At 68.6% G+C, this 339,689-nt stretch carries 280 protein-coding genes, 4 tRNA genes and 2 pseudogenes (1 of these 286 cut by a window edge); 129 read left to right on the plus strand and 157 right to left on the minus strand.

From position 1 onward, the window contains the following. Positions 1-14, plus strand: partial view of an alpha-amylase family glycosyl hydrolase gene (locus Q9R08_RS00260; protein WP_308865791.1) — the 3' portion only. 1,426 nt of this gene lie to the left of the window's left edge; the window shows 14 of its 1,440 coding nt (coding positions 1,427-1,440); its start codon lies beyond the left edge, outside the window; its stop codon occupies positions 12-14. A gap of 67 nt (positions 15-81) precedes the next feature. After that, the gene (locus Q9R08_RS00265; RefSeq protein ID WP_308865792.1) at positions 82-729 is read left to right on the plus strand and encodes a class I SAM-dependent DNA methyltransferase; all 648 of its coding nucleotides are present in this window, start codon (positions 82-84) and stop codon (positions 727-729) included. Between the two features lie 252 nt (positions 730-981). Here the strand turns inward: Q9R08_RS00265 and Q9R08_RS00270 are convergent, their stop codons facing one another. Further along, on the minus strand, positions 982-1,998 hold the full coding sequence (locus tag Q9R08_RS00270; RefSeq protein WP_308865793.1) for a helix-turn-helix transcriptional regulator: 1,017 nt from the start codon (positions 1,996-1,998) through the stop codon (positions 982-984). Positions 1,999-2,100: 102 nt separating this feature from the next. Here Q9R08_RS00270 and Q9R08_RS00275 point away from each other — a divergent pair, with 102 nt between their 5' ends. After that, on the plus strand, positions 2,101-2,523 hold the full coding sequence (locus Q9R08_RS00275; protein ID WP_308865794.1) for a VOC family protein: 423 nt from the start codon (positions 2,101-2,103) through the stop codon (positions 2,521-2,523). A gap of 103 nt (positions 2,524-2,626) precedes the next feature. On the opposite strand, the gene Q9R08_RS00280 is transcribed toward Q9R08_RS00275, so the two are convergent. Continuing rightward, a complete protein-coding gene (locus tag Q9R08_RS00280) occupies positions 2,627-3,946 on the minus strand; it encodes a hypothetical protein (RefSeq protein WP_308865795.1) in 1,320 nt (439 codons plus the stop codon). A gap of 201 nt (positions 3,947-4,147) precedes the next feature. Continuing rightward, on the minus strand, positions 4,148-5,704 hold the full coding sequence (locus Q9R08_RS00285; protein ID WP_308865796.1) for a beta-N-acetylglucosaminidase domain-containing protein: 1,557 nt from the start codon (positions 5,702-5,704) through the stop codon (positions 4,148-4,150). Positions 5,705-5,734: 30 nt separating this feature from the next. Here Q9R08_RS00285 and Q9R08_RS00290 point away from each other — a divergent pair, with 30 nt between their 5' ends. The 9 genes from Q9R08_RS00290 to Q9R08_RS00330 all read left to right on the plus strand — a co-directional run bounded on the left by Q9R08_RS00290 (position 5,735) and on the right by Q9R08_RS00330 (position 18,393). Beyond that, positions 5,735-7,519 (plus strand): alpha-galactosidase, encoded by a 1,785-nt coding sequence (locus Q9R08_RS00290; protein WP_308865797.1) that lies wholly within the window; start codon positions 5,735-5,737, stop codon positions 7,517-7,519. Next, positions 7,516-9,360 carry an MBL fold metallo-hydrolase gene (locus tag Q9R08_RS00295; RefSeq protein WP_308865798.1) on the plus strand — a complete coding sequence of 615 codons (1,845 nt, stop codon included), beginning with the start codon at positions 7,516-7,518 and terminating at the stop codon, positions 9,358-9,360. Before Q9R08_RS00290 ends, Q9R08_RS00295 begins: the two co-directional genes overlap by 4 nt. A 39-nt stretch (positions 9,361-9,399) precedes the next feature. Further along, positions 9,400-10,425 (plus strand): LacI family DNA-binding transcriptional regulator, encoded by a 1,026-nt coding sequence (locus Q9R08_RS00300; RefSeq protein ID WP_308865799.1) that lies wholly within the window; start codon positions 9,400-9,402, stop codon positions 10,423-10,425. 10 nt (positions 10,426-10,435) lie between these two features. Continuing rightward, the gene (locus tag Q9R08_RS00305; protein WP_308865800.1) at positions 10,436-11,314 is read left to right on the plus strand and encodes an aminoglycoside phosphotransferase family protein; all 879 of its coding nucleotides are present in this window, start codon (positions 10,436-10,438) and stop codon (positions 11,312-11,314) included. Positions 11,315-11,428: 114 nt separating this feature from the next. Continuing rightward, positions 11,429-12,406 (plus strand): ROK family protein, encoded by a 978-nt coding sequence (locus tag Q9R08_RS00310; RefSeq protein ID WP_308865801.1) that lies wholly within the window; start codon positions 11,429-11,431, stop codon positions 12,404-12,406. Next, positions 12,399-12,977: a D-sedoheptulose-7-phosphate isomerase gene (locus tag Q9R08_RS00315; RefSeq protein ID WP_308865802.1), complete on the plus strand. Its 579-nt coding sequence runs from the start codon at positions 12,399-12,401 to the stop codon at positions 12,975-12,977. Before Q9R08_RS00310 ends, Q9R08_RS00315 begins: the two co-directional genes overlap by 8 nt. Further along, positions 12,974-15,670: an alpha-mannosidase gene (locus Q9R08_RS00320; protein WP_308865803.1), complete on the plus strand. Its 2,697-nt coding sequence runs from the start codon at positions 12,974-12,976 to the stop codon at positions 15,668-15,670. The genes Q9R08_RS00315 and Q9R08_RS00320 overlap by 4 nt, the downstream gene beginning before the upstream one ends. After that, positions 15,667-17,550: a beta-L-arabinofuranosidase domain-containing protein gene (locus Q9R08_RS00325; RefSeq protein WP_308865804.1), complete on the plus strand. Its 1,884-nt coding sequence runs from the start codon at positions 15,667-15,669 to the stop codon at positions 17,548-17,550. The genes Q9R08_RS00320 and Q9R08_RS00325 overlap by 4 nt, the downstream gene beginning before the upstream one ends. Positions 17,551-17,676: 126 nt before the next feature. After that, positions 17,677-18,393: an alpha/beta fold hydrolase gene (locus Q9R08_RS00330; RefSeq protein ID WP_308865805.1), complete on the plus strand. Its 717-nt coding sequence runs from the start codon at positions 17,677-17,679 to the stop codon at positions 18,391-18,393. Positions 18,394-18,402: 9 nt separating this feature from the next. On the opposite strand, the gene Q9R08_RS00335 is transcribed toward Q9R08_RS00330, so the two are convergent. The 5 genes from Q9R08_RS00335 to Q9R08_RS00355 form a co-directional block, all read right to left on the minus strand. Beyond that, positions 18,403-19,437, minus strand: coding sequence for a Gfo/Idh/MocA family protein (locus Q9R08_RS00335; RefSeq protein WP_308865806.1), 1,035 nt, complete (start codon positions 19,435-19,437; stop codon positions 18,403-18,405). Then, positions 19,434-20,441, minus strand: coding sequence for a Gfo/Idh/MocA family protein (locus tag Q9R08_RS00340; protein WP_308865807.1), 1,008 nt, complete (start codon positions 20,439-20,441; stop codon positions 19,434-19,436). Before Q9R08_RS00340 ends, Q9R08_RS00335 begins: the two co-directional genes overlap by 4 nt. 183 nt (positions 20,442-20,624) lie before the next feature. Next, complete coding sequence (locus Q9R08_RS00345; protein ID WP_308865808.1) at positions 20,625-21,644, minus strand: zinc-dependent alcohol dehydrogenase family protein; 1,020 nt, start codon at positions 21,642-21,644, stop codon at positions 20,625-20,627. A 132-nt stretch (positions 21,645-21,776) separates the two neighbouring features. After that, positions 21,777-22,382, minus strand: a complete 606-nt coding sequence (locus tag Q9R08_RS00350; protein ID WP_308865809.1) for an FMN-binding negative transcriptional regulator — start codon at positions 22,380-22,382, stop codon at positions 21,777-21,779. Then, positions 22,382-23,323 (minus strand): DMT family transporter, encoded by a 942-nt coding sequence (locus Q9R08_RS00355; RefSeq protein WP_308865810.1) that lies wholly within the window; start codon positions 23,321-23,323, stop codon positions 22,382-22,384. The genes Q9R08_RS00350 and Q9R08_RS00355 overlap by 1 nt, the downstream gene beginning before the upstream one ends. Between Q9R08_RS00355 and Q9R08_RS00360 the strand changes: the two genes are divergently transcribed. Further along, positions 23,322-24,734, plus strand: coding sequence for an aminotransferase-like domain-containing protein (locus Q9R08_RS00360; RefSeq protein WP_308865811.1), 1,413 nt, complete (start codon positions 23,322-23,324; stop codon positions 24,732-24,734). The genes Q9R08_RS00355 and Q9R08_RS00360 overlap by 2 nt on opposite strands. Before the next feature lie 77 nt (positions 24,735-24,811). Here Q9R08_RS00360 and Q9R08_RS00365 read toward each other — a convergent pair whose 3' ends face one another. Next, positions 24,812-30,211 (minus strand): 3-keto-alpha-glucoside-1,2-lyase-like domain-containing protein, encoded by a 5,400-nt coding sequence (locus Q9R08_RS00365; RefSeq protein WP_308865812.1) that lies wholly within the window; start codon positions 30,209-30,211, stop codon positions 24,812-24,814. A 239-nt stretch (positions 30,212-30,450) separates the two neighbouring features. Between Q9R08_RS00365 and Q9R08_RS00370 the strand changes: the two genes are divergently transcribed. From Q9R08_RS00370 to Q9R08_RS00410, 9 genes are all read left to right on the plus strand, one after another. Then, the gene (locus Q9R08_RS00370) at positions 30,451-31,557 is read left to right on the plus strand and encodes a substrate-binding domain-containing protein (RefSeq protein WP_308865813.1); all 1,107 of its coding nucleotides are present in this window, start codon (positions 30,451-30,453) and stop codon (positions 31,555-31,557) included. A gap of 187 nt (positions 31,558-31,744) precedes the next feature. Beyond that, on the plus strand, positions 31,745-32,308 hold the full coding sequence (locus tag Q9R08_RS00375; RefSeq protein WP_308865814.1) for a TasA family protein: 564 nt from the start codon (positions 31,745-31,747) through the stop codon (positions 32,306-32,308). Positions 32,309-32,334: 26 nt separating this feature from the next. Then, positions 32,335-32,904 (plus strand): signal peptidase I, encoded by a 570-nt coding sequence (locus Q9R08_RS00380; RefSeq protein ID WP_308865815.1) that lies wholly within the window; start codon positions 32,335-32,337, stop codon positions 32,902-32,904. A gap of 83 nt (positions 32,905-32,987) precedes the next feature. Beyond that, a complete protein-coding gene (locus Q9R08_RS00385) occupies positions 32,988-33,380 on the plus strand; it encodes a hypothetical protein (RefSeq protein ID WP_308865816.1) in 393 nt (130 codons plus the stop codon). 86 nt (positions 33,381-33,466) lie between these two features. Then, on the plus strand, positions 33,467-35,302 hold the full coding sequence (locus tag Q9R08_RS00390) for an Ig-like domain-containing protein (RefSeq protein WP_308865817.1): 1,836 nt from the start codon (positions 33,467-33,469) through the stop codon (positions 35,300-35,302). Positions 35,303-35,377: 75 nt separating this feature from the next. Continuing rightward, a complete protein-coding gene (locus Q9R08_RS00395) occupies positions 35,378-36,091 on the plus strand; it encodes a response regulator transcription factor (protein ID WP_308865818.1) in 714 nt (237 codons plus the stop codon). Next, positions 36,084-37,322: a sensor histidine kinase gene (locus Q9R08_RS00400; RefSeq protein WP_308865819.1), complete on the plus strand. Its 1,239-nt coding sequence runs from the start codon at positions 36,084-36,086 to the stop codon at positions 37,320-37,322. Before Q9R08_RS00395 ends, Q9R08_RS00400 begins: the two co-directional genes overlap by 8 nt. A gap of 108 nt (positions 37,323-37,430) precedes the next feature. Next, positions 37,431-38,081 (plus strand): TetR/AcrR family transcriptional regulator, encoded by a 651-nt coding sequence (locus tag Q9R08_RS00405; RefSeq protein WP_308865820.1) that lies wholly within the window; start codon positions 37,431-37,433, stop codon positions 38,079-38,081. Beyond that, positions 38,078-39,784, plus strand: coding sequence for an MDR family MFS transporter (locus Q9R08_RS00410; protein ID WP_308865821.1), 1,707 nt, complete (start codon positions 38,078-38,080; stop codon positions 39,782-39,784). Before Q9R08_RS00405 ends, Q9R08_RS00410 begins: the two co-directional genes overlap by 4 nt. A 103-nt stretch (positions 39,785-39,887) precedes the next feature. Here Q9R08_RS00410 and Q9R08_RS00415 read toward each other — a convergent pair whose 3' ends face one another. From Q9R08_RS00415 to Q9R08_RS00430, 4 genes are all read right to left on the minus strand, one after another. Next, positions 39,888-40,709: an isocitrate lyase/PEP mutase family protein gene (locus Q9R08_RS00415; protein ID WP_308865822.1), complete on the minus strand. Its 822-nt coding sequence runs from the start codon at positions 40,707-40,709 to the stop codon at positions 39,888-39,890. A gap of 103 nt (positions 40,710-40,812) precedes the next feature. Continuing rightward, positions 40,813-42,576 carry a thiamine pyrophosphate-binding protein gene (locus Q9R08_RS00420; protein WP_308865823.1) on the minus strand — a complete coding sequence of 588 codons (1,764 nt, stop codon included), beginning with the start codon at positions 42,574-42,576 and terminating at the stop codon, positions 40,813-40,815. Then, positions 42,573-43,433 (minus strand): citryl-CoA lyase, encoded by an 861-nt coding sequence (locus Q9R08_RS00425; protein ID WP_308865824.1) that lies wholly within the window; start codon positions 43,431-43,433, stop codon positions 42,573-42,575. The genes Q9R08_RS00420 and Q9R08_RS00425 overlap by 4 nt, the downstream gene beginning before the upstream one ends. Before the next feature lie 31 nt (positions 43,434-43,464). Beyond that, positions 43,465-44,913: an aldehyde dehydrogenase family protein gene (locus Q9R08_RS00430; RefSeq protein ID WP_308865825.1), complete on the minus strand. Its 1,449-nt coding sequence runs from the start codon at positions 44,911-44,913 to the stop codon at positions 43,465-43,467. 304 nt (positions 44,914-45,217) lie between these two features. On the opposite strand from Q9R08_RS00430, the gene Q9R08_RS00435 reads away from it, so the two are divergent. The 4 genes from Q9R08_RS00435 to Q9R08_RS00450 all read left to right on the plus strand — a co-directional run bounded on the left by Q9R08_RS00435 (position 45,218) and on the right by Q9R08_RS00450 (position 50,568). After that, complete coding sequence (locus Q9R08_RS00435) at positions 45,218-47,911, plus strand: outer membrane protein assembly factor BamB family protein (protein ID WP_308865826.1); 2,694 nt, start codon at positions 45,218-45,220, stop codon at positions 47,909-47,911. Positions 47,912-48,116: 205 nt separating this feature from the next. Then, positions 48,117-48,773 (plus strand): TRAP transporter small permease, encoded by a 657-nt coding sequence (locus tag Q9R08_RS00440; RefSeq protein WP_308865827.1) that lies wholly within the window; start codon positions 48,117-48,119, stop codon positions 48,771-48,773. Positions 48,774-48,775: 2 nt separating this feature from the next. Then, positions 48,776-50,053 carry a TRAP transporter large permease gene (locus Q9R08_RS00445; protein ID WP_308865828.1) on the plus strand — a complete coding sequence of 426 codons (1,278 nt, stop codon included), beginning with the start codon at positions 48,776-48,778 and terminating at the stop codon, positions 50,051-50,053. A gap of 77 nt (positions 50,054-50,130) precedes the next feature. After that, complete coding sequence (locus Q9R08_RS00450; protein WP_308865829.1) at positions 50,131-50,568, plus strand: type II 3-dehydroquinate dehydratase; 438 nt, start codon at positions 50,131-50,133, stop codon at positions 50,566-50,568. 73 nt (positions 50,569-50,641) lie between these two features. Here Q9R08_RS00450 and Q9R08_RS00455 read toward each other — a convergent pair whose 3' ends face one another. Continuing rightward, entirely contained in the window at positions 50,642-52,003 is a 1,362-nt protein-coding gene (locus tag Q9R08_RS00455; protein WP_308865830.1) for an FAD-dependent oxidoreductase, read from the minus strand. Beyond that, positions 51,990-53,117, minus strand: coding sequence for a Gfo/Idh/MocA family protein (locus Q9R08_RS00460; RefSeq protein ID WP_308865832.1), 1,128 nt, complete (start codon positions 53,115-53,117; stop codon positions 51,990-51,992). Before Q9R08_RS00460 ends, Q9R08_RS00455 begins: the two co-directional genes overlap by 14 nt. A 315-nt stretch (positions 53,118-53,432) precedes the next feature. Between Q9R08_RS00460 and dctP the strand changes: the two genes are divergently transcribed. Then, positions 53,433-54,488: a TRAP transporter substrate-binding protein DctP gene (gene dctP / locus Q9R08_RS00465; RefSeq protein ID WP_308865833.1), complete on the plus strand. Its 1,056-nt coding sequence runs from the start codon at positions 53,433-53,435 to the stop codon at positions 54,486-54,488. Positions 54,489-54,560: 72 nt separating this feature from the next. Here the strand turns inward: dctP and Q9R08_RS00470 are convergent, their stop codons facing one another. Continuing rightward, on the minus strand, positions 54,561-55,325 hold the full coding sequence (locus Q9R08_RS00470; RefSeq protein WP_308865834.1) for an IclR family transcriptional regulator: 765 nt from the start codon (positions 55,323-55,325) through the stop codon (positions 54,561-54,563). A gap of 7 nt (positions 55,326-55,332) precedes the next feature. After that, a complete protein-coding gene (locus Q9R08_RS00475; RefSeq protein WP_308865835.1) occupies positions 55,333-56,091 on the minus strand; it encodes an IclR family transcriptional regulator in 759 nt (252 codons plus the stop codon). 139 nt (positions 56,092-56,230) lie between these two features. Here Q9R08_RS00475 and Q9R08_RS00480 point away from each other — a divergent pair, with 139 nt between their 5' ends. From Q9R08_RS00480 to Q9R08_RS00490, 3 genes are read left to right on the plus strand one after another with little or no spacing between them, the layout of a single operon-like run. Then, positions 56,231-58,075, plus strand: coding sequence for a bifunctional sugar phosphate isomerase/epimerase/4-hydroxyphenylpyruvate dioxygenase family protein (locus Q9R08_RS00480; RefSeq protein ID WP_308865836.1), 1,845 nt, complete (start codon positions 56,231-56,233; stop codon positions 58,073-58,075). Then, positions 58,072-59,001: a shikimate dehydrogenase gene (locus Q9R08_RS00485; RefSeq protein WP_308865837.1), complete on the plus strand. Its 930-nt coding sequence runs from the start codon at positions 58,072-58,074 to the stop codon at positions 58,999-59,001. The genes Q9R08_RS00480 and Q9R08_RS00485 overlap by 4 nt, the downstream gene beginning before the upstream one ends. Further along, entirely contained in the window at positions 58,998-59,660 is a 663-nt protein-coding gene (locus tag Q9R08_RS00490) for a TetR/AcrR family transcriptional regulator (protein WP_308865838.1), read from the plus strand. Before Q9R08_RS00485 ends, Q9R08_RS00490 begins: the two co-directional genes overlap by 4 nt. Before the next feature lie 18 nt (positions 59,661-59,678). Here the strand turns inward: Q9R08_RS00490 and Q9R08_RS00495 are convergent, their stop codons facing one another. From Q9R08_RS00495 to Q9R08_RS00505, 3 genes are all read right to left on the minus strand, one after another. Further along, a complete protein-coding gene (locus tag Q9R08_RS00495) occupies positions 59,679-60,446 on the minus strand; it encodes an IclR family transcriptional regulator (RefSeq protein ID WP_308865839.1) in 768 nt (255 codons plus the stop codon). Positions 60,447-60,449: 3 nt separating this feature from the next. Beyond that, the gene (locus Q9R08_RS00500) at positions 60,450-61,190 is read right to left on the minus strand and encodes an IclR family transcriptional regulator (RefSeq protein ID WP_308865840.1); all 741 of its coding nucleotides are present in this window, start codon (positions 61,188-61,190) and stop codon (positions 60,450-60,452) included. Between the two features lie 187 nt (positions 61,191-61,377). After that, positions 61,378-62,343, minus strand: a complete 966-nt coding sequence (locus Q9R08_RS00505; RefSeq protein WP_308865841.1) for a ThuA domain-containing protein — start codon at positions 62,341-62,343, stop codon at positions 61,378-61,380. Positions 62,344-62,717: 374 nt separating this feature from the next. On the opposite strand from Q9R08_RS00505, the gene Q9R08_RS00510 reads away from it, so the two are divergent. Next, positions 62,718-63,770, plus strand: a complete 1,053-nt coding sequence (locus tag Q9R08_RS00510) for a CorA family divalent cation transporter (protein ID WP_308865842.1) — start codon at positions 62,718-62,720, stop codon at positions 63,768-63,770. A 37-nt stretch (positions 63,771-63,807) separates the two neighbouring features. Here Q9R08_RS00510 and Q9R08_RS00515 read toward each other — a convergent pair whose 3' ends face one another. The 8 genes from Q9R08_RS00515 to Q9R08_RS00550 form a co-directional block, all read right to left on the minus strand. After that, positions 63,808-65,115 carry an ROK family transcriptional regulator gene (locus Q9R08_RS00515; RefSeq protein ID WP_308865843.1) on the minus strand — a complete coding sequence of 436 codons (1,308 nt, stop codon included), beginning with the start codon at positions 65,113-65,115 and terminating at the stop codon, positions 63,808-63,810. Then, positions 65,112-67,502 (minus strand): glycoside hydrolase family 2 TIM barrel-domain containing protein, encoded by a 2,391-nt coding sequence (locus Q9R08_RS00520; protein ID WP_308865844.1) that lies wholly within the window; start codon positions 67,500-67,502, stop codon positions 65,112-65,114. The genes Q9R08_RS00515 and Q9R08_RS00520 overlap by 4 nt, the downstream gene beginning before the upstream one ends. 6 nt (positions 67,503-67,508) lie before the next feature. Beyond that, positions 67,509-68,168, minus strand: a complete 660-nt coding sequence (locus Q9R08_RS00525; RefSeq protein ID WP_308865845.1) for a YesL family protein — start codon at positions 68,166-68,168, stop codon at positions 67,509-67,511. 78 nt (positions 68,169-68,246) lie between these two features. Further along, positions 68,247-69,788, minus strand: coding sequence for a DUF3502 domain-containing protein (locus Q9R08_RS00530; RefSeq protein WP_308865846.1), 1,542 nt, complete (start codon positions 69,786-69,788; stop codon positions 68,247-68,249). A 118-nt stretch (positions 69,789-69,906) separates the two neighbouring features. Continuing rightward, positions 69,907-70,887 (minus strand): carbohydrate ABC transporter permease, encoded by a 981-nt coding sequence (locus Q9R08_RS00535; RefSeq protein ID WP_308865847.1) that lies wholly within the window; start codon positions 70,885-70,887, stop codon positions 69,907-69,909. After that, on the minus strand, positions 70,874-71,815 hold the full coding sequence (locus Q9R08_RS00540) for an ABC transporter permease (RefSeq protein ID WP_308865848.1): 942 nt from the start codon (positions 71,813-71,815) through the stop codon (positions 70,874-70,876). The genes Q9R08_RS00535 and Q9R08_RS00540 overlap by 14 nt, the downstream gene beginning before the upstream one ends. 221 nt (positions 71,816-72,036) lie before the next feature. After that, positions 72,037-72,426 (minus strand): PPOX class F420-dependent oxidoreductase, encoded by a 390-nt coding sequence (locus Q9R08_RS00545; RefSeq protein WP_308865849.1) that lies wholly within the window; start codon positions 72,424-72,426, stop codon positions 72,037-72,039. Positions 72,427-72,460: 34 nt separating this feature from the next. Further along, positions 72,461-73,273, minus strand: a complete 813-nt coding sequence (locus Q9R08_RS00550; protein ID WP_308865850.1) for a phytanoyl-CoA dioxygenase family protein — start codon at positions 73,271-73,273, stop codon at positions 72,461-72,463. A gap of 71 nt (positions 73,274-73,344) precedes the next feature. Between Q9R08_RS00550 and Q9R08_RS00555 the strand changes: the two genes are divergently transcribed. Together Q9R08_RS00555 and Q9R08_RS00560 are read left to right on the plus strand one after the other, a co-directional pair. Further along, a complete protein-coding gene (locus tag Q9R08_RS00555) occupies positions 73,345-74,196 on the plus strand; it encodes a helix-turn-helix domain-containing protein (RefSeq protein WP_308865851.1) in 852 nt (283 codons plus the stop codon). A gap of 167 nt (positions 74,197-74,363) precedes the next feature. Continuing rightward, positions 74,364-74,777, plus strand: a complete 414-nt coding sequence (locus Q9R08_RS00560; RefSeq protein ID WP_308865852.1) for a CBS domain-containing protein — start codon at positions 74,364-74,366, stop codon at positions 74,775-74,777. A gap of 11 nt (positions 74,778-74,788) precedes the next feature. On the opposite strand, the gene Q9R08_RS00565 is transcribed toward Q9R08_RS00560, so the two are convergent. After that, on the minus strand, positions 74,789-74,947 hold the full coding sequence (locus Q9R08_RS00565) for a hypothetical protein (RefSeq protein WP_308865853.1): 159 nt from the start codon (positions 74,945-74,947) through the stop codon (positions 74,789-74,791). 117 nt (positions 74,948-75,064) lie between these two features. On the opposite strand from Q9R08_RS00565, the gene Q9R08_RS00570 reads away from it, so the two are divergent. The 3 genes from Q9R08_RS00570 (at position 75,065) to Q9R08_RS00580 (ending at position 77,017) form a co-directional block, all read left to right on the plus strand. Further along, positions 75,065-76,030 carry a TIGR03885 family FMN-dependent LLM class oxidoreductase gene (locus Q9R08_RS00570; protein ID WP_308865854.1) on the plus strand — a complete coding sequence of 322 codons (966 nt, stop codon included), beginning with the start codon at positions 75,065-75,067 and terminating at the stop codon, positions 76,028-76,030. Between the two features lie 183 nt (positions 76,031-76,213). After that, positions 76,214-76,339: a hypothetical protein gene (locus Q9R08_RS00575; protein ID WP_308865855.1), complete on the plus strand. Its 126-nt coding sequence runs from the start codon at positions 76,214-76,216 to the stop codon at positions 76,337-76,339. A 3-nt stretch (positions 76,340-76,342) separates the two neighbouring features. Then, on the plus strand, positions 76,343-77,017 hold the full coding sequence (locus Q9R08_RS00580) for a DUF6766 family protein (RefSeq protein WP_308865856.1): 675 nt from the start codon (positions 76,343-76,345) through the stop codon (positions 77,015-77,017). Between the two features lie 68 nt (positions 77,018-77,085). Here the strand turns inward: Q9R08_RS00580 and mmsB are convergent, their stop codons facing one another. The 5 genes from mmsB to Q9R08_RS00605 all read right to left on the minus strand — a co-directional run bounded on the left by mmsB (position 77,086) and on the right by Q9R08_RS00605 (position 83,060). Continuing rightward, on the minus strand, positions 77,086-78,321 hold the full coding sequence (gene mmsB, locus Q9R08_RS00585) for a multiple monosaccharide ABC transporter permease (protein WP_308865857.1): 1,236 nt from the start codon (positions 78,319-78,321) through the stop codon (positions 77,086-77,088). A gap of 23 nt (positions 78,322-78,344) precedes the next feature. Beyond that, a complete protein-coding gene (gene mmsA, locus Q9R08_RS00590) occupies positions 78,345-79,871 on the minus strand; it encodes a multiple monosaccharide ABC transporter ATP-binding protein (protein WP_308865858.1) in 1,527 nt (508 codons plus the stop codon). 108 nt (positions 79,872-79,979) lie between these two features. Further along, positions 79,980-81,119, minus strand: coding sequence for a multiple monosaccharide ABC transporter substrate-binding protein (chvE, locus tag Q9R08_RS00595; protein ID WP_418001296.1), 1,140 nt, complete (start codon positions 81,117-81,119; stop codon positions 79,980-79,982). Next, positions 81,116-81,916, minus strand: coding sequence for a class II aldolase/adducin family protein (locus tag Q9R08_RS00600; protein WP_308865860.1), 801 nt, complete (start codon positions 81,914-81,916; stop codon positions 81,116-81,118). The genes chvE and Q9R08_RS00600 overlap by 4 nt, the downstream gene beginning before the upstream one ends. A gap of 130 nt (positions 81,917-82,046) precedes the next feature. Beyond that, on the minus strand, positions 82,047-83,060 hold the full coding sequence (locus tag Q9R08_RS00605) for a LacI family DNA-binding transcriptional regulator (RefSeq protein ID WP_308865861.1): 1,014 nt from the start codon (positions 83,058-83,060) through the stop codon (positions 82,047-82,049). Between the two features lie 144 nt (positions 83,061-83,204). Between Q9R08_RS00605 and Q9R08_RS00610 the strand changes: the two genes are divergently transcribed. The 4 genes from Q9R08_RS00610 to Q9R08_RS00625 all read left to right on the plus strand — a co-directional run bounded on the left by Q9R08_RS00610 (position 83,205) and on the right by Q9R08_RS00625 (position 85,590). Continuing rightward, positions 83,205-83,801 carry a hypothetical protein gene (locus Q9R08_RS00610; RefSeq protein WP_308865862.1) on the plus strand — a complete coding sequence of 199 codons (597 nt, stop codon included), beginning with the start codon at positions 83,205-83,207 and terminating at the stop codon, positions 83,799-83,801. A 4-nt stretch (positions 83,802-83,805) separates the two neighbouring features. Further along, positions 83,806-83,934, plus strand: coding sequence for a hypothetical protein (locus tag Q9R08_RS00615; RefSeq protein ID WP_308865863.1), 129 nt, complete (start codon positions 83,806-83,808; stop codon positions 83,932-83,934). Between the two features lie 98 nt (positions 83,935-84,032). Next, positions 84,033-84,758 carry a histidine phosphatase family protein gene (locus Q9R08_RS00620; protein ID WP_308865865.1) on the plus strand — a complete coding sequence of 242 codons (726 nt, stop codon included), beginning with the start codon at positions 84,033-84,035 and terminating at the stop codon, positions 84,756-84,758. After that, positions 84,742-85,590, plus strand: a complete 849-nt coding sequence (locus Q9R08_RS00625; protein ID WP_308865866.1) for an ADP-dependent NAD(P)H-hydrate dehydratase — start codon at positions 84,742-84,744, stop codon at positions 85,588-85,590. The genes Q9R08_RS00620 and Q9R08_RS00625 overlap by 17 nt, the downstream gene beginning before the upstream one ends. Before the next feature lie 9 nt (positions 85,591-85,599). Here Q9R08_RS00625 and Q9R08_RS00630 read toward each other — a convergent pair whose 3' ends face one another. Further along, positions 85,600-86,505, minus strand: a complete 906-nt coding sequence (locus Q9R08_RS00630; RefSeq protein WP_308865867.1) for an SDR family NAD(P)-dependent oxidoreductase — start codon at positions 86,503-86,505, stop codon at positions 85,600-85,602. Between the two features lie 87 nt (positions 86,506-86,592). On the opposite strand from Q9R08_RS00630, the gene Q9R08_RS00635 reads away from it, so the two are divergent. Then, on the plus strand, positions 86,593-87,066 hold the full coding sequence (locus Q9R08_RS00635) for a MarR family winged helix-turn-helix transcriptional regulator (protein ID WP_308865869.1): 474 nt from the start codon (positions 86,593-86,595) through the stop codon (positions 87,064-87,066). A 40-nt stretch (positions 87,067-87,106) separates the two neighbouring features. Here the strand turns inward: Q9R08_RS00635 and Q9R08_RS00640 are convergent, their stop codons facing one another. Next, positions 87,107-87,673, minus strand: coding sequence for a DUF1990 family protein (locus Q9R08_RS00640; RefSeq protein WP_308865870.1), 567 nt, complete (start codon positions 87,671-87,673; stop codon positions 87,107-87,109). A 172-nt stretch (positions 87,674-87,845) separates the two neighbouring features. Here Q9R08_RS00640 and Q9R08_RS00645 point away from each other — a divergent pair, with 172 nt between their 5' ends. Together Q9R08_RS00645 and Q9R08_RS00650 are read left to right on the plus strand one after the other, a co-directional pair. Further along, positions 87,846-90,899, plus strand: coding sequence for an alpha-mannosidase (locus tag Q9R08_RS00645; protein ID WP_308865871.1), 3,054 nt, complete (start codon positions 87,846-87,848; stop codon positions 90,897-90,899). A 98-nt stretch (positions 90,900-90,997) separates the two neighbouring features. Then, the gene (locus Q9R08_RS00650) at positions 90,998-91,564 is read left to right on the plus strand and encodes a GNAT family N-acetyltransferase (RefSeq protein WP_308865872.1); all 567 of its coding nucleotides are present in this window, start codon (positions 90,998-91,000) and stop codon (positions 91,562-91,564) included. A gap of 14 nt (positions 91,565-91,578) precedes the next feature. On the opposite strand, the gene Q9R08_RS00655 is transcribed toward Q9R08_RS00650, so the two are convergent. Beyond that, complete coding sequence (locus Q9R08_RS00655; protein ID WP_308865873.1) at positions 91,579-92,829, minus strand: multidrug effflux MFS transporter; 1,251 nt, start codon at positions 92,827-92,829, stop codon at positions 91,579-91,581. A gap of 100 nt (positions 92,830-92,929) precedes the next feature. Here Q9R08_RS00655 and Q9R08_RS00660 point away from each other — a divergent pair, with 100 nt between their 5' ends. Beyond that, a complete protein-coding gene (locus Q9R08_RS00660) occupies positions 92,930-93,802 on the plus strand; it encodes a helix-turn-helix transcriptional regulator (RefSeq protein WP_308865874.1) in 873 nt (290 codons plus the stop codon). A 134-nt stretch (positions 93,803-93,936) separates the two neighbouring features. Here Q9R08_RS00660 and Q9R08_RS00665 read toward each other — a convergent pair whose 3' ends face one another. Together Q9R08_RS00665 and Q9R08_RS00670 are read right to left on the minus strand one after the other, a co-directional pair. Continuing rightward, positions 93,937-94,758, minus strand: coding sequence for an alpha/beta fold hydrolase (locus tag Q9R08_RS00665; protein WP_308865875.1), 822 nt, complete (start codon positions 94,756-94,758; stop codon positions 93,937-93,939). 54 nt (positions 94,759-94,812) lie between these two features. Next, positions 94,813-95,529: an alpha/beta fold hydrolase gene (locus Q9R08_RS00670; protein WP_308865877.1), complete on the minus strand. Its 717-nt coding sequence runs from the start codon at positions 95,527-95,529 to the stop codon at positions 94,813-94,815. 341 nt (positions 95,530-95,870) lie between these two features. Between Q9R08_RS00670 and Q9R08_RS00675 the strand changes: the two genes are divergently transcribed. Next, complete coding sequence (locus Q9R08_RS00675; RefSeq protein WP_308865878.1) at positions 95,871-98,138, plus strand: helix-turn-helix domain-containing protein; 2,268 nt, start codon at positions 95,871-95,873, stop codon at positions 98,136-98,138. Positions 98,139-98,193: 55 nt separating this feature from the next. Here Q9R08_RS00675 and Q9R08_RS00680 read toward each other — a convergent pair whose 3' ends face one another. The 4 genes from Q9R08_RS00680 to Q9R08_RS00695 all read right to left on the minus strand — a co-directional run bounded on the left by Q9R08_RS00680 (position 98,194) and on the right by Q9R08_RS00695 (position 101,369). Then, positions 98,194-99,414 carry an RNA polymerase sigma factor gene (locus tag Q9R08_RS00680; protein WP_308865879.1) on the minus strand — a complete coding sequence of 407 codons (1,221 nt, stop codon included), beginning with the start codon at positions 99,412-99,414 and terminating at the stop codon, positions 98,194-98,196. After that, positions 99,411-99,740, minus strand: coding sequence for a YciI family protein (locus Q9R08_RS00685; protein WP_308865880.1), 330 nt, complete (start codon positions 99,738-99,740; stop codon positions 99,411-99,413). Before Q9R08_RS00685 ends, Q9R08_RS00680 begins: the two co-directional genes overlap by 4 nt. A gap of 59 nt (positions 99,741-99,799) precedes the next feature. Next, a complete protein-coding gene (locus Q9R08_RS00690) occupies positions 99,800-100,399 on the minus strand; it encodes a dihydrofolate reductase family protein (protein WP_308865881.1) in 600 nt (199 codons plus the stop codon). 397 nt (positions 100,400-100,796) lie between these two features. Continuing rightward, a complete protein-coding gene (locus Q9R08_RS00695; protein WP_308865882.1) occupies positions 100,797-101,369 on the minus strand; it encodes a helix-turn-helix domain-containing protein in 573 nt (190 codons plus the stop codon). 17 nt (positions 101,370-101,386) lie between these two features. On the opposite strand from Q9R08_RS00695, the gene Q9R08_RS00700 reads away from it, so the two are divergent. Next, entirely contained in the window at positions 101,387-101,899 is a 513-nt protein-coding gene (locus Q9R08_RS00700; RefSeq protein ID WP_308865883.1) for a GNAT family N-acetyltransferase, read from the plus strand. A gap of 141 nt (positions 101,900-102,040) precedes the next feature. Here the strand turns inward: Q9R08_RS00700 and Q9R08_RS00705 are convergent, their stop codons facing one another. Beyond that, entirely contained in the window at positions 102,041-103,486 is a 1,446-nt protein-coding gene (locus Q9R08_RS00705) for an MFS transporter (RefSeq protein WP_308865884.1), read from the minus strand. A gap of 93 nt (positions 103,487-103,579) precedes the next feature. Between Q9R08_RS00705 and Q9R08_RS00710 the strand changes: the two genes are divergently transcribed. Next, positions 103,580-103,948 (plus strand): MarR family winged helix-turn-helix transcriptional regulator, encoded by a 369-nt coding sequence (locus tag Q9R08_RS00710; protein ID WP_308865885.1) that lies wholly within the window; start codon positions 103,580-103,582, stop codon positions 103,946-103,948. 24 nt (positions 103,949-103,972) lie between these two features. Here Q9R08_RS00710 and Q9R08_RS00715 read toward each other — a convergent pair whose 3' ends face one another. The 4 genes from Q9R08_RS00715 to Q9R08_RS00730 all read right to left on the minus strand — a co-directional run bounded on the left by Q9R08_RS00715 (position 103,973) and on the right by Q9R08_RS00730 (position 106,674). After that, the gene (locus Q9R08_RS00715) at positions 103,973-104,167 is read right to left on the minus strand and encodes a hypothetical protein (RefSeq protein ID WP_308865886.1); all 195 of its coding nucleotides are present in this window, start codon (positions 104,165-104,167) and stop codon (positions 103,973-103,975) included. Positions 104,168-104,240: 73 nt separating this feature from the next. Then, positions 104,241-104,996 (minus strand): SDR family oxidoreductase, encoded by a 756-nt coding sequence (locus tag Q9R08_RS00720; protein WP_308865887.1) that lies wholly within the window; start codon positions 104,994-104,996, stop codon positions 104,241-104,243. Between the two features lie 89 nt (positions 104,997-105,085). After that, positions 105,086-105,682: a hypothetical protein gene (locus Q9R08_RS00725; RefSeq protein WP_308865888.1), complete on the minus strand. Its 597-nt coding sequence runs from the start codon at positions 105,680-105,682 to the stop codon at positions 105,086-105,088. Positions 105,683-105,723: 41 nt separating this feature from the next. Beyond that, complete coding sequence (locus tag Q9R08_RS00730) at positions 105,724-106,674, minus strand: alpha/beta hydrolase (protein ID WP_308865889.1); 951 nt, start codon at positions 106,672-106,674, stop codon at positions 105,724-105,726. Positions 106,675-106,900: 226 nt separating this feature from the next. Between Q9R08_RS00730 and Q9R08_RS00735 the strand changes: the two genes are divergently transcribed. From Q9R08_RS00735 to Q9R08_RS00755, 5 genes are all read left to right on the plus strand, one after another. Then, on the plus strand, positions 106,901-107,542 hold the full coding sequence (locus Q9R08_RS00735; protein ID WP_308865890.1) for a hypothetical protein: 642 nt from the start codon (positions 106,901-106,903) through the stop codon (positions 107,540-107,542). Between the two features lie 81 nt (positions 107,543-107,623). Next, positions 107,624-109,093: a DUF3375 domain-containing protein gene (locus tag Q9R08_RS00740; RefSeq protein WP_308865891.1), complete on the plus strand. Its 1,470-nt coding sequence runs from the start codon at positions 107,624-107,626 to the stop codon at positions 109,091-109,093. Next, a complete protein-coding gene (locus tag Q9R08_RS00745) occupies positions 109,086-109,847 on the plus strand; it encodes a DUF4194 domain-containing protein (RefSeq protein ID WP_308865892.1) in 762 nt (253 codons plus the stop codon). Before Q9R08_RS00740 ends, Q9R08_RS00745 begins: the two co-directional genes overlap by 8 nt. Further along, complete coding sequence (locus Q9R08_RS00750) at positions 109,844-113,203, plus strand: ATP-binding protein (protein ID WP_308865893.1); 3,360 nt, start codon at positions 109,844-109,846, stop codon at positions 113,201-113,203. The genes Q9R08_RS00745 and Q9R08_RS00750 overlap by 4 nt, the downstream gene beginning before the upstream one ends. Before the next feature lie 90 nt (positions 113,204-113,293). Further along, entirely contained in the window at positions 113,294-113,896 is a 603-nt protein-coding gene (locus Q9R08_RS00755; RefSeq protein ID WP_308865894.1) for a class I SAM-dependent methyltransferase, read from the plus strand. Positions 113,897-113,990: 94 nt separating this feature from the next. Here Q9R08_RS00755 and Q9R08_RS00760 read toward each other — a convergent pair whose 3' ends face one another. Genes Q9R08_RS00760 through Q9R08_RS00775 form a run of 4 tightly spaced genes read right to left on the minus strand, consistent with a single transcriptional unit; the run spans position 113,991 to position 118,929 of the window. After that, positions 113,991-115,781, minus strand: a complete 1,791-nt coding sequence (locus tag Q9R08_RS00760; protein WP_308865896.1) for a DUF5605 domain-containing protein — start codon at positions 115,779-115,781, stop codon at positions 113,991-113,993. Positions 115,782-115,786: 5 nt separating this feature from the next. Further along, positions 115,787-116,704 (minus strand): carbohydrate ABC transporter permease, encoded by a 918-nt coding sequence (locus tag Q9R08_RS00765; protein WP_308865897.1) that lies wholly within the window; start codon positions 116,702-116,704, stop codon positions 115,787-115,789. After that, entirely contained in the window at positions 116,677-117,600 is a 924-nt protein-coding gene (locus tag Q9R08_RS00770; protein WP_308865898.1) for a carbohydrate ABC transporter permease, read from the minus strand. The genes Q9R08_RS00765 and Q9R08_RS00770 overlap by 28 nt, the downstream gene beginning before the upstream one ends. A 60-nt stretch (positions 117,601-117,660) precedes the next feature. Next, positions 117,661-118,929 carry an ABC transporter substrate-binding protein gene (locus Q9R08_RS00775; RefSeq protein ID WP_308865899.1) on the minus strand — a complete coding sequence of 423 codons (1,269 nt, stop codon included), beginning with the start codon at positions 118,927-118,929 and terminating at the stop codon, positions 117,661-117,663. A 235-nt stretch (positions 118,930-119,164) separates the two neighbouring features. Here Q9R08_RS00775 and Q9R08_RS00780 point away from each other — a divergent pair, with 235 nt between their 5' ends. After that, complete coding sequence (locus Q9R08_RS00780) at positions 119,165-120,217, plus strand: LacI family DNA-binding transcriptional regulator (RefSeq protein WP_308865900.1); 1,053 nt, start codon at positions 119,165-119,167, stop codon at positions 120,215-120,217. 158 nt (positions 120,218-120,375) lie between these two features. Here the strand turns inward: Q9R08_RS00780 and Q9R08_RS00785 are convergent, their stop codons facing one another. The 15 genes and pseudogenes from Q9R08_RS00785 to Q9R08_RS00850 all read right to left on the minus strand — a co-directional run bounded on the left by Q9R08_RS00785 (position 120,376) and on the right by Q9R08_RS00850 (position 136,235). Further along, on the minus strand, positions 120,376-121,065 hold the full coding sequence (locus tag Q9R08_RS00785) for an MOSC domain-containing protein (RefSeq protein WP_308865901.1): 690 nt from the start codon (positions 121,063-121,065) through the stop codon (positions 120,376-120,378). Positions 121,066-123,066: 2,001 nt separating this feature from the next. Next, the gene (locus Q9R08_RS00790; RefSeq protein ID WP_308865902.1) at positions 123,067-123,870 is read right to left on the minus strand and encodes an acetoacetate decarboxylase family protein; all 804 of its coding nucleotides are present in this window, start codon (positions 123,868-123,870) and stop codon (positions 123,067-123,069) included. After that, positions 123,867-124,064, minus strand: a complete 198-nt coding sequence (locus Q9R08_RS00795) for a hypothetical protein (protein WP_308865903.1) — start codon at positions 124,062-124,064, stop codon at positions 123,867-123,869. The genes Q9R08_RS00790 and Q9R08_RS00795 overlap by 4 nt, the downstream gene beginning before the upstream one ends. 53 nt (positions 124,065-124,117) lie before the next feature. After that, positions 124,118-125,413 (minus strand): annotated as a pseudogene (locus Q9R08_RS20815) (amidase family protein); the annotation flags it as partial. Beyond that, entirely contained in the window at positions 125,352-125,825 is a 474-nt protein-coding gene (locus Q9R08_RS00800; RefSeq protein ID WP_308865904.1) for a nuclear transport factor 2 family protein, read from the minus strand. The gene Q9R08_RS00800 and the pseudogene Q9R08_RS20815, both read right to left, overlap by 62 nt. 7 nt (positions 125,826-125,832) lie before the next feature. Continuing rightward, complete coding sequence (locus tag Q9R08_RS00805; RefSeq protein WP_308865905.1) at positions 125,833-126,861, minus strand: ABC transporter permease; 1,029 nt, start codon at positions 126,859-126,861, stop codon at positions 125,833-125,835. 22 nt (positions 126,862-126,883) lie between these two features. Beyond that, positions 126,884-128,410 (minus strand): sugar ABC transporter ATP-binding protein, encoded by a 1,527-nt coding sequence (locus Q9R08_RS00810; RefSeq protein WP_308865906.1) that lies wholly within the window; start codon positions 128,408-128,410, stop codon positions 126,884-126,886. Next, positions 128,407-129,552 carry a substrate-binding domain-containing protein gene (locus Q9R08_RS00815; RefSeq protein ID WP_308865907.1) on the minus strand — a complete coding sequence of 382 codons (1,146 nt, stop codon included), beginning with the start codon at positions 129,550-129,552 and terminating at the stop codon, positions 128,407-128,409. Before Q9R08_RS00815 ends, Q9R08_RS00810 begins: the two co-directional genes overlap by 4 nt. Next, a complete protein-coding gene (locus Q9R08_RS00820) occupies positions 129,549-130,682 on the minus strand; it encodes a substrate-binding domain-containing protein (protein ID WP_308865908.1) in 1,134 nt (377 codons plus the stop codon). The genes Q9R08_RS00815 and Q9R08_RS00820 overlap by 4 nt, the downstream gene beginning before the upstream one ends. A gap of 31 nt (positions 130,683-130,713) precedes the next feature. After that, entirely contained in the window at positions 130,714-131,199 is a 486-nt protein-coding gene (locus tag Q9R08_RS00825) for a nuclear transport factor 2 family protein (RefSeq protein WP_308865909.1), read from the minus strand. Beyond that, a complete protein-coding gene (locus Q9R08_RS00830; RefSeq protein WP_308865910.1) occupies positions 131,192-132,220 on the minus strand; it encodes an alpha-ketoacid dehydrogenase subunit beta in 1,029 nt (342 codons plus the stop codon). The genes Q9R08_RS00825 and Q9R08_RS00830 overlap by 8 nt, the downstream gene beginning before the upstream one ends. Beyond that, on the minus strand, positions 132,213-133,169 hold the full coding sequence (locus Q9R08_RS00835; protein WP_308865911.1) for a thiamine pyrophosphate-dependent dehydrogenase E1 component subunit alpha: 957 nt from the start codon (positions 133,167-133,169) through the stop codon (positions 132,213-132,215). The genes Q9R08_RS00830 and Q9R08_RS00835 overlap by 8 nt, the downstream gene beginning before the upstream one ends. After that, complete coding sequence (locus tag Q9R08_RS00840) at positions 133,166-134,194, minus strand: quinone oxidoreductase family protein (protein WP_308866642.1); 1,029 nt, start codon at positions 134,192-134,194, stop codon at positions 133,166-133,168. The genes Q9R08_RS00835 and Q9R08_RS00840 overlap by 4 nt, the downstream gene beginning before the upstream one ends. Before the next feature lie 5 nt (positions 134,195-134,199). Beyond that, complete coding sequence (locus Q9R08_RS00845; protein WP_308865912.1) at positions 134,200-135,006, minus strand: IclR family transcriptional regulator; 807 nt, start codon at positions 135,004-135,006, stop codon at positions 134,200-134,202. After that, positions 135,003-136,235 carry a M20 family metallopeptidase gene (locus tag Q9R08_RS00850; protein WP_308865913.1) on the minus strand — a complete coding sequence of 411 codons (1,233 nt, stop codon included), beginning with the start codon at positions 136,233-136,235 and terminating at the stop codon, positions 135,003-135,005. The genes Q9R08_RS00845 and Q9R08_RS00850 overlap by 4 nt, the downstream gene beginning before the upstream one ends. Positions 136,236-136,458: 223 nt before the next feature. Here Q9R08_RS00850 and Q9R08_RS00855 point away from each other — a divergent pair, with 223 nt between their 5' ends. From Q9R08_RS00855 to Q9R08_RS00865, 3 genes are all read left to right on the plus strand, one after another. After that, entirely contained in the window at positions 136,459-137,697 is a 1,239-nt protein-coding gene (locus tag Q9R08_RS00855) for an aspartate aminotransferase family protein (RefSeq protein ID WP_308865914.1), read from the plus strand. A gap of 65 nt (positions 137,698-137,762) precedes the next feature. Further along, positions 137,763-138,848, plus strand: a complete 1,086-nt coding sequence (gene ald, locus Q9R08_RS00860) for an alanine dehydrogenase (protein ID WP_308865915.1) — start codon at positions 137,763-137,765, stop codon at positions 138,846-138,848. Positions 138,849-139,116: 268 nt separating this feature from the next. Next, positions 139,117-139,302, plus strand: coding sequence for a hypothetical protein (locus Q9R08_RS00865; protein ID WP_308865916.1), 186 nt, complete (start codon positions 139,117-139,119; stop codon positions 139,300-139,302). A 227-nt stretch (positions 139,303-139,529) separates the two neighbouring features. Here Q9R08_RS00865 and Q9R08_RS00870 read toward each other — a convergent pair whose 3' ends face one another. From Q9R08_RS00870 to Q9R08_RS00890, 5 genes are read right to left on the minus strand one after another with little or no spacing between them, the layout of a single operon-like run. Then, positions 139,530-140,204 (minus strand): SDR family NAD(P)-dependent oxidoreductase, encoded by a 675-nt coding sequence (locus Q9R08_RS00870; RefSeq protein WP_308865917.1) that lies wholly within the window; start codon positions 140,202-140,204, stop codon positions 139,530-139,532. Positions 140,205-140,256: 52 nt separating this feature from the next. Continuing rightward, the gene (locus tag Q9R08_RS00875; RefSeq protein WP_308865918.1) at positions 140,257-141,114 is read right to left on the minus strand and encodes a fumarylacetoacetate hydrolase family protein; all 858 of its coding nucleotides are present in this window, start codon (positions 141,112-141,114) and stop codon (positions 140,257-140,259) included. Positions 141,115-141,144: 30 nt separating this feature from the next. Further along, positions 141,145-142,038: an SMP-30/gluconolactonase/LRE family protein gene (locus tag Q9R08_RS00880; RefSeq protein WP_308865919.1), complete on the minus strand. Its 894-nt coding sequence runs from the start codon at positions 142,036-142,038 to the stop codon at positions 141,145-141,147. Between the two features lie 4 nt (positions 142,039-142,042). Next, on the minus strand, positions 142,043-142,372 hold the full coding sequence (locus Q9R08_RS00885) for an ArsR/SmtB family transcription factor (protein ID WP_308865920.1): 330 nt from the start codon (positions 142,370-142,372) through the stop codon (positions 142,043-142,045). Continuing rightward, the gene (locus tag Q9R08_RS00890; protein ID WP_418001297.1) at positions 142,369-145,173 is read right to left on the minus strand and encodes an FAD-binding and (Fe-S)-binding domain-containing protein; all 2,805 of its coding nucleotides are present in this window, start codon (positions 145,171-145,173) and stop codon (positions 142,369-142,371) included. Before Q9R08_RS00890 ends, Q9R08_RS00885 begins: the two co-directional genes overlap by 4 nt. Before the next feature lie 95 nt (positions 145,174-145,268). Here Q9R08_RS00890 and Q9R08_RS00895 point away from each other — a divergent pair, with 95 nt between their 5' ends. After that, a complete protein-coding gene (locus Q9R08_RS00895; protein ID WP_308865922.1) occupies positions 145,269-146,036 on the plus strand; it encodes an IclR family transcriptional regulator in 768 nt (255 codons plus the stop codon). Between the two features lie 60 nt (positions 146,037-146,096). Here Q9R08_RS00895 and Q9R08_RS00900 read toward each other — a convergent pair whose 3' ends face one another. Next, positions 146,097-147,398, minus strand: a complete 1,302-nt coding sequence (locus tag Q9R08_RS00900) for an MFS transporter (protein WP_308865923.1) — start codon at positions 147,396-147,398, stop codon at positions 146,097-146,099. A 50-nt stretch (positions 147,399-147,448) separates the two neighbouring features. Then, positions 147,449-148,675 carry a serine hydrolase domain-containing protein gene (locus Q9R08_RS00905; RefSeq protein WP_308865924.1) on the minus strand — a complete coding sequence of 409 codons (1,227 nt, stop codon included), beginning with the start codon at positions 148,673-148,675 and terminating at the stop codon, positions 147,449-147,451. A gap of 129 nt (positions 148,676-148,804) precedes the next feature. On the opposite strand from Q9R08_RS00905, the gene Q9R08_RS20820 reads away from it, so the two are divergent. Beyond that, a complete protein-coding gene (locus Q9R08_RS20820; RefSeq protein ID WP_418001298.1) occupies positions 148,805-149,806 on the plus strand; it encodes a LacI family DNA-binding transcriptional regulator in 1,002 nt (333 codons plus the stop codon). Positions 149,807-150,208: 402 nt separating this feature from the next. On the opposite strand, the pseudogene Q9R08_RS00915 reads toward Q9R08_RS20820, so the two are convergent. Further along, positions 150,209-152,191: pseudogene (locus tag Q9R08_RS00915) on the minus strand (glycoside hydrolase family 31 protein); the annotation flags it as partial. A gap of 34 nt (positions 152,192-152,225) precedes the next feature. After that, complete coding sequence (locus Q9R08_RS00920; protein WP_308865928.1) at positions 152,226-152,963, minus strand: SDR family NAD(P)-dependent oxidoreductase; 738 nt, start codon at positions 152,961-152,963, stop codon at positions 152,226-152,228. A gap of 62 nt (positions 152,964-153,025) precedes the next feature. On the opposite strand from Q9R08_RS00920, the gene Q9R08_RS00925 reads away from it, so the two are divergent. Genes Q9R08_RS00925 through Q9R08_RS00940 form a run of 4 tightly spaced genes read left to right on the plus strand, consistent with a single transcriptional unit; the run spans position 153,026 to position 158,135 of the window. Beyond that, on the plus strand, positions 153,026-154,042 hold the full coding sequence (locus tag Q9R08_RS00925) for a hypothetical protein (RefSeq protein WP_308865929.1): 1,017 nt from the start codon (positions 153,026-153,028) through the stop codon (positions 154,040-154,042). Between the two features lie 33 nt (positions 154,043-154,075). Then, positions 154,076-155,293, plus strand: a complete 1,218-nt coding sequence (locus Q9R08_RS00930; protein ID WP_308865930.1) for a mandelate racemase/muconate lactonizing enzyme family protein — start codon at positions 154,076-154,078, stop codon at positions 155,291-155,293. Beyond that, positions 155,290-156,048 carry a FadR/GntR family transcriptional regulator gene (locus Q9R08_RS00935; RefSeq protein ID WP_308865931.1) on the plus strand — a complete coding sequence of 253 codons (759 nt, stop codon included), beginning with the start codon at positions 155,290-155,292 and terminating at the stop codon, positions 156,046-156,048. The genes Q9R08_RS00930 and Q9R08_RS00935 overlap by 4 nt, the downstream gene beginning before the upstream one ends. Beyond that, entirely contained in the window at positions 156,045-158,135 is a 2,091-nt protein-coding gene (locus Q9R08_RS00940) for an alpha-galactosidase (RefSeq protein ID WP_308865932.1), read from the plus strand. Before Q9R08_RS00935 ends, Q9R08_RS00940 begins: the two co-directional genes overlap by 4 nt. A gap of 12 nt (positions 158,136-158,147) precedes the next feature. Here the strand turns inward: Q9R08_RS00940 and Q9R08_RS00945 are convergent, their stop codons facing one another. Beyond that, positions 158,148-159,107, minus strand: a complete 960-nt coding sequence (locus tag Q9R08_RS00945) for an acetylxylan esterase (protein ID WP_308865933.1) — start codon at positions 159,105-159,107, stop codon at positions 158,148-158,150. A gap of 73 nt (positions 159,108-159,180) precedes the next feature. Between Q9R08_RS00945 and Q9R08_RS00950 the strand changes: the two genes are divergently transcribed. From Q9R08_RS00950 to Q9R08_RS00960, 3 genes are all read left to right on the plus strand, one after another. Next, a complete protein-coding gene (locus Q9R08_RS00950; protein WP_308865934.1) occupies positions 159,181-160,497 on the plus strand; it encodes an ABC transporter substrate-binding protein in 1,317 nt (438 codons plus the stop codon). A gap of 77 nt (positions 160,498-160,574) precedes the next feature. Continuing rightward, positions 160,575-161,459, plus strand: coding sequence for a carbohydrate ABC transporter permease (locus tag Q9R08_RS00955; RefSeq protein ID WP_308865935.1), 885 nt, complete (start codon positions 160,575-160,577; stop codon positions 161,457-161,459). A 10-nt stretch (positions 161,460-161,469) separates the two neighbouring features. Beyond that, on the plus strand, positions 161,470-162,303 hold the full coding sequence (locus tag Q9R08_RS00960; protein WP_308865936.1) for a carbohydrate ABC transporter permease: 834 nt from the start codon (positions 161,470-161,472) through the stop codon (positions 162,301-162,303). Positions 162,304-162,343: 40 nt separating this feature from the next. Here the strand turns inward: Q9R08_RS00960 and Q9R08_RS00965 are convergent, their stop codons facing one another. The 5 genes from Q9R08_RS00965 to Q9R08_RS00985 form a co-directional block, all read right to left on the minus strand. Beyond that, complete coding sequence (locus Q9R08_RS00965) at positions 162,344-164,083, minus strand: ABC transporter ATP-binding protein (protein ID WP_308865937.1); 1,740 nt, start codon at positions 164,081-164,083, stop codon at positions 162,344-162,346. A 10-nt stretch (positions 164,084-164,093) separates the two neighbouring features. Further along, entirely contained in the window at positions 164,094-165,107 is a 1,014-nt protein-coding gene (locus Q9R08_RS00970; protein ID WP_308865938.1) for a LacI family DNA-binding transcriptional regulator, read from the minus strand. A gap of 124 nt (positions 165,108-165,231) precedes the next feature. Continuing rightward, a complete protein-coding gene (locus Q9R08_RS00975; RefSeq protein ID WP_308865939.1) occupies positions 165,232-166,674 on the minus strand; it encodes an ABC transporter substrate-binding protein in 1,443 nt (480 codons plus the stop codon). 65 nt (positions 166,675-166,739) lie between these two features. Next, the gene (locus tag Q9R08_RS00980; protein WP_308865940.1) at positions 166,740-167,600 is read right to left on the minus strand and encodes a carbohydrate ABC transporter permease; all 861 of its coding nucleotides are present in this window, start codon (positions 167,598-167,600) and stop codon (positions 166,740-166,742) included. Further along, positions 167,597-168,580 (minus strand): carbohydrate ABC transporter permease, encoded by a 984-nt coding sequence (locus tag Q9R08_RS00985; protein WP_308865941.1) that lies wholly within the window; start codon positions 168,578-168,580, stop codon positions 167,597-167,599. The genes Q9R08_RS00980 and Q9R08_RS00985 overlap by 4 nt, the downstream gene beginning before the upstream one ends. A 198-nt stretch (positions 168,581-168,778) precedes the next feature. Between Q9R08_RS00985 and Q9R08_RS00990 the strand changes: the two genes are divergently transcribed. The 10 genes from Q9R08_RS00990 to Q9R08_RS01035 all read left to right on the plus strand — a co-directional run bounded on the left by Q9R08_RS00990 (position 168,779) and on the right by Q9R08_RS01035 (position 189,092). Then, complete coding sequence (locus Q9R08_RS00990) at positions 168,779-171,931, plus strand: family 78 glycoside hydrolase catalytic domain (RefSeq protein ID WP_308865943.1); 3,153 nt, start codon at positions 168,779-168,781, stop codon at positions 171,929-171,931. A 42-nt stretch (positions 171,932-171,973) separates the two neighbouring features. Next, positions 171,974-174,259 (plus strand): beta-galactosidase, encoded by a 2,286-nt coding sequence (locus Q9R08_RS00995; RefSeq protein WP_308865944.1) that lies wholly within the window; start codon positions 171,974-171,976, stop codon positions 174,257-174,259. Further along, on the plus strand, positions 174,259-176,148 hold the full coding sequence (locus Q9R08_RS01000; RefSeq protein ID WP_308865945.1) for a penicillin acylase family protein: 1,890 nt from the start codon (positions 174,259-174,261) through the stop codon (positions 176,146-176,148). The genes Q9R08_RS00995 and Q9R08_RS01000 overlap by 1 nt, the downstream gene beginning before the upstream one ends. Continuing rightward, entirely contained in the window at positions 176,145-177,107 is a 963-nt protein-coding gene (locus Q9R08_RS01005; RefSeq protein ID WP_308865946.1) for an alpha/beta hydrolase fold domain-containing protein, read from the plus strand. Before Q9R08_RS01000 ends, Q9R08_RS01005 begins: the two co-directional genes overlap by 4 nt. 17 nt (positions 177,108-177,124) lie before the next feature. Beyond that, on the plus strand, positions 177,125-179,758 hold the full coding sequence (locus Q9R08_RS01010; protein ID WP_308865947.1) for a family 78 glycoside hydrolase catalytic domain: 2,634 nt from the start codon (positions 177,125-177,127) through the stop codon (positions 179,756-179,758). Between the two features lie 5 nt (positions 179,759-179,763). After that, on the plus strand, positions 179,764-180,825 hold the full coding sequence (locus Q9R08_RS01015; protein WP_308865948.1) for a LacI family DNA-binding transcriptional regulator: 1,062 nt from the start codon (positions 179,764-179,766) through the stop codon (positions 180,823-180,825). 36 nt (positions 180,826-180,861) lie between these two features. Next, positions 180,862-182,022: a serine hydrolase domain-containing protein gene (locus Q9R08_RS01020; protein ID WP_308865949.1), complete on the plus strand. Its 1,161-nt coding sequence runs from the start codon at positions 180,862-180,864 to the stop codon at positions 182,020-182,022. Next, on the plus strand, positions 182,019-182,729 hold the full coding sequence (locus Q9R08_RS01025; protein ID WP_308865950.1) for a PIG-L deacetylase family protein: 711 nt from the start codon (positions 182,019-182,021) through the stop codon (positions 182,727-182,729). Before Q9R08_RS01020 ends, Q9R08_RS01025 begins: the two co-directional genes overlap by 4 nt. Positions 182,730-182,764: 35 nt before the next feature. Next, entirely contained in the window at positions 182,765-185,365 is a 2,601-nt protein-coding gene (locus Q9R08_RS01030) for a glucosidase family protein (RefSeq protein ID WP_308865951.1), read from the plus strand. Positions 185,366-185,573: 208 nt separating this feature from the next. Continuing rightward, complete coding sequence (locus Q9R08_RS01035; RefSeq protein WP_308865952.1) at positions 185,574-189,092, plus strand: hypothetical protein; 3,519 nt, start codon at positions 185,574-185,576, stop codon at positions 189,090-189,092. Between the two features lie 418 nt (positions 189,093-189,510). Here the strand turns inward: Q9R08_RS01035 and Q9R08_RS01040 are convergent, their stop codons facing one another. Together Q9R08_RS01040 and Q9R08_RS01045 are read right to left on the minus strand one after the other, a co-directional pair. Next, positions 189,511-191,229 carry a hypothetical protein gene (locus tag Q9R08_RS01040; RefSeq protein WP_308865953.1) on the minus strand — a complete coding sequence of 573 codons (1,719 nt, stop codon included), beginning with the start codon at positions 191,227-191,229 and terminating at the stop codon, positions 189,511-189,513. A 123-nt stretch (positions 191,230-191,352) separates the two neighbouring features. Next, entirely contained in the window at positions 191,353-194,484 is a 3,132-nt protein-coding gene (locus Q9R08_RS01045; protein WP_308865954.1) for a right-handed parallel beta-helix repeat-containing protein, read from the minus strand. Between the two features lie 502 nt (positions 194,485-194,986). Between Q9R08_RS01045 and Q9R08_RS01050 the strand changes: the two genes are divergently transcribed. Then, positions 194,987-195,451 (plus strand): FAD-dependent phenol hydoxylase family protein, encoded by a 465-nt coding sequence (locus tag Q9R08_RS01050; RefSeq protein ID WP_308865955.1) that lies wholly within the window; start codon positions 194,987-194,989, stop codon positions 195,449-195,451. Positions 195,452-195,537: 86 nt separating this feature from the next. Here the strand turns inward: Q9R08_RS01050 and Q9R08_RS01055 are convergent, their stop codons facing one another. Continuing rightward, complete coding sequence (locus Q9R08_RS01055; protein WP_308865956.1) at positions 195,538-195,861, minus strand: winged helix-turn-helix transcriptional regulator; 324 nt, start codon at positions 195,859-195,861, stop codon at positions 195,538-195,540. A 575-nt stretch (positions 195,862-196,436) separates the two neighbouring features. Between Q9R08_RS01055 and Q9R08_RS01060 the strand changes: the two genes are divergently transcribed. From Q9R08_RS01060 to Q9R08_RS01115, 12 genes are all read left to right on the plus strand, one after another. Then, on the plus strand, positions 196,437-196,979 hold the full coding sequence (locus Q9R08_RS01060; protein ID WP_308865957.1) for a hypothetical protein: 543 nt from the start codon (positions 196,437-196,439) through the stop codon (positions 196,977-196,979). Between the two features lie 88 nt (positions 196,980-197,067). Then, on the plus strand, positions 197,068-197,592 hold the full coding sequence (locus tag Q9R08_RS01065; RefSeq protein ID WP_308865958.1) for a M23 family metallopeptidase: 525 nt from the start codon (positions 197,068-197,070) through the stop codon (positions 197,590-197,592). A 20-nt stretch (positions 197,593-197,612) separates the two neighbouring features. Next, positions 197,613-197,909 (plus strand): hypothetical protein, encoded by a 297-nt coding sequence (locus Q9R08_RS01070; protein ID WP_308865959.1) that lies wholly within the window; start codon positions 197,613-197,615, stop codon positions 197,907-197,909. After that, entirely contained in the window at positions 197,909-199,369 is a 1,461-nt protein-coding gene (locus Q9R08_RS01075) for an LTA synthase family protein (protein ID WP_308865960.1), read from the plus strand. Before Q9R08_RS01070 ends, Q9R08_RS01075 begins: the two co-directional genes overlap by 1 nt. Positions 199,370-199,386: 17 nt before the next feature. Beyond that, positions 199,387-200,859, plus strand: coding sequence for an SCO6880 family protein (locus Q9R08_RS01080; protein WP_308865961.1), 1,473 nt, complete (start codon positions 199,387-199,389; stop codon positions 200,857-200,859). After that, complete coding sequence (locus tag Q9R08_RS01085; protein ID WP_308865962.1) at positions 200,859-202,472, plus strand: hypothetical protein; 1,614 nt, start codon at positions 200,859-200,861, stop codon at positions 202,470-202,472. Before Q9R08_RS01080 ends, Q9R08_RS01085 begins: the two co-directional genes overlap by 1 nt. A gap of 2 nt (positions 202,473-202,474) precedes the next feature. Further along, the gene (locus tag Q9R08_RS01090; protein ID WP_308865963.1) at positions 202,475-203,818 is read left to right on the plus strand and encodes a MinD/ParA family ATP-binding protein; all 1,344 of its coding nucleotides are present in this window, start codon (positions 202,475-202,477) and stop codon (positions 203,816-203,818) included. 244 nt (positions 203,819-204,062) lie between these two features. Beyond that, entirely contained in the window at positions 204,063-205,673 is a 1,611-nt protein-coding gene (locus tag Q9R08_RS01095; protein WP_308865964.1) for a type IV secretory system conjugative DNA transfer family protein, read from the plus strand. Then, positions 205,670-206,065, plus strand: a complete 396-nt coding sequence (locus Q9R08_RS01100) for a hypothetical protein (RefSeq protein WP_308865965.1) — start codon at positions 205,670-205,672, stop codon at positions 206,063-206,065. Before Q9R08_RS01095 ends, Q9R08_RS01100 begins: the two co-directional genes overlap by 4 nt. After that, positions 206,062-206,586: a hypothetical protein gene (locus tag Q9R08_RS01105; protein WP_308865966.1), complete on the plus strand. Its 525-nt coding sequence runs from the start codon at positions 206,062-206,064 to the stop codon at positions 206,584-206,586. Before Q9R08_RS01100 ends, Q9R08_RS01105 begins: the two co-directional genes overlap by 4 nt. Then, entirely contained in the window at positions 206,583-207,029 is a 447-nt protein-coding gene (locus Q9R08_RS01110; protein WP_308865967.1) for a single-stranded DNA-binding protein, read from the plus strand. The genes Q9R08_RS01105 and Q9R08_RS01110 overlap by 4 nt, the downstream gene beginning before the upstream one ends. Positions 207,030-207,179: 150 nt before the next feature. Continuing rightward, positions 207,180-207,311: a hypothetical protein gene (locus Q9R08_RS01115; protein WP_308865968.1), complete on the plus strand. Its 132-nt coding sequence runs from the start codon at positions 207,180-207,182 to the stop codon at positions 207,309-207,311. Positions 207,312-207,329: 18 nt separating this feature from the next. Here the strand turns inward: Q9R08_RS01115 and Q9R08_RS01120 are convergent, their stop codons facing one another. Next, positions 207,330-207,590 carry a hypothetical protein gene (locus Q9R08_RS01120; protein ID WP_308865969.1) on the minus strand — a complete coding sequence of 87 codons (261 nt, stop codon included), beginning with the start codon at positions 207,588-207,590 and terminating at the stop codon, positions 207,330-207,332. Positions 207,591-207,666: 76 nt separating this feature from the next. Between Q9R08_RS01120 and Q9R08_RS01125 the strand changes: the two genes are divergently transcribed. Then, entirely contained in the window at positions 207,667-207,975 is a 309-nt protein-coding gene (locus Q9R08_RS01125; protein WP_308865970.1) for a hypothetical protein, read from the plus strand. 28 nt (positions 207,976-208,003) lie between these two features. Here the strand turns inward: Q9R08_RS01125 and Q9R08_RS01130 are convergent, their stop codons facing one another. The 5 genes from Q9R08_RS01130 to Q9R08_RS01150 all read right to left on the minus strand — a co-directional run bounded on the left by Q9R08_RS01130 (position 208,004) and on the right by Q9R08_RS01150 (position 216,090). Next, positions 208,004-211,150: an AAA family ATPase gene (locus tag Q9R08_RS01130; protein ID WP_308865971.1), complete on the minus strand. Its 3,147-nt coding sequence runs from the start codon at positions 211,148-211,150 to the stop codon at positions 208,004-208,006. 447 nt (positions 211,151-211,597) lie between these two features. After that, entirely contained in the window at positions 211,598-212,269 is a 672-nt protein-coding gene (locus Q9R08_RS01135; protein ID WP_308865972.1) for a hypothetical protein, read from the minus strand. A 166-nt stretch (positions 212,270-212,435) separates the two neighbouring features. Further along, positions 212,436-212,963 (minus strand): hypothetical protein, encoded by a 528-nt coding sequence (locus Q9R08_RS01140; protein WP_308865973.1) that lies wholly within the window; start codon positions 212,961-212,963, stop codon positions 212,436-212,438. A 620-nt stretch (positions 212,964-213,583) separates the two neighbouring features. Continuing rightward, positions 213,584-214,375 carry a hypothetical protein gene (locus Q9R08_RS01145; protein ID WP_308865974.1) on the minus strand — a complete coding sequence of 264 codons (792 nt, stop codon included), beginning with the start codon at positions 214,373-214,375 and terminating at the stop codon, positions 213,584-213,586. After that, positions 214,372-216,090 (minus strand): AAA family ATPase, encoded by a 1,719-nt coding sequence (locus Q9R08_RS01150; protein ID WP_308865975.1) that lies wholly within the window; start codon positions 216,088-216,090, stop codon positions 214,372-214,374. Before Q9R08_RS01150 ends, Q9R08_RS01145 begins: the two co-directional genes overlap by 4 nt. Positions 216,091-216,372: 282 nt before the next feature. On the opposite strand from Q9R08_RS01150, the gene Q9R08_RS01155 reads away from it, so the two are divergent. Further along, complete coding sequence (locus Q9R08_RS01155) at positions 216,373-218,415, plus strand: GNAT family N-acetyltransferase (protein WP_308865977.1); 2,043 nt, start codon at positions 216,373-216,375, stop codon at positions 218,413-218,415. Beyond that, on the plus strand, positions 218,412-218,870 hold the full coding sequence (locus tag Q9R08_RS01160; RefSeq protein ID WP_308865978.1) for an ASCH domain-containing protein: 459 nt from the start codon (positions 218,412-218,414) through the stop codon (positions 218,868-218,870). Before Q9R08_RS01155 ends, Q9R08_RS01160 begins: the two co-directional genes overlap by 4 nt. A 651-nt stretch (positions 218,871-219,521) precedes the next feature. Here Q9R08_RS01160 and Q9R08_RS01165 read toward each other — a convergent pair. Both Q9R08_RS01165 and Q9R08_RS01170 read right to left on the minus strand, forming a co-directional pair. Beyond that, the gene (locus Q9R08_RS01165) at positions 219,522-219,761 is read right to left on the minus strand and encodes a glutaredoxin family protein (protein ID WP_308865979.1); all 240 of its coding nucleotides are present in this window, start codon (positions 219,759-219,761) and stop codon (positions 219,522-219,524) included. 78 nt (positions 219,762-219,839) lie between these two features. Continuing rightward, positions 219,840-221,222, minus strand: a complete 1,383-nt coding sequence (locus tag Q9R08_RS01170) for a ParB/RepB/Spo0J family partition protein (RefSeq protein ID WP_308865980.1) — start codon at positions 221,220-221,222, stop codon at positions 219,840-219,842. A gap of 345 nt (positions 221,223-221,567) precedes the next feature. Here Q9R08_RS01170 and Q9R08_RS01175 point away from each other — a divergent pair, with 345 nt between their 5' ends. The 3 genes from Q9R08_RS01175 to Q9R08_RS01185 are packed head-to-tail and all read left to right on the plus strand — an operon-like array spanning position 221,568 to position 223,392. Continuing rightward, positions 221,568-221,822 carry a hypothetical protein gene (locus Q9R08_RS01175; protein ID WP_308865981.1) on the plus strand — a complete coding sequence of 85 codons (255 nt, stop codon included), beginning with the start codon at positions 221,568-221,570 and terminating at the stop codon, positions 221,820-221,822. Beyond that, complete coding sequence (locus Q9R08_RS01180; RefSeq protein ID WP_308865982.1) at positions 221,819-222,814, plus strand: zeta toxin family protein; 996 nt, start codon at positions 221,819-221,821, stop codon at positions 222,812-222,814. The genes Q9R08_RS01175 and Q9R08_RS01180 overlap by 4 nt, the downstream gene beginning before the upstream one ends. After that, positions 222,811-223,392, plus strand: coding sequence for a recombinase family protein (locus Q9R08_RS01185; protein ID WP_308865983.1), 582 nt, complete (start codon positions 222,811-222,813; stop codon positions 223,390-223,392). The genes Q9R08_RS01180 and Q9R08_RS01185 overlap by 4 nt, the downstream gene beginning before the upstream one ends. On the opposite strand, the gene Q9R08_RS01190 is transcribed toward Q9R08_RS01185, so the two are convergent. From Q9R08_RS01190 to Q9R08_RS01220, 7 genes are all read right to left on the minus strand, one after another. Next, entirely contained in the window at positions 223,389-223,733 is a 345-nt protein-coding gene (locus tag Q9R08_RS01190) for a hypothetical protein (protein WP_308865984.1), read from the minus strand. The two genes, Q9R08_RS01185 and Q9R08_RS01190, sit on opposite strands and share 4 nt — an antisense overlap. A gap of 242 nt (positions 223,734-223,975) precedes the next feature. After that, positions 223,976-224,206, minus strand: coding sequence for a hypothetical protein (locus Q9R08_RS01195; RefSeq protein WP_308865985.1), 231 nt, complete (start codon positions 224,204-224,206; stop codon positions 223,976-223,978). A gap of 10 nt (positions 224,207-224,216) precedes the next feature. Further along, positions 224,217-224,519, minus strand: coding sequence for a hypothetical protein (locus Q9R08_RS01200; protein ID WP_308865986.1), 303 nt, complete (start codon positions 224,517-224,519; stop codon positions 224,217-224,219). Further along, complete coding sequence (locus Q9R08_RS01205) at positions 224,516-225,598, minus strand: hypothetical protein (protein WP_308865987.1); 1,083 nt, start codon at positions 225,596-225,598, stop codon at positions 224,516-224,518. The genes Q9R08_RS01200 and Q9R08_RS01205 overlap by 4 nt, the downstream gene beginning before the upstream one ends. Continuing rightward, complete coding sequence (locus tag Q9R08_RS01210) at positions 225,595-226,074, minus strand: hypothetical protein (protein ID WP_308865988.1); 480 nt, start codon at positions 226,072-226,074, stop codon at positions 225,595-225,597. Before Q9R08_RS01210 ends, Q9R08_RS01205 begins: the two co-directional genes overlap by 4 nt. Before the next feature lie 2 nt (positions 226,075-226,076). After that, entirely contained in the window at positions 226,077-226,781 is a 705-nt protein-coding gene (locus tag Q9R08_RS01215; RefSeq protein ID WP_308865989.1) for a ParA family protein, read from the minus strand. After that, complete coding sequence (locus Q9R08_RS01220; RefSeq protein ID WP_308865990.1) at positions 226,774-227,001, minus strand: helix-turn-helix domain-containing protein; 228 nt, start codon at positions 226,999-227,001, stop codon at positions 226,774-226,776. Before Q9R08_RS01220 ends, Q9R08_RS01215 begins: the two co-directional genes overlap by 8 nt. Before the next feature lie 112 nt (positions 227,002-227,113). Here Q9R08_RS01220 and Q9R08_RS01225 point away from each other — a divergent pair, with 112 nt between their 5' ends. Further along, positions 227,114-227,704 (plus strand): helix-turn-helix domain-containing protein, encoded by a 591-nt coding sequence (locus Q9R08_RS01225; RefSeq protein WP_308865991.1) that lies wholly within the window; start codon positions 227,114-227,116, stop codon positions 227,702-227,704. Beyond that, entirely contained in the window at positions 227,697-228,806 is a 1,110-nt protein-coding gene (locus Q9R08_RS01230; RefSeq protein ID WP_308865992.1) for a tyrosine-type recombinase/integrase, read from the plus strand. The genes Q9R08_RS01225 and Q9R08_RS01230 overlap by 8 nt, the downstream gene beginning before the upstream one ends. Before the next feature lie 167 nt (positions 228,807-228,973). Here Q9R08_RS01230 and Q9R08_RS01235 read toward each other — a convergent pair. Both Q9R08_RS01235 and Q9R08_RS01240 read right to left on the minus strand, forming a co-directional pair. Continuing rightward, positions 228,974-229,064, minus strand: a tRNA-Ser gene (locus Q9R08_RS01235). 76 nt (positions 229,065-229,140) lie between these two features. Next, a complete protein-coding gene (locus tag Q9R08_RS01240; RefSeq protein WP_308865993.1) occupies positions 229,141-229,986 on the minus strand; it encodes a class II glutamine amidotransferase in 846 nt (281 codons plus the stop codon). Positions 229,987-230,165: 179 nt separating this feature from the next. Here Q9R08_RS01240 and Q9R08_RS01245 point away from each other — a divergent pair, with 179 nt between their 5' ends. From Q9R08_RS01245 to radA, 3 genes are all read left to right on the plus strand, one after another. After that, positions 230,166-231,524, plus strand: coding sequence for an MFS transporter (locus Q9R08_RS01245; RefSeq protein ID WP_308866643.1), 1,359 nt, complete (start codon positions 230,166-230,168; stop codon positions 231,522-231,524). Between the two features lie 80 nt (positions 231,525-231,604). Further along, the gene (locus tag Q9R08_RS01250) at positions 231,605-232,555 is read left to right on the plus strand and encodes an L-lactate dehydrogenase (protein ID WP_308865994.1); all 951 of its coding nucleotides are present in this window, start codon (positions 231,605-231,607) and stop codon (positions 232,553-232,555) included. 131 nt (positions 232,556-232,686) lie between these two features. Continuing rightward, positions 232,687-234,057, plus strand: coding sequence for a DNA repair protein RadA (radA, locus tag Q9R08_RS01255; RefSeq protein WP_308865995.1), 1,371 nt, complete (start codon positions 232,687-232,689; stop codon positions 234,055-234,057). A 389-nt stretch (positions 234,058-234,446) separates the two neighbouring features. Here radA and Q9R08_RS01260 read toward each other — a convergent pair whose 3' ends face one another. From Q9R08_RS01260 to Q9R08_RS01285, 6 genes are all read right to left on the minus strand, one after another. Continuing rightward, entirely contained in the window at positions 234,447-234,857 is a 411-nt protein-coding gene (locus Q9R08_RS01260; protein WP_308865996.1) for a dehydrogenase, read from the minus strand. 43 nt (positions 234,858-234,900) lie between these two features. Then, on the minus strand, positions 234,901-235,617 hold the full coding sequence (locus Q9R08_RS01265; RefSeq protein WP_308865997.1) for a FadR/GntR family transcriptional regulator: 717 nt from the start codon (positions 235,615-235,617) through the stop codon (positions 234,901-234,903). Between the two features lie 139 nt (positions 235,618-235,756). Then, a complete protein-coding gene (locus Q9R08_RS01270; RefSeq protein WP_308865998.1) occupies positions 235,757-236,530 on the minus strand; it encodes a 3-oxoacyl-ACP reductase in 774 nt (257 codons plus the stop codon). A 123-nt stretch (positions 236,531-236,653) separates the two neighbouring features. Beyond that, positions 236,654-238,015, minus strand: a complete 1,362-nt coding sequence (locus tag Q9R08_RS01275; RefSeq protein ID WP_308865999.1) for an aldehyde dehydrogenase family protein — start codon at positions 238,013-238,015, stop codon at positions 236,654-236,656. Beyond that, entirely contained in the window at positions 238,012-238,833 is an 822-nt protein-coding gene (locus Q9R08_RS01280; protein WP_308866000.1) for a gamma-glutamyl-gamma-aminobutyrate hydrolase family protein, read from the minus strand. The genes Q9R08_RS01275 and Q9R08_RS01280 overlap by 4 nt, the downstream gene beginning before the upstream one ends. Beyond that, complete coding sequence (locus Q9R08_RS01285) at positions 238,814-240,169, minus strand: glutamine synthetase family protein (RefSeq protein ID WP_308866001.1); 1,356 nt, start codon at positions 240,167-240,169, stop codon at positions 238,814-238,816. Before Q9R08_RS01285 ends, Q9R08_RS01280 begins: the two co-directional genes overlap by 20 nt. Before the next feature lie 188 nt (positions 240,170-240,357). Between Q9R08_RS01285 and Q9R08_RS01290 the strand changes: the two genes are divergently transcribed. Next, positions 240,358-241,941: an amino acid permease gene (locus tag Q9R08_RS01290; protein ID WP_308866002.1), complete on the plus strand. Its 1,584-nt coding sequence runs from the start codon at positions 240,358-240,360 to the stop codon at positions 241,939-241,941. Between the two features lie 164 nt (positions 241,942-242,105). Here the strand turns inward: Q9R08_RS01290 and Q9R08_RS01295 are convergent, their stop codons facing one another. The 3 genes from Q9R08_RS01295 to Q9R08_RS01305 form a co-directional block, all read right to left on the minus strand. Next, positions 242,106-242,807 carry a hypothetical protein gene (locus Q9R08_RS01295; protein WP_308866003.1) on the minus strand — a complete coding sequence of 234 codons (702 nt, stop codon included), beginning with the start codon at positions 242,805-242,807 and terminating at the stop codon, positions 242,106-242,108. A gap of 88 nt (positions 242,808-242,895) precedes the next feature. Then, positions 242,896-243,399, minus strand: a complete 504-nt coding sequence (locus Q9R08_RS01300) for an amino-acid N-acetyltransferase (RefSeq protein ID WP_308866004.1) — start codon at positions 243,397-243,399, stop codon at positions 242,896-242,898. Positions 243,400-243,518: 119 nt separating this feature from the next. Beyond that, complete coding sequence (locus Q9R08_RS01305) at positions 243,519-246,044, minus strand: ATP-dependent Clp protease ATP-binding subunit (RefSeq protein ID WP_308866005.1); 2,526 nt, start codon at positions 246,042-246,044, stop codon at positions 243,519-243,521. Positions 246,045-246,255: 211 nt separating this feature from the next. On the opposite strand from Q9R08_RS01305, the gene Q9R08_RS01310 reads away from it, so the two are divergent. Next, on the plus strand, positions 246,256-246,882 hold the full coding sequence (locus tag Q9R08_RS01310) for a hypothetical protein (RefSeq protein ID WP_308866006.1): 627 nt from the start codon (positions 246,256-246,258) through the stop codon (positions 246,880-246,882). Beyond that, positions 246,879-247,109, plus strand: a complete 231-nt coding sequence (locus tag Q9R08_RS01315) for a helix-turn-helix domain-containing protein (RefSeq protein WP_308866007.1) — start codon at positions 246,879-246,881, stop codon at positions 247,107-247,109. The genes Q9R08_RS01310 and Q9R08_RS01315 overlap by 4 nt, the downstream gene beginning before the upstream one ends. A 44-nt stretch (positions 247,110-247,153) precedes the next feature. Here Q9R08_RS01315 and Q9R08_RS01320 read toward each other — a convergent pair whose 3' ends face one another. The 3 genes from Q9R08_RS01320 to Q9R08_RS01330 all read right to left on the minus strand — a co-directional run bounded on the left by Q9R08_RS01320 (position 247,154) and on the right by Q9R08_RS01330 (position 249,855). After that, positions 247,154-247,888 (minus strand): hypothetical protein, encoded by a 735-nt coding sequence (locus Q9R08_RS01320; protein WP_308866008.1) that lies wholly within the window; start codon positions 247,886-247,888, stop codon positions 247,154-247,156. Between the two features lie 127 nt (positions 247,889-248,015). Further along, positions 248,016-249,482 carry a cardiolipin synthase gene (gene cls / locus Q9R08_RS01325; protein ID WP_308866009.1) on the minus strand — a complete coding sequence of 489 codons (1,467 nt, stop codon included), beginning with the start codon at positions 249,480-249,482 and terminating at the stop codon, positions 248,016-248,018. A gap of 178 nt (positions 249,483-249,660) precedes the next feature. Continuing rightward, positions 249,661-249,855, minus strand: a complete 195-nt coding sequence (locus Q9R08_RS01330; RefSeq protein WP_308866010.1) for a hypothetical protein — start codon at positions 249,853-249,855, stop codon at positions 249,661-249,663. A 121-nt stretch (positions 249,856-249,976) separates the two neighbouring features. On the opposite strand from Q9R08_RS01330, the gene Q9R08_RS01335 reads away from it, so the two are divergent. Further along, positions 249,977-251,299, plus strand: a complete 1,323-nt coding sequence (locus tag Q9R08_RS01335) for a DUF4192 family protein (protein WP_308866011.1) — start codon at positions 249,977-249,979, stop codon at positions 251,297-251,299. A 62-nt stretch (positions 251,300-251,361) separates the two neighbouring features. Here Q9R08_RS01335 and lysS read toward each other — a convergent pair whose 3' ends face one another. Further along, positions 251,362-252,885 carry a lysine--tRNA ligase gene (lysS, locus tag Q9R08_RS01340; protein ID WP_308866012.1) on the minus strand — a complete coding sequence of 508 codons (1,524 nt, stop codon included), beginning with the start codon at positions 252,883-252,885 and terminating at the stop codon, positions 251,362-251,364. Positions 252,886-253,116: 231 nt separating this feature from the next. On the opposite strand from lysS, the gene Q9R08_RS01345 reads away from it, so the two are divergent. Further along, on the plus strand, positions 253,117-254,349 hold the full coding sequence (locus tag Q9R08_RS01345) for an MFS transporter (RefSeq protein ID WP_308866013.1): 1,233 nt from the start codon (positions 253,117-253,119) through the stop codon (positions 254,347-254,349). A 1-nt stretch (position 254,350) separates the two neighbouring features. Here the strand turns inward: Q9R08_RS01345 and Q9R08_RS01350 are convergent, their stop codons facing one another. The 16 genes from Q9R08_RS01350 to tilS form a co-directional block, all read right to left on the minus strand. After that, a complete protein-coding gene (locus tag Q9R08_RS01350) occupies positions 254,351-255,145 on the minus strand; it encodes an MBL fold metallo-hydrolase (protein WP_308866015.1) in 795 nt (264 codons plus the stop codon). A gap of 26 nt (positions 255,146-255,171) precedes the next feature. Then, positions 255,172-256,017 carry a pantoate--beta-alanine ligase gene (gene panC, locus Q9R08_RS01355; RefSeq protein ID WP_308866016.1) on the minus strand — a complete coding sequence of 282 codons (846 nt, stop codon included), beginning with the start codon at positions 256,015-256,017 and terminating at the stop codon, positions 255,172-255,174. After that, complete coding sequence (locus tag Q9R08_RS01360; RefSeq protein WP_308866017.1) at positions 256,014-256,730, minus strand: DUF2520 domain-containing protein; 717 nt, start codon at positions 256,728-256,730, stop codon at positions 256,014-256,016. The genes panC and Q9R08_RS01360 overlap by 4 nt, the downstream gene beginning before the upstream one ends. After that, on the minus strand, positions 256,727-258,457 hold the full coding sequence (locus Q9R08_RS01365; protein ID WP_308866018.1) for a PH domain-containing protein: 1,731 nt from the start codon (positions 258,455-258,457) through the stop codon (positions 256,727-256,729). Before Q9R08_RS01365 ends, Q9R08_RS01360 begins: the two co-directional genes overlap by 4 nt. Beyond that, positions 258,454-259,035, minus strand: a complete 582-nt coding sequence (locus Q9R08_RS01370; RefSeq protein ID WP_308866019.1) for a PH domain-containing protein — start codon at positions 259,033-259,035, stop codon at positions 258,454-258,456. The genes Q9R08_RS01365 and Q9R08_RS01370 overlap by 4 nt, the downstream gene beginning before the upstream one ends. Beyond that, positions 258,977-259,474, minus strand: a complete 498-nt coding sequence (locus Q9R08_RS01375) for a DUF3180 domain-containing protein (RefSeq protein WP_308866020.1) — start codon at positions 259,472-259,474, stop codon at positions 258,977-258,979. Before Q9R08_RS01375 ends, Q9R08_RS01370 begins: the two co-directional genes overlap by 59 nt. Continuing rightward, positions 259,471-260,031 carry a 2-amino-4-hydroxy-6-hydroxymethyldihydropteridine diphosphokinase gene (folK, locus tag Q9R08_RS01380; protein ID WP_308866021.1) on the minus strand — a complete coding sequence of 187 codons (561 nt, stop codon included), beginning with the start codon at positions 260,029-260,031 and terminating at the stop codon, positions 259,471-259,473. Before folK ends, Q9R08_RS01375 begins: the two co-directional genes overlap by 4 nt. After that, positions 260,028-260,423, minus strand: a complete 396-nt coding sequence (gene folB / locus Q9R08_RS01385) for a dihydroneopterin aldolase (RefSeq protein WP_308866022.1) — start codon at positions 260,421-260,423, stop codon at positions 260,028-260,030. Before folB ends, folK begins: the two co-directional genes overlap by 4 nt. Then, positions 260,396-261,229: a dihydropteroate synthase gene (gene folP / locus Q9R08_RS01390; RefSeq protein ID WP_308866023.1), complete on the minus strand. Its 834-nt coding sequence runs from the start codon at positions 261,227-261,229 to the stop codon at positions 260,396-260,398. Before folP ends, folB begins: the two co-directional genes overlap by 28 nt. After that, positions 261,226-261,831: a GTP cyclohydrolase I gene (folE, locus tag Q9R08_RS01395; protein ID WP_308866024.1), complete on the minus strand. Its 606-nt coding sequence runs from the start codon at positions 261,829-261,831 to the stop codon at positions 261,226-261,228. Before folE ends, folP begins: the two co-directional genes overlap by 4 nt. 9 nt (positions 261,832-261,840) lie before the next feature. Next, complete coding sequence (gene ftsH, locus Q9R08_RS01400; RefSeq protein WP_308866025.1) at positions 261,841-263,847, minus strand: ATP-dependent zinc metalloprotease FtsH; 2,007 nt, start codon at positions 263,845-263,847, stop codon at positions 261,841-261,843. Positions 263,848-263,994: 147 nt separating this feature from the next. Beyond that, positions 263,995-264,546 carry a hypoxanthine phosphoribosyltransferase gene (gene hpt, locus Q9R08_RS01405; protein ID WP_308866026.1) on the minus strand — a complete coding sequence of 184 codons (552 nt, stop codon included), beginning with the start codon at positions 264,544-264,546 and terminating at the stop codon, positions 263,995-263,997. 9 nt (positions 264,547-264,555) lie between these two features. Continuing rightward, complete coding sequence (locus Q9R08_RS01410; RefSeq protein ID WP_308866027.1) at positions 264,556-265,008, minus strand: hypothetical protein; 453 nt, start codon at positions 265,006-265,008, stop codon at positions 264,556-264,558. Positions 265,009-265,074: 66 nt separating this feature from the next. Then, positions 265,075-266,973: an alpha/beta hydrolase gene (locus Q9R08_RS01415; RefSeq protein ID WP_308866028.1), complete on the minus strand. Its 1,899-nt coding sequence runs from the start codon at positions 266,971-266,973 to the stop codon at positions 265,075-265,077. After that, complete coding sequence (locus Q9R08_RS01420) at positions 266,970-267,239, minus strand: hypothetical protein (protein WP_308866029.1); 270 nt, start codon at positions 267,237-267,239, stop codon at positions 266,970-266,972. The genes Q9R08_RS01415 and Q9R08_RS01420 overlap by 4 nt, the downstream gene beginning before the upstream one ends. 105 nt (positions 267,240-267,344) lie before the next feature. Further along, complete coding sequence (gene tilS / locus Q9R08_RS01425; protein ID WP_308866031.1) at positions 267,345-268,340, minus strand: tRNA lysidine(34) synthetase TilS; 996 nt, start codon at positions 268,338-268,340, stop codon at positions 267,345-267,347. Between the two features lie 159 nt (positions 268,341-268,499). Between tilS and Q9R08_RS01430 the strand changes: the two genes are divergently transcribed. After that, the gene (locus tag Q9R08_RS01430) at positions 268,500-269,033 is read left to right on the plus strand and encodes an inorganic diphosphatase (protein WP_308866032.1); all 534 of its coding nucleotides are present in this window, start codon (positions 268,500-268,502) and stop codon (positions 269,031-269,033) included. A 70-nt stretch (positions 269,034-269,103) separates the two neighbouring features. Here Q9R08_RS01430 and Q9R08_RS01435 read toward each other — a convergent pair whose 3' ends face one another. Then, entirely contained in the window at positions 269,104-270,513 is a 1,410-nt protein-coding gene (locus tag Q9R08_RS01435; RefSeq protein ID WP_308866033.1) for a M23 family metallopeptidase, read from the minus strand. Between the two features lie 217 nt (positions 270,514-270,730). Here Q9R08_RS01435 and Q9R08_RS01440 point away from each other — a divergent pair. The 3 genes from Q9R08_RS01440 (at position 270,731) to Q9R08_RS01450 (ending at position 271,047) form a co-directional block, all read left to right on the plus strand. Next, positions 270,731-270,803, plus strand: a tRNA-Glu gene (locus Q9R08_RS01440). A 20-nt stretch (positions 270,804-270,823) separates the two neighbouring features. Beyond that, positions 270,824-270,897 (plus strand) — tRNA-Asp (locus Q9R08_RS01445). A 77-nt stretch (positions 270,898-270,974) separates the two neighbouring features. Further along, a tRNA-Phe gene (locus Q9R08_RS01450) sits at positions 270,975-271,047 on the plus strand. Positions 271,048-271,520: 473 nt separating this feature from the next. On the opposite strand, the gene Q9R08_RS01455 is transcribed toward Q9R08_RS01450, so the two are convergent. The 3 genes from Q9R08_RS01455 to Q9R08_RS01465 are packed head-to-tail and all read right to left on the minus strand — an operon-like array spanning position 271,521 to position 274,293. After that, the gene (locus Q9R08_RS01455) at positions 271,521-272,381 is read right to left on the minus strand and encodes an NAD-dependent epimerase/dehydratase family protein (protein ID WP_308866034.1); all 861 of its coding nucleotides are present in this window, start codon (positions 272,379-272,381) and stop codon (positions 271,521-271,523) included. A 5-nt stretch (positions 272,382-272,386) separates the two neighbouring features. Then, on the minus strand, positions 272,387-273,439 hold the full coding sequence (locus Q9R08_RS01460; RefSeq protein ID WP_308866035.1) for an aldo/keto reductase: 1,053 nt from the start codon (positions 273,437-273,439) through the stop codon (positions 272,387-272,389). Continuing rightward, positions 273,436-274,293 (minus strand): aldo/keto reductase, encoded by an 858-nt coding sequence (locus Q9R08_RS01465; RefSeq protein ID WP_308866036.1) that lies wholly within the window; start codon positions 274,291-274,293, stop codon positions 273,436-273,438. Before Q9R08_RS01465 ends, Q9R08_RS01460 begins: the two co-directional genes overlap by 4 nt. Positions 274,294-274,420: 127 nt before the next feature. On the opposite strand from Q9R08_RS01465, the gene Q9R08_RS01470 reads away from it, so the two are divergent. Beyond that, entirely contained in the window at positions 274,421-275,317 is an 897-nt protein-coding gene (locus Q9R08_RS01470; protein ID WP_308866037.1) for a LysR family transcriptional regulator, read from the plus strand. Between the two features lie 202 nt (positions 275,318-275,519). Here Q9R08_RS01470 and Q9R08_RS01475 read toward each other — a convergent pair whose 3' ends face one another. The 4 genes from Q9R08_RS01475 to Q9R08_RS01490 all read right to left on the minus strand — a co-directional run bounded on the left by Q9R08_RS01475 (position 275,520) and on the right by Q9R08_RS01490 (position 281,380). Further along, on the minus strand, positions 275,520-277,622 hold the full coding sequence (locus tag Q9R08_RS01475) for a glycoside hydrolase family 36 protein (RefSeq protein WP_308866038.1): 2,103 nt from the start codon (positions 277,620-277,622) through the stop codon (positions 275,520-275,522). Positions 277,623-277,698: 76 nt separating this feature from the next. Continuing rightward, positions 277,699-279,294, minus strand: coding sequence for a type 2 periplasmic-binding domain-containing protein (locus Q9R08_RS01480; protein ID WP_308866039.1), 1,596 nt, complete (start codon positions 279,292-279,294; stop codon positions 277,699-277,701). A gap of 143 nt (positions 279,295-279,437) precedes the next feature. Next, a complete protein-coding gene (locus tag Q9R08_RS01485; RefSeq protein ID WP_308866040.1) occupies positions 279,438-280,400 on the minus strand; it encodes a carbohydrate ABC transporter permease in 963 nt (320 codons plus the stop codon). Then, the gene (locus tag Q9R08_RS01490; protein WP_308866041.1) at positions 280,394-281,380 is read right to left on the minus strand and encodes an ABC transporter permease; all 987 of its coding nucleotides are present in this window, start codon (positions 281,378-281,380) and stop codon (positions 280,394-280,396) included. Before Q9R08_RS01490 ends, Q9R08_RS01485 begins: the two co-directional genes overlap by 7 nt. Before the next feature lie 273 nt (positions 281,381-281,653). Between Q9R08_RS01490 and Q9R08_RS01495 the strand changes: the two genes are divergently transcribed. Further along, complete coding sequence (locus Q9R08_RS01495; protein WP_308866042.1) at positions 281,654-282,412, plus strand: FadR/GntR family transcriptional regulator; 759 nt, start codon at positions 281,654-281,656, stop codon at positions 282,410-282,412. Here Q9R08_RS01495 and Q9R08_RS01500 read toward each other — a convergent pair. Further along, positions 282,402-283,730 carry an enolase C-terminal domain-like protein gene (locus tag Q9R08_RS01500; RefSeq protein ID WP_308866043.1) on the minus strand — a complete coding sequence of 443 codons (1,329 nt, stop codon included), beginning with the start codon at positions 283,728-283,730 and terminating at the stop codon, positions 282,402-282,404. The two genes, Q9R08_RS01495 and Q9R08_RS01500, sit on opposite strands and share 11 nt — an antisense overlap. Positions 283,731-284,010: 280 nt before the next feature. Here Q9R08_RS01500 and Q9R08_RS01505 point away from each other — a divergent pair, with 280 nt between their 5' ends. Further along, entirely contained in the window at positions 284,011-286,437 is a 2,427-nt protein-coding gene (locus Q9R08_RS01505; protein WP_308866044.1) for a glycoside hydrolase family 2 TIM barrel-domain containing protein, read from the plus strand. 43 nt (positions 286,438-286,480) lie between these two features. Here Q9R08_RS01505 and Q9R08_RS01510 read toward each other — a convergent pair whose 3' ends face one another. Beyond that, complete coding sequence (locus Q9R08_RS01510; RefSeq protein ID WP_308866045.1) at positions 286,481-288,850, minus strand: glycosyl hydrolase family 95 catalytic domain-containing protein; 2,370 nt, start codon at positions 288,848-288,850, stop codon at positions 286,481-286,483. A gap of 235 nt (positions 288,851-289,085) precedes the next feature. On the opposite strand from Q9R08_RS01510, the gene Q9R08_RS01515 reads away from it, so the two are divergent. Both Q9R08_RS01515 and Q9R08_RS01520 read left to right on the plus strand, forming a co-directional pair. Further along, a complete protein-coding gene (locus tag Q9R08_RS01515) occupies positions 289,086-289,385 on the plus strand; it encodes an MDR/zinc-dependent alcohol dehydrogenase-like family protein (protein WP_308866046.1) in 300 nt (99 codons plus the stop codon). A 9-nt stretch (positions 289,386-289,394) separates the two neighbouring features. Next, positions 289,395-292,643, plus strand: a complete 3,249-nt coding sequence (locus tag Q9R08_RS01520) for a glycoside hydrolase family 2 TIM barrel-domain containing protein (protein WP_308866047.1) — start codon at positions 289,395-289,397, stop codon at positions 292,641-292,643. A 209-nt stretch (positions 292,644-292,852) separates the two neighbouring features. On the opposite strand, the gene Q9R08_RS01525 is transcribed toward Q9R08_RS01520, so the two are convergent. Beyond that, the gene (locus Q9R08_RS01525; RefSeq protein ID WP_308866048.1) at positions 292,853-293,944 is read right to left on the minus strand and encodes a LacI family DNA-binding transcriptional regulator; all 1,092 of its coding nucleotides are present in this window, start codon (positions 293,942-293,944) and stop codon (positions 292,853-292,855) included. 125 nt (positions 293,945-294,069) lie between these two features. On the opposite strand from Q9R08_RS01525, the gene Q9R08_RS01530 reads away from it, so the two are divergent. Genes Q9R08_RS01530 through Q9R08_RS01545 form a run of 4 tightly spaced genes read left to right on the plus strand, consistent with a single transcriptional unit; the run spans position 294,070 to position 299,150 of the window. After that, positions 294,070-295,701: a GH39 family glycosyl hydrolase gene (locus Q9R08_RS01530; protein ID WP_308866049.1), complete on the plus strand. Its 1,632-nt coding sequence runs from the start codon at positions 294,070-294,072 to the stop codon at positions 295,699-295,701. A gap of 42 nt (positions 295,702-295,743) precedes the next feature. Then, on the plus strand, positions 295,744-297,060 hold the full coding sequence (locus Q9R08_RS01535) for an extracellular solute-binding protein (protein ID WP_308866050.1): 1,317 nt from the start codon (positions 295,744-295,746) through the stop codon (positions 297,058-297,060). A 57-nt stretch (positions 297,061-297,117) separates the two neighbouring features. Then, entirely contained in the window at positions 297,118-298,224 is a 1,107-nt protein-coding gene (locus Q9R08_RS01540) for a carbohydrate ABC transporter permease (protein WP_418001299.1), read from the plus strand. Next, positions 298,221-299,150, plus strand: a complete 930-nt coding sequence (locus Q9R08_RS01545) for a carbohydrate ABC transporter permease (RefSeq protein ID WP_194412293.1) — start codon at positions 298,221-298,223, stop codon at positions 299,148-299,150. Before Q9R08_RS01540 ends, Q9R08_RS01545 begins: the two co-directional genes overlap by 4 nt. Positions 299,151-299,425: 275 nt before the next feature. Here the strand turns inward: Q9R08_RS01545 and Q9R08_RS01550 are convergent, their stop codons facing one another. From Q9R08_RS01550 to Q9R08_RS01575, 6 genes are all read right to left on the minus strand, one after another. Then, a complete protein-coding gene (locus tag Q9R08_RS01550; protein ID WP_308866052.1) occupies positions 299,426-301,519 on the minus strand; it encodes a beta-galactosidase in 2,094 nt (697 codons plus the stop codon). A gap of 230 nt (positions 301,520-301,749) precedes the next feature. Beyond that, positions 301,750-303,624: a right-handed parallel beta-helix repeat-containing protein gene (locus tag Q9R08_RS01555; RefSeq protein WP_308866053.1), complete on the minus strand. Its 1,875-nt coding sequence runs from the start codon at positions 303,622-303,624 to the stop codon at positions 301,750-301,752. A gap of 512 nt (positions 303,625-304,136) precedes the next feature. Further along, positions 304,137-304,460 (minus strand): L-rhamnose mutarotase, encoded by a 324-nt coding sequence (locus tag Q9R08_RS01560; RefSeq protein ID WP_308866054.1) that lies wholly within the window; start codon positions 304,458-304,460, stop codon positions 304,137-304,139. 5 nt (positions 304,461-304,465) lie between these two features. Then, the gene (locus Q9R08_RS01565) at positions 304,466-305,278 is read right to left on the minus strand and encodes a carbohydrate ABC transporter permease (protein ID WP_308866055.1); all 813 of its coding nucleotides are present in this window, start codon (positions 305,276-305,278) and stop codon (positions 304,466-304,468) included. 88 nt (positions 305,279-305,366) lie between these two features. Next, positions 305,367-306,296: a carbohydrate ABC transporter permease gene (locus Q9R08_RS01570; protein ID WP_308866056.1), complete on the minus strand. Its 930-nt coding sequence runs from the start codon at positions 306,294-306,296 to the stop codon at positions 305,367-305,369. Positions 306,297-306,339: 43 nt separating this feature from the next. After that, positions 306,340-307,710 (minus strand): ABC transporter substrate-binding protein, encoded by a 1,371-nt coding sequence (locus tag Q9R08_RS01575; RefSeq protein WP_308866057.1) that lies wholly within the window; start codon positions 307,708-307,710, stop codon positions 306,340-306,342. Between the two features lie 155 nt (positions 307,711-307,865). On the opposite strand from Q9R08_RS01575, the gene Q9R08_RS01580 reads away from it, so the two are divergent. Genes Q9R08_RS01580 through Q9R08_RS01600 form a run of 5 tightly spaced genes read left to right on the plus strand, consistent with a single transcriptional unit; the run spans position 307,866 to position 312,139 of the window. Beyond that, positions 307,866-308,888 (plus strand): zinc-dependent alcohol dehydrogenase, encoded by a 1,023-nt coding sequence (locus Q9R08_RS01580; RefSeq protein WP_308866058.1) that lies wholly within the window; start codon positions 307,866-307,868, stop codon positions 308,886-308,888. Next, entirely contained in the window at positions 308,885-309,643 is a 759-nt protein-coding gene (locus tag Q9R08_RS01585) for an SDR family oxidoreductase (RefSeq protein WP_308866059.1), read from the plus strand. The genes Q9R08_RS01580 and Q9R08_RS01585 overlap by 4 nt, the downstream gene beginning before the upstream one ends. After that, positions 309,640-310,296: a bifunctional 4-hydroxy-2-oxoglutarate aldolase/2-dehydro-3-deoxy-phosphogluconate aldolase gene (gene eda / locus Q9R08_RS01590; protein WP_308866060.1), complete on the plus strand. Its 657-nt coding sequence runs from the start codon at positions 309,640-309,642 to the stop codon at positions 310,294-310,296. Before Q9R08_RS01585 ends, eda begins: the two co-directional genes overlap by 4 nt. Further along, a complete protein-coding gene (locus Q9R08_RS01595) occupies positions 310,293-311,246 on the plus strand; it encodes a sugar kinase (RefSeq protein ID WP_308866061.1) in 954 nt (317 codons plus the stop codon). The genes eda and Q9R08_RS01595 overlap by 4 nt, the downstream gene beginning before the upstream one ends. A 38-nt stretch (positions 311,247-311,284) precedes the next feature. Further along, entirely contained in the window at positions 311,285-312,139 is an 855-nt protein-coding gene (locus Q9R08_RS01600) for an amidohydrolase family protein (protein WP_308866062.1), read from the plus strand. Between the two features lie 60 nt (positions 312,140-312,199). Here the strand turns inward: Q9R08_RS01600 and Q9R08_RS01605 are convergent, their stop codons facing one another. Together Q9R08_RS01605 and Q9R08_RS01610 are read right to left on the minus strand one after the other, a co-directional pair. Next, complete coding sequence (locus Q9R08_RS01605; RefSeq protein ID WP_308866063.1) at positions 312,200-312,967, minus strand: FadR/GntR family transcriptional regulator; 768 nt, start codon at positions 312,965-312,967, stop codon at positions 312,200-312,202. A gap of 42 nt (positions 312,968-313,009) precedes the next feature. After that, entirely contained in the window at positions 313,010-314,110 is a 1,101-nt protein-coding gene (locus tag Q9R08_RS01610; RefSeq protein ID WP_308866064.1) for a mandelate racemase/muconate lactonizing enzyme family protein, read from the minus strand. Between the two features lie 170 nt (positions 314,111-314,280). Between Q9R08_RS01610 and Q9R08_RS01615 the strand changes: the two genes are divergently transcribed. Beyond that, positions 314,281-315,273 carry an aldo/keto reductase gene (locus tag Q9R08_RS01615; RefSeq protein WP_308866065.1) on the plus strand — a complete coding sequence of 331 codons (993 nt, stop codon included), beginning with the start codon at positions 314,281-314,283 and terminating at the stop codon, positions 315,271-315,273. Positions 315,274-315,588: 315 nt separating this feature from the next. On the opposite strand, the gene Q9R08_RS01620 is transcribed toward Q9R08_RS01615, so the two are convergent. Continuing rightward, positions 315,589-316,536 (minus strand): SMP-30/gluconolactonase/LRE family protein, encoded by a 948-nt coding sequence (locus Q9R08_RS01620; RefSeq protein WP_308866066.1) that lies wholly within the window; start codon positions 316,534-316,536, stop codon positions 315,589-315,591. A 14-nt stretch (positions 316,537-316,550) separates the two neighbouring features. Further along, positions 316,551-317,156, minus strand: a complete 606-nt coding sequence (locus tag Q9R08_RS01625) for a dihydrofolate reductase family protein (RefSeq protein WP_308866067.1) — start codon at positions 317,154-317,156, stop codon at positions 316,551-316,553. Between the two features lie 143 nt (positions 317,157-317,299). Between Q9R08_RS01625 and Q9R08_RS01630 the strand changes: the two genes are divergently transcribed. From Q9R08_RS01630 to Q9R08_RS01640, 3 genes are read left to right on the plus strand one after another with little or no spacing between them, the layout of a single operon-like run. Next, the gene (locus tag Q9R08_RS01630; protein WP_308866068.1) at positions 317,300-317,776 is read left to right on the plus strand and encodes a DUF2975 domain-containing protein; all 477 of its coding nucleotides are present in this window, start codon (positions 317,300-317,302) and stop codon (positions 317,774-317,776) included. After that, positions 317,776-318,021: a helix-turn-helix domain-containing protein gene (locus tag Q9R08_RS01635; RefSeq protein WP_308866069.1), complete on the plus strand. Its 246-nt coding sequence runs from the start codon at positions 317,776-317,778 to the stop codon at positions 318,019-318,021. Before Q9R08_RS01630 ends, Q9R08_RS01635 begins: the two co-directional genes overlap by 1 nt. Further along, positions 318,018-321,947, plus strand: coding sequence for an SCO7613 C-terminal domain-containing membrane protein (locus tag Q9R08_RS01640; RefSeq protein WP_308866070.1), 3,930 nt, complete (start codon positions 318,018-318,020; stop codon positions 321,945-321,947). The genes Q9R08_RS01635 and Q9R08_RS01640 overlap by 4 nt, the downstream gene beginning before the upstream one ends. Positions 321,948-322,088: 141 nt before the next feature. Here the strand turns inward: Q9R08_RS01640 and Q9R08_RS01645 are convergent, their stop codons facing one another. Continuing rightward, complete coding sequence (locus tag Q9R08_RS01645; RefSeq protein WP_308866071.1) at positions 322,089-322,601, minus strand: glycine cleavage system transcriptional repressor; 513 nt, start codon at positions 322,599-322,601, stop codon at positions 322,089-322,091. Positions 322,602-322,682: 81 nt separating this feature from the next. Next, positions 322,683-323,048: a hypothetical protein gene (locus Q9R08_RS01650; RefSeq protein WP_308866072.1), complete on the minus strand. Its 366-nt coding sequence runs from the start codon at positions 323,046-323,048 to the stop codon at positions 322,683-322,685. Positions 323,049-323,252: 204 nt separating this feature from the next. Between Q9R08_RS01650 and Q9R08_RS01655 the strand changes: the two genes are divergently transcribed. Both Q9R08_RS01655 and Q9R08_RS01660 read left to right on the plus strand, forming a co-directional pair. Continuing rightward, on the plus strand, positions 323,253-324,362 hold the full coding sequence (locus Q9R08_RS01655) for a polysaccharide deacetylase family protein (RefSeq protein ID WP_308866073.1): 1,110 nt from the start codon (positions 323,253-323,255) through the stop codon (positions 324,360-324,362). A gap of 256 nt (positions 324,363-324,618) precedes the next feature. Beyond that, complete coding sequence (locus Q9R08_RS01660) at positions 324,619-326,184, plus strand: sugar transferase (RefSeq protein ID WP_308866074.1); 1,566 nt, start codon at positions 324,619-324,621, stop codon at positions 326,182-326,184. A gap of 224 nt (positions 326,185-326,408) precedes the next feature. Here the strand turns inward: Q9R08_RS01660 and Q9R08_RS01665 are convergent, their stop codons facing one another. Together Q9R08_RS01665 and Q9R08_RS01670 are read right to left on the minus strand one after the other, a co-directional pair. After that, entirely contained in the window at positions 326,409-327,896 is a 1,488-nt protein-coding gene (locus Q9R08_RS01665; RefSeq protein ID WP_308866075.1) for a glycerophosphodiester phosphodiesterase, read from the minus strand. A 65-nt stretch (positions 327,897-327,961) separates the two neighbouring features. Continuing rightward, positions 327,962-333,955, minus strand: a complete 5,994-nt coding sequence (locus tag Q9R08_RS01670; protein ID WP_308866076.1) for a DNRLRE domain-containing protein — start codon at positions 333,953-333,955, stop codon at positions 327,962-327,964. A gap of 498 nt (positions 333,956-334,453) precedes the next feature. Here Q9R08_RS01670 and Q9R08_RS01675 point away from each other — a divergent pair, with 498 nt between their 5' ends. Then, positions 334,454-335,863, plus strand: a complete 1,410-nt coding sequence (locus tag Q9R08_RS01675; protein ID WP_308866077.1) for a glycosyltransferase — start codon at positions 334,454-334,456, stop codon at positions 335,861-335,863. Positions 335,864-336,022: 159 nt separating this feature from the next. Here Q9R08_RS01675 and Q9R08_RS01680 read toward each other — a convergent pair whose 3' ends face one another. Next, a complete protein-coding gene (locus Q9R08_RS01680; protein WP_470365355.1) occupies positions 336,023-338,800 on the minus strand; it encodes a LamG-like jellyroll fold domain-containing protein in 2,778 nt (925 codons plus the stop codon). Positions 338,801-339,689 lie beyond the last annotated feature (889 nt).

Consider the following 339,689-nt stretch of genomic DNA (forward strand, 5'->3'; position numbering starts at 1 on the left):
CGTTGACCGGGTGACAGCCGAGGTCGAGGGCGACGGCGGTGCGCCCGGCATCCGTGAGCCGGAGCGCACTACCATTCCGAGGTGACCGAACAGACTGTGCAGCACACCCGGGCCGCCTACGACGAAGTGGCGGTCAGCTACGCCGAGATGCTGCCCGATACGCGGTACGAAGCGGCTCCCGAGCTCGCGATGGTGCAGCACTTCGTCGAGTCGATCCCGCAGCGACCGGCCGCGGTGCTCGACGCCGGCTGCGGCACCGGCCGCATGATCAGCCACCTGAGTGCTCTCGACCCCGAGCTGGTGATCGCCGGCAGTGATCTGTCCCCCGCGATGCTCGCCGAGGCCCGGTCGCGGCACCCGGCTCTCGAGCTCGTCGCCGCCGACAACGCCGTGCTTCCCTTCGCGGACGAGCGCTTCGACGGGGTCCTCGCCTGGTACTCGACCATCCACACGCCGCCGCACCGGCTCGCGACCGTCTTCGACGAGTTCCACCGGGTGCTCCGCCCCGGTGGAACTCTGCTGCTCGGCTACCAGGCGGGCACCGGACAGCGGCGCCTCGACAAGCCCTATGGACACGACGTCGACCTCGTCGCCTACCTCCACCACACGCCGTACGTGCGGAATGCCCTGGGCACCGCCGGCTTCCGCGTCACCGCGGTGCTCGATCGCGACGCCCGCGGCGCCTTCGAGAAGCACCCGCAGGGCGTCGTGCTCGCGGCCCGGCTTTGACAGGGGGGTGCCGGCGGACGGATGCCGGCGCCCGGCACGGGACCTCCGCCACAGGTCAGGCGAGATCGCCGTTTCGGGACGGATATCCACAGCCGCAAGAGGATGCTGACCAGGTCAGTTAGCGGGATGCGGCCAGGCGATGGCGGCCGGCGACGAAGTCCCCGACGCGAAGAGCGGACCGGCTCGCCGCACACGGGAGCGGATGAGTCGGTGAGGGGGTTGAGGGGGAAGACCTGGATGGCGGAAGCGATGTCAGACAGCGGATGCCGAGCCCTGCGGACTTCTCTCGCCCCGTCGCTCTCCACCCGCGGCGATCGACACGCGCTGTCCGATCTCGGCGAAGGCGGCCGTCAGCTCGGGCGGCTCGACCACCTCGACGTCCACCTCGAAGCGCAGCAGCAGCGCCGCCAGCGCACCCCACGACCACGCGCCCAGCTCGACGAGGCAGGAGTCGGCGCCGACGGGCTCGACGACGCCGTCGGAAACGAACGGGATGACCCGCGACGCGGGCGCCCGCAGCACCACCTTGCCTCGGCAGGGCCACTTCTCACCGTCCGTCGCGCCGCGGAAGCGGCCGCGCAGGAACGCGTGGGAATCGCCGCCGGGCACGACGCGCGGAGTGAAGCGCGCCCCGCGGTGCGATCGCAACGTCATCCGGTCGACGCGGTGGACGCGCCAGTCCTCGCGCCCGGCATCCCATCCGATGAGATACCAACGCCCCTGGGCGGCGATGAGGTGGTGCGGCTGAACGCGTCGCGGGACGGGCGAGAGATCAGCGCCCGGCCGGTCGCCGACCCGTGCGTAATCGAATCGCAGCTCTTCGCAGGCCCGGATCGCCGCCGACACCTCGACGAGCGTGTCCTGGGCCACCGGCACGGCGGCGTCGACCACCGTCGTGAATCGCAGCGCCTCCAGACGATGCCGCAGCCGCACCGGCATCACCTGACGCACCGACGTGAGCGCTCGCAGCGCGGCCTCCTCGATACCGGCGGCGGACAGCGCCGCCGCCTGCAGGGCGACCGACAGCGCCACCGCCTGCTCGTCGTCGAACAGCAACGGAGGCAGCTCGTCGCCGGCCTCGAGCCGGTATCCGCCGTCGGGACCCTTCGAGGCACGGATCCGGTAGCCCAGCTCACGCAGCCGGTCGACGTCACGCCGCACCGTGCGCGCACTCACGTCCAGCCGCTCCGCCAGCGCACGTCCCGGCCAGTCGCGTCGCGTCTGCAGCAGCGACAGCAGGGTGAGCACGCGAGACGAGGTCTTCGGCATCCGACGATCATCCCGCAAGTAGCGGACACTACCTGGCCTCTATGGAGGGAACCATCGATCGTGCGCCGCAGCGGCGCCATTACATCGAAACGAAGGAACGTCATGACCATCGCCGTCACCCCTCACCTCAACTTCCGCGGCTCGGCGCGGGAGGCGCTGGAGTTCTACCGTGCCGCCTTCGGCGGCGAGCTCGTCGTCATCACGTACGCCGACATGGGCGCGGCATCGCCCGAGACCGCCGACCACGTCGTCTGGGGACAGGTCTCCGGACCGAACGGCTTCCGGATCATGGCGTTCGACGTCTACCCGCACCTGCCGTGGGATCAGGGACAGAATGCCTTCTTCGTCTCGGTGCGCGGCACCGACCCCGAGGAACTGGGGGCCTCGTGGGAGAGGCTGAGCGACGGCGCCACCATCCTCCAGCCGCTCGCACCCTCCGACTGGGCGCCGCTGTACGGCCAGCTCACCGACCGGTTCGGCGTCACGTGGGTCCTCGACATCGCCGCGTCGCATACCGGGAGCTGATAGACGACAGTCCGGGGGGCGCTGCCGGCGAGACCCCCGGATTGTGCCCCGCGCGCGACGCCGTGCGCGCCGCCGCCTCGCCCACGGTGCCGAACCATCCGCCTCAGAACAGCTCGTGCAGCAATCCGAGGACGCGGTGGACGAGCTCCTCGCCCGCGCCGGGCGCGACGCGGCAGGCGTCGACGACCTCGTAGCCGCCCTCCTCGTGCGCGCGCCGCGTCGGCACGTACCAGAGCGCACCGTCGGTATACCCGACGACGAGCGTCATCGGTGCGGGCGACCGCTGCTTGATCGCGACGCCCAGCTCGCTGAACAGCTCCGCCGGCACGAACGCCAGGGCGAGATCGCCGATCCGCAGCACGGAGATGTCGGCGTCGATCGTCGGCGAGCGACCGTCGCGCAGCGCCGCCAGCACTGCCGCGGCCTCCGACATCCGCAGCTCGTGCCACCATTGCGCCGGGTCTCCCACCGCCGACGTGGCGACGACAGCCCGCACGTCGGCGAGGGCCGTCTCGGCTTCGCTGACGGATGCCGCGCCCCGGCGCGGGAGCGCGACCCGCTTCCGTCGCGACGCCAGAGGCGTGGACGGGGTCGCGTGGGCAGCGCCTGCGATCTGGACCGCCGCCACGCCCAGCGTCGTGCCGAGCTGTCGCGGCCACGACCAGTCGGGCCTCTTGTCGGGCGGATCGATGTCGCCGGCCGCCCCCTGGAGGAACAGTGCCCGCCCCCCGACCGCACGCTCGACGTCGGCGCGAAGAACGCCCGGGAAGTCGGCGCTGATGCTGCGCACGGAGCTCTCGAGCGACGACGGATGACACGCGTACGAGATCAGGGTCGCGACGCGCTCTGCGGGCGCTGGGCCGTCGGCGGCCTCGAAGCAGACCACGGCGAGCTCGGGATCCACGTGACCGCCGGGGTTCGGGGCGAGCTCGATGGAACCGTTCGGCCCCGGCCTGCGGCGATTGACGCCGAGCCGCACTTCGCCCCGGCCGGCGCGCACGCCGACGGCGACGCGGGCCGCGTCGGCATCGCGCACGCAGCGCGCGGCGGCGTCGCTCAGCCGGCCTCGATACGTCGCCGCGAGCGGATCCTGCCCACCGGGCATGTCGCCCGTCTCGCCGACCACCGGACCGTAGTGCGTGTGGCTGCACGACAGGAACACACGATCGGGCGAGATGCCGGTGGCGGTACGAATCGACTCCTTGAGCGCCGCCACGAGCTCATCGCTGTAGAGCCCTATGAGGTCGAGGGTCACGACGGCGTGCCGGGTGTCGCCCGGTGAACGGTCGTCGGCGAGCACGAGCGCGGTGGCCCAGAGGTCGTCATGCACTCCGGTCGCCGCGCCGCGCCCCACGAAGCCGGAGAGCGGGATGCCGATCGGCGGCGTGATCGGCACACGCGCGGTCCCGGCGGTCAACGCCATGGCCGCTCCCCTCGCCTCCCCCGTACTGGCGTCCCCGACGGCGCCGGGGCCCGCTTCGTCATGCCCTCAGTGAAGCCGCCGCCGCGCAGCGACGAAAGGGCCCTCGCACGACGGCAGACGGCCGGCGGCCGGCGGCCAGCGCCAATGGCGAGGCGGCGGTCGGCGGTCGGCGGTCGGCGGCCGGCAACCACCGGCCGGCCGTCAGCGACCGACCGCGCCGCGCACGAACTCGGGAACGACGTCGGTCGCGACCTTCGCCTCGTGGGCTTCGGCCTTCGCGAAAGCCCGCTCCGCCTCATTCCGCGGCACGACGCCGGCGAGGTGATCGAGCGCGGCCAGCCCCGCCGCGCCCATGTCGCCCGCCGCCGCGAGCCACGGCTGCAGCGACCGGGCCGGCTCCCGCTCGGTCTCGACGTCGGCGAGCGCGGCCAGCTCTTCGAGCCGTGCCCGCAGCGCCTCGGGCCCGCCGCCGTTCGAAGCCGCCCGCACCGCGGCGGCGAGGTCCCGATCCATCGACGCCGACGGCGGCCACGACGAGAGCGTGCGCACGAGCGGCGCCAGGGCCGCGGCATCCGTTCCCGCCACCAACCGCAGCGCGATCGCGGCGGCGCGGTCGGGATCATAGTCGCGCGGGTTCCACGCCCAGTCGGCGAAGGCGGCGATGCCGAAGCAGCCGGGCCAGAACTCCACCATCGGGTTCGACCACGCCCCGTGGAGCGCGGAACCCTCGACGTCGGGGGTGCGTCCCACGAGCGGGCCGAGGAACGCCCTGCCCCGGTCGAAGTCGTTGACGGGGAAGTTGTCCCACAGCAGCAGGCGATCGCCGAACACGGCGGCAGCGGCGTCGATGTCGTCGCGGGTGATCTCGCCCACGACGATGTCGCGGCCGGTCCACCAGACCAGAGCCTCGTCGGGGAGTCCGGCGGCGAAGGCCGTGCGGTAGGCGGACGACGCGGTGCCCGCATAGTCGGTCGGGACGACGAGCAGGTCGGTCCCCGGCCGCCGGGCGCGCAGCACGCGATCCGCGAACCGGCGCACGGCCTCGGCGTGCGCGGTGCCGAGGGCTGCGGCGCCGGCGCCGAAGCGCTCGCGGTCGGCCTCGTGGTTCGGCTCCTGGGGGACGTCGTCGAACAGCAGCGCGATGCCCGGGATGCCTGCATCCAGCAGCTGTTCCGCCTTGGCGGCGAGCAGCGCATGCTCGGCGTCGTCGGAGAAGACCATGGAACCCGCCGGATGCAGCGCGACCACGACCTCGACACCGCGCTCGGCACCCACGCGAGCGAGCTCCGCGAGACGCTCGAGGTCGGGCGCCGGGTACGGCTCGCGCCAGCGCTCGCGGTGCCACGGGTCGTCCTTCGGCGCATAGACGTACGAGTTGAGCTTCAGACGTCCGGCGAGCGCCAGCGCCGCCAGCCGCTCCTCGTGCGACCACGGCTCGCCGTAGAAGCCCTCGATGATCCCGCGGTGGCGCAGCACCGGGCCGTCGTCGATGCGCAGCGCCGGCACCTTGCCGTCGCAGGCGGCGGCGAGTTCATCGAGTGTCGTGCGCCCATGACGGAAGCCTCGGCGATCGGATGCCTCGATCACGGCGCGGCCGTCGACGACGTCGAGCCGGTAGGCCTCGGGCGGCAGCTCGGGCGCCGCTCGTTCCTCGACCGCCAACGGCGCAGGCGACGGCGGGTCGGCAGGGACGGAGACCACGCTGCGGGGCAACGGAATGACGGGCACGGAACCGGAGATCGTGTCGGCGTCGAGCACCTGGGAACGTTATCACATAGACTGTCAGGCATGAGCTCCACTCCCTCGCTGACGAGTGACTCCGGTCGACGGACGATCCACGGAGCCGGCTATTCGCTGTCGTGGCGAACCGGCCCGGGCGGTCTCGTGAAGTCGCCCTACCTCGAACTGAGCGACGCCGACGGCGCCCGCTGGATGCGCATCTGCGCCCTGTCGAGCGCGCACACACGCGCCGCCCGCGACGAGAGCATGAGCATCGGCGAGCCCGAGGTCCGCACCGAGGCCGATGCCCTCGTCGTGATCATCCGCACGGAGTCCAGCGCGTGGGACGAGCGCCTGCTCGAGCTGCGCTGCACGGCCGACGCCCTCGAGATCACGCTCGAGGCGCGCGGCACCGGCGAGCTGACCGACGTCACGATCCTCGGGGGCGACGGCATCCTGCCCACCGGCGCCAGCGGCACCTTCCGCTCGGGCTTCGATGCCCAGTCGCTCTACGTGCCGAGCCCCACCGAGCCCATCGCGTTCGTGCGCCCGGTATGGTCGGCCGCCTCGCTCGGCGTGGTCGGCGACGCCGACCCCGGGCGTCTCAACGGCGTCTTCTCACCGCCGCCGCTGGCCCTCGCCTTCGGCCGGGACCCCGCCACCGACGCGTTCACCCCCGGCCCCGGCCCGTGGCTGGCGACCTGGCTGCGTGCACCGGTCGACATGCTCCGCTTCACCACGATGCGCTTCGACCCCGTCGACGGCGGCGGACTGCTGCGTCTCGTCCACGAGGGTCACACGCCGGTCGCCGGCGTCTGGCGATCGCCCACGGTGGTCGTGCGGTCCGCCGACTCGCCGGCGCACGCGCTCGAGCTGTACCGCGACGACCTCGTCCGCACCGGCTGCGCACCCGCGGTCGCGCCGTCGATCCAGCCCTGGTGGCTCGAGCCGATCTTCTGCGGTTGGGGCGCCCAGGTCGCCCGCGCAGGCAAGGACGGCTGGGCCCCGGATCTCTGCCGACAGGAGACCTACGACGAGTTCCTCGCCACGCTCGCCGCGGCATCCCTCGACCCCGGCACGGTCGTCATCGACGACCGTTGGCAGGCGCAGTACGGCACGGCCGAGCCCGACGCCGACGCGTGGCCGGATCTTCGCGGCTGGATCGCCCGCCAGCACGCCCAGGGACGCCGCGTGCTGCTGTGGTGGAAGGCGTGGGACCCTGCCGGGCTGCCGGCCGAGGAATGCGTGACGGATGCCGCGGGCCGGCCGATCGCCGTCGACCCGGGCAGCCCCGCCTACCTCGCGCACCTCGACGCGATCATCGAGCGACTCCTGTCGCCCGAGGGCCTGAACGCCGACGGGTTCAAGGTGGACTTCACCCAGCGGGCGCCCAGCGGCACGATGCTGCGCTCGGCGCCCGACAGCGACGGGGTGTGGGGAGTGGCGGCGCTGCACCGCCTCGTCGCCCGCATCCGCGCCACGGCCAAGGCCATCAAGCACGATGCGCTGATCATCACGCACACGGTGCACCCGTCGTTCGGCGACGTGACCGACATGGTGCGCACCAACGATGTGCTCGAGCACGATGTCAGCGGGCGCCCGGTGTCGGTGGCGGCCCAGCTGCGTGCCCGGTTCGAGATCGTCTCGGGCGTGCTTCCGGGGTACCCGGTAGACACCGACCAGTGGCCCATGCCCAACCGCGCCGAATGGCTCGACTACGCCCAGGCGCAGGCGGGGCTGGGCGTGCCCGCGCTGTACTACCTCGAGCAGGTGCGGGAGGATGAGCCGATCGACCTCGAGCACCTCTCGCTCATCGGTCGCACGTGGGACGAGTACCGGAAGAGACTGGAATGAGCGTGACGGCGGTCGCGCGCGGCGTCTGGCGCATCGCCGACACGTGCCACGTTTACCTGGTCGTCGACCCCGACTCGCCGCCCGGCGAGCGCGACGCCGTCGCCATCGACTTCGGATCGGGCCTGGCGCTCTCGCACCTCGCCGAGCTCGGCATCCGTCGCATCACCGACATCTTCATGACGCACCACCATCGCGACCAGGGGCAGGGGCTCCCTCTCGCGGTCGCGCACGGTGCGCGCATCCACGTGCCGCCGGTCGAGCGCGAGCTGTTCGACCGCGTCGAGGAGATGTGGGAGGGGCGCCAGCTCGACAACGACTACAACCTGCGGCAGGACCGGTTCTCGCTCCTCGAGTCGGTGCCCGTGCACGCGAGCGTGCCGGAGTACCGCACGGTCGTGGCTGCCGGCGTCGCACTGTTCGTGCTGCCGACGCCCGGCCACACCATCGGCTCGGTGAGCTACCTGCTCGACCGGGACGGGGAGCGCCTGGCCTTCACGGGCGACCTCGTCTACGCGCCGGGCAAGGTGTGGTCGCTCGCGGCGACGCAGTGGTCGTACACGCAGACCGAGGGTCCGGCGATGACCGTGCTGAGCGCTCTGCTGCTGCACCGCTACCACCTGTCGGCGATAGCCCCCTCGCACGGCGACGTCATGCGCGACCCCGACCACGCGCTCGAGCTGCTCGCGCAGACGATGCAGGAGTACGTCGACTCGCGGCGCTCGTATCCGTGGGATCTGCGCGCCCGCCTCGAGGACCCGTTCATCGCGCTCACCCCGCACCTGCTGCTGAACCGCACTGCGATGTCGTGCTCGTACGTGGTGCTGTCGGAGACGGGCGAGGCGCTCATCATCGACTACGGCTACGACATGACGACCGGCCTGGTCCTCGGCCAGGAGCGTGCCGCCCGGCGGCCCTGGCTCGCCTCGCTGCCCGCGCTGCGCGAGCTGTACGCCGTGACACGCATCAGCGTCGCGCTTCCGACGCACTACCACGACGACCACATCGCCGGCATGCCCCTGCTGCGCGACGTCGAGGGGACCGAGCTCTGGATCCCCGAGAACGTGGCGCCCACGATGGCCGATCCCTGGCTCGAAGACCTCCCCTGCCAGTGGTACGACCCCATCGTCGCCGACCGCGTGCTGCCGCTCGGCGAGGCGTTCACGTGGAACGAGTACACGATCACGGCCCACGACCAGCCGGGGCACACCCTCTACGCCGTCGCGTACGAGATGCAGATCGACGGCGTGAGGGTGGCCTTCACCGGTGACCAGCAGGAGGGTCTCGGCGGCCGCGACGGCCGGCGCGACATCATGAACTACCAGTACCGGAACCTGTTCCGCCTCGGCGACTATGTGCGCAGCGCCGAGCTGTACCGCCGGATCGGACCGGGGCTCATGGCGAGCGGTCACTGGGATCCGCGGTGGGTCGACGAGGAGTACCTGACCTACCTCTCCGAATCGGGGCGCTTCGTCGACGACCTCCATGAGCGGCTCCTTCCCGAGGACGCGCTGGCGATCGGCCCCTCGGGACAGACGGCCCGCATTCTCCCGTACCGTCGGAACGCCGTCGCCGGCCAGTCGGCCGCGTACTCCGTGCGCGTGCGCAATCCGCTGCCGCAGGCCGCGCGCGCCAGGATCACCCCCGTCCTCCCGCTAGGCTGGCGCTCGTCCGGAGAAGAGTTCGAGATCGACCTCGAACCCGGCGAGGAGTCCTCTGTGCAGCTGACCGTGACCCCCGCGTCCCCCGGGCGCCGGCAGCGGATCGCGATCGACGTCGCGATCGGCGACCTGCTGCTCGGGCAGCACGCCGAAGCGCTCCTCGACGTAGCGAAGGCCCCGTGACGACCGTGAAGGCCCCGTGGTGACCATGAAGAGCGACGAGTGACCGAGCGCCGCCCCCCGTTCGCGCGCCCGACCATCCGGGAGGTCGCCGACGCCGCCGGCGTCTCACGATCGACGGCCTCGCGAGCGCTGTCGGGGAACGGCTACGCCGCACCCGAGGTCCGTGAGCGCGTGCGCGCTGTCGCGAAAGAGCTCGGCTACGTCGTCGACGTCACGGCGCGAGACCTCAAGCAGCGCACCAGCAGGTCGGTCGGCGTCCTCGTGTCGGACCTGCGCAACGTCTTCTACGCCGAACTGGCCTCGGGCATCGGCGAGGAAGCCCGCGCTCACGGCCGCACGCTCGTGATGGTCGACCTCCGAGGCGACAGTGCGGACGAACTCCAGGCGGCCGAAGCTCTCGTGGCGTCCCGCGTGTCGGGCGTCATCGCAACGCCGGTCTCGCGCGAGCTGAGCGGCTTCCTCAGCCGCATCGGCGTGCCGCTGATCGAGGTCGACCGCCGCTTCGACGCCGAAGAGACCGACGCGGTCGTCGTCGACAACCGCGCCGCCGCGCGCGACACGACCACGCGGCTGCTCGCCGCCGGTCACGAGCGGATCGCGCTGCTGATCGACGAGACCGAGTGGACCACCGGCGAGGAGCGCCAGCGCGGGTACCTCGACGCGCTCGCCGCGCGCAAGGTGCGGGTGGACGAGTCGCTGATCGTGCAGGCCGGATGGGATGCCGACGAGGCCCGCGCCGCCGCCGAACGCATCCTCTCGCGTCCCGATCGCCCGACCGCCGTGTTCGCGGCCAACAACGTGCTCACCGAGGGCACCTGGCGCGCTGCGGCGGCGCTGGGGCTCGGCATCCCGTCGGATGTGAGCCTGGCCGGCTTCGACGACGCGCCCTGGATGAGCATGGTCGAGCCGGGCGTCTCGACCAGATTCCAGGATGCCGGAGCCCTCGGCGCGACGGCACTTCGCGCATTGCTCGAGCGTCTCGAGTCGCCGGATGCGCCGGTGCGGACCATCGTGATGCCGACGCGCTTCGTCGACCGTGGATCGATCGCCCCGCCCCGGAAGTGACGCGCCTGCGATGACGGACGCGATCGGCGCCGCGCGCATCGACGAGAATCTCGCTCGTGCCCTGATCGCCGAGCAATTCCCGCAGTGGCGGAACCGCCCCGTGCGGCAGGTGCGCAACGGCGGCAACGACCACCGCATCTTCCGCCTCGGCGGCAACCTGAGCGTCCGGCTGCCGAGCGCGCCCGGCTACGTGCCCCAGGTGCGCAAGGAGCAGATGTGGCTGGCGCGCCTGGCGCCGGCGCTCCCGTTGCCGATCCCTGTGGTGCAGGGCATCGGCGAGCCGAGCGACCTGTTTCCCGCGCCGTGGTCGGTGTACGGCTGGATGGCCGGGGAGCCGGCATCCGTCACGCCCGTCGAGGACTGGGGCCGCTTCGCAGCCGACCTCGCGGGATTCCTGATGCGGCTCGGCGAGGTGGATGCCGCGGGCGCGCCCACCCCCGGCCTGCACAGCGCGTTCCGCGGCGGACCGCTGGAGCACTGGGACGACGAGATGGGCGACATCCTGCTCCGCGTGCACGGTCGCGAGCGCGACCTCGCGGCAGGGATCTGGCGGGATGCGCTCGCCGCGCCCTTCTCGCGGCCTCCGCAGTGGTTCCACGGCGACGTGTCCCTCAACAACCTGCTCGTGCGGGACGGCGGCCTGGCCGCCGTCATCGACTTCGGCTGCTCCGGAGCGGGCGACCCCGCATGCGACACCGTCTTCCGCTGGACGTCGCTCCACGCGGCTGCGCGGCAGCAGTTCCGCAAGGACTACGCCGTCGACGAGGCCACGTGGGCGCGCGGTCGCGGATGGGCGCTGTGGAAAGCGCTCATCATGATCACCAACAAGCCTCCCGGCCAGGCGGAGTTCGCCCGCCACGTGCTCGACCAGCTCTTCGACGAGGCCTGAATCCGCGCCGCCGTTTGTCACGAACGATGACTTTGCTACAATGTGGGAACGATGTCACATCGGGGCGGCGGTCGCAGTGGAGCGACAGCGCGGCCCCGCAGCTCGGAGGAACGAATGGCAACGCAGCATCCCGTGCTGGCGCTAGACATCGGCGGCACCAAGCTCGCCGTGGCGATGGTGACGCCCGACGGCCGGACGCACGGCTTCCTGGTCGAGCCGACCGAGAAGCACCGCGGCCCGGATGCCGTCATCGCCCATCTCTTCGACCTCGGGCATCGCAGCATCGCCGCGGCGAACCTCGGCGCGCCCGCCGCGGTCGGGATCAGCTGCGGCGGCCCCCTCGACGCGCGCGCCGGAGTGCTGACCGGTCCGCTCCACCTGCCCGGCTGGATCGACGTGCCGATCGTGGCGATGTCGTCGGCGGCCTTCGGCGTTCCGGCGGTTCTCGAGAACGACGCCACGGCCGCCGTGCTCGGCGAGCACCGCTTCGGTGCGGCGCGCGGCGCCGACATCGCGCTGTACCTGACGCTGTCGACCGGCGTCGGCGGCGGCTCGATCATCGACGGCCGGCTGCACCGCGGCGCCGCCGGCAACGGCGGCGAGTTCGGGCACCTGATGGTGCGCCCCGGCGGCCGTACCTGCGAATGCGGGCGTCACGGATGCCTCGAGGCCTACGCCTCGGGAACCAACATCGCGGTCCGCGCGAACGAGCTGCTCGCCGACGGCGGCCGGGAGTCGTCGTTGCGGAGCCTGCCGCTCGTGCGCGCCGAGCACGTCTCGGCGGCGGCCGCGGCGGGCGACCCGCTCGCCCGCGAGCTGTGGGACGACACGACGGCGCTGCTCGGCCAGGCGGTCACCGATCTCGTGAACGTCTTCGAGCCGAACGTCGTGGTGCTCGGCGGCGGCGTGACCCGCTCCGGAGCACTCCTGCTCGATCCCGTGCGCGACATCGTGCAGCGCACCGCCATGCCGCCCGCCGCCGCGCGTGCCGTCGTCACCCTGGCCGGTCTGGGTGACGAAGTGTGCGTCGTCGGCGCGGGCGCCCTCGCCCTCGACCTCGCCCTCGACCTGAAGGGGTCCGCCCGTGTCTGACTGGCTCGACGCACAGCTCGACGCCCACATCCGCACCGCGCGCGACGCGGAGCCGCTCCTCGAGCAGGTGCGCGCCGTCGGCGGCGTGCTCATCGACGCCTTTGCGCGGGGCGGCACGCTCTACACGTTCGGCAACGGCGGCAGCGCGGCCGATGCGCAGCACTTCACCGGGGAGCTGATCGGCCACTACAAGCGCGACCGCCGGCCGCTTCCCGCCGTCACGCTCACGACGGACGCGACAGTATCGACCTGCATCGCGAACGACTACGCCTTCGAGGACGTCTTCTCACGCCAGGTCGAGGCGCTCGCGAGGCCGGGCGACGTGATCGTCGCGTTCACGACGAGCGGGCGCTCGGCGAACGTGGTGAACGGTCTCACCGCAGCCCGGGCGAACGGCGCGACGACCCTGCTGTTCGCCGGCGGCGACGGCGGGCCATCGCTGGCGCTGGCCGACCACGCGTTCCTCGTGCCGTCGCGCGAGACGCCGCGCATCCAGGAGCTCCAGACCTTCCTGTTGCACGCGCTGTCCGAGATCCTGGACGCATGGGCCGCGGGGGAGGAGCCGGCATGAGCGATCCCGCCGAGCGCGCCGGCATCGCCGAGCACGTCGACGCCGACGTCGCCGACCTCGTCGAGGAGCCGCGCGGCGTCGCGCCCGACGACCCCGCCGTCACGGGCGACGACCGCCGCGCGCCGATCGCGAACGCACCTTCGGGAGAGCAGCCGCGCGGCATGGCGCCCGCGCAGCGCCCGGCGGCGACGCCCGACCGCACGCTTCACATGATCGGCAACGCGCATCTCGATCCGGTGTGGCTATGGCCGTGGCAGGAGGGGTACCAGGAGGCCCGCGCGACGTTCGCGAGCGCGCTGGACCGCATGGACGAGTACCCGGACTTCATCTTCACGTGCGACCAGATCGTGCTGCTGTCGTGGGTCGAGGAGCAGGATCCCGACCTGTTCGCGCGCATCCAGGAGCGCGTCGCCGAGGGCCGCTGGGTCAACGTCGGCGGCTGGTGGGTCGAACCCGACTGCAACATGCCGATGGGCGAGTCGTTCGCCCGCCAGGGCCTGTACGGCCAGCGCTACCTGCAGTCGCGCTTCGGTCGCATCTCGACCGTCGGCATGAACGTCGACCCGTTCGGGCACAGCGCGAGCCTCCCCCAGATCCTCCGCGGGCACCGGATGGACTCGTACTGCTTCCTGCGCCCGGGCCCCCACGAGGGCGACCTCGATGAGACGCTCTTCCACTGGGAGTCCGCCGACGGGTCGCGCGTCCTCGCCTACCGCATCCCGTTCGAGTACTGCAGCCCGCCCGGCGACGTGTCGGGCCAGACCGAGAAATCCCTCGCACAGCTGGATCGCTCATTCGGCGAGATGATGGTGTTCTACGGGGTCGGCAACCACGGCGGCGGCCCTACCAAGGCCAACATCGAGTCGATCCACCGCTACGACCGCATGGGCAGCTTCGGGAGGATGACGATGTCGTCACCGCGCGCGTACTTCGACGAGATGCTCGCCCGCGGCGAGGGCTTCCTCGAGGCGCTGTCCGTCCGCCGCGACGACCTGCAGCACCACGCACCCGGCTGCTACTCGTCGCACTCGGGAATCAAGGCATGGCAGCGACGCGCGCAGTGGGCGGTGCTGTCGGCGGAGCGCTGGGCGGCGATCGACACGGCCCTCACCGCGGCGGAGTACCCCCGCGAGGACCTCGAGCGAGCGTGGAAGCAGATCCTCTTCAACCAGTTCCACGACATCCTGCCGGGATCGGCGATCGAGCCGTCGTACGACGACGCGCGCGACCAGCTCGGCGAGGCGGTCGCGATCTCCAAGCGAATCATCACGCGCGCCCACAACCGCATCGCGCGTCGCATCGACATCCCGATGGACACCGCGACCCAGCCGGTCGTCGTGTTCAACCCGCACCCGTGGCCGGTGTCGGTCGAGGTCGACATGCAGTACGGCGCGCAGCCGCGGGGAGTACGCATCGTCGACCACGAGGGCGATCCGGTGGTCTCGCAGGCGACGCAGTCGACGGCCACCACCGGCGACATGAGCCGCGGCGCGGTGACCTTCCGCGCCGACGTGCCGGCGCTCGGCTACGCGCTGTACCGCATGCTTCCGGGGCCGGCGCTGCCCGTGGAGACCGGGCTCGAGGTGTCGGATGACGGCACGGTCATCGAGAACGCGCACCTGCGCCTCGAGCTCGATCCGCGCACCGGTGACGTCGTCTCTCTTCTCGACAAGGCGAGCGGAGCAGACCCGCTCGCCGGCACACGCGGGCAGCCGCGCACCGCGGTGTGCGACGACCCGACCGACACCTGGGGTCACCGCGTCATCTCGTACGCCTGGCCGGGCGCCGCGATGACCCTCGACCGCATCGTCGTGCGCGAGACCGGCCCGCTGCGCTCGCGCGTGCGCGTCGAGCGGTCGTGGGGCGCCAGCACCCTGGTCGAGGAGTACCTGCTGTCGCACGATGCCCGCGCGGTGCGCGTGGACGTCACGATCGATTGGCGCGAGAAGGCACACCTGCTGAAGCTCCGCTTCCCGGTGGGACTCGACGATCCGTCCGCGACCTACGAGATCCCCTACGGCACGATCGAGCGGCCGGTCGACGGCGCCGAGGAGCCCGCCCAGTCGTGGGTCGACCTCACGGGCACGGTGGGCGGCGCCCCCGCCGGTCTCACGGTCGTCTGCACCGCGAAGCACGGCTGGGACGTCTCCCCCGCCGGGTCCGCCGGCCTCGAGACGGCGAGCATCGGCATCACCGCCGTGCGCAGCCCCGTGTACTCGTGGCACGACCCGCGTCTGCTCGACCCCGAGGGCGTCTACGCGTTCCAGGACCAGGGTGTGCAGCGCTTCGGGCTGGAGCTGATCCCGCATGCCGGCGACTGGCGCGAGGCACAGCCGACCCGTCGAGCCGCCGTGCTCGGTGCGCCGGTGCGCGCGCAGCTCGAGTCGTTCCACGACGGCGACCTGCCACCTCGCGACGGCTTCGCAGACGACGGCGGCGGTGCCGTGATGGTGACGGCGGTCAAGGGCAGCGAGGACACCCCCGACATCGCGGCCGCGGATCTCATCGTGCGCGCTGTGGAGACGCGCGGCGAGCCGGCGCGCGCCCGCATCGAGCTCCCGTTGGTCGGCCGCACGATCGAGGGCGAGTTCCGGCCGCACGAGGTGCGCACGTTCCGGGTGCCGCTGGATCCGTCCGGCGAGATCGTCGAGGTCGATCTCCTGGAGTGGCCGCTCGGCGAGCAGCCGACGTGAGCGCATCGCCGTCGCCGGCGGTGACGATCCTCGACGCGGATCCGCGTGACTTCGCGATCGAGGTCCGCCGCGACGGCGACGCGCACCGCGTCACGCTGCGCCTCGACGGCGCGCACCCCGTCGACGCCGCCGTCCGCGTGACGGTGGAGCTCGCCCGCGCCGACGACCCGTGGTGGCTCATCCCGGGGCTCTTCTACGGCGAGAACCGGCCCGCGGCGAACGACCGGCTCTATCCCCGCTTCGAGGCCGGCGCGCGCACGTCCGCACAGCACGCCGCATTCGTGAGCGACGAGTGGCACTTCCGCTCCGACCGTGCCGCCACCCCCGTGGTGTTGGCATGGCCGGCACCGGGCATGCCGGGCCGCGGGCTCTCGGCCGATCCGGTCACGGAGCTCGGGCTCACCGGTCTGGGCTTCGCGCTCCGCGGCAGCATCGCCGAGCTGAGCGCCACCTTCCCCGCGCGCGAGTTCCCCGTGACGTACTACGGCGACGGCACACCTCGTCCGGCCGAGGTGCAGCGGCACCGCTTCGAACCCGGCGACGAGGTCGAGGTCGTCGTGCGCGTGCACGAGCTCGCGGCCGACCGGCACGACTACGCCCGCGTGCTGCGAGACCTGCATGCGGCATCCGCCCCCCGGGCTCCCCTGCGCCCGTGGATGGGCGTGGCGGCCGCGGCCGGGCTCAGCGCCGAGGGCCTGCTGCGGTGGCACTACGACCCCGAGCCGGGCGTGCTGCTGGAGACCGTGGGATTCGACAGGGAGGTCTCCGGCCGCGACGGCGAGTCCGTCGATCGGCAGGCGATGCATGTGGGCTGGGTCTCGGGCATCCCCTGGGCGTACGCGATGCTGCGCCACGCCGAGCGGACGGCTGATCTCGATGCGCGCGCAGAGCGCGCTCTCGAACCAGCCGCCTCGGCACTGCGCGACGCGGCGCTGTCGGTGATCGACTTCTGCACGGCCGAGCTCGCACCCAGCGGCACCCTGTGGGGCGTCTGGTACCGCGGGCGCGGCTGGACGCAGAGCTGGACGACGCGCGAACGCGGTCTGCACAGCCGCACCCTGGGCGAGGCGACCCACTTCCTCGTGCGTGCGCTGAAGCTGACCGAGCGGGAGCAGTGGCGACACGCGGTGCGGTCGAACCTGGACGTCGTCGTCGCGCGCCAGCGCGCCGACGGCAACCTCGGCAGCATCCACCACGCCGAGACCGGCGAGGTGCTCTCGTGGGACGGCTCGGCGGGGCTCGCCTGGGTGGGCGCGCTCGTCGAGGCGGCGGATGACGACGATCGCTACCTGGATGCCGCGGAGCGGGCCGGACGCTACTACGCGCGGTTCGTGCACGACGAGTACCTGCACGGGGCGCCGGAGGACGTCGACCTGGCCGTCACCAGCGAGGACGGCTACGTCGCGGTGATGGCCTACATGGCGCTGCACCGGGCGACGGGCGACCCCGAATGGCTGGAACTCGCCCGGCGGGCTGCCGATTTCGCCCTGACCTTCCGCTACACGTACGACGTCGACTTCGCCCGGGGCACGCTCCTCGGCATCTTCGACTTCGGCACCCGCGGCGCCGACCAGGCCTCGGCATCCAACCAGCACCTGCACGCCTACGGCCTGATCTGCACGCGCGAGCTGCTCGAACTGGCGGACGCCACCGGCGACGACCACTACCGGGAGCGGGCGCTCGAGACCCTCGCGTGCTTCCGCCAGTTCGTCGCCCGTTTCGACGGCGACTTCAACGCCTATCGCGGCATGGTCACAGAACGGTACTACCAGACCGAGTGCTTCCAGCCGAAGGGGATGCTGCTCACCCTGTCGCACGCGTGGAGCGCCGGCGTGCTGCTGCTCGGCTGCGAGGACGCGCTGGCGGTCGACGCGGGCTGACGGCCACACCGAGCGGCCCGGCGGAAGCCCGCGACGGCTTGCACAGGAGCGTCGGGGAATCAAGCCCCTCGGCCCTGGCGCGCGGCGGACGCACGATGGCGTGTCGGAATCTGCGTGGAGGTGCGAGTGGACGTCATCCTGGTCCCCGGGCTGTGGCTGGACGCGTCCTCGTGGCAGGACGTGGCCGACAGGCTCTCGGCGGCGGGACACGCACCCCACGCGCTGACACTCCGCGGACTCGACACGCGCTCGGCGGACCGCCGGGGCAGCATGATGGCCGACCACGTCGCCGAGATCGTTTCGGCCATCGACCGGTGCGGCGGCCCCGCCGTGCTCGTGGGCCACGCCGAGTCGTGCGGGCTGGTGCACGCCGCCGTCAACAAGCGCCCCGACCGCGTCGCGCACGCTGTCCACGTGGGAGGGCTGCCGAGCGCCGACGGCACGCATGTGCTGAGCGGGTTCGCGGTGGACGCGCGGGGAACCACGACCCACACCGCGGGCTATCGCGCCGTGGACCCGACGCTGGCCACGCTGCATCGGCGTATGACCGAGAACTCCTCGCACGTGCTGGACCAGGTGCAGCGGCTGCGCGACCCGCGACGCTTCGACGTGCCGGTCACCGTCGTCGCGACCGAGTTCACCGCCGACGACGTGCGCCGCTGGTCGTCGGCCGGCATCGACCCCGCTCGTGAGCTGCCGCATCTGCGCCACGTGACGGTGGTGGACCTGCCGTCGGGGCGCTGGCCGCAGATCGAACGGCCGGCGGACCTCTCGCGCATCCTGCTGGCGGCGATCCCCGTCGGCGACGGTCCCGTCGTCACCGCGGAGCCCGCCCCGATGTGACCTCCGCGGTCACACCGCGACGGGTTCGACCGCCGAGGTGCGCACCGCCGCGATCGAGCCCGAGGTCGCCGATTCGTAGGCCGCGAGGATCACACCGAGCACGTCGATGCCCTCCGTGTGGGTCTGGATCGGTCGCCGTCCCTCGAGGAGGCACTCCGCGAAGTGCGCCACCTCTGCCGCGAACTCGTGCACCGGTTCGAAAGTCACCGTCTGCGGGTCCTCGCCGCGCAGGCGCGTCTGCAGTGTGATGCCGTCGGAGCTCAGCGAGCCCTTCTCGGCCACCAGGGAGAACTTCTCGGTGCCGACCGCCGGCTCGTACGCCCAGCTCGTGGTCACGTGCCCGACCACGCCGTTGTCGTAGCGGATCAGCACCTGCGCCGAGTCCTCGCCCTCCATGAAGTCGAGGCGATGGCGCGAGAGCATGGCCGCGACCTCGGTGGGGGTGCCGCCGGCGAGGTGCTGCAGCAGGTACAGCGGGTGGTAGCCGGTGTCGATCAGCTCGCCGCCGCCGGAGGTCGCCGCGCGCGCCCGCCACCCCATGCTCTCCAGGGTGAAGTCGTTGAAGAAGCTGTCTGTCGTGCGCACCTCGTACACGCGCCCGAGGGCGCCGCTGTCGACGACGGCCTTCGCCGCGGCCACCGCCGGCTGGAACAGCTGGTTGTGGGCGCACATGATCGTGACGCCGGTGCGCGCCGCCGCGGCCCCGATGGCATCCGCCTCCTCGAGGGTGAGGCAGAGGGGCTTCTCGCAGAGCACGTGGAGTCCGGCGTGGGCGGCCGCGATGATCGCTTCGGCGTGGAGGTGGTGCGGCAGGCAGATGTCCACCGCGTCCAGGCCGCCCTCCGCGATCATCTCGCGGTAGTCGGCGTAGAGCCGCACGTCCTGATCGTCGCCACGCCGCTTCTCGGCGCTCTCGCGGACCGGGTCGGCGATCGCCGCGAACTCGACGAGGTCGGCGTTGCGGCGGTAGCCCGCCACATGCGCCCCGGCGATGCCGCCTGCGCCGATGAGTCCGATGCGCACCCTCTTCGTGCCCGTGGTCATGACCGTCCTTCCGTTGCGAGTCCGACCGCGGCGCCGGTCGAGGCCGCGGCGTTGGCTGCGACGACGAACCGCGTGAGCTCGATCGCCGTGCGCTGGTTGTCCGACGGGTCGGCGGCGCCGCGCATCGCGTCCACCCACAGTTCGAAGGGCCGCCGGGCCCGCTCCGCCTCGGCCACCGGCATCCACTGGTCGCCGAAGCGGCCGCCCTTGGCGATGAGCTCCTCGCGGCCGAATCCGAACAGCAGCGACGCCGCAGTGCCGCGCACCTCGAAGGCGAACGCGCCCGGCGTCGTCACGAAGCTCGCCTCGGCGACTCCGAGCGCCCCGTTCGGGTACTCCGCGACGACCACGGCGTTGTCCTCCACCTCCCGAGCGGTGACGCGGCCATACGACGCGGTCACGTGGGCGGGGCGTGCACCCAGGAAGCGCTGGACGAGGTAGGCCGGGTGGCATCCGAGGTCGGCGAAGGCTCCCCCGATCGCCGCCACCGGGTCGGCGAACCGTTCGGGCAGCCAGCCCCCGAGCCACCCGTCGTGCGCCATCCGCACGCGCGCGTACGTCACGTCGCCCAGGCTGCCCGCGTCGATGAGAGCGGATGCCGCCATCACCTCGGGATCGGCCAGCCGCGGCAAGGACACGACGAGCGCCACGCCGGTGTCACGCGCCTGCGCGACCAGGGCCTCGCACTCGTCGACCGTGGGAGCCAGGAGCTTCTCCGTGAACACGTGCTTGCCCGCCGCGATCGCCCGCGAGATGACAGCGGTGTGGTCGGCGGTCGCTGTGGTGACCGTGATGGCCGCGACGTCGGGATGCGCGAGCAGCGCATCGAGCGAGTCGACGACCTCGACGCCCAGATGACTCGCGCCCTCGGCCGCGAGGGCCGGATCCGGATCCCATCCGGCGACGACCCGTGTGCCGGGATGCTCCGTCGCGTCTCGCGCGTAATCGCCCGCGTGGACGTGCCAGAACCCCGCGATCCCCACGCCGATGACCTCGTCAGTCACGCTGTGCACTCCTCTGTGTCGCTCGGCTGCCGGTTGTACCGGTCGGCGTGTGGCAACGTTACCACAAGCGTTGTGCGCGACACGCGGGAGCAACGCGCTCCGTGCCGCCCGCGAGACGCGGGGCCGGCCCCGCGACTCGCAGGGAAGCGGCTGCCGGCCGTGCGCGACGGCCGGCGGTGCGGCTCACACCGTCAGGAGCACCTTCGTCGCGCGGCGCTCGTTCATCGCTCGATAGCCTTCGGCCGCGTCCTCGATCGGCAGGGTCAGGTCGAAGACCTTGCCCGGGTCGATCCGGCGGTCCCAGATCAGCTGGATGAGCTCGGGCAGGAAGCGGCGCACCGGCGCCGGCCCGCCGTGCAGGTGCACGCCCGAGAAGAACAGCTCGAGGCCGTCGAGCGACACGTCGTGCGAGACGCCGACGTAGCCGATGTGACCGCCGGCCCGTGTCGCGCGGATCGCCTGCATCATCGACTCCTGCGTGCCGACGGCCTCGATGACGCTGTGGGCGCCGTAGCCGCCGGTGAGCTCCTTGATCCTCGCGACCCCGGCGTCGCCGCGCTCCTCGACGATGTCGGTGGCGCCGAACTCGCGGGCCAGCGCCTGGCGGTCCACGTGACGGCTCATCGCGATGATGCGCTCGGCTCCGAGCTGCCGGGCGGCGAGGACGCCGAGCAGCCCGACGGCGCCGTCGCCCACGACGGCGACGGTCTTTCCGGGGCCGGCCTCTGCGGCGACGGCGGCGAACCACCCGGTGCCGAGCACGTCGGATGCCGCGAGCAGCGACGGGACGAGGTCGGCGTCGGGCATGCCGGGCGTGGCGACGAGCGTGCCGTCGGCGAACGGCACGCGCGCGTACTCGGCCTGCGTGCCGAGGGCGCCCATCGGGTAGGCGTGGATGCAGCGCGACTGGTATCCCGCCTGGCAGATCTCGCAGGTGTTGTCGGAGGCGAAGAACGATCCGACGACGAAGTCGCCGACCTGAAGGGTCTTCACGTCGTGGCCGATCTCGGTGACGACGCCGACGTACTCGTGCCCCATCGGGGTGTGATCGACGTCGTCGTCTCCCCGGTACGGCCACAGGTCCGACCCGCAGATGCAGGTGGCGGCGAGGCGGATGATCGCGTCGGTGGGCTCGACGACGGCCGGGTCCTCCCGCTCCTCGACGCGGATGTCACCGGGGGCGAACATGACGACGGCGCGCATGTGGTTCTCCTTCGTGTGGGTCGCACCCAGTGAACTCCGGCGGCACCACCTCAGCCAGGTGCGGCTCTGACCGGTACCGGGAGAACCCCCTTCGCGCTGCTGCATGACGCGACCGCGAGGCGGCGGTCGGTGTCAGCCGCTGACGTCGACGGCCCGCATCGCCTCCGCGAGCGGGGCGTTGTGCGCGTCGAGGTGGGCGGCGATGCCGTCGCGCACCTCGGCGGGCTTGTTCTGGCTCAGCTTGGCGCGGGCATCGAACCGCGTCACGTGCAGACGCAGCCCGACGGTGCCCTTCGCGATGCGGCGGGTGCCCGCCTCGTCCTCGGCGAGACTGCGCCCGTGCGGGTGCCCCTGTTCGAAGTGGTCGGTCAGCTGCGCGAGCATCGCGTAGTTCGCCTCGTCGGACAGGATCTCCGGCGTGCCGTAGAGGTGGGCGGTCACGTGATTCCATGTCGGGACGAGGTCTCCCGGCGCGTACCAGCTCGACGACACGTAATCGTGCGGCCCCTGGATGATGACGAGCATCTCGTGCTGCCCGAGCCCATGGAGTTCGTCGTCGGGACGCCCGAAGTGGCTGAGGACGACGATGTCGTCCGTCTGCTCGTCGAGGAGCACGGGATAGTGCGAGGCCACCAGCCCGTCGGGGGTGTGCGAGACGAACGTGGCCCAGGGATGGTGGCGGATGAGCGCCTTCACCTGCTCGGGGTCGGTCATGAGGTAGCGCGGCGTGTGACGCATCACGTGTCCTTTCGGGTGAGTCGGGTGCGGACGGCGAGGCCCGCGCAGGCGATGACGCCGAGTCCTCCGAGCAGGGTCGGCACACCGATGCGCTCGTGCAGGAGAAGGGCTGACCACAGGATGCCGAGCACGGGCTGGACGAGCTGCACCTGGCTGACCTGCGCGATCGGGCCGATCGCGAGACCGCGGTACCAGGCGAAGAATCCCAGGAACATGCTGACGACTGCGAGATAAGCGAAAGCCGCCCACTCGACCGGTGTCGCCGTGGGCGGCTGCTGCACGACCGGCACGACCGTCGCGATGATCATCAGCGGCGCGGCCAGCACGAGTGCCCACGACACGGTCTGCCAGGAGCCGAGTTCGCGTGCGAGCAGACCGCCCTCCGCGTAGCCCATGGCGCACAGCAGCACCGCGAGGAACAGCAGCAGGTCGGCCTCATGCAGTTGTGGGAGACCGCCGTTCTGCAGCGATGCGAAGGTCATGGCCGCCACCGCACCGAGGCTCGCGAACACCCAGAACGAGGTGGCCGGTCGCTCCTTGCCGCGCAGCACCGCCACCACGGCCGTCGCCGCGGGAAGGAGCCCGATCACGACGACGGCGTGGCTGGCCGGCACCGACGTGAGCGCGAACGACGTCAGCAGCGGGAACCCCACGACGACCCCGGCGGCGACGATCGCCAGCCGCGCCCACTGCCTCGGCGTCGGCACCGGAGCGGTGCCCGGCCGCCGTCGGCGGGCGATCGAGAGCGCGAGGACGGCGAGCGCGGCGGCGACCACGGCGCGACCCGATCCGATGAACAGCGGCGACAGACCGCCGACCGCCACGCGCGTGAAGGGGAGGGTGAACGAGAAGGCGACGATGCCGAGCAGTCCCCACCCCAGGCCGGCGAGGCGGGGTAGCACTGTCGGTGGATCGAGAGTAGCGCTACTCTGTTCTGTCATGGGCCAGGATAGCACCGCACGGATGACCGCGGAACTGCGAGCTTGGATCGCCGCGGCGCCGCCGGGGGCTCAGCTGCCCTCGAACCGCGCGCTGGTCGCCCGCTACGGCGCGAGTCCGGTCACCGTGCAGAAGGCCATGCGTCACCTCATCGGCGCCGGACTCGTCGAGAGCCGCCCCGGGGTCGGCACGTTCGTTCGAGCGGTGCGGACCGCGCGTCCGGCGGAGTACGGCTGGCAGACGGCAGCCCTCGGGGCTCCCCCGGCGCGCGTGTCGATGCTGTCGTCGACGCAGCGATCGGTGGCGCCCGACGCCATCGGGCTGCACTCCGGGTATCCGGCATCCGATCTGCTTCCGGAGCGCGCGGTACGGGCTGCGATCGCCCGCGTGGCTCGCACCAACGCCGCCGTCGTCCGCTCGCCGGTCGCCGGGATGCCCGAGCTTCAGGAGTGGTTCGCCCACGAGCTCGCCATGGTCGCCCCGGCGGGCGTCACGCCGCCCACTGCCCGGGACGTCCTCATCATCTCGGGCAGTCAGAGCGGGCTGTCGTCGATCTTCCGCGCCGTGGTGGGTCCAGGGCAGCCGCTCCTGATCGAGTCGCCCACCTACTGGGGCGCGATGCTGGCCGCCGAGCAGGCCGGCGTCACCCTGGTGCCCGTCCCCTCCGGCGCGTTCGGCCCCGATCCCGACGAGGTCGATCGCGCGCTGGAGCGCAGCGGGGCGCGTGCGTTCTACGCCCAGCCCACGTTCGCCAACCCGACGGGCGGGCGGTGGCCGAGCTCGACCTCGGACGCCGTGCTCGAGATCTGCCGCCGGCGCGGGGCGTTCCTCATCGAGGACGACTGGGCGCACGATCTCGCGATCGACGCCGACCCGCGTCCGATCGCGGCGCACGACGACGACGGGCACGTGATCTACGTGCGCTCCCTCACCAAGAGCGTCTCGCCCGCACTGCGGGTGGCAGCGGTCATCGCGCGCGGGCCGGCGCGCGAGCGCATCCTCACCGACCGCGCCGCCGAGTCCATGTACGTCAGCGGGCTGCTGCAGTCGGCGGCGCTCGACGTGGTGACCCAGCCTGCGTGGCGCAGTCACCTGCGTGCCCTGCGCCCGCAGCTGCGCAGCCGCCGCGACCTCCTGCTCGACGGCCTCCGCGAGCACGCCCCGACGGCCCACGTCGACACCGTCCCCGCCGGCGGCCTCAACCTGTGGGCGCGCCTGCCCGACGGCGTGGACGCCGCGGAGGTGGTCAGGCAGTCCGAGGCCCGAGGACTCACCATCGCGGCCGGCGACGAGTGGTTCCCCGCGGAGCCGTCAGGACCCTACGTGCGCCTCAACTACTCGAGCGAAGCCCCGGCCCGCTTCCCGGAGGCCGCACGCATCCTCGGCGAGGTGCTCGCGGAGGCAGCCGACTGAGGTCGCGTCTCCGACACGCCCACGCGAAAGCGGGCGGGGCCACTCGCAGAGTGTCCCCGCCCGCCGTCCGCCATCCGCTACTTCGACACGGTCACCTTGAGCGGTGCGCTCACCGTCGTCCCGGCCGCGTTGATGAACTCGACGGTGTAGGTGTACGTGCCCTTCGCCTTGCCCGCGATGGGGAGCGTCGCTCGCTGAGCCCCCGGCGAGGCCGCGGTCAGCGGGCCCGAGGCGACTTCGGCGCCGTTCTCGAGGAACCGGTACGAGGTGGCGTTCGTGCCCCACCACAGGTCCGCCGTGACGACGTACTTGCCGTCGCCGTCCTTGTTGTCGGCAGACAGGACCGGCTTGCCCGGTGCCGCGTCGGTGACCTTCACGGTGAGCGGCTGGGTCGCGGTCGTGCCCTTCGAGTTCAGCAGCTCTCCGGTGAAGACGTAGGTGCCGTTCGGCAGGCCGTCGATGTCGACGACGGCGCGCTGTGCGCCCGGCGTCATCATCGTGAGCGGCACCTTGGCGACGAGCTCACCGTCGCGGTAGAGCTTGAACAGCGAGCCGTTCTCGCCCCACCACAGGTTCATCGTGATCTGGAACGCGCCGTCCTTGAGACCGGTGTCCCAGCCGTCGTTCGACGAGAGCACGCCCTTGGCCGGGGCGGTCTTCGCGCCGTCGTCGGATGCGACCTCGGGAAGGGTGACGGATGCCGTGGCCGCCGACCGCGCGCCCTCACCGAGGACGTTGACCCCCGCCACCTCGTACGCGTGCGTGGTGCCGAGCTCGAGCGCCTTCACGGTGCAGGTCGTCCCGCTCGTCTCGCACACGGCGTCGGTCCCACCGGCCTCATAGACCCGGTACCCGGTGAATCCCGGTCCGGTGAGGGCAGCGGCATCCCACGAGACGGTGATCGAGGTGTCGCCCGCGAGAGCGGCCGTCGCGTTCTGCGGCGCCCCCGGGAGTGTCTGGTCGGCGACGGCCAGCCACGAGATGACCGGCTTCTCACTGCCGGCGCCCTCGTTCGTCACGAGGTAGTCGACCGTGGCAGGCGCGGCCAGTGTGAACGTGAGCGGAGCCGCGATCGGCGTGTTCGAGCCCGACAGCGGGACGCTGCCCTTGGCGAGCTCCGTGCCACCGACGGACACCGTCTGGTACATCGATCGGTTCACGCCCCACCACTCGGTGAACCCGCCGGTGAGGGTGTACGTGCCCGCGTCGAGCGGCAGCCGGTAGACGAGTTTCGTCGTGTCCTGGTAGAGACCCGTCGAGTACTTGTCGTTGGTGTCGGTGGTGCCCTTCGTCTTCATGCCGTCGGCGACGTAGCCCCACTGGTCGGCGGCCGTCGAGACCTGGTCGACCTTGTCGTTGCGCAGTGCCACCGCGTCGGCGACCGCCGCGTACTGCGGCGACGCCGCACCACTCGTACCCGCGTCGATGTAGTACACCAGCGCCGGAGGAACGATCTCGAAGCCCGCGATCACCGCCTGATCGGTATCGGTCAGTCGACCGGTCACGGTGAGCTTGGCGTACTCGGTGCGAGGCTGCGCGGCGGACTCGGCATCCCACTCCACGGCCCGCTCCGTGCCGGCGACGTCGACCGTCTCGGGCAGATCATCCTCGACGCCCAGGGCGCCCTGCACACCGAGATCGCGCGGAAGGCTCTGCACGTAGACCAGCGCGAGGCGGGCGTTGTAGCCGCTCGTGCCGTTGGTGCCGAACTCCACGTCCACCACGGCGTCCGCGTCGATCGTCAGCGTCTGCGCGACCGCGGTGACCGCACCCGTCGAGACCGCCGTCTTGGTCGTCTCGGCGCCCGAGACCTTGACCTTCGAGTAGACGTTGGTCGTGAGGCCTGCCCGCGGCGCCTGGACCGCGACGATGTTGTACGAACCCGCCGGCAGCGCCAGGTGATAGGTGACCGGCTTGTTGTAGTCGGCGCCGACGTAGGACGAGCCCCAGTCCTGCGGCGTGCCGGCCGCCAGAGTCGTCGCGGTCGTGGAGTATCCCCACGTCTCGCCGGCCGTCGTGCCGTCCCACTTCTGGTCGCTCGTGTCATTGCGCAGATCGGGGAAGGATGCCAGAGCGGCGGCGTACACCGATCCGTCCGGCGCCCCCGACGAGCCCGAGTCGATGAAGTACTCGAGGTCTGCCGGCACGACGAGGACCGTGGCGCTGAAGCGCTGGTACACGCCCGACGACAGCTTCTCGGTCGAACGGCCGGTCGCGGCGAACGTGCCGAGCTCGGGCGTGGTCTTCGCGGAAGCGACGGAGCCGAGGCTCCAGGTCACCTTCGACTCGGAACCCGCGAGGGTGAGCTCGGCCGGCAGCGTGCGATCGGTCGACTTGATCGACACCACGCCGAGGCTGATCACATCGGCACTGACGTCCTTGGGTGTCAGCCCGTCGGCCGCCACGGTGAGCCGCGCGGCGAGCGACGCCGCGCCCTCGGCGTCGAGGCCGTACGCCCCCGCGTCGGCGACGGCGGAGGTCGCGTCGCCGAGCACCGCCGCGAACACCGCCCACGTCTCGGCGCTGTACTCGCTCTCGTCGAGGCCCTTCACGGTGTCGATCGCGGCGGCGAGCGCCGTGGTGTCCACGGCTGCGGAGTCGGCGGTCGCCGTGATCACGCCCACCGCGTCGACGTTGATGGACGCGTCGTTCGCGGTCTTGATGACGACCGTGTGCGCAGCGTCCTTAAGCCCGCGGAGGATGAACGTCGTCCGCTCGCTGCCTGCGGCGAAGGTCGGCGCCGCCGCCGCGATCGGGACGCCGTCCACGCTCACATCGAGCGTCGTCGCACCGCCGTTGGTGCCGATGATGTCGAGGCCGGTGCCGGTGAACGAGTACGTCATCGCGGCGCCCTTGGCCGTGCTCTTGGAAGCGGTGCGCTGCCACTCGAACATGCCCTGGCCGTTCACGTGGCTCCAGCTCGCATCGAACTTCAGCACCGGGACGGAGCGATCCTCCCAGCTGGTCTGGTGCATGCCGTCGATGATCGTCGCGTAGTAGGGCGTGAAGCCCGGCACGGTCTCGATCTTCAGGTTGTCGAACTGCACGAAGGTGAAGCTCGAGCCCAGCTGGATCCGGCCGGCGGCCTGCGGTGCGGCATCCGTGTAGGTCGCCACCTGCACCCCGTTGACATACGCCGTGTAGACAGCACCGGCGACCTTGACCGCGATGTTGTTCCACACTCCCGCGCCGGTCTTGAAGCCGGCGGCCGGTGTGCTCGCGACCGAGCCGGTCGACAGGGTGGCGCCGAAGCGCATGAAGGTCCAGGCGCCGGTCGGATCGATCTTCAGCTCCGCAGCCGAGACGCTCTGGCCGTTGGCCGTGCCGCCCTGCTCGCGCGCGCCGATCGTCGCGTACTGCGCTCCGGCCGCCTCGAACAGCACGTCCGACGAGACCGTGTAGTTCGTCCAGCGGGCGTCGCCGATCGTGGTCTTGGGGTCACCGGCGTTCCACGCTCCTCCCGCCATTCCCGGACCCACCTGCTGGCGGAGCACGCGGCCGTGTGAGGCATCCGCGGTAGCGACAGACTCGAACGCGCCGTTCGTGTCGTTCGTGTAGCGGGGCGTCGCGCCGTAGTCCTCGCTCTGCACTGCGGGCGTTCCCGCGGGCTTGGCCTCGGCGCCGCGGCTGTCGAGGTACGACTGGCCCGAATCGACCAGCCGGCCGGTCGCCGGGTCGTAGCCCTTGATCGTGCCTTCCTCGCTGTAGTCGAAGTCGTCGGCGTAGATGAACGCGTCGTCGGTCACGCCGTTGACATTTCCGCTCGCGTCGGTGTCGAGCACATCGCGTCCGCCGTCGGCGTCGGTGTACTCGTCCGACGTGGGAAGCGAGCTGCCGTAGCCGTCCTTGGCGGTGAGAGCGCCGCCCGCTCCTGCGGTCGCGTGGTCGAGGGTCGTGAGGGTGAGCGCCGACCACGGCTTGACCGTGACGGTGTAGGCGCCGTCAGCGGCGGGCGTGAGCTCGCCGACCGGCTTCAGGTAGTTCGCGTCATAGGCCTGCCCGGCGTCGGCGGCGCGGGTCTCCCAGAGCTCGGCCGTCTGATCGGAGCCGAGGTCGAGATCGCTCGCCACGACGCGATAGGTCTTCGTGAATTTGCTGTCGTTGATGATGACGGTCGAGAAATCCGAGGCGTCGGGGGCGGCGAGCGTCGTGTAGGAGGCTCCGCCGGCACGCGCTCCGCTCGGCGGATTGCCGGTGCCGAGCTCGCTCTTCGACGCCTGCGGGATCGCCCGCCAGATGCCGGCGGTGTTGTCGGCGTTCTCCCACCCGAGCTTCGCGAACTGGGTGAACTGCTCGATCACCGCGAGGCCGCCGTCGTAGTACATCCAGCCCGACCACGGGTCGCGGGCGTTGACGAGTTCCTTCGACGAGTACTGGAACCCGTCGTAGAACGAGCCGATGGCGGGCTGGAAGATGTTCAGCGTCCGGCGCGAGGCGGAGAAGCCCGTGGTGACCCAGTTGCCCATCTCGAGCGCGCTGTTGGTCCCGCCGAACTGGGTGCCGAAGCCCCCCTGCTCGTCGCCGGCGTTGTTGTTGGGACGATCCGCGGAACTCGAGAATGTCGACTGGCCCTCCGAGTTCCAGACCTCCTTGTCGAGCTGCTCCGCGATCTTCTTCATGTTGCCGGCGCTGTCATCGGCACTGGAGTAGTGGAATCCGACGACGTCGACGGCGTCGCGCAGCGACGAGTCGGTGGCCGAGGTCATCGCGTTGCCGAACGACACCGGCGGCGTGCCGACCGTGTCGGCGGCGACGGTCTGGATGGCGTGGAAGAGGTTCTTCTCCTCGTCCGAAGCGAAGCCGTTGTTGGGGTCCGACGCGCCGGCACCCTCGTACCCCGCGGTGTCGGCCGCGACCCAGGCCGAGAAGTTCTTGTACAGCTGGATGTTCGGGGTGCTGGTCTCGTTCGTGTCGGGGTTGATCGAGTCGACCATCACCCCGTACTCGCGGTATGCGGCCAGCACGGTGTTCTTGAACCAGATGTACTGGTCGGCATCGTTGGCCACCCATGCCGGGCGGTTCCAGCGCAGGAGGCTGAGGTGCACGTCGCCGTGGGCGACGAGCTGCGCGTCGGCCGCGAGCTGGAAGCCCGGCTCGCGCTGCACGTTCGGGTACTCGTCGCGGCTGCGCATCGTCGACGCGTTGGGGCCGGTCGAGGTGTTGCGGTCATTGCCCATCTCGATCTTGACGGTGGTCATGATCGGGTGGTCGCCGCCGAAGAGCGTCTCGATCAGCTCCCAGTACTTGTCGGGATGCTGCGACTTGTAGTCGAGGAGGAGCGCGCTGGTCGAGTTGGCCGACAGCACCCCGAAGCCCTTGAACGTGAGACCGTTCTTGTTCAGCGCGGCCGCCGCGACGTCGGCACCGGTGACGTTCACCACGACCGGGTCGGTCACCGCCGCCTGCGCCATGGTCGGCACCGCGAGCGGCGCTGCGATCACCGCGGCGGTCACCGCCGCCGCCAGTGCGATCCTCATTCTCCGCGGTGGCTTCTGAGCGACCTTCGGACGAGGTGTCCCTGCCTGCGACATCGCAGTCTCCGTTCCCTGGGCTTCCCACGTGCGCTCGCGAACCCGGGCCGGCTTCGACGCACGAAAGGGCACGTCCGCGTGCCCGCAGCGAAATCCTGCAACGAGAAGGAAGGATGCCGGAACCGAACCGAACACACTTGATCACTCTTGAACTGATTCGAACACACTTGTACGCTGAGGCGATCATGGAGCCGCCCGTCGATCCGCCTGCCTTCGGCCTCTCGCGCCGCGAGCACATCCTCGATGAGTTGCGGCGCACCGGGTCGGTCCGCGTCGCGGAGCTCGCCCGCGAGCTGCGCGTGTCGGAGCTCACCATCCGCCGCGACATCGGGCACCTGGCCGACCGGGGCCTCGTCACCCGGGTCCACGGCGGCGCGACCCTGCGCAGCCGGCTCGACACGAGCGTGCCCGCGTCGTCGGCGGGCGCGCCCATCCGATTCCGCGTCGGCATGGTGGTGCCGTCGCTCAGCTACTACTGGCCGCACGTCATCATCGGCGCCCGTGCGGCAGCGACCGACCTCGGGGTCCAGCTCATCCTGCGCGGGGCGAGCTACTCGGTCGACGACCAGCGCCGCCAGATCTCCTCGCTCGTCGAATCGGGCACCCTCCACGGCCTGATCGTGGCGCCCGAGACGCTCGGAGCCGACGGGCGAGCGCTGCTGCACTGGCTCGAGGCGCTGCCGATCCCGGTCGTGCTCGCGGAGCGCCGCGTGCCGTCGACGCTCGCGCTCACTAGCCTCGAGTGGGTCACGACCGACCACGTCTTCGGCGGCTCCCTGGCCGCCGATCACCTGGCCGCGCTCGACCACCGCCGCGTCGGCATCCTCACCTCCGCCGGCTCCCCCACCTCGTGGCAGCTGCGCCGCGGCTGGGACCGGGCCGTGGCGGAGCTGGGCCTCGAGTGCCTCGTCGACGTCGACGCCACTCTCGACGCGCTGGACGGCGTGGCCCGCGAAGCCCTCATCGCCGACCTGCTCGGACGCTGCCGCGAGACCTCCACCACCGCCCTGCTGATCCACAACGACCCGCAGGCGGTGCTGCTGGAGCAGTACGCACGCGACCACGGCTGGTCGATCCCCGACGACCTGGCGATCGTCGCCTACGACGACGAGGTCGCACAGAGCGCCGAACCCGCCATCACGGCGCTCCGTCCGCCCAAACAGCAGGTGGGGCGCCTCGCCGTCGAAACGATGGTGGCACGCCTGAGCGAGGGCGCACGGCGCCCGGTGCAGCGGGTGCACCTCCTCCCCGAGCTGCTGCCGCGCGACTCGACGGTGCGTGCCGCGCTCTGACGGCGGGGCGGGGCCGCACCCTGACGGATGCCGCGGCTGCGGCATCCGTCACCCGCCCGTTGCACTTCCCCTGCGCCTGTGTCCGAGCCCTGGTTCGAGCGTGGCGCCACTGTGGAATTCCTGTTACCGAGGCCTCCGTAGCGTCTTCAACAACGGAAAACACCTCGTCAGAACAGGAACCCGCACGATGAACACCACCGCTCTCCCGGTACCGGCCGCCGCGCCCGCTCGTTCGCGCAAGCGCATCCTCATCCCGCTCGCAGGTCTTCTCGTCGCCGGCGCCATCGCCGTAGGCTCGGGTGCCGACTTCGTCGCGAACTCGGTCAACACGAACAACGCGTACAGCACCGGCACGCTGGCCCAGACGAACTCCAAGGCCAACACCGCGATCTTCAACCTGACCAACCTCAAGCCGGGCGACACGCTTAACGGCAAGGTCACCATCACGAACTCCGGATCCCTGCCCGCCGGCTTCACCCTCAGCGAGAGCGCCGTGAACGGCTTCGCCAGCAAGGACAACCTGACGCTCACGATCAGCACCGGCGGAGCCACCGTCTGGACCGGCACGTTCGGCGCGCTGACCACCGGCGCCCCCGTCACGCTCGGCACCTTCGCCGCCGGCGAGGCTCGGGAGTACACCTTCAGCGTCACGTTGGCGCAGTCGGCCGGCAACGAGGAGCAGGGCAAGACCGCCACCGCGACCTACACGTGGAACTCCACGCAGACGGCCGCCACGACGACCGAGCAGTGACCCGAACCGGGGGAGGGGGGCACGACATGAGCGCCGCGAGAACGTTCCAGCGAGTCGGCAACGCCGCGATCACCGTCGCCGCGATCATCGCCACCATCGTCGCGGCGCTCATGTTCGTGCCGGGTCTCATGGGCCTGGACCGCTACGTCATCACGGGCGGGTCCATGTCGGGCACCTTCGAGCGTGGCGCGCTCGTGTTCGAACGCCAGGTCCCTGTCGCCGATCTCCGGATCGGCGACGTGATCACCTACCTCCCCCCGGCCGACTCGGGCATCACCGAGCTGGTCACCCACCGGATCGTCGCCATCGAGCCGAGCCCCGTCGGCGGAGCCGCTCCGATGCTGCGCACTCAGGGCGACGCGAACGCCGACATCGACCCGTGGACCTTCACCCTCGCCGACACGGTGCAGCCCCGCGTCGTGGGGTGGGTGCCCGCCGTCGGATGGGTCTTCATCGCATTGTCGGACACCCGCATCCGGAGGCTCGCCATCGGCGTGCCCGCCGTCATCATCGCCCTGCTGTTCCTCCGCGACCTCGTGCGCGGCGCCTCACGACGCCGCGACGAGTCCGCTCCGGCGCCCGCCGCCGCCCACTGATGTCGCGGACGGCGCTCCGCCGCGCAGTCCGCCACGCCCTTCCCGCACCGACCGGCCCGACGGTCATCGTCCCCGGAGTCTCCATGATCCGCACCCGCGTTCCCGCACGCCGCCTGCTCGCAGGCGGCACGATCGGCGCTCTCTTCGCCGTCTCCGTCCTCCATCTGGCTGCGGCAGCCGCCGACGACCCGGGTCGCAATCCCGCGACGGTGGTCTCCGTCGCCCTCGGCGTCGCCGGACTGCTCACCGCCGGCCGCGCGACCATCGTCCGCTGCTTCGAATCGCGGCTCGCGATCGTGCTGATCGGCGGCGCAACGCTCCTCGGCGTGTGGCTCACCCACACCATCGGCGCCCCGGGGGCGGCGCCCGTCTCGTGGAGCGGGCGCGATGCGCTCCTCACGGTGCTGGCCGTCGGCCTCTCCGCGTCGTGGCCGGCCACGGCGGCGGCTCGCACCTGCGGCGTCCGCCGGCCCTGATTGTGGATGCGGTGAGGCCTTGCCGTGGCATGGCTGTAACCCGCCCGCGCGTAGCGTCGAGAACGCACCACCCGAAGGAGAACCCGATGAACGCCGCTGCGCTGCGCACCACGGTTCTCGTGGTGCTCGCCGCGGTCGTCCTCATCGCCGGCACCCCGCTCGGGCCGGCGCTGTCCTCCGCCGCGTTCACGGCCAAGACCACGAACAGCGCCAGCACCGTGGGAGCGGCCGCCGACTGGACCCCGCCGACCGTGGCCGTCCAGCCGTCCGCCGGCGCTCTGCGCGACACGGCGACGATCACAGCCATCGCCTCGGACGCGGTGTCGGGCATCCGGAACGTCGTCATCTCGGTGCAGGCGGTCGGCGCCACCACCTGGACCACCCTGTGCACGGCGACCGCGAGCCCGTACAGCTGCACGTGGAACACTCGCGCCGTCAGCGACGGCAGCTACGACGTCCGCGCCGTCGCGACCGACAACGCGGGCTACCCCGCCACGTCGGCGGCCGTGCGCGTGACGGTGGCCAACACCATCGGCGTCGAACTCTCCGACCCGGGCGACACGGTCCGCGGCAGCGTCTCGCTCACGACGAGCCTGCAGAACGCGGGGACGGCGACCCCTGCCGTCGTCGTCGAGTACGCGGCGGCCGGTTCCGGGGTCTGGAAGACCGCGTGCTCGACGTCGACCGCCTCCTACACCTGCTCCTGGGGCACCGGCACCGTGAAGGACGACTTCTACGACCTGCGCGCGACCGCGACCGCGAACGGCGTCACGACAGCCTCCGCCCTCATCACGGACGTCCTCGTCGACAACGGCGCGCCGACCGCGACCATGACCGACCCGGGCTCGCCGCTGCGCGGAACCGTGACCCTCGCGGCGACGGCAGCCGACGCCGCCTCCGGAATCGCCCGCGTGGCCATCCAGTTCTCGGCGAACGGCGGCTCGACCTGGCAGGAGGCGTGCACCGTCACCGCTCCCCCGTACTCGTGCCGCTTCTCGACGGTGGCACTCGCGGGCGGCAGCTACCACTTCCGGGCGGTCGCGACGGATGCCGCAGGCAACAGCGGGACCTCCGGCAGCGTCGGCCCGCGCACCATCGACAACACCGTCGCGTCGGTGGCGATGGAAGACCCGGGCGCGTTCCTCGTCGGCACGGCGACGCTCACCGCGACGGCCAACTCCACAGCGGGCGTCGCGGGCGTGACCCTCCAGGTCGCGCCGAACGGCACGAACACCTGGACCACCGTCTGCGCGCCGGCGGCCTCGCCCTTCAGCTGCGCGTGGAACACCAAGTCGGTCGCGGACGGGCTGTACGACTTCCGCGCCGTGCTCACCGACTCGACCGGCAAGCAGACGACCTCGGCGACCGTGACGGCTCGGCGCGTCGACAACCGCGCCGTGCGCGGAGTCGATGTGCAGACCGCGAACGGCGGCGCGATCGCCGGCCGCCTGGACGCCGGCGACACGATGACCTTCACGTACAGCACCCGGATGAGCACCGCGGCGCTCAGCGCCGGCTGGAACGGCTCGAGCATGCCGGTCACGCTGCGCCTGCGCGACGGCAACACCGCGGGTCTCGGTCTCGGCAACGCCGGCGACACCGTCGACGTCCTCCTCCCGGGCACCACCACGCCGGTGAATCTGGGCTCGGTCAACCTCAAGGGCGACTACGTCAAGAACAACAAGACCTCGAGCTTCACCGCGACGATGACCGCCACCACCGCCACGGCCGGCGGCCTCCCCGTCACCGTGGTGCAGATCACCGTCGGCACGCTGATCTCGGGCGGTGCGCTGCGCACGGTGGCCACCGCCTCGGCGGCCGCGATGGTCTGGACGCCCTCGAGTGCGGCCACCGACCTCGGTGGCGCCGCCTCTTCGAACGCCCCCGTCACCGAGACGGCGGCCCTGGACAGGGAGTACTGAGTGAACCCGAATCACGACGACACCCCCGCGCGGCCTGACCCGGCCGACGACGAGAGCGTCGATAGCATCGACGTCGTGGGACAGCGCATTCTGGTCGTGGAAGACGACGACGGCATCGCGGTCCCGCTCGTGCGCACCCTCAGCCGCGAGGGGTACGAGGTCGAGCGCGTTGCGGAGGGGGCGACCGCCGTCTCCCGCGCGCTGGGCGACGGCTTCTCGCTGGTGGTGCTCGATCTCGGCCTTCCCGACATCGACGGGCTGGACGTGTGCCGGCAGCTCCGCGACGAGGGCTTCGCGGGCGGCATCATCATCCTCACCGCGCGCGACGGCGAGCTCGACCGCGTGGTCGGCTTGGACGTCGGGGCCGACGACTACATCGCCAAGCCGTTCGCGCTGGCCGAGCTGCTCGCTCGCCTGCGCGCCCTGCTGCGCCGCAGCGCCGCGGCGCTCACGGTCGCGACGCCCGCGACACCCGAGGGTGCGGCATCCGCCGGCACGCTCGCGGTCGACGCCGACGCACGCCGGGTGTTCTCCGGCGACCGCGAGGTGGCCCTGAGCACCAAGGAGTTCGATCTGCTCGAGCTGCTCGACCGCAACCGCGGTGCCGTCGTGACCCGCGAGCGGCTCATGGACGAGGTGTGGGACGAGAACTGGTTCGGCTCGACCAAGACCCTCGACGTGACGATCGCCCGGCTGCGCCAGAAGCTGGAGGACGCGGGCGCCGAGGCGCGCATCACGACCATCCGCGGCGTCGGGTTCCGGCTGGACGACGGGGCGGCGGATGCGTGAACGCCTCGTGCTGGCGTTCGTCGCCCTCGCCGTCGGCATCATCGCCCTGTACGGGATTCCCCGGGCGTACATCGTCGCCGATCTGATCCAGACGAGCGAGGAGCGCCGGGTCGTGCGCCTCGCGGACTTCCTCGCCGTGCTCATGGCGGAGCGCGAGGCCGAGGGCGCGGTGACCGAGGAGTTCCTCGAACCGCTCCTCACCACAGGCGAGCGCATCGCCTACATCGGCGCGGACGGCGAGCAGGTGCAGGCAGGAGCCGAGGCCCAGGCCGACGACATCACCGCCACCGCCGAGGTCGAAGGCGGCGGGACGGTGGAGTTCGGCCGGTCGAACGACGTGATCTCCGCCCGCGTGCAGGAAGCCGTGATGCCCGTCGTGGTCCTCGGGGTCGGCCTGATGATCGTGTCGGCGGTCGCCGGGGTGCTGCTCGCGCGCCGGCTGTCGAAGCCGTTCACACAGCTGGCGACAAGAGCGGCGGATCTCGGCGACGGCTCGCTGGAGCTCGAGCCCGTAGACCTGCGCATCCCCGAAGCACGTGCGATCGATCAGGCACTGCGCAGCAGCGCGACGACCCTGGAGCAGCGCATCCGCCGCGAGCACGAGTTCGCGGCGAACGCCTCGCATCAGCTGCGCACCCCCATCACGGCACTGCGCCTCGAACTCGAGGACCTCTCGCTGTGGCCCGAGACGCCACCGTCGGTCCGCGAACAGCTCGACCACGCGCTTCGCGAGATCGACCGGCTGTCGGATGCGATCTCCGAACTCCTGCAGCTCGCCCGGGGCGGCACGCCGGGGTCGGACGCGTGGCTGCCGCTCGCTCCGATGCTCGACCAGGCCGGAGACCGCTGGCGCCCCGACTCCGTCACCCGTAGACGCGCCATCCGGGTGGACACGTCGCAGGTCGGGTCGGTGAACGCACCGGCGCCCACGTCCCAGATCCTGGACGTGCTCGTGCACAACGCGCTGCAGCACGGCCGGGGCGACGTCACGGTCACCGCCGCCCGGGCGAACGGCTATGTCACCGTGAGCGTTGCCGACCAGGGTCCACGGCCCAGCGGCAACGCGATCTTCCAGCGCGCCCCGGGCAAGAGCACCGGCGGCGGTGAGGGGATCGGTCTCGCCCTGTGCGCGGAGCTCGCCGAGGCGCTCGGCGGGCATCTGCTGCTCGACTCGTCTCCCACGACGCGCTTCTCCCTCATCCTCCCGCCGCAGCCCGCCGCGGGCGCCTGAGCAAGAGCCCCGAAGCCCGCCGACGCGGCGGCAGCCGCACGGAGACGTGCCTGCTTGCGATTGCCCCGCTTCGAGTGCAATTTGCACGTTCTCCACTGCAGTGCAAAAATGCATGATGTGACAGATAGTGCAGATGGGCTTCGCGAGCGCCGTCGCGCCGAGACCACGCGCGCGCTCATCCGTGCAGCCCGGCGTTCCACGGCGGAGCACGGCCTCGCCGGCTTCACCGTCGAGGACCTGTGCGCCGAGGCGGACGTGTCGCGCCGCACGTTCTTCAACTACTTCGCGTCGAAGGACGACGCAGTGCTCGGAGTCCCCCTCGAGCGATCGGATGCCGCGGCCATCGCCCGCTTCGTCACCGGCGGCTCCGACGGCGCGGGGCTCTCCCCCGACCTGCTGACCGAACTCGCGCGGCTCGCCGAGGAACGCTGGCGCGCCCTCGACATCGCCCCCGACACGGTGCAGGACCTCTTCCGCGCCGTGGAGAAGGAGCCCCGCCTGCTCGCGCGCATGCTCGAGCTCGGTGCCGAGGGCGAGCAGTTCGACGCGCGGCTGATCGAGCAGCGCGAGCGACTGCCCTCCGGCGATCTGCGGGCGCAGGTCGCCTCTCAGGTCGTCGGCGCGCTCGTGCGATCGGCCGCCGGAGAGTTCCTCAAGCCCGGCAACGACGACACCTTCATCGAGATCTTCGAGCGACGCATCGGCGCGGCGCGCGACCTCTTCGCCAGTCAGAACGCATTGATCGGAACCTCCGAATGACCACCGCCACCGTCCCGACCGTCAGACCCGACGGCGACGCGCCCTTCCTGCTCACCCAGCGGCGCATCTGGATCATCTTCTCCGCCCTGATCGCGGGCATGCTGCTGTCGAGCCTCGACCAGACGATCGTCTCCACCGCGATGCCGACGATCGTGGGCGAGCTGGGCGGAGTCTCGCACCAGGTGTGGATCACGACCGCGTACATCCTCGCCACCACCATCGTCATGCCGATCTACGGCAAGTTCGGCGACGTGCTCGGTCGACGCCGGCTGTTCATGGTGGCCATCGCGATCTTCACGCTCGCCTCGGTGGGCTGCGCCTTCGCAACCGACTTCTGGATGTTCGTGATCTTCCGGGCCATCCAGGGCGTGGGCGGCGGCGGGCTCATGATCCTCTCCCAGGCGATCATCGCGGACATCGTGCCGGCCGACCAGCGCGGCAAGTACCTCGGCCCCATCGGCGGCATCTTCGGCCTCGCCGCCGTGGCCGGCCCTCTTCTCGGCGGCTTCTTCGTCGACCACCTCACGTGGCAGTGGGCGTTCTACATCAACATCCCGATCGGGATCGCCGCGTTCCTCGTGGCGGTGTTCGCACTGAAGCTGCCCAACAAGAAGGCCGAGAAGCCCATCGACTGGCTCGGCGTGCTTTTCCTGTCGGCGGCGACGACCTGTCTCATCTTCTTCACCGACTTCGGCGGCTCCGCCGACTTCGGCTGGGACTCGACGGCGACGTGGGCGTGGGGCGCCGGTCTCATCGCCTCCGCGGGACTGTTCATCTTCACGGAGTCGCGCGCGGCCGACCCCATCATGCCACTGTCGATGTTCCGCAACCCGATCTTCGTCAACGCCACCGCCATCGGCATGGCGATCGGCATCGGGATGTTCGCCGCGCTCGGCTTCGTGCCGACGTTCCTCCAGATGTCGTCGGGCACGTCGGCTGCGGCATCCGGTCTCCTCATGCTGCCGATGATGGTCGGCGTCATGGGCACCTCGATCGCCTCGGGTCTGCTGATCACGAAGACGGGCAAGTACAAGCTCTTCCCCATCCTGGGCACGATCATCGTCGGTGCCGCCATGGTCATGATGACGACGCTCACCGCCGCGACACCGATCTGGCTGATCTGCACCTACCTGTTCCTGTTCGGCGTCGGTCTCGGCTGCATCATGCAGGTCGTGGTGCTCGTCGTGCAGAACGCCGTGCCGGCATCGGACCTGGGCACCGCCACCTCGACGAACAACTACTTCCGCGAGGTGGGCGCCGCGCTCGGGATCGCCGTCTTCGGCACGCTGTTCACCACGCGCCTCACCGAGAACCTCACGAAGGTGTTCACGGATGCCGGAGCCAGCCCCGAGCAGGCCGGCGAGGCGACCTCCACCATCGATCCGTCGGTGCTGAGCACGCTGCCCGACAGCGTCCGGACCGGAGTCGTCGACGCCTACGCCGACGCCCTGGCGCCGGTGTTCTGGTACCTCGTGCCGTTCATCGCCGTCGCGCTGATCCTCGCGCTGTTCCTCAAGGAGATCCCGCTGTCGGATGTCGCCGGGCTGGTCGCCCGCGGCGAGGCCATCGGCGGTGAGGAGGCCGAGCGCCTGGAAGCCGAGCGCATCGAGGCGGAGCAGCACCGGACGGCGGACGCGGACGGCGCCGCGGCGCGGACCCGGGGCGCTCGCCGGTCCCCTCAGCGGGATCGCGCCGGACAGTAGTGACGAGGCGTCCTGCGGCCGTCCTCAGTCGAGGGCCGACCGCGTGGCGCCCCCCGAGCGCGTGCCTCCGGGCTGGAGCCGGTACCTCCGGGTCCGCAGCGGCTCAGGCCCCGAAGCGGCGCTGCACCTCGGCATAGCCGAGGGCGCCGTCGAGGAAGCCGAGCGTGCCGGACTCCTTCAGTTCGCGCCCGGCGCGCTCCACGAGACTGAGGGCAGCGCGCGCGATGCCGCCGCCCACACTCACTCGTGACACGCCAAGCCCGAACAGGGTGTGCGCCGGGATGATGTTCGCGGCGAGCCCGGCGACGATGTTGAGGGGTGCGGGGATGGCGTCCGCGAGGCGCCGGATCGTCTCCTCGTCGTTCACCCCCGGCACGAAGATGCAGTCGGCGCCGGCACTCACGTAGCGCCGGGCGCGCTCGACGGTCTGGTCGAAGGGGTCGCCGTCGACACCGCCGAAATAGGTGTCGGTGCGGGCGTTCAGCACGAAGGTGCCGGACGGCGCGGCGGCCCGCGCCGCGACCAGCCGTTGCACCGCCTCCTCGATGCCGAAGAGCCGGCAGTCCTGGGCGTCCTCGATGTTCGCCCCTGCGATGCCCATCGCCGCGGCCCGCGCCACGGTGCGGCCGACCTCGGCCGGCGAGTCGCCGTAGCCCGCTTCGAGATCGGCGCTGACGGGCACTCCCACCGCTGCCACGATCTCGGCCACACGCTCGAACATGGTGTCAGGATTGAGCGCGTTCCCGTCGGGGACGCCGGACGCCCACGCGATCCCCGCACTCGTGGTCGCGATGGCGGGGAATCCCACCTGCTCGAGGATGCGGGCGGACCCGGCGTCCCACGCGTTGGGGATGATGAATCCCGGCCCGGCGTGCAGGACGAGCAGCGCCCTGGCCCGGCTGGTGAACCTGAGGTCGTCGGCCATGGCATCTCCTGTCCTCGGGTCTGCGCCTCCGACGGCGGCTGCCCATCCGCGTCTACGCACCGTATCAGCGGGAGGTTGCGGCCGCGGAGGGGGCCGTCCCGGCTCAGTGCGTCGCCACGTGCTCCACGGTCTCACCGGGCGAGTAGATATCGAGGATGTTCCAGTGGCCCGTCGTGGGGGTCGGCACGTTGACCATCGACACGTCGATCACCACCGGGCGGCCGAGCGCGATCGCCCGCTCGAGGGCGGGCTTGAACTCCGCCGCCGACTCGACCTTGATGCCGGTGACCCCGTACGCCTCGGCGATCGCCGCGAAGTCGGTGTACATGGGGTCGTCGGCGCTGCCGAACACGGTGCCGTAGGTCGTGTCGAAGGCGGCCTTCTCGAGGCCCGCGATCGTGCCGAAGGCGTTGTTGTTCATCACGACCCAGACCACGGGAACGCCCTGCTCGCGGGCCGTCGCGAGCACCGCCGGATTCTGGCCGAAGCCTCCGTCGCCGACCAGCGAGACGACCACGCGGTCGGGGCAGGCGATCTTGGCGCCGACCGCGGCCGGGCCGCCGAAGCCCATGGTCGCGAAGCCGCCGGGCGTGAGGAAGCTGCCGGGCGTGAGGATGTCGAACTGCTGCCCCACGCCGTTCTTGTTCCAGCCGACATCGGTGGTGATGATCGCGTCCGCCGGCAGCACCTCCCTCGTCTCCGACAGGATCCGCTCGGGCCGCATCGGCCACGCATCGGCTGCCTGCGCCGGCGCGTTCTGGAGCTTCAGCGTCGCGCGGTTCGCCGCGATCTGCGAGAGCAGCTCGGTGCGCCCCACGCCGTCGGGTGCCAGTCTGCGGGCCACGCGCAGCAGCACGGCCAGCGCCGACTTGAGGTCGGCCAGCGCGCCGATCTCGAGCGGGTAGTTGCGGCCGAGCTCGGCAGGGTCGACGTCGATCTGCATGAGCTTCGTACCCGGGATGTCGAAGGTGTACTCGGCGTACCAGGAACTCGAGTCCGCTTCCGCGAACCGCGTTCCGAGCGCGAGGATCCAGTCCGCCGTCCTCGTGGTCTCATTCGTGAACGCGGTTCCCCAGAAGCCCGTCATCCCGAGGACGAGCGGACTGTCGTCCGGCACCGCGCCCTTGCCCATCAGGCTGTGGGCGACGGGGAGCGAGAGCAGCTCGGCGAACTCGGCGAGCTCGGGTGCCGCGCCGGCGGCGACGATGCCGCCGCCGACGTACAGCACCGGCCGCTCGGCATCCAGCAGGTTCTGCACGATGCGTTCGGCGACGGCCTCGTCGAGCCCGGGCTTCACGAGGGCGCGGGTGTTGCCGATCACCCTGTCGAACAGGACGACGTCGATCTCGGCGGAGAAGACGTCCATCGGCACGTCGACGAGGACGGGGCCGGGACGCCCGCTCTCGGCGAGGGTGAACGCCTTGTCGAGCACCTCGGCGATCAGGTGGGGCTGATCGACGCGCCACGCGCGCTTGACGAAGGGCCGGTAGATCTCGTACTGGGCGGCATCGGCGTGGAGGTTGATCTCCTGGTGCGGGTGCTTGCCGAAGTAGTGGGTGGGGATGTCGCCGGCGATGACGACCATCGGGATCGAGTCCAGCGCCGCATTCGCGACACCGGTCGTGGCGTTGGTCAGACCGGGACCCAGATGCGTGAGGACCACCCCGGTCCGCCGGGCCGCCCGCGCATAGCCGTCCGCCGCGTGCGCGGCGATCTGCTCGTGGCGCACGTTCACGAAGGAGATCCGTTCGCTCTTCTCGAGCGCCGCGAGCAGCGCGATATTCGTGTGGCCGCACAGGCCGAAGACGTGCTCGACCTCACGTGCTTCCAGATAGCGAACGATCTGGTTCGAGACCAGGTCCCTCATGAGGTGCTCCTTCTTTCATCGTCGTCGACCGGGACTGATCGGCGTGCCGGCCCCGTGTAGGTGTATCCGATGGATTTCGGCATCGGTCCCTTGATCCGGCCGCCCTGCGTCATCTGCTCGGCGGCGTGCGCGAGTATCCCCACAGAGCGCGCGAGGATGAACACCCCGCGGCCGAGCTCCGGGGTGAACCCCAGTTCGCAGTAGATGACGGCTGTCACGCCGTCGACGTTCATCGGGATCCGCTGCGGCCGCCCGGCGCTGATGGCGTCCTCGACGGCACGGCCGATCGCCGCGAAGCGACCGTCGACCGTGCCCCCGGCGGCCGCGGCGTCGACCAGCGACAGCAGACGCGGCGTCCGGGGGTCGAGCGGGTGGAACCGATGACCGAAGCCTGGGACGTAGGCGACCCCGGCGTCGCGCTGACGCTGCAGCACGACGCGTACCGCTTCGCCGAGGTCGCCCCGCTTCTCGTGCTCGGCGTCGATCTCGAGGTAGATCTCCATGCACTGCTGGCCAGGACCGCCGTGCACGTCGCCCAGCACGTTGATCGCAGAGGCCATCGCCCCGTTGATGGGCACGCCGCAGGTCGTCGCCATGCGGGCGATCGCGATCGACGGCGCCTGGGGACCGTGATCGACGGAGGCGACGAGCGCCGCCTCGAACAGAGCCGCCTCCTCGGACGAGGGAAGCTCTCCGCGCAGCATGAGCCAGATGGTGTCGACGAAGCCGACCCGGCCGAGAAGTTCCTGGATCGGATAGCCGCGCAGCGCGATCTCGCCGGGATGGACGTCGATGATGTCCGTCCGCCACCACTGCCGCGCCTCGTCGACGATGTCCTCTGCAGACTCCTCGCTCATCGTCTCCTGCTCTCTGTCATGGCCGTCCTCGTCATCGAGCGGCCGCGGTCGCGTCGGCTGATTCCCGTGCGGCGTCGTAGAAGTCGCCGAACAGCTCCTCGTCGGAGGGCCGGTCCTCCGCGATCGTGCGCGAGACCCATGTCGTGTTCAGGTAGTGGCGCAGCGAGACGTTCTCGGACGTGATGTTGCCGCCCCACGTGCCGCATCCCATCGACGAGGTCATCGGCATCCCGTTGGTGAACGATCCGGCGTTCGCCTTCGAGTTCGGCTGGCGCACCATGATCCGCGACACCGGCATGTGCCGCGCGAAGTAGTCGATGTGAGCGTCGTCGGTCGACGCGATGCCGCACGAGTGGCCCTTGCCGCCGATGTCGTAGAGGCGCTTGGCGAGCTCGACACCGTCTTCGAAGCTGCCCTCGTAGGCGTGGACCGCCATCAGGGTGGTGAGCTTCTCTTTGCAGAACTGCCGGTCCTCGGCGATGCCGTCGCCCTCGACCACGATGAACCGGCTGTCCGAGGGGATGTCGAAGCCCGCGGCTCGGGCGAGCTTCTGCGGCGAGATGGCGACGGTGTCGGGCAGCCGGTGCCCCTCGTCGTCCCACATCACCGCCTGCAGCGCGGCGCGCTGCTCGGGGCTTGCGAGATGCCCCCCTTCGGCCTGGAGCGCCTCGAGCATCTCGCGATATCTGGAGGCCGGCACGAGCACGTTGCCGTCGGCCGAGCAGCCCGAGCCGAAGTCCGAGGTCTTCGACAGCATGCAGTTGCGCGCGGTCTCGCGCAGGTCCGCGGTCTCGTCGACGAACTCCGTCGCGTTGCCGGCGCCGACGCCGTAGGCCGGTGTCCCCGAGCTGTACGCCGCGCGCACCAGTCCCTGGCCGCCCGTGGCGATGACCAGGTCGGCGCGCCGCATGATCTCCTGCGACGCGGCGAGGCTCGGGAGGGTGATGCACTGCAGGATGTCGGCGGGAGCGCCCTCCGCCTCGAGCGCCTCGCGCATCAGCCGGACGGTCTCGAAGGTCGTGTGCTTCGAACGCGGGTGCGGCGAGAACACCACGACATCGCGTGCCTTGATCGCATAGATGGCGTTGCCGGCGGGAGTGAGGTCGGGGTTCGTCGTCGGCACGACGCAGCCGATCACGCCGACGGGCTTGCCGTACTTGACGAGGCCCTTCTCGGCATCCTCTTCGATGATCCCGACCGAGGGGCTGCGCAGCGCGTCGCGGAGGACGCCGCGGATCTTCATCCGCTTGTTCATGCGGCTGTCGAAGTCGCCGAGGCCGGACTCCTCGATGCCCATCTCCACCAGGCGATGGAACGACGAGCGATTGGCCACTGCCCACGCGACGGCGCGGATCAGCCTGTCGACACGCGCCTGGTCGTAGGTCTCGATGACGGCGAGGGCCGCCTGTGCCCGGGCGAAGACCTCATCGAGCTCCTGCTGCTGCTCGGGCGACAGGGATTTTGATGCTGAAGCAGCCATGACAACTCCGTCCATGGGCGTGGGTGCCGATCGCCGCATGCTATGCAGACGTCGCCGCCGGTGACAAAGCGTGTCCCACTGGGCAGAAAGGGGCCGGATCCACGCTGCTCGGTCGTGCCGGAGCAGCACGCGCTGTACCACTCGATGGGCCGCGAGGTTGCCGCCTCCGCGGGCCGGGGTTAGCGTCCGAGCGCCGGCCGGTATGGCCGATCCCCAGGTCGGAGCCGGACGGCATTCCCCACAGCGGCGTCGGGGAGGCGCGAGCCCATCCGTCGCCCGATCGAAGACGATCAAGGAGCAAGGGATGCGCAAAAGACTGACCACGAGGTTGGGAACTGCGGGAATCGGGGCGCTGGTGGCGGTGCTCGCCATCGCAGCCTCACCCGCGTACGGCCTGACGACACCGGCTGAGCCGGTCCCGCCCGCAGGACTGACGGGCCTCGAACCGACCGGCGCTGACATGCCGACGGTCGGGGGCAATCTCGGCAACCAGCACTATTCGGGTCTGACGGAGATCACCAAGCAGAACCTGAAGGAACTCGCACCGGAATGGCGGACGCACCTCTCAGCCGTCGCGCCCGCGTCGACCAACGTCGGGCAGCAGACCACGCCGATCGTCGTCGACGGCGTCATCTACGTCGACACGCCGAGCGGTGGCGTCATCGCCGTCGACGGCGTGACGGGAGACGCGATCTGGAAGTGGGACAAGCCCGCCTACGGAACGTCGAGCACGCGCCGGGGCGTCTCGGCGGGTGACGGGAAGATCTTCACCCTGGCCGGCGGCAACCGCGTGGTCGCCCTCGACCAGGCGACGGGCGCCGAGGTCTGGGCGGTGCAGCCGACCGGGGCGAATGGCGAAGACCTCGGCCGCGTCGGCAAAGTGGCGACCGTGTACTACGACGGAGTCGTGTACGCCCACGCTGCGGACGGCGACCGTGGTGCCGTCGTCGCGCTGGACGCGCGCGACGGCCACTACCTCTGGCACTTCTTCGGCGGGCCGAAGCGCGGAGAGCTGTTCACCGGCCTGGACGGCGTGACGTTCGACGCGTCGGCGACGTGGGGCCCCGTGCAGCCCGACGGCACCGACTGCGCGGAGGAGGGCGGCGCGACCTCGTGGATGCACGGCGCCGTCGATACCGAACTCGGCTTCTACATCATGACCTTCGGCAACGCGCGCAGCTGCACGTCGTCACAGAACGCCTCGGGGCGTCCCGGCGACAACCTGTTCTCCGACACGATGGTCGCCGTCGACGCCAGGACCGGCGCGTTCAAGTGGCACTACCAGTCCATCCACCACGACGTGTGGGACATGGACAACGTGCACCCGCCGACACTGGCCGACATCACGGTCGACGGTGAGGAGCGCAAGGTCGCCTTCTACGGCAGCAAGTCGGGCCACCAGTTCGTGATCGACCGCACCAACGGCAAGCCCGTGCTCCCCGTGACCGAGCAGCCCGTGATCACAGACTCCCGCCAGCACAACACGGCGACCCAGCCGATGCCCGAGACGCGGCTCCTGCCGGGCTGCGTCGTGTGGGAGAAGCTGGGCGGCGACAACATCCCCGGGAACCCATGGCGCGGCGTGCCGAACTACAACGGGTACCAGGCGGATGCCGAGGGCAACCTCGTGTTCAACCCCGACAGCTACGTCGCGGTCGACGAACCCTTCCTCACCTACCCGGCGGGCTCGTCGGGCCACCGCGAGGGCTGCCTGTACGACCCGCAGTTCCAGGCACCGATCCTGTCGACGACGAGCCAGAACGGTGGCGGCGACTGGTCGAACAACTCGTACAGCCAGAGCACGAACCTGGTCTACTTCCCGTACGGCACGAACCCGGTCGCGCACTACGACGGCGCAGCCGCGAACGGCCTGCGTGCGATCGGTCAGTACCAGACGGGCGGCATCCTGGCCTACGACGCGTCGACGGGCGAGGTCGCGTGGCGCAACCACCTGGGCACCGACATGTCGCACGGTCAGGGACCCCTGACCACGGCATCCGACCTCCTCTTCGTCGGTCAGATCGACGGCCGGGTGCTCGCGATGGACGCGGCCACGGGTGACGTGCTGTGGGAGTTCCAGACGGGCTCCGGCATCTCGGGAGCTCCGGTCACCTACGAGGTCGACGGCGAGCAGTACGTCGCGGTGATCGCGGCGGGCTCGACGAACCCGTACGGCGCATCCGTGACCCAGGGCGACTCGTTGTGGTCGTTCAAGCTCGGCGGCGACTACAAGACCGAGTCGGGCAGCCAGGAGGGGCCGGACACGGCGCCCCTGACGATCCGTCGCCCGGTGGGGGGCACCGCGGTCGAAGGCTCCACCGTGGGCAACACCGTTCTCCTCGCACGATCGAGCCGCACGGCCGACGACGCCGCCTCCCGCGACAGCGTGTCGCAGAACGGCATGCAGCCCACGCACCTGCGGGTTCCCGTAGGCACGACGGTGACGTTCCGCAACCCCGGCGCCGAGACGTTCCCCAACTTCCCCAACCTGAAGCCCCACTGCGCGACGCAGTTCTTCGAGGGTGAGTTCAACGTCAAGCTGCAGCCCGGAGAGACGTACCAGCACACGTTCACGCGTGCCGGCGAGTACTTCTTCAACGACTGCACCGACCCGCGGCCCACCGGAAAGATCGAGGTCTACCTGGCTCCGCAGGACCAGCCCGGTGCCCTGCGCTTCACCCCGGGGCAGCTGCACCTCGGTTCGGGAACGGGACTGTTCACCGGCGTGAACGGCAACGTCTCCGCGCACTTCGAACTGCCGGCCGGGTACACCTACGACAGCGACGCGGTCTTGGTGACACCTCTCACGAAGACGCTCATCGACGGGTCGAAGGTCACGGCGAACAAGAACCGGATCATCGTCCAGTTCGACGCCGCCGAGGTCGACAACAACGTGCCGACCGGGGAGGTGACGCTGACGGTGAGGGTCAACGTCCTCAACGCCGCCGGGGTCCAGGAGCAGCTCTCCTCCACCGCGACGGTGACCGTCGTCAAGTAGCCGTTCGGGCCGCAACGCCGATCCGCCTCCGTCGCCTGCGACGGGGGCGGATCGGCGTGTGCGGACGGTGTCCCATTCGGCGAAACTCGACTTTGCACGCACCGGCTCGCAGACCAGAGTCGCAGAGGCGGCGATGCGCGTGCGCACGCGGCCCGGCATCAACAGAGAGGTTGGCAATGCACCCTGACACCATGGCGGTGGCGCCATGACCGACAAGGATCCCGGAGCGGAACCGGAGGAGGGTCGCGGCACCGAGCCCGAGGCGGCGGCGGAGGCCGCCCGCGAGCCGGGGGTGGGCGACTCGATCTACCCGCACACCAACACCTACTACACGACGCCGAAGCTCAATCAGGGCGTCCCGCCCGACCCGGTGTTCATCCGGATCCTCTCCGGCATCGAGATCACGATCGGCGTCGCGCTGTTCGCCTGCATCATCTTCGGCGTCATGTACCAGGTGCTCGGCCGGTACTTCCCCGCCATCAGCTGGGTGGGCGCCGGAGAGCTGGCCCTGCTGTCGATGATCGCGCTGACGTTCATCACGACCGGCTACCTCGTCGGACGCAACGGCCACATCGTGCTCGAGATGTTCGACGAGATGCTCGCCGGGACCCGGCTCTTCGTCGCGCTGCGCGTCATCTCCGCGATCATCATGGTCGCCACGAGCCTCGTCCTCGCCTACGAGGCTTGGGTGAAGATCGAGACCGAATGGGGCCGGCTCAGCGCCGCGATGCACGTGCCGGTCGGCGTCCTGTACATCTTCGCTCTCGTCGGCTTCGTCTCCGCCGCGATCCACTCGTCGTTCAAGATCCCCTACGCCAACCGCCCCGAGCGCAAGCTCGACATCGGCGAGATGGAGGGCTGAGCGTGGACCTCTGGCTCTACATCCTGCTGTTCGTCGTCTTCCTGCTGCTGCGGGTGCCGGTCGCCTTCGCGATGATCGCCTCGAGCATGCTCTACTTCTACAGCCACGGCCTGTCGGCGGGGTACGCGATCTCGTCGATCGTCAACGGCATCAACAGCTTCCCGCTGCTCGCCGTGCCGCTGTTCATCTTCGTCGGCACCATCGCCAACAACCTCGGCATCGCCACGCGCCTCTACGACCTGGCGCGGGCGCTCCTGCCGCGGCTCCCCGGCAACCTCGCCTACGTCAACCTCGGCACCGCCATCGGCTTCTCGTGGATCAGCGGCTCGGCTCTGGCCGACGCCGCCTCGACGAGCAAGGTGCAGATCCCCCAGATGCTCAAGGCCGGCTACCCCTACGGGTTCTCCGCCGGCCTGACGGCATCCGGTTCGCTGATGAGCACGGTCATGCCGCCGAGCATCCCTGCCGTGCTCTTCGCCGCGACGGCCTCGATCTCGACGGGTGCGCTGTTCGCGGGCTCGATCATCCCGGCGATGCTCATGGCGGTAGGCCTGGCCGCCTACATCTTCTTCTGGGTGCGCCGCCACCCCGACGTCGCGGTCACCCGGCCGTTCAACGGCGGGATGCTCGGCAAGGCGGCCGTGCGTGTCATCGGCCCCGCGCTGCTGCCGGTGATCATCCTGGGCGGCATCTTCAGTGGTCTCTTCACGGCCACGGAGAGCGCCGGAATCGCCGCGGTGTACATGCTGCTGCTCGGCGTCATCTACCGCACGCTGACCTGGCGGGTGTTCTGGAAGTCCGCGAAGGAGACGGTCGTCATCTCCGGCGGCATCCTCCTCATCCTGGGAGCGTCCAACCTCATGGGCCAGGTGCTCGCCCGCGAGCAGGTGTCGCGCGCACTGGGCGAGTGGCTCACCGGCTTCACCGACAACCCGATCGTCTTCCTGCTGATGCTGAACGTGCTGCTGATCCTGCTCGGCATCCCGCTCGAGGCGCCGCCGGTCATTCTGGTGCTGGTGCCGATCCTGATGCCGATCGTCGCGCAGTTCGGGATCGATCCGGTGCAGCTGGGCGTCCTGATGATCCTGAACCTGATGATCGGGTCGCTGACTCCACCCGTCGGCGCGGTGCTGTTCGTCGTCGGGTCGATCACCCGCAGGCCCATGGGCGAGCTGTTCCGCGGCATCCTGCCGTTCCTGATCCCCCTCGGAACGGTCCTGCTGCTTCTGACGTTGTTCCCCGTCATCGTCACGTTCCTGCCGACGCTGATCGGTCTGTAGAAGCCCCGGCTCCGATGTCCCCGCGCCGGCGGCGCGGGGACATCGGGGGAACGGCACGGGTCTGAAAGGAGTCACCCATGACGAGAAAGCTCTTCGTGCTCAACGGCCCGAACCTGAACATGCTCGGCGTGCGCGAGCCCGAACTCTACGGAACCGCGACCCTCGACGACGTGCGCGCCGACTGCGAGCGGGTCGCGGGCGAACTCGGATTCGAGCTCTTCTTCGCGCAGTCCAACGCCGAGCATGAGCTCGTCGAATGGGTGCACGACGCCTTCCGCCAGCAGGCGACGGTCGTGATCAACCCCGCGGGGTTCAGCTTCGGCTCGGTGCCGCTGCTGGACGCACTGCACATGCTGTCCACGCCGGTGGTCGAGGTGCACATCACGAACATCCATGCCCGTGACGCCCTGCATCGGGACTCGATCATCTCGAAGGTCGCGCGCACCGTCATCGCGGGCGCTGGCGTCTACGGCTACGAGCTGGCGATCCGGGCCGCTGACCGCCAGACAGCCTGACAGCTCGACTTTCGAGGCCGTCGCCCGCGCCGAGCCCGCTCCCGCGGGGCCTGCTCCGCCGGCCGCGGCCGTGTCAGGCGGCGGCGGTGCGGTCGGCGGCCTCGATGCCGAACACCAGCGCCTTGGTGAGCGCCGTCCCCGTCATGTACGACGCACCGTGGAATCCACCCACGACCTCGCCGGCCGCGGAGAGGCCCTCGATCCGGGTGCCGTCGATCCGTGTCACCGACGTGTCGGGCGCGACGCTCAGGCCTCCGTAGGTCGAGGTCATGGCGGTCACCGCGGGATAGGCGTAGAACGGCCCGCTGTCGACGGGTGCGAGGGCGCCGACGCCGGTCACGAGGCCGGTCCGGCCGAAGGGGTCGGCCGCACGGCCGGCGACGCCGTCGTTGTAGCGCTCCACCGTGCGTTCCAGCGCGCCGGGAGGCATGCCGAGCCGGTGACCGAGCTCGGACAGGGTCGGCGCGCTCACCAGATGACCGAGCTCCTCGATGCGCTCCATGTCGGACAGCGGCACACCGGGCTTCGAGCGCGCTCGCACGCCGGCGTCGAAGATCTGGAAGGCCATGCGGCTCGGCTGGGTCAGCACCGCCGTGCCGAGCACCTTGTACGACTCCGACTCGTCTGTGAACCGCTCGCCGTGGGCGTTTACGAGGATCGCGCCGAGGTAATTGGCGGTCAGCAGCTCGTGCTCGTCGTCCGACGCGTCAGGGTGCTGGCCGTAGGTCCCCGCCACGTGGCCGATGTCGGCAAGGCCCGCGCCGAGCATCCATGCCAGGCGGATGCCGTCGCCGGTGTTGCCGACGCCGCCGTACGGCATCGCGCCGGCTTGGTCCGGCACGAACAGGTCCAGGAGCTCGCGAGAGCGCGAGAAGCCGCCGGTCGTGAGCACCACACCCGCGTCGGCGGCGAACACGGCACGTCCCGAGCGGATGCCGGCCACCCGTCGCCCGTCCATGACCAGTTCCTCGGCGGGGTGATCCACGAGGATGACGGCCCCTGCGGCGAGCGCCTCGCGCTCGAGGTACGCGAGCAGACGCCCGATCCGGATCAGGTGGGCCCGCGCGATCGTCATGCCGGCGCTGACCTTGAGCTCATCCGTCCAGGCGTCCGCGCGGTCGATCGCCGCGACCGCCTGCGCCTGACGGGCGACCAGCGCGTCCAGCAGCGACGGGTCGGCGAAACCGCCGCCGGTCGCGACCATGTCCGAGAGGAAGACGTCATCGGCGTCCTCGACGCCCGCCCGGCGCTGGACGGCGGTGCCCGACAGCGCGAACCATCCGCCGCTCATCGCCGAGCTCCCGCCGAGCCGGCCGCGCTTCTCGACGAGGGCGACGCTCAGCCCGCTCGCGGCCATCCGCTGCGTGGCCGCGAGCCCCGCGAGTCCTCCTCCGACGACGATCGCGTCGAAGCTCCGGGCGTCAGGCGCCGTCATCGGGCCCTGCCGCGGCGGGATGGTCCGGCGATTCGTCGTCATCGGCCCGCGCCCCGGTCCGGAAGCGCCGGACATCCACAGTCCGGCCGGTGCGAGCGGCGAGCGCCGCCGCCTCGACGAGTGCGAGCGTACGTGACGCGTCGTCCGCCGAGACGAGGGGCGCCGTCGTCCCCCGCGCGACGTCGAGGAAATGATCGAGCTGGGCGGGGAAGGAGCCGCGCGGCGCGACCGGCAGGTACGTGCGCGAGAGCGGCGAATGCCAGTCCGCCGGCACCGACGGGTCGTACCCGTATCTGGCGAGGTTCGGAATCGACAGGGCAGCACGTGTGCCCACGACACGGTAGGCGACCTCGTCGGGGAGGAACGGGAACGCGGGCGTCTCCTCCGTCGCCTGATCCCAGCCCCAGGGCGAGACCCCCGCGTCGGAGGCGAGCAGACTCCCGAGGACGCCGCTCTCGAATCTGAGGCTCAGCGAGATCGTGTCCTCGACCTCGAGCCCGCGGGCGTGCGAGCTCTGCATCGCCTGGACCTCGGCGACCTCCCCGCACAGGTGCCGGAGAAGGTCCAGGTCGTGCACCGCGTTGATCAGGGTGACGCCCGCTCCGGGCTCGCTGTGCCAGGGCGTGTCGGTGAAGTACTCGGGCTCCTTACGGGCCGACCAGAGGGCGCTGACGGCGACGATCTGCCCGAGTTCGCCGCCGCCGATCGCGGCGCGCGCCCGTGCGACCGCCGGATGATGGCGCCGGTGGTGCCCCACGAGCAACCGCCCGTTCAGCCGTTCGACGGCATCGACGAGCCGGCGGGACTGCGCGTACGAGACGGCGACGGGCTTCTCCAGAAGCACCGCCAGCCCGGCCTCGAGACATTCGACGGCGGTCTCCACATGCAGGGCGTTGGGGTTGGCGATGATCACCGCATCGAGCTGCTCGGCATCCAGCATCCGGGCGGTCGACGGGTACGTCGGGCACTCGGCATCCGCGAGGGTCACGGCGGGATCGGCGATCGCCGCCAGCGCAGCTCCCGCGGACGCGCGGACGAAGTCGATGTGCTGGCGCCCCATGAACCCGGCGCCGACCACCCCGATGCGAACCGGCGGGGGTGCGGATGCGGTCACGGAGCCTCCCTGCATCGTGGTCGCGGTGAGAGCCGGTCCCGAGCGTATGACACGATGGGCCGACGTGCGCGGATCGTTCCATTCAGCGGTGAGGCATCCCGCCGAGCGCCCCCGACCGCATGTTCCACTCGACGGGACATCGCTTTGCCGGCCGATCGAAGTCCGTAAGAGTCAGCACTGCCACCGGGCCGCACGTGACAGCGTGGTCGACGGGGAACTCGCACCGCGAGGACGGTCGACGGCACGTCACGCTCCGGCTACCGAATGACACGTCAGAACCCGCACGACGACGTGCGCACATCAGAGGAGAGTCCCATGAGCACAGCCCGCTCGAAGCGCCGCGGCATTTTCGCCGCGTCGGCGCTCGCAGCAACCGCTCTCGTCGCCGCCGGCTGCGCCGGCGGAGGCACCCCCGAGGGCACGAACACCGAATCCGCGGCGGCGAACGAACCCGTCACACTCACCGTCGCGACCAGCCAGAACGAGGAGACGCCCAACTATTACTGCGGCGTCGAGCTGCTCAAGGAGCGGCTCGAGGAGGCCGACATCGGCTTCACCGTGGAGCTCTACCCGGCGAGCCAGCTCGGCCCCGACGCCGACCGGTTCCCGCTCGTGCAGGCCGGCGACATCGACATCGATCTGCAGGGCGCCTCGGCGCTGAGCTCGACGTTCGAGCCGATCGGCGTCGTCGACGCGACCTACGCCTTCGACGACGTCGAGCATGCTTTCCAGTGGATCGACGAAGGCTCGGAAGACCTGTTCACGCAGTTCCATGAGGCGACCGGGGTCAACATCGTCGACGGCTGGTTCTTCGGCTCCCGCACCTTCACCACGAAGGACGTCGAGGTGACCAGCCCCGACGACCTCGAGGGAGTGCCGATCCGGTTCCCGAACTCGCCGCAGTTCCTGGCGAACGCCGAGGCGCTCGGCGTGACGAGCCCGGTCTCCGTCGCGGTGGAGGAGGTCTACTCCGCACTCCAGCAGGGGATCGCGGTCGGTCAGGAGAATCCGATCGTGGCGACGCACTCCTCCAGCTACGACGAGATCCTCAACGTCGCGGTGCTGAACAACCACAACGTCGGCATCCACTGGATCCTCGTCAGCGACAAGACGTACGAGAAGATGAGCGACGAGCAGGCCGCCCTGCTCGAGGAGACGATCCACGAGATCCGCCCCGAGAACCGTGATTGCGTCGACGAGGCGACCGAGGAGATCCTCGACGAGTACCGTGCGAACGACGCGATGACGGTGATCGAGACGGAGGACATCGACATGGATGCCTTCATCAGCAAGTCGGAGGACTTCTTCAAGGGGTACTTCACGGGCGAGAGCCTGGAGGCCTACGAGGCCATCCGCGAGATGGCCGGCTGACCGTTGCCGCAACGGACGGGGTGGGTGCGCATGCGCACCCACCCCGTCTTCTCGTGCGGTGACCGCGAGAGCTCAGCGAGCGCGATCCGCGGCCAGGAGGCGGCTGAGGGTCACCGCAGCCGCCCGCACCGCCGGGGCGACACGGTCGGGGAAGAGCACGTCGACGGGACCGGTGACACCGATCGCCGCGCTCGGCGCCTCGCCGGCGACCAGGAGGGCGCCGGCGGCGGCCGCCACGCCCACCGTGCACTCCTCGTGCTCGGTGGCCACCCCGCGCCGGCGGACGTCGGCGAGTTCCCGCAGCAGCGCCGCCGGTTCGCCGATGGTGTGCGGGGTCTGCCTCGTCAGCCCGCCGGACGCGAAGCGCGTCACCGTCTCGGGCGGCGAGAACGCCAGGATGGATTTGCCGAGTGCGGTCGCGTGGGCGGGATCCCGGCCGCCGACCCGCGTCGACGTCTCGACGGCCGACGGGACGCGCAGGACCGCGACGACGACGAGGTGGGCGCCGTCGAGCACCGCCAGCTGGACGGTCTGCGCGGTGACGTCTCGCAGCTCCCGCATCACGGGAAGTGCGAGCCTGCGCAGCCTCCGCGGCTCCGGCACAGTCTGCCCCAGCTCGAAGAGCCGGACGCCGAGATACAGCAGCTCCCCGTCACGGTCGAGGAATCGCTGGGCGACGAGGTCGGCGGCGATCCGCGACACCGTGGACTTGGGGAGGTTTGCCCGTCGCGCCAGCTCCGAGACGCCCAGGCCCTCGTCATCTTCGCCGAAGGCGTCGAAGACGGCGGTCACGCGGTCGAGGACGCTGACCGAATCGGTCCAGCTCGCGGTGCGCATCGGGTCCCTACGCCGCAGCGGCCAGGCGCCGGCTCACGGTGCTCCCCGCCGCGCGTACCAGCGGTGCCGCCCGCTCGGGGTCCATGGCTCCGCTGGGACCCGCGATCGAGATGGCGCCGAGCACCACGCGGGCGCTGGAGAGCACGGGGCTCGCGACCGCGAGGATGCCGGGGTACGACGCCTCGACGTCCATGGCCACCACCGCGTCGCGGACGTGGGCGAGTTCCTCGCGGAAGTGGTCGGCGTCGTCGTCGACGAGTGGCGCGCTGATCCGGTCCACGACGGCCCGGTCGGCGCAGAATGCGAGGTAGGCCTTGCCGCTCGCAGTCGTCAGAGCCGGGGACCGCATCCCTGCGCGGGTCGGGAGCATCGGCAGGCGGCCGGCCACGGCGGCGATCGACACCATGTCGGTGCCCTGCTGCACCCACAGCCCCACGCGCTCACCGGTGACGTCGCGCAGATTGCGCAGGACAGGGGCGGCGGCCGCGACCAGTCTGCGCGGCAGGCTCGCCCGCGCGCCGAGCTCGAACAGGCGCAGCCCGAGGGCGACGCCCTCCTCGGTGCGCTCGAGGTAGCGCTGACCCGTCAGCTCGGTGACGAGACGCGAGACCGTCGACTTGGGCAGCCCTGTCCGGCCGGCGATGTCGGTGATCGTGATCGAGCCGTCCGACTCCTTGACGGCATCCAGGATCGCGAAGATCCGATCGAGCACCGAGACCGGTGCGCGCGTGTCGGGGGGAGTCGTGTTCCATTCGGCGAGACTCATCATCGAGTGTCCTCTCCCAGCAGGTTGAATCGTCGTCGATCGCCCTTCGGTTGTCGAACGTACTAGTTAGTACACATCCATGCAACGCTAAAGACAAGAATCACGCGGGCACCAGCGCCGGTGTCCGCAGGGAGGTGCCATGCGCACGTCGATCGCGACGGTCTGCTTGAGCGGAACGCTCGACGAGAAGCTCATCGCGGCGAGCACCGCGGGATTCGACGGAGTCGAGATCTTCGAGCCCGATCTCATCGCTTCGCCCCGCTCGCCGGAGGAGATCCGCGACCGCGCGGGCGAGCTCGGACTCACCCTCGACCTCTACCAGCCCTTCCGCGACTTCGAGGGTGTGGGGCCCGAACTCCTCGAACAGAACCTGCGGCGCGCGGCGGCGAAGTTCGCCCTCATGAACCGCCTGGGCATCGGGACGATGCTGCTGTGCAGCAACGTCGCGACGGCGCGCAGCGGCGACGAGCAGCTCTCCGCCGCTCAGCTGCGCCAGCTGGGCGATGTCGCGGATCGGTTCGGGGTTCGCGTCGCGTACGAGGCGCTCGCCTGGGGGCGGTTCGTGGACAGCTATGAAGCTGCCGCGCGTATCGTGCGGCTCGCCGATCATCCCCGCCTCGGCCTCTGCCTGGACAGCTTCCACATCCTGTCCCGTGGCCACAATCCCGAGGCGATCGAGACCATCCCGGCCGAGAAGATCTTCTTCGTCCAGATGGCGGATGCCCCGCTGCTCTCCCTCGACGTGCTGTCGTGGAGCCGCCACCATCGCTTGTTCCCCGGTGAGGGCGGGTTCGACCTGGGGACGTTCATGGCGCACCTCGTGCGCACCGGCTACGACGGCCCCGTGTCGCTGGAGATCTTCAACGACACCTTCCGCCAGGCCGACCCGCTGGCGACGGCCATCGATGCGCGGCGGTCGCTGCGCTGGCTGGAACACGAGACGGCCGCCGCGCTGGGCGCTCCTGCCGGCGGTCGCGCCGCGCGCATGTCGACGGCGGGCCTGCCGGAGGTCGATCCTCCCGCCGACGTCAACTACGTGGAGCTGCGCACCGACGAGGTGCCGGAGCTCCGGCGGCTTCTGACGCAGCTCGGCTTCCGACCCCACGGCGAGCACCGCACCAAGCCCGTGGAGCTCTGGACCCACGGTGCCGCTCGGGTCGTTCTGGGCGCTCCGGACTCCGGCCGTCCGCAGCCGACCGTCGCGGGCATCGGCCTCTCGGTCGGCGATCCGTCGCGCGCGCTGCGCAGAGCGAGGGAGCTGTTCGCCCCCGAGGTGCCGCGCGCCGAAGGTGAGGGCGACGAGCCGCTGGTCGGGGTGAGCGCTCCCGACGGCTCCGAGGTCTTCTTCGGCGCCGGACGAGGAGCGCAGCCCATGTGGGTGAGCGAGTTCGGCACGCCCGACGGCGACGACGCGGGCATGATCGAGCGCGTCGACCACCTCAACCTCGCTCAGCCCTGGCAGCACTTCGACGCCGCGGTGCTCTTCTTCCACTCCGTCCTCGACCTGCGCACGGAGGCTTCGGTCGAAGTGGCCGCCCCCGTCGGCCTGGTGCGGAGCCAGGTGCTCCGCAGCCGGAACGACGTGCTGCGGATCGCACTGAACCTCGTGCCCTCCGGAGCCGGCGAAGACGCGATCCTGCCGCAGCACATCGCGTTCGCGACGGCCGACGTCCTCGAGCTCGCACGCGCCGCCCGCGCGCGCGGCTTCCGGCCCCTCGACATCCCGTCGAACTACTACGACGACATCGAGGCGCGCTATCAGATCGACCCCGCGCTCCTGCATGACCTCAGGGAGCTGAACGTCATGTACGACCGTGACGATGCCGGAGAGTTCCTTCACTTCTACACGCATCCGATCGGGACGGTGTTCCTCGAGGTCGTCGAGCGACGGGGCGCGTACGCGGGCTACGGGGCGCTCAACGCACCGGTCCGCCTGGCGGCGCAGTACCAGCACCGTCGCGCCGGCGAGGGAGTTCTCACGTGACGGGGCGCGACGCCGACGGATCGACTCCCCACGCACCCCGCGACCGCTATGTCGTCGGGCTGATCGGCGAAGGCATCACCGCGTCGCTGACGCCCGCCATGCACGAGACGGAGGCGCGCGCGCTCGGCCTCGGCTACGAGTACCGCATCTTCGATCTCCTGGAGCTGGGCCGTCCGGCAGAGGACGTCGGCGCCCTCCTCTCCGACGCGCAGTCCGCCGGCTTCGCGGCGATGAACATCACGCACCCGTGCAAGCAGCTCGTCCTCGACCTGGTGGACGAGCTCGACACGGATGCCGCGCACCTGCGCGCCGTGAACCTCGTGGTGTTCGACGCCGGCCGCCTGCGCGGCTACAACACCGACTGGCTCGGCTACCGCGACGGCCTCATCGCGGGCCTGCCCGACGCGTCGTTCCAGCGGGTGGTGCAGATCGGCTGCGGCGGCGCAGGCGCTGCCACCGCCTACGCGCTGCTGTCGGAGCGCGCGGAGCGGCTCGACCTGTTCGACGCCGATCCGCGCCGTGCGGACGAGCTCGCCGCCCGCATGCGGAGCCGGTTCCCGACGCAGGTCATCACGACGCTCGCGCCCGACCAGCTGGCGCCCGCCATCGCGGCCGCCAGCGGGATCGTCCATGCGACGCCGATGGGGATGCTCCACCATCCCGGGGTCGCGTTCGACCTCGACCTGCTCCGGCAGGAGGCGTGGGTGTCGGACGTCGTCTACCGGCCTCTCGAGACCGAGCTCATCCGGGAGGCCGCACGGCGAGGACACCCGGTGCTCGACGGCGGGAGGATGGCCGTCGGACAGGCATGCGCTAGTCTCCAGATCATCACGGGCATCCAGCCTGATCGCGACAGAATGCAGCGGCACTTCCGTGGGCTCATCAGCGCCGAGGAGCGGTCGGAGACGGGGAAGGGCGGTCGATGAGCGATCAGCTGAGCGATGTGCGCGAGACGGCGACCACGGAGCGTGCGGTCCGCACGCAGGACGACATCCTCCGGGTGGCCACCGCCGAGTTCGCCGCCAACGGGTACGCCGGGGCGCGCGTCGACGAGATCGCCGCGCGCACGCGCACCACCAAGCGGATGATCTACTACTACTTCGGCTCGAAGGAAGGGCTCTACCTCGCCGTGCTGGAGCGGGTGTACGCGCAGATCCGCCAGGTCGAGCGCGGCATCCACGTCGAGGAGCTGTCGCCGGATGCCGCCCTGCGGACGATCGCCGAGGCCACCTACGATCACCACACGACGCACGAGGCGTTCATCCAGCTGGTCAGCATCGAGAACATCCACCGCGCCGAGCATCTGCGCCAGTCCGAGACGATCCTGCGCGAGAACGCCACCGCCATCACGCTCCTCGAGCAGGTCATCGAGAGGGGCGTGCGCGCGGGCATCTTCCGCGACGACGTCGATGCCGTGGACGTCCACATGATGATCAGCGCCTATGCCTGCTTCCACGTCGCCAATCGCCACACCTTCGCCGCCATCTTCGAGCGGGACATGCTGGACCCGGATCTTCAGGACTCCCACCGGCGCCTGATCGGCGACATGGTCGTCGCGACGATGACGGCCCGCCGGGGCAGCTGAGCGCCGCGACAGCTGGCGTCAGCCCGAGCCGGGCCTGAGTGACGCGAGCCGCCGGGTCAGGGTCAGGGCAGCCGTGCGGAGCGCCTGAGCGACGCGTTCCGCTTTCAGGTCGTCGGCTTGGCCCGAGACCGACACCGCCCCCGCGAGCGCGCCCCCCGGTGCCAGAACCGCGACCGCGGTGCAGCACAGGCCGGCCGCGAACTCCCCCGCCTCCGCGGCCAGTCCGTCTCGCGTGATCGCCGTGAGCTGATGCCGCAGCACCTTCGCATCGGTGATGGTGTCTGCGGTCCACGACGTCAGTCCCGCGGCGAGGACGTCGTCGATGTCCGACGGCGGGGCGTACGCGAGCACCGCCTTGCCGAGCGCTGTCGCGTGCAGGGGAAGCCGTGCTCCCGTCTGGACGGTCGACGGCTCGGGGGCTCGGCCGCGCATCACGGCGATGCACACGACCTCGTCGCCGTCGCGGATGCCCAGGTGGACGTTCCCCCCGGTCTGGTTGCGGAGGTCTGCCATGACGGGGAGCGCGGCGATCCTGAGCTCTCGCGGCTGCTCCGCGAGCTGGCCCAGTTCGAACAGCCGGAGGCCCAGATGGATCAGCTTGCCGTCCCGTTCGAGGTAGCGCTGGCGGATCAGGGTCGCGACCAGCCTCGAGACCGTCGATTTCGGCAGACCGGCGCGATGGGCGAGCTCGGAGATCCCCATCCCCCTGTCGTCGCCGTCGAACGCCTCGAGGATGCAGGTCATCCGGTCGAGGACGCCGACCGCGTCGCCGGCGACGTCGGGCATGCTTCAGGCCACCTGCAGTGCCAGCCGATGGGTGAGAGCGAGAGCCGCATGACGCACGAGGGGCGCCATCCGCTTCGGATCCATGTCCGCCACGGGGCCCGCGACCGAGATCGCGGCCAGAGGCAGTCGCTCCGGCGAGAGCACGGGGCTGGCGACCCCGACGACCCCGGGAAAGGTCTCGCAGCGGTCGATGGCCACCGACTCCGCCCGCACCGACGCGAACTCCTTCTCGAGAGTGTGCCGCCGTTCGGCATCGAGACCGGTGATGACACTGCCGAGAACCCCCTCGTCGACGGTGAAAGCCAGCACGGCCTTGCCGAGGGCGGTCGTCGCGGACGGCACACGGACCCCGGCGCGAGAGGGGACCGGACGCAGCCGCCCGCGGACCGAGATCACCGACAGCATGTCGCGTCCCTCCTGGACCGCGACGTTGAGGTGCTCGCCCGTCGCGTTGAAGAGCTCGGCCAGCACGGGGAGAGCGGCGGCACTGAGCCGGCGGGGCGTGCTGGCGCGTGCGCCGAGCTCGAACAGCCGCAGGCCGATGGCGACTCCTTCCTCGGTGCGCACGAGGTAGCGCTGGCGCACGAGGTCGCCGACGAGTCGCGAGACGGTCGACTTGGGGATGCCGGTGGCCAGCGCGAGCTGGGTGATCGTCGTCGACCCGTGCGACTCGCGGGCGGTGTCGAGGATGGCGAGGATCCGGTCGAGCACAGACACGGGCTCGTCGCTGAGGGCGGATCGCATGTGTGCAGTATCCGTCGGCGCGGGGGGCGCGGCAAGCGTGCGCGGCGGGACAGCGCCGATGGTTCCACCCAGTGGGACACAAGGAATCGGACGGATGGCCGGCGCGACGAAACGGGGGCCCGGACCCGTCGGAACGACGCGCCCGGGCCCCCGCCTCTCCCACCGTGGAGGCTCTCTTCCGCCTCGGTCAGACGGTGCAGAAGGGCTTGATGCCCATGGCGCTCTCCAGGCCCTCCATGACGTGCTGCTTGAAGAACTCGTCGCCGGGGAGGGGTGCGTCGGTCCAGGCCGCGGCGTCGTGACCGAGGGTCGTCAGCCAGGACCGGCCGCCGTCGTAGTACTGGCACCAGCTCACCGGGTGGGACTCGCCGTGGCCGGCCGGTGTGGCCTCGCTCGTCGCCTTGTCGACCTCGAGGAGGACGTTGACGAAGCTCGGGTAGGGCGTGAGGTTGTACCACTCGTCCTTGAACGCCCAGGTCTCGGGCATGAACGACGTCGACACGTCACGGTTGTTGATCGTCTCGACCGTGCCGTCGCGGTTGGGGCCGTGGTTGTAGAAGTTCGCCCCGCCCAGCAGGCCCTCGTAGTACTGCCACGAGTACTCCGCACCGAACGCGTTGTGGATGCCGACGAAGCCGCCGCCGCCGCGCATGTACTGCATGAGCGCCGTCTGGGCCGTGTCGTCGAGGGTGTCGCGGTTGGAGCTCAGGAACACGACCGCCTGGTAGTTGTTCAGTCGGAACTGGGACAGGTCCTCGGTGTAGTCCGCAGCGATCCCCCGCTCGGCCGCCCAGGCGATCAGGGCGGACTGCGCGACGTTGTTCGCGTTGAGCGGTGGGTTCAGTCCGGGCGCGAGCGGGCTGCCGAGGTGGGCGTGACGGGGTCCGGCCGTGCGGCTCCAGATGAGGATGCGCTTGGGCTCACCGTCCGTCCAGCCGTTGCCCCACTCGTGGTAGCAGGACGGGTCCGCCCCGCGGCACACGCCGTAGTCCTTGATCTCGTCGAGGTAGATCTGACTGGCGGTGGCCGGCTGGCCGCCGAGGCCGTTGCCGTTGCCCTTGTCGGCCCCCGTCGCGGTTCCGGCGAGGACGATGCCGGCGCCGAGCGCCGCCGCGGCGACGAGCGCGACGCCGGAGCGTAGTAGCGATCTCATGTGATCTCCTTCGATCAGTCGAGGTGGTCCTCGGGGAGTCGAAGCGCGATCGCCGCACTCGGCCGATGACGGCCTCCGATCCCGCCTGGGAGCGGGAACCCGGATCGACCCTCGGGTTGCTGCGAATGTAGGCGGGCCGCCACGGCGTCGGCAACGCGCGTTCCACCCAGTAAGCCAGCCGCCGCTGCGGCGCGTCGGCGGGCGGCGGTTGCACAGGCAGACCATCCCCGCAACCCCTCGGGTCAACCGCGTCGGCCGGGCTAGATTCAGGCTGACGGCTGAGCGCCGGGCCGACCCGTGCCCGCGGCGTTCACGATCGTACGGACGCCTTCCACGCGGAGCGACCCGACGACATGCCGTGGGAGGTGCCGCTGATGCCGCAACCGTCACAGGAGCAGAACGAGTCCGCCACGAACGACCCCGCGCCGGAGGACACCGACGAGGAGTCGCTCCGCATCTTCATCGTCGGCAGCGAGATCGAGCCGCTGACGGATGCCGCGCTGGAGGACGTGCCACCCATCGTCCGCCGCATGCGGCGCAAGGACGAGTTCATCTGGCTGCACCTGCTCGATCCGGACGAAGACACGGTGCGACGCGCCCGCGACGTGCTCGGCATCCATCCCACCGCCGTCGCCGACGTCGTCTCACGCCGGCAGCAGCCCAAGGTGCAGAAGTTCGACGAGCACCTCTTCGTCATGCTCTGGAACGTGCTCCACACTCCCGACGAGGCGCTCGTGCTGGGGGAGACGTTCCTCTACATCGGCGAAGGCTGGCTGCTGACCGTGCAGCGCGGCAACGGCGGCGAGCCCCCCGATCTGCCGGAGCTGCTCGAAGAGGCGCCCGACCAGGCACGCACCGACACGATGCCTGCGGCGTACTCGATCATGGCTGAGATCGTCGACGGCTATGCCAGCTCTGCGGCGGCCGTCGAGTCCGCCCTCGAAGAGCTCGAGGAGCAGGTCTTCAGCGAGAGCGAGCGCGAGGATCACCACCGCATCTACCGCATCCGCAAGGACATCGGGCGCGTGGACCGGGCGGTGTCGAGCATCGCCGCCGCACTGCACGAGAGCACCCGGCACCTCGAGACGCTCACCGTCGGCAGCGAGCCCATCCTGCCGTACCTGCACGACCTGCTCGACGACGCGGCCGGAACCGCCGCCCTCATCAACAACCAGAGCAAGGGCCTGGACGCGATCCTGTCCAGCTACGAGAACAACGTCGCGGCACGGCAGAACCAGGACATGCGCACCATCTCGGCATTCGCCGCCCTCCTCGCGGTGCCGACCCTCATCGCCGGCCTCTACGGCATGAACTTCAAGAACATCCCGCTCGTGCAGTGGCAGTACGGGTGGATCGTGATCGGACTGACCATCGTCGTCCTCGATCTCGTGATCTACGGGCTCTTCAAGCGCCGCCGGTGGCTCTGACCGGTCGGTGCATGCCGGCGCCGTCGTGCCGGCGCCGTCACAGGGCCACCGGGATGTTCGACGTCAGGAGCCCGGCATCCACCAGGAACCGCTCGAGCACGACTGTAGCGACCCCCGTGGCCACCGAGTTGCCTCGCACCGTCGAGATCTCCAGCTCGACGTCGCGTGCCGAGGCTCCGGGCGACTGCTCGAGCAGGTGACGGCGCGTCGCCGGCATCAGGTGCTCCCCCAGCGCCCATGTCGTCCACCCCGTGAGCGTGACGCCCTCGGGGTTGATCACGGCCACCAGGTCGGCGAGCGCGGAGCCCAGGTAGTAGGCGGTCCGGCCGATCGTCTCGGTCACGGCCGGGTCGGGCTCAGGGCCGTCGGCGACCGCCGCCAAGGCGAGGATGAAGTCGTTCTGCATGTCGAGGTCGACGAGCGGATGCGCGGGGTCGATCTCGCGCAGCGTCTCCTGGATGCCGGGAGCGCCGATGTAGGACTCGACGCAGCCGCGCCGGCCGCAACGACAGCGCCGTCCGTCGAGGACGAGCAGCGTGTGCCCCCATTCGCCGGCGGTGTTCGTGGCGCCCCGCAGGATGCGCCCCTCCAGCACGATCCCGGCGCCGACGCCGGTGCCCAGGTTGACCGTCGCGAGACTCGAGAATCTCCGGCCGCCGCCGAGCCACAGCTCGGCGATCGCGATCGACTTGAGCGGGTTCTCGATCACGAGCGGCAGGCCGACGCGCTCCCGCAGGCGTTCGAGCTCCACCTTCTGCCACGTCCAATTCGGCACGACGACGGAAACGCCCTCCGGACCCTGGATCAGTCCGGGCAGCGCGATCCCGACGCCGAGCACCTCGCTGCGCGAGACGCCTGCTGCGTCGAGCAGGTGATCCAGCGTGCGACCGATGCCCTCCACCACCGAGTCAGGGTCGAGCAGATGCTCGTCGCGCGCGCTCTCGACGGAAAGCACCTCGTTGAGCGCCGTGTCGAACATCACCGCGCGCACGTACGTCTCGGCGACGTCGATGCCCACGACGAAGCCGCGGTCCGTGTTCATGCCGATGAGAGCGGTCGGCCGTCCGATCCGCCCGGCCGCCATCTCTTTCTTCTCCTCGATGATCCCCTCGGCCAGCAGCTCGTTCACGACGGTGACGACGGTCGCCAGGCTCAGCCCGGTGGACTGGGCGAGGGCGTTGCGCGTCGTCTCACCGGCCGACAGCACGGCGTGCAGCACGTCGAGGCGGGAATCGCTGCGGATGTCGCGCGAGGTGCGACGCGCCACGACCGTGCTCGACGCGGACGTCACCGTGCGCGCCGCCGGGTCGGGACGACCCTGGACCGGACTCGTCGACCGTGTCATGTGGAGCACTCCATTCGCACGTCGGGCAGGCCCGGTGAGCTCAGCAGGACGGTCGCGGCCCCATTGGACCGGACGAACAGGATCAGTCGGCCGTCGAGCGTGCGACGCCGAGGGGCGGTGTAAGCGGTGTGGTCACTCAGATCACCATTCTCCAGCCCGAGCAGCTCCCCGTCGCGCACCTCGGCCGTCACGACCGCGTCGCCGCGCGCGACATCGCCGTGCTCGTCGCGCAGCACGCATTCGATCTGGAACACCTCGTCCGCAGGGATGCCGGCGTCGGCGCAGCGGCCGGGGAGGCCCTCGGGCGCCCGCCAGAGGGCGGCGTCGATCCGGACGGCCTCGCCGGCGGGCCGGAGGATGTCGCGGGCGACGACGTCGCCGCCGCGACGCGACTCCAGCACGAGCGTGCCGAACGGGACACCCGTTGCAGCCGTCCAGTAGCCGTTCTCCGCGTCGCGGACGAGCGGGATGCCGCGCCCGTCGCAGGTGAGCGTCAGCTCGTCGCCGTTGGCGAAGGCCAGCACTTCGACCGCCGCGCCTGGCACGGCATCCCGTCCCCGCGAGATCGGGTGCGACCAGAAGCTCTTGTCCTCGTCGTCGGTCCAGGGCCGGACGGCGAGGTGCGCCATAGGCTGCTCGGACCACCAGCTGCGCCGCAGATGCCAGGTTTCCTTCTCGAAGCCCGCGAGCGTCAGCAGCCCGGCCGGCGAGCCGTGCGACGGCCAGCCGCGGGTCTCGCCCAGGTAGTCGATGCCCGTCCAGAGGAACTGGCCGGCCACGTAGTCGTTGCGCTCGACTTGCAGCCAGTCGGCGTAGCGGTGCGAGTTCTCGCTGCCGACGAACGGCTTGTCGGGGAAGCGCCGGTGATCCTCCTCGTAGAGGTGCTCCTTGTAGTTGTAGCCGACGAGGTCGAGGTCGTCGAGGAAGCCCGTCCGGCTCGACAGCTCGGGCAGGGCGGCGGCCAGCGTCACCGGACGCGTGGGGTCGTTCTCCCGCACGATGGCGGCCAGCCGCTTCGCGATGGTCGTCAGACGGCGGATGTCGGGACGGTCGGGGTCGTAGAGACGCTCGGCCCGCGGCTTGCCCGCGTCGTTGTTGCCGACGGCCTCCTGGAAGAGCGGGTGCGCGTACGGGTCGTTCGGATAGTCGATCTCGTTGCCGATGCTCCACGCGACGATCGACGGATGGTTGCGGTGCGCCTGGATCATCGCCGACAGGTCGGCCTCGTGCCAGGCGGGAAAGACGTGGGCGTAGCCCTCGTGCCGGGGCGGGTAGACGTTGTGCCCCTGCCACCACTTGTTCTTCGGGTTCTCCCACTCGTCGAACGCCTCGTCGATGACATAGAGGCCCAGGACGTCGCAGAGCGCGTACAGCTCGGGGCTGTGGGGGTTGTGCGCCATCCGCACCGCATTGCATCCCATCTGCCGGAGGGCGAGCAGACGCCGCAGCCAGACGCTCGCCGGCACCGCGGTGCCGAAGCATCCGGCATCCTCGTGCAGGCACACCCCCTTGAGCACACGGGGTTCGCCGTTGATCGAGAAGCCGGTGTCGGGGTCGAACCGGAAGGTGCGGATCCCGACGGTCTCGACGGAGACGGCGCGCCGCGATGTTCCGGCGCCCGGCCACTCGAGCGTCGTGGTGAGGCGGTGCAGCAGGGGGTCGGTGTCGGACCACAGCTCGGGATCGGTGAGCGCCGTCGTCGCCGCGGCGTCAGCCGCGCCGCCGGCGGGCACGACGACCTCGGTGCCGAAGGAGTGCACCCTCCCCGTCGTCAGCGACCGCAGCTCGTGGCGCACCCGCACCGCCGCGGGCGACGCCGTGTCATTGACGAGCGTCTGGACGACGCGGACGGCGGCCTCGTCGGCACCGGTCGACAGCGTCGTGAACACGGTGCCGTGCTCGCCGACCCGCACCTGCTCATGGACCTCGATCTCCACGCGCCGCGTGATTCCCGACCCGTTGTACCAGCGGGAGTCCGAGATGTCCCTGTGGTCGACGCGCACGCTGATGACCAGATCGTCGTCCGGCGCGTACGACAGGATCTCGGTCAGGTCGAAGGAGAACTCCGCGTAGCCCGACGGACGCCCGCCGAGGTGATAGCCGTTGACCCAGACGTCGGCGTTCTTGTAGACCCCGTGGAACACCAGCCGCACGTGCTGGTCATCGCGCCGGCCGAGCTCGGAGATCCGCACGTGCGCGCGGTACCATCCCACGCCGCCGGCCAGATATCCCGTGCCGCTGGAGTGGGCGGGCGAGAACTCCTGCTCGACGCTCCAGTCGTGCGGAACGGCGACGCCGCGCCACGACGCGTCGTCGTAGCCCTTCGCCGCGGCTCCCGGGTCGTCGGCGAGCGCGAAGAGCCACCGGCTGATCCGAACTGTCTGCATGTGAACCTATTCCTCGTCTGATTCCTCGACCGCTACCGGCTGAGGTGCGTATGCGTCGAACACCCGGGTGAACAGGACGCCGGTCAGGAAGGCGATCGCGGCGAAGCCGATCGCGAGCCACAGCAGCCCGTACGCCGTCACGGCCGGGTAGAAGACCGTGACGACGATGGCGAGCCCGATGATCGCCAGACTCATGATGGCCACGAGCGGATGCCGCCACGACAGCAGCCGCGCGTTGCGCAGCACCTCCCGGATGCTGCCCTCGAAGTTGGCGAGGTAGGGGAAGACGAACAGGAGGTTCACCGCGAACGCGAACGCCACGAGGTACCAGACCACCAGCAGGATGAGCTGCGCCCCCGCATCCAGGGAGCCGCTCGTGAGGACGACGTACCAGGCGCCGAGCGCGACCGCCACCAGGAGGACGAGGAGCCCGAGCAGCGTCGCCTGGCGGAAGTTCTGCCGGAAGGAACGGAAGTAGTCGCGTGTGACCGCATCGCACCGGCCCCGCACGATCCGCATCGCGGTGAAGTTCAGCGCCGTCAGGGCGGCGCCGAGCGTGACGATCGGGATCGCCGTGGCGATGAACACGAGGTTCAGGATCATCAGGTCCGCGATGCGGGTCAGGAACCGCATCGCGGCGGAGTCCGGGGCGAAGATGCTGCTCATTCGTACTTCCTCTTCAGATCGGTCGGGCGGGCCCACGCAGTGCGGACCCGCCCGACCGTGTCGATCCGATCGCCCGGGCTACTCGGCCCAGGCGTCGATGTCGGCCTGGATCGAGGCACGGGCGTCCTCGTAGCCGGCATCCATCAGCGCCTGCCGCATCTCGGCGATCGCCGCAGCCGGGTCGTCGAACTTGCCGTACTCCAGCTGCGGGAGGTACTGCGAGAGCACGCCGCCCATCGCCGCCAGCGTCGGGTCGATGGCGTCCTTGTTCAGCAGCAGCGTCGAGTACGGGTAGTCCTCGGCCACGGCATCCAGTCCGGCGTAGATCTCCTTCGTCGTGGGCGCGTCGGTGACCTTCGTCAGCTCGAGCTCGTCCATGCGTCCTGCCCAGAAGTTCGAGCCCAGCGCGTCGGTCGACGAGTCGTAACCGTCGGGGTAGCCGAGCTTGCCGTCGTCGGTGATGACGTAGTCGGTGCCCTCGATGCCGTAGTTGATGAGGCGGTACGACTCCTCGTCGTTGCGGAGGAGGTCGTACACCTCGAGCGCCTTCTCAGGGTTCTGCGAGTTCGCGCTCACGGACATCGCGCCGTGGGTGAGGATGTCTTTGAAGACGTTCCCGTTCTCCTGGCCCCAGTAGAAGAACTTCGGGTCTGAGCCCTCCTGCTTCTTCGACATGTTGTCGTAGATCTGGCCGATGAACGTCTGCGTGTGGTGCTGGTCGGCACCCGACAGACCGGCGTAGAACTCCTCGCGCGTGTCGCCGTCGTAGTTCAGCGCGTCCTCACGCCAGACGCCGATGTCGTTCCATTCCTTGGCGAGCTCGGCGGCTTCGAGCAGCTCGTCGCCCTCCATGAACCACGAGGTGACGGTCTCGGGGTCGGACGCGCTCATCTGGAACGGGTAGTAGTTGCCCGAGCTGACCTGCTGGAGGTTCTGCAGATCGGTGTGGCCCTGCATGTAGCCCTGCAGAGCGGCCTGGTTGTCGCCCGCGACATCCCACGGATAGGCCTCCGGCACGTTGTCCTTGACCCACTGGAAGTACGTCGTGAAGTCCTCGAACTTCGTGATGTCGCCGTTCGCGAACCCGGCCTGCGTGGCCCAGTCGCCACGGTAGAAGAAGCCGTGGTTCGTGTACTGGGTGAAGTTGTCCTCCGGGATGAAGTAGATCTGTCCGTCGTCCAGCTTCGCGAGGTCCCAGTGGCCGTCGGCGTCGACCTGCTCCCACGTCTTCGGAGCGTGCTCCTGGAGCATCTCCTCCGTGAGGGGCAGGAACGCGCCCTTCTCCGCGTTCTCCCACGCGAAGAGCCAGTCGGTCGCGGTCGTGATCAGGTCGACATTGGAGTCTCCCGACAGCAGCTGGAGGTTGTACTGCGTCTGCCAGTCGGCCCACTCGACGTAGAAGAGATCGAGGGTCGCGTTCGCCTCCTCGGTGAGGCGCTCGTTGAGCTTCTCGAGCATCGCCTCGAGACGCCCGTTCGTGGGCTTGTCGCCGAGCACGAGCATCGTGATCTCGGTGGGCTTGCCGTCGTCGTCAGCCGGCCCGGTGCAGCCGGCGAGGGCGGTCGCGCCCAGGCCGAGAACGACCAGCGCCGCTCCTGCCTTGAAGAGTTTCCTTGCCATGTGAGGCTCCTTCGGCTCTCATTACTCGGTGATTGCAGTGGTGTGCGCGCCTCGGGGAGGCGTTCTGGGGGGAACGGCCGGGCTTCGATGACCGGCCGCACGACGTCAGCAGCGCGTGTCAGCCCTTGACGGCACCGACCGTGATGCCGCTGACGAAGTATTTCTGGACGAACGGGTAGGCGAAGAGGATCGGGACCGTCGCCACCACGGCGCTCGCCATCTTCAGCGTGTTGCTCGGCAGGTCGGTGATGCTGACGTTCGAGCCGGCGACCGAGTTGCGAAGAGCGTTGGCCGTGTTGATCACGTTGTAGAGGTAGTACTGGAGCGGCTTGAACTCGACAGTGCTGCCCAGGTAGAGCGACGACAGGTACCACTCGTTCCAGTAGCCGAGGGCGAGGAAGAGGCCGACCGTCGCGAGGGCCGGCTTCATCATCGGCAGCGCGAGCTGGACGAAGATCCGGAAGTCGCCTGCGCCGTCGATCTTTCCGGACTCGATGATCTCGTAGGGGATGGTGCGCATGAAGTTCTTCATCAGGATGATGAGCCACGGCGTCATGAGCAGGGGCAGGAACACCGCCAGGTAGTTGCCCCGCAGCCCCAGGTCGCGGCCGATCCACAGGAACGTCGGGGCGAGACCGGCCGAGAAGAGCGTCGTGAAGTAGATGAAGAACGCGATGTAGTTGCGCAGCCGGAAGTCCTGCCGGTACAGGGCGAACCCGGTCATCGCGATGATGAACAGGCCGATCGCGGTGCCGGCGACGGTCATCACGATGGTGACGACGTAGGAGCCGATGATCTGCCGGGGCGCCCGGAAGATGTACTCGTAGGCGGTGAACGAGAATCCCTTCGGCAGCAGGCCGAACCCGCTCTTCATGATCTCCGACTCGCTCGAGAACGAGGCCGAGACGATCATGACGAAGGGCAGCAGACAGAAGAGCACGAACACCGAGATCGAGAAGTAAGAGACGCCCCGGATGATGTAGTCGCTGCGGTCGAGTCTGATGCGACGCGTGCGCTCCGCGGCGACGGCCTTGCGCTTGCGTGCGGCCTTGCCGAGTGTCTCGGTCACGGCCACCGCGCCGATGTCAGAAGAGAGCATAATCGGGGTTCATCCTCCGGACGATCCAGTTCGCCGTCATCACGATCGCGAAGCCGAACAGCGATTGGTACAGGCCCACCGCGGTGGACGTCGTGAAGTTGTTCTGCGCCATCACCATGCGGTACACCGAGGTCTCGATGATGTCCGTGGTCGGGAAGAGCGCGGCGTTGTTGCCGACCAGGTTCCAGAAGAGCCCGAAGTTGCCGTGCATGATGCCGCCCAGCGCGAACAGCAGCAGGATCACGAAGATCGGCTTGAGGCTCGGCAGGATGACGTAGCGGATGCGCTGCCATGCCGATGCGCCGTCGATCGCAGCCGCCTCGAACAGCACCCTGTCGATGCCCATGATCGCCGCGAAGTAGACGATGGTGCCGTATCCGGTGCTCTGCCAGAGATGGACCAGCGTGATGATGAACGGCCATGCGCCGGGGCTGCTGTAGACCTTGACCGGATCGCCTCCGGTCTGCTCGAGGAATCCGTTGAGCGCGCCGTTGTCGTAGTTCAGCAGGTTGAACGCGATGACGCCGACGAGCACGACTGAGATGAAGTAGGGCAGGAACATGACGCTCTGGCTGATCTTCTTGAAGTACTTCAGGCGCACCTCGTTGAGCATCACCGCGAATGCGATCGCCAGGATGTTGCCCAGAACGATGAAGGCGAGGTTGTAGAGGATCGTGTTCCGCGTGAGCAGCCACAGCTGGCCGGACTTGATCAGGAACTCGAAGTTCTTGAAGCCGACGAAGGGACTGCCGAAGATGCCGTCGCGGTAGTTGAAGTTCGTGAAGGCGATCCAGATGCCGGGCAGCGGCGCGTAGTTGAAGACCAGGAAGAACGCGATGGCAGGCACGCACATCAGCAGGAGCATCCTGCTCCCGGTGAGCTTCCGCCACCGCGACCGCTGTCGCTGGGGCACGACTTTCACAGACATCCGTCCGCCTCTTCGCGTTCGTGAAGTCGCCTCGTCGCGACTGGTCTGCCAGTTAACCTAACCATCGATATAACTCGGCGCGCCTCACGGTACAGGCCGGGTCAGGCCGACGCAAGCATGAGTTCGCGGCTGTGGAAAACCCCTCGGCGCACGCGTGCGCGCGGGCGTGCGGCCGCTTCGTCGGTGCGCCGGGGAGGCCGCGGAGGGGGTGCGCGGCGGCGTCAGACGGCGCGCAGGAGCCCGCTGCTGCCCATCAGCCTCAGGGGCACGAGAGTGATCGCGACGCGGGAAGGATTGACGCGCGGCTGTCGGTAGCGCTGTGCATAGAGCTCGACGGCGAGGGCGACCTCGTCCGGGTCGTCATGCACGGTCGCGGTCGCAGGGAACGCGAGCCAGCGCGCGCCGTCGACCTGGCTGACCGTGGCGGTCGGGTCCCGCAGGACGTTGCGCACCTTCTGGGAATCGCGCGACGTGATGATGCGCAGCACACCGTCGTGCAGGGTGAAGCCCACTGGCACCGCGTGGATGCCGCCCCATGGCGCGATCGTGGAGAGCGTGGCGATGTGCCGTTCGCGGACGAACGCCTCGCCCGCCTCCGACAGTTCCCGCACGCTCCCACGCTAGTCGCCGTGCGCGGGGCTGCGGTCAGTGCGGTGCGATCGGCGCCCAGCCTTCGCCGCATGCGCCGCCGTCGGTCACCTCTGCGATCACGACCTCGCTGCCGTCGAGACGGAGCAGGGGGTTGTAGAACCGGGAGATCTCCACGCTCTCGACGGGCACGTAGTGGAAGATGAGCGAACGGCGGAAGCGGTCGGCCGACCGGTTCGGTCCTGAGCCATGGACCATGCTGCCGTGGAAGAAGAGCACGTCGCCGGCCGCGAGCTCCGTCTGCACCGCTTCGAACCCCTCGGGCAGCCTGATCTCCGTGCTCGTGAACGACTCCTCCGGGTCTGCCTCGTCGGGGCACACGATCTCGTACCGATGCGAGCCTGGCACCATCTTCAGCCCGCCGTTCTCGCCGTCGCAGTCGTCGATCGCGACCCACGCGGCGATGCAGGTCTCCGGGTGCGCCTGCAGGAAGATGTTGTCCTGGTGCAGCGCCTGCCCGCGCGCGGTCGGCGGCTTGAAGTAGAACATGGACTGCGCCGCGTGCACCTGCCCCACCATGTCGGTCACGGGTCCGACGATGCGCGGATCCAGCATCCACCGCCGTGCCAGGCGACCGATCTCAAGGTCCGTGCGACGGTGCGGGTGGATGAAGCGGGGATACCGCGCGAGGACGTCGTCGGCGGAGATGTTGTCGTCGTGCCCGATCGTTCGATCGCGCTGGACCTGCTCCATGAAGACGTCGCGGATCTCGGCGACCTCCGCCGGGCCGAGGAGCCCGCGGACGTGCACGACACCGTGCTCCGCGTAGTCGACGGTGAGATCGGTGGCCGGGGTGCTCGTGAGGGACATGGCTGCAACTCTTCTCTGCAGCCACCGCCGGCGCCATGGGATGATCAGGCGATGACATGGAGGATCCTGCTATGACTGCGACTGCCTCTCCTCGTCGCGAGACGCCGCACCCGCACGTCGTGCGTGTGGTGGCGGGTGTCTTCTCCGAGGGGACCGAGTACGCGACGTGGCGCGAGCGCGGCACGTCCGACTGGCTCCTCATCCACACCATCGCCGGGTCCGGCCGCGTGGCCGGATCCTCCGGAACGGTCGTCACCGGCGCGGGTGACACGGTGCTGCTGCGACCGCACCAGCGGCACGACTACGGCACCGGCGCGACGTCGTGGTCGCTCGCGTACGCGCATTTCCATCCGCGCGCCGAGTGGTCACCGCTTCTCGAATGGCCGGCACAGGCGGGAGGCGTCGGCGTGGTGCGTGCCCAGGGCGAGGTGCGACAGCGGATCGTGGCGTCCCTCCGTACATGCGCACGGTCGTCGGCGGGGTCGCTCCCCCAGTCGGAGCTGTTCGCGATGAACGCCCTCGAGACGGCGCTGTTGTGGCTCGACACGCAGAACCCGCTGCGCGGCCGCATGGACGAACGGCTCATGCGCGTGGTGGAGCACATCGGCGCCGACCTCGCGGGCGATCTCGGGGTGGCGATGCTCGCCCGGGTCGCGACGCTTTCGCCGTCGCGGCTCACGCACCTGTTCACTGCGACGCTCGGCATGCCGCCCCAGCAGTACGTGGAGCGCGAGAGGCTGACCCGCGCCGCGCACCTGCTGGCATCGACCGATCGTGCGGTCGGCGAGATCGCGCGGGACGTCGGCTGGGACGACCCGCTGTACTTCTCGCGGCGCTTCTCGGGGCTCCACGGCCTGAGCCCGACGGCCTACCGTCGCGAGCGGTCGGCGCCGGGCGGCGCCCGAGATCGCCACGGGCTCTGAGGCACGAACGGTCCCCGCGTCGACCGACCACCACCCGCTGACCGCGACAGTCCTGCGCGGCCGACGTGGACAGGTCCGCCGAGATCGACGGCCCGTCGCCTGTCAAGCCCCTCCGTCGTCGATCCGGCTCCTGCCTACTGTCGCGGGATCAGTGGAAGGAGAAGGACATGACCGTTGCCAGGGACATCATGACCGCCGGCGCGCGCTGTGTGGGAGAAAACGAGACACTGGTCGATGCTGCCCGCCTGATGGCATCGCTGGACGTGGGTGCGCTGCCGATCTGCGGTGAGGACGAGCGGCTGAAGGGCATGCTCACGGATCGCGACATCGTGGTGAAGTGCATCGCCGAGGGCGGCGATCCCGCGAGCACGACGGCCGGCTCCCTCGCCCAGGGCAAGCCCGTCACGATCGGCGCCGACGACGACATCCGGGAGGCGCTGGAGACGATGAAGCGCCACCAGGTGCGCAGGCTGCCGGTGATCGACGGACACGATCTGGTCGGCATCATCAGCCAGGCCGACATCGCTCTCGCGCTGGCGCCCGCCGAGACCGGCGAGACGGTCGCCGAGATCTCGGAGTGACGCCGGCGGCGTCACAGGATGTCGTCGTACCCCCGCGTGTGACCGACCTCGTCGCGCGCAGACCGGATTGCGAGCCGCTGCTGCGCGGCGTCATCCCCCTCGCGCGGCTCGACGATCGCCTGCTTGCGGAGGCGGCGCACCGCTACGAGACCCGGTTCGATGCCGGTCAAGGGACCGGAGGACTGAGGGACGCGGGAGGCTGCGAAGAACGGCGCCGTAGATATCACGCGCCCCCACGCGGTGCAACGGCGTGGGCAGGACCGCATTCCCCCGGCACGCTGGAGGACATGGTGTTCCTCGGATATCACGCATCCCACGAGCAACTGCCCCCATCGACCCTGCTCGCCGCTGTCCAAGAGGCCGAGCGGGCCGGATTCGACGGTGCGATGTGCTCGGACCACCTCGCACCCTGGGGACTCGCGCAGGGAGAGTCCGGCTTCGCCTGGAGCTGGCTCGGCGCGGCCCTCGCCACGACGTCGTTCCCGATGGGCATGGTGTCCGCGCCCGGACAGCGGTACCACCCGGTCATCGCAGCCCAGGCGCTCGCGACGCTCGCGGAGATGTTCGAGGGTCGCTTCTGGTGCGCGCTCGGCTCGGGCGAGGCTCTCAACGAGCACGTCACGGGCGATGCCTGGCCCGCCAAGCCCGAGCGGCAGGACCGCCTGGTGCAGGCCGCCGACGTCATGCGCCGGCTCATCGCCGGCGAGAGGGTGACGCACGACGGCGCGTTCCAGGTTCACGAGGCGCGCGTGTGGTCGCGGCCGCTGAGCCCGGCGCCTCTCCGCGCCGCCGCCGCCTCGGCGGAGACGGCGGCGTGGGCCGCCTCCTGGGCCGACGGCGTAGTCACGGTAGGTCATGACGTCGAGACGGTGGGGAAGATCCTGTCGGCATACCGGGATGCCGGCGGCACGGGTCCGTGCGCCGTGCAGGTTCACGTGAGCCTCGCCGACTCCCATGCCGAAGCGCTGCGGACAGCGGGCGACCAATGGCGTCAGGCGACCGTCGACCCCGCCCTGATGTGGGAGCTCATGCAGCCGGAGGACTTCGACCGGCTCGCGGACCCTGGCGACACGGAAGCGCTGGAACGCGGCATCCTCATCTCCGCCGACGAGCGGGATGTCGCCGAACGCCTCGGCGCGCTGGTCGACGCGGGCGCCGACGAACTCTTCCTCCACCCCGTCGCGAAGGACCAGAGTTCCTTCTTGGGGCGTGCGCGAGACGGGCTGCTGGACGCGATCCGGGAGCGTGCGTAAGTCCTGCAACATGCGGACGCGCAGTCGAACCGCCCGCGACGGGAGCAGCCCGGCGAGGTTGTGATCAGCGACTGTTCTCCCCTGCGTTCTCGCGTTCCCCGGGTAGCGAATGACACCGGTGTCAATCCCCTCCCTTGAGCTCCGGCTCGAGCGGGAGCATCGGAATTCAGGAAGGAGTGCGTGATGGATGAATTCACCCCGGAGGAGGCCGGCCCTCGCCGCGGCGAAGCCGTGGTGTTCTGGTCGTGGATCACGGTCCTCGCCGTCGGCCTCGCTTACATGTTCACGATTCCCCTGGTCGGACGGTGAGCCATGCGACAGGTTCGCGACAACGCCCTCAGCCTCGTCTTCGGCGCCCTGTTCGTGGTCGCGCTCGTGGGGCAGTCCGTGGCCGGCTGGTTCGAGAACAACGAACGGCTGGCGCAGCACGGGATGCCGGCCGAGGCGTTCGGGGCCTTCGTGACGTCGTCGGAGTTCGTCGTCGATGTCGCCGAGAACTGGCAGTCGGAGTTCCTGCAGTTCTTCCTCTTCATCGCGGCGACGATCTGGTTCGTGCAGCGCGGCTCGCCCGAGTCGAAGAAGCCCGGTGACGAGGGCCCCGGCACCGATGAGGACCAGATGGTCGGTGAGCACGCGCAACCCGACTCCCCGTCGTGGGCGCGGGCCCGCGGCATCCGTCAGACGATCTTCTCCAACTCGCTGCTGCTCGTGATGGGAACGGTCTTCGTACTGTCGTGGCTGGCCCAGTCGCTGGCAGGCAACGTGGTGATGAACTCGGAGAACGCCGAGCACGGACAGCCGCCCATACCGTGGGTGGAGTACCTGGGTTCGCCCGATTTCTGGAACCGGACGCTGCAGAACTGGCAATCGGAGTTCCTGGCCGTCGGCGCCATGATCGCACTGTCGATCTTCCTGCGTCAGCGCGGCTCGAGCGAGTCCAAGCCGGTCGGGCTTCCTCACCACGTCTCGGCGACGGAGAGCGAGTAGGCGGGCGCCCGCACAGCCGAACGGGGTCGACAGCCCTCGCGCCGTCGACCCCGTTCCGCCGCGTCTGACTAGACCCCGGTGCGCCGCTTGTTGTACACGTCGAAGGCGACGGCGAGGAGGAGCACGAGGCCCTTCACGGCCTGCTGCCATTCGATGCCGATGCCCATGATCGACATGCCGTTGTTGAGCACGCCGATGATGAGACCACCGATGATCGCACCGCCGATCGTGCCCACGCCGCCCTGCACGGCCGCGCCGCCGATGAACGCCGCCGAGATCGCCTCGAGCTCGAATCCGTCACCCGCCTTGGGGCCGGCGAGGTTGAGTCGCGCCGTGAAGATGAGGCCGGCGAGAGCGGCGAGGAAGCCCATGTTCACAAAGAGCCAGAAGTCCACCCGGCGCGTCTTGATGCCGGAGAGCTCTGCGGCGTGGCGGTTGCCGCCGATGGCATAGATGTGGCGTCCGAACACCGTGCGGTTCATGACCACGCCGTACACCAGGATCAGGATCGCCAGGATGATGAGCGTGACGGGGATGCCCTTGTAGGAGGCCAGCGCCCACGTGAACCAGCCGATGACGGCGGCGACCAGCACCAGCTTGATGATGAACCACGTGAAGGGCTCGACCTCCTGCCCGTACTTGCGACGACCCGCACGGGTGCGGACCTGCTGCACCGCGAGGGCGACGATTCCGACGGCGCCGATGAGCAGGGTGAACACGTCCGGATCGGTCTCGCCGAAGATCCCCGAGAGGAAGCCGTTGCCGAGCGCGCGGTACTCGCCGGGGAACGAGCCGATGTTCTGGTTCTGCAGCACGACCAGCGCGAGCCCGCGGAAGATGAGCATGCCCGCGAGCGTGACGATGAAGGCGGGGATGCCGGCGAAGGCGACCCAGAAGCCCTGCCACGCGCCCACCAGCGCACCGATCACGAGCGAGAGGATCACCGACAGCCACCACGGCAGTCCCCACTGGACCGCGAAGACGCCAGAGCAAGCGCCGACGAACGCGGCGACGGAGCCCACCGACAGGTCGATGTGGCCCGCGATGATGACCATGACCATGCCGATGGCGAGAACCAGGATGTACCCGTTCTGCACCACCAGGTTCGAGATGTTCTGCGGCCGGAGGATGATGCCGTTCGTCAGGATTGCGAACAGCGCGACGACGGCGATCAGCGCGATGAAGATGCCGTTCTTGCCGAGATCGGAGAGGACGTGACTGAGCCAGTTCGTGAACTTGTTCTCAGTGGGGTTGATGCCGGCACCGACAGCGGTGCTGCTCGTCGAGGGGTTGTTGTCTGACATGTGCGGTGTCTCCTGCGCGCGGGTCAGCGCGGCTTCTCCATGGTCATCAGCTTGAGGACGGATTCGGGGGTGGCGTCTTCCACCGGCAGCTCGCCGGTGATCCGGCCCTCCGACAGCGCGTAAACGCGGTCGGAGATGCCGAGCAGCTCGGGCAGCTCGGAGGAGATCACGATGATCCCCTTGCCGGATGCCGCGAGCTTGTTGATGATCGTGTAGATCTCGTACTTGGCGCCGACGTCGATTCCTCGCGTCGGCTCATCCAGGATCAGGACGTCGGGATCCGAGTAGATCCACTTCGACAGCACGACCTTCTGCTGGTTGCCGCCGGACAGCTTGCCCGTCTTGACGAGCACGTTCGGCGCCTTGATGTTCATGCTCTTGCGGAACTCGTTGGCGACCTTGTACTCCTCGTTGTCGTCGACGAGGCCGCCCTTGGTGAGCCTGCCGAGTGACGCCATCGAGATGTTCCGCTTGATGTCCTCGATGAGGTTCAGGCCGTACGTCTTGCGGTCCTCGGTCGCATAGGCAAGGCCGTTCTGGATGGCCTCGGCGACCGTGCGCGTCTTGATCTCCTTGCCGCGCATGAAGACCCTGCCCGAGATGCGGCTGCCGTACGAGTGGCCGAACAGGCTCATCGCGAACTCGGTGCGGCCGGCGCCCATGAGACCGGCGATGCCCACGATCTCGCCGGCACGCACCGTGAGCGAGACGTTGTCGACGACGACGCGCGAGGGGTCCTGGGGGTGGTGGGCCGTCCACTCCTCGACGCGCAGCAGCTCCTCGCCGATCTGCGGCTCGTGGTCGGGATAGCGGTGCTCGAGATCGCGACCCACCATGTCCTTGATGATGCGGTCTTCCGTCACGTCGAGCTTCGCGATCGTCTCGATCGTCTTGCCGTCGCGGATGACGGTGACCGTGTCGGCGACCTTCTTGATCTCGTTCAGCTTGTGGCTGATGATGATCGACGTGATGCCCTGCTCCCGGAGGCTCAGGATGAGGTTGAGCAGGTGGTCGGAGTCCTCGTCGTTGAGCGCCGCGGTCGGCTCGTCGAGGATGAGGAGCTTGACCTCTTTCGACAGCGCCTTCGCGATCTCGACCAGCTGCTGCTTGCCGACGCCGATCTGATTGATCTTCGTCGTCGGGTTGTCGCGGAGTCCGACGCGCTTGAGCAGCTCGCCTGCCTCGAAGTTCGTCTTGTTCCAGTCGATCAGGCCGCCGGTCTTGCGCTCGTTGTTGAGGAAGATGTTCTCGGCGATCGAGAGGTAGGGGCTCAGCGCGAGCTCCTGGTGGATGATGACGATGCCCTTCGCCTCGCTGTCATTGAGGTTCTTGAACTCGACCTCATCGCCCGCGTAGACGATCTGACCGTCGTAGGTGCCGTGCGGGTAGACGCCCGACAGGACTTTCATGAGTGTGGACTTGCCTGCGCCGTTCTCGCCGCAGATCGCATGGATCTCGCCGCGCTGCACCTCGAAGTTGACGTTCGAGAGAGCCTTGACGCCGGGAAAGGTCTTGGTGATGCCGCGCATCTCGAGAATCGTGTTGGTCACGTTTCGCCGACTTCCTCGTGGGGCTGACAGGGGGATCGTGGTGGTGTCGGCGGCGGCGGGCTCGTGTCCCGCCGCCGCCGAGAATCGCTCCGGACCGGAGTGCTCGGCTCAGAGGCCGAGGTCCTCCTTGGTCCAGTAGCCCGAGTCGACCAGGGTCGACTCGACGTTGTCCTTGACGACCGGGACCGGCGCCAGCAGGTACGACGGCACGACCTTCACGTCGTTGTCGTACGTGTCGGTGTCGTTGACCTCCGGCTCGTCGCCGTTCAGCAGCGCGACCGCCATTCCGGCCGCGACCTTCGCCAGCTCACGGGTGTCCTTGAAGATGGTCGCGTACTGCTCCCCCGACAGGATGGCCTTGACAGAGTCGACCTCGGCGTCCTGGCCGGAGATGATCGGCCAGTCCTCGCCGACCGTGTAGCCGGCGTCGGTGAGCGCCGAGATGATGCCGCGCGAGATGCCGTCGTAGGGCGAGAGCACCGCGTCGACCTGCGTGCCGTCCGAGTAGTTGGCCGTGAGGATGTCCTCCATGCGGCTCTGGGCGGTCTCGCCGTCCCAGCGCAGCGTCGCCGCCTGCTCGATGTCGGTCTGGTCCGACTTCACGACGAGCGTGCCGTCGTCGATCAGCGGCTGCAGCACGTCCATCGCGCCGTCGAAGAAGAAGAACGCGTTGTTGTCGTCCAGCGAGCCGGCGAAGAGCTCGATGTTGAACGGGCCGGCGGGTGCGCCCTCGATCGGCGTGCCGTCGAGCTCCGTGAGGCCCAGGCCGTTCAGCAGCGTCCACGCCTGCTGCTGGCCGACCAGGAAGTTGTCGAACGTCGCGTAGTAGTCGACGTTCTCGGTGCCCTTGATGAGGCGGTCGTACGCGATGACCGGGATGTCGGCGTCGGCGGCCGTCTGCAGCACCTCCGACAGCGTCGTGCCGTCGATGGATGCCACGATCAGCGCCTCGGCGCCCTTCGTGATCATGTTCTCGATCTGCGAGACCTGCGTGGGGATGTCGTCCTCCGCGTACTGCAGGTCGACCGAGTAGCCCTCTTCCTCGAGCGCGGCCTTGACGGCGTCGCCGTCCTGGATCCAGCGCTCCGAGCTCTTGGTCGGCATCGCGACGCCGATCAGCCCGCCGTCGCCGCTGCCGCTGCCGTCGCCTGTCGCTCCGGCCCCGCCCGCGCAGCCGGACAGCAGCAGGGCTCCCGCCGCAACCGCGGCGAACACCAACTTCTTCGCTTTCACTGTGATTCCTTTCATCGTGACGTCTTCGTCTTGGAGCGATATTCAGTTGTCGACTTCGAAGTTCTGGGCGAGGATGCCGCGGCGCGGGGGCCAGCCGCCCCGGCGGCGTCCGCCTGACGGGTCTGGTAGAGGCGGTCGATCACGTCGGATGCCAACGGCTCGACGGGGCCCTGCTCACGTGCGAGATGCACGATCCGGGCGATCTCCTCGGTGAAGGCGGCGAGCGTCACGGCCTCCTCCACGCCTGCTCCGACCGCGAGCACGCCTCGACGGCGCAGGAGGACGGCCCGGGCATGGGTCTCAGCCAGCAGCTTCGCGACGGCCCGCCCGGCGTCGTCATCGTCCTCGCCGGGCGCGAGCGGCACGGCGCCGCCGAACTGCTCGGCGATGGACGACAGCACGCAGGGGATCTCCTCGGCGCGGACCGCCCATGCGGACGCGAAGGGCGAGGCGCTCGACACGATTCCGGCGACATCCGGCTGCGCGGCGTAGACGCGGGCGTGGAGCGCGTGCTCGCCGCTCGGGCGGCCCTCGCTCCCCGGAGTGCCCTCGACGATGGCCCCGTCGAAGTCGCAGAGGACGAGGTTCTCCGGCGCGACGTCCTGTACGCGGATGCCGGCGGGCGAGATCACGAACAGGTCGACACCTGGGATGCGGCCCGAGGCGGCACCGCCTGCCGCGTGCATGGCGCCGGCCTGTGCGAGTTCGGCATGGGCGGCGGCGACATCCGCTCGGGTGCGTGCGATCGCCACCTCCGTCCGCACTCCGCTCACGTAGCGTTCGCGGAGCTCGGCGTCTCTGCCGTGCGTCAACTGCGTCTCCCTCGTCGGATGGCTGGAACCGATGTGACGGCCGTGTGACCGTTCACATCGGAAAACTATAGCCATCGGCGCGACGAAGATGTCAACCCGGGATGGTCTCGAGTTCGTAACGGGCGGTGCGTCACACCGGCGGCGCGGTCGAGCCGCGCACGATCAGCTCCGGCGCGATCGTCGACGGGCCCAGGCTCTGCGCGCCGTCCACGGGCCCGAGGAGAAGTTCCACGCAGCGCCGGCCCAGCTCGGCGAAATCCTGGCGCACGGTCGTCAGCGGAGGCCAGAAGTGCGCGGCCTCCGGGACGTCGTCGAACCCGACGATGCTGAGATCCCGGGGGACATCGAGACCCTCGTCGCGAGCGGCATGGATCAGGCCGAGCGCCATCTGGTCGTTGGACGAGAAGACCGCCGTGAAATCGCGGATCCGCAGCAGCTCGCGCCCGGCGTAGTAGCCGAACTCCGCGGTCCAGTCGCCGAGGATGGGGGCCGTGGTCGGCACGTCGCTCGCGCTGAGTTCGGCCAGGAAGCCGTGCATGCGGGCCTCCGCTTCGATCCAGTCCTGCGGTCCGGCGAGGTGGTAGATGCCGCGGTGGCCCAGGCTGATCAGGTGCCGGGTGGCCAGGCGTGCTCCGGCCACCTGGTCGACGGAGAGCATGTGATCGACGTCCAGATCGGTCGACTGCAGGGTGACGTACGGGATGTCGAGCGCCTGCGCGGCGAGCGCCCTGAACACCCGCACCTGCGGCGCGATCACGACCAGCCCCTCGATGGACTGCGCCAGGAGGTGCGCCAGCCCCGCGGGGATCGAGCGGGGATCCGACACGTCGATGTTCGCGGTGCTCACCCAGTAGCCGCGAAGCCGGGCGGCCGCCTCGATGGCGGCGATACTCGACGCGGGACCGTACATCGAGCTCGAGGCCGCGAGGATCCCGATGGTCTGCGACCTGCTCGTCACCAGCGCTCGCGCAGCCTGGTTCGGTCGGTACTTCAGGTCCGCCATCACCTGGTTGACGCGTTCGCGCGTCTCAGGGCGGACGCTCGGGTGATCGTTCAGGACGCGGGACACCGTCTGATACGAGACGTTGGCCAGACGCGCGACATCGCGGATGCTCGGCCTGCGGGCACTGGCTTCGTCGCTCATAGAGATTCCGTCGGAGAATGTGTACGGTCACATCCAGACTGGCACAAAAGCCGGTGAGAGAGCCACAATGACCATGTGACAGTCACATTCCGTCGGCGTCCCGCGCGCGGACTGTCACATCGTCACATTCCGAGGAGGGCATCGATGGACCTTGCGCGGTATCTTCCGCTCAGCCAGCGCGGCCGTGACGACGAGTCGGGCGTGACCGGTGACCGGCGCGTCGAGCTCGCCGCCCTCGTCCGCGGTGCTCAGCGGCTCGCGACGATCGCCGACGCATCACAACGCGACGATCTCGCCCGGGCATTCGCAGGGGACGCCGGACTCCTGGCTCTCGCCAGCCGGCCGGACTTCTCGGCGTCAGATCTCGACGGCCTGGCCGCGCAGATCGAAGCCGGCCCGCGGCGGAAGATCCCCGACCTCCAGCGCACCGTGCGCGCCCTCCTGCAGCTCGCCGATGCGGTGGGCGGCGATGCTCGCGTCGCCCCGCTCACGCTCGGCGCCGTAGCGCTCCAGGCATCCATCACGGCGCCCTTCGACCGCCGTGCCGCGATCTCGGGCCACACCGTCGTCGCCGTCGATGCGGACTGGAGCATCGGAAGGGGCCCCGAACTGCGCGGCAGCGCCGAGGGCATCGTGCGCTTCCTCCTCGGCCTCAGCGACATCCCGCCGCGTGCGCCCGGCCGTGACGAGCCGTCGGATGCGACCCCGCGTCCTGCCGACGACCCGCGTGACTTAGGCTGACGGGATGCCGGAACCGGAAGAGGGTCGCCCTCGCGTCAGCGCCACACGAGTCGGCATCTGGGTCGTCGTCTCGGCGATCGGCGTGTATATGGTCGTGACCGGCGTCGTGAGCGCGCTGACCTCCGGCGGCTGACCGCGTCGCAGACGGGCCGGCTCTCGCCGGTTCACACAGGATCGCATCCGAACGCAAGCCCCTCGTCGGGCGCATCCCCGGGTCCGTAGCCTTGCCGCATGGCGGTGGACGAACTGTGGCTCGTGCGGCACGGCGAGAGCGTCGGCAATGTCGCCGCCACACAGGCCGAGATCGACGGCGCGGAACGGATCCCGCTCGACATCCGCGACGCCGACGTGCCGCTCTCCCCCACGGGTGAGGAACAGGCGCAGGCACTCGGCCGATGGCTCGAAGAGCATCGCGACGACGTCGACCTCTTCTGGGTCTCGCCGTATGCGCGAGCGCGGCAGACCCTCGCGATCGCACTCGGGGATGCGGAGCCCGCCGTTCCCGTGACGGCCGACGAACGCCTTCGCGACCGCGAGCTCGGCGTTCTCGACCTGCTGACGCGCAGCGGCGTCGCCCGCTTCCATCCTGAGGAGACGGAGCGCAGACTCCACCTCGGCAAGTTCTACCACCGCCCGCCGGGCGGGGAGTCATGGGCCGACGTGGCGCTGCGCCTGCGGTCGTTCCTGCGCGACGGGCTCGCGCAGCCTGGCCGGCGCGCGCTGCTCGTCGCTCACGACGCGGTCGTGATGCTGCTGCTCTACATCCTGCTGCCGATGCGCGAGGAGGATCTGCTCGACTTCGCGGCCGGGCACACCGTGCTCAACGCGTCGGTCACGCACCTCGTGCGGACCGCGGACGGATGGCGCCTGGACACCTTCGCCGACGTCACCCACCTGCAGCGCGAGGGCGCGGAGGTCACCGTCCATCCCGGGAACCCCGATGTCGAACCCGAGTGAGCCCGTCACCGGGGCCGTGCTGCGCGAGTGGGGCCTGCCGGCGCCCGGCGACTCGAAGAAGAGCCGCGGCGAGATCGTGATCGTCGGTGGGGCTCGCAGCTCCCCCGGCGCCGTCATCCTGGCCGGCGAGGCCGCGCTCCGCGTCGGCGCCGGCCGCGTCGCCCTGGCGGTGCCGGGATCGATCGACGCCCACGTGGGCATCGCGCTGCCCGAAGCCGGCATCTACGCGCTCCCCGACGACGCCGACGCTCCGCTGGAGGGACGGCTGGGAGAGCACCTCGGCTCGGCGGACGCGGTGCTGATCGGTCCCGGCTTCGACGATCCCGACGAGACGCGTGCCACGGTGCTGGCCGTCGCCCACACGGGACCCGCCTGCCTCGTGCTGGACGCTTTCGCGGTGGGAGTGCTGCCTGACCTCGACCGGAGCGCGCTGCCCGACATGTTGATCCTCACCGCCAACAAGGAGGAGGCGGCCATCCTGCTCGGCCGCCCCCTCGCCGACGGCGACGACCCCGCGGACCTCCTCGAGATCGCGCGGAGATTCGACGCCGTCGTCAGCTGCTACGGGCTCACCGCGCGCCCGGACGGCCGTTCCTGGCGGATAGATGATGGAGGACCAGGACTCGGAACCTCCGGCAGCGGGGATGTGCGCGCCGGCGCGATCGCGGGCTTCGCCGCTCGCGGCCTGGAGCCCGAAAGGGCTGCGGTCTGGGGCGCGTGGACCCACGCCCGCGCCGGGACGCGGCTCACCGAGCGCATCGGCCTCGGCTTCCTGGCGCGAGACCTCGCGGCAGAGCTCACGCCGACGGTGAAGGACGTCCTAGGGGCGTGATCGGCCCGGTCATCCGGTGCCTGACGACCGCCGCGCACGGGGCGTGTCAGCTGTCCGGCGCCCGAGGAGCGCCACGCTCGCGTCCCACAGTTCGCGCTGCACGGCCGGGTCGTCGCCGGGCGCGCTGGGCGTGATCCGCCTGCGGCCTCGCGCCGTGACATACACCCCGGTCTCGCGGCCGAATGCGGGGTCGGTCGCGAGATCCACGATGAGGCCCGCGCCGCGCCGCGGATCGCCGATGCGAAGCGTGCGCAGAACACGCTCCAACGGCTGCGCGAAGCTCAACTCGCGCCCGAGGCCGGTCACGTTGAAGCCGGGGTCGAGGGCGTTGACGGTGATGCCCGTGCCCGCGAGCCGCCGGGCGAGCTCCATGGTGAACATGATGTTCATCAGCTTCGTCTTGCCGTAGACGGCCGACGATCCCCGCGCGGTGAACGGCGTGGTGTCGGTGAGGTCGGCGGGGAGGGTGAGCGTGCCGTGGCGACGGGACGCCTCGGACGCGACGTTGACGATCCGCGCGGCGGGCCCGCGGCGGAGCACGGGCAACAGCGACTCCGTCAGCAGGAACGGTGCGAGGTGGTTCACGGCCACCATCTGCGGATAGCCGTCCACGGTGACCCGCTGCTCGAACGCATGCAGCCCGGCGTTGTTGATGAGCACGTCGACGCGCTCGTACCGCTCGACGATCTCGGCGCCCACGCGCCTCACGTCGCCCATGCGCGACAGATCTCCGAGGTGGATGCCGACCTGAGCGCCAGGCGCAGCGGCTTCTATCTTGCTTCGCGTCTCGGCCGCCTTCTGCTCGTCCCGCGCGGTGAGGACGAGCCGGAACCCTCGTTGGGCGAGTGAGATGGCGGCGAGGCGGCCCAGGCCGCTCGTGGCGCCGGTGAGGACGATGGTCCGCGGATCAGACATAGCGAGTCTCTCTTTCGAGCCGCCGCCGGCACGACGGTGACAATGTAGTTTGTAGATCTCCATCACTGTAGGAGGTATAGTTTGGATATGCAAACGACTTCTCGGGTGTCGTGGAGCGGTCGCGAGCGCCTGGAAGTCGCCCTCGGAGAGCAGGTGAACGCCCTGCTCAGTGCGACACGAGCCCTCACCGAACGCAGCGCCGCTCAGTTCCACGAGGGGCTTCAGCCGGCCGCCTTCCACATCGCCAGATGGCTCTATGCGTTCGGTCCTGCCAAGCCGAGCGTGATCGCGGATGCGGTCGGCATGGACCGCAGTTCGACCAGCACACTGATCGGCAGGATGCGCGGCCTGGGACTCGTCGACGGATCCCCCGACCCGGATGACAGGCGCGGCGTGATCGTCGGCCTCACCGACGCCGGAGCGGTGCGCGTGGCGGCCGCGCTAGCCGATAGAGGCGTCGAGCTCCACGAGCGCACGCAGGACTGGACGACGGACGATCTGTCACAGCTCGTCACGCTGCTCCGCCGACTCACCGGCGGTCAGTCCTCCGCGGGACAGTGATCGCGAGACCGGGCGCTGCACCCGCGCCCGGCCGGATCGATCAGCGCGGAGCCCGCACGCGCAACGCGCGGAAGTAGCGCCGGCGCGCCACGCGCTGCGCCACCAGCAGCGCAGGGTAGGCGGCCCGCCAGGCGCCGCGCGGACTGGGGCGCGTGAGGGAGCGGACCGTCAGGATCACCGCGTCTTCCTGACGGTGGACGATGAACGCCTCCTCGCCGCTCACGGGGTGGCCGGGCAGCGTCCGGTAGGCGAATCCGACGCGGTCGCTGGTCTCCACCACCTCCACGACCTCGACGGGCTCACGCACCGCGAGGCCGAAGGGGTGCGCCATGATGACGGGCCGATCCCCCGCGGTCACGCCGTCCCCCGCGGTCACGCCGTCCCCAGCGGTCACGCCGTCCCCAGCGGTCACGCCGTCGCCCGGCGTGACCGTGAATCCGCTCCGGGTCTTGATCCCCCACCGCAGCACCTCGCGGCTCGCCCAGCGCCAGACATCTTCTCCTCGCCCCAGCTCGGCCGACTTCTCCCAGCGACGGAATCCGGCATCCGTCTCGCGCCACTGCGGATCCGAGGGCCGGGTCAGCGACATCCGTCCGTCGGGGAGCATTCTCCGATGATCTCACCGTGCGCGGTCTGAGTGAGTGCCCTCCGAGAGTGAACCCGCCCCGTCCTCACCCCAGGCCGCCGGGCCGCAGGTCTCTCTGGAGCCGTGGCTGTACGCTCATCGGCGGGCTCCCCGGATGCGAAGACGCGGACGGCCCCGGCAGTGAGGAGCAAAGGTGCACGACGACCGGTCGCATGTGCAGGCACGCCTGCGGAGGTTCACCAGGGAGCGGCTCGAGCCGGCCGTGTACCCGGAGTTCGAGCCGCTGCGCGTCGAGCACTGGTCCGTCCCCGACGAGCCGGTGCCGTTCGCGGACGCGGTCGATCGCGAGTACGAGCCGACGCCGCCCGGATGGACGTGGGGCCGGGCGTGGAGCTCCACATGGTTCCGGCTCTCGGGTCGCCTGCCGGAGGGCTGGCGCCCGCCGCACACCGAGATCATCTGCGACCTCGGCTTCACAGCTGACCGCCCGGGCTTCCAGGTCGAGGGGCTGGCGTACCGCCCGGACGGCAGCGTCCTCAAAGCCGTGTCGCCCCGCAGCCAGCACCTGCCGCTCGACGCGACCGACGACGACGACGACGATCTCACGCTCTACATCGAGGCCGCCGCCAACCCCGACGTCGCGAGCGAGTGGACCTTCGCGTCGACGCCGCTGGGCGACAAGCTGACCTCGGGTGACGGCCCGCTGTACCGGCTCGGAGCCATCGGCTTCGTCCGGCGGAACGAGGCGGCGTGGGAGCTGCTGCAGGACATCCAGGTGCTCAGCGGCCTGCTGCGCGAGCTTCCGCAGGACTCCCCCCGGCATCACACCATCGTGCGAGGACTCGAGCGGATGCTCGACATCATCGATCCCGACGACGTCGCCGGCACCGCCGCGCTCGCCCGCGAGACCATCGCGCCCCTCCTCGCCTCACCCGCGCACGCGTCCAGCCACCGCATCGTCGCCGTCGGCCACGCGCACATCGACTCCGCGTGGCTGTGGCCCACCCGTGAGACCATCCGCAAGGTCGCGCGGACGTTCGCGAACGCGCTGGAGCTCATGCAGCGGCATCCGGAGTTCGTGTTCGCAGCCTCGTCGGCGCAGCAGTACGCGTGGCTCGAAGAGCACCACCCCGCCCTGTTCGCGCGGGTGCGCGAGCAGGTGAAGGCCGGCAGGTTCGTGCCGGTCGGGGGCATGTGGGTCGAGTCCGACACCAACATGCCGGCGGGCGAGTCCATGATCCGGCAGTTCCTCCACGGCAAGCGGTTCTTCCGCGAGCGGCTGGGCCTCGAGACCGAGGAGGTCTGGCTTCCGGACTCGTTCGGCTACTCCGCGGCGCTGCCGCAGATCGTCCGCGGCACGGGCAACCGGTGGTTCCTGACGCAGAAGCTGTCGTGGAGTCAGGTGAACCAGCTCCCGCATCACACCTTCTGGTGGGAGGGGATCGACGGCACGCGCGTGTTCACCCATCTGCCGCCGGCCGACACGTACAACTCCGAGCTGACGCCCGCCGAGCTGCTGCACACCGAACGCAACTTCAAGGACGCCGGCGCCGCCACGACCTCGCTGGTGCCGTTCGGATACGGTGACGGGGGCGGCGGGCCGACCCGCGAGATGCTGGCCGCGGCCGAGCGGTCGCGCGACCTGGAGGGTCTTCCCCGCGTCGAGATCGCCGCGCCGAGCCGCTTCTTCACGGATGCCGAGGCCGAGTATCCGGATGCGCCGGTGTGGGCGGGCGAGATGTATCTCGAGCTGCACCGGGGCACCTACACCTCGCAGCTGCGCACCAAGCAGGGCAACCGGCGCAGCGAGCAGCTGCTGCACGAGGCGGAGCTCTGGTCGGCGACGGCCGCGATCCGCACCGGCGAGCCGTACCCCTACGACGAGCTGCGACGGGCGTGGGAGACCGTGCTGCTGCTGCAGTTCCACGACATCCTCCCCGGCAGCTCGATCGCCTGGGTCCACCGCGAGGCCGAGCGCGATCACGCACGGATCCGCGACGAGCTGACGGCGATCATCGATCGCGGTGTGGCGGCGCTCGTGGGCACCGGGTCCGCGGAGCTCGTCGCCAATCCGATGCCGCTGCCCGGTCCGGGAGTCGATGCGTTCGCGATCGGCACCCCGGCCGAGACGGCGGCACCGGCGACCTGGGAGCGCCGACCCGACGGCGGCCTGGTGATCGACAACGGCATGCTCCGAGCCGTCATCGACGCGCGTGGTCTCGTCGTCTCACTCGTCGACGCGGTCTCCGGCCGGGAGGCGGTGGCCCCGGGCGGCGCCGCGAACCGGCTCGTACTGCACCGCGACACCCCGAACGAGTGGGACGCCTGGGACATCGACGACCACTACCGCCGCAACGCCACTCCGCTCGACTCCGGCGCGCCCGAGTCGCTGGATGCGGTCACCGGCGACGACGGGTCGGTGACGGTCGTCGTGGCCCGCTCCTTCGGCGCATCGCGCGTCGCACAGCGGCTCACCCTCGCGCCCGCTGCGCCCGCGTTGGACCTCGAGCTGACCATCGACTGGCGCGAGAGCCAGAAGCTGCTGAAGCTGTACGTCGATCTCGACGTGCACGCCGACGTCACCGCCGCGGAGACCCAGTTCGGCCACGTCCACCGGGTCACGCACGAAAACACGTCGTGGGAGGCCGCGCGCTTCGAGTTCTGCGCGCACCGCTGGGTGCATGTCGGTGAGCCCGGCTACGGCGTGGCGGTCGCCAACGACTCCACCTACGGGCACGACGCCCGTCGGACGCCGCGTACCGGAGGCGGGCGCTCCACCACGCTGGGCATGTCGCTCATCCGCGCGCCCCGCTTCCCCGACCCGGTGGCCGACCAGGGCACGCACACCCTGCGAGTCGCGTTGCGGCCGAATGCCGGCATCCGGGATGCCGTCGCCGAGGGGTACCGGCTGAACCGGCCCGTGCGGCGCGTGGTCGGCGACCATGCCGCCGCACCCCTCTTCGCCGTTCGCAGCGAGACCGTCGTGGCCGAGACGGTCAAGCTGGCCGACGACGAGTCCGGCGACGTCATCCTCCGGCTCTACGAGTCGGCCGGCGGTCGCGGATCGGTCTCGGTGACGCCCCTGTTCGACGCCGAGGGCTGCGAGCGCACGGACCTGCTCGAGCGCGCGACCGGCGATGCAGAGGACGCATCGGCCGCGATGCTCGAGCTTCGCCCGTTCGAGATCCTCACCCTCCGCTATCGACGCCGGCCCGCGCAGGAGGACGTCGACGTGCCCAGGTCGTGACAGGCGTGCGCTCCCGCGCGCGATCAATGCGGGCAACATCGACGGCTGCCGGGCGAGCGACGAAGGACACCGACGCGGCGTCCGGTGATACTGGTTCGATGCACGCTGACGCGTCCCTCATCCGCCCCGAGCACCCCGGCGATCTCGAGGCGATCCGTCGGCTTCACCTGTCGGCGTTCCGTGACCACGGTCGCGTCGTCAACGCCCTCGTCGGCGACCTGCGCCCCACGATCGCCGAGCTCGGCGGATCTTCATTCGTCGCGGCGGCCGCCGGCGAGATCCAGGGCCACGTGATGGTCACGATGAGCCTGCTCGACACCGCTCGCCGCTTGCTTCCGGCCCCCGTGCTGAGTCCGCTCGCCGTGGCGCCCGAGCATCAGGGAGCCGGCCTCGGTGCGTCCCTCGTGCAGCACGCTCTTCGCTCGGCATCGGAGGCGGACTGGCCCTTCGTGATCCTCGAGGGCGATCCCGGTTACTACGCCCGTCTCGGCTTCCGCCCGGCGGGTGGGCTCGGGTTCCGCAGGCCATCGCTGCGGATCCCGGATGCCGCGTTCCAAGTGGTGCTCCTCCCCGCGTACGAGCCCTGGATGACGGGTACCCTGGTCTACGCGTGGCCCTTCTGGGCGCACGACGCTGTGGGGCTCCGCACGGACGCCTCTGCCTGATGGGTGTCGCGGGCTCAGCGTGCGGATATCTCCGCGATCCTGACGGCCGCGTCGGGTGAGGCGCCGCGGTCCCGGCGGAGGATGAGCAGAGCCGCCGCGGCCGCCAGCAGCACGGAGACGATCGTCACCACGCCCAGCGGAAGGATGCTGAGGGCACCGGCGACGCCGACGAGCGGGGCCGCGATGCCGCCGAATCCGAACCGGACCATCCCCAAGAGCGACGACGCGGTCCCCGCGATCTGCGGGTACTCGACGAGGGCGAGCGTGGTCGCCGGCGGAGACGAGATCGCGACGCCGCCGGCCAGCAGGAAGAGCGACACGATGACCACCCACAGCGGCACCGCCGTGAGGCCGGCCACGAGCAGTCCGGCCGCACCGATTCCGGCGACCAGGATGCCGGTGGCGAGCGTTCCCGCGATGCTCCATTGCTCGGCCGCGCGCCCGGCGAGGTAGCCGAAGGTCATGAAGCCGGCAGAGTTGAGGCCGAAGGCCAGGGCATACCCCATCGGGGACAGTCCGTAGATGTCCTGCAGGACGAAGGTCGCTCCCCACAGGTAGGCGAACAGAGCCGCGTACAGGAACCCCTGATTCAGGACCGCGCCGAGGAAGACGCGGTCCGACAGGAGCGTCCGGAAGTCCTGCAGGGTCTGCACGAATCCGCCACGCGAGCGCCCTGCGACCGGGAGCGTCTCGCGGAACACCAGCAGCGTGACCATCAGGATGAGCGCGCCGATGGCGGCGAGGAAGACGAACAGTCCGCGCCAGTCGGTCACGGCGTTGAGCAGTCCTCCCAGCAGCGGCCCGACGATGGCGGCGAGACCGCCGATGACGGTGAGCCGGCCGTAGAAGCGGATCAGCGCGCCGCCCGCGTAGATGTCACGGCCGGCCGCCTGGGCGATGACGATGCCGACGCCACCTGCGAGGCCCTGGACGAAGCGGGCGACGATGAGCAGCTCGACGGTAGGGCTGATCGCGCAGAGCAGCGAGGTCACGATGTATGCGACGATGCCGATGAGCAGGATGCCGCGTCGCCCGAAGCGGTCCGACAGCGGGCCGGCGATCAGCTGCCCCGCGGCGAGCCCGATCAGGCACGCGGTGACGGTCAGCTGCGCGACCGAGGTCGCGGCATCCAACTCCGCAGTCAGCGCCGGGAGCGCGGGCAGATACAGGTCCATCGAGATCGGCCCGAACACGGTCAGCAGAAGCAGGAGCGTCGGCAGGAGCCGACGGAACGGGGTCGAAGGCGGAGCGGTCTGATCGAGCATGCTTCCAGCCTTCCGGCCGCGCGCCGGCGGGAGGAGTCCCTGACGGAGGGTGTACCGCCAGGGCATCCTCCGTCAGCGGCGCCCGACCTACGATGTCGACATGGACAACCGAGCCGAGGTGCGTGAGTTCCTCATATCGCGACGGGCGAAGGTGACGCCGGACGCGGCGGGCCTCACGGCCGGCTCGGGCCGGCGTGTGGCGGGCCTCCGACGCACCGAGGTGGCGATGCTGGCGGGCGTCAGCGTGGAGTACTACGCCAAGCTCGAACGGGGGGCGATCGCCGGCGCCTCCGCGTCCGTGCTCGAGGCCGTCTCGCGCGCACTGCAGCTGGACGACACCGAGCGCGCGCACCTGCTCGACCTCGCGCGCGCGGCGGACGGCATCCCTTCGTCCGGGCGTCCTCGCCGCCGCGCGGTGAAGGCGGCGACGCCGCGGCCGAGCCTGCTCTGGGCGATGTCGGCGATCACCGACGCGGTGGCCTTCGTTCGCGATCAGCACCAGGACGTGCTCGCGACGAATGCCCTCGGTCGCGCGTTCTACTCCCCGCTCATCGGGGACGGCGGACGGACCCCGAATCTGGCGCGATTCCAATTCCTCGACCCGGCATCGCGGGAGTTCTACCCGGACTGGGATCGCATGGCGGAGATGTGCGTGGCGATCATGCGCAGCGAGGCCGGCCGCGATCCGCACGACAAGGGACTTCAGGACCTGGTCGGCGAGCTGTCGACCCGCAGCGACACGTTCCGACGACTGTGGGGCGCGCACGACGTACGCACGCACGGGGCGGGCACGAAGCACTTCCGCCATCCCGTCGTGGGCGACGTCACCCTCGCCTTCGAAGAACTCGCGATCACCGCCGAGCCGGGCCAGGTGCTGCTGATCTACACCGCCGAACCAGGGTCGCCGTCGGCCGAGCGGCTGCGGCTGCTCGCCGCGTGGAGCGCCGACCACCCCGTCGACGTCTCCTCGTAGAGACCGGGAACGCTCCCCCGGTGAGGGGTGTGCGGGCTCCCCCCATCAGGCCGGAACTGTCGATCGACGACTACGCCGCGGCGACCCCGGCCGCACCCGCGTCTGCGGGCGCGGCCGGGGCCCGGTGATACGAGCTACTCGGCGATGAACGCGAGGATGTCCGCGTCGAGCTGCTCCTGGTAGTCGCCGTAGATGCCGTGCGGTGCACCCGGATAGACCTTCAGCACGCCGTGCTTGACCAGATCCGCGCTCTTGATCGCGGCATCCGCGATCGGCACAATCTGGTCGTCGTCACCGTGCGCGAGGAGGATCGGCACGTCGAGCGCCTTCAGATCCTCGGTGAAGTCAGTCTCCGAGAAGGCGGCGACGCAGTCGTAGGCGGCCTTGAGCCCGACGAGCATGCCCTGACGCCAGAAGTCGTCGCGGGCGCCCTGCGACACTTCCGCCCCCTCGCGATTCGCCCCGAAGAACGGCGCCGAGAGGTCCTGGTAGAACTGCGACCGGTCCTTCAGCACACCCGCGCGGATGCCGTCGAACGCCTCGATCGGCGTGCCCTCGGGGTTCGCCTCCGACTTCACCATGACCGGCGGAACGGCGCCCGCCGTGATGATCTTCGCGACCCGGCCCTTGCCGTGCTGGGCGGCGTACCGCACCACTTCGCCGCCACCCGTGGAGTGGCCGATCAGAACGATGTCGTGCAGGTCGAGCTGCTCGACGAGCTCGGCGAGATCACGTGCGTACGTGTCCATGTCGTTGCCCTGCCACGGCTGCGACGACCGGCCGTGACCACGGCGGTCGTGCGCGATGGCGCGGTAGCCGTGGTCGGCGAGCAGCTTCAGCTCGACCTGCCAGGCATCCGAGCTGAGCGGCCAGCCGTGGCTCAGGATCACAGGCTGACCCGAGCCCTGATCGGTGTAGTAGATCTGGGTTCCGTCGGAAGTGGTGATGTACGGCATTGCTGCGCGCTCCTTCTGGGTGGTCGTGGGTGGTGAGGGGTGGGGGACGCCGGATCAGCCGAGTTCGGCGATCGCGGCGGTGATGACGTCGGCGACCTCGGCGGGGTGCGTCTGCATCACGAGGTGGGGCGCGTCGATCTCGATGACCTTGCGCACGCCTGCGCGCTGGTAGCCGAACCGTTCGACGTCGGGGTTGATGGTGTGGTCGGCGCTCGAGACGATGCCCCAGGACGGCTTGGTCTTCCACGCGGCCACCGAGGCCGGCTCGCCGAAGGCGACCGCCGAGAGAGGCCGCTGCGAGACGGCGAGCACCCGGGCTGCCTCAGGGTCCACGCCGGCGGCGAACACCTGCGGGAACGCATCGATCTTGACCGACACGTCGGTGCCCGGCTCGCCGCCCTCGACCGGATACGGCGCGTAGACGAGGTTCGCAGCGAGCTCGGAGTCGGGGAAGCCACCCTGCAGCTGCCCGAGGCTCTCGCCCTCGTCGAGTGCGTAGCCCGCCACGTATACGAGGCCGACGACGTTCTCGGCGACGCCGGCAACGGTGATCACTGCCCCGCCGTAGGAGTGGCCGGCCAGCAGGACCGGACCGTCGATCTGCTCGACGAACGACTTGATGTAAGCCGAGTCGCCCGAGAGGCTCCGGTTGAACACCGGCGGCACCAGCACGGTGTAGCCCTCGCTGAGCAGCCGCGCGGTGACGGGTGCCCAGCTCGCCGCGTCGGCGAAGGCGCCGTGAACGAGCACGATGGTCGGTGATTGCGACATGGGTTTCTCTCTTTCTGTGGTGCCGGACGTGGCTTGTGGATCATCCGGCGGGGACGGCGGGCGCATCGCCCGCCGGGTCATCGACGACGCGGGCTGCGTGGTGGTCGGCGGCCGGCGCGACACGTGGATCGATGCCCTGCACGTGCTGCCGGTGCGCTGCTCGACATCCGCAGCCGCACGCCCGATCGGATGCCGGGGCGCCGGGCTTCGGCGGATGGAGTCATGGCGGTCCTCAACGTGCGATTTGCCAGAGTGGCGCAACGCTGAGACCCTCGGACTGTGGTCAGTACGTCCATTGGATCCGATCGTCGCCGCAGGCACCACGAAGTTTCCACGCAGAAGTGAATTCGCTCGTTTCTGCCTCGACGAACGCTGCGCGACCCCTCCGCGAACTGCTCCGCGAGCACCGCCGGAACGCCGACCTCACGCTCGAAGGCCTCGCCGAGCGGTCCGGTGTCAGTGATCGCACCATCAGTGACATCGAGCGCGGCATCAGCCTCGGCCCGCAGCGCCGCACGATGCTCGCTCTCGCCGATGCGCTGGCGCTCGAGGGCAGCGAACGAGACGACTTCCTCGCGTCCGCTCGTTCGGGCAGGAAGAACGCCGTCCCCGCCGCTCGAGCGGTCGACATCGAGCCGCACCGATTGACCGACTTCACGGGACGCGAATCCGAGATCCTCGGCGTCGTGGCCCACCTCGCACCGTCGGGTGGCGACGACGAGCCCGCAGCCCCCGTGGTGCTGTGCGGCGCTCCCGGTGTCGGCAAGACGTCGATCGCCATCGAGGCGCTCCATCGGTGCTCAGCAGGGCACCCCACTCGCCTCTTCGTCGACCTCGGCGGCCTCGATCCCGTCCCCCTGACGCCCTTGCAGGTTCTGCATTCGCTGCTGCGACAGCTCGGGAGCGAGCCGGATGCGGCGAAGTCGCTGGGTGAGGCGACGGCGGCATGGCGCGCAGCGGTCGCGGCGACCCCGGTCGCGGTCCTCCTCGACGATGCGGCGAATGAGGCGCAGATCCGCCCCGTGCTGACGTCCGACGGGCGCAGCGCCGTCGTGATCACCTCCCGCCGCACGCTCGCGGGGCTCGAGGGGGCACGGCGGCTGACAGTCGGCCCGCTCCCGCGCGGCGAGAGCGTGGAGTTCCTGCGGCGGATCATCCTCCCGGCGCAGGCCGAAAACGGGGACCTCGACGAGCTGGCCGGATTCTGCGACGACCTCCCGCTCGCCCTTCGCATCGCCGGCAACCGTCTGGCGAGCCAGCCGACGTGGACGGTCGAGGACTTCGTCCGACGGCTGCGCAGCGAGGAGCGTCGCCTCAGCGCGCTCGTGGCCGGCGATCTCGGCCTCGCATCGACGTTCACCCTGTCGTACGACCACCTCGCCGAGCCCTCGCGCCGGCTGTTCCGCCGCCTCTCCCTGCTCGACGGGGGATCGTTCGACCCGCGCCTCGCGAGCGCCGTCGACGACCTCGACGCGGACGGGGCCCAGGATCTGCTCGACGGGCTCGCCGAGCTCGGACTCGTCGAGGCCATGCGGGGCGACCGCTACCGCCTGCACGACCTGCTGCGGCTGTACGCCGCGTCGCGACTGCGCGAAGAAGAAGCCGCCGAGATGATCTCCGCGCAGCGCCGGCGGGTCCGCGACTGGCTGCTCGCGACCACGATCGCGGCGGGCGCCCGGTTCGAACCGCGACCGCCGCACGCAGCCCCGGCCGACGGCATCCTCACGTTCCCCTCGAACGAAGAAGCACGCGGCTGGCTCATGACCGAAGCGGAGCACTGGTTCTCGGCGTACCAGGCGGCCGCGGCTCGGGGGGACCACGCCACGGTGCTGCTGGTCGCCGACTCCCTGCACTGGTTCTCCGACCTGTGGCTCGGGTGGGGCCGCTGGCACGAGCTGTTCACGACCTCGGCGGCGTCGGCCCGTGCGCTGGACGATCCGTCGCAGCAGGCGCGCCATCTCGGGTATCTGGCATGGGCTCAGCTCGCCGAGAAGTTCGACCCCGCGGCGGCGCGGGCCACCGCCGATGCGGCGCTGGACGCCGCGCGGCGCGCCGATGACGGCGTCGAGAGCGGATGGGCGAACTTCTACCTCGCGTGGAGCCTGCTGCACCTCGGCGACGCCGCCGCAGCCCAGACGTACGCGGATGCTTCCGTCGCCGACTTCGCCCGGGCCGGCGACGCCCAGGGCGAGTTGCAGGCGCGCTCCATCCGGGCCGGCATCCGCAGCCGCAGCGATCCCGAGGCGTCCATCGGCGAACATCGAGACCTGGTCGCCTTCCTTGCGCGGGCCGGCGACGACCTTCCGCACAACATCCGCGGCGTCACCGAGACGAACGCCCATACCGTCATCGCCTCGGCCCTACTGGCGCTTCGCCGATTCGAGGATGCCGTCGCCGCGGCATCCGATGCCCTCCAGGTCGGCGCCCCCGGCGAGTTCCCGAGCGGGCAGGCCGCGGCGCACCGGCACCGGGGCATGGCCGAACTGGCCCTCGGCCGCGCCGACGCCGCACGCTCCGACCTGACGGCCGCGCTCCGGCTGGGGGCGGGAGCACGCGCCGACGACTGGCTGGACGAGGTGCGGGCGGCTCTTCACTCGATCCCGGAGTGACGCGGCGGCGAGCACGGCACGCGAGAGAGCCGCCGTCGGCCGACGCGCGGCCCGGTCATCCCGGTCGCGTCGAGTCTCGCTGACGCGTGAGGTATGCGATCTCCGCCGTGTTGCCCGCCAGCGCGATCGCGGCGTCGTACGCCTCGCCCGCTTCGGCGGGCCGCCCCAGTCGCCGCAGCAGCTCCGCGCGTGCCGCGTGATACGGGTGATACGCGTCAAGTTCCGGCCGAAGGTCGTCGACGAGGGCGAGCCCCGCCGCCGGTCCGTCGCGCTCGCTCACCGCGATCGCGCGATTCAGTCGCACGATCGGCGAGCCGTCGAGCCGCACGAGGTGATCGTAGAGAGCGACCACCTGCGTCCAATCGGTCGCGTCGCCGTCGGTGTGGACTGCGTTGATCGCGGCGAGCAGCTGGTAGCGGCCCGGCGGCATGCCGGACGCCAGTCGCCCGCGAACCAGTGCGTGCCCCTCCGCGATCAGCTCGGCATCCCACTGGCCGCGGTCCTGCTCGCCCAGGGGGACCAGCTCACCCGCCGACGACACGCGCGCCGTTCGGCGCGCGTCGGTGAGAAGCATCAGTGCCAGCATCCCGGTCGCCTCTCCGTCGTCGGGCAGCAGCTGGTGCAAGAGCCGTGCGAGCCGGATCGCCTCGCCGGTCAGCTCCTCACGGACCGGTGCGCTGCCGGGGCCGGTGGCGAGATATCCCTCGTTGAAGATCAGGAACAGCACGGTCAGCACACCCGCCACCCGGCTCGGCAGGTCCTCGGCCGCCGGCACTCGGTACGGGATGCCGGCGGCGGCGATCTTCGCCTTCGCGCGGGTGATGCGCGCGCCCATCGTGGTGTCCTGCACCAGGAACGCACGGGCGATCTCGGGCACGCTCAACCCCCCGACCATGCGGAGCGTCAGCGCGACGCGGGCCTCCATCGCGAGCGCCGGATGACAGCAGATGAAGATCAGCCGCAGCCGGTCATCGTCGATCGCCCCGAGCGGCTCGGGCTCTGCGTCGTACACGAGCTGCGCCTCCCTGTGCCTCGCGTCGCGGCTGCTCTCGCGCCGGATGCGGTCGATCGCCTTGCGGGTGGCGGTGGTGGTGAGCCACGCGCCGGGGTTGGGCGGGACGCCCTCCGCCGGCCAGCGCTCGGCAGCGGTGGCGAACGCCTCCGCCGCGGCCTCCTCGGAGATGTCGAGATTGCCGAACCGCTTGGCCAGGGTCGCGACCACCCGCGCCCACTCCTCGCGGTGGGCGCGGGTCAGGGCATCCTGCGCGTCGGTCACCCGGCGAGAAGGGGCCGCACCTCGAGCCGACGGTTGCAGGCCTTCGAGCCCTCGGCCATCAGCTTCAGCGCGACGTCCAGATCGGCGGCTTCGATGATCCAGAAGCCGGCGGCCCACTCCTTCGCCTCGACGAACGGGCCGTCGGTGAACACCGGCTCATCGCCACGGCCGTCGATGACGGTGGAGACGGTGGGGTCTGCCAGACCGGCGGCGAAGACCCAGTGGCCGCCTTCGCGGAGCTTGTCGTTGAACGCATCGATCGCGACGCCCTCCTCGGCGGTCCCCGAATTGCTGCGGCTGTCGATGACGTTGACCAGGTACTGCATGCTCATATCCTCTCTCTCGTGCGACGGGCCAGACCAGGCCGGCCTGGCGTGAGGTGCCCTCAGCCGGCCTTCCGGAGCTGCGGGCCGGCTCCCGCCGGAACCTCGCCGTGCAGCCGCGGCGCGTACACGAGCTTCTGGGTACGCCCGTCGAGCACCGTCGACTCGATGAGCTCCAGGTCGAGCTCGGCCCCGCCGTGCAGCAGCGCGGCGCCGCCCGCGCGCCCGGATACGGCAGGGAACATGATGATCTCGAGCCGGTCGACGAGGCCGGCCGCGAGCAGCGCACGGTTCAGCGCGATGCTGCCGTGGGAGCGCATCGGCACGTCGGTCGTGCGCTTCAGGCGCTCGATCGCCGTCACCGCGTCCTCAGCGAGGACCATCGAGTTCTGCCATCCGAGCGGCTCTTCCAGCGTGTGGGAGAACACGATCTTCGGCAGCTCGTTCAGGCTCTCGTAGTACGGCTCGTCGAACATCGTCACGAACTTCCGGAACTGCCGGAACGTCGTGGCGCCGAAGACGAGCACCTGGTCCTGCGAGAAGGTGCGGATCCGATCCTCGATCAGTTCGGGCCCCTCTTTGCCCCAGTAGCCGGGCCAGCCCTCGGCCATGCCGTAGCCATCCAGACTGCAGAAGAAGTCGACGGTGAACGTGGTGCTCATGGTCGTATCCCTTTCGGTTCGCGTAGCGGTGCGTGCGGCGGGATCGCGATCATCGCGAGCTTCGCCTCACCACCTCTACGAACGGCACCGATTGGATTCGACAGTGCGTCAGAAGTTTCCAAAAGGAATCGGCGACCGGCGCCCCTGGTCGGCGACGTCATCAGCCATGCATCAACCACGTCGTCTTCAATCCGATCCGCGACATCGCGGTCAACGGCCTGCCCGAAGAGTCGGTGGCGGACGCGGCGACGGCCGTTCACGGCGAAGCGGGGATCGAAGGAGATGGGATCGCGCTGAGCGCGACAAGACCCGTGGAGCGATGCTCAACGCAGGCAGGCCACCTACAAGCGAATCAGAGTACCCATCGCGTCGAAGGCAGTCAGTACACGGGATGCCGTCAAGTCGGAGCAGCGACGACGCAGTAGCGGCAGTCGCGGTCGGACTCGTTGCGGTACGCGCAGTCCGCGGCCCCGCGCAGGATGAGCCGGTCGCCTGCCGAGAGCTGGTGCACGGCGTCGCCCTCACGGAAGGTCAGGGCACCGTCGAGCACCCAGATCAAGTGGCGTGTGAAGGAGTACGACCCAGCCGGGTACGCCACGGAAGCGCCGGGCGGGAGAACGACCTCCGTCACGTCGACGGGGTACGCGGGCGCTGCCACCACCTGACGTCGTCGATACCCCGTCGAGGGGTCGGTCCACACCGCACGCTCGTCCTCGCGGAGCAGCCGGGCCGGTGCCTCGGTCCGTCGCGAGAGCAGCGACGAGATCGTAAGCCCCAAGGCAGCCGAGAGCTTGCCGAGAACGAGCGCCGTGGGACTGCTGCTGCCTCGCTCGATGCGATCGATCATCGCCCGGGAGACACCCGAAGCCGCAGCCAGCTCCGCCCCGGACCACCCTCGCTGCTCTCTGGCGGCTTTCACACACGCTGCGACGTCCAGTGCGGCCGACTCATTGTCTAGTATCTGCGACACGTGTCTAATATATGCACATGACTGTGCGATTGCGGCGTGCCGAGGACGCCGACCTCGACGCGATTCTCGACATCCACAACGACGCGATTCTCAATTCGAGCGCGATCTGGACGGACGAGCCGGTGGATCGACGGGAGCGCGAGCTGTGGCTCGCGCAACGCGAAGCGGCGGGATATCCGGTGGTCGTCGCGGTCGTCGATGAGGCCGTCGTCGGGTACGCCAGCTATGGAGCGTGGCGAGCGAAGTCGGGCTACCGCTTCACGGTGGAGAACTCCGTATATCTGGCCGCCGGTCACCGGGGCCGCGGCATCGGCGCGATGCTTCTCGCGGAGATCATCCGACTCGCCCAGGAAGCAGGGATGCAGGTGATGGTCGCCGACATCGAGTCCCGCAACTCTGCATCCATCAAGCTTCACGAACGATTCGGGTTCGAACACGTCGGAACGGTTCGACAGGTCGGGACGAAGTTCGGCGAGTGGCTCGACCTCGCCATCCTGGAGCTGCCGCTGCAGGCAAGGGAGCGCGTCTGACCGGTCGGCTCGTCCGATTGCAGAACGCCGGCCACGACCCGACCTCGTTGACCTTGCGATGCGATAGCACTTGGCCCCGAACCGGCCGAAGTCTCCGCCGGTTCGGGGGTGTCAAGTGATCTGCGAGATCGTACGGTCTGGTTACTCGAACCGCGCCTCGACCTCCCGTGCCCGCCGCCGCGGTGCGAGCGCGACGGCGAACCCGGCGAGTGCGACGAGGGTCGACAGGATGAGGCCCGGGCGGAAGCCGTCCAGCATCTGGGCCGCGCTCGCGTCGGCGGCCAGGTCGCCCCCTGCGATGAGGGCGGAGGTCACCGCGAGCACGAGCGCCGCGCCCACCTGTGAGCTGCTCTGCACGAGCCCGGCGGCCAGCCCCTGCTCGTCGTTCGAGATGCCGGCGGTCGCGCGTTCCTGGATAGCCGGGAAGCCCAGAGCGAAACCGGCGCCGAGAAGCAGCACCGACGGCAGGATGTCGACCGTGTACACCGGCGTGGTGCCGACGCGCAGGAACAGGAGGTAGCCCAGCGAGAGTGCACCCAGCGCGACCGTGATGAGCAGTCGCGATCCGAACCGGTCGATCAGCCGATCGGCGAACGGGGCCGTCGCCACGACCACGAGGCCCGCCGGCAGCAGCGCGAGCGCCATGCTGAGCGGCGGCCAGCCGAGCACGGACTGCAGGTAGATCGTGAGGATGAACTGGAAGCTCACATACGACCCGAACAGCGCGATCGCGCTGATGTTGGCCCTCGCGACGAATCCCTCGCGCAGGATGCCGAAGCGGATGAGCGGATGCCGCGCCCGCAGCTCGATCATCGCGAACGCGGCCAGCACGGCAGCCGCAACGGCCAGGCCGAGGATCGTCTGAACGGAACCCCAGCCGGCCTCCGGCGCCGAGACGATCGTGTACACGAGCGTGAGCATGCCCACGGCGAGGGTGAGTGCACCCCAGATGTCGTGACCACCGGTCTTCGCGACATGGTCGCGCGGGATGAAGAACAGGCCCAGCACCACCGCTGCCACCGCGAACGGGACCGAGAACAGGAAGGTCCAGCGCCAGCTGAGCGATGTCATGAGCCCGCCGACGATGAGACCGAGTGAGAACCCGCTGGCCGCGAACGTGGTGAAGATGGAGATCGCGCGGTTGCGCGAGGGGCCTTCGGCGAAGTTCGTCGTGATGAGCGAGAAGGCGGCCGGTGCCGTGAATGCAGCCGCGATGCCCTTGATGAAACGCGAGGCGATCACGATCGCCGGGTCGCTCACGAGCCCGCCGGCGAGCGACGCCAGGGCGAAGACGGTCAGGGCGATGAGCAGGATTCGGCGGCGGCCCAGAAGGTCGGCGAGGCGTCCGCCGAGCAGCAGCAGACTGCCGTAGCCGAGCACGTACGCCGAGACGATCCACTGCAGGGTGCCGGTCTCGAGCGACAGCTCGGTGCCGATGGCCGGCAGCGCTACGCCGACCATTGAGACGTCCAGTCCGTCGAGCGCGATAACGATGCACACCACGAGGAGCAGCATCCACGTGCGCGTCGTCCAGCGCTGGGTCGGGGAGTCGGAGCCGGGAACGACCCGGATGGTTGTCGAAGTCACGTGGACAAGATACATGCCGCGTCATAGGTTGCGTCAACATTGGATTCGAGCGCATGCAATACTGCGGCATATATTTCCGGGTACGATGTGACCATGGCCGAGAACGACGTGGTGGAGCGATGGCGCACCCTGCAGTCGACGTACCTCTCGACGGCATCCGCCCTGGAACGCGCGCTCGACGAGCGGTGCGATCTCGGGCTCAGCGAGTTCGAGATCCTCGACCTGGTCGCCGAAGTGCGTCAGGAGCAGTGCCTGATGCGTGACCTGGTCCAGCGCACGCCGATGACGCAGAGCGCGTTGTCGCGCATCGTGGACCGACTCCAGAAGGCCGGCCTCGTCCAGAGGACGGAGTGCGGGTTCGACCGTCGCTCGATGGTCGTCGAGATCACCGACCGGGGTTCCGAGGTGCACGCCGAGGCGCAGCAGATCTACCGCTCCCTGCTCGCAGACGAACTCGGCTGACGCCGTGCGAAGGACCGGTCTCTGTCAGTAGTCGGTGTGCGCTTCCCTCGAGATGTCGACTTCGGTTGCTGCTGCGGACCACGCGATGAGCGCGTTGTCGAGCTGTCGCCGAAGCCACTCCGCAGACAGCGATTCAGCCGCGTGGAGTTCGAGCTGCCGCTGTCGATCGTCGACGCTCCCCGTGAGATCGTCGGGAATGTGAGCGCGGGGATCTTCCATCGGATTGCCTTCCTCTCGAGGTCTGACGGAGGGGCGTGAGGACGGCGATCGCCGCTCCGCACACCCCTCTATCTCAGCGCTGGTCCCGAGCTGCGAGCCATTCGTCGAGCGTCGTCGACGAGAGCTGGGCGCCTTCGAGCGGGAGAAGGGTCGACTCTTCGATGTTCGCTCCGAAGTACTGGGCGTCGGCGCTCGTGCTGACAGGTCGCTGATCGCCGGTGGCGACGAACGTTCGACGGATGAAGTCCTCGATCGGGAAGGATTCCGGTCCCGCGACTTCGATGGAGCCGTTGACAGGCTCGGCGGCTGCGATGCGTCCCAGGGCGGTGGCGACATCCTCAGCGGCGACCGGCTGGATCAGGGCGTCCGCGACGCTGATGCTGTCTCCTTGTGTGGAGGTGAAGACGATCGCGGGAGCGAACTCGAAGAACTGGGTGGCGTGCACCAAGGTGTAGGGCACACCGGACTCCGCGATCAGCTTCTCCTGCGCCGCTTTACCGTGGAAGTAGCTGATGTTCTGAGGACGGTTGGTTCCGACCACGGTCAAAGCGACGTGGTGCTTCACGCCGGCTTTCTTCTCCGCCGCGAGCTGGTTGCTCGTGGATGTGGTGAAGAAATCCATCACGACGTCCGGAGCATAAGAGGGTGCCTGCGTGGTGTCGACGACCACATCGGCTCCTTCGAGCGCCTGGGCCAGTCCCTCCCCCGTCGTCGTGTCGACACCAGTCTTGCGGGATGCTGCAACAGCATCGTGGCCGTGCTCGATGAGCTTCGCCACCACGCGTGAGCCCACGTGCCCGGTGCCACCGATAACTACGATCCTTGCCATTTCGGATACCTTCCGTTTCCAGCACCGGTGTGGTGCCCTAAGAACTTGACCGGCGGCCGACTGTCTTTGTGACGCTTCTCGCGCCTGCCTCAGCCGGGGTATGCGCCGCGGATGCGGCGACGTTCGTACGCGAGCGTCGCGGTGAGGAGCAGCAAACCGACCGTCACCCCTGCGATCTGCGCGAGATCCGGGGCCAGGTGCGCTCCGAAGATCAGAAGGAGGGAGACGAGCGCCCCGCCGAGGACACAGTTCACGGCGCCGATCATGCTCGCCATCGTGAAGAGGAACGAGGAACGTGAGTAGCGCACACCCAGCTCGCCGGTGCGCGGGCTGTCGAGCGAGATCAGATCCGGCCCCGAAGGGTGCAGACTGACGAAGTACTCGCGGATCCGCTCCATCCGCTGACGCACAGTGATGTTCTCGACGCTCGTGTCGACCAGCCGCACCACGGTGAACCACCCGAGCATGAAGATCGTCGGCAAGACGGTGAAGGCGAGAGCGGCCAGCAATGCCGGTGATCGTCCGGCGAACCCGATCGCCACGAGCCCACTGGACAGTGCGGCCAGGTAGATCGTGCTGCGCGTCCCCGCTTCGCTGATCGTCGAGCTCGCGACCGATTGCAGCACGAACAGCTCTGTGCCTGCGGCGCTGTTCAATGCCGCGGCGTTCGCGTCGGCATCCGCCATCGGGCGCTCCTCACGCTCGCGGCTGTTCGGGTGCGGGTGGATCATGCCGCGGCGAAGGCTTTGCGGAGGACATGGATCGCCTGTTCGATCGCGGCGGTGCTGGCAGCGGAGCTGCGAAGCGGGTTGAGCATCATGAAGTCGTGGATCGTCCCGTCGTAGCGGACGAGCGTGGTGCGCACGCCGGCCTCGATGAGCTTTCGCCCGTACGCTTCCCCCTCGTCGCGGAGGACATCGTTCTCGTCGACGATGAGGAAGGTCTCGGGGAGACCCTTCAGCTCGTCGACCGGCGCCTGCAGCGGGGACGCGGTGACATCCTTGCGGGCGTCGTGGTCGGGGAGGTAGCTGTCCCAGAACCAGGCCATCGCATCGGCGCGAAGGTGGAAGCCTTCGGCGAACTCGCGGTAGCTCTCGGTGTTCTGGCCGGCGTCGGTGACCGGGTAGTACAGCGACTGGTGGATGAAGGCGACATCGCCGCGCTTCTTTGCGAGGATCGCGACGACCGCAGCCATGTTCCCACCGACGGAATCGCCGGCGATGGCGAGACGCGACGCGTCGAGACCCTTGGCTGCGCCCTCGTTCGTGATCCAGCGTGCGGTCGCGTAAGCCTGTTCGACGGCGACCGGGTGATGTGCTTCGGGTGACCGGTCGTACTCTACGAACACGATCGCCGCGTCGGCGCCCGTCGCAAGATCGCGCACGAGGCGGTCGTGGGTGCCGGCATTACCCAGCACCCAGCCACCACCGTGCACGAAGAGGACCACCGGCAGGTCTGTGGTGGCGCCCACCGGCTTCACGATGCGCACCCGCACATCGCCGACCTCGGCCGGGACCGTGATCCACTCCTCAGTGACGTCCGGCTTGGCGATCGGTGCCGCCTGGACGTCGTCCAGCAGCTTCCGGGCACCGTCGACACCGAGGTCGGCGAGGAAGGGGGGCTTGGAGGTGGCGTCGGCGAACGCTTGGGCTTCCGGCTCCAGAACATGCTGAGTCATGACAGATCCTTTCGGTCGTGAGGTGCGAGCGCAGGCCCCGGCCGTCACCGGTCGGCAGCTCCTGCAAGACAAGACCAGGTGAGGCCCGCGAATGTGACGATCCCGCACTCGGGGGCGACTCGCCGAAGGGCGCTCGGCGGCGCCCACCCCTCGTCGACGGGCGCTGTCGAGCGCCGCAAGGTCATGTCGCGGTGTGGCAGCCCCGAGCGTGCGGCAGGATGCTCTCATGCCTCGAACTCGCCCACTCCGCGCAGTGGCATCGGCGGCCGTGAGTGTCGTCGTCGCCCTCGTCGCTGTGTCGATCAGTGGATGCGCGTCGCAGACGCCAGGAACGGATGCCGCTGATCCCAGCCTGATCGCCGAGCGCGCGAGCGCCGTCGGCATCGCACCTGAACTCGTGTTCACCACCCAGGTGGACGGCTACGAGCTGGCGCCGCAGTCGGTCGGGACGGGTGCCGGTGACGGGATGTCGGCCACCTGGACCAATGCGACCAACGGGGCCATGCTCACCATCCGTACGGACCGAGGTGACCTGACGGCGGCCTCCTGCGTCGAGACACCGCTGTGGGATGCGCCCGACGAACCGGTGACATGCACTGATGAAGAAGGCGTCTGGCATCGGTCGGGCGGCAGCTCCCACGAGTACGTCGCGGTCCGGGACGGTGCGTTGATCCGGGTCACGGGGATGAACGACGCCCCGCCCGAAGAACTTCTGGCAGCCGCGAAGGCCGTGCATGTGCCGTCGGACGCTGAACTCGAACTGCTCTTCTCCGACCTCCCGGAGGCTCCCGGCGAGCCGGTCGAGCGCGGCGACTTGCCCGAGAACGGCGACGGAGCACCGATCGATCCGGTCGGACCGGGCGGCTGACCCAGCCGGTTCGGCCACGGGTGCAGGTCGGACCGAGGCCTCCGCCTCGGGCCTGCCGCCCACCCGACTAATCTTGCAAGGATGTCGAATACGCGCGCCGAGGCTGCCTACCAGCGTTCGGTACTCGCATTCAAGGATCCGACTCTCGACCTTCTCCACGGCCGCTATGCGCCCTTCGTCGTGGCCATGCTGTCGATCGTGTTCACATCCGAGCGCCGCTCCGTCGCTGTCGCCGACGCCCATGCCGAGATCGGCGAGGCTCTCGAAGAGCTGCGCGCGGCGGGATACGACGAAGACGAGCGCCGGCTCCCTGTCGGGACCGCCCGCGAGATCTGTCGCAACTGGGTGCGCGTCGGCTGGCTGGCGCCGCAGCTCGAGGATGATGTCGAGGTGTACCGGCTGACCGCGCACGCCGTCGGGGCGCTCGAGATCGCGGGCCGGACCGGCGGCGGACGCGCGCGCGTGTCGCGGTCGCGGGTGCGGACGCTGCTGGAAGCCGTCGAGCGCCTGGCGCGTGACGCGGAATCCGACCCCGAGCAGCGCATCGCGCTGCTGCTGGAAGAGCGTGACGCGCTCGATGCGGAGATCGCCCGGCTGCGCAGCGACGAAGCCGAGCCGGTCGACGATGAGCAGCTGCTGGAGGAGGCGGAGAACGTCCTCCACCTCGCTCGGGAGCTGCCCGCGGACTTCTCCCGCGTGGCCGAATCGATCAAGGCGATGCAGCGGGATGTCGTCGCGGACCTGCGCCGCGACATCCGTCCCACCGGCGAGATCCTCCGCGAGTACCTGCAGCGCGGTCAGCACGTGATGCAGTCGACGCCGGAGGGGCGAGCGTTCGAAGGCGCACTGCGCCTCATCGGCGACCCCGAGCACATCGACCGCCTGACCACGCAGTTGCGCACGCTGCTCGCTCAGCCCTTCTCGCGGTTGATGGGCACCGCGCAACGCAGCGATCTCGACTCGATCGGACGCCAGGTCGAAAAGGGCGTGCAGGACGTTCTCACCGCGCAGCGCCGGGCGTCGCAGGTCATCACGGCGCAGGTGCGCACCCATGACCCCATCCGCGACCGTCAGGTCGACGAGCTTCTGCGAAGCGTGATGTCGGGACTCCACGTGTGGATGCAGAGCTCGAAGCCCGGAGACCGCGTCGAGCCGCTGCACACTTTGCCCGTGTCCGACATCGGGCACCTCCGGCAGTCTCTCAGCGACCTCCGTCCGCAGGCGGCGCCGGAGCCGCTGGCCGCGCCGGACGACATCGAGTTCGTGGATGCCGACACCCGCGCGTGGGGCGGACCACGGTACGCGGAGCTCGAGGAGTACGTCGCAACGCTCGGCGATCGCTTCGACCTCGCGACCGCCTTCGAAGGCGCCGCGGACGACACGCGCCGCCCCGTCGACCTCCTCGGACTGCTGGAGATCGCCCACCGAAACGGCATGACCGAGAACGACGAGGTCTCCGTCGCCGAAGCGCGACGGCCCGATGGATCGAGTCGCCGCTTCGCTTTCGGCGCCGTGACCGCCCGCACTGTGAAAGAGCCTGAGAATGACTGACCTCGCGACCGCGCCCGACACCGCGACGGACGACCCGTTCATCGATCCGGTCGCGATGGAGCATGATCCCGAGGAGCTCTTTCCCGGCGATCGGGGCGTCCTCGACCCCGAGGTGCGGCGCGTGCTCGTGCGCCTGCTGCAGCGCCGCTTTCTGCTCGCCGACCGCAACCGCGGCGAGTGGTCCGTGCTGATGGATCACCAGCACACCATCGAGTCGCGCCTGAACGATCTCTTCGTCCGGCTCGTGGTCGACCACGATCGCGGCGTCGCGTACAAGGAGCAGATCCGGTCGGACGAGCTCGAGATCCCGATCCTGCTGCGCGATGAGGCCTACTCGCGCGCTGAGACTCTCGTGCTGGTGCACCTGCGCACGGTCTACCAGCGCGAGACCACCGCCGGCGAGTCATCGGCGCGGGTCGATATCGAGGAGATCGAGCAGACGGTCCTGACCTACTTCGCCGAGGCGGATGGCAGCACCGCGCGTCGGCAGAAGGCGATCCGCGGCGCGGTCGCCCGGCTGCGCCAGGACGGCGTCATCGAGGAGGAGTCGGAGGGCCGGTACCGGATCAACGCGCTTGTCGAGATCCTGCTGAGCTCCGACCGCCTGCGGGCGCTGCGGGATTGGCTCGAGACGCAGTCGGCGGGGCCTGGACCGATCGACCTCGATGAGGCGGACGACGAGGCCGACGCCGCTGACGACGTCGATGAGGCCGACCTCGACGACGACCTCGACGACACGGAGGCCGCACTGTGACCATGCTCGACACGCTCTTCGGCCTCATCCCCGCGGCTTCCCGCGGGCAGCAGTGGGTGGCCGATGAGCTCCAGCTCGTCAACTGGGGCGGTTACGACGGGGCGCACCGGGTGCGCTTCTCGCCGGCCGCCACGCTGCTGTGCGGCGGCTCGGGCTCCGGCAAGTCGACGTTGATGGACGCCTACGTCGCCCTGATGATGCCGCACACGACGCCGTTCAACGGCGCCTCCAACGGGGCCGTCGTCGGGCGGCCGCGGGGTCAGGAACAGCGCAACATCCTCTCGTACGGGCGGGGCAAGACCGACGAGACGCGCACCGAGGACGGCACGAAGCTGACGGTGCTCCGCGGCGACGGCACCGACACCTGGTCGGCGATCTCGATGACCTGGCTCGATCACGACGGCTCTCGTTTCACCGCGGTGCGCGCCTGGTACATCCCGGCGGCCGCGCGCGTTCTCGAGGACACGGTGCGCGTGCGTGCGACGGTCGGTGGTCCGTTCGATCTGAGCTCGCTCGAAGCTGCGGCATCTCTGCGGTTGTCGGATGCCGCGGTGAAGAGTGTCGGACTAGACACCGTCGCGACCGACCGCGAGTTCTCGGCTCGTCTTCATACCGTGCTCGGCATCGGTGCGGCCGGGGCGGGTGGCAAGGCGATGAGCCTGCTCGCCCGCATCCAGGCCGGGCAGCAGATCACCACGGTCGACGACCTTTACAAGCGGATGGTGCTCGAGGAGCCCGAGACGCTGGCCACCGCCGACGCGGTCGTCGCGCATTTCGACGGTCTCGAGGGCACCCGCAGCCGCATGCTCACCGCGCAGCAGCAGGTTCGCGCGCTGGAGCCGATCAGGTCGGCGCGGGCGCGGATCGAAGAGGCGGCCGAGCGGCTGCGCCTGCTCGACGTGATCGGCCGCTTCACCGAGCCGGATTCGCTGGCGACGCTGTGGCGCGCATCCCGCCGCCTCGACCTGCTGCGCGATGTCGAAGCCGAATTGCAGTCCGCGACCCGCACCGCGGATGCCACGGTGCGAGAGAAGCAGGCGCTGGCCGAGGCGGCGGACATAGCGCGGGAAGGGCTCGGAGAGGTCCTGCGCGCAGCGGGCGGCGACCGGCTCGAGACCGCCCACCGGGAGCTCCGCGGACTCGAGAACCGGCTCACGATCGTGGGACGGGAACGCGAGAAGCTCGACGTCGCGCTCGAGGTGCTGCAGACCGAGGTCGGCTCCGCGCGGGAGTTCGAGGCGTTGTCGCGTCGCGCCCGTGAGGCGGCCGACGACCCCCATGCGAAGGAGTCGCTCCGCGAGGCGTACGCGGCGGCGGTGGGCGCCAGGAACGCGCTCGGGGCCCGCATGACCGACCTCGAGGCCGAGCGGCGCGAGGCCGAAGGCCGCGACGACAACATCCCCGAACGGCTCCGCCGATCCCGCGAGCTGCTGGCACGCGCCGCCGGCCTGGCCACCGGCGACCTGCCCTTCGTCGGCGAGCTCATCGAGGTCCGCACGGAGTTCGAACCCTGGCGGGAAGCCTTCAACTTCGCACTCGGCGGCTTCGCCACGACGCTGCTCATCGACGTCGCGCTGCTGCCCGCGTTCCGCGCCGCCATCGATTCCGTCCGCACCGCCGACCGCCTCCGCTACGAGGGTGTGCACACCGGCCTCCCCGAGGCCCGCGCCCGGGACCCGCACACCCTTCCCGGGCGGCTCGACTACAAGAGCACGCCCTTCACAGGTTGGCTGCAGGAGGAGCTCGACCGACGGTTCGGCTATGTGTGCGTCGACGCGGCAACCCGGCTGGCAGACCACCGGATGACGCTCACGATCACCGGGCAGACCTCGCACGGTTCGCGTGGGGCCCACGGCGGGCACGGTCGCGGCAACGTCCTCGGCTTCTCCACCCACCGCCGCCTCGGTGAACTCGATGCGCAGCTGGGGGCCGTGCGCGCCGAGCTGGCAGCCGCCCGGACGGCGGCCGCCGAGGCCGGCGTCGCGCTCGACGCCTTCGACGCGCGGCTCGCCGCGTACGCGAAGATCCAGGACCTGACGTGGGAAGAGGTCGACATCGCCTCCCTCGAACGGGAACGCGAACGCTGGCAGGCGATCATTACCGACGTCGCCGCCGCGAACCCCGCCATCGCCGGCATCCAGTCCCAGATCGAACAGAAGAGGAGGGAGGCCGCCGAACTGCGCGAGGACATCGGCGGCGCCAAGGCGGAGCGGAAACGCCTCGCCGACGCGTGGGCGGCCACGACCGACGAGGTCGACGCCGCGCAGGCCGTGGTCGACGCGGCAGAGGCTGGGGGGCGTGCGCTGACCGACGACCAGGCGTCCTACCTCGACACGCAGTTCCTTGTTCCCGACCAGACCGGATCCTCGCCGCGCACGCAGGATCTGGCGCGCTTCGATGCGGCGCTCGACTCCGCAGCGCGCCGGTTCGCCGACGATCAGCGCGCCGCACAGGACGCCGTGGCGGAACAGCGGGAGAGCCTGCGGCGGACCCTGAGCGGCTTCCTCGATCGCTGGCCCAACCCGAACCTCCTCGCCGACCCCGACCATTCGCTCGGCGACTTCGAGCGCATCCTCGCCGATCTCGAGACCAGCGGCCTGCACGAACTGGAGACGGAGTGGCGCGACAGCCTGCTCAAGCTCTCGGGGAACGACCTCACCAACCTCGATTCGACGCTCAGCCGTTCGCTGCGGGAGATCCGCGACCGCATCGAGCCCATCAACGTGATCATGCAGGATCTCCCCTTCTACGACGATGACCACCGGCTGCAGATCACACCGCGCGAGAACCAGTCCGAGGTGCGCCGGCGCTTCCGCAAAGAACTCCGCGAGGTGCGCACGCTGATCGAATCCGTCGCCACCGACGAGGAGCGCGAACGCGCGTACCACCGGATGTCACGGTTGATCAACCGCCTGCGCCGCGATGCTCCGGACTTCACCGAACTCGTCGACGTGCGCAATCACGTGCGAGTGAGCGCGGAGCGCATCCACGCGACCACCGCACAGCATGTCGCGCTCTACGATCACATCGGCGAGAAGTCCGGCGGCGAGTCCCAGGAGCTGATCGCGTTCATCGTCGGAGCGGCGCTGCGGTACCAGCTGGGTGACGCGGGCGCCGAGCGGCCACGGTACGCCCCCGTGTTCCTCGACGAAGCCCTCATCAAGGCGGACGCGCACTTCACCAAGCGTGCGATCGGTGCATGGCGCGGTCTCGGGTTCCAGCTCGTCATCGGCGCTCCGAACGACAAGTACAGCGCGATCGAGCCCCTCGTCGATGTCGAGTACGACATCCTCAAAGACACCCATGGCCGCTCTTGGGCCAAGCCGAAGGTCGCTCTGTCCGAGGCTCGCGCGTGAGCGAACGGCTCCTCGAGCCGGCCGACGCAGCGCCCGCCCACCCCGGCCCTCGACACCGCGGCCGGCGAACCGCACACCCGAAGAGGCGGGTTGCTACGCGGCGATCGGCACAGCCGGCTGCGGGGCGATAGGGAGCGGAACCTGCGCAGCCGCAAGCAGCAGCTGTTCGCCGGGCTGCCTCGTGAGGTCGTCGAGATCGGACCGGGCGTCGGCGCCAACCTCCGCTACCTGCCCTCCGGCAGCACGCTCGTTGCCATCGAACCGAACCGGTACATGCACGGCCGGCTGATCGAAGCTGCGCAGCGACGCGGCGTGCGGCTGGATCTGCGCGAACGCATGGCCGAGCAGACAGACATTGCCGACAGCAGTGTGGACAGCGTGATCTCTTCGCTGGTGCTCTGCTCGGTGCACGATCCAGTGGCCGTGCTCGCCGAGGTACGGCGCATCCTGCGCCCTGGCGGCACCTTCCGGTTTCTGGAGCACGTCGTGGCGGCGCCGGGTACGCCGACCCGCCTCGCCCAGCGGATGCTTCGCCGTCCGTGGGCGTGGACGTTCGAGGGCTGCTCCTGCGAACGGGACCTGGAGCAATCCGTGCGCGCCGCGGGCTTCGCGACGCTCACCGTAGAGCGCTACCGGGTGCATACCCCGTTCCTGCCGTTCAACACCCACATCGCCGGCATCGCGCGGGCGTAGACAGCGGAACCGAACCTGAACAGCCGCTCGCCTGGTCGGTCGAACCACGTCAGCGTGATCGATGGCGCTTCGTTCGGGACGCCTGATCGCGAGTTCAGGACGATTCGCCTGCCCGGACCGACGGCGCCGCTTGGAACCGCAGTGCGATGAACGGTCGTCCCGGCAGCTCGATGGTGAAGCGTCCGCTGACGGTCTCTGGCAGACGTTCGACGGTCATGTTCCAGGTATCGATGATGTCCACCGTGTAGGCGACAGCTGGATCCCACAGGAAGCGGCGGAATCTGGGTTGATGAGACCCGAAGTAGGTGAGGACGTACTGACCGGGAGCCCCAGCGCTGGGAAAGTCCCAATCGAGTTCGATCGGCTCCAAGGCGGTCGGCGCGCTCTCGATGACCTCACGCAGCAGGGCGATTCGCGCTGGGCTGGATCCGATGAGCTCGCCGCCTTTGGACCACCACAGTTCGTCATTCTCCTTGAGGTACGTCTCGCCGTGGCCGACGTAACCGCCACGGACCGAACCTTCCCAGAATCGGCGCACCATCTCTTGGCCGGTGATGTTGCCCCAGCCCTGGTCGATGTCACCCTCGTACGCGCACTCGTCGACGACGACGGGTTTTCCCCACCGTGTGCGCCATTCGTCGGTCATCTCCGCCGTCTTGTACATGTCCTGCCGTTGGATGCTGGCGTGCGTCACCCACTCCCGTGCATAGTCGTAGAACTCGAAGCAGTTGTGGATGGAGAGCAGGTGCCTGCTGGGATCGTTCTGACGGACGATCGAGGCGAATCTTTCCCAGTCGCTCTCGCTCTTGGATGGCATCAGGTCGTATTCGTTAGCCAACGACCACCAGACGTTCTCGAAGCCGGCGAGACGGGCCACGGCGTATCGCAGATAGCGATCGTCGGCGAGCGCGCCCATGTCCGCAAAGCCCCACCGGTCGTAGGGGTGGAAGAGGATCAGGTCGGCCTGGATGCCCCGCTCGTCCAGATCGCGTAGGCGCTGCTCGAGATGCTGCCAGTAGCGCACGTCGAACCGTTCGAGGTCGAACCCGTCGTCGGGATTGCCGGCGAATGGATAGAACGACGGTTCGTTCTCGTTGAAGATATAGGACTTCGGAAAGATGCACATGCGGATCTTGTTGAACGGCGACTCGGCGAGCGTTCGGAGGGTCTGCTCCTCGAGTCCTACCTCTTGGTGGGTCCACGCGTAGGCGGTCGTGCCCACCGGAACGAACCGCTCCCCATTCGAGTACGCGAAGTGGAAGCGGTCCTGGATACGCACCGGGCCGCGAGCATCCGAATCGGCGAGAGCTTCGAACTCACCCTGGATTCCGTGCATCGTCGGCGCATTACTGACGCTCGCGAATCGATGGGTACCCTCCGACTCGACCAGGTAGCGCACTCGATAGGTTCCGTCACCGTCGTAGAAGCCCGGCACCTCGACGGGTCCTTCGGGGCGTTCCAGCCGAAGCGCGAGCTGTACGTCGACGAAGGGATTTCCGTGCCGTGGTCCGTCGAACAGGAGCTCGAACAATCCGAATCGAGGCACTGACTGCGGATACCGGACGCGAGCGGCAGCGGGCTTCCCCTCTGTCCGGTACGTCCTCGATACGGGCGCGGGCGCCTTGCGATCCACGGCACTATCCGCGGTCGGCTCCCCGAGCGCGGACAAATCCTCGAACAGCGCCTCGACGGCCTGGGGACTACCCAGGGCCGGGGATGTTCGTGCGACGAGGCCGAGGGGATGCCCGCCGAGGACGAGTGCCTCTGAGAGTCTCTTCAACTCCGGCATGTGTCGCTCGAGAACGGCGCGCGCACGCTTGTCTCGAAGGACGGTTCCGAGCTTCTCCTCCCCCGAATAGCCGGAGTCCGTGGCAGCGGTGTTCATTGAGGTCATCCCTTCACGGATCCGGCGAAGGCGCCGGACACGAAGTAGCGCTGGAACAGCAGGTAGACGATCACGACGGGTATGACCGACATGATCGTGAAGGCGTTGATCGGCCCGTAGGAGCTGGTGTATTGCGATTGGAACCCCTGAATGGCCAGCGGCACGGTCCAGGATTCCGAGCTCTGAAGGAGCACCAGCGCCATCCCGTACTCGTTCCACGTCGCCACGAAGTCGAGGATGAACAGCGCGGCCAGTGCCGGACCCGATAGCGGCAGGATGATCTGCCAGAACAGTCGGAAGTAGGACGCGCCGTCCATCCGGGCGCTCTCGTCCAACTCTTCGGGAATCTGACGGAAGAACCCGTACAGGATGAATATCTCGTAGGGGATGCCGAACCCGATGTAGGGCAGGATGACACCGATGTGGGTGTTGAGCAGCCCCATCGAGTTGATGATCTGGAACAAGGGGGCGATGGCCACCTGAATCGGCACCATCGCACCCATGGCCATGGCCGCCAGTAGTATCCGACGCCTCTTGAAGCGGATCCGCGCGATCGCGAAGGCCGCGGCAGCAGCGATCAGCAGCCCGAGCGGCACCTTGACCAGGGCGATGATGAGACTGTTCGTCCCCGCGTTCAGCAGGTTGCCTGCGGTGTAGGCCTCGGCGTAGTTTGCGAAGTCCGGATTGGCCGGCCATGAGAACACGGATGTGCCGATCGCGTCGGCTTCGGTCTTCAGCGACGTGAACAGGATGAAGACGAGCGGCAGCATCCAGATGAGCAAGGAGATCAACAGAGCGATCCACAGCCCAATGCGGATGTAGTTCGGCTGTCGTCTGCGGCGCGGTTCGAGTTCACGAAGCGACGCCCGCTGTCGGGCCGCTGTCAGGACGGCGTTCATTTCTCCTCCTGGCGGCCGGTCCATGCCAAGTAGGGAAGCACCACCGCCAAGGTGACGATGAGCAGGACGGTCGCTACCGCGCTTCCGGGGCCGTATTCATGGTTGGTGAGCGATTGCTGATACGACCAGAGCGCGAGCACCTGAGTCTTCTGCGCCGGGCCACCGCCAGTCATTCCGACGATCAGGTCGAACACCTTGACCGCACCGATGAAGGTGAGTACATACACGATCACGATCGTCGGGCGCAGCGCCGGCAGCGTGACGCTGCGGAACACTTGCCAGCTGTTGGCGCCATCGATGCGTGCGGCTTCGATCTGCTCCTTCTGCACGGACTGGAGTCCTGCGAGGAACAGAACCATGTTCGTGCCGACCCCCTGCCAGACGGAGGCGAGGAACACCGAATATAGCGCAAGGTTCTGATCGCCCAGCCACTGGATGTCGGCCAGCCAGGGCAACCCGAGGGCGTTGCCGATGCTGGCGCCGATGCCGTAGTTCGGGTTGTAGATCCAGCGCCACATGTTTGCCACGGCGATGGACGCCAGGACGCCAGGGATGTAGAAGACGGATCGGAACACATTCCGTCCGAAGAGCGGCCGGTTCAATGCGAGTGCCAGCAGCAGACTGATCGTGATCGGGACGATCAGCGACAGCACGATCCAGATGACGGTGTTTCGGAAGGCCGTCCAGAACACCGGGTCCTGCGTGAAGATCCGGACGTAGTTGCGCAGGCCGACGAACTCCTGAGGAGCGCCGACGAAACCGGTCCAGTCGAAAAAGGACAGCCGGACGGACTCGACCATCGGTGCGATGACGAAGACGACATAGGCGATCAGCGCCGGCGCCAGAAACGGCAGCGCGGTCAAGAAGTTGGAACGACGCCGTGAGCGAGTCACGCGAGTCGAAGATGATGATGCGGACATGAGATCCCTCGCGAGACGAAGCCGCGCCGACGGGAGGCTCGCCTCCCGCCGGCGGTGGTATCACTGGTTGTCGATGAACTTCTGCAGTTCGGCGCCCGCCTTCGATGGGTCCAGCTCGTCCGTGGCGACGAGGTTCTGGATTCGCCAGTACTCGGTGGTCATCGCCAGGGTCATTCCCTGATCGTTGAAGTAGTAGAGCCCGGTCGCCTCGTCGAACAGCGGGTTCCACTGCTTGTCGAGGCTGTCCTGCGTCGACTCGTCGACAGCGACATTGACGTTGATGGGCCGGGCTCCGACCAGGCGCTGGCTGATCTGCTGCGGCTCCTCGCTCGTGAGGTAGTCGAGGAACAGCGCCGCCTCGTCGGGGTGCTCGCTGGTCGCCGAGATGTAGACGTTCGAGGTGTCGCCGTACAGCTCCCCCGTGCCAGTGGGGAAGAGGAAGACACCGATATTGCTGGTATCGACCTCGTTCGAGCGCAGCACGTTGTCGAACCAGTTGCCCTCGATCACCATCGCCGCTTCACCCTGGAAAAACAACGCGTTGGCCTCGGAGTCGCTGAGGCTCGCCCACCCAGGTGTGAGATAGTCCTGCGTCCAGGTGTGGAATTCCTCGAAGGTGTCGTCCACGCAGGATTCCTCGGCCCAGTCTGCTTCGGCTGTGATGAGCGCGCGGAAGGTTTCTGGACCGCACTGGGTCATCAGAATGTTGTCGAGCAAGCGCATCAGGTGCCAGTTCACCGTGCCGCCGAACTCGATCGGGGTGATCCCCGCAGCCACGAGCTTCTCAGCATCCTGGACCAGTTCGTCGTACGTCGTCGGGGGCTCGGAGATGCCGGCCTGGGCGAAGAGGTCCTTGTTGTAGAAGACAGCGGCACCGGCCTGACCGTTCGGTACGCCGTCGTATCCCCCGTACTGCCTGACACTCGCCATTCCTACGTCACTGAATCGCTCTGACCAGTCGTACTCGTCGTAGTACTCCTTGAGATCGAGGCTTGCACCGCCTTGGACGTACTCGCCCCCGATACCCGGCCCCGCCCAAGACCAGTACACATCAGGTGCAGCGGAGGTGCCCAGCGATGTCCGAAGCGCCTCCTTGTGCGCATCCGTGGCGCGCTCCTGAACGTCGATCTTGATCTCGGGATGTTCCTTCTCGAAGCCGTCGATGATCTCCTGCGATGCCTGCTTCGACGCATCGTTCGTGTCCGCGAGCTTCCAATAGGTGAGGGTGACCCGACCGTCCTCGCTCTGACTCCCAGCCGAACAGGCGGCGAGGCCCAGAGAGACCACCGCAACACCCGCGAGGGCCAGCATCCGTGTCATTCGCATCATTGCGCTTCCTTTGCTGTCGTTGTGAGCGCCCGGTCGAGCCTTCGTCACGCTGAACGGGGCGCTGGATCATGGCTATGTTAGCGTTTGCATACTTTGTGTCAAGCGGCACTGTCGAGTCGTGAGCTGAGCCGCATAGCCTTGGAAAACCGCGAGAGTCACTAATCGTCGGCAATCGCACGCATTTCTGGAATCGCTAACTTGTCGGCAGCAGCTATGATCGAGACACTCGATGCCGATGGAAGATGACATGCCAATTGCGGGAGCGAACGGGACTGGACCCGCGAGTCGTCCGACCCTCACCGACGTCGGCCACCTTGCTGGCGTATCAGCACAAACCGTGTCGCGCTATCTCACCGGCGCTTCCTACGTCGGCAAGGAGACGGGCGCACGGATCCAGAAAGCGATCGATGCCCTCGGCTACCGGCCGAACCGCCTCGCACGGAGCTTGCAGATCGGTCGCGCTGACACTGTCGGAGTCCTCACCTCGTCTCCACTGAACTACGGCGCAGCTCAGACGCTGTCGGGACTCAGCTTCGCCGCGCACGATGCCGACATCACACTCATCACCGCACACCTGACTGCCACCAATCCCCAGCCGCCAGAAGCGGCACGGGCGCTGGAGCGGTTCCTGTCGATGCGTGTCGACGGCATCGTGGTGTCGGCAAGGGTGGAAGGGCTGGAACGTGTGCTCGAGCGGAGTGTCCGCAATGAGGTACCCGTCGTCGCGATCACCGGCAGACCGCTGCCGAGCACGGGCACGGTCGGAGCCGACTCCTACGCAGCCGGCCGCGCGGTGATGGGCCACCTGCTCCAACTCGGCCACCGCAACATCGCGTTCCTCTCGGGTCCCCGGGACAGTGTCGAATCACAGGAGCGGGAACGCGCGTACTACGACATGGTCGCCGCAGCGGGAGTGAACCTCCTGCCGGTGATGACCGGCGGCGATTGGACCGGCGCCGCAGGCTTCGAGGCTGGACGGCGCGTGGACTTCAGCACATTCAGTGCGGTCTTCGCCGCAGACGACGAACTCGCGCTGGGATTCGCTGCGGCTGCTCGCGAGCGCGGCTTCACCGCGCCCCACGACTACTCGCTGGCCGGCATCGACGACATGCCCGAAGCGCGCTATTTCGCGCCTCCGCTGACCACCGCCCGCCTGGATTTCGTGTCACTGGGGCGCCGCGCCTTCGAGGTTCTGCAACATGCGATACGCACAGGTGAGCAGCATCCCCACGTCGTGGAGTCACCCGAACTGGTCATTCGAGACTCCACCGGTCCGGTGAACGGCTGAAGGCCAGGCCTAAAGGCATCCTTGTTCTCCACAGAGGGCGTCCGGACCGCGGTGTCGGCCGCCGATGTCACCCTCGACAGCGGCGAAACCGCATGGGTCTACGTCGCGGCTGATGATGCAACCAACTTCCGCGCGCCCGCCGGGTTGAGCCATGAGCGTCATGTGACGAATAGCTCGTCACCCACGGCCAGGACGCCAGCCGACGCGACATCCGCATACATAGCCAGGAACATGTCACGCTCGGCAGCCAACAGTTTGAGCCATCGGCCTTCAGCGAGCGCTCCGTCCTGGGCAATGTCAATCATTCGGCAACGCGGAGACGGCCCGATGACATGCAGAGCCGCGCCCCCGACGGAGATCGTCTGACCGACCCACTCCTCCTCGATGAATGGACGTGTCGACGAAAACACGACGTTGACCCGCAGTCGGCGGGGATCTGGGTTGATACCCCAGCGGTCGGCGCACCAGTCGAGCGTCGCAGTACCGATCATGGAGACGGCACCCATGTCATGATGCGGGACGTCGGCCTCGGGTGTGACCCGCACGGCGGCTCCCATCGCCTGGCTGAGTTCGTCGTCGAGTGCAGGGTCACCGATCTTCCAAACCCCGGATGAACCTTTCACAGTGACCTCGCCGGTCCGGTTTGTGGCTGCTGAGTACCCGAACACCGCGTCGCGGCGCCGAAAGCGTCGAGTGCGCTTTCCAGACGCAAAGTGGCCATCCGCGTCTTCGACGGCGAACCAGCGGTCGCCGGCGATGCCACGCTCGTCGAGCGGGACGGAGTCAAGCGCCTCGCCGCCCATCGACTTGACTGGGTAGCGGCGAAGCGAGACGACGTTCATCGGCATGCTGACACGCTAACCCGCCTTGACACGTCCGTCGCGAGCCCGTCCTTGTAGGGAATCCGCGTGGCCTGCTGAGTATCTGCACTCGTCTTCAAATAGACCCAAGGGTTTGCCACGGGGCGGCGCAGGACCGCCGGCGGCTGCCTCGATGCAGTCCTTGAGTACCCCAAGGGCCGCGCGTGAATTTGACTCACCGTGGAATTTTCGACAGGGAACGTACAGCCGAGGTGCGATGCACAAGAAACCACAGATCAAGACGAGAAAAGCCGTCGTGATCATCTCACGACGGCTGCTCCCAAAGCCGGCCAAGTATGTTCCACTAACTGACAAGTGGTCTTGACCTGGGCTTTCTGGCGGTGACGGTGGGATTTGAACCCAGAAGGGTACGACCTCTCTCGATCCGGTTCGGACTGAAATCCGCGGAATTCTGCGGCTGCGCGCCTACTGCACTGTGCCGTGAATGCTCGTCGTTCGCTCTCAATCCGTGACGGATGTGGGCACGGCGTGGGCACGGACCACAACTCGCAAGCTTCGTCGCGTTGTTGCTTGGAGGTCTCGCGCAACCGCCCCGCAGAAGTCACGAGTCCCCCGGGTGGAAGAGACCCTCTGATCCGAAGTCAAGCGGGAAGTGCCATCGAGCTCTTGCGGACACTGGGATCAACGCCCTAAGTGCACACATGCGGTGTCTTCGACTCGTCGTACATCAAGCTTGGTGCTCGCGCGTCAACCGCCGGATGCATGGAGCAAGCTGGCCCGCATGAGAACGACGTTACCCAACGCGCCCTGATGGCACTCGGTGTCCACTGCTCGCGCGAACGATGGCGGGCGGAGACGGAGGGTTATGAAACTCGTCGAGCGACATCCTTCTGGTTCCTTGCCGATCGTCAACCGCGGAATTCCGCGGTTTCCGGCGGCGCTGGCTTCCGTCTGAATCACTCTCGATCGGCAGCAATCTGTACCGGCCGTGGGCACCAGGTGGTCAGGGGCCGTCGCAGTCGGACGAGCAAGAAACCCGACTTCACCGCTCGTGAATACCCCGCGCGAGAGCCCCACCTTAGCAGGGTGAAATCGCTCGTTTGCCAGGCTGTTCCGACCTAGGGTGTCCTCCCGCGGAATCATGCGGAAATCAGGCTTCACCAGCCGATTCCTCGCCGATCCGCGCACCGTCTCCAGGCACTCGACACACTTCATTCTCACAAAGAATCGGGATCCTCGGAATGCTCGGGGACACCTGGGGGACACCTGGCTCGTTGCACTCCGACTCGGCCAAGTGGGCTTCATCTGGCGTCGGCCAGATGCAGAACTCGTCGTTGAGGAGGAGATCGCACGCAGCCGCCCTACGGTGGGATTGAACCCTAATGTAGGGACTTCGCCACGGCTACACTCGATCTCAAATCTTGCACTCGCCTGCAATCACACAGGCGTCGAGTTCTCGAGGACTGCACTCGCGTGCACTCGCCTGCACTCGATCTCCTCATATGTTCACGCCTCTGTTCACACCTGGCCCTATCCGTTCTGGGGCTTTGATTGGTTTGCGGGCAAGATCGGAAGTCACGCGAGCGCGGCGCATCTCAGTCGATCGCGGATCCGCCGTCAGGTTGCGGTGGCGGCGTTCGGCTCATCGTTTCAGGCCCGACGCAGCCCGAGGCCAACACCGGCGCCTACGGACCCGCCCTCAGCACGGAATGCCTAATCGCGCAGAGTCCCCGAGGACTACAGCAGCGGCATGCCGCCGCTGCCGCCAATTTGGGGGTGGTTGGTGGGCAGCGACGTGACAGCCTCAAGGGGAATACGCTGAGCGCGGCCAAGTTCACACATGCGTGCACACATGCCCATCCGCCTCATGGGAGCAGCTCGAGCTGATCCGGGAGGCGCTCGCGCGAGGCTACACGACTCGGCGCTTGAACCCGACATCTCGGAGGACGGCCGCAAGGCGGGCAGCATCCTGGCCTCTCTGGGTTGGACATCTCGACCAAGACTCGCCCGCCGCTCGGTCAGCCATCGTCACCAGGACGGGGTGCCGAAGGTTGGGAAATCGGCGACGTGTTCTCGATACTGGCCGTAGTCGATCTGAAGCACACTGTTTCCGTAGTCGGCAATGACGGGTCCGGCGGGCGAGAGGATATGGAGCGGATCGGTCGCGTCCCGCTCCCACGCAACGCTGGCGGTTCCACTCCTCATGTCGTCCGCCTCCGTGAAGCTCCAGGGGATCTCCACGAGGCGGCTGATGTCATACCCGTGGCCCTCTGCGCTCGGAATCAGCTTGTGAGTCAAGTGACTGTCGAACCACCTGGGTGCGGGGCGACGCTCCGTCCGAGCGCTACTCAAGTGCGCGGAAGCGGTGAAGAGCTTCTTACCCTGGGCAGCGACCCACGAGACGTCGAGCGACGACCCGTGTTCGTGCAGTTTCACCTCCTGGGCCTGCTTCTTGGGAAGCCCGAACAGCTCCCGCCCGAGAATGCCGTGGTTGAGGCCCTCGACGAAGGTTGCGACCGCGTAGGCCGCGTCCCTGCCGTGATAGTCGCATCGCACGGACACCCCACCCTGCATGTAGGCCGGCCTGCGCTCGACGGTACCGTCGTTCCCGATGAACTCGGCGCCGATGAACTCGGCGACCCAGACACCCACATCGGGCTGGACGCCGGGAGCTACCGGCGCAGGGAGCAGCGCTCGCAGAACCTCAACACTCGTGGGGTAGGTGAGCGTCAGCCAGCGAACGGACACTCGTTCGGTTCCGACTGAGAAGAGCGGTGCGAAGACGGGCATCGATGTGGCCGGCGTTGTGCGGGCAGGTTCGGTGTGATTCATACGTCTCCCGTCGACGGCGAGGGCGGATATGGTTCGCGGTGGGCTTCGTCCCATTCGGCGAAGGCCAGGAGATCCTCGTCGGCGTGATGGCGACCAACCAGCATCGCGCCGATCGGAAGCATCCCGGGGGAGTGAACAGGGATAGTGAGCGCGGGGTGGCCGGTGACGTTGAAGGGGCCCGTGTTGGCGAGCACCCCCACCCCCTAGCTGTCCGCTCAACGTCGCCGAGGTCTGCAGCGACCGGGAGCGGATCCCCCGGTGACGTCGGAAGGACGAGAGCGTCGGCTTCGCTGAGCGCGGCGTCGATGGCGTGAGCGAGTGCAGTCCGTGCGGCCAGGCCGCGGCCGTATGCGCGTCCGGGAGCAGACTCCTGCAGGCGAGAGGCGGCGAGCATGCTCAGACGCACCGGTGCGGACAGTTCCGTGAAGCGCGTACGAACTCCGACTACGAGCTTCTGCTGGAGTTCCTCCCAGGCGAGATGCGGCCCGTGCCACGGGGCGGACACGCCGAGCAGAGTGGCGAGCGCGCCCTCGATGAACAGTGCCGTGGACACCGGACCGTACGCTGCGAGGTCCAACTCCGTGCGTTTGACCGCCACTCCTCGCCGCGACCATTCCTCCAGCCGTTCCTCAAGCGCGCGGCGCACACGCGGATCCGCACCGCGCGTGGCGGGCATGATGACGCCCACGGTGACGGCGCCGCGTTCTGGCCGGCCCCCGAAGCGTGAGCCTACGCTGGGATGAGGCGAGGTCTCTTGGCGTCCGTCCATTCCATCAGGCCCAGAGAGCACCGAGAGCGCGCGTCCGATCAGTCCAGGCGTTCGGGCGAGAATGCCGATGTGATCGAGTCGGGCTTCCATCCCGATGACGCCGGTATAGGGGATCCGCCCGAATGTGGGCTTCAGTCCGTACGACCCCGTCCACGCGGCTGGCACGCGCACGGAACCGCCTTGATCGGTACCGATGGCGAGGTCGACGCCGTCCAGGAAGAGGGATGCTGCGGCGCCTCCCGACGAGCCACCTGCCAATCGAGATCGATCGTGGGGATTCAGGACAGCACCGTAGAAGCTCGTGTCCCCCGCGCCCGAGAAGGCGAGGTCGTCCATGTTCGTAACCGCCGAGATCGTCGCCCCGGCATCGAGGAGCCTGCGGGTCACGGTAGCGTCGCCGCTCGGCACGAACTCCTGCAAGCACGCCGATCCCGCCGTCAGCGCGATCCCTCCGATAGCGATGGAGTCCTTGACGGAGACTCGGATGCCGGCGAGTGGCCCCTCGGTACCCGATGCCACCTCGACCCACCGGACGACGGCGTTGAAGGGATCGCGCGGCCCCTCGACCTCGCGACGCACACGGGTCTTCGCCAGCGGCAGACCCGCCGGAGACGGCAGCGCGTCTGCGGCGGCCGCGAGCGCATCCACATACGCACGTACGGGGCTGGACGCGGGCACGGGCCTTCCCGGCGGGGCCAGGCGAGGTCGCACGTCAGACACTCCCCAGGAATCCGCTGCTGCCACGGCCCCAGCCCTCGGCCAGGGTGCCGACATACGAGAAGTCGACCCGCACGGCTGTGAAACGCCAATCGCCGTCGACGAGTTCGAGGCGATCCTCGTATCTACCCAGGGCCAGGACCGAGTCCTGGTCCTGGGTCGCGATCTGGAGCAGGTCCCAGCGACCGACGGCCGTGCCATCCTCGAGGGCGACATCGACCCGGGGATTCGAGAGAAGGTGAACGGCCCACGGGAAGACGTCGCGCCCGATCTCGCGCATGAAGCGGGCGATGGCAAGCCTGCCGCTCACCTCCGGGTAGGTGTTGCTCGCCCAGCTCCCGCCTTCGATGAATAGCTCGGCGATCGCGTCGCCGTCATATCCGTCATCGCAGATGCGGGCGTACCGTGCCTTCAAGTCACAGATGTCCGACTTGGCCTCAAGGGCCGCGATCCTGCTTTCGAGCGACATCCGCGACTCACTTCCGAGGCTTCGAGAGGGCGCTGAAACGGCCCGAGGTGAACGCCACCGCGGCAAGGAGCACGAGACCCTTGAGCAGCGACTCGATGTAGAACGGGAGGCCGAACTGCTGAAGTCCCGCTACCAGCGCCGCGAGGACGAGCACCGCCACGATGGTCCCGACGACGTTGTAGCGGCCGATCGTGTAGATCGCCGCGCCGAGGAACACTGCGGCGAAGGCGGGGAGCAGGAAACCCGCGCCGACCTGAGGATTCCCGGACCCCAGAATCGCCGCCTCGGCCACGCCCGCGATCCCTGCGACCGTGCCCGACGCGACGAAGGATGCGACCGTGAGCCCCTGAGTCGGGAGTCCTGCGAGTCGGGCCGCGTCGTTGCTGTCACCCATCGCGTAAAGGTAACGCCCCGTCGGCGTCTTCTCGAGAAGCCACCAGACCACCACGCAGATGACGACCGCGTAGATGACCGGCAGCGGAACTCCGCCGACTCGACCTCCGAGTGCCCGGAAGCCCTCGGGCACGTTCAAGGCGAAGATCGAGCCGTTGGTCCACCACAGGGCGATGCCGAGGGCGATGCTGCCCGTTGCGAGGGTGGCGACCATCGAGTTGATCTTCAGCCAAGCCACGGAGAAGCCGTTGAGGAGGCCGACGAATGACCCCGTGAGCACGCCAGCGACGCAAGCGACCCACGTCGGGGCCTCGAAGAACTGAAACATGCCGATCGACACGATCATCGACAGCGTCAAGACGCTCGCCAGCGAGAGATCGAAGTATCCCGCGACGATCGGGATGAGCATGCCGACCGCGAGTATCAAGCCGACAGCCTCATTGCTGAAGATCGCAGTCACGTTGCTGACCGTGGGATAGGTGCTGGGCAACAACACGCTGAACAGCACGACGATCGCGACCAAGGCATAGAAGCCGTACCAGCGGGGTTCGCCGAGCCGTTTGAGGAGGGATGGAGGGCCGTTCGGCGCCGCGCCGACCGCTGGGGTGCTCGTGGGGGCCGTCTTGGTTGCAGTGGTTGTCATGATCTTTCCTGACTGATGGGTTCTATGCGTCATCGCTGGCAGCCATGTGCAACAGCTGCTCTTCTGGTGTGACCGACGGATCGACCTGTCCTCGGATGCGCCCACGGCGCATAACGAGCACCCGGTCGCAGAGCCCGAGTAGCTCGCCGAAGTCGGATGAGACGACGAGGACGCTCATGCCTCCGCCGGCGAGCCGTCTGATGGCATCATGGATCTGCACCCGGGCATGCACGTCGACGCCTTGCGTTGGCTCATCGAGCAAGAGCACCTTGGGTGAGATCCGCGCCCACCGGCCGATGATCGCCTTCTGCTGGTTTCCTCCGCTGAAGAGGCGAAAGGACTTGTCCGGGTCCCGTGGGCGGACATCGAACTGCTCCATCGTGTCGGCAGCGGATTGTCGTTCGCGGCTGCGACGGATCCACAGTGGGCTCGCGAAGCCGCCCATCGAGGCGATCGTGACGTTGTCAGCCATCGTCATCGCCGGCAGCGCACCGTGGCGACGCCGATCCTCCGGCACGAAGCCGATACCAGCCTTTCGCGCGTGCCGCGGGCTGGCCTGCTTGAGCACGCCTCCGTCGAGTTCGACGACACCAGAGCGCCGCGACTGCGCCCCGTACAAAAGGCGCAGGAGCGTGCTCCGGCCAGAGCCGAGAAGGCCCGCGATGCCGACGATCTCACCCCGGCGCACGGCGAGCGACACCCCCGCCACGCTACCGCCGCTGATCGCGTCCGCGGTGAACGAGACGGGCTGCTCCGCCCGTGGAATGCGCGTGACGTCACGGACGACTGACGTCTCGGCGCCGCCGACCATCGAGGATGCGAGCGACTCCTTGGTCATGTCGCTGGTGGGCGAAGTTTGTACGAGTTCCCCGTCCCGCAGCACGGTCACCCTGTCCGCCAGTTCCAAGACCATATCGAGGTCGTGGGTGATGAACAGCACTGCAACGCCCTCAGCCGCGACTCTGCGAACCATGTCGGTCACCAGCGTCACTTCGTGCTCGGGGAGGGACGCTGTCGGCTCATCGAGCACGAGCAGGCGCACCCCGCGATCGTTCCACAGGTCCTGGACGGCGCGAGCGATGGCCACCATCGTTCGTTCCGCGGGCGACAGATCCGCCATGGGCGTGACCGGGTCCAGATGGGCAACCCCGAGACGCTCGAACACGTCGCGCGCGACGTCCTGCTCCTGTCGCCGATGGACGCGCGCGGGTGAACTCGATCGATAGCGGGATCCGATCGACACGTTGTCAGCCACCGTCAGGTTGGAGAAGACGACGGGGTCCTGGTGGAGGAACTGCAGGCCGAATTCCCCTGCACTGACCGGGTTCAGATCGGGCACGGTCTCGCCGTCGATCGCGATCTCCCCGGCATCCAGCGAATACACCCCCGCAAGCAGTTTCACCAGTGTGGATTTCCCGGACCCGTTCAGGCCCGCGAGGGCGTGCACCTCGCCGCCATGGAAGGTGACGCTCACATCGGAGAGCGCGCGCTGCGACCCGAAGATCTTCGTGACGGATCGAACGTCGATCGAGGACGCGTGCACGTTCACTCCACCCCCCAGAGCATCTGGTACTGGCTCTTAAAGTCGACATCGCCGTCCCAGCCGGTCGCATCGATCTCATCGATGTTCGTCGAATCCACCAGTTTCAGACTCAGCACATCAGCCGCGACCGCGGGGTCCTCGCCTGAGAAGATCCGGTTCATCGCGTCGACGTCGGTCCACCCCATCCATTCGTTGGGGAAAGCCGTCGACGCACTTTGCTCGCCAGTGCGAATCCTCTCCAGCGCAGCGGGGATCCCCTGGGACCCGAGTACGATCTTCTCCTCGGCGTCGACCGCGCTCAGGCCTTGGGCAACCGCAGCCACGGCGTAGTCGTAGTCGATGTAGATCGTGTTGAAGTCAGCGTTCCTCTGGGCCATCTGCTGCACAGCCCGGGGGACGGCTGTCGCGAGGTCGGCGAAGGTGAACGTCTGCTCCTCGAGGATCTCGCAGCTCGCGCACTCCGCGAGCCGCGCGATGAAGGCCTCGTATCGGGCGGTGAGGACCTCGAAGCCCGTGTCGTGGAGCACCAGTGCTTTCACGTTCCCGTCAGTTTCGGCGATGGCGAAGTCGGCCAGTAGTGAACCACTCTCTCGCCAGACGCGATCCGAAGGTGTGCCCGCGAAGTCGACGAGGTCCGTTTCGAGGGCCTGGGAAGCGACTGTCACGACACCTTCCTCTCGTGCCTGCGCGAGAGAGGATTGGATCGTCGAGGGGTTGATCGACACGGTGAGGATGCCGTCGGGGTTCAAGGTCAGAGCTTGGCGGACCGCGGCATTCTGGGAGTCGGCCGTCTCCTTACCGTCGATGATCTGGGCACGCCAGCCCAGCGTCTCGGCGGCCTCTTTGGCAGCGTACGCCGGCTGCGCGCAGCCCTCGGACGCGAGTGCGCACGGTACGATGACGATGAACTTGTCGGGTTGAGCCTCGGGGCCAGTCTCTGGCGCGCCGCGCGTGACCTCGGCTCGGGCCGCGTCTACGCGTTCGCGCGCCTGTTCCACGACTGCGTCGGACGTGGTCGACTCCTCTTGCGGCTCGGTCGCCGGACTCGCTGCGCACCCGACCAGGGCGAGGGAGGTGGCCGCGACGCAGAAGAGAGCAGCACGCAGTTGGCGCGAAAGGGAATTGCCGGTGCGGTCGATGTTGCTCACTGGTCGATTCCCCACATATCGAGGTACTCGGACTTGAAGTCGACGTCCCCGTCCCAAAGTCCGTCAATGTCTTGGTCGAGTGCGACCTGCTGGTCTATGAGCTTGCGCGTGAGTACCGCAGAGGCGGGGTCGGGGGATTCCCCGGCGAAGATGCGGTTCATCGCGTCGATGTCGGCCCATCCGATCCACGCCAGTGCGTAGGCGGTGGTTGCGCTCTGTCCACCTCCGTCGCGGATGAGCTGAATGGCAGCCGATGTTCCGTCCGATCCCAGGACAACTTTTCCATCCGCTCCGATGGCTCGCAGCCCCTGGAGGACGGAGGGGACTGCATAGTCGTAGTCGATGTAGAAGGTGTTGAAGTCCGGATGGCGCTGCGCCATCTGCTGCACGAGCCGAGGGACGGAGGTGGCGAGATCCGCGAACGTGAAGTTCTGGTCCTCGAGGACCTCACAGGTTCCGCACTCATCGAGGCGGTCGACGAACGCCTGGTGCTGCGGTTCGAGGACGTCGAAGCCGGTGTCGTGCAGGACGAGCGCTTTGACCTTGCCGTCGGTCTCTGCGATGGCGTAGTCGGCGAGGAGCGCGCCGCTGTCCACCCAGGTCTGGGCCGAAGGGATGTCGGAGAAGTCCACCAGGTCGCTATCGGCCGCCGAGGAGGCGATCACCTTGACGCCTTGACTCCGGGCGAGCTCGAGGGAGCCCTGGATGGAAGCAGGGTTGATTGCGAAGGTGATGATCCCGTCCGGTCCCAGTGCGAGCGCCTGCTGAACGGCGGCGTTCTGGGAGTCGGCGGTGTCCTTGCCGTCGATGATCTGCACTTTCCAGCCGATAGCCTCGGCTGCTTCCTCGGCCGCCTTGGCGGGCTGCGCGCAGCCTTCCGATGCCAGCGAGCACGTTACGAGTACGACGAACTTGCCCTCCTGCACCGGCGGGCTCTCCTCGGGTGCTCCGACCTCGACGGGCGCTTGAGCAGCGGCGACCCGCGCCTTGGCGTCCTCGACGAGCTCCGAGGACCCTGAGGAGGTCGTGGTGGTGGCTGTGTCGCCGCTCTGGCAACCGGCCAACAGCAGCACGGTGAGTGCGGTCGCCGCTGCGATCGCCGTCTTGCCTGTGTTCGTCCGACTGAACATGATCGTCCTTTGCGTGTGTGAGGTGTTGCGGTTATGGCCTTGCGCCGTGCTGAAAGCGATCCACAGCCCAGTCAGTTAGGTGAGGAGTCATGAGCTCGAAGGCGATACGAAGGTGCTGGAACCGCCACTCGCCGTCGACGCGTACGAACGTGTTGAGGTATTTGCCTGCCAGCCAGCCGGCTGTCACCGCGCCGGTGCTCCGGTCGATGCACGGCATCAGCAGGTGCCAGGCGCCATCGGCGGTGTCGCCGTCACCGGCCACGTCGACTCCCAGCGGCACGTTGATGTGCATCGACCATGGATACATCGGCCCTGCCGACTCGAAGTGGGCCGCGATCTGAGCGCGCCCCTCGCATCTGACGCCGTGGGGAGAGCTCTCCCACACTGCGTCCTCGACGAACAGCTCGCCGATCGCGGCAGGGGGGAACCCGTCGTCGCAAAGCGCGGAGTATCTCGCTTGAAGCCGTGCAATGTCCCGTTCGGCGCGCAATTCGAAGAGGAGTCGCTGGTCATCCATGGGATGCCACCGTCCCGCCGGCGAAGCTCGCGTTGAGGACGCATGCTCGGCGGATCGCGTCAGCGATGCGCGCCGCGGAGGGGATGACCGCCTGAGCGAGATGCGGTGCCGCGGGGATGCGAACATCCGGTGTCCCGATGCGGACGATCGGCGAGGTCAGGCGAAGTCCGTGTTCGGCGACGCGCGCCGCGATCTCAGCGCCGACGCCCCCCGTGGTGTGGGCTTCGTGCGCGATCGCGAGACGCCCGGTGCGCTCGACGCTTGCCAACACAGTCTCGTGATCCAAGGGGCGGATCCAGCGCATGTCGATCACCTCGACATCGATGCCCTCTCGAGCCACGACGGAGGCGGCGTCCAGCGCGGCGAACTGCGTCGATCCCCACGTGACAAGCGTGATGTCCGATCCTTGGCGCCGCACCTGGGCGCCGTCGATCGGCTGGACGGGTCCGCCAGTCGTGATGTCGACCTTGTCGCCGTGGTAGAGCGTGCGATTCTCGATCACGATCGTCGGGTCATCGCTCCAGATGCTGGTGAGCAGCAGGTCGTAGGCATCCTGCGGCGTGGTCGGCATGCAGACCTGCAACCCGGGAATGTGCGCGAAGAGCGCCTCGAGCGACTGAGAATGTTGGGCGCAAGCGCCGGGCGCATTGCCCTGCTGCGTGCGTACGGTGATCGGCGAGGCGAGCATCCCCCGAGAGATGTATCGCACATTCGCGGCCTGATTCACCAGCTGGTCGAGTGCCACAAGAGAGAAGTCCGCCCACATGATCTCCACGACGGATCTCGCACCGAACAGTCCGGCGCCGACCGCGCCGCCGAGGATCGCAGACTCGGAGATCGGCATGTCGAACACCCTGTCGCCGAATTGTCGCTGCAGTCCCTTAGTGACGCCGAATACGCCGCCAGGCAAGGCCACGTCCTCGCCAAAGACCAGCACCTCGGAGCGCTCCCGCAATGCCCTGCCGAGTGCCGCGTTGATGGCCTCTGCATAGGAGGCCCGTTTGATGACCGTGTCAGGCATAGAGGTGCTCCAGAACTGTGTTAGTCGGAGCCAGTTGGTCTCCGAGTGCCGCGGCGGCCGCGTCGTCGATCTCATTTCGCACCGCGGTGTGCAGGTCGTCGAGTTCGGGGCGCGTACGGCCTAGGCCGATCAGCCGCTGTTCGAGGCGAACGATGGGCTCTACCTTCGCGATCGCCGCCAACTCTCCCTCGGGGCGGTAGTGCTGGACATCGCCGATGTAGTGGCCGACGAGACGCTGGGTGATCATCTCCAGCAGTACCGGCCCCTTGCCCCGCCTAGCCCGCTCTACGGCCTGCGCGACGGCCGCTGAGACTGCAACCGGGTCGTTACCGTCGACACGTGCGCCGGGCATGCCGTAGGCGTTCGCACGGCGGAAGAGCTGATCGACCTTGACCATCGCCGAGATCGGCGTCAGCTCGGAGTAGCCGTTGTTCTCCACGATGAAAATGACAGGCAGCGAGCGCACCGCGGCGAAGTTCATTGCCTCGTGCACGGCGCCCTGGTTCAACGCGCCGTCTCCGAACGATGCAACTGCCACTCGCCCCGAGCCGTCGAACGTCGCGGCCAGCGCTGCGCCGGTGGCGATGGGAGCCCCCGCGCCGACGATCGAGTTCTCGCCGTAGAAGCCGTAGTCGGGTGCCGTGAAGTACGCCGATCCCCCTCGACCGCCACTGATCCCGGTGGAGCGTCCCAACAACTCGGCGAGGATCGCGTGAGGAGGGACTCCGCATGCAACGGCCCAGCCGTGACCGCGATAGGTGGGGAACACGGCATCCCGGGTCAGATCCAACGCCGCGCAGGCACCGACGTAGATCGCCTCCTGTCCGTTGCACAGGTGCACGGAACCGACGATCTGGTTGGTCGCCCGCAGCTCGGTGATCTTCTCCTCGAGCGAGCGGATCCGTCGCATCCGCTCGAGATGTCCCCAGATTTGCTCTTCGTCGCTCATGCGCTCGTGTCCTTTCCGTCGTCCCCGACGATGGAGACGACGATCTTTCCGAAATGGCTGTGTGAAGCGAGGGCGCCGAGGGCACGATCGGCACGTGCGAGGTCGTACGTCGCTCCGATGACGGGACGGATCTCGTGCTGCGCGACGAATCGGACCATCTCGTCGAACTCGGGCGCGCTGGCCATCGAAGTGCCGGAGATCGAGATCTGCCGAAAGAAGAGATCTCGGAGATCGAGCGCCGCATCCGCGCCTGCGGTGGCGCCCACGCTCACCAACCTCCCCCCAGGTCGGAGGGCCCGAACCGCGCGCTCGAAGGACGGTGCGCCAATCGTGTCCAGAACGCAGTCAACCGGCGCCGACATCGCTTCGGACCATTCGCTGTCGGTGAGGATCGCATCCGTGGCGCCGAGCTCGATTGCTCGCTCGAGCATCGCGGGGCGGCGGGAGGTGACGGTTACCCGTGCGCCGACGGCTCGAGCGAACGAGAGTGCGAGCAGGGCTACGCCACCGGCGATGGCGGGGATGAGCAGATGGTCCGTGGGGCGCAGGGCGGCGATCGTGAAGAGCGCTCGGTAGGCGGTCATGCCCGCGAGCCCGAGAGCCGCCGCCTCTCGGTCGCTTAGGTGCGGTGGCGGCGTGGCGACGTTGCAGGCGGGGATGGCAACGAACTCCGCGAGTGTTCCCCAGCGCGGGTCGCCGAGGATCTCGGGAACCGTCGGGACGTCCCGGGCGTCGTCCCAGCCGATGCAGGGATTGATCATCACTCTGCGACCGATCTCCGAGCGACTGACCCCGGCTCCGACGTCGACGATCACGCCGGCGCCGTCGGAACCGAGGACTAGCGGCGGATCCTGCTTCCCCCTCGCGTCCATGACAAAAACGTCGTGCCGGTTCAGACCCGCGTAGGCGAGCGCAATGACAACCTCTCCGCGTTGTGCGGCGGGAGTGGGAACGAGCCGCGAGACGAGGCCGGCCGGCCCGGATCGGCCCATGTGGACGACGGCTCGCATCTGTGCGGGCATCATCGGAGTCACGCTCCCGTGTGTACGGTCGCCGCTGCCACGGTCGACCGCTTCGAGAGGAATCGTGTCGCCATGCCGGATGCTTCGAGTACGGCGGAGATGAGGTGGGACTTGGTCGGCTCGAATCGTTCCGAGGGGACCGAAACTGTGTAGGCGCCGACTGGCAGCCCTTGTGCATCGACGAACGACGCGGCCACACAGTGGACGCCGCTCGCGAACTCTCCGCGGTCGATCGCATACCCTTGGCGCTTCACCTGCGCGAGCTCCACCCGGAGTTCCTCATAATCTGTGATCGTCGCGGCCGTCAGCTGCGCGAGGGGCACCCCTTTGAACAAGGATTCGATCTGACCGCCGGGAAGCCGCGAGATGATCGCCTTGCTGGAGGCTCGAGCATGCAGGTCACCCCCGAAACCGACTTCGAGCCTCGTGACGTTGGTGGCCTGCGTCCCCGCTAGATAGTTCTGGAGAATGACCGCGGCATCGTGCCACCGAGAGATGTAGGTGGTCTCCCCGTGGGTCACGTTGTGTAGCCGCGTGAGGATCACGTTGAGTTCAGGGGCCACCGAAACGCGCAACTGGACCTGTCTGGCAGTGGCGAACGCGCGCGGGCCGGGCTCATACTCGCCATCGTCCAGGCGCGTAACGTGACCCGTCAGCACAAGGGTCCGCAGGATGTGGTAACAGGTGGCCTGCCGGATCCCGACTTCCTTGGCGATCCGCTTCGCGTTGACGGGACCGTTCTCCACGATGAAGTCCAGAACCACGAGCCCTCGCTCCAGCGTGGACAGCGTCGTCTGTTCCGACTCGGGGGTCATGCTGCACCTGCCAATGCGATCGCGAGCGCCTTCGCCGCGTCGACCACCTCGGAGAGCAGGACGTGCTCGTTCGGAGAATGAGCGAGCGTCACGTCGCCCGGCCCGAAGATCACTGTGGGCACTCCCTGTCCGCCGTAGAACGCCGCGTCCGAACCCGCGGTGAAACCCGCGAACTCGGGGGCGAGGCCGAGTTTCTCGTGCGCTCGCACGAGAACTTGCACGATCTCGCTGTCCTGCGGCGTCTCCCACCCCATGAGCCCGTCGTTTCCCCACGTGATCGAGGGCGGATAGTCGACGAACCACGGATCCTCGTCTCCGAGGGACTCCAGCGCTTCGACGAGCAGGGTCCGCGCGACTTGCGGATCCTCGCCCGGCATTAGGCCGATGCGCCCCGACATGGTCGCCACCGCCGGTATGGACGCTGGGTACTCCCCCGCCGATACCTGCCCGATCGCAAAGGGGATGCCGGTCGGTACGTCCGCGAACAGTCCATGGCCATACTGGGCTGAGCGCTCACACGCGACTTCGATCAGGCGTGCACGTACGGTGAGCAGCTTTTCGAATGCATCGACGCCCCGCCATGGCGCAGAGGTGTGGGCCGACCGGCCGACGACCGTGACAGTAAAGAACTGCAGCCCTGTGCTGATGGGGACGATCCTGCAGCCCGAGGGCTCAAGGACGACTGCGGCCGCCGCCTGCCCCGGCTCGTGCGAGATCGCCAGCCTCGTCCCGACACCGGTCGTCTCCTCGCCGATCACCAACTCCAGCCGGAGGTCGCGGGCAGGTCGGATGCCGCACACGTCCAGGGCCCTCAGGGCGAGCAGCGCAGATGCAATGCCGCCCTTCATGTCGACGGCGCCTCTGCCGTAAAGGCATCCGTCGATGACGCGGCCCGAGAACGGGGAGAGCATCCAATCGGCCGGGTCACCGGGCGGGACCACGTCGATGTGGCCGTTGAGCACGATCGGACCTCTATCGCGGCCGGGAAATCGCACCACTAGGTTGGCGCGTCGACCGACGCGCTTCTCGTCCCTGCTCAGGGGCGAGTCGGCAAGAAGCTGCACCTCCACCGGCCATCCAAAGCGCGTGAGCGCATCCCGGTAGAGCTCGATCGCCGGCTCTTCGTAGCCGGTGACGCTCTGTGCCTGAACGCTCTCGGCGAGCAGGTCAAGAAGCTCTGGCGCCAGCGCATCAACGGCAGCTGTCACCTGATCGACGGTTTCCTTCACGACCACCCCTTTCGCTGTGCCGGTCGCGTCATTGGTTGATCATGCGACGCGGCATGTTTCGAGTTTGTAAATGTGAACCAATAGTTCGATTATTTGAAATAGCGGCGGATCGGGGCGCATCAGCGACGAGAGTCGCGGTTATGTTGTCCGCATGAAGGATCAGAGTTCGACGTCGGGTGCAGCAGATCTACTCTCCCGTCACCGGGGCGTGATGCCCGATTGGATGGTCCTCTACTACGACGAACCTCTTGAGCTCGTGTCCGGCAACGGACGCCATGTCCTCGGAAGCGACGGCAGGACCTACCTCGACTTCTTCGGCGGGCTGCTCGCGACGATGGTCGGCCACGGCGTGGAAGAGATCGTCGAGGCCATCCGCTCTCAGGCGGGGAAGCTCCTGCACTCGTCCACGCTGTATCTGATCAGTCAGCAAGTTGAGCTCGCCGAGAAGATCGCCAGCCGGTCACGAATTCCTGATGCCAGGGTGTTTTTTGTGAACTCCGGCAGCGAGGCCGTCGAGACGGCATTCCTCCTCACGACTACTGCGGCGAAGAGCAATCAGGTGTTGGCCTTACGCGGCAGCTACCACGGGCGCACATTCGGCACCGTGGCCACCACCGGGATCCGCGCGTGGTCGGCGACGAGCCTCAGCCCGCTGCAGGTGAGTTATGTCCACAGCGGCTATCGCTACCGCAGCCCGTTCGGAAGCCTCCCGGATGAGCAGTTCGTCGATGCTTGCGTCGACGAGCTGCGCACGATCATCGAGACAACTACCAGTGGTCGCGTGGCGTGCATGATCGCGGAACCGATCCAGGGCGCCGGAGGATTCGCCTCGCCGCCGGACGGGTTCTTCCGGCGCACCAAGAGCGTCCTCGACGAGTACGGCATACCCCTCGTCTCCGACGAGGTCCAATCCGGATGGGGCCGGACCGGCCGCGAGTTCTTCAGCATGCATGCACACGGTGTCGTCCCGGAGGTCCTCACGTTCGCGAAGGGGCTCGCGAACGGAATGGCGATCGGCGGTGTCGTCGCGAGCGCTGAACTCATGAACACCGTCGAGGCGAACTCCATCTCCACGGCCGGCGGCAACCCGCTTGCAATGGCCGCAGCGAACGCCACCTTGGACTACATCCTGAGCAACGACCTCCAATCAAACGCGGATGCGCGGGGAACCGAGCTGCTGCAAGGGCTCCGGTCGCTGTCGGAGGCGTATCCCGCCATCGGCGATGTGCGGGGCGAGGGGCTCATGATCGGCGTCGAACTGGTCGTGCCCGGGGAGAAGACGCCAAACGTCGCGTACACGCTGCGGATCCTCGAGAAGGCACGCGAGCTGGGTCTGCTGATCGGACGGGGAGGCTTGCTGGGTAATGTGCTGCGGATCACCCCGCCCATGTCGGTCACTCGAGACGAGTGCTCGACCGCCCTCGCGCTTCTCAAAGAAGCGTTCGACCAGACGACGCCGTAGCGCGGCCGACTATCCCAACCCGCGCGGGCGTTCTGCGCCCGGCCTCAGATCGAAGGAGCATCTCCGTGCGCATTGCTGTGCCTACCGAAGTCAAAGACAACGAGAACCGTGTTGGCCTCACCCCGGCGGGCGTCCTTCAACTGACCCGGCGTGGACATGACGTGCTCGTCCAGGCGTCAGCGGGCGTCGGCTCCGGTATCACGGACGAGGACTACGTTCTCGCCGGAGCGTCCATTATCAGCGACCCCGATCAGCTCTGGGCCGAGGGCGAACTCGTGGTCAAAGTCAAGGAACCGATCGCCGAAGAGTTCGGACGCCTTCGTTCCGGCCTGACCCTCTTCACCTACCTCCATCTCGCGGCGTCCCGGGCCTGTGCGGACGCGCTCCTGTCCAGCGGCACGCGAGCCATCGCGTACGAGGGTGTTCGCGATCGAGATGGACGACTCCCTCTGCTTGCTCCGATGAGCGAGATCGCCGGGCGCCTCTCCGTGATCGTCGGCACATACAACCTCCTGCGTCCCTTTGGGGGCCGCGGAATCCAGCCAGGCGGCGTGGCGGGGACCTCGCCGGCGAGAACCGTCGTGATCGGCGCCGGCGTCGCGGGCGAGCATGCTGCCGCGAATGCGATCGGACTGGGGTCCGCGGTCACCATGATCGATGTCTCCCTCCCACGACTTCGCGAGATGGAAAGGCAATTCGCCGGTCGCATCTCGACGGCCGTCTCCTCGCCCTATGAGATCGAGCGACTTCTCGAGGACGCTGACCTCGTCATCGGTTCGGCCCTCGTCCCTGGCGCGGGAGCACCAAAGCTCGTCACCAACGAGATGGTCCGGGGGATGCGCGAAGGATCCGTGCTCGTCGACATCGCGATCGATCAAGGTGGGTGCTTCGAGGACTCGCGAGTCACGACGCACAGCAATCCGACCTTCCGCGTGCACGGGAGCACGTTCTACTGCGTTGCCAACATGCCCGGCGCTGTCCCGGTGAGCTCCACAACTGCACTGACGAACGCCACCACGCCGTACGTCCTCGCGCTGGCCAGCGGCGTGGAGCGAGCGTTGGAGTCGAATACAGGACTTCGGGAAGGGCTCGCGGTAGAAGACGGAAGACTCATGCACTCGGCGACGGCAGATTCGCTCGGCATGGCCTGACGCAGCCGACGACGGCTGTTCTTGCCATCAAATCCGCGAATGGCAGCGGGAGATTCTGTAGACCCGCTAGTTCCAACCGCATGCGATTGCCGCCGTCGCAGCTACTTTGACGACCGCGGATCGGGTTGAGCATCATCGGCCAAGCAGGCAGGTCGGCGACAACGGGCTGCATCAGCGCAACCACAACGCAAGCATCCCGGTCACGTCGTCCGCCATCTCGGGCGGACTAGAGCTGTGCTGCCAGAACCGCTGGCCATAACCTGGAGAAATGGGAAAGATCCTGCTGCTCGTCGATGGGTTGACCTACGAGCTCGCCTGCGAGGACGTAGACGTCGCATACGCTCGAGTACGCGATGCAGTCGGTGGCTCGCTGGAAGTTGAACTCACTTCCGGCGAGCTTCGCCGGTGCGAAATCCAAGAGCAGTCTTCTTGGGCGATTCTTGAGACCACCTAGAACGTGGGATGAGAACACCGGCCGCCAATCGGACACGCCCGAGCCCGCAAGCGAGCCCAATCAGACAGCACTCCGCCGAACACGAGAGAGCACTTGATACAGAAAGGCCCCTCAGAGAGCCTTCTCCCGGATTACTGCCTCGGCACAGTGTGCGCCCGAAGAGACACGAACCCCCAACCTTCTGATCCGAGGCCCTCGTCACACCGATGGGGAGCGACAAGGGCGGGTTAGTACGTGGCTCGTCCGCCACTGATGTCGTATACCGCGCCGGTCGAGAACGTTACCTTGTCGGATGTCAGCCATGCGATGAGCTCCGCTACTTCTTCGGCGCGACCGACTCGCTTCATCGGAATGAGGCTCGTGATGTGCGCCAGAACGCCGGGAGATGTGTCCTCATTCATCGGCGTGGCGATGACGGCGGGCGCGATGGCGTTGACGAGTACACCGGTGGTTGCGAGCTCCTTGCCGGCCGACTTCGTGAGTCCGATCACCGCTGCCTTCGATGCGGAGTAGATCGACAGATTCGGGTTGCCGTCCTTGCCCGCCATGCTGGCGATGTTGACGACACGGCCCCAGCCTCTTTCCACCATCCCTGGCACGAAGGCGCGCATCATCGTGACCGTGCCGACGACGTTGACATCGAGGACGCTTTTCCATTGCGCCGTCGTGGTTTTGACGAGCGGCGCATTGGGTCCGACGATGCCGGCGGAGTTGACCAGGATGTCGATGGGACCGAGCCGGCCGGCCGCGGCGGCGACGGCTTCGTCGTCGGTGATGTCAAGGACGATGTCACACCCACCGGCGAGGTCGACGGTTATCGCCTCGACGCCGTCCTGGCGAAGGCGAGCGGCCGTGGCGGCGCCGAGGCCGCTGGCCCCACCGGTGATGAGGGCACGGGTCATGATTTCTCCTCGTTGAGTGCGGATTGAGCGTGAGAACGTCGACCGAGTGCCGCTACCGTGGACCGACGACGGTCTGCCGTTGCTCGCCGAGACCGTCGATGCCGAGGGTCATGATGTCGCCGGCCTGGAGCCATATCTGAGGGTCGAAGCCGAGACCGACGCCGGGCGGTGTACCGGTGTTGATGAGGTCACCGGGCTCAAGAACCATGAACTGGCTGATGTAGTGGACGATGACGTACGGGTCGAAGATCATCGTCGTCGTCGAGCCGGTCTGCCGTCGCACGCCGTTGACGTCGAGCCACATTTTCAGATCCAGCACGTTGGACACTTCGTCCTGCGTGACGAGCCATGGCCCCGCCGGGTTGAACGTCTCGGCGGACTTGCCCTTGAGCCACTGTCCACCGCGCTCCATCTGGAAGGCGCGTTCGCTCACGTCGTTGACGACGACCCAGCCCGCGATGTGGTCGCGGGCCTGTTCGGGCGAATCGAGGTAGCTTGCGCGCGTGCTGATGACGATGCCGAGCTCTACCTCCCAGTCAGGTTTGGTCGATCCGCGTGGGATTCGCACATCGTCGTCGGGGCCGACGAGGGTGTTGGGCGACTTGGTGAAGAGGATGGGTTCGTCCGGCACCGGCTGGCCGGACTCGGCGGCGTGGTCCGCGTAGTTGAGGCCGACGCAGATGATCTGGTGTGGGCGGGCGATTGGCGGTCCGATGCGGAGGTGGCCCAGTGGCGCACCACCGAGAGCCGTGCGTTCAGCGACGATCGGCGCGATACGCTCCAGCCCGCCCGATCCGAAGAACTCCTCGTCGAAGTCCGTGACGATGTCGGAGAGGTCGACGTAATGGTCGTCGTCGACCAGCGCGGCCGGCCGCTCGGCCCCGACCGGACCGATTCGCAGAAGCTTCATGTTGTGTTCCTTCCAGGGGTTGGGGGTGGGTCAACGGATGCCGGACCACAGATGCGTTGCAACGCCTGTGACGCCCGGCTTGATGGTGAAGAGCCGGCCGCTGAGCGGGTAGTCCTGCAACTGCTCCGGAGTGAGATCCTCGGTCGCGGTGGTGATGACGAGCGTGTCGAGCTCCGGGCCGGCAAACGCGGGGCAGGAGGTGTGCGGCGCTGGTACGTCCACACGGGCGACGATCTGCCCGGTCGGATCGATGCGCACCACGCAACCCTCGCCCCACACCGCGACCCACAAGTGGTCGTCAACGTCGACCGCCATCCCGTCGGGATATCCGTGTTCGAACTCGGTGAGAAGCGAGCGCTCTCCGACGGCACCTGTCGCGGGGTCGTAGTCGCGGACGTAGATCCGCTTGCTGAGAGTGTCGATGCTGAACAGTCGTCGCCCGTCCGAGGTCCAGCCCAGACCGTTGGAGAGGGTGAGGTCGTCGTCGAGTGTGACCAGTGCGCCGCCGGGCTCGACACGCACGAGCAGCTCACCGCCGGGGCCCGTCGTGCCCACAACCAACCGACCTCGAGGATCGGGCTTGCCGTCGTTGAACCGGCGACCCTGGCCCGTGATGATTTCCGCGCTGGACGTGATTCCTCCGTCGAGATCGCGGTAGTGCAGCCGATGCATGCCGGCGACGACGAGCTCGCCCTTCATGGAGACGGCGACTGCTCCAGCTGTGTCGGGGAAGACGAAGCGCTCCTCGACCTCGACGGCGCCCCCGTAGGCGAAGCGTCCGGAGTGCACGGCACCTTCCATGACGTCAACCCACAAGATCTTGCCGCGGATCGGGTCCCACAACGGTCCCTCTGCCAGGAGATGCGATATGCCCGTCGCGACCCGGGCTGTACCGAGCGAGGGCGTGGATGAGTAGTGGTTCATGCGCCTATTCCCATGTGTGCTCTGTGATCGCGTCGAAAAGGGACCAAGCGATCGCCTCCACCCGATCGGCGTCGATCCGATACAGACGCGCCGGACGAAAGCTCCCGGGAACTCGTTGGATCTCGTAGCCGACCGCCCCGATCCGTTCCAGCATGTTCAGATGCTCGCGCACGCCGAAGCGGGTGTACCCGACGGCGGCAGCAACACCGGAGATGGTCGCCGGACCCTCACGGAGCGCGCGGAGGATGTCGATGCGCACGGCTGACACACCCAGCGCGGCCGCCACATCGGCGGGATCTTCGACGCGATCGTCGGTGAGTTCGTGCCGCGTCATGTCGTCCTCAGAGTGTCGTCGAGGACCTGGAGGATGTGTCGGTAGTCATGGCCAGTGGCCCGCGTCATGCCGAGTTCGCAGGTGCGGTTGAGGGAAGCGTGCGCCACCGATCCCGCGGCCACCACCTGAGCGGCTTCACGCGCCGTGGCCGTAGCCGTGAGCTCCGGGTGCAGCATCCCTCGGTCTCCGGCAAAGGCGCAGCATCCCCAATCCTCGGGAACGACGACGCTCTCCGCCGCCGCCGCTGCAACACGGCTGAGGGAGGGATTTACACCGAGGTGGGTCGACGAGCAGGTGGGATGAAGCGTCACCGATGCGATACGGTCTCCGGCCGGAAGGCGCGGGAGCACGAACTCGTCCACGAACGCGACGGCGTCGATGACGCGGATGCCGAGCTGTCCAGCGGCATCCAGGAGCACGTGGAGTCCTTCGGTACACGAAGACGCGTCACAGACCACGGGCAGGCGCCCCCCGGCAGTCGCGAGCAGCAGCGAATTCACGACTCGGTCCTTCATGACCGCGTACCCCTGGGTGAGGCCTTTCGACTTCCAGGGGGTTCCGCAGCAGAGGGACGGAAGATCGTCGGGGGTGCGCAGAGCAATCCGCGCGCGCTCGCACAACCGCAGGAACGATTCGGCGACACCGTCCTTCCCCACCGGACCGAACATGGTGGTGGTGCACGAGGAGAAGTACACGGCGACCGCGTCCGCTTCGGCGAACACCTTGCGCCTGCTTCCCCCGGGCGGAAGATCGGCTGTGTAGAGCGGGACGGCATCGGCGCCGAGGACGCTGCGCGCCACCTTGCTGGCCACGTGGGCAACGACCGTCGGCACGGCGTCGGCGACCGACAGCGCCTTGCCGCCGACAGTGCTCACGAGGTCCCACCGGTGGGCTGCCGCCTTCCACCCGGCTCGTGTCACCGTGTTCTGGTTCTCGGCGCGTAGGCGCCGAACGAGGTCACCGGTGTTGATCAGCACTGGACACGCGCTCTGACACATGCCGTCGACAGCGCAGGTCTCAATCGCGTCGTACCCGTACTCCTTCTCGAGAGCGCGGGCCAGCTCGTCATCGCCGCGATCGCGGGCGCGCTGCAGCTCGCGGCGAAGCACGATCCGCTCACGCGGAGTGAGGGTGAGATCCCGCGACGGACACACGGGCTCGCAATATCCACACTCGACGCAGCGGTCGACCTCGGATTCGACGGCGGGTGCCGTCTTCAGATTCTTCGTATGCGAATGCGGATCATCGGTGAGCAGGACGCCAGGGTTGAGGACCATGCCGGGATCGAGCAGCCGCTTGATCTCCCACATCACCTCATGCAGTTCGGCTCCGTACTGGCGCGCCACATAGGGGGCCATGATGCGTCCGGTGCCGTGCTCGGCCTTCAACGTTCCACCCTGCGTGATCACCAGGTCGACCATGTCCTCCGTGAATGACTCGTAGCGGGTGAGCTTCTCCGGATCATCGAATCGCTCATTGATGAGGAAGTGGATGTTGCCGTCCTTTGCGTGACCGAAAATCACGCTCCCCTCGTACCCGTATCTGTCGAACAGTGCGATGAGCCGTGTGCAGGTCTCGTTGAGCCGCTGCACCGGTACTGCGATGTCTTCCAACAGCGCGGTCGTTCCCGGCGGCCGGGCGCCTGCGACGGCGGTGAACAGGCCCTTGCGAATGTGCCATAGCCGGTCCCGAGTGGCGGGATCACGGGTGAGTGCTGCTGGAGCGACGAGCGGAAGGCGGGCGAAGACCATGGCTGCCCTTTCCGCCGCGTCTTCCAGGGCTTCAGCGGAATCCTCCTGCAGTTCCACAAGCAGGGCGGCGTGACCGTCCACGGCGAGTGTCGTCAGCTCGGCGGTGGCTTCAGGATCCTGTTGCGCGACCAGCAGGGACGCCGCATCCATCAGTTCGATGGTCGCGAACCCCGCCGCCACCAGGGACGGAAGGGCGGCAGTGGCGTCCGCGAGACTGGTGAAGGTGAGGAGCACCGTCGCCAGGTGCGCCTTGACCGGCACCGTCCGGAACGTCACCTCCGCGACGAACGCGAGTGTGCCTTCCGACCCCACGACAAGGTGCTCGAGAATGTCGATCGGGCGTGTGAAGTCGAGGAACGAGTTCAGGCCGTACCCCATGGTGTTCTTGATCGCATGCAGCCGCCGCAGCTTCGCAACGGAATCCGGGTCGCGGCGCACACGATCGCGCAGACGCTCGAGGCCGGCGTGGATCGCGGGTTCGCGTGTTTCGAGCAACTCGGCGGCATCCGGCGCGCCGGTGTCGATGACCGTCCCCGAGGGCAGCACCAGAATCGCGGATTCGAGCGTCGCGTAGGCGTTTGCGTGGGTGCCGCACGACATGCCGGAAGAGTTGTTCGCCACTACGCCACCGATCGTGCAGGCGATCTCGCTGGCCGGGTCGGGGCCGAGCTTGCGCCCATGCCGCGAGAGTCGAGCGTTCACGGCGCGAACAGTGGCACCCGGCTGGGCACGAACCCGGCGTCCCTTGTCGAGCACGTCGATGCGACGGAAGTTCCTCCGGGTGTCGACGAGAACACCGCCGGTGCCGGCCTGACCCGAGAGGCTCGTGCCTCCGGAGCGGAATGCGACGCAGACGCCGCGGGCGCGGGCGGCGGCCACGACCGCAGCAACCTCCTCGGCGTCCTCCACGTCCGTGACCGCGAGAGGGACCAGGAGGTAGTGCGAGGCATCGTGCGCGCTCGCGAGCCGATCGGTCGCCCTCGTGCGGACGCGTGAGCATGCACCTTCCAGAGCGGAGACGAGCTCGCGATCGAGGATGGGAAGAGGCATCTGTATTTCCATCTTTCGGAACAACAGTCTATTAGTTGGAAGTATCGAGGCAACTATAGTCGCATCATGATGTCGATCACTGCGCTGGCCACCACATGACGCCACCGGCCCCCGACGGTGGCGCTCGGGTAGTCGGCAGCGATCGGGTTCTCGCAGTGCTCATCCAGCTCGCGGAGCACCCGGAGGGCGCCACGCTGGACCAGCTCGCGGCGGCGGTCGCCAGCCCCAAACCGACGGTGCACCGGGCGCTGACTTCGCTTCGCAAGGTCGGACTCGCCGCGCAGCTCGCTCGCGGCGTGTACATCCTCGGCGACGAGTTCATAAGACTCGCGTTGCGCAACGTCGCCGATCGTCCGGAAGCTGCCCTCGTGACTCCCGCGCTCGAGCGGCTGTCCGCCCGATTCGGAGAGACCGCTCATTACGCGGTCCTCGATGGTGCAGACGTGGTCTATCGCGCCAAGACGGATCCCCCCGCGGGGGCTGTCCGGCTCACCTCAGTCGTCGGCGGCCGCAATCCGGCCTATCGCACGGCGGTCGGCAAGCTTCTCCTCAGCTGGTCGGTGACAAGCCTCGACGAACTCATCGCACTGCTGGGCCCTGGCCCACTGGAACGCAAGACGCCGAACACCCTCAGCGATCCTCAGGCGATCTGGGAGGAATGTCAGGCGATCCGAACCCAGGGCTACGCCGTGGACGATCAGGAGAACGAACTAGGCATCAACTGCGTGGCGGTCCCGGTGCGGATCGATCCGCAGCTTCCTGTCACAGGCGCGATCAGCGTCAGCGCTCTCGCCTTCCGCCTTCCGCTGGACGTGCTGGTGCGGTCCGTTCCCGAGATCCTGAGCATCGTCTCGGCTACCTGACCCCGGCTCTCCGATCGGCCGCATCGACGGTCCGGCCGATCGCCTGCACCGGGTGAGGCGCTACCGGGCCTTGCGGACCGGCAATATCGCGACGGCCCCGACGAGTCCCAAGGCGCCGCCGACGGAGTACAGGACACCGTAGGAGCCGTCGCCGAACGCCAGGATGATCGGCGCGATCACGGGCGCGAGCGTCTGCGGGAGGGTGGCAGCCATGTTGAACACGCCGAGGTCCTTCGCGGTGTCCTCCGGGTCTGGCAGCACATCGGCGACCAGCGCGAGGTCGACGGCGTTGTACGCGCCATAGCCGATACCGGCGACCGCCATAGCCGCGAGGAAGGCCGGCACGGTCGATGCTGCCGAGAGCATGAAGAACGCGATGCCGAAGATCACAGCCGCGAGCAGCACGAAGATCTTGCGGCGGCGCAGGAGGTCCGAGAGCTTGCCGCCCAACGGTGCGGCGACCATGGTCGCGATCGACAGAGCCAGCAGCCCGAGGAACACGAGGTTCGGCGCCGAGCCGGCGGTCGCCCCCAGATGGTCGATGAGGTAGTACGCCAGATAGGTGGTGACGAAGGCCGCCGCGAGCTGCACCATGAAGCGGCTCGCGAACGCCCACGAGAAGTCCCTGTTCTCACGAGGGTTCACGTAGAACGTCCGCACCAGATCCCGCGCTCCGAAGTGAGGACGATCGGCCTTGTCGAGTCGCTTGTCGCGCAGGGTGAAGAGAAAGGGCAGGACGAGGAAGAACGCCAGCGACCCGGGGATAAGAAGCATCAGCACGATGTTCGGTGCGAGCGCCTGCACGAGGAACGACCCGCCCACGAGCCCGATCGGCAGAGTGATGCCCGCCACCCCCGAGGCGACTCCGCGCTGGGCCTGCGGAATCTGGTCGGCGATCATCGCGATGAGCATCGCGCCGAGGATGTTGACGAACACGCTGGTGAGGAAGTATCCGCCTAGCAGCATCGGGATGTCGCCGGCGAACGCCATCACAGCCGCCGACGCGAGCGTGCCGGCGGCGCCAACGAGGATCCACGGGCGGCGCTTCCCCCACTTTGCGGTGGTGCGATCGCTGAGGCGACCGACGACCGGATTGGTGATCAGGCCCACGAACGCCCCGACCCCCAGGATCAGCCCGAGCGTCGCAGCGCGTTCTGCTTCCGGCACGAGCGCGTCGACTCGCACGGCGAGGGTGATCACCAGCGGCGCCTGGTTGGCGATCCAGAACCCCACGTACGCGAGCGCGTAGATCATGAGGAACGTCCAGCGCACGCGCGCGAACTGCGGTGCAGGACCCGAGACGGATGCAACCCCGGGTTCGGTCGTGGCGCGTTCGGTCTGCGGGAGGGGGGCGCGCTTCATCGTCGACGTCCTCAGGTTCGGTTCGCGGTGGCGGGTGAGGTGGGAACGGGTCAGTCGCGGCGGACGCACGCGCGGAGCGCGTCGACGATCAGCGTGCTTCGCGTCGCCGCGACGAGACCGACCTGACGGTTCGTCGCCCACGCGAACCCGATCCCGCTCTCGACGTCGGCGAACGCCAACTGCCCGATCGCGCCGTCGTGGCCGAAGGACGTCGGCGACAGCATCCTTCTGTCGGCTTCATTGTTGAGCAGAAATCCCGTGGTGAACCGTGCTGTGCGAGGCGCGAGACCACCCCACCAGGGAACATCCGGCAGCGAGCGCAGGGCGGTCTGGCGCGACCGTGGACACAGCAATGCGTCGCCCTCGCGCACCGTGGCGGCGAACATCCGCGCAAGGGCGCGCGCCGAGGCCATCACACCCGCCGCCGGCACGCCGGCGCGGAGGAACTCGGGCTCGTTCAGTGCGGTCACCAAGGCCGCCGGGTCGGCGATGTCGGGGATGGCGCTCCCCATCGACAGCGACCGCATGGCCTCCGGCGCCGTGGCGGCCTGGAGTGCCTCCTGCAGACTCGGTGTCACGTCGATCGGCAGCGGCGACTCGAGCAGGGGAGGCAGCAGCAGCGCCCGCCGTGCGAGCACGTCGTCGCTCGCACCGAGGGTGATGTCTGCACCGCCGAGCGCCTCGGCGATGAGCTCGCGCACCAGGTCGCCGGCGTTCGCGCCGCTGACCCGGCGCAGGATCTCGCCGACGATCCACCCGTAGGTGAGAGCGTGATAGCCGAACGCGGTTCCTGGCGTCCACAGCGGCGTCTGCACCTCGATCGCGCGCAGCACCGGTGAGACCGCAAGGATGTCTTCTGCCGTGAGGTCAGCGTCCAGCGCCATCAGACCGGCCCGATGCGCCAGAACGTCTCTCACCGTAATCTCTGCTTTGTCGGCCTGAGCGAACTCGGGCCAGTACCGCGCCACCGCGGAGTCGAGACCGAGCTCCCCCGCCTCGATCAGCTTGAGCGCGAGAATCGCGAGGACGGCCTTGCTGACCGAGAAGACAACACTCGGCGTGTCGGGCTCCCACGCCCGTCCGCTTCGCGGGTCGGCGCTTCCGGCCACGAGATCGACGAGCGTCGTGTCTCCGCGCACGATGCTGAGCGCCGATCCGCCGAGGTCGTCGACACTCGCCGCGAGCGCGAACGCGTCGCGCACCTCTTCGAACCCGGGCGCGACGTATCCCGTGGGGATGGTCGCGGGAGAGTCGGCTGCGCGAGGAGTGGCGTGCATCTTCGGTCCTAACGAGTGTGCGTTCGGCATTTAGTAATGCGCTTTACTAGATGCAGATTAGGCAGGCGTCGCGTCCGTGTCAAATGGATCGAGCGCGTCGCCCGCGAGGAACCCACCAGGATGTACCACATGAGTCGCACCACCTTGAAAGACGTCGCGCAGGCCGCGGGCGTCTCGCCGACGACGGTGAGCTTCGTGGTGAACCGCCGCGCCGATCACATCCCGGAGAGCACCCGACGGCGCGTCGAGCAGGCGGTCGCGGATCTCGGCTACGTCCCCTCGGCACGCGGGCGAGCGCTCGCCTCCGGCCGCAGCCGGGTGGTCGTCTGCGTGTCTCCATCCGGCCCCGCAGCGGCCGTGGTCGAGGAATTCAAGCGCGAACTCAGCGACAGCCTCATGGCCGCCGGATTCACCTGCGTCTTCCTCGAGCGCCCGAGCGACGGCGATCAGTTCGTGCAGCTGTGGCGCCATATCGACCCGGCGTGCGTCGTGAGCTGGGACGCTTTGACCGCCGCCGAGCTGCTTCCGTTGGAGCGCGCAGGGGTCGCGACGGTTACGGGCCTGGTCATGGGCGGAACCGATGAGGATCGCGCCGTCGACCAGCAAGGAGTCGGGCGGGCGCAGGTCGAACACCTCGCCGACCTCGGTCACCGGCACATCGCGTACGCCATGCCGGTGATGACGCGCGAGGACGAGAGCACGGCGCGGGCGCGCCTGGCGGGCGCGACGGCGGCCGCGCGAGAGTCGGGCCTGGCCGACCTGACCGTCTCAACAGTCGATCTCGACGCGGTTGACGGGCAGCGCGCGGTCGAGGCCTGGACGCGGGCCACGCCGAGCGTCACGGCGGTGGCGGCGTACGGAGACCTCCAGGCGGTCACCATCCTCGAAGCGAGCCGCCGCCTGGGCGTGCGCGTGCCGGAGGACCTCGCGATCATCGGTGTCGACGACCTGCCGCTCGGACAACTGGTCTTCCCGACGCTGTCGACCGTGGCTCTGGATCTTCGGGCAGCCGCCGCCGACGTAGCGGCGCGCATCCTCGCGGTGGTGGAGCCCGCCGGCACGACGGTTCCCGTCGAGCGGCGCCCGCCGCGGGTGGTCGTACGGGAATCCACCCTCGGCGCGGGCGCCTGACCGACTCGGTCGCGGCGCCCGGGCCCCGTCAACGGGCCGACAACTGTTCAGCGAGGGCGCTGAGGAGCGACGCCGGCAACCGCAGCGCGTGCAGTTCGGCGATGACCTCCGCGGCGGGACGCCCCGACACTGCGATCCGCCAGGCCCGTTCCTTGTCCGCGTGGCTGTGTTGCGCGGCATCGAGGAGGTCGAACAAGCGGGCGTCGCGCGCACGCGTGCACGCGTGCACGAGCGTGGATCGGGAGTCGTCGTCACTGTCAGCGGCGACCCCGACTCCCCCACCACCGCCACCGTCGCACCGCGCGATGTGTTCTCCGCACCGGGAACGTCGTCCGGCCCGAGTCCGAGGAAGGTGACCGTCCAGGTGCGCACTCTCGGCACGGCGCTCGTGTCCCCCTGGGTTGGACCGATCGTGAGCTTCCCGTTCTCCTGGCTCCATCGGATCGGCGTGCGGGCGGTGGCACTGTCGACGCCGCCATCGTCCTCGAGGAGCGTGAATTCTCCGTCCGCACCGACCGCGATCAGCACGTCGAGGCGATGGGGGTTGCTGGCGGCGTCCGTCTCTTCCCGACCCGCGAGCGGCACGATCCCTCCTGCCCTCAAGAGCACGGGAATCGAGTCCCCGCGCCGGTGAAGCTCGCTGCTCCGATCGCCCTGCATCACGACCCCGGTGTGGATGTCCGTCCACGTCCCCGGGGGAAGCCACGCCGTGACCGATCCCATGAGAGTCACCGGGTCGCGCGGCGAAGTGATCGGCGCCACGAGCAGCTCGGAGCCGAAGAGGAACTGGGTCGGCACCTCGTAGGACTCCGCGCACTCGGGCCACGCGTGATAGAGCGGCACAATGAGCGGCACGCCTTCCGCATTCGCGCGATGGTTCATCGTGTGCAGGTAGGGCACCAGTCGAACGCGCTCGCGCAGCGCATCGACGATCGCCGAACGAGATTCGGCAGGGTAGGCCCACGGCTCCTTCGCCAGAAAGGGATTGTCGGACGAATGCAGCCGCAGAATCGGCGAATAGACGCCCAACTGCACCCATCGCACCATCAGCTCGTCGTCACGCGCGCCGAGCAGGTGCCCGCCGATGTCGTGGCTCCACCATCCGTAGCCGATGTTGGCGGCGGTCGCGGTGAACTCCGGCTGGAAAGCGAGTGATTCCCAACTGATGATCGTGTCACCGGAGAATCCCACCGGGTAGCGATGGCTTCCCGGTCCCGCATAGCGCGATAGAAGCAGCGGGCGGCGCCCGTCGCGTCCGGAGTCGAGGTAGTGGAAGTGGTTGAGCAGCCACAGCGGGTCGATTCCGGCGAGGTGGGAATTCTCGCCTTGCTGCCAGTCCATCCACCAGAAGTCGACACCCTGCGCCTCCAGCGGATGGTGCAGCACCCGGAGGTAAGCGTCGAGGAACGCGGGGTCGGTGATCTGAAAAGGGATCGGGTCGCCCAACAGCCGATCGCTCGCGAGCGCCTCGAACATCGCGGCATATCCGTCTTCGAACGATCGCACGCCGTCGGCGGGATGCAGGTTGAGCGTGACCCGGAGGGCCCGTCGATGGAGTTCGGCGAGGAAGGCCTCGGGATCAGGGAAGAGCTCGCGCTCCCAGCTATAGCCGGTCCAGCCGCTGCCATGCTCGGGAGGCACGCTGTCCACGCGATGCCAGTCCATGTCGAGCACGGCGACCGAGAAGCGCACTCCTTCTGCCTCGAAACGATCGAGCAGTTCGAGATACGTGCCGGAGGTGTAGCGGTGGTAACGGCTCCACCAGTTGCCAAGCGCCCAACGCGGCACCACCGGCTGCGAGCCTGATACTGAGTACAACGCACGAAGCGCAGCCGGATAATCGTGGCCGTAGGCGAAGATGTAGAGGTCCCTCCCGCCTCGAGGCCGCGGCGCCACCCAACCTTCATCGGTGAAGACGAAGGACGTCGAATCGTCGATCGCGGCCACGCCCGCGCGGGACACGACACCGCCCTGTACGGGAATGCGCCCATCGGCCGTATCCAGCGTGCGGGCGGTGCCGCCCAGATCTCCGCCGTCGCCGAAGCGCCACTCCGCCAGGCCGCGCCCGACCCCGAGGGGGCGCACGCTGAGGCCGTGCGGGGTGAACGGCCCGCGGTCGTAGCGCAGGTGGAACCGGCTCGTGACGATCTCCACTTCGTCGCCACCGTCGATGACGCGGAACTCCGGCACCGCCATTTCACGGCGAATCGCAAATGTGGTCGCGCGGTCCTCGAACCGACCCTCTTCAGACCACTCCGCGCGGATCAGGCCGTCGGCGAGAACTGTCAGGCGCCAGCGGTCGCCTCGAACGATGGCATCGGGATGAGCGTGCGGCGCGGACTCGACACGAAGTTGCCGAACGATGGTCGAGCTGTGCATGGACATTGTCTCCTGTGGTCGGAGTCGGACTCGAAGCAAGTCAGAAGGTGGCGAGCAGCCCGCCGTCGACCGGCAGGATCGCGCCGGTGACGTACGTGTTCTTCTCCGAAACGAGGAACCCCGCCGCCTCCGCGATCTCGTCCGGTGAGGCCGGTCGCCGCAGCGGCACCCGGCCATGCCGCACGTACACATCGCGGAACCATTCGGTGTCGTACTCGCTCGTGCCATCCGACAGCAGCGCCATCGCGGTGTCCGTGAAGCCGGGGGCGAGCGCGTTGACCAGGATTCCGGCATCAGCGAGATCGACGGCCAGAGCCTTCGTGAGGCTGTTGACGGCCCCCTTGCTCGTCGCGTAGGCGATGCTGCCGGCGGCGGCCGCGAAGCCCTGCACCGAGCCGATGTTCAGGATGCGCGCCGACGAGGAGCGGCGAAGCTGCGGCAGGAAGGCGGTGACGACCGCCAGGATTCCCCGGACGTTGACGTCGAGCGTGCGCGAGAACTCATCGAGCAGACCGTCGTCGCCGAGCCCGGCCGCCGGGGCGATGGCGGCGCAGTTGACGAGGACGTCGAGCTCGGCGATGCCGCCCCTGGCGATCGACGCCGGGTCCGCGACATCCATCAGCAGCGCCTCGGCCCCGATGCGCGCCGCCGTCGCACGCACGCGCTCGTCGCGGTCGGCGAGCACCACGCGCAGACCATGACGTGCAAGGTGAGCACCGATCGCCGCGCCGATGCCATTCGCACCACCCGTGACCAGTGCGACTCGCTGGAATGTCATCGCGGCTCCGATCGCCTCATGTGTGGCTTAGATAATACCTAAACCGTTTCGAAGGGAGAGAAGTGCTTCATCCTCAAGTCTCCGCAGACGACATCACCCTCCGCTGGTCTCACGGGGAACTGCGGATCAGCCCGACCGCCGCCATGCTGCTCGACGCCCGCCTGCGGACACCGACGGGCTGGATGTCGCCGTTCGCCGCACCGCACTGGGACCGCGACGATCCCGATGTCGCGGGGCTTGCGGGCCACATCAGGATGCTCGGCGGCGAGTTCGTCTGCCTCCCGTTCGGCTCGGCGCCCCTTCCCGCCGACGCCGCCCCCGGCTGGCTCGAGGCCGCGGGTGGTGACGCGATCGACGCACCTTCGCCTCCGCACGGCGCGTCGGCGGATCGCGACTGGCAGGTCGTCGGGCGGGTTCCGTCACGAGTGGTGCTCGCGCTCGACCTCCCCGAACCGGATCCCGTGTGCCGCATCGAGCGCAGCATCTCCGGCATCGACGGCGAGGCCGCCATCCGTTTCGGCCTGCGGATCCATGCACGCCGCGCTCACCGGACGTCGCTCGGGCTGCACCCGATCTTCCGGATGCCGCGGTCGGGCGAGACGCTCACGATCGACGCGGACTTCGCCCGGGGCCGCACCCACCCTGCACTCGTCGAGGGCGGCAGCGGGCTGATCCCGCCCGACACCGCATTCTCGAGCCTGACGGACGTCGGCGGCATCGATGTCTCCACCCTGCCGTTCGCCGAGGAGGCCGAAGAGGTGCTGCAGCTGCTCGACGTCGAGCCACCCGTCCGGCTGCGCTGGTCGAACGGCGACGAAGTGGCACTCGACTGGCCGCGCGAGCACCTCCCGTCCGTCCTGCTGTGGTGTTCCGACCGACGACTGACGGGCGCGCCGTGGAACGGCCGATATCGCGGCCTCGGCGTCGAGCCGATCGCGAGCGCATTCGATCTGCCACCCACCGTGTCGGTCGCGGGGAATCCGCTAGCGCAGGCAGGGCACGCGACATCGCTCGCCCTGGATCCTCGGGTCCCATTCGCGATCGAGTACCGCATCACGGCTTTTGGTATTATGAATTGATTCTCCCGCCTGTCTCCCACTTCGAAAGGTGCCATGACGATGCGGATCGACAGCGTCGACTTCTTCTACCTGAGCATGCCGACGGTGACACTCGAGGCCGACGGCAGCCAGGACGCGCTCCTCGTCCGTGTCACCGCCGACGGCCATGTCGGCTGGGGCGAGTGCGAGGCGTCCCCGCTCGCGTCGATCGCGGCGTTCGTCGCGCCGCGATCGCACGGCGCGTGCCAGCCCGTCTCGGCATCCGTCATCGGGGAGCGCCTCGACTCCCCCGACGACATCTTGCGAATCGCGGCGCTGGTGCAGCACAACAGCATGGACCTTCTGCAGGCGGCCCACACATTCTCAGGCATCGAGATCGCGCTGTGGGATCTGCTCGGTCGCGTCCGGGAAGAGCCGGTATGGCGCCTGCTCGGCTATGACCGCGCACACGCCAAGACGCCGTACGCATCCGTGCTCTTCGGCGACACCCCGCAGGAGACCCTCGACAAGGGGCGCGAGCAGGTGCGCCGTGGCTTCCGCGGCGTGAAGTTCGGCTGGGGCGCGTTCGGCGCAGGCTCGCCCGCCGACGACGCGGACCAGCTGCACGCCGCGCGCGAGGCGGTCGGCGAGGACGGTCTGCTCTTCGTCGACGCCGGGCAGGTGTGGGGATCCGACACGGATGCCGCGCTTGCGCGGCTGGCATCCCTCGAGGCGGTGCGTGCCACCTGGATCGAGGAGCCGTTCGAGGCTTCCGAGTACGACGCGCACGCCCGACTCGCGGCGAGTGCCCGGACCGTTCGCGTCGCGGGGGGCGAGGCGTCCCACAATGAGGCGATGGCGCGCAACCTCGTCGACTACGGCAAGGTCGGCTTTCTCCAGATCGACACCGGACGCATCGGCGGCATCGGCCCGGCCCACCGCGCCGCGCGCTATGCGGACGCACGCGAGGTCACCTTCGTGAACCACACCTTCACGTCTCATCTGGCCCTGTCCGCGTCGCTGCAGCCTTACGCCGGGTTGGAGCACCACGCGATCTGCGAGTATCCGGCGGAGCCCAAGCAGCTCGCCCTCGACATCACGACGCACCACCTTGCTCTCGACGAGAGCGGCACCGTGACCGCGCCGGAGCGTCCGGGGCTCGGCGTCGACGTCGACGCCGACGCGCTCATGCAGTATGAACGTGTGATCGACATCGTGGTGGACGGACGCAGCGTCTTCGACAGCCCGCGGATCGGCGCCATCGCTTCGGCGGAACGGAGGATCGCATCATGAGCAATCGACCTCGTCCGGCGGCCGAGCATCCCGGCTACGCCCTCCGTGGCCGGCAGGGCGTGATCATCGAAGCGCTGGGGCGTGCCATCGTCGCCGGCCGCTACGCGGAAGGCGATGTGCTGCCCCGAGAAGACGACCTGTGCGCAGAGTTCGGGATGAGCCGCACCACTGTGCGCGGTGCGATGACCGTGCTGGCCGCCAAGGGACTTATCGAGATCCGCCCCAAGACCGGGACCAAGGTGCGCCCGCGCGCGCTCTGGAACGTCTTCGACTCCGACCTCCTCGGCTGGGCCCACCTCGAAGGGGAGGCCGGCGGAATGATGGACGCGCTCATCGAGCTGCGGCAGATCATGGAGCCGGCCGCGGCCCGCTTGGCGGCGACGCGCGCGACCATCCGGGAGCTGGGCCCGCTCTCTCGGGCCGCGTCCGCGCTGGCCGTCAGCATCGGCGACCCGGTCGCCTACCCCGAGTGGGATGTCGCATTCCACTTGGCCGTGTACGACGCGAGCCACAACCCGCTGCTGGCGCGGTTCGGACTGCTGGTCGCCGACTTCATGAAGATCGCGTTCGAGATCCAGCAGCACGGCGACCAGCACGAGGTCGACCTCGCCGATGATGCCGCCCGTCATCTCGCCGTCTCCGATGCGATCGCGCGGGGTGATGCAGACGCGGCCGCCGCCGCGATGCTGGAGGTCGTGCTCGACGGCAAGAACGCACTCGCCGCTGCGATGTCCGACGCGGACCCGCGCGCATGACGGTCCGCGATCTGACATGGGGCGACGGCGAGGTACGACTCACTTTCTCGATGGATGCCGAGGACCGGATCCGGCTGACCGGGTTCCTGGCCGGCCGGCCCCTGGGCGCGTTCGATCGCAGCCTGCCCTTGGTCGAGATCATCACCGCGGATCGCAGCAAGAACGCCGGATCCCGGTACGACGCCACCGAGCTCGGCCTCGATCTGCGCTATGTCGCGCATCGCACGGCATCGGACGACCGGGGCGAGGTGCTCGAGGTCGACTTGCGCGATCAGGTTTCGGCTCTGCGGGCGACCGTCCGGTACTCGCTGCGGGCGGGATCGGGGGTGCTGAGCTCCTCCGTGACGCTCGCCCACGCGGGATCGGCGCCCGCGATCCCCGTGCTCTTCGTCAGCAGCCTGGTCCTCGGCGACGACGCGTGGGACTGCGACAGCACGACCATCCACCTGGCCGACAACGACTGGCTCGCCGAAGCACGGTGGCGGTCCGGCTCCTTCGCAGAGTTCGGTGAGCCGGAGGTCGACATGGCCGCCCACTTCGGCGCATCGCCGCGAGGCAGCCTGGCGCGCATCGGCCGGGGAACCTGGTCGACCGGAGAGCACCTGCCGATGGGGGCGATGGAGTTCCCCGGCGGCGACACCCTGCTCTGGCAGGTCGAGTCCAACGGCGGATGGCGTTGGGAGCTCTCGCAGGGGCCGGCCTCCCGGCCTGCGGGCTCATTGCGGCTCGTCACGTCGGGCCCGAGCGATGTCGAGCACCAGTGGTCGATCGTCCTCGACGACGGCGATGAGTTCGTCACTCCTGTGACCACGTTCGCGTGGTCGACCGACGGATTCGAGGGGGCGCTCGCGCGCCTCACGGAGCACCGCCGCGCGGATCGCCGCAGGTACGCCGGCGACGCCGGGCTGCCGCTCATCTACAACGACTACATGAACACCCTCAACGCGGACCCGACCACCGAGAAGCTCCTCCCGCTGATCGCGGCCGCGGGATCGGTCGGCGCGGAGATCTTCGTCGTCGATGCGGGGTGGTACTCCGACGAGCCCGGCTGGTGGGACTCCGTCGGCGCATGGGAAGCTTCCACCACCAGGTTCCCGGGCGGATTCGACGAGATCTTCCACGCCATCCGCGCCCAGGGCATGACACCGGGACTGTGGCTCGAACCGGAGGTCGTCGGCATCCACAGTCCCGTCGCCTCGACGCTGCCCGACGACGCGTTCTTCGGCCGTCACGGCAGCAGACTCGCGTCCAGCGGCCGCTATCAGCAGGACTTCCGTCACCCTGCCGTCGTCTCCCGGATGAATGCCGTGATCGACCGTCTGGTCGCCGCCTACGGCCTCGGCTACCTGAAGTTCGACTACAACATCAATCCGGCATCGGGGACCGACCACCACGCCGTCAGTCCGGGTGAGGGGCTGCTCGCCGCATCGCGCGCGTACCTCGACTGGATCGATGCGCTGCACGAGCGGCATCCGCAGCTCATCGTCGAGAACTGCGCGTCGGGCGGAATGCGGTCGGACTGGCTGACGGTGTCGCGGTTCGCGCTGCTGTCGACGAGCGATCAGCAGGACGCCCTGCGGTGCGCGCCGATCGCGGCTGCCGCGACCACGATGGTCCCCCCCGAGCAGGCCGGCGTCTGGTCGTACCCGCAGCATGGGATGGCGGATGCCGTCACCACCGTCACACTTGCCAACAGCGTGCTGCGGCGCCCGATCCTCTCGGGACACCTCGATCACATGACCGAGGCCGAGCTCGATCGGGTCCGCGAGTTCGTCGCGGCGCACAAGAGCGTCCGCGACGAACTGCCCGTCCTGCAGTCGACCTGGCCGCTCGGCCTGCCGGGCTGGGAGGACTCCTGGATCGCCGCGGGGCTCGTCGGCATTCGTGGCGGCTATCTCACCGTGTGGCGCAGGGACGCGGATTCGCCGGAGCGCGTCTCGATCCCGGTGGGTAGGCTCCTTCCCCCCGGCGGCCGCCGCGTCGAGCGCGTCTTCCCGCGAGATGCGGACGGCGGGTGGGAGATCGTGGGCGACACCCTCGAGATCTCTCTCCCCGCACCGTCCGCGGTGGTCCTGCGCTTCCGATGAACCGGGCGCCGCTCACGGCAGGTTGGCCAGCGCCTCAGCCACGATGACATTGTCGTCGGTCCCGTGCTCGTGCCGGCGATGCCGTTCCACGCGCAGGTCCTTCGTCGCGCCGGCGTAGGCGTTGAATGCGGCGACGACGGTCGAGGGCGGGCACACGTCGTCCATGAGCGATGTGGTGAACCACGCCGGAACGGTCGCCCTCCGCGCGAAGTTGACGCCGTCGAAGTAGCGCAGTGTCTCGAGCACGGCGTCGTCCTGACCACGCCACGTGCGGAGGTACCGGTCGATCTCGCCGTAGGGTCCCGCGCCGGTGATCATGATTGCGCGGGGGAAGTCGCACAGGAACGGCTGGAACGAGACGAGCGCCGTGACGTGCGGCGAGAGCGCGGCGGTCGCCAGCGCCACTCCACCGCCTTGGCTCATGCCGAGCGCTATGACGCGGCTCCGGTCGGCCTGCGGGAGCGTCACCGCCGCGTCCACGGCGCGCACGGCATCGGTGATCAGCCGCCGGTAGTAGTACTCGTGCGGGTCCTGCACTCCGGCCGTCATCAGCCCGGGCACCGTCGGACCGTTGACCGAGCGGTCCGCAGTCACGCCGCGCGCCCACACCGCCCCCTGCCCGCGGGTGTCCATCGTGACGTGCAGATAGCCGCACGACGCCCAGAACAACGCGTCCTCCGCGAGCCCCCGGCCGCCGCCGTAGCCGATGAACTCCACGATCACCGGCAGCGGCCCGTGGGCGTTACGTGGCGCCCGCAGCCATCCGCTGATGCGCTCGCCCCCGAAACCGTGGAACGACAGGTCGAAGATATCGACGCTGGTCACGGGCGAGTCCGCGCGGACGAGGACGAGATCGGTATCGAATTCCCGCGCCGCGTCGATGGTCGACCGCCAGAATTCGTCGAACCCCGGTGGGTCCACCTGCGGGCTGCGGTAGTCGAGCAGGTCATCGCCGATGAGATCCACGATCATGAGGCTTCTCCTAAAGGTATGATGAAAGAACTTCGTTAGGTATGATCTAAGCACTTTCCGAAAGGACACCGCGATGAAGACCCGAAGCATCACCGCCGCCCTGCTCACTACGGCGCTGGCCGCGACCACGCTCACCGCGTGCTCCAGCAGCTCCGAAGACGGGGTCGAGACCGTCACCGTCTGGGACAACGGCCTGCTGACGCGCACCAACGACGACGGCACGATGAATGACTCCAACTCGTTCCTCACCCTCCTGGCCGCACAGTACGAGCAGGAGCATCCCGACGTGAAGATCAAGATCGTCCGACAGTCCGCCGACATCACCAAGAACTCGGCCCAATTCCAGGCGGCCTCCATCGCCAAGAACGGCCCCGACATCCGTGTCGGCTACATCGGGGGCAACACGGAGGACTACTCCGACTTCCTGCTCGACCTCGACGGTACGTTCTCCGATGAGACGGTGGCCGACATCTCCGGCTGGAACCTCACACGCAAGGGCTACTCGCCCGACGGCGCACTGCTGGGCCTGCCCTATGGCGCCGGCTCGTACTTCTACGTCTTCTACAACAGGCAGATGACGGATGCGGCCGGCCTCGATCTCACGACGCCTCCCGCTACGTGGGAGGACCTCCTCGCGGCGGGCGAGCAAGTCCAGGAGAACACGTCGAACACGGCATTCTGGGTCGCGAACCAGGAGGGATACGTCGGCGCCTGGGTGGTCGCAGCCCTAGCCGGCGGAGAGCTGGGTCCGGACGCGTTCATCGACATGTACACGGGTGAGACCAGCACCGACAGTGACGGCTTGATCGACGCCTACACCGCGTACGCGAGACTCTTCGAGGACGGCCTCACCAACCCGGATGCCGCCAGCGTCTCGAACGCCGACGCGCTGTCGGGGTTCATCCAGGGCAAAGGCGCGTTCTACATCAGCGGATCCTGGGACAACACGTATCTGACGGATGCGTTCGGCGATGGCGTCGGCGTCTTCGCCATTCCCATGCTCGAGGGCGCCGCCTACCCCGACACGGTGGCCGGCGGCCCGAACGTCGATCTGTCGATCACGAGCTACTCGAAGCACCAGGAGGCCGCCAAGGACTTCCTTCGTTTCCTCGCCCAGCCCTCCTCCATCGAGGAGTACACGAAGCTCTACCAGTCCGAAGCGCCGAACAGCGCATCGGCGTCGACCGCGGTGATCACGAATCCGCTGCTCCAGCAGGAGGCCGCCGGGCTCACCACGTCGCAGAGCCACGTGTATCCGATCGACAACGTCATGCCGCAGTCGGTGAATGATCTCTACTACAAGATCAATGCCACCGTGTTCACCGGCAGGACCTCGCCGAAGGACGCCGTCGAGCAGCTCGCTGCCGCAGTCGCGGACGCGACCGAATGACGGCGACGGTCGTCCCGGCCTCGGGGGCCGCGGTCGTCGCGGTCCCCGAGGCCGGGGGGAACCCTCGGAAGGGAGGTGTGCGCACGCCTCCGTCCTGGCGACGACGTGAGCGCGTCGTCGGCTTGGCCGCGGTGGTGCCAGCCCTCATCCTCGTCCTCGGGCTCATGCTGTACCCGATCGGCTACGCACTGTTCGTGTCCGTCTTCGACACGAACGGCATCAGCTTCGACTTCGTCGGACTGGACAACTACATCACGCAGGTCTTCAGCCCGCTCCTGCACCAGGTGTTCTTCAACAACCTGGTCTTCCTGATCTCGGTACCGCTCGTGATCCTCGCGTCAGTCGTGTGCTCGGTGCTCCTGTACGAGCGGATCCGCGGCTGGCGCGCCTACCGAATCCTGTTCTTCGTGCCGAACGTCCTGTCCACCGCGGTGGTGGGGCTCATGTTCAAGACGATGTTCGCGTACGACGGACCGGTCAACGCGGGCCTCACCGCGATCGGCATGCCGCGCACCGACTTCTTCGCCGGGGCGGGATCGGCGATGTCCGTGATCATCCTGGCGCTGGTGTGGTCGGGGTTCGGCTACCAGACCCTGATCCTGCTCAGTGGGCTCGGCGCGATCAACCCGGAGATCTTCGAGGCGGCGACCGTCGACGGCGCAGGGTGGTGGCGGCGGCTGTGGCACATCACCTTGCCGAACATCCGTCGCTCGGTGGCGCTGGTGTGCATCCTCAACGTGCTCTTCACATTCACGTCGCTGTTCGGATTCATCTTCGTGATGACTGCCGGCGGACCCGGGTACGACACCACCACCCTCGACTACCTCATTTATCTCGAGGCCTTTCCCTCGGACGGCAACATCGGCCCCGGCTCGGCACTCGCCATCCTCACCTTCCTTTTCATCGGCATCCTGACCATCATCCAGCTCCGGTTCTTCCGGGTCGGAAGCGCGGAGGACTGATATGAGTTCCATGACCAGCGCCACCCTGCCACGCCGGGCCCGCATGCCCATCACACTCGTGATGCTGCTCGTCAGCGCGACGATCGTGTACCCGTTGCTCTATCTGGGCATCTCCGCATTCCGGACCAAGTCCGACTATCTGGCGGATCCGTTCGGCATCCCCCAGGAGTGGACGCTCCAGAACTTCGTCACGCTGTGGAACAACTACAACGTCGGCCAGGCGCTGACGAACAGCTTCGTCGTCGTGATCGTCGGCCTGTTCATCCAGGTCGTGGTCGGCGTGCTCGCCGGCTTCGCGCTGGCCAAGTATCCGGTTCCCGGTGGGCGCCTGATCAGCGCGACATTCGTGTCGATCATGCTCGTGCCGAGCACCGTCCTCATCATCCCCATCTACCTGCTGCTCGCGCAGCTGGGACTCGTGAGCAATCTCGCAGGGCTCATCATCGTGTACGTCGGCACAGGGCTGCCCTTCACGACGTTCTTCCTCACCGTCTCGTTCCGCTCGATCGATGAGAGCGTGCTGGAGGCGGCGAGGATCGATGGTGCGGGATTCGTACGCACCCTCGCCGGCGTCGCGGCACCGATGGGCATCTCGGCGATCGCCACGATCGCCGTGCTGCAGTTCCTCGCGATGTGGAACGAGCTGCTGTACGCGTACATCCTGCTGCCCGACGATCAACTGCGGCTCATCACGCCTACGCTCGCGTCGATCGGCAGTCGCTTCGTCAGCGACCAGCCACTGGTGTCCGCCGGACTTCTCATCACCGCGATCCCTCCGCTCATTCTGCTGGGCCTCGCCTCGCGGTATGTGATGAGCGGGGTCGGCGCCAGCTTCGGGCGGTGATATCGAACCGGACCCGCGCGACTCTTCTGTCGCCTCTCGGCTAGCGGATCTGTGCGGCGTGGAGACGCGCATAGATGCCGGACTCGGCCAACAGCTCAGCATGCGTGCCGACCTCGGCGATACTGCCGCGCTCCATCACGACGATCCGGTCGGCGTCCCTGACCGTCGACAACCGATGTGCGACGACGAGGGACGTCCGGCCTCGTTGCAGAGTTGCGAGAGCCTTCTGGATCTGAGCCTCGGACGTACTGTCCAAGGCGCTCGTGGCCTCGTCCAGAAGGAGAACGCGCGGATCCCTGATGAGTGCGCGCGCGATCGCCAGTCGCTGACGCTGACCACCGGACAGGCGTGCTCCGCGCGGGCCGACTCGCGTGTGCCAGCCCTCGGGCAGGTTGTCGACGATATCCATCGCCTGGGCGTCCCGTAGCGCGGCTTCCACGCGTGCGTCGGAAACATCGACCAGTCCGAACGTGACGTTGTCGCGGATGCTCCCTTGGAAGAGCACAGATTCCTGCGGCACGACCGACATGAACTGTCGGGCGGTCCGCATGTCGAGCGTCTCGGCGTCCTGCCCGTCGATGAGCAACCTGCCCGACGTCGGGCGGATGAACCCGAGGACCAGGTTGAGAGTTGTCGACTTGCCGGATCCGGATGGGCCGACGAACGCGACAGTCTCCCCCGGTTCGATGGTGAGGTCGAGGCCATTCAGCGCAAGGCGGTCCTCATCGGGGAACGCGTAATGCACGCGCTCGAACCGGATCGAGCCTTCAAGAACACCGACCTGCCGCTTGCCCTCGTTGAGTTCGATGTCGGGATCCTCGACGACCTCGGCGATCGATTTCATCGACTCGATGCCCTTGCTGAGGACGGGCGTGAGGCCCACGAGTTGGGAAACCGCGGTCGTCAGCGTGGCGAAGTACGTGCTGAGAAGCACCACCTGCCCGGGACTGATGGGAAGCAACCCCGACATCGCGGCGTAGCCGGCGAAACCGAGGCACAGCATGGAGAGCGTGTTGAACGCCACCCAGGAGGTCGTCTCGAACCGTCCGTTCAGCCTGTCGAGGGCGATCCCGGCGGTCTTCACCTGTTCCGCGGTGGCGGTGACCCTGGCGGATGCCGTCTGCTCGAGCCCGTGCGCCCTCGTGATGGGAATGAGGCTCGCCATCTCTCCGACGGTGCTCGACAATTGCTCCACCTCTGTGCGAAAGCGTTCGTTCCGTCGTGCCGCTCGCGTGCGCATTCCCGCGACCAGGCCGGCGGCGACCGGCACCGTGAGAGCGTAGACCAGGAGGAACGCGGGCGCCTGGATCGCAGTGACGACGACTGAGCCGACGAGGATACTGCTCGCCACCGCGAGGACGGGGAACACCTGCTGCATCAGCAATTCGACGTTCTCGACGTCTCGCACGAGCTTGGTCTGGATGATCGATGCGCTGCGCCGGGAGTGGTAGCCGATGGACAGACCTTGGAGTCGCTCCGTCAGGGCATTGCGGATGTCGGCTCCCACGGAGCGATAGACGCCGCTGTACAACCGCACGTACAGCAGGTGGTTCGGGTAGTTCTGAAGGAGGACCAGAACCGACGCGCCAACGAGCAGCATCAACTTCTGCTCGTCGACGCCGGCGACCACGGTGTCGATGATCATCGCGGTGAACACCGGAATGATCCACAGCGGACTGTCTTTCAAGACGTGGAACAACGCCGCTGCGGTGACGCGACCGGGGTAGGGCCGCAGTGCCGTCAACAGCGACCGCAACGGAGCGGCGGCTCGAATGTGCATGTGACCGGTGTCAGCGGGCGTGACTGGTGCTTGCGCGCACGACGAGCTCGGGCTTGAGCACGATCTGCGGGTGCTGCGTCTCGTCGAGGGACATGTCCTCCCCCACGAGGAGGTCCACCGCCGCCGCGGCGAACTCCTCACGCGGCTGACGGATGGAGCTGAGCGGAACGACGGCGGCCGCCGCGAACTCGATGTCGTCGTACCCGATCACGGCGATGTCGTGGGGCACCCGCACGTTCCCCTCGGTGACGATGGTCTGCAGCAGTCCGAACGCGAGCCGGTCGTTGACCGCGAAGATGCCGTCCGGCCGCTGGGCCGGCGGTCGCAGGAGGAGGGACTCGCCCACGCGTGCGCCGTCCTCGACGCCGCGCGTCTCGACGGGGATCACCTCGAGCGTCACCCCCGGATTCTCGGCGACGGCCAGCAAGGCACCGGCCAAGCGGTCATCGACCTGACGGATCCCCTCGGGGCCGCCGACGAAGGCGATCCGCGTGCGTCCGCGTGAGATCAGGTGGGCGACCGCCATGTGACCGCCGGACTGATCGTCGATGGAGACGGAGGGACTCAACGTGGGGTCGCCCATCTTGTCGAGGAGCACGACCGGAATGCCCTGGCGGTGGAATCGCTCGATCCGGCGATCGATCGACCCGATCGGCGAGACGAGCACACCGTGGACGCGCTGCTCTTCGAACAAGTCCAGATAGCGGGACTCGCGGTCGATGTTCTCGTCGCTGTTGCCCAGCAGCACGGAGAGCCCGTGCACGATCGCACGCTGCTCCACACCGTGGGCCAGATCGATGAAGAACGGGTTGGCGATGTCGAATGCCAGGAGCCCGATCGTGCGGCTCCGGCCTGCTCGCAGCTGACGCGCGGCGTCGTTGCGCACGTAGCCCAGCGCGTCGATCGCGTCGGCGATGCGCCGCGAGGTCGCCGGCGCGACGCGGTGAGGCGTGTTCAGGTACTTCGAGACGGTTCCCGCCGAGACCTTCGCCAGTTCTGCGACATCGCGTATCCCGGCGGCCATTGCGCTCCTTCTGTTGGTGCTAGTAGATCATTCCAGATGGGCTCTCGGCCCGATGTGCTCCTGTGCGGAGCGAGGACGCGAGCGCCCCGGCGATCCGATGGACCGCCGGGGCACCCGTCATCCGTTACTGGGTGGCCCAGTCCTCGGTGAGGCTCGCTTCCGTGGCGGCCTCCTTGGCCCAGCCGACCCAGCCGTTCTGGATGTACTCCAGTTGCTCGTCGACGGTCCTGGTGCCCAGGAGGTAGCCCTCCCACATGTTGGTGCCCGAGTCCGCCTTCGGAGCGTTCGACCCGATGTTCACCAGCCGCGGCTTCGCCCACTCGCCCGAGGCCAGCTCGCCCACGCCTTCCGACACGGTCGACGTGTCGGTCGTCGCCGGGATCGCCCCGGTCGCCGCCACCCAGTCGCCGCCCGTCTGGGGGCTCGAGGCGAACTGCAGGAACTTGATGGCGGCGTCGAGCTTCTCACCCTTGGTGGTCGCGGGGATCATGTAGCTCGTGCCACCGGCGACGGCGCCGAATCGCGCTGCGCTGCCGTCCGAGAGCGAGGTGTCGTCCTTGGTGACGCTCGGGAACGGCATGCTCGACCACTCCCAGTCGACGTCGGCGAGGTTGCTGATGGCGAAGTTCGTGCCCCAGGCCATGGCGGCCTTGCCGGCGAGGAACTCCTGGCCGCCCACGAACTGCCCGGAGGAGGCGACGCCCGACCAGTTCTCGGTGGCGCAGTTGTCGAAGACGTCCTTGAGGAGGGTGACCGCTTCCCGGACCTCGGGCGTCGTCGTCGCGTCGAGCTCACCAGTGAGGATCGCCTTCACGAGGCTCTTGTTGGTCACCGTCGTCGCCGTGCCCGGGTCGCCGGCCGCGTCGAACACGTTCCACTCGTCGCCGTACTTGTTGAGAAGGTTCGACAGCAGCGCCTCCGAGGTCCAGCCGGTGCCGAGCGTGCCGTTGTCCATTGCGAGAGGCGTGTATCCGGCATCCTTCAGCGCGCCGCAGGCATCGATGAGGTCCCCGATGCTCGCGATCGGCGTCGTCACACCGGCCTCGTCGAGCGCCTCCTGGTTGTAGAAGAGGCCCGCGATCACGAGGTTGAAGGGCACCCAGTAGAGGCGCCCCTGCGCGTCGCGCTGGGCGTCGCCGTATGCATCTGCGTTGAAGCCCTCCTGCCACGTCGCGGCGTCGGTATCGTAGGGGTTCGCCTCGGCGAGGTAGTCGTCGAGTCCGAGCACCTGGTCGGGGGCGGGCTCGGGCTGGTTGAACACGAGCTCCGGCGCCGTGCCGGCCGTGAGCTGCGTCGTGAGCGTGTCGGCGAAGCTGGCCAGCGGCAGCACCGTCGTCTTGACCTCGATGCCGGGCTCGGCCTTCTCGAACGCCGCGACGAGGTCCTCCCACTCCTGACCGAACGAGTCGGCCTGCGAGTTCCACTGGTTCGGGCCCGCGATGGTGATGGTGACCTTGTCGGCGGACTCCCCACCGGCGGAGCAGCCGGCCAGAACGAGGCCGGTGATCGCAGCGGCCGCGATGACTCCCGTGGCCCGCCGCAGTGCGGGCCGGTGTCGTGTGAGCATTTCTCTCCCTTGATGGTGCTGTGTTGGTGCTGGTTCGGGTTCCACGGCTGCGAGGCGAGCCGAGGTCAGTGGGATCCGGGAATTCCCCCCTGCACTCCGGCGAGGAAGTACTTGGAGAAGAAGACGAACAGGATCAAGAGCGGGACGCTCGCGAGCAGGTAGCCGGCGAACATGGGGCCGAAGGCGGTGGCGGACTGGCCCTGGAAGAACAGCAGGCCGACCGAGACGGTTCGCAGGCTGTTGTCGGTGACGGTGAGCAGCGGCCAGAAGAAGTCGTTCCACACGGCTTGGATCGTGATGAGGCTCACAGTGCCGATCACCGGGAGCGACAGGGGCAGCATGATCGAGCGGAACACGCGGATCGGCCCGGCTCCGTCGATCTGAGCCGCCTCGAAGATCGTCTGCGGGATGCCCTCGATATAGGTGCGCATGAGGATCGTCCCGAGGACGGCGCCGGCCGCGATCTGCGGGATGATCAGCACCGCCATCGTGTTGAGCAGCCCGAAGTCCCGCATCATCAGGAACAGCGGGATCAGACTCGCGATGCTCGGCACCATGAGGAGCGCGGCGATGAGCGTGTATAGCAGCCCTCGGCCGCGGAAGGTGAACCGGGCGAAGACGAACCCCGCCAGCAGCGAGACCGCGATGATCCCGAGCACGGAGGCCACGGCGACCGCGATCGATGCGATCAGGTACGGCTGGATCTGCACCCACGCGGTGGCGAAGTTCTCCCAATGGAACGGGAAGGCGATGGCCCAGAAGCTCTCGTTGTACTGCTGGTTCGTCTTCACCGACGTGGTGAGCATGAAGACGTACGGCGCGAGACTCAGGGCGACCAGGACGAGGAGTCCGGTGTGGACACCCCACTGCCGGCGTCCGCGGCTGCGTCGGGCGGTGGCGACGACGGAAGGCGTGTAGGCGGTCATTGGGCGCTCCGGAACTCGACGGCTGCGGTTTCGACGGTGGTATTGAGGTCGCGATCGGCCGGCTCCCGGCGTCGCCAGAACATGACGACGCAGCTGAGTACCAGAGTGATCGCGAACAGGGTCGTGGACAGGGCCGCGGCGTATCCCCATTGGCCGCCCTGGAACGCCATGTTCAGGATGCGGAGGATCGGGACGACCGTCGCGTTGTCGGGGCCGCCGCCGGTGAGCACGTACGCCGTGAAGCCGTACTGGAGCGTGCCGACGACGGCGAGGAACAGCAGGACGCGCACCTGGCTCGCCATGAGCGGGAGATCGAACATCCAGATCCTGCGGAACCGGCCGACTCCGTCGAGCGCGGCGGCCTCGAAGATCTCCTTCGGGATGTTCTGCAGGCTCGAGTAGATGATCAGGAACGGCAGCCCTGCGATGAACGGGAACCCGACGAACAGGAGCGAGAGCAGGGCGGTGTCGGGGTCGCCCGTCCAGTTCTGCTGCAGGGCACCGAGCCCGACCGCTTCCAGGACCGCGTTGAAGACGCCGTTGTTGGGGTCGTAGAAGAACTGCCAGACGAGCGCCGTCACCACCCCGGGGAAGGCCATCGGCACGATGAGTAGTGTGCGATACACGAACGCCGACCGCTCGTGCTTCAGGGTGATCAGCAGCTCGGCGGCGAGGAGCGGGAAGATCCACATCACCACGCCGAACACGAAGATGATCGCCAGGTTCTTGAACGACGACCACCAGACGGCGTCGCCCATCATCCGGACGTAGTTGTCGAGTCCAGTGAACGTCGAGCCGCCCGCCGGCTTCCACTCCCAGAAGGAGAAGAAGATGCCGCTCGCTGCCGGGTAGAACTGGAAGATTCCCAGAACCACGAACACCGGCAAGAGCGCGAGGTACACGCCCGGGTGGATGCGGCGACGCCACCGATCGACCTGCGCGACCTCGTGGCCGCTCTCTGTGTCCAGCGTCTCACTCACACGCTGTTCGATCACATCTGTCACTTCGCCCTCTCGTCCTTGAGCCCATCGACTCCGGTTCGAACGATCGGAGTAAATCGATTCATTCCTAAACGGTCAGGTGGATCAATGTCAAGCTGAAATCCCTCATTTGCAGAATGGTTCTGGAAGTGAAAGCATTCACAGCACCGTTTCCCCCGGCGCTGAAGGCAATGACGCATGACACTCGAACAGACTCGAAGCACGAGCACGCCGACCACGGCGCCCACCCTGCCGGTGGCCACCGACCTCACGGTCGACGGTCGCGGGAGCGGCGCCGCACCCGGCGAGCGCGGCATCGAGCTGGCCTTCCGCGCACGGCCACGTCTGTCATGGAACTCCAGGCTGGCGTCGCACAGCGCATACGAGGTCGAGGTCGCCCGTGAGGACGGCGGCGTCGTGTGGGCCTCCGGCACAGTGGAGTCATCCTCGTGCTCGGCGACCACCGGATTCGAGATGGCTCCGCGCGAGGTCTACGCGTGGGCGGTCCGTCTACGCGGCGACGACGGGAAGTGGGGGCCGTGGGCCGAGTCGCAGTTCGAGACCGGTCCGCTCACCGCCGCGGACTGGACCGCGCCGTGGATCACCGCGCCGTCGGGCAGCCGCATCCGTCACGACTTCGACCACCCGAGCATCGTCGAACGCGCGAGGCTGTATCTGACGGGGCAGGGCCTCGTCCACGCAGTCGTGAACGGCGTTGCGGTGAACGCCGGACGCCTCGACCCCACCCGCACGGATCTGGATCGGGCGCTCTACCGCGGCTACGACGTCACTGACCTGATCGCGCCTGGAAGCAACCGGCTTGAGTTCGTGCTCGCCCTCGGCGAGTGGGGACGCACAGGGCTCGACCCCCGGCTGCGGAGCGAGCTGGTGCTCTGGCACGCCGACGGCACCCGCAGTGTCGTCGCGCCGGATGCTCACTCACTCTCCTCTCCCAGCTGTCTGGTCGTCGACGAACCCTTCTATCTGGAGCGCCACGATGTCGGAGTCGAGGGCGACGACGTCTGGCGCCCCCTCGGCGATGCCGCGATCGTCCAGCCGAGCGGGGACGTCCACGACCCGACCCACCCGCCTGCCATCATCGAGACCGACCCCACTCCCCCTGTGCGCGTCGTGTCCCGGTTCACCGTGACGCAGATCGGCCGCTCGCCCGGCGTGCGCCTGTTCGACGTCGGGACCAACATCGCCGGCCGCAGCCGGCTCACGATGCGCACCGGCGTGGGCGCGGGCAGCGTCATCCGCGTCGTGCACGGCGAGCACATCGGGCCGGACGGCCGAATCGACACCACGAACCTCACGATGCCGTTCGACAACGGACGTCCGCGACAGGTCCTCGAGTGGGTGGCGACCGGCGAACCCGGCGATGTCGTCGAGGCGCTGTTCGCGTATTACGGCTTCCGCTACATCGAGATCCACGGACTCCCCGACGATGCCGAGATCGACGTCAGCGCGGGGGCGTTGCACACGGATCTGGCCCCGAGCGGCAGCATCCGTACCGACAACGAGACCATCAGCCTCCTCCTGTCGCGAGCGGAACGGACCCTGTTCAACACCCTGCACGGAGTCCCCGAGGACTGCCCCACCCGAGAGCAAGCGGCTTGGACCGGCGACACCGCGTCGGTTGCCGAGTACGAGCTTGCGGCATTCGACTCCGAGAACTTCCTCGCGAAGTGGATCCGCGACCTCGTCACTAGTCAGGCGGCGGACGGCGGCCTCCCGGCGGTCGCGCCCGACGTGCGATCGCCGCGGCTGCCTGCCGACCCGGTGTGGGGGTCGGCCCTGCACCGCCTGCTGCTCGGTCACTGGCTGCACTACGGCGACGATGCCCTCGTGCGCGAGACGCTTCCCGCACTGCGCAGGTGGGCACTGTTCCTCCTCGCGTGCATCGGAGAGGACGGCGTGGTGTCGAAGTCCCCGATCAGCTACGGGCATGACTGGCTCGCGCTCGAGCAGACCCCGCCCGAGGTCCACCACACCGCAGCGACCATCGACTGCCTTGTCGCCGTGAGCCGGTTCGAGCTCGAGTTCTCGGACGCGGATGCCGCGGCTCAGTGGATGTATCACGTCAACCGTCTGCGGGCCGCCGCTCGGGCGAAGTTCTTCGACCCTGAGCGAGGCGTCTTCGCCAACGGCTCGCAGGGTGCGCTCGCCTGCGCGATCGATGCCGGCATCCTCACGGGCTCCGAGGCGGAGCGCGCCGCGCAGCGGATCGAGGACGACATCCGGGCGCGGGGTAACCGCGTGTCGGGTGGATTCGCGACCACCCGGACGATCGTGCGGGCGCTCACCGCCACGGGACGTTCCCAGGTGATCGCGGATGTCCTCGAGCAGCCCGCGGAACCGGGCGTCGGCGCGATGCTGACATCCGGGCCGGGGACGTTCTGGGAGTGCTGGTGGATCGACCCGACCAACACGGGAACGGGCTCCCTCGACCACGTGGGCCTTGGCGGTGTCTTCGCGGGATGGGTCTGGGAGGGCCTCGCGGGGCTGACGCCCACGTCCGGCGGCTATCGCACCTTCGCGGTGGAACCCCGCTTCGTCGCGGGAGTCGATCAGCTCGACCTGCGCACCGAGACCCCCGTCGGCGACATCGTGATGGGATATCGCGTCGACGACGCGGTCGCGGCGATCCACCTCGAGGTGCCGGACGGAGCAGTGGCCGCGGTGAGCACCGGTGACGAATCGCGGCAACTGCCCGGCGGCATCCATGACTTCACGATTCCGGCGCCGCGTCGCGCGCGCGTCGTCCCTCCGGTGGAGGACTCGTCATGGACCGCACCGTCGATCGCACCAGGTGCGGGCGACGTGGTCGGGTCCCGTGGACTCCTCGCCGCCAGCCTCGCGGAGAAGACGCTGCAGCCGCACCACGGCGCCAGCGTCGCGGTCCTGCCCGGCCTGAACTGCATGCCGATCCCCCACGCCCAGCCGGCGGCGGCGGTCGTCGAGGTGTCGCCGACGAGTCCCGAGCAGCGCCCCACCGTGCGCATCGACTTCCCGGCCCCACTCGATGGCAGCGACGCGACCTTCGTCTACGCGCTCGTCGACGTGTGCGACGAGCGTTGGCAGCGCGGCTCGCAGCCGACACTGCGGATCATTTCGACGGATGGGTCGGACCGCCGAGCGAGTGCGGTCAACTGGCCGGCCGGCTGGCTGCGGGTGGCGACCGACGTCGAGGGGTGGAAGGGCCGGGCGTCGATCGCGGCGATCGAGATCTCGACCGAGATGCCTGCCGACGCCTCCGGCGACGCCGTAATGCCGCGGGGCGCCGACGAGCTCACGGGCGGGTTCCACCTCGGCGAGGTCGGCATCAGCACAGCCCGCCGCACCTGGTGATTCCGACCGCACGAACCCCTTCACACCCAGAGAGAGGCACCCATGCCTGACACCCTGATCCAGTTCCGCGCCGAAGCGGCAGGGATCACGCCGACCGCCCTCGAGCAGTGGGGCGCGACAGATCCCACGGGCAGACGCCTGAGCGCAAACACGTATCACCTCACGCTCGACGACAAGCCGTTCCCGGCGGTCTCCGGCGAGCTCATCCTGCAGCGCTACCCGGCGGACGAGTGGCGCGATGCTCTGCTCACGATGCGGGATGCCGGTTGCACCGTCGTCTCGTCCTACCTCTTCTGGGGGCTCGTCGAGCCTCGGGCCGGCGAGTTCGACTTCACCGGGTCGAACGACATCCGTCGCTTCGCCGAGCTGTGCGCCGAGCTGGGGCTGCTGTTCGCGCCGCGCATCGGCCCCTTCGACAACTCCGAGTACCTGCTCGGCGGCCTCCCGCCCTGGCTGTACGGCATGCCTCTTGTCGAGCGCTCGAACGATCCGCTCTACCTCGAGCGCGTGCGCCTGTACTTCGAGAAGGTGGCGGAGCAGCTCCGCGGACTCTACTGGTCGGACGGTGGGCCGATCGTGATCGTGCAGCTCGAGAACGAGCTCTCGCACGCGCCCAACGATTGGCGCACGCTCTTCGGCTACACCGCCACCGACCACCGGGGCCCGGAGGACGGGGCCGCGTTCGGCGCGCACATGTCGGCACTGCGCGAGACCGCGATCGAGGCCGGGATCACGCCGCCCTTCTTCGCGATGACCGCGTGGGGTCTGCCGGACGACGTTCGGTCGGAGGACTTCCTGCCGACGTACGGGGCATACATGGACCTTCATCCGCAGCCGGGCGGCAACCATGTGCTCACGACGTTCCAGGCCGGCGAGTATCCCTACCGCGGCCAGCGGCCGACGGCGTTCTGCGAGCTCGGCACGGGTTCCCCCGCGCGCGCGGACTACCGGTCGATGACCGCGGCGGGATCCGTGGTGACGACGGCGATCACGCGGTTCGCGTCCGTCGAGTCGCTCTTCCTGGGCTACTACCTGTACCACGGGGGCACGAATCCGGTGCGGGGCGACGGTTTTGGGTGGACGACGAAGGGCCCGGACTTCCCGCTGCGCTCCTACGACTTCTGGGCGCCCGTCAGCGAGTTCGGCGAGCGTCGCGAATCCTTCCACCGGCTTCTGCCTCTCAACCTGTTCGTCCGCGAGTTCGGCGCGGATCTGGCGCCGACGCAGGTCGTCGAGCCGCAGCATCCAGTGATAGATCCGGAGGATGATCGCCTTCGCACGATCCTTCGCGCCGACCACGGCACCGGATTCCTCTTCTATGCGAACTACGGCAATAACGTCCCGCTGCCGGACCGGGAGGATGCCGGATTCGAGGTCGCGCTCGCGGACGGCACGGTGGCCTTCCCGCGGCGCTCCGCGCTGAGCATCGCCAGCGGCGCGGTCGGCATTCTGCCGATCGGGCTGTCGCTCGGGGCGGGGCTGACGCTGGTCTCGGCGACCGCCCAGCCGCTGGCGCGGCTCGGCGGCGACGGCGCGCCGGTCGTGGTGTTTCACGCCGACGACCAGGGCGACGTCGAGTTCACGATCGCCGGCGTCACGACGGACGAGGTCACGGGCGCCGAGCGCGTGTTCGCGGAATCGGACGGCGTGACCGTCGTCGTCGCCGTGGCCGATGGTGCGGAGTTCCAGGTTCGCGGGCCGGCGGGCACCGCGACCATCGTCGTGATCCCGACCACCCATGCCGAGTCCAGCGCGCTCGTGCCCACCGCGTCCGGCACGCGCCTTCTCACGACGGACGCCGAGGTCGGCCGGGTCGACGACACCGTCGTGCTCTCCCGCATCCTCCCCATCGGCACAGCGCCGTCGGCCGCCCTGATCCGTCGCCCCGGGGTGGGCGACGATCTCTCCGCCACACTCCCCGCCACGGTCGCCGAGCCGCCGATCACCGTCACTTCACTTTCCGAGGGACGCGCGCTCCTCACCGCCTCAGACCCCGCCGCCGACCTCGAGGAGCTTTGGCTGGATGTCGCGTACTCGGGCGACATCGTACGGCTCTTCGACGCCGCGACCGGGCTGCTGGTCGGCGACGACTTCTCGCGCGGCATCCCGTGGCGCGTGAAGCTCGGACGCTTCACCGACCAGCTGCGCGGTGCCGGACTGCAACTGCGCGTCGAGCCCATATCGACGCGCGTCGAGGTGCCCAACGACGAAGGGATCCTGCTGGACCACGCCGAGCGGCCCGTCGGCGACGCCCGCATCGACGACCTCGCCTTCCTGCAGCGGGTCTCACGCGCGGTCCCGATCGGCGACCTGTTCCCGGAGCGCTGATGGCGGGCACGTGGGGCGAGGTCACGGTGCGCAGAGCGTCGTCGGGGATGCCTCTCATCGAGGCTGCCGACGAAGCCGCGGCCTTCTTCGGACTCGGCTACGCGCAGGCGTGCGACGACCTCGAAGGACTGCTGCGCCAGTTCCTGCTCGTCCGCGCGGAACTGGCGCTCGCAGACCCCGACGCCGGCGCGCGGGACGACAACCAGCGGCGCTGGCGCGTCCATGACGAGGCTCGAACCGCCTACGAGTCGCTTCCCGCCGGGATGCAGGAGTGCTACCGCGCGTTCACGGCGGGCATCGCCGAGCGCGTGGCGGAGGTTCCGGAGCTTGTACCGGCCTGGGCGCCGCCGCTCGACCCGTGGCTGCCGATCGGGGTCAATCGCACGGTCATGCTGTTCTGGGTGATCGCCGATGCGGTCGCGGCACTGCGAGCTGCAGGCGTCGACCTGCCGCCGGTCGTCTCCGAGCTGGATCGCACACCGATGACACCGGGGTCGAACGCGTGGGTGCTCACCCCACTTCGCACCGCCCACGGCGCGACGATCCTCGTCAGCGACCCCCACCTGCCCTTCGGCGACGTCTACGCGATGCACGAGGCGACCATCGTCACGGAGTCATTGCACTACACGGGGTTCACGTTCCTCGGGGCGATGCTGCCCGCGCTCGCGCACAACGACGCGGTCGCGTGGGGATGCACCACGGGTGGCCCACGCGTGTCGGACGCCTACCGGGTGCCTGACGTCGGTCAAGAGGCGCTGACCATCAACGGCCTGCGCTCGCCCGTGGTCGCGAGACAGGACGGCTGGGCTTACGCCATATGCAGCCCGTACACCGACGCGATCGGCGAGACCGAGACGCAGCTGCTCGCCATGCTCCGCAGCCGGTCCGTGGGGGAGCTGCGCACCGTGCTGGCCCGCCGAGCCTTCCCTCCGCAGAACATCCTCGCGGCCGACCGCGATGGCGCGAGCCTCTACGTGCGAACCGGGCGGGTTCCCCGGCGGCCCGCGACTGCGACCGGCATCCTCGACCTCTCGCAGACGTGGAACGGCTACCTGGAGCCAGAAGAGCTCGTGCACCTCGATGGCGCTCCGACGGGCTACCTCCAGAACTGCAACTCGGCGCCCGACACGGTCGCCCCGGAGATCCGGAGCGAGGACTGGCACCCCGACGCGTTCCATGACGTGCCCGGCAGGCAGACCTCCCGCAGCGAGCGGAGCGTCGAACTGCTGGCCGACGCCGTCGGCGTCGACACCGAGCGCATGACGGCCTGGGCGGTCGAGGACCGCTGGCCCGACACCCCGCGCTGGCGCGAGGCACTAGCCGCCGCGATCTCGTCCGACCCTGCGCGCGTCGCAGGCTGGAGCGAGGAGCGCGCCGCGTTCGCCGACGACCTCCTCTCCTTCGACGGCAGTGCGTCGCCAGAATCCACACACGCCACGGCGTGGCTGGCCTGGCGGACGGCGGTAGCGCAGACGCCCGAGGACCCGGTCCGGCTCCGCACGCTCGTGGATGCGCTCGATCCCGACCTCCTGCTCGGCGCCGTCGAGCGAGCCGTCATCGACCGGCGTCCCTACGGGGCCGTGCACCGCATGGCATCCGGCGAACCCGGCAGGGGCGGCGCGTTCACGGTGCGGCCGTCGGCCGAAGGCGACGTGCAGCCCTCGATGCAGGTGCCGCTGCGTGCCACGTACTTCAAGGACGGCGTGGCCTTCGCCGGCGGCCCCGCGCTGCGCATCGTCATGTTCGACTCCACGGGAATGACGTCGTGGAGCCTCCTGCTCCCACGCCGGGCCGACGCCTTCTCGCGGGGCGAGGTACTGCCGACGCCGTTCCACGCCGCCGACACCGCTCACGAGCGCACGTTCCCCGCGACGGGAGCCCGTTCATGACGTCCAGGTTCCATCCCGACCTCGCCGCGGCGGCCGACCTCCCCCGCGTTCCGGTCCGCGTCGAGGATCTCCCGACGATCCAGGCGATCGAACCGATCGCGCTGCACGCCCCCGCAGACGTCGAGATCGTCGATGTCGACGCGACCGGCGCAGCCGGCGCGCCCCCCGTTCGGCTCCGCGTGTACCGACCCGCTGCTCGCGCGCAGGACACCCCCGCCCTCTACTGGATGCACGGCGGCGGATATCTCGCGGGCTCACTCGAGAGCGACGACCCGATCGCGATCGACATCGTCCGCCGGCTCGGCATCGTCGTCGTCTCGGTGCGCTACCGGCTCGCACCGGCGCATCCTGCTCCCGCCGCACTCGACGACGCGTACTCCGGCCTCGCCTGGGTCTTCCGCAACGCCTCCGACCTGGGCGTCGACCCGGACCGAATCGCCATCGGCGGCGGCAGCGCCGGCGCGGGTCTCGCGGCTGCGCTCGCACAGCTGACCCACGATCGGGCGGAGTATCGCCCCGTCTTCCAATTGCTCGTGGAGCCCATGCTCGACGATCGCACCGCGGTCCGCACCGATATCGATCTCACCTTCGTGCGCGGCTGGGAGGCGGAGAGCAACCGGCTCGCGTGGGAGGCCTATCTCGGGCAGCCGCCCGGGATGGAGCACGCCCCCGAGTACGTCGTTCCCGCACGCCGGAAGGACCTCTCCGGCCTTCCGCCCGCCTGGATGGGGGTCGGGACTCTCGACCTGTTCTTCGACGAGGACCTCGAGTACGCCCGCCGCCTGGAGCTCGCAGGCGTTCCGTGCGAGACCCACATCGTGCCCGGCGCGTTCCACGGGTTCGAGTCGATCTTTCCCGACGCGCAGGTCTCGAAGTCGTTCGTCACGACCGCCGTCGATGCACTCGCCGTGGCGCTCGGCGTCGGCGGGCGCTCGAGCACGACACCCAGCAGCTGGTGACACGAAGGAGCGAACGCATGCGCGTCACGCATCTGCGCAGCGATCTGCGCACCGACCCCCTCGGGGTGGGAACCCCGCACCCCGAGTTCGACTGGCGTGTCGAGGACGGCGCCACGGACGCACGACAAGCCGCGTACCGGATCGTGGTCGAGGACGCCGAAGCCGGGCACACGGTCTGGGACAGCGGCGACGTGGCGGATGCCCGACCGTACGGCGCCGTGTATGCCGGGGCACCGCTTGCTCCATCGCGCGCATATCGTTGGCGGGTCCGGGTTCTCGACGACGCGGGACGAACCAGCGGATGGAGCGCGTGGACGCGCTTCGAGACCGCGAAGTTCGGCGGCGGGGGCTTCACGGCATCGTGGATCGGCCTGGACGAGACACCCGACCCCGACGATGCCGGCGCAGCACTGTTCCGCCGCGACCTCGTGATCGCCGCTCCGGTCGTGCGCGGACGCGCGTACGCGTCGGCGCTCGGCTGGTACAAGCTCTTCGTCAACGGCCACGACGTCACCGGCGCATCGCTGGTGCCGCGCTGGACTCCGATGGATCACCTCGTCGAGTACCAGGTGTTCGACATCACCGACAGTATCCGGGAGGGCTCCAACGTCGTCGGGATGGCGGTGGGTGACGGTCGTTACCGTGGCGGGCTCAGCGCGTTCGACCGGCGCCGCACCTACGGAGATCGCCTCGGGGCATTCGTCCAGCTGGAACTGGATCTCGCCGACGGCACGACGCTCAGCATGGTCACCGATGGCCAATGGCGCGCCGGCCGCGGCGCGATCCTGCGCAGCGATCCGATGCGCGGCGAGCTTCGCGATCTTCGCCTCCCGTTCGACGACTGGCTCTCCGGCCCGATGCCCGAACGGTTCGCCCCTGCCGCGATCCTTCCCCCGCCGAACGGCGAGCTCACTGCCGAGTCGGTCGCCCGCGTCACGGAAGTCGACCGCCGCCGGCCGGCAGCGATCCACATCGCCCCCAGCGGTGCGCAGGTGGTGGATTTCGGCCAGAATCTCGCAGGCGTCGCTCGCGTCCGCCTGTGCGGCGAACCCGGGTCGGAGGTGCGGATCACCTACAGCGAGCTCGTCGACCCCACCGGTGAGATCGAGACCGAGTACATGTTCATGGACCCGGCACATCCCAGGTACTTCCGGGACGACGTCGTGCTCGCAGGCGGCGAGCACGTCTTCCAGCCGTGGTTCAGCATCCAGGGATTCCGCTATGTCGAGATCGTGGGCGCACAGCCCCTGTCGCCCGAAGACGTGGAGGCCGTCGTCCTCTCGACGGCGCTGGAGTACACCGGTGAATTCCACTGCTCCGACCCACGGCTGGAGCAGCTCGAGTCCAACGTGCGCTGGAGCCTGCGATCCAACTTCACCGACACAGCGACGGACTGCCCCACCCGGGAGCGCGCCGGCTGGACGGGCGACATCCAGGTGTTCGCCGAGACCGCCACGCTCCTCGCGGACGTGCAGTCCTACCTGCGCCGCTACCTGCGGAACGTCTCCGCCGAGCAGCTGCCGGACGGACGCATCCCGCCGTACATCCCGAGCGAGACCTCGGCGTTCAGCGGCCCGCTGCTGGAGACGCTCGACGCGGTTTCGAGCTCGGTCGGATGGGGCGACGTCGCCGTTCTCACCCCGTGGGACCTGTACCTCGCCTACGGCGACCGACGGGTCCTCGAGGCGCAGTATGAGACCGCGCAGCGCTGGGTGGCCAGCCTCGAGGCACTCGCTCACGGCGATCGCGATGCGAGCGACAGACCGAGCACCGGAGTGGAAGAGCTCGAGCGGTGGATCGTCGACCGGGGATTCCACTGGGGCGAATGGCTGCGACCCGGCGAGGGCGACGAGGCGATGGAGCACAACTGGACATACGGTCGCCCGGTCGTCGCGACGGCGTACTTCGCCCACTCGTCCGCGGTCCTCGCGAAGGTCGCCGGCGAGCTCGGCCGCGACGAGGAGCGCAAGCGCTACGAGGACCAGGCCGCGTTCATCAGACGCGCATGGCGCGCCGCATTCGTCGGGGACGACGGTCGGATCGGCGAGGACAAGCAGGACGACTACGTCCGCGCGCTCGCCTTCGGCCTGCTCGAACGGGCCGATGAACCGGCCGCGCTGGCCCGGCTCGTCGCGATGATCGAGGAGGCCGACATGCATCTGGGCACGGGATTCCTCTCCACGAAGCTGCTGCTGCCGACCCTGACCGCCCACCGGCGCACGGAGCTGGCGTACGCGTTGCTCCTGCAGCACACCTCACCCTCGTGGCTGGCCCCGACCGCTCAGGGAGCAACCACGATCTGGGAGCGATGGGACGGCTACGACGCGGCCGGCAGACCCACCGCATCGCACAACCACTACGCATTCGGAGCGGTCGCCAGCTGGTTCTATCACGGCATCGCGGGCCTCTCGCCGTCCGCCCCGGGCTGGGCGGAGATCCGCATCGATCCGCAGATCGGTGGCGGCCTGACCTGGGCATCCGCCCGCGTCTGCACCCCGCACGGCACTGCGGCGAGCGCGTGGTCACTCACCGATGACGTGGTGACGCTCGATGTCGAGGTGCCGTTCTCTGTGACTGCGACCGTCGTCCTTCCCGACGGCGAGGTCCGCATCGGTTCGGGCAGCCACCGATTCGCCTACCCGGCTGGGTGAGTGCGATGACGGGGATGACGGGCGGCAACCAGTCGGACCGGCGCTCGACGCTGGTCGACGTCGCCCGGCTCGCCGGCGTCTCGGTCGGCACTGCATCCAACTATCTCAACCATCCTGAGAGGGTCGCCGCATCGACCAGGGCCAGCGTTGCGGAGGCCGTGCGTCTCCTGGACTTCGTGCCCAACGGTCAGGCACGTGCGCTGCGCGGTCAGTCCCGCACGATCGGGATGATCGTCAGCGACCTCGGCAACTCCTTCTTCGTCGAGATGACCCGGGGCGCGGAGGAGGCCGCCAGCGCGGCAGGCTACGCACTGCTGGTGGCCAGCAGCGTGGGTTCCGAGGAGAAGCAACGGCAGCTGCTCCAGGTGTTCGACGAGGCGCGGTTCGCCGGTGTGCTGCTCGCGCCGTTCGAAGCGACCGCCGACTATCGCGAGCCGGCCGGCCTTCGTGCGCCGTGCGTGGTGCTCAACGCATCGCGGCCCGGTCACTACGGCTCCTGCGTGGTGAGTGATGACGAGCTGGGGGGATACATCGCCGCGCGGCACATGATCGACCGGGGTCGGGTTCGGTTGCATTTCGTCGCGGGTCCGCTGCGGCTGGCTCCGATCGCGCAACGGCTCCACGGGGCGCGACGAGCCGTTGCCGAGGCGTCGGGCGTTCGCCTGTCGGTGGAGCACGTCGCTTTCACGGATCACCTCATCGAGGGCGAGGCGGTGGCCGCCGGCATCCTCGCGCAGCCTCGCGAGCAGAGGCCTGACGCCATCCTGTCCACCTCCGACATCCTGGCGCTCGCGATCATCCACGCCGTGCAAGGCATTCTCAAGGTGCCGGAGGAGCTCGCCGTGATCGGCTACGACAACAACGCCGCGGCGCGCGACGCGACGATCTCGGTGAGCACCGTGGCTCAGGCGAGTTCCGAGATGGGCGCCTCGGCCTTCGGACTGCTCCTCGAGGAGCTCAGCGGCCAGTCCCGCCAGGGGCAGTTGATCTCGCTTCCGCCGCAGCTCGTCGTCCGTGCGAGTTCCGCCGCGCCCAGGAAGGAGTCGCACCATCGCCGCTCTGACTGAAGCCACCGTTCGACTGATCCTCACCGAAGGAGTTCGATGACCGTCGGCCCGCTCACCGCCGCCCTCCAGGCCCACGTCGCCCGCGGCGATATCTCCGGCGCAGCCCTGCGATTTCGACGCCAGGGCGAACTGGCCGAGGACGCCGCAGTCGGATGGGCGGACATCGCAGGAGCGCAACCCGTCAGCCCGCGCTCGGTGTTCCGGCTCGCCTCACTGACCAAGCCCGTGATCGCCGTCGCCATCATGCAGTTCGTCGAACAGGGGCGATTGCGACTCGACGACCCGGTCGGCCACCTCATCCCCGCATATGGTTCGACGTCGGTGGCGCACGGCGCTTCGGTGGGCTGGGATTGGGCGGCTCGTCTGCCTGACAGCGTCGACATCGTCGCCGCAGCGCGCGGCGTGACGATCCGCGACCTGCTGACCCACTCGAGCGGGCTCGGCCAGGGCCCCTTCAGCCACCCGCTGATCAACGCGGCATCGCGACCCGACCAGTCGCTCGCGGCACGTGTCGATATGTACGCGGGCGTTCCCGGCGACGACCATCCGGGGGCGAGCGCCGGGTACAGCCCCCAGGTCGGCTTCGACGTCCTCGGCCGCATCGTCGAGATCCTCGCCGACGCCGACTTGCAGACTGCGCTCCGTGACCGTGTGCTCGACCCGCTGGGAATGGTCGACACCACGTTCGTCCTCACAGCTGACCAGCGTGATCGGCTGGTCACCCTCTACCGGCACGAGCACGGCGCACTGCAGGACGACAACGCGTCGGAGGGCGCACGGGCAATGCAGTCCACCCCCGCGGGCCCGCACTCGGGGGCAGCCGGGCTCTTCTCCACGGTCGCCGACTACGACAGGTTCGCGCAGGCGCTCGCCGCGGGAGGAACGCTGGACGGCTTCCGCATCCTGAACCCGGCGTCCGTCGCCGCACTCAGCCAGAGCCGCTCGACAGGCGCGCGAACCCTCGCTCCCGGCCTCGAGTGGGGGCTCGGTGTCGTTGTCGCCGTGGACGACCTGGACTACCGGGCACCCGGCGCCTGGGGTTGGAGCGGCGCATGGGGATCCCACCTCGTCGTGGATCCCCGCAACCAGACGACGCTCACGCTCATGATCAATCGCAGCGACATCGGCGGCGCCGACTCCGCCATCTCCCGGGAGCTCGAGCGCATCGCGCTCGCGACGTACGGGTGCCGACGATGAGAGTGCTGGCGGTCGGTGCGCATCCCGACGACGTCGACCTCCTGTGCGCGGGCACGCTCGCCCGCTACGCCGCAGCCGGGCATGACGTCATGATCGCGATCGCGACGAATGGCGACGTCGGCTCGCCCACCCTGCGGCGGGATCAGATCGCGAAGATCCGGCACCAGGAGGCCCGGGCGTCAGCGGCCGTGATCGGGGCCGATCTCGTGTGGATGGGCTTCGAGGACGAGTGGCTGTTCAACGACCGCCCGACCCGCACGACGTTCATCGACATGCTCCGCCGTACCCGCCCCGACATCGTCCTCGCGCACAGTCCGCACGACTACCACCCCGACCACCGGATCGCCGGGCAGCTCGTCATCGACGCTCAGATCCCGTCCGCCGTCCGCCTGGTCGAGACGGCGGAGCCGGCACTCGATGCCATCCCGCGGGTGTACACCATGGACACCATCGGGCACACCGGCCCGCCGCCCCAGCTCTTCGTCGACATCACCTCCACGATCGACGTGAAGGAGCGGATGCTGCGTGCCCACGTCAGCCAGGAGACCTGGCTCTCCCACATCTACGGCATGGAGTACGTCGCGTTCATGCGACAGCAGGGCGCGGTCCGCGCCGCGGGGTGCGGCTCCGCCTACGCCGAAGGCTTCACCGAGCTCGAGACCTATCCCCCCGCACGGCCCGACCTCCCGCCGCTCGGCGTGTTCTGAACCCCGACTCTCCCCACGCCCGACCCGAGGAACACATGTACTCGCTCAACATCCTCCCGCTGGGCCCCGTCGCCGCGGGGACCGTCACCTCCGATGAGCCGCTGGCGCCGGCCGGCGGGGGAATCTCCACGGATGGCGCGTTCTCCTGCGCGACGGGTGGCAAGGCGTCCCCCACCTGGGAGCGACGTCCGGTCGCGCCGGTGCGGATCTACCTGGACGGGTGGTCGTTCTCCTTCTGGGCGGACGACGTCACCTCCGACTGGCCGCTGGTGGTCCGCCGCCCCGGCGGCGGGGGATGCATCGTCACCACAGCGACGGATACACGGGACGCCGAGTCCATCCTGGCCGCCGCCGCGCACCTCGGCCACGGCGTCCTCGCGCAGGTCGACGCGGATCCGGAGGACTCCTTCGAGGCCGCGCTGGCGCGCAACCGGAGGCTCTTCAGCCCGACCTGGCTGGGTCTCAGCCGCGACATCCGCACCTTCGGCATGAGCTTCCGCGACATCGGCGCGAGCGGGACACCGGAGCGGATGTGGGACTGGATCGCGCCGCAGTGGAACGGACAGCCGGTGAAGCTCGCGGAGGCGCCGGGAGTCGGCGTCCGCTACCAGTTCATGCTGGGCCGCGGCATCGGCCCGCACGTCGACATCACCCGCCGCCTGCTCGACGGCGTGCTGCCCATCCTGACCGCCGAGCTCCGCGACGGCGGAGTGCTGTACGAGGTCGAGGCGTTCGTCACGTGGGAGCGGCGCGAGCTGACACAGGATTCGGTCGAAGGGACGCCGTATCTGATGGCCGACGGCCGGACCGACGGTCACATGTTCACGACCGAGCAGCAAGTCGCGCACGACGACCAGTGGTCGCAATGGGAACCCGACGAGGAGACGGCGCTCTTCCTCCGGGTGAGAGCCACCAACACTGAGGAAGCGCCGCGTTTCGCCTTCCTCACCACGCCGGCGCCGTACGGCGAGGACCAGCACCATCCGCTGCCGAGCACCTTCGAGCCGCAGTCCGGCCACTACGCACTCGGCGTCGACCGGGTGTGCGTGACCGCCACCCAGGACGGCGGACCGTTGCGAGGCGAGGAGGTATCCCAGCTGTTGCTTCCCCACCGCTCGACGACCTTCGAGTTCCGCATCCCGCATCAGCCGATCAGCGGCGCGCGAGCCGAATCGCTGCGCGATCGCTCCCATGACACGGCGCGGGATGGCGTCGAGCAGTTCTGGCGGCGTCGGCTCGGCGCGGCTGCGCAGATCAGCGTTCCGGAGAAGCGGATCGACGAGATGGTGCGGGCCGGGCTCCTCCACCTCGACCTCATCACCTTCGGATCGGAGCCGGATGGCCCGCTCGCCCCGACGATCGGCATCTACGCGCCGATCGGCTCCGAGAGCGCCCCCATCATCCAGTTCTACGACTCCATCGGCAGGCCGGATCTCGCGGCGCGCTCGCTGGACTACTTCCTGGCCAAGCAGCATCCCGACGGCTTCATGCAGAACTTCGGCGGCTACATGCTCGAGACCGAGGCGACGCTCTGGGCGCTCGGTGAGCACTTCCGCTACACCCTCGACCGCGCATGGCTCTCGAGGGTGTTCGAGGCAGTCGCGCGCGCCGTGGACTACATTGCCCGCAATCGTTCGGCGCGGCGGGAAGCGGGGGATGCGCGGGGACTGATCGTCGGAAAGACGGCCGACCCTGATGACGTCTACGCGTCGTTCATGCTGAACGGATACGCATACCTAGGTTTGTCGCGCGCAGCGGAGATGGCGACGGCACTGGACGACCATCGCGCCGCGGTCTGGCATGCCAAGGCCGACGACCTGCGGCGCAATCTGCGGGAGTCGTTCTTCGCCGGCGTCGAGGCTTCCCCCGTCGTGCCTCTGAGCGATGGACGCTGGGTGCGCACGGCCCCACCCTGGCCGGGTTCCCCCGGACCGCTGACGCTCGATCGCAGCAATAGCCGGTGGTTCACCCACGGGTCCGGATCGGTGCGCGACACCCTTCTCGGACCATTGTGGCTGGCCGCGCAAGAAGTCCTGGATGCCGACGACCCCGCCGTCTCCGACATCCTCGACTATCAGGCCGAGATCCTCTTCCACGACAACGTCGCATTCAGCCAGCCGTACTACAGCCCGCACCCGCTGCTGCATGTGCGACGAAATGAGCCTCATCGCTTTCTGAAGGCGTACTACGCAGCGGCCGCGTCACTCGCCGACCCCGAGACCTACTCCTTCTGGGAACACTACTTCCACGCGAGTCCTCACAAGACTCACGAAGAGGCGTGGTTCCTCATGCAGACGCGATGGATGCTCTACCTCGAAGCGGGCGACACCCTCCGACTTCTGCCTGCCGTCCCTCGGACCTGGCTCGGCGCGGGGGAGACGATCTCGATCGAGGGCGCTCGCAGCTACTTCGGCGCCTTCGATCTGCGCGTAGAGGTCGATGCGGACGGCGAACGCATGCGGGCGCGATTGCACTGCGACCGTGACCGCGCTCCCCACACGGTGACGCTGCGATTGCCGCACCCGACCGGGCGTCGCGCACAGTTCGTCTCGGGCGGCTCCTATGACCCCTCTACCGAGGTGGTCACCGTCACGCTGCGACGCGACGCGACCGCGGAAGTGACTTTGCACTTCTGAACAAAGCGAAGTGAAACGTTAGCTTCCAAAGTCCCTCCTCGCGTCATTTCGCAACACAATTGAGGCTTGACACCGCATAATTACTAGCGCTACGAAGAGTATAACGTTTCACTTCGACGCGCTTTCTCTTGCGCGCCGGGGGCACTGAAACACGAGCCGGGCGGTTGCGCTCCGGTTCGAATCGGCCAGCTACGAAGAGGAAGCATCGATGCCATCACCTGTGAGACGACTTCTCACGACCGCTATCGCCGCCGCTGCGGCGACCGTCACGGTTGCCGCGGTTCTCGCGGTCGCCCCCCTGTCGGCCCAGGCGGCCGACACCGCGTACTACGTCAACAACCTCGAGGGATCGGGTTGCTCCGACAACGGTCCGGGCACCAGCCCTGAGGCGCCGTGGTGCACGTTCGCTCCGGCTGCCGCACGCACTCTCGGACCCGGCGAGAGCCTCCTGCTGGCCCGCGGCGCCTCGTGGTCGCAGCAACTGAAGATCGGGCTGCACGGCAGTGCCACGCAGCCCGCGACGATCGGGGCATACGGCACGGGCCCGGCCCCCCGCATCCTGAACAACAGCATCGGCATCGGCCTTGACCTCACGGACCCGAACCACGCCGTGATCGAGGGCCTGGACATCGGCGAAGAGCCGGCGCCGGGTGAGCGGACGCTCGCCTACGGGATCATGGCGACCTATACGACCCTGGGCAACGAAGATCTCACGTTCTCGAATCTGAACCTTCATGACACGTGGCAGATCGCGCTGCTCGTGCGATCGACGTCGGCGCAGACCGCCGACCAGACCGGCCTTACGGGTCTCACGTTCTCCGACATCACCACGACGGGCAACGCCCAGGGGATCGCAATCACCGGACAGGGCACGATCACCGACGCTGCCGGAACGCCCACGCCCGGCAACGACAGCTCGAAGGTGTTCCGCGAGGTGCTCGTCGACCGTTACCACTCGATCAACGACGACGCGAACCAGGAACTCGACCGCGTCTCCGAGTTCGGAGTGTCGTGCGTCGCGCTCACCCTGCAGGTGGCCACCGATGTCGTCGTCCGCAACTCGGTGCTCGACGGCGCCGGCGCATGCCGCACCGCGGTCGGCACCACAGCGCTGTTCCTCGGCGTCGTGAACCACGTGCTGCTCGCCAACAACGTCATCGTGAACACCCCCAACACCATGAACCCCGACATGGTGGGGATCGACTTCGAGTCACGCACCAACGATGTGACCCTCGCCGGCAACTACTTCGCCGACAACTACGGCGGCGCCGTCGAGTACCTTGCGATCCACGGCGCCGGCGACTATTCGTTGAACCACGTGACCACCGGCAATGTGTTCGCGAACAACGGGCGGACCCACCTCATCCCGAACCCGGGCGGTGGCGCGATCAGCCAGCTCGGCAATGGACCCACAGTTGAGGCGACGATCACCGACAACCTGTCGTTCGAACCGTTCAGCTTCCTCAGCGCGCACGCGGGCGGGAGCCTGTCGGGCTTCACCTCCCGCAACAACATCCCCGTCGACACGCGAGAGGACCTCTTCCCCGCCCTGGCGCAGTTCGGTGGCGACGCGTGGGGCTATCAGTCGGGCGGCGGTACGACGTGGAGCGATCTGTCGTTCGATGAGGACACCGCGTCGTACACCGGCAACGGCACGACGATCGACCGGTTCACGCTGACGCCCTCGGCGAGCTCCGGCGCCGCGCTGACCTGGACCGCCCCCTCGGACGGTGTCGTGAGCCTGCGTGGCTTCCCCCTCTCGTACGAGGGGACCGCCGCGGTCACCGTCGCCCGCAACGCGACGACGATCACGACCGCGAGCGTCGGGACCGCAGGAGTCTCCGTGCACGCCGACGATGTGACAGTCTCCAAGGGCGACGTCCTCCGTTTCTCGGTCGCGGAAGGATCGAGCACCGTCAGCTGGGCGCCGTCGGTCGCGTACTCGTCCCGAGCAACGACGACGGACGCCGCCGGCGAGTGGACCTTCTCGGTCGCCAACGACCCGCAGGGATGGTCGTCCGATGCTCCGGCGACGATCGCACGCGGTTACGTCGCGCTCACCACGTCCGCCGGCGCTGCGACACTCGACTCCCCCGGAGCCCTCGGGTTGTCGCCCGCAGGAACGGCGTTGCGTCTGCGCTATAACAACGACACGGCCGCCACTTCGGGTCGGGTCTACTTCACCACGAGCGCATCCGAGTCGTTCACGGAGGAGCGGTCGGTCGCGTTCGAGCTCAACCCGCGCACCGTGACCGGCATCCTCGAGGGATTCCAGACGGTCGTCGTGCCGATGTCGGAGAACACCGAGTGGAACGGCACGGTCGAGCGGATCCGGATCGTGCTCGACGGCCAGCCGGGCACGTTCCTGATCGACAGCGTCGCGCTCGTCACGCCGCCTGCCGACGGCTGGGAGTTCGACACCGCAGAAGGCTGGACCGCGAGCCCCGACGTGCGCTGCTCCACGGCAGGCACCCCGTCCGCCGCGCCCACGGTCGATGTCGACAACACGGCCGGCGGCTTCGCCACGTACGCCGACCTCAACTGGAACTTCGGCCGCATGCAGCAGTTCGCAGTGAGCACTCCGCGGCTCGCGCAGATCGATTTCTGGGCGTACAAGACCGGCAATCCGCAAGGATGTCTGTTCTTCCGTGTCATCCAGATCACCGATTCCGCGACGCACACCGGCACCCTGCTGTTCACGGGTGCGGTACCCGCCTCGGCGGTGACCGAATCGGGCGACTTCGTCAGCATCTATCCGGGGCTCTCGGATCTCGACACGGATGCGACGTACGCGCTGCAGATATTCAGCCCCTACGCGATCCCGGGCACGGGCACCTACGGCGTCGCGTTCAGCGATGACCCGGCCAAGCCTGCCGCCTCCTTCGGTGCGCTCTACTCCCCCGACGGCCGGGGCACGTGGTACGGGCCGGAGACCAACCGCAGCCTGAAGTTCCGCACGTACACGGCTGCGACGATCACTCCCCGGGACACCGGCGAAGGCTTTGCGCCCGTGACCGTGTCGGATGGCCTCGTGCAGGGCAGCGGCGGCTACGAGCCGGCGCTGCTGTCGCCGGCCGGGCTCGATCTGGACGCGTCCGAGACCCGGTACATCCATGTGCGAATGAGCAATCCCGACAACCGGTCCACCGGCTATCTGTTGTTCACGACGACGGACGAGCCCGAGTTCGACCAGCCCGGCAACGGGTGGCCGGTGCCCAACGAGGTGGGCCACAAGGGCATCGCGTTCTCGCTCGAGCCGGGTGCGGAACTGCACGAGTACACCCTCGACATGTCGAGCATCTCCGGATGGACCGGCACGATCACGCAGATCCTCCTCCAGCCCGCGACACGATGGAGCTACCGCATCTCCGACCTCAATCAGACCTGGTCGGGCAAGATCGACTACATCCGGTTCTCGGCCGATGGGCTGGGTTCACCCAGCGAGCCGGGCGAACCGGGCGAACCGGGCGAGCCGGGCGAGCCGACGCCGCAGCCCACCGACGGCTCCACGCCTCAGCCGACCACGCCGGCTGCCGGTGGGGGCGGTGACTCACCGCCAGGAACGCCGGCGGCCGGATCGTCCGACGGCGGCACTCTCGCCTCGACAGGCCTGGCCTTCGGGTTCGGCGGCCTCGCCCTCGCCGCGGTCCTCGCCGTGGCGACCGGCGTGATCCTTCGTTCCCGCCGGCAGGGCACGCGGGAGAGCACGGAGCCTACGCACGACTGACGCCTGACCCAGCGGCGGCGCGGCGCGATCCCGATCGAAGGGATCGCGCCGTTGCCGTCGCTTTGTCGTCAACTATCCGCAGTTCCATCAGGTGCGAACCCTCCAGCGGCCGCAATATTGCGGAGGTTCCCAGGCGCCCGTCGCGAAGTCAGCCTCTGGTGTGATCCCTCTCGACGCCGTCGTGGCGACATGCGGCTCGCTGACAGGCCTGGATATTGCGCGCTGCTGGGGGTGCGACATCCCGCCCCCAGCCCTCGGAGGTCACTCCGCGAGCCACGGAACCGTCGCATACGGCTCCCCCTGAACAGGGCGAACTGGTCCGAACGGCGTCGAGCGGGTGGCTCGGGTCCCGTGTTGGGGGCACAGAGAAAGGCCGTGGTCTGGCAGGATGCCAGACCACGGCCGGGGGGGGTGACCGCTACGAGGTGTAGGCCACTGAGGGAGCCCAGCTCACCGTGCCGCCATTGGCGGGCACCACGAACCGAAGCACATCACCCGCTGCGACGGTGATCCCGTCGGCCGCCGTGGCGACCCCGGTGGTGTTCGCCGCGACGGAGGTGACCGCGACGCCGTTGCGCGTGACCGTCACCGTCGGCGTACCGGAGTTCGCGACCGCGTACCCGCGGACGCTCACCGTCCCCGCTGTGGGGGCGGTCCACGTCAGCGCCGCCGCACTCGTCGACGACGGCGTCAGCGTGAAGCGACCGATCGCCACGCCCGCCCCCGTGTACGTGGCGGTCGACGAGGCGTACGTGAGCGCGGTCCATGTCGATCCGGATGCGCGCTGGTAGCCCCAGGGCGACGCTCCAAACTGCGCTGCGGACTGCGAGGCCTTCGAGCTCGTCGTCACGACGACGTTGTCTGCGGCCACGGTGAAGCCGGCGGTCGTGCCCCCGGCGTCGGCCGTGACGGTTCCAGACGGCTGGTACGCCACGTTCTTGGTCACGCTCACCTGTACGGGGCTGTCGCCGCCCAGCTGTGCGATCGCGCCGTGGCCGTTCGCGCCGTTGCCGTAGAACGCATTCGAGGACACCACGTGGTTCGTCGAGAAGTCGGCGCTGCCGTGGATGGCGAGAAACTCGATGGCGGCCCCGTAGTTGTCACCGAAGTAGTTACCCGCGATCGTGACGTCATTGGTCATTGACTCGAGGTCGATGCCGCACATGTCAGGGCTTCCCGTGTTCGGCGTGTTCACCACCATGCTGTTGACGAAACGCACATGGTTCACACGACCGAGGAACACCGCCGTCGTGCCCACCGCCGTGTAGCAGGAGCCCTCGGTGTCGAAGACCGAGTCGCGCACCACGACGCTGCTCGCATACTGCAGCGTGAGCCCGGCGCACGGCACGCCGTTGCCGGGGTTGCCGACGGGCACGTTCGCATCGTCGTGCGTCTCGGCCACAGCATCCACCAACACGTTCGTGAATGTCTTGGACCCTTCTGAGCCGGGCGTCGGCGTCGCGGGCATATCGGTGAAGGCGCCCTGGCCGACGGTGGCGATGCCCTGCGCATTGTGCGTCGTGGTGACCCGGGCGAAGGTGAGTCCGTCCAGCGCGGTCTGGGTGACGGATTGGGTCGCCGTCGAGCGCACGAGGATGCCGATCTGCACGCTGTCGTGCACCGACAGGTCGGAGAACGTCAGCGAGTGGTGGTTGAGCGACGTGTAGGTCGCCATGATGCCGTACGAGAGGGCACCGAGCCCCGCCGACGTCTTCGCGCCGATGTCGAGGTTCGAGATCACGGCGTAGTCGGGGTTGGTGAGCGCCAGCCCGGTGCCGGTCGAGGTGGCCAGTATTCGGGGCAGTGCTCCGGTGCCGTAAGCGCCGATGGTCGCGACGCCGCTCGCGGTGCCGGCGAGCGTGGGATTCAGCTGCTGCGACCAGGACGCCCCTCGGGCGAGCAGCAGGCTGTCGCCGGCACCGAGAGTGAGCGCGTTCGCGGGGGTGAACGTGCACCACGGCGTCGTGGTGCTGGTGCCCGACCCGGAGTCCGAGCAGTTCGAACCGGTCGAGTTGTTGACGTAGTAGGTCGTGCCGGCTGCGAATGCGGGCGCCGGGGCACCCGCCATTCCCAGCGCGATGATGCTCGCAGCCGCGGCCAACGCCAGCGTGCGAACGGTCGGACGGGACAGTTTCATATCGTGCTCCCTCATTGGAACGGACTTCATGGATGCTGTGCGTAGGGCTGGTGCGGGACCCCCGGGGTGCCCGCGCAGAGGCGTCGCTCTGCGTGGGCACCCGGGGTGATCGGTGCGAGCGGGTTAGCGCCGGGAAGCGTCGACGGTGCCGCTGTCGAGGCGGACGTAGTCGATCTTCCCGTTCCAGGTCGCGCTGAGATCGCCGTTGGTGCGGTAGCTCCACCGGAACCCGGGCTCGATCATCAGTTGCGTGATCGTGCCCTTCCATCCGGCCACCTTCGACATGTCGAGGGTGTAGTCGTGGTACTCGGCGCCGGGCTCGAGGGCGAACACGACTCCCTTGCCGCCCGTCTCCTCCGGCACCGGCCACCCGTCGCCGGGACGGTCGTACTCCGGGTCCGCCGCGGTCGTGAACAGCAGGTATGCGACCTGGCGGTTGTCGGGGTTGTTCATCCGGATGTGGATGTACCGCGTCGACTCCGCAGGGATCTTCAGCTTCTTCGGCGAGCGCAGCGCGGGCTCCCATCCGCCGACGCTCCCCGCGACTCCGTCCGCCACGGCGACCGGGGTGAAGCCCGCTGCCGTGTCCTGCGCCGCGATGACCCGAGCGCTGTACGTCTTGAACTTCAGGCTGCGCGACGCCTCGGGCCCGTGCCAGACCCCGCCGTTGTCGACGGAGTAGTACTCGCCGAATCCGGCTGCCGGCTTCGCCGGGTCGTCGCTGTAGCCGACGCCGTAGGTGCCGCCGCCAGGGATGACGTACGGGTTGAGGATCTGCAGCGCGTACGTCGCCGAGGTGTCCAGACCCCTCAGCCCCGGGTAGATGCTGACGAAGCCGCCCGCGGTGCTGACCTGCGCCGGCGAGACCGATCCGGTGAAGAGGGTCGTGCCCTTGTGGGTCGCCCCATCGGTGATCTTGACGACTCTGACATAGAGGCATCCCTGCGGGTCGCCTTCTTTGAACGCCCAGACGTCGATCTGCGCCAGCTTCGACGAGCGCACCTTGAACGTCTGCAGACGGGTGTTCAGCCAGTTGATATCGGCGTATTGGTTGAACGTTCCGGCGGTGTTGTCGAGGTCGACGACGGGCTTGGCGGAGGGCGTACCGGCCGAGGCGCACGCCGCGTTGGGGTTCTCGGTCCAGCCGGCGGCTGAATCGAACTCCCACCCCTGATGGACCGGCTTCGCGAGCTCGATGCTGTCGATCAGGATCGGCCCGGTCGCGTCGGTGAAGACGATGCGCAACTGCTGGATCTTGTTCTTCCAGCCCTTGTTGCCCGACAGCGGGATGATGACGCTCTGGTAGCCCTCGGCCTTGCCGGTGTCGCTCCTCGGGTTGATCGAGAAGGCCACGGAGTCCTTCTCGCTGAAGGCGCCGCCGTTGTTCGTGGCGAAGTAGACGCGTCCCTCGGTGGCACTCGTGCCGTTCTGGTACGTCAGGCGCAGGCTGGTGCTTGCCGCCGCAGACAAGCTGAGCTTGGATGCCGACTCGATCGTGGTCGTTCCCCCGGTCGCGGTCAGCGCGAGAACCCCGCGCCGTGCGCCGGCGGGCACGTTGCTCTTCCAGCCGCCGGTGTCACCCGCGACCGAGAACGTCCACTGCCCGACCACGTCGGTGGACGCCGACTGCGACGTGTACGCGATGGCGGGCGCGAGGCTCACCGTTCCGCCGCCGGCAGCGACGGCGAACCGCACCACGTCGCCGTCGCGTACGCTGACGTCGTCGGCGTTCAGGTTGAGGCCGGATGTGCCGGCCTGCCCTTCGGCGACGATCCTGCCGTTCACCGTGACCGTGACGGTCGCGTCCATGGCGTGGGCGACGGGGAACGCGCGCAGGCTGATCACGCCCGAGCTCGGCGCGGTCCACGCGATGCCCGCGGCGCTGGTCGCCGACGGCGTCACGGTGAATCGATCGATCGACACCCCGACCGCGCCGTACGACGAGGTGGACGAGTCGTACGGCAGCGCCGACCAGAGGGTCCCGGCAGCACGCTGGTAGCCCCACCGGGAGTCGTCGTCCTCATACTGCGCCGCGGACTGGAAGATGTCGTCGGCGGCCGATGTCAGCACGTTGTTGGAGGTCGTGAAGCCCGCGGTGCTCCCGCCCAGGTGGGCGTTGAGGAGTCCGTTCGGCTCGTACGCGAGGTTGTCGTTCACGGCACCCTGCACGATGTGCCCGCCGCCGATCTGGGCGATCGCACCGTCACCGGGGTACGGGATGTTGTTGGACATGCCGTTGCGCACGAAGACGTTCGAGGTGAGCAGGTTATCTACCGAGAAGTCCTCGGCGCCGTGGATCGCGAGGTACTCGACCGCCCCGCCGTAGTTGTCGCCGAAGTAGTTCCCGGCGATGGTGACGTCGCTCGTGAAGGCCTCGTGGTCGATCGCGACCATGTCGGCATTCTGGGTGTTGGGGGTGTTGACGATCATGTTGTTCGCGATGAGCACGTTCTGCAGACGCCCCAGGAAGATCGCCGCGGTGCCGTATGTCGTGCGGCATCCTGCCGATCCATCGAGGATCGAGTCGCGCACCACGACGTTGGTCGAGTTGATCAGGGCGAGGCTGTCGGGGCAGCCCACGCCGATCTGCACCGGCACCTCGGCGGGATCCGGCTGGTTGCCGTCGTCGTCGACCTGATGGATGCCGTCGACCAGCACGTTGCGGAACACCTTCTCGCCGGCCTGGCCTGGCGTCGCGGTGATGCCGATGACGTCGGCGTCCTGCACGACCGTGATGCCGTGCGCGTTGTGGGTGGTGTGGATCCCTGAGAACGTCAGTCCGTCGAGCACCGTCTGATCGACCGTCACCGCAAGGATCGAATGCACGTGGATGCCCGATACGCGGTTGTCGTGCACCGACAGGTCGTCGAGTGTGAAGTCTTCATGGCCGAGCGAGGAGTACTCCACGAGCATGCCGTAGTCCAGTACGCCGGTGCCGGCGTCGTTCTTCTCCCCGATGTCGAGGCCCGTGACCACCGCGTGATCGGGGTTGGTCAGCCAGACACCCCGGCCGGTGGCGTTGCCCAGAATGCGCGGCGCCGCACCCGAACCATACGTGCCGACGGTCGCCGGGTGCTCGGCGCTGCCCTGCAACCCCACGACGAGCTGCTGCGACCACGCGGCGCCCTTCGCGAGCAGCAGACGGTCGCCCGCACCGAGCGTGAGCGGGCCGGCCGGCGTGAAGCTGCACCACGGGGAAGCCGGATCGGTTCCCGAGCCCTCGTCGGAGCAATTCGATCCACTCCTGTTGTCCACGTAGTAGGTAGTTCCGACCACGGAAGGGGCGGCGGTGGACGAAGGCGGTGCGGTAGGTCTGGTCTCGGCCGCGACGGACGGCGCAGCGCCGAGGACGCCGGTTACAAGAGCACCGGCGAGCGCAATGGTGAGAAGGGATCTGGGTGACGAGCGCATTCGAATTGCTACCTCACTGGAGCAGACGAGTAGGGACGATGGCGTGCTGTCAAAGCGAGCACAGCCGGTAAAACGATTCATTGATATTGGCAAGCGGACCCACCTGTCAAGAGCGGACTTCCCGACACGTCGCCACCTGCAACCGTCCAAAATCCGCACATCGCGAGGCAGATCGCGGCGAAACGGCCACCATCACCGCCGGTGAATGCTGTATAAATCCATTCATCCAAACGACAACACCCCGAGCGTGCGGTTCGGGTATCGGCCGGAACACCGACGGCCTCGCGGTGCGGCAGTGGCAGACGCTCGGACTGGCCCCAACGATTCGCGGGCGAGAAACGTCGCCATGCCGGCACCACCGCGTCATCTGTTCGCCGACGTCGGGCGGTCGATCTTCGACGAGACGTGCGCATGGCTCGCCGCCGATCCCACGTCGCCCATTCGCCGCCATACGCCCGCCACGGAGGACGCGGACGCCGTCATCGACGTGCGAGGGATCGTCCAGCACCCACACCGCGACGTGCAGTTGGACGATCTCCCCGCGCTGCTTCGACCCCGCAAGGGACGCTTGGGGCTGGTCGACACTGAGAAGGTATTCAGCAGCGTCACACGCGAGGGGGACATCTACGCCGCGAGGCACGTGGACCGCCTCCGGGGTGCGGCTATCATCGTGCGCCCCGACCAGCACGTCCCGCACGTTCTGCCGCTGGACGATCGAGCAGGCCCGACCGACTACTTCGCTGGCGTCCTGAGCATTACCGCAATCCACCGGTCCGAACCCGCGCCCGCAGCCACGAGCGTGCGAACGTGAACGTTCCGAGGTCAGTCAGCGTCAGCAGGACCCCGGTGTTTCCGTAACGGGAGCGAGGCTTGAGCGCGGGACCTCACGACTCCGGATCAGAACTCACCCAAAGCCATACCCAGTCGAAGGTAGAGGTCGGTCACAGCTTCGTCGTTCACGCTGTAGCGCACGACGATGCCCCTCCGGTCAGTCCCTTCAGCCCACGGCGGGTCGGAGGTCACCAGTCCGGCTGCCTCGAGTTCGTTGAGCCGGGGTTGGACGGTGGTGCTCACGAGTGCCAGCGCGTCGCAGATCGGGCGGATGGTTGAGCCCGGGTGGGAACGGACGTAGCGCAGGATCGAGGCTTTGACGAGATTGCCGAGGAGCGCGACAGGGTCCTGGGCGTCCTCGGAGCCGGCTGGCTGCGCTAGGCGTGGCATGGCTTCATTGTGGCGCACACGCTGCAGCGAGTCACGGCGATTGCACTATTTAGCCGTATTCAAACGGAGAATACTGCTATACAGTGTCTTCCGTGATGAACCCCGAGCTGAACCACAAGCTGCCGGATAGCCCGGCTCGGCTCGCCATGTCCCCCGAAGTACCTACAGACGTATCCCTGATCGAAGGGCTAAAATCACCCGCGCCGCAGAACCTATGTGCCCCCTCCTCCCCAGCCGACGTTCTTGACGAAGTTATCCTCAGTTGGGCGAAATTCCCCATTTCGGGTATTGCGCTGGTGCGTAGACTGCCGTCACGGCGACCGTCCCCCACCGTTTCTGGCCCGTGTGCGGTCGCCGTCCTGGATGAGCAGGAGGGCTGACTGGTGTCGACGAATCAGGCTTCGGGGCGGCGCGGATTCGTGTGGGCGATCGTCGGCGGCCTCGTCCTCATCGCCGGGATCGTCGCGATCATCGTCAGTTCCCTGCTAGTTCAGCCCGCACCGTCCCCGACTGGAGACGCCACGCCCCCGCCAGCCATGCCCATGCCGACCGCGGGGGCGTCGACGGGTGAGGTCGTGGATGCGTCGGTCGCTGAGCAGGGTTGGCTTCCCGAGCCGATCACAGCCGACCGCGAGGTGTACATCCGCTCCGCACTCGAAGCAGCCGCAACCTTCGACACGCAGAAGAGCACGCGCGAGGACTGGCTCGACTACCTCGATACCTGGTTCACCCCGGATACGCGCTACACCGCCGAAGCCGACCAACAGTCCGCTGTGGAGGCATCACAGGTCGAACTCCGAACAGGGGTCGTGTTGCCGCAGGAGGAGTGGGACTCGCTCGCGCGTGAGGAGGGCCGCGTGGTCGCAACCGCGAGCGGAGATGTGGTCTACGTGCCCGTGACGGATGACGCGTCGGGTGACATGTCGATCGGCACGTCGGATGTGACGTTGACGTTCACCCGGTCCGATGGCAGCGGCGCGGAGACATCGTATGAGGAGCAGGTGCGGGTGAGCGTGCAGGTACTGTGCGGTCTGGAGTCGGTGCCGACACCGGATTCCGCGCAGCAGGCGGGCGATTGCAAGGTAGTCCGCTACTTCACGGAGCCGTTGGAGCCCTGACATGGGAGCCCCGGTGATCACCGCCGCAGCCCTCAACTCGAGGACCGGCCGGAAGGTCCTGGCAGGGGCACTGCTCATAGTCGCCCTCGTGGTCGCGCTGCTGCTGACCCCACTGATTGCGATCCCCTTCGCCCTCGCCGGCAGTGTCGCCGCCACCGTTCCCACGAAGGTCGACGCCGCGCCGGTGGCGAGCGGGGAGTGGGGCCTCCCCTTGGCTGGCGGCTACTCGAAGGGGCGCGGGTTCGGCTACAACCCGGTGCAGGGGTGCGGTTACTGCTCCACAAATCATCAGGGTTACGACATGGCCCAAGGGTGCGGCTCCACCATCTACGCCGCTGGTCCGGGCCGTGTGATCACGGCGGGGTCGTGGCAGGGATATGGGAACGCGGTACGTATAGATCACGGGGATGGGCTCGTAACGCTCTACGGGCACATGCAATGGGGATCACTGCGCGTGTCGGTCGGCGAGGAGGTCGCCGCGGGTGCGCCGCTGGGGGCGGAGGGCAACACCGGGAAGTCGTTCGGATGCCATCTGCATTTCGAAGTGCAGAAGTCCGGAACTCCGGTTGATCCGGAGCCGTTCATGGCCAGCCAAGGCCTGCAACTGAAGTAGCAACCAGCAAGGAGCAGCCCATGCGAACACTCATCGTCCCGGGTGATGTCGACGTTCCCGACATCCAACCGGACTTCTCTGCCCCGTTCTTCCAGGGCTTCCAGGTGATCGTGTCCTACCTGCTGGCCGGCGCGATGCTGGTGGTGTTGGCCATGCTGATCATCGCCGGCGCCGCCCTCGCGTTTCGCGGCCTGGCGTCTGATCGGGTGCGGACCTGGGCGGGCGAGAACATTCTGTGGATCTTCATCGCCGCCGCCGTGCTCGGCGCCGCATCCGGCCTGTTCGCCTGGTTCGTGAACTTCGACTTCGGATTCTGATGAACCTCCAGCGGGCAGTCCGCCTCGGCCTCGCCGTCGGCATCGCCCTCGCTCTTGGGACCGGCGGCGCTGCGCGGGCCGCCTCGGTCGATGCCGTGGTACCGGTAGCGACGGACGTGGTGACTGGGGAACCCTGGTCGCCACCCGCCTTCGCCGTGGAGTGCCAGAACGCGATGGGGCAGGTGAGCTGCACGCCGACCGATCCCAACAAGGTCACGGCCCAGCAATGCTTCATGGGTGTCTCGCTAGGTGGAACCAGCGCGACCGTGTGCACGACCTACGAAGGTCACGTACACGCGATCCAGACCGATGGAGGCCGAGCACTCACGGTCAAATACGGATGCAGTCTCGGGGATGCGGTGTGCCTCACGTTCGAGAACGCGGGGCGAGGAATGGCGTTGGCGGCGACGGGGGTGATGTTCCTTGTGGCGGACAATATGCGGTTCGACACGTCGACGTTGCTGTGGACGGCGGCGGTGGAACAGTGGTCGTTCTGGCAGTGGGCGATCCTGATCATCACCTTCGGGGCGATGGTGTGGGCCATCGCCGCCGCCGTCATCTCCGGAGACCGGGACGAACTCGTCGGGGCGCTGGTGCGCTCGTTCATTGCGATCCTCGCCGTGCCGCTCACGCTGTGGCTGACCGGGCACCTGCTGAACGCGGTCGACGATATGACCTGGTACATCCTCAATGGGGACGGGGCCGCCTCGTTGTATTCGACGTTGCAGTCGGTGATGTGGGCGGGCGGGCAGGCGAATTACTTTTTCGCGTTCCTGATCCACGGGCTGCTGATGCTGGGGATGTTCCTGCTGATGCTGGTGTTCGCGTTCCGCAACATCGCGCTGGCCGCGCTGATCATGGTCGGCCCGGTGGCGTGGATGCTGTTCCCGGTGAAGCGCATCGGCCCGCAGTGGGTGGTCGGGTACGTGTCTGCCGTGATGGTGTTGCTGCTGACTGCGCCTCTTACGATCGGGTTCGTCACGCTCATTGTCAACGGGCTCGCCTCTGTGAAGACGATCTGGAACCCGCAGTCGTGGCCGCTGCTGATCGGGCTCGTGTTGGTCGCGTTCGCACCGTTCGCCATTTTCGGGCTGTTCAGCTTCACCGGGGCGGTCGCCGCCGACGCGATCGGTTCCCGGCTCGGCTCCCACGGCGGCCGGATGGCCGCGAACGGGGCCCGCGGGGTCGCCGCCATCCCCACCCGCCTCGGCGGCCTGCCCTCCGGCATCCGACCGTCCGGCTCCGGCGCCGCGTCGACGGGCCCGTCGTCGAGTCCCGCGACGGGACGATCAGGGCAGTCGACTGCACCGCGCGGTGCCGCATCTCCTGCGCAGGGCCGGAGCACGTCGACGTACAGCGGCGCCCCGACGACGGCCCCGCCGACCGGTGGATCGTCTTCATCACGTCCGTCGGCGACACCGGCACCGCAGCAGCCTCGACCTGAGGAGAGTTCGTCATGACTTCGACGCCCGAGTATGTGCGTCCGGTGCGGTTGCCGCGCCGATCCCGGCAGGGCGTCGTCATGGGCCTGGACCCGTGGCAGCTCGCCTTCCTCACCGCCGCTGCTCTCACCTTGCTGATCTTCGTGAACCGGTTTGGTCCGCTCGGCCTGCTCTACGGTGCCCCGGTTTACCTCGGGTTCGGGGTGACCGCGCTCACCAGCCTCCACGGGGTGTCGACGCCGCGGATGGCGGGACTGTGGCTGATGAAGCAGGTCCGGCACTTGGCCGGGGCGACCACCCACACCTACCGGCCGGAACGTCCGCACTTGGTTGGCACCCTGAACCTGCCCGGCACTCGCGCGTCCCTCCAGCTCTGGGATGCCGACGGGACCGCCGCCGTCTACAACCCGCAGGACAGGTCCGTGTCGGTGGTTGCGGAGCTCGAGGTGCAGGGGTTCCTGATGCACGACCTGCCGGAGCGGTATGACCTGGCGGAGCAGTTCGACCGGGTGCTGGGGCCGTTCACGCAACGGCCAGGAGTGAAGCGGGTGACGCTGCAGGAACGCACCCTGCCGACCACGATCCGCGCCGCCCGCGACCATTACGACACCGTCCGCCGTCTCCGCGACCTCGACCCCGACTCCCCCGTTGCCCACAACTATCAGGACGTGATGGACCGGTCCGAACGGTTCGAAGTCGCCCACCGCAACTACCTCATCCTCACCCTCGACCTGGTCACCCTCGGCTCCCAGCTGAAGGCCCTCGGCGGCGGCAAGGACGCGATCGTCTCGTTGGCACAGATCGAGGCCGGCAACCTCGCCGACGCACTCACCGCCGCCCAGATCAAAGTGCGCCACTGGCTCTCGCCACGCGATGTCGCCGCGTTGGGGCGGTTGGCGTTCGATCCAGAGTTCGCCCCGATCGTGCAGAACCGGCCCGACGTCGTAGCGGGGGTGGATCCAGTGGCGATCGGACCGATGTTCCTGGAGGAACCGAAGGGCCGCAACGGGATCGTGGTCACCGACTCCGGGGTGCACACCACGATGTGGGTGCACGAATGGCCCCGCTCCGACTCTCCCGTAGGGTTCCTGGCCCCTGTCGTGTTCGCCCGCCATCCCAACACCGGGGAAGCCATCACCCACATCTTCTCCATCGTGCTCACCCCGGTGCCGGTGTCGAAGGCGTTGAAGCGGATCAGGGATGAGAAGAAGGTGTGGCGCGGCAACGAGAAGTTGCGCGCGAAGCGCGGTGCGGACGGGTCGGCAGCGGATGCGGCGGACTGGCGGGCGCTGGAGCAGCAGGAGCAGGAGATCGCCAACGGGCACGGCGAGTTCCAGTACGGCGCCTACCTCACCGTCACCGCCCACGACGAGGAACGCCTCGACCAAGCCATCGCCGGAATGCGCAACGCGCTCTCGCGGGCGGGCATGGAGGCGCAGATCCTTTACTGCCAGCAGGCGGAGGCGTTTATGGTGAACGCGATCCCGGTCGGGTTAGGGATGAAGTAATGACCCGCCACGCCGCCACCTTCACCCCCACCGGCCTCACCCGCCGCGAGAAGCACGACCTGCAGAAGCAGATCACCCAAGCCCGCACCGAATCGCGGCCAGCCGGGTCGTCGCGACGGGACCGGTCACTGCCGGAGCCGGCGGTGCCGGGGCCGTTCGGGCCGGGGATCACGCAGCGCGGCTACTGGAATCTCGCAAAGGCGTGGATCCCTGCGCATCAGGCAACCTCGCAGCACATCGCCGGGATCTACCCGTTCGTCGCCGACTCCGGCCTCGGCCACCGCGGCCCCATCCTCGGCGTCGACCTCAACGCCGACGCACTCTGGCACTTCTCCCCCTGGGAGGCCTACGTCGACTCCACCGAACGCGGCACCTTCTCCACGAACATCCTGGTGCTCGGCGCGTACCGGGGCGGGAAGTCCGCCACCGTGAAGACCCTCGTCACCCGGTCGGTCGCGTTCGGGCACCAGGTCGTGGTGCCGTCCGACCCGAAGGGCGAATGGGTCACCGTCGCGGAGGCGATCCCCGGCGGCAGAGTGATCCGGCTCGGCGGCGGCACCGGCACCCGCCTCAACCCGCTGGACCGTGGCCCGCGTCGCACCGGAACGTCGGATGAGCAGCACGAGCAGATGGTGAAGCAGCGCCGCATCGGCACCCTCATAGCCCTCATCGAGATGACCCTCGGCAACCGGCTCACCGCCGTCGAACACGCCGCCATCCTCGACGCCCTCGAGTCCTGCATCACCCGCACAGGCGACCGGCCCACGCTCCGCGGCGTGTACGGGGAGCTCGGCCGGTTGGCGGGGGAGACAGATGCCGCGTTCCGGGCCGCGGAGGGGGCGATCCAGCCGCGGTTCGTGCTGCGCCGGTTCGTGGAGGGCGACCTGTCCGGGTTGTTCGAGGACGAGTCCACGGTGGAGTTCGACCAGGACGCCCCGATCGTCGTCACCGACACGTCCGAGCTGTTCGCCCGCGGCGACCTCGCCGCACAGCTGACCCAGGTGTGTTCCACCGCGTGGATCCAGGCGGTAATCAGTGATCGGGCGGCACGACGGACGCGATACGTGGTGCGGGAAGAGGGGTGGCGGGACATGACAAGTTTGTCGTCGCTGCAGATGTTCCAGCAGTGGCTGAAACTGTCCAGGCACTACGGGATCAGCAACATCGTCATCCTGCACAAGATGGGCGACCTCGACGCCGTCGGCGACGACGGATCCCTGGAACGATCGCTCGCGTACTCGATCGTCGGAGACATCGAGAACAAGTTCATCTTCCGCGTCAACCACCAAGAACAAGCCGCGCTACGCACCCGGCTCAACCTCCCCGCCCCGCACGTCGAAATGGCCAGGCAGCTCCGCAAGGGGGAGTTCCTCGCCTACGTGGGGCAGTACTCCTACCTGGTGGACTGCTTCGCCACCTCAACGCCGTGGGAGTACGAGCTGTTCGCCACCGACGACGCCGTGAACCCGGCCGACCTCGACGACGCCACTCTCCGCGTCCTCGCCCCCGACGAACTTGACGCCCTATGGCCCCAACCCGCCACCGAGCGTACCGAGGAGAGCGTCGACGGCTGGCTTCAACCGGGCGCCCGCGACCTGACCGAGGAGCTGTGAATATGAACATCGCCTTACACCCGCGCACCTACGCGACCGTCACCGGTCCGCACGCCACCTTCGTCACCCTCGACGGACACGCCGAATCCGTCACCCCCACCGGCGACGAGGACATCCGCCACGCCGTCGTCCGCCGCGCCACCGATGAGGCACGCCGCACCGGCACCTCCATCGAGTTGGTCACATCCGGCGACCGTGGCGAACACCACCTCCTCATCGACCCCGCCGGCGCCACCACCCCGCTCACCCGGCCGCCTGACAACGACGACACCGACGACGTAGACGAGCCGGAGTTGGGTGAGGACGGGGTGGATGATCCGGAGCTTGGCCTCGTCGACGTCGTCGCATCTTCAATGCGTGGAGAGGAGGTGACGGTACCGACTCCTCAGCCGGGCGACCGCCGCGCAAGCACCAGCCCGGCTGCGGAGTCCCCTACCCGCCCCACCTTCCTCACCCCCACACCCGATGCCACCACCCACCTCGCCGGATGGCGCGGGTTCCTCAAAGGCCTCGGGTTCACGGTGAAGCCGTCCGCGACGGAGCAGCGGCGGGCGGCTGAGAAGGCGGTGGTGTCGAGGCAGTGGGCGGGATGCCGCACCCTGGCCGTCGTGAACGGCAAGGGCGGTGTCGGCAAGACGATGACCACCGCGATGCTCGCTGCCGTGTACGCGCGGGAGGGTGGCGGGAACGTGTTGGCGTGGGACAACAACGACACCCGCGGGACCCTCGGCTGGCGCACCGAACAAGGCCAGTACGACACCACCCTCCGCGACCTGCTGCCGGTGGCGCAGTACCTGCTGGCTCCGGAGGCGGGGGTGTCGGAGATTGCCCGGTTCGTGCACCACCAGCCCGCCGACCGTTACGACGTGCTCCGTTCCAACCCGGAACTGCTCGCCACCGACCAGCGCATCGGGACGGCAGATTTCGATCTGTTGATGCAGGTCGCGGCCAGGTTCTACCGGCTGGTGATCTTCGATTCCGGCAACGACGAATCCGCCGAACGCTGGCTGCGGATGATCGACTCCTCCTACCAGCTCGTCCTGCCTACCCTCGCCAATCCCGAGTCCGCCGAGTCCGCTGCGCTCCTGCTCGACGCGCTTCGCGGCCGGGACGAACGTTCTGCGGCCCTCGCCGCCCATGCCGTGGTCATTGTCACCCAGGCCGAACCCACCGGCACCGCCGAGGCCCGCCGGATCGCGGACGGGTTCACCGGGCACGTCCGCGCCGTCCACACCGTCCCGTTCGACCCCGCACTCAAGGCCGGGCCGCTGCGGTTCGACAATCTGCGGCCCCGTACCCGAGACGCATGGTTGGCCGTCGCCGCCTCCGCCGCCGAGGCCCTCTGAATCGGGCAGACCCATGAACCAGGGCATCCTCGGGAAAGCAGTCGCGGTGATCATCGCCGCCGGGGTGCTGCTCGCCCTGGCCTTCGGGTTTCTCACCGAAGCGCTCACCGCCCTCGCCTGCGGCAGCCGTCCCACCCCCGCGCATCTGTTCGCCGGACTCGTGCTCGCGGTCACCGGCGACACGACCGCCTACACCGCGCCGTCCAGATGCGATCTGCCCGTCACGCTCATCCGAGTCGCTGACGTGGTCGCGGTGCTGCTGGTGGCGGCGTTGGCGTGGTGGGTGTGGGTGGCGGTGCGGCGGTATCGGGAGTCGGACCGGGCATTCATCACCGACCTACGCACCCGACCCGGCTTCGCCACCGCTTCCGAGATCCGCGACCACCTCTCCGCCAAGGCCGTGCTCCGCCGCGCCACGCAACTCCGCCCCGACATCTCCAAACCCACCGCGACCGATGTGGGTTGGCGGGTGGGGCGGTCCCGCTGGCAGGACGTGTACGTGTCGATCGAGGATTCCGTTGCCCTCGAAGGCCCTCCCCGGTCCGGTAAGGGGTACCGGGTGCTGATCTCGGCGATCCTGGACTGGTCCGGGCCGCTGATCACCACGTCGACCACGAACGACAACCTCACCGCGACGATGCGGATGCGGCAGACCCGCGGCCAGGTGCATGTGTTCGACCCGCAAGGCCTTTCCGGCATCCGCCACCCCCTCCGCATCTCCCCGATCGCCGGGTGCGAGGACCCGCTGGTTGCGATGCAACGCGGCGCCGCGATCATCACCGGTACGGCGCTGGGCGCTTCCCGGACCAACGAGGAATGGGCACAGGCATCCGGCGTGGTCCTCGGCCGGCTGCTGCACGCCGCCGCTGTCGGCGGCAAGACGATCTCCGAGCTGTACGACTGGGGAACCAGCCCCGCGCAGACCCGCGCGGCCGTGGACATCCTCAAGACGGATGGCACCCCCGGCTGGGGAGACAGCCTCGACGCCACCATCTCCGCCGACGAGAAGCTGGTCTCCTCCATCTGGTTCGGCGTGCAAGGCGCCGTCGCCCCGCTCGCCGTCCCGCAGATCCGCGAGGCCCTCCTCCCCCGCCCCGGCGACGAAGTGTTCGACCCGCGGGAGTTTCTGGACGCGGCGAACACTCTCTACTTGATCGGATCGTCGTCGGGGGCGTCGGCGATGGGCGGATGGCTCAGTGCGGTGCTCGATGACATTGTCGAGGTCGCGCGTACCACCGCGCTTGCCTCCCCTGGTTCACGGCTTCCTCACCCGCTCGGGCTGATCCTGGACGAGATCGCGAACATGTTCCGGTGGGGCAACCTGCCGCGGATCATGGCCGACGGTGGCGGCCGCGGGATCTGCACCTTCATCGTGCTGCAAGCCCTCTCGCAGGCCGAGACGTCCTGGTCCCGCGCCGAAGCTGACACCATCTGGGCCGCCGCCACCGCAAAAGTCCTCCTGGGCGGAGCCAGCCACGTCGACCACCTCCGCGACATCGAATCGCTGCTCGGCACCCGCGACACGCGCCGTGAGCAGCGCTCCTGGTCCACCCGCGAGGTCGGGCACTCCACCAGCGAGCATCATGAACGCCGGCCGTTGATGTCGGTCGACGAGATCCGCCGTCTGCCACCCAGCGTCGGGCTGCTCGCCTACCGCAACCGGCGCAGCGTGCTGCTCGACCTGGCCGGGTGGGACGAACGCCGCGACGCCGACATCATCCAGTCCGGCAAGCGGGCGACCGAACAGGAGCAGCGCACGGTGTTCGACACGCACTCCCGTGTCCCGAACTCCCAGACGTCCGAAGGTCCGGAGTCCGGAAGTTCCGAACCGGTGGAGGAGGTGAGGGAGGAATGAGCAACCGTCGCCGCCCGGCCCTGTTCAACCTGTATCGGAACGAGTTCCTCCGCTCGAAGGCGTGGTTCGCCCGTCGTGACCGCTGGTTCGCCCACCACGCCACCACCGGGCAGCCGCTCACCTGTGCCGGCTGCGGCAGGGCCGCCACCAGGTCCCAGTTGGAGCTGCACCACCTCGACTACCGGGGCGTGAAGATGAACAACGGGCAGTTCCGGGCGCTCGAGCCCGATGAGGACCTGGTGGCGATGCACCCGTACTGCCACGACCTGCTACACAGGCTCATCGACCGTGACGCCGTCCTCTCCCGCAACCGCACCCGCCGCGCCGCCTCCCACCTCGCCCTCGCCCGGCTCCGGCAGAAGTTGCAGCCCGACCACGGGAGTGCCGGATGAGCGACCTGCCCCCGCCGCCGGACTACGACGACGACATCGCCAACGACGTCTCCGGGTATGACCCGAACAATCGGTATGGGTCGTCGGAACCGCTCGGTGCGCACATCGTCAACTGGCGCACCCTCCCCGACCATAGGGCCGCCGCCGCTTGGGTGGCGCTGCGGGAGTGGGTGGAGTGGTTCACCGTCCGCTACCGGATCTCCGAATCCGTCGTGCCGGCCTGCTGGTACAAGCACGGGCAGCTCGTCGAAGAACTGTCCGCGCTGCACACCGCGCACACTGTCGCGTTCGATTCCACCGACGCCGGTTTCGGGCCGATCGGCTGGCACGAACGGCTCAGCCTCGCCCTGCCCCGGATGGCGAAGGCGTACTCCGGCGGTTGCGCCCGCGGACACGACCCCCTCAAGCCCCGCTCATGGGACGGGATCACCGATGAGCAGGAATGGGACGCGTGGACCACCCAGGCCCACGCCGTCGAGGCCCCTATTGCGGGGCCTCCTGACAGGAAGGAAGAAGGATGACCACCAGGATCCCCGTCACCATCGAGGGCAACCTCACCAGTGACCCGGAACACGGCAGCGCCGAATCGGGCAACGAGTACGCCCGGTTCACCGTCGCCGTCAACGACCGGCGCCTGAACGAGACCACCAACCGGTGGGAGGACGTGGGCACCGTGTTCCACCGGGTCGTCGTGTTCAACCAGCAGTCCCGGCACGTCGCCGACTCGCTCCGCAAGGGCGACTCGGTGATCGTCGCCGGTGACCTCCGGTTCGGCACCTATGTCGACAAGGAGACCGGACAGTCCCGGGAGACCCGCGACATCGTCGCGGACAACGTGGGCGCGTCGCTGAAGTTCGCCGACGTCAACGTCGACCGGTCCCCAAAAGCTAACGGCCCCGCAGCAGACGCTTCGGGGCCGGTAGCGACACCGGCCTCGTACGCCGGCGCCGACCTGTCACGCTGACTGAACCAACAGACAAGCGGGGCGAGAGTCACTGTACTCTCGCCCCGCCGCTCTGCGCAGCACGCACCCGGACCGCGGTCCCCTCGCGGTGCGCGACACATTACGGCGACATCCGGACAGTGCCGATGTCGCGGGCGTACTGTCGCGGGCGTGAGCGATCCCCTCGACGATGCGCAGACGCCGCGCTGTCCCGAGTGCTCCACCGTGCTGCGCGACTCCGGTCGCGGCTTCGTCTGCCTGCCGTGTCGCATCGTCGTGATCGGCAACATCCCCTCCGCCTGATCCAGCGCAACGGGTCGGTCACGTGTAGGTATGGTGGACGTGCCAGTCGTCGGCGCCGCGGTAGACGTCGAACATCAGCACGTCGCCGGTGTCGTTGACGGCCTGGAACCGCCACCCATAGAGACCTCGCGATGGTTCACCGGGGCTGGTCCAGATCGATTCGCGCAGCCGGGTCGGGGTGTCCGTGATGCGCCACCGGTGACCGGCGTAGAACATCCGCACCGGGATGTCGTCGACCATCCATATGGTTGCCTCGTGTTCGACCCGCGTCTCCGTCATGACATACGAGAATAGAACACATGTTCGACACTTGGTAAGGTCGTGGTGATCGGCCGGAGGAGGGGATCCGGGCGCCATGGGCAGCAATCGCAGGTACGCCGCCTACTTCGACCGGCAGATGGACAACCGCATCCTGCAGCGCATCGCCGAGGAGAACCCGTTGCAATCCCTAACCCCGCAAGAACGTCAGGAAGATAGCCTTCCGGTCACGCGGGACCCGAAGCCCAAGCTCTGTAAGGCGTGGGTGCGGTTCGGCCCGCATGCGCTGCTCGTCGATGCGGTCGTCGTAGTTTGGAACGACCTTGCCTGCGGCATCCAGTTCACCGTCGGCGACAAGGAGCTGCGCTGCTGGGTGTGGGCCAACGCGGTCCGCGCCGTCGCGTGAGGACCGCGCGATCGGGCCCCGCCCGCGTTCAGCGGCGCAGAGACGCCGTCGTTGGCGCGGATGCCGCAGTGGGCGATGCTGCTTGTGCATGGCGCGCGACGTCCTCAGCGCGGTGCTGCGCGGGGTCCAGCCCGGCCCTGATGCGGCGTTCGGTCTCCGCGACGTCGAGCTGGTGCGCCTGCTCGCGCTGTGTGCGGACGAGGTCCGCGTGGTCGCGAGTGCGGGACCGGTACTCGTCGGCAAGCCGTTCTCGAGCGGCGTGAAGCTCCCCGTCCAGACCACTGGTGCGGCCGTGTCCGATCGCTGTATCGCCAGCGATCCGAGCGTCGATGTCGAGGAGCGTGCGCCACGTGTTGTGGAGCCATTGCGTGGCATCGTCGACCTCGCTGCGGGCAGTGGCCTCTCGCCGCTGGTACTGGGCGTGCACCCGCTCGATGTCGAGAACGTGGCCGAATGGCCGTTGGGCGCGGTCGGTCCATGGGACGGGCGCCGGTGGGCGAGCGGCGCGGCTCAGGTCGGTGCGGGCGGCGCGGAGCGAGTCGTCGATGCTCACTTCGGGGATGCCGCGGAGCATGCTGTCGGCGATCCGGTCTCGCGCCGCCGCGTCGGTCCCGGCGATCGCGATCGCCTCGTTGTGTGTGCGGCCGCGGGTCATCCCGACGTAGAGCCCGGACGCGTCCACGCCGGGTCCGACGACGGCGGCGTCTGTGGTCTCCCCCTGGATGCCGTGCACCGTCGATGCGTAGGCGAGGTGAACGTGTCGGGCCGCATAGTCGAGGGTGACTGTGCGGGCGTCGCCGCTGTCGGAAACGCTGACCAGCTCTAGCCCGGTGGAGGTGACGTGGCGGATGGTCCAGACCGCCCGGTTCTCGACGCCAGTGTCGCGGTCGTTGCGGCGGGTCTGCACCATGTCGCCTTCGAGCAGTCGCTGCTCGCTCTGCCCGACGGCGATCCGCTGCAGGGTGAGTTCGCCGGCTTCGACCCGGCGTTGCTGGATGGCTTCGTTGATCGTGTCGGCTTCGTCGTTGGTGCCGGTGACCAGGGCGACGCGGTGGTGGTCGCGGGTCCACCGGAAGTACGCCTCGACCATCACGTCGCGCGCCTGAACCTGGTCGGACACGCGATGGATCAGCCCCCGGGAGTCCAGCTCGGCGGCGACCGCGAGGGCGGCCTCTTTTGACGCGGGTTCCCGCATCCGGAGCGTGAGCGCGGCGTAGACGGGGTCGCGGAATCGGTGCACGGCGGTGAGTTCGACGGCGGCGGTGGCGCGCCGGGTGAGGGCGGCCATCGCGCCGGAATGGCCGACGGGGCGGGCCTGCAGGTGATCGCCGACCATCGCGATCCCGGCGCCGGTGCCGGCCGCGACGGCGGCGAGCGCGTTCGCGGTGTGCAGGTCGATCATGCCCGCCTCGTCGACCACGATCCGATCGCCCGCGGTGAGCGGGAATCGTCGCGGTCCCTCGTACACGTAGCCGGTGGCGGGGTCGAGGTCGCCTGGAGCGAGCTGGGTCCACACCTCTGCGCCGGCGTCGTCGCGCCTCCACCGGTACCCGTGATCGGCGAGGAGGGCGTGCAGGCTTGATGCGGTGGTGCCGAGCTCGCGGCCGGCGACTGAGGCGGCCTTCTTGGTCGGCGCCACCACCACCATCGCCCGTCGGCGACGGGCCAACGCGGCCTTCGCTACACGCAGCATGGTGGTCTTCCCTGCACCCGCCGGACCGGTGACCGACACCAGCCGATCGGTACCCACGATCGCCGCCGCCGCCACCACTTGCTGACGGTCCAGCGCCACCCCCTCCCGCAGCACCTCGCCGGCGGGGGCGACCACCTCCGCCTCGGGTGCCGGGGTTCCGGCGTGGGTGAGGGCGTCCAGTCGTGCGGCGAGTTCGGCCTTTAGTGCCGCGGTGGCGCTCGCCATGTACCCCTTCACATGGGCGGGCCGGGCGCCCTCCCCCGCCAGAAGATCCACAGTGAGCTCCGCAGCGCGGCGCAGCACCTCATCGAGCACCGGTTGCAGGTCGTCACGCGCGCCGACGACGCCCGACGAGGCAAGCGCGCGGGTCGCGCCGGCACGCAGATCAAACAGGCTGAATCGCCCCCCGCACGCGGTGGAGCGGGCATCCGCGTCCACCGCGGCGCGTGCCGCGAGCAGGGCGAGGTCGAGTTCGTCCAACGCGCCCGCACGCACCGACACGGCGACTCGAGACTCAAGGAGAGTGGGGTCGAGGGTGGCGAGTTCGTCGGTGATGAGGTGTTCCCAGGCCGTCTCGTCGATGGTGTCGGGCTTGTTCGGGCGGGCCTTCGCCCACGCCAGCCGGTCGATCTGATGCAGCTGATCCGGGCTCGGATCCTGACCGGGATGCTCGGCCCGCCACGCGGCGAGCAGCATCGCCCGGTTCGCCTCGATCTGCGTCGACCGCCGCGAGAGTGGCCGCACCACATGCGCCAGCTCGGCGATCTCGCCGTCGGCGTCCAGGGTGTAGCCGTGGCGGGCGAGCGCGTGCAACCAGTCCAGGTCGGTGCGGGCTGCGAGCTCCCCCTCCGCGTTGATAACGGTGTGCAGCTTCATCGCCACCCGGGAGTCCACGTTGGACCACTGCCCGTCCTGCCCCAGCACCTTCACGCTCAGCCACAGGTGCCGATGGACGTGGGGGTCCAGCGCACGGGAACGGCGGTGCTGCAACTCCACGACCTCGATCCGGTGCAGGGCTTCGCGGATGCGGCCGCCCGCGCCGCGGCGGGCGTTGAGCTCCGCCTGCCAGGTGGTGATGATCCGATCCCGGAGCCGGTCCTGCAGCGCCTCGAACGCCGCCGCCAGCTCCGGGTGGATGAGCGCGGCGACGCTGTACGACTTCGGCGCATTGATCGTGCCATCCAGAATCAGATCCGCGTCCGCGGAACGCAGATCCCGGCCCCGTCGCTCCCCCGTCACCGGGTCACAGCCATCCACCCACCGCCGCAAAGCCGTCTCGTCCAGCAGGTCCGTGCGGATCAGGCCGGCCTCGACCGTGAACCGTGTCACACCCGCCGAGTCATCGCGACCGTAGTCGGCGAGCGCGTCCACCCCGGCCGATCGCAGGTGCGAGTCGCACGACCCCTTCAGCGCGTACGAGATCGCCTGCCGAACCCCCTGCGATTCGACACCCCGCTTCCACCGCTCGAGGCCACCCCGCATTCCACCAGAGTAGACCCAAACTGCTTAACTGGAAATGACTTACACAGAAAGTGCCTGCGTGCATTCCGATTTCTTGGTCGCGCGCTTGCTCGTCCTTGGTCGCTCGTCGCTTGTCGCTCGTCGCTCGCTGCTCGTCGCTCATCGCGATCTTCGTCAGCGCGGGCTTCGTCCGGGAGTACAGCGTCCATGGGTTTGGAGCTGGCGTTCGCAAACGAAACCCTCATCGCGCACCTCATCGACCCGGCTATCCGCAACCGCAGTTGCCAGAGCTCCGCTCGCGCTGCCACCAACCTTTGGCGCCTCGATCAGCGACCGGCTTGCGGACCACCCAGCTGCGTCGAGAGCCGCGCCCAACGAGACGGCCGACAGTGGTGGAAGCTGCCTGCCACGGACGCGTCTCGCGCGTCGAGCGCAGCCGCTATCGCATCGTCCGCGGCGCTCGTGACCTTAGTCACTCGCGTTGCGGGTTTGCAGCTCAGCGACGATCCGCTCGCTCGCTGCCGCGATGCGTTCGAGTCGGCGCTCGTTCCTCTGGGCAATGTTCCAGTTCTTGTTCTCGTAGTCCTGCTCCGTCGCCGCATAACCGTACTGGTCGAGGTCGAGGATGAAGGTGTCCTCGTACCAACGGGGCTCTGGGCGTGCCGACCTCAACCCGAACCACCCGACAGATCTGGCGAGCGGGTCGCAGTAGCGTGCCGTCACTTCGAACCGTCGGGGGAGGCTGTCTGACTCGAGGAGGGTCGACGCGATGTCCACGTGCCAGCTCATGCGGCGTCCCGGTGCCACTTGCGGTATGACGAAGCTCCCGTCGAAGATCCGCTCAAGCCTGCCGAGGCGATCCTCTCGGGTCGACTCAGGCAGAGGGATCGACTTCAATGTGACATTCGTCGCGAGCTTCGTCGAGATGTTCTCGACTGCGATGAGAACGAGTAGCGACCTGAATTCGAAGTCGACCGCAAGGTACGGCCGCTCACGCTCCTCACGCTCGAGCAAGATGATTCGCAACTGGCTGAACGCCAGGATGGCCGCGACCAGCGCGACGGCGAAGGTCGTGAATGCCCAAAAAGCGGACCACTCGCCCGCCGTCGGCCACCAGTCATTCCAGAGACTCACTCTCACGCATCGCACGGTATCGCACCGGCTTCGGGCGCCGCCGAATCCGTTGTGTCCTCCGCTCCCTCAAGGTCACTGACGGCTGTCCTCAGTTGGGTGTTCGAAGCCCGGGAAGCATCGAGAGCTCGCCCGCCGCGTGAAGCGATGGGCGGGCCCTCGACTGCCCGAGTTGTTACTCGGGCCCGTCACCGGGCAGCGCTGACATTGGCGGGTTCCATGAACCGAGCGACCATCCGGTCACATCAGCGAGAGACCCGCGCCATGTCGGGAGGTTGACATCGGCGCCATTCAGCACGCGCACGTCGCGCATGTGGATGAATCGCCGAGCACGGCCGAGCAGGTCAGCCGCGTCGCGACGATTCCATTCCTCGAGAAAGTTATCCTGCATCTTGCCGTACCACTCGCCAAGGTTCTCGGCGGTCTGCCCGCCGCCGCTGGCCGTGAGGCTATCAACGACGCGTTCGATCCACTCGGCACGGCTGATGACGATGCCACTGATGACAGCACCATTCGATTGCAGAGTCATGCCGATCGCGCCGCTGCCCTCGTCGGCGAAACCGACGTACATGCTCAGCAGCAGGTCGAGGTAGCCATCCTTTGATGACAGGTCGTCGTCGGTGTACCCATCGGGGTCGTCGTCAAGGGGCCGCTGCTTTGCGGTCACCTCGGGCTCGGGCGGTTGGCCAAGGTCATCGGTCATGCGGTGAGCCTATCGGCGCGGTGCGAATTTCTATTCCCATGCGCTCGCCGGCGCGCGTAGCAGACCATCGATGTGCGATGAGCGACCCGTTTCCGATCGATCGGATCGCGGGCCCAGACTTGTTGCTCGCGCTACCTGGGCGCGCGCGACCACCGGCAATCGCGCGATGGAGCAACCGCGGAAGTGGCTAGCGAATGAAGCCGGCAGCTGCGAGATGAGCCACGCCGCTCGTCCTGGTCTGGGGCGGGACCACTTCCCTAAGAGACGCCACCGCGAGAATCGAAGAGCTCAGATTCATAGGCCGCCCCTTCCATTTGATCGATGGCTTCTTCTTCAGACGCTTACTGACGGCGCGCAGGTTGGTGAAGAGCAGAGCGATCATGCAAAGGAGAATTGTCACAGGCGTCCCGTCGCTGGGTTCGAACCAGCACCCCGACCCAGACCAGGACGAGCGGATGCCGACACCATAACAGGTGACCCGGATACAACTAGGGATGGATGGTCGCAGCGCGCCCATCTCGTTGGCGGACCCGTTTCCGTTCGACTCCGTCGAACGCCGAGTGCCCACCGGTCAGTCGCGAATCAGCGCGAGCAGCGATTCGAGATCGGCCGGGCCGGAGCTAGTCCACCAACGCTCTGAGATCGTCAGCAATCTGGGATGCGAAACGCGAATCGACTAGGACTAGACCGCGGCGACTGCAATTGTCTTTGACCTCACCGCTCACGTCATGTCCAACCTTGCCAACGATGCACACCACAATGGCGGTAGCGGGAAGACCGCCGATCACCTTCTTGAGATTCCTGGCTCGCTTGTTCTTCTCGCTCGGGATCCACTGAACGCGAGCCTCGTCGATCCCAAGCATCGCGTCGAGGCTCGCTACGACAGCTGGGTCGACTTGGCCGCCGACAATCAAAATTCGTCGCTCCAGAAACCACGCGGCCGCCTCTGCGCGGAGGTCTTCAGGGGTCGGGAGGTTTGGCCCAAGGTGGCTCGAAAGGCGGGCCGGAGGGGGAGGATCGCAACGAACGACGGAAGCGTCGCCCTCCCACAACGCGGCATCGGTGCCAAGGACGCTAGCCGCGTCGGTGCTCATCCCCGATAGGTCGTCCACCAAGATTTGCCGATGATCGGCGGACCCAAGGTACTCCGGATGGAGCGTGGCAGTCGAAAGAGCGACGTCGTGGAGCAACGGTTCACGGGTGAGCAGATCACCGATCACCCTGTGCGCAATCTGCGCGAGGGCTTTTGGCGTCCCCAGGGATTGCTCTCCATAGCCGTTCGCCAACCTAGTCCACGCCTGATGACCGAGGCGCACCCGATGATCGGTAACCCAATCCTGGAGCAGTTCGAGACCATTCTCATCCGCAACTCCCAGTGCTATCGACGGATCCAGGACGACCACTACTGTCACGCACGCTCCTTGGCCATGCGGGCGGCGACCGCGCGAACGATATGCCGGACGTCGGCCTCCTGCGCGTCGAAGAAGCCGTCCGGCCATTCGTCGAAGTCTCCGCCGGCAGTCAGCGCCAGGGGACGAACCTGCGTCGCTGCCCCTCTTCGCTCCGCATAGAGAACTTGAACGCGGTGCGGCTCAGTCCGCTCCTCGGCGATCCGTCGCCGCAAGCGAGTGATGAGGTATTCACTGTGAGTCTCGACCACGAATTGGACATCGCGCCGCGCGAAGAGGAAGAAGTCCGCGAGTTTCGATTGCACGCTCGGATGAAGGTGAAGTTCTGGCTGTTCCACCAACACGACGGAGTTGCGCTCAACAGAGAGACAGGCGACCAAGATCGGCAGCAGTTGACTTGCGCCGACGCCGATCATGGTTAGATCACGCTCTGTCCCGTCCACCCGAAGGTTGACTCCGCGTCCGAGCTTGCCAAGATCGAGCACTCGTATATGGTCACCGATGCCGAGATAGTCGCACCACATGGATGCCGCTTCCGGAAGCGTCGCCCTATGCGGGTGATCGTTCCAGTCATGAAATGCGGTAACGCGATCCTTCTCGCGTGTCAGGACTTCCGCGGTGAGTTCGCCTCGGATACCGACGGGAAGGGCGTCGACACGCTCGTCCCACGCCCCCTGGACCACGCGCGGCTCTTCGCGAAGCGGACCGAGATACTTTACGTGCCCGCCGAACTCCTCGATCGCTTCGGCGAACGACCCGAGCATCAACATACTTAGCGCGTATTCGCCGGCGAGCAGTTCCTCAATGAAGCCCTCCGCGCGATAGCGGTGTCCCACACTTCGCGAGAGGCCGAAGAAGGACCCGCGAACGCCCACCACCGCCCACTCGTTGGCTGCACGCCGACTTGCAGCACGGGCGATAAGCGCGTCTCGTTCGTCTTCGCTCAGCGAAGTCAAATCCTTCGGGGTCCACCAGGCGCTCACTCCCTGCGCCGACCTCTTCTCCTCGAGCTCAGCCTTGCCAATCTCCCGGAGATAGGGGCGGCGCGGAACGAGCGACGACAGTTCCTGCGCGACTTCGTAAGTCAGTCGCTCGCTCCCAACAAAGTCAGAAAGAGCTGCCGCGACGACTCTCTCGATGACACGTGGATCGAAGTGGAGTGCGAGCGAAGTTGGAGTCATCCCCACAAAGCCGACATACATCCGGTTGGGCGCTCGGCGACCACTCACCGTCGTTACGCGAAGAAAGGTGGCGCCCGAGTGTGCTGCTCCCTTTGACAGGCTTTCAACGTCTGCGGATCTCGTGCGCTCTGACGTCGCTGCAAACGACAAACTGCCGTTCGAATCGCAGATCTCAATCGCCGACGGCCGGAGTGAGACTCCATCGAGTGATGGCGCTAGCGACAGCGATACCTCGATCTGTTTGGGACGCGGTCCCTCGCTTGGCGAGCCCGCATCTATCTGCACCAAGAAACGAAGCTCCACGGCAGATTGACCCTCCCGCACGATATCGCGCGGCTCCCCCAGTCTGACGAGCGGACCATTCATGATGATCGCCCCGCCGCGAGTGACCGACTGCGCCACCATCAGGATCGACTGCAAGACGGAAGACTTGCCCGAGCTGTTGGCGCCCGCGAGCACGGTCAGGTGGGGTAGTGCAAGATCTGCCTGTCCGAGCGACTTGAAGTCGGCGACGCTCCAGGAGAGGATGCTGGCCATCGGGCTCCTACAACTTGTGTGGTGGGTCAGGGAGAGACTAGCGAAGGAGGGGACTCCCAGGAGCCACGGAAGAAACGGAACCGGGTCTAGACGCCCGGTTCGCGTCGATTTAACTGCCTTTGGGGTTACGGCATCCCGACATGATCGCGGGGGTGCCCACGCTCGTGATCACCGGTGGCTGGAATGCCGACTACGACCAAAGGTCTCTTAGCATTCGCACTTGCCGCCCATTAGGGCGCGCCGCTGGGACAAGACATTCCCCGTGTCCGCTAGATGTTGGATATGGGCAGTGCTGAACTGGCGGTGGAGCACCTCGAGGCCACCGGGGTGCAACTGGAAGATTGGCGCCAAGTCCTTCGACTTGCGAAGACGCACAGCGCCACCTTGGGGTTCCTTCCTGATTCCGCATTCGCGGATCGGCTCCGCAAGCGCACGCTAATCGCTGCCAAGGCGGACGGCCAAGTTATCGGATACTGCCTGTACGACTTACCGCGGGCGGGTCACATCAAGCTCGTCCACGTCTGCGTCGCCGACGATGCGCGAGGATTCGGAGCCGGAAAGGCGATGATCGACGCCGCTATCGCCCAAAACCCGACTGCGATTGGCGTCCTCGCATATTGCCGACGTGACTACCAGGGCCTAGACCGCTTCTGGGAATCCGCTGGCCTAGCCCCACGCGGTGAGAAGGCGGGGCGCGCGGTCGCAGGCTCGATCTTGTGCGCTTGGTGGAGACCGCTTGGCGCTCCTGACCTTCTCGAAGAAGCCGCCATGGGTGCTGGGCTGCCGCTCGTCGCATACGACACCAACGTGGTGTCGGATCTCTACGCTTCCCCGAGCGTGATCCGCCCTGACCGAGAGTCTTCGCTCGGCCTGCTTGCCGGCTGGCTTCAAGCCGCGATCGTTCCGGTCGTCTCACCGCGTGTGGATGTGGAACTGAACGCGATCTCGGATCGCAGCGAACGCGAGCTTCAGCGGGAGCGGTCACAAGAACTGATGCGGATTCGCTCGACCCGAGCTGACGATAACACTCTGCTGGAACAGTTGCTCGAAAAGGTGGGCGACTCTGCCCTCGCCAACGACGAGTCGCTGCGCAACGACTTCTGCCATCTCGTCGATGCGATAACTGCCGGAGCATCATTCGTCGTGACTAACGATGAGAACTTCATTGACGCCGCGAACAGTGCGCTGCCGGAAGATACCGGCGCGCGCGTCGTCCGCCCACATGAACTCGTGGCCACCATGCTCGAACGGCTGGAGCTCCCCACATTCCGGTCCCGCCTCATCGAATCGCTCGATCTGGAATGGCGTCCCGCGTCCGCATGGCCCGTGACGGAGCTGGCCGCCAAATTTGCGACGCACGAGACCCATGAGCGGACAACAGCGCTCGCTCGGCGGCTGCGGGCGGCGATCGCCCAACACCCGACGACAACGCGAGTCCTGTCCGACCCGTCGAGCCGCCCCCTAGCACTCGTCGCGGAGGTGCGCAGTGATCCAGCTCTGCAGGTCTCCCTCCTTCGGGTCAGTCGTGGCGAGTCCTCGACGACAATCGCGCTACAGCTAGCCCGGCACCTGCGGACCGTTGCACGACAGAACAACCTCACCACCGTGGAGGTCACCGACGCCCAGCGAGGTCCGGTGATTCAGGCGGCGCTTGCGCAGGACGGCTACGTGGGGAGTGACCTACCGCGGGCGACCTTGATCAACGATCTCGCTGGCGCGGAGAGCTACGAGTTGCCCGAAGTGTACGGTCAACCCGACCTGCGCGCGGTGCGCGAGCTTGAACGCAGATTCTGGCCCATGGTGATCATCGACCTCGCCGTGCCCACCTATGTGATCCCGGTGCAACCGGGGTTTGCCGAACTTCTCTTCGGCATCGATCGTGGCGCACTATGGAGCGACCGAAAACGGGGATTGGGCCTGTCGCGGGAGCATGTGTACTACAGCGGATCCAGCCGACCACTTCCTGAAGAGGGTTCCCGCATACTTTGGTACGTGACCAGCGACCGCAGCGGAACCATCCGGAAGGTGATGGCCCACTCGCGAACGCTTGGCGTAGCCCGACTGCCTGCCGAGGCGGCGCACCGCGCGAACGCCCACGTCGGAGTCTTTACGCTTCGGCACATCGAGGGCGCGGCTGACCGAACCGGGATGGTGACTGTCGTACGGTTCGAGGACACTGAACTCTTGGAACACCCCGTGGGCGGTAGAGAGTTGGAAGAACTGATGATGAGGCACGACGTGAAGCATCCCCTCATGTCTATACGCCGGGTGGACCCGCAGTTCTTCGACAGCGTTCTCCGACGACAGAACTTTGGAGCCCCATGACCGCCGTTCTACTGTCGGTACGTCCCCGGTATGCGCACGCACTCTTGGCTGGCACCAAGACTGCCGAGGTCCGGCGACGGTTCCCACACCAGCCGCGCGGGACGATTCTCTATCTCTATTCCAGTTCGCCCGAGAGAGCGATCCTGGGCACCGTCCGGCTCCATGCGATCGACCGCCCCAGCGCAGACCGGGTCTGGCATCTGTACAGAGATCAGATCGAGATCGAGGAAGCCGCACTGGATGACTACCTCTCAGACCTCGATTCGGCTGCGATCCTGCGCGTCAACGATTCCCGTCGGTGGAGGCATCCGGTGCCTCTACGCGACGTGCGCGCACGCCTGGGCATCGAGCCGCCACAGAGCTTTCGCTATCTAACAGACGAGCACGTCAAGACCCTTGGGGCACTGCGCTCGCACCAAGCACAAGTTTCCTTGTACTCCGTGGTCGGCGCTTAGAAGGCGGTCTTGTGGCGCGTGAAGGGGTCCCGCTCGCGCATCGTTGATTCACCGATCACGTCGTCGAACGTTGGATTCTCGCAACGACGGCTGCTTAACCGAGGTCAGGATTTGGCTGAACGCGCGCCGGCGGCCCCGCTTTCGATCTGCGCCCGCTTGGGGATCGCTGGGTTCTCTCGTTCTCGCTTCAGTCCGCTACAGGCCGATTCTGGCGCAGCAGATCGACAACACACAAGCGAATCGACGAAGCACAGATCGAGGCCAGTTTGAGGGCTATCGACAGGGCGGATGCTGAAGCAGTTGTTACCAGCCACGTAGCTTTGGCGGCGCGCATTCGGCGGTTGTGGGAATGCATTGGCCAACGCAGAGTTGTGCACGAATACGACTGGCGCGTCGCTCCCGCAGTGCGGCAGTATTCCAATCAGCTCATTCGAGAGGACGAACATGCCGCAGCCACAGAGCGACCCGAAAGCAATGTTCCAGTGCAAGCACTGCGGAGGATGGCACGGAGGGTTGAGGTCGACCACGGTCTGCCCCGAGTGCTACGACAAGGGCAAGCGCTAATCAACGCCGCTTCCTCGAGGTGAGCCACCTGGGCTCGCAGCGCGTGGGCTTCGTGTGCGGCCTCGAGCCAGAGGTCGATGAGCGTTATCATGTTCGGGCGATTCGATCGATCTGGTCGGGGCGAAACCCGCTCCAGTGGTCGTGCTCGTCGACGACAACCACGGGGGCTTCGGTGTAACCGAGCTCGGCGACGACATACTCGCGCGCGGCAGGCTGCTCCCGGATGTCGACCTCGGTGAAGGGCACGCCCTTGCGGGTCAGGACGTCCTTGGTGAGCTTGCAACGTTGGCAGCTGGGCCCGGTCGTGTAAACGGTGACCGCGTTCATGGCGATTCCTTTCCGTGGATGCTGCGGGGTTTGGACCTGGGGTGGGCATCCGTCCCCGGACGCCCACCCCAGGTCGGGCTACTCGGCGAGGTTCTCGTCGGTGAGCATCGCGGCGATGCGTTCGACGGGACACAGCGTGTAGCCCCAGACGGCGAGAGTGCGCAGGTACCAGGAGGTGTCCGGGCCGGGTGACCGCCACGTGTTGCGGCTGGTGTTCTGCTCGATGCCGCCCATCACGACCGCGAGGCTCACGTGCACGGCCCGGTTCGGGTGCGCCGTCAGGTACTCGGCGATCTGGTCGCCGTAGTCCGTGCCGTCCACCCCGAGGAGGACCTTCGCCGTAGTGGAGCCTCGGGTGAGGCCGTCGGCGATCTTCCACCGCGCACCGGTGAGGGCTTCAGCGATCACAATCTGCGCATCCTTCGGTGCGGTCTTGCGGGCGAGGAACTGAGTGAGCCACTCGCGGCGCACCGTCTCGGCGGCATCCCATTCCTTGTTGTGGGCGATCAGTTCCTTCCGCTCCGCCTTCTGCTCGTCCGTCATCGGCCCCGACTGCGCACCACCATTTCCGTAGCCCGACTCTTGGTGGACGGTGTACCCGAGGGCTGCGGGGTCGTCGACGAAGTACTCGGCTCGCGCCTCTCCCCCGTAGTACGTCGCGACGTACACGGCAACGCCGGGCTTGCCTTGGATGGTGTCGGCGTCGACGGGTTCGTCGTCGGCAGTGCGAAGCATCCGCACCCGGTACGGGGCGGTGCTGTAGTCGCTGGGCCGTTCGTCGAGGATCCGGTGCCCCTTGGCGGCTTCCTCCTGCTTGACCTTGTCCTTCGCCTCCCGTGCGACGCGGTCCTGCCGTGCCCGCTCGACCGCGACCGGGAAGTACCCGGGATCCGCGGCCGCGACCTCGGTCAGTTCTGCGACGGTGTCGGTGTCGTCGTCGTCGTCGAACTCCAGCAGGATCGCCGCCTGATCCAACGTCAACCCGCCCTCACTGACCGCACCCGTCGCCGTGGTGCTCTGGGCGACGGCCAGGCCGGTCTTTACCCGGTCGCGCTTAGTGCCGGTGCGCTTGGCGATCGCCGTCGCGGAGAGCCCTTCGAGTTCGAGGGCGCGCCAGGCTTGGATGCGGTCGGCGTCGGTGAGTGCTTCGCGCTGGTCGTTCTCGACCAACTGCTCCACGATCCGCCGCGCTGTGTCGTCACCCCCTGCGTCGACGACGTAGACGGGGATCGTGGCGATGCCGGCCTCCACTGCGGCGAGGGTCCGGCGTTGTCCAGCGCGAACGTGCACTCCCCCGTCCTGGTCTCGCCAGGCCAGCAGCGGGGTGAGGACCCCGACCTGTCGGATGCTGTCCACGAACCCGGGATCGAGTGGTGCGGTGGTGCGCACGTTGGTCTCGACGATGAGCGTGCGGGGGTCGATGTGCTCGACGGTCCCGGTGGGGGTGGTGTTGATGGTCATGTCCTTCTCCCTGTCGTTGTTTGCCGTGAAGGCACGGAGTGCCTGTCAGGGAGCGCGCCGCGGAGTGCAACCCGGAGGGCGGAGAGGGAGAGAGTTTCGGCGCGAAGTAAGGGAGCTTGCGACCGCGTGCCGAAAGTCTTGGAGGAGCCGGCAGCGTCAGCTGCTTGCGCGCAGCGGCACCGACCGTAGACTGCCGCAGGCTTCACGGCGAACAACGCCCGCGGACGCGGGCGGGCAGCACAGCCAGCCGCCCGCGGCTGACCGATCGGCACACGGCGATCAGCACCAAAAGATGTGGCACACCCTTTTTGGAGCACTCGGTACGATGGGCGTCGAGGAGGGTCGATGCCCGGAGCGACCTCGCCATGGCGAGTCAACGATGTGGTCACCTACGACCGGGTGCGCGACGCCGCCACGACGCTGTCCGCGCTGCTGCTCACCATCGCAAACGATGGCGGTGCCGTGGTGGAGCCGGCGCGGGTCGAGCTGGCGGACTGGCGTCGCGAGGTGGCGGCGGTTGACGGGTATGACCGGGCGGCGGTGACCGATCTCGCCGAGCGGATCGACCGGCGCATCCGTGAGCTCGAGGGGTCAGCGTGAGCACGACCGTCCTGGACGACGATGTACGCGACGAGATCCTGCGTCGCGACATCCTGCCGCTGTACTTCCCCGGCCAGGGCGGAAGCCCGGCGCCGACGTTCACCCTGCTCGCCGGGCAACCCGGCGCCGGGCGTAGTCGCGTGACCTTGCCCGCGGGCGGCGAATCGGACGCCGAGGTGGTGGTGCTGAACGGTGCCGAGCTTCGGGCGTTCCATCCCGCCTTCCTCGGACCGGACGTGGGGGCGACGGAGGTCGCGCAGGCAGTTGCCGGGTGGCTGAGAGGGTGCATCCGGTATGCCCGTGAACACCACCGCTCGATCGTGTTGGAGGGGTCGTTCGGCAACGTGCCGGCGGCGGTCGGCACCGCGGAACGGTTCGCGGCGGAGGGGTTCACGACCCAACTGGTGGTGGTGGGGTCGACGCGGGCGGAGAGTCTGCTGTCGGTGACCTCTGGCTATCTCCGGGATGTGCAGGCGCGACGCAGGTCGACGCTAGTCCGCAGCGTTGACCACGACGATGCGTTCCACGCCGCGCGCCGGCTGGTGGAGTCGGTGGAGCAGTCAGGATGGGTGGACCGGGCAACGGTGGTCGCCCGCGATGGGCGGAACATGTTCGACGCGACCCGCACAGAGCCAGGGTTCGCCGGCGCGAGGGCGGCGTTGGTGGCGGCGCAGTCGACGCAGATGGGTCGGTTCGATGCGACCCAGTGGCTGAGCGAGCTGCACCACGTCACCGATTACGCTGGCAGCCTGCGGTCGATGCCGGACGGGATCGGTGAGCTGCTGGTGGACTTGCACGAGACGGCGCTGCGGGAGGTGATCCCACAGCTGCACATCCCGGTCGGCGGGAAGTTCGCGACCGCGATCGAGCAGAAGACGGTCGCCGCCCTTGTCAGCCTCCGGCAAACCGTGACCCCGGCGATGGGGCCGATCGATATCGCCGCGCCGGTGATCGTGCCGGGTGGTCCGGAGCGTGGGGGCGTGTCGCGGTGACCCGCCTCGTCGGCTACACCCGCCAGCTCGCCGTCGAGCTCGACCCGGCCGCCGGCGTGGCGGCGTTGACGACAGCGGGGGTGGTGCGGGTGTTCGTGGACGACGGCCTCGCGGATCCTCGCGAACGCCCGGGCTTGACCGAGTGCCTGGCGTTCCTCCAGGCGGGCGATGTATTGGTGGTGCCGAGCGCCGCGCACCTATCGCACGCCGTCACCCATTTCGTCACCACGATCACCGCACTGGACACGCAGGGTGTGGGGTTCCGTTCGCTCACCGAGCCGGCGCTGTGTACCGGCGCGGACCAGGCTGTTGACCCGGCTCGGGTGCTGGCGGCGGTGGAGGGGTTGCGGCGCCGGCTGGTCAGCCTGCGGACCCGGGCGGGGATGGCGTCGGCGTCGGCCGCCGGGAAGCGCCCGGGGCGGCCGACGGTGATGACGCCGGAGAAGGTGGCGATGGCGTTGGAGCTGCGTAACCTGGATCGGCCGATCACTCACATCGCGCGGGTGCTCGGGGTGAGCGCCAACTCGGTGCAGCGCGCACTCGCCCCGCTCCCCCGACACCCCGATCCGGCAAGTTAGCGGTCCACGCCCGACAGCTGCGGGTGGCTGTCGAGGTCGAGCCAGCCACGGACGATCTCTTCGTGGCCGCGGTCGTCTTCCCAGTCGGGTTCGGTGAGCGCCCACCGGTGCATCAGCCTCGCCGCGGTGTGGGTGTGCCTGCCGGCGTCGAGCACCTCCGCGAGCGCTTCCGCTTCGGGGAACTGCAGGCTGCACACCAGCTGGTCATCGTGGCCGGCGAGTCGCTGATCGATGATGTCGGCGAGCCGGTCGATGGTCTCCTCGAGCCGGTCCCACGCGACGATGCTGTCCGGGTGCGCTCCAGCCGCCTGGTGGATGGGGGACGTCGTAGTCGTGTTCATGATGGTTCCTCGTTTCGTGACTTCTGTGGTGCCTTTCTTGGCAGTGGCGTCGTGTGCGACCGGAGGGCGTGCAGTGCCGGGACCGTGGAATACCGGAGCCCCGGAGCCCTGGCGGAGGGGTGAGGCTATGCCGCGAAAGCCCGGAACGGAACGCCTGGAGGGAGCTACGATGAGCGGCCAGGAAAGACCCCCACCGCCCGCGATCCGGCCGCTCGCCCATCAGAGACTCCCGACTCGGCTGATCAGCCTGCTGGCGGCATTGAGGTCGCGAGGCCGGCGGCGAGCACCGCCACGACCGCGATGCAGACGACGGCGGCGGTGGCGGTGCGGGCCGCCTGGATCGGGTGCCCGCGGATCAGTTGGCCGGCCGCGACGGGGAGCAGCAGCACCGCGAGGGTGGAGGCGATCACAGTGGCCGCGAGCGCGGGCAGCAGCTGGGTGGGGATGTTCATGGTGGTTCCGTTCTGGCTCACGGTGGTGGGCCTAGAGGTTGTCGAAGCTGGTGTCGCCGCTCAGCGCGGCGAGGTGGCGGATGAAGGCTTGCCGGTCCGCGGTCGGCGTAGTGATCAGCGTCTGGACTGTGGTGCGGAGATCGGCGAGCTCGTCGGTGGGGAGTCCGGCGAGTGGGGCGAGGCACCAGTCGAGGTCTTCGGTGATGGTCCAGCCGGGTTCGTCGACGTCCTTGTGGGGGTGCCACATGAAGGCGCAGATCGCGACCCGGTACAGGGTGGCCTCTGCTTCGGCGGGGTCGAGCATGATGGTCTCTCCGGTCGGGGTGGTGGTCATCGGTTCATTCCCATCGTGGTGTTCGGGTTCAGCATCGGGTGTGGCGCGGCGGCGTCGGGGTCGAGGTGGTGTCGGTGCCGTGGGGGGTCGCGGTGGCGGAGTCGGTCGTTGACCTGTTTGCCGATCGCGTCCATGCGGGCGTCTTCGATCGCCTGCCGTTGTTCTCGGCGCGTCGGCCGCTGGGCGGCGAGCCACCGCCGCGCCACGGCGATCTGGCTGCGGCTGGCGTAGCTCCCGTCGGTGGCGAGGGTGTGTTCGATCCGGGCACGCTGGCTGTCGCGTTCGAACGCCGCGACCAGCTCCGGTGGTGTCGGCTGCAGCAACTCCACAGGAGACGCCGGGATCTCCCGTATCGCGGCGATCTCCTCAGCTGTCCGGGCCCGGGCGAAGAACGCGTCGGCAGCCGCGGTGTTGGCACGACGCTCCACGGCGCTGGTCGAACGGATCCGGCGCGGCGGGAGCCCTGCATCCCGGCGACGCTTCTCGCGTTCCTTCCATGCCCGGTTGCCCGCGAGCACCTTCTCGCGGTTCTCGGCGTAGTAGGCCCGCTTCTTCGCCTTCAGCTCGTCGGCATGTGCGGCGTAGTACGCGCGTGCGGCGGCGCGTTTCGGTCCCGGGTTCTCGCGATGCTGGGCACGGAGCTTTGCGTTGTACTCGTCCTTGTGGGTCTCCCACCAGCGTCGCTGCGCCTTGGCGCGCATCGCCCGGTACTCGTCCGGGTCCTCCGCGCGTTTGCGGGCCTGCCACTGCCTTGTGTACTCGTGGTGCTCGGCCTTGTGTGCCTCGTAGTACTTCTTCGAGCTCGTCCGCTTCGCCTGTCGGCGTCGCTGTTCGGCCGCCCTCCGCGCGGTGTATCCCTTCATGTAGGCACGCTTCTGCGCGGCCACTTCCTCACTGTGCTCTGCGTTGTAAGCGGCGCGGTACGCGCGGATGTGTTCCTGATTGCGCTGCCGCCACGCCCGCTGACGCTCCCGGATGCGCTCGGCGTTGCGCTCGCGATAGGCGCGGCGCCGCTCCCGATCCCGTTCACCTCCGATGGCGCGCTCCTCCCCCGGATCCCCCTCCCGCCGCAGGCTCATCGCAGCGCCCCTCGTGGAGCGAGGACGACGCCGGGAGGTTCGGAATCCGGAACTCCCGGAGTTTCACGCTGTGGAAGTCCGGGAGTCGGATTAGCCCGCGGGGTCAGGTTGTCACCGCACGTGCTGTCGCAGGTCGCGGTCGAGGTCGCCGGATCTCCGAGATCTGTGAGTGCGGAAGTCACGGAGTTCCGGAGTTCGTCCTCCGTCGAGCCGCGCAGCTTCTCGGCGTGAGCGAGGAGCAGATCGATCGCCACCCGGATGAGGGTGTTCTCCGTGATGCGCTCCGCCTTGAATCGACGGCGCCTCATCACCGCGTCGGCCAGCGCGGCGAGTGCGGTGAGCTGATCGCCGCGGACCCGCGCATCCTTCCGCGACAACCGGGCGAACATCGGCACCGGCGCCTCGGCTGGCGCCACCTCCGCCGCCACACGCGCTCGTACGTCGCTGAGCCTGCCGGCGAGATCGATCTTGGCCATCGTCACCACGTTCCCGCGAGCTCTGGCGAGAGCAGCTGCTCGAGCTCGCGTCCGATGGCGGCGATGTCCGCGATGGGTCCTTCGGTGCGCCGGTTGCGCCGCAGAGTCGTCACCAGCTGACCCAGCACGGGGGCGTCCGCCTGTACCTTGTACTGCCGTAGATACGATTCCAGCCGCGGCACCCCGAGATCGGAGTCCAGCAGCCGCTGCCAGGTCTCCAGTTGGTTCGGCACGCGCGGGTCGATCCGGTTCAGCACCACCCCGTGGCGCAGCTGGCGCGGTTCGATCAACCGGCTCAGCGTGCGTAGCGTGGGTTCCACGGCGAGCGGTTCGGGCGTGACTGGCACGAGCGCGTAGTCGGCGGCATCCAGCACCGTCTCCAGTACAGCGGTGTCCTCGAGACTGCCGGGCGTGTCCACCAGTACCAACTCGTAGTCGGCACGTAGTTCTCTCAGGCGGCTCAGCATGTTGGGGTGTTGGCTGCCGGCGAAGTCGAACGGCATGCGGTCGCTGGCGTTCTCTGCCCACCACACCGTCGACTGCTGCCGGTCCACATCGACCACCAGCACTCGATGCCGGCGCGACAACTCCGCGGCCACCTGCATGGTGACGGTCGTCTTGCCGACACCGCCTTTCTGGTTGGCAACGGCGACAATCGCCATCGCGATTGAGCCGTTGTTAGCCCGGTGAGTGTCGAGCTCAGTCATTGGGATCGCCGCCTCGCTCGAGGCCTTCGAACCACGCCTCGAGGTCGTCGAACGGGTACAGGATGATCCGCCCGACCTTGTAGTAGGGCGGCCCAGTCTTCTTGTACCGCCATTCCGCCAGCAGCTTCAGCTTCAAGCCCGGAATCAACGCGATCACGTCATTCGGGGTCAGAAGCCGCTTGTTGAGCACCGGCTCTGCCGGGTTCGCCGTTGTCGCCATCTCTCACTCCTTCTGCGGAACTATCAGCCTGTTCAGCAGTAGTACACTCCTAAACCGTATACTTCGCAAGGGGTATCTGCGGAATGCAGGAGCAGTAAGGCAAACTGAGGGAGTGAAGGTCGACGTGAAGACTCTCGACGGCGCGACGATGTCGGCAGAGTGGGCTACCCATCCGGTCGGCTCCGCGCTGCATATCGCTCCCGCATTCGTCGCCACTGCGGTGGACGAATCCAGCGGTGTCGAAACGACTATCGAGGCGCACTACAAGCTGCATCGAGGGCGATACGTGATCACCAGAATCATCAACCGTGCGATCGCCGACGACTTCAACGAAGACCGCCTCAAGCACACGGCACCTCAGGCGATCGTGCAGACCGCCATCCCTCGCTGCATTGCGCTCCAGCTCGACGACAGCCCAGACGCGGGCTGGACGACCGTCGCAGACCTCACCAGCCTCGACGGCCGGATCATCCCCCCTTGGATGGCACAAGCTGTGGTCAAGCGAGGCGTCAAGGACGAGCGGTGGGAGGTCATTGAGATCCTCTATGGCACCGCTGCCCTCGCCGACCTGCCACCGGTCAAGCTGATCGCGGCCGAGCTCGATGTTCCTGAGCGCACCGCCTCCGACTGGATCCAGAAGGCTCGAGCGGCGGGATGGCTCGCCGGGCTCTCCTCGAACGTCGGCCGTCCGGCCAATGGGTAGCGTCAGCCCCTACGCCACCAGCCAGGGCAAGCGATACCGAGTCCGCTATCGCCGACCGAACGGCACCCAGACGGACAAGCGGGGCTTCAAGACCAAGCGCGACGCGGAGCTGTTTCTCTCCACCGTCGAACTGTCCAAGGCCAAGGGAGAGTATGTCGACCTCAGCGCCGCAGACGTGCCACTCGGTACAGCGGGCGCCAGATGGGTTCACGCACGCGAGCAACTCCTCAAGCCATCGACATTCCATTCCCTCGAGTCGTCATGGCGCATCCACGTCGAACCCAAGTGGGGCAACCGCAGCCTGTCGAAGATTCGCCACTCCGAGGTTCAGGACTGGGTCTCCGAGATGGCGCGAACGCAAAGCGCGACCAACGTGCTGCGAGCTCACGGCATACTGTCGGGGATTCTCGATGCCGCGGTCAAAGACCGAACCCTCCCGAGCAACGCCGCCCGCGATGTCGCCCTGCCGCGAAAGGGCACGAAGCGGAAGGCGTATCTCACCCACCGGCAGGTCGAGCTCCTCGCGTCCACGGCCAGGGAACCCGACCTGGTCCGCTTCCTTGCGTACACGGGAGTGAGATGGGGCGAAGCAACAGGACTCCGTGTGCGCCATTTAGACCTCCCACGACGGCGCGCACGCGTCGAAGAAAACGCCGTCATGGTGGGCACCAACGTCATCATCGGCACTCCGAAGTCCCACAAGCACCGATCCGTACCTATCCCGCCGTTTCTCCTCGAGACGCTGATGCTGCGCGCGCGAACGCGCGGCAGGGACGACTTTGCCTTCGGCGACGGGGCACATCCGCTGCGCCTCCCGAACTCAAAAGATGGATGGTTCGCCTCGGCCGTTCGACGCGCTCAGGGGATGGACCCCGAGCTTCCGCGAGTGACACCGCATGATCTGCGCCACACCGCGGCCTCCCTCGCCATCAGCGCGGGTGCGAATGTCAAAGCAGTGCAACGCATGCTCGGGCACGCGAGCGCCGCGGTCACTCTCGACATCTACAGCGATCTGTTCGACGACGACCTGGACGACGTATCCGACGCTCTTGATCGCGCCCGCACTCTCAGCCTGATCGAAGACACGTCGGAAGACGCGTAGGCCTGCTGATCGGCTTCTCATCGACGGCTGTTCGGGTCACTCTGAAGCCGGCCCGGACTGCCGCGTTCCCATTCAAGTGTGGGCAAACTGTGGGCACGGCGCTCGGGCGCGATATGACGAAAGCCCCGCGATCCCAATGTTTCCATGGGTTCGCGGGGCTTCGACGATGGCGGTGACGGTGGGATTTGAACCCACGGTAGGGGGTTACCCTACACAACTTTTCGAGAGTTGCACCTTCGGCCGCTCGGACACGTCACCGCCGACAAGCTTACGACACGCGGGCGGATGCCGCGAATCGGCGCCGAAGCTCGGCTAGGGCCGCGTCGAAACCGGCCTACGCGTCGAGGAAGGCCTCGTGGTGATACCCCTCGGGGTCGAGCACCGCGACCGTCGACTCGGGAACCTCGAGGAAGACGCCGGGAAGGTCATTGAGCGGCTCCGACACGACGACCTGCGCGTGATCGCCGAAGAGCGAGAGACGGTCGGCATCCGGGTACATGGTCCGGATGGTGGGGACGTCAGCCGAGTGGAACAGCGAACGGGACCGCCCCTGCGACGAGTAGCGGAACGCCCACAGCGTCTCGCCGTCCGACACGGCGAGCGTGCCCTGCATGGGGAACTGCACGCCGGCGGCGTGGCCTGCCCCCTCCACGCGGCGGATGGCGGCTCCGACCGCGCCGATCGGGTCATCGGCGAGACCGAGGGTCAGCGCGAGGTGGAAGAGCACCTCGGTGTCTGTCGTGCCCTGCATGAGCGGGTACAGCGACGGGTCCACGGCGAGCGCGAGCTCCCGCTTGATCAGGCCGAAATGCGAGATCGCGCCGTTATGCATGAACAGCCAGTTGTCGTGGCGGAACGGGTGGCAGTTCGTCTGCTGGATCGGCGGGCCCGCGGCCGCACGCACGTGCGCGAAGAACAACGGGCTCACGACGGCCCGGCTGATCTCGCGCAGGTTCTGGTCGTTCCACGCCGGCTCGATGCTGCGGAAGACGGACGGATGCCGCGGCACGACGGCATCCGCATCCGCGACGGGATACCAGCCGAACCCGAAGCCGTCGCCGTTCACCGTCTCGGCACCGAGCGGCGAGTTCTGCGCCATCGCGACGACCGAGTGCTGCGCGTCGAGGATGAGGGCGGCCGGCTGGAGCGGCTCCCCCGTGTAGGCCAGCCAGCGGCACATCGCAGCTCCCGAGGTCGTCCGTCGACACCGCGGCGCGGCGCTGCCGCCATAGTAGGGCGGTGCGGTCCCGGCCGATACCCGCATCCGCCGAAGCGGCCCTCGGTGTCGTCGGCCGGGTCTAGCGTGGGCTGGTGACCGATCATCAGCCCGCCTCCGGCACGTCGGCGCCGGTCGGCCGCATGACCACCATCCAGCGCTCGGTGCTGTGGATCGCCGTGCTCGGGTCGTTCGTCGCCTTCCTCGACGGCACGATCGTGAACGTCGCCCTCCCCTCGATCAGCGAGGAGCTGGGCGGCGGCATCACGACGCAGCAGTGGGTCGTCGACGCCTACCTCATCACGCTCGGCGCCCTCATCCTCGTTGCAGGCTCGGTCAGCGACGCGTACGGGCGCGTGCTCGTCCTGCGCATCGGGCTCATCGGCTTCGGCATCGCCTCGGTCGCGATCGCGGCGGCACCGACGGCCGAGTTCCTCATCGTCGCCCGGGCGGTCCAGGGCGCGGCGGGCGCGTTCCTCGTCCCCAGCTCGCTCGCACTCATCACGTCGAACTTCACCGGTGCCGCGCAGAGCCGCGCCATCGGCATCTGGACCGCGATGACGACATCCGCGATGATCGTCGGCCCGCTCATCGGCGGCGTGCTCGTCGACCTCGTGTCGTGGCGGCTCGCGTTCCTCATCAACGTGGTGCCGATCGCCGTGACCCTCGTGCTCCTGGCCCGCGGCGGCTTCCGCGACACCCGGCATCCGGGAGCATCGATCGACTGGATCGGCGCAGCGCTGTGCACACTCGGCCTCGGCGGGATGGTCTATGCCCTCATCGAGCAGCCCAACCTCGGCTGGGGCTCCCCCGTCATCTGGCTGACGCTCGTGCTCGGCGCCGGCATGTTCGCGGCGTTCATCCTCCGTCAGCGCACCACGCGCCACCCGATCCTGCCGCTGGACCTCTTCCGGGTGCGCAATTTCTGGACAGGCAATGTGGCGACCGCGTTCATCTACGGGGCGCTCGCCCTCAACGGCCTCGTCGTGGTCGTCTACCTCCAGGAGGGCGCCGGGCTGCCGGCTACTCTCGCCGGGCTCGCGAGCCTGCCGATGACCATCCTCATGATCCTGTTCAGCTCCCGTGTCGGTGCGCTCAGCGGCAGGTGGGGTCCGCGGTTCTTCATGACCGTCGGCCCGATCACAATGGGCGTCGGCGCCCTGCTGCTCCTCACGACGACCACCGAGTTCTCGTACTGGTGGCAGATCCTGCCGAGCATGATCGTGATGGGCGCCGGCCTCGCCCTCACCGTCGCGCCGCTGACTTCGGCGATCCTCGGCGCGATCGAGCCCGAGCGGTCCGGCATCGCGTCCGCCGTCAACAACGCCGTCGCGCGCGTCGCCGGACTCATCGCCGTCGCCCTGCTCGCCACCATCGTGGGCGGCAGCCTCGACATCGACGGCTTCCACCGCGCGGCGATCGTCACCGCGGCGCTCATGATCGCGGGCGGCGTCACGTCGTTCCTCGGCATCCGCAATCCGGAGCGCACGACCGCCGCCTGACGCTCACCGTGAGGACGACGGATGCCGCCACCCGGCGGTGGGAGTGGGCGTAGGCATCGCCCCCCTGCAAGACTGGCCCCATGGCCGTCATCGAGAACTCGAAAGTCACCATCGTCGGAGCCGGCAGCGTCGGTTCGAGCGCCGCGTACGCGGCGCTGATCCGCGGCTCCGCCCGCCATGTCGCCCTCTATGACATCGCCACGCAGAAGGTGGAGGCCGAGGTCCTCGACCTCGCGCACGGCACGCAGTTCACCGGTTCGAGCGACATCATCGGCGGCAGCGACCTCTCGGTCGTCGAGGGTTCGCATGTGGTGGTCATCACGGCCGGCGCCAAGCAGGACCCCGGTCAGACGCGCATCGAGCTCGCTGGCGTCAACGCCCGCATCATGAAGACGATGATGCCCCAGCTGCTCAGCGTCGCGCCGGACGCGATCTACGTCATCGTGACCAACCCGTGCGACGTGCTCACCGTGCTGGCGCAGGAAGACACGGGGCTGCCGTCCGAGCGCATCTTCGCGTCCGGAACCGTGCTCGACACCTCCCGTCTGCGGTGGAAGCTCGCCGAGCGCGCGGGCGTCTCGACGTCGAGCGTGCACGCCTACATCGTCGGCGAGCACGGCGACACCGAGTTCCCGCTGTGGTCGAAGGCGACGATCGGCACCGTCCCGATCCTGGAATGGGTGACGCCCCGCGGCGACCGGCTGACCGTCGACGAGCTCGACCAGATCGCCATCGACGTGCGCGACGCGGCCTACAAGGTCATCCAGGGCAAGGGAGCGACGAACTACGCGATCGGCCTGTCCAGCGCTCGCATCATCGAGGCGATCCTCAACGACGAGCGCGCGGTCATGCCCGTCTCACCGGTGCTGCGCGACTTCCACGGCGTCGACGGAGTGGCGCTCTCGGTGCCGTCGATCGTGAGCGCGGCCGGCGCGGTGCCGGTCCGCGAGACGCAGTTCGACCCGCACGAGCTCGAGCTGTTCCATGCCTCCGCCGATGCGCTGAAGCAGGTCGCCGACTCGCTGCGCTGACCGGCGCCGCCGGCGTGTGCGGACCAGCCGCGACTCGCGACATCCGTCGACGCATCGGAGCAGCCGACCGGCGCCGCCCGCGCCCGGCCCGCCGCCCGGGTCATGTCGTGCCCTCGCCGTACGCTGGCCACATGCCCGCTGCCAGACGCCCGACGCAGACCGCGCCCTACCGTTGCACCGAGTGCGGCTGGACCACCCTCAAGTGGGTCGGGCGCTGCGGCGAGTGCCAGCAGTGGGGCACGGTGGTCGAGGCCGCTGAGCAGACCGGGATCCTGCGCTCGATCACCCCGGTCTCGCCGGGCGCGGCGCGGGCGGCGCAGCCGATCACCCGCATCGACACGTCCGATGCTCCCCGGCGCACGAGCGGGGTCGGCGAGTTCGACCGCGTGCTCGGTGGCGGACTCGTGCCGGGTGCCGCGATCCTGCTGTCGGGCGAGCCCGGGGTCGGCAAGTCCACGCTGCTGCTCGAGGTCGCAGCCCGGTCGGCGAACGCCGGGCGTCGTGTGCTGTACGCGAGCGCTGAGGAGTCGACGGCCCAGGTGCGCCTGCGCGCCGAGCGCACCGGCGCGCTGCACGACGAGCTGTACCTCGCGAGCGAGACCGATCTCGCGACGATCCTGGGGCACGTCGACGAGGTGGCACCGGACCTGCTGATCGTCGACTCGGTGCAGACCGTGTCGTCGGCACTGTCGGAGGGTATGGCGGGCCACCCGTCGCAGGTGCGCGAGGTCGCCGCGACGCTCATCCGCGTCGCGAAGGAGCGCGGGCTGCCGACGATCATCGTCGGTCACGTCACGAAGGACGGCTCGATCGCGGGGCCCCGTATCCTCGAGCACCTGGTCGACGTGGTGTGCCAGTTCGAGGGGGATCGGCAGACGTCGCTGCGCTTCGTCCGTGCGCTCAAGAATCGCTTCGGTCCGACCGACGAGGTCGGCTGCTTCGACATGACGGGCGCCGGCATCGCCGAGGTGCCCGATCCGAGCGCCCTGTTCCTGGGGCACGGCAGCACCGAGCCGGGCACGTGCGTATCCATCGCGCTCGAGGGACGTCGAGCCCTGCCGGTCGAGGTGCAGGCGCTGACGATCGACAGCAAGTCGCCCAACCCCCGCCGTATCGTCAACGGCGTCGACGCGGCGCGTGTCGCCACGGTGCTCGCCGTGCTCGAGAAGCGCGTCGACATCAAGACCTCCGACAAGGACGTCTATGTCTCCACCGTCGGCGGCGTGCGGTTCGTCGAGCCGGCGGCCGACCTCGCCATCGCGCTCGCGGTCGCCGGAGCGGTCAAGGGCTGGAACATCCCGCGGCACATCGCCGCCGTCGGCGAGCTGAGTCTCGCAGGCGAGATCCGGCCTGTCACGCAGGCCGCACAGCGCCGCACCGAGGCCGCGCGGCTCGGCTACCGCGACCTCATCGACGACCGCTCAGGCCGGCTGCGCGGCGCCCTCGACGACGTGCGCACCCGCGCGAAGGGGCGACCCGGCGAAGACGTCCCTGAGTTCTGAGCCGACCCGAGGCTCCAGTCGCCGCGGCAGCGTCGGCACCTCAGGGTCGCCGCGGAGAGCCGCGCCCGAGCGCCCGCCGCGCTTCAGCCGCCGCGCTTCAGCCGCCGCGCCTCAGCGGACGCGAGCCCGCCGGGGCGTCCATCGCCGCCCGCGCAGCGCCGCGCCTCAGCGGTCAGCGGCCGCGAGGCCGCCGGCGACGGGCCGGATCGACGAACCCGAGCACCACCGGGATCACGAGCCCCGCGGCGCAGACGATGCCCACGAGCAGGTAGTCCACCCCGCGAGCGTGCCAAACCCGCGGGCGAATGGGACGAGCTGCGACGGAGTGTCGCGAATGAGCCGGCTGCAGCGGAGACCGCGGCTGCGGCATCCGATCCCGCGTGACGCGGTCAGGCGTCCAGCGCGGCGATGAGGTCGGTGGGCGAGGCCTGCATCGGGTGCGGCCCGGCGATGTCGAAGAAGACGGTGGTGATCTCGTCCTCGTATGTGGCGAGGAAGGCCCGCAGCCACGCCGGCGACTGCAGCGCGACGCCCGGCGGAAGTGAGGCGGGCTTGTGCGCGGCGTCGCTGAACAGCAGCAGAGCGACGTCGCCCGTCTTCGGGTCGCGGTACGTCCACACCTCGCCGACATCGAGCGGGTTGTCGCGATCGCCCGGGCGCATCAAGGGCGCGACCGTGGGACCGTGCCGCAGCGCGAAGGCGACGGCTGCCATGTCCTGGGTCTGCAGCGCGTCCGCGAGTTGCGTGTTGCGGAACTCGAGCGGTTCCTTCTGCTTGTTCGCGCGCTTCTTGCCTGCCACCCGTCCAGCGTAATCGCCTCGAGACCGGCGGCGGGGTGGCCGATCAGGCGAGGAAGCCGCGCAGCAGCGCTTCCGAGCCGGCCAGGTGCTCGAGGATCGCCGCTTCCGCGGCATCCGGTCTCCCGGCGAGGATCGCGGTCACGATGTGCTCGTGCTGGGCGTTGGAGTGCTCGATGTTGCGCGGCAGCAGCGGGAACGTGTCGAGCCACTCGTTGACACGGGCCCGGTTCTCGGCGGCGAGTGCCACGAGGGACGGGATGCCGGCGAGCTCGGCGATCGAGAGATGCAGCAGCGTGTCGAGGCGGCGGTAGTCGGATGCCGAGGCCTCGGCGACGACCTCGTACCGCGCCCACAGCTCGTCACGCGCGGCGGCGTCGAGACTCCGGGCGGCGGCAGCGCGGGCGGCCCCCGCCTCGAGCACGCGGCGCAGGCCCAGGACGTCTTCGAGCTCGGCAGCCGTGACATCCCGAGGATGCGGGGGCTGCGGGAGCGGGTCGGCGACGAACGTGCCGCCGTACCGGCCGCGCCGGCGCACGAGGTAGCCGGTGTCGGCGAGCTCGCGGATCGCCTCGCGCACGGTGTCGCGGCTCACGGCGTACAGCACGGCGAGCTCCCGCTCCGACGGCAGCGACTCCCCCGGCGCGACGACGCCCAGCCGGATGGTCTGCACCAGGCGGGCGACGGTGTCTTCGAGCGCGTTGCCCTCGCGCACCGGGCGATAGACGGCCCTGCGCACCTCGTGGAGGGGGGCGTCGGTCATGACCTGGCCCCAGCGTCCGTGCCGTGACTCCGCCTGAATCGCGCGTCAGGCCGCTCGCGGCCGCGGAGTTGCGCGGCCGCGATCGGCAACAGCTCCCCTCGAGGCGGAGTCACGGCACGCGCGTTCGACACGATCGGGCTCACAGGGGTGTGACGTAGGCGTTGGTGATGCCGCCGTCGACCACGAACGCGGTGGCCGTGATGAAGGACGCGTCGTCCGAGGCGAGGAACGCGACGGCGGCGGCGAGCTCCTCGGGTTCGGCGAAGCGCCCCATGGGCACGTGCACGAGCCGGCGCTGCGCGCGCTCGGGGTCCTTGGCGAAGAGCTCCTGCAACAGCGGGGTGTTCACCGGCCCCGGGCACAGCGCGTTGACGCGGATTCCCTGCCGCGCGAACTGCACGCCGAGCTCGCGGGTCATGGCGAGCACGCCGCCCTTCGACGCCGTGTACGAGATCTGCGAGGTGGCCGAGCCGAGCAGTGCCACGAACGACGCGGTGTTGATGATCGAGCCGGCGCCGGCCGGCACCATGTGGCGCAGCGCCGCGCGCGAACACAGATAGACGCTCTTGAGATTGACGTCCTGCACGCGGTCCCACGCGGGCAGCTCGGTGGTCTCGATCGAGTCGTCGTCGGCGGGCGAGATGCCCGCATTGTTGAACGCGATGTCGATGCGCCCGAACTCCGCGGCGACGCCGTCGAACACTGCGTTGACCTGGGTCTCGTCGGCGACATCGACGGCTCGGAAGACGCCGTCGACCTCGTCCGCCGCGACCTCGCCGGTGGCCGGATCGAGGTCGGCGATCACGACGCGTGCACCCTCCGCGGCGAAGCGCCGCGCGGTCGCGAGGCCGATCCCGGAGGCGCCGCCGGTGATGATCGCGACCCGGTCCTTCAGTCGCTGGGTCAGATCCATGGGAGTGGGCTTCCTTTCTGGAGCATGTCCCGATCTCCGTCGCCCGAGGGGCACTCCAGCGATGGATTCCGGGACATGAAGGCGTGAGATCGGGACACGCGCGGGGTGACGGATGACATGGGGCTAGGCGTCTGTCGCGAAGAAGACGTTCTTGGTCTCGGTGAAGTGCTCGGCGGCATCGGGGCCGAGCTCGCGGCCGAGCCCTGACGCCTTCATGCCGCCGAACGGCGTCCAGTACCGCACCGACGAGTGCGAGTTCACCGACAGCACTCCGCTCTTGACGCCCCGCGAGACCCGCACCGCGCGGCCGAGGTTCTCGGTCCAGATGGAGCCGGCGAGACCATAGACGGTGTCGTTCGCGATTCGGATGGCGTCGGCCTCGTCGTCGAACGGGAGCACCGCGACGACCGGCCCGAACACCTCTTCGCGCGCGATCCGGTCGTCCGGCTCGGCGAGCACGACGGTCGGCGCGAACCAGAAGCCGTCACCGTCGGGGGCGGAGCCGCGGAAGGCGACGTTCGCCCCGTCGAGGAATCCCGCGACGGTGGAGCGATGGGATGCCGAGATCAGCGGTCCCATCTCAGTGCCCTCGTCTGCCGGATCGCCGACCCGCCACGCCCGCACCGCCGGCTCGAGCAGTTCGAGGAACCGGTCGTACACCCTCCGCTCGACCAGGATCCTGCTGCGGGCGCAGCAGTCCTGCCCGGCGTTGTCGAACACCGCGCCAGGCGCGGCGGCCGCCGCCTTCTCGAGGTCGGCGTCGGCGAACACGATGTTGGCGCTCTTGCCGCCGAGCTCGAGCGTCACGGGCTTGAGCTCGCGGGCGCAGCCGGCCGCGACATCCGTCCCGACCGAGGTGGAGCCGGTGAAGACGACCTTGCGGACGTCGGGGTGCGACACGAACCGCTGCCCGACGACCGAGCCGGATCCGGTGATCACCGTGAACAGCCCGTCGGGAAGCCCCGCCTCGAGCGCGAGCTCACCCAGGCGGATCGCGGTGAGCGGCGTGAGCTCGGCCGGCTTGAGCACGACGGCGTTGCCGGCGGCGAGCGCCGGCGCGAATCCCCACGACGCGATCGTCATCGGGAAGTTCCAGGGCACGATGATGCCGACCACGCCGTAGGGCTCATGGAACGTCACGTCCAGCCCACCGGCGACCGGGATCTGCTGTCCGCTCAGGCGCTCGGGGGCGCCGGCGTAGAAGTTCAGCACCTGGGCGACGTGCGACGCCTCCCACCGCGCCGAGCCGATCGGGTGCCCGGAGTTCAGCACCTCGAGCCGAGCGAGCTCCTCGACATGTGCCTCGACGACACGGGCGAAGGCACGCAGCGCGTCGGCCCGGGCCACCGGCGGCTGCGACGCCCACGAACGCTGGGCGCTGACGGCACGGGCGATCGCGGCATCCGTCTGCGCCTCGTCGGCGCGGGCGATCTCCCGGATCGGCTGCGCGGTCGCGGGGTTGATCACGGTGAACGTCGATGTCATGCCAAGACCCCGTTCGCCGCCTCGGGACGCGTCGTCTCGCTCGTGCCTCGCTCCCCCCGCCGGCGGGTACCCAGCCCCGCATAGACCGACGCCTGGGAGACGAGGCCGGCGAACAGGCGGCGGTCCTCGCGGTTCTCCTCGGGATGCCACTGCACGCCGAGGACGTACCCCTCGCCGTCGGACTCGAACGCCTGCACGAGGCCGTCGTCGGTGCGCGCGGTGGCGACGAGTCCCGCGCCCAGCCGGTCGATGCCCTGGTGGTGGTAGCTGTGCACGTCGAGTCCTCCGGGGCCGACGAGCTCCGCGAGACGCGACCCCTCATCGACGACGACCTCGTTTGTCGCGAACACGCCGCCGCCGATGCGGAACCGCTCAGTGCCGAGCGCCTCGGGGAGGTGCTGGTGCAGCGTGCCGCCCCGCGCGACGTTGACGAGCTGCAGCCCGCGGCAGATCGCGAGCACCGGCATCCGTCGCTCCTCCGCCCCCCGGAACAGCGCCAGCTCCCACGCGTCGCGGTCCGGACGCGCCGGATCGGTGAGCGGATGCCGCTCCGCGCCGTACAGCGACGGGTCGACGTCCAGTCCCCCGGTGAGGATCAGACCGTCGAGGCCCTCGAGCACCGCGGCGGCGGCGGCATCCGGCTCGGGCTGCGGCGGCAGCAGCACCGCGATGCCGCCGGAGGCCGTCACCGAGTCGAAGTACTGCTGCGGCAGGAAGGCGGCGCGGACGTCCCACACCCCCTGCTTCGCCTGCTCGAGGTAGGTCGTCAGGCCGATGACCGGCCGGCGCCCTTCGCCGTTAGAGCCGTTCGAAACCACGGACCCTCTCCCAATCGGTCACGGCCGCGTCGTAGGCCTCGATCTCGATGCGCGCCTGGTTCAGGTAGTGATCGACCATGTCGTCGCCGAAGGCGGCGCGGGCGATGGCCGACTCGTCGAATAGCTGCGCGGCCTCGCGGAGCGTCGTCGGCAGGTGATCGACGCCCGACGTGTACGCGTTGCCCTCGAGCCGGTCGGGCAGCGGAAGCTCATGCTCGATGCCGTGCAGGCCGCCCGCGATGATCGCCGCGATGCCGAGATACGGGTTGACGTCGCCGCCGGGCACCCGGTTCTCGACGCGGAGCGACTGACCGCGGCCGATAACCCTGAGTGCGCACGTGCGGTTGTCGATCCCCCACGCGATGCCGGTGGGGGCGAAGGAACCCTTCGCGAACCGCTTGTACGAGTTGATGTTCGGCGCGAACAGCAGCGTGAACTCGCGGAGCGTGGCGAGGATGCCGGCGATCCAGTGCTCCATGAGCGGGCTGAAGCCGTGCTCGCCGTCACCCGCCATCACGGGATCGCCTGCGGTCGACCGCACCGACAGGTGGATGTGGCAGCTGTTGCCCTCGCGCTCGTTGAACTTCGCCATGAACGTCAGGGCCTTGCCGTGCTGCTCGGCGATGGCCTTCGCGCCGTTCTTGTAGATGGCGTGCTGGTCGGCGGTCTCCTGCACTTCGGCGTAGCGGAACGCGATCTCCTGCTGGCCGAGGTTGCACTCGCCCTTCACGCCCTCTGTGTACAGGCCCGCCCCGTCCATCGACAGGCGGATGTCGCGCAGCAGCGGCTCGAGGCGGCCCGACGCGAGCAGGTCGTAGTCGACGTTGTAGTCGGTCGAGGGGGTGAGCTCGCGATAGCCCTTGGCCCAGGCATCCCGGTATGTGTCGTCGAAGACGATGAACTCCAGCTCGGTGCCCGAGAAGGCGACCAGACCGCGGTCGGTGAGCCGGGTGCGCTGGCGGTTCAGGATGTCGCGGGGCGACTGCACGACGGGCTCGCCGCTCTCCCACGTGAGGTCGGCGATGACCAGCGCCGACCCCGGGAGCCACGGGATGCGGCGGAGCGTCGCGACATCGGGTCGCAGCATCATGTCGCCGTACCCGGTCTCCCAGCTCGACATCGCGTAGCCGTCGACGGTGTTCATGTCGACGTCGACCGATAGCAGGTAGTTGCATGCCTCCGCGCCGTGCGGCAGCACCTCCTCCTGGAAGAGCCGCGCCGAGACGCGTTTGCCGACCAGACGCCCCTGCGCGTCGGCGAAGGCGACGACGACGGTGTCGATGTCGCCCGCGGCGATTCCGGCGTTCAGCTGCTCGACCGTGAGGTTGCCCGGCATCCGTTCCTCCTCCTGTGTCGACGTACGACGAGACTCGTGAGCGCGGTCCCCCCGAACCGCGCTCACCCGCACACTCTAACCAAAATCCGCTTCAAAGGTAGACACAGCCCACCAATAGGCACCACAATCGGCGAAAAGCGCGTCCGCGCACCCGAGCGCACCTCCCTTCGCTAATCCTTGGAGGACCGATGTCCCAAGCGAGCAGTGCACCACGGCCGGCGTCACCGGCATCCACCCCTGACAGTTCCTCGAAGGTCGCAGGAGCGACCTATAGGCGAGCCGGTCAGGACTACTTCCAGAAGCGCACCCTGAAGCGCTCGGCCGGCGTGTGGGGCCTCTGGGGCCTGGCCGTCGCCGCCGTCATCTCCGGCGACTTCTCGGGATGGAACTTCGGCATCGACGCTGCGGGCTTCGGCGGCATGATCATCGCCTTCGTCATCCTGGTGGCGATGTACTACGGCATGATCTTCTCGATCGGGGAGATGGCCGCCGCGATGCCGCACACCGGCGGCGCGTACTCGTTCGCGCGATCCGCGATGGGACCCTGGGGCGGCCTCGTCACCGGAGCCGCCGAGACCATCGAGTACGTGGCGACGACGGCGGTGATCGTCTTCTTCTCGGCGTCGTACGCGAACGCCATCACGGCCGAGCTGCTGGGGATCTCGCTGGACGCGTGGGTGTGGTGGGTCATCCTCTACGCGGTGTTCATCGCGCTCAACGCCGCGGGCGCGAACATCTCGTTCAAGTTCGCGATCGTGGTGTCGATCATCTCCATCGGCATCCTGCTCGTCTTCTCGGTCATGGCGCTGTTCTCCTCCGCGCTCGACTGGAACTCGCTGTGGAACATCGAGCCCGACCCGGGCTGGAACAGCTTCCTCCCACACGGCGTGCTGCCGATCCTGTTCGCCCTGCCGTTCGCCATGTGGTTCTTCCTCGGCATCGAGGAGCTGCCCCTGGCGGCGGAGGAGTCGCACGACCCCGTGCGAGACATCCCACGCGCGGGCTTCTGGGCGCGCGGGACCCTCATCGTCACGGGTCTGCTGGTCCTCTTCCTCAACACCGCCGTCATCGGCGCAGAGGCGACCGGCGTCGCCGCCGAGCCCCTGCTCGACGGATTCCGCGCGATCGTCGGCGACCAGCTCGCCGCCGTGCTGGCGCTGTTCGCCCTGATCGGCCTCCTCGCATCGCTGCAGGGCATCATGTTCGCGTACGGCCGCAACATGTACTCGCTCTCGCGGGCCGGCTACTACCCGAAGTTCCTGTCGCTCACGGGCAAGCAGCAGACGCCCTGGGTCGCACTCCTGGTGGGCGCTCTCATCGGCTTCGTCGCGCTGGTCGTCCTCGACGTGCTCGCGAAGGTCGACCCCGACAACGCGGGCGCGGTGGCCGGTGCGATCGTGCTGAACATCGCCGTGTGGGGGGCCGTGCTCGCCTACCTCATGCAGATGGTCGCGTTCATCATCCTCCGCCGGAAGTACCCGAACGCCAGCCGCCCGTACCGCAGCCCGTGGGGAATCACGGGGGCGGTCATCGCAGCCGTGATCGCAGCGCTCATCTTCCTCGGATTCCTGCTCAACGCGGCCTTCCAGCCGGCGATCGTCGCGATCGCCATCGTCTACGTCGTGATCCTCGTTGGATTCGCGGTGTACTTCCGGCACCGCCTCGTGCTCTCTCCTGAAGAGGAGTACGCCCTGTCGGGAGGCACGCACGGCGACCCTCAGGCGGAGGGGTACGACGCGATGGAGACCGAGGTGTTCGGCGACAAGCCCTAGAGAGTTCGGCCAGAACCTCACAGCGGGGAAACAGGAGCGGGGCGGTCTGGGGGCCGCCCCGCTCCATCGCTCGCGCGCTGCGCGACGGAGAACGGATGCCGCGGCCCGCGGTGCACGGAAGAGGGTGTCCGCCGGCCTATGCCCTCAGAGGCGGCAGCTGGTTCTCAGTACAGGAGGAACTGCTTGGGCTCGGTCGACGCGATGCCGCCGATCTCTACCGAGAGGTGGTACGACGCGCCGCCGCCGGGTGCGAGCGGGCGGTTGCCGTCGGCGCAGGTGCCCACGGCCGAGCGCGTCCGGTCCCATGTGAGAGGAGCCGCGCTCGACACGGTCTGGCCGGCGGCGATCAGCACCACCATGTCGCTCGGCTCGCTCTGGCAGTCCGTGGAGCGCCACCAGACGTCGTCGCCGCTCGTGACCGTGAAGGACTGGGCGGTGGTGCCCACGTTGAGCGTGCAGTCGGCGCCGTTGTTGGTCAGGGAGATCGAGAACTGAGGGTTCTGGTCGCCGGCGTAGGTGTCGGCGCTCGTCACGGCCTCGACGGTGATCTCGCTCGCGACGCAGGGCAGCGCACTCGGGGTCGCACCGGGAGTCGGCGTCGCGCCCTCGACCACCGCACCCTCGACAGCCCCGGTCTCGGTGCCACCGGTGGTCGCCTGCCCCGAAGGCACCGGCAGGGACTCGGCCGTGTTCTGCTGCTGCCCGGGGTCGGGCTTGTCCGACGAGTCCGTCGCGGCGACCGCCCAGGGCTGGGCGATGAGCAGCCACACGATCCCCGCGATCACGAGCAGGCCGATCAGCAGCACGAGACGCCGACGACGGTACACCGCCGGAGAGGGGCGACGTCGCGGAGTGGTGCCGGTCATGCTCACAGGTTAACCGCGGTGCCTGTGTTCTCCGGTCGGCGCGCCCCGCATCCGGCGAGCCGGTACCGCGTCGGCGTCACGAGCAGGGTCAGAGGCGCTTCATCATGCGCGTGTTGCCGAGGGTGTTCGGCTTCACGTGCGCCAGGTCGAGGAACTCCGCGACACCCTCGTCGGGCGAGCGGATGAGCTGGGAGTACACGTCGGGGTCGACGACCTGCTCGCCGATCGGCTCGAAGCCGCGCCGCGTGAAGAAGTCGACCTCGAACGTCAGGCAGAACAGCCGCGACAGGCCGAGGGCGCGGGCGTTCTCCTCGAGCGCCTCGACGATGGCCCGGCCCACACCGTGGTGCAGCCAGCCGTCCGCGACGATCAGCGTGCGGACCTCGCCGAGGTCCTCCCACATGACGTGCAGCGCACCGCAGCCGATGAGCTCGCCGTCCGAATCCTCGGCGACGAGGAACTGCTGCGTCGCCTCGTAGAGGACGACGAGATCCTTGCCGAGCAGGATGCGCCGCTGCACGAACGGCTCGAGGAGCGCCTGGATGCGGCGGACGTCGCGCGTGCGCGCGGGCCTGACCGTGAACTCTGCCACCCGTCCAGCGTAGATGCCTGCTCCGGCCGCCGAGCCGCCGGGCGCGCCGACGGCACCCCCGAACGACGAAGAGCGGATGCCGTGGCACGGGGCCACGGCATCCGCTCTCGTGATCTGTCTTACGCGTTCGCCGCGAGGTCGGGCGTGGCGGTGATCTCGCCGTTGTGGACGACGCCCACCGCGACCTTGTCGCCGCGCGGGCCGTGCTCGAACACGAACTCGCCGTTCTGCGCGTCGACCTTCACGTGGTCACCCGCGTCGAGCTCGCCGTGCAGGATCTTCTCGGACAGGCGGTCCTCCACCTCGCGCTGCATGGCGCGACGCAGCGGACGGGCGCCGAGTGCGGGGTCGAACCCGATCTCGATCAGCTTGTCCTTCGCGGCATCCGACAGCTCGATCGTCATGTCGCGGTCGAGCAGACGCTCGCCGAGGCGCTTGGTGAACAGGCCCACGATCTGGCGCAGCTCATCCTTGTCGAGCTGCGGGAAGACGATGATGTCGTCGACGCGGTTCAGGAACTCGGGTTTGAAGTTGCGCTTGAGCTCCTCGTTCACCTTGCCCTTCATCCGCTCATACGTCGTGCCGCTGTTGCCCTCGACCTGGAAGCCGACCGGCCCGCCGGCGATCGCCGACGAACCGAGGTTCGTCGTCATGATGATCACCGTGTTCTTGAAGTCGATCACGCGACCCTGGCCGTCGGTCAGGCGACCCTCTTCGAGGATCTGCAGGAGCGAGTTGAAGATGTCGGGGTGGGCCTTCTCGATCTCGTCGAAGAGCACGACCGAGAACGGCTTGCGCCGCACCTTCTCGGTGAGCTGGCCGCCCTCTTCGAACCCGACGAATCCGGGAGGGGCGCCGAACAGGCGCGAGACGGTGTGCTTCTCACCGAACTCCGACATGTCGAGGGCGATCAGCGCGTGCTCGTCGTCGAAGAGGAACTCGGCGAGCGCCTTGGCGAGCTCGGTCTTTCCGACACCCGTGGGGCCGGCGAAGATGAACGAGCCCGACGGACGCTTCGGGTCCTTGAGGCCGGCGCGCTGACGGCGGATCGTCTTCGACAGCGCGGCGATCGCCTCTTCCTGGCCGATGACGCGCTGGTGCAGCGCCTTCTCCATGAAGACGAGACGGCTCGACTCCTCCTCGGTCAGCTTGAAGACCGGGATGCCGGTGGCCTGGGCGAGCACCTCGGCGATCAGACCTTCGTCGACGACCGCGTGGGTCGCGACGTCGCCCGAACGCCACTGCTTCTCGAGGCGCAGGCGCTCGGCGAGGAGGGACTTCTCCTCGTCGCGCAGCGAAGCGGCCTTCTCGAAGTCCTGCTCCTCGGAGGCGAGCTCCTTGTCCTCGCGCACCTTGGCGATCTTCTCGTCGAACTCGCGCAGCTCGGGCGGGCTGGACAGGATCGACAGGCGCAGGCGGGCGCCGGCCTCGTCGATCAGGTCGATGGCCTTGTCGGGAAGGAAGCGGTCCGAGATGTAGCGGTCGGCGAGGTTCGCCGCCGCGACGATCGCGCCGTCCGTGATCTGCACCTTGTGGTGCGCCTCGTAGCGGTCGCGCAGCCCCTTCAGGATGTTGATCGCGTGGGGCAGGCTCGGCTCGGCGACCTGGATCGGCTGGAAGCGGCGCTCGAGCGCGGCATCCTTCTCGAAGTGCTTGCGGTACTCATCGAGCGTGGTGGCACCGATGGTCTGGAGCTCGCCACGGGCGAGGAGCGGCTTCAGGATCGACGCCGCGTCGATCGCCCCCTCGGCGGCGCCCGCACCCACGAGGGTGTGGATCTCGTCGATGAAGACGATGATGTCGCCGCGCGTGCGGATCTCCTTGGTGACCTTCTTCAGGCGCTCCTCGAAGTCACCGCGGTAGCGGGAGCCGGCGATGAGCGAGCCGAGGTCGAGCGAGTAGAGCTGCTTGTCCTTGAGCGTCTCGGGCACGTCGCCCTTGACGATCGCCTGCGCGAGACCCTCGACGACCGCCGTCTTTCCGACACCGGGCTCGCCGATGAGGACGGGGTTGTTCTTGGAGCGGCGCGAGAGGATCTGCATGACCCGCTCGATCTCCTTCTCGCGCCCGATGACCGGGTCGAGCTTGTTGTCGCGCGCGGCCTGCGTCAGGTTGCGGCCGAACTGGTCGAGCACCTGCGAGCCTCCCTGAGTGGTGCCCTGGGTCTGCTCGCCCGCGCCGCTGGCGACGCCGGCGGGCTCCTTACCCTGGTAGCCCGAGAGCAGCTGGATGACCTGCTGGCGGACCTTGTTCAGGTCGGCGCCGAGCTTGACCAGCACCTGTGCGGCGACGCCCTCGCCCTCGCGGATGAGGCCGAGGAGGATGTGCTCGGTGCCGATGTAGTTGTGGCCGAGCTGCAGCGCTTCGCGCAGCGACAGCTCGAGCACCTTCTTGGCGCGCGGCGTGAACGGGATATGCCCCGTCGGCTGCTGCTGGCCCTGGCCGATGATGTCCTGCACCTGCTCGCGCACGGCGTCGAGCGAGATGCCGAGGCTCTCGAGGGCCTTGGCGGCGACGCCCTCACCCTCGTGGATGAGACCGAGCAGGATGTGCTCGGTGCCGATGTAGTTGTGGTTCAGCATCTTCGCCTCTTCTTGGGCGAGGACGACGACACGACGGGCACGGTCCGTGAATCTCTCGAACATCATTCACTCCTCCAGGGCGATACGGGTCTGCTGAGCCCGCTTCGCCATACATCGAGGGTAACGACGCGGCCGAGAGTGCATGGCCGTGTTCGCCGTGGGCATAGCGCGCCCCTCCCCACATACGGGATACCGGGATGACTTGCGTTGAGGCATCCGTGTGGCATATCGTTTCTCGATAACAACGTTTATCGATATGGAGTGGGTGATTCCGATGTCCTCGACAGCACGCCCTCATGTCTCGCTCGGCGAAGGCTTCAGCCTCGGCCTCATCGCGACCGGAGCGATCAGCGTCGCGGTGGCGGCCCTGGTGGCCATCGTCCGCGGCGCCTACGCGATCTTCGGGAGTGCACCGACAGTCCGGATGCCGGTGACCGGCGGAGACGTGCCCGACCTCGCCGGTGTGCCGGAGATCTCGGCGGCGGCGTACGCGTCAGCCGACGTGACCTTCACCGGGCTGCCGGGGGCGGTGAGCTGGATGCTGTGGATGGAGCTCGCCCTCCCCGCGCTCGCCACGATCGGCGTCTGCGTCGTCGCCTGGTGGCTGGGTGTCTCGCTCATGCGGGCGCACCCGTTCCGCCGCGCGATGTCGACCGCGATCGGCGTGGTCGCCGTCCTCGTCGTGGTCGGCGGAGTGCTCGGTCAGGTGCTCGGCGCCTTCGGCCGCGCGCTGCTGGTGGAGGATCTCGCCGCGACCTCGCCGGAGGTGACCGACGTCTTCGGCACATTCATCCTGGAGCTGAACCTCGCACCCGTCGGCTGGGGCTTCGCCCTGGCGCTCGTCGCCGGCTCGTTCGCGATCGGCGCGCGGCTTCAGCGCGACACGGAAGGCCTGGTGTGACCCCCGCCGAGGACGAGGGGCCCTCGGGGGTCCATTGCCGGCTCGACGAGCTCCTGCTCGAGCGGGGCATGACGCTCACGCGCCTGTCGGAGCTGGTCGGCGTATCGGTGGTGAACCTGTCGATCCTCAAGAACGACCGGGCCCGCGCGATCCGCTATTCGACGCTGTCGGCGATCTGCCGGGCCCTCGACTGCGAGATCGGCGACCTGCTCGTGCGCGCGGACTGACTGATTCCGGATGCCGAGGGCCGCAGCATCCGGAATCTCACGCGTCAGTTGGGGTAGATGGGAATGCGGACGTTGTCGAACTCGGCGCCGGTGAGGATCGCGAAGATCTCGGCGTCCTCGTCCTCGAGGCCGTTCACCGCTGTGACGACGCCGCGCGGCGCCATGTCCATGGTGCAGACCTGGTCGGCGGGCGGGGTCACGAAGGTCACCGTGACCTCGCTGGCGCTGGTCGCCTCGGTGTTCTCGATCGCGGGAGCGCAGGAGGACGAGCCCCACGACAGGATGACGAACTGGCCGTCGACGTCGGTCCAGCCGGCGCTCGGGAGGTAGTCGGTCTCACCGCCGACCGCGAGACCGGGGACGCCTTCGAGGTCGGTGTCGCCGTGCCAGCCGTCACCGGTCACCTCGATCTCGACACCGTCGGCCGGGTCGACGCCCTCGGGTGTTCCGACGAGCGAGACCCGCGGGACGAGGTCGCTCGTGCAGGCGGTGTCGCCCTCGGCGTCGACGAGCGTGACCGTCATCACGCCGTTCGCGTAGGTCGCCTCCTCGGCGACGGGCACGCACGTGGAGCTCCCCTGGGTGACGATGCCGACCATGCGGCCGCCGTCGAGCCAGGCCGCGCCGACCTCCTGTTCGCTGCCGTCGTCGCCCTTCGAGGTCGCGGACGATGAAGGCGTCCCGCCGGAGCCGGTGGGTGTGGCACAGGCGGTCAGAAGGCCGGCGGCGAGCAGCGCGAGGCCGATTCCGGCGACGAGTGAACGGGAGCGAATGGCCATGCGAGAGCCTCCTCGAGATTCGCGGATGCCAGCACCCGCGGCATCCGTCACCCCTATGGTGTCGTAGTCAGGGCGGAAATCTCAGTACCGACGGTCACGCGCCGGTCACGATCCGCCGGGGAACGCCTCATTGCAGCGCGGACGTGAGGCGTGCCAGGTTGTCGAGCACGGTCGAGCGGAGCGGCTGCTTCTCCCACTCCTCGAGGGTGAGCTCGCGGCTCAGCGAGCGATACATGTCCTCCACGGATCGCATCTCGCGCACGAACTCCTCGCCGCGCACGAACAGCGAGATCTCCATGTTGAGACCGAAGGAACGCATGTCCATGTTGCTGGAGCCGATGATGCCCACCTCGTCGTCGATGGTGAGGCTCTTCGTGTGCAGGATGAACGGCCTCTTGTACATCCAGATCTTGACGCCCGCCCGCAGCAGCGCCTCGTAGTAGCTGCGCTGCGCGTGGTAGACGATCGCCTGGTCGCCCTCCTCCGAGACGAAGAGCTCGACATGGATGCCGCGCTGGCACGCCGTCGTGATCGCGAGCAGCATCGCCTCGTCGGGCACGAAATACGGGCTGACCACGATGATCTGCCGCTGCGCGGCGTAGAGCAGGCCGGCGAAGAGCTTGAGGTTGTTCTGGAACTCGAACCCCGGACCGGACGGCACGATCTGGCAGTCGAGGTCGCCGGGCCCGCTCGTCACGTCGAAGAGGTCGATCTCCTCGGTGAGGACCTCGTCGGTCTCGCTGTACCAGTCACTCAAGAACACGGCGTTGACGGATGCCACCACCGGGCCTTCGATGCGCGCCATCAGGTCGACCCAGTGCAGGCCACGGCGGATGTTCTTGCGGAGGTTGTACGTCGAATCCGTGACGTTCTGCGACCCCGTGAACGCGACGCGGCCGTCGACAACGAGCAGCTTGCGGTGGTTGCGCAGATCAGGACGCTGGTATTTGCCACGCAGCGGCTGCACCGGCAGCATCAGGTGCCACTGCGCGCCCATCGCGCTGAGCCGCTTGAGAGTGCGCTTGTAGAACGGCTTGCCGCGGTTCGCCCAGTGGTCGAGGAGGACGCGCACCGTCACACCGCGCTGGGCCACCTCTTCGAGCGCCCGGAAGAAGTTGTCGGTGGCGGCGTCCGCCTGGAGGATGTAGAACTCGACGTGAACGAAGCGCTCCGCCTGACGGATCGCGTCGGCCATCGCGTCCAGGCTCTCCTGGTAGTCGGGGATCAGGTGCGCCGCGTTGTCGCCGGCGAGAGGCATGGCGCCCAGGTTGCGGTTCAGCGTGACCAGCGACGTGAACCAGGACGGGGCGTGCGGGCGCAGCGTGCCGAAGTCGAGTGACGCACTGGTGTCGTGGATGTAGTCGTTGATGCGCTCCTGCTTGCGCCGCCGCTTGCGCGGCAGGCGCGGGTTGCCGATCAGCAGGAACAGGAACACCCCGACGATCGGGATGAAGTAGATCGCGAGCAGCCACGCCATCGCGGCGGTCGGGCGCCGGTTGCGCGGGACGATGATGATCGCCGTGACACGGATCACTGTGTCGACGATGAAGACGAGCACCACCCACCACGTCGCATCGAACGTGATGGTGAGCATCGAGCGGGGCCTCTCGGCGAGGGTCGGCCGGACCTGATTGATCAGACGGACCGGCGGATCGGACAGTGTGCTCACACTATCGGGGGTGACGGACGCGACCTCGCACGCGGGAGGGTCGGCGTCGCGGGTCGCCGGCAGCGCGCGGCGTCGAGCGCCTCTGCGTCGGGCGAGGTGCGGGTCAGCTGTCTGCGGAGGTGGAGCTGGACGCGACCGGCGGGAGTCCGCGCTTGGCGCGCTCCTCGGCCTCGACCTTCGCGTAGACGCGTCGTTCGGTGCGGTCGGCGCGGATGATGCTGCGGAGCACGAAGAAGAAGATCAGCGACACGAGGACGGTCGGCAAGAGCGTCCAGAGCGCCGCGACCCAGTAATCCATGCCTCCAGGATACGCGGTGCGGGTATCCCTTCCTCCCCAGGTGCAGCTTCGCCGTCCGGACGCACCGGATCCATCCACAGGTCTTTCGCCAGCGCGGCACCCGGCGCGAGGCTCGTCGCTCATGACCCCCACCGTCGTGAAAGCCGCGGATGCCGCGCAGTTCCTGTCCTTCGTCCCGCGCATGCTGGGCTACCACCCGACTCGCAGCCTCGTGGTCATCCCGTTCCACGGCGCGCGGAGCCTCGGCGCCATGCGCTTCGACCTGCCAGACGGCGACGCCGAGTCCGTCGACCGCGTGGCCGCGACCGTGACCGGCATGGCCTGCCGGCTGCCCGAAGCCGATGCCGTCGCCGCGATCGGGTACACCGACGCACGGTTCCACGACAGCGGACGGATGCCGCACGACCAGCTCTTCGCCGCGCTCCAGCGCCGAGCCGACGCGTGCGGTCTGCACGTCACCGACCTGCTCTGCGTCGCCGCCGACGCGTGGGGCTCCTATCTCGACGACGACTGCCCGGCCGAGGGAAGGCCCCTCGACGAGCTGGCCTGGAACGGACCGCAAGGCGTGCCCGCACCCGCCGGCGATCAGGGCACCGGGACCGAGCTGCCCGAGCCCACGGACGAGGAACGCGCGAGCGTGGAGAAGGCCATGATCGCGTTCGGTGACGCCGTGGCGGTGCTCTGCGGTCCCGATGCGGGCGGGGGCCCGGCCGGAGACGGGGAGCCGCCCGAGCGCGCTGCCCGGCGTGCGGCGCGGGGCGGCGAGATGCCGGAGCGCCCCGACGTCCCGGAGCGCGCACCCGCTCCTTCCCCGATGGGGTCCGCCCTCGTCGCCGGCGACCTCGGACCCGTCCCCGCTCCGGTGTCGGGCGTCGCCGAGGGGGCGGCATCCGAGAGCCCCGACTCGAGGATCGACCCGCAGGCACTCGCGGCCGTCTGCCGGCTCGACGACCTGCCGGGGTTCTTCGAGGACGCGCTTGCGCGTCCGCTCGACGGCGCGGACGTATACGACGCCGCCGCGCTCGTGTGGTGCCTCGCGCGGCCGTCGCTGCGGGACGTCGCGCTGGTGCAGTGGAGCGGCAACCTCGCGCAGGGCGATGAGGCGTTCGACGCGCAGCTGCGCTGGGAGTCCGGCGAGGAATACCCGGCGCATCTCGCGATGCGCATGTGGGGCGAAGGCGACCCGCCGCAGGTGTCACGGCTCGAGACGGCGCTCGCGCTGTCGCGCCGGACCGCCGCGCTCGCACCGCGTGAGGCGCAGCCGGGCGCGCTCGCCATGTGCGCATGGCTGTCGTGGGCGCTCGGACGCTCGACGCACGCCGCCGCGTACGCGGAGCGGGCCTGCGAGATCGAGCCCGAGCACGGACTGTCCCAGATCGTGCTGTCGTTCGTGCACGCCGGGCATCTGCCCGACTGGGCGTTCCGGCGCGCGAGCGCGCGATGACGTCAAGCGCGATGCGCGGGGGTGCGCTACTTGACGAGCGAGCGAGATGCCGGGGTGGCGCGCTACTTGACGAGCGGGAAGAGGATCGTCTCGCGGATGCCGAGACCGGTGATCGCCATCAGCAGACGGTCGATGCCCATCCCCATGCCGCCGGTCGGCGGCATACCGTGCTCGAGCGCCCGCAGGAACTCGTCGTCGATGCGCATGGCCTCCAGGTCGCCGCGCGCCGCGAGCTTGGCCTGCTCGACGAAACGCTCGCGCTGGATCACCGGGTCGACGAGCTCGGAGTAGCCCGTCGCGAGCTCGAAGCCGCGCACGTAGAGGTCCCACTTCTCGACGACGCCCGCGATCGAGCGGTGCTCGCGCACGAGCGGGCTGGTGTCGAGCGGGAAGTCCATCACGAAGGTGGGGCGGGTCAGCCCGGGCTTGACGAAGTGCTCCCACAGCTCCTCGACGAGCTTGCCGTGGATGGCGTGCGGCGGCAGGTCGACGCCCTCCGCCTCGGCGAGCGCCACGAGCTCGTGGAACGGCGTCTCGGGCGTGATGATGCGGCCGGCCGCCTCGGAAAGGGATTCGTACATCGAGAGGCGATCCCACTGTCCGCCGAGCTCGTACTCGGTGCCGTCCGCCCAGGTGACCGTGGTCGAGCCGGCGACCGCGATCGCGGCGTTCTGGATGAGCTCCTGCGTGAGGTCGGCGATGCCGTTGTAGTCGCTGTACGCCTGGTAGGCCTCGAGCATGGCGAACTCGGGGCTGTGCGTGGAGTCGGCGCCCTCGTTGCGGAAGTTGCGGTTGATCTCGAACACACGGTCGATGCCGCCGACCACCGCGCGCTTGAGGAACAGCTCGGGAGCGATGCGCAGGTAGAGGTCGGCGTCGAAGGCGTTCGCGTGGGTGATGAACGGGCGGGCCGACGCACCGCCGTGCTGCACCTGCAGCATGGGCGTCTCGACCTCGATGAAGTCGTGCCCCGCGAAGGTCGCCCGCAGGCTCGCGTTGACCTTCGCGCGAGCGACGACCGTCTCACGCGCCCGGTCGCGCACGATGAGGTCGAGGAAGCGGCTGCGGACGCGGCTCTCCTCGCTGAGCTCGCCGTAGACGTTGGGGAGCGGGAGCACCGCCTTCGATGCGATGCGCCAGTCCGACACCATGATCGACAGCTCGCCGCGACGGCTCGAGATGACCTCGCCCGACACGAAGACGTGGTCTCCGAGGTCGACGAGCTCCTTCCAGGCCTGCAGCGACTCCTCGCCGACGGCCGCGAGCGACACCATCGCCTGGATGCGGCTTCCGTCGCCGGCCTGCAGGCTCGCGAAGCAGAGCTTGCCGGTGTTGCGGCTGAAGACGACGCGCCCCGCGACGGACGCGGTCACGCCGGTCTCGGCACCGGCCTCGAGGTCGCCGTAACGCTCACGCAGCGCGGGGATCGTGTCGGTGATCGGCACGCTGACCGGGTACGCCCCGCCGGCCGCATCCGTCCGCTCGGCGATCAGACGCTCGCGCTTGGCCAGCCGCACGGCCTTCTGCTCGAAGACTTCTTCTTCGGTCGGCTCGGCGGTCTCGGCAGGCGAGGTCGTGTCGGTCACGGGATGGGCTCCTCAATGGGGTGTTCGCCGCGGAACGCGGACCCCCAAGTCTATCGGCGGGCGCCTCCGGCCTTTCTGAACAGCGGATGCCGTGGCCGGCGCCAGACGATCGCGCGCCGCATGACGCTCCTCCGGCCGGGATCGCCACGACGACCCTTGGCGAGCTTTCAGCCGACGAGTAGGGTCGGAGACGCTTCTCGGGGCGCTCCCTCGACCGAACGGATCGTGACTATGTCGCGAGCTCACTCCACGATGTCGGATCGCAGCGGGTTCTGGGCCGTGGCGGCGGTCTTCACGGCGGTGACGGCGTACGCGACGGTTCCGACTCCGCTGTACCCGCTCTACCAGGCGGCGGACGACTTCCCCGTCCCGGTGGTGACGCTCATCTTCTCGGCGTTCGCGGTCGGCGTCGTGTTCAGCCTCTTCTTGATCGGCCACATCAGCGACTGGGCCGGAAGGCGGCGGATGGCCATCGTCGCCGTCCTCGCATCGGCTGCGGCGGCCGTCGTCTTCATCCTGTGGAGCTCCGTGCCCGGTCTCATCACCGCCCGCTTCATCGACGGTGTGAGCGTCGGAACGCTGACTGCCGCGGCAACAGCCCACCTCGCCGAACTGCGAGCGCGCGCACGGCCCGGAGAGACGGCGATCATCGCAGCTTCTGTGGCGGGAGCGGCCAATCTCGGCGGACTCGCCCTCGGTCCGCTCATCGGGGGGCTCTTCGCCGAATTCCTCCCGGATCCCCTCGAGCTTCCGCACATCGTGTTCCTCGTGCTCTTCCTCGTCGCGGCGGCGGTGCTCCGCGCCGTGCCCGAGACGGTCGACCTCTCCGCGACTCACCCGGCATACCGCCCCCAGCGGCTCGCTTTCCCGCCCGGATCCCGCACGGCATTCGCCGCGGCCGGTGTCGGCGCGGCCGCATCATTCGCCCTCTTCGCGCTCTTCACATCGCTCACGCCGACCTTCCTGCACGAGACCTTCCACGTATCCGACCACCTCGTCGACGGTGCGACGGTCTTCGCGATCTTCGGGGCTGCGGCGACCGCCCAGCTGGTGTTCGTCCGCGTGGCGCAACGGACGCAGCTCGCCATCGCGATCGCGTGCTTCATCGCCGGACTCGCCTTGATCTCCGCAGGCGCGGTCGCTCCCGCCCTTGCCGTCTTCATCATCGGCGGCATCGTCGCCGGCGCCGGCGCCGGGATCATGTTCCGCTCGGCCATCGCCGGCGCAGGAGAGCTGGCGGCCCACGGCCAGCGGGGTGAGACGCTCGCGCTCCTGTTCCTCATCGCCTACGGAGGGCTCGTCGTACCCGTGCTGCTCGTCGGGTGGAGTCTGACGTTCGCGGACGAGACGACGGTGCTGCTCGTCTTCGCCGCGGTGGTCCTCGTCGCGACGCTCGGCGCGGGCGTCGCCATGCGTCGTCAGCTGCCCGCGGCGCGTCCGCAGTCGAGGGACAGCACGCGCTGAGTCAGGGGAGGTCGATCGGCTCGCCGAGCGGCGCCCACCGGACGCGCTCGCCCACCGCGCCGGGCGCAGCGGCCAGCACCCGGCTCGCCTCCTCCTCCTGCTGCGAGAAGTGGCTCCAGCCCTCGACGTGGACCGGCACCGCCGCACCCGGTTCGGAGAGTTCGATGAGCTCGATCGCGTCGTCGGCGTCCATCGTGTAGGCGAGCGGTCCGGTGAGCGGGAACTTCACCGCACCGATGTGCACGAGGGCGACATCGGGGTGCATGCCGGTCGCGACGCGGCGCAGCGCGCGGTACATCACGGTGTCGCCCGTCATCCAGAGCGCGGGATGCGCGGCGCCCACGCCCGCCAGCGAGAAGCCGATGACCGGGCCGACGATCGGACGCGTCAGCGGGGCGCCGTGCCGGCACGGGGTCGCGGTGACGACGAGGTCGGGCTTGCCCTCGGCCGTGAGGGTGACCGTGTCACCCGCCCGCAGACCTCGTGCGTCGCCGTGGGCACCCGTGGCCGACAGCCGCTTGGCACCGGCGACCGTCGTCAGCACCGTGCGCGCGACGCCCAGGCCCGCACGCCCTGCATCGTCGAGGTTGTCGGCGTGATGATGGTGGCTCAGCAGCACGAGGTCGACGTCGCCGATGTCTGCGAGGGCGATCGCGGGGCCCGTGATCTTGCGAGACGTCGTCCCGAGCGCGAAAGCGTAGGTGCGCCCCGGCGGGTCGAAGGTGGGATCGGTGAGGATCCGCCACCCCTCCCACTCGATGAGAGCCGTCGGACCGCCGATCCGTGTGATGCGCATGTCGCTCCTCGGTCCGCTGTCCGCGCTCAGCCGAGGTAGATCTCGGCGTTGTCGATCAGGCGGTGGCCCGCCACGGTCGCGGCGATGAGCGCGAGCGCGGGTCCGCTGGTGCCCTCGTCGACCGGGAGGAACGTCGCCGGATCGACGACGCTCAAGTACTCGAGGCGGATGCGCGGCTCACCCATCAGCGCCGACTGGGCGGCGGCGATGCACGCGTCGATGCCGCGGTCGGCGTTCGCCGCGGCGGCGTCGAGAGCGGCCGGAAGGAGTGCCGCGGCCGCGAGGTCACGGTCGTCGAGCATCCCCACACGCGTCGACACCGGAAGGCCGTCGTCGCCGCGTACGGTCTCGACTGTTGCGACCTCGACGTCGAAGAACAGGTCGCGGATCATGCGGCGCACGAGGAACACGCGCTGCCGATCCCGCTCGCCGTACACGGCGACGTCGGGCCGCACGAGGTGGAACAGCTTCGCCTCGACGGTCAGGAGGCCGTCGAAGTAGAACGGGCGCGACCGCCCCTCGTACCGCAGGCCGAGGTCGCCGGCGCTGACCTTCGTCGTCGCGGAGCCGTCCGGGAGCAGTTCCTTGGCGTCGGGCGCGAAGACGACGTCGACCCCGAGCGATTCCAGCAGTCGGGCGTCGTCGTCGGGGGTGCGCGGATACGCGGCGAACTCCGCCGGTGAGGCGAAGCGCAGCGGATTGACGAACACCGACACGACGACGATGTCGGCGACCTCACGCGCTCGGTGCACGAGGTCGATGTGGCCGTCATGGAGCGCCCCGATGGTCGAGATGAGGGCGACGCGGGCGTCGGGTGCAGCAGCGCGGACCTCGGCGAGCCGAGCACGCAGCCCGTCGATGGTGCTGATCATCCTTGGATCGTAGCGGGGGGTTCGCCGGTCACCGGACCAGAGCCGGCCTCGGCGAGCGCGTGGTCGAGCGTGGTGTGCGCGAGAGCCGACAGGAAAGAGCCCGGATACGGGATGCCCGCCTCCGCCAGCAGAGCCGCCGCCTGGTGCACGATCGACCGCGAGAAGACCCGCGCCGTCGCGATCGCCTCGCCGTACGCCGCCCGCGCCGACTCGTCCACCACCACGGGCTCGCAGCCGAGTTCCACGGCGAGAGCCTGCGCGATCGGAAGAACGGGTCCCGGGGCGGTGACGGCCGCGTAGGCGCTGGCGAGGGCACGCAGATCCATCGAGGTGCCGCTGAACTCGATCGCCGGATGGACCGCGAGCGGAATCGCGCCCTTGGCGACCGCAGGGGCCAGGATGCCGGCGCCCCAGGCCGGATCCGTGTGCAGCACGAGCTGTCCCGGCTGCCACGCGCCGACCTCGGCGAGACCCGCGACGAGCCCCTCGAGCTGGTCGTGCGGCACGGCGATGATCACGAGCTCGCTGCGCCGGGCGACCTCCGTCGCGTCCAGGACCGGGACGCCCGGCAGGATCGCCTCGACCCGCTCTTGGTCGGAGCCCTGCGTGATCCCGACGAGCGCGTGTCCCGCGCCGCCGAGAGCGGCACCGAGCACCGGTCCGACGCGACCGGCGCCGATGATGCCGACTCCGAGGCGTCCGTCGCGGGTCATGTGCGGTCCTCCCCTGTCCCCGAGGCAGCGGACTCGCTCGCACCTGCGGGCGCGGACTCTGCGCCGCGCACGAGGTCCGCCGGCTCCGGCGCGCTCGTCTCCTCCTGCGCCCAGCGATGGGTGCGGTCGGTGAACGCGGCGCGGACCGACCCGCGCGCGACACCGTCGAACAGCGCCAGTGCACTGTCGCGGTCGACCGCCGCCAGGAACGGCGACACCGGACCGGCGACGACGTGCGCACGCACGTTCGTCACGCGCGATGCGCGGTCGAGCGGTCCCTGGTACAGACCGATGCTCTGCAAACGGGCGAGCGGCAGGATGACGAGCTTGCGCCACACGATCCCGCGGCGCATCAGCAGCGCGTCCGGCGTGAGACGGAAGCCGTTCCGCCGGTACGACAGCGGGCGGATCCACCACGCGCGCCTCGGGGTGTTCGTGAAGGTGTCGGTCTCGCCGGGTCCGAACATGCCCTCCTGAACGACGAGCGCCCGCTCGTCGTCGGGCAGGCCCGGCTGCAGCAGCCGCAGCACGCGTTCGACGTCGGCGGCCGTGCCGACCGGCAGCGCCGTCGTGAACTGGTCGGTGCTGCCGTCGGCGGCGCTGCGACCGGTGAGGCGGTTGATGCGGACTGTCCACCAGCCCGCGGGGCGCCACATGATCGGCTGCGTCACCTCGACCGCGTGCACGCGGCCCGGCGGCACGATCTCGGTGATGGTCGTGAAGAGGCCGAACGTGATCCGCACGCCGTCGGGGGTCGGCGCGATCGCGTACCGCAGCGAGCGGACGATCGAGCGCACCCAGTAGGCGCCGAAGCCGATGATCGCGGGGACGAAGCCGAACAGCAGCCACGTGACGCCCTGGCTGACCCCGATCACGATCGCGACGATCGCGAACAGGAGCCCGAGCGTCGACATGCTGAGGATGTGGGAGGCCACCAGCCGGCCGACCGGGATGTGCACGACGGACTCGAGCTCGGTCACCGGCGCTTCCGGGCCTTCGATCAGACCGGTGATCTCGCGCCCGACAGTCTGGCTCAGCGTCGCGACCCTCCCCGCGCGCGGCGGTGCGAGGGCGCCCGCGGGCCCGGCCGCCGAGAGACGACGCCCGGACGCGAGGCGCAGGATATCGGCGCGGACGGCTTCCGCGTTGGCTGTGGACAGGTACTCGAGCTTGACGTTGGCGTCGGCTCCCGCGCCGACGACCTCGAGCTTCGCCATCCCGAGCAGCCGCGCGATCATCGGACGCGTGAGGTTGACGCCCTGCACGCGGTCGAGCGGGGCGCGGCGCTGCGTGCGGAACAGGATGCCGCTGCGCACCTCGACGTCGTCGTCGGTGATCCGGAACGTGTGGAAGCGCCACGACGTGTAGAACACGGCCACGAGCACGATGAGGGCCGCGAGCACCGCGAGTCCGGCCAGCACGTAGAGGTTGTTCGCGATGATGAAGTCGATCGGGTCGCCGCCCGCGCCCTCCCACTCGCCGACCTCGTCCTCGATGTCGGGGGCGAGCCACGGCAGGAAGATGAACACGAGACGATCGCGCAGGTTTGCGAACACGATGCCGATGACGACGATCAGGAACAGCCCGCCGCGCAGCAGCGGCGTGAGCGGGTGGAGGCGATGCCACTCGCCGTCGCTGAGCGGAGAGCGCACCAGCTGTGGCGGCGGCGCCCCCGGGACGGCGGGCGAAGCGCCGGGGCCTTCGACGGGGTCGGGGATCGAGGTCATAGACCCGTGCGCCGACTCTCGGCGACCTCGACGAGGTGGTCGCGGAGCGTCTCGGCGGTGGACTGCTCGAGCCCGGGGATGACGACGCCGGTCGCCGCGGCCGCGGTGACGAACTTCAGCTGGGCGATGCCGAAGCCCCGGTCCAGCGGACCGTGGGTGATGTCGATGAGCTGCATGCGGCCGTAGGGCACGGCCACGAAGCGCTGCCACAGGATGCCGCGGCGGAAGACGAGGTCGTCGTCACGGAGCTGGTAGCCGATCGCGCGGGCCTGGCGCGGCAGGATCACGAGGGTCCACGCGAGGATCACGGTGAGGATGCCGCCGGGGATCCACGCCCAGAGCTGATGCATGAGCAGCGTGAGTACCAGGGTGGCCGCGATGACGAGCAGCAGGAACGAGCCGGTCGAGATCAGCTGCACCGTCACGTACTTCGGCGAGATCTGGTGCCAGACACCGCTTTCGAGCACGAGCCGGTTCTCGGAGCGCGGCTCGGCGATCCGCTCGAACGTCCTCCCCGTCTCAGTGGTCGTGGAGGCGGGGCTCGAGTCCGGGGTCGTCGCCTCCGGGCTGTTCGTCATCGTCGTCCTTCCGGATGGTGCAGAGGTGCTCCGCGACAAGACCCGCGGCGACCAGCAGGGCGCCGCTCACGGTCGTCGCGATGACCGCTCCCAACGAGCCTAGCGAGGGCGTGACGGGCCGGGTCGCCAGGAAGACCCACAGTCCCGCGCCCACTCCGCCGACGGCGGCGCCCACGATGCTCGAGGCCTTGGCCAGCATCGCGACGCGAACGGCCCGGAAGGGGTCGACCTTCGCCGTCGAGGTGCCGCGCGTGGCGCGGCGGATCGGGATCGCGAGCGCGATGACGAAAGCTCCGAGCAGCACGAGGAGGATCGGCAGCGTGACGGCCGGGGTGAACGTGGGGCGTCCCGCCGACGTCAGGAGCTGGTCGACGAGGAAGCCGGCCGCGACGCCGAGGATGGCGGAGATGGCCAGCACGCCGGCACCGGTGCGCTTCATCGTCCTCCCGCCTCACGCAGCCGTCGGAGGGCCTCGTCGACACGACCCGTGCCGGGAAGCACGGCATCGGGATCGACCGCGAGCCACGGCCCGAGCACGAAGTCGCGCTCGGCGGCTCGCGGGTGCGGCAGCAGCAGTCGCGGATCGTCGCTGACGACGTCGCCGTACGCGATGAGATCGAGGTCGAGCGTGCGATCCTCCCAGCCGGGCTCGCTCGCCGTGCGCGCCGCAGAGCGCACGCGACCGTGCCGCTGCTCGATCGCGTGGAGGTAGCCCAGCAGCACCGATGGGGCCAGGCGCGTGGTGAGGATCGCCACCGCGTTCAGATACGCCGGCGCGGCGGCATCCGGCCCGTCCGGCTTCATCGCGACCGACTCGATCGGCTCCGACACGCGCACGGCGTCGACGAGCGGCACGCGGGCGAGGTCCTTGATCGCGGCCGTCATCGTCTCGGCACGCTCGCCCAGATTCGCCCCCAGGGCGACGACGGCCTCGACGGGTCCGCGCGGATGGCGCTCGACGTCGCCGTCGAAGCCCTGAGCCAGGCGGCGGTTCACGCGATCTCCGTCCCGACGACCTCTTCGCGCCGGGCACGGCGGATCGTGACGGACACGTCGGAGAACGGCACCGTGATCGGCGCCTGCGGCTTGTGGACCGTGACCGCGACCATCCTCACGCCGTCGCGTGCCAGCAGGTCGTCGGCGATGCGCGCCGCGACGCCCTCGATGAGGTTCAGCGGCTCGCCGCCGACCAGCTCGACGATGCGCTCGGCGACCTCGCCGTAGTGGACCGTGTCGGCGACGTCGTCGGACTCCGCCGCCTCGGCCGTGCTGACGTACAGGGTCACGTCGATCACGAACTCCTGGCCCTCGCGACGCTCCTCGGCGAACACGCCGTGGTACCCGAATGCGCGGACACCGGTCAGCGTGATCTCGTCGATGAAGTCCATCGGCTTCCTTCCTCCCAGGCCCGTGCCACGGTGAGAGCATCGCGCGTGCCGGCGACATCGTGCACGCGCACCGCCCACGCTCCTGCCTGGGCGGCGAGCGCACTCGTCACCGCCGTCGCGAGATCCCGGCGGGCCTCGACGGCATCGGCGGGGTCGTCCGCAAGCGCCTCCGCGAGGAACTTCTTTCGGCTCGTGCCGAGCAGCACGCGGGGTCCGACGCCGATGAGCCGGTCGAGCCCGCGCAGCATCGCCCAGTTCTGGGCGCCCTTCTTGCCGAAGCCGATGCCCGGGTCCAGGATCACGCGCGACGGAGCGATACCGGCGGCCGCCGCCGCCTCGACGCGTGTACGGAGCTCGGTGACGACCTCGTCGACGACGTCGCCGTACTGGGCACGCGCGTACATGTCGGTCGAGTGTCCGCGCCAGTGGCTGAGCGCGATGTCGGCGTCCGTGGCCGCGACCGCCGCGAGCATCTCCGGATCGGCCAGGCCGCCCGATACGTCGTTCACGATGCGCGCCCCCGCCTCGACGGCGGCGACGGCGGTGGAGGCGTTCATGGTGTCGATGCTGACAGCGACCCCCGCGTCGACCAGCGCCCGCACGACGGGGAGCACGCGCTCCCGTTCGACACGCGGGTCGACGCGCTCGGCACCGGGGCGGGTCGATTCGCCGCCGACATCGAGCAGGTCTGCACCGTCGGCGCGAAGCCGCAGCCCGTGGGCGACCGCGGCGGCGGCATCCAGGTAGCGTCCGCCGTCGCTGAACGAGTCGGGCGTCACGTTGACGATGCCCATGATGAGCGTCATCCGCGGATCCCCGAGGCCCGCGAGGCGCCGATCAGCGCGACCAGCTCGGCACGCGCCGCGGGCTCTGCCAGCTCGCCGCGCGCGGCGATGGTGACGGTCGAGGCGTCCGGCTGGCGCCCTCCGCGCATCGTCACGCACTCGTGCGTCGCCTCGAGAACGACCAGCACGCCGCGCGCATCCAGGGATGCCGCGATCACGTCGGCGATCTGCTCGCCGAGACGCTCCTGCACCTGGGGCCTCGCCGACAGGATCTCGACGACCTTGGGCAGCGCTCCGAGACCGACGACCTGCTCGCCGGGCAGGTACGCGAGATGCGCGTGACCGCGGAACGGCAGCAGGTGGTGCTCGCACACCGAGCGGAACAGGATGTCGCGCAGCATGACGGCACCGGAGGGCAGCGTGTCGGGTGCCGGCCCGCGCGACACCGAGATGGTGCGCGCCAGCGGGGCTGCGGCATCCTCCCCGACTCCCGCGAAGAACTCGGTGTACGCGTCTGCCACGCGCTCGGGCGTCTGCCTCAAGCCGGGGCGTTCGGGGTCTTCGCCGATCGCCTCCAGCAGCTCGCGCACGAGCGCGGCGATGCGCTCACGGTCGACGGCCACAGGCCGAGCCTACGCGGTCGCGGGGCGCGCCTGTCCGGACGGACGACGCTTGGGCGCCTTCTCGGCGACCGGCTGCTCGGCCTCGACGCTGGCGGCCAGGCCGGCGTCGTCCCGGCGCTGCGGCACGTCGATCGGGGGCAGGGTCGACGGCGGACGCTGCTCGCTCGACAGCCACTGCGGGCGAGGCGGGAGGCGCTTGACGTCCTTGAAGATCTCGGCGAGCTCCAGGTGGTCGAGCGTCTCCTTCTCGAGGAGCTCCAGGGCGAGCTTGTCGAGCACGTCGCGGTTCGCGTTGATCACCTCGTAGGCCTCGTTGTGGGCCTGCTCGATGAGGTCGCGCACCTGCGTGTCGACGCGCTCGGCGATCCGCTCCGAGAAGTCGCGGCCGTGACCCATGTCGCGGCCCATGAACACCTCGCCGGACGACTGGCCGAGCTTGACAGGACCGATGTCGCCGGTCATGCCGTACTCGGTCACCATCTTGCGGGCGATGCTGGTCGCCTTCTCGATGTCGTTCGACGCACCCGTGGTCGGATCGTGGAACACGATCTCCTCCGCGACGCGGCCGCCCATCGCGTAGGTGAGCTGGTCCTGCAGCTCGTTGCGGGTGACCGAGTACTTGTCGTCGAGCGGCAGCACCATGGTGTACCCGAGTGCCTTGCCGCGCGGGAGGATCGTGACCTTCGTGACCGGGTCGGTGTGGTTCATCGCCGCCGCCGCGAGCGCGTGACCGCCCTCGTGGTAGGCCGTGATGAGCTTCTCCTTGTCCTTCATCACGCGGGTGCGGCGCTGCGGGCCGGCGATCACGCGGTCGATGGCCTCATCGAGCGCGCGGTTGTCGATCAGCTGCGCGTTCGAGCGCGCGGTGAGCAGGGCGGCCTCGTTCAGCACGTTGGCGAGGTCGGCTCCGGTGAAACCGGGGGTCTTGCGGGCGACGACCTCCAGGTCCACGCCGTCGGCCAGCGGCTTGCCGCGGCCGTGCACCTCGAGGATCTTGGTGCGGCCCTTGAAGTCGGGAGCGTCGACGCCGATCTGACGGTCGAAGCGGCCGGGACGCAGCAGGGCCGGGTCGAGGATGTCGGGGCGGTTGGTCGCCGCGATCACGATGACGTTGACCTTCGGGTCGAATCCATCCATCTCGACCAGCATCTGGTTGAGCGTCTGCTCGCGCTCGTCGTGGCCGCCGCCCATGCCGGCGCCGCGGTGGCGGCCGACCGCGTCGATCTCGTCGATGAAGATGATCGCCGGCGAGTTGTCCTTGGCGTTGTTGAACAGGTCGCGCACGCGGCTGGCGCCGACGCCGACGAACATCTCGACGAAGTCCGAGCCCGAGATCGAGTAGAACGGCACACCCGCCTCGCCTGCGACGGCGCGGGCCAGGAGCGTCTTGCCCGTTCCGGGAGGGCCGTACAGCAGCACGCCCTTCGGGATGCGCGCGCCGACCGCCTGGAACTTGGACGGGTCCTTGAGGAAGTCCTTGATCTCTTCGAGCTCCTCGATCGCCTCGTCGGAGCCCGCGACATCCTGGAAGGTGACCTGCGGCATCTCCTTCGTCACGAGCTTCGCCCGCGACTTGCCGAACTGCATGACCTTGCTGCCGCCGCCCTGAGCGCTCGACATGAGGAACCAGAACAGCAGGCCCAGGAGCAGGATCGGAAGAAGGAGCGAGAGGAAGCCGTCGAACCAGGTCGCCCGAGGCACCGCGTCGTTGAAGCCGTCCTTCGGGTCGGCCGCGTTGACCGCGTCGACGACCTCGGCGGCACGTGCGGTGACGTAGTAGAACTGCACGTCGGTCGCGCCCTCGTACTCCTTCGAGAGCTTCATGTCGACACGCTGATCGCCGTCGGTGTTGACGACCTCGGTGACGGTCTCACCGGAGAGCAGCTCGAGACCCTCCTGCGTGGAGATCTGCTTCGCACCGTTCAGGCTCGAGATGAGCGAGAACCCCACGATGAGGAAGACCCCGATCAGCAGGACGTAGAAGAGCGGGTTGCGGGTGATCTTCTTGAAGTCCATGGCGCGGGCGAGAGCCCGACCCCTTTCGTCGACGTGCCATCGCGGACAGGAGAGCGCCCGTCGACGGTTGAATCAGGGTATCGCGCGCTTCCTAGGCGTCGACTGTGCATTCGCCCCGGGCGTAATCCCAGGTCGAGCGCCGGAAGGTCACGAGTAGACGTGAGGCGCGAGGACCGCGACGTCGCGGAGGTTGCGGTACTTCTCGGCGTAGTCGAGGCCGTAGCCGACGACGAACTCCGTCGGGATGTCGAAGCCGACGTACTTGCAGTGCACCTCGACCTTGGCGGCCTCGGGCTTGCGCAGCAGTGCGAACACCTCGACGGATGCCGCGCCGCGGGCCGCGAAGTTCTCCAGCAGCCAGCTGAGCGTGAGGCCGGAATCGATGATGTCCTCGACGATCAGCACGTGCTTGCCGAGGATGTCGGTGTCGAGGTCCTTGCGGATCTGCACGACACCGCTGGACTTGGTGCCCGCACCGTACGACGAGACCGCCATCCAGTCCATCGTGATGTGCTTCGTGAGCGCACGGGAGAAGTCGGCCATCACCATGACCGCGCCCTTGAGGACGCCGACCAGCAGCAGATCCTCGTCCGCGTAGTCCGCGTCGACCTGCGCCGCGATCTCGTCGAGCTTTGCCCGGATCTCCTCCTCTGTGACGAGGACTTCCGTGAGGTCGCTGGAGACGTCGGCCGCGCGCATGGGACGAGTCTACGTGCCGGAGGCGTCGGCGCCGCGGACGGTCTGCGGGCTGACCACGAGCACCTCGACGACTTCGGCCATCCCCGGCCGCGTCTGCACCCACGTCACCTCGACGTACCACTCGCCGCCGTCGAGATCCTTGCGGAACCCGTCGGTGATGCGGGCGCCGCCCTCGGTCTCGCGCACCTTCGACTCGCGCCAGCCGTCGGCGGTGAGCCCGTCGGCGATCGCGGCGGCGGCGTCGGCCGAGGTATCCGGGTCCGCCGCGAGGTTGAGGTTCTCTCGGGCCTGCCACCAGGCGGGGTCGGACGCCGACGCCGCTCCTTCGGTCGGAGCGTATCTCGGCTCGGACTCGGAGAAGCCGGACTCGGGATCGAGGTCGGCCGGTATGAGAGCGACGGTCTCGCTGAGGAGGCGGTCCGCCTCGGTCTGATACTCGTCGAGCCGGCTTTCGGGCGTCATGCTGCATCCTCCCAGGGCGAGCGCGAAGAGGGCGACGGCGGCGGCGGCAAGGATTCGGCGCACGGCTCAGTCGACCTCCGTGTAGACGGGTTCGTAGTCGTCACGGTCGATGCCGTCGATCGTGATCGGCTGCCCGCCCGCGACGATGATCTCGTTCTGGGCGTACACCTCTGCCTGCCCGCCCGTGATCACCGCGACCATGTTCTCGAAGGCGGTCGAGCCCGGCGTGTACAGCGAGCTGTGGCTGTCGATCGCCGACGGCATGCCGTTGCCGGGGACGTTGTAGTCCTCGATGTCGTCGCTGTCGGGGCGGGACGCGTCGATCACGCCGGTCTCGAGGCGTGTGACCCCGTCGGCGGTGAGCGTCGACTGCCCGTGGAGGGCGTGCAGGTCGCCCTCGCGGCCCTGGATGAGCCCGACGACCATGTCGTTGCGGCTCATCATCGCGTAGTGGGGCACGTCTGAAGTATGCGGGAAGTCGTCCACTCCCGAGACGCCGTCGCCCATGCCCGCCGCGGCGACGTAGAGCACCCGGTCGGCCCGCAGCCCCGCCGCTTCGGCGAGCCCGACGGCCGCCCCGCCGTAGCTGTGGCCGAGCACGGTGAGCGTCGCGCTGCCAGGGACGGCGATGCCGGCGGCGAAGTCTCGCAGCCGCGGCGCGAGGTCGTGCGAGTACGAGGTGCTCATCGCGTCGGGGATGGACTGCGGGAACGCCCCGCCGGCCCATTGGAAGACCGCCGTGCTGGGGCCGGCGGCCGCCTGCAGGTCGGCGGCGCGCTCGTCGCCGAAGTCAGTCATGTTCGATCCGGTGCCGGGGACCGAGATCGCCACCGAGCGCACCCACGACGGGATGTCGCCGGTCACTGGGTCGAGCGGGCCGTGATACGTCGCGATGGCCTCATGCGACGGGTCGAAGACCACCACCCGGGCGCCGGTCTCGGTGCGCACCGCCCCGGTCTCGTCGACGACCTGGATCTCCTGCGTCAGCAGACCCTGGTAGTAGTCGATCAGGCGCTGCTGCTCGGCGATGAGGTCGTCGTACTCCTGCTCGACGGAGCCCTGGCCGTAGTAGGAGCGGTCCACCGCGGCGTCACGCAGCCGTTCCAGCCGTTCGATCTCCGCCTCACGGGCCGCGATCTCGTCCTCGATGTTGAGGCGGTTGGCGGCGACGCGGTCGCCGATGGGGATGCCGTCGAGATTGCCGATGACGTCAGGAGACGCGGCGATCAGCGCGTCCTTCTCCGCGCGGTCCAGGCTGTCCCAGACCTGCCTGATGAGCTCGGGGTCGCCGAGTGCGGCGATCTGCTCGGGCGTCACGGCGTCGGTGTCGCCTGCCCACAGCGCCGTCGCGGCGACGAAGCCGCCCGCACCCACGACACCATCGTGGGTGATCTCGGCGATGAGGGGGATGCCGGTCAGCCGGGCGGCCGTGTCGTGGTCGAGCTGGTCGCGTTCGTCGCGCAGCGCGTTGAACGCGTCGCGCGACGCCCGATAGTCGTCGATCGCCCCCTGCCAGCGGTCGAGGAGCGACGGGTCATCGAGGTACAGCCACGACGGGAGCACGTCGTCCCACTCCAGCGACCAGCCCACGACGAACTCCGACGCGGCGTTGAGTGCGATGGAACGCCGCGTCTGGATCGACGCGTAGTCGGACTCCGCCTGTTCCCGCGCCGACGCGGCGCGGCGCTGCAGGTCGGCCAGCGCGTCCGCGTACTCGTCCAGTACCCCCGCCGCCTCGTCGGCGGCATCCGCGACGTCGGTGAAGCGGCCGGCGACCACGGTGATGCGCGGCCGCAGCGCGTGCACGCTGACGGCCGTGACGGCGGTGAGCGCGCGCAGCGCGCTGTGCGCGTGGGTGCTGCGATCGCGCTCGGCACTTCCGCGCTCGCGGAAGAAGGCGGCGAGATCGCGGATGCCGTCCACGCTGCCCTCGCCGGGGTCGGCCGCCAGGCCCGGCAGCGTCATCCGGAGCCCCCGGCCAGCTGGGCATCGAGGGCGCGGAGCTCGGTGTGAACGGTGTCGACGTCCACCGAGAGGTCGTGACCGACACCGGCGAGCGCGCTCATCGCGTGACGGATGACGGCGTCGGCATCGCCGAGGGCCGTTTCCACGACCGGCGACCCTAGGACCCCGAAGGCCGGGCAGAACCCGTCGGCCGGGGCGTCGCCCGCCTTCTGCAGGTTCAGGACAGCCTCGGCGAAATCTGAGTCTGCGAACTCGACGTCTGCCATGATCGCCCCACCATATCCGTGTGCGGGCCGGGGCCCGGAGGGGACAATTCCCCATGCTCACCCGGGGTTACGTGCGCCTGCGTCTGCGTAGGCGCCGCCTGCAGGTCAGCGCGCGGTGAACTCGATGCGTCCGCCGACGCGGCGAGCGCGGCATCCGGGAAGATCGATAGGCCCCTGGCCCGACCAGTCCGTGACGAGGCGCGCCACCTCGATCGTCTGCGTCCGGGTCAGGCTCTGGTGGAACTCGCTCGCCACCACATGCCGGATGATGCGGTTGCGCAGTGCGGCCGGGTTGGCCGCGAGCGCCGCGACCGACACCGAGATGCCGGCTTCGGCGTGCTCGACGATGTCTTCGATCGTCTCGTCGATCATCTCGTCGAATGCTTCAGCATCCTCGCGCAGCTGTGCCGCCGTGCGGGCGAGCGCCTCGGCGATGCCCGGCCCGAGCTCGGCCTCGAGTACGGGCAGTACCGTCTCGCGCACGCGCACTCGCGCGAAGCGGGGATCGGCGTTCTGCGGGTCGTCCCACGGATCGAGCCCCTCGGCAGCGCACGCCGCGCGCGTCGTCGTCCGCCGCACGTCGAGGAGCGGCCGCAGGAGGCGGACGCCGTCCAGATCGGATGCCGCGGCCATCCCCTGCAGGCTGGTGGCGCCGGCGCCGCGGGCGAGTCCCAGCAGCACCGTCTCGGCCTGGTCGTCGAGCGTGTGGCCGAGCAGGATCGCCGCCGCGCCGGCGACACGGGCCGCGTCGAGCAGTGCGGCGTAGCGCGCCTCGCGGGCGGCCGCCTCCGGCCCGCCGGCTCCGGCGACCTCGACGCGGACGACGCGGGCGTCGAGTCCGAGCGCCTGCGCTCTCGCCGCTGCGGCGGCCGCGGCATCCGTCGAGCCGTCCTGCAGGCCGTGGTCCACCGTTGCCGCTGCCGCACGCAGGCCGAGCTTCGGCGCCTCGAAGGCGGTCGCCGCCGCGAGCGAGAGCGAATCGGCCCCGCCCGACAGCGCCACGAGCACGGTGGCACCCGGCTCGAGGCCCGTCAGTGCCCGGCGCACCGCGAGGCGCACCTCGGCGACAGCGGGGTCGAGTCCGGGTCTGCGCTCCTCCACCCACCCACCGTACCCGGGGGTCGCCGGTCACAACTCAGCCAGGACGCCCCCGCGCGGCCGGATCCGGCCGGTCCGGGCCGATTCTGACTGAGTTACTGCACGCGGGACCCGCGACTAGGCTTGTCGCGGCATCCCACGTCTTTCCGAAGGAGTACCACTATGGGCGCGTACGACGCCGTCATCGAGATCCCGCGCGGCAGCCGCGTGAAGTACGAGGTCGACCACGGCACCGGCCGCGTCTTCCTCGACCGCATCCTCTACACCGCGTTCGGCTACCCGACCAACTACGGGTTCTTCGAGAACACCCTCGGCGAGGACGGCGACCCGCTCGACGTGCTCGTGCTGCTCGATTTCGACCTCGCCCCCGGCGTGCTCGCGAGCGTCCGGCCCGTCGGCGTGCTGAAGATGAGCGACGAGGCCGGCGGTGACGACAAGGTCGTGGCCGTGCTCGGCAAGGACCCGCGCTGGGCGCACATCCAGGACGTGAACGACATCCCGGAGTTCACCCGCAAGGAGATCGAGCACTTCTTCGAGCACTACAAGGACCTCGAGCCCAACAAGTGGGTCAAGGTCGACGAGTGGGCGAGCGCGGCCGAGGCCGAGCGTCTCGTCGGCGAGGCGTTCGACCGCTTCAAGGAGCACGAGGGCCAGACCGCGACCCAGGGTGAGGGCGTCGCGCCGAACACCCTCTGATCGCTGCTGACACCAGAAGAGCGGATGCCGTCGGCATCCGCTCTTCTGATTTCTCTGAGTGCGTGTCGGCTCAGACCGAGACTCCGCGGTCGGCCATGAAGTAGATCGGGTTGACCGGCGAGTTGTTGACGTACGTCTCGAAGTGGACGTGGCAGCCGAACGAGTTGCCCGTGTTGCCCTCGCTCGCGATGAGCTGGCCCGCGTTGACCCACTGCCCCACGCCGACGAAGATGCCGCCGCTGCGGATGTGGCCGTAGCCGCTGCCGATGCCGCCGCCGTGATCGATCTTGATGTAATTGCCGTAGCCGCCGTTCCAGCCGGCGTACACCACGCGGCCGGCGGAGGCGGCGTAGATGCCCGCTCCGCAGCCGGCGGCGAGGTCGACGCCGTAGTGGAAGCCGCTGGAGCAGTAGCTGTTGCCACACTGAACGGTGCGGGGGCCGTACCCCGAGCTGCGCCAGCCCGACGACGGACGCGCCCAGCCCGACCCGACGACGGCTCCACCGCCGCCACCGCCGCCGCCGCCTCCGCCACCGCCGGCAGCAGCGTTCTCCCGGGCGATGCGGTCCGCTTCTGCCTTGGCTGCTGCGGCAGCCGCGGCCGCAGCAGCGGCTTCGGCCTCCTTGCGGATGCGCTCGCCCTCTTGGTAGTCGGCGACGGTCTTGGCGACCGTGTCCTGCAGGGCGGCGAGCTGCGCCTCGAGCTCGCCGCGCTTGGCGTTCTGCGCGTCGAGAGCGGCCTGCGCCTCGTCGGCGGCCTTCTGCGCGGCGACCATCTTCTCTTCGGCGACCTTCTGGAGCCGGTCGCGCTCGGCGCGCTGCACCGCGGCCTGGTCGCTCAGGCTCTGCGCCGAGTCGCGGGCCGTGACCGCCTGCGCGTAGACGTCCTGGTTGCGCTGCACGAGCTTGTCCATCGTGCCCAGGCGGGCGAGCAGGTCGTCGGCCGACGTGGCCGACCCCGCGAAGAAGAGCTCCAGCGATGTGTCGTCGCCGCCGTTGCGATACAGCTGTGCGGCGACGCGCCCGGCCTTGTTCGCGGCGTCCACCGCGGCGGCGCCTTGCGTGTCGGCCTGCTGCTGCAGCTGGTCGGCACGAAGCGCCGCGTCGAAGTACGCCTGCTGCGCGACGTAGAACTCGTCGGCCAGCTGCTGGGCGATCTGCTTCTTGGCCGCGACATCGGACTCGAGGCCGGCGATCAGCTGCTGGATCTTGGTGATCTCGGCGGCTTTGGCCGCCTCGTTGTTCTTCGCGGCGACGACGTCGTCCCACGACGGGTAGTCCGCAGCGTAGGCGGGGCTGACGAGCGGGCCGATCGTGCCGGCGGTCGCGCTCAGCGCGGCGACGCCCAGAATGCCCAACCCCAGCGCTGTGCGCCGGTTCATCGCGGGCCAGAGCCGCCGCTGCTCCCTCGGGGACGGGGCGCACCCGCACTCCGCGGCGTCGTCGGCCAGGGTCTTCACGGTGGTGTTTTCGGGCTGCACCGGGTCCTCCCCTTCGCGGCGTAACTCGTTTCACACTAGCAACATCAGTAACATGCGCAACCCCCAGCGGCGCATGTCGGCCGCCGCCCCAGGCAACGGCCACTCGGTCAGTCTGCGCCTGGGCGATGCGATCCACAAGGGCGCCACGCGCTCGATTCGCGTTTTGCCCAGTGATTACGTATGCTTGGTCCTCGGCAGTGAGCCCCAGGGTTCACCCGGCCCCATCGTTTAGCGGCCTAGGACGCCGCCCTTTCACGGCGGTAGCACGGGTTCGAATCCCGTTGGGGTCACTCCCATAATTCAAAAGCATGGCCCTGTAGCGCAGTTGGTTAGCGTGCCGCCCTGTCACGGCGGAGGTCGCGGGTTCAAGTCCCGTCAGGGTCGCTCCGAGCGACGGGCCCTTTTTTCGAAGAGGGCCTTTCGTCTAGGACGCGGCAGGTCTTGTATGAGAGATGCCGCGCGGCTCTGTAGCTCAGTTGGTAGAGCGTTCGACTGAAAATCGAAAGGTCACCGGATCGATGCCGGTCGGAGCCACTGAAACCCTCTCCTAGCTTCTACATGGAGGGGGTTTCTTCTTCCCTTGGAACCACTGGGATCATGGGGTAGTCAGAGTCCCGGATACTCCCTCGCCGCGGAGCGCGGCGGTCCTGAACCGCCATGTTCAAGGCTGTCGCCGCCCGATTCTGCCCACGAATGAGTCCCGCGCAGCCCGATCCAGTGCGATCGAGACGGACGTCAGAACCTCGGGGAAGAGGTCGGCATACACGTCGAGCGTTGTTGCGGCCGAAGTGCGGCCGAGCATTCGGTGCAGGATCTTCAGGTCACGCGGCCGACGACCGCATGATCCCGCCGGCGCCCCGGTCGCCGAGAGGCCCGCAAGCCCCGCGATCTACGTATCGCAACCGCGCAGTTGTCACGGACCTCACCGTGCAAGCTGCAGCAGCGGTGAGCTCTGATGCTCGGTCGGGTGAGGGCCACACCCGCATCCCGCCCGACCCGCGCACCGTCTACGCCGGGAACGCGGTCTCGCGGCGCCAGGAGTATTCCGGTTCAAAGCCCAGCATCGAACGTGCCTTGTCGATGGAGAGCAGCGTGTCGTTGACGCCGAGGTCGCCGCGGATCTCGACGCCGGGAAAGACCTCGCCGACCAGTTCCGCGTTCGGCCGAGACATCACGGTGTCGGCAGCGGCGATGATGTATCGCTCGAAGCCGGGCTCCCGCCGGCCGCGCTCGATCGCCCTGAGGACGGCCTGGGCTCCGTCGCGGGCGTCGATATAGCCCCACAGGTTCCACTTCCGCCGCAGAGGATCGGAGTCGTATGTCGGGAACTCGGCATAGTCGGACGGGTCCATCACGTTGGAGAACCGCAGCGCCTGGATGGAGACGTCCGGATGCCAGCGCACCAGCTCCACTGCAAGCTGCTCCTCGAGGTGCTTCGCCAGTGAGTAGTTGGATTCCGGGCGCGTGCACTCCTCGTCGACCGGGATGTACGGCGGGGGCACGTCGAACGGGAGTCCGAGCACGGTCTCGCTCGACGCCGTCACGATAGTGCGGACCCCTGCTCGGATCGCCGCCCGAAGGACGTTGTAGGTCACCGTGATGTTGTTGTGGAACGTGTCGGCGTCTGGGCGCAGCCCAGGGGCCGGAATCGCCGCGAGGTGCACCACCGCGTCGAACCGCCGCGGATGCTCGTCCACTCCCATGAGCGCGTCGATCGTCTGGCCGTAGTCCGTCAGGTCAGTCTGCACGAACCCGGCTGCACGCTCACCCGTCCAGTCGAGGTTGACGACCTCGTTGCCCGCCCCGCGCAGCACCCGGACGACGGTCCGGCCGAGCTTGCCCGACCCGCCGGTGACGGCGATGGTCATCCCGCTCATCGGCCACCCCCGATGTTGCGGTGCCGCTGGGCGATGCCCGGCGCACCGTACGGGTAATCGTCGGCGCGCGGCGCACTGGCCGCGGTCAGGCTCTCGAGCTCCGCGGCATCCAGTTCGAGCGTGACCGCACCCATGTTGTCGCGAAGCTGCTCGACCGACCGCGCGCCGAGGATCACGGATGTCACCGCGGGCTGCGCAGCGAGCCAGGCCAGCGCGACCTGCGACGGCGACGCGGCGTGCTCCTCCGCGATGCCGGTGAGGGTGTCGATGATCTGCCAGGTGCGGGGATCGGCGTTGCGCTGCTGCCACGCCTCCATGCCACGCTCCGGGTTCTCGCCGAGCCGCGTCGTGCCGGTCGGGGACACGTCACGTCGATACTTGCCGCTGAGCCAGCCGCCGCCCAGCGGCGACCACGGCAGCAGGCCGATGCCGGCATCGAGCGCCGCGGGGACGATCTCGTGCTCGATGCCTCGCACGAGAAGGCTGTACTGGGGCTGCAGTGTCACCGGCAGGTTCCAGCCGTGCCGCTCCGCGAGCAGGGACGCTTTGGTGAGCTGCCAGCCCGTGAAGTTCGAGAAGCCGTAGTACCCGATCTTCCCTTGCGTGATCGCATCGTCGAGGAAACGCAGCGTCTCGTCGAGGGGAGTGATCGCATCCCAGGCGTGCAGTTGGTAGAGGTCGATGTGCTCGACGCCCAGGCGACGCAGCGAAGCTTCGAGCGCAGTCCGTAGGTGCCGTCGGGAGGTCCCGTGATCGTTCGGTCCGGCACCCATCGGGAACCGGCCCTTGGTGGCGATGACAAGCTGGGCTGCCTCGGCGGGGTGCGCGGCGAGCCATCGGCCGATGATCTCCTCGCTGCGCCCGGCACTGTAGACGTCGGCGGTGTCGATGAAGTTGCCGCCGCCGTCCACGTAGGCGTCGATGATGGCGTGAGACGTCGTCTCGTCCGCCTCGGCGCCGAAGGTCATCGTCCCGAGGGCCTGCTCGAAGACGACGGTTCCGCTGCGGCCGAGTGTGCGATAGCCGGCTGACTGCTGTGGTGCGCTCATGCGTTGAGTTCCCTGATCTGATCGTCGGTGAGGGTGATGTCGACGGCCCGTGCGGAGTCCTGGATGCTCGCGGGCCGCGAGGCGCCGGGGATCGGGATGACGACCGGCGCGAGCGAGAGCTCCCAGGCGAGGCAGACCTGCTGCCCGCTGACTCCGAGCTCCGCGCCGATCCGTTCGAACGCGGCGCCCTTCCCACCCAGGGTGCTGGCGCGGGCTATTCCTCCCAGTGGACTCCATGGCAGGAACGCGATGCCCAGCTCCGCGCAGAGCTCGAGTTCTGCCTGGCTGGATCTGAACGCCGGTGAGAACTGGTTCTGAACCGAGGCGAGGCGCCCGCCGAGGATCTGCTGCGCGAGCCGGATCTGGTCAGCGTTCGCGTTGGAGATGCCGGCCATCCGGATGACGCCTTCGTCGAGCAGGTCGCGCAGCGCACCGACCGAGTCGGCGTAGTCGACGTGGGGGTCGGGTCGGTGGAACTGGTAGAGGCCGATCGCTTCGACGCCGAGCCGCGTCGCGGAGGCTTTCGCCGCACCCTTGATGTATTCGGGTCGACCGTCCAACGTCCAGCTGCCGTCTCCGGGGCGCAGGTGTCCGCCCTTCGTCGCCACCAGCACCTCGCCGGTGTCGCCCCCGTAGGTCGCGAGCGCCTTCGCGATGAGGACCTCGTTGTGGCCGACTTCGTCGGCGTCGCGGTGGTACGCGTCCGCAGTGTCGATGAGTGTCACGCCGACCTCGAGTGCGGCGTGAATCGTCGCGATCGAGCGAGCTTCATCCGGCCGGCCCTCGATCGACATCGGCATGCCACCGAGACCGATCTCGCCGACCGCCACGTCCCCGATGAAGCGATGATTCATCTACATGTCTCCTTGATAGCGGGCTATTCAGTGGGTCTGCTTCCAAGTTAGGTACGGCATTGCCATCTGTCCAACAGAAGAATATTGTTGATTTCACAACTGCCAATCATGAATGGATGGCCGACACATGGATCTCAGGCAGATGGAGTACTTCGTTGCGCTGGCGGAAGAGAATCAGTTCACGCGAGCAGCGGAGATCACCCGGGTGTCGCAATCCGGGCTGTCGGCAGCCATCAAGAGCCTGGAAGACGACCTCAAGGCGAAGCTGTTCATCCGCACGACGCGGCGGGTAGAGCTGACAGCGGCGGGCCATGCGCTGTTCCCTCATGCCCGCAATCTCCTCGCGGAGGCCAACGCCGGCCGGGACGCCGTCGCCGCGACGACGGCGGAATTCGCCGGCGCATTGCGCGTCGGCGCCGAGCAGTGCCTCGGGTCGGTCAATGTTCCTGAGATCGTCGAGCGATTCCACCGCAGGCACCGTGAGGTGGAGATCACCTTCACTCAGGCGGGCAGCGGCGATCTTCTCAAGCGGATGCGAGGCGGAGACATCGATCTCGCCTTCGTCGCGGGCACCTCCGAGACGACCGACCCGCAACTTCGGCTCACGGGGCTGGACCATGTGACCCTCGCAACGGAGCCACTCGTACTGCTCACACCACCGGAGGATCCGCTCGCGTCACAGAAGTCTGTCGCGTGGAACGACCTCCAGGACCGCACCTTCATCGACCTCGACAGCACCTGGGCCATCAGGGTCGTCACCGACGAGATCTTCGCCAAACGAAGAATCCCGAGGCGAGTGGCCTTCACGGTAGGCGACATCCACGCTCTGGTCGACATGATCAACCGAGGCCTCGGCGTTGCGATCGTTCCGCAGTCGGTGTCACGGAAGACAATCGCGGCGGACCTCCAGACCCTGAGTCTTGAGCAGCGTGACCCCGTCTGGACGGTGAGCGCCGCCTACGCCCACTCCGAGAGGGCGTCTCACCTCACCACCGAATTCCTCGGTCTCCTCGAGCCGCGCTAGGAGGGCCTCCGCGCTCGCCCGCCGTCCCGGAGTGGCGGCCACGAGATCGGTCATCATGCCGAGCCTGTTGATTCTCGTGACCGCCTGTAATCAGGCAGTCCGGGTCCGAGGGACGGCGTCGCCATGGTCGAGCCGCCCATCGTGAGCGCGAGATCGATCGTGCGGTCCACCTGCACACGACGACCGCACGGAATCACTGACGTCAGCTTTTTCCTCGCAGCCGCAGCGTGCGCGCCGCTGGCTCCTCGGGCAGCTCGAGCACGATCTCGCCGGCATCCGCATCCCATCGCACGCTCGTCGGGAGGCTGGTCGGGAAGACCGCCTCGACAACGAGCGGGCGCCCGGAGTGCCGGGCGAGAGGCACACGCACGGTGGTGGAGCCAGCCCGGCGCCAGACCGTGATCAGTTCGCCGTCGTCGTCGCGCATGCCCAGTGCCACGACGGGGTCATGCCACCCGGGCAATCCCAGAGGCCAGAAGGGCAGCGCGGTGCGGATACGGGTTCGCGTGGTGCGGTAGGCGTCGATCGCCTCCTGCACGAGCCGCATCTGCGCCCCAGACAGCCGGTCTATCCGGCCTGCGAGATGCACCCGGCCGAGCAGCGCGCTCGCGAGCGAGAAGACGATCCGCTCGTCGGACCAGGAGGGCTCGGGATACGCCCATACCGCACCCTGCTCAGGTGTGACGGCGGTCGGCGCGGCCGCGGCGATCGCGGCCGTGAGCAGCGGGTCCTGATTGTCGCTCGTGGACTGCACGGGGTGCACGCGCAGCGTCGCGCCGTCCATCCGCTGTCCACCGCTCGCGCAGCTTTCGATCACGAGGCCGGGATGCCGGTCCATGAGCGAGTGCACCCACTCGAGCAGGGCGCGCTGGTGACCGAATGCTCCGTCACCGGGGCTGTCGGCGTCGAGGTCAGTGCCCTGCGTGACGTCCATGTTGTAGTCGAACTTCAGATACCCCAGCCCGAGTTCGATGATCAGTCGCTCGACCGCCGCGTCGATGTGTGCGAGTGCGGCCGGATGGCGGAAGTCCAACTGCAGTCGCCCCGATTCCACGACACGCTGCCCATCGCGTTGGAAGAACGCCTCGGCCGGCAGCAGCTCGGCGATCGGGCTCGCCACCGACACGGCTTCCGGCTCGAGCCAGAGGCCGGCTACCATGCCCGCGTCGCGGATCCGGCGCGTCATCTGATCGAGGCCGCGGGGAAATCGTCGGGAGGATGGCTGCCACGAGCCGAGGTCGTTCCACCACGCCGCGCCGTCGGTGTACCAGCCGGAGTCGATGCAGTAGACCTCGGCTCCCGCGCGGGCCGCTGCGTCGATGTAGGGCGGCAGGTTCTCAGCATTCGGGTCGCCCATGAGCGCGTTCATGAAGTCGTTGACGATCACCGGCAGGTTCTCGTGGTCCACATGCGGGCGCCGCACCCGCCGCCGAGCGTCGGTCAGGGCACCGAATATCTCGTCGTCGTCACCGCCCAGTACAAGCGTCGCGGGAACGGAGCTGAATCGCTCGCCCGGACCGAGCCGACGCGACCAAGCCGCGTTCTGGTCCGTCGGCCCGCTCGCCACCACATAGAGCGCGTCGTCCTGATCGCCGAGCTCCCACCGCCATGCACCGTTGTGCTCGATCTGCCACAGCAGCGACCGCCGTTCGACGCGGGATCGCAGGATGCCCATCGGCAGATGTCCGCCGGTCGACCAGCTGCCCCGCTGCCCCAAGGCGAATGACGCCCGCGAGCTGGGGATGCCCCATGTGCGCAGCCCGGTGTCGTCGAGCCCCAGCTCGGCGGGCGTACGCCGCTGCCACATCAGCTCGCGGAACCATGTGTTGTGCGCAAAGCCGACTTCGTGATCGTGCCACCAGTGCGAGCCGTCCGCTGAGATGCCGCCGAGGGCGACGGACGAGACCGCGCGCAGGTGGACGGGCTCGTCGCCCGCGACGACTTCGGTCGCGCAGCGCACGACCGGAAGGTCGCGCCAGCTCGACCATCGTGCGATCACCAGGATGCCGGACATCGCGTCCCGCGCCGTCACCTCGAGGTGTGCCATGTCACCGTCGGTCCAGGTGCGGTGATCAACCGTGCGGAGACGGAGCCCGACTGCGCTCCCCATCAGCCGCTCGGAGGACGACGTGCCCGAGCCCTCGCCGCCGAGGTGAACCTCCGCGATGGGAATCGCCGCTGAGGGCGCGGCGCTGCGGCCGCCGCCGACCGCGGCGAGCCGCTGCACTTTCGGGGGGCCGTCGACGCCGAGGTCGAGGTCCAGCTCCACCGCGCCCGGGCGCCATCTGATCGTCTGCGTGTCCATGGCGGTGCTCCTCCGATGACCTGTGCGGCGTCGAGACCCGGGGGCGAGGCATCCGCCCCCGGGTCGATGTCGTCGGTCAGCTGGCGTCGTACGCCGCCTGCCATATTTCGAGGTAGCGGTCGACGCCCAGGCCCTGGAGGCCTTCCAGGTAGCCATTCCAATCACCGTCGTTGTTCGGGTCACGCACCCCGGTGACGAACTCCGCCGTCGCGGTGGCCACGTTGCTCTCGATGTTGGTCGTGAGCGTGGCGAGTTCGCTCGCCTCTTCCGCCGGCACCCACAGGTTCCAGTACGGGAAATTGGCGTCCGACTCTTTGCCCTCATAGAGCTCGGTCGCTTGGAAGAGCCGGCGCTCGGCACCTTCCTCCGTGTAGATGTCCAGCGGCTGCACCTGGCAGTTGCGCCACTCGACGGTGTCGAACACCTGCGCCATCGGGCCCCAGTTGCCGTTGTAGTCCGCCTCGTTCTCCTCGTCCAGCGGCAGGTCGACGAAGCAAGGCTCGAGCTCGGGATCGAGGGCGATCTCGCCTTCCTCAGGAGCCCGCCAGCCGATGTTCTCTTCGCCCATCTCGCCGAGAAGGTGACCCTCAGGGGTGAAGATGTAGTCCATCATCTCCATGATCACCTGCTGTTCCACCTCGTCGGCAGCCTTCGTGATGACGAAGGTCGCACCGGGCACGCTGGGCAGCTGATAGGTGGTGATCGGCCCCTCTGCACCCTCGAGTGGCGGGAGCGGGTCGTATTGGGTGTCCCGCGCATCCTCCTGACCGATGCTCACGCCGATCCAGGGGTGAATGGCGGTGAAGCCGCCGACGATGACGCCCTCGGCCGAGTTGCCGGTGGCCTGCATGGTGTCGCCGCCCTGAGAGAACGCCGCGGGGTCGATCAGTCCTGCCGCCCACAGCCTGTTCAGGAACTTCAGGCCTTCTCGCCAACCGTCCTGCATAGTCTGCATCTGCACGCTGTCACCCTCGAGCCCCAGCGAGATGGGCTGACTGGCCGCGCCGGCGCCGGTGTTGAAGGAGTTCGCGATGAACGCGTTCATGATGTACGGCACGATCGACCACTGCGCGCTTCCCGTGATGGGGATCTCGTCCGCGACGCCGTTCCCGTTCGGGTCCTCCGTCTTGAAAGCTGTCATGACGTCGAAGAATTCGTCGGGTGTCGTAGGCATCTCGAGTCCGAGGTTCTCGAGCCATACGGTGTTGATCCAGAACTTGTACGGGTAGGAGCAGTGGTAGCAGTCGTTCCATTGCGGAAGTCCCCAGATCGTCCCGTCGGGCGCGGTCGCAAGGGTCTCGAAGCCCTGTTCAGCGGCAAGAGCGTCCTGGATGTTAGGCGCGTGCTCCTCGATGAGCTCGTTCAGGGGCAGGATGACCCCTTGGTCTCCGTAGCGCTGCAGCTCGGCCTGCGTGAACTGCGATGCCCAGGGCACGAGCATGTACGCCTCGGGCAGTTCGCCGCCAGCGAGGGAGATCTGCCTGGCCTCGGTCGCTGCCCCCGAGTCGTATCCCGTGGTCTGGAAGTCGATGTCGACGTCGAACTTGTCCTCCAGCAGCAGGGTGAACGAGTTGGTGTTGAGATCGATCTGGCCGCCCTGCTCGCCGAAGATGGTGATGACCTTCTGATCGTCTCCCTCGCTGGGGGTGCACCCGACGACTACGGCGGTCAAAGCCGCCGCTCCCGCGATGGCCGCGAGTGTGCGACGGCCGCGTCGCATCTTGTCCGACATATGTTGGCTCAACAAGGTCTTGCCTCTCTGTGATTAGGACGAGTGTGGTGCTGGATACATGACGCGGTGCGACGTGCGCCGCGTCATCCCTTGACGGCGCCTACGAGGATCCCTTTGTTGAAGAATCGGGCGACGAAGGGGTACACGAGCATCACCGGCACCGTGGAGATGACGATGAGCGAGTACTTGAGCAGGTCGGCGAGCTGCTGGCGTTCTAGCGCAGCGGCGGCGTCAAGACCGGGAGCGGCCTGATTGAGGATCAGTACGTTGCGGAGCACAAGCTGGAGCGGGTACAGACTCGGGTCGCGAAGGTACAGCAGGGCATCGAAGTAGGAATTCCATTGGAAGATCGCGTACATGAGCGCGATCACGGCGAGCAGCGGCTTGGAAAGCGGCAAGACCACTGTCCAGAGGAACCGAAGATCGCTGGCGCCGTCCAGCTGCGCGGCTTCGTAGAGCTCCTCTGGGATCGAGGAACGGAAGAACGCGACAGCGATGATGACCTGCCAGACGCCGATGGCCTGGGGCAGGATGAGCGCCCATCGCGTGTCGAGCAACCCGAGGTTCTGGACGACCAGGTAGGTCGGGATGATGCCGCCGGCGAAGAGCATCGTGAAGACTACGAACAGCGTTATGCCGCGGCGACCCCACAGGTCGCTGCGGGAGAGCGGATACGCGATGGCGACCGTCAGGACAAGGCTGATCGCCGTCCCGGCCAGCGTGTAGATCAGCGAATTGGCGAACCCGGTCAGGATCGAACTGTCACTCAGCGCTCGCTCATACCCCTCGAGCGTGAAGTCGATCGGCCAGAACGTGACCCTCCCCGACGAGACGGCGAGCGGATCGCTGAACGAGCTGGCGACGATGTAGAGGAGCGGCAGGAGCACGCACAGCAGGAACGTCGTCAGCAGAATGTAGACGGCGACCATGAAGATACGGTCGGTCGGCGACTCTTTGATCCGCTTCGGAGCCTTGACCGCTCTCGGCTTGCGCACCGGCGGCTCGGCGTCGCTGCTTTGGCGTTCGTCCAGAGTCGTGGTCACCACAGTCCGTTTCCTGTCAGTCGTTTGACGAGGGCGTTCACGGCGAGGAGCAGCACGAGGTTGATGGCCCCGTTGAACAGGCCGATCGCTGCTGCCTGGCTGAAGTCGGCGCTCAGCAAGCCGACCTTGTACGTGTAAGTCGGGATGATTTCGGACTGAGAGATGTTCAGGCTGTTCTGGAAGAGGAACGCCTTCTCGAATCCGATCGCCATGACGTTGCCGACACCGAGCACGAGGACGATCATCGCCGTGGGCATGAGACCTGGGATGTCCACGTGGCGGATCTTCTGCCAGCGGCTGGCCCCGTCCACCCTTGCCGCCTCGTACAGGGTCGGGTCGATCCCGGCGAGCGCGGCGAGGTAGATCACGGCGGAATAGCCCATGGTCTGCCAGATGTCGCTGAGCACGTAGATGTGACGGAAGTAGTCGGGGTCGCTCAGGAAGTCGATGGTGCCGAGGCCGAAGAACTGCGTGACGTGGGCCGCGAGGCCGACGCGGGGTGACAGGAACAGGATCGTCATCGACACCACCACGACCGTCGAGATGAAGTACGGCGCGTAGGTCACCATCTGAACGGTGTTCTTGAAGAACCTCAGCCGCACTTCATTCAGCGCCAGTGCCAGGACGATCGGGATCGGGAAGCTTGCGAGCACGACGTACGCCGAGAGCACGAAAGTGTTGCGCAGCACAGGCCAGAAGATCGGGTTCGAGAAGAAGCGCTCGAAGTGCTTCACCCCAGCCCAGTCGCTGCCCCAAACGCCGTCCACGACGTTGTAATCCTTGAACGCGATGATCGTGTTCGCCATCGGGATGTACTTGAAGACGACGAAGTACGCGATCGGGATCAGGATGAGCAGGTACAGCTGCCAGTGACGCCGGAGACTGCGCCTCAGCCCGCGGACACCGCGTCCGCTCCCTCGGTCGCGGAGGTCACGGGTCACATCGCCGACATCGAGGCCGATGCCGCCGACCGGGGTCACCATGCGTGCTCCACCGGGCCTGCGTCACGCGGCACCTCGCGATGGAACGTGCAGCGCAGTGGTCTGGGGGACATCATCAGGGCGTTCCTTTCTGCAACGTTGCAGTCACCGGACTCTCACGATAAACGTCTGATCATTGAGTGTCAATCTGCACCCTCGCCCCCAGCAACACGGGAGCGTCTTAGGGAATTGATTGAACCTTTACCGTCGGCGCGTTTGGGCGCGCCCACCGCGTGCGAGGCGTCGGTCGGGTCCCCGCATCGATAGACTGCGTGCGTGGCAACCGGCGCCGACGACACCGCAACGGGCTCGGGCTCCCGTTCCGACCGCGTGATCGCGATCGTCAAGGAGATGATCGCGTCCGGTGAACTGCAGGCGGGCGACCGACTCCCGATCGAGAAAGAGCTCGCCGCACGGTGGGGAGTCTCGAGAGGATCTCTGCGGGAAGCCGTCCGTTCGCTCGCGGCGCTCGGTGTGCTCGAGACGAAGCAGGGCGACGGCACCTACGTCACTCAGCTCGACCCAGGTTCGCTGCTGCGCCCGCTGGAGTTCTGGGCGGGACTGCAGGAGGCGACGCAGTCTGTCGACCTGCTGGGCGTGCGCAGGGTGCTCGAGACCGAGTCCGCCGGACTCGCCGCCGTACGGCTCACCGACGACGATCTCGACGAGCTCGAGCTGATCCTCTCGGACATCGATGTGGGGTTGGCCTCCGGCGAACTCGGCCCCGAGTCATTCATCGATGCGGATGCGGCATTTCATCAGCGGATCGCTGCCGCCAGCGGCAATGCCGCCCTCGCCGCTCTGATCGACAGCCTCATGACCAGGACGCTCCGCGGCCGCTTGTGGCGAGCGATCACCGAACGCGACTCGCTCGGTGCGGCACACGCGGAGCACCGGGCGATCCTCGCGGCGCTTCGCACGCGCGACGCCGAGCGGGCTCGCATCCGGATGGCGGCGCATCTGCTCGGCGTCGAGGTCTTCGCGGCCGAGCATCCCGTCGCTGGCGACTCGCGGGTCGAGCCGCTCAGCGAGTAGTCACCAGCAGGTCCTGCGCCTTTCGCTCGAGCCAGTACTGGCCATCTGGGAATCGGTAGCGTTGCACAGTCTCGTCGCGCAGCTCGGCGCTGTATCCCGGTCGCGAGGGCAGTGCGTAGTGGCCGTTGGAGACGATCACCGGGTCGACGAAGTGTTCGTGGAGGTGATCGACGTACTCGGTCAGGCGCTTGTCGAGCGATCCCGACACGGCGACGTAGTCGAAGATCGAAAGGTGCTGGACGAGCTCACACAGCCCGACTCCGCCGGCGTGCGGGCAGACCGGCACGCCGAACTTGTGTGCCATGAGGTACACCGACAGGATCTCGTTGACACTGGCGAGCCGAGCGGAGTCGAGCTGGCAGAAGTCGAGAGCCTCTGCCTGGAACATCTGCTTGAAGAGCACGCGGTTCATGCCGTGCTCGCCTGTGGCGACGCCGATGGGCGCGACAGCTCTGCGTATCGCCGCGTGCCCCAGCACGTCGTCGGGACTCGTGGGCTCCTCGATCCACAGCGGCCGGAACTCGGCGAGTGCGTTGATCCATTCGATCGCCTGCGGCACATCCCACACCTGGTTGGCGTCGACCATGAGCTCGGCATCCCAGCCGATCTCTTCGCGGGCAATGCGAAGCCGTCGGCGGTCGTCGTCCAGGTCTGCGCCGACCTTGAGCTTGAAGTGACGGTACCCGTCGGTCACCGCCTCGCGCAGCAGTGTTCGAAGCTTGTCATCTGAGTAGCCGAGCCAGCCCGCACTGGTGGTGTAGCAGGGATATCCGCCGCGCGCCTTCAACTCCTCCAGGCGCTGGCGCCGGCCCGGGGCCGCCGAACGCAGCATCGCGATGGCTTCGTCGCGAGTCAGCGCGTCGGATAGGTATCGGAGATCGGCGGCATCGACCAACTGCTCGGGGCTCATCTCGACCAGGAGACGCCAGAGCGGAACGCCCGCTCGTCGCGCTGCCATGTCCCAGAGCGCGTTCATGACCGCAGCCATCGCGAGGTGGACCACGCCCTTCTCCGGACCGAGCCACCGCAGCTGAGTATCAGAAGCCAGCTCTCGGTAGGTTGCACCCAGGTCGTCGAGCAGCGTGTCGACATCCTGCCCGACCAGCGGCAGCGCTCGCTGCCGTGCTGCCTCGGCACAGAGATCGTTGCCGCGACCGATCGTGAATGTGAACCCGTACCCGGACAGCTCGGAGTCGGTCTCCAACACCACATAGGCCGCCGAGTAGTCGCCGTCCTTGTTCATGGCGTCGGAACCGTCAGCGTCGAGCGAGGTGGGAAAGCGCACATCGTGGACGCGGACATTGGTGATGATCGGCATCAATCATCCCTTCGTGCGGTGTTGGTAACTCCAGGTCATTTGATCTATCGACCAGAAGTGAGAAGCCGAGTTGGTCGCAGAGGTCGCCGCGAGGCGGCCCTCAGTGCACCGCATCGCGCCGAGTAAGCCTCGACAGGCCATACGCTGCGCCGAGTCCTCGTCGAGACGCGGATCCATCCCTCGAAGAATGTGACTTCAACGGCCAGCCCCAAAGATCTGATCTTTACACATGCTAGCCGCGATGATAGCGTGACGTCGAACCGAGAGGCAGCAGTTCCAGATGCAGCGAGTGCTCTTCCCCCACTCGTGGGAGTTCCGAGAGCGGTACTCCGCCGGTCAGACCGAGTTCGAGTCGGTCGTGCTCCCGCATGATCCGGTGCTGGCTTCGAGTCGACTCGATGATCCGGCCCTCCAGGCCACCGGGTACTTCCCGGGCGGCGAATGGGAGTACCGCGCGAGGCTCCCGGCACCAGCGCACTGGCGAGACCGTCACGTCGTGCTCGAATTCGAATCCGTCTACCGGTCGGCCGCCGTCTTCGTGAACGGCGACCTCGCGATTCGGCGACCGTCGGGAACCTCCACCATCTCCGTCGAACTCGACCGGTACCTGCGTTACGGCGGCGAGAACGAGATCATCGTCGAGGCACGTGCCCACCGGGATGCGAGGTGGTACACCGGGGGCGGCATCGTCCGGCCGGTCCACCTGGCAATCGCGCCCCGCGTCCATGTCCCGCTCGATGGCATCGTCGTGACGACCCCCGAGCATGACGCCGAGGCTTCGGTCGTACAGGTCGTGACCACGGTGCGAAACCTCGAGGCGATCCCAGCCGTGCGGCGGCTCGAGACGAGCATCGTCGATCCCTCAGGCGAGGTCGCCGGCGTCGATCGCACGAGGGTGAGCGTCCCGCCCGGCGGCAGCACCCAAGTCAGCCAGCGCATCCTCGTGATGGCACCACGGCGGTGGTCCGTCGAAACGCCCGACCTCTACCGCGTCGACTCACGCCTCAGCTCGGGTACCGGTGACATCGACCTCGACCGGAGCGAGGTGCAGTTCGGCATCCGGACACTTCACCTCGATGCGGACCGCGGCCTGCGCATCAACGGCGACCCGGTCGAGTTGCGTGGCGCTTGCGTGCACGCCGACAACGGAGTGATCGGCGCCGCGACCTTCGATCGCGCGGAGGCGCGCCGGGTCGCCGTGCTCAAGTCCGCAGGTTTCAATGCGATCCGCAGCGCCCATCAACCGATGAGTCGCGCGATGCTCGATGCTTGTGATCGTCTGGGAGTGCTCGTCATGGATGAGCTCACCGACGTCTGGACCAGATCGAAGTCGCCCGACGACGGCGCGGATCAGTTCACGGACTGGTGGCAGCGCGATCTCGAGGCGATGGTGACCAAGGACCGCAACCATCCGAGTGTCATCATCTACTCCATCGGCAACGAGATCCCGGAGGCGGCAACCCGATCAGGATCCCAGCTGTCGAGGAGCATGTCTGCCGAGGTCCGCCGGTTGGATCCGACCCGGTATGTCACGGCCGCCGTCAATGGCGCGCTGTTCGTGATGGATGCGGCCGTGGAGGTCGATCCGGAATTGCTGGACGGGGCGCCGCTGCACCCGGTCGACGAGATCAACGGCCGCGCGTCGAGCCTCGAGGATCGGATGAGTGCGCTCGGCGTCACCGGCGCGGTGACCGCGCTTACCGAGGAGGCCTACGGTGCCCCCGATATCGCGGGAATGAACTATCTTGACTGCCGGTACGAACTGGACCGCGAGCTTTTCCCGAATCGCGTGATCGTCGGGTCTGAGACCTTCCCCACGCACATAGACCGACTGTGGGCACTCGTACGCGCCAACCCTCATGTGATCGGCGACTTCACCTGGACAGGTTGGGACTATCTGGGTGAACCAGGCCTCGGGCGCATGCACTACGCGGACGACCCACCGGGCAACGGCGCACTCGGCCCCTACCCCTTCATGCTCGCGGGTTCCGGCGACATCGACATCACCGGCGAGCGACGCCCTGCCTCGTACTACCGAGAGATCGTGTACGGCCTTCGGTCGGAGCCGTACATCGCGGTCAGGCGTCCGCAGACGAGGGGTAGGACGACGAGATCGGCTCCCTGGTCGTGGACCGACTGCATCCCGTCGTGGACATGGGGAGGTGTCGGCACCGAACCGCTCGAAGTCGAGGTGTACAGCGACGCACCCGAAGTAGAACTGCTCGTCAATGGCCGCTCCATGGGACGTCGGCCGACGGGGCCCGACCATCGGTATCGCGCGCTGTTCGAGGTCGAGTACGTCCCCGGCCGCATCGAGGCACACGCCATCCGAGAGGGACTGGGTGCCGAGTCTGTAGTGCTGCAGACGGCGGGGGTCGATCGGCGTCTGAGGCTGACACCCGAACGCGAGGCGCTCGCCGTCGATGGTCGAGATCTGGGCTACGTCGTGATCGAGATCGGGGATGCCGACGGTGTCAGGGCCACCAATGCAGACGTCGAAGTCGAACTTCGGATCGACGGACCTGGATCACTCCAGGGATTCGGGAGCGCGGCGATGGTCACCGAGGAATCCTTCGTCGATGCGCAGCATCGACTCCACGACGGCCGCGCGCTGGCCGTGATCCGTCCGACCTCAGCCGGACGAATCACCGTGACGGCGTCGGCTTCCGGGTACGTGTCGGTCTCGGTCGACCTCGAGGCACGCTGACCGCAACAGTGCCGGTGGAGCCAGCAGGGACGCTTGCTGGGCGTCATTCGTCGTGCTGGACTCCAGAATCCGGTCGGGCCGCATTGGATCGCGGGAACTGGACGGTGACCGGCCCGGTGGAGAGATCGACCGATTCGTGTTCGCCATCCGGGCCGCGAACGTCGACGACGTCCCCGTCCCGGGCAGCCGCAGAGCCCCCGGCGGCACGCAGCGTGGACACGAGGACGTTCTCGTCCCAGCGGAGGCTCTCGACGACAATGCCACCTCTGGCGCGGACGCCGCCAATCGACCCCCGGCTCCACGAATTCGGCAGTGCGGGCAGCAACGAGATCCGATTGGGCTGCGACTGCACGAGCATCTCGATGACGACGGCCGGCAGCCCACCGCTCGCGTCGACGTTGAAGATCGCGTCGCCGTCGTGCGTCGACACGGCGTTCGAGCGCCAGAAATCGCGCGCGAGCGATTCGACGCACTGTCGCGCGGCTTCGGCATCCCCGAGCCGAGCTGCCGCGAGGCCGAGGCCAACGAGGCCGAATGCCATCTCCATGCGACCGTCGCCGGCTGCCCACGGCTTCTCGTTGCGCCAGGCGAGCTTGCGCCTGATCGTCTCGAGCGCAGCCGCGCGGAGCTCGGGTGCGCTGGCTGCCTCGTCGTCCTCGTACCAGAACGGGTAGAGCTGCGAGACGTGCCGGTGCCCGATCTCCTCGGCGATCGTGGGATCGAGCCACTCAGCGAAGGTCCCTTCGTCGGTCACCCGGTAGGGCGGCAGCCGATCGGCGAATGAACGCCACGCGTCGCGGTCGGCTTCCTCACCCAGGATGTCGGCGATCCTGATCGCGAGACGCGCGGCATCTCGGAACGCCGCGACGTCCATCGTGGCGTCGACTCCAATGGGATTGGCGCGGTTGCCAGGGGTGTTCTCGGGGGAATACGACGGAGCGAGATGGAGTAGGCCGTCGTCGCCTGGCAGGGCGACCGCGAGCGCGAAGGCCATGACGTTGCTCGCGAGCGGCCAGGCGTATTCGCGCAGAATGTCCACGTCACCGGTCGCGGTGAACTGATCCCATGCCAAGCGCAACACCCAGGCACCGCCTGCCATCCAGTACAAGTGGGGAAAGGCGGGGGCGAAGTGGTTGCTGTTGCCGTGCGAGTCGAAACGCGCAGGGAGCAGCCAGCCAGGGGCGCCGAAGATCCGCTGCGCGTTCGCAGCGTAGTCGTCCACGTGCCGGAAGATCGCCCGCAGGTACGACGTGAGCAGCTCAGGGGTGCCCGACGCGATGAGAGATGCAACACCGCCGTGCTGCACATTGCCGTTCTGCGTCCAGTCGCCCGACCACGCCGGCCGGCGAGTTCCCTGCCAGATGCCGACGAGCGTGGGAGGAAGGACTCCGGTCGACGAGATGATCGTGTGGCGCCCGGATGCGAACGCGAGTTCGACGGCTGCAAGCAACCCCTGCGGGTCACCGGCCCTCGCCCGCTGCAGCACGTCGTCGTAGGACACGGCGTCGTCGACGCCGCTGTTCAAGTCGAGCGAGCACGCCTCGAACAGGGACGCGTGCGTTTCGGCCGCGGCGACCTCGACCTCGGCGATGCCGCCGAACAATTCGACTCGGATGGGGAGTCGGACGGTCCGCCCGGCGGTCAGACGCAGGCGCACGCCGCCCGATTCCGGCTCGGCGTCTGTGCCGGCCGGGAGGTCGACAATCAGCCTCGCGTGCCTCGGCGGCCATGGGCTCGGCGGGTTCTCGCGCACGAACGGTGACAGATTGCCTTCGGCGACCTTGACGTCGAGGGTCATGCGAGAGCCGTCGATGGTCGGGACGGCCGGTTCGAGGAAGACGCCGTAGTCCGTCGACGGATATTCACCGGGGTCGCGAGGCGCCTCACCGAAGTCCAGTGCCAGCACGCCGCTGTGGTCGTGATCGGACCAGAGCTCGACCGACATCCCGCCCGTTGCCCGGTCCGGGATCAGTGCGATGCCGCTGCCGACACCTGCGCCATCGGTCCACTCGACTTCCACCCTGCCGGTGGTGAAGTCCCCGACCCTCCGGTACTGCCCGCCCTCGACGGGAGTGTCGGGACTCCACGTGAGTTCGGCGATCGGCACGAACGGATCCGTCCAGATCATGGAGCCGTCGTAGCCGTCGTCGCGCGCGAGACGCTGCGTGATCGAGGTCACAGTCTCGCCATCGCCGGCGAGAGCGGCCGCCCGCACCTCGGCGATCGCCGGTTCGATGCGCGGTGCCGCTTTCGCGGAGTTCACCGGCAGGAAGAACTCCTCGTGGCACACGTGGATCGAGTGGCGCGTCGGTGTGCCGGACAGCACCGCTCCGAGAGAGCCCGTGCCCGCGATGAGTCCGTGCTCCCAGTCGATGCCGGCAGACGAACTCCAGAAGCCCGTTCGGATGGTCACGCTGACTCCGCTTCCTGATCGTTCGCCCCCGCCATCGGGGCATTTGCCTTGCATCCGCCATCGTAGCGTCGAATCATCCAATGAATGTTCGCACTCTCACGAACGATCCGAACACTTGACCCGTTCAAGCTGATCTGAATGACCGACTCAACCTGAATCGAGCGGATGCTTCGTCCACACGTCCCGTTCGCGGTAGGGTCTATTCATCTTACCTTTATGACTCTTCGGAGGATCCATGCGGAGCGCGTCTTACGTCGGAGCAGGTCGCGTCCAGAACCTGAACTTCGTGGGGATCGACTCTCCGGGCTCCCTCCAGGAGCGCTGGAACGTGCGTGCCGACTGGCTCATCCGGCTTCCCGATGACTTGCCGCTGGATGTCGCTGCCTTGGCCGAGCCGACCGCCGTCGCCGTGCACGATGTCCGCCGGTCCGAGCTCCGCCCGGGAGACAAGGCCGTCGTGATCGATCTGCTGATCAGCAAGATCGTGCCGCTCTCGCAGACGCGCCAGGCGTTCGACGATCTCGAGGATAGTTGAGGATAGATGATGACCACGCCGGAGTGGAACGACCCTGCAGTCTACGAGTGGGGCACCGAGCCCACGCACGCCTCTCTCATGCCCTACGAGACGCTGGACGAGGCGCTGCGCGCGGACCGCCGCGATTCGCCCTACCGTCTCAGCCTCGATGGGGATTGGAAGTTCCACTGGTCCTCGAATCCCGCGTCGCGTCTGATCGATTTCGCCGGCGAAGACGTCGACGACACGGGATGGGCGACCATCCCGGTTCCCTCGAGCTGGCAGCTGCACGGCTACGACTTCCCCATCGGCGTGAACCTCATCCTGCCGTGGACCGGCGCGAACGGGAATCATGAGCAGCCCGATCCCACTGGCGACTACCCGCACGCGCCCACGCTCTACAACCCGGTCGGTCAGTACCGCACTGTGTTCGACCTGCCCGACGGCTGGGAGAATCGCCGTTCCTTTCTCCAGTTCGACGGCGTCGAATCGGCTTATTTCGTGTGGGTGAACGGACAGCGGGTCGGATACCGCGAGGACAGCTATACATCCGGCGAGTTCGATGTCACGGCTCACCTGCGCCCGGGCCGCAATCTCGTTGCGGTGGAGGTGTACCGATGGTGCACGGGCTCGTACCTGGAGAACCAGGACAATGTGCGGCTCTCGGGCATCTTCCGCAGCGTCTGCCTTATCTCGAGGGCGCAGGTTCTGATCCGGGACTTCACCGTCCGCACCGACCTGGACGATTCCCTCGAGAACGCGCGGCTCGAAGTCGCGGCCGATGTCCGTGGCTACGGCGCCGAGAGCGGCGCCCGCGATCACAGCGTGCGGGCGCGGCTCTTCGACGGCGTCACCTCCAGTGCTCGCGAACTGTGGGCGGATGCCGCCGCGGTGGCTGCCGCCGCCGGCGGTGACGCGTCGGCCAGTCTCTCGGGATCGGTGCCGCAACCGCGGTTGTGGTCGGCGGAGGACCCCGAGCTCTACACACTGGTGCTGGAGCTCCTCGACCGCGACGGATCAGTCCGTGAACGCGTCTCGACGCGGGTCGGATTCCGGCGAGTCGAGGTCATCGACGGAGTTCTGCGCCTCAACGGACAGGTGATCTCGATCCGCGGGGTGAACCGGCACGAGTGGAGTCCACGGACCGGTCGCACCCTGACCACGGCGGACATGATCGCTGACATCCGGCTCATGAAGCAGAACAACATCAACGCCGTGCGCACGTCGCACTACCCGAACGACCCGCGCTGGTACGACCTCGCCGATTCGTATGGCCTCTACGTGTTCGACGAGGCGAACAACGAGACGCACATCAACCGTGTCGACGCCGCCGGAAACCCCAACATCCCAGGCGACCGTCCGGAGTTGCGGCAGCCGCTGTTGTGGCGCATGCGCAATGTGGTCGACCGCGACAAGAACCATCCCAGTGTGATCGCGTGGTCCACGGGCAACGAGTCGGGAGTCGGTTCCAACCTGCAGGCCATGTACGAGTGGGCGAAACGGCACGATCCGAGCCGACCCGTCAGCTACCAGGACCCGAACGGCTCTGGCTCGGCCGTTGTGCCGACGGAGTTGTCCGACTTCGACGGGGACTTCTACCCTCCCGTCGAGCAACTGCTCGCCCGAGCCCAGCGGGACCCGCGGCCGTATCTGCTCATCGAGTATGCCTTCGGACAAGGCAACTCATCCGGCTACCTCGACGAGTACTGGGCAACCATCCGAGCGAATCCCGAACTGCTGCAGGGCGGATTCCTGTGGGACTGGGCGGACAAGGGACTCTCCTGGCCCGTCCCTGGACGCCCGGGGGAGGAATTCTTCTCGTATGGCGGTGACTGGGGTGACGATCCCAACGAGGAAAGCGCCCACATGAGTGGCTTGGTGCTCTCGGATCGCACACACACCGCCAAGCTCGCCGAAGCGAAAATCGCGTATCAACCCATCACCGTCACCATGGCGGACGTCTCCGCTCTGACGCTGAGCGTCTCCAACGAGCACCTGTTCACCAGCCTGGACGGGTACACCCTGGAGTGGGTCCTTTCCGAGAACGGCGCTCCCCTTCAGGGGGGCGAGATACCGGGCGCCGACCTGAACATCGGACCGCAAGAGGACGCTCAGATCCAGGTCCCGGTCACGCTTCCCGACGATCCTCGACCGGGCGTCGAATACCGGCTCGACGTGGTCTTCGTACTCTCGGACGCGACCACATGGGCCGAGCGGGGACACGTCGTCGCGCGCGCGCAATTCGATGTCCCGGTGGCGGACCCTCTCGACCGGCTGCCGTTGGAGACGGCAGACCTGCCACCTGTGATCGTTGCGGACAGCGCGACGTCCGTTCGCGTGGCCGGAGACCGATTCTCCGCTGAGATCTCCCGGATCACCGGCCGACTGACGTCGCTGCATTACGATGACCGGGAACTGCTGGTGAGCGAGCTGACGCCGAATTACTGGCGGACCCCGAACGATCCGGAACTGGCCATCCCCGACATCCGGGTGAATCGTCCCGAGCCGTCGCAGCCATGGCGGGGCGTCGGTGACGACTGGGCCATTGAAGGTGTCGAGATCTTGCCGATCCCCGATGGGGTCCGGGTCGTCGTCCGAGGCACCGTCACCACAAAGGTGCCTTTCCGGCCGAGCTTTCAGATCACGACCTCGTCGCAGTCGATCACTTACACCGTCTACGGCAACGGCCAACTCGATGTGCTGTCGACCTTTGCCCCCGACGCCGGAACGCCCAACCCGCAGGTCATCGGCACGACTCTGACGCTCATCCCGGAGCTCAGCACCATTCAGTGGTACGGGCGTGGGCCGCACGAATCGACCGCCGATCGTCGCACTTCTGCCTTCTTCGGGCAGTACTCCGGGTCGGTCGCCGATCAAGTCACGCGGTACAGCCGCCCGCAGGACTCTGCGAACAAGGCCGACACGCGGTGGGCGGCCCTCGTCGACGACACCGGGAGCGGCGTGCTGTTCGTCGCCGGCGGCAGCATGTTCTTCAACGCTCAGCCTCACGCGCCGGCAGAGCTCGCCGACCGACGGCACTGGCACGAGGTCCCCGAGTCCCGGGGAACGGTCGTCCGCGTCGATGCCGCTCAGGAGGGGATGCAAGGCGGCAACTGGGACGTGGTCACCCGACCCGACAAGTACAGCAACACCCCCGCCAAGGGACCGTACACCCAGCTGTTTCGCATCCTCCCCCTCCGCGGTGACCTGGCGCCAGCTGAGCTGGCGACGGCCTTCGTCGAGACTGAGCTGCCATATTCGCCGGCAGGTGCCGTGTGATCGGCGTGAGCGTGCGGTAGACGGGGTGGACCGAGGTACCGGGTGAGTCAACCGCGGCTCGTCGGCCACCACGCGGCGGCGCACCCGCACAGCAGCGCGACGGGTGCGCGCCGATCGTGTCGCTGAGCGGTGCCACCTCGCCCTGACTGTTGACTGTGTACGCGCCGATTCCGATCGCCCAGCTCAACATCAGCAGCAGGGCGAGCTTGTCAGCGCGCCGGCGCTGTGCTGTCCCGGACCATGAGGGAGGTCGCAAGCTCGACGTGCCGCGACGAGGGCGGGTGCCCTTCCGCCATGACGAAGATCGTCTGCACGGCCATGGCGCCCATGCCCTCGAGGTGCTGGTGCACGGTCGTGAGCGGAGGCGTGGTCCACGCGGCCTGCGGCGTGTCGTCGAAGCCCATCACGCTCAGATCCTGCGGCACGGAGACGCCGAGCGCGTGGGCGGTTGCCAGAACGCCGACGGCGATCTCGTCATCACCCGTCATGATCGCGGTCGGGGGGTGTGGCGAGGTGAGCATCTCTCGCGCGTACTCTGCTCCCGTTGCGATGGCGAACTGTCCGGACCGGATCAGCGCGGGATCGATCTCCACCCCTGAGGCGTCCAGCGCGGCCTGGTAGCCGTACAGCCGGTCGCGCGCGGCAGCCGACGTCTCGGGGCCGCCGATCCACGCAATGCGGCGGTGTCCAAGCGCAAGGAGGTGCTCGGCGCCGGTGCGCGCTCCCGCCCAGTTACTCGACCCGACGCTCACCATCTGGCGATCGTGCGCATCGACCGGGTCCACCATCACGAACGGCAGGTTCGCGTTGCTTGCGGCCTCGAGCAGTCCGTCCGGGCGGGAGAGCGTCAGCCCGATGAGGCCGACGACGCCCGACGCCTGTTGCTCGGCGACCCACTCGCGGGCGACGGCGCGCTGCATGCGCGAGGAGCGGTCAGGTGCCAGGCGCGTGAGCAGATCGACACCGGCTTCCGTCGTGGCCGCGAGTACGCCTTGGAGCACACCGACGATGTAAGGCGACGCCGGGATGTCGAAGACGACCGCGATCGAACGGCGGCGTGACCCCGGGGGGTGGCCCGTCGTCGGCCGGTAGCCGAGTTCAGTGACCGCGGCGAGCACGCGCTCACGGGTCTCATCTGAGATGTCCCCGCGGCCGTTCAGTGCCTTGGACACGGTCGCACGGGAGACTCCGACCGCCGTGGCGACGTCTGCCAAAGTGGCGCGATGCCGCTCGGGCCCGCTCACGAGAGACTCCGGAATGCCGAACAAGTTTCGATCTGGTGCGTCATCAGCGACCCCCATGCGTGCTCAAGGTGTTGAGAAGAATTGACAGCTGACGCGTCATTGTTTAGCCTGACAAACGTAACATGTTGCGAAACATTTTCGCAACCTTTGAACTACTCCACCATGACCAACGGAGGTCGTCCTTGTCCGTCGAAACGTCGCCCGCTTTCACCGTAGACGGCCGCTCCGCCGCTGAGACGCCGTTGCATCACGTGTGGAGCGTGTGCGTCGGGGCGGGTCGCGCCAACGAGGCGCTGCGCGCGGACTGGCAGAGCCATTTCCGCGAAGCGGTGGGAACGCTGGGCGCGCGCTACGTCCGCTTTCACGGACTCTTCCACGACGACATGTTCGTGTACCGGGCGTCGAATGGCGGCGGCTTCGGCCCGCCGACGCCGCTGGAGAGGCCTGTCTACACCTTCGCTTACGTCGACAAGGTCTTCGACGCCATCCTGGCCGCCGGCGCCCGACCGTTCGTCGAGCTCGGCTTCATGCCTCGCGAGCTCGCGACGCAGACCGAGACGCTGTTCTGGTGGAAGGCTCATTGCAGCCCTCCCACCGACATGGGGGCGTGGGTCGACCTCGTCACCGCGACCGTCGAGCACTGGATCGAGCGGTACGGCATCGACGAGGTGCGCACCTGGCCGTTCGAGGTCTGGAACGAGCCGAACCTCGTCCCGCACTTCTGGACGGGCACACGCACGGAGTACTTCCAGCTGTACGAGGCCACCGCGAAGGCACTCAAGGCGATCGACCCGGAGCTGAAGGTCGGTGGTCCTTCGTCATCGGTCTTCGTGCCCGATTCCCGCTATGACGGCGAATACCACGACAGGTCGGTCGAGGCCGCGACGGCGGAGGCGGCGGACCCCGACGCTCTGCCGTGGAAGCCGGTGTGGATCCACGAACTCATCGCCTACTGCGCCGAGCGCGGCCTCCCGCTGGACTTCCTCTCCACGCACCTGTACCCGACGGACTACGCCTTCGACACGCAGGGGGTCGGCCAGTCGATCAGCCGCGACCGCGACGCGACCCGAAGCGACCTCGAGGTCATGCGCCGGGTGATCGCCGACTCCCCCTATCCCGAAGCCGAGCTCCATGTCACCGAGTGGTCCACGTCGCCGTCCAGCCGCGACCACATGCACGACACGGTGTACGCCGCGACCTACATCGCGCGCGCCCTCCTGCAGTGCCACAGCCTCGCCGACTCCATCTCCTACTGGACGTTCACCGACGTCTTCGAAGAGGGCGGCGGCGGTATCGGCCCGTTCCACGGCGGCTTCGGCTTCGTCAATGAGCAGGGCATCCACAAGCCGACGTTCCACGCGATGGCGGCGCTGAACCGGCTCGGGGATCGCATCGCCCTGCAGACCGACCACGGCATCATCACCCGAACGGCGGAGGACGCCGTCGCCGCCGTGTTCTTCAACTACCCGGATTCGATGGGCACGCGCTCAGTGGGCGGCGCCACCCGCTACGCGCAGACGCACCGGCTGGCGGGCGAAGGTCCGGCGCGTCGTATCGCGCATTCGGTCACGGGACTCGTGCCTGGCGACCTCTACACCGTCGAGATTCTCGACCAGGAGCACGGCAACGTCGCGGAGGCGTGGCACGAGCTCGGCGAGCCCCTGAATCTCAGCCGCCAGCAGGTCGCCGATCTCACGGCGATCGCCGACGGCCTCGACCGCCGCTCGCTCACCGTCGGCGCCGACGGCGTGCTCGGCATCGACATCACCCTGGCGCCGTGGGCCGTCATGTCGATCTCACGAACCAACCCCTGACCCGCGACATCCGCGTACAACGACGTCACGAAAGGATCCATGATGAAGATCACCACACGCGCCGGGGCGGTCATCGCCTCGGCCGCCCTGGCCGCCCTCGCCCTCAGCTCCTGCAGCGGAGGCGGCACGGGCGGCAGCAACGCCGGCGAAGCGACCGATGAGAACAAGCCGGACAAGCTGACCGTCGCGGCGTGGATGGACTTCCCGCCCGAGCTCCTCGCGTCGTTCGAGGACGAGTACGGGATCGAGGTCGTCGTGGACTCGTTCCCCGACGGGGCCTCCGCGCAGACGGTGCTGCGCAACGGGCTGTCGTCCGGCGGCGCCGGCCTGTCGGACGTGCATCTGATCGAGCTGGACTGGTGGACCGAGATGATGGCGGTTCCCGAGGACTGGGTGGAGCTGCCCGAGATCCCCGATCGCTGGGTGGACTGGAAGGTGACGCAGGGGTCCGTCGACGGCGTCATCACCGGATACGGCACCGACATCGGGCCGCTGGGCGTCGCCTACAACGAAGAGATGATGGCTGCGGCGGGCGTTGCGACCGACGCCGACTCGTTCGGTGAGTTCATCGGCGGCGACGCCGCATCGTGGCAGTCGTTCCTCGACGCGGGCCGCGAGTACGTTGCGACCGCCGACAACTACTACATCGACTCCCTCTCCAGCGCGTTCCAGGCGGCGGTCAACCTCCTGCCCGACGCGTTCGAGGACCCCGAATCGGGCAAGCCGTACAACATGGCCGACAACGCCCAGATCGAAGAGCTGTTCATGATGTTCGCCGAGGCGGCGGAGGACGGCATCTCCGCCGGCATTCCGATCGGCCACGCCGATTGGGGGGCGGGCTTCCAGAACCGCCAGTGGGCGACCGTGGTCACCCCCGCCTGGATGGCCGGCATCATCGCCGAGAACGCCGCCGGCGTGCCCGGCTGGCGCGTGTCGAGCACCTTCCCCGACGGGGGAGGCAACTGGGGCGGCTCCTTCTTCTCGGTGCCGGCCACCGGCGAGAACACCGCGTGGGCCGTCAAGCTCGCCGACTACCTGACCTCCCCCGAGGCGGCCGTCCAGTGGTTCCACACCACCGGCCAGTTCCCCTCGCAGCTGGAGGCCATCGCCAGCCCCGACATCGCCGAGACCGAGAACGAGTTCTTCGGTGGCCAGCGCCTGGGCCAGATCTACGGTGACCTCGCGGCAGCCGCCGGGGATGCCGCAGCGGGCGGCTACCGCGGTGAGAACTTCGCGGGCATCCAGACCCTCGTTACCGACGGCATCCGGCTCGTGGAGTCGGGCAGCGCGACAGCGCAGGAGGCGTGGGATTCGGTCGTGAGCGAGTTCGACGCACTCGGCTTCGACACCGCCGACTGATCTCCGATCGCAGCCCGGCTCAGCGCACGCGCACGGGCCGGGCTGCGATCGCCCGACATGGCATCAACACGGAAGGAGCCGACGATGGCTCTCACTTCAGCGGCGCCGCGCCCCGTACGGCGCCTCGGCTGGGGGCAGCGGCTCTCCCGCTGGGACGTCAAGCTCTCGCCGTATCTGTACATCTCGCCGTTCTTCCTGCTCTTCGCGGTGTTCGGCGCGTTCCCACTGCTGTTCAACGTCGTCGTCGCGCTCCACGACTGGCACCGGCGTGCCGGGATGGGCGAGTTCGTCGGCCTCGACAACTTCGCCTGGGTGCTGCAGCAGCCGCTGTTCTGGCGCTCGCTCGAGAACACCGTCTCGATCTTCCTGCTCGGCGCCATCCCGCAGCTCATCCTCGCGCTGCTCATCGCGGCGATCCTCGACCAGAACCTGCGCGCACGGACGTTCTGGCGGATGAGCGTGCTCATCCCCTTCGTCGTCATGCCGGTCGCGACGTCGATGATCTTCGGCCAGGTGTTCGGCCAGTTCGGCATCCTCGTCCCGAACCTCCACGCGCTCGGACTCTTCACCGACAGCAGCTCGCCGTTCTTCCAGGACCGGTTCCTCTCCCACATCGCGATCGGTTCGATGGTGGTGTTCCGCTGGACCGGCTACAACGCCCTCATCCTGCTGGCGGCGATGCAGGCGGTGCCGCGTGATCTCTACGAGGCGGCCACTGTCGACGGCGCAGGGCGTGCCCGCCAGTTCTTCTCGGTGACGATCCCGAGCATCCGTCCCACCCTGATCTTCGTCATCCTCACGATGACGATCGGCGGCCTGGAGATCTTCGACGAAGCCCGATTGTTCGACGGCGGCGGCACGGGCGGCGGTCAAGGCGGCACTGACAACCAGTGGACCACCGTGATGCTTTACCTCTTCAACCTCGGCTTCGGTCAGTGGCAGGACCGCCTCGGGCAGGCAGCGGCCGTGGGGTGGATCTTCGCCTTCATCATCCTGGTCATCTCGCTGCTCAACTTCGCCCTCACCCGGCGCATCTCTTCGTCGGATGCCACGCCGCGAGGTCGTCGTCGCCGCCGGCCTCGTCCGGCCGTGGACGGCGTTCACACCCGATCGGCGGTCGCACGCGAGACCGCCGGCGATGCGATGGAAGGAACCCCGCTGTGAACACGGCACTTATCGAGAACACCGCCGGCCGCGGAGCAGCGAGGTATGCGGCCAAGCGCGCGGCGCGCGGCCGGCCGGTCGCAACGCACAGTTCCACGGGCCGCCGTCCCGGGCTGGTCACCTACGGCATCCTCGCCGTCGTCTTCGTCCTGTCCGTGTTCCCGCTCTACGCCGCCGCCATGTACGGCTCGTCCAGCACGACGGAGATCTCACGCGCTGTCGGAACGCTGCCACGGTGGCTGCCCACGGCGACGCTGTGGCAGAACTTCGGCCAGGTCTTCGCCTCCGAGCAGTTCAGCATCTGGCTGGCCTTCGGCAACTCCCTTCTCGTCGCCGCAGCCGTCAGCGCCTCGGTGGTCTTCTTCTCCACGCTGGCGGGCTTCAGCTTCGCGAAGCTGCGGTTCCCGGGCCGTCAGGCACTGTATGTCGCGGTGCTCGCCACCCTGATCATCCCCGCGCAGGTCGGCACCATCCCGCTGTTCATCATGATGAACGACTTCGGCTGGATCGATTCGCTGCTCGCACTGATCGTCCCCGGACTCGTGGGAGCTTTCGGAGTGTTCTGGATGACGCAATACCTTCAAGAAGCGCTGCCATACGAGCTCATCGAAGCCGCACGCGTCGACGGCGCCTCCATGTTCCGCACGTTCTGGTCGATCGCGCTGCCGGCCGCGCGCCCCGCGGCCGCAACCCTCGCACTGTTCACCTTCATCGGCTCGTGGAACAGCTTTTTCTGGCCCTCCGTCGTCATGCGCTCGCAGCTGACGATGCCGCTCGTCGTGCCCCAGCTTCGCGGCGCTTTCACGTCGGACACCGGACTCGTGATGGCCGGCGTCTTCCTCGTCGCCCTGCCGCTGCTCCTCGTCCTCGTCCTCGCGGGCAGGCATCTCGTGGCAGGCGTCATGGCGGGGGCCGTCAAGGGCTGAGGGGAATCAGGCGCCCGATGCGGGCGTGACTGGGTCCAGGGCGCGCAGCGTCCGTCGAGTGCCACTCACCCTCGATCGTCGCGCCTGCTCCCAGGACCGAAACTACGTCGAGCATCGACTCGAGCAACGGCCTCAGACACTCCCCAGGCGCCTCCGACCAGCGCCGTAGTCTCAGTGATCACCGTGCGGCGGCCGCTACTGACAGACGAGCACCACGCGGGACGCCGCCGATACGCGATACCCCGTCCCATAATGCAGGCGCTGCGCCCTCGCTTCTACTCCAGAAGGACGCGCACGTCCCACGGCCCCAACTCGACCAGCGCATCGGCTTCCAGGGGCTCGGTGGAGAGGAGGTCCGTGACGTCCGCCGGCAACCGTATCGAGCAGGCATCCCACGACCAGTTGTGCAGCACTCGCAGCCGACGACCCGCGGCCGTCGTCGCTGATGTCGCCGTGACCGAACCGGTCGTCAGAGAGGTCCAGGCGTCCCTGTCAGCCGGCACCGCCCAGGACACCAACGCAGCCGACAGTTCGGGGTTGGGTACGGTTCCGACGACGGTGACACGCCCCAGACCCGCCTCAACGGTGGTGATCGCCGGGTACGGGCCGAACGCCGGGTGCTGATATCGGGCGAGGATCTGGACCGAGTTGTCCGAGACCTGCAAGTAGTCGACCCATGCTGTGGCCGCGGCGGCGGTAGGCAGCTCCAGTGCGCCGTCGAAGCCCGTCACGCGCACCGGTGTCGCCAGGTTGCTGAACTCCTGGTAGCTGACGCCGGCGGTGGCGGCGAGCCGGGCCGGCTTGACCTCCGCGCGCGCTCGAGCCTCCATGTCCGCATATCCAGTGCGCGGTCCGAGCACGAGGTGTCCGCCTGCTTCAGCGTAGGCGCGCAACCAGTCGAGCAGCGCATCGCTGGCCACGTAGAGCGCCGGCGCCAGTAGGACGGGCAGCTCGGCGGCGACCTCGGCCGGTTCGCGGAGCCGCCTGCCGTCGCCCCGTTCAACCAGCTGGACGTCGTGGACGATTCGCACCGGCGCACCGGCGTCGAACGCTCCCCGGTAGAAGGCGTGCAGTATCCGCTGGTAGCTTCCGGGGTCGGCGGAGCCGTCGGCGCGGGCGAGCGCCGGCTGACCTTCGAGGCCCCACATCGACTCGTTGGACCACAGCAGCCCCACGGTGGCGTCCGGGACGAGTCCGCTCAGGTGATCTTCGGCAGACTTGATCTCTGCACCCAGCGCGGCCAGCTGCTCATAGACCCGCCCGGGCCGCTGGTCGTGCGGCAGGATTCCGATCCAGTACGTCTCGGTACCGAAGTGCAGTGTGTGCCAGTGCCAGTACTCGATCATTCGTGCACCCCGGGCGATCATCGCCCAGGCGGCCTGTCGCCACTGTCCATCGAACCCGGGCGCATTCATGGCCGGGCCGCCGATGGCCCCGGCATTCGTCTCCGTGACGAGGAACCGCGCCTGCTTCGAGGAGTACATCCGGTCTGCGCTGTGGAATATCGTCCAGGTCCCGCTCGTAGTCCAACCCGGCGTGAGAAGTTCTGTTGCGGGGAGGGCGAGACCGTCCTGCATCGCGTAGTAGGGGTTCCCTGCGGTCACATCCAACGCTGCCGTGAGCTCTGGGTCCTGCACTCCTGGCCTGTCGTATGCGATGCAAGTGGTTACGAACTTCTCGGCGCCAGCGATCTCACGGACGATGTCGGCCTGCCAGCCGATGAACTCGGTGACCATCCGGGCCTGGAACTTCCGCCAGGCGAGGTCGTACTGTGGCTGGGCGTTGTTGTCCGGTCGCCAGAGGTCCGCCCAGGTGGTGAGCCGGTGGGACCAGTACACGAGTCCCCACTCCCGGTTCAGGGTCTCTACGTCGCCGTAGGTGCGGCGCAGGTCGTCGACGAAGGCCTGGAACACACCCTCGTTGTGCAGCAACTCGAGACCGGGTTCGTTGTCCACCTGGAATCCGACCACTGCGGGATGGTCGTGGTATCGCCCGACGACGGCACGGATCACGCGCTCGGCGTGGAAGCGGTAGGCGGCGTGCGTCAGGTCCATTTCTTGACGGGCCCCCCAACCGATGCGCTCTCCAGTGCGTCGCTCGCCCGCGATCTCGGGATACTTGCGCGTCAACCACGGGGGTACGGCGTAGGTGGGCGTACCCAGCACGACGGCGATCCGTCGCGAATGCGCGCCGTCCAGCACTGGCTGCAGCCAGTCAAGGTCGAACACTCCGTCTTCTGGCTCCCAGGTGGCCCACGTGGACTCGCCCACCCGGATCACGGTGAACCCAGCCTCCTGCATGAGGTCGAGGTCCTCATCAAGCCGGGGGGAAGGCTGGTACTCGTGGTAGTACGCGGCGCCGAAGAGCACACGGTTGTCAATGTCTGTCAAGGCAACGAGGTCCTAATCTGGAGGGGTCGGTGAGGCGGACAGCGGCGCCGATCGTGCTCATTCTTCGGTCCTGGTCATCGTCGATGATCCGGTTCGAACGTGCCACACGATACCGCGCGCGCCCTGGTCGTCAAGACTCCGCCGGCGGCGAGGCGCCCCCGCGCCAGGGCTGTCGCGGGGGCGCCTCGCCGGCAGTGCCGGCAGCTGCGCTACTGGGTCGGGGCCTCCGCGACGGTCTGGCACCGCGGGTCGATACCGCCGAGGTTGGCGTTGAGCTCCGTGCGGTACTCGGGGGCGACGCCCGCCGCGCAGATGACCTCCCACGCAGCGCTGGGCCAGTTGGTTCCGGTGACCCGTACGTTGTCGATCAGGCGGTTGTTGCGCGCCGCGGCGTTCGGCATCTGGGCACCGCCGGAGTTGTACCAGTTCTCCTGCAGCGTGTTGTCGTTCGTGCCGTTGCCAGCGCTGTACGCGTTGGTGAACACCCACGGGTTCGCGCCGCTCAGGACGTTGTGCCGGGAGAGGATGTAGCGGCTGCCCTCGTCCAGATAGATGCCGACGCCGGAGACCTTATACAGGTAGTTGTTCTCGATCACCGTTCCCGGGCTCGCCGAGAGGTTGTAGATGTTGCCGGAGTCGGCGAAGTCCCTCTTGATGTCGTGCACGAGGTTGCCCGCGATCAAGTTGTCCTTCAGCGTCGTCGGCGTCTGGTAGAGCGGGTTGTGCTTGTAGTACCCGCGGTTGAGGTACTCCTGGGAGCCGCCGGCGTCGTTGATCCCCCAGCCGTAACCGGTGTCGATTGCGTAGGCGAGATCCCTCACCTCGTTGTGGACGATCTGCGCCCTGGTCACGTAGGTGCTCAGGATGCCGGAGGTGTCCTGGTACTCCACGGCGACGTGGCTGATGGTGTTGTTGTCGATGAGGATGTCCTGGTTCGTCATCCGGGGGTCGCTGGGATGATGCGCGTCCGCCCGAATCCCGCCCACGAACAGGGCGTGGGCGCCCACCTGGGTGAACACGTTGCCCGTCACGGCGATGTTGCTGGCGCCGAGCCCGACCCCAGTAAGCACCGCGTTGTCGTCGTTGCCGATGCCGAGGCCAGAGGACCCCAGGTTCCGGAAGGTGTTCCGCTCGAAGGTGATGTGGTCCGCTGCGGACACCTGCACGGCGGAAGGTATCTGGAACCAGGTGTTGCGCGTCCTCTCGTACGGCTCGCAGCCACGGCTGCAGTTGGTCAAGGCGTCGGCGGGGCGGTAATCGTACACGCCCTTGAGGTAGCCCCCGTTCTGCTGGCTGACGTACCCGTCGGCCGAGGAGGGGCCGAGCCAGGAGGTCCCGGTGAACGTGAGACCGCTGAACTCCAGGTGGGAAACGGGCGCGTCGTAGGTGCCGCCGACGCTGATGAGGGTCTCCACCCGCGGGAGCTCGATGTCGAGGTCCTGCGGGTTCACGCCGTCCGCGGGCTTGTAGTAGAGCTTTCCCGCGTCGGGGTCGATGTACCACTCCCCCGCCTGGTCCAGGAAGCTGAGCGAGTTCGCGAGGAACCACTTCGACTCGGCGAGCAGCGAGTTCTGCACCGTGTCCCAGCCCCACGTGTTGTTGTCCCACGCGGGCTGGGCCATCGTGATCGTGCTGCCCGCGATGCTCTGCACCGGGGAGTAGCGGTCGGTGAAGTCGCCGAGCGACTCGAACTCGATCCGGTCCTGGTTTGGCAGGTCAGCCAGGTAGGCGAGCGCCGGATTGTTGATCGTCATCCCCGTCGGGGTGAGCGTCAGGTCGGTCAGCGCCAGGCTGGTCGAGGCCCGCGGCGCGGCGACGCCGTCGACGTAGAGTTGCCGGGTCTCGAAACCGGCAGGCGTGTCCGCGACGTAGATGTTCGCGGCCTCGTCGTACTGCTGCCAGCTAGAGAGCTGGGTCGAGCCCGAGATTTCGGGGTGCGCGCCCGGAGCAGCCGTCCAGCGTACGGTGTGCCCGTCCCGACCGCCGTCCTCCGCCCGGAATTCGAGGGGGCTGTCGATGCGGTAGGTGCCGTCGGCGAGTACGACGGTGACATCACCCTTGCCCTTGGCTGCCGTGTGTCGCACGACGGCCTGTGCGTGCTCGAGCGAGCACGGGTGCTGTTCCTGGCACTGCCCTTCGTCCCTACCGTCGGGTGCCGCGTAGTAGACGCTGTCCTTCTCCGGTGGTGCCGCCTGAGCGACCGGTATGCCCAGACCGCTCAAGAGCAGGGCGGCCGCGCCGGCAGATCCGGCAGCCGCTCGCCACCAGCCTTTCCGTCGTTCAGAGACTTCGCGCGTGTGTGACGTCAATGTCATGGCTGTTCGCTTCCGTGATTTTGAGGAGGGCTGCGTTTAAGCCCGGTTGTAGAAAATCATACGTATGACGTATGCGCAAGACCATATTTGCGTCTGGGGAAGCGACTGGCCGATCGCAGAACTCGCGGCAGAGTGGCGCACGTGGGATGCGCTGGCCTCCGCGGTCGCATCCCTGAGCGAGGCCAGAGGCGCGATGTGATGGGTGGTATTGCCGACCGGGGTCTATGAACTCCACGGCGTTACGCGGCGGCGCCCTCGACTGACGCCGGGGGTCGCCGGCATCAGTCGAGGTGCCACGCTTCCGCTAGCGGTTGCCAGTTCGGCACGTCCGCATCCGCTGTGAACGGGATCTGGCATGGCGCGGTGCGCGCCCACCACTCCTGGGTCACGGGGTCAGCCGCCATCCGTCGCTGATCGGCGTCGTAGTCGTCACCGATGTACTCGTAGTAGCCGAAGAGGACGTCGTCGATCACGTAGATCGAGAAGTTCCGGATGCCGCAGTGCGTGATCGTCGCCTCCACGCCCGGCCAGACGTCGCGATGCAGGGCGAGGTACTCCTCGCGCTTGTCCGGTCGCATCCGGCATACCATCGCGTATCGCTGCATGCGCGTCAGCCTTTCGTTCCGCCGGCAGTCATTCCGGATACCAGGAATCGCTGCGAGAACAGAAAGATGATCAACACCGGCGCCACGGAGATGATCGTGGCCAGCGCGAGTGTCGGCAACTCGATCGTCACCGTACCGGCCGCCGTGGGATTGAACAGCGGAACGTTCGAGAGCAGCTCGGCGAGTCCCACCTGAATCGGCGCCTTCCTGCCGGGCACCATCACGAAGGGCAGGAAGTAGTTGTTCCAGTTGCCGACGAAGTTGAAGAAGCCGACCAGGGCGATCACGGGGGTTGCCAGCGGCATCGCGACTCCCCAGAAGACCCGGAACTCGCTGGCTCCGTCGATGCGGGCGGCATCCAGAAGGTCTCGGGAGACGCTGGTGGAGAAGTAGATGTAGGTGAGGTAGACACCGAACGGGAAGAACGAGAACGGCAGGATGACCGACAGCGGGTTGCCGATCAGCCGCACGGCGCTCAGCTCGAGGAAGATCGGTAGCACCAGGGCGGTGTTGGGGATCAGCATCACGACCAACGTCGTGACCAGGAGCGCACGACGCAGGCGGAAGTCGATGAGCGCTAGGGCGTAGCCTGCCGGGATGCTGACGACGAGCGTGAGGACGAGCGCCGCTGCGGTGTAGAAGACGGCGTTTCCCAACCATGTCCAGATGATGCCGTTCTGGAACGCCGCCAGGCTCTGCCAGTTCTCGACGAGCGTGCCGATTCCCCCGAACATGAACGGGTTCTCGGTGAGCAACTGGAGCGGTGTCTTCGTCGGTGCCAGCAGCAGCCAGATCAACGGCAGCACGAAGAACACCACGAAAACCAGCGCAACGACAATCGCGAGAGCGCGGCCGAGCCAGCCGCGTGGCGTACTCGCCGTTCGGTGATCGCGGGTCAGTACTGCGTTAGTCGCGCTCAAAGAGACCTCCACGGAAGACGAAGAACGCGGCCAGTCCGAGAGCGACCACGAGAAGGATGAGGGAGATCGCGGCGGAGCCGTTGAAGTCGTTCTGACGGAACGCATAGAGGTAAGCAAGCTGGTTGAGCGAGTAGTCGGCGGGAACGACGCCCTTGCTGGCTTGAGAGAGAATGCGCGGCTCGACGAAGAGCTGCGTTCCCGCCGCAAGCGTCATGATTCCCATGTAAGAGATCCATTTGCGTAGCAGTGGCAGCTGGATATACCAGGCCGTCTTGATCGCACCGGCGCCATCGACGCGCGCCGCCTCCATCACTTCCTGACTGATGTTGTTGAGCGCTCCGTACATGATGACGATCCACCCACCGGCGCCGGCCCAGAAGGCGATGATCGTGAAGATGACCGGAAGATTCTCGATCGAGACGGTCTCGACGAAGCTGTCCATGCCGAGAGCGCGCAGGATCCCGGAGACCGGGCTGACGGAAGGGTCGAGGAGGAACAGCCACAGCATCACGCTGGACGCGCCGGCCAGTGCGCCGGGGATGTAGTACACAAACCGCGTCGACATCGACAGCCACCGAGCGCCGAACGCGTGAACGATCAGGGCAAGGAGGACGACGAAGATCGTCTGGAAGGTCAACCAGATGACCAGGTACACCGCGACGTGCTGCGCGGCGGGCCAGAATCGATAGTCGTTGAACACCCTCACGAAGTTGTCGAGGCCGGCGAAGGCACCTTCGTCGGTGAACGCCAGGAAGATGGCGTACAGGGTAGGGACCAGGCCGAACAGGACCAGCAGGATGCCGTATCCCGCACTGAAGGTGTAACCCATTCGCGACTGTGCGCGGTTCGGGTTCTTGCGTCTGGTGCGCGGCTCCCGCCGCCGGCCGTCCAGCTGGCCGACGACGGGAGCCGTCACGGTAGAGATTGCGATGAGCTTCTTCTTTCGTGATGAGCGATCGTTACTGAGCGACGGTGTAACCCTGAACCTGCGCCTCGTTCTCCATCTCCTGCTGCCACTCGGGCACGACCGACTCGATCGTGTCACCGGCAGCGAGCGCGGGCAGGACGACCTTCGCATACGCGGTCTCGGCGCTGAAGCTCGGGTAGCCCCAGCCGCTCCACACCTGGCCCGCAGCATCCACCACCGTCTGCTCGAAGTCTCCGACGAAGTATCCGCCACTGGCCTGTTTCGCGATCCACTGCTCAGCGGCGTCGGCGTAGGCGGGGTAGCCGCCTGCCAGTTCCACCTGGTACTCGTCCGAACTCGTCACGAACTCCATCAGGGTCTTTACCGCTTCGAGGTTCTTCGTGTGGCTGGATGCGATCCACGTGCCGCCGCCCACGTTGCCTGTGCCGATCTCCTCGCCCTCCCAGTGCAGAGGTGTGCCCGCACCAAGCTGGCCGGCCGGAACGTTGAGGCTGTCGGGGTTCTGGAAGAGGGCTCCGGTGAACCAGACCGGTCCCGGCATGCCCAGCACCTTGCCCTGATACTTCTGCACGAAGTCCGCGCTGAACACGCTGTCCTTGGTCAGAGTGCCATTCTCAACCATGTGGTCGAGCAGTTCAGTCATCTTCTGTGAGCTCTCAGCCGAGAAGTCGCTGCTGAAAGTGTCGCCGTCGAGCTGGAAGACAGGTGCCTGAGCGCCCCAGTAATAGACCATCATGCCGAGGAACGCGTCGCCGACGGAGCCAAGGATGTAGCCAGGGTGGTCGGCAGCGAGCGAGTCGCTCAGCTGCTCATATTCCTCCCAGGTCGTCGGGATCTCGTAACCGAACTGGTCGAACAGGGTCTGGTCGTACCAGAACACCGACTGAGCGAGGTCGTTGCGCAGCCCGTAGATGGTGTCGTCGACCGTCAGCGGGTCGAGCGAGCCGGGGGTGAAGCCGTCGAGGAACTCCTGGTCGAACCAACCCTTGTTGACGGGGGCCGCGAAGGCCTGAACGCCGTTGGTCTCCTTGGAAGCCCACGACGCGTCGTTGTTCTGTGTGGAGAAGACGACGTCGGGCCACCCCTCGCCCGCCTGATCGAACAGCGCGATCTTCGTCTGCAGACTCCCCGAGCCGCTCGCATTCCCGTCGTACGTCTCGACATTGACCTCGATGTCGGGGTACGTCGCCTGGAAGGCTTCCATAGCCGGTTCGCGAGATGCATCCACCCACACCGTGATGGCACTGTCCGGATCCTGCTCGGCCGGCGTGAAACCGAGATCAGACCCGTCTCCCCCGCCGGTCGGGCCCGAGCAGGCGGTGAGCGCGACCACCGCTGCCACCGACGTGGCGAGAGTGAGTGATCGAGCGAGGCGGGAGAAGCGGCGATGCTGTGAAGCCATTTCGCGTCCTTGTCTGGTCGACATCGTTGACGACTCGTCGCCGGTCGGCGACTGCCACGACGATTAGATCGTACATGTGACCTATTAGCAATGTCTGCGACGTTCATCGCATGAGGCGTGTATCTTTCATATGACGTCATACCCATTGGAGACTCATGCGTACATTGCAGTACACCGCCCCGCGCACTCTCGTCGTCGCGGATGCCGAACCGACTTCGCCCGCTGCGGGCTGCATTCAGGTCGGCGTCGCGTTCGCGGGACTGTGCGGCACCGACCTTCACATCTTTCACGGCGACATGGACGCACGCGTGACGACGCCACTCGTCTTCGGTCACGAGATGAGTGGAGTCATCACCGCCCTCGGGCCCGGTGAGCAGGAGTGGAGCGTCGGCGAGCGCGTCACCGTGATGCCCCTCTCGTGGGACGGCGTCTGCCCCGCCTGCCGCGCCGGGCACGAGCACATCTGCCAGAACCTCGACTTCATCGGCATCGATTCCCCAGGCGCTCTGCAGGAGAAGTGGAACGTTCCCGCTTCGACGCTCGTCCGTCTGCCGTCATCCATGCCCCTCGACGTCGCGGCCCTCGTGGAGCCCGTCGCGGTCGCGGTGCACGACGTCCGCCGCTCGGAACTCGCGGAGGGCGACCGGGTCGTCGTCATCGGCGGCGGCCCCATCGGCGTGCTCATCGCGACCGTCGCGCGCCACGCCGGCGCCGAGGTCGTCGTGATCGAGGTCGACGAGCGTCGTCGTTCGCAGATCTCCGACCTCGGCTTCGCGACCGTGGATCCCCGTACAACGGATCAGGCCGCATGGATCGAGGAGTGGACAGAGGGCGCGGGTGCGGATGTCGTCTTCGAAGTGTCGGGAGCAGCCGCCGCCGTCGCCGGAGCGACCGGCCTCGCGAAGGTCCGCGGAACCATCGTCGTCGTCGCCATCCACCCCCAGCCGCGGGAACTCGATCTGCAGCGCGTCTTCTGGCGTGAACTGCGTATTCTCGGCGCTCGGGTCTACCGCCGCGAGGATTTCGAGCGCGCCGTCCAACTGCTCAGCGAGGGCGTCATCCCGACCGACACCGTCATCACGCGCATCGTCGACCTCGACGAAGCCCAAGCGGCCTTCACCGATCTCGAGAGCGGGCGCGCCCTCAAGGTGCTCGTGAAGGTGGGTGAAGTCGCATGAGCGCGGGCTTGTTCGACCTGACAGGCACTCTCGCCGTCGTCACCGGCGCGCGCCGAGGAATCGGACGCGCCATGGCCGAAGCCCTCGCCGACGCGGGGGCGGACATCATCGGGGTGAGTGCGAGTCTCTCTTCGGGCAGTGACGTGCAGGCATCCGTCGAAGCGAAGGGGCGCACGTTCGAAGCCATCTCGTGCGACTTCGCCGACGCCGCAGCCGTCGATCAGCTCGGACGGCGACTCGCCCAGCGTATGCCCGACGTCCTCGTGAACAACGCCGGCACGATCGAGCGAGCACCCGCTGCCGCGCATCCGCGCGACGCGTGGGATCGCGTTCTCCAGGTCAACCTCTCGAGCCAGTTCGCGCTGAGTCAAGCTGTCGGCTCGTCGATGCTCGAGCGAGGGCGCGGGAAGATCATCTTCACCGCCTCGCTCCTGAGCTTCCAGGGTGGGATCAACGTGCCGGGTTATGCGGCGGCGAAGTCGGGCATCGCAGGGCTGACGAAAGCTCTCTCCAACGAGTGGTCAGCGCGGGGCGTCAACGTGAACGCGATCGCGCCGGGATACATTGCGACCGACAACACGGCGGCGCTGCAGGCCGATGAGGATCGCTCTCGCAGCATCCTCGAGCGGATCCCGGCCGGACGCTGGGGGCAGGCCGACGATCTCGCGGGCGCCACCGTTTTCCTCGCCTCCCACGCCTCGGACTACGTCAACGGCATCGTGCTCCCTGTCGACGGCGGGTGGCTCGGCCGATGACCCGCGGGCTGCTAGCGTCGTCGCCCATCATCCCTGTCGTCGTGATCGAAGACGCGGATGATGGGCCGACGCTCGCCGCGGCGCTCCTGCGCGGGGGCATCCGGTGCGCCGAGATCACGCTCCGCACTCCCGCGGCCCTCGATGCGATCCGCGCGATTGCGGCCGTCACCGATCCCGTCTTCACCGTCGGGGCGGGGACCGTGCTCAACGTCGATCAACTCGACGCCGCCGTCGCCGCCGGGGCGGCCTTCGTCGTGAGCCCCGGCCTCGATCCCGCCGTCGTCGAAAGAGCGCGCGATCGCGGCATCGAGGTGCTTCCGGGTGCCGCGACCGCGACCGAGATCCAGCACGCACGACGGCTCGGTGTGCGCACCGTCAAGTTCTTCCCCGCCGACCGACTCGGCGGCCTCGCGACGATCTCGGCACTCGCGGCGCCCTTCTCGGACATGGCTTTCGTCCCGTCCGGCGGAGTGTCTGCGGCGAACATCGGCGACTACCTCGCACACGCGTCGGTGCCCGCTGTGAGCGGCAGCTGGATGGTGGCACGAAGCCTCGTGGTGGGTCGGGACTTCGACGCGATCGAGAGGCTGAGCCGTGAGGCGATGGGCCTTGCGACCGCCGCCCGGCACCCTTCACCGGGGAACGCAAGGTGAGCACCGGCCGTGGCGGACTCGTCACGATCGGAGAGACGATGGGGCTCTTCAGGCCGTCGGGCATCGGGCCGGGCGAACTCGTGGACAGCTATCACCTGACCACCGGCGGAGCCGAGAGCAACGTGGCGATCGGCATCGCACGACTCGGGGGCACCGCTCGCTGGATCGGTCGCGTGGGGCGGGATGCCGTGGGCCGTAAGGTGCTGCGCGATCTCCGTGCGGAGTCGGTGGAAGCACGTGTGATCGTCGATCTTGACGTCGGCACCGGCCTCATGACGAAGGAGCAACGTGTGCCGGGGCGCTCCGCCGTGCACTATGCGCGCGCCGACAGCGCGGGCAGCCGGCTCTCCCCGGGCGATATCGCGCCGTCGGACATCGCCGGAGCCTCCGTGCTGCATGTGACGGGCATCACGCCGGCGCTCTCCGCCTCGGCGTCCGCCGCCGTCGATGCCGCGATGGACGTCGCGCACGCCTCGGGTGTGGCCGTGTCCTTCGACGTCAATCACCGCGACTCGCTCTGGCGCGGCCGAGATGCCGCTTCCGTCTATCGACGATTGGCCGCACGGGCGACGGTCCTCTTCGCGGGCGAGGATGAAGCATCCCTCATCGTCGGAACAGGTGACCCACGAACGCTTGCGCTGCGCCTCGCGGATCTCGGTCCCCGGACTGTCATCATCAAACGGGGAGCAGCGGGCGCTGTCGCGCTCGAGGACGGCGAGTGCTCTGTGCGCGCGGCCCTGGCGGTGCCCGTGATCGACACGGTGGGTGCCGGTGATGCGTTCGTCGCGGGCTACCTCACAGAGATGATGACCGGCGCCGACCCGCGCGCGTGTCTGGAGCTCGCTGTGCGCACGGGCGCCTTCGCGTGTCTGGCGCCCGGGGACTGGGAGGGATATCCCCGTCGCGATGAACTCGGACTCCTCGAGTCATCCGAACCGGTCACGCGATGAGTCTGCCGCACACCCCCGAAGAGAGGACGCAGTCGCACATGACCCTCGTCGATTCCCACGTGCATATCTGGGACCCAGACCTGCTCGATTACGCCTGGCTCGGCGGGACCGGGCTCGACCACGCGATGCTCCCTCCCGATGTCGATCGCGCCGCCACCGTCTCCACCGAAATGATCTTCGTCCAGGCATCTGACGGCGATCCGCTCGCCGAAGCCCGATGGGTCGACCGGCTCGCCTGGCCGGAGCTGATCGCCATCGTCGCGGGCGCAGACCTCACCCGGAAGCCGGAAGAGGTCGAGGCGCACCTCGCAGCACTCGCCGAGATCCCTCGCGTCGTCGGCGTGCGTCACCTGCTGCAAGACACGGCCGAGACGGCGTTCTCCGCCGTGCGCGAGGGGCTGCGGATTCTGGCGGACCGAGGCGGGACCTTCGACGCCTGCATCCGTCATCCCCAGCTGTCGGCGCTCATCGACCTGCTCGACGCAGTACCGGATCTTACGGTCGTGCTCGACCACTTGGGCAAGCCTCCGGTCGACGAGGGTATCGACAGCCCCGCCGGACGACGGTGGTCCGAGCAGATCGGAATTCTCGCTGCGCGACCGCGGACATATGTGAAGTTGTCGGGACTCGCACCCGAATCGTCGGATGCCGCGGCCTTCGGTGCCAACGTCGACGCTTTCATCGACCGCGGCCTCGAGGCCTTCGGCTCGCAGCGGGCGATGATCGGCAGCGATTGGCCGGTCAGCTCTCATTTCGGCATGCCCACCACCTTTACGGAGTGGGCCGCGCGGGTCGAGCGGATCGTCGGTGCGTCCGACTGGCCGGCGGTGTCCAGTACGACGGCGCGCTCGGTCTACCTTCCGGGCGGAGCGTCGCGGCTGCACGCTCCCTGACCATCAGTCCATCGCCCCGGCCTGGCGTAGTCGGCCGTCATAGGAGTAGAAGGCTCGATGTCAGGGCTTGCGTTGCGTCGGCAGGCGGCGGCGCTGCCAGGAATCGATGATGTGCGCCCGCATTGCAGCTTGGGCAGCGGCGGGGTCGCCCGCGGCGATGGCCTCGTACACGCGACGGTGCTCCTCGAGGGTCTTTTTGTGTGCGTCCTCGGACTGGTTGCCGATGAATCTGCTGCTGCTGCGCGCACGCTGGAAGAGGATCTTCGTGATGTTGCTCGCCAGCTGGTTGCCGGACAGCGTCATGACCAGGAAGTGGAAGTCGACATCGGCCTGCGGAAAGCCTTCCGGGTCGTGGAGGCTGTCTTCCATCGCCTTCAGCGCGTCCTGCACGAGCGCGAGTTCCTCCTCGGATCGGCGACGCGCCGTCTCGGCCGACATCTCGCCCTCGAGAGATCCGCGGATGACGGCCACGTCGTCGAGAACGCCCAGTGCGTCGTCGTTCTCGAGCATGACCGACAGGACGACGGGGTCGAGGATGTTCCATGAGGTCGTCGGCTGCACCGTCGTTCCACGACCGGGCGCGACGGTGATGAGCCCCTTCTCCTCGACACGCTTGACGGACTCGCGTACGACCGTTCGGCTCACCCCGAAGTGCTGTGCGAGTTTCTCTTCGGGCGGGAGTGTCTGGCCTGGGGCGACCTCGCCGTTGACGATCGCCGTCACCAGATCGTGCACGACCGCCACCCCCAGCCGGGCAGGCGGAGTGCGTCGCGCCGAGTCGCCGAACACCGCCGACGCGTCGTTGGGCGTGCTGACCGCTGAACTCATGCCGTCAGCCTAGCCGCGTCGGATCCGCCGGAGGGGCCGCTGTCATGACGCGCCTTCACGACGGCCGCCGCCGGTGACGAGGCGAAGGCCGGCGCGCGCCGGGCGCACGTGCGGTCCCTCGGTGAGGAGCCAGCTGGCGGATCTCTGGTTGCGCTCGATGGCCGCTTCATCGACCGCGACACCGTGGCCGGGGGTATCGCCGAGCACGATTCCGCCATCGACGATCTCCTGATCGATCGTGAGCCCGAACGGCGCACCGAGGTCCTGGACCTCCGTCGAGAGATGATTGGGCACGGATGCCGCCGCGTGTGCGACCGCCTGGTTCGTTGTCAGCCCCACGGGGCTGATCGGCAGATCGCGCGAGTGCGCGACGGTCGCGACTCGCAGGAAGTGGGTCACGCCCCAGGTACAGCCGACCTGCACGACGTCGACGCCGTTGGCGTCGAGGAGCGGGCGGAACTGCTCGAGACCCGAGAGGTTCTCACCAGTCGCCACGGCGGCTTTGATCGAGTTCGACAGGCGTGCGTGGCCGGGGGCGTCCCAGCGTCGGAGGGGCTCTTCAATCCAGGTGAGATCGACCTCGTCTTCGATCGCCGACACGTAGCGGACGGCCTGCTTCAGATTCCACGACTCGTTCGCGTCGAGCATGAGCGCGGGGGTGCGGGTGTTGCGCTTGAGGGCGTCGTCCAGGATGCGCAGACGGCGCAGATCCGCCTCGATGTCGAGACCCCCCTTGAGCTTTCCGCTGGTGAATCCGCGGTCTGCCATGACCGCATAGAAATCAGCGAGCTTCTCGTCGTCGAGGGCGATATCCAGGCCCGACGCGTACCCCTCGATGAATCGATCGCGCGCTCCGAGCATCCGCCAGAGGGGCTCGCCGGCGATCTTGGCCTTGAGATCCCACAGTGCCATGTCCAACGTGCCGATCGCGCCAAAGGTCGCGCCGTTATGGCCAGCCTTGAAGACACGCGCGAGCATTCTGTCGTAGAGGGTCGTCACGGCGCGCGGGTCTTCACCCTCGAGAGCTGGAAAGAGCTGGTCAAGGTACTGATCGGTGCCCGTGCCGATACCCTCGATGCCCTCATCGGTCTCGAGAATCACCACGGGTACATCGGTGACGCCGTTCTTCAGGAAGCCGTTCACATCGCCGATCGGTCGTCCCCAATCACGAAAGGTGCGGACACATCGGTAGCCGGTGATCTTCATATCGTCCTCGATTTCGCGCGGCGGGGCTCGAAGAAACAGCATACATCACACGTTAGACATTGCCGACTAGGATGTGCTGAGCGGACGACGAGAGGGAGCAAGTGCGAATGGAACACCGTCAACGAGGTCGTGCGCCCGCACTGACCGAGATCGGCCTGGGAGCCGCGCAGCTCGGCAACCTCTACCGCGAGATCGACGACGACACGGCGAGGATGACCGTCGATGCGGCGTGGGATGCCGGCATCCGGTACTTCGACACCGCCCCGCACTACGGGCTCGGTCTGTCGGAGCGCCGGCTGGGCGAGGCGCTGGCGTCGCGTCCGCGGAGCGAGTTCGTGCTGTCGACGAAGGTGGGACGTCTTCTCGTCGAGGACTCCGCCGGAAGACGGGTACCGGACGACGATGGCTTCGCGGTGACCAGCTCGCTGCGTCGTCGATGGGACTTTTCGCGCGACGGCATCCTCACATCCGTCGAGGCGAGTCTGCGACGCCTGCGCACCGATCGCCTCGACATCGTCTACCTGCATGATCCCGACGACCATTGGGATGCCGCAGCGACGACCGGGGTGGACGCCCTGATCGAACTTCGCGATCAGGGCGTCGTGTCTGCGATCGGCGCTGGGATGAATCAGTCGGCGATGCTCGCGGAGTTCGTGCGCCGCTGCGACGTCGACATCATGATGGTGGCGGGTCGATACACGCTGCTCGATCAGTCCGCCGCCGCGGATCTGCTGCCGGCCGCAGCTGAGCGCGGTGTCGCGGTGGTTGCAGCGGCGATCTACAACTCCGGCCTGTTGAGCTCGGAGCGGCCCCGTGACGGAGTGCGTTTCGACTACCACGATGCGCCGGTCGACCTCATTGCCAGGGCGAACGCGATGGCAGACCTCTGCGAAGAGCACGGGACGACGCTCCCTGCTGCGGCGGTCGCGTTCCCGCTTCGCAGCCCACTTGTGACATCCGTCGTCGTTGGCATGCGCGGAACCGGCCAGGTCGGGTCGACGATAGATCGCTACCATGCTGCGCCTCCTCCCGAGCTCTGGGAGCAGCTCGCCGCGCACGGACTCATCCGGGCGGAAGACCGACCCGTTCGATCGTCGTAGCGCTGAAGGGCGGTCGGGAATCGGGTCCCGAGGAGCGCATTCGACGCCTGAGCCGGGGTCGTGGCGGCGAGCCTGCGTACAGGTCGCAGCGCCGTCCTCGGAGTCCTCGTGCCGGTGTGGAACGGGCGTTTGGATTCGCCGACGCCTTCCGTGCCACGGCCTCGCGACCGGCCCTCGCCTCGATCGGCGCGATGGGAGCGGCCCGCGAGGCGGGGCGCGCTGTGGGCACTGACCTCCCGCTCGTAGGGTACAACGCCCTCGTCGCGGTGCTCGACGAAGCATCCGCCCTCGGGACTACCCGCGCGCGTCAGGCGATCACGCAGAGGGCGTAGGCGGCGCCGGCAGCGCTTGCGCGGCCCCGGCTCCCCCAGGTCTGCCGGCTGCCGGGGCGCGTACCGAGGTGCGGACGGAGTACAGACTCGACGTCGCCGTCATGAAGAGGACGTTGCGTGCGCGACCGCCGAACTCGAGGTTGGACACCGGCTCGGGCACGGCGATGCGCAGCAGTTCGTGGCCGTCGCTGTCGAAGCAGCTCACGCCTTCGCGGGTGGCGGCCCAGATGCGTCCGGCAGCGTCGATGCGGATCCCGTCGAAGCCTGACGGCGACGCGACCAGCACACGCTCGGCGACCAGATGACCGCCGTCGTCAAGGGTGAGCGCTGAGATCGAGTCGCGCTCGCTGTCGACGACATAGAGCTCTCGTTCGTCGAGAGAGAAGGCGAGGCCGTTCGGTTGAGAGAATCCGCCCGAGACGAGCACCGGTTCGGTGGCACCTTCAGTCCATCTGTAGAGCCCTCGACTCTCTTGCTCGGCATCGGCCTGATGGCCCTCGTAGTCGCTGACGATCCCGTAGGTCGGGTCGGTGAACCAGACGTCTTCGCTCGCGCTCACCACCACATCGTTGGGACTGTTGAGCCTTCGCCCCTGGTAAGTGGATGCAAGCACGACGTCGCGGCCGTCGTGCTCCCGCCGGACGACGCTGCGCTCACCGTGCAGGCAGGTGACGACCCTTCCGACGCGGTCGTGGGTTCGCCCGTTCGCGAAATGTGAGGGGTGATCGAAGACCACCACGGCGCCGCTCATCTCGTCGAGCCTCAGCGTGAGGTCATTCGGAATGTCGCTGAACAGCAGGTATCGCCCCTGTGCCGAGTACGACGGCCCCTCGAGCCATCTGCCCGCCGAGTAATGGACGGCGAGGTTCGCGTCGGTCCGGATGCCGCGCATCCGATCATCGAGGACCGTGACACGGGTCGGAATCCGCATGCCGTCTTCTCCGCTCACGAGCGCGCCGTCGTCGCCGACCAACCGAAAGGGGTTTCTCCATTTCCCCGCAGCACGCGGTAGCCGAGGTACACGAACCCGTTCCCGAAGCGGCGCTCGCCGATGAGCTCCAGGTCGAGCCGCAGCCCGGCGTCGAGGAAGCGGACTCCGCCGCCGATGTGCGCGGGCGCGATCACCACGTGCACCTCGTCGAGGACGCCGGCGCGCGCGGCCACGGATGCGAGCTGGCCGCCGCCGATCGCGATCGGGCCGGCGGCGGCATCCGCCATCTGCCGCACCGCGACGGGATCGAAGTCGGCACGCAGTTCCGTGCGGCGCGTCGTCACCGCGGCGAGCGTCTTCGAGTAGACGATCTTGTCGGCGTCGCGCCACTGCAGGGCGAACTCGCGCTCGGCGGGCGACAGGTCATCGAGGGGCAGGTCGTCCCACACCTTCATGACGTCGTAGACCTTGCGTCCGTAGAGGTGCGTGCGCGCGGCGGCGAGCAGGTCGTTCACGAACGCGTGCACCTCGGCGTCGGGCGTCGCCCAGTCCCAGCGCCCGTCGGGTCCGGCGATGTAGCCGTCGAGCGATGCGGAGTTGAAGTACGTCACGGAGCCCACTCCCGCACGCTACTCGGCGCGCCTTCCGCGGGCCACCCCGCATCCGTTGCCAGTCGATCTTCAGCATTCCCCCCTTGCGCAGATGACGGATGCTGCAGCTATTGTTTTTCGATAGGTCCTTGCCGTTTATCGATAGGTTCGTGATGCGCCCCACAACGATCGTGGTCCTCAAAGCACTCATCGCGGTGCTGATCGCACTGCTGCTGCTGTGCCAGGTCGCGGTGCTGCCCGGCATGGCGCGCTCGCTGGCCGGGATGTACCCGTACCTGTCGTATCTGGAGGTGCCGGGAATCGTCATCGGCGTGATCTTCACGCTCTGCGCCCAGGTGGTGCTCGTCTGCGTCTGGCAGCTGCTGACCCTCGTGCGCGCCGACAGCATCTTCACGCCGCGCGCATTCGTCTGGGTCGATGTGAGCCTGGGCGCCGTCGTCTTCGCCACGGTGCTGGTCGTCACGACCCTGGCGTTCCTGATCACCGCCCCCGCAGGCTCGCCGTCGATCGTGCTGCTGTGCCTGCTCGGCATCGTGGTCGGCGCCGGGCTGTCGCTGCTGTTGGTGGTGCTGCGCGGACTGCTGCGCAAGGCGTCGCAGCTCGAGCACGACCTCTCGGAGGTGGTCTGATGCCGATCATCATCAACCTGGACGTGCAGCTGGCGAAGAAGAAGATGTCGGTCACCGACTTCGCCGCGGCGATCGACATCACCCCCGCGAACGTCTCGGTGCTCAAGAACGGCCGCGCGAAGGCCGTGCGCTTCACGACGCTCGACGCCATCTGCCGGGTGCTCGACTGCCAGCCAGGCGACATCCTGGAGTGGGTCCCCGACGACCATCCGGCCGCCGTCGCCGCGAGGGAGGACGACGCGTGAGCGGCACGACCGTGCGCGAACGGCGCACGCACGCCTGGAGCGACACCGCGATCGCCGAGCTGCTCGATGTCGTCCGCTGCCCGGTGTGCGCCGCGGGGATCGTCGCCGAGCAGCGGTGCCCCGCGTGCGGTGCGGACTTCGCCGGCGCCGTCGGCCGCGACCTCTGGCTCGCGTCACGGAACGCCGCGGACGCGTTGCGCACACGTCAGGCGCTGCTCGCGCAGGTGCCGCTGACACCGGTCACGGCGCCGGCGGCCCGTCCCGCCGCTGCGGGTGCGGACGCATCATCGGACCCCGCGGCGTCGGGCGCGGCGGCCGTTCACCCCGCCGGCGCCGGCGCCGGCGCGACCGTCAGCGCGACCGGCGGCGTCGGCGTCGGCGTCGGCGCTCCGAAGGCCTCCGCGACGGTGCAGTCCGTGCTCGCGGTCGCCGGTGCGGCGCTCGTCGCCGTCGCGGCGGTCGTGTTCACGTTCTTCAACCCCGATCTCACCGACCCGTGGCCGCGCGCAGTCATCGTCGGAGCGATCGCCGCCGCCTTCCTCGGCGGATCCGCCTTCCTCGCCCGCCGGCACCTGCGCTTCTCCGCCGAGGCGATCGGGGCCCTCGGGATCGTCTTCCTGGCGCTCACGATCACCGCGGCGCTGCCCCTGCTCCCCCGGGATGCGAACGGCTGGGTCTTCGCCGCGCTCGCCACGCTGGCGGCCGGCGGCGCTCTGGCGGTGCTCGGCCCGCGTGCCGGCATCCGTGCCTGGCTCTGGACCGGTCTGCTCTCGCTGGCGTTCGTCCCGCTCCTGCTCGCCCTGGGCGCCGGCTCGGCGCTCGCGACGACGGCCGGATGCCTCGCCTCGGCCGCTGCCGCCGCCGCGCTGGTCGCCCTCGCCTCGCGCACCGGCTCGGGCGCACGCCGCCCGCTCACCGCGGAGCGCGCGGCGCTGACGGTGGTGCAGTTCGGGTTCGCCGTCGCCGCGCTCTCCACGGTGTGGGGGACGGATGCCGCCACCGCCGTTCCGACCGCGTACCTCGCGAGCGCGACGCTCGTGTCGATCGCGGCGATCGCGGTCGCCTCTGCGCGGCACCCGGCGGGACGCTTGTGGAGCGGCGTCGCGGGCGCGGCGATGGTCGGCGCCGTGGCGGTGCTCCCGATCGCCATGACCGCGCTGGGCACGGGCACCTGGTTCGCCGCGTTCCCGGTGGCCGCCGGCCTCGGGCTCGTCTCGGTCGGCGCGGTCGCCCCGCTGCACCGCGTGGTCGCACGCGGTGCCCTGTTCACCGGCGCGGTCGGCGTGGTCGCCCTCATTGCCGCGATTCCGACGCTGACGGCGTTCCTGTCGGTCGCGGGCGCGCTCGCCGGTCCGTACGCCGACCGCATGTTCCTGCTGCCCGGCAGCGGCGCGGGCCTGACCGTCGGGATCGCCGCGCTCTCGCTGTCACTCGGCTCGTTCGCCGCGATCACCGCGCCCCGCGGCGTCGCGTCCGGCGCCGCGGCGGGCCCGGCATCCGTCGACCGCCACGGGGTCGGGGCGCATGGTGCGCAGTCGGTCCGCGATGCGCACGCCCAGGTGCCCGGAGCACCCCGAACGGAGGCGGGCGCGACCCCGACACACTCCGCATCACTCGCAGGCGGGTCCGGCAGCGAGGCGATGCCGCAGCCGCTCGGAACGCGATGGCTCGGATTCCTCGGCGCCTGGTACGCGGTGCTCGCCTTCCTCACGGTGCTGTCGCTGCCCGGCCTCGAGGTGTGGGCGCGGGTGGCGATCGGACTCGTCGCAGCCGTCGTCGCAGGTGCCGTCGTCACCACCGGGCTGCGCGATGCCTCGGCCGCCGTCCGGATGCCCCTCGTGGCGGGCGCGCACGCGGCCGTGCTGTTCGCCGCGGTGCTGTCGTGGCGCGACGACGACCTCACGGTGTGGGCCGGCACGGCGGTCGTCGCATCGATCGGCGTCCTCGCACTGACCGTGCCGCGTGCGGGCCGCTTCGTGCATGTCGGTGTCGCCTTCGGGTACGCGCTCGTGGTGCTCGCGACCGCGCTCGCCCGCGGTGGCGCCGATCCGCTCGTCGTCGTTTGCCTCACCACCTGCGCCGCCGGTGCGGTCGCCATCGCGACGACGTTCGCCCGCCGCATCCCGTCGCGCGAGTGGCATGCGGTGCTCGTGGTGACGGCCGTGCCCTTCGCGATCGGCGTGCTGCAGGTGGTGTTCGAGCGCAGCGGCTGGACGGCCCTCTCGACCGCTGTCATCTTCGGCCTCGCGCTGACGCTTGTCACCACCACGCGCGCGGGTCTCGGCCTCGTGGTGCGCACGCTGGCGGCTGCGACGCTCGTCCCCGCCATCGCCGTCGTGACGGTGTGCCTCGGTGCGCAGCTGCTCCCCATGAGCGGGTCCCCGGTGGTGCTCCCGGTGATCGCCGCAGTGGTGGCGGGCGTGCTGGCGTCGGCCGACCTGATCGGCGCCGCGCTGAGACGGCGGCTGCCGCCAGAGCAGGCGCACGCCGCCGGACTCGCGGTGGAGGCATCCGCTCTCCTCACCGCGGCCATCGCCGTCGCGCTCGCGCTGGTGCGCACGTCGGCGGGACTGCCCACCACCCTGCTGGTGCTCGTGATCCTCGGCACCGGGTTCGCCGTGACTGCGCTCACCGCACCGCGCCGCTATGCGTGGCCCCTCGCCGGCGCTGCGTTCACCGGCGCGCTCTGGAGCGCGTGGGGCATCGTCGGCGTCACCGGTCTCGAGCCGTACCTGCTGCCTCCTGCTCTCGGTGCCGCGGTCGTCGGCGCGCTGCTCACCGCCCGCGGTCGCCGTGCGGTCGGCCTGTACGCCGCCGGACTCGCGATCGCGGTGGTGCCCGTGGTGCTCGCACTCGCCCTCAACGGGACGGATGCCGCGATACCGGCGTTCGCCGCCGACGCCGTCGCTCCCGGCCGGGCCGCGGGACTCGTCGGCGCTGCGTGGGCACTGGTGGCGGCATCCGTCGTCGTCACCCGGGCCACCGCCCCACGGGTTCGGCGCCTGCGCGTCCTCCGCGCGCCGACGCTCGCCGTCGCCGTCGTCGCCGCCACGGCCGCGGCCGTCCAGGGGGTTCGCTGGGGCACCGGCCTCGATCCGACGCCGACGGATCCCGGGATCCTCGCGGCCCTCGCGTTCGGGCTGCTCGGTGCGGGCGCCGCGGCGAGTGCAGCACGAGGTCTCCATCGGCATGCCGCGGAGGGCACGGCTCTCGCCCGCACGCGATGGCTGGGGGCGCCCGCGGTGCTGATCCTCGCTGTCGCGACCTGGCCGGCGATCGAGCGCGACTGGTTCGTCATCTGGACGATGTGGGTCGTGCTGCTCGGCCTCCTCACCCTGATGGTCTTGGTCGCGGCGCGCGGGCTGCGATGGCCGACGGGGCTGCCACCGGTGCCGTTCCTCTTCGCCGTGTCGTTCGTGACGGCCGTGGTCGCGTGGAGCCCGCGCGACCTCCGGGTCGAGTGGTTCTCGCTGCCCCTCGGCCTCTTCCTCCTCGCGGCCGGTGCGCTGGCGCTCCGCCGGCCTGCCGCTGCGCCGGCACCCCGCCTGGAGGCGTGGCCGACGGGCTGGACCGGGTCGTGGCCGCTGCTCGCGCCCGGGCTCGTCACGATGCTGAGCGCCTCGGTCGCCGCCACGTACACCGACCCGCGCACGTGGCGGGCGATCCTCGTCATGGCGATCGCGCTCGTCGCGATCCTCGTCGGCGCCACGCAGCGCCTCGCCGCGCCTTTCCTCATCGGAATCGTCGTGCTCCCGATCGAGAACGTGCTCGCGTTCATGGTGCAGATCGGACGCGGCATCGACGCCATGCCGTGGTGGATCACACTGTCGGTGGTCGGCGCGGTGCTGCTCATCATCGCCGTCGGCTACGAGCGACGGGCGGGCGACGGCACCGGGCTCGCAGCGCGGCTGCGCGATCTCACCTGACCGGCGGCGCGCCGGACCTCCGGCCCAGGAGCCGCGCCGTGCGCACAGTCCGATCGAGCCGCGGGCTCAGCAGCTGCTCACTTGCCACGATTCGTGTCGCCGACCCACCGTTTGCGACAGCTGAGCGGCCTCGACGGCGGCTCAGGTGTCGAGGGTGACGTCGACCTGGATCTCGGTCGCCAGACGCTCGAGCTCGCTGGTGAGGTCGTCGAGGTCGACGGATGCCGGAACGCGGGCGACGACCGTCGCCTCGAAGAGCCGACCGCCGTACATGGCGGCATCCGCGATGTGGGTGGTCAGCTTGTCGATGCTCACGCCGTGGGCGCCCAGCACCGTCGAGATGTCGCGGACGATGCCCGGGCGATCGTTTCCGATCACCTGCATCGTCAGCGGCCGCGCCGTACCGAGCGGCGGCTCGACCGTGCCGGTGTGCACCGCGACCTTCAGCAGGCCGTCGAGCACGGTGAGCGCCGCGCGCAGCTCGTCGGCCCGCTCGGCCGGCACCGACACCTCGATGATTCCGGCGAAGGCGCCCGACAGTTCCGCGAGCTGGCTGTTCTCCCAGTTGCCGCCGTGGTTGCCGACGACGTCGGCGACCGCCGCCACGAGTCCGGATCGGTCGTCGCCGACCACGGTGAGCACGAGCGTCGTCATGCGGACACTGTACCCACGTGCCCCGCGTCGGCGGAGCGCCTCCGCGCTGCAGGCCGCGGGCAGGCCCGGGTCAGGATGCGGTCAGCGCGGCGAGAGCTCGTCGGTCACCGGGAAGGGCAGGCGGAACCGCTCCGGGTCGCCGCCGACCGCGGAGGCCGCACCGAACTCGTCGGCGATGACGGTGACGCCGCGGGCACTGGCCTCGGCGATGCGCACGGGGCGCTCGCTGCCGTCGGGAAGATGCAACGTCCACCGGTCGGCCAGATAGCCGATGCCGAGCTCGTCGAGCAGCTCCTCGGCGTCGAGCCACTCGAGCGGGTCAGCGCCATCGGGCGTGCGTTCGCGGCCGAGCAGGTCGAACACGCGGAAGCCGTCGCCGTCGGCGAGCATCCAGCCCAGGATCTCGCTGTCGGAGCGCCGGTACTCGATCCAGTCGGCAGGCAGCATGGCACCCGAGCGTAGCGAAGGCGGCGCCGGCCCGGCACGCGATTCATCCACAACCCGCGCGCAGATCGGGCAGCGAGCGGCGGCATCCGGGTAGCATCCGAGCAGAGATCGCACGTGGGGATGCGCGGTCCGGACTCCGGGAGTCGTATGGCCAGTTTCGGCACGGACCCCGCGCGGCCTTCCGCGCGGCGGCGTCGGCGCCGCGTGTTCGCGGGCATCGCGGGCGCCGTCGTCGTGCTCGCCGCGATCGGCGGCACGGTAGCGGCGATCGGGTTCGCAGGTGCGGCCGCCGGAGACCGACCGGCGGATGCCGCGCCGAGCGCCACCGCGTCGACGACACCCGACCCCACCCCCGTCCCGACGCCGCTCACCGCGGAGGAGCAGCTGCTGGCGAGCGCGGCCGACCCCGCGGCCTGCGCCGTGAGCTTCGCCGGCGAGGGCATCGCCGACGCACCGATGCTCCAGACCCAGGGCACGCTCTATGCCGGGCTGCCGATCCCCTCGCGCGAGGGGCTCGTGTTCGCCGGCTGGTACGCGACGCCGGCGGATGCCGCGGCCCTCGCGATTCCCGGACGCGTCAACGGCTCCGAACCCGTCGCCTGCACCGACCGGCGGGTGACGCTGCACGGTGCATGGGTGAGCCCCGAGCAGAACGTCGCCGAGGACGCCCGCATCCCGATCCTCATGTACCACCAGTTCACGGCGAAGCCCGAGGGCGAGAGCGGGTGGCTGCGGGGCAACTTCGCGTACATCGGCGACTTCGATGCGCACATGAACCACATCGCGACCACGGGCTTCTACCTGCCGACCTGGGACGAGCTGTCGGCCTTCATCGATGGGCGGCTGTTCCTGCCGAACCACTCGGTGATCGTCACTGACGACGACGCCGACCAGACCTGGTTCGACCTCGCCGTCCCGGTGGTCTCCACCTACAAGGTGCTCGCCACATCGTTCATGATCACGGCGTACCGGCAGGATCCCCCGCCGAACATGTACGTGCTGCGCCGCTCGCACACCCACGACATGCATCGCGCGGGTGCCAACGGCGACGGATTGATCGTGAACCTGTCGGTGCCCGAGATCGTCGCCGACATGGAGGCGTCGTACGGCGTGCTCGGCGTCAAGGAGATCATGGCCTACCCGTTCGGCCACTACAGCGACACCGCCAAGGAAGGGCTCCGGCAGGCGGGCTGGGAGATGGCGCGCACCATCGAGCCCGGCTACGTCACGATCGGCACCGACAAGCTCGCCTTGCCGACGGTGCGCATCAACTACGGCATGGGACTGGACGCGCTGATCAACCTGATCGGCTGAGGCGACCCGCGCAACGGTGCGCAATACAGGGTCGAATTAACTCTTGTCAAGTTTTTCGGGACGAGACTCTTCCGCACGAGGGGCTGTCGCAGTACATTTGCAGGGCGCGGGGGGTTCGAACCCGAATCGAGCGTCCCCAAACGACCCGACAACCCGGCCGGGTCTGCGCATTGGGGTTGTATGGCCTGTTCGGCGTGCCGTCGTGCGGGCTTCTGGGGAAGTACATGTCTGCTAGGGACGCGTCATCGTGCGCGCGGTGGACCGCGGTCTGAAGCCGACCGCGATCGAAGCGGCGCCGACGGGCGCCGGAGGAGTGACCCGAACGCTCCTCCGACGCCCAACTCCGACGCGCCCGCTTCTGGATGTCCTCCCCGACGCGATCGCCCCTCGCACGCAGCCGTCGCTGGAGCGCCGCCACCTGTGGGAGCGGCGCTACCGGCGGCGGCTGGTGGCGACCGACGCGCTCTGCGTCACCGCGGCCGCCGCCGCGGCCATCGTCTTCGAGACCGCGGCAGGGGTGCCGCTCGCACAGCTCGCGGGGCCCGCCCGCACCGCCCTCTTCGTCGTCTGCGCGTGGATGATGCTCCTGTCGCTCGCCCACACGCGGGAACCGTCGGTGCTCGGGGCCGGGGCGGCCGAGTACATGCGCATCGGGCACGCGACGGGCTTCGCGTTCGGCATCCTGTCGACCGTCTTCATCCTGGCGCAGCTGCCCGGCCTGCGCGCGCAGCTCATCATCGCGCTGCCCGGCGGGCTCGTCGCGCTTGTGCTGGGCCGCTGGCTCTGGCGCAGATGGCTGATCCACGAGCGCGAGCGCGGCGAGTGCGTCTCACGGGTCCTCGTCGCGGGCACGCGCGACGACGTCGAGTACGTCATCGAGAAGCTCGTGCACGACCCTCATCACGCCTACCTGGTGATCGGGGCGACGACGACCGACGGCGGGTTCGAGCCCATCGACATCGAGGATCATCTCTACCCCGTGATCGGGTCCATCGGTTTCACGGCGGCGTTCGGCCGGGAGGTCGGTGCCGACACGATCGTCGTCGCGAGCACACCGGACGACGACCGCGACTTCGTCCGGCGGCTGGGGTGGGAGCTGGAGGGCAGTGCGGCCGAGCTCGTGCTGTGCAACCGGCTCACCGACGTGGCAGGACCCCGATTGTCGCTGCGGCCCCTCGACGGGCTGCCCCTCGTCCAGGTCAAGATCCCCGAGTTCGAAGGCGGCGTACACGCCATCAAGCGGGGAATGGATGTGGTGCTGTCCCTCCTCGCGCTGGTCGTGATCGTGCTCATCGCGCCCTTCGTGGCCGTCGCGATCAAACTCGACTCCCCCGGCCCGGTGCTGTTCCATCAGCTGCGGGTGGGGCGCGACGGCCGTCAGTTCTCGATGCTCAAGTTCCGCACGATGGTCGTCGACGCCGAGGAGCGGCGCGCCGAGCTGCTCGCCCGGAACGACGGCGCAGGCCCGCTGTTCAAGGTGAAGCGTGATCCCCGAGTGACGCGCGTGGGTGCGCTCCTGCGGAGGTTCTCGATCGACGAGCTGCCGCAGTTCTTCAACGTGCTGCGCGGCGACATGAGCATTGTCGGCCCGCGCCCGCCGCTTCCCACAGAGGTGAGGTCGTACGACGGCACCGTGTATCGGCGGCTCTACATCAAGCCCGGCATCACGGGGCTCTGGCAGATCAGCGGCCGCAGCGACCTCTCGTGGGCCGACAGCGTGCGACTGGACCTGCGCTACGTCGAGAACTGGTCGATCGCCACCGACGTCATGATCATGTGGCGTACCGCGAAGGTCATGATCGCACCGAAGGGGGCCTACTGATACTCCCTCAGAGGACCAGGCCGGCGACAACGGCGTCGCCGGCCGCCATAGCTGGATCCGCGGTCGTCACCCGCCGCTGCCCGCCAGTGCGCACTGGCGCAGGCGTCGCCGGCGGACGCCCGTTCCCCAAGCGGGCGTGACCGCGGGTCCTTGGGCTCGATGCCCGGCCGCGGCGGCGACAACGGGCAGCGGTACATTCCGGTCACGGAATATTCCGGCGCGGGTCAGTTCGACACCACGCGCACTTCGGAGAACTCGACCGCCTCGTTGGACGCGTAGGCCTTGAACAGGCGGATCCAGGGACCTCTGCCGTCCGACATCGTCACCTTGGCCTCGATCGGTTCCTCGCCGTCGACGGTGGCGCGAAGCCGGTCGTCTGACATGTCGATCCGGATCCGCACGGGCTCGCCGGCAGTCGGCGCCTCGACCGCGCCCGTCGCCAGGTCGGGGCCGGTGACGCCGTGCTCGAAGCGAGCGAGGGAGATCATGCCGTCGACGTGTAGCGAGAACTGGTATCCGTCGGCGTCGCCCCGCCCACCCAGCCCTCCCGGCGCGTCGCCGGTCAACGCGAACACCGCGCCGGCGGCACCGCCGGGCGGGACGGCGTCCGGCCAGACGATCGTCATGTCCAGACGGCCCAGCTCCTTACCCGGGGCCGCGAGTGAGCCCATCAGGTAACTGGTCGCGTCCGCCCGCTCGATGCGCAGCGCTGCCCGCTCCGGGACGAACGCGGGTTGAGCGGACCAGCCGAGCGTGTCGATCGCCGTGGGAAGGTCGCCCGGCGCCCGGCGTCCGGTGGCGAAGGAGTCGCGGTCGGCAGGTCTGCCGTCGACGAGGTACCGCACGTTGGAGCACATCAGTCCGGTGACCCCCAGCCCCGCGAGCCGTTCCACATCGTCGTGGAACCGCACCTCCCAGCACATCAACGGGATGCCCGTGGCCACGACCTGCCTGATCACCTCGTCCGGCGTCGCGACCGGCATGCCCAGGATGTCGAAAGTCGTCGCGAACTCGTCCAGGCGATCGATCTGCTCCACATCGAAGTATCCCCACGCGATGTAGCCTCGCTCTTTCGCAGCGCGCACCTGTGAGGCCGGCGCCCACTGCTTCCAGACGAAGCGCTCGGTCGCGCGGGCCTGAGCATCGAGGAGGTCCAGGAGCACACCGGTGTTCGTCCCCTGCTTGTCCTCGATGAACACCAGCGTGTCCGGACCGAGCTCCCGCAGGACGTCCTCGAGCCTCGCGATCGGCTCCAGCGGGGTCTTGCCGCCCAGCCAGGTCCGGGCGTCCACGCGGAGCGCGCTCACCTCGTTCCAGGTCATGTCGGCGATCTTCCGGTCGACGCCCAGCACCCGCTCCGCGGACAGATCGTGGTGGCAGATCAGCACGCCGTCCGACGTGGAGCACACCGAAATCTCGACCGCCTCGGCGCCTGCCTGCAGCGAGTTCCGATAGGCGGCGAGCGTGTGCTCGGGCCAGTTGTCTCCGCTGCCGCGATGCCCGACGTAGAACCTGGGCCGCCTGATCAACTCGCGGACGTCGAACGGGATGGGTGCGCGCGAGGAAGACGGCGTGCCTGAGGGGGAGGGAGCAGCGGGGATCGTCGCGGACGGGTCCCTGCTCGCGCGGGGCGGAGCCGAGCAGCCCGCCAGGACCATGGTCGACAGCCCGCCGATCAGGAAGCCGCGACGCGATATCGGAGACGGGGCCATCACGTCACCTCCCGTTGTTCGCAGGCGCCCCGGCCGCCGGAGCGCCCCTCTCGGCGATCTGCGCGCTAAGGCACCGCCGTGTACGTGAGCGTCAGCGTCGGGCGATACGACGCACTGGTGGCCTCTCGCGACCAGATCCGCACATTGTCCGTCCCCGCCGTGCTCGACATCCGCATCGTGATCGTCTGACCCGCCAGCCCTGCGAGGTCGGTCGGTTGGATGGTCACGGTGTAGGCGGTGTTGGTGGCGCCGGCTCCCGCCAGCTCGCCGATCACGCCGGACGCGGTCTGCGTGACGCGCGTGTTCCACGTCATGCTCGCCTCATTCCACGGCCCCGACACCAGGTGGAAGGCATGTGTGTCGGCGGATGCCGCTGTGGAGTCCGTGGACGTTCGCACCGACAGCGAGGCGGACGTCAGCTGCATCCCTGCCGGTGCGGCAGGCAGGGCGAACGACATGAACGACTCGATCCCCGTGCTGAACCGAGACGACAGCTGGTTGGTCGTGCCGTACGTCCCTGCAGCGTTGCTCGCGGCGACCATCGTGTCGGCGGTGGTCACGACCGACTGCACGACGGGCGGTACGACCGGCGGGGTGATGGTCGCCGAGACGGCGGACGAAGCCGCACTCATGTTGCCCGCGGCATCCCGTGCCGTCACCCGGTAGTACCAGGTGCCCGTGGGGCGCCCGCTGTCGGTGTAGGACGAAGCGGTGACGTCGGACAGCCGGGACGACGCGTCGGCGACGAAGTCCGCAGCGGTACCGCGGTAGACCGTGTAGCCGGTGACCCCGCTGTTGTCGGTGGACGCACTCCAGGACAGCCCGACGTCGGCGTTGCCGACGACGGACGCCACCAGACCCGCCGGCACCGAAGGCGCCTCGGTATCGGGGCCCGCGACGGGCGTGAAGGTGAGCTTCACCGACGGCCGGTAGGTCGCCGATGTCGCTTCCGCGGACCAGAGCCGGACGTTGTCGCCGCCCGCGCTCGACATCCGGAGCGTCACGGTCTGGCCGAGGGCGGATGCGAGTGGACCCGTGGTCAGCGCGACGGTGTAAGCGGCGTTCGTGGCCGTCGCGCCGGTGAGGCTGCCCAGAACCGCCGACGTCGCGGTCACCGGGCGGTTGTTCCAGTTCACCGTGGCTTCGGACCACGCTCCGGACATCAGGCGGAACTCGTGCGCGTCGACGGAGGCCGCCGTGGTGTCGGTCGACGTCCGCACCGAGAGCACGGCGCCCGTGAGCGCAGTGCCCGCGGGAGCGGCCGGGAGCGGGACAGCGAGGAACGACTCGATGGTGCCCCCGGTCCCGCGCGACGACAGCTGATTGGACGTGCCGTAGAGCGTCGTCGGAGACGACTGCGCGACCATGGCGTCGTCGGTGATCGGCACCGTGATCTCGACCGGAGTGCCGCCGTTGGCGAGGATGGTCGCGTAGGCGCTCGCGGACGCCGCGCTCACGTTGTTCTCCGCGTCCCGCGCCGTCACCTTGTAGTACCAGACGCCTGCTGTCCGGCCGTTGTCCGTGTACGACGGCGTCGTCACGTCGGCGATCTTCGAGGAGGCGTCCACCGCGAAGCCGGCACTGGTCCCCCGATACACGGTGTAGCCGGTGACGCCGACATTGTCCGCGGAGGGCGACCAGGTGATGGTCACGTTCGCGTTGCCGGCGACGGAGGTCGAGAGCCCGGTCGGCACGGTCGGCGCCTGCGTGTCGGGACCGGAAGCGGGTGTGAATGTCAGCCGCAGCGACGGCCGGTAGGCCGCCGACGCCTCCGCGGACCACAGGCGGACGTTGTCGCTGTTGGTGCCGGACATGCGGAGGGTCACCGTCTGTCCCAGGAAGGAGGACAGACCCTCGGCGCCGAGGTTGACGGTATAGGCGGAGTTGAGCGCTGTCGCACCGGTGAGGGTGCCCAGCACGCCGGTCGCCGTCGTGGTCGGGCGGTTGTTCCAGTTGACGGCATCCTCGGTCCAGGCGCCTGTCACCAGCCGGAACTGCGGCGAGTCCGTCGTCGCGGCGGTGCTGTCGTTCGAGGTGCGGACCGACAGCACGGCGCCTGTCAGCACCGTCCCTGCCGGCGCGGCCGGCAGCTGCAGCCGGACGAACGACTCGATCGTTCCGTTGGTGCCCCGCGCCGACAGCTGGTTCGACGTGCCGTACAGGGTCGTCGGAGCCGCCTGGGCAACCATGGCGTCCTCGGTGGGCGTGAGGGTCACCTCGACCGCCTGCGACGGCGGCTGGATGGTCACCGACGCGGACGACGGAGCGCTGACGTTGCCCGCGGCATCCTGTGCGGTCACTTTGTAGTACCACGTGCCGGCGGCGCGTCCCGTGTCCACGTGACCCGGCGTCGCGACCTCCGCGATGCGGTTGCCCGCGCTCGGCGTGAAGTCCGCCGCGAGGCTCCGGTAAAGCACGTACGAGCTGACACCTCGGTCATCGGTCGAGGCATTCCACGCGAGCGTCACGTTGGTCCCGCTGGACAGTGTCGCCGTGAAGCCGCCCGGTGCGCTCGGGGCCGTCACATCCGGCGGGACGATCGTGACCATCGCGGTGTCGGAGGGCTGACTGACGTTGCCGGCCGCGTCGCGCGCGGTCACGCGGTAGTAGTGCGCACCCGCCGAGAGTCCGCTCTCGCTGAACGATGTGCTGCTGACCGTGCCGACCAGCGTTCCGTCGGCGATCGCGAAGCCCGCGGCATCCCCCCTGTAGACCCTGTAGTCGATCACATCGACGTCGTCCGCGGACGGCGCCCACGTGACGGTCGCACCGTTCGCGCCCACCTGTGTCGCGGCCGGGCTGGCGGGTGCCGTGGGGGCGTCGATATCGGTGACGAGGAGCTGCCTGGGTGCTGAGGGCGGGCTCTCGTTCTCGGCGCCGTCGACCGCGGTCACCCGGTAGTAGTAGGTGCCCAGGGCGGGAGCGTCCTCGTGGTACGAGGTCGTCGCCGTGGTCGCGAGGAACGAGTCGGCGTCGGGGGCGAAGTCGGCCGCGGTGCTCCGGTAGACGCGGTACTCGAGCACGCGGGTGTTGTCGGTGGATGCCGTCCACGACACGTCCACACCGCCGGAGCCGTGGGTGGCGGAGAGCCCGGAGGGCGTGGTCGGGGACGCGGCGTCCTGGACCCCGAGCGCGTAGTGGCGGGCGATCTCATTGGCGGCGAGGCCGCCGTTGTACACGGCGAACTCGTCCAGCGCCCCGCGGAAGTAGGAGTTCGAGGTCGCGCCGGGCCAGCTGCCGAGGTTGCCGCCGCCGATGCGCCAGTACCCGCTCGTCGTATCCGCGCCGGTGACGCTGCTCTGCGCGACGAGCCCGCCATCGACGTAGAGCTTCCGACCGGAGGAGTCCAAGACGCCCACCGCACTGTGCCACTTGCCGTCGGCGTAGCCGAGCGGGCTGGTCACGACGGCTGCCGAGCCGACCCACGAGCCGAAGACGAGATTGCCGCCTGCGGTCATGTACAGATGCTTGTCGTAGTTCGTGCCGTTGCCGGTCTGCGCGTTCTCGAATCCGAACAGCTTGCCACCGGCAGTCGTCGTGTTGAACCAGATCTCGGCGGTGAGGGCCGCCGAGGGCGTGAGCGCGGCCTGCGTGGCGACCGTGCCCTGCTGTGTGCCAGGTGTCGTCACCGCCGTGTTGCCGGGGATGATACCCGGCTGACCCTTGGTGACGCCGGTCCGGTACACCCCGGGGTAGGTGCTGAAGCGGGCGGCGTCGGCGGCTGTGGTTCCGGATGCTTCGCCGAGGCGCCAGTAGAGCGTGGGGTCCGTGGCGAAGACGCGCGTGCCGTAGGCGTCGGCGGGCGCGTGGTTGAGATCGAGTTCCCGGCCCGCCGCCTGGAAGTGGTCGGCTACGTCACCCGCGCCGAGTGCCGACGAGTAGACCGCGGTCTCGTCGATCGTGCCGGCGAAGAAGTTGCTCGTCGGCCGGTTGGGCCACCCGGAGAGGTTGTCTCCGCCGACGTGCCATACCCCGGAGTACGACTGGGCGACCGCGTTCGAGTTCTGCGCCACGCGCACCCCGTCGACGTACAGCGCCATGCCGCCCGCGCCCTGCGTGCCCACGATGTGGTGCCACGATCCGTCGTTCAGGGCGCCGACCGAGGTCAGGGTCACGGTCGAGCCGGTGTACGCGCCGAAGACCACCCGGCCCGTATTGGTCATGTAGAGGTGCCGGTCGTAGCTGCCGCTGAGCACTGTCGCGCCGTTGTCGGTGCGTGGCCGACCGCTTCCGAATCCGACGATCTTCCCGCCTCGAGTGGTCGTCGTCCTGATCCACGTCTCGACGCTGTACGTCGTCGGCGCCGGGGCCAGGCCCTGGTGCCAGACGTAGTCATCGCCCCCGTCGAAGACGAGGGATCCGCTGGCGTCGCCTGGGACGGGGGTGTCGGCCGAGTTCGCCGCGCCGTTCTCGAGCACGCCCGCTTGGCGGCTGGTGTTCGTCGTCGCGGCAGAACCGTCCTGCAGCCACGAACCCGTCGTGTTCCCCTGCCAGTAGATCGCGGGAGCGTCGGAACGGACGGATGCCGCATAATCGGCCGCGGATGCGACCGCGGTGGCACTGGCCACCTGCGAGAGCACCGAGCTGTTCGTGCCGTCGGTCGCTCGCACACGGTAGGTGTAGGTCTGCCCCGCGACCACATCGGTGTCGACGAACGTCACCTGGGGGCGGTTCCACCACACCGAGGACGACGCACCGCTCCAGATCGGGCTCGAGGAGTTGTTCCGGAAGACCTGATACGTCAGCGTCGAGTCGTCATCGTCGACCGACGTGCGGATGCGGACGTCGATCGCCCCGCTGCTCTGAGCGACCGCCGACACCGTCGGCGCCGGCGGATTGCCGCTGTCGGTGGTCCCGAAGCGCGTCAGGTGGTCCTGCGGCGCACCGTTGATCGTCGTGAAGTCGCCGCCGCTCCACATGAACTGCTGCCCGGTCGACCTGCCGGTCGCGACGACGAGCGCGCGCGGGCCGATGCCCTCGCCGATGCCGTCGTTCGACTTGGGATCCCACGCGAAGTGCGACCCGTCGACCGCGCTCTGCGCGAGGAAGTAGTGACGTGTGCCGTCCTGCTGCGCATTCACCGAATCGCAGTTGTGACCGTGGCTCACGGAGTAGAGGGTCGTCTGGTACTGCAGTGTCATCTGAGTGGCGCCGAGGCACGTGTCGCGCCACAGCTGGTCGCCCGTCGCCCACGAGAACGCCGCGCGTCCGTCGAAGACACCACCGCCGGTGCCTTCGTTCGAGATGTAGAACCTGCCGTCGTCCGCGCTGAAGATGTGCTTGGTCACCGAGGTGTTCGCGATGAACCCGGCGGGATAGGTGCGGATGTTCGCACCGGTGACCGCGTCGACGATGGCGATCGAGTGCGAGGACGCGCCGTTGACGGAGAAGAAGTCCCCGCCGATCGCGACCTTGGAGCCGTCGGGTGAGACGCCGATGCCTCGGCCGATGTCATCGACGTTCGCCGTCCACGGAAGCAGAGCCCCGGTGGTGACGTCCACGGCGGCGAACCTCTGGCGCGCTTCACCGCCGACGGTGAGGAACATGCCGCCGAAGTACATCGTCGTCCCCTTCACGGCGATGGTGTGCACGATCGAGGAGATGCTGGGGAGGCGAAGGCCGGTGACGGTGCACGTGCGGACGTCGATCTGCGCGATGCGACCCGTGGACACCCCGCCGACGTTCGAGAAGTTGCCGCCGATGTAGACCGTGTTGCCGTCGGGCGCCGCGGTTGCCGCATAGACCGCCGGCGTTCCGCCGGCCAGCGCGAGACTCAGCTGGCAGCCGTCGGGGTTCCCGGTCTCGGCGTCGAGGATCGCCAGGGCGTTCACAGCGACCGGCGAACCCGAGCCTCCTTCGGGCGGACGCAGCTCGCTGAACGTGCCCCCCGCCACGACCCTTCCGGCCGACTGCGCGAGCGCGTACACCGTTCCGTCGGTCTGCCACGTCGGCAGGTCGTCGGCGCTGAACTGAACGCCGGGCGAAAGAGCCGAAGCCGGTTCGGGCGGCGCGACCGCGACGAGGCCGACCACGAGCGCCGATGCTACGACGACACCCATCCAGTTACGTGAGACCACGGGTCACACCCCCAACGCCCACAGACGTGTCCGTGGGCCCTCCCAGAAGCACCGCCGGGTTCCCAGTCGTCGAGTTCGGACGCTTCCCAGGCGCGTCTCTCGGCATTCGGGACGATGCAAGCGACACTGTACGCCTCCGTTCGCGCTTTGTCTCCAGGGCATCTGCGGCCGGGAGATCCGGTGCGTGATGACACCCTCGGCTCCGACGAGCCGCGAGTGGAGGCATCGCATTCGAACGGTGTATTCCGCATGACGCGGTTGCGTTGTATGGTGTGCCCCAGAACGTCCCTCACCGGCAGGTGAGGGACGCTGACGGCCGTTGAACCCGAAACCGACGGCCGGATGAACTGCGTTCCGCGCCGAGAGGCGAGGGACGCTGACGGCCGTCGAACCCGAAACCGACGACCGATGGACCGCGCTGGGGAGCGCTCTCCGAGATGCGTCGTGACGATGTCGTCGCGCGTCCGCTGGGGAGGATAGATGACTGGGGAATGGCGCCTCGGCGCCCGATCGTCACGCGTATCGACGTCGCCGGAGACCGTGGAAGAGGAGCCGGCCTCGGCGACGGATGCCGCCGTCGGCGCGTCGGGAGGTGCGGCGAGACGGCGAACGGCGCCGCGGGTGCTCTTCGTCGGCATCAATTACGCACCCGAGCCGACGGGCATCGCACCCTACACGGGGGGTATGGCCGGTGCACTCGCGGCGCGCGGATGGCGGGTGCAGGTCGTCACGACGCATCCGCACTATCCATGGTGGAAGGTCCAGGACGGCTACGGCGGCTGGACCCGCACCGAGACGCGGGATCTGGTCGACGTCACACGACTGCGGCACTATGTGCCTCGGCGCCACACCATGGTCGATCGCGCACTGTCGGAGCTGACCTTCGGGCTCAGGGCCACCCTCGCCCGCTGGCACCGCCCGGATACCGTGGTCCTCGTCAGCCCCGCGATGATCTCGTCCCGGCTGGCCGCCGTCCGCGCCGCCCTGACGGGCGTACCGACGATCGTGTGGGTACAGGACATCTACACACTCGGCGCGCGGGAGACAGGTGCCGTGTCGCATGGCGCCCAGGGGATCGCCGCACTGGAGCGCGGGCTGATGAACTCCGCCGACCGGGTCGTGGCGATCCACGACCGATTCCGCCGCGTTCTGCAGGAGGACCTCTCGGTCGCCACGCCCGTCGACGTCGTGCGGAACTGGTCGCACGTGAAGACGGACGGCGCCGGGCGCGACAGCGCGCTTCGCCGAGAGCTCGGCTGGGGGGACGAGGACGTGGTCGTCCTGCATGCCGGCAACATCGGGGCGAAGCAGGGACTCGAGAACGTCGTCGATGCCTCCATCGAGGCCGCTCGCCGCGGATCGCACGTGAAGTTCGTCCTGCTGGGCGACGGGAACCAGCGCCCCGCCCTGGAGGCGATGGGGGCCTGCTCACGACTTCAGTTCCTCGATCCGCTGCCCGACGGCGCCTTCGAGCGCGCGCTCGCCTCGGCCGACATCCTCCTGGTCAACGAGCGGCCGGGTCTCACCGAGATGGCCGTTCCCAGCAAGCTGACGACGTACTTCGCCACAGGACTTCCCGTGATCGCGGCGGTCGACCCCTCGAGCATCACGCACGACGAGGTCTGCGCGGCCGGAGCCGGACCGTGCGTCGCGGCCGGCGACCCGAGCGCACTGGTCGATGCCGCCGAGCGTCTCGCCGCCGACCCCGCAGGCGCGCAGGCGTTCGGTCAGGCCGCGCGGAGCTATCGCGATGCCCATCTCGGTATCGACGCCGCGGTCGCCTCGTTCGAGGCGACCCTGCAGGCGGCGATGGTGTCGGGTCGCCGCGCAGCGGCAGGCGCGCTCGCTGGTTCGCCGAGCCGTCGGCACCGCCCCGTCCTCCACCACTGATCTCGCCGCCGCGCGGGCGGCACATGTCGAGGACGGGTGCGCTGCGTCGACTGACGAAGGCCCCGGGCGCGGCATCCGTTCACCGGCCGCCGCCCGTGGGCGCGGGCGACGGCCGGGCCGGCGGCGGAGGGCTCGCTCCGCCGCCGGACTCTCCCCCGATCAGGGTGTCGTGTACGTCAGCGTGAGTGTGGGTCGGTAATCCGGTGACGTCGCCTCACGGGACCACAGCCGGACGTTGTCGCTGCCCGCCGGACTGGACAGACGCAGGGTGATCGAGGTGCCGGCGAGCGGTCCGAGATCAGCAGCGGAGAGGGTCGCGGCGTATGGGCTGTTCAGCGCCGTCGCTCCCGTGAGCTGCCCCAGGACGACCGAGCCCACATTCGTCGGGCGGTTGTTCCAGGTGATCGTGCCCTCCTGCCACGTGCCGCTGACGAGCCGGAACTCGTGGATGTCGGTCGATCCGGCAGTCGAATCGTTGGACGTCCGCAGCGAGATCGTCGCCGACGTGAGCACCTGCCCGGCCGGCGCGGCCGGCAGGTCGAACCGCAGGAAGGACTCGATCGTGGTGTTGAAGCGCGACGATATCTGGTTGGTGGTCCCATAGGCGAACGTCGGGTTGACGGCCGCGGCCATCGAGTCGGCGGTCGTCACGATCGTCTGCGTCGTGGGTGGAGCCGGTGGATTGGTCACCGTGGCGCTCGCGGCGGCCGAGGCCGCGCTCACGTTCGCCGACCCATCCCTGGCGGCCACCTTGTAGAACCACGTTCCCTGCGGTCGAGCGCTGTCCGTGAAGGTCGTCTCCATCACGTCGCCGATCCGGGAAGCGTCGTTCGCGGTGAACCCGGCCGTCGTGCCTCGGTAGACGAGGTAGCCGGTGACGCCGACGTTGTCCGTCGAGGCACTCCAGTTCAGGATGACGTTGTTGGCGCCCTCGACGGCCGCCGTCAGCCCCCCGGGCACGCTCGGCGGCGTGCTGTCGGGAGCCACGATGACGACGGATGCCGCGCTCGACGCGCCGGAGACGTTCCCGGCGGCGTCACGAGCGGTCACCTTGTAGTACCACGTGCCCTCGGAGAGCGGCGCGTCGTGATACGAGGTGCCGACGACGTTCGGCTGGATGAGCGTCTCCATGCTCGGCACGAATCCGGCATCCGACCCACGGTAGAGCGCGTAGCCCGTCACCCCGGCGTTGTCGGTCGAGGCGGTCCACGAGATGTCGGCCGCCTGGCCCGCCGCCACCGCGTTCACCCCTGTCGGGACGCTCGGCGCCGTACCGTCGACGACGGTGACGGGAGCGGAGGCCGCGGAGGCCGCGCTCGCGTTGTTGGCGCCATCGAAGGCGACGACCTTGTAGTAGAAGGTGCCGGGCGGCGGTGCGACGTCTTCGAACGTCGTGCCGGCGACCGTCCCGCGGAGCGTATCGGCCGCGGGCGTGAACCCGGCGGTCGTCCCGCGGTAGACCCGGTACCCCGCGACGCCGACGTTGTCGATCGAGGCGGTCCAGGTCACGTCGACGTTCGCCCCGTCGAAGGACGCGCCCACCCCGAGCGGCGTGCTCGGAGCCACCGTGTCGACGAAGCCCGTCCCCACGCTGAAGTGGTTCTGCACCTGCTGTGGCGACAGGGCCCGGTAGTACACCGCCGTCTCGTCCAGCTGACCGTCGAAGTAGCGGTTCACCAGGGTGTTGCCGGCACTCGGGTAGCCGTTGAGACTGTCGCCGCCGACATGCCATGTGCCGTTGTAGGTGCCGCTGCCCGTCGTGGCGTTCTGCGCCTGGAGGACACCGTCGACGTACAGCTGCATGCCGCCCGGACCCTGGGTGCCGACCACGTGGTGCCACTGCCCGTCGTTGACCGCCGCGAGGCTCCGCAGCGTCGTCGTGCCGAACCCGGCGCGCACGCCGAACCGGAGGAACCCGGTCCCGTTCTCCATGTACACGACGCGATCGACAGTGCCGCTGGTTCGGTCGACCCCGGTGTCCGTACGAGGGCGCCCCGTCGACGATCCATAGTTCGCAAGAGCCCCACCTGTGGTCGACGTCGTGCGGAACCACGTCTCCACCGAATACACGGTGGGTCCGGGTGCGATGACGTCGTTCCAGATGTACTGCGGCAACCCGTTCGCCTGCGTGTCGGTGAACGTCGCGCTGCGGCTGGCGTCGTTGGGGATCGCGCCCGCGGCGGTGCGGTTCACGCCGTTCTGCGCGAGGCCGTTGAGCCCGACGACCGTCGGGCCGGCGCTGTCCACGACCCACTGCGCGTTCGCCGTGTCGTCGTAGCGGTAGAACAGCCGCGGCTGATCCGCGATGACCGTCGATGCGTAGACGGACCCTGTCGCCGATGCCGTCGCCGTCGCCGTCCCCGACAGGGCGCTCTGGTTGTTCGCCCGGTCGATCGCGCGCACGCGATACGTGTAGCTCGTGCCCGGTGCGACATCCGTATCGACGAAGGTCGCCTGGAACCGATACCAGTGCTTCGACTGGGCGACGCCCGTCCAGACGGGGGTCGTCGTGTTGTTGCCGCGATAGACGGCGTACGTGATGTCCGAGTCGTCCGGATCGTAGACGCCGCGGATGTTGACCTGGACCGCGTTCGGCGTGATGGCGCGTGCGGCGATGGCCGGGACCGGTGGGGCGCCCGTGTCGGTCGGGCTGAACCGCGTCAGGCCCTGCTGACTGGCCCCGTTGACGCGGGTGAACTCACCGCCGACCCACAGGTACGGCGTGCCGTTCGTGCCGGGCCCGATCGCGATCGAGCGTGGGCCGATGCCCTCACCGGTGCCGTCGTTCAGCTCCGGGAGCCAGCCGATCTGCAGCTGCGTGGGGTCGGCGGCGTGGGTCACCGAGAGGAAGGTGCGCCGGCCGTCGGGGAACATCCCCATGGCCCCGCAGTCGTGGTGGTGGTGCGCCTGAAACAGCAGTCCTTGGTACGGCACCATCGTCTGAGTCGCGCCCGCGCAGTTGTCGCGCCAGGCCTGGCTGTAATCGGACCAGTTGTAGGAGAGAGCGCCGTCGAACCCGGCGAAGCCCTCCTGGGCCACGAAGAACCGTGTGCCGTCGGAGCTGATCGTCTTCGTCCGCGAGGTGTTGCCGACCGTGCTGGCCGGCCATGTGCGCAACACCGCTCCCGTCGTCGCATCCACGACGGCGAAGCTGTGGGACGCCGATCCGTTGATGTCGAACCAGTCGCCACCGATCGCAAGTCGGGTGCCGTCCGGCGAGAGCTGGAGCGCATCGCCGCGGGCATTCTTGTTGGGCACGACAGTGGTGCTGTACAGCTCCTCCGTCGCGCCGGACGCGTTGGCGACGAAAGCCGTCTGCAGAGTTCCTGCGCGGTTGACCTTCGCGAAGCTGCGCCTGGTCTGTCCGGCGACCGTCTGGAACACGCCTCCGAAGTAGACGAAGTCGTTGGAGGGCTCGATCTCGAGCACATAGTTCGAGATGCCGTTCACCCGGAACGGCGTGACGGTGCACGTCGCGACATTGATCTCCGCGAGCCGGCTCACCGCAACGCCGCCGACGCTCGTGAACTGGCCGCCTACGAAGACCGTATTGCCGTCGGGGGCCGCTTTCACCGCGTACACCGATGCCGCGCCGGCGCTGTAGGCGACCGGCAACTGACACGCGTCCGGCTCCCCGGTCGCAGCGTTCAGGATGGCGAGGCTCTGCAGACTTCGCGCGGCGCCCGCCTGTCCTGCGCCCGGCCTGATCTGACTGAAGCTTCCCCCTACGACTGCTCTGCCGCGGGATATCGCCACCTGCCAGACAACGCCGTTGGTCTGCCAGGTCGGCAGCGCATCCGCGCTGAAAGGCAGATCAGGCGAGAGG

It is taken from the genome of Microbacterium psychrotolerans, from assembly GCF_031085295.1.
Taxonomy (GTDB): Bacteria; Actinomycetota; Actinomycetes; order Actinomycetales; family Microbacteriaceae; genus Microbacterium; species Microbacterium psychrotolerans.

What these genes read in the sequence shown, in the direction of transcription:
- Q9R08_RS00870 (WP_308865917.1), bottom strand. Translation starts at nt 140,204, where the DNA reads ATGACCCGTGCCCTCATCACCGGTGGGGCCAGCGGCCTCGGCGCCGCC.
- Q9R08_RS00965 (WP_308865937.1), bottom strand. Translation starts at nt 164,083, where the DNA reads ATGCACATTCGAGCCGCCGCTCCGTTGCGGTCGCTGTTGACGGCACTG.
- Q9R08_RS01170 (WP_308865980.1), bottom strand. Translation starts at nt 221,222, where the DNA reads ATGACCATCAACACCACCCCCACCGGGACCGTCGAGCACATCGACCCC.
- Q9R08_RS00825 (WP_308865909.1), bottom strand. Translation starts at nt 131,199, where the DNA reads ATGGATGACCAGCGACTCCTCTTCGAATTGCGCGCCGAACGGGACATT.
- Q9R08_RS01310 (WP_308866006.1), top strand. Translation starts at nt 246,256, where the DNA reads ATGTCCTCGACAGCACGCCCTCATGTCTCGCTCGGCGAAGGCTTCAGC.
- Q9R08_RS00495 (WP_308865839.1), bottom strand. Translation starts at nt 60,446, where the DNA reads ATGCCCGACGTCGCCGGCGACGCGGTCGGCGTCCTCGACCGGATGACC.
- Q9R08_RS00515 (WP_308865843.1), bottom strand. Translation starts at nt 65,115, where the DNA reads ATGACACGGTCGACGAGTCCGGTCCAGGGTCGTCCCGACCCGGCGGCG.
- Q9R08_RS00480 (WP_308865836.1), top strand. Translation starts at nt 56,231, where the DNA reads ATGCGCACGTCGATCGCGACGGTCTGCTTGAGCGGAACGCTCGACGAG.
- Q9R08_RS01365 (WP_308866018.1), bottom strand. Translation starts at nt 258,457, where the DNA reads ATGACCTCGATCCCCGACCCCGTCGAAGGCCCCGGCGCTTCGCCCGCC.
- Q9R08_RS00505 (WP_308865841.1), bottom strand. Translation starts at nt 62,343, where the DNA reads ATGAGATCGCTACTACGCTCCGGCGTCGCGCTCGTCGCCGCGGCGGCG.
- Q9R08_RS01415 (WP_308866028.1), bottom strand. Translation starts at nt 266,973, where the DNA reads ATGACGCTGCCGGGCCTGGCGGCCGACCCCGGCGAGGGCAGCGTGGAC.
- Q9R08_RS01005 (WP_308865946.1), top strand. Translation starts at nt 176,145, where the DNA reads ATGACGTCCAGGTTCCATCCCGACCTCGCCGCGGCGGCCGACCTCCCC.
- Q9R08_RS00715 (WP_308865886.1), bottom strand. Translation starts at nt 104,167, where the DNA reads ATGGAAGATCCCCGCGCTCACATTCCCGACGATCTCACGGGGAGCGTC.
- Q9R08_RS00920 (WP_308865928.1), bottom strand. Translation starts at nt 152,963, where the DNA reads ATGACATTCCAGCGAGTCGCACTGGTCACGGGTGGTGCGAATGGCATC.
- Q9R08_RS01665 (WP_308866075.1), bottom strand. Translation starts at nt 327,896, where the DNA reads ATGGCCCCGTCTCCGATATCGCGTCGCGGCTTCCTGATCGGCGGGCTG.
- Q9R08_RS00945 (WP_308865933.1), bottom strand. Translation starts at nt 159,107, where the DNA reads ATGATCGTGGATCTCATCGGCGATGACCTGCTCGACTACCGCAGCCCG.
- Q9R08_RS01055 (WP_308865956.1), bottom strand. Translation starts at nt 195,861, where the DNA reads ATGCCACGCCTAGCGCAGCCAGCCGGCTCCGAGGACGCCCAGGACCCT.
- Q9R08_RS00610 (WP_308865862.1), top strand. Translation starts at nt 83,205, where the DNA reads ATGGACCTTGCGCGGTATCTTCCGCTCAGCCAGCGCGGCCGTGACGAC.
- Q9R08_RS01025 (WP_308865950.1), top strand. Translation starts at nt 182,019, where the DNA reads ATGAGAGTGCTGGCGGTCGGTGCGCATCCCGACGACGTCGACCTCCTG.
- Q9R08_RS00720 (WP_308865887.1), bottom strand. Translation starts at nt 104,996, where the DNA reads ATGGCAAGGATCGTAGTTATCGGTGGCACCGGGCACGTGGGCTCACGC.
- Q9R08_RS00375 (WP_308865814.1), top strand. Translation starts at nt 31,745, where the DNA reads ATGAACACCACCGCTCTCCCGGTACCGGCCGCCGCGCCCGCTCGTTCG.
- Q9R08_RS01455 (WP_308866034.1), bottom strand. Translation starts at nt 272,381, where the DNA reads ATGACCATCGCCGTCACCGGCGGGTCGGGCAAGCTCGGCCGGACCGTC.
- Q9R08_RS00685 (WP_308865880.1), bottom strand. Translation starts at nt 99,740, where the DNA reads ATGCAGTACCTGGTCAACGTCATCGACAGCCGCAGCAATTCGGGGACC.
- Q9R08_RS01150 (WP_308865975.1), bottom strand. Translation starts at nt 216,090, where the DNA reads ATGGCCAGCATCCTCTCCTGGAGCGTCGCCGACTTCAAGTCGCTCGGA.
- Q9R08_RS00450 (WP_308865829.1), top strand. Translation starts at nt 50,131, where the DNA reads ATGACGAGAAAGCTCTTCGTGCTCAACGGCCCGAACCTGAACATGCTC.
- Q9R08_RS00905 (WP_308865924.1), bottom strand. Translation starts at nt 148,675, where the DNA reads ATGCACGCCACTCCTCGCGCAGCCGACTCTCCCGCGACCATCCCCACG.
- Q9R08_RS00275 (WP_308865794.1), top strand. Translation starts at nt 2,101, where the DNA reads ATGACCATCGCCGTCACCCCTCACCTCAACTTCCGCGGCTCGGCGCGG.
- Q9R08_RS01645 (WP_308866071.1), bottom strand. Translation starts at nt 322,601, where the DNA reads ATGACGACGCTCGTGCTCACCGTGGTCGGCGACGACCGATCCGGACTC.
- Q9R08_RS01155 (WP_308865977.1), top strand. Translation starts at nt 216,373, where the DNA reads ATGGGCAGTGCTGAACTGGCGGTGGAGCACCTCGAGGCCACCGGGGTG.
- Q9R08_RS00455 (WP_308865830.1), bottom strand. Translation starts at nt 52,003, where the DNA reads ATGACGGCGCCTGACGCCCGGAGCTTCGACGCGATCGTCGTCGGAGGA.
- Q9R08_RS00470 (WP_308865834.1), bottom strand. Translation starts at nt 55,325, where the DNA reads ATGCGCACCGCGAGCTGGACCGATTCGGTCAGCGTCCTCGACCGCGTG.
- Q9R08_RS00440 (WP_308865827.1), top strand. Translation starts at nt 48,117, where the DNA reads ATGACCGACAAGGATCCCGGAGCGGAACCGGAGGAGGGTCGCGGCACC.
- Q9R08_RS00820 (WP_308865908.1), bottom strand. Translation starts at nt 130,682, where the DNA reads ATGTTCAGTCGGACGAACACAGGCAAGACGGCGATCGCAGCGGCGACC.
- Q9R08_RS01370 (WP_308866019.1), bottom strand. Translation starts at nt 259,035, where the DNA reads ATGACGAACAGCCCGGAGGCGACGACCCCGGACTCGAGCCCCGCCTCC.
- radA (WP_308865995.1), top strand. Translation starts at nt 232,687, where the DNA reads ATGCCCGCTGCCAGACGCCCGACGCAGACCGCGCCCTACCGTTGCACC.
- Q9R08_RS01230 (WP_308865992.1), top strand. Translation starts at nt 227,697, where the DNA reads ATGGGTAGCGTCAGCCCCTACGCCACCAGCCAGGGCAAGCGATACCGA.
- Q9R08_RS01020 (WP_308865949.1), top strand. Translation starts at nt 180,862, where the DNA reads ATGACCGTCGGCCCGCTCACCGCCGCCCTCCAGGCCCACGTCGCCCGC.
- Q9R08_RS01490 (WP_308866041.1), bottom strand. Translation starts at nt 281,380, where the DNA reads ATGGTGACCCCGGTCGGCGGCATCGGCCTCGATGTCGGCGATGTGACC.
- Q9R08_RS01215 (WP_308865989.1), bottom strand. Translation starts at nt 226,781, where the DNA reads ATGACTGAGCTCGACACTCACCGGGCTAACAACGGCTCAATCGCGATG.
- Q9R08_RS01320 (WP_308866008.1), bottom strand. Translation starts at nt 247,888, where the DNA reads ATGGCCATTCGCTCCCGTTCACTCGTCGCCGGAATCGGCCTCGCGCTG.
- Q9R08_RS00390 (WP_308865817.1), top strand. Translation starts at nt 33,467, where the DNA reads ATGAACGCCGCTGCGCTGCGCACCACGGTTCTCGTGGTGCTCGCCGCG.
- eda (WP_308866060.1), top strand. Translation starts at nt 309,640, where the DNA reads ATGACCCGCGGGCTGCTAGCGTCGTCGCCCATCATCCCTGTCGTCGTG.
- folB (WP_308866022.1), bottom strand. Translation starts at nt 260,423, where the DNA reads ATGGACTTCATCGACGAGATCACGCTGACCGGTGTCCGCGCATTCGGG.
- Q9R08_RS01285 (WP_308866001.1), bottom strand. Translation starts at nt 240,169, where the DNA reads ATGCCGGGCAACCTCACGGTCGAGCAGCTGAACGCCGGAATCGCCGCG.
- Q9R08_RS00290 (WP_308865797.1), top strand. Translation starts at nt 5,735, where the DNA reads ATGAGCTCCACTCCCTCGCTGACGAGTGACTCCGGTCGACGGACGATC.
- Q9R08_RS01090 (WP_308865963.1), top strand. Translation starts at nt 202,475, where the DNA reads ATGAACATCGCCTTACACCCGCGCACCTACGCGACCGTCACCGGTCCG.
- Q9R08_RS01085 (WP_308865962.1), top strand. Translation starts at nt 200,859, where the DNA reads ATGACCCGCCACGCCGCCACCTTCACCCCCACCGGCCTCACCCGCCGC.
- Q9R08_RS00830 (WP_308865910.1), bottom strand. Translation starts at nt 132,220, where the DNA reads ATGCCTGACACGGTCATCAAACGGGCCTCCTATGCAGAGGCCATCAAC.
- Q9R08_RS01130 (WP_308865971.1), bottom strand. Translation starts at nt 211,150, where the DNA reads ATGCGGGGTGGCCTCGAGCGGTGGAAGCGGGGTGTCGAATCGCAGGGG.
- mmsB (WP_308865857.1), bottom strand. Translation starts at nt 78,321, where the DNA reads ATGTCAGACAACAACCCCTCGACGAGCAGCACCGCTGTCGGTGCCGGC.
- Q9R08_RS00990 (WP_308865943.1), top strand. Translation starts at nt 168,779, where the DNA reads ATGACACTCGAACAGACTCGAAGCACGAGCACGCCGACCACGGCGCCC.
- Q9R08_RS00425 (WP_308865824.1), bottom strand. Translation starts at nt 43,433, where the DNA reads ATGAGCGAGGAGTCTGCAGAGGACATCGTCGACGAGGCGCGGCAGTGG.
- Q9R08_RS00950 (WP_308865934.1), top strand. Translation starts at nt 159,181, where the DNA reads ATGAAGACCCGAAGCATCACCGCCGCCCTGCTCACTACGGCGCTGGCC.
- Q9R08_RS00635 (WP_308865869.1), top strand. Translation starts at nt 86,593, where the DNA reads ATGCAAACGACTTCTCGGGTGTCGTGGAGCGGTCGCGAGCGCCTGGAA.
- Q9R08_RS00670 (WP_308865877.1), bottom strand. Translation starts at nt 95,529, where the DNA reads ATGTCGCAATCACCGACCATCGTGCTCGTTCACGGCGCCTTCGCCGAC.
- Q9R08_RS00510 (WP_308865842.1), top strand. Translation starts at nt 62,718, where the DNA reads ATGCCGCAACCGTCACAGGAGCAGAACGAGTCCGCCACGAACGACCCC.
- Q9R08_RS01210 (WP_308865988.1), bottom strand. Translation starts at nt 226,074, where the DNA reads ATGGCCAAGATCGATCTCGCCGGCAGGCTCAGCGACGTACGAGCGCGT.
- Q9R08_RS01505 (WP_308866044.1), top strand. Translation starts at nt 284,011, where the DNA reads ATGCAGCGAGTGCTCTTCCCCCACTCGTGGGAGTTCCGAGAGCGGTAC.
- Q9R08_RS00885 (WP_308865920.1), bottom strand. Translation starts at nt 142,372, where the DNA reads ATGACGCGGCACGAACTCACCGACGATCGCGTCGAAGATCCCGCCGAT.
- Q9R08_RS00800 (WP_308865904.1), bottom strand. Translation starts at nt 125,825, where the DNA reads ATGTCGCTCGAAAGCAGGATCGCGGCCCTTGAGGCCAAGTCGGACATC.
- Q9R08_RS01430 (WP_308866032.1), top strand. Translation starts at nt 268,500, where the DNA reads ATGGGCGCGTACGACGCCGTCATCGAGATCCCGCGCGGCAGCCGCGTG.
- Q9R08_RS00380 (WP_308865815.1), top strand. Translation starts at nt 32,335, where the DNA reads ATGAGCGCCGCGAGAACGTTCCAGCGAGTCGGCAACGCCGCGATCACC.
- Q9R08_RS00845 (WP_308865912.1), bottom strand. Translation starts at nt 135,006, where the DNA reads ATGACCCCCGAGTCGGAACAGACGACGCTGTCCACGCTGGAGCGAGGG.
- Q9R08_RS01330 (WP_308866010.1), bottom strand. Translation starts at nt 249,855, where the DNA reads ATGGATTACTGGGTCGCGGCGCTCTGGACGCTCTTGCCGACCGTCCTC.
- Q9R08_RS01600 (WP_308866062.1), top strand. Translation starts at nt 311,285, where the DNA reads ATGACCCTCGTCGATTCCCACGTGCATATCTGGGACCCAGACCTGCTC.
- Q9R08_RS01475 (WP_308866038.1), bottom strand. Translation starts at nt 277,622, where the DNA reads ATGGACACGCAGACGATCAGATGGCGCCCGGGCGCGGTGGAGCTGGAC.
- Q9R08_RS01290 (WP_308866002.1), top strand. Translation starts at nt 240,358, where the DNA reads ATGTCCCAAGCGAGCAGTGCACCACGGCCGGCGTCACCGGCATCCACC.
- Q9R08_RS00780 (WP_308865900.1), top strand. Translation starts at nt 119,165, where the DNA reads ATGGAAGATGACATGCCAATTGCGGGAGCGAACGGGACTGGACCCGCG.
- Q9R08_RS01515 (WP_308866046.1), top strand. Translation starts at nt 289,086, where the DNA reads ATGCGGAGCGCGTCTTACGTCGGAGCAGGTCGCGTCCAGAACCTGAAC.
- Q9R08_RS00930 (WP_308865930.1), top strand. Translation starts at nt 154,076, where the DNA reads ATGACGATGCGGATCGACAGCGTCGACTTCTTCTACCTGAGCATGCCG.
- Q9R08_RS01110 (WP_308865967.1), top strand. Translation starts at nt 206,583, where the DNA reads ATGACCACCAGGATCCCCGTCACCATCGAGGGCAACCTCACCAGTGAC.
- Q9R08_RS01275 (WP_308865999.1), bottom strand. Translation starts at nt 238,015, where the DNA reads ATGACATCGACGTTCACCGTGATCAACCCCGCGACCGCGCAGCCGATC.
- Q9R08_RS01125 (WP_308865970.1), top strand. Translation starts at nt 207,667, where the DNA reads ATGGGCAGCAATCGCAGGTACGCCGCCTACTTCGACCGGCAGATGGAC.
- Q9R08_RS00700 (WP_308865883.1), top strand. Translation starts at nt 101,387, where the DNA reads ATGACTGTGCGATTGCGGCGTGCCGAGGACGCCGACCTCGACGCGATT.
- Q9R08_RS00940 (WP_308865932.1), top strand. Translation starts at nt 156,045, where the DNA reads ATGACGGTCCGCGATCTGACATGGGGCGACGGCGAGGTACGACTCACT.
- Q9R08_RS01040 (WP_308865953.1), bottom strand. Translation starts at nt 191,229, where the DNA reads ATGAAACTGTCCCGTCCGACCGTTCGCACGCTGGCGTTGGCCGCGGCT.
- Q9R08_RS00980 (WP_308865940.1), bottom strand. Translation starts at nt 167,600, where the DNA reads ATGACCGCCTACACGCCTTCCGTCGTCGCCACCGCCCGACGCAGCCGC.
- ftsH (WP_308866025.1), bottom strand. Translation starts at nt 263,847, where the DNA reads ATGGACTTCAAGAAGATCACCCGCAACCCGCTCTTCTACGTCCTGCTG.
- Q9R08_RS01265 (WP_308865997.1), bottom strand. Translation starts at nt 235,617, where the DNA reads ATGACCGACGCCCCCCTCCACGAGGTGCGCAGGGCCGTCTATCGCCCG.
- Q9R08_RS00530 (WP_308865846.1), bottom strand. Translation starts at nt 69,788, where the DNA reads ATGGCAAGGAAACTCTTCAAGGCAGGAGCGGCGCTGGTCGTTCTCGGC.
- Q9R08_RS00490 (WP_308865838.1), top strand. Translation starts at nt 58,998, where the DNA reads ATGAGCGATCAGCTGAGCGATGTGCGCGAGACGGCGACCACGGAGCGT.
- Q9R08_RS01205 (WP_308865987.1), bottom strand. Translation starts at nt 225,598, where the DNA reads ATGAGCCTGCGGCGGGAGGGGGATCCGGGGGAGGAGCGCGCCATCGGA.
- Q9R08_RS01250 (WP_308865994.1), top strand. Translation starts at nt 231,605, where the DNA reads ATGGCCGTCATCGAGAACTCGAAAGTCACCATCGTCGGAGCCGGCAGC.
- Q9R08_RS01460 (WP_308866035.1), bottom strand. Translation starts at nt 273,439, where the DNA reads ATGAGCGCACCACAGCAGTCAGCCGGCTATCGCACACTCGGCCGCAGC.
- Q9R08_RS00360 (WP_308865811.1), top strand. Translation starts at nt 23,322, where the DNA reads ATGGGCCAGGATAGCACCGCACGGATGACCGCGGAACTGCGAGCTTGG.
- Q9R08_RS01500 (WP_308866043.1), bottom strand. Translation starts at nt 283,730, where the DNA reads ATGCCGATCATCACCAATGTCCGCGTCCACGATGTGCGCTTTCCCACC.
- Q9R08_RS01160 (WP_308865978.1), top strand. Translation starts at nt 218,412, where the DNA reads ATGACCGCCGTTCTACTGTCGGTACGTCCCCGGTATGCGCACGCACTC.
- Q9R08_RS00735 (WP_308865890.1), top strand. Translation starts at nt 106,901, where the DNA reads ATGCCTCGAACTCGCCCACTCCGCGCAGTGGCATCGGCGGCCGTGAGT.
- Q9R08_RS01375 (WP_308866020.1), bottom strand. Translation starts at nt 259,474, where the DNA reads ATGAAGCGCACCGGTGCCGGCGTGCTGGCCATCTCCGCCATCCTCGGC.
- Q9R08_RS00535 (WP_308865847.1), bottom strand. Translation starts at nt 70,887, where the DNA reads ATGCTCTCTTCTGACATCGGCGCGGTGGCCGTGACCGAGACACTCGGC.
- Q9R08_RS00725 (WP_308865888.1), bottom strand. Translation starts at nt 105,682, where the DNA reads ATGGCGGATGCCGACGCGAACGCCGCGGCATTGAACAGCGCCGCAGGC.
- Q9R08_RS00895 (WP_308865922.1), top strand. Translation starts at nt 145,269, where the DNA reads ATGACGCCACCGGCCCCCGACGGTGGCGCTCGGGTAGTCGGCAGCGAT.
- Q9R08_RS00805 (WP_308865905.1), bottom strand. Translation starts at nt 126,861, where the DNA reads ATGACAACCACTGCAACCAAGACGGCCCCCACGAGCACCCCAGCGGTC.
- Q9R08_RS00790 (WP_308865902.1), bottom strand. Translation starts at nt 123,870, where the DNA reads ATGAATCACACCGAACCTGCCCGCACAACGCCGGCCACATCGATGCCC.
- Q9R08_RS00400 (WP_308865819.1), top strand. Translation starts at nt 36,084, where the DNA reads ATGCGTGAACGCCTCGTGCTGGCGTTCGTCGCCCTCGCCGTCGGCATC.
- Q9R08_RS00540 (WP_308865848.1), bottom strand. Translation starts at nt 71,815, where the DNA reads ATGTCTGTGAAAGTCGTGCCCCAGCGACAGCGGTCGCGGTGGCGGAAG.
- Q9R08_RS01635 (WP_308866069.1), top strand. Translation starts at nt 317,776, where the DNA reads ATGCCGATCATCATCAACCTGGACGTGCAGCTGGCGAAGAAGAAGATG.
- Q9R08_RS00615 (WP_308865863.1), top strand. Translation starts at nt 83,806, where the DNA reads ATGCCGGAACCGGAAGAGGGTCGCCCTCGCGTCAGCGCCACACGAGTC.
- Q9R08_RS00840 (WP_308866642.1), bottom strand. Translation starts at nt 134,194, where the DNA reads ATGATGCCCGCACAGATGCGAGCCGTCGTCCACATGGGCCGATCCGGG.
- Q9R08_RS00345 (WP_308865808.1), bottom strand. Translation starts at nt 21,644, where the DNA reads ATGCGCGCCGTCGTCATGTTCGCCCCCGGTGACATCCGCGTCGAGGAG.
- Q9R08_RS00655 (WP_308865873.1), bottom strand. Translation starts at nt 92,829, where the DNA reads ATGCTCGATCAGACCGCTCCGCCTTCGACCCCGTTCCGTCGGCTCCTG.
- Q9R08_RS00580 (WP_308865856.1), top strand. Translation starts at nt 76,343, where the DNA reads ATGCGACAGGTTCGCGACAACGCCCTCAGCCTCGTCTTCGGCGCCCTG.
- Q9R08_RS00770 (WP_308865898.1), bottom strand. Translation starts at nt 117,600, where the DNA reads ATGTCCGCATCATCATCTTCGACTCGCGTGACTCGCTCACGGCGTCGT.
- Q9R08_RS01540 (WP_418001299.1), top strand. Translation starts at nt 297,118, where the DNA reads ATGGCATCAACACGGAAGGAGCCGACGATGGCTCTCACTTCAGCGGCG.
- Q9R08_RS00630 (WP_308865867.1), bottom strand. Translation starts at nt 86,505, where the DNA reads ATGTCTGATCCGCGGACCATCGTCCTCACCGGCGCCACGAGCGGCCTG.
- cls (WP_308866009.1), bottom strand. Translation starts at nt 249,482, where the DNA reads ATGCTCACCATCACGTTCGATGCGACGTGGTGGGTGGTGCTCGTCTTC.
- Q9R08_RS00365 (WP_308865812.1), bottom strand. Translation starts at nt 30,211, where the DNA reads ATGAGGATCGCACTGGCGGCGGCGGTGACCGCCGCGGTGATCGCAGCG.
- Q9R08_RS00525 (WP_308865845.1), bottom strand. Translation starts at nt 68,168, where the DNA reads ATGAGCAGCATCTTCGCCCCGGACTCCGCCGCGATGCGGTTCCTGACC.
- Q9R08_RS00305 (WP_308865800.1), top strand. Translation starts at nt 10,436, where the DNA reads ATGACGGACGCGATCGGCGCCGCGCGCATCGACGAGAATCTCGCTCGT.
- Q9R08_RS01420 (WP_308866029.1), bottom strand. Translation starts at nt 267,239, where the DNA reads ATGGCAGACGTCGAGTTCGCAGACTCAGATTTCGCCGAGGCTGTCCTG.
- Q9R08_RS00785 (WP_308865901.1), bottom strand. Translation starts at nt 121,065, where the DNA reads ATGCCGATGAACGTCGTCTCGCTTCGCCGCTACCCAGTCAAGTCGATG.
- Q9R08_RS01675 (WP_308866077.1), top strand. Translation starts at nt 334,454, where the DNA reads ATGACTGGGGAATGGCGCCTCGGCGCCCGATCGTCACGCGTATCGACG.
- Q9R08_RS01190 (WP_308865984.1), bottom strand. Translation starts at nt 223,733, where the DNA reads ATGAACACGACTACGACGTCCCCCATCCACCAGGCGGCTGGAGCGCAC.
- Q9R08_RS00765 (WP_308865897.1), bottom strand. Translation starts at nt 116,704, where the DNA reads ATGGACCGGCCGCCAGGAGGAGAAATGAACGCCGTCCTGACAGCGGCC.
- Q9R08_RS01240 (WP_308865993.1), bottom strand. Translation starts at nt 229,986, where the DNA reads ATGTGCCGCTGGCTGGCCTACACGGGGGAGCCGCTCCAGCCGGCCGCC.
- Q9R08_RS00430 (WP_308865825.1), bottom strand. Translation starts at nt 44,913, where the DNA reads ATGGCTGCTTCAGCATCAAAATCCCTGTCGCCCGAGCAGCAGCAGGAG.
- Q9R08_RS01650 (WP_308866072.1), bottom strand. Translation starts at nt 323,048, where the DNA reads ATGCTGCCTGCCGACTGGATCGAGTACCGGCGCTCCGACAGCGAGATC.
- Q9R08_RS01680 (WP_470365355.1), bottom strand. Translation starts at nt 338,800, where the DNA reads ATGGTGCCGTACCAAGGACTGCTGTTTCAGGCGCACCACCACCACGAC.
- Q9R08_RS00970 (WP_308865938.1), bottom strand. Translation starts at nt 165,107, where the DNA reads ATGGCCGCCGGGATACGCGATGTCGCAGAACTGGCGAAGGTCTCGGCG.
- Q9R08_RS00745 (WP_308865892.1), top strand. Translation starts at nt 109,086, where the DNA reads ATGACTGACCTCGCGACCGCGCCCGACACCGCGACGGACGACCCGTTC.
- Q9R08_RS00605 (WP_308865861.1), bottom strand. Translation starts at nt 83,060, where the DNA reads ATGAGCGACGAAGCCAGTGCCCGCAGGCCGAGCATCCGCGATGTCGCG.
- Q9R08_RS00650 (WP_308865872.1), top strand. Translation starts at nt 90,998, where the DNA reads ATGCACGCTGACGCGTCCCTCATCCGCCCCGAGCACCCCGGCGATCTC.
- Q9R08_RS01585 (WP_308866059.1), top strand. Translation starts at nt 308,885, where the DNA reads ATGAGCGCGGGCTTGTTCGACCTGACAGGCACTCTCGCCGTCGTCACC.
- Q9R08_RS00835 (WP_308865911.1), bottom strand. Translation starts at nt 133,169, where the DNA reads ATGAGCGACGAAGAGCAAATCTGGGGACATCTCGAGCGGATGCGACGG.
- Q9R08_RS01465 (WP_308866036.1), bottom strand. Translation starts at nt 274,293, where the DNA reads ATGAATCATCGCTTCATCGGGGACGTGGCGGTCGGCGAGATCGGTCTC.
- Q9R08_RS01165 (WP_308865979.1), bottom strand. Translation starts at nt 219,761, where the DNA reads ATGAACGCGGTCACCGTTTACACGACCGGGCCCAGCTGCCAACGTTGC.
- Q9R08_RS00335 (WP_308865806.1), bottom strand. Translation starts at nt 19,437, where the DNA reads ATGACCACGGGCACGAAGAGGGTGCGCATCGGACTCATCGGCGCAGGC.
- Q9R08_RS01070 (WP_308865959.1), top strand. Translation starts at nt 197,613, where the DNA reads ATGCGAACACTCATCGTCCCGGGTGATGTCGACGTTCCCGACATCCAA.
- Q9R08_RS00270 (WP_308865793.1), bottom strand. Translation starts at nt 1,998, where the DNA reads ATGCCGAAGACCTCGTCTCGCGTGCTCACCCTGCTGTCGCTGCTGCAG.
- Q9R08_RS00420 (WP_308865823.1), bottom strand. Translation starts at nt 42,576, where the DNA reads ATGAGGGACCTGGTCTCGAACCAGATCGTTCGCTATCTGGAAGCACGT.
- Q9R08_RS01270 (WP_308865998.1), bottom strand. Translation starts at nt 236,530, where the DNA reads ATGGATCTGACCCAGCGACTGAAGGACCGGGTCGCGATCATCACCGGC.
- Q9R08_RS00355 (WP_308865810.1), bottom strand. Translation starts at nt 23,323, where the DNA reads ATGACAGAACAGAGTAGCGCTACTCTCGATCCACCGACAGTGCTACCC.
- folP (WP_308866023.1), bottom strand. Translation starts at nt 261,229, where the DNA reads ATGACGCTCATCATGGGCATCGTCAACGTGACGCCCGACTCGTTCAGC.
- Q9R08_RS01245 (WP_308866643.1), top strand. Translation starts at nt 230,166, where the DNA reads ATGACCACCATCCAGCGCTCGGTGCTGTGGATCGCCGTGCTCGGGTCG.
- Q9R08_RS01335 (WP_308866011.1), top strand. Translation starts at nt 249,977, where the DNA reads ATGACCCCCACCGTCGTGAAAGCCGCGGATGCCGCGCAGTTCCTGTCC.
- Q9R08_RS00295 (WP_308865798.1), top strand. Translation starts at nt 7,516, where the DNA reads ATGAGCGTGACGGCGGTCGCGCGCGGCGTCTGGCGCATCGCCGACACG.
- Q9R08_RS00575 (WP_308865855.1), top strand. Translation starts at nt 76,214, where the DNA reads ATGGATGAATTCACCCCGGAGGAGGCCGGCCCTCGCCGCGGCGAAGCC.
- Q9R08_RS00620 (WP_308865865.1), top strand. Translation starts at nt 84,033, where the DNA reads ATGGCGGTGGACGAACTGTGGCTCGTGCGGCACGGCGAGAGCGTCGGC.
- Q9R08_RS01050 (WP_308865955.1), top strand. Translation starts at nt 194,987, where the DNA reads ATGCCGGCACCACCGCGTCATCTGTTCGCCGACGTCGGGCGGTCGATC.
- Q9R08_RS01035 (WP_308865952.1), top strand. Translation starts at nt 185,574, where the DNA reads ATGCCATCACCTGTGAGACGACTTCTCACGACCGCTATCGCCGCCGCT.
- Q9R08_RS00555 (WP_308865851.1), top strand. Translation starts at nt 73,345, where the DNA reads ATGACTGCGACTGCCTCTCCTCGTCGCGAGACGCCGCACCCGCACGTC.
- Q9R08_RS00405 (WP_308865820.1), top strand. Translation starts at nt 37,431, where the DNA reads ATGCATGATGTGACAGATAGTGCAGATGGGCTTCGCGAGCGCCGTCGC.
- Q9R08_RS01305 (WP_308866005.1), bottom strand. Translation starts at nt 246,044, where the DNA reads ATGTTCGAGAGATTCACGGACCGTGCCCGTCGTGTCGTCGTCCTCGCC.
- Q9R08_RS00865 (WP_308865916.1), top strand. Translation starts at nt 139,117, where the DNA reads ATGGGAAAGATCCTGCTGCTCGTCGATGGGTTGACCTACGAGCTCGCC.
- Q9R08_RS01605 (WP_308866063.1), bottom strand. Translation starts at nt 312,967, where the DNA reads ATGAGTTCAGCGGTCAGCACGCCCAACGACGCGTCGGCGGTGTTCGGC.
- Q9R08_RS01630 (WP_308866068.1), top strand. Translation starts at nt 317,300, where the DNA reads ATGCGCCCCACAACGATCGTGGTCCTCAAAGCACTCATCGCGGTGCTG.
- Q9R08_RS00690 (WP_308865881.1), bottom strand. Translation starts at nt 100,399, where the DNA reads ATGAGCACCACGTTCACCGTCGACTTCTTCTGCAGTCTGGATGGCTAC.
- Q9R08_RS01580 (WP_308866058.1), top strand. Translation starts at nt 307,866, where the DNA reads ATGCGTACATTGCAGTACACCGCCCCGCGCACTCTCGTCGTCGCGGAT.
- Q9R08_RS01360 (WP_308866017.1), bottom strand. Translation starts at nt 256,730, where the DNA reads ATGACCCGCGACGGACGCCTCGGAGTCGGCATCATCGGCGCCGGTCGC.
- Q9R08_RS01670 (WP_308866076.1), bottom strand. Translation starts at nt 333,955, where the DNA reads ATGGGTGTCGTCGTAGCATCGGCGCTCGTGGTCGGCCTCGTCGCGGTC.
- hpt (WP_308866026.1), bottom strand. Translation starts at nt 264,546, where the DNA reads ATGCGCGCGGCCGACGTCTCCAGCGACCTCACGGAAGTCCTCGTCACA.
- Q9R08_RS01200 (WP_308865986.1), bottom strand. Translation starts at nt 224,519, where the DNA reads ATGACCACCACCCCGACCGGAGAGACCATCATGCTCGACCCCGCCGAA.
- Q9R08_RS01220 (WP_308865990.1), bottom strand. Translation starts at nt 227,001, where the DNA reads ATGGCGACAACGGCGAACCCGGCAGAGCCGGTGCTCAACAAGCGGCTT.
- dctP (WP_308865833.1), top strand. Translation starts at nt 53,433, where the DNA reads ATGAGCACAGCCCGCTCGAAGCGCCGCGGCATTTTCGCCGCGTCGGCG.
- Q9R08_RS00935 (WP_308865931.1), top strand. Translation starts at nt 155,290, where the DNA reads ATGAGCAATCGACCTCGTCCGGCGGCCGAGCATCCCGGCTACGCCCTC.
- Q9R08_RS01030 (WP_308865951.1), top strand. Translation starts at nt 182,765, where the DNA reads ATGTACTCGCTCAACATCCTCCCGCTGGGCCCCGTCGCCGCGGGGACC.
- Q9R08_RS00310 (WP_308865801.1), top strand. Translation starts at nt 11,429, where the DNA reads ATGGCAACGCAGCATCCCGTGCTGGCGCTAGACATCGGCGGCACCAAG.
- Q9R08_RS00760 (WP_308865896.1), bottom strand. Translation starts at nt 115,781, where the DNA reads ATGAACACCGCTGCCACGGACTCCGGCTATTCGGGGGAGGAGAAGCTC.
- Q9R08_RS00435 (WP_308865826.1), top strand. Translation starts at nt 45,218, where the DNA reads ATGCGCAAAAGACTGACCACGAGGTTGGGAACTGCGGGAATCGGGGCG.
- Q9R08_RS00660 (WP_308865874.1), top strand. Translation starts at nt 92,930, where the DNA reads ATGGACAACCGAGCCGAGGTGCGTGAGTTCCTCATATCGCGACGGGCG.
- Q9R08_RS00370 (WP_308865813.1), top strand. Translation starts at nt 30,451, where the DNA reads ATGGAGCCGCCCGTCGATCCGCCTGCCTTCGGCCTCTCGCGCCGCGAG.
- Q9R08_RS00665 (WP_308865875.1), bottom strand. Translation starts at nt 94,758, where the DNA reads ATGCCGTACATCACCACTTCCGACGGAACCCAGATCTACTACACCGAT.
- Q9R08_RS00730 (WP_308865889.1), bottom strand. Translation starts at nt 106,674, where the DNA reads ATGACTCAGCATGTTCTGGAGCCGGAAGCCCAAGCGTTCGCCGACGCC.
- Q9R08_RS20820 (WP_418001298.1), top strand. Translation starts at nt 148,805, where the DNA reads ATGAGTCGCACCACCTTGAAAGACGTCGCGCAGGCCGCGGGCGTCTCG.
- panC (WP_308866016.1), bottom strand. Translation starts at nt 256,017, where the DNA reads ATGATCAGCACCATCGACGGGCTGCGTGCTCGGCTCGCCGAGGTCCGC.
- Q9R08_RS00280 (WP_308865795.1), bottom strand. Translation starts at nt 3,946, where the DNA reads ATGGCGTTGACCGCCGGGACCGCGCGTGTGCCGATCACGCCGCCGATC.
- Q9R08_RS00740 (WP_308865891.1), top strand. Translation starts at nt 107,624, where the DNA reads ATGTCGAATACGCGCGCCGAGGCTGCCTACCAGCGTTCGGTACTCGCA.
- Q9R08_RS00775 (WP_308865899.1), bottom strand. Translation starts at nt 118,929, where the DNA reads ATGATGCGAATGACACGGATGCTGGCCCTCGCGGGTGTTGCGGTGGTC.
- Q9R08_RS00550 (WP_308865850.1), bottom strand. Translation starts at nt 73,273, where the DNA reads ATGTCCCTCACGAGCACCCCGGCCACCGATCTCACCGTCGACTACGCG.
- Q9R08_RS00570 (WP_308865854.1), top strand. Translation starts at nt 75,065, where the DNA reads ATGGTGTTCCTCGGATATCACGCATCCCACGAGCAACTGCCCCCATCG.
- Q9R08_RS00385 (WP_308865816.1), top strand. Translation starts at nt 32,988, where the DNA reads ATGATCCGCACCCGCGTTCCCGCACGCCGCCTGCTCGCAGGCGGCACG.
- Q9R08_RS01575 (WP_308866057.1), bottom strand. Translation starts at nt 307,710, where the DNA reads ATGGCTTCACAGCATCGCCGCTTCTCCCGCCTCGCTCGATCACTCACT.
- Q9R08_RS00890 (WP_418001297.1), bottom strand. Translation starts at nt 145,173, where the DNA reads ATGCCTCTTCCCATCCTCGATCGCGAGCTCGTCTCCGCTCTGGAAGGT.
- Q9R08_RS01535 (WP_308866050.1), top strand. Translation starts at nt 295,744, where the DNA reads ATGAAGATCACCACACGCGCCGGGGCGGTCATCGCCTCGGCCGCCCTG.
- Q9R08_RS01470 (WP_308866037.1), top strand. Translation starts at nt 274,421, where the DNA reads ATGGATCTCAGGCAGATGGAGTACTTCGTTGCGCTGGCGGAAGAGAAT.
- Q9R08_RS01105 (WP_308865966.1), top strand. Translation starts at nt 206,062, where the DNA reads ATGAGCGACCTGCCCCCGCCGCCGGACTACGACGACGACATCGCCAAC.
- Q9R08_RS00875 (WP_308865918.1), bottom strand. Translation starts at nt 141,114, where the DNA reads ATGAAGCTTCTGCGAATCGGTCCGGTCGGGGCCGAGCGGCCGGCCGCG.
- Q9R08_RS01140 (WP_308865973.1), bottom strand. Translation starts at nt 212,963, where the DNA reads ATGACCGATGACCTTGGCCAACCGCCCGAGCCCGAGGTGACCGCAAAG.
- Q9R08_RS01015 (WP_308865948.1), top strand. Translation starts at nt 179,764, where the DNA reads ATGACGGGGATGACGGGCGGCAACCAGTCGGACCGGCGCTCGACGCTG.
- Q9R08_RS00625 (WP_308865866.1), top strand. Translation starts at nt 84,742, where the DNA reads ATGTCGAACCCGAGTGAGCCCGTCACCGGGGCCGTGCTGCGCGAGTGG.
- Q9R08_RS00855 (WP_308865914.1), top strand. Translation starts at nt 136,459, where the DNA reads ATGGTCCTCTACTACGACGAACCTCTTGAGCTCGTGTCCGGCAACGGA.
- Q9R08_RS01100 (WP_308865965.1), top strand. Translation starts at nt 205,670, where the DNA reads ATGAGCAACCGTCGCCGCCCGGCCCTGTTCAACCTGTATCGGAACGAG.
- Q9R08_RS00975 (WP_308865939.1), bottom strand. Translation starts at nt 166,674, where the DNA reads ATGCTCACACGACACCGGCCCGCACTGCGGCGGGCCACGGGAGTCATC.
- Q9R08_RS00415 (WP_308865822.1), bottom strand. Translation starts at nt 40,709, where the DNA reads ATGGCCGACGACCTCAGGTTCACCAGCCGGGCCAGGGCGCTGCTCGTC.
- Q9R08_RS00520 (WP_308865844.1), bottom strand. Translation starts at nt 67,502, where the DNA reads ATGCAGACAGTTCGGATCAGCCGGTGGCTCTTCGCGCTCGCCGACGAC.
- Q9R08_RS01350 (WP_308866015.1), bottom strand. Translation starts at nt 255,145, where the DNA reads ATGCGCATCACACGGATCGGCGGTCCGACGGCTCTCATCGAGTGGGAG.
- Q9R08_RS00350 (WP_308865809.1), bottom strand. Translation starts at nt 22,382, where the DNA reads ATGCGTCACACGCCGCGCTACCTCATGACCGACCCCGAGCAGGTGAAG.
- Q9R08_RS00475 (WP_308865835.1), bottom strand. Translation starts at nt 56,091, where the DNA reads ATGAGTCTCGCCGAATGGAACACGACTCCCCCCGACACGCGCGCACCG.
- Q9R08_RS00960 (WP_308865936.1), top strand. Translation starts at nt 161,470, where the DNA reads ATGACCAGCGCCACCCTGCCACGCCGGGCCCGCATGCCCATCACACTC.
- Q9R08_RS00410 (WP_308865821.1), top strand. Translation starts at nt 38,078, where the DNA reads ATGACCACCGCCACCGTCCCGACCGTCAGACCCGACGGCGACGCGCCC.
- Q9R08_RS01525 (WP_308866048.1), bottom strand. Translation starts at nt 293,944, where the DNA reads ATGGGGGTCGCTGATGACGCACCAGATCGAAACTTGTTCGGCATTCCG.
- Q9R08_RS01295 (WP_308866003.1), bottom strand. Translation starts at nt 242,807, where the DNA reads ATGACCGGCACCACTCCGCGACGTCGCCCCTCTCCGGCGGTGTACCGT.
- Q9R08_RS01410 (WP_308866027.1), bottom strand. Translation starts at nt 265,008, where the DNA reads ATGACGCCCGAAAGCCGGCTCGACGAGTATCAGACCGAGGCGGACCGC.
- Q9R08_RS00500 (WP_308865840.1), bottom strand. Translation starts at nt 61,190, where the DNA reads ATGCGATCCGCCCTCAGCGACGAGCCCGTGTCTGTGCTCGACCGGATC.
- Q9R08_RS00900 (WP_308865923.1), bottom strand. Translation starts at nt 147,398, where the DNA reads ATGAAGCGCGCCCCCCTCCCGCAGACCGAACGCGCCACGACCGAACCC.
- Q9R08_RS01000 (WP_308865945.1), top strand. Translation starts at nt 174,259, where the DNA reads ATGGCGGGCACGTGGGGCGAGGTCACGGTGCGCAGAGCGTCGTCGGGG.
- Q9R08_RS00320 (WP_308865803.1), top strand. Translation starts at nt 12,974, where the DNA reads ATGAGCGATCCCGCCGAGCGCGCCGGCATCGCCGAGCACGTCGACGCC.
- Q9R08_RS01075 (WP_308865960.1), top strand. Translation starts at nt 197,909, where the DNA reads ATGAACCTCCAGCGGGCAGTCCGCCTCGGCCTCGCCGTCGGCATCGCC.
- Q9R08_RS01520 (WP_308866047.1), top strand. Translation starts at nt 289,395, where the DNA reads ATGACCACGCCGGAGTGGAACGACCCTGCAGTCTACGAGTGGGGCACC.
- Q9R08_RS00995 (WP_308865944.1), top strand. Translation starts at nt 171,974, where the DNA reads ATGCCTGACACCCTGATCCAGTTCCGCGCCGAAGCGGCAGGGATCACG.
- Q9R08_RS01560 (WP_308866054.1), bottom strand. Translation starts at nt 304,460, where the DNA reads ATGCAGCGATACGCGATGGTATGCCGGATGCGACCGGACAAGCGCGAG.
- Q9R08_RS01010 (WP_308865947.1), top strand. Translation starts at nt 177,125, where the DNA reads ATGCGCGTCACGCATCTGCGCAGCGATCTGCGCACCGACCCCCTCGGG.
- Q9R08_RS00560 (WP_308865852.1), top strand. Translation starts at nt 74,364, where the DNA reads ATGACCGTTGCCAGGGACATCATGACCGCCGGCGCGCGCTGTGTGGGA.
- chvE (WP_418001296.1), bottom strand. Translation starts at nt 81,119, where the DNA reads ATGAAAGGAATCACAGTGAAAGCGAAGAAGTTGGTGTTCGCCGCGGTT.
- Q9R08_RS01175 (WP_308865981.1), top strand. Translation starts at nt 221,568, where the DNA reads ATGCCCGGAGCGACCTCGCCATGGCGAGTCAACGATGTGGTCACCTAC.
- Q9R08_RS00640 (WP_308865870.1), bottom strand. Translation starts at nt 87,673, where the DNA reads ATGCTCCCCGACGGACGGATGTCGCTGACCCGGCCCTCGGATCCGCAG.
- Q9R08_RS00710 (WP_308865885.1), top strand. Translation starts at nt 103,580, where the DNA reads ATGGCCGAGAACGACGTGGTGGAGCGATGGCGCACCCTGCAGTCGACG.
- Q9R08_RS01620 (WP_308866066.1), bottom strand. Translation starts at nt 316,536, where the DNA reads ATGCGGATTCCGACCCGTGTCACGGTCCTCGATGATCGGATGCGCGGC.
- Q9R08_RS01120 (WP_308865969.1), bottom strand. Translation starts at nt 207,590, where the DNA reads ATGACGGAGACGCGGGTCGAACACGAGGCAACCATATGGATGGTCGAC.
- Q9R08_RS01615 (WP_308866065.1), top strand. Translation starts at nt 314,281, where the DNA reads ATGGAACACCGTCAACGAGGTCGTGCGCCCGCACTGACCGAGATCGGC.
- Q9R08_RS00880 (WP_308865919.1), bottom strand. Translation starts at nt 142,038, where the DNA reads ATGAACCACTACTCATCCACGCCCTCGCTCGGTACAGCCCGGGTCGCG.
- Q9R08_RS01345 (WP_308866013.1), top strand. Translation starts at nt 253,117, where the DNA reads ATGTCGCGAGCTCACTCCACGATGTCGGATCGCAGCGGGTTCTGGGCC.